This is a genomic window from Plantibacter sp. CFBP 8798 (assembly GCF_014841195.1).
GTDB lineage: Bacteria > Actinomycetota > Actinomycetes > Actinomycetales > Microbacteriaceae > Plantibacter > Plantibacter auratus.
In genome coordinates this window covers 54,736-516,108 of record NZ_JACYTS010000002.1, presented here as the reverse complement: position 1 = coordinate 516,108, position 461,373 = coordinate 54,736, and the positions used below count along the sequence as shown (strand labels likewise).

The window sequence follows — 461,373 nt, the reverse complement described above, 5'->3', positions numbered from 1 at the left end:
CGGGGCCGCGGTACAGGCGGCGATCGACGAGGCGCTGGCCTGGTGGGCGGCCGGCGATCGCGACGCCTCTCCCGCCCAGGCGGTCGCGGAGGCGCTCCGCGGCTTCGACGTCATCCGCACGAGCGGTGTGGACTCGCCGGCCCGCTGACCTCACGCCGTCGTGGTGGCGCCGTCCTCCGGGGACGCGATCAGGCGCATGAAGGCCTCGAGCAGCGGCAGGGTCTCGCGCTCCGGGTCCAGGAGCGCCTGGATGCGCAGACCGTCGATCATCGCCAGCGTCATCGTCACCTTGTCATCGGCGGTGAGCTGCTCCCCGTCGGCGGCCGTCGAGAGCCGCTTGTCGGTGAAGTGCTCGCGCATGCGGGCTCGGCGGGCCATGAAGAAGTCGTGCGCGGGGTGGTGGGGGTTCGTGGCCGCGATGGTGATCGCGAGCCAGTTGCGTTGCTGCTCGGGGTGGGCGAAGTCCTCCTCGAGCACCGCGCTCAGAACGCGGTCCGCCGGCAGTCTGGACTGCATGATGCGCTGGGCGAGCTCGAGGTCGTCGGCGTCCCGCTGCGCGAGGGCGGCCAGGAGGAGGTCGTCCTTCGTCGCGAAGTGGCGGAGGAGCGCGGCGTGCGTGACGCTCGCGCGGGAGGCGATGTCCCGCAGTGAGGCCCGCTCGTAGCCGTGCTCGGCGAAGCTCGCCGACGCCGCCCGGATCATCTCGGCGCGGCGGGCCGGTGTCGTCGCGTAGGGGCCGCGGGGGCCACGTCGACCGCGGGTCGGGTTCCCCTCCGGTGCGATGTTCGTCGCCGTGCTCGTCGTCATGCTCGGCCTTCCTCGCGTCGATCGGACAGGTGTTGCCCGGGACTTGCCAATTGTATCCGCGATGGTTACTGTTTCCAAACAGTAACCATGGTGGTTACAGTTTGCCGGAGTCGCACACCGCTGTCGCCCGGACGCAGACCAGCACCGTAGCCGGTCGACACACCCGATGAAGGAGTCATGGTGTCCCCGAACGAACCCGATCCCACCGCCCGCGCCGCAGCCGGTCTCGCCGCGGCCCAGCCCACCCCGGGCGCGCAGCCCGAACCCGACGGACTCGACGCCGCCCCGGCCACCGTGCAGGAACCGCAGACCCCGGTCAGCCGCTCCTACATCTTCTGGCTCATGCTCGCCAGCTTCGGCGCGTCCATGGCCATGATGGTGCCGCTGTCGTACGGTATCGCCGTCCGCATCTCCGAGCTCGCGCCGGGTCACGAGGAGGTGCTCGGCTACATCACCGGGACGGCCCAGCTCGTCTACCTCGTCATCAGCCCCATGGTCGGCATCTGGAGCGACCGCGTCCGCTCACGCCTCGGCCGCCGCACGCCGTTCATCTTCCTCGGCGTCGGGATCGGCCTCATCGGCCTCATCGTCATGGGACTCGCGCCCGACCTCCTCATCGTCGGTGCCGGCTGGGTGCTCGGCATGTCCGGCTGGTCCATCTGTGGCGCAGCGATCCAGACGCTGCAGGCGGACAAGCTCCCGGAGTCGCAGCGCGGCAAGGTGTCGGCACTGACCGGGCTCATGACGCAGATCGCGCCGGTCCTCGGCATCGGCGTCGCCTACGCGGTGTCGTCCAGCACCTTCCTCGTGTTCCTCGTCCCCGGCGTCATCGGCGCCGTCCTCCTCGCGATCTTCCCGCTCATCAAGCCGGAGGGGAGCTCCAAGCACCTCGCGAAGACGGACACCGTCACCGTCGGCTCCGTCGTCCGCAGCTACGGCTTCAACGTGCGCAAGTACCCGGACTTCGCCTGGAACTGGCTCGGTCGCTTCGTCTTCTTCATCGGCCTCTACTTCAACACCACGTTCGGCACCTTCTTCTACGCGCAGCGGCTCGACCTCCCGGTCCGCGAGGTCGCCGGGGTCGTCGCCACGATCGGGATGCTCGGTGTGGTCGCCGCGGCCGGTGGGGCGCTGCTCGGCGGCTTCCTCTCCGACAAGCTCAAGCGTCGGCGGCTGTTCGTGCTCATCGCCTCGCTCCTCTTCGTCGCCGGTGCCCTGGCCGAGGCGTTCGCGTGGTCGCTGCCGCAGCTGATCATCGGTGCGGTGCTCATGCAGACCGCGATCGCGGTCTTCGCGACGGTGGACCAGGCGATCATCTTCGCCATCCTGCCGAACCGCGAGGAGGCCGGCCGGTACATGGCGGTCGTCGCCTTCGCGCAGAAGATCCCGAGTGCCGTCGCGCCGCTGCTCGCCTCGGTCGTGATCACCCTCGGCGCGACCGGTGCGGAGAAGAACTACACGATCCTCTACCTCACGGGCGCGGTCCTCGCGCTCCTCGGCGGGATCATCGTCTCCACCAAGGTCAAAGCCGTCCGCTGACCCGGTGGCGCCGAGCCGCCGACACCCCGTCCAGCACCACCCAGCAGAGAGCCAGAGCATGCACGCGACACCCCACGATCTCACCGTCGACAGCGGCGGCGACCAGTTCGTCGTCACCGGGGCGACGCCGCGGCTCTCCTGGAAGCCGGGAGACGGCGCGATCTGCGGCTTCGAGCTCGAGGCGGTGATCGACGGGGTGCGGCACCCGGTCGTGCTCGCGGACGGGCACCGCCACGTCGCTTGGCCGTGGTGCGCGCTGCACAGCCGCCAGCGGGTCGAGTGGCGGGTGCGTTCGGCCGAGGCGGGTGCCGAGTGGTCCGAACCGGCGTCCTTCGAGGTCGGCCTGCTCGACCAGGACTGGCGGGCGGCTTGGATCTCGCCCGTCGAGACGGATGATCCCGGCTACGGGAACCGCCCGGCGCACCTCCTCGGCGTGGAGTTCACGCTGGAGGGCGAGGTTCGGTCCGCGCGGCTCTACGCGACCGCCCTCGGTCTGTACACTGCAGCGGTCAACGGGGTGCGCGCCGGCCGAGCCGAGCTCTCCCCGGGCTCGACCTCCTACGACCGAACCCTGTACGCCCAGGCCTTCGACGTCGCCGACGCTCTGGTGACCGGCACCAACCGTCTCGACGTCGACCTGTCCGACGGCTGGTACCGAGGTCAGGTGGGGGCGTTCCGCATCCCGTCGGGCTGGGGCTCCGTCCTCGGTCTCCGCGCCGAGCTGCACGTCGACTTCGCCGACGGGAGCACCCTCGTCGTCCGTTCGGACGACCGCTGGGAGAGTCGGCCGTCCACCATCACCCGGGCCGACCTCATGGACGGCCAGACGGTCGACCTGACGGTGGCCGATGGGGAGGCTGCCGACGTACCGGTCTCGTCCGTGCTCATCGACGCCGTCGTGGACCCACCGGCCATCGACTGGTCGCCGGCGCCCGCCGTGACGGTGGTCGCGTCGCTCGCCCCGAGCAGGGTTCGCGAGCTGCGCGAGGGCGTGTGGGTCGTCGACTTCGGCCAGAACGCCTCCGGATGGCTCCGGCTCGGAGACCTCGGACCCGCGGGCACCCGGACCGGGATCGACTACGGCGAGTACGTCGGAGCGGACGGCGACCTCTCGACGACCCACCTCGACTCCCATCGACCCGGCGAACCAGCACGGGTCTTCCGGCAGCATGACGAGGTGGTCGCGGGGGAGACGCCGGCCGTCTTCGAACCGCGGCACACCGTCCACGGGTTCCAATACGTGCGGATCGTGCGACACGGCGCGCCACTCGACCCCGCGACGCTCTCGATGCAGATCGTCCACACCGACCTCCCGGTGGCCGGCCGGTTCGCGTGCAGCGACCCCGACCTGGACGAGCTCCACCGTCTCGCCGAGTGGAGCTTCCTCGGCAACGCCGTCGACGTCCCCACCGACTGCCCGACCAGGGAACGCCTCGCCTGGACCGGGGACTACCAGGTGTTCGTCTCCACGGCGACCCGGCTCCGCGATGTGAGCGGGTTCAGCCGGAAGTGGCTGCGCTCCGTCCGCGACGACCAACTCGACGACGGTCGCATCACGAACTTCTCGCCGGACGGTCGACGCATCAAGCAGCGACTCGACGACCAGTTCGCGATGATGACCGGTTCCGCGGGCTGGGGCGACGCGATCGTCGCGGTGCCCTGGGAGCTGTACCGCAGCTACGGTGACACCGAGGTGCTCGCCGAGAACTGGGACGCGATGGTCCGGTGGGTGGAGTGGGCGCTCGGCCGCGCGCGGGAGACGCGCCACCACGCACGCCAGCAGCACTCGCCGGAGCCCGAGGCGTTCGAGGAGTTCCTCTGGGACGGGACCTTCCACTGGGGTGAGTGGACGGAGCCGAGGGAGCGCGACGCCGACGGCAACGCCATCGACCCGATCGTCGACGACCCGATGGCGTGGTTCATGGCCGACAAGGGTGAGGTCGGCACCGCCTACCTCTTCCGTTCCACGTCCACGCTCGCGCAGATCGCGGCGATCCTCGGCCAGGACGACGTCGCGGCCCGCTACGCGCTGGTCGCCGAGCAGGTCCGTTCGGCCTGGCAGGCCGCCTACCTCCGGCCCGACGGCACCACCGAGACCGACACACAGGCTGCGTACGTCCGGGCGCTGTCCTTCGGCCTGCTCCCGGAGGACCTCCGAACCGCTGCGCTGGGTCGCCTGGTGGAGCTCATCCGGCTGGCCGGCACCCACCTCGGCACCGGCTTCCTCTCGACGGGGGACCTGCTCCCCGTGCTCGTCGAAGGTGGCCGTGCGGACGTGGCCTACGAGCTGCTCATGCAGCGCACGGAGCCCTCCTGGCTCACCATGGTCGACCGTGGTGCGACCACCATCTGGGAGGCCTGGGAGGGCATCGACGCGGACGGCTTCGCCCACGAGTCCCTCAACCACTACAGCAAGGGGACGTTCGCGCGCTTCCTCCACGAGTACACGCTCGGACTCCGGCAGGCCGAGGACTCGATCGCCTGGGACTCGATCGTCATCGCGCCGGTCCCCGGCGCCGGGATGTCGTGGGCGCAGGGCTCCCACGAGTCGCCGAACGGGACGATCGCGGTCCACTGGCGCCACGAGGGCGGGGAACTGCTGATCGACGCTGCGATCCCGGCCGCCACCACGGCCCGGATCCGCTTCCCCGACGGCACCGAGTTCCACGCCGGTCCCGGCCGCTTCAGCGCCCGCCGCCCGTTCCGCACCCCTGCGGCCGAGGCCTCGGTCGCCTCCATCTGACCATCGCACCACGAACGAGAGAGCATCGACGACCATGACGACGACCTTCCCCGACGGATTCCTCTGGGGCGCGGCGACCGCCGGCCACCAGATCGAGGGCAACAACGTGAACAGCGACTGGTGGGCCCGCGAGCAGTCCATGCCGGGCATGGAACTGTCCGGCGACGCCTGCGACAGCTACCACCGCTACCGCGAGGACATCGCCCTCCTCGCCGACGCCGGGCTCACCTCCTACCGGTTCAGCCTCGAGTGGTCACGGATCGAACCGGTGCAGGGGCACGTCTCGCGGGCGGAGCTCGCCCACTACCGGCGCATGATCGAGTGCTGCTTCGAGCACGGCGTCACCCCGGTGGTCACCCTGCAGCACTTCACGACCCCCCAGTGGTTCGCCGAGCGAGGCGGCTGGCTGGCGCCCGACGCCTCGGAGCGGTTCCAGGCGTACGTCACGGAGGCGACCACGATCCTCGACGGCGTCGAGTGGGTCGTCACGATGAACGAACCGAACATGCAGGCCGCGATCATGACGGCCATGCGACGCATGCAGCAGGCCGGTGGCCAGTGGCAGAGCCCGACCGTCGAAGCCGAGGGGGAGCAGGAGCAGCAGACGCACAGCGACTTCCTGACCTATGCCGATCCGGAGATCGGACGGACCTTCACCGCCATCCACCACGCTGCGCGGAAGATCGTCCGGGAACGCACCAGCGCCAAGGTCGGCTGGACCATCGCGGCCGGCGCGCTCACCGCGGCCCCGGGCGGCGAGGAGAAGCTGCTCGAGATCCGGTATGGCAAGGAGGACGTCTACTGGGAAGGCAGCCGCGGTGACGACTTCGTCGGGGTGCAGGCGTACTCCAGTCAGCAGGTGGATGCGCGCGGACTCGTGCCGCACCCGCCCCACCCGGACAACACGCTCGTCGGCACCGCCTACCGCCCGGACGCCCTCGCGATGGCCGTCCGTCACGCCTGGGAGGTCACGGGAGGCGTTCCGGTGCTGATCACCGAGAACGGGATCGCGACCGCCGACGACGAGCAGCGGATCCGGTACACCCGGGAGGCACTCGAGGGTCTCGCCGGAACGATGGCCGACGGCGTCGACGTGCGTGGGTACCTCCACTGGTCGCTGCTCGACAACTTCGAGTGGGGCCACTGGGAACCGACGTTCGGTCTCATCGCCATCGACCGGGAGACCTTCGTCCGGGCGCCGAAGCCGAGCCTGGCGTGGCTCGGCGGGGTCGCTCAGCAGAACGCGCTCGACACGGTCGGCGTCGCCGGAGCCTGATGACCGGGTGCGGGGTCCACACGCGTGGGCCCCGTCCCGTCATCGCCGGATCAGGACCGCTCCACGGGCCCGGTCGACTCCCGCATGATCAACGTCGTCACGCAGGCGGGAGATGGTCGACGCGTCGACGCCGGCCTCGCGGGCGTCGTCGTAGATGGTCGGCGCGGTGCATCACGCAGTGGTGCGGGCCGGTGTCTCCTCGGCGAGGGTGCCCTGTGGATCGTCCATGTCGTCCTCTGTCCGTCGTGCGTCGGAGCGCCGACACCGCGAATGTGATGACAACTTCTGGCAATCGGTTGACAGATTTTGTCTTGCTCGGTCAAAATAGCACGACCAACCCCTCGCACCGTCGCGGAGGAAGAAGGAAACGACACCCATGACGAACACCCCGGTCATCCCCGGCTATCACCCCGATCCCTCGATCTGTCGTGTCGGTTCGGACTACTTCCTCGCGACCTCGAGCTTCGAGTACTCGCCCGGCGTCCCCCTGTTCACGAGCACGGACCTCCGCTCGTGGCACCAGCTCGGCAACGTCCTCGACCGCGAGAGCCAGCTGACGGTGCGCACCGGAGTCGACGGCGCGAGCGGTGGCGTCTACGCCCCGACCCTGCGACACCATGACGGCCGGTTCTGGCTCACGACCACGAACGTCGACGAGATCACCAGCGGCCACCTCATCGTGCACGCCGAGCGTCCCGAGGGACCCTGGAGCGAGCCGGTCCACACGGAAGGCCTGATCGGCATCGACCCCGACCTGGCGTGGGGGGACGACGGCGTCTGCCGGCTCACCTGGGGTGACGTCATGCGCGGGTGCATCTCCCAGGTCGAGGTCGACCCGTCGACCGGCCAGGTCCTGTCGGAGCCCGTGGTGCTCTGGCGCGGCATCGGAACCGGGGACACCCATCCCGAAGGCCCGCACGTGTTCAAGCGCGGGGACTGGTGGTACCTGCTCGTCGCCGAGGGCGGCACCGGTCCCGGCCACATGGTGACCGTCGCGCGGTCGGCGAGCATCGACGGCCCGTTCGCGGGGAACCCCGCGAACCCGATCCTGTCGCACCGCAGCACGACCGACGCCGTCCAGTCCACCGGACACGCCGACCTGGTGGAGGCCGAGGACGGCAGTTGGGCGATGGTCCACCTCGGCGTCCGGCTGCGTGGATCGTTCCCGCGATGGCACACGAACGGCCGCGAGACCTTCCTCGTCGGCATCGACTGGGTGGACGACTGGCCCGTCGTCGTGGAGGACCGCTTCCCGGAGCCGACCCCGGAGACCTCGTTCGTGGACACCTTCGACGCACCGACCCTGCACCCGCGGTGGATCGCCCCGGGCGTGGCCCCGGCATCCTTCGCACGGGTCCGGGACGGGCGGTTGCACCTGACGGCCGGGCGGGCCCCGGCCAGCCGCGACGCCGAGCACCTGCTGGCGGCACGAGCGCGTGACGAACAGTGGGCTGTGGAGGTGGTCGCGCCCGAAGGCGACATCGCGCTCGGCGTCCGCATCGACGACGCGCACCAGGCCGTGGTGCAGCGGGTCGGCGACCGCGTGACGGTCCGGGTCGTCATCGGCCCCCTCGACCAGGTCATCGCCGAACGGACCGGCGTCGACCGGCGTCAGCCGCTGACCGTCCGCGCCGTCGCCAACCCGCAACAGCGTCCGGGCGCGCGCACCGGCCCCGACCGCATCGTCCTCGGCGTCGGCAGCGAGCCGGACGTGCTCGCCGACATCGACGGCCGATACTGCTCGACCGAGGTCGCCGGCGGGTTCACGGGTCGCGTGATCGGGATCGAGGCGCTCGGCGGCGACGCGACCGTCACCCGGTTCTCCTACAGCGCGCTCCACTGACCCCGACCCGCTCAGCCCCGTTCAGTCCCGCCCAGTCCCGACCCGATCCGCACCACCGGCCGTCACCACCTCGCATCGTCGCGAAGAAGGAACCTCATGCTGAAACCCCGGTCCACCCCCACCCGTGACCTCTCGAACCTCGACGGCCTGTGGTCGTTCGCGCTCGACTCCGCCACAGGCGAGCAGCCGTGGCTCGAGCGACTCCCCGGCTCGCTCGAGGTCGCGGTCCCCGCGAGCTACAACGACCAGTTCACGTGCGCCGAGATCCGCGACCACGTGGGCTGGGTCTACTACCAGCGACCCGTGTCCGTCCCGCGCGGGTGGGACGGCGAACGCATCATGCTCCGGTTCGACGCTGCGACCCACGCCGCGAGGGTCTACGTCGACGACGCCTTCGTCGGGGAGCACCAGGGTGGCTATACACCGTTCGAGATCGACATCAGCGACCGGGTCCAGGCGGGGGCGAGCGTCCGCCTGACGGTCGCTGTCGACAACCAGCTGACGAACGACACGATCCCGCCGGGCATCATCAGCGAGGCGCCGGACGGCCGCAAGCAGCAGGCGGTGCTCCACGACTTCTACAACTACGCGGGGCTGGCGCGCTCGGTCTGGTTGTACAGCTCACCCAAGGTCCGGGTGGAGGACGTGACCGTCGTCACGGAGGTCGACGGCGCGGACGGGATCGTCACGTACCGCGTCGCGACCACGGCGCCGGCCGATGTCCGCGTCCGGGTGCTCGACGCCGCCGGAACCGAGGTCGCCACTGGCGCGGGGGAGTCCACCACCCTCACCATCCCGGGCGTCACCCGCTGGCAGCCCGGCGCGGCCTATCTGTACGACCTCGTCGTGGAACTGTTCGACGACGAGACCCTCGTCGACAGCTACACGCAGGCGTTCGGCGTCCGCACGGTCGAGGTCCGCGGAGCGCAGCTCCTCATCAACGGCGAGCCCTTCTACTTCACCGGGTTCGGCAAACACGAGGACACCGCCATCCGCGGCAAGGGACACGACAACGCCTACCTGGTCCACGACTTCCAGCTCCTCGACTGGATCGGCGCGAACTCCTTCCGCACCTCGCACTACCCCTACGCCGAGGAGGTGCTCGAGTTCGCCGACCGGCAGGGCATCGTCGTGATCGACGAGACCGCCGCGGTCGGGCTCAACCTCGGCGTGCAGGGCGGCCTCACGGGCATCCCGCCCACCCCGACCTTCGCGCCGGAGAACTTCGGCGGGGTGACGCGCGAGATCCACGCGCAGCACCTCCGAGAACTGATCGACCGGGACAAGAACCACCCGAGCGTCGTCATGTGGTGCATCGCGAACGAGCCGGCGTCGAACGAGGAGGGCGCGCGGGAGTACTTCGAACCGCTCGTCGAGCTCGCCCGCGAGCTCGACCCGACGCGGCCGCTCACCTATGCGGCGGTGATGTTCGCGAACGCGCAGAACGACACCATCGCCGACCTCTTCGACGTCCTCAGCATCAACCGCTACTTCGGCTGGTACGTGTTCACCGGAGACCTCGCCACGGCCGAGCACTACCTCGAGCAGGACCTCCGTGGGTGGGCGCAGCGGTTCGGGAAGCCGATCATGATGTCCGAGTACGGCGCCGACACGATGCCCGGCCAGCACTCCGTGTGGGACCTGCCCTGGAGCGAGGAGTACCAGACCGACTACCTCGCGATGAACCACCGCGTCTTCGACCGCATCCCGGAGTTCATCGGCGAGCACGTGTGGAACTTCGCCGACTTCCAGACGTCACCCGGCATCCACCGGGTCGACGGGAACCGCAAGGGCGTCTTCACCCGCGACCGCAAACCGAAGGGCGCCGCGTTCTCGTTGCGGCGTCGCTGGACGGGACTCGACGGGTCGAAGCCCGGGCAGGCCGCCGACGGAGCCGACGAGGACCGCTGACCCGTCCATCCGCGCGCGGCCCCTCGGGGGTGAGGGCCGCCGCGGGTGATCCCGACCCCGCACCACATCCCGCACCACCCGACCGAAGAAGGAACCCATGGGCATCAACGACGAGCTCACTCCAGAGGAGTCCTCACGCATCACCATCGCCGCTGCCACGGCGCGTCCCATGACCTCCGGCACCGCCGCAGGTCCCACCACGACCAACCTCCCGACGCCCGACGGCCCGACCCGTCCAGTCAGCGCCCGCTTCATCGTGACGATGATGCTCGCGAACTTCGGATCGTCCATGGCGTTCATCGTCCCGCTGTCCTACTCGCTGGCCCTCCGGATCCAGGAACTGGTGCCCGGCCATGAGGAGGTGTTGGGGTACGCGACGGGACTCGCGCAGGCGGTGTTCATCCTCACGGCACCGCTCATCGGCATCTGGAGTGACCGCACCCGATCGCGGCTCGGTCGCCGTCGCCCGTTCATGCTGGGCGGGATCGTCTTCGGACTCGTCGGTCTGCTCGTCATCTCCGTGGCCCCGAGCGTGCCCGTCCTCATCATCGGGTGGATCATCGCCATGTTCGGCTGGGCCAATGTGGGAGCGGCGATCATGTTCCTCCAGGCGGACCTCGTGCCGGAACAGCAACGCGGCAAGATCTCCGGACTCACCGGCCTGACCGCCCAGGTCGCGCCGATCCTCGGCATCGGCATCGTCTACGCCGTGGTCGACATCAGCACCGTGCTCGTGTTCCTGCTGCCGGGTGTCGTCGGAGCGGTCACCGTGCTCGCGTTCGTCCTCCTCGGCAAGGACCCGGACTCGCGGGGCATGGCGCTGCCGGACGACCGCATCTCCCTGAAGAAGGTGTTCTCGAGCTACGCCTTCAATCCGCGGAAGTACCCGGACTTCGGGTGGAACTGGCTCGGCCGCTTCACGTTCTTCATCGGCCTGTACTTCAACACGAGCTTCGCGACCTTCTTCTACGCCCAGCGGCTCGGGCTGCCGGTCTCCGAGATCGCCGGCGCCGTGACCGTCATCGGCCTCCTCGGAGTCGTCGCCGCCGTCGTCGGAGCGCTTGGCGGCGGATGGGTGTCGGACAAGCTGGGGCGACGGAAGCTCTTCGTCCTCATCGGAGCGCTGCTCTTCGCGGTCGGCGCGGTGATCGAGGCCACCGCGTTCTCCTTCCCGCAGCTCGTCATCGGCGCCGTCATCATGAACCTCGCCCTGGCGGCGTTCGGAGCGGTCGACCAGGCCATCGTCCTGGCGATCCTTCCCGACCGTTCCGAGGCCGGCCGCTACATGTCGGTCGTGTCGTTCGCGCAGAAGCTGCCGAGCGCGATCGCGCCGCTCCTGGCCCCGGCGATCATCGCGATCGGTGCGGTGGACGGGGTGAAGAACTACACGCTCCTGTATCTCGTCGGCGGGGTGTTCGCCCTGCTCGGCGGGTCGATCATCCTGACGAAGGTGAAGGGCATCCGGTAGGTGGGTCGAGTGGCGTCCGTCAGCCGCCGTTCGACTGGCGGATGCCCTCGCCGAGCGCGGTGAAGCGGTAGACGTACCCGCCGGCTTCGCCGCTGACCGTCACGTACGCGTCGGTGGTCCCCGGTTCGATGGCGAGGTTCGTGGCCGATCCGACCCCGTCCTCGTCGTGCGGCATCTCCACGGTGGCGAGGTGCTCGCCGGTGTCGCTGTAGACGAGCACCGCGGCCCGCCCGTGGAGACCGAGGTAGAGGTTGCCGTCGGCGTCCACCACGGCCGAGTCGACCTGCGTCGTCCCGCCGTCGATGTAAAGCGCCGGGAACGCCACCGCCACCCGCGATCGGGTCTCGTCCAGCCGGACGAAGTCGACCTGGTTCCCCGTGTTGTGCGTCACCCAGAGGCCGTCGAAGCCGGGCGTGAAGGCGACGCCGTTGGGGGCGGCGAGCCCGTCGGCGAGGACGCTCGGCTCGGCGGTCGAACCGTCGATCCGGATGAGCCGGCCCGACGCCTCCCAGTACGGCCGGTCGTACCCGGCGGAGTCCGTGACGTAGAGGTGCCCCGCCTCGTCGAAGGAGACGTCGTCCGGGTGGATCGGCGCCCCGTCGACGTCGCCCGCGAAGAACTGCCGGAGGTCGCCTCCGTCCGCCGTGACGCTGTCGATCCGGCCACCGATGAAGTCCGTGAGGTACAGGCGGTCGTCCACGGGGCTGAACTGCGCGGAGGTGTACGCGCTCGTCGAATCGGTGTGGACGGGCGTGACGTCGAGGGACTCGGTGTCGATCCGGAGCACCTTCGGTCCGCCGGGAGGTGCCGTGACGTCCACCACGTAGAGGTCGCCGTCGGGTCCGAACGTCGGGCCCTCGAGGAGTGTCATCCCCGTGAGTTCGTGCGGTGAGGTGACCTGGAGGAGTTCGGTGGCGGTGATGGTGGTCGCCCCTGCAGGTCCCGTCGTCGACGAGGCGGCGGGCGCGGTGGTGGCGGTGGTGCAGCCGGCCAGCGTCGTCGCCAGGACGAGGCCGCCGAACACCCGGACGTCGCGGCGTCGCCACACGGCGGTGTCGGCGCTCATCGGCTCGCGCCAGCGGTCGTGGTCTCGGCGGTCACGAGCACCTCGTGCAGCCCGTTCGCCCGCCACTCGGCCAGCAACCGTCGGAACTGGAGTGGGCTGCCCGAGTACGAGGCGCCGGTCATCGACCGCGTCCCCTCCCCGTTGTAGTACCCGGGCGTGCAGGCGGCCTGGTAGGCGGTCACGTCTCGGGCGGTCCGGGCGATGGTCCGCACCCAGGCCTCCTCCGCTTCCGCCGTCGGCTCGACACGGACGACGTCCGCCGCGCGTGCCTGCTCGACGACCGCAGCGATGTGCTCGGCCTGGTCGCGCAGGATGTGCGCGAAGTTCACCGAGGTCGCGTTCTGGATCGGGCCCAGCTGGAACAGGTTCGGGAAACCGTGGGTCATGAACCCGTGCAGTGTCCGCGGTCCGCGGCCCCAGGCCTCGAGGAGGTTCCGACCGTCGCGTCCGACGACGGGCAGGGTGCCTGAGACGACGCCGGACACCCCGGCTTCGAACCCGGTGGCGAAGATGACGCAGTCGACCTCGTACTCGGTGTCGCCGACCACCACGGAGCGCTCGGTCATGCGTGTGATCCCGCCGTGGTCGGCGGTGTCGACGAGGGTCACGTTCGGGCGGTTGAACGTCTGCAGGTAGTGGTCGCTGAAGGCCGGACGCTTGCACATGTAGCGGTACCACGGCTTCAGGACGGCGGCCGTGGCCGGGTCCTCGACGACCGCGTCCACCCGCGCTCGGATGCGGTTCATCGTGGCGGCGTCCTGGAGCTCCTCGAGCAGCTCCCGCTCGTCGTCGGGGATCGTGGTGTCGACCCGCCCCGACAGCACCTTCCGCTGCAGCGTCGCCGTCGCCGTCCAGCCGTCGTCGATCAGCGACTCCTCGACCGGTTCGCCGGAGAGCACAGCGATGAAGTTGTCCATCCGTTCGCGCTGCCAACCGGGACGGAGCGACGCCGCCCAGTCCGGGTCCGTCGGCCGGTTGTCGCGGACGTCGACGGTCGAAGGCGTCCGCTGGAACACGATGAGCTCCTGGGCGTCGCGGCCGAGGTGGGGGATCACCTGGATGCCCGTCGCCCCGGTGCCGACGACCGCGACCCGCTTGTCCGCGAGACCGGTGAGTCCGCCGTCCGCGCTCCCGCCCGTGTAGTCGTAGTCCCACCGACTCGTGTGGAAGGTGTGGCCGCGGAACGTCTCGATGCCGGGGATGCCGGGGAGCTTCGGTTGCGTCAGCGTGCCGGAGGAGGTGATGACGAACCGCGCCGTCATGCGGTCGCCGCGATCCGTCTCGACGATCCAGTGGCCGCCGTCGTCATCCCAGGTGAGCCTGGTCGCGCGGGTCTGGAACAGGGCGTCGGAAAGGAGCCCGTAGTGCTCGGCGATCGCGTCGGCGTGCTGCCGGATCTCCTCGCCCGGGGAGTACCGCCAGTTCGGGACGGTCCCGATCTCCTCGAGCAGGGGCAGGTAGACCGAGGACTCGACGTCGCAGTGGATGCCGGGGTAGCGGTTCCAGTACCAGGTGCCGCCCACACCTCCGGCCTCGTCCATGAGTCGGATCGACTCGACGCCGGCGTCGCGGAGGCGTGCCGCGGTGAGCAGACCGCCGAATCCGGCGCCGATGATCAGCACCTCGACGTGGTCGGTCCGGGGCTCGCGCTCCTGCCAGGCCGTGTAGGGGTCCTTCGCGTAGTATCCGAACGCACCCGCGGCGCGGCGGTACTGGGCCTGGCCGTCGGGGCGGAGTCGACGATCGCGTTCGCGCGCGTACGTTGCGCGGAGGGCGTCGAGGTCGATGTCGTCGGTCTCGGGGAGCGGGGCTGTCGTGGTCATGGAGAAAGCTTAGCTTTTGACTAAGTAAATAGTCCTGGGGATCTGCTGAGTCACCACTACCGTGGTCTCATGAGCGCAGCGGAACGGGGTCGGGACGCGGTCGTCCGCAGTGTCGAGGCGCTGGCGCTCACCATCTCGATCCGGTCGATCCCCATGAGCCTCGAGCCGCTCCTGAAGACCGACCTCACCATCGCGCAGCTCAAGGTGCTCTCCCTCGTGGTCACGAGCGAGGACGGCGCGACCGGCGGGGGACTCGCGGAGACCTTCGGCGTCTCGATGGCGACCACGTCGAAGCACGTCGACCGTCTCGTGGAGCAGGGGCTCGTCACCCGCGAATTCGACGCGGACGACCAGCGCGTCCGGCGGATCCGTGCGACCGAGCTCGGCCGGGCCGTGGTGCTGCGCATGATGGCGTCGCGTCCGGAGCTCGGCTCGGAGGTCCTGCGGGACCTCGCCACCGAGGATCTCCGAGCGCTCGAGCAGGGGCTCCGCGCCGTCGACGAGTTGCTGCGAGCCCGGCGCGGCTGACCGGCCGGTGCCGCACCGGCTTCCACATCAGGCCGAGGGGTTTCCCCTCAGGCGCCCCTCACGACCGCGACGCCCTGGGACCCCAGACGGAGGCCGGCCGCCGAGGCGCCGCTCAACAGGTCGATGCCGGACAGGGTCAGGGTGATCGGCGTTGCACCGTGGTTGATCACGACGGTGAGGTCCCCACGACGGACGGCCTCGACCCACGACGGCGTCGGCTCGTCGTGGACCCGGAGTGGCGCGATGCCCGCCTCCGCCACCAGCGCGCGGATGAGTGCACGGGTGTCGTCGAGACCCAGGCGCGTCGCCAGGTACCACGCGGTCCCGTCGCCGCTGACCCGGCGGGTGAGCGCGGGCCGACCGCTCAGCGGTCCGTCGGCGAACACCGCCTGCACGTCGGCGTCGTGCACCCGGACGGCCTCGCTCCACTCGACGCCGATCGCGGCACCGTCGGCGAAGACCGGACCCTCGACCCGGACGGACGGGGCGACGGTCGACTCCGGACGCACCGGGATGGCTCCAGGTCGGTCCCAGGCGCCGGCGAGCGGGACGAACTCCTCGATCCAGACACCGAGGGTCTGCTGCAACGGCCCCAGGTAGCCGCCGAGCCGTGCCCGGTGCGTGGTGTCCACGATCGCCGACTGCGGCGTGACGAGCAGGACGGAGCCTCCGCGGACGGCGGCGTCGAGCGCGGCGAGCCGCGCATCGTCGGCGACGAACATCGCCGGCGCGACGATCAGCGCGTACCCCGAGAGGTCTTCGTCGCCGCGCACGAAGTCGACCACGACACCCTCCTCCGACAAGGCCGCGTGCCACGGCGCGATGAGCGACGGGTAGCTCGAGCGCATCGGGAGCCCTCGGTGTTCGATCGCCCACCAACTCTCCCAGTCCAGGACGATGGCGGCCCGCGCGCGGACCGGCGCACCCGTCACCGCGTCGAGCGAGCCGAGCTCAGAGCCGAGCGCCTCGATCTCGCGCCAGATCCTGGTGTCGGTCCCCGCATGCGGAAGCATCGCGGAGTGGAACTGCTCGGCGCCGACGGCGGATTGCCGCCACTGGAAGAACAGGATGCCGTCGGCTCCGCGGGCGATCGCCTGATAGGACAGTGCGCGCATCTGGCCGGGGGCCTTCGGCGCGTTGCTCGGTCGCATGTTCGCCGCGCCCGCCGCCTGTTCCATGAGGAGCCAGGGGCGCCCGCGCCCGAGCGACCGCATCAGGTCACGCGCCAGGGCCGCGGACCGGGCCGCGTCGGGATCGGCCGGATCCGGGTAGAGGTCGTCGGCGACGACGTCGACGTGTGGCGCCCATCGCCAGTAGTCCAGACCGCGGAACAGGCCCATGAAGTTGGTGGTGACCGGGATCTCCGGGGTGACCCGCCGGAGGACGTCCTTCTCGGCCAGGAAGCAGTCGAGCAACTCGTCCGAGCTGAAGCGGTCGAAGTCGAGGAGTTGCGACGGGTTGCCGTACGCGGGTGTCGTGCGCGGGGGCTCGACCTGATCGAAGGAGGTGTAGCGCTGCGACCAGAACGTCGTGCCCCATGCTTCGTTCAGGGCGTCGACCGTGCCGTACCTCCTGATCAGCCAACGGCGGAACGCGTTCCCCGACTCCTCGCAGTAGCAGCGCGACACATGGCATCCGTACTCGTTGTTGACGTGCCAGAGCACGAGGGCGGGGTGGTCGCCGTACCGCTCGGCGAGGGCGGTGACCAGTCGGACCGCCGCTTCGCGGTAAGCGGGCGAACTCGGGCAGTACGCCTGCCGGGAACCGGCGTGCAGTCGAACGCCGTCCGCCGTCACCGGAAGGGACGCGGGATACCGGTGGGAGAACCACATCGGCGGCGATGCCGTGGCGGTCGCCAGGTCCACTCGGATGCCGCCCGAGTGCAGTGTGTCCAGCACGGTGTCGAGCCAGGCGAAGTCGTAGACGCCTTCCTCCGGTTCGAGCAACGCCCAGGAGAAGACCCCGACGGTCGCGAGCGTGACGCCGGCCTGCTGCATGAGCGAGACGTCCTCGTCCCAGACCTCGCGCGGCCACTGCTCCGGGTTGTAGTCCCCGCCGAACCAGGGGGTTGCTGCGAATGCTGAACGCATGGGTCGTGATCCTCGTTCCGTGGGGCGGTCGATCCACGACCGCCCCGCTCCGGTGATGGGTTACTTGATGGCGCCGGCGCCGATGCCCTTGACGATGTGCCGCTGCGCCAGCAGGTAGAACACGACCACGGGGACGATCGAGATGGTCGTCGCCGCCAACAGGATCTGCTGCTGCGGGGTGTCGGCCGAGGTGAACGCGGTGAGGCCCCGTTGGATCGGCATGAGCGCGTTGTCGTCGAAGATCACGAGCGCCATCAGGTACTCGTTCCACGCCCCGAGGCCTTGGATGACCGCGACCGCAGCGAGGCCAGGACGCGCGAGCGGCAGGATGACGCTGAAGAAGGTGCGAACCGGCCCCGCGCCGTCGAGCGCGGCCGCCTCCTCCAGGTCGCGTGGCTGGCTCACGAAGAAGCTCCGCATGATGAGCGTCGACATGGGGATGCCGGAGGTGATCAGGATGAGGATGTAGCCGACGGGGTTGTTGGTCAGCCCGAGCGAGATGAGGAGTTTGTACTGCGCGAGGAACATCGCGGGTGCCGGGATGATCATGACCGCCAGGATGACGACGGTGAAGACGCCCTTCCCGGCGAAGTCGAGGCGGGCGAGCGCGTACCCGGCGAGGCTCGAGACGACGAGGATGCCGACGACCGCGCAGCCGGTGTAGACGACGCTGTTCCGCAGGTAGGTGCCGAGGTCGCCCTGCACCCACGCGGTCACGTAGTTGGCCCACTGCGGGGACGCCGGGAGGAGGCTGTCGTTGGAGAGCAACTCCGTGAGGCTCTGCAGCGACCCGGAGAGCATCCACAGCAGCGGGAGGAGCGCCGTCAGGGCCGCGACGACCAGGAGACCGTAGAGGCCGACCTGGTCCGGGCGGATCCTGCGTCTCCGGTGCGGCGGCTTCGGGCGAGGCCCGCGGTCGCCCGAAGGCCGAGCGGTCGTCAGCGACCGCGTGCTCTGCTGGTCGGATCCAGTGGTGATCGTCACCGTCGTGACCTCCATCCGGTGATGGCGAGTTGGAACACGGAGAGCAGCACCAGGGCGCCGCCGAAGACGACGGACATGGCGGCTGCGCTGCCGTACCGCCAGTTGACGAACGCCTCGTTGTAGATCGCGAGCGTCGGCACCATGGTGTGGTACCCGGGCCCGCCGTTCGTCAACACCTGCACGGTGCCGAAGATCTGGAGCGCCGCGAGGAGGGTCAGGAGACTCACGATCGAGGTCACGGGTGCCAGGTGCGGCCAGGTGATCGATCGGAACGTGGTCCACGGCCCCGCGCCGTCGAGCTCCGCCGCCTCGTAGAGTTCCTTCGGCACGTCCTGCAGGCCGGCGAGGAACAGGAGGAAGCCGAACCCCCAGTGGAACCAGATGAACACCGCTGCGACGGCGGGGAGCGCGACGGCCGGGTCGCCCAACCAGTTCTGGGCGAGGGTGCCGAGGCCGAGGGTCTCGAGCACGCGGTTCAGGACCCCGCTCCCCGGGGCGAGGATGAACGAGAACAGGAGTCCGACGACGACGACCGACAGCACACCCGGCAGGTAGAACACCGTTCGGAAGAAGGTCTTGCCCCGGGTGATGCGGTTCACGGCGAGTGCCATGCCGAGCGCGATGCCGTTACCGAGGAAGAACCCCACGACGCCGAAGAAGAGGACATTCCGCATCGAGGCCCAGAAGACGACGTCGCCGGCGATGAACTCGTAGTTGGCGAGGCCGACCCAGGGGGTGTCCGGGCTCACGCCGTCCCATGACTGGAAGCTGAGCAGGATCGCCTGGGCGAACGGCGTGATCGTGAAGACGCCGATCAGGGCGATCGCCGGAGCGAGGAACAACCAGCCGGTGAGGTTCCGGCGCAGGGGGCGGCCCCCGCCGCGCGCGCGGGTCACGCGCACGGCGGCGGGGGCCAGGATCGGCTGCGAGGTCATGGCGTGCGGTCCTGTGCGGCCTGGATGTTCGCCAACACCTCGTCGACCGTCGCCTCGCCCAGGACGAGTCGTTGCGCCTCGGCGACGACGGCCGTCTTGACGTCGGTGGTGAAGGTCGCCGACATGACCTGGACGTCCTCGACACCGGCGGCGTAGCCGGCCAGCTGCTGAGGCACGTCACCGGCGGCCAGCAACTCGGGGTTCGTCGGCAGGATGCGGCCGACCTCGGCGAAGACGCTCTGCTGCTCCGGTTCGGTCAGCCACTTCACGAAGTCGAGTGCCTCCTCGGGGTGTGAGCCCTTGGGGTTGATGACCGCGCCCTTCCCGGGGATGCCGGGGGAGCGTGGGTCGAGGGTCGCACCGTCGAGCTTCGGCAGGGGGAGCGAGAAGTAGTCCTCGAACTCGGGGTTGGTGCGGAGCCCGACGGAGACGCCGGGGGAGGCGTCGAAGATGGAGCCGGTCGCCTGGGTGAAGAACGACGTCTCCACGTTCGGGTTGTCGTCCTGACCGCCCGGCAGTGCGTCGTTCGCGATGACGCCGGCGTCCTTGAGGTCGACGAGGAACTGGAAGGCGTTGCGCCAGCCGTCGGCCTCCCAGCTCGCCTCGCCGTTGAAGGTGGCCTCGATCTCCTCGTCGGTCAGCCAGTTCGAGGCCAGTCCTTGGATGAGCTGCGGGGTGAGCGACGCGGCGACGCTGAACTTCTCGCCGGCGGCCGAGGCCGCGAGCGCGTCGACGAACTCGGCGCCGGTGGTCGGGGCGTTGTCCTGGCTGATGCCGGTGAGTGCTGGGTTGACCAGGAATCCGTACGTCTGGGTCTCCCAGTGCACGGTGTAGATCCCGGCGGGCACACCGAGGTTGTTCCCCTCGTCGAAGGTCGACATCTCGATGACGGCGGGGCTGAAGTCGTCCGCCCAGCCGCCGTCGAGTTCCTTGGTCAGGTCCATCGCCCACCCGGCCTTGTAGAAGGGCGCCATGTCGGTGGCGTTGAACGAGGAGTAGATGTCTGGCATGGACTTCGACTGCGCCTTCGCCTGCAGTTTGGGGAGGTAGTCGGCCGGTCCGGGGGAGTCGATCGTGATCTTCACGCCCGTCTCCGTCGTGTACTGCTCGGCGAGCTGGGTCAGGGCGGCCTCCTGGCCGCGCGACTGGTTCATGAAGGTCAGTTCGACCTCACCGTCGGTTGCGGGCTCGGCGGCGGAGCAGCCGCTGAGGAGGAGGGCGGCGACGGCTGCGATCGAGCCGCCGACGACGATCGTGGCGCGTCTGCGCGCTCCACCGATCGGGGATGGGGTGTTCTGGAAACTGTGCATGGTCCTCACCTTTGAAAGCCAGGGATGACTCCGGTCGGGTGATCGGAGTCCGGCGATCCGTTCGGTCGCCGTCGTTCGGGTGGTGCGTGTGTCGTCGTGCGGTGCGTCATCGTGGACGACGTGTGTCAACCGGTTGCCAAGCTGTGCCTCGTCTCATGTCGGTGTGTGGGGTCGTGGGGCCGTGGGGTGGTGGAGCCGGTGCGATCGGCGTCAGGGAGCGCCGGCGAGGCCGCGATCGAGGGAGTCGGCGCGCACCGATTCGAACCCCTCGGCGACGATCGACCAGCCCGGGGGGAGTGCCGCGCCGTCGCGGTGGGCCGCGACGAGGTGGGCCGTCGCGGCCAGGAGTCCGCCGTTCGCCGGCAGGTAGAGCGAGAGGAAGCCCGGCATCTGCGGGTTGTGGCCGTTGTTCAGGTAGACGTTCTTCGGCGACGTCATGAGCAGCCCGTCGATCGCACGTGACAGGTCGCCCAACCGCGCTGCGGTCATCGCCATCACGGGGTAGTCCCACCCCCAGCTCGACTGCAGGTCCCAGTGTTCCCACACGCTGTCGAGTGTCGCGGACATGATCGACGGATCGATGAGCTCGGTCGGAGGCAGCCAACCGTACGCCATCAACATCGACGGGTGGTCCTTCCGCACCAGGAACGGTGGTGTCGCGACGGCGGCGTAGGTCCCGTCGTCGAGCACGGTCGGCGATCGCATCCCCTCGGAGACCCGACGCCACCGGGGGTCCTCAACAAGCCCGAGCCGCTCCCGCCAGGTGTTGGCGACAGCGAGGGCCCAGGACCAGTAGGCGAGCTCGAAGGTCGGGTCGGCCGTCGTCTCCCGCTCGGCGAGATAGCTCTCCTGGGCGGGGATCAGGGGCGGGGGGAGCGTGAAGGAGTCGTTCCGTTCGGCGACGACGTCGGCCATGAAGGTCGCCGTCGCCTCGACGAGCGGATAGTGCCGGCGGAGGAACGCCTCGTCCCGGCCGCTCGCGTGGAGGAGTTCGAGCAGGTGGATCACGTGCGGCTGCTGCCAGACGAGGAACACCCCGATGTTACTCGGGGACTCTCGGGCGGACGGATCGGTCTGCTTCGGCCATCTCGCCCCGCGATACCCCTGGTGGCGAGCCGTCTCGCGAGCCGCATCGAGCGACCGGTGGTAGAAGTCGAGGCTGCGTTCGAGCAGTGCGCCACGGTTCCACAGGGCGAAGTGCGCGGCGTGCCACCAGTGCATCTCGAGGTGGAACTTGCCGGACCAGCTGTTGTACGTCAGGCCCGTCTCCGCTGGAGGTGTGCGGCCGGCGCAGTTGACGGCGAGGAGGTACTGGGAGAGGACGAGTCGACGTTCCAGTTCGGTCGCCCGCTCGTCGGTGCTGTCGCCGAGGTCGACCGCAGAGCCGTTCTCCCAGTATCGGCACCACCATTCGGCGGCGGCGGAGCAGACGTCGGTGAACGTGGAGCGCTCCGTGCGATCGAACGCTGCGGGACCGGGTCGGAGCGCCACCACGACGTCCAGCTCGGGGCGGTCGGTCGCGGCCACGACGCCGTCGGGGCCGTGCTCGCGCAGCTCGCCGGTCGTGGTCACGTGGACGGCATACGCGGTGGCCTCGACCGTCCGTCGTGCGATCCAGTCCTGCGGCGACCGAGCCTCCCAGCTCGTGGTCTCCTCCAGTGGATGTTCGAACGGGGCCAGATCATCGGGCTGCGGATCGAACACCCACGCGACGCCCCAGCCCTCGGCCAGGAGGGAGGAGCGCACCTGGACCGCGAACCGATCGGCGTCTGGGTCGCCGACGGTGGTCACCTGGACGCGGTGCCCGAGCACCGAGTAATCCGCGTCGACCCGACCCGACCAGAGGTCGAGGGTGGTCAGGGCGTCGTCGATGATCGAGGGGTCGAGTGGCCCGGGGTGGTCGAGGCGGACGAGCGCGAGCCGACCGAGGTGGGCGCGGCGCGGGTTGTAGTGGAACCAGGCCCCGGCGGTGAACTCGGGAGCGATCGGGTCTCCCGGGCGCTGCAGTCCCATGCGGTCCAGGTAGGGGACCGGGCCTCGCTCGGTGGCATGGGTGGTCTCGGCCTCGGCGAGTTCGAGCGGCCGGGTGGGGCGCGTCTCGTACCAGCCCCAACCGGACTGGGTCTGCAGCGGGATCTGGAAGTCGTCGCGGTCGAACGCGCGAGGTCGCTGCTCGGGGAGGGCGTCGAGGCCGTCGCGAGGCACGCGGAGCGGGTCTGGGCGGAGCCGGTGGACCTCGGGGAAGGACTGCAGCCCGGAGAGGTCGACCGTGAGGGCGGCGTCGCCGTTGCCCACCGTGAACACCTCGGTGGGGTGGGCGGAGGTGATCACCGGGTTGTGTCGGCGCACGAGTCTCCGTCGATCGATCGCCATGCCGTCACCACCAATCCTCTACGCTAATTCTGAGTCGTCTATCACTTTGGTGCGTTGAACATATCATTGCACCGGCAGACGTTCAAGAGTCGACGAGGAGTCTGGATGCGAGAGAAGCGCGGGCCGTACGCGAAGTCCGATCAGCGACGGAGGGCACTCAGCGAGGCCGCACTGCAGCTCGTGCAGGAGCGAGGGCACCGGGCGGTCGCCGTCTCGGAGATCGCAGCGCTCGCCGGAGCCAGTGAGCCGACGGTCTACTACCACTACCCGACCAAGGAGAGCCTGCTCATCGCGGCCCTCCAACAGCACGACGACGAGAACATCCGCGAGCGAGGGGCCGAGGCCGGAGCGATCGCCGACATGGGTGACCGTGCCGCGCTCGGCGTGCAGCGGACGAACTTCGGGCGACTCTACAACGAGCTCGCCGGAGCGGCGGCGGATCCCGAGCATCCGGCGAACGGGTACTTCCAGCGACGTTGGGAGCGGTCCGTGGAGGTGGTCGCCACGGACATCGAGCGCCTGCAGGAGGCGGGACAGGTGCCGAGGGAGGTCGATGCGGATCAGGCGGCGCAGCTCCTGCTCGCCGCGTGGGAGGGGCTCCAGCTGCGGTGGATGCAGGGCCCGCCGTTCGACATCCGAGCGCTCATCGAATCGCACATCCGCGCCCTGCTCGGACCCGACGCGTTGGCGTGACCAGGGCGGACGACCGCTGCGGCCACCCCGCCGTCACGGCAGGGCGACCGCAGCGGTCGGGCGGGGCGGTTCAGAAGCGACCGGCGCGGAACCGTTCGACTCCGACGGCGCCCTCCACGACCGCGGCGGTGAGTTCCTCCACGCTCGTGTCCTCACGGCGGACGTCGAGGATCTTCCGTCCGTGGTTCATCACGATATGCCGGTCGCACACCTGGTAGGCGTGGTGCAGGTTGTGGGTGACGAGCACCGAGCTGACGCCCTCCGACTTCAACTGCCGAAGATAGTTCAGCAGTGCCTCGGTCGCGCGCACCGCGAGGGCCGAGGTGGGTTCGTCGAGGATGAGGAGGCTCCGCTTGAAGTGGACGGCGCGGGCGATGGCGACCGCTTGTGCCTGACCGCCTGACAACGAGGCGACAAGCTGCTTCGAGGACTTGATGCCCTCGATCGTCACGACGGTGTCAAGGATCTCGGAGGTGATCGCGTCCATCTGCTTCATCTTCATGAGTCCGAGGCGGTTGGTGATCTCGCGACCCATGAACAGGTTTCGGGTGATCGACATCTGCGGGACGAGAGCCGAGTCCTGGAAGATCGTCTCGACGCCGAGCTGCTCGGTGAGCGCTCGGTTGACCGTGTCGTGGTGCTGTCCCTGCCAGGTGTAGGAACCAGATGTCATCTGGACGACTCCGGACAGGATCTTGACGAGCGTGGACTTGCCCGCTCCGTTGTCGCCGAGCAGTCCGACCACCTCGCTGTTGCCGATGTCGAAGGAGACGTCGTTGAGGACGGTGTTCGCCCCGTACCGCTTGGTGACGCCCTCGATCCGTAAGAGCGGGGTCGCGGTGTCGATGGTGGCGTCGATGGTCACGAAGCCTTTCCTTCCATGAGCTTGTTGAAGATGGCGGCGATGACGATGATGAGTCCGACGAAGAGTTGGATGTAGAAGCCGGGGGCCTTGGCCAGGATGAGGCCGTTCTCGATGATCCGGATCAGCGCGGCGCCGATGATCATGCCGACGATGCTCCCTCGGCCACCGAGTAGGGAGGTTCCGCCGACGACGGCGGCCGCGATGGCCATCAGCGTGTAGTCGTCGGTGCTCCCCGGCTGCATCGACGACGTGCGGACGGCGATCAGGATCGCGGCGAAGCCGACGAGTCCGCCGAAGATGCCGAAGGCCATGAGTCGGACCGCCGAAGGGTTGATCGAGATCGCCTTCGCCGCTGCAGCGTTGCCGCCGACGGCGTAGACGTGGTTGCCGCGCTTGTGCCGGTGCAGGAAGAGCCAGGCGATGACGCCGATGACGAGCAGCCAGACCAACTGTGAGCGGAAGAGCCCGAAGTCGCCGGCGAAGAGCGTCACCAGGGTGTCGTCCTTCGCGCTGGACAGGATCGCCGGTGACGTCCCATTCACGAAGAGGCTCGCCCCGGTCCAGAAGAAGCCCATGCCGAGCGTTGCGATGAACGACGGGATCTTGGTGACGACCACGATGAGACCGTTGATGAGCGCGATGCCTGTACCGCAGGCGATCGCGGCGAGAGCTCCCCATCCCCAGCCCACCGCCTCTGAGACGCGGATGAAGATGATCGCGGAGAAGCCGATGTTCGCGCCGAGGGACAGGTCGAACTCGCCCGCGATCATGAGGATCCCTGCTCCGATACCGAGGATCGCGAGCACTGGTATGGACTGGGAGATCACTCCGGAGAGGTTGCTCGGTGAGAGGAACGGGAACGCGTCGGGGGCGACGATGCCGGCGATGACGAAGCCGAGGAGCACGATCGCGAAGATGATGCCGATCTCCAGCGCGCCGCGTCCGCGGGTGTAGGTGATCGTGTCCCGGAGGCGGGCGGCGAAGCCCTGCGGCTGGTTGTCCGACAGTCTGCGAGGCTGCGAGATGCTCTCCGTGGAGAGCGGAGCGGTCAGGATGGGCGCGGGATCGCGCGTGGGTGGTTGAGACATGGGGGTCCTTCGGTGCGCGACGGATCGCGGTCGGTTCGGGGAGGGGGGACCGTGCGCCGAGGGTCGTCGAGCGATCCCCGGCACACGACGGACGAGTGTCAGTAGCGGACGCCCTGCAGATCCTTCTCCTCGAGGAAGGAGACGTTGGATTTGTCGATCAGCCCAAGGCCGCCGGAGTTGATGTTGGCGGGGGAGAGGCCGAAGTCGATCGACAGGATGCCCTGCATCACCGACTGGTACCCCTGCACGTATCCCTGCTGGTCTGCCGTGGCGAGGATCTTGCCGTCCTTGATCCCCTGGATCACCTGCGGAGAGGTGTCGAAGCCGACAACCGGTACCGAGACGCCGGCGGCTTCCATGGCCGCGACGACGTTGCGGTGCGGGGTTCCGCCCAGCGGGACGATCGCCTTGACGTCGGGGTTCGCCGTCAGCCATGAGGTCATGGAGTTGAGCGCCTCCTCGTCGGCGCCGGAGGTACGGAGGTACTCGCCCGTCGCGCCGACCGAATCCAGCGCGTCCTGAACGCCGCCGCCGCGCTTGATCGCGTAGTCCTGCTCGGGCTCCTCGGCCGGGAACATGACCTTGTCGCCCTCCTTGAGGTCGACTTCCTTCAGGAGGCGCTCACCGACGAGCTTGCCGACCTCGGTGAAGTCCTGACCGACGAAGCCCGAGACGCAGTCCTTGGCGCTGTCCGGAGCGGGAACGTTGTACGCGATGACCGTGATGCCGGCGTCGTGGGCGTCGCAGGCGACCTTCGACCACTTCTCGCCCTCGTTGAACGGCATGAAGATCAGTGACGGCTTCGTCGCGATCGCGGTGCCGACGAGGTCGACCATCTTGTCCGGGTCACCTTCGGCCGTCTGGTGCGTCAGATTCAGGTGGCCGAGCTCGGCCGCGTCCTCGCCGCCCTTCAGGATCTGCGCCCAGAACGGGTCGCTCGCCGGGTTGTAGTAGGTGAAGAAGTAGGCGTCGCGGTTGTCCGCGCGCGATCCGAAGCCGGAGGCGAGACCGGCGTCCGAGGTGCTGCTCGCACCCGCGGTGGCGGTGCAGCCGGAGAGGGCGAGTGCGGCGACGCCGACGAGGGCGATCGTGCCGAGGAGCGAGCGTCGTGCTGAGGTTTTCACTTCGTTGTGTCCTTTCGAGGGTCGGGCCTCGGGCGGCCCGTGCATCATTGCAGGGCTCAAGCTAGTAAAGAACTGACAAGAGGGCAATAGTAAGTCAGGACATATTGACTTACTGATGACAAACGGGACTTTGGGAGGTAGCGTTCTGATGTCCTAACAAACTCGAACCGATCAGGAGACCCTCATGCCGCTCGTCAGGATCGACCTCGCCGCAGGCCGCGACGCCGCAGGCATCCGGCAGATCGCAGACGCCATTCATGAGGCGATCGTCTCCGTCTACGGGATTCCGCCTCGTGACCGCTTCCAGATCGTCACGGAACACTCGGCTGGCCAGATCATCGCGGAGGATGCGGGGCTCGGTTTTGCACGCTCCGAAGGCGTCGTCATGATCCAGATCTTCACGCAGCGCGGTCGAAGCGATGAGACGAAGCAGGCGCTCTATGCGGCGACGGCCGACCGTCTCTCCGAAGTCGGCGTCGATGGTGCGGATGTCTTCATCGGTTATGTCGAGAACGGTCCGCAGGACTGGTCCTTCGGCTTCGGTCGCGCGCAGTACCTCACTGGGGAGCTCGCCGTTCCGGCACGCTGAGGTCGCGCGATCGGCTCGCTACCGGTCGACGAGGGTGACTTCGAAGGAGTACAGGTCGGGTCGGTAGACGTGCTGGCCGAATTCGACCGCCCGACCGGAGTTGTCGAAGGCTGTTCGCGACATGGTCAGGAGTGCGCTGCCCTTCCGGACATCGAGCATCTCGCTCTCCGGGCCTGACGCCTCCCGTGCGCCGATGCGTTGCTTGGCGACACGCATCGTGACGCCGCGTGCCCTGAGGAGTTGGTAGAGCCCGTGGTGCTCGAGGGCTCCGAGGTCGAGGTCGGTGAGGTCTTCGGGGAGGAAGTTCTCGAGAATCGCGAGTGGGACACCGTCGGCCCGGCGCAGCCGCCTGATGTGGACGATCGGGCTCCCGGTCGCCACGCCGAGGGCGTCCGCGACCTTCTCGTCCGCCGTCGTGACCTCGGCCGAGAGGATGTCGGTCTCCGGCTTCTGCCCCGTACGCTCCAGGTCCTCGAACAGGCTGGTGAGCTCGACGTTACGCGTCACCTTGCCGTGGACGACCTGTGTGCCGATACCTCGGCGACGGACGAGGAGACCCTTGTCCACGAGTTCCTGGATGGCACGACGGATCGTGGGGCGGGAGAGTCCGAGGCGGGTGCCCAGCGCTACCTCGTTCTCCAGACGTGATCCGGCTGGCAGTGTCTCATCATGGATGGCCTGCTCGAGCCTGGTTGCGATCTGGTAGTACAGCGGCACCGGTCCGGATCGATCGAGGTCGAGGAAGAGTTCGACTGGCAGCGTCTGCTCGGGCTGTGCCATGAGGCTCCTTCGATTGGGAGAGAGAACTTGTCCTGACAATATCAGGGCTTTCCAAAATGGGGGTATGTCAGGTCACCCGATCAGTTCGCCAGAGTCACGCAAGATTGTTAAGACATGCTGTCAAACTTCGGGTATGTTGATCGGACTGCGTCGCCGCAGCTCTGGCGATCGCCAACTCGACTCCCGGAGGCACTTCGATGACCGACACTCTCACCCCTGCCGACACGCTTCCGCTCGCAACCCCGGCGGCCTCGACGCCCACAAGCCTGTGGAACGACTCCGCCGACCCCGACGAGCTCGCCAGGTCGATCGCGTTCGGTGCGGTCGGCGCGACCTGCAACCCGGTCATCGCCCTCGCGGTCATCTCCCAGAATCTCGACGTCTGGGCGCCGCGGATCGCCGAACTCGCTGCCGAGTTCCCGGCGGCGGGGGAGGCCGAGCTCGGCTGGAAGGTGGTCGAGGAGTTGTCGATCCAGGCCGCCGTGCTCCTCGAGCCGGCGTTCCGGGAGAGCAACGGCCGGAACGGTCGTCTGTCGATCCAGACCGATCCACGCCTGCACCGGGACGCTGAGGCGCTCGTCGAGCAGGCCGTTCGGTTCTCGGCACTGGCAGAGAACATCATCGTGAAGATTCCTGCAACCGCTGTCGGTATCCGCGCGATCGAGGAGGCGACCTACCGCGGGGTCAGTATCAATGCGACCGTGTCGTTCACGGTGGCCCAGGCCGTCGCGGTCGGCGAGGCGATCGAGCGCGGTCTCGAGCGACGGGCCGCCGAGGGGCTCCCGGACTGGGAGTTCGGCTCCGTCGTCACCATCATGGGCGGGCGCCTGGACGACTGGCTCAAGGCGTCCGTCGCCAAAGACCGTATCCTCATCGATCCTGGCTACCTCGAATGGGCGGGCGTGGCAGCGTTGAAGGAGGCGCACCGCATCTTCACCCGACGCGGGTTCCGTTCGAGGATCCTCTCCGCCGCATTCCGCAACCACCTGCAGTGGTCCGAGCTGGTCGGCGGCGACCTCGTCGTCTCACCACCGTTCGACTGGCAGCTGCGCATCAACGAGAACCGGGTCCCTGTCGACCCGCACCGCATCGACGTGCCGGTCGCACAGCACATCATCGACGCGCTCCTCGAGCACGTCCCGGAGTTCCGGAAGGCCTATCTCGTCGACGGGATGGCGGTCGCCGAGTTCGACGATTTCGGTGCGACCCGGCGGACTCTCCGTCAGTTCCTTGAAGCTGATGCGCAGCTGGATGCGCTGGTTCGTGACATCATCCTCCCGGTGATCTAGGAGAGACGCGTGACCACCTCGAAGGATTCGGCCGTCGCAGACGGAGAACGCATCACCTTCCGGTCGAGGCGCTGGGTGCGGCCCGAGAATCTCAACGCACACGGCACGCTCTTCGGGGGCAGTCTGTTGCGGTGGATCGACGAGGAGGCGGCGATCTACGCGATCCTGCAACTCGGCAACCCCAGGGCTGTCACGAAGTACATCTCGGAGATCGACTTCGTCTCCTCGGCGCTGCAGGGCGACCTGATCGAGATGGGCCTCCGCGCGACCGCCTTCGGGCGGACGTCCCTCACGATGCGGGCAGAGGTCAGGAACATGGTCACCCGACGAAGCATCCTCACGATCGACCGCATCGTGTTCGTGAGTCTCGACGACGACGGACAACCGCTTCCGCACGGGTACACCGATACGACCTACGACCGGGATCGACTGCCGACCTCGGCGGGGTCCCGTGCAACCTGACGGTGCCGGTCCTCAGCAGGATCAGAATCGCAGGATGGTGCGGATAGCCGCGACCGCGCCCGCGCGCGCCCACTCGGTGAACTCGAACGGAAGGACGTCGAACCGCGCCGAATCGTCGTACGGCAGGCGCACCGCTTCGAGTGACCGCTGCACCTCGCCGCCCGCGAGCTCCAGGACGGCGAGACCATCGCCGGTGAGGACGACCCGCTCCGGGTCGAGTCCGTTCATGACGGTGCCGATGATGACGCCCAGGGCTCGGCCGGCCGATTCGAACGCCTGAAGCGCGATCGCGTCACCCGCGCGGGCGAGGGCGACGGCCCCTGCGTAATCCACGCCGGCGCGGCCGATAGCCCTCACGATCGATTCGCTCGTGAGGTAGACGCTGGCGCAACCGTGGTGGCCGAGCCCGCAGGTCGGGCCGGTGGAATCCACGATCAGGTGATCGAAGCGTCCGGCGCGTCCGCGGTGGCCGGCGACCACGCGGCCGTCGACGATCAGTCCGAAGCCGATTCCAGCACCGATCGTGATGAGGGCGAGCGAGTCCGATCCTGCTCCCGCACCGAACCAGTGCTGGGAGGCGGTCAGCGCATGGACGTCGTTGTCAGCGGTCACCGGAATGCCCAACCGCTCGCCGAGCAGCTCGGCGAGCGGCACCTCGCGCCACTTGAGGAAGTACGAGGCGAGGACGATCTGACGGCCGTCGATCCGGGCGAGGTCTCCGGCGAGGGAGATTCCGGCGGCTCGGATGTCGTCGAACTCCACTGCGAACCGGTCGTACAGTCGACCGATCTGTTCCACGGTGTCGGAGACCGATGTGGACACGAGCGGTTCCTCCGCGCTTGCGACGATCCGAGCACCGAGATCCGTCACGACGGCGAACACAGCGTCTCCCGTGAGCTTCACACCCAGGAAATGGTGAGCGTCGCCGCGGACGACGAGCATCTCGCTTGGCCGACCCATCGCACCGCGGAGTGCCGTCTCGCCTTCCGTGATCATCGCCTGCTCCATGAGCACCCGCGTAGCGCGGGTCAAGCTCGCGCGGGACACATCGAGGCGTCTGGCGATCTCGGCGCGGGGGAGCGGGCCATGGATCAGGAGTTCGCGAAGCGCGCCGCGTTCGGCGTCGGCGAGGTGCGGCCACCGGGGTGGAGCGGTCGTGGTTTGACGGGCGTCAGTCACGCGCAGGCTCCTTTCGTGGTGGACCGGGTCGTGCCGATATCGGCATCGGGAGCCTATCGCTCACGGGCCCTTGACCGACTTTGTCACGTTGGGTAATAAAGTAGCAGACGACACCCGTCAGCAGGCCCGACATGCAAGGACGCACATGGCTTACCTCCCGCTCCATTCCGATTGGACGCTCACCGCTCTCGCAGGCCCGGTCCCGACACCGGTCCGAGACCTGACCGTCGCCGCGTCGGTTCCCGGTTGCGTGCACCTCGATCTCCACGCCCGAGGACTCATCGCCGATCCGTTCGACGGGGACAATGAGACGGCGCAGCAGTGGATCGGGAGTACTGCCTGGCGGTACGAGACGGTCTTCCACTGGCGTGCCGAGGAGGCCGACCGGCACGAGCTGGTGGCGCTGGGCCTCGACACGGTCGCGTCGATCGAGCTGAACGGCACCTGCGTCGGTGAGACCGAGAACCAGCACCGGAGCTACCGCTTCGACGTCGGTCCGTATCTCCGAGCGGGCGAGAATCGCCTGACGATCACCTTCGCGGCTCCTGTCGAGGAAGCGGAAGCCAGATCTGCAGCGCATGGAGCCAGACCGCATGTGAACCACCATCCGTACAACGCGCTGCGGAAGGCGGCGTCGAACTTCGGTTGGGACTGGGGGATCGATGTCGCGACCAGCGGAATCTGGCGACCGATCGGCATCGAGAGCTGGTCGGGCGTCCGGATCGACTCCGTCCGTCCGCTCGTCGACCTCGCGGACCATGAGGACGGCGTGGTCGGGTTGCTCGACGCTCGCATCAGGTTGGACTGGGCGGCGCCATCCCACGACACGAGTGAGGAGCGTGTGCGACTCCGGGTCGCCGTCGGTGGGGTCGAGGACACCGTCTCCGTCACGCCGGGCGCCCAGGAGGTCCGGGTCGCCCTCACCATCCCGAAGGTGGACGTCTGGTGGCCGAGGGGGCACGGTGGACAGCCGCTCTACGACGTCCTGGTCGACGTTCTCGGTGATGAGTGGACGGACGCATCGACGGCGCACTGGCACTCACGCATCGGCTTCCGAACGGTGAGGATCGACACGATGCCCGACGACCACGGTGCGCCGTTCGACATCGTGGTCAACGGCGAGCTCATCCAGATCCGCGGTGCCAACTGGATACCGGACCATGCGTTCGTCACGGAGACCGACCGGGACCGGTACCGCCGACGTGTCACTGACGCAGCGGAGGCGAACATGAACCTGCTGCGCGTGTGGGGCGGCGGGATCTACGAGTCCGATGACTTCTACGACGCCTGCGACGAGGCGGGCATCCTCGTCTGGCAGGACTTCCTGTTCGCCTGCGCCGCCTATGCGGAAGAGGAGTGGCTGGCGGTCGAGGTCGAGGCGGAGGCGCGCGAAGCGATCACCAGGCTCAGCCCCCACCCATCCCTCGTGGTCTGGAACGGCAACAACGAGAACATCTGGGGATACGTCGAGTGGGGCTGGCGCCAGGAACTCAAGGGGCGGACCTGGGGGAACGGCTACTATCGCGAACTCCTCCCCGCCCTCATCGCCGAACTCGACCCGACTCGTCCCTATTCGCCTGCGAGCCCGTACTCCTTCGACGAGTACCTGCACCCGAACGACGCCGCGAACGGCACCATGCACATCTGGGACGTGTGGAACCGACTCGACTACTCCGAGTTCCGTCAGCACCACCCCCGGTTCGCATCGGAGTTCGGGTTCCAAGGGCCACCCGCGTGGTCGACGCTGGTCGACGCCGTCCACGACGAACCGCTCGACCCGTATGGGCCTCAGATGCTGGTGCACCAGAAAGCAGAGGACGGCAACCTGAAACTCGAACGCGGCCTGCGGGGACACCTGCCTGAGCCGCGCACGATCGCGGAGTGGCACTGGGCCACCCAGCTCAACCAGGCGGCGGCGATCCGATTCGGAATCGAGCACTTCCGTTCGCTCGCACCACTGAACACCGGCGTCATCGTCTGGCAGCTGAACGACAACTGGCCGGTCGTCTCCTGGGCCGCCGTCGACTTCGCCGAACATCGCAAGCCGCTCTGGTTCGCCCTCAGGGCGGTCTACGAGCCGCGTCTCGCCACGTTCCAGCCCGCCGAGGGAGGTCTGGAATTGGTGGTGCTGAACGACACCGCCGACGGGTGGACGGGGGAAGTGCTCCTGCACCGGAGGACCTTCGACGGTGCCGTCCTGGCCACCGCGGCCGTGCAGACGTCGGTCCCTGCGCGTGGGTCGGCGCGGGTGGTCGTCCCGGCCGGCGTGGAGGCGGTCGTCGACAGGAACACTGAGGTCATCACCGCGTCCCTCACGGGATTCGCGACCGCGATCCACAACCCTTCGGAGGTCGCCGATCAGACACTCGATCCTGACCCGGTGTCGACCGAGGCGAGGGTGGACGTCGACGATCCCGCTCGCTATCTCGTCACGGTGACGGCGACGAGCTACGTGAGGGACATCGCGCTGCTGGTCGACCGCGTCGATGCCTCGGCCCGGGTCGATCAGGGACTCGTGACGCTGTTCCCCGGTCAGCAGGTGATCTTCGGGGTGACGGCGAAGGCGGGTCTTGAGCCGTCGGCGTTCGTCGCCGAGGAGGTCCTCCGCCACGCGAACGGCCTGCACGCCGGGCGCTGAGCCCACCTCGGACGCCACGTCGGGACCCGTCCTGCCAGAAGGACGGGTCCCGACGTCGGGTTCAGGCTCGAGTGACGTGCAGGACGAGCGCCTGCGCCGGCCACAGGGGTGGGATCTGCAGGCCGACCGCGTCGAGGACCGAGCCGGGCAGGGTCACTTCTCCGGTGGTGATCCACTCGGGGGTGGCGAATCCGTGACTGGTCACTCCGATCTCATCGCGGACGCGGATCCGGTAGTCGGCCGTCGCGTCCAGTCCGTGGAGCCTGATCCGTTCAGGCAGGGAATCCTCTAGTGTGGCGACACTGGCGATGGTGTAGACGGCTTCGGAGCGATCCTCGGACACGGCTCCGACGACGCGGAGCGCCGGATCGCGCACATCCGCATGGACGGCTGTGCCGGTGTGGATCACGTGCCGCAGTTCCTTGTACAGCGCAGCCCAGCGGGTGATCACAGCCCGTTCCTCGGGGGTGCACGCAGCGATGTTCCACTCGAACCCCGCCGACCCCATCAGGCTGGTCGCGAGCCTGAACGACAGGGCCGTGGTCCTTCCGGACGAGTGCGCCGTGGTGGGACCGACGTGGCCTCCGACGAGTTCCGGTGCCAGGAGCAGCTGCGTCCACCGCTGGATGTCCTGCCGTTCGACCGGATCGTTCGAATCACTGGCCCACACGCGATCCGCGACCTCCAGGATGCCGAGGTCGCTGCGTGCACCCCCGGAGGAGCAGGACTCGATCTCGAGCCCGGGGTGCAGCGCCTTCAGCTCGGCCATCAGACGGTAGAGGGCCAGTGTCTGCAGATGCGTACCCGGGCGTCCGTCGTGCATCGCCTCGACGAGATCGCGGTTGTGGTCCCACTTGATGAAATCGACGCCCAGCTCGCCCACGAGTCTGTCCAGGCGGTCGAGGATGTACGCGTAGGCGTCCTCGCGAGCGATGTCGAGCACGAACTGGCTTCGCCACGAGATGCCCTCAGGTGTCGGGAAATGGTCCGATGCGTGGAGCAGCCACTCCGGGTGGGCTCGCGCCAGCTCGGAATCGAGATTGATCATTTCAGGTTCGAACCACAGCCCGAACTCCATCCCGAGCTCGTGCACCCGAGCGGCGAGTGGGCCGAGACCGTCCGGCCAGACGTCGCGGTCGACGATCCAGTCGCCGAGGCCGCGGGTGTCGTCCCGGCGGCCGAGGAACCAGCCGTCGTCGAGGACGAAGCGTTCCACGCCCACCTCCGCCGCGATTCCCGCGAGCTCGAGGAGGAAGGTCGGATCGTGGTGGAAGTAGACCGCCTCCCAGGTGTTCAGGACGAGCGGCCGGGGAGAGCGTGGGTGCCCGGGACGTGCCCGCTCGAACCGATGGAAGCGCTGTGAGAGCCCGTCCAGTCCGGCATCGGACCAGGCGAAGTAGGCGGTCGGCGTCGTGTAGCTCGCGCCGGGGGCGAGCTCGATCTCTCCGGCACGGAGCAACTCACCCGCGCCGATGAGGTCGACTGCTTCGGCGAGGCGGTCGTTGCGGTACGTGCAGTCGGCGCTCCAACCGAGGTGGACTGCCCACAGCTCGCCGAGGCGGTCTCGCGGAGCGTCGACCGAGACGATGGAGAGCGTCGGCGCGTCGTGGCCACCACGGCCGCGTCGCGTCTGTCGCACGGTGGAGCCGCGGGGCATCCGGCTGGTGCTCGGCACCTTCTCCCTGGTCCAGCGCCCCGCGAAGGTGGTCAGATGGTCGACGGATTTGGGGACCGGCAGGGTGGCCTCCAGCCAGTCCACGGTCAGGGTGCTCGACGCTCGGGCGTCCGCGTGTGTCCGTTCGAGGGAGTGGGTGAGCGAGACCACGCCTCCTGCCTCGATGGTGATGGTGGAGGTCAACCGCAGCGCGTTCGACCGGTCGTGCGCGACCGTCGTGAGCCTGGTTCCATCGGCGGAGGTGACGGGTTCGACCGTCGACCAGCGGGGATAGAGCGGCACGCCGTCACGCCTGATCTGCGCGCCTGGCCGCCCAGCCCACCCATCGCCTTCCGCCGGCAGGATCGAAGCCTGCGACGCGGCATCCACCGTGCCTGCGCTCGATCGTCGGCTGAGGGCTGCGGAGAGGTCGTGCACCGCGGTGGGGGAGAGATCGCCGAGGTCCCCTCCCCAGTGCAGGACGGCCGGCAAGGTCGCGCGGCCGAGCGCGCCTGCATCCCTGTCGCCGGTGTCGATGACGAGGGAGACGCCGTCGCGCCGGAGGACGACGGGGTGCGCGGAGCCGGGTCGAGCTTCGGCGTCATCGCCGTGAAGCTGCGTGTCCAGGAGGTCTGTCATGAGGCCCTTTCGGTACGGCGTCGGATCGGGACGAGTTCGCCCGAAGTGCTTGACGCACATAATTTACCTAAGTAACAATGGACGCGTCGGGTGAAAATATCCAGCCCGATCACGAAGTCGGCGTCGACTGCATCCCGCGGTCAACGCCCTGGGAAAGGATCAACGATGTTCCTCAGTACCACGGGCTCCCGGCCCCGTCGCCGCACCTGGGTCGTGGGTGCCGTCGCGGCCGCCGCGGCAGCGCTCCTCCTCTCCGGTTGCTCACCGTCGAGCGGATCAAGCGGTTCGGCCTCCGCGTCCGACACGCTCGTCGCATACACCGGCCAGTCGGGCGACTACCAGATCAACTTCAACCCGTACTCCCCGTCGCAGATCGGCGGCATCGGAACCATCTACGAGTCGCTCTTCTTCGTGACCAACGTCAACACCGATCCCTACAAGCCGCTCCTCGGCACCGAGTACACCTGGAACGACGACGGCACACAGCTCTCGGTCACCGTGCGCGACGGTGTGACCTGGTCCGACGGCAAGCCGTTCACCGCCAAGGACGTCGCCTTCACCTTCGAGCTCCTGCTGAAGACCCCGTCGATCAACACCGGTGGCTTCGACGGGACCGTCGAGGCGACCGACGACACGCACGTCGTGTTCACCTGGGACCACCCGGCCTTCGTCAGCGGCCCGACGCTCCTCGGGCGCACCCCGATCGTTCCGGAGCACATCTGGAAGGACACCGATCCGACGACCGACGTCATGGAGAAGCCGGTCGGAACCGGCCCCTACACCCTCGGAAACTTCAAAGCTCAGGCGTTCACCCTCGTCGCGAACCCGAAGTACTGGGACGGTGAGCCGGCCGTGAAGGCAGTCCGCTACCTGTCGCTGTCCGGCAACACCGCGGGCGCCGACGCGCTCGCGGCAGGGTCCATCGACTGGCAGACCGGCCCGGTGCCGGACATCGAGAACGTGTCGACCACATACCCCGGGTACGAGGCGATCACGATCCCGCAGAACCAGATGGCACTGCTCACCTGCTCGAGCACCGCGCTCGGCTGCGTCGGTCCGCAGACCGATCCGGCTGTCAGGCAGGCGATCTACGCGGCGCTGAACCGCGACCAGATGAACTCGCTCGCCTTCCAGAACACCGCGAGCGACATCTCGCCGACCTTCGCGCTGACCACCACCCAGCAGGACCTGATCTCCCCGGCGATCGCAGAGCCCGTCGCTCCGAACACCCCGGACACGGCGAAGTCCGCCAGTCTCCTGGAGGGCGCGGGCTGGGCGAAGGGTTCCGACGGGATCTACGCCAAGGACGGCGCGAAGCTCTCGCTGACCGTCGAGGTCGTCACCGGCTGGACTGACTACATCACCGCCATCGACACCATGTCGCAGCAGCTCAAGGCGGCCGGCATCGAGCTCAAGGTGGCGCAGTCCTCGTGGAACGAGTGGACGGACAAGAAGGGGAAGGGCAACTACCAGCTCGCGATCGACTCCCTCGGCCAGGGCGCCGCTTCCGACCCGTACTACCTGTACGACAAGTACTTCAACTCCGCGTTCACGGCACCGGTCGGTGACATCGCGCCGCAGAACATCGCCCGGTTCAGCGACCCCGAGGTCGACGCCGCGCTGGCCGTCCTGAAAGCGACCAACCCGACCGACACCGCGGCGCGTCAGGCGCAGTTCGACATCATCCAGGCGAAGATCGTCGCGGACATGCCGTACATCCCGATCATGACCGGTGGCACGACCAGCGAGTTCCACAGTGAGAAGTTCACCGGCTGGCCCACGCTCGACAACCTCTACGCGTTCCCCGCGATCTGGGCATCTCCGGACAATGCGGAGATCTTCAAGTCGCTGAAGCCGACGGGGAAGTGACGATGATCGCCGCTGAGAAGGAGCGCGCAACGGCGCATACGGGAGGGACGTCGTGAACTACTTCGTCCGCAAACTGGGGTTCTACCTCGTCGCCCTCTGGGCGGCACTGACCCTCAACTTCCTGATCCCGAGGCTGTTGCCCGGCAACCCGGTCGACATCCTGCTCGCCAAGCTGCAGCAACGGGGCGGCATCGTCACCCCCGACACACGCAAGGCATACGAGCTCCTTCTCGGCGGCGATTCCTCCGACCCGCTGCCCCTCCAGTACTGGAACTACCTCGTCAACGTCTTCCGAGGCGACCTCGGCGTCTCGGTCAGTTACTTCCCGACGCCGGTCACCGAGGTGATCAGCACCTCGCTCCCGTGGACCATCGTGCTGGTCGGCATCTCGACCGTGCTCGCGACGATCATCGGCGTCTCCCTCGGCGCGATCGTGGGATGGAAGCCGGGCACCTGGCTCGACTCGCTCGTACCGGCGACCACGCTGCTGGCAGCGGTGCCGTACTTCTGGCTGGCGCTCATCCTCGTCTACGTGTTCGCGACGACGCTCAAACTCTTCCCCTTCCAGGGCGGCTACGACGTGGTCCTCGATCCCGGCTTCTCGTGGGAGTTCATCGCCTCGGCCGTCCAATACGGGTTCCTTCCGGCGCTCACCATCGTCATCGCATCACTCGGGGGCTGGCTGCTCGGGATGCGCAACATGATGGTCTCGACGCTCTCCGAGGACTACATCCTCACCGCTCAGGCGAAGGGGCTCAGCCAGGGCCGAATCCTCCGCAACTACGCAGCGCGCAACGCGGTCCTGCCGTCGGTCGCCGGCTTCGCGATCTCGCTCGGGTTCGTCGTGTCCGGGTCGATCGTGACCGAGCAGGTGTTCTCCTATCCGGGTATCGGGTCGAAACTCCTCTCGGCGGTCACGAACAACGACTACGCGCTCATGCAGGGCATCTTCCTCTACATCACCCTCGCTGTCCTCGGGGCGAACCTCATCGTGGACCTCTTCTACGGCCTCATCGATCCACGCACCCGGGTGAGCGTCTGATGCCCGGGCGCACGATCCGCGTCTCATCGTCGGCGAAGCCGATCGTTCTGGAAGGACCCAACCGATGACGAATCTCGCTCCTCGGACCGAACCCAACGTGCCCGACGCGACACGGGCCCTCGCGACCGCCGCCGCCGAGCGAGGGAAGAAGCCGCGATCGGCCTGGCGCATGATGTTGCCGACCATGACGCCGTGGCTCGCCGTGGGACTCGTACTCGTCGGAGGCATCGCGCTCTTCGGGCTCGTCGGGCCCCTGCTGGTCGGTGACCCGACGATCATCCGCGACGACGGTCTGCAGCCGCCGAGCGCCGAGCATCTCATGGGGACGACGCAGACCGGGCAGGACGTGTTCGCGCAGCTCGCCTATGCGACAGCCGGCTCGCTGCAGATCGGACTCATCGTCGGCGTGCTCGCGACGATCCTGTCCGCGTTCTTCGGCATCCTCGGCGCCTACATCGGTGGCTTCACCGACGAAGCGTTCTCGCTCTTCTCGAACGTGTTCCTCGTGATCCCGGGTCTGCCGCTCGTCATCGTGATCTCCGGCTTCGTCCCACCGGAGCAGCGTGGCCTCTGGACCATCGCAGTTGTACTCGCGATCACCGGCTGGGCAGCGTCCAGTCGCGTGCTCCGGGCGCAGACCCTCTCCATCCGAAGTCGTGACTACGTCGCGGCCTCCCGAGTCGCCGGAGAACGGGCCGGTCGCGTCATCGCGGTCGAGATCCTGCCGAACCTGCTGCCGGTGCTCGCGTCCCAGTTCGTGTTCGCCGTCATCGCCGCGATCCTCGGTGAGGCCGGGCTGTCGTTCCTCGGCCTCGGTGCGTCGAACTCCTCGACCCTCGGCACGATGCTGTTCTACGCGCAGAACGGGTTCGCCCTCCCGCTCGGTGCATGGTGGTGGTTCGGTCCGCCCGGTCTCATCATCGCCCTGTTCGGCATGGGACTCTCGCTCATCAACTTCTCCATCGACGAGATCATCAACCCCAAGCTCAAGAACGTCCGGTTGCACCGGAAGCGCGCCAAGGTGGCCGCGCGGCTGGAGCGCGCGACGGCGAGGCACGACGCCGCCGACTCGGGATCCGACAGGAAGGCACGCGCATGACGCTCCTCGACGCCCCATCCAAGCGGTCGACCAGACCGGCTGTCGTGACCATCGACGACCTCTCGGTCGTGTACGAGGTCGAACGCCCGGTGACGGCGGTCAAGCACGCGACCCTGTCCCTCGCCCCCGGTGAGATCCTCGGACTCGCGGGTGAGTCCGGCTGCGGGAAGACCACGCTCGCCTATGCCATCAACCGCCTGCACAAGCCGCCGGCTCGGATCTCCTCCGGCAGCATCACCTTCCACGACCGCGACGGCAGTGATGTCGACCTCCTCGCCCTTGAGGACGAGGAGCTGCGGAGCTTCCGCTGGACGAAGCTGTCGATGGTGTTCCAGGGGGCGATGAACGCGTTGAACCCGGTGACGAACGTACGGGCGCAGTTGTGCGATGTCCTGGTCACGCACCGTCCCCAACTGTCGAGGAAGGAACGCGTCCAACGGGCGGGCGACGTCCTCGAGCGGGTCGGCGTCGACCGGGCTCGACTGAGTTCGTACCCGCACGAGCTCTCGGGTGGGATGCGCCAGCGCGTCATGATCGCCATGGCGATGCTCCTCGAACCGCAGGTCATGATCATGGACGAGCCGACGACCGCGCTCGACGTGGTCGTGCAGCGCGACATCCTGCGTGAGATCGTGCGGTTGCGCGACGAACTCGACTTCGCGGTGATCTTCATCACGCACGACCTTCCGTTACTCCTCGAGATCAGCGATCGTATCGCGATCATGCTCGAGGGCGAGATCGTCGAGCTGGGCACCGCGGATCAGATCTATCGCGAGCCGGAGCACCCGTACACACGTCGGCTCCTCCAATCCTTCCCGAGCCTCAGCGGCTCGCGCGGCGCCTTCATCCGGACCGGTATCGACGAAGAACAGGAGGACGCGTCATGACGACGATCCGCGTCTCGGACCTCACGAAGGACTTCACCATCAAGCAGGGGCTGAAGCGGACGGCGTTCCGAGCGGTCGACCGGGTGTCCTTCGACCTCGTGCCCGGTCGGACCGTCGCCCTGGTGGGGGAGTCGGGTTCGGGGAAGTCGACCATCGCTCGCATGCTCGCGCGTCTGGAACGCCCGACATCCGGGAAGATCGAGGTGACGCTCGACGACGGCGCGACGGTGCCCCGTTCGCTCTACCGACGTCACGTGCAGATGGTGTTCCAAGACCCGTTCGCCTCGCTCAACCCCTTCCACACGATCGAGCACCACATCGCACGGCCGATCCGGATCCATCGCCGAGCGTCCGGAGCGGGGGCCGTGCACGAGCAGGTGCTGACGATGCTGGAACGGGTGAACCTGACTCCGGCCGAGGACATGGCGGCACGCCGCCCGCACGAGCTCTCGGGTGGACAGCGGCAGCGCGTGGCCATCGCCCGTGCGCTCGCTCCGGGCGCACAGGTGCTCATCGCCGACGAGCCGGTGTCGATGCTCGACGTGTCGATCCGCCTCGGGGTGCTGAACCTGATGGGGCGACTCCAGCGCGAGGACGACCTCGCCGTCCTGTACATCACGCACGACCTCGCGACCGCACGGCACTTCTCGGACGAAATCCTGGTGCTGTACCACGGACGGGTCGTCGAGCGGGGTCCGGCGGACGACGTCATACTCAACCCCCAGCATGACTACACGAAGCTGCTCGCGCTCGCGGCACCCGACCCCGAGAAGGTCGGCAAGGTCGTGTCGAGCGAGACGGCACCGGACCGGGCGCTGCTCGACAACTCCGTCTGCTACAACCACCACACCGCTTCCTGGGAATCCGCGGACCGGACGCCGGCGCGTGTCTGAGCGGCACGACACGGATGAGGAGCACCTGCTCCGGTGGGCGAACGAGGCGCTGGAACTGGCGTTCGCGTTGGGTCCTGACGAACCGGTCGCTCTCGTCGGCATCGGGTCGCGCGGCGGCGCCGACCGTGCCGTCCCGATCCTCGCGAAGGCGCTTCGGCAGCCGCTCGTGGAGGTCTCCGGTTTCGGCCACGGGCGGTTCCCAGGCAGTTTCCGACACGTCGACACGGTCATCGGGGCACGCCTGCGATATCGGTCGCACACGCGTGACGACCACACACTGCGGATCGAGCAGTGGGACGTGGACACGGGACTCAGCGTCACGAGCGTCTTCGAGCTGTCGCCGGGAGTCAGCGCATTCCGCACGTGGACGGAGGTCACCGCAGGAGAGCCGGTCGTCCTCGATTTCGTCTCCACGTTCGTCACCGGGGCCTTCCTCACCGCGGCCCCCGAGGTCGACGGCTTCGTCCTCGCCGCGGCGGCGAACGACTGGGTCGCTGAGAGCCGCTGGACGACGAAGCCCCTCCGGGACATCGGACTCGCCCGCATCGACCGTGATGTGCAGCATCAGCCGCCCCGCAGCCGCATCCACGTCGCGAACCGCGGGTCCTGGTCGACTGGCGAGCAAGCGCCGACCGCGGTGCTCCTCGCGACTGCCGGCGAGTATGCACTCGCCTGGCAGGTCGAGCACAACGGGCCGTGGGGATACGAGATCGGCGAGACGCGTCACGGTGCCTATCTGCTGCTGACCGGCCCGACGGATCAGGACAACCAGTGGAGTGTCCGACTCGCGTCGGGGGAGCAGTTCGCCTCCGTGCCGGCATCGGTCGCCTTCGCCGACGGAGGCGTCGACGAGGTGCTCGGCGCGCTGACCTGGCAACGACGCGCGACGCGCCACCTGCGTGAGGCGGACCACGCACTCCCCATCGTCTTCAACGACTACATGAACACGCTCATGGGCGATCCGACCACCGAGAAGCTCCTGCCACTCGTCGACGCAGCGGCCGATGCCGGAGCAGACCTGTTCTGCATCGACGCCGGCTGGTACGCCGAGGGCCACTGGTGGGACACGGTCGGCGAGTGGCTGCCGGCCGCGAGCCGGTTCCCCGGCGGCATCGAGGAGGTCATCGATCACATCCGCTCACGCGGCATGGTCGCAGGACTCTGGTTGGAGCCCGAGGTGATCGGCGTCCGCTCGCCGCTCGCGCTCGCGTCCTCGGGACGCGCACTCCCGGAGTCGGCCTTCTTCTCCCGTGGGGGCATCCGCATCGCCGAGCACGGCCGACACCTGCTCGACCTGCGTGACCCGGCCGCCCGCGCGCACGTGGACGGTGTCATCGACCGCCTCGTCGCCGACTACGGTATCGGCTTCATCAAGATGGACTCCAACACCATGACCGGTCCCGGCACCGACGCGGGAGGTCTGGCTCCCGGCGCAGGGCTCCTGGAGCACAACCGGGCGCTGCTCGGTCTGCTCGACGACGTGCAGGAGCGTCACCCGTCGCTGCTCATCGAGAGCTGTGCCTCCGGCGCGATGCGGATGGACTCGGCGATGCTCTCCCGCCTGCACCTCCAGTCGACCTCCGATCAGCAGGACCCCGTCATGTATGCGACGATCGCAGCTGCCGCGCCCGCGTCGATGCTCCCCGAGCAAGCGGGGAACTGGGCCTATCCGCTCACCGGATCCGGCCGGGAGGCGATGGTGTTCGCCCTCGTCAACGGGATCCTCGGCCGCATGTACCTCTCCGGATACCTCAACCGGATGGCGCCGAGCGAGGTCGCCCTCGTACGCGAGGCCGTCGAAGCTCACAAAGAGGTGCTCGTCGACATCGAGCAATCGACGCCGTTCTGGCCGCTCGGGCTGCCCGGCTGGGAGGACCCGTGGGTGTCGCTGGGCCTTCGGAACGACGAGCGCGCACTCCTCAGCCTCTGGCGTCGACCAAGCGCCCCGGAGACCGTCGTGATCCCCGTGCCGCACTACCGCGGACGCGAGGTCGTCGCGGCCCCGTTCTTCCCCAGCGACACCGACGGCTGGACCTGGCGCTGGGATGCACGGTCGGGAGAGCTGACGGTGTCCGTCTCGACAAAGGCGCCCACCGCCCGAGTCCTCATCCTCACCCCTGAACCCGAATCACCGACCACCACGAAGGATGCCCGGCATGACCAGTAGCACCGAGACGACCGAGCCCAGCCGACCGATGACCGCGGCCTGGCCCACCGAGACGCTCTCGTTCGGTGGCGACTACAGTCCCGAGCAATGGCCGTGGGAGACCGTCCTGGAGGACATGGAGTTGATGCGCGAGGCCGGCGTCAACCTCGTGACGCTCGGGGTGTTCTCCTGGGTCGTCCATGAGCCGCGGGAGGGTGTGTTCGACTTCACCTGGATCGATCGGATGCTCGACCTACTGCACGAGAACGGGATCGCGGTGGACCTCGCGACGCCGACCGCCGCGGTGCCGATGTGGCTGCACCGTCTCCACCCGGAGATCCTGCCGCAGGACGAACACGGGCACCCGCTCGCGCCCGGCGGCCGCCTCGGCTTCTGCCCGTCGTCACAGGTCTTCCGGCGGTTCGCAGTGCGCATCGTCGAGCGACTCGCCGCGCACGTCGCCGGTCACCCGGCGGTCCGGATGTGGCACGTCAGCAACGAGCTGGGCGGTGGGAACGCGCGTTGTCATTGCGCGGTGTCGAACAACCGTTTCCGCGAGTGGGTGGAGACGAAGTACTCGACCGTCGAAACGCTCAACGACGCCTGGGGCATGGCGTTCTGGGGGAACAGCTACTCCTCGTTCGAAGAGGTCACGACCCCGAGCGGGGCCACAGCGCACAATCCGGGCCAGCTGCTCGACTACGAGCGGTTCTCGTCGGACGAGCTCCTGGAGCAGTATCGCGCCGAGCGTGCGGTACTGCTCCGACACACGCCCGAGCTACCCGTCACCACGAACTTCATGGTCGGGCTGGGTCCGGACGTCGTCGACTACACGCGCTGGGCGGTGGAGATGGACGTCATCGCGAACGACCATTACACCTACGGCCCCGACCCGCTCCGGCACCAGGACCTCGCGTTCAGCGGCGACCGGATGCGGGGCATGTCCGGCGGCGGACCGTGGATGCTCATGGAGCACGCGACCGGAGGGTCGAGTTGGCACTCGATCAACCAGCCCAAGGAACCCGGAGAACTCGCGCGCCACGCCCTGGCTCACGTGGCGCGTGGCTCGGACAGCGTCATGTTCTTCCAGTGGCGCGCCTCCAAATCGGGGACGGAACAATTCCACTCCGCCATGCTGCCCCATGCCGGCCCCGACAGCCGGGCGTTCAGACGGGTGGTCTCGCTCGGCCAGGACGTCGCGGCGCTCGCCGAGGTGCGCGGAACCGTCGTCACCCGGGCAGACGTCGCGATCCTGCACGACAACGAAGCCGGCTGGGCGGTGCGGAGCGGACTCAAGCCCATCAATCGGATGGGTGCTTCCGAGACCGCTCGTGCCATGCACAACGCCTTCTTCGAACGGGCCATCACCACGGATGTGGTCGCCCCGTGGACGGACCTCTCCTCCTACCGGGTCGTGGTCGTCCCCGGGCTGTTCCTCGTCTCCGATGACAACGCGCGCGCCGTCGAGGCCTTCGTCGAGGACGGAGGGACCGTCCTCGTCACCTGGTTCTCCGGGGTCGTGGATGAGGTGAACACCGTGCGCCCGGGAGGGTTCACCGGCGCGTTCCGGTCCCTGCTCGGTGTGGTGGTGGAGGAGTTCGCTCCGCTCGCGGAAGGGCAGACCGTCGCGCTCGACAACGGGTGGACGGCGAACCGGTGGACGGAGGTGCTGCAGACCCCGGCCGCCGAGGCGGGGGTCGAGGTCGTCTCCAGCTACTCCGACGGCGCGGTCGCTGGACTTCCTGCTATTACACGTCGACGGGTGGGGCGCGGAACGGCATGGTACCTTTCCGCCGACCTCGATGCGCCGAGCCTGGGGGCACTGATCGACCAGCTCCTGGAGGAGACTCCGATCGCTCCCGTCGCCGAGGTGTCAAGCGGTGTCGAGGCGGTGCGCCGGTCATCGCCCGACGGGTCCTACCTCTTCCTCATCAATCACCGCGATGAGGAGGGGTGGGCGGATACGTCCGGCCGCGATCTGCTGACCGGTATGACGCACACCGGTCGCGTCGTCCTCGCGCCAGGCTCCGTCGTCGTCTTGCGGGAGGGTGTCTGATCGCCTGGGCCAACGACCGCGCCCGGGGACAGGGCACGGTTGATCGACATGACGGCTGCCGCCCTGGCCCACTCGGAGAGGTCGAAGGCTCGGACGTCCAGCGCGAAGGAGCCACCGTCCCACGCCCGGGACCGCGGCCTTCTCGCCCGGTACCGCGAGATCGGGTCAAGCCTCGGGGATCTCGCGGCCGAAGGCCCCGAGGGTGACTGCTTCGGGCTCGGGGCCGCCGCGGACGCCGGTCTCGAGGGCGTCGATCTGCGCGAGCTCGTCATCGGTGAGGGCGAAGTCGAACACGTCGAGGTTCTCCGCGATGCGCTCGGGCTTGGTGGACTTCGGGATGACCTGGCGGCCCTGCTGGATGTGCCAGCGGAGCATCACCTGAGCGGCCGACTTGCCGTACCGCTCACCGATGCCGAGGATGACGGGTTCGTCGAAGCTCCGTCGCGGAGCGTCGCGGTAGGACGTGATGCCGCCGATCGGTGACCACGCCTGGGTGAGGATGCCGTGCTCAGTACCGAACGCGTGGACCTCGCGCTGCTGGAAGTACGGGTGGACCTCGATCTGGTTGACCGCGGGCACGACGCTCGTCGCGTCGAGGAGGCGGGTCAGGTGATCGACCATGAAGTTGCTCACGCCGATCGCCCGGACCTTGCCGTCGGCGAGGAGCTGTTCGAGGGCCCGGTACGCACCGATGGTCTGCTCGAACTCGCTCGGGAGAGCCTGGTGGAGGATGACCAGGTCGAGCTGTTCGACACCCAACTTGCCGGCGCTCTTGGTGAAGGAGTGCAACGTCTCGTCGTAGCCGTAGTCGCTGATCCAGATCTTCGTCTCGATGAAGACCTCGGAACGGTCGAGGCCGGATGAGGCGATCGCGTCACCGACCCCGCGCTCGTTCGCGTAGGCGGCCGCGGTGTCGATGTGGCGGTAGCCGGCTTGCAGGGCGGCGGTGACCGCGGCGGTGGTCTCATCCGGCGGGGTCTGGAAGACGCCGAGCCCGAGAGCGGGGATGACGACGCCGTTGTTCAGAGTGAAAGTGTCCATACGTCGACGCTACGAGCACGGCCCAGCGGGGTGGGAGTTAAGGACGGTACCTCCCACGAGCGATCGCGGCGACGTACCGTTACAGGGTGGACATCACAGCGCAGGTGCAGCAGTTCCTGACCAGTCGACGTGCGAAACTCACGCCGCACGACGCTGGGCTCCCGGACCTGGGCGGCCAGCGGCGCGTCGCGGGGCTTCGCCGCGAGGAGGTCGCGATGCTCTCCGGTGTCAGCGTCGACTACTACGTCCGGCTCGAACGCGGCAACCTCGCCGGCGTCTCCGAGAGCGTCCTCGAAGCGCTGTCACGCGCCCTGCAACTCGACGAGGCCGAGCACGCCCACCTGCTCGATCTTGCTCACGCCGCGAACGCCTCCCCGGTCGCACGCCGAAGAACACCTGCGAACCGGGTCCGCCCGACGATCCAACGACTCCTCGACAGCATGGGTGCCCCCGCCGTCATCAGGAACGGACGATCCGACATGCTCGCCACCAACACGCTCGGACGGGCACTGTACGCACCGATGTTCATCGACCCGGCCGGGACGCCGAACTCCGCGCGGTTCACGTTCCTAGACCCTCGCTCGAAAGACTTCTACCCCGACTGGGACCGCCTTGCTTCCGACCTCGTCGCCTCACTTCGCGGTGAAGCCGGCCGACGGCCCTATGACAAACGGCTCACCGATCTGATCGGCGAACTGTCCACCCGGAGCGAATACTTCCGGGTCCGCTGGGCCGCGCACGACGTCCACGCCCACCGCGCCGGTAAGAAACGCATCCACCACCCCGTCATCGGCGACATCGAACTCACCTTCGAAGCCATGGACCTCACCGCCGACGATGGCCTCTCACTCGTCGCTTACGGCGCGGAACCGGACTCATCCTCGGAACAGGCGCTCGCACTGCTCGCGAGCTGGGCGGCCACCCAAACGAACTCCAGACGTACTGATGCGAGGACAACCTGACGACCTGTGTGGACGGATCCGGGTCGCTGGCACGGACCGGGCCCGACCCGGCTCAGCTCACGCTGATGAAGATCGGATTCGTGTACAGCCAGGTGTCGGCCCAGGGGTCGGCTGGGGAGACCGGGTACGGCTGGGGTGCCCGCGGGTCGACCTCGGCGCCGAGCGGACCGACCCCGTGCACTTGGCCATCGCTACCGCGAAGGCGGACGTAGCCGTCCTCAGTGGCCGGCTCGAGCGGCACCACGACACGGAACGGGGAGTCGCTGCGGTCGGCGACGTCGAGCATCTCGACGACTCGGGTGCCTGGTGCGCGCTGTTCGTCACGGTCGGCGACGGGCCCGGTGACGCGCCCGCGGATCAGGTCGAGGTGTGCGAGTCTCGGCGTCGTGCCCCGCGAGGTCGGCGTCGTCGTGGGCGTGACGTCGACCACGAGCTCGAGGGCTGTGCCGCTTTCGACGGTGAGGGTCCCACCCAAGGTGACGCCGGTCTCCGGCTGGTCGGTGGCACGGAGCACGACGGAGAGCCCGGCGACGAGGTGCCCGTGGTCGACCCAGACTCGGCCGGCGCGGATCGCGTCGAGCAGGGAGACGGACGACCGGTCGACGGCCCCGACGTGCGTCCGACTGAACTCGCCCGGCCAGAAGTCGGCGCCGTTCTGGGGCGTGGCCGTGGCGATCGGGTCGGGCCGACGGCCGGCGCGGTTGAAGTTCGCGAGCGTCGCCCCGGCTTCCCAGCCCGGCCCCGTCGGGAAGTCGCCGACGCGTGTCGCGTCGGACTCCTTGAGGTGCAGATCACTGTTCGTGGTGATCCACCAGCGCCTTCCCTCGCTCAGGAGCGAGTCCCATACGCCGCCGACGACGGCCGTGGTCCAGTCGAAGCCGCCGTGCGTCAGATAGGCCTCCGCGGGGTAGCCGGGGAACGAGAACTCGCTGGGGGTGTTCTCGTACTCGCCACGCCGTGAGCGTTCGGTCGCGTTCGCTGCGATCGCTCCGGCCTGGGCGCCGGGAGCGCCCTCCATGCCGACGAACACCTCGGGGTCGGCGTCCTGCCAGGCACGGAGCTCGCCGGGCGAGTCGATGCCGAGGCGGCTCGGGTGGTTCGCCAGGACGATCACGTCGTCGATGACGCCTGCACGTTTCTGGGCGCCGAGCCAGGCGATCCCGTCGGTCGCGTGCACGAGCCACTCGGCGGCGTCTTCGGTGCCGGGGCGCGGTTTCTCCCATCCGTTGAGCTTGCCGTCGTGGTCGAGCTCGAAGCGGCGCAGCACGAGGGTCGTCTGGGGCCCGGGCGCGATCAGCACGGTCGCGTGCTCGGCTCCTGGGATGTACCACTCGAGCCCCTGGAGCACGAGCATGTCGGGGCGAGCCGCCCGCGCGCTGTCGATCTCGCGTGCCGCGTTGAACACGCCGCCGACGTTGGCGTGCCCCTTGTTGCTGTGCTCGGTGAAGGCGATCGCGTCGACCGCGAAACGTTGCGCCTGGTCGAGGATCGTCGTCATCGGGTACTTGGCGTCGTGCGAGTAGACCGAGTGCACGTGGTGGTCGAACACCAGCCAGGAGAGCGCGTCCGGGTCGACGACTGCCGACGCGGACGGCAGCGGCGCGGCCTGGGCAGAAGCCGCGCTCCCGAGCCCCTGGGCGGTCGCTCCCACTGCGACCGTCGCAGCGACGGAAGCCCCCAAGAAGGACCGGCGGGAGAGGCCGGGCCGGGCCGATGCGCCCCGCTTCACCTCGGGCACGGAGGATGAGCCACCAGTTGGCGCGGGCTGCTCGAGGCGGGGATCGAAGGGCATGGCATCACTTTCATCGGACGGACGCGCCGATCGTAGGCAGCGGAGGTGAACCTCGGACCAACAGCCGGTGCCATGAGTGACGCCCCGCGTTTACGACCCATTCACCTGCGTCGGCGATAGTCCTGGCGTCGCCGGGTATCCCCGTCCCGGAGGCCCACCGCACCCACCAAAGGTCCCGATGTCTTCCACCGTTCGCGTCATCCACCGTTCTCCGTTTCGTGCCGTAGGGCGCGCCCTGCTTGTTACTGCAGCGCTCAGCGCCAGCGCGGTGCTCTGCCTCGTCGGCGCCAGTGCTGCCGTCGCCGCCTCGGCACCGGTACCGCTCACGCTGCGCGACACCGCCGGCGCCGCGGTCACGTCAGGTGACGCGCGCGCCGTCCCGTCGTTCGGCTCCGCGGTGCTCGCCGCGGGCTGCCCAGCCGATGCGGATGACGCCGCCCGACTCTCCGTGACGACGGGAGGGGTCACCGTCGTCACGTCTCCGACCGTCACGGTGGCCGCCGGGCAGCCGGTCGAGGTGCCGATGGCCATCTCGTTCGATGAGGTCGTGGACGGCGGCGTCGAACAGGGAGATGCGACCCTCGCGCTCGAGTGCCTCGTCCTCGAGTCGGGTATCCCGTCGTCGGTGGTCACGGCGGCGACCCTGCCCGTCACGTTCGCCGCGGAAACCTGGTCGGTGCCCGGCGCTCAGGTCGAGCCGGTCCCTCCGACGGCCACTCCGACCGCTGGCCCGCCCTCGGGAGGTCCTGGAGCAGGGGCGATCGCGTCGCCGAGCCCGTCGGCCGCAGCACGACCCTCCGCTGACGGAGCCCTGGCGCTGACGGGCTGGCAGCTCGGCGGGGCCGGCGTCGTCGCCGCCGGCCTGCTCGCGGGCGGAGCCGCCCTGCTCCTGCGCAGGCGTTTCCGGTAACCCATCGGCCCGGAGGCTGCGAGGGGGAGACCGCGGTCAGGTCCCGCTCGGGGTCTCCTCATCCGCTGCCAGGTTCTTCTGGACGGCGAACTGCGTGCGATGCAACTCTTCGTACCGCCCGCCGGAAGCCAGCAGCTCGTCGTGCGTGCCCCGCTCCACGATCGAGCCGTCCTCGACCACGAGGATCAGGTCCGCACTGCGGATGGTCGAGAGCCGGTGCGCGATGACCATCGCCGTCCGGCCTTCGAGGGCCTCGCTGAGCGCCGCCTGCACCGCCGCCTCCGAGGTCGAGTCCAGTGCCGCTGTCGCCTCATCGAGGATGACGACGCGCGGCTGTGCGAGGAGCAGTCGTGCGATGGTCATCCGTTGGCGCTCCCCACCGGAGAGTCGGTAGCCACGCTCGCCCACCATGGTGTCCAGCTGGTCCGGCAGGGACCGGATGAGCGGTTCGAGCCGCGCGCGGCGGACGGCGTCCCACACCTCGTCCTCGGACGCATCCGGACGCGCCAGGCGCAGATTGGAGCGGATGGTCTCATGGAACAGGTGACCGTCCTGCGTCACCATGCCCAGGGTGTGTCGCATGGAGGCGAAGGCGACATCGCGGACGTCCGTCCCCGCGAGACGCACGGCGCCCTCGTCGACGTCATACAGCCGCGACAGCAGCTGCGCGATCGTGGACTTACCCGCTCCTGACGAGCCGACGAGGGCGACGGTCTGCCCCGGTTCGATCCGGAAGGAGACGCCGTGCAGCACCTCCTCGCCGCCTCGGGTGTCCAGCGTCGAGACCTCTTCCAGAGAGGCGAGGGACACCTTGTCCGCCGACGGGTAGGCGAAGTGGACGTCGTCGAACTCGACGGACACCGGACCCTCGGGGACGGTGACGGCGTCGGGCTTCTCCCGGATGAGCGGTTCGAGGTCGAGCACCTCGAACACGCGCTCGAAGCTGACCACCGCGCTCATGATCTCCACCCGGGCGTTCGCGAGGCCGGTCAGCGGCGCGTAGAGGCGGGTGAGCAGGAGCGCCAGGGTGACCACCTCACCGGTGTCCAGTTGCCCGGCGAGTGCGAGGAAGCCGCCGAGGCCGTACACGAGGGCGAGCGCGAGGGCGGAGACGAGCATTAGCGCGGTGAAGAAGACGAACTGCAGCATCGCCGTCCGGACACCGATGTCGCGGACGCGGGCGGCACGGACGCGGAACTCCTCAGCCTCCTGATCCGGTCGACCGAACAGCTTGACGAGCGTGGCACCGGGCGCTGAGAACCGTTCGGTCATCTGCGTGCTCATGGCCGAGTTGTGGTCGGCGGCTTCGCGACGCAGCGCGGCGAGACGGCTACCCATGCGGCGCGCGGGTACCAGGAAGATGGGGAGCATCACCACGGCGAGGACCGTCACGAGCCAGGACGTGCTGAGCATGACGATCAGCGTGAGGATCAGGGCCACGAGGTTCGTGATCACGCCGGACAGCGTGCCGCTGAAGGCCTGCTGCGCGCCGATCACGTCGTTGTTGAGGCGGCTCACGAGCGCGCCCGTCCGTGTGCGGGTGAAGAACGCGATCGGCATCTGCTGCACATGGTTGAAGACGGCCGTGCGGAGGTCCAGGATCACGCCTTCGCCGATCCGCGCCGAATACCAGCGCGTCACGAGCGACACGGCGGCGTCGGCCACGGCCACGAGGGCGATCACGACGGCGAGGCGGACGATCGTGGCCACCTCGCCCCGGGCGACGATGACGTCGACCACCTGGCCGGCGAGCACCGGCGTCGCGACTGCGAGGAACGCTCCCGCGACGGAGAGGGCGATGAAGACCAGCAACTTGGACCGGTAGGGCACCGCGAACGTCATGATGCGCCGCACGGACTCACGGGAGATGCCGTGCTTGCCGTCCTTGGCGGTCGAGATCTTGTACAGCGAGCTCCAGGCCGCGCTCTCCATGCTCATTGCGACTCCTCACGCCCCGCTGCGCATGAGCACGTCCCCGACCCCGGTCACGACCCGGGTGGCGACGCGAACGCAGACCTGCGAGAGCGTATCAGCCTCGCCGTTCCCGACCTGAACGCTCTGGCGTCGTCAGCGTTCGGCGCGCAGGGCCGTCCACATCACGACGAAGGCGGCGGCGATACCGAGCACGCTTCCGGCGAGCCCGACGATCATGGCGGGGTGGCCGGTGTCGGCGAGGCCGATCGAGCAGGCGACTACACCGACGCCGGAAGCCATCAGCGCGACGAAGCTGAAGGCGGCGAGGATGAAGCGCTTCGTGGTCCGGGTGGGATCGGGGGCGGGAGGGAGCGACATCGTGTCTCGTTTCCGCCGTCGCGTGGGCTGCGTCGGCTCTTCGGCATCAGGCTAGAGGGCCGCCGATCGATGCGGTGAGGGGGTATCCCCGGTCCTCACGACAGAACGGTCACGAGCGTCTCCGGATCTCGTGGACGAGGAGCCAGACGAGGTAACCGCCACCCACGATCACGGTGACGACCCCCACCGGCAGTGACGTCGGCAGCAGGTGCTGCGCGACGATGTCGGATGCCAGCAGCACGAGCGCCCCGAGCAGAGCCGACGGCACCAGCGCGATGCCGGCGGTGCGGGTGATCCGCTGCGCGATCTGCGGGGCGGCGAGGGCGACGAACGCGATGGGTCCGGCCGCGCCCGTGACGACAGCCGTGAGCGCGACGGCGCACGCCACGAGACCGAGCCGCGAACGTTCGACCCGCGATCCGAGGGCCTTCGCCGCGTCGTCGCCGAGCTCGAGCTGTCGGAGTGATCCGCCGAGCGGACCGAGGGCGATGGCGATGGCGATGATCACGACAGCGGCGGGGACGAGCTGCGCCCAACCGACGCTGTTCAGCGAGCCAGCACCCCAAACGGTGGCGAGCATCGCGACTTCGAGCTTCGCCCGCAGTACGAGGTAGGAGCTGAACGCTTCGAGCATGGCCGAGACGCCGATGCCCACGACGATGAGACGGAAGCCCTGGACGCCTCGACGGTAGCTGAGGAGGTAGACCAGCGCCGTGGCGATCAGCCCGCCACCGATGGCACCGCCCGCGACAGCGGCCGAGCCGGCGCCCGCGCCGATCACGATGATCACGATGAGACCGCCCGCGTACGATCCCGCGGTGAGCCCGATGATGTCGGGGCTCGCGAGTGGGTTGCGGGTGAGCGACTGGAAGATCGCGCCGGAGAGTCCGAGGGCCCCTCCGAAGAGCAGCGCGGCGAGGACCCGCGGGAGGCGCCACTCGAGCACCACCGTCTGCACCAGACGGCCTGGCCCTCCGAGGAACGCCGACGCCACCTCGTCGACCGACAGTGGCAGGTCGCCGAGACACAACGCGAGCAGCGCCAGCGTGAAGAGGACCACGCAGAACACCCCGCACACGACGATCGTGCGCAGCCGGACACGGAGGGAGAGCGAGCGCCGCCGCCACACGACCGCGCGCGGTCCCGTCTCGACCCCGGTCACAGTGCGCTCGCCTTCGCGCGCCGCACGAGGTGGATCAGCACGGGCGCACCGATGAACGCGGTGACGATCCCGACCGGGACGTCACTCGGCCAGAGGATCACGCGACCGATCACGTCGGAGGTGAGCAGCACGGCCGGCGCGATCAGGATCGAGTACGCCACGATCCACCGCTGGTCGGGGCCGACGATCCAGCGCGCGATGTGGGGCACCATGAGGCCCACGAAGCCGACCGGTCCGGCGATCGCGGTCGCCGCACCCGCCAGCAGAGTGATCGCCACGACGGCGAGCACGCGCGTGCGCACGAGGCGCGTGCCGAGTGAGGAGGCGAGATCCTCGCCCAGCGCCAGGGCGTTCAGCGACCTCGCACTGAACAGCGCGATGACGACGCCCGCGAGGACGAAGGGGAGTGCGGGCAGGATGACGTCGAAGCCGCGTTCAACGAAGGACCCGGCGTTCCAGCCGCGGAGCTGCCTGAACGTGACCGGATCGAGGAGCATCATTGCGGTCGTGATGCCGCTGAGCACAGCGGCAAGGGCGACGCCGGCGAGGGTCAGCCGGACAGGATCCGCGCCACCACGTCCCGCCGAGCCGATCAGGTAGACCAGGGCGGTCACGATCAGGGCTCCCAGGAACGCGAACGGGAGGTACTGCACAGGTGTGCGAGCGCCGAGCAGGACACCGATCGCGACGAAGAGCGCCGCGCCCGCGTCGACGCCGAGGATGCCCGGATCGCCGAGCGGATTGCGGGTGAGGCCCTGGATGAGAGCGCCCGAGACGCCGAGCCCCACACCGACGACGAGTCCGGCCACGGTTCGGGGGATCCGCAGATCGAGGACGACCAGATCGGTGACGGAGCCGTCTGGCCTCGTGAGTGCCCGCCAGACATCGCTCGGGCCGACGGGGTGGGACCCCACGAGGACACTGAGCAGGATCGCGGTCGCGAGTGCCGCGACCGCGATCCCGAGCCCCAGCGAACGGCGCCCGCGAGGGGTGCGGGAGGTCACCGACGGGTCAGCCGTCGACGCTCTGCGGAGCTGTGCCGGCGACGGCGTCCACCAGGCGCGGCACCAGCTGCTCGAGGACGTACTTCTGGCTGAGTGGGGTGAGGAAGTAGATCGCGCCAGCGAGCTCGCCGTCGGTGAAGACCGCGTGCCCGCCGGTCACGGCGTCGAGGCTCGAGGTGGTGCCGAATCCCAGCACCTCCTGGACGGCATCCGCTGACTCCGTGGCGAAGACGATCACGTCAGCATCGATGACGCCGACGTTCTCCGCGGCGATCTGCGCCTGTCCGCCCTCGCTCGGGACGTACTGCTGCAACCCGGGCGTGATCGTGAACCCGAGATCCGTCAGGAAGTCGGTGTTGAGGCCGTCGGGGTAGACCCACAGGTTGCCGTCCCACGGCCCACCCTGCGAGAAGGTCGCCGTGAGGCCCGCGAACTCCGGGTGCGCTGCCGCCGCCGCCGCGTAGGCCTCGTCGACGCCGGTGATGAGCGCCTCGCCTTCCGCCGAGCGACCCACGGCCTGGGCGACCATCCTGGTCTGGTCCCGCCAATCCGCGAAGTAGAGCCCCGCGCCCTCCTCATTGGTCACGGTCGGCGCGATCTCCGCGAACTTCCCGTAGTTCTCCTCGGTCATGCCGGCGTTCGTCCCGATGATCAGGTCCGGCCGCAGTGACGCGATCTTCTCGTACTCGAACCCGTCGGTCGTGCTGAGGACGGTCGGCTCGGCATCGCCCAGGAGATTCGTCGCCCACGGCCACACCGCATACGGCTGTTCGCCGTACCATTCCGTCGTCGCGATCGGTGTGACACCCAGTTCGAGGAGGATGTCCTGCTCGGTCAGGCCGACCACGACGATCCGCTGCGGTTCCGACGGGATGACCGTCTCGCCGTACTCGTGCTCGATCGTCACCGGGAACGAGTCGCTGGGCTCGGTCGTGTAGTTCGGGTTCTCGGCGGTCGTCGAGGCGGCGCTCGAGCAGGCGGAGAGTGCGACTCCGACGAGGGCGAGCGCGCTCATCGCGGCAAGGAGGCGAGCGGCCCGCGCGCTCGGGGCGCGGTGGAGCTTCGGAACGATCATGGGGTCCTTCATCGGTTCGGCTGGCGGGATGACGACAGTCAGGTTAGCCTTGCCTAATCGCTTTGCGCTATCGCGCTGAGTGGACAGGACTTGTCGAATGGAGACAGCTGGATGTCTGTTCGCGATCACTTGGACGGCGGAATCAAGCTTGTCGGCCCGCTGGATGCCGCCGAGAGGACATCGGGGGAATTCCGGGTTTCCCGCTCGCGGGTCGACGCGACGACACGGTTCGACGAGCACTCCCATCGCGAAGACCAACTCGCGTGGATGAGCTCCGGCTCGATGGAGGTGTCGGTCCTCGGCGATCGACGGCGACTGCGGCGAGAGCACCTCGCTTGGATCCCCGCGGGGATGGTGCACGAGATGAGCTTCAGCGAACCCGGAGAGCTCATCAGCGTCTACGCCGACCCGGAACTGCGCCCACAGGGCGGCCGTTGGAACGGTGCACGGACCGTCCGGGTCGACGACCTCTCGGGAGCGCTGCTGGCGCACCTGCTCGACGCCGACCCGACCGAGCGCCGTCGATGGCGGTGCTGGACGCTCCTGATCGACCTGCTCTCGGCTGCGGCTCGCGACGATGAGGCGTTGGCCATGCCCCGTGAACCGCGTGCGCGTGCCATCGCGTCGGCCCTGATGGCGGACCCCGCCGACCCGCGCGGACTCGACGATTGGGCGTCGGCGGCGGGCGTCAGCTCGAAGACGATCGGACGGGCGTTCGTGAACGGCACGGGATGCACCTTCCGCGAGTGGCGGGTCCGCGTGCGCCTGCATGCTGCCGCGGGCATGCTCGGACAGGGTGCCGCAGTGCAGGACGTCGCACCCGCGGTCGGCTACGAGTCGGTGAGCAGCTTCATCGGGGTGTTCCGGACCCGGTTCTCCGTGACCCCCGCCGTCTACGCCGCGAGGAGCCGCTCGGCGGAGGTCAACTGATGCGATGACGGATGCGATGACGGATGCGGATTCATGCGACCTGGGGAGAGCGACCGTCTCCGTTGGTCTGGCCGACGCCTCGGCTTCCGCTCTAGGGTGGCCGTATGGCCCACCCGCACGCACGGCGGGCGACCACTCGGACACGTCTCGTCCTCCGGGTGATCGCCGGTGTCGTCGCCGCCGCGGCCGCGATCGTGTTCCTGCTGTCGATCTGGATGGTGGTGTCGAGCCGGTTCGGCTGGGACGACCGCGAGCTCCACGGGTACAGCCTGCTCTTCGGCACCCCGATCGCACTCTTCGCCGGGCTGGTCGTGGCGCTCTCGCTGCCGCTGGTTCTGCCGCCGAAGCACCGGAGCCGTACGCGGGCCGTGTCCCTGGGAGTGCTTGCGGCGACCGTCGTGCTGCTCGTCATGGCGGTCGTCACCGCCTGAATCCGCCCAGCGCGACCCCTCCCGACGGCGTCTCAGCGTTCAATCGGCTCCGGGGGTGGGCCGTCGGCGTCGCGTCGGGTCGGTGCGTGTGTGGTCACGGGTGGTCCTTTCGTGAGGCCTGGTCGTGGTCGTTGATGCGTGCGAGGCGGGCGTTGTAGTCGGTGAGTTCTGCGTCCCCGTCGCGTTCTGCTCGGCGGTCGTAGCGTTTCGCGGCACGTTCGTCACTCCGCACCCACTGGGAGACGACGATGAGGGCGACGAGGACGGCGGGGATCTCGCCGACGCTCCACGCGATACCGCCACCGACCGCTTGATCGGCGAGGAGCGCTGCGGTGTCCGTGTAGCCGAGCGCGGTCCACCACCCTTCCGCGAGCACGGTGGCGCTGGACATGATCGCGAGTCCGAAGAAGGCGTGGAAGGCGAGTGTCGCGAGCAGCAGGATGATCCGGAACGGATAGGCCGGGCGGTTCGGGCCCGGGTCGATGCCGATGAGGACCCAGAAGAACAGGTACCCGGTGGCGAGGAAGTGCACCGTCATCAGGATGTGACCCTGATGGGCGAGCATCGCCGATTCGAACCAACCGGTGTAGTAGAACACCACCAGACTCCCGGCGAAGAGCACTCCTGCGACGGCCGGTTTCGACAGCAGCCGCAGGTACCGCGAGTGCACGACGGCGAGGATCCACTCCCGGAGGCCTCGGCCTCCGTCAGTGCGAGTCGGCAGGGTTCGCAGCGCGAGGAGGATCGGGCCGCCCAGGACGAGCAGCGGCGGCACGATCATCATGAGCGCCATGTGCTGCAGCATGTGCGTGCTGAAGTGGATCTGCCCGTAGACGGCGAGGCCACCGCTGGTCGCGTACAACAGCGCCGCGCAGCCGGCCAGCCAAGCGATCAGGCGGACCACGGGCCAGGCGTCGCCGCGTCGCCGGAGCGCACGGAACGCCCACAGGTACCAGGCGGCACCGACCACGGCGAGGCCGGCCCACATCCAGTCGACATGCCACTCGGTGAACATCCGCAGCGGGGTCACCTCCGGCGGGTAGGCGAACCCGAGGAGCCGGCGGCGGACGTCGTCGGCGACCGGCTCCTGCGACACCGGCGGTTGGCTGCGCGACAACGCGACCGAGACGCCCATCGTGACCGCCATGACGACGACCTCGATGACCGCGAGCCGGATGAACGTCGACCGCTTCCCTGGGTCGGCCTGCAGCCGCGGGATGAGCCGGAGTCGGTGCCACACGCCGGCGAGTCCGAGCAGTACGAGCGCGACGGTCTTCGCGACCAGGAGCAGCCCATACGGGGTGAGGAGGTCCATCGGGCCCGCGAGGCGCAGCGAGGCGTTCACGACGCCCGAGAAGGCGACCGCACCGAACGCCCAACCGGCGAGTACCGAGTAGCGTGCGACGACCGCGCCGATCTGATCGCCGACCTTCCGACGGAGCAGGATCACGGCCACGAGACCACCGACCCAGGCGGTGACGCCGATGAGGTGGATCGCGAGCGAGTTGACCGCGTTGCCGTGCTCGTCGGAGCCTGCAGCATGACCCGACAGGGACAGCGGAAGTAGCGCGAAGACGGCGATCGCGTTCGCAGCCGCGATCCACGCCAGACGTCGGGCGAGGAGCACGATGCAGAACACCACCAGCACGCACGCGAGCGAGCACACCAGGGTCTGCCCGAGCTCCAACTCTGTCGCGTAGAACAGGAAGGTCTTCGCGAACGTCGGTGAGGACACCGGCACGCCGATGGAGTTCGCCGCAGTGAACACCAGCACCGCGATCCCCGCCGCGAGCCAGATGGAGGCCGCCCAGGCGGCCCAGCGGATCGCCTTCGACTGCGAGAACGAGACGACCCCCGGGAGGATCCGCTGCCCTGGCAGCAGGAAGGTCGCCGCGATGAGCAGGCCGATCGTGACCGACGCGGCGGCATCGTGGACGACCCTCGCGACCGGCAGACCGCGAGTGACGATCACCCCCGGATCCGACAGCAGCGTGCCGGTCGTGAACGCACCGGTGAATTGCAGCGCGGAGAGCGCCACGACGACCGCCACCGGCAACGCGGCCAGCATGACGGCTTCAGGTGCACGGATCGGCACGAGGACGGGCGACTGGCCTCGCCGACCGCTCGGATCGGCTTCGGGCGCGTTCGACGGAATGGTTGTTTCGGCCACAGGAGGTGGCTCCTTCCCCGCGGGCTCGAGTGGACGAACCCTGCGGCACAGCTCACCCGGCGAGCCCGCGATCGCACCCGAACGGGCGCCGGGGCAGGACCGAGCGGCGGAAATGGTGGCACTCCGCTGGTGCGCGGCGCATCGGGACGACGCTGGTTCGAGCGTCGTCGTCGAGGAAGCGTCCTACGCGCACGCAGCGGTGACCGTCGACCGAGCGTGCAGCTCGGCGAGGTCGTGCCGTGATCTCAGAGGAAGGACAGCGCCGGAGGCCCGCGCAAGGCGGTCGTCTCCGGATACACACCGAGTGGGCGCAGGACCGGTCCATCGCGCTGCGGCAGCACCCGGGCCGGCAGCACCGGCGAGGCCAGGGCTGCGAGGACCGCGGGCACCAGCCGTGCGAGGACGAACTCCGTGATGGCTGCGGCCGTCGACAGCAGCGTCTCGGCTCGGTGCAGCGCGGCGATGGTCACGAGGCCGGCGACGAGGTGGGCGAACCACATGGCGGCACCGGCGTGGCCGTCGTGCGTCATCGGCATCGACGACGTGTCGAGGATCACCGGTGATCCGTGGGAGAGGTGTCCGCTCGGCGTCGCCGTCGAGGTGGTGCCCTGGGCGGTGCCGAGGACGAAGAGCGTGTGGAACAGGACCTGACTCACCGCGACGGAGACCGACAGACGGACGATCGACAGCCGCCTGCCCGCGAGCAGGACGCAGACGAGGGTCGAGAACACGAGTGGCACGACGAGGCCGAGGGCGCCGGGCATGGACCCGCCGCCGGCGACGTGCGACAGGAGCGCGACGAAGATCGAGAACGCCGCTGCGACCACACCACGAAGGGCGCGGGTCGAGCGGGCGGACGACATCTGCCCATTGTTGCAGACCGTCACCGCCGTCATGAGTCTGCTCCGTTCCGTGCCGCCAGCGTGCCGCGCCAGCTCGATTGAGTGTGATGCTGACGCGCATGTCCGGCGCTGATGGCAGACTCCGGCGTCCCGGCGCAACCCCGATGCGGCAGGACCACGCCACGCACGGCGACGGTATACCGTCGACGCATGAGCCACACCCTGGAACCGGGCACGACCGCTGCGCCCGCAGGGTCGCCGGTGGAGGCACGCCGCAGGCACTACGCGGAGTTCTACGGACTCGCGCCGTTGCCGACGGACTTCGGGGTGGTGCTCGGCAACTGCCAGGCTGAGTCCCTGCGCACCGTGATGGATGCACCGGACCGCAGGTTCGTGCGGGTGCCGGCCGTGCACGAGATGACCCCCGAAGATGCGGAGCGGCTGCACGAGGTGGTCGGCGCCGCGCACACCGTGGTCTCGCAACCCGTGCGGGACGATTACCACGATCTGCCGCTCGGCACGCGTCAGGTGGCAGCCTCCACCAGTGGCCGCGTGCTGACGGTGACTCCGGTGCGGTTCGGAGGCTTGCATCCGTTCCAGGCCGCCGTCCGGGTCCCCGGCGTCGAGGAGAACCCGCCGATCGTGGCGTACCACGACGTCCGGACGCTCGCGGCCGCTGCAGGTCTGCCCGTCGCGTCCGCGCTCCAGCCGGACGCCGTGCACGCGATCGGCCGAGCCTCCGTCGAGGAACTGCGGCGACGCGAGGCCGCGACCGACGTGCCGGTGTCCGACCTCTTCGACTCGGTCACCGCCGACCACGCACGCACCGTCAACCACCCGGGGAACGCGATCTGGCTGCCGCTCGGCGCCCGCGTCCTCGAGACCTTGGGGGCCCCTGGTGGCGTCACCGACCCCGGACGCCCCCTGCTCAACGCGGTGCGCGCGCCCATCGCACCCGAGGTCGTCGACGCTTGGTCGTTGACGGACGGGCCTCGCGACCACTGGATCCTCGAGGGCGTCGAGGTCGATGATGCGGAGGTGCGCGCCGCCCACACCGATTGGTATGCGTCCCACCCCGAGTTCGTCGCCGCTGCCGTCGACCGACTCGCGGCCCTGCTCTCGGTGTGGCGCAACGCGTGACCGGGGGTGCGCAGCCGTGGGTCGTCGGCAACCGGTGGGACACGCTCGACGACGTCCATCCTGATCCGCTGCCACGCGTCTCGGTGATCGTCGCGCACTACGACCAGCCCGGTGAGCTGCTCCGGACCCTGCACGCCCTCGCCGCGCAGGACTACCCGCGTCACCTCCTGGAGGTGATCGTCGCCGACGACGGATCCCCGGGTGACGTGTCGGTACCGGACGACGTGATCCTCGTCCGGCAGGAGGACCAGGGGTTCCGGCTTGCCGCCGTCCGCAACCTGGGTGTGCGGGCGAGCAGTGGCGAGGTGTTGTGCTTCCTCGATGCCGACACGGCCCCCGAGCCAGGGTACGTGCGCGCGCTCACGCGGCTGCCCGCCCTGCTGCCCGAGGCGGTCACGGTGGGGCGGCGTCGCCACGCCGACTTCAGCGGGATCGCCCCGGAGACACCGGTCGTCGAGGCGGCCGCCGGCCGTGAGCTCGCCGAACCGGCGTGGCTCGCCGAGGAGTACGCGCGCAGTCGGGATCTGCGCGACGTGGACGACCGCTCCTATCGATTCATGATCGGCGCGGTCATCGCATGCTCCCGGAGCCTGTTCGACGAGGTCGGCGGATTCGACGAGTCCTTCACCTCCTACGGCGGTGAGGACTGGGAGTGGGCGCACCGCATGTGGCAGGCGGGAGCGGTCTTCGCCCATGTCCCGAACGCGGTGGCCTGGCACGACGGCCCCGAGTGGGCCGAGCGCGACGGCTCAGGCATGCAACGCGCGAACGCCCAGACCCTGCGGCTCCTGTCGTCGATCCCCGTGTCGGGGTCCGCGCCGCGGGCGCTGTGGTCGGACGCGGTCGATCTCGTCGTGCGGCTGCAAGGCGCCCACACGGCGGCCGCTCGGTTCGTCGCGGCGGACTCGCTGTTCACCGCCTTCCCTCAGGCTCGGTTCGTCCTCGACGACGGGGGAGCTGAGGAGCTCGGGGGAGACCCGCGCGTCCTCGACGAAGCAGCCGGAGTCGACGCCCGAGTGACGTGGGAGCTCGACCGTCCGATCGTCATCCTCGACCCGACGTGGATCGTCGATCTGGTCGACCGCCTTGGTACCGGAGACGTGGGCACCGTCGAGCTCGTCGACCCGGACGGCGCGTCGCTCGGCCGCCTGCGATCCCGGCGGGCCAGGCGGCGTGAGGAACGCTGGGGCAGTCCGGATGCCTTCGAGACGCAGCAGCTCGTCGCCGACGGTGTCCACCTGCTCCGGCCTGATCCCCGGGTGGCGGCCTGGGTCGGCGGCTGGGGCGGAACCTCGTCGTTCTGCTGACCCGATCGGCGACGACGCGCTCCACGCATGGATCACGCGGCCCGAACGCAGGCCTCCGTCGGACGTCTGCACCACCGGACGCGCTGAGTGCAACCCCACCGGTTCCGGCCTGTGTCTCGTTTAGCGTGGTCGTCATGTCTCCGCGCGACCAGTACGACCTGACCAACCCCGTGACCCAGTACGACCGGGTCGAGCCCCCGCTGCAGCACCAGCCGGAGCCGGGCGTGCAGGCCAGGATGACCCCCGTTCCCGACCTGGGTGAAGCGAGCTACCGGGGCAGCGGACGGCTGACCGGTCGGAAGGCGCTCATCACGGGCGGCGACTCCGGGATCGGTGCGGCCACGGCGATCGCGTTCGCCCGCGAAGGCGCGGACGTGGTCATCGCCCACCTCCCGGGTGAGGAGGAGGACGCCGAGCACGTGCTGTCGCTCATCGCCGACGCAGGACGCCGGGGCAAGGCGATCGTCGCCGACATCTCGCACGCCGACCAGTGCCGTCGGCTCGTCGCGGAGGCCGCGGACTTCCTCGGAGGCCTGGACGTCCTCGTCAACAACGCGGGCAAGCAGATCGCGGTCGACCGGGTGGAAGACCTCAGCGACGAGCAGTTCGAGGAGACCTTCCGGACGAACGTGTTCGCGAACTTCTGGATCACCAAGGCTGCGCTCGAGCACCTGGGCGAGGGCGCGAGCATCGTGAACACGGCGTCGCTCGAGGCGTACAAGCCGTCACCCGACCGGCTCGACTACGCGGCGACGAAGGCCGCGATCAACAACCTCTCGAAGGGGCTCGCGCTGCAGCTCGCCTCGCGCGGGATCCGCGTGAACGTGGTTGCTCCCGGCCCCGTGTGGACAGCGTTGCAGGTCTCCGACGGCGTCTCCGACGAGCAGATGCAGGCCTTCGACGACGAGAACACGTACCAGCGTGCCGGACAGCCGGCTGAGCTCGCGCCGGCGTACGTCTACCTCGCCTCAGCGGAGTCCGGTTACGTCTCCGGGGCGACGCTGAACGTCAACGGCGGCATGGTCACCCCGTGACCGCGGCTGCGTGCACGGTCTTCTTCCTCCCAGGGCTCGGGCTCGACGCCGCTGCGGTCGCACCCGTGGCTCGCGAACTCGACGCTCGGTTCCGGGTGATCGCCGTCGAGCTGCCCGGCCAAGGTGACACGGCCGACGCGCCGGACGGCTCCGTTGAGTCGCAGGTCGACGCTGCCCTCGCCGTGATCGCGGAGCAGGCCGACGGCGGACCCTGGATGCTGTGCGCCCACAGCATGGGCGGCAAGGTCGCCGCCGGGATCGCCGCCCGGGTCCGCGACGGCGACGTCCCCGTGTTCGGGCTCCTCGGCGTCGTGCTCCTGGCACCGTCACCGCCCACGCCCGAGCCGATGCCTGACGCCAAGCGCCACCAGATGCTCAGCTGGATCGAGGATGGGCCCATCGCCGATCCGGACGCGCAGACCTTCGTCGACGACAACGTGGGTGCATCCCTTCCGGCCGAGCTACAGGCCGCCGCCGTGGCGTCCGTGCAGGCCATGTCGCCCGTCGCGTGGCGCCGCTGGCTCGAGCAGGGCAGCGAGGAGGACATCGCGTCCTCCGTCGGCAAGCTCGACCTCCCGTGCATCGTGCTCGCCGGAGATCAGGACGAGGCGCTCGGAGCCGCAGTGCAGCCCGAGCTGCTCTCGGACGTCTACCCCCGTGCCCGATTCGTGTCGCTCGCAGGAGCCGGACATCTGCTCTCGTACGAGCGTCCGGTCACGGTCGCGCGCGCGCTCACCGAGTTCTGGGACGAGATCGTCGCACACAGCGCCATCGTCCCAGCCGAGTGGGGGCTCGTCATCGCGTCCCTGCGGACCACGTCGCGGGTGCGCAGCGCGCTGGCACGACGCGCCTTGCCGGACGACCCCCGGTATCGGCCCCGCGTGCTGAGCGCGGAACAGCTGGACCTGCTCCGAGCTATCGCCGATCGCCTGGTTCCGCAACCGGCGGGTGGGCGGATCGACCTCGCCGCCAGGGTCGACGCCGACCTCGCAGCCGGTGGTGGCGACGGATGGCGGCCGGTCGGAGGACTCACGGACGACGAGGCCTACCGCGCCGGGCTGGATGACCTCCGAACCGCTTGGACGGACTCGGCCGATTACCAGGATGCGTTGATCAGCGCCGTGATCGAGGGACGGGGCGTTCCAGGGGGCGCCATCGACGCGGACGATCTGCGGCGCTGGTTCGAGGACTTGCGCGTGGACGTCACGCGGGAGTGGCTCATCCACCCCGCATCGTTGGCCCGGGTCGGGTACGACGGGTTCGCGACCGGCGCAGAAGACGTCGACTTCGCCGGTTACCGCGAGCTCGGTGCCGACACCCGAGATGGCTGGGAGCCCTCCGACCTTGGCGCCGCGCCCGCCCCCACAGCCGCACAGCAGCAGGAGGACGCAGCGTGAACCTGGACGCGATGAAGACCTACGACCTCGACGACAGCGTCGACGTCGTGGTGGTCGGTACCGGTGCGGGTGGCGCACCACTGCTCGCGCGACTCGCTGAGGCGGGGCTGCGCGTCGTCGCGCTCGAGGCCGGGCCGAATCACGACCCCGCGGGGTCCACGCCGGACGAGGTCGACGCGACGACGATCAACTGGATGTCCAGCCGGTTCAGCGGCGGGGACGCTCCGACGGCGTTCGGTCCGAACAACAGCGGCTTCGGCGTCGGCGGTGGCACCGTCCACTGGGGCGCGTTCACGCCCCGACCGGACGCCCGTGACCTGCGTCTGCGCAGCGAGACCGGCCTCGGCCGTGACTGGCCCGTCGATCATGCGGAGTTCACCCGCTACGTCGAAGAGGTCGAGGCGACCATCGGTGTCTCCGGGCCGACGCCGTATCCGTGGGACCCGGCGCGCACGTACCTGTACGCGCCGCCGAAGCGCAACGCCCCGGCGGACCTCATGGCGAAGGGCGCTGAGTCGCTCGGCATCCGAGCGACCGACGCACCCGCCGCGATCATCACCCGCGACCGCGATCAGCCGCACCACGGCCTGCGACGCGCCACGACCAACGTAGGCTCGATCCACCAGGGCGAGCGCCACGGTGCGAAGGCGACGACCGCCATCACGTACCTGCCTGCCGCGGTCGCGGCGGGAGCGGAGATCCGTCCGGACGCCGTCGTGCACACCATCGAACGCGATGCCCGCGGTCGGGTGACGGGCGTCGTCTATCGCCAGGACGGCGTCGACAAGCGGCAGCGCTGCGAGGTGCTCGTGTTGGCCGGCGGCGGGGTGGAGACCCCTCGGCTCCTGCTGCACAACGACCTCGCGAACGCCAGCGGTCAGGTCGGACGGAACTTCCTCGCCCATGGTGCGGTGCAGGTGTGGGGACGGTTCGACGAGCAGATCCGCGGCTACCGCGGCTACCCGTCGGCGCTCATCACCGAGGACTTCGTCCGCCCTGACGGTGCTGACTTCGCCGGAGGGTATCTGCTCCAGAGCCTCGGCGTCATGCCGTTCAACTATGCGACCACCCTCGTGCGCGGCGGCGGTCTCTGGGGCACCGAGCTCGTCGACGAGCTCGACGCGTCACGGTACAACGCCGGCATCGGGATGAACGCCGAGTGTCTGCCCGCCGACGGCAATCGGCTCGAGCTCTCGTCGGAGGAGGACGAGTGGGGTCTGCCGCGTGCGACCATCTCGTTCTCGCCCGGCGACAACGAGCGGGCCATCGACCGCCACGCCATCCGCACGATGACGGACATCCTCACGGCGGCCGGTGCGCGGAGTACCAGGGTGCTGGCGCGCACGGCACACACGCTCGGCACGTGCCGGATGAGCGACGATCCGAGTGACGGCGTGGTCGACGGAGAGGGTCGATCGCACGACATCGACAACCTGTGGATCTGCGACAACTCCACGTTCCCGAGCGCGCTCTCCGCGAACCCGGGCCTCGCGCAGATGGCGTTGTCGCTGCGCACGGCCGACCGGATGCTCGCGGCCTGGTGACGGCGGCGCCGCCGGCCGTCGAGCAAGGATGGGTCAGGAGTCAGCCGTTCGCCTTCACGACGACGATGGCTGAGCCGCTCGGTCTCACCTCCAGCACGGTGTAACCGGCAGCCCTCGCATCGGCGGCGCTCGGGAACGACAACCGGGCCTGATAGATCGGATCGGGGAACCCGTAGCGACGCAGCTTCTCGACGCGGACGTCCTCGGCGAGCGGAATGTGCATCGTGGTGCGCACCTGCTCCCGCAGCTCCTGCTGGCAGACCGAATCCACGCCTGCGTAGCCGCAGACGGACACGTCACCCTCGAGGAACGAGCTGTAGCTGCCTTGAAACGACCCCAGTAGCGCGACGACGAGGACGACGAAGCCGGCCATACAGCCGATGGCTACCCCGAGCGTTCCCAGCACCTGACGCACGGTCCGTGGTTTACGAGACCATCCGTCGTCTGATTCCGCGAGAAGATCGTCGATCGTCATGCGCCCACACCCCTGCGTTGCATGACGTAAGGCTAGCGGTGGCCGCTCCCGGCCTGGCTGCGCACGAACGCCTCCTAGGCTGGACTGATGGTCTCGACACGGAAGCAGCTGATCGTCGACGACGGGGTCACGATCTCGTACACCGTGTTCGAGGGTTCCGAGCCGGCGGCGGTCATCCGCCACGGACTCGCCGGAAGCAGTCGGGAGTTCCTTCCAAGGGCTCGAGCGCTCGCCGGACGATCGGTCGTCCTCATCGACCAGCGCGGCCACGGGGAGAGTACGAGGCGGCCGACGGACACCTCTCGGGCGGCGTACGTCTCGGATGTCGCACGGGTGATCGAAGCCGAGACATCAGAACCGGTGATCGTCATCGGGCAGTCGATGGGCGCGCACACCGCGATGCTCCTGGCTGCCGACAGGCCAGACCTCGTTCGCGCGCTGGTCATGCTCGAAGGGGACCAGGGGAGCGGCACGGTGGAGGAACACCGAGCCATCGGCGACTTCTTCCGGTCGTGGGACGTCCCGTTCGCAAACCGATCGGAAGCGGCGGCGGAGCTCGGTGACGGGCCGCTCGAACGTGCCTGGGTCGAGGATCTGGAGGAGACAGTCGACGGTTTGGTCCCACGTTTTGACGCGGACGTCATGCAGACGACGATCGAGGCGGTCCGGGAGCCTCGCTGGCGCGAGTGGGAGAGCATCGAGGTGCCCACCCTCATGGTCTACGCAGACGGAGGAATGTTCACCGAGGAACAGAAGTCGGCATTCGTAGGCCGAGGCAGGCGCGTCCGGCGCGTCGATCTCAGCGGCGCATCGCACGATGCGCATCTCGATGCGCATGAGCAGTGGGTCGAGGCGCTCCGTACCTTCATCGATGCCCAATGAGATGACACGCACCGCATCAGGTCGGGCTCATCCCACCGAACGTGCCGGCTCGACGAGGCGGGCACCGGGCTCGCCTCGCGTCAGGCTCCGACGTCGATGGGTACGCCAGCGAGCTCTTCGACCTGCCGCCAGAGGGACGACGCCGCGTCGCCCGCCGGCGTGGCAGTCCTGGCCGGCGGAACGATGGCGACGGGAGCGCCCCGAAGTCGGCCGACCGGCGAGAAGTACTCGCCGCCCCAGACTTCGGGATCCGTGAGCGCCCTGACCGCGGACCAAGCGGCGGTGTCCTTCCCTTGTGCCCAAGGCGTGTAGGGATTCCGCTGATATGGAGTCGTGTCGTCGCGGACGCCAGGTCGCTCCGGAGTCTTCGCGTCGACGCCGACACCGGGCCGGGTAACGATGGATGCGGCGGGCAGTCCGGCCGCTCGGAGCCTGCGGTCAAGCTCGAAGGCGAACACCTCCGTCGCGGTCTTGGCCTTGGTGTAGGCCACGACCCCGATCGCGGGCACCTGGCGGAGGTCGTCAACGCTGACACGCAGCAGTTGGACGAACCCGGTCGAGGTGTGGACGACTCGAGCCACCGTGCCATGACCCACGGCCGTGGCGACCAATGTCGGGAGCAACCTGGCCAGCAGTCGGGCATTGGCGGCCACATGGGTGCCGAGCAGGAGGGGCAATCCATCCGCAGTCAGCTCGCGTCGGTTCATGCTCATCGCACCGCCGTTGAGCAGGACGGCGTCGAGACGGGGAAGCAGGGCGAGTTCGGCAGCTGCCTCGTCGACGGCGGTGAGCGAGCCGAGCTCGAGTGCCACGTGGCGGACCCGGGCCTGCGGGACTCGGCTTCGAATGGAGGTGGCGGCCCGCCGCAGCTTGTCATGCGATCGGGAGGCGAGCACGACGTCCGCGCCAGCGGCAGCGAGCTGCTCTGCGGCGAAGTACCCGATTCCGGCGGTGGAACCGGTCACGACGATGGTTCGTCCGGTCTGGTCTGGCAAGCGGGCGGGGTCCCAGGTCATATTTTCCTCACTTCTTAAGCGGATGATCTATCCGTTTGGACCATAGCACAAGCGGATAGGCCATCCGTTTGGCGTAGAGTGGTCCTATGGCCACTCTCCGTTCCGACGCAGCACGTAGCCGGGCGAACATCCTCGATGTCGCCCGGACCCACGACCGCGCGACGCTTCGACTCAACGACGTCGCCCGTGAGGCCGGGGTCGGGGTCGGAACCGTCTACCGGCACTTCCCGACGGTCCACGCACTCATCGAGGCGCTGTCAGCCGACGCGCTCGACGCGATGCTCGAGACCTCTCGGCGTGCCGCAGCCGAGCCGGATCCGAGCGATGGGCTGGCGCTTTACCTTGGTTCGGCACTCAGGCTGCAGCTCGAGGACGGCGGTCTGCAGGCTGTCCTCCTCTCGCCGGAGGACGAGGCCGACTCCGTGCGGAACGTCAAGCGCGAGATGTTCGAATCCTTCACGACCGTCCTCGAGGCGGCCCGCGCCGCGGGTGCCGTCCGCGCCGATCTCACGGTCGACCGTCTGTCGCACCTCGTGTGCGGAATCGAGCACGCGGTGCGGCTCGGTACTCCCGAGGACCTGCCCCTCCTCCTGCAGGTGATGCTCGACGGGCTGAAGCCTCGACCGTGATCACCGGCTCAGCCCCGATGGACCCGACTTCGGCGAACTCGGCCGCGCCGTGCGGACGGTTCTGGGTGGCCGTGTGGCCTTCCCCCGGCACGCGGTCGGCGTAAGGTCGGCACATGCACCCCGAGCGAACCCGCCAGCCGGCCCTGCGGCGAGCACCGTCGAGGCCGCCGGCCGGGTCATCCACGGTGGCGGCCTGGAACGCCTTCCTGCTTCGAGCCGAGGCGAGAGCGTGGATCAGTGCCTCGGAACAAGGACGACGACAGCCCGAAGTCTCCGACGTCGCACTGGAGGTCCTGCTCCGGGAGTACGAGCGACCTGCGCGCTTGCTCCTCGGGCTCGCCGCCGCCGTGACGTTCGTCGTTTCCGCCACCCTGTCCGTGGCGACCGTGACGGTCTTGAATTCGTACTCGGCGGAGGCAGGGGCTGGCAGCCTGGGCATCGTGGTTTTCATCGGAGTGGTCATCGTGATCCCGAGCGCCATCATGTTGCTCCTGTTGCAGGTCTCCGGGTACCGGATGACCCGTTCCATCGCGGCGTGGTCCGGTACGACACCACAGACCGCCGGCAAGCCGGAGGCCCCCACCAACGTGGCGGACACCGTCGACCGTCGGGAAGCGGTGGCGTCGCGCGCGCTCTTCCTGACGGTCTCGGGGGTCGGGATCGCCGGCACGGTCGGTGAGGCCTTCTGGCTGTCCTCCGCCGAAGGCGGATCGTTCGTGCTGCCACTCGTCGTCGCTGCGGTCTTGCAGCTGATCATCTGGCTCGCGGTCTGCTTCGGGGTCGTCCGCGTGCTGCGGTCGTCGCGGGTCTGACACGCGCGGCGGTCGACCGTGTCGCAGTGCTCGGCTGACACGGTCGGAACCGAGCCCGGGGCGAACCTACTGCTCGTGCACGATCCGAACGCGCGTGACCGAGAAGCCGGCTCGTTCGAACGCGCCACGCATCGGCGTGTTCGCGGCATCCGTGGTGCCGACGATCCGGTCCTGTCCCGACCCGTGGTGCACGTGGACCATCTCCGCCAAGAGGTCGTGCACGTAACCGTGTCCGCGATGCTCGGGGAGCACGCCCAGGTAACTGATGCTCGCGTCGTACGCCGTCCTCGTCGGGATGATAAACCCGGCGGTCGTCCCGTCGAGGAGCTCAGCGACCCGCCAGGCGTCGCGTTCGCCGGGGAGTGATCGGTAGAACGCCAGGTCGTCGTCCGCGAGCGCCTCGAGCCCTTCGCGCGCGACCATGTCCTGCGTGTGCGCATCGAGGGTGCCGGTCGCGACCAGGGCGAACAGCTCGTGGAACGCGTCGTCCGGGGCGGCGACGAAACGGAGGCGCTGCGATCGTCCCGGCACGGGATCGGAGCTGGACCTCGCGAAACTGACCCGCTCGGTCGTGCGCGAGAACCCGCCCGCGCGTGCAGCCTCATGGCGCCACCGCACCGCCTCCACACTCGCAGCGTCATCTGCCCACGCAGGGGAGACGTCGACGTTGAACTCCAGTGCGGGTCCCGCGCCGAAGGCGTCCAGTCCAGCGCGGATGAGCGCAGCGCCGACACGTTCGGGCTCCGCGACTTCGACCGTGGTGGTGACGCAGTCGAGTGTGGCGGGCCGGTTCGCGTCCGCCTGGCCCCACCAGAGTGCTCGTGCCACCGGGCGACCGTCCTGCTCGGCGATCCACGACCATTCCGGCCGATAGTTCCGACTCGCGAGTTCGGCGGTCAGCCGCTCCGGGTCGATCCAGGCGACGGGTTCGTCGCAGCTCCACGCTTGCAGGAGGGGGACGTCGTCCAGGCTGGCTCGGCGGATGGTGAAGTCGTCGCGGGTGTCGGTCATCGGTTCCAGCTTGGACAGGGTCGACTCGTTTGTCCAGGTCGGACAGGAACACCGGGGCCACGCCGTCGAGACGGGAAGCGGACGCGCGGTGTTCGTGTGGGCGTTCACCTGAGCTGTGCGGCCGCGTCGCGGAGACACACGATGAACGCGTCGTGGACCGGGCTGTCGTCCGTCCGTTCCTGACGAGCGGCCAGCAGGCGTGTCGTCGGCGACCCGGCGAGCGGCACGACGACGATCGACGGCGGCACCAGCTGCCGCACCGACTCGGGCAGGATCGTCGTGCCCACGCCGGCCGCGACGAACCCGAGGGCGGTCTCCTGATGGACGACCTCCTCGACCACCTGCGTCCGACTCGACGTGCCGAGGACCTCCGCGACGCGGTCCACGAATCCCGGCATGAGCGCCCGCGGGTAGGAGATCATCGGGACGTCCATGAGTTCCTCCGCGGTGACCTCTGGTCGCCCTGCCAACGGGTGACCGACCGGGAGGCACGCCACGAGACGCTCCTCGAAGACGACCTCGGTCGTGAGCGCGGGGGAGCTGTCGGATGGCGTCTGCGGGACCTCGTCCCGGACGATCCCGACGTCGAGCGTGCCGTCGCGGAGCCGGTCGAACTGCTCTCCTGAGGTCAACGGCACCAGGCGCATCGTCACCCCGGGGCGGCTCGCCCGGAACAGCTGCACGACGCCGGGGAGGACCGTGTAGTTGGCCGAACTCACGAACCCCGCGGTGAGTTCCCCGGCGAGACCGTCGACGAAGTCGCGCATCTCACCCCGGACCGTGTCGAGCTCCTCGACGATGTGTCGTGCCCGCGCCTGGAGATGTCGCCCAGCGGGGGTCAGCGCTACCCGCCTCGTCGAACGGTCGAACAGTGCGGTGCCGACCTCCTGCTCGAGTCGTGCGACCTGGACGCTCAGCGGTGGCTGCGACATGTGCAGCCGTCGGGCGGCGCGACCGAAGTGGAGCTCCTCGGCGACGGCGAGGAAGTAGCGCAGCTGGCGGAGCTCCATCCCATCGACGATACGACCCTCGTATTACCGCGCTGTTTCGTCCAGATTGCGAGCGAAACGCTCTCAATCGAGGTTCGAATCGGTATTTGACCAGGAGGATCGCGACCGTGTTCGCTGAGGACCACAGACCCCGACCTGGAGGACCACCCGTGACCGCAGACGCTTCCCCGAACACCCGGATCGACATGCTCTACCTGAGCGAACCGGAGGTCATCGCCGCCGGCATGAAGGACATGGCCCACTGCATGGAGGTCATGGAGGAGGTGTTGGTGCTCGTCGCGAAGGGTGACTACCGGATGGCCGGCCCGACCGCCAACTCGCACGGAGCACCGATCGGGTTCCCCGCCACCTCACCGTTCCCCGGCATGCCGCTGGACGCCGCCGACCGTCGGTTCATGGCGATGCCCGCCTACCTCGGCGGACGCTTCGACACCGCCGGTGTCAAGTGGTACGGGTCGAACGTCGACAACCGCGAGCGAGGCCTCCCGCGCTCCATCCACCTCATCGTGCTCAACGACAAGGACACCGGCGCGCCCTACGCGATCATGTCCGGCAACCTCGAGAGCGCCTACCGCACCGCTGCCGTGCCGGGAGCCGCCGCGAAGCTCCTGGCACCGGTGGACGCGAAGTCGCTCGGCATCATCGGGCCCGGCGCCATGAACAAGAGCGCCCTGCACGCCATGACCACCGCCCGTCCCTCGCTCGACACCATCCGCATCCACGGGCGCCGACGGTCGACCTCCGAGGCGTTCGCCGACTACGTCCGCGCGCACTACCCGCAGTTCACGACGATCGAGATCGCCGAGACGGTCGAGGCCGCCGTGCGTGACTCGGACATCGTCTCCGAGGCCGTCACCGGCCTGGTCGGCTCGGAGAACTACCCGTTCATCGACGGCGACTGGATCAAGCCGGGCGCCTTCCTCAGCCTGCCCGCCAACCTGCGCATGGACAAGGAGTACACGCTCTCCGGCAAGGCGCGCCTCATCGCGGACGCGAAGAAGATCTACGAGGCGTGGGCCGAGGAGTACCCGGCGCCGTCGCACGAGACCGCGTTCGGCATGATCGGCCTCTACTGGCAGGACCTCATCGGGACCGGCGATCTCGACGAGTCCCGCGTGGTGAACATCGGAGACGTCTTCGACGGGAACGCCGTCGGGCGCGAGTTCCCCGAGCAGCCGGTGCTCTTCAGCGTCGGTGGTATGGGCGTCGAGGACGTCGCGTGGGCGAAGACGATCTACGAGAACGCCGTCGAGCAGGGGATCGGCACGAAGCTCAACCTCTGGGAAGCCCCGGACCTGGCCTGACCGCCGACCGGCACCGAGCACCGACACCTGTTCCACCCGAACCCGACGCCGCGGCCGTCCGGCCGCTGTGCACCTCGAACGATGGAGTGATTTGTGGACGCTGGAAACGTCGCCTGGATCCTGACGAGCTCGGCGCTCGTCGCCCTCATGATCCCGGCCCTGGCTCTGTTCTACGGCGGGATGGTCTCGTCCCGCCGCATCCTCAACATGATGATCATGTGCTTCGGCGGGGCCAGCCTCGTCGCGTTGCTCTGGGTGGCCTTCGGGTACTCGCTCGTCTTCGGTGACTCCGTCGGCGGGCTCGGACTCATCGGGAACCCGTTCGAGTTTGCGGGGCTCGACCAGGCACTCGTCGACGACCCCGATGCCGGCATTCCCCTCGCACTCTTCGCGGCGTTCCAACTGCTGTTCGCCGGAGTGACGACGGCGCTCGTCGCCGGTGCCGCCGCCGGTCGCATGAAGTACGGCGCGTGGTTGTTGTTCGCCGGGCTCTGGGCGACGCTCGTGTACTTCCCGGTCGCGCACTGGGTGTTCGCCTTCTCGAACGACACGGCGACCGGTGGATGGATCGCGAACACCCTCGGCGCCGTCGACTTCGCCGGCGGGACGGCCGTGCACATGAACGCCGGAGTCGCGGCGCTCGCACTCGCCCTGGTGCTCGGCAAGAGCAAGGACTGGGGCGGCAAGCTCCGTCCGCACAACCGCCCGCTCGTCCTGGTCGGCGCCGGGTTGCTCTGGATCGGTTGGTACGGCTTCAACGCCGGTTCAGCGCTCGCAGCCGGCAATGCGGCGAGCGTCGTGTTCCTCAACACCACCGTCGCCGCCTGTGCCGGGCTCATCGGCTGGTCCATCGTCGACCGGCTCCGCCACGGAGCGGTCACGAGCCTCGGCAGCGCATCGGGGATCATCGCCGCCCTCGTGGCGATCACCCCCGCCTGCGGCGCCGTCTCACCCATCGGTGCGATCCTCATCGGAGCCATCGCGGGCGTGGTCTGCTGCCTCGCCATCGAGTGGAAGTTCCGGCTCGGCTTCGACGACTCCCTCGACGTCGTCGGGGTCCACCTCGTCGGGGGCATCATCGGGACGCTCCTCATCGGGGTGTTCGCGACGGATGCGGCTCCGAACGGACGCTCCGGTCTGCTGTACGGCGGCGGATTCGAACTGCTCGGCGTGCAGACGATCGCGACCGTCGCGGTCCTCGCGTACTCGTTCATCGTCACCTGGGTGATCGCGAAGGTGATCCAGATCACGATCGGTCTGCGGATCCCCGAGGAGCACGAGGTCGCCGGGATCGACGAGCACGCCCACGCCGAGCGCGCCTACGAGGACGAAGACCTGGAAGCACGCGCATGACCAGCGTCATCGTCGTCGGAGCCGGGCTCGCAGGTGCCGCGGCGGCCTGGCGCCTGGCCCAGGCCGGGCACGACGTCATCGTCCTCGAGCGGAGTCGCCCGGCCAACGAGTGGGGATCGTCCCACGGATCGGCCCGGATCTTCCGCTACGCCTACCCGGAGGCGTCCTACACCCGTCTCGTCCTCGCGGCGGCATCTGGGTGGGACGAGCTCGGCCTGGAGCACGGGCGTCCACTGATCACGCAGACGGGGGCGCTCGACTTCGGGACGACCCGTCGCCCGGAACACCTCGCGTCAGTGTTGGCCGAGCACGGCATCGATCACGAGCTGCTGTCGCGAGACGAAGCCAGAGCCCGTTGGGACATCGGCTTCGACACGCCCACCCTGTGGCATCCGGGAGCCGGCGTGATCGACGCGGAACAGGCGGTGATGGCGATGCTCGAATCCGCCGTCCGCGCCGGGGCCACGGTCCTGAACGATCAGCCGGTCGAGCGGGTCGAGCGGACTGCCACCGGGTACCGGGTGCTCGGGTCTCGGGGGAGGGCGTTCGATGCGGAGCAGGTGGTCGTCGCAGCCGGCGGCTGGCTTCCGGACCTCCTCGGCGACCTCGCGCTGCCGGGCGGGTTCCTCGATGCGTTCCCGGCCCTCGAGGTCCGACAGGAGCAGGCGTACCACTTCCCGTACCGGGACCGACTTGGCATCGACGCGGAAGACCCGGCACGATCGGGAGCCGTGTGGCCCACCTTCATCCACAAGTCCGAGCGGATGCAGGTCTACGGGCTCCCCGGAGGGCGCGACGCCGACTGGCGTGGTCAGAAGGTCGCCGAGTACAACGGTGGCAGGCGCATCCCCTCGGCCGCCGATCATGACGGCGTCGTCGACGCCGCCAACCGCCGACGGGTCGTCGCCTACGTCCGCGAGTTCCTCCCGAGCCTCGTCCCGGAACCGTATGCCGAGACGACCTGCCTGTTCACGAACACCCCGACGGAGGACTTCGTCATCGACAGGGTCGACGGGATCACGGTCCTGGCGCCCTGCTCCGGCCACGGTGCCAAGTTCGCCCCGCTCATCGGCGAATACGCCCTCGCGCTGATCGAGGGCCGAGACGTTGTGCCGGCGATGTTCCGGCCGAGCCTGGCAGCGGTCCGGTGACCCGCGACACCGTGGTCTCGCTCCTGGACGAGATCGCGGGGATCGGTCGGGACCACCGTCGGGGAGGGTACTCGAGGCCCGTCTACTCCACCGCCGAACTCGAGCTGCGGGAGTGGTTCGTCGGTCAGGCCGAGCGCCGCGGCCTCGACGTGGACATCGACGGCAACGGGGTCATCCGCGCCTGGTGGCATGTGCCGTCACGTTCGACGACGGGTGCGGTGGTCACCGGGAGCCATCTCGACTCGGTACCGGGCGGTGGCGCCTACGACGGACCACTCGGGGTCGCATCGGCGCTGATCGCGATCGACCACCTGCGTTCGCGAGGCTTCGAGCCGACCAAGCCGATCGTCGTCGCGGTCTTCCCGGAGGAGGAGGGCTCGCGCTTCGGCGTCGCATGCCTCGGCTCGCGGCTCCTCACCGGTGCGATCAGTCCGGATCGGGCGCTGGCCCTGCGCGACGTGGAGGGGGACACGTTCGCCGAGGTCCTCGCACGCAATGGTGTCGATCCGCGGGGTGTTGGTCCAGATCCGGCCGGGCTCGGAGCGATCGACGCGTTCGTCGAGCTCCACGTCGAGCAGGGGCGGGCGCTGGTCGACCTCGATCGCCCGGTCGCGATCGGCTCGAGCATCCTCGGGCATGGACGGTGGCGGGTGTCGATCCGCGGTGAGGGGAACCATGCGGGGACGACGCTCATGCAGGATCGACGGGACCCGCTCGTCGCGGCTGCGCGGATGATCACCGAGATCCGCACGATCGGGCGGGCCACGCCGGACGCTCGGGCGACCGTCGGTCGGGTGCTCCCGTTGCCGGGAGGCACGAACGTGATCGCGTCGAGCGTGGACTTCTGGATCGACGTCCGTCATCCTGACGACGTCGTGACCGCCGCGATCGTGGCGGGGATCACCGAACGCTTGTCGCTCGTCGCAGCGGAGGAGGGATGCGAGGCCGCGATCACCGAGGAGTCGTTCAGCGCCACGACCGACTTCGACCCGTTCCTCCGCGGGCGCCTCGAACGGATGCTGCCGGAGGCGCCTGTGCTCGGTACCGGAGCGGGGCACGACGCCGGAGTGCTCGCGTCGCACGTGCCGACCGCGATGCTCTTCGTCCGCAACCCGACCGGCGTCTCCCATTCGCCGGAGGAGTACGCCGAGGACGCCGATGCTGAGGCCGGTGCCGTGGCACTCGCAGACGTCCTGGAGGGACTGGCGGTCGGCGTCGGGACCACCTGAGCAGGAGCCACCGCCCTCGTTTGATCCGACCGATGTCAGCCGGCCGTGTGAGACTCGACCTCGTGCACGAGAACGGATCCACGACCATCGACGCGGTGTGCTGGGACTGGAACGGCACGCTCCTCGACGACGTCGAGGTGGCGCTTGCCGCGATGAACACCGTTCTCCGGCAGCGCGGTCTTGCCGAGATTTCCGACCAGGAGGCGTATCGGGCGGTGTTCGGCTTCCCCATCCGGGCCTTCTATGCCCGGCTCGGTGTCGATGCAGCCGACTTCCTGGAGGCGGCTGATGAATACCTCGCGCTGTTCGCGGCCGGTGTGGGAGCGGCGTCGCTCCAACCGCAGGCCCGCGCGACCCTCGCTGCGATCGACGTGCTCGGCGTCGAGCAGGTCCTCATCTCGGCGACCCCGGAGGTCACCCTCGAGCGTCAGTTGGCTCCCCACTCGCTGCACGGTCATTTCGCACACGTCCACGGCATCACCGATGTCTATGCGGCGTCGAAGGAGCATGTCGTGACCGCGTGGTTGGAGGGCTCGGGCCATGATCCCCGGCGCGTGTTGATGGTCGGCGACACCAATCACGACGAGGAGATCGCCGAAGCGCTCCAGGTGCGGTTCCTGCGATTCGACGGAGGTCACCAGGACGCGCCTTCGCATCGACGTCACCCGGTCATCAGCAGCCTCGGCGAGATCGTCGGCAGTCTCACCCCGTCGCCGGAGGCACTGCGAGACCTCCGCCGACGATGAAGCAGGCAGGCCCCGTCGACGACAACGCGCCGTCCGAATGACAGTCGCAGACCGCGAGGTCGGAGGCCCATCATGGCCTCAGTGGTGGAGTCCGTGGACGACGGCGTGCCCCTTGCCGCGGCCGATCAGCCAACGGTTGACCGGTGTGGTGACGATGAAGGCCAGGGCGAGAGCGGCGACCAGGGAGCCCCAGAAGAGGCCGCTGGTGAGGCCGGCTTCCATCGCTCCGGGGATGGCGAGCATCGCGGTGTTGTCGATGATCTCCATGACCGCGATCGACACCGTGTCCGCCGCCAGGGCGACACCGAGGGCGGCGCGCCAGGACAGTCCCGCGCGGCGCACGCCGCGCATCGTGAGCGCGTAGCCGAAGACGAAGGCCAGGGCGATCGAGAGCACCACGGTCCCGAGATTGTGCAGTCCGAGGCCGGTGCCGATCACCATGCCCAGCACTTCGCCGATGGCACATCCGGTGAGGCAGTGGAGGGTGGCGGTGGCGGCCATCCGCCAGGAGGTCGCATTGTCGGCTGCTGGGCCGTGGTGGTGGTGGTGGTGGTGGGTCTGGTCGCTCACGAGCACTCCTCCGGTTCGTCCAAGAGGTCGAACGATACCCCTCGGGGGTATATTCCGGAGTGCTGGTCCGCTCACACGGGCATCGACGCCGACTCAGGACGTGAGCGCCTCGTCGACCACGGCGAAGACCTCGGGATCCCAGGTGAGAGCGCGCTCCCACGGGAGGTCGAAGGCGTCGGCGAAGAAGATGCTGTGGACGTCGTCTTCGAAGGAACGGCGGACCACGCGGGGGAGCACGTCGACCGGGACGTCGTCGGCTCGGGCGCTTCGCAGGGCCACCAGACCGTCGTGTGGCCACAGCTGCCGGGGTTCGGCTGCCGTGTGGAAGTGACCCGCCCCGACTGCGGTGACGGCGACGCCATCGAGGAAGCCGGCCTGCGTCGTGTTCCACTCGCGCAGGAACCGGCGTGAGACCTCGTCGGCAGCGCCCTGTGAGTTCTCGGCGGCATAGCCGCTCGACCGCTCGAGGATCGTCGCGGTCCCCTCGTCGCCGTGGGCGTCGTGGACCGAGACCTCGCCGGTGAGCACGTCGCCGAGGAGCGATCCCTCCCATGGGGTGCCGAGGGTGACGAGCCGGCCGATCGACGGGCCGGAGCCGCGCAGTTCGCGGACCGCGGCACGAGCGAATAGGCCGCCCATGGAGTGGGCGACGAGGTCGACGCTCGCGAAGCCGTGTTCGTCGGACAACCACCGCAGGAACGCGGCCAGGCTCGTCCCGCCGGCGTCGATCCCACCGACGGCGTTGACGGTCACCTCGGCGGGCAGCACGATCGGGACGTCGGCGAACCCCTGCCAACCCGTGTCCTCGTGCACCTCCCCGGCACCGATGCGTGCCGGTGCGGTGAAGACCGGGATATCCCGCCCGAGCAGGTGCGCTCTCAGTGCGGTGAGGGTGTTCCCGGCGGCCAGGCCGGAGCCTGCGGCATGGTCCGGACCCGTGAACGGGGTCACGGCGGCACCCCCTGACACGAGGACGATCGCATCGGCCATGGTGCTCCTTCCGGCTGGCTACGACGTCAGCGTACTGGTCGGGCGAGGTCGATCCGCAGTGCGTTGCGACGCACGTCGTCGATCGCGGTCGCGACCGCGCCCTGCGCCACCATGTCGGCACCGAGTTCCGACGCGACGAGCAAGGGAGGTTCCGCGCTCATGTAGCCGGGGATGCGCTCCGACGCGACCTCGAGCAGCTGCGACATCGACGGAGCGATCCCGCCGGCGAACACGATGCGCTCGACGTCGAGCAACCCGCCCAGGATGGCGCTCATCCGCGCGATGCGATCACCCATCCGGCGCACCAGGTCGAGCGCGACCGTGTCGTCCTGGTCCGCCGCAGCGAGGACCGACTGCGCATCCACCTGCGCGACCGGTATGCGGCTGAGCGGGCTGCTCTCCGGGAGCCCGCCGCTCTCGCGGTACTCGCGACCCCAGTCGCGCAGGAGCGCGGCGATGCCTCGCGACGAACCGACGCCGTCGACGAGGTCGAGGAGGTGCAGCTCGCCCGCCCGGCCGCGACCGCGGACGAGACGACCGTCGACGACGTATCCGGCTCCGAGCCGCTCACCGGTGACCACCGTGATGTAGGAGTCGACACCGACGCCGGCGCCGATCGCGCCCTCGGCGACGGCGGCGAGGTTCGCGTCGTTGTCGGTGACGACCGCGCAGCCGTGGTCGCGGATGCGCTCACCGAGCCGAGGGTTCATCCGATCCCAGAAAACGTTGCCCTCGGGTGATCGCCCGAGCGCGTCGATGGGGGCCGGGACGCCGAGCACGATGCAGAGCGGCGGCTTCGGTCCGCACTGTCGCAGGACCTCGTCGATCGCCGCGTCGACGGCGTCGACCCGCGCCTCAGCGGTGGCCGCCGGATCGACGGTGTGGTGCGACCTCGCGAGTTCCCGACCGCGCAGGTCTGCAGCGATGGCGGTGATGGAGTGGGCTCCGGCGTCGACACCGACGACGATCCCGGCGTCGATGCGCAGCTCGTAGCGTCGGGCGGGGCGACCTTTCCGATAGGCGGCACCAGCCTGACGTGCGTCATCGAGCTCCGTCAGCCAACCCAGTCCGATGAGTTCGTCGGAGAGCGTGATCGCCGTCGATCGTGACAACCCGGTGGCGGTGATGACGTCGGCCGCGGTGAACGCGGACGTCGCCCAGGCGTGATCGAGGACGGCGGTGATGCTGGAGGAGCGCGGCTCCGATGCCCGCTCCGTCGTCGTCGCTTCCATGACCGACAACGATATCCACGATCCGAGGGCCCGCGTGGACACCGTGCCGCGGAGGCACTGCACCGTGCGCAGAACCGTGAACGATCACGGTGTCCTACCCGTGGATGTCGTGATGGAACCGGTGCTTGACCAGACGTCGAACGGATGGCAGAGTTTCCGTCATCAGTTGATTTACTCTCTGTATTTAGTCAGCGGATCCATCGAGGGCTCCGCGGAAGGACAATGATGTCGAACCCACTGAAACGCGCGATACGCGCCACGGCCGGAGTGGCGGGTGTGGCGCTCCTGGCCAGCGTCCTCGTCGGTTGCTCGAGTGATGGCCGGGAGACCATCCACTTCACGTTCAGCAAGCGTGAGGCGTTCACCTTCATGAACCAGGCCGTCGCGGACTACAACGCCTCGCAGCAGCAGTACGAGGTCGTCATGGACACCTCGGGGCCCGATCCGCTCGCGGCGAGCTTCGTCCGTGGCAACCCGCCGGACCTCATGCTCTCGAACTACAACCACGAGGTGTCGCGTTTCGTCGAACGGTGCGCGCTCTCCGACCTGTCCGACACGACAGCGGCGGCGTCCATCCGCGACGACCTCCAGCCGTTGCTCGACCAGTACGGCGTCTGCGAGGGACGCACGAGCGCGTTGCCCTACTCGGTGATGGCCGCTTCCGTCATCTATAACAAGACGATCTTCGCCGAGTACGGCCTCGAGGTGCCGACGACGTGGAGTGAACTCATCGCCGTCTCCGACACGCTGAAGGCGGCCGGCGTGGCGCCGTTCTACGCGACGTTCGCCGATGCCTGGACCGCCAACCAGGGCTGGTTCGACTACTCGGTCGGTGGCGCCGTCGACATCCCGGACTTCTACGACCGGCTCGCGGAGGAAGGCACCGAGGTGGGACCGGATGCTCCGGTCTCGTTCGAGAAGGACTTCCTGGAGCCCATCGAGAAGATGCAGCTGCTCGCCAAGGAGTACACGCAGGCTGATGCGCCGAGTCGCACCTACGACGCCGGCAATGTCGCCTTCGCCGAGGGCAAGGGCGCCATGTACCTGCAGGGCCCGTGGGCGTTCAGCCAGATCGCACTCACCGCACCCGATCTCGACCTCGGGACCTTCCCGCTGCCGATGACCGAAGACCCGAAGGACCTCAAGGTCCGGGTGAACCTCGACCTCGTCACCATCATCCCCGAGGAGGCGAAGAACCCGCAGGGTGCCCGTGACTTCCTCGAGTACCTCTTCCAGCCGGAGATCATCCAGGCGTACAACGAGTCGCAGCTCGGGTTCGTCCCGACGGACGACGGCAAGGCTCCCGACGACCCGCGCGTCGCGGGCATGATCCCGTACTACGACGCAGGCGCGTTCTACCAGGGGCCGGGCGTGCTCAACCCCCGCGCCATCCCGACCGAGAACTACGCGCAGTCGCTGGTCCTCGGCACCGACGCGGCGTCGATGCTCCGCACCATGGACGCGGACTGGGCACGACTCGCGTTCCGACAGCCGCCCGTCACGAGCAAGGAGGGTTCCGAATGAGCGCCACCACATCGATCGTGACCGGGGGCAACCCGAAGGTCCGACGCAGCACCAAACGGGTCGAGCCGATCTACTACTTCTTCCTCTTCCCAGCCGTCATCCTCTTCACGCTCGCGATCACGCTCCCCGGCGTCGTCGGCATCTTCTTCAGCTTCACCGACTCCATCGGGATCGGCGACTGGGAGTTCATCGGCTTCACGAACTACATCGCCGCGTTCAGCGACCCGGCCATCCTCACCAGCTTCCTCTTCACCTTCGGGTTCTCGCTCGTGACGGTCATCGCGGTGAACGTCATCGCGTTCCTGCTCGCGGTCGGCCTGACCGCGAAGATCCGCTTCAAGATGGGACTTCGCGGAATCTTCGTCATCCCGATGGTCATCTCGGGCATCATCATCGCCTACGTGTTCCAGTTCCTCTTCATGAACTCGGTACCGGCCGCCGGCTCGGCGCTCGGGATCCCGTTCCTCGAGACGAGCATCCTCTCCAACCCGGACCTCGCCTGGCTCGGCATCGTGATCGTGACGGCCTGGCAGTCGATCCCCGGCACGCTGCTCATCTACATCGCTGGTCTCCTCGCGGTCCCCGGTGATGTCTACGAGGCGGCGTCGCTCGACGGCGCGAACAAGCGCCAGCAGCTGCTGCGGATCACCCTGCCGCTGGTGATGGGATACGTCGTGATCAACGTGATCCTCGGCTTCAAGAACTACCTGAACGCCTACGACATCATCGTCGGCCTGACCAACGGTGGCCCGGGCACCTCCACGCGGAGCATCTCGATGACGATCATCCGCGGGTTCCAGACGGGTGACTACGCCTACCAGATGGCCACGGCCACCCTGTTCTTCATCATCACGATCATCATCGCCCTCGTGCAACTCTCGGCGACGCGCGGAAGGAACGCACTCTGATGGCCACGCCAACCGTGCTCAGCACCCAGTCCATCACCACGGCGAACGCCACCCCGAAGCAGCGGACGAGGGGAGAGCGGGTGAGCTGGTCGACGACGATCATCCTGCTGCTCTGCGCCGTGACCGTCCTCCTGCCGCTCTACGTGACGATCTCGATGGCGTTCAAGACCGACACCCAGTCGGTCGACGGCAACGCCTTCTCGCTCCCGGCACCGTTCAGCATCGACGGCTTCGTCCAGGCGTGGACCCTCACGAAGTTCCCGGTGGGCTTCGCGATGTCGCTCCTCGTCACCGCAGGGACCGTGGTCGCGACCATCATCCTGGCCTCCTTCGCCGCGTACGCCATCGTGCGCAACTGGGATCGCCGCCTGTTCCGCTTCTCGTTCTTCTACCTGCTCGCCGCCATGTTCATCCCGTTCCCGGTCGTCGCCCTGCCGCAGATCCAGCTGACCGGTCGTGTCGGACTCGACAACCCGTTCGGCGTGATCATCCTCGCCACGATGTTCCAGCTGAGCTTCAGCGTGCTGCTGTTCACGGCGTTCCTGCGATCGATCCCGATCGAACTCGAGGAGAGCGCACGCATCGACGGTGCGAGCACCTGGCAGACGTTCTGGAGACTGATCTTCCCGCTCCTGGCTCCCATGAGCGCCACCGTCGGCATCTTCGCGTTCCTCTACGCCTGGAACGACTTCATGATGCCGTCGCTCATCATCTCGGACGCGGGACTCCAGACCCTCCCGGTGCGGCAGAACCTCTTCCAGACCCAGTTCAGCAGCAACTACAACGTCGCCTTCGCCTCGTACCTGATGGCGATGGCCCCCGCGATCATCGCCTACCTGTTCGCGCAGCGTTGGGTGATGTCGGGCGTCACCCAGGGTGCCGTCAAGGGGTGACCCGTCCGACCGACCGACACCGGATCCATCCACCACCAGAGAGACCGAGGACCACGCCGTCATGACCGACGCACTACTCGTCGACACCGACACCGACACCGAGTCCGCCGACGCCCGGCGGACGGCCGCCTCCACCTGGTGGCGTCAGGCCGCCGTGTACCAGATCTACCCGCGGAGCTTCGCCGACGCGGACGGGGACGGTCTCGGCGACCTGCCCGGTATCCGCTCCCGGGTCGACTACCTCGCCGGCCTCGGGATCGACGCGATCTGGCTCAGTCCGTTCTATCCCTCGGCGCTGGCCGACGGCGGGTACGACGTCGCGGACTACCGCGACGTCGACCCGCGGCTCGGCACGCTGGAGGACTTCGACGAGCTGATCGCCGCACTGCACGAGCGCGGTATCCGGGTCATCGTCGACATCGTGCCGAACCACACCTCGGATCTGCACGAGTGGTTCCAGGAGGCACTCGCCGCCGGGCGCGGGTCGGCGGCACGCGACCGATACGTCTTCCGCGAGGGGAAGGGCGCATCGGGGGAGGAACCGCCCACCGACTGGGAGTCGGTCTTCGGTGGCCCCGCCTGGGAGCGGGTCGAGGACGGCCAGTGGTACTTCCACAACTTCGCCACCGAGCAGCCGGACCTCAACTGGGATCACCCCGAGGTCCGCGCCGACTTCCTGAAGACGTTGCGGTTCTGGTCGGACCGGGGCGTGGACGGCTTCCGGATCGACGTCGCGCACATGCTCACGAAGGACCTCACCGAACCGCTGCCGAGTCGTGCTGAACTGGAACTGATGCCGCAGGATGGCAACCATCCGCTCCTCGACCGCGACGACGTGCACGAGGTGTACGCCGAGTGGCGGCGGGTGTTCGAGGAGTACGACCCGCCGCGCACCGCGGTCGCCGAAGCGTGGGTGAGTTCGCCGGAGCGTCGTGCCAAGTACGCCTCGGCGGAGGGGCTCGGCCAGGCCTTCAACTTCGATCTGCTCGAGGCGGACTTCGATGCCGCCGAGTTCCGCACGGTCATCACCGACAACCTGGCACAGGCGGCGGAGACGGGGTCGTCGACGACCTGGGTGCTGTCCAACCACGATGTGACCCGTCACGCCACACGGTACGGACTCCCGCCCCTGGCCGGACGACCGGTGAAGCAAGGCACCGAATGGGTCGCGGCGGGTGGTCCCGAGGCTGACATCGATCGCGACCAGGGGCTCAGGCGCGCCAGGGCGGCGACCCTCCTGCTCCTCGGGCTTCCCGGCAGCACCTACCTCTACCAGGGGGAGGAGCTCGGCCTGCAGGAGGTCGCCGCGATCACGGCGGAGCAGCGCCAGGATCCCGCGTTCTTCCGCGGTGGCGAGTACGACGGGCTGGGTCGCGACGGTTGCCGAGTGCCGCTGCCGTGGTCAGCGGACCGACCGGCCTTCGGCTTCGGAGGTGCGGTCGCGCACTTGCCGCAACCGGCCTGGTTCGCCGAGTACGCGGTCGATGTGGAGGCTGCAGATCCGACCTCGACGCTCTCGCTCTACCGCGAGGCGCTCCGACTGCGGAGGCTGCTCCAGACCGGGGAGCACCTCGAGTGGGTCGAGACGGGGCGGGCGGACGTCATCCGGTTCGTGCGGCCGAACGGTTGGCAGGTCCTGACCAACTTCGGCACTGAGCCGTTCCCGCTCGAAGCGGAGCACGATGCCGTCGTCCTGGGCGCCCTCCAAGCCGGCGCGGTTCCGGGGGAGTCCACGGTCTGGATCGCGCCGGTCGGCCTGCTGGGGTGATGGTGGCCGTGGGCGCACGCCCCACCGCGGTCAGAGGCCGAGGCGGTCGAGCTGCTCCTCGAACCGGATCTGCACGTCCTCCGGCTCGGCGTCCTCCTCGGTGCTCCAGATCGAGTCGAGCTCGTGTTGGACGGACGCCGGGAGGGCGGCGAACTTCTCGTCCCACGCGGCGATCGGCGTCCAGTACCCGACGACCTTGAACCGGGTGGCGGGTAGCCCGAGCTCCTTGCGCAGATACTTGCGCACGTCACGGAGGGCCACCGTCTCACCCGCCACCCAGATGTAGCCCTGATCGAGCGGGAGGCGCTCGTCCACGACACTCCGGACGAGTCGGCCCAGCGCACTCGGGCCGTGTCCGTTGCCGCCCACCACCCAGGTGACCGTCACGTCGTCGTTCGTCTCGACCGCGATCCGATCCCGCTCGCTCGGTACCTCGAGCACCACGCGGGTCCGCAGTCCGGGCGGTGTCTGTGCGACGATGCGCTTGACCGCGGGAAGACCGGTGAGGTCAGCGACGAGGACCTGCCAACCGATGTCGGCGGGCGGCGCGTACAGGCCGGTGGGCGAGTTCAGGCCGAGCACGTGCCCGGGCTGGGCGCGAGCCGCCCACGGCCCCGCGACCCCGGCCTCGTGCACGACGAAGTCGATGTCGATCTCGACCGGATCCTGCCGCACGGCGCTGATCGTGTACGTCCGCATCGGTGCCTGCGGGGAGCCCTCCGGCGTCTCCCACCAGTCGCCTGCCGGTACCGGGAGCGAGACCTCCGTCGGGTCGGCACCGTGGGGGAAGAAGACGCGGACGTACTCATCGCCCGTGCCGGTGCTGACGAAGTCCTCGACGCCCGGACCGCCGAGGGTGATGCGGATCAGGTTCGGACTCAGGGGTGTCGCTGCGGTCACGATGCCGCGGTGGATCTTCATGGCGTCTCGGCCTCTCGGGTCGGTTCGGTGTGCTGGGTCGGGTGCGGCCTGTGCGCGAGCCAGGACTCGCGGTAGGGGCCGGGGGAGGCGAGGAGTTCCGCGTGCGTGCCGTGTTGGACGATCCGACCGTCCGCGAAGACCGCGATCCGGTCGGCGGTGGCGGCCTGCTCCAACCGGTGCGCGATCAGCAGCGCGGTCCGGTCCGTCCGGAGGACGGCGATCGCCGCTTCGACGGCGTCGCGATGGTGCAAGCCGACGTCGGCCGTCGCCTCATCGAGGATCACGATCGCCGGGTCCGCCAGGAACGCCCGAGCGACCGCGAGTTGCTGGATGCGTCCCTCGTCCAGCGGCACGGGCGACTCCCTCGAGTCGGTCGGGTCCGCCGCCGGGTCGTCCTGCAACGCGGTGACCGCCCACTCGGCTCCGACGGCACGGAGCGCCGAGACCATCTCGTCCCGGCTGGCGTCCGGAGCCCCGAGCCGGAGGTTGTCGGCGATCGAGCCACGGAAGTGGTGGAGCTCCTGCGACAGGTAGTACGGGGTGTCGTCGACGAGCACCCGCCCGGACGTCGGCGGATGGTGCCCGGCGACGACCCGCGCCAGGGTGCTCTTGCCCGAGCCGGACGTGCCGACGAGCGCCGTGGTCGTCCGGGGCGGTACGTCGATGGTGACCTCCGCGATCCCACGGTCCGTGGTCGGATACCGGAACGTCAGGTCGCGCACTCGGATCGCCGGCGCTGCGGCGACGCCGCCTGCGGCACCGCCGACGGGCGAGGGCGACTCCGGCATCGCGGACGACGCTGCTGCGAGGTCGATGACCCCGACCAGCCGAGCCAGCCCGACCGTGGCCCGCTGGATGTCGTCGAGCCCGAAGATGAGCCGGCCGACCGGATCGAACAGCCGGTGGAACAGGAGCGCGGCGGTGGTCACGAGCCCGACGGTGATCGTGCCCTGCAGGTTGAGGAGGAAGCCGGTCGCCAGGATCGCCGACAGCCCGAGGAGCTCACCCGAGTTGATCCATCGGAACAAACGGTTCGCGACGCGCACACCCTCGATCTGCGCGTCGATGGAGGCGGCCGCGCGTTCCCGGACGCGTTCGAGCGCGTGGTCCGTCCCGGTGAACGCGGCGAGCATCTCCGCGCCGTCGACCGCGTCCAGCACGGCCTGACTGCGTGATGCCTCGCGGATCCTGACCGTGCGGAACACCACGCGGGATCGCCGGAGGAACGCACGGGTCCCGAGGACGTAGCACGGCGCCGAGGCGAGACCGGCGAGCGCGAGCCACGGGTCGACGGCTGCCAGGGCGACGGCCGACACCCCGATCGCGAACCCGGCGGAGAGCAGTGTCGGGGCGACGTTCCCGCCGGCCTCCGCGACCGCGTCGACGTCGCCGGTGACCCGGGACAGGAGATCGGCACGCTCACCGTCGTCGACGGTGCTCACCGGGAGCCGCATGGCCGAGGCGAACACGTCCTCGCGCAGTTCGGCGAGCAGGTCCTGCACCAGCCCCGTGAGCACCCGAGTCGCCCACAGCGTCACCGCGACGGCCCCGACAGCCCCGACGGCGGCTGCGGCCACCCAGCCTGAGACGACGCTCAGCCCGGCGTCGGAAGCGACGGCGTCCACGATCCGCCCGAGACACGCGGGCATCACGACGCCCAGTGCGGCGGCTGCGAGGAAGAGGACCACCACGGCGGCGGTCCGTCCGCCGTGGCGTCTGAGGAGGGCACCGACGACGGTTCGGACGCGGGAGCCGTCGGCGACGGGGAGCATCTCGGCGGTGGTGGGCTCCGTGGCGGGATCAGTCATGGCGGGTCTCCGAACCGGGAGTGAGTTCGACGACCCGGTCGCAGGCGTTCAACAGGACCGGCGAGGTGGTGATGACGACGACGGTGCCGTCGTGCGCCGCGAGCGCTCGGGCGATGCGGGTCTCCGTGAGGACGTCGACGGCCGACGTCGGTTCGTCGAGGACGAGCACGTCCGCACCGGCATGGAGCGCCCTGGCGATGCCGACGCGCTGGCGCTGCCCGCCGGAGAGCCGTCTGCCCGCCTCACCGACCGGTGACGACCAGCCGCCGAGCTGCACGACCGCGTCGTCGAGCGCCGCCATGCCCACGAACACCGCATCCGGGTCGCCGGTCACGTCATGACCGCGGACCGCCTCCGCCAGGGTGCCGCTCATGATGCGCTGGCCGTGCGGTGGCGCGACCACACGACGGCGGTACGCCACCGGGTCGAGGTCCAGCTGGTCGACGAGTCTGCCGTCGACGGCGAGCGAGACGCTGCCGCGCTCGGCGGGGGTCCGCATGCCGAGCAGGCGGGAGAGGGCCCGCGCCGTGTCGCTGTCGGGCGGCCGGACGCCGAGCAGTTCACCAGCACGGACCTCCACCGGTCGGGCCTGGTGTTCGGAGCGGAAGGACAGCACGACGTCGGTCGCAGGGCCGGAGCCGGATGTCTCGCCCAGCCGACCGCCCGTTTCGAGCAGGTCGTCGGCGTCGACGACCGCGGCCAGGCGTTTGGCGGACGCGAGCTTGTGGATCCAGTTCGAGGGGAAGGAACCCGCCTGTGCGAGGTATCCGCTGATGAACTGCGCGAGGCCGAGCACCGTCACGAGCTCGCCGATGCTGATCCGCCCCTCCGCGGCGAACCAGGCGGACAGGCCGACGAGTGCGGCCATGACGAATGCCGCCAGCGTGCCGCTCACGGCGTCGAAGAGGGCGAGGGACCGCCCGGCGGCCGTCGCTGCGCGTCGTGAGACGTCACTGGCGGCGTCATACCGGCGAACGGCCTCAGCACGCCCGCCGATGCCCACGAGCACCCGGAACCCGCTCATGAAGTCGGCGGCCACCGCTCCGGCCTCGGTCGCCGCCCGTTGCTCGGCGAAGCCTCGGCGTTCCAGTGGTCGAGAGACGACGCGCATGACGAGCATCATCCCGATGGTCGACACGAACACCACGATCGTCGCCACCGGCGAGATCACCGACATCGCCAGGGCGGCTCCGATGATGGCCGCGATGGTCGCCGACTGCTGCGCGACCGACCAGGCGACCCCGGCCACCCGGTAGGTGTCGGACGTGACGACCGTCAGCGCCTCACCCGCCGAAAGGTTCTGTCGCGAGAGCTGCGGCCGAAGCATCCGGGACAGCGTGAGGTGTCGGAGCGCCTGTTCGCCGTGCCCGTAGATCGACACCATGAGGCGCGACGCCGACTGGTAGCTCACCGTCAGGACGAGGAAGGTTCCGACCAGGACCCCGATCCAGATCCCGAGGGCGACCGGATCGGACGGCACCACCGCACGGTCGATGGTCGCCCCGATGATCACGGGGATCGCCGCCTCCGACAGGGCGTGCACGATGAGGAGGCCGGTTGCGGCGACGAGCATGGCGCCGCGACCGTCCGCTCCCAGCGCGATGCCGAAGAGGCGCCGCGGCGTGCTGGTCGTCGTCTTGCTCATCGGCTCCGCCGTCCGAGCGGGAGCACCAGCGGGGTACCGGAGACGGGGTCGGTGATGACCTGGCACGGCAGGTCGTACACGGCCTCCACGAGGTCGGCGGTGATGATCTCCTGCGGATCGCCCTGAGCGACGATCGCGCCGTCGCGCATCGCGACGAGATGGGTCGCATAGCGGGCGGCGTGGTTGAGGTCGTGGAGGACCGCGACGAGGGTGGTACCGCTGCGGTGCAGATCCGTGAACAGCTCCATCAGCTCGATCTGGTGCGCGATGTCGAGGAAGGTCGTCGGCTCGTCGAGCAGCAGGTGCTTCGTCTGCTGGGCGAGTGCCATCGCGACCCAGACGCGTTGCCGCTGTCCGCCCGAGAGCTCGTCGACCAGCCGGCGGGACAGCTCCGTGACCCCGGTCGCGGCCATCGCCTCCGAGACCGCCGCTTCGTCGGTGCTGCTCCACGTCCGCATCGCGCTCTGGTGCGGGAACCGCCCGCGCCCGACGAGGTCCGCGACGGTGATCCCGTCGGGGGCGATGGCGGATTGGGGGAGGAGCCCGAGTCGGCGGGCGGTGTCCTTCGGTTTCGACGCGCGGATGTCAGCACCATCGAGGAGGACCGCGCCGGCGGTCGGGCGCAGGAGCCGCGCGAGTCCGCGGAGCAGGGTCGACTTGCCGCAGGCGTTCGGTCCGATGATGATCGTGAACGAGTCGTCCGGCACCTCGAGCGACAGCTCGGAGACGATCGGAGCATCGCCGTAGCCCAGGGTGAGGTCGCGGGCGAGGAGCGACGTGGTCATGGGAGTTCCTTTCACGTGCGGCGCACGAATTGGCCGGCCAGCAGGCAGGTCAGATAGATGCCGCCGACCGAGAGCGTCACCACGCCGACCGGGACCGCGAGCAGCTGGGCGACGGCGTCGGAGACGACGACCAGGGCGGCTCCGGTGAGCATCACCGGCGCGAGGCCCATCGGGGTGTTCGAGCGGGTGAGCCGTTGAGCGATCTGCGGGGCGGCCAAGGCGATGAACGAGATCGGGCCGGCGGCGGCGGTGACGAGCGCCACGAGGGCCACACCGACGACCATGGCGATCAGCCGGGTGCGTCCAGGGCGCACTCCGAGGGCCATGGCGGCGTCGTCGCCCATCTCGAGCACGGGGAGCGAACGTCGGAGTGGCCGAGCAAGCATGGCGAACACGACGAAGGCCGTGGCGGCGGGGAGCAGCTGGTCGAAGCCGAGCGAGGCGAGGGATCCGGCACCCCAGGTGGCCGCCATCATCGCCTGCTCGACGCTGACGGAGATGAGGATCCAGGAGGTGAGGGAACCGAGCCCGGCCGAGACGCCGATGCCGACGATGATGAGCCGGAAGGACGACATGGTGTGGCGGTTCGCGAGGAGGGCGACCAGTAAGGCGGTCAGCAGACCGCCGACGAGTGCCCCGGCGGCTTTGAACAGGTAGGTGTTGAGCCCGAGGACGAGCATCGTCAGCGTGACGCCGAACTGCGCGCCGACACCAAACCCGATGATGTCCGGTGAGCCGAGCGGGTTGCGGGTGAGCGACTGGAAGATGCCTCCGGCGAGCGCGAGTGCCGCTCCGCAGAGCACCGCGAACAGCACCCGCGGCAGTCGCCACTCGGTCACGACCTGGCGGACGTCCGGGTCGGACGCGGGGTCGACGATCGCCCGGATGACCGCGTCGAAGCCGATCTCGTACGCTCCGATCGTCGTCGCGAACAGCCCTGCTCCGATGATCACCACGACGAGTCCGAGGCACACGAGGACGGACCGCACGGGTACGAGCGTCGCGATGTGCGCGGTCTCCACGCGGATCAGCCGTCGTCCATGGTCGATGACGCTCACAGTCCGCTCACCCGCTTCCGACGCACCAGCATGATCAGGATGGGAGCGCCGAGGAGCGCCGTGACGATCCCCACCCGGAGCTCTCCGGACGGCAACACGATCCGGCCGAGGACGTCTGCGAGCAGCAGGAACGCGGGGCCGATCACCATCGAGTACGTCAGCACCCAGCGCTGGTCGGGGCCCGTGAACCACCGCACGACATGGGGGATCATGAGTCCCACGAAGGCGATGGGACCGGCGGCCGCGACGCCCGTACCCGCCAGGAGGGTGACGGCCACGACGACCCACACCCGGGTGCTGCGCACTCGCGCACCGAGCGCCTGGGCGAGCTCGTCTCCCAGGGTCAGGGCGTTCAGTGACCGGGCGCAGAGCAGACCGATCACGAGGCCCGTGACGATCAGCGGAGCAGCCCACGTGAGCTGGTCGAGGGTGCGGCCTCCGATGGATCCCACGCTCCAGAAGCGCATGACCTGGAGGGTTCCTTCGTCCCGCAGCACGATCGCGGTGGTGAAACCGGTGCAGGCGGCACCGAGGGCGACCCCCGCGAGGGTCAGTTTCATCGGGGTCGCACCCGAGGCCCCGACGGATCCGAGCGCGTAGACGATCACCGTGAGGATGAACGCACCCGCCAGGGCGAACGGGACGTAGGCGCCGGGAGTCGTCAGTCCCAGGACACCGACCGCGAAGGTCACGGCGAACGACGCGCCGGCGTTCACCCCGAGGATGCCCGGGTCGGCGAGCGGGTTGCGGGTGAAGGCCTGGATGAGCCCGCCGCAGACGGCGAGCGCCGCACCGACCAGAATGCCGAGCAACGTCCGTGGGACGCGCAGCTCCATGACCATGAGGTGCAGGGGGTTCGCGTCGTCGTAGGCGACGAGCGCGCGGACGACGGTCAGGGGATCGATGGCCCGATTGCCGATGGCGAGTGAGGCGACGGCTGCGGCGATCAGCACCACCGTGGCGACGAGGAGCCCGACGGCGAGGGTCCCGGTGCGGTGGGGCGAGACGTCCGCGCGTCCGGCCCCACCGGGCATCGGGACGTCCGCCGGCCCGCCCGCAGCAGGCGCTGCTGACGGGGCGGCGGTCCGGGAGATCTCCGACGTCACTTGCCGTCGATGGTCGGCTCGCCCTGCAGTGCCGCTGCGAGGTCGTCGACGTAGCCGGGCAGGACGTACTGCAGGGACAGGACGGTCGGCGCGCTGATCGCCGAGGCCTTGGCGGCGTCGGCGTAGATCACGTAGGACCCGGCGGCGATCGGCGACCAGCGCGACACCACGGCGTTCTCGACCGTGTACGTCCCTTCCTCGGCACTTCCGCCCCATGCGGCGAACAGGTCGGCGTCCACGTCGTAGAGCTGTTCGAGGCTGACGCCGGTGTACCAGTTGTCGCCCTCGGCGCTCGTGAGGAAGCTGTCCATCGCCGAGGTCGAGGTGAAGCCGAGCGCTTCGGTGATGCGGACCCGCGGGTCGTACTCGAGGTAGACGCCGAGGTCCGTCCCGCCCTCGTTCAGGGTGAGGCCCCAGACGAAGCTCTTGTCGTCGAACTCGGGGTGTGCGTCGGCGAGGGAGGTGATGAGGTCCTCGGTCTCGCCGATGAGCTCCTCGGCCTTGGCCTCCTCCGACATCGCCTTCCCGACGGTGCGGGTCATGCCCTCCCAGGTGCCCGGGTTCCAGGGTCCCTCGATGTAGGGGACGGTCGGGGCGATCTCGGTGAGCCGCTCGTATTCGATGTCGGTGACACCGGAGTAGAGGCTCAGGATCAGGTCGGGCTTCAGGGACTTGATCGCCTCGTAGTTCGGGCCGTCGTCCGTGAAGGGGATGATCTCGGGCATACCGCCGTACGCCTCGGAGACGTAGTCCTCGAACCAGGGCTGGTAGCCGCTCTCACCGGCACCCCAGACTTCTTCGATGCCGACGGGGTTGGTGCCGAGGGCGGCGACGATGTCAGGCGTCATCCACCCGAGAGCCACGATCCGTTCCGGCTTCTCCGGGATGACGGTCTCACCGTGGGCGTGTTCGATGACGACGCCGTCGGTCGATGCCGTCGTCGATCCGGTGTCGCCGGTGGCGGCCGAACATCCGGCGAGGGCGAGAGCGGTGGCGATGACGGCGGCGAGGAGGGTGGATCCTCGGCGGACGTTCGGGCGCGCGAAAGCGTGCGGCATGGGGCTCCTTTGAAGAGGGGGGAGTGGATCACCGCTGGCGATCCAGAAGTTAGGTAAGCATGTCCTAACAGAACGATCGTAGGGTGCTTCCGCGCGCGACAGCGTCGAGGAACCGACGAGTTCTGTCGCGGATCCGACACGGTGGTGCGTGCCCGGGTGGATCAGCGCCAGTAGAGCTGGTGGGCGGGGTCCTCCTGCACCCGTGCCACGTACTCCCGAGGGGTCATGCCGAACCGGGCTCGGAAGCTCGCGGAGAAGGCGCTCGAGGACGCGTACCCGCACCGGTGCGCGGCTGCCCCGATCGGCATGCCGTCGATGATCAGCCGCGCCGCCAGCGTCATCCGGACGCCCGTCCGCCACCGGGCGAAACTCATCCCGGTGTCGTGCTGGAAGATCCGCAGCACGGTGCGCTCGTGGAGGCCGTGCACGTCGAACAGCTCGCGCGCGCCCCGGAGGTCACCCGGATCGGCGAGGATCGCACGGACGAGCGGACGGACACGATCGTCGGACGGCATCGGGATCTCGCCCCAGCCGTCCGCCGTCTCCGGCGCGGGCTGCTGCAGCATCTCGATGAGGACCGCCTGCGCACGGACCCGGAGGTCGGTCGGCATGTCGTTGATCCCGAGGTGGAGCAACATCTCCTGCACCGCACGCGGAACCAGGACCTGGGTGACGGTCTCGACGGGCGCGATCAGCGAGGTGGCGGGGAGGTAGGTGTAGCACCCGGTGGAGTCGCGCTCGTGGTGCGCGGTGTGCGGCGTGTGTGCTGGGATCCAGACGCCCTGACCCGGTGCGAGGCGCCACATCGCGTTCGGGAGATGCACCCACACGGTGCCGCGGTAGCACCAGGCGAGCATGGCGTCCGGATGACGGTGCGGTGGCGAGAGCGGGCGACTCCCGGTGTCCTCGTCGGTGACGACACCGGTGCCCATCAGATACGGTTCGGCGACCGACGAAGGATGCTCGGGGCTCGCGTCCCAGTCGACCTGGCTGTACGGGCTCAACGAGCGCTCGTGCCGGCGTCGCCGATCAGCGGGAGGCCGTCGTCATCGAAGCGGACGCCTTTCGCGGCCAGCCGGCGTTCCGCCTCGTGGTGGACGACGCCGCGCTTGCGCAGAACAGCTTCGAGGAGGCGGATCAGGAGGTCGTCCGTCGCGTTCGGGTGCAGCGCGATCTCGATGCGCGCACCCCAGAAGCGGTCCTCGAGGAAGAGCTCCAACGCCGCTGGGTCAGCTGCCGGGTTGTGCGCCGCTGCGGCGCGGATGGCCTGATTGGGGTCGTTCGCCAGGACGGAGAACTCCTCGAACGTGCTCGCCGATCGCGCGAGCTCGTAGCGTCGTTCCTCGTCCGCGATCTGCTCCGGCGTCTTGCGTCTGGCCACGGTGGTCCCTTCATCCCGTCGCCGTCAACCTACCTGGCTCGCCTGATGTTCGACAACGACGGCTTGCCGCGCCGCCCGGGCACTGACGGGCGCGTCACGCCAGGGCGGCGAGCGCTTCGTCGAGGCGTTCGGCGGCTTCGCCGTCGGCGCTGTTGTCGAACAGGATGTGGTGGGCTCCGCGCCATCGGCACTCGGCCGCCTGCGCGGTCGCCCAGAACTCGTCCCAGTTCGCCAGTTTCCAGGTGTCCCGCTCATAGCCTCTGGCGTGCACGCGATCCTTGACGCGGGTGCCGTCGACGGTCACGTGCACGACGACGATGTCGACCTCCCGCGGCCACGAGTGCTCGCTCGCCGCCTCCTCCAGGAACCCACTCTGCGGGAAGTACCGCACGAACGGTGCGTCGAGGACGACCGACATGCCGAGTCTGAGGTTGTCTCCGGCGAGCCGGAGGAGGGTCCGGTACTCGAGGTCCATCACGACCCGCTGGTAGTACTCGTTGTTGTCCCGTTCGTGCTTGTCGGTGCCGGCGGCCTCGAGGAGGGTCTCGGTGAAGAAGGTCGCCACCGAATCCTTGTCGAGGTAGGCCGCCGACACCCGCCCGGCGATGAGCGTGCTCACCGTCGACTTCCCTGACCCCGCGGGGCCGATGACGAAATAGAGTTTCGGACTCATCGGGTCACGCTACGCCGTCACGGCCGCGGCCGGACGTTCCTTGACGAACAGTCCGTACGACAGCGCGCCGACCAGGAGGAGCACGCCGCCGATGAGGAAGACGAGGGTGTAGTTGCCGTCCGTCGCCGTGAGGATCGCCCCGGTGACGACGGGTGCGACGGCCGCCCCCATGAACCCACCGAAGTTCTGGATCGCGCCGAGCGAGGCGACCTGGTTGGACGGGGCGATGTCCGAGGCCAGGGTCCACAGGCAGCCGATGGGGACCTGCGACGCGAAGTACCCGACGGACAGCAGAGCGACGGCGAGGGCGGTGTTGTCCACGTAGGCGACGGGGAGCACGCTCGCGGCGGCGAGCAGCGCGCCGCCGACGATCGGGATCTTCCGGGCGCGGACGGTACCGACGCCCCGCTGCACCAGACGGCTCGAGAGCCATCCGCCGAAGACGACGCCGACGATGCCGCAGAGGAACGGGAGCGAAGCCAACCATCCACTGTCGGCGAGGCTGAAGCCGCGGGCGGTCTGGAGGTAGCTGGGGAGCCAGGTGAGGTAGACCCACACGGTGTAGAAGATGCCGAAGGCTCCGAGCACCATGAACCAGGTGTTGCGGTGCTTGAACAGCTGGCCCCAGGCGACCTGCTCCACCGTGGCGACCACGCGGGCCTCGGCCTCGGCGCCCTTGATCATCGACTGTTCCTTGAGCGTCGGATCGCGGTAGATGCGGAGCCAGACGAGCGCGATGACGATGCCGAACGCACCGACGATGATGAACATGCCTCGCCAGCTCATGGTGAGCAGGAGGAAGGTGAGGAGCGGCGGGGCGATCGCGTTGGCGATCTGCGAGCCCGTGTTCACGAGGGACACCGGGAGCGCGCGCTCCGACTTGTTGAACCAGCGCTCATTGACCTTCAGTGCGGACGTGAAGAACGGCGACTCGGCGATGCCGAGGGCGACGCGGGCCGCGTACAGGAAGCCGAACGAGTTCGCGGCGGCGGTCACCATCGAGACGAGCGACCACGCACCGGCGGCGAACGCGAACATCTTCTTCGGACCGAACTTGTCGACGAGGAAGCCCGCCGGCAGGTTCGCGATCGCATAGGGCCAGGAGAACGCCGACAGCAGCAGCCCCATCTGGAGGGCATTGAGTCCGAACTCCTGAGCGATCGTCGTGTTCGCCACGCTCAGCGTGGATCGATCGAGGTAGTTCACGACCCCGCCGAGCACGAGGAACCCGACCAGGAACCATCGGATCCGGACGCTCTTCTTCTCGGCTTTGGTGAGGACCGGTGCCTCGCTGTCGATCTGGCTCATGCCATGCACTCCTTCGTGTGGTGGTGGGTACTGCGTCGCGCTGGGCGCGAGGAACGGGTGTCAGGCCCGAGCGGCGGCGATCGCCGCGAGGAACTCCTCAGCTGCGCGGGTGACCTTGCCGTAGTCGCCGTCGGCGCGCGCCGCCTTCGTGACCGCGCTGCCGACGCCCACGGCGACGGCACCGGCGGCGAACCAGGTCCCGACGTTCTCGGGTGTGGCTCCGCCCGCGGGGAGGATCGGTGCCTGCGCCAATGGCGCCCGGACCGTCTTGAGGTACTCGGGTCCGGCGATCTCGGTGGGGAACAGCTTGACGATGTCGGCGCCGGCGGACATCGTGTCGACGATCTCGGTCGGTGTGAACGCCCCGCTGATCGAGACGGCCTGGTAGCGCGCTGCGGTGCGGATCATGCCTTCGTCGAGGTTGGGACTCACGAGGATCCGGGCACCGGCCTGGATGCAGGCGAACGCGGCCTCGGCGTCGAGGACGGTCCCGGCACCGATGGCGACTCCCTGGTCGGTGTACTCCTCGGAGAGGGTGCGGATGGCGCCCAGGGCGTCGGGGACGGACAGCGTGATCTCGAGGGCGCGGAAGCCGCCCGCGATCGCCGCCCGCGCGACCTGGATCGCCTCGTCGGTGCTGTCGAGGCGCAGGATGAGGATCGCGCCGGTCTCGTGGATCGTGCGGAGGACGTCGTATTTGGTAAGCATCGCGGATCACATTACCCCATGGATTCACACAGATTCACATATCGTCTCAAATTCACGACGATCGATCTCTGCGGACCGATAGGCTCGCGGCATGAGTTCCTCCTCGCCCCTGATCCCGGAGCAACGCCACCAGGAGATCCTCCGCCTGTTGCGGAGCGCGGGCGTGTTGAGCATCCGGCACATCGTCGAGCTCCTCGGTGTCTCCCACATGACGGTGCGTCGCGACATCGCCGCACTGGAGGAGGGCGGTCAGGTCGTCTCGGTGCAGGGCGGCGTCAGATTGAGCGAACGGAGCGGATCGGAACCACCCCGGGAGCGGGCGTCGAGAGCGGGGCTCGAACTGCCGCGGAAGCGTGCGATCGCCGAACTCGCCGCCGGCCTGGTCGAGGACGACATGGTCCTGTTCCTCGACGCCGGCACCACGTGCGAGGCCGTCGTCCCGTTCCTCGCGGACCGACGGAACCTCACCGTCGTCACGAACGACTTCCTGGTGGTCACGACACTCCTCGACCACCCGGGTATCGAGACCATCCATACAGGGGGCGTCGTCGACGTCTCCAGCGGATCGTCCAGCGGGGCCCTCGCCGCGGCGACCCTGGGCGCCGTCAACCTCGATGTCGTCTTCCTCAGCACGGGGACCTGGGATCTCGCACACGGCGTCACGACGCCGGTGTCCGACAAGGTGGTGCTGAAGCAGGCGGCGATGGCCGCCGGGTCGAGCTGCGTGCTGCTCGCCGACAGTACGAAGTTCGGAACGTTCGAGCGGTTCAACGTGACACCACTCGACGGGCTCGACGCGGTGGTCTCCGACACCGATCTGCCCGAGGACGTCGCCGAGTCACTCACCGACATCGGGCTCGACCTGCGCCTCGCCGCCGTCTGACGTCACGATCGTCGTGCCACCGACTCCGCTGCGGTAGGGGAGGACGGCCCGTCATCCGCGGGTAGGCTCGTCAGTCGGATGCGACGCGTCCGACCACCGACCCGAAGGGCACACGATGACCACGCAGGAACTGACCATCTCGAACTTCGAGGACACCGTGTCGGCCGAAGGCATCGTCCTGGTCGACTTCTGGGCCGAGTGGTGCGGCCCGTGCAAGGCTTTCGGCCCTGTCTTCGAGCAGTCGAGCGAGCAGCACCAGGACGTCGTGTTCACCAAGGTCGACACTGAGGCGAACCAGGAGCTCGCGAGCGGGATGCAGATCACGTCGATCCCGACGCTCATGGCGTTCCGCGACGGTGTGCTCGTCTTCTCGCAGGCCGGTGCCCTCCCCGCGCCGGCACTCGAGGACCTCATCTCGCAGGTGCGCGGTCTCGACATGTCCGAGGTGCACGCCGCCATCGCAGCGGCGAAGGCCGAGGCACAGGCCGAGTAGCCGACGTCCGGAGGAGGCGGTCAGTCCTCCGGGTCGCCGGGCGGACGCGCGAACCCGAGCCGGTGGACACCGGGCTCGTCGAACCTGATCCGCCGCCGCCCGGCCGGCGCGCCGTCCTCCAACCGGGTCGGCAGTGCGCCGCCAGGGCCCGCGATGGCGATCATCGAGCCGTCATCCGGCAGCTCGACGAGCAGGCCGCCGGCCGTGAGACGCAGGGTCGCCGCGACGGGGCGATGACGGCTCCACTCGACATCCACGACGTGTCCACCCCGGACCCGGAACCCCCGGAAGCAGCCGGCCGACCACTCGGCCGGGAGGGTCGGCAGCAGCGACAGGACACCGCCGTGCCCCTGGACGAGCAGCTCGACGACACCGGCCGTCCCACCCAGGTTGCCGTCGACCTGGAACACGTCGTCGAGGTCGCCCATCGGGTGCAGGTCGAGCAGCGAGGCCGATGACAGCGGACCGAGCAGCGTGTCGAGCGCCTCGGACGCGAGCCCCGGATCACGGAGTCGTGCGGCCAGGCAGAGGACCCAGGCCATGCTCCACCCGGTTCCGCCACCGCCGTTCGCGAGTCTCCGTCGCAGTGCGCGTCGGGCTGCCTCGAAGTGTTCGGGCGTGGCCGATTCGGTGATCCGGGTCCCCGGGTACAGGCCGTACAGGTGGGAGAGGTGTCGGTGGCCGGGCTCGGTCGGCTCCCGCTCCTCGGCCCACTCCAGGAGTGTTCCGTCGCGGCCGACCTGCGGCAGTCGAAGGGTGGCCACGGTGTCGCGTGCTCGAGCCAGGAGCCCGACGTCCGCGATGCCGTCGCCGACCAGCTCCGCGAGGGCGAGGTACTCGCGGAGGCACTCGTGCGCCAGCTCCTGGTCCATCGCCGCGCCGGCCGTCACCGCCGCCGTGTGATCCGCGTCGACCACGAACCGGTTCTCCGGTGAGGTCGACGGACTGACGACCAGCGATCCGGCGGCATCCGTGACGACCATTCCCAGGACGAACGAGACCACCGGCTCGACGGTCTGCAGGACGGCGACGCGCTCGGCGTGAACAGCACCGCCGTCGTCCAGACGACGGTGGAGGTGCGCGACGAGCCAGGGGAGCGCGCTCGGCCAGTTCGCCCAGTGCGCGTCGAGCGGCACGGCGTCCGTGTGCCGCCAGAGGTCGCTGTTGTGGTGGGCTGCCGCCCCGTCGAGGCCGTAGGACTCGCCGCCGGTGCGCTGTCCGGCGTCCACCAGTTCACCGATGAACCGGGTGAGTGGCTCGACCAGGTCACCCAGGCCGGTGCTCTCCGCCGGCCAGTAGTTCATCTGGAGGTTGATGTTGGTGGTGAAGTTCGCGCTCCAGGGTGGCCTGACCTGATCGTTCCAGACCCCCTGGAGGTTCGTCGGCTCACTCCCCGGTCGGGAGCTGCCGATGAGGAGCGCCCGACCGAGGTCGAAGTAGCGCTCCGCGAGGTCGGCCGAGGCGGACGCCGACGCCGAGAGGTCCAGATCGACGCGGTCGAAGAGCGACCGATGGTCGGCGACGTGCCGATGGAGCAACGCTTCGCCGGATCGCTGCAACGCACTCGAGACCGTCGCCTGGGCGTACTCCAGCAGCGTGGACGGGTCGCCCGACGGCCGATCTCGCCATCCGCGGTGTCCGGATCGTGCACCGGCGACGAGGCGGAACCCGCCCGGGATCGGTTGCACCGCGATCGACAGCGCCCAGGCCATGCCGGCGTCGACGAGACCGTCGGCATCCGGGACGTCGGTCGGGTACCGGACGGCCTCGTCATCGTCACCGCCGAGATACGAGGGTCGCACGCTCGCCGGCGCACGGCCGGTCACCGACCACCATCGGGTGTCGCCGACCGTGCGCTCCTCCGTCGTCGACGGGTGCGGCGTCGCGAAGCCGACCCTCGGTTCACGGACACCGTCACCCAACAGTTCGACGACCAGCACGTCGTCCACCGCCGACACGAACGCGTGGAGCGTGACCGCCTCGCCACTGCTCGTGGACGTCGTCTCGACGACGCCGCGCGCGAGATCGGAGGTCCGTCTCGAGCGCGAACCGTCGTCGGGCGACGCGTAATCGATCGTGAGGCGGCCGAGCGGCTGGAAGGACTCGGTGAACGTGCTCCCGCGCAGTGCAGCCGCGCGGGCATCGGCCGCCATGGAATCGCCGTCGGCGATCGCCCGGCGAACGGACGCCAACGTGCCGGGACGCGGGCGGAGTGCCAGCCCACCGCCCGGGCGTCGCGGACCTCCCGACCACAACGTGTCCAGGGAGAGGTCGATGCCCTCACGTCCGGGCACGCCGTCGAGCGCCGCGCCCAACGTCCCGTTGCCGATGAGGAACCGATCGACGAACCGGGTTGCCGGTCCGTCGAGTTCGATTCGATGACGCTCGACGCGCTGCTGTCGGTCATCCATCAGTGGTCGAGTCGGAGCAGCACGGCACCGTGCGCGGGCAGGGCTGTATCGACGGCGCCGTCGACGACCGGCAACGGCCGACCACTCCACAGCTCGGTGACGGACGATCGATCGGCGCAACCGAGATCGGCCAGGTGCACCCGCAGCTCCGTGTCCGCGTCCCCGAGCCAGAAGACCGCGCGCCACCGGGTCTCGCCGAGCTCAGCCGCCCAGACGGCGAGATCGCCGTCACGGATGATCTCCCGGCTGCCGTCGCTGCCGAGCAGCGCGAGGACGTCCGGGTTGGTCACGAGTGCGAGCGTGTGCGCCGGGGTGTCCGGGAGGTGGCCGCCGAAGAAGAGCGGCGAGCGGGCGATGCACCACAGCGTCATGAGCGTCTGCTGCTCGGCCGGGGTGAGACGGCTCAGCCGGTCCGATCCGACGTGGGCCCGGACACCGATGCGCCCGAGCGGGAGCATGTCCGCGTCGGCCCACGCCCCCGGACGCTGCAGGGGCGCCCAGCGGGCCAGGCGCTGGAACTGTTCGCGTACCGCCGACCAGTCGTCCCAGAGGTCGTCGGAGATCCGCCACAGCTGGGCCGTCGATCGAAGGGTGTCGAGATGCTCCGTCGAGAGTCGCTTCCCCGGGGACAGGCTGAGCACCATCGGTCGACCGGTGGCATCGATCGCCCGTGAGATGGCCTCGATCTCGGCGGTCTGGATCGGTGGGTAGAGCACGTCGTCGAGCTTGATGAGGTCGACGCCCCACTCGGCGAGCTGCGCCATGACCGAGTCGTAGTAAGCCTGCGCACCCGGGGCGGTCATGTCGACGCCGACGTTGTCGGGATTCCACGGGCAGACGTTCGTCGGATCCGCGATCTCCCCGCAATGGGCGGTCGAGCCGAGGATCGGCAGCTCGAGGTCGACAGCCCGCCGCGGCACGCCTCGCATGAGGTGCACCCCGAAACGGAGCCCGAGCGCGTGCACGCGGTCGGCGAGCGCGCGGAAGCCGCCCGACGCCGCAGACGGGAACCGGTTCGGCGCGGGTTGCGGTCGGCCCCAGGCGTCGAGCGTCGGCTGGGAGATGCGCTCGTAGTCGCCGACGCCGGGCGCCGGTTCGTACCACTGGATGTCGACGACCACCGTGTCCCACCCGACGGGCAGCAGGTGCTCGGCCAGGAACGCGGCGTTGGCAAGTACCTCGGCCTCCGTGACGGACCCTCCGAAGCAGTCCCAGCTGTTCCAGCCCATCGGCGGGCGGTCCGCCCGCGCCCGACGTGCTGCACGCACCTCGGTGACCGCGATCTCCACCACCTCGCTCATGGAGCGACGACCTGAGCCGTGATCGTGGCGAACGAGTGCGGTGGGAGCGTGACGCGAAGACCCGTCGGTGTGACGTCGAGACCCGTGAGCGGTCGCGGTGACACGGCGTCGGTCTCACCGGGACGGTTGTGGGCGTCGGGCCGCGCAGCGGTGAGCAGCCGGCCGTGCGGCTCGACCACGGACCCGCCACGGACGTCGACCTCGATGACGAGTGGCGCGTCGAGGTCGACGTTCGTCAGCGAGCAATGGAGGACGCCGTCCTTGACGCTCGCCGAGGCGGAGACGGTCGGGATGCCGCCCGCGTGTGCGGCGTCGGCGTCGCGGACCGGCCCGACCATGTGCGTCGGGAGGGACGTGGCGTCCTGGTGCGGGCTGTTCATCTCGAAGACGTGGAAGGTGGGCGTCCGGACCATCTCGCCGCCGTCGGGATCGGTCAGGAGCATCGCCTGCAGGACGTTGACCGTCTGCGCGATGTTGGCCATGCGCAGCCGGCCCGCGAAGCGGTGGAACACGTCGAAGTGCCAGGCGGCGACCATGGCGTCGCGGATGGTGTTCTGCTGGAACAGATGCCCGGGGTGCGTGCCCGGCTCGACGTCCCACCAGGTGCCCCACTCGTCGAGCACCATGCCGAACCGTTCCTCCGGGTCGTACACGTCCATGACGGCGGCGTGCGACGACAGCAGCTGCTCGACGCCCTGTGCTGCGGCGATCGTGCTCCAGTACTCCGCGGCGTCGAACCCGGTCGCGCTGCCCTTCGCCTTCCAGCTGCCGCCGATCGTGTAGTAGTGCACCGAGACGGCTTCCCAGGGGGTCGCCGAGAACGGGTGGGTGGCCACGTCGGCGACGACCTCCATCAGCGTCTTGGTCCAGGCCACGTCGAACCCGTCGGCGCCGGCGGCGACCCGGTAGAGCGGGACCTTCCCGCCGCTCTCGCAGAAGGTACCGAACTGGCGTGCCAGGTCCGCGTACGCGCCGGCGCGCAGGTTGCCACCGCACCCCCAGGGCTCGTTTCCCAAGCCCCAGAACGGGACGTCCCAGGGCTCCTCCCGGCCGTTCGCGCGACGCAACTCGGCCATCGGGGTCTCCCCGGCACCGGTCAGGTACTCGATCCAGTCGGCCATCTCCTGCACCGTGCCCGAGCCGAGGTTGCCCGAGACGTAGGCGTCGGCACCGAGGAGCTCGCACAGCTCCATGAACTCGTGGGTGCCGAACGCGTTGGTCTCGCTCGTCCCGCCCCATTGCGTGTTGACGAGCTTCGGGCGGTCCTCGCGAGGTCCGATGCCGCTCGTCCAGTGATAGCGGTCCGCGAAGCAGCCGCCCGGCCAGCGGAGGTTCGGGATGCGCAGTTCGCGGAGCGCCTCCACGACGTCGAGTCGGATGCCGCCGACGTTCGGGACGGGCGAGTCCTCGCCCACCCAGAAGCCGTCGTAGATGCCGCGCCCGAGGTGTTCCGCGAAGTGGCCGTAGACGTGTCGGCTGATCGTGGGTCCTGGCCGGTCGAGGTCGACGGTGACGGTCGCAGTGGAGTCCATGGGTGATGTGGTCCTGTTCTGTGCAGCGGGTCGTGGGTCAGACGGCGGTCACGAGGATCGTGATCGCGCGGTCGGGCTGGAAGGTGGGGAGGTCGAGGCCGATCACGGCGAGCTGGCCACCGCTCAGCACGGGCGCCGCCGCGAGCGTGGCCGGGTCGGCGTCGAGTGGCGGCGCATCCCGGAGCCACTGGGGGATCACCCAGCGCGGGCCGAGGGAGTCGTCCTGCGCGACGGCGAGGCGGTAGTGACCGTCCGGGCGGAGTCCGGGAAGGCGGACCCGACGACGGGAGTCGGCCGACCGCGGGGGAGTCACCAGGGTGTACAGCGCGGTGGTGCCGTCCTCCGCGACGACCCCGCGCAGGGTCGGAGCGTCGTCGTCCCACTCGCCGTCGCCGACGACGCGGCCGGTGGCGATGAGTCCGCGATGACGCGTGAAGACGGTGATCCACCTGGCGAGGGTCGTCCGATCCGCATCGTCGAGCTCGCGCAGATCCCACTCCACGCCGAAGTGCCCGAGCAGCGCGATCGCGCACCGGGTGTGGAGCGTGTGCGTGCGTCCGGTCGTGGCCGATCTGGCCGAGGCCACGTGCGACCCGAGCATCTCGGGCGGGACGAGGAGCCCCGTCCACCGGAGCATGCGGGCCCGCTCGATCGGGTCGTGGTTGTCGGAGGTGTGGACGCGATCGGACCGTTCGAGGACACCGAGGTCGATGCGGCCTCCACCCGAGGCGCAGCTCTCGATCTCGAGGTGCGGGTGCCGCGATCGGAGCTCGTCGAGCAGCCGGTAGAGGGCTTCGGTCTGGTCGTGCACGGCCGCCCGCCCGGTCGACGGATGGCCGGCATCGACGAGGTCGCGGTTATGGTCCCATTTCAGGTACGCGATCCCGAGCTCGCGGACCAGTGTGTCGATGGCCTGCAGGATGTGGTCGAAGGCCGCCGGATTGCCGAGATCGAGCACCTGCTGGTGCCGGACGGGCGACGGGAGCTCGTCCCTCGCCCGCAGGATCCAGTCCGGGTGCTCGCGTGCGAGGTCGGAGTCCTCGTTGATCATCTCGGGTTCGAACCACAGCCCGAACTCCATGCCGAGTGATCGCACCCGGTCGGCGAGCGGCGCGAGACCGTCCGGCCAACGCTCGGGGTCCGGTGTCCAGTCGCCGAGGCCGCGGGTGTCGTCGTGACGTCCGCGGAACCATCCGTCGTCGAGCACGTAGCGCTCGACGCCGATGGCCGCGGCCCGGGTCGCCAACTCGGAGAGGACGTCGAGGTCGTGATCGAACAGGACCGCCTCCCAGACGTTCAGGGTGACGGGGCGCGGACGCCGAGCCGCCCGCGAGGTCGAGCGCAGCCAACGGTGGTAGCGCGACGAGGCGGCATCGAGGCCGACGCCGTAGGCCCCGTACACCCATGGAGTCCGGTGGTCCTCACCAGGGCCGAGTCGGACCTCGCCGGGCAGGAGCAGCTCGCCGCCACGGAACGCGAGGTGTCCGTCGGTGCGTTCGACGCCGATCGTGTGGTTGCCGCTCCAACCGACGTGGCACAGCCAGACGTCACCGGTCCGGCTGTCGAACCCCGGTGTTCCGATCGCGGTGACCCCGGTGGCGTCGAGACCGGGGCGACCGTGCCGCGACTCGCGGAGGTGTGTCCCGGTCGTGACCGGAAGCCGCTGCGGCAGCTTCTCGTTGCCCCACCGGCCGGCGAAGTCGAGGATCTCCCGAGCCGACGTCGGGATCGGGAGGGCCGGCACGACACCCTCGACCTCCAGGAGGTCGTCGCCCCGGTTCGTGACCGTCACGCGCGTGCGCAGCAGGCCACTCGGTGTCAGTTCGATCGCCACGAGGAGAGCGATGCCGGTCTGGTCGTCGACCGCGGTCACCTCGACCAGCGCGGCGCCGCACTGCCGCACCTCGCCGGCCGGGAGGGCCGCTCTGTCGACCTCGACCGAGGCCACGTCGAAGCGCGACGACCAGGCCGTCCCGGCGCAATGCGCCCGGAGGCCGGGGAGACCCGACCAGCCCGACGCCTGCTCGGGCAACAGGCTCGGCTCGTACGGCGCGTCCGATCCGTCGACGAGGTCGCCGCGCACGGTGGCTGTGGCCGCGGCAAGCCACTCGAGGTCGTCGGCATCGACGGCGGCACCCCAGTGCGCGATCGTCGGGAGGCGGGTCCCGTGCTGGACGAGCACGACGGAGACGCCGTCGCACTGCAGATGGACGACGCGCTGTTCGAGCGTCGCTGAGAGGTCGGACATGGTTCCTCCGAAGCGGTCGGTGAGGCGGGTATGACGGCCGGTGGGCCGAAGGTCAGGCTGAGTCCCGGACGACGAGCGTGGTGTCGAGCCAGCGCGGAGCGGTCGTCCGGCCGGCGATGAGCTCCATGACGAGTTCCGCGGCGACCCTGCCCATCTGTTCCAACGGCTGACGGACCGAGGTCAGCGGTGGCTCCGCGGTTGCCGCGACGACCGTGTCGTCGAATCCGACGAGCGCGATGTCGTCCGGGACCGTCCGGCCACTGGCCTCGAGAACGCGCATCGCGCCGACCGCCATGAGGTCGGAGCCCGCGAAGACGGCGTCGAGGTCCGGGTACCGGGAGAGTAACCGCGCCATTGCCGACGAGCCGCTCGGCATGGTGAAGTCGCCTCGGGCGACCGCACGGGTGTCGAGGCCACGCTCGGTGAGGACGTCCCGCCAGCCTCGGACACGGTCGCTGGACGCGGCCATGTCGGCGGGGCCCGAGATGACGCCGATCCGCGTGCGGCCGAGCGCGATCAGGTGTTCCGCCGCGAGCCGACCGCCGGCGTAGTTGTCGGAGTCGACGAAGGTGACGTCCTCCGTGTGCTCACCCATCGGGCGGCCGACGAAGACGATCGGGAGGTCCACCGAGGCGAGCGCCTGGGTGATGGTGCTGATCTCGTGCTGCAGGATCACCACCGCCCCGTCCACGTAGTGCGCCGCCAGGTAGGCGACGAGCGCGTCGAGTTGGCGCGGGTCGGCGAGGAAGAGCGCGGGCTGCTGGGCTGCCGACAGGAGCGCGGCGGTGGCGCCCTTGAGCGGTGCCGCGACGAACGATCCGGAGAACGGTTCGAGCTCGCCCGCTGCGAGGACGATCGCGACGGCGCCCGTCCTGCCGCCGGCGAGCGACCGGGCTGCGACATTCGTGCGGTAGGCCAGTCTCACGGCCGCTTCGCGCACCGCGACGACCATCGAGGCGTCGACCGTCGAGGCACCGGCGAGGACCCGCGACGCGGTCGCTCGGGAGACGCCGGCCTCTCGGGCGACGTCGACCAGGGTCGGTTTGCGCATCCTCGCTCCTTTGCGATCGTCCACCTGCCGGTGGTCTGGCAACGAGCATCGCAGAATCCGAGAGAGCGGTCTCCGAGTTGCGCAATATTGCCCTGGTGCCCTGGAACCCCGCTGCCTATGGTGATCACCACGCCCGAACGGTCCGGATGCTCCCCGATCCAGTCGACATCGGCGCGAGCCGGAGAGCGATCTCCGGCCGGTGACCGCAACGTAGCGCGACACCGCGGAACACGATCCCGCATAGGAGGGGGATTTCCAGTGAAATTCCGTCTTGCAGCAGCAGCAACCGTCGCCGTCATGGTCGGCGCCCTGGTCACCGGTTGTTCCGGGTCCGGCGGCGGCGATGACAAGACCTTCCAGTTCTGGTCCTTCACGGGCATCAACCAGAAGGCCGATGTCGAGAAGTACAAGGAAGCGCACCCCGACATCACCGTCAAACTCACCGAGGTCGGCAGCACGCAGGAGACCGCCCAGGCGCTCACCGCGGCGTTGGCCGGCGGCAAGGTCCCCGACCTGGTGCTCATCCAGGGGGACGACATGCCCAACTTCGTCGCGAACCCCGACAACTTCGTCGACCTGAGCACGATGGGCGCCGGCGACATCTCCGGAGACTACCTGCCGTGGGTCTGGGACCAGGCGGTGGCTCAGAACGACGCCGTCATCGGGGTGCCGACCGACGTGGGCGGGATGTCGATGGCGTACCGCGCGGACCTCTTCGAGGCCGCCGGCCTGCCGTCGGAACCGGACGCGGTCGCTGCGCTCTGGCCCACCTGGGACGACTTCATCTCCGTCGGCCAGCAGTACGTCGCCGCCACCGGGAAGCCGTTCCTCGACAACGCCGGCACCTCGGTCTTCTTCCAGACCGTGAACCAGGTCGACGAGAAGTACTACACGCCCGAGGGTGAGCTCGTGTACGACACGAATCCACAGGTGAAGGAGGCGTTCGACATCTCGATCAAGGCGATCGAGGCCGGCATCACGGCGAACGTCCCCGCCTTCTCCACCGGCTGGAGCACGGGCAAGACCAACGGCGCCTTCGCCGCGATGGCAGCTCCCTCCTGGATGCTGAAGAGCATCAAGACGGACGCACCCGACACCTCGGGCCAGTGGCGCGTGACGACGGTGCCCAAGGTCGCCGGCAACTGGGGCGGCAGCTACCTCGCCATCCCGAAGCGCGCGGCGAACCCGGAGGCGGCGTGGGCCTACATCAAGGAGATGCAGTCACCCGAGTCGCAGCTGAAGAACTTCACCGACACCGGCGCCCTGCCCAGCACGGTCTCCGCGTACGAGTCCACCGCGATCGCCGACTACACCGACCCGTTCTTCGGCGACTCGAAGATCGGTGCCGTGCTCGGCAAGTCCTTGCAGGAGTTCAAGCCGTTCTTCAACGGTCCGGAGACGGCGACGATCGGTTCCGCGATGATCAACACCGTGACGGACGTCGAAGCCGGCAACACCCCACCGGACAAGGCCTGGGACGTCGCGATGAAGGCCGTGAAGGACGCCCTCGGCGGCTGACCCGACGGCCCCGTCCACCCGTCCGCTCCGACCCGGGGCGTTCCGGCCGAGCAACACGCCGGAACGCCCCTGAAGGATCATCGTGACCACACACATCGCCCCACCTCGGCTGCTGCCGAAACAGTCGCCACCCGGTATCGGGACGCGGATCCGCAACACCCTGCCGGAACGCTTCGCCCCCTACGTCTACATCGCCCCGTTCTTCCTGATCTTCGCCGTCTTCGGCCTGATCCCGCTCCTGTTCACCTTCGTGGTGTCCCTCTTCGACTGGAACCCGATCGGTCAGCAGACCTTCATCGGCTTCGACAACTTCACCAGGCTCGCGGCCGACCCGCGGTTCTGGAACGCGATGCTCAACACCTTCGCGATCTTCATCATCTCCACGGTGCCGCAGCTGGTCATCGCCCTGGGCCTCGCCCACCTGCTCAACCACGTCCGCCTGCGCTTCGCCACCGGCTTCCGGATGGCGATGCTCGTGCCGTACATCACCTCGGTCGCCGCGACCACGATCGTGTTCGCCCAGCTGTTCGACCGTGACTACGGGCTCTTCAACTACCTCATCAGCTTCTTCGGCGGTGATCACGTCGACTTCCTCAACGACAAGGTCGGCTCGTGGTTCCTCGTCGCGCTCATGGTCGTCTGGCGGTGGACGGGCTACACGACGCTGCTGTACCTGGCGGCATTGCAGGCCATCCCTCGTGACGTGTACGAGGCGGCCGCCGTCGACGGCGCCGGCGGCTGGAAGCAGTTCGTCTACATCACCATCCCGTCGTTGCGTCCCATCATCGTGTTCACGATCGTCACCTCGACGATCGGCGGGCTCCAGGTGTTCACCGAACCACTGCTGGTGAACCCGGCCACCGGCCTCACCTGTGGTGCGGCACGACAGTGCCAGACGCTCACGCTGTTCCTCTACGAGCAGGGCTTCGGCCAGTTCGAGTTCGGATACGGCTCGGCGATCGGCGTCGCGCTGTTCGTGATCGTCGTGCTCGTCGCCCTGCTGAACTTCTTCCTGTCCACCCGCACCCGAGGAGGACGCTGATGTCCGAGACGCTCAACTCCACCCAGCTGATGGCGAGCGCGACCTCCGCCGGCCGGAAACGGAACGGCGGCCGGATCGGCCGCATCCCCTGGTACACCTACGTCCTCCTCGTGTGCGCCGTCGTCGTGAGCATGTTCCCGCTGTACTTCATGTTCGTCGTCGCGACCACGGACTCGGCGACGGCGACCACCCTGCCACCGCGGCTGTACCCGGGCGACAACCTGTTCCACCTCGTGGGGCTCGTGCTCGAGACCGTGCCGTTCATCCAATCGATGATCAACAGCCTCATCGTCGCGCTGTCGATCGGCGTCGGATCGGCCCTGCTCTGCGCCCTGGCCGGGTTCGCCTTCGCGAAACTGGAGTTCCGCGGCCGCAACGCGCTGTTCATCCTCGTTGTCCTCACCATGACCGTGCCGACGCAGTTGAGCGTGATCCCGCAGTACCTGATCATCTCCGCGCTCGACTGGGTCGACACCCTGCAGGCACTCATCGTCCCCGGCCTCGCGAGCGCGTTCGGCATCTTCTGGATGCGTCAGCACATCTCGAGCTCCGTGAGCGACGAGCTGCTCCAGGCGGCGAGACTCGATGGTGCCAACACCTGGCAGATCTTCTGGCGGATCGTCTTCCCGGTCATCAGACCGGCGGCGTTCGTCCTGGGACTGCTCGGCTTCGTCGGATCGTGGAACGACTTCCTCTGGCCGTTCATCGTCCTGAAGTCGCCCGAGATGTACACGGTCCAGATCGCGATCAAGGCCCTGCAGTCGCAGCGGTCGATCGACCTCGGCCTCGCGATGGCCGGGTCGTTCCTGGCCACCATCCCGCTGCTCATCGCGTTCATCTTCGTCGGCAAGCGCATGGTGACGGGGATCATGGACGGAGCGTTCAAGGGATGACCCTGCAACACGACGGCGTCACGCCGACCACGTCGGGCATCGTCCGCGGCGTCTGGAACGACCGACGGGCGTCACCCGTCGAGCGGGCGCGAGCACTCCTCGATGAGATGACCCTCGAGGAGAAGGTCGGTCAGCTCGGTTCGGTCTGGTTCACCGACACGGCGGGCGACTTCGCGCCGAGCGTGGACGGCTCCGACGACCCGGCTGCGCCGACATCGGCGCCCACCGGCGACTTCACGGGTGGCCTCGGGCAGTTGACGCGCATCTTCGGGACCGAACCGGTGACGGTGGCCGAGGGCGTCGATCGCCTGCGGGAACGGCAACGGCAGGTCGTGGCCGGCAACCGGTTCGGCATCCCCGCGATCGCACACGAGGAGTGTCTGACAGGGTTCGCCGCGTACGGTGCGACCGCCTTCCCGACGCCGCTCGCCTGGGCCGCCTCGTTCGACGAGGAGCTCGTGGAGCGGATGGCGGAGGCGATCGGAGACGACCTCCGTTCGGTCGGTGTCCATCAGGGACTCGCGCCGGTCCTCGACGTCGTCCGGGACTACCGCTGGGGCCGGGTCGAGGAGACGCTGGGAGAGGACCCCTACCTCGTCGGCCAGCTCGGCGCCGCGTACGTGCGTGGTCTCGAGCGGTCCGGGGTCGTGGCGACGCTCAAGCACTTCGCCGGCTACGCCGCATCCCGAGGCGCGAAGAACCACGCCCCGGTGAGCATGGGGCGCCGCGAGCTCGCCGATGTCGTGCTTCCGCCGTTCGAGACGGCGATCCGGCTCGGGGGAGCGCGAAGCATGATGAACGCCTACACCGATCTCGACGGCGTCCCCGCGGGCGCCAGTGTCGAGTTGCTCACCCGCATCCTGCGCGACGACTGGGGTTTCGACGGCACCGTCGTCGCCGACTACTGGGCGATCCCGTTCCTGGCGACCATGCACCATGTCGCGAGCGACGCGGCGGAAGCCGGCGCGCTCGCCCTCACCGCCGGGATCGACGTCGAGCTCCCGGAGACCGCCGGCTACGGCGCCGGCCTCGTCGGGCTCGTCCAGGAGGGGGCGCTCGACGAGCGGCTGGTCGACCGGGCCGTGCTCCGGCACCTGCGGCAGAAGATCGAGCTCGGCCTGCTCGACGGGGGTCCGCTCGTGCCGGAGCACGCCGCATCGACCGATCTCGACGGCCCCCGAAACCGCGCCATCGCGACGCGTCTGGCCGAGGAGTCGGTCGTCCTCCTCCGGAACCGCGCCGTCCTCCCGCTCCGGCCCCCAGCGCGCATCGCCGTGATCGGGCCGGCGGCCGACCAGTTCCGCAGTCTCGTGGGCTGCTACGCGTTCCCCAACCACGTGCTGTCGAAGCACCCCGGGCACGATCTCGGCATCACCATCCCGACGATCCTGGACGCGGTTCGTACCGAGTTCGCCGCGGCGGACATCGTCGTCGAACCGGGATGCAGCATCACCGAGACCGGTCAGGAGGACGTTCCGGCCGCCGTCGAGGCCGCCCGTTCAGCCGACGTCGTCGTGCTGGCCGTGGGCGACATCGCGGGCCTGTTCGGCGATGGTACTTCGGGAGAAGGCTGTGACGCCGAGGACCTGCGCCTCCCCGGGGGCCAGCACGACCTCGTGCTCGCCGTCCTCGCGACCGGGACGCCCGTCGTCCTGACCGTGCTGTCCGGGCGACCCTACGCACTGGGGGACTACGACCGGGCCGACGCACTGGTCCAGGCGTTCTTCCCCGGGCAGGAGGGCGCGGCGGCCGTCGCGGGGCTGCTGTCCGGCCGCGTGCAGCCGAGCGGACGGCTCCCGGTGCAGATCCCTCGTTCACCGGCCATGCCGGGCACCTACCTGCAGCCGCCGCTCGGTCTGGCGTCCCGCGGGATCAGCGTGCTCGACCCCACGCCGCTCTTCCCGTTCGGTCACGGCCTCACCGCCGGGGACGTCCGCTACCGATCGCTCACGAGTGCAGCGGAGCTCGCCGTCGACGGTGAGGTCCTCGTCGACGTCACCGTCGAGAACATGGGCGTCGAGGACGCCGTCGAGGTGATCCAGCTCTACGGTACGGATCCGGTCGCCTCCGTCGTGCGTCCCTCGGTCGAACTGCTCGCATTCGCACGCCTCACGGTCGCTGCCGGGACGTCGGCCACGGTGCGTTTCTCGGTGTCGGCCGACCGCTTGTCCTTCACCGGAGTCGACGGCCGTCGGGTGATCGAACCGGGGACGTACGTCCTGTCCGCCGGGCCGTCGGCACTCGAGCGTCCGCTCACCCACACGATCGAGGTGACCGGCAGCAGGCGGGAGCTTGTCGCGCCGCGCGAGCTCCGCGTGGACTGGCGGCGTGTCGACGCGGTCGCGAGGAAGGCCTGACCATGCCGTTCGTCCCGATCTCCCAGGTCACCCTCACGGGTGGGCCCCTGTTCCAGGCGCAGGAGGCCGACCGCGCCTACCTGCGAGCCCTCGAGCCCGATCGTCTGCTCGCCCCGTTCCTCCGTGAGGCGGGCCTGGAGCCCCGGGCGGCGTCCTACGACGACTGGGAGGTGCGCGGACTCGACGGCCATACCGCCGGACACTACCTCTCGGCCTGCTCCCTGATGGTCGCCTCGACCGGGGACGACGTCCTGCGCTCCCGACTGGAGTACACGGTCGCCGAACTGGCCCGCGCACAGGACCACCTGGGGTCCGGGTACGTCGGTGGAGTCCCTCGGAGTGCCGAGCTCTGGGCCGAGGTCGCGGCGGGGATCACCGAATCGACGTTCCGCGCCGGCCGCTGGGTGCCCTGGTACAACCTGCACAAGCTGTACGCCGGTCTCATCGACGCGGCCCGATTGACCGGGAACCACATGGCACGCGACGTCGTCCTGCGCCTCGCCGCGTGGTGGGAGGAGCTCGCTGCCGGGATCGACGACGAGCACTTCCAGCTCATGCTCGAGACCGAGATCGGCGGGATGAACGAGGCGTACGTCGACCTCTTCGACCTCACAGGTGATCCCCGCCATCTCACGATGGCAGCCCGCTTCACGTCGACCGCCCTCAGCGAACCGCTGTCGCGCCGGTCCGACGAACTGACCGGCCTGCACGCCAACACCCGCATCCCGCAGTTCGTCGGGTTCGCCGCCCTCGCCGCTCGGAGTGCTGATCCGGCCCTCGCCCGTGCGGCCCGCTTCGCCTGGGAGACGATCCTGACGCGGCGCACGGTCGCGATCGGCGGCAACAGTGTCCGGGAGCACTTCCATGCCATCGACGACTTCACCCCGATGACCGAGGACCGGGAGGGCCCGGAGACCTGCAACAGCTACAACCTGATCAAGCTGGGCCGACGGCTCAGTGCCGACGGGTCCGACCCGGCGATCGCCGACGCGCTCGAACGGATCCTCTTCAACCACCTCCTGTCATCGCAGCACCCCGAGCACGGCGGCCTCGTCTACTTCACCTCGATGCGACCCGACCACTACCGCGTCTACTCCTCGCCGGAGCACAGCTTCTGGTGCTGCGTCGGGACCGGCCTGGAGAGCCACGCGAAACACGGTGAGTCGCTGTACCGGTTCGACGACGACACGCTGTCGGTCGAGCTCTTCGCGCCCTCCGTCGTGCGGATCCCGGAACTCGGTCTCGAGCTGGAGCAACGCACGGCCTTCCCCTCCGACGGCGTGGTCGGACTCACCCTCGGGCTCACCGGTCCGCGGCGGTTCCGGCTCCGCGTCCGAGTCCCCGGGTGGAGTGTTCCGACACCCGAGGTGTTCGTCAACCGCGCTCCGGTGACCGCCGGACTCGAACGCGGCCACCTCGTCGTGGATCGCGAGTGGAGCGACGGCGACACCGTGTCGTTCGAGCTCCCCATGGGCGGTCGTGCGGAACCGTATCCGGACGGCTCGGACTGGACCTCGCTCCTCTGGGGTCCGTCCGTCCTGGCCGCCCGTGGCGAGTCGCTGCCGACCGACGTGGTGCTGGCCGGCCGCGCCCACGCCCCGCACACCGCCGTCGGCCCGCTCACCCCGCTCGCCTCGGCACCGATCGTCCCGCGGTCGGCTGTGCCCTACCGGGACGCCGACGGGCGACTCCGGATCGACTCCGACCGAGGACCGATCCCGTTGGAACCGTTCGCAGGTCTGCACGACGCGCGGTACACCGTCACGTTCCCCGTGGCGTCGACGGCGGACGAGGACGCCGTCGCTCGGCGCCGCACCGCATTGGTCGAACGGGACCGACGCGCCGCGAGCATCGACGGACGGACGGTCGACCGGGTCGCGCTGGGCGAGCAGCAGCCGGAGGCGGATCACGCGTTCGAGGGGGTGGCCAGCGCCAGCGGCGCGGTGGGTGGCGTCCGCTGGCGGAGCACGGCCAAGCGTCTGTCCGTGACGCTCGTCGACCCGCATCTCCTCGGCCGGGTCGTCAGAGTGACCTGGCTGCACGACCCGGCGGGCCAGGGTCTCACCCTGGAGATCGACGACACGCCGGTCGCTCCGCAGGAGGGCGGGCGAGACGACGACCTGGAGTGGGCGGAGTACCCGCTGACGCCCACCAGCGCCGGGTGGGGTGTCCGGCGGTTCGCGCTCGTCGCGGAGCCGGATCGCGAGACCCCGCGGTGCACCGAGCTCCGAGTGCTGACCGCCGAGGGAGTCTGACCACCGGGGTGGGCACGCGCAGCACCCCGGGATGCGGGACCATGGAGCCATGACGACGACGCCGGAGCAGGACGACCTCAGCGTGACGCTCGCGGACGTCGCCGCGAGGTCCGGGTGCTCGGTGTCGCTCGTCTCCCGGGTGCTCGCCGGGAAGCGCCATGCATCCCCGGACACCCGTGACCGCATCCTCGCTGCAGCGCACGACCTCGGCTACGACCGCGCAGCACAACGTCGCGGCCGACCTCGCTCGGTCCCGCGCCTGCTCGACCTGGCGATGAGTCAGTGGGACGACCCCTGGGCGAACACGGTCGTGACGAGTGTGCGGCGGGCGGCCGCTGCGGCGAACTACGACCTGGTGCTCACGCCCGAGAGCGAGTCGATGGTCGACGACTGGCCCAGTCGGGCACGTGCGCGGGGATCTGCCGGTGTCGTCGTGTGCCTCATCCGTCCGAACGTCTCCCAGCTCGACATCCTCGCCTCGGCCAACATCCCCGTCGCGCTCCTCGATCCGCGTGCGGAGCCGGCGCGGAGTCTGCCGAGCGTCGGGTCCACCGACTGGCAGGGCGGCTTCGACGCGGGTCGGCATCTCGCCCGGCGGGGGACACGTCGGTTCCTCATCATCACCGGCCGGCCGAAGTACCGGTTCGGCCGTGCGAGGGAGGCCGGTTTCCGAGCGGCGGTCGAACGGCACGCCGACGGGGCGACGGTCGAGGAGATCTCGTCGCCGTGGTCATCGGAGAGCGCCTTCGTCTCCGTGCGCAAGCTCCTCAGGCAGGGCGGGCTCCCCATCGGCGTCTTCAGCTGCAACGACGAGATGGCCTACGGCGTCTACCGCGCCGCTGAGGAGCTGCAGCTCCGCATCCCCGACGACATCCGGGTCGTCGGCTTCGACGACCTCCCGCAGTCCAGGTTGATGCCGCCGCCGATGACGACCGTGCGACAGCCGATGCGCGCGATGGCAGCGCGTGCGGTCCAGCTCGTCCTCGAGGCGGAGCCCGGGTCGGACCCGGGGGACCGCGCGGAGTTCCCGACCGAACTCATCGTCCGCGCCTCGAGCTGACGCGGACGCGGACGCGGACGCGGGAGAATGGTCGCCATGACGGGATCAGCGGACACCGACGAGGTGTCGACGGAGCACTCGAGCGTGTCGACGTGGATGCAGGCGCTCGGCACGGCGACCGGGAACCCCGGCGGCGGGGCCGCATCCGGACTCATGCTGGCGATCGCCGCCGGCCTCACCGCGATGGTCGCCGGCTACACCCGAGCCACGCACGCTACCGAGGACGCGAGCGGGCGGGACTCGGCCGAGGCCGAGGCGACGATCGCCGCACTCCGCGCTCGCGCTGAGGCACGCTCCGAGCTGGCGCTGCGTCTGGCCGACGAGGACGCCCACGCCTCGCGAGCGTTCGGCAGTGCCTTCCGTCTACCGGCCGGCGTCAGACGCGACGAGGCGATCCGTGCTGCGTCCATCGAGGCGGCCGCGGCCTCCGCGCGGCTGGGCGAGCATGCCGTCGACGCGATCGACGATCTCGCGTGGCTGACCGAGCACGGCAACCCGGCGTTGATCGCCGACGTGGCGGTGGCGATCGGTGCACTCCGCGCCGCGATCACGGGAGCGCGGACCAACGTCAGCTTCGATCTCGGCTCGGTCCGCAGCGCACACGGCTCACTCGAGGAGGTCCGCGCCGATGAGCCACGCCTGTGGGAACTGGTCCCCGTGTTCGACCGAGCCCTCGAGCGGATCGACCGGCTCGCGGCGTCGATCGACTCCGAGGCCGCTCCCACCGACGCGGCGTCGTAGCCGGTGGTCAGCGCCCGCCGGGGCGCGCAGCCGGGCCGCTCGGAACCCGGACGATCAGGGCGTGGTGCAGGTTCCTCAGCGAGACCGAGATCACCGAACCGTGCGAGTCGCCGTCCAGTTGGATCTCCTGCGGCTCCTCGAGTCGGAGGTGCATCGTCCGCGCCTGTGCGTAGCTGATCGCGCGTGCCTTCGGCGAGAATCGACCGACCAGCCGGCCGAACCGCGTGCGGTGCAGCATCCGGTTGAACGTCAGGCGGTAGCCGATGTTCCCCCAACCCGGACCCTTGCCAGGGCGCAGCATGACGGCATCGAGCAGGCCGTCGTCCACGACTGCCTCGGGGAGCAGCAGGACACCACCGGTGAGCGTGCCGGAGTTGCCGACGATGATCGTGTGCGCTCGGGCGGCCGCCTCCGGACGGTCGTCGAGTCGATAGTGCAGGTCGAACTGCCGGTTGCCGATGATGCTCCGCGCGATCGGGTCGGAGTAGGCGAGCCAGCCGATCCGTCGCTTCAGCCGCTCATTGGTGTGGCCTGCCATGTGCGCGTCGAGGCCGATGCCGGCCATGACGAGGAAGACCTCGTCCCGGGTCGTACCGTCGCTGCGCCCGAGACTGACCTGGCCGACGTCGACCACCTGGTCACGCCCTGAACAGGCGATGTCGACCGACCGTTTGAGGTCGCCCAACGGCAGGCCGAGCGCTCGGGCGAAGAGGTTCCCCGTTCCGGCCGGGACCAGCCCGAGGGGGATGCCGGTCGACGCGATGGCCTCGGCGGCGACCCGCAGTGTCCCATCGCCTCCCGCGACCAGGATGACCGAGGGTGCCGAGGCGATCGCGGACGCGGACGCTCCCCGGCCGTCGTCGTCGGCGCTCGTCTCATGCCAGGTGGAGGGTGCCAGTCCGTGCGTCGACTCCGCGGCTGCGACCACCGAGCGGAGGACCGTGATGTCGACCTTGGAGGGATTGACGATGACGGCTGCGCGTCGACGTCCGCGTTCGGCTGGTGCAACGTTCACAGCGTCAAGGATAGGAGGCACCGGCTCGGAACCAGCGGTGGACGCGAGCCGTGCCGCGGGTTCGTGAGACGCTTGCCCCATGGACCTCGAGGTGTCGCCCGGACTGATGATCCCGGCAGCCGAACTGCAGTGGCGTTTCTCCCGGTCGTCCGGCCCGGGCGGACAGCACGTCAACACCTCCGACAGCCGTGTCCAATTGACGTGGAGTGTGGGCGAGTCGGCCGTCCTCACCGATGAGCAGCGCGACCGACTGCTCGAGCGGCTCGGCGCCCGGCTGGTCGGCGGAGCCATCACCGTGACCGTCTCCCGCGAGCGATCGCAGCTCCGGAACCGCGAACTCGCACTCGAAGCGCTGGCGACACGCATCAGGTCGGCTCTCGCGCCGCCGGCGCCGACGCGCCGGCCCACGCGTCCGACCCGCGGATCGGCGCGACGCCACCTCGCCGCGAAACAGCAGCGGAGCGCCACCAAACAGCAACGGCGACGTCCCTCCGACGACTAGCGGGTCACACCGTCGCCTCCCGCAAGGGCGTGCGTCGGACGGTCCGGTCCATTAGCGTTCCCGGAGAGCGCACCCGTCGACGCCGTCGTCGTGCGCGATTGGAGGAACACCATGCGCATCGTCGTCATCGGCGGGACCGGACACATCGGCTCCTTCCTCGTCCCGCGACTCGTCCGGGCCGGCCACGAGGTCGTGAGCGTGAGCCGCGGCGATCGGTCACCGTACACGGACGCTCCCGAGTGGGACCAGATCGAGCGGATCCGGGCCGATCGGGAGGCCGAGGACCGGGACGGTGTCTTCGCGCGACGCATCGCGGACCTCGGCCCGGACGTCGTCGTCGACCTGGTCTGCTTCACGGTCGCCTCGGCGACGGCACTCCTCGAGGGACTGCGCGGCAACACGGGCCAGCTGCTCCACTGCGGATCGATCTGGCGCTACGGTCCCAGCGCGTCCGTCCCCATCGTCGAGGGCTCCGCTACGGCGCCGTTCGGCGACTACGGCGTCCAGAAGGACCAGATCGCCCGGCTGCTGCAGCAGGAGACCGCCGACGGAGGACTGGTGACGACCTCCCTGCATCCCGGGCACATCGTCGGACCCGGGTGGGCGCCCATCAACCCGTTGGGCAACCTCGACCCCGGGGTCTGGCGGACCCTCGCACTCGGTTCACCGCTGCGCATCCCCGGACTCGGTGCCGAGCTGCTGCACCACGTGCACGCCGACGACGTCGCGCAGGCCTTCGAGCTCGCCGTCGTGAACCGGGATCGTGTCGCCGGCGAGGACCTCAACGTGACCTCCGCCGCCGCGGTCACCGTCCGCGGCTACGCCGACGTCGTCGCCGGCTGGTTCGGACGCTCGGCCGAGCTCGAGTCGGTGACCTGGGAGCGTTTCCGAGCAGAGACACCGACGGAGCACGCCGACACCACCTGGGAGCACCTGGTGCGGAGCCACTGCGCGTCGATCGACAAGGCACGGTCGCTGCTCGGATACGAACCCGCCTACACCTCGACGGAGGCGGTCCTCGAGTCCGTCCGTTCGCTCGTCGCCCGCGGGGAGTTGGACCTGCCCGAACCACGATCGGCGCTGCAGACGAGCCGCTGACGGCGGGACCGGTCAGGGTGCCCGCAACGAGCTCCGGATTCCGTGCGGTGCGTCGATCTCCGGCCGACGGAGGATCCCGCGGCGCCGGAGGATCGGTACGAGTTCGTCGAGCATGCGGTGCACCGTCACCGGGTGGAGGTCGCCCGAGAAGATGAACCCGTCGTTGTCCGCCTCGCTGCCGGCGCGTTCGATGTGGTCGGCCACCTCCGCTGCCGTGCCGACGACACCACTGCCGTCGGTGATCCGCCCGAGGCGTGCCTTGGGCACGAGCAGCTCCCGGAGCGTCGCCGCTGCGAAGGACTCGTACGGTCCGCGCAACGCGTCGAGACTGCCGCGCGACACGTGGTCGCCGAAGACGGCCGGGTCCACCGGTCGGTCGAGGTCGAGCGCCGTGAGGTCCGTCTCGAGGTCGCTCGACCACGCGAGTGCGACGGAGCGCAGCGTCTCATCGTCCGGCTGTTCCGAGGCGGCGACGAGACGGTCGGCCTCGGCACTGCTCGACACGATGACGGGCTTGAACACGAACAGGATCGCGGGAGGGGTGTCCCGACCGACGGCAGCCGACGCATCGAGGACCCGTCTCCGGTACGCACGGAGGCTCGCGATGTCGAGCGGTGCGAGGGCGAGCTGGACGTCCGACTGTCGTCCGGTGAAGGCGAGCCCTCGCGGCGAGGAGCCCGGTGACACGATGACGGGCTCCCCACCGGAGTCCTCGTCGAAGGGGAGGGCGTTGAGCGGCCCGTCGAAGTCGTAGTGTGCGCCGCGATGCTCGACGCGGTCGAGGTGGCGGCCGTCGGCGAAGCGCCCGGAGGCGGTGTCGCCCACGTACGCGCCGGGTCGCCAGCTCCGCCAGAGCGCGCGCACGCCGTCGAGCCACTCCTCCGCCCGCTCGTAGGCGACGTCGTGCGGCACGACCGGCTCACCGAAGTGCCGACTACTGCCGACGTCGGTCACCACGTTCACCCCGAACCGTCCGCGACTGAGGTGCTGCAGGGTCGCGAACTGCCGTGCCGCCTGGTACGGCGGCAGCTGCAACGGGTTCACGGTCGGGACGATGCCGATGCGCTCCGTCACCGCGAAGAGGAACGGGGCGAGGCTCAGCGGGTCGTGCTTCGGCCCGCCGTAGGCGCCGCGGATGCGGAGGTCGAGCGTCTCGGGGTTCCCCAGTGACAGGGCGTCCTCGATGATCAGGAGGTCCAGGCCCGCCTGCTCGAGCTCGCGCGCGGCCTGCTGGTAGAGGGCGGGTTCCTGCCAGCGGTAGTCCCAGTCGAGGTACGGATGCCCCCAACCATGCGGACCGAACCCACGTGACAGGAACCAGCCGAAGCGTTGCCGGGCGCTCATGCGGCGACCGCCACATCCGCCGTGACGCTGGCGCCAGTGCTCGTCGACGGTTCCCGGGCGGGGAGCGCGTCGAACGCCGAGGCGAGGTCTGCGATGAGGTCCGCGATGTCCTCGATGCCGACGGAGATCCGCACGAGTCCTTGACCGATGCCGCTCGCCGCGAGCTGCTCGGCCGAACGCTGGGCGTGCGTGGTCGAGGCCGGGTGGAGGATCAGTGACCGGACGTCGCCGAGGTTCGTCATCCGCGTGAACAGGCCGACGTGGTCGATGACCGTCCGCGCTGCGTCCCGTCCGCCGTGGAGGGTGAACGAGAACACCGATCCCTGTCCATCCGGCAGATACCTGTCCGCCAGGCCTCGGAACGGACTGTCGCTGAGGCCCGAGTAGTCGACCGAGGCCACTTCCGTCCGTCCCGCCAGCCACGCCGCGAGGGCGAGGGCGTTCTCGCTCTGCCGTTGGACGCGGAGTGACAGCGTCTCGATGCCCTGTGCGATGAGGAACGCGTTGAACGGCGAGGGCGTCGGGCCGAGACGCAGTGCGACCGATGCCCGTGCGTAGGCGGCCAGCGCTGCACGCCCGTCCGCCTCGACGTGGCTGAGCCCGCCGAGCGCGGCGAGCGGCGAGGTGAGGTGTCGGTAGCGGTCTGCGCGAGCGGCCCAGTCGAACGTGCCGCCGTCGACGACGACCCCGCCCAGCACGGTGCCGTGGCCCGCCAGGAACTTGCTGGCCGAATGGACGACGATGTCGGCGCCGTGCTCGATGGGACGCAGGAGGTAGGGCGTGGCGAAGGTGTTGTCGACGACGAGCGGGACCCCGTGCGCATGGGCCACGTCGGCGACGAGACGGAGATCCGTGAGGTCGTTGCGGGGGTTCGGAATGGACTCGACGAAGATCGCGCGTGTCTCGGGTCGGATGGCACGCGCCCAGGCGTCGACGTCGAGCGGATCGGCGACCTCGCTCGTGGTGATCCCCAGCCGACCGAAGTTCTCCGTGAAGAGGCTGCGCGAGCCCTCGTACAGACTCGACGCGGTGAGCAGGTGGTCGCCGGCCTCGAGCAGGGAGAGCAAGGCGACGCCGACAGCCGCCTGGCCGGAGCCGAGGAGCAGCGCGTCCACACCACCCTCCAGTGCCGCGAGGCGGCGCTCGACGGCGTCGATCGTCGGATTGCCGACCCGGCTGTAGCTGTATCCACCAGGGTCCGGACCGAACCGCCGCTCCGCCTCGTCGAAGTCCGTGAACACGAACCCGGCACTCGCGTAGATCGGCAGCGCCCGGGGTTGGAGCGGCGCATCGGGTGCGCCACCGGCGTGCAGCTGTCGGGTGCTGAAGCCCCCTCGGTCCCGCTCGTGCATCGCCTCGTCCTCTCCGTCAGTTCGGCCGTCGTCGACGCCCCGGCGTCGGTGACAGGCACTCTACGGTCGGCACCGGGGCGGGCGCAGGTGACGACGACATGCGCGGACACAATCGGCCGGCGACGCAGCCGTCGGGGGAGGCCCCGTACCCTGGAGAGGCGTCGGCCGCGGACACGGTGACCGGCGCCGACGGATCGGACGAGGGGGAACCGTGAAAGCACTCATCGCATCGGGGAGTGGTCGGTATGCGGATCCGTGGCACCCGTACGCGCGCACGAGCCCGCTCATCGCGGAGGTCCTGGAGACGGCCGGCTTCGCGGTTGAGATCGACGAGGACGTCGATCGTGCGATGACGAGACTCGAGGGCGTGGAGGTCCTGGTGGTCAACGCCGGCGACCCGTGGCGGTCCGAGGACCAGGGCCGAACGCCTGCCGCAGCGATCGACGGCTTCGCGGAGGCGCTCGGTCGAGGTGTCGGTGTGCTCGCGATGCACGCGGCGCTCGCCTCGCTCCGCGACTACCCAGACTGGGCGCCGACGATCGGGGCGCTCTGGCTGCCGGGTGTGTCCTGGCATCCGCCGATGGGCCCGACCGTCGTCCGCGGCCTGGCGTCCCCAGCAGGCGGACCGCTCGGCGACATCCCGGTGGACGACGAACAGTACCTGCGGCTGCAACCGGTCGGTCGGAGCACCACCGTCGCCGAGCACGACGTCGACGGCGAGCGGTTCCCCGCGGTGTGGGTCCGCGAGGTGGGGACCTCCCGCGTCGCCGTCGACGCACTCGGACACGACGAGCGTTCCTACGCCTCAGCGGAGCACCGTGCCCTGCTCGCAGCGCTGGCACGGTGGGCGGCCCGGGCACCGTCTGAGTGATCCGTCACGGATCCTCGACCGGCCTCGTCTGTGTCGCGACCCCCGTCGGCGCAAGCCCCCGTCGAACGGGAGTCGGGCGTCCTGAGCGGGTCTATGCTCCTGTTCGGGGCTGCGAGCGACCATGATCGCCGGCCGCGGCCCGCATCAGGAATCGGAACCTCGAGAAAGCCGCACCACGTGTCACAGGACCTCATGTCACCTGAGAACAACGTCCAGCGCATCATGCGCACCGGAACCGTCTGGTTCGGCGTCGCGGTCGGGAGCACCGCGATCGTCCTCGGACTCCTCCTCAGCTCTGGCTGGCGGCCGGCCGTCCTCGCCGAGGGACTCCGCGTGGTGTGGTGGTGCTGCTCGGTCATCGTGGGTCTGAGCATCGGCCTGCTGGGCTGGTCCGGGTGTCCGATCCTCGAGGTGGACGTCCCGACGGCGTCGCGGAACAAGTCGCTGACCATGCAGCTCGGAACGATGCTGTTCATCCTCGGAAGCCTCGGCGCCATGTTCACCGTGCTGGCCGGGTCGCCGAGCTGACACCCGCGGCGCGGGCACGTCCGGCTCCGGCGGCGTCGTAGAGTCGATGCATGGCCCGATCCTCAGCACCGCTCCGCAGACTCGGCTTCCTCACGATGGGCCTGTTCGACCCCGAGGAGCCGGCGGCCGGCCACGAGGCGACCCTGCAGCTCATCGAGCTCGGTGAACGACTGGGGTTCGACAGTGCCTGGCTGCGGCACCGGCACCTGCAGTTCGGCATCTCCTCACCGGTCGCCGTCCTCGCCGCCGCGACGCAGCGCACGAAGCGCATCGCACTCGGCACCGCGGTCACACCGCTCGGCGCGGAGAACCCCTTCCGGCTCGCGGAGGATCTGGGCACGGTCGACGTCCTCTCGGGAGGCAGACTGCTTCCCGGCTTCAGCACCGGGGAGCCGATGCGGTTCGACGCGTTCAAGCACGCGATCTATCCGTCGACGCTCGACCAGGAGGACCTCGGCTACGACCGCGTCCTCCGCCTCCGCTCCTTCATCCGCGGTGACGTCGTCAGTGACAGCGCCGGTCGTGAGGGCCAGGAGGACTACTCCTCGCGGGTCGAGCCGCATGCCGACGGTCTGGCGGAGCGGCTCTGGTACGGAGTCGGCAGCCTGCGGTCGGCGGGTTGGGCCGGTGAGCAGTCCTTCAACCTGCTCACGAGCAGCGTCATCGCCGCCGAGGACGGCACGACGGACTTCGCCGCGAACCAGGCCGCCCAGGTGCATCGGTTCCGAGAGCTCCACCCGGCGGGTGAGCGGGCCCGCGTGTCACAGGGGCTCGTGGTCATCCCGACCGACTCCGCGACCGCGTCCCAACGCGCCCGGTACCACGAGTACGTCGAGTCGAGACGGCACCGGGTCGGTGTCGCCCATGGACCGCGGCGGATGCTCTTCGCGGAGGACCTCGTCGGCAGCAGTGCGGAGATCGCGGAGCGGCTGCACGAGCACGCCGGATTCCAGGAGGTCGACGAAGTCGCCTTCGCCCTGCCGTTCACGCTCGAACCGGACGACTACACGCAGCTGCTCACCGACATCGCCGGCGCACTCGGGCCCGCCCTCGGCTGGCGACCGGCCGCGGACGGGGAGTCCCGTCCGGCCTGAGCGGACCGGTCGGAGACGGCTTCCGGTCGCGCGTACAGTGCAGGTATGACGCAGCACGGGTTCAGACGGTACGTGGCCATCGGCGACAGCTTCAGTGAGGGCTACGGGGATCTCCGGGAGGACGGCACCCTTCGCGGGTGGGCCGACTTCGTGGCCCTCGGCCTCGCCCGGGCGTCCGCGGAGACCGTCAGCTACGCGAACCTCGCCATCCGCGGGCGGAAGCTCCTGCCGATCCTCGACGAACAACTCGACCGAGCGATCGCGATGGGTCCGGATCTCGTCAGCTTCAACGGCGGCGGCAACGACATCATGCGCCCGCGGGTGTCGATCGACGGTGTCGCCGACCGCTTGGACGGTGCGGTCGAGCGACTGCGTGCCGGAGGCGCCCACGTGCTGCTGCTGAGCGGGGCGAACCCCTCGGCCCACATCCCGATGGGTTCGCTCCTCGCCCGCCGCGGCGAGCAGCTGGCCCAGGCCGTCCGGGTGCGGTGCCCGCGCGAGGGGGTCACCTTCGTCGACAACTGGGCCGATCGGACGCTCGCCGACCTCCGATACTGGTCGGTGGACCGCCTGCACCTCAACGCCCTCGGCCACGCCCGGGTGGCGAGCAACGTGCTGACGGCGCTCGATGTGCCGGTCCCGGAGGAGTGGGGGATCGACGACGTCGCTGCGGCGCCGCCCGGTCCGCGTCAACGTCGCACCGCGGCCTACTACCGCGAGCACGTGCTGCCGTGGATCGGGCGCCGCCTGACCGGTCGGTCCTCGGGCGACGGTCGCGAACCGAAGATCGCCCAGCTGCAGCCGGTCGACACCCGCGGCTGACCGACACCGGTCAGCCGCGGGTCGGTCAGCCGACGCGGACGAGCGTTCGCTGCCAGCCGGAGGATCCGTTGGGAGCGATCGGCGCCTGCTTCTCGATCTGGAGGTTCCCGGCCTTGTCGGTCGCGCGGACGGCGACGTAGTGCGTGCCGGCGGTCGCCTCCCAGTCCATCCACCACTGCACCCACGTGTCGTCGTTGATGGCGGTCGTGAGGTTGACGCTCTGCCAGTCGCCGTTGTCGATGCTGACCTCGACCTTGGCGATCCCGACCGTCTGCGCCCAGGCGACGCCCGCGATCTTGGACGGACCCGCCGGCACCTGCTTGTCGATCCGGGGCGTGTCGATCCGCGAGGAGAGTTTGATGGGCGCCTTCGCGTCGTAGCCGCGCGGGGTCCAGTAGGCCTCGTCCTTCTCGAAGGTCGTGACCGTCAGCTTCGTCAGCCACTTCGTCGCCGACACGTAGCCGTAGAGGCCAGGGACGACCATGCGCACCGGGAAGCCGTGCTCGAGCGGCAGCGGCTCGCCGTTCATCGCCACGGCGAGGATCGCGTCGAGGTTCGGGTCGGTGAGCGACTCGATCGGCGTGCTCGCCGTGAACCCGTCGACGCTCGTGGACAGGACCATGTCGGCCTTCGAGTCGGGCATCGCCCGCTTGAGGACGTCGCGCACGGGGATACCGAGCCACTTCGCGTTGCCCAGGAGGTTGCCGCCCACCTCGTTCGAGACGCAGGTCATCGTGATGACGTATTCGTCGAGACCCATGGCGAGGAGCTCCTCGAAGGTGATCTGCACCTGCTCGCCGACCATGCCGTCGATCGTGAGCGTCCAGGTGGCCGGGTCGACCGTCGGCACGGTCAGCGCGGTGTCGACGCGGTAGAACTTGTCGTTCGGTGTGAAGAGCGGGCTGAGGCCGTCGACGTCCGCCTCGGCTCCGTCGGGGATCGTGACGGTCGACTTCGGCGCAGGGAGCTTGAGGGCGTCGCGGACGGCCGTGATCGACGAGGTGGTGACGTTCACGAGGCGTGCGCCCACGCCGACGACGACGGCACCGGCCGCCGCGATGCCCGCCACACGGAAGAAGCCTCGGCGGTCGAACGCCGCGCGCTCGTCGTCCGAGCCGTTCGCGGCCCGCTTCGGCAGGCGACGACTCAGGAGGATGAGGATCACGACACCGGCCGCCAGACCGAGCATCACCGGGACGACGGCGAGCGGGGTGGCACCGGCGCGGGTGACGGTCGTCGCGCCGGCGAAGACGCCGGCCGCGATGAGGACCACGACACCGAGCGGTGGACGGATCTGCTGCAGGACCCCGGCGATCGCCGCGGCGATCACGACGGCGACCCCGAGGCTGACGAGGAGGAAGATCTTGTCGTTGCCACCGAAGGTCTCGATCGCGAACTCCTTCGCCCACCGCGGGACGATGTCGATGACGAACGATCCGACGGTGAGGAGGGGACTGCTGCCGCGGGCGAACAACAGCGCCGCCAGCTCGGCGATCGCGAGGAACACCGCTGCTGCGACGATGCCGGACAGTGCTGCCGCGAACCAGACGAGGCGTCGTCCGCTCCGTGTGGTGCCGGTCTGGTGCTTCGATGGCATGTGCTTCTCCCTGATCGTGGCTCGACAGGAGTTCGGAGCACTGCCCGGATCAGACGGGTCGGATCCGTCGTCCGCCCGTCGTCTCGGCGTTCAGGCCGTCGAGACGGCCAGCCGCAGTCCCGTCTCGGACGCCAGCCGGACGGCCTCGGCGAACTCCTGCTCGCTCCGTTCGAGCTGCGCTGCGAGCGCCGGATCACGGTCGGCGAGGGTCAGACTCGTCGTGATGACGTGGACGTCCATGCCGAGCGCTCCGCCGAACAACGTCCGCAGCGCCGGCACCTCGTGATCCCAACCCTCGGTCGGGCTGCCCGCGTCGTAGGCGATCCCGCGGCTGGTGGCGATGACGACCGGCCGGCCGGTGAGCGCTCCCGTGTCCGCGGAGGTGACACCAGGCACGTGGATGTGGTCGATCCACGCCTTGAGCGACGATGGGATCGAGAAGTTGTAGAGCGGCGCGCCGATCACGACGATGTCGGCGCCGAGCAGCTCGTCGAGCAGGACGCGCTGGAGCGTCTCGGCCTCGGCGGGCGGGTTCGTACCGGGGCGGCGGTCGGCCGGCGCCCAGTGGAGACTCGCGTCGGCGAGGTGGGGGAGCGGATCCAGGTGCAGGTCGCGACGGACGACGATGCCGGTGGGGTCGGCGGTCGACCAGGCGTCCACGACGGCCTGCGAGAGCCGGCGGGACCGGGAGGTGTCGAGATCGGCGGAGGAGTCGAGGTGCAGGAGAGTCGGCATGCGGCAACGCTAGCAAGCCGGGTCCCGTCCGCTTCCTTGCGGCGCGCACCGGTGGCGGTTACCGTCGCAGGATGGTCGACGCCCCAGCCCCCACCACGTCCGCCCGCCAGGACGCACGCGTCCTCGACGAGGCCGACCCGCTCGCGGAACACCGCTCGGCGTTCGTCCCGGCCGAGGGCGTCGTCGCCTACCTCGACGGGAACTCCCTGGGGCGGCCGTTGCGGGCCACGGCGGAGCGGCTGCAGTCGTTCATCGCGGAGGAATGGGGGACGAGGCTCATCCGCTCGTGGGACGACCGCTGGTTCGAGCTGCCGCTGACGCTCGGCGACCGCCTGGGATCGGTCGTGCTCGGTGCAGCACCCGGCCAGACGGTCGTCGCCGATTCGACGACCGTGCTGCTGTACAAGCTGATCCGCGCGGCGGTCGACGCGACGAGCTCCGCCGGAGGGGCCGCTGGGCGCGACGAGCTCGTGATCGATGCGGGGAACTTCCCGACGGACCGCTTCGTGATCGAGGGGATCGCCGCTGAACGCGGTCTGCGCGTCCGTTGGATCGACGCCGACCCGGTCCACGGTGTCGCCGCGCACCAGCTGCGCGAGGTGGTCCACGAGCAGACCGCACTCGTCGTGCTCAGCCAGGTCGACTACCGGTCCGGAGCCCTGCTCGACGTCGAGGAGCTGACCGCGATCGCCCATCAGGCGGGAGCACTCGTCCTCTGGGACCTGTGCCACTCCGCCGGTGCGGTCCCGATCGAGCTCGACGAGTGGGGCGTGGACCTCGCGGTGGGCTGCTCCTACAAGTACCTCGGCGGCGGGCCCGGTGCCCCTGCGTTCGCCTACGTCGCGGCGCGCCATCAGGACCGGCTCCTCCAGCCCATCCAGGGGTGGATGGGCGCCGCCGACGTCTTCGCGATGGCCGACGCCTATCAGCCGGCCGTCGGGATGCGCCGGTTCCTCAGCGGGACACCACCGATCGTCGGCATGCTGCCGCTCGAGGACTCGCTGACGCTCATCGAGTCCGCCGGTGTCGCCGCCATCCGCGCGAAGTCCGTGGCGCTCACCACGTTCGCGATCTCCTGGGCCGATGAGCACCTCGCGGGCTCCGGTGTCAGGGTGATGACCCCTCGTGACGCGGCGCGTCGCGGTGGACATGTGACGCTCGGTCACCCGTCGTTCCGCGAGATCACCCCGCTGCTCTGGAATGCGGGCGTGATCCCCGACTTCCGGCACCCGGACGGTCTCCGCATCGGGGTCGCACCCTTGAGCTCCGGCTTCGCCGAGCTCGAACTCGGGCTGATCCGGATCGCCGAGGCCGTCCACCGGTGGACGGCTTCACACGGCTCCACCCCGCCTGGCGGACGTCCGTCGTAGGCTTGGCGGCATGCCCGCTGCTTCTGGAACCCAGTACCGTCTCCACCACGCCGGTCCGCGGGGCGAGGTCCGAGCGACGGTCACCGAACTTGCCGCCGGACTGCGCGAACTGACGGTCGGCGGACGCACCCTTGTGCAGTCCTTCGGTGAGGACGTCGTCGCCCCGATGGGGTGCGGGATGGTGCTCGTGCCGTGGCCCAACCGCGTCCGCGATGCCCGGTGGACACTCGACGGTGAACCGCAGCAGCTCGACGTCACCGAGGCGGCGACCGGGAACGCCTCCCATGGTCTCCTGCGCAACACGGGATACCGGGCGGGGGATCACACCGATCACGCGGTGACCCTGCTCGCCTCGGTGTTTCCGCAGCACGGCTACCCGTTCCGCCTGGACACCTCGGTCGCCTACACGTTGGACGATGACGGCCTGCGGGTGACCCACACCATCGTGAACCGGTCGAGTCGCCCCGCCCCGGTCGCCGTCGGCGCTCACCCCTACCTGGCGCTCGGCGACGTGCCGACCGCCGACCTCACCGTGACGGTGGCCGCCGACACCTGGTTCGAGACGGACGAGCAGCGCATCCCGGTCGTCTCCCGTCCCGTCGACGGGACCCCGTATGACCTGCGCTCGGGTGCTCGCGTGGGCGACCTCTCGATCGACGTCGGCCTGGGTTCGGTCCAGCAGGTCGACGGTGCCGTCCGACACCGGCTCACCGCACCGGACGGCGACACCGTCGAACTCTGGGCGGACGACGACTTCCGATTCGTCCAGGTCTACACGCCGAAGAACTTCCCAGCGGCAGACGGACCGACGCAGGCCATCGCCATCGAGCCCATGACGGCCCCCGCCGATGCGCTGAACAGCGGGACCGGACTCCGGTGGTTGGACCCCGACGAGCGGTGGTCGCTGTCCTGGGGGATCCGGCTCACACGGGTGTGACCGGCACGCCGTTCGGCGGACGGTCGACCGTCCCACGGGCGGAGGAGGATCAGCTCAGAGGATGACGCCACGGGGGCGATGATCGCCCTGGCGTCCGATGTGCCGCCCCCGGGTGTCGACGGACACTGGTGGCATGACCACGCACCTGGACACCAGCCCGAATCTCTTCACCCTGTCCACGCCCCGGGTCGCGCAGACCGAGCGGCTTCAGGTGGCGCGGTCGACGGCTCGACCCCGCGGACGGTTCGGGGCCTTCGTGGGCGTCCTCCTGGGGAACATCGTCCTCTGGAGCACGCTCTTCATCACGATCGGCATCATGCTCGCGCTGCAACTCGGCATCGTCGGCGTCATCGCCGCGTCGATGTTGCGCTGAGCGCGATCCCCGCGTCAGGTCCCTGAACCGGCGAGACCCGTACCGGATTCGTCTGCTGCGTCCTCCGCGGGCGCATCGTCATCCAGCGCCTCGTCCTCGACCACGGCATCCGGGAGCCCCGGCAGCATGGCTGCCGCGCCCTCGTCACGGATGCCTTCGACCGCCCCGAAATCAGACATGATGCTTCCTCTCGATCGTCGTGCCCGCCAGCGCAACCGGCGGACACGACGATCGACAGCCCTTGCGGGCGGGAGCTTCGTCAGTCGACGATCGACACCGTCACGTCGATGTTGCCGCGTGTGGCGTTCGAGTAGGGGCACACCTGGTGCGCCTGGTCGGCCAGCTGCTGGGCTTCATCGTGCGTCACGTTCGGCACGTAGACGTCGAGCTCGACGGCCAGGCCGAAACCGCCCTCACCGTTCGATCCGATGCCGACGCTCGCCGACACCTCGGCGTCCTTCGTGTCGAGCTTCGCGGTGCGCCCGACGGCGTGGAGGGCGCTGAGGAAGCACGCGGCGAAGCCGGCGGCGAACAACTGCTCGGGGTTGGTGCCCTCGCCGCTGCCGCCGAGTTCCTTCGGGGGACGGGTGTCGAAGTCGAGGAGGTCGTCCTCACTGCGGACGTGTCCGTCTCGTCCGCCTCCGGTGGCATGGGCAACTGCTGTGTACGCGATATCCATTGCTCCATCCTTGCACCGTCGTGCGTGCCCGGTGCACCTTCTCCGGGACCTCTCGGCAGTCGTTCAGTGCAGCGTGGATCGGGCCGCGTCGACCACCGCCGTCGTGACGAGCTCGAGCAGCCGGGAGTGGAGTCGCCACTGCTGCCAGAACAGCGGGACGTCGACGCCGCCCGTGTCGTCGAGCACGACGAGCTCGCCCCGGCGCAGCGGCGCGTCGGACTGCGCGTCCGGGAGCATGCCCCAGCCGAGACCGAGGCCGACGGCGGTCGCGAAGTCCGCCGAGGCCGGAACATGGTGTCGCGGCGGGTCGGCGGGGTCGACGCCACGTCGTCGGAGGTAGGCGTCCTGGAGATCGTCCTTCCGGTCGAACACGACGACGGGCGCTGCGGTGAGCGCCTGAGCGGTCGCCCCGTCCTCGAACCAGCGCGTCGCGAACGCGGGTGCCGCCATCGGTCGGTAACGCATCCGGCCGAGAGGCCGCACCGTACAGCCCTGGACCGGCTCGGCGTTCGACGTGACCGCGGCCATGACGCTGCCCGCACGGAGGAGGTCGGTCGAATGGTCCTGGTCCTCGCGAGCGAGGTCGAAGACGACCGACTCCCGGGCGGCGACGTCCGCCAGCACGGGCAGCAGCCAGGTGGCGAGGGAGTCGGCGTTCACGACGATCGGGATCACCGCCGGGGTGGCCGGCGTGAGCGGGTCGTCGGCGTGCAACTCGAGCGCCGCGTCGTGACCGAGCAGGTGCACCGCGCGGCCGAGGCGGAGCACGATCTCACCTGACGCCGTGATGGTGATCGGTTTGGTCCGGAGCAGGAGGACCCGTCCGACGCTCTGCTCGAGGGCCTTGATGCGTTGACTGATCGCCGACGGCGTGACCATCAGCTCCCGGGCGGCCGACTCGAAGGTGCCGTGGTCGACCGCTGCGACGAAGGCCCGCAGTTGCTCGAAATGAAAATCCATCATAAGAGGATCTTACGATTCATCAGAATATTGAACTGGATTCATCATGCTGCGCCTCTTACGGTCGGAGCATGACCTCTGCACTGCAGGCCGCGATCGCGGGCCTCGGCCTCGGCCTCTCACTCATCGTGGCCATCGGCGCCCAGAACGCCTTCGTCCTCCGGCAGGGCATCCGGCGCGAGCACGTCCTGCCGGTCGTCCTCGTGTGCGCACTCTCCGACGCGGTGCTCATCATCGCCGGTGTCAGCGGCATCGGCTTCGTCGTGGAGCGGTTCCCCGTGGTCCTCGTCGTCCTCCGTTGGGCCGGCGCGGCCTTCCTACTCGGCTACGGTCTGCTGGCCGCACGCCGCGCGCTCGCCCCGTCCGGTCTCGCCGCCGACCGCGGTGGCAACGGCCTCTCACTCAGGGCGGCGGTGCTCACCGTCATCGGCCTCACCTGGCTGAACCCCCACGTGTACCTCGACACCGTCCTCCTCCTCGGCTCGATCGCGAACACGCACGGGGAGGTGGGGCGGTGGTGGTTCGCCGCCGGCGCGGTCCTCGGGAGCATCCTGTGGTTCACCGCTCTGGGGTACGGCGCTCGGTTGCTCCGCGGGGTCTTCGCGAAGCCCGTGGCCTGGCGCATCCTCGACGTCGCGATCGCGGCCGTCATGATCGCCCTCGCGATCATGCTCGTCCTGCGCCCCTGAGCGTGCTCGAGGGGGCCTGGTTAGGATTGCCGGGTGATGAGAACCCTGCGTGAGGTCAACACGGTCGTCGAGCGCCTCTGGCCACTGTCCGGAGCCGAGGACTGGGACGCCCCGGGGCTCCTCGTCGGCGACCCGGACCAGCCGGTCGGGCATGTGGTCCTCGCGGTCGACGCGGTCGGCGTGACCGTCGACGAGGTGCTCGAGCGCCCCGACGGCCTGCTGCTGGTCCATCACCCGCTGCTGATGCGCGGTGTCACGACCGTGGCGGGTGACCGCTACAAGGGGTCGCTCATCACGCGCCTGATCCGTGGCGGCGCCGGACTCATCGCCGCACACACCAACGCCGACGTCGTCGTCGACGGGACCTCGGACGTCCTCGCGCAGCGGCTCGGCCTGCGGGGCGCGACACCGATCGTCCCCGCCCCCGACGGCCTGACCGGGCTGGGTCGGGTCGGCGACCTCCCGGAGGAGACGACGCTCGGCACGATCGCACGTGCCCTCGCCGAGATGCTGCCACCGACCGCCACCGGTGTCCGTGCCGCCGGGGAGTACGACCAGGCCGTCCGGAGGATCGCGCTCTGCGGGGGAGCGGGGGACTCGCTCCTGTCGCATCCCGCGGTTCGCGCGGCCGACGTGTACATCACGGCCGACCTCCGCCACCATCCGGCGTCCGAGGCCCGGGAACAGGCACTCCTCGGCGGCGGGCCGGCCCTCGTCGACGTCTCCCACTGGGCGAGCGAGTGGCTGTGGCTGGAGGGGGCCGCCGATGCGCTCCGACGAGAGCTCCCTGGACTCGACGTCCGGGTCAGCGAGCTCCGTACCGACCCGTGGGACTTCGTCGTCACCCAGTAGTCGGCGCGGCCGGTAGGGTGATGAGTCGAGAGTTTGGAACAGACGTGAAAGCCAGCCCAGCAGACCAGAAGACGTTGCTCACCCTGCAGAGCATCGACACCGGCGTGCAGCGCACCGCCCACCGCGCGGCGAACCTCCCCGAGGCCGCGCGCATCGCGCAGCTCCAGGCCGAGATCGAGACCGTCCGCCTCCGTCGCCTGGAGCGGGTCGGCGTCCGCGACGACGCACAGACCGAGCTCGGGCGCATCGAGTCCGACGTCGCCGTCGTCTCGGCCCGCATGAAGCGCGACGCCGACCGCCTGCAGTCGTCGACCTCCGTCAAGGACGTCGAAGCGCTGCAGAGCGAGATCGCCTCGTTGCAGAACCGGCAGAACAACCTCGAGGAGATCCAGCTGAACGTCATGGAGCGGGTGGAGGCCGCGGAGGACGCCGTCGCCCAGGTCGACGCCGAGCGCGCCGGACTCCAGGAACTCCTCGACGAGGTCGTCGCCAAGCGCGACGCCGCACTCGTCGAACTCGAGGCCGAACGGGAACGACTCACCGCCGACCGCGAGTCACTCGCACCCGGCATCCCCGCCGACCTCCTGGCCCTCTACGACCAGCGCCGCGCCCGCGGCGGTATCGGTGCAGCACTGTTCCGCGCCGGCACCTGCGGAGCATGCAAGATGTCGCTCACCGGCAACGACCTCCAGGCCGTCCGCGCCGCACCGTCCGAAGAGGTCGTGCAGTGCCCGGAGTGCGCCGCGATCGTCGTCCGGACGGACGAGTCCGGCCTCCTCTGAGCCGGACGCTGGATCTACGACACCGGCGGTCCGCGGCCGCTTTCACGGGCCGGTAGACTCGTCTCCGTGAACGGGCCGGCTAGACGGTCGCGTCGCCGAGACCTCCGGGTGTCGGCGCCGAGGAACGTCCGGGCTCCACAGAGCAGGGCGGTGGGTAACACCCACCCGGGGTGACCCGCGAGACAGTGCCACAGAGAACAGACCGCCGTGGGCGACCACGGTCAGGGTGAAACGGTGGGGTAAGAGCCCACCAGCGACCGGGGTGACCCGGTCGGCTCGGTAAACCTCGTCCGGAGCAAGGTCAACAGGGAACGCTGAGGCTGCTCGCCAAGTTCCCGGGTAGACCGCTAGAGGGCGGCGGCAACGTCGTCCCGAGAGAGATGGCCGTCCAAACGCGAGAGCGTGGGACAGAACCCGGCGTACCGGTCGACCCGTTCACACCCCAGCACGGCCGCGACTGCGTCGAGCCGTACTGCGACATCCGCGCAAGCGTGGGACAGAACCCGGCGTACCGGTCGACCCGTTCACACCACAGCACGGCCGCGACTGCGTCGAGCCGTACTGCGACACCCGCGCAAGCGTGGGACAGAACCCGGCGTACCGGTCGACCCGTTCACACCCAACGCGTCGCTGCGGGCCGCGACGACGACACCGCCGCAGCGCCCCGCAGCACTCAGGCGATGCGTTCGGCGGGGCCGGCGGCGAGCGCGGCTGCGCCGAGGATGCCCGCGTTGTTCCGGTGCACGGCGGGGATGATCGGGGTGTCGAGCTTCAGGAGCGGCAGGAAGTGGTCCGCGTGCTTGGACACGCCGCCGCCCACCACGAACTGATCGGGCGAGAAGAGGAACTCGAGGCGCTCGTAGTACTTCTGGAGGCGCTTGGCCCACTTCTCCCAGCTCAGGTCCTCGCGCTCCTTGACCGCGTAGGACGCCCGCGTCTCGGCGTCCTTGCCGTCGATCTCCAGGTGCCCGAGTTCCGCGTTCGGGATCAACGTGCGGTTGTAGATGAGCGCCGTGCCGATACCGGTGCCGAGCGTCGTCAGGATCGTGAGGCCGCTGGCGCCCTTGGCCGCGCCGAACTCCGTCTCGGCGTATCCGGCCGCGTCGGCGTCGTTCACGAAGGTGATCTCACGCCCGAGGCCCTGCTCGAACAGCTGCTCGGCTTCGAGGCCGATCCAGGCGTCGGAGACGTTCGCCGCGGACATCGTCCGGCCGTTGCGGACGATCGCGGGGAAGCAGACGCCGAGCGGGAGTCCGTCCGCGGCCGGGGCCAGCTGCTCGAGCACCTCCCGCACCGTCACGACGATGTCCTTCGGCTCGCCACCCTTCGGCGTGGGGATCTTCACCCGATCGGTGAGGAGGGCACCCGTCGTGAGATCGACGACCGCACCCTTGATGCCGGTCCCTCCGATATCGATGCCGACGGCGGACCGGGGAGCTGCGTTCGTCATGCGTCCAGCCTAGAGCGCCGCGGGCGCTGCGGCGGTGTCGATCGTGCTCGGAAGGGTCAAGACCTCCGCCCCGCGTTCGGTGACGACGAGCGTGTGCTCGAACTGCGCGGTCAACGACCGGTCGCGGGTCGTGACCGTCCAGTCGTCGTCCCACTGCTCCCAGTCCTGGGAGCCGATCGTGAGCATCGGCTCGATCGTGAACACCATGCCCGGCTCCATCACCGTGTCGTACAGCGGCGCGGCGTCGTAGTGGGGGACGATCAGCCCCGAGTGGAAGGACCGGCCGACGCCGTGGCCCGTGAAGTCGCGGACGACGCCGTACCCGAACCGCTTCGCGTAGGACTCGATCGCACGACCGATGACGTTGATCTGCCGGCCGGGGGCGACGGCCTTGATACCGCGGTTGAGGGCTTCCCGGGTGCGCTCGACGAGGGGACGGGTGTCGTCGGCGACGTCGCCGACGAGGAAGGTCACGTTGCTGTCGCCGTGCACGCCGTCGAGGTAGGCGGTGATGTCGATGTTCACGAGGTCGCCCTCGCGCAAAGCGGTGTCGTCGGGGATGCCGTGGCAGACGACCTCGTTGACCGAACTGCAGATCGACTTGGGGTAGCCGCGGTACCCGAGCGTCGACGGATAAGCGCCCGCACCGATGACGAACGCGTGTCCGATGGCGTCCAGTTCATCGGTGGTCACCCCGGGGCGGACCGCCGCGCCGACGGCCTGGATCGCATCGGCGGCGATGGTCCCGGCGATCCGGATGCGTTCGATCTCCTCAGCCGAATACAGGTCGCCCCGGGTGTCGGTGGCCGGTGCGGCGCGGCCGACGTACTCGGGGCGGACGATCGTCTCCGGCACCGATCGGGGGCGGCCGACGCGACCGGGGATCAGGTGACCTGCGGTGTCGAAAGGCATAGGATCAAGCCTAACCGAGCAGGGGAGACGCGCCGTGGCGAAGGAACCATCCGAGCAGTACTGGTACAACACGAAGACCGGTCAGGTCGAGTTCGGCTTCGAGTCGAGTGTCGTCGACCGCGTCGGTCCCTTCGAGACGGCTGCGGAGGCCTCGCACGCACTCGAGCGACTGCGTGCCAACAGCGCGAAGTGGGACGCCGACGAGGCTGCCGAGGACTGAGCCACCCGGGTCGCAACGCGAGCGGATTGCGGGTAAGCCCTCTTCCGCAGGCGTGGTGTGATCCGCCAGGATGGGCCGAGCGATGAAGCTCGAGCGGGGGGAACATGCACAGGATCGACCGTCCGCGGAGGCGACCGATCGCCGTCGGACGAGGTGCCGTCGCGGCCCTCACCCTCGGACTCCTCCTCATGCCGACGTCGCCAGCCGGTGCAGCGCCGATGGTCGCCGCCGAGGTCAGTACCGCCGAGTGCGTCACCGCGGTGCCCGGTGGTTCCCGCTGCGGCGTGTTGACGGTGCCCCTGTCGCGCGCGGTGCCGGACTCGGGTGAGGCGACCCTGCCGTACGTGCTCGTACCGGCCGCCCTCGAGACCGGGCGACCGCCGCTCGTCTACCTCGCCGGTGGGTCGGCGCTCTCGACGCTCGACATCCAGCAGCTCGCGGTCGAGGGCGGGCTGGCCGCCGACCGCGACGTGGTGTTCGTCGAACGCCGGGGCGGTCCCGACGCCACGCCGTCACTCGACTGTGCGCCGGCGACCGCAGCCATCCGCGCCTCGCTCGGCGCTGATGGGGACCGTGCAACCCGCGTCGCCGCGGTCGGCGGCGCTTTCGCCTCCTGCGCCGCGGCCTGGCAGGAGGACGGCGTCGTGCCGAGCGACTTCGGCGTCGCGCCTGCGGCGGCGGACCTCCGCGACCTCCGGCAGCAGCTGGGCTACGCGCGATGGACCATCCTGGCCGTGGGCTCGTCGGCCGGCGTGGCCCTCGCGGCCACCGACGTCGATCCGGGTGGCGTCGACGGCGTCGTCCTCGACGGCCCCGACCTGGGTGCACCCGGGATCGTCTCCGCGGGCGGTGTGGCGGCCTCCCTGGCCGTCGTCCGTGCGCGCGGCGTCGAGCCGCAGGGTCCCGTTCCGTCCCCGCCGGCGGCACCACAAGCCGCCGCCGCCGAGGAACCGGAGTCCGCGACCCCGGACACCGCGCCGACCGAGGTCTCACGTTCGGCCGGGATCCTCACCACCGCCACCGATGCGCTCGTCGCCGCACCGCACCGCACCTCCGGACCGCGGCCGATCACCCTCGGTGGCGACGCGCTCTTGGCGATCGCCTCACACGCGTTGTCCGAACCCACCGCCCAGGCGGCACTCCCGGTGCTCCTGAGCTCCGTCGCGGACGGCGACAGCACGGTGCTGGATCCCGTGGCGAACGATGCGACCGCCCAGCTGGCCGACTCCGGTGGCATCCTCGACCGTGTGCTCGGGTGTTCGACGACCGGCTGGCCTGGGGCGATCGAACGCTCGGACGCGGAGGTCACCACGCCGACGTTGCTGGAGGACGTCGCGGCCGCCGCCTGCTCCTCGTTCGCCGTGGGTGCGACGCCGCCGCCGGGAGCGATCGGGACGTCGGTCTTCGTGCTCGGCGCCCCGGAACAGGCAGCCGCCCTCGCCGTCCCCGTCGCCGACGGCACGGCGGACGCCCTCGTGGCGGTCTTCCCCGGGTCGGGAGCCGTCCCATCGGTCAGCAGTGCGTGCGCACGGGTCGCGATGCGTGCGTGGCTCAGCGATCCGGCGAGCTATCGGGCGGCGCTCTGCGACGCCGACGACGCGGCCGTCGCCGTCGTCGATCGAGCCGATGTCGCGGCGAGCCCGCGATGGGCCGAGCAGACCTCGTCGGACACCGGTGGCGGGTGGCTGCTACTGGTGCTGCCCATCCTGTTCGGGCTCGTGGCCATCGGATGGTCCGTGGCGTGGGGCTACCGGTTGATCACCCAGGCGCTTCGGCGCCAGCCGGTCCAGGACGGTCTCCTGCTGGGGATCGCTCCGGTGTTCGGAGCGACGTGGGCGATCGGCGGAGCCGTCGTGCTCGTCCGTGCGGCTGCCTCGAGTCCGGCGATCGCTCTCGTCGGGGTGCCCGCCGCCTTGCCGTGGCTCTCCATCGCCCTCCTCGTGAGTTGCCTCGGGTTGGTGCCCGTCTGGCAAGGGGCCCACCGTGGATCGCGGCTGCGGATCGCCGCACTCTCGCTGCTGTGGGCGGCGACGGCCGGCTGGACCGCACTCTTCGTCCTCGCCTGGTGGTGAGCCGTGGATCGCCCACGCCCGGCGCGCGCTGATGAGCGGGAACCGGGACGGAGCCAGTAGCCTAGACACGGGCCGCCGGCCGAAGGAAGAGGGGCAGATGGATAAGCAGCGCGACTTCGTTCTCCGCACGATCGAGGAGCGGGGCGTCAAGTTCGTCCGGCTGTGGTTCACCGATGTCGTCGGGACGCTCAAGTCCGTCGCGATCGCCCCGGCCGAAGTGGAAGGCGCGTTCTCCGAGGGCCTCGGCTTCGACGGATCGGCGATCGAGGGGCTCAGCCGCTCCTACGAGTCGGACCTCCTGGCCCACCCCGATCCGACGACCTTCCAGATCCTGCCGTGGCGCGGCGAGATCGACCCGACGGCGCGCATGTTCTGCGACATCACGACGCCTGACGGCCAGCCCGCCGTCGCCGACCCGCGGAACGTCTTGAAGCGCACCCTGGCGAAGGCCGCCGACATGGGGTTCACGTTCTACACGCACCCCGAGATCGAGTTCTACCTGCTGAAGTCCTCGCAGTACGGCGTCGACGGACCGGAGCCGGTCGACTCCGCGGGCTACTTCGACAACGTCCCCGGTGGCACCGCGCACGACTTCCGTCGACGTTCCGTCCGGATGCTCGAGGACCTCGGGATCTCCGTCGAGTTCAGCCACCATGAGGCGGGCCCCGGCCAGAACGAGATCGACCTGCGGTACGCCGACGCCCTGACGACGGCCGACAACATCATGACCTTCCGCACCGTCGTGAAGGAGGTGGCGATCGAGCAGGGTGTCTACGCGACGTTCATGCCGAAGCCGCTCGTCCACCAGCCCGGCAGCGGCATGCACACGCACATGTCGTTGTTCGAGGGCGACTCGAACGCCTTCTACGAGGCGGGTGCGCAGTACCAGCTCTCGAAGACGGGCCGGCAGTTCATCGCCGGACTCCTGACACACGCTCCGGAGATCACCGCGGTGACGAACCAGTTCGTGAACTCCTACAAGCGACTCTGGGGTGGCGTCGGACCGAACAAGCTGTCCGAGGCCCCGAGCTTCGTCTGCTGGGGCCACAACAACCGCTCCGCACTCGTGCGCGTGCCGCTGTACAAGCCCAACAAGGGCCAGAGCGCTCGGGTCGAGTACCGCGCCATCGACTCCGCCGCCAACCCGTACCTCGCCTTCTCGCTCATGCTCGCCGCTGGGCTGAAGGGCATCGAGGAGGGCTACGAGCTCCCGCCGGAGGCCGAGGACAACGTCTGGACCCTCTCCGACACCGAGCGTCGGGCACTGGGATACAACGCCCTGCCCGCCAGCCTCGATCGCGCGGTCAGCCTGATGGAGGGTTCCGAACTCGTGGCGGAGACGCTCGGCGAGCAGGTGTTCAACTACGTCCTGCTGAACAAGCGACAGGAATGGCACGAGTACCGGGCCCAGGTGACCCCCTTCGAGTTGGCCAGCAACCTGGAGATGCTCTAGACGAGGGGACCGGTCGGTCGCATGGTCCGCGAGAACATCTCTCTGAGCACGCTCGCCCGACTCGGGTTCACCGGTCTGGGTGAGGCCCGGGACCGGCTGGACGAGCTCGCCGAGCTCGTCCAGCTCGACCCGGCGTCGCTGTCGCCCTCCTTCGCCGTCGCGGCCGACCCCGACGCCGCGCTGGTCGGTGTGCTGATGGTCGGTCGGAAGTCACCCGACGAGCTGTCGGCGCTCCTGGCGGACCAGGCCTCGGCCGAGCGACTGTTCCGACTGTTCGGCGCCTCGCAGGGGTTCATCGACTTCTTCCTCCGCCACCCCGACCAGCTGTCGGTGTTCGAGTTGCCGGTCACCCGCGTCCCGACGCTGCAGGAGGCGCGCGACGAACTGCTCGCGAGCGTCGGTGCCGAGGACGGCTTCGCCGCGATCGTCGAGGAGCCGGCCTGGGACGCGATCCGCGTGGTCTACCGCCGACTGCTCGCAGAGGTCGCCCTCTTCGACCTCTGCGCCCCGGACCCGATCGTCGTGCTCGACCGGGTCGCCAGTGCCCTCTCCGACCTCGCAGCGGGCGCGTTGGAGGCCTCCATCGCCGTCGCACGCACGCAGACGAGCGGCCCGAGGGGCCCCGGCGTGTACCCGCGCGAGGAGGTCGCGGCCACCCGCTTCGCCATCATCGGCATGGGCAAGGCTGGCGCACGGGAGTTGAACTACGTCTCCGACGTCGACGTCATCTTCGTCGGTGAGGGTTCGGGCGACGACGAGGACGGGCTCGACAACGGGCGCGCCGTCGAGATCGCCACCCGGCTCGCGGTCCTCACCATGCGCGGTCTCGGACAGGCTGGTCTCGAGCCGAGCCTGTGGGAGGTCGATCCGAACCTCCGCCCGGAAGGGAAGGCCGGCGCCCTCGTCCGCACGCTCGAGTCGCATCTCGTCTACTACGACCGCTGGGCGAAGAGCTGGGAGTTCCAGGCCCTCCTCAAGGCACGGGCCCTCGCCGGCGATCCCGACCTCGGTGCCCGCTACATCGAGGCGGTGCAGCCGAAGGTGTGGGGGAGTGCGTCCCGCGAGGGCTTCGTCGAATCCGTGCAGCGCATGCGCGAACGGGTCACCGAGCACATTCCGGCGGAGGACGTCCACTACCAACTGAAGCTCGGCCCGGGCGGGCTCCGCGACATCGAGTTCACGGTCCAACTGCTGCAGCTCGTCCACGGACAGCTCGACGACTCCGTGCATCAACGCGGAACCCTCGCCGCCCTCGACGGCCTCGCGACCGCCGGATACATCGGTCGAGCCGAGGCGCAGGAGTTCGCGCACGACTACCGCCTGCTCCGTGTGCTCGAACACCGCCTGCAGCTGACGCGCCTGCAGCGCACGCACATGATGCCGCGCGACGAGCCGTCCCTCCGATCCCTGGCCCGATCGAGCACGCTCGCGACGACCGCACAGGCCCTCGTCACGCGATGGGAGGCCACGAAGCACGGTGTCCGGCAGCTGCACGAGCGGTTGTTCTACCGGCCGCTGCTCTCGGCGGTCGCGGCCTTGCCCGAGAGCGGTCTGAGTCTGACGAGCGGTCAGGCGGAGGCGCGACTCGCGGCGATCGGCTTCGTCGACCCCCGCGGCGCACTCGCCCACATCGGGGCGCTCACCGCCGGCGTGTCTCGACGCGCCAACATCCAGCGGCATCTGCTCCCCGTCATGCTCGGCTGGTTCGCGGACGGCGCCGATCCCGACTACGGATTGCTCGCGTTCCGGCGGCTCAGCGAGTCCCTCGGCGAGTCGCACTGGTTCCTGCGGATGCTCCGCGACTCCTCAGGTGCGGCCGAGCGGCTCACACGGGTCCTCTCGGGGTCCCGGTTCATCGGCGAGCTCATGGACCGCATCCCCGAGTCGGCCGCTTGGCTCGCGGGGGACGAGGACCTCCTCCCACGATCGTCGTCCGCGCTCGGCGAGGAGATCGCCGCCATCCTCAGACGACACGACTCACCGGACACCGCAGCCGCCGCCATCCGCGCGGTACGGCGACGCGAAGTCCTCCGGCTGGCGATGTCGTCGACCGTCGGGATGCTGGACGTGCAGGGCCTCGCAGCCGGACTGACGGACGTGTCGACGGCCACGCTCGCAGGGCTCCTCGGCGCCGTCAGACGCATCGGCGGCCTCGGCGCGGACATCGAGTTCGCCATCATCGCCATGGGCCGCTACGGCGGCGCAGAGCTCGGCCTTGGTTCGGACCTCGACGTCCTCTACGTGTTCCGGCCGAAGGACGGGGTCGACACCCAGGATGCACAGCGCCAGGCCGGAGCGATCGCCGCAGAACTCAAGCGTCTGAGCGAGGACGCCCGGCTCCCGCTCGACCTCGACCTCGACCTCCGTCCCGAGGGGAAGAACGGTCCGCTCGTGCGCTCCCTCGACTCCTACCGCAACTACTACGCGCGCTGGTCCCTCACCTGGGAGGCGCAGGCGCTGCTCCGCGCCGCCGGAGTCGTGGGCGACACCGAGCTCATCGAGGCGTTCACCGAGGTGGCGGACACGGTCCGCTATCCAGCCGCGATCAGTGAGCAGTCCGTCCGCGAGGTCAAGCGGATCAAGGCACGTGTCGAGAACGAGCGGCTGCCGCAGGGCGCCGACCCGACGAGACACCTGAAGCTCGGGCGCGGCTCGCTCAGCGACGTCGAGTGGTTCGTGCAGCTCCTCCAGCTCGAGCACGGCGCGGCGGTACCGTCGTTGCGCACCACCTCGACGCTCCGAGCGCTCGACGCGGCGGTGGAGGCGGATCTCGTCGATCGGGAGTCCGCCGAACGACTCCGTGAGGCCTGGATCCTCGCGTCGCGGATCCGCTCGGCCATGACGCTGTGGTTGAACAAGACGCAAGACGTGCTGCCGAGCGATCGACAACAGCTCGAAGGCGTGGCGCGACTCCTGGAGTACCCGACCGGATCGGCGAGTCTCCTGGAACAGGACTACCTCGCGGCCACCCGGCGCGCCCGGACGGTCTTCGAGCACGGCTTCTACGGCATCTGAGCGGACCGCCTCGACGACACGGAACCGCCCGCCATCCGAGAGGATGACGGGCGGTTCGTGGTGCCGAGTGGGCTCAGACGCCGTAGTACAGCTCGAACTCGAACGGGTGCGGGCGCTGGGCCAGCGGCTTGATCTCGTTCTCGCGCTTGTACTGGATCCAGGTCTCGATGAGCTCCGGCGTGAAGACGTTGCCGGCGAGGAGGAACTCGTGGTCCGCCTCAAGTGCCTCGAGCGCAGCACCGAGCGATGCGGGCACCTGCGGGATGTTCTTGGCCTCCTCGGGGGGAAGCTCGTAGAGGTCCTTGTCGACGGGCTCGTGCGGCTCGATGCGGTTCTTGATGCCGTCGAGGCCGGCCATCAGCTGAGCGGCGAACGCGAGGTACGGGTTGCCGGAGGCGTCGGGCGCGCGGAACTCGATGCGCTTGGCCTTCGGGTTCGTGCCCGTGATCGGGATACGGATCGACGCCGAGCGGTTACCGGCCGAGTAGACCAGGTTGACGGGAGCCTCGAAGCCGGGGACCAGACGGTGGTACGAGTTCACCGTCGGGTTCGTGAACGCCAGGACGGCGGGGGCGTGCTTCAGCAGACCACCGATGTACCAGCGGGCGAGGTCGGAGAGACCGCCGTAGCCGTTCTCGTCGTAGAAGAGCGGCTTGCCGTCGCTCCACAGCGACTGGTGCGTGTGCATGCCCGAGCCGTTGTCGCCGAAGAGCGGCTTCGGCATGAAGGTCGCGGTCTTGCCCCACAGCTCGGCCGTGTTCTTCACGATGTACTTGAACTTGAGGATGTCGTCAGCCGCGGCGACCATGGTGTCGAAGCGGTAGTTGATCTCGGCCTGGCCGCCGGTGCCCACCTCGTGGTGCGCGCGCTCGAGGATGAGGCCGGCGTCGATCAGCTTGAGGCTGATGTCGTCGCGGAGGTCGGCCTGCTTGTCGACGGGGCTGACGGGGAAGTAGCCACCCTTGTACGGCGTCTTGTTGCCGAGGTTGCCGCCTTCTTCGGCGCGGCCGGTGTTCCAGGCTCCCTCTTCGGAGTCCACCGAGTAGAAGCTCGAGTGCTGGTTCACCTCGTACCGGACGTCGTCGAAGATGTAGAACTCTGCCTCAGGCGCGAAGAACGCGGTGTCGGCGATGCCGGTGGAGGCGAGGTACTTCTCAGCCTTCTTGGCGACCTGACGCGGGTCCTTGGAGTAGATCTCGCCGTTGCGGGGGTTGTAGATGTCGAACACCATGATGAGCGTGCGCTCGGCACGGAAGGCGTCGATGTAAGCGGTGGAGACATCCGGGATGAGCTGCATGTCCGACTCGTGGATGTTGGCGAAGCCACGGATGGACGAACCATCGAAGAGCTGGCCGACGGTGAAGAACTCCTCGTCGACGGTGCTGGCCGGGATGTTGAAGTGCTGCTGCACGCCGGGAAGGTCCGTGAAGCGGATGTCGAGGAACTTGACATCGGTGTCCTTGATGAACTTGAGCACTTCGGAAGAATCACTGAACATGTGAATGGCTCCAAATGGGGTTGGTACAGGGAGGCTGCACAGCGCAGCCATCTGTGAGACTACGGGGAGGGGGTTACCCCGCCATGACACCCATGTTTCGTGGATGTTACGAGAATCCCCGCCCGAATAGAATGGCACAGTGCCCCACACCCCGCAGAATCCACGGACCTTCGGAGAGCTTCCTCCCAGCGCCTTCCCCGGTGAACGCCTCGGACTCCCGGAGAGCGGCGTCCGATCGGTCGCGCGGGTCGGTCGGCGCATCACCGCGCTCGTCATCGACTGGGCCATGGCGGTCGTCCTCTCCGTCGCGTTCTTCGCCTACGACGCCACCGCGACGCTCGTGATCTTCGCCATCATGCAGTTCGTGTTCATCCCGACCATCGGCGGCAGTCTCGGTCATCGCCTGTGCGGCATGCGACTCATGCCGCTGACCGGCGGTTGGGTCGGACTCTGGCGGCCGGCCGTGCGTACCGTGCTCCTCTGCGTGCTCGTCCCGGCGCTCGTCTGGGATTCGGACCAGCGCGGCTTCCATGACAAGGTCGCCGGCACGGTGCTCCTGCGGNTACCGCGAGGTGTTCCGAGCGGGGTCGGTGGGTCAGCGCGCGCGCTGCGGGCGGACCCGCATCGGGTCGACGCCCTTCGGGATGGGGAGCTGCGTACCGAACGAGGACAGACGGTTGCTGACCGCGAGCACCTCGGGGTTGGTCAAGGACTTCTTGACCTTCCGGAGGGCGCCGGAGAGCTGACGGAGCTGCACGGAGTCGGCGTCGGGGCCGACGTGGAAGACCGTGATCGGCACGTTCGGGAGGATACGGGTGACCTTACGCTTCTCGTCCTCGAGCAGGCGTGAGGTCCGCGATCGGGGTCCTTCGGCGATCAGTGCGACGCCACCACGGCCCACGGCGCGGTAGATCGCGTCCTGGGTCTTCGGGTTCACGGCGACGGGCATCTCGCTGGTCTGCCACGAGCGCGGAGCAGCGCGGAGCACCTGGCCCACCGCGCCCGGCCGACCCTCGATCTGCGTGTAGACGACCTTGTCCGCGCGCCGGGTGAGGATGAACAGGGCCGCGAGGATACCGGCGAGCACTCCCGCGATGATCCACATGACGAGCGCGAAGATGTTGCCCGCCGAGAACAGCAGCGCGACCGCGACACCGATGAGCACCGGCAGGATGAAGCCGCCGAGCATCAACCACTGCGCCGCCTTGTCGTGGCGACGGGTGAGCTGGAACACCTGCCAGAGCTGCTTGATCCGCCCTGGTTCCTTCTGCGCCGCCGGGGGCGCGTCCTTCTGAGCCATGCTCCCAGGATAGCCGGTGACGGAGGGTCCTGATGCTGCGTTCTCCTCCACAGGCCGGCGGCGCGGGGACCTTGTCCACAGCCGCGTGCGTGGACGCCGTCGGACGGGGCTCCGCGTCGGAGGATCGAGCTATGGAAACACTGCCAGACCCGTCCACGAACGCAACCCGAGTGGCCGGCCGTCGTCTCGTCCGGCGCCTGGGTGAGGGCCGGCAGTGGACGGCCTACTCGACGGTGCTCGCCCACGCCGGACCCGCGCACGGCCGGCGTACCGACCAGGCCGCCCCGGTGGGCGACGCCGTGCTGCTCCGAGCGAGGGCGGACGCCGCCGAACGCGACCTCTGGCGTCGCGCGGCCGTCCTGTCCCGACTCGACCACCCGCACATCGTGAGACTCGTCGACGTCGCCGAGGACCCGAACGGCCTCCCGTGTCTGCTGGTCGAGCGGCTCGCCGGTGGCACGTTGGGAGAACTGTTGCGCCGCCGGGAGTCGATCGCTCCCGGTGAGGCCGTCACGATCCTGGCACCATTGGTCGACGCCATCCGCGCAGCGCACCTCTCCGGGATCAGCCACGGGTCGATCAACGCTTCGGCCGTGCGCTTCGCCGACGACGGCCGACCGGTCCTCTCCGGCTGGTCGGGCGCAGCTCCCGTGGACCACCAGACCATCGATGGTGGGCTCGGCCGCACCGCTCCGGCGTTCGCTGCCGATTGGACGGCGTTCGCGGGGCTCATGGACGGTGTCCTGCAGGCGACCGACCCCGACGAGACCCCCTCGACCGTGGCCTGGGCCGACGTCGTGCCTGAACTCGCCGACCACGAGATCGCCAATCGACTGCAACAGCGGATCCACGCCCTGGCACGACCGCTCCCGGTCCTGCTCGACCGCGTCGACCCGCCGTCCGCATCACCTGCCGATGCCATCCGTGCTTCCGCCGATCGCGCGCAGCGGACCGCTCCGCTCCCGCCGACCCGACGAGCCGCGGTCGAATCGAGGCGTCGGTCACGACATCCCGCGTCGTCGCTGCGTCGTCGTCTGGCCTGGCGACCCGGTCGAGGCACACGGGTAGCGGCCGCCGGCCGCTCGACGCCGTCCGTCGACTCCAGCCCGAGACGTCGTCGACTCGTGATCGGAGCGGCGGGCGCGGCAGCGGCACTGGTGTCGGCTGCGATGGTGTTCCTGCCGTCCGAAAACCCGAGCACCGCGATCGCGCCGACGCCGGCCGGTTCGGTCGGCCCGGCGTCCGCGGCGGTCACGACGATCGCGCCACCGGTGGAGACACCGACGTCAGCGGCGGACGAAGCCGGCGCCGTCGACGTGGTCACCGGTGACGATCCGGCGGCCGCGGCCCGCGAGCTCGTCCGTCGACGGGATCAGTGCCGCACGACGGGGGAGGAGGGGTGCGTCTGGGACTCCGTCGAACGCGGGTCCCCGTTCGAGGACGACGAGCACCTCGGTGTCGGGATCGGATCGATCGATGCGGCGAGTCTGGACCTCGTCGACCGTCAGGGCGACGCGGCGGTCCTCCGCGGCACGGCCGAGCCGTCCGAGACGGACGAGGCCGCCGCAGGACGACGACAGCCCGTCACGCTCCTCGTGGTGAGGGGCGAGACGGGCTGGCGTCTGCGGGAGGTGTTCACCGCCGGATGAGGCGATGCACACAGCGCGATCGGTTCGGGATCAGATCCCGAGCGAGTCGCGGAAGTCGCCTGCTTCGAGGCGGTTCTTCACCTGGACGAGGAAGCGTGCAGCGTCCGCGCCGTCGATGATGCGGTGGTCGTAGCTCAGCGCGAGGTAGACCGTCGAACGGATTGCGATCGCGTCTGCACCGTCGACCGTGACGACGACCGGCTTCTTCGTGACGATACCCGTACCCAGGATCGCCGACTGCGGCAGGAACACGATCGGGGTGTCGAACAGGGCGCCGCGCGAACCGGTGTTGGTCAGCGTGAACGTGCCGCCCGACAGCTCGTCCGGCTGCAGCTTGTTGTCGCGAGTGCGCTGCGCGAGATCGGCGATCTCGGCGCCGAGCTCGGCGATCGACTTGGAGCCCGAGTTGCGGATGACCGGCGTCAGCAGGCCACGCTCGGTGTCCACGGCGATCGCGAGGTTCTCCGTCTCCGGGTACACGATCTGGTCGCCATCGACGGTGGCGTTGATGATCGGGTACGTCTGGAGCGCCTCGCTGGCGGCAAGGGCGAAGAACGGCAGGAACGACAGCTTGTTGCCGGTCTTGGCGAGGAACTCGTCCTTGACGGCCGTGCGGAGTGCCGCGACCTTCGTGACGTCGACCTCGACGACGCTCGTCAGCTGGGCGGTGCCCTGCATCGAAGCGACCGCGCGCTCAGCGACGACCTTGCGCAGACGCGACATGGCCTTGCTCGTGCCACGCAGCTCGGAGACCTGGACGGTCGGAGCAGCGGGCGACTCCGTGGCGCCACCGGCGCTCTGAGCCTGCAGGACGTCTTCCTTGCGGATACGTCCGCCGACACCGGTGCCGGTGACCGTGCTGAGGTCGACGCCGTGCTGGTTGGCGAGACGACGCACCAGCGGCGTGACGTAACCGGAGTTGACGACCCCGCCGGCGGCAGGCGTTGAAGCGGCGGCCGGAGCAGCAGCAGGTGCAGCGGCAGGTGCCGGAGCAGCAGCAGGCGCAGCGGCGGGAGCCGGAGCAGCAGCGGGAGCCGGAGCAGCAGCAGGAGCCGGAGCAGCAGCAGCAGGTGCCGGTGCAGCGGCAGGTGCCGGTGCAGCAGCAGGCGCAGCGGCGGGAGCCGGAGCAGCAGCGGGAGCCGGCGCGGCAGCAGGTGCCGGCTCGGGCTCGGCCGCGGGAGCGGGCTCAGCCGGAGCGGGCTCGGCAGCAGCCGGTTCCGCGGCGGGCGCGGGCTCCTCTGCCGCAGCCGCACCCGAACCATCACCGATGGTCACGAGAGCGGTGCCGACCTCGACGGTCTCGTCCTCCTGGACGAGGATCGCTTCGATGACACCCGCGACGGGCGAAGGGATCTCGGTGTCGACCTTGTCGGTCGACACTTCGAGCAGCGGCTCGTCGACCTCCACGGTGTCGCCGACATTCTTCAGCCAGCGGGTGACCGTACCCTCGGTGACACTCTCGCCGAGTGCCGGGAGGCTGACGGATTCGCTCATGACCTTGTCTCCTTTGAAACCTGTTGTGTGTTCACTAGCTTATTGGGGTGTTCGGAATGCGTCACAGCGCGTGCAGGGGCTTGCCTGCGAGCGCGAGGAATGCTTCGCCGAGCGCCTCGTTCTGCGTGGGGTGCGCGTGGATCAGCGGCGCGATGTCCTCGGGGTAGGCCTCCCAGTTGACCGCGAGCTGGCCTTCGGCGATGAGCTCACCGACGCGGGCGCCGATCATGTGCACACCGATGACGGGGCCGTCGTTGACGCGGATGACCTTGACGTTGCCGCTCGTGCCGATGATCTCGCTCTTGCCGTTGCCGGCGAGGTTGAAGTCGTAGCTCGTGATGTTGTCGGCGCCGTACTGCTCGGCCGCCTTGGCCTCGCTGAGACCGACGGACGCGATCTCGGGGTCGCTGTAGGTGACCTTCGGGATGTTGACGTCCTCGATGATGACCGGCTTGAGACCGGCGATCTCCTCGGCCACGAAGATGCCCTGCTGGAAGCCGCGGTGCGCGAGCTGCAGGCCGGGGACGATGTCGCCGACGGCGTAGAGGCCGGGGATGTTCGTCTCGAGACGGTCGTTGGTGATGACGAAGCCGCGGTCGATGGTGACACCGACCTCCTCGAAGCCGAGTCCGGCGGTCGACGGGCCACGGCCGACGGCGACGAGCAGCAGCTCGGCGTCGATCGTCTTGCCGTCCTCGAGCGTGATGTGCACGCCCGAGTCGTCCTGGGTGACGCCCTGGAACCGCACGCCGAGCGAGTACTCGATGCCGCGCTTGCGGAACGCGCGCTCGAGGGCCTTGCTGATCGACTCGTCCTCGTTGGGGACGAGGTGGGGGAGTGCCTCGATGATCGTGACCTCGGTCCCGAACGACTTCCAGACGCTCGCGAACTCGACGCCGATCACACCGCCGCCGAGGACGGCGACCTTCTTCGGCACGAAGTCGAGCTGTAGCGCCTGCTCGCTCGTGATGACGCGGCCACCGATCTCGAGACCGGGGAGCGAGCGGCTGTAGGAGCCCGTCGCGAGGATCACGTTCTTGCCGGTGATGAGGTCGTCGCCGACCTGCACGCTCGTCGGGGAGACCAGACGGCCCTCACCCTCGATGGTGGTGATGCCGCGGGCCTTCACGAGGCCCTGGAGTCCCTTGTACTTCTTCGCGACGATGCCCTCGCGGTACTTCGTGACGCCCTCGATGTCGATGCCTTCGAAGGTGGACTTGACGCCGTACTTCTCCGACTCGCGCGATGCGTCCGCGACCTCGGCGGAGTGCAGCAGCGCCTTCGTCGGGATGCAACCGCGGTGGAGGCAGGTGCCGCCGACCTTGTCCTTCTCGATCATGCCGACGGTGAGGCCGAGCTGCGAAGCGCGCAACGCCGCAGCGTATCCGCCGCTTCCGCCTCCCAGGACTACCAGGTCAAAATTCTGCTCGGACACTCCGTTGCTCCTTGTGTGTGCTTCGTGGTCGATCGGAAACCGTCGTGGTGTGTTCGGCGGCGTCGAGGCGGGTCGAACCGCCCCCACCGACCTTACTACGGGTGGCTAATCTCCTCGGCCATTGCGAGGAGGGTGCGGACCGCGACGCCGGTCGGGCCCTTGGCGGTGAAGCCGTAGGGGGCGTCGCCGTTCATCGCACTCCCGGCGATGTCCAGGTGGGCCCACGGGATGCGGGTGGTGCCGCCCTCCTCGTCGGTACGCTCGGCGATGAACTCCTGGAGGAACGTGCCTGCGACGAGCATGCCGCCCGCGGTGGTCCCGGGCTTGGCGTTGGCGAGGTCGGCGACGTCGGAGTCGAGGACCTTGCGCAGCTCCGCGGGGAACGGCATCGGCCAGAACAGTTCGTCCACACCGGACCCGGTCGCGATGAGGTCGGTGACGAACGAAGCGTCGCCCATGACGCCCGTGTAGCGGTTGCCGAGCGCGACCACGGCGGCTCCCGTCAGGGTCGCCACGTCGATGATGGCGTCCGGGCCCTCCTCGCCTGCGGCGACGAGTCCGTCGGCGAGGACCAGCCGGCCCTCGGCGTCGGTGTTGGTGACCTCGACCGTGAGTCCGCCCCGGATGGTGAGGACGTCGTTCGGCCGGATCGCCGTGCCCGACGGGAGGTTCTCGGCGAGGCAGAGCCACGCGGTCAGCCGGGTGGGCACCCCGAGACGCGCGGCCGCGGCCAGGACCGCGAGCACGGTCGCCGCGCCGGTCATGTCGTACTTCATGCCGACCATCGAGACCGGCGGCTTCAGGGAGAGGCCGCCGCTGTCGAAGGTGATGCCCTTCCCGACGAGGGCCAGGTGGCTCCGGGCCGCCTCAGGGTGGTAGCTCAGCTTGACGAGTCGCGGAGGCCGAGAGGAACCCTGCCCGACACCGAGGATGCCGCCGAAGCCGTCCTCGGCCAAGCGGGTCTCGTCCCATTCCTCGACCTCGACGTCGAGGCCGTCGACCGCTGCTCGGGCCGCGTCGGCGAAGGTCGCCGGGTAGAGCTCGTTCGGCGGCGTGTTGACCAGGTCCTTCACGAGCTCGATGGCCTCGGCGACCGCGGTGGCGTGCTCCGCGAGCCCGGCGTAGGGTGCGTCCACGGTCGACGGGACGACGACGGTGATCTGTCCGAGCGGTGTCGGTGCCGGCGCGGATCCGACACCGCGCGACGCGGTGTAGCGGTAGGCGCCGATGGCCGCCCCCTCGAGGACGGCTTCGGCGGCGGCGGCCGTCTCCTCCGTCAACGCGAACACGATCGAGGCCTGGCCGTCGATCGTCCGGGTCACTGCGCCCGCGGCTCGTCGGAAGGCCGCGTCGTCCGCATCCGGACCGAGGCCGACCAGCACGAGACCGGAGGCCGCGCCGAACCGGTCCGGGAGGCGTCGCACCTGGTCTTCCGACCCCGTGACCCCGGAGGCGCGCAGCTCGTCCGCGAGCGGCGCGTAGACCTCTGGCGCCAAGAGCTCCGGTCCGTCGTCGCCCTTCTTCACCGCGAGGACGAGCAGCTCGGCCTCGACTCCCTCGGCGGCGGCGGACAACACGGAGAGCACGGGGATCGTCATGCCTCCATCGTAGGCACGTACCGTTCCGGACCGAGGCGGGGCCGCCGGTGTTCGCTCTCGGCGGTACCGCCGACGCTCGGAGGGGAAGGTCGCTGCGACACCCCCGTTTAGAGTTGAACCATGCCTACGCCTGACGACCTCTACGAGGTGCACCCGGAGATCGACATCCCCGCCGGCCTCCACCTCGTCGCGGGCCTCACCGGGTTCTCCGACGCCGGCGGCGCGGTCGGGCAGCTGAACGCCTACCTCGACGACGTCCTCGACACGACGGTCATCGCCGAGTTCGACGCCGACGTCCTGCTCGACTACCGGGCCCGCCGGCCGATCATCTCGTTCGACCAGGACCACTTGACGGAGTACCGGCCACCTCGGCTGACCCTGTCGCTCGCCCACGACGAGCTCGGGTCGCCGTTCCTCCTGCTCACCGGTTTCGAGCCCGACTTCCTCTGGGACCGCTTCGTCGCAGCCGTGCTCGAGCTCGTCGACCGCTTCCGGGTCAGCGACACCACGTGGGTGCACGCCATCCCGATGCCGGTCCCGCACACCAGGCCGATCGGCGTCACCGTCAGCGGCAACCGGTTCGACCTCATCGAGTCGCTCTCGGTCTGGCGCCCCCGCACCCAGGTACCGTCCAACGTGCTCCACCTCCTCGAGTACCGCCTCTACGAGCGCGGCGACAGCATCGCGGCCTTCGTGCTCCTCGTTCCGCATTACCTCGCCGACACGGAGTTCCCGGCCGCGGCGATCACGGCGATCGAGAGCCTCAGCGCGGCGACCGGGCTCATCTTCCCCACGGACCGCCTCCGCGAGGACAGCCGCGACTTCCTCGTCAAGATCGACGAGCAGGTCGGGACCAACCACGAGCTCGGCCAGCTGGTCACGACGCTCGAGGAGCGGTACGACGCCTACATGGCCGACAACTCGCCGAAATCGCCGCTCACCGACATCGACGGGGCGCTCCCGACGGCCGACGAGATCGCCGCGGAGCTCGAGAAGTTCCTCGCGAGCCGGCGCCACGGCGACGAGGACCGCTCGACCACCTAAGCTGGATCGGTGGGATCTCGACGCGTCTGGTGGGTGTTCGGCGTCGGCGTGTTCGCCTACCTCATCACCGTCATGCAGCGGTCGACGCTCGGCGTGGCAGCGGTGGACGCCACTGAGCGGTTCCAGATCGACGCCGCCGCGCTGTCGACCCTCGCCGTCGCGCAGCTCATCGTGTACGCCGCGATGCAGGTCCCGGTCGGGGTGCTCATCGACCGCCTCGGACCTCGCGTCCTGATCATCGCGGGGCTGACGGTCGTCATGGCGGGCCAGGTCTGGCTGGGGCTCACGACCGAACTCGGCGGCGCGATCGTGGGCCGGATGCTGGTCGGCCTCGGCGACGCCGCGGTGTTCACCTCCGTGTTGCGGCTCGTGAACTCCTGGTTCCCCACCCGTCGGGTGCCGATCGTCTCGCAGTGGGTCGGCAACATCGGGCAGATCGGACAGATCCTCTCGGCGGTGCCGTTCTCCTTCGTCCTGCACGCCTTCGGCTGGTCGCCGGCGTTCCTCAGTGCGGCCGGACTCGTCCTCCTGGCGCTCGTCGGGGTGTTGATCGTCGTCCGCGACCGGCCGTCCGGTTCCGACGAGGCGCCGCGCCCCGAGACCTGGGGCCACGTCGTCCGCGAGGTCGTCATCAGTCTGCGTCGGCCAGGGACGCGTCTCGGGTTCTGGTCGCACTTCGTCACCCAGTCCTCCGGTACCGTCCTCACGCTCCTCTGGGGCTTCCCGTTCATGGTCTACGCCCTCGGCTACCCGCAGCCCCTCGCCGCATCGTTGCTCATCGTGATCGTGGTCTCCGGCATGATCGCCGGACCCATCCTCGGGGTGCTCACCGCCCGGTTCCCCTACCGGCGGAGCAACCTCGTGCTCGGGATCGTGACGGTCATGGGCGTCGCCTGGGCCGCACTGCTGCTCTGGCCGGGCGTCCCACCGATGTGGCTCGTGATCGTCCTGTTCGTCGTGGTCGGGGTCGGTGGCCCCGGTTCACTCATCGGGTTCGACTTCGCTCGCACCTTCAACCCCATCCGCGCGCTCGGCGGGGCGAACGGCATCGTGAACGTCGGTGGGTTCCTCGCGAGCTTCGTCATGATGTTCCTCATCGGTCTCATCATCGACGCGGTCAGCGGGGGATCCCGTGCCGACTATTCCATGGACAACTTCCGGATCGCCTTCTCCGTCCAGTACCTGGTGGTCGGGTTCGGGGTCGCGATGCTGCTCGTCGCACGGTCCCGCACGCGGAGACGCTTCGCCGAGGACGAGGGCATCGCCGTCGGTCCGCTGTGGATCGCGGTCCGAGCCAGGCTCGGGCGCCGTCGCTGAGCGTTCGCTTCGTCCCCTGATCTCACCCTTGACAAACGGCCTGTGGCTCTGAGGTCTTCCGGCGCGCGCTATAATGGAACACGGACCCGTTCACCTCTCGGAATGTCGGCGGCCCTTTTCGGGTTGCACTGCACCAAGACTTGACATGGGTCCTCGTAATGTCCGAAATCACGGACGATCCGGCGATGACTGTCCATGCCGGGTCCGAACAGGAAGGTGCAGCTATGGCCACCAAGACGGCTCGCGCAGACGAAGCAGCGCCAGCAGACGAGGCCACGGAGGCTCCCGCAGCGAAGGCTCGGACCACCAAGGCCACCACGACCCGAGCGAAGGCTGCTCCCAAGAAGGCGACCCGCGCCAAGGCGGGCACGAAGTCGAGCACGGAGCCCGATGAGGGCACGGACGACGAGGACGTCGTCGTCGAGGTCGTCGCCGACGACGCCGTGGTCGACGCGCCCGCAGGCGACGCCACCGAGGCGGTCGAGGAGGAGGACGACAAGTCCGTGCCGGAGATCACCCTCCCCACCGACGCACTCGTACTCTCCAACAGCGACGACGACGAGATCCCGGTGTACTCGGCCGCGATCACCGGCGCCACCGCCGACCCGGTCAAGGACTACCTCAAGCAGATCGGTAAGGTCGCGCTCCTCAACGCTGCCGAAGAGGTCGAACTCGCGATGCGCATCGAGGCGGGCCTCTTCGCCGAGGACAAGCTCGCCCAGCTCTCCGACCTCGAGAAGCGCTCGCGGGTCGGTCGTGAGCTCCAGTGGGTCGCGAAGGACGGTGCCCGCGCCAAGAGCCACCTCCTCGGGGCGAACCTCCGACTCGTCGTGAGCCTCGCCAAGCGGTACACCGGCCGCGGCATGCAGTTCCTCGACCTCATCCAGGAGGGCAACCTGGGCCTCATCCGTGCGGTCGAGAAGTTCGACTACACCAAGGGCTTCAAGTTCTCCACCTACGCGACCTGGTGGATCCGTCAGGCCATCACGCGTGCCATGGCCGACCAGGCGCGCACCATCCGCATCCCGGTGCACATGGTCGAGGTCATCAACAAGCTCGCCCGCGTCCAGCGGCAGATGCTGCAGGACCTGGGCCGCGAGCCCACGCCCGAAGAGCTCAGCCGCGAACTCGACATGACGCCTGAGAAGGTCATCGAGGTCCAGAAGTACGGCCGCGAGCCCATCTCGCTGCACACGCCCCTCGGCGAGGACGGCGACAGCGAGTTCGGCGACCTCATCGAGGACACCGAGGCGGTCGTGCCGGCCGACGCCGTCAGCTTCACCATGCTGCAGAAGCAGCTGGAGTCGCTCCTCGACTCGCTCTCCGAGCGGGAAGCGGGCGTCATCCGGATGCGCTTCGGCCTCGGCGACGGCATGCCCAAGACGCTCGACCAGATCGGCGACACCTTCGGGGTCACCCGTGAGCGCATCCGGCAGATCGAGTCGAAGACCATGGCGAAGCTGCGTCACCCGAGCCGATCCCAGTCGCTCCGCGACTACCTCGAGTAGGAGCATGCGCTACGCCCCGGCCATCCTCGCCGGTCGTGCCGTCCGATTCCTCGCCAGGCTGCGCAAGCCGGGCGGGGGATCGGCCGTTCCCGGCCTGGTGGTCAACCGCATCGCGCCCGGGTTCCTCCCCGACACGTTGAACGCCTTCCCGCGTGGTCTCGTGATCGTGAGCGGCTCGAGCGGGAAGTCGACGACGACCAAGATGCTCGTCGGCATCCTGCGTGCCCACGGTGTGTCGGTCTTCACGAACCCGTCCACGGCGAACATCTCCCAGGGCCTCACCTCTGCCCTCCTCGAACGAGCCGACCTCCGCGGCCGGATCGACGCCGAGCTCGGGGTGCTCGAGATGGACGAAGGACACGGCGCGCTCATCGCTCCGCGGCTCGCGCCCGCCCACGTCATCCTGACCAACGTGTCCGTCGACCAGATCGACCGCTTCCACGACGCTGCCATGGTGGCGCGCATGCTCGACGCGATCGCTGCCCGATCGAGCACGTCGCTCGTCCTGAACGGCGATGACGCACTCGTCGACGCCGTCGCGCCAGGCAGCGCCGCGACGCGATGGCGGTACGGCGTCTCGACGGCGGTGCTCGGCGCCAGCGCACGCGGCCTCGGGTACAGCACGACCTCGTCCGATCGGGTCGACCCCGGTTCCGGAACCGTCGTCGAAGCCCTCGACGGCGACCTGGTGTCCATCACCCACCGCGGCGAGACCGTCCGGTTCCGTCTGCCGGCCCGTGGCGTGCACTACGCCGTGGACGCTGCTGCCGCCCTCTCCGGCGCCGCCGCGATCCTCGGCCCCGAGTTCCAGCTCACCACCGCGGCGGAGTCGTTCCGCGCGCTCACGCCGGTGTTCGGCCGCGGTGAGGTGACGACCGTCCGCGGTGTCGAGGTCGAGTTCGTCCTCGTCCAGAACCCCGCGAGCTATCAGCTCAACGTCGACAGCTTGGCGGCCGACACCGAGCAGATCCTGGTGGCCGTCGGGAGCGACGTCCGCGATCCCTCGTACCTCTGGCCGGTCGACACGTCCAGGCTCGGTCGTGTGGCGCTCGTGTCGGGGTCCAAGGCCTGGGAGGCCGCCCTGCAGCTGGGCTACGCCGGCGTCGAGATCGACCGGATCGAACCAGACCTCGGCACGGCGTTGGACGCGTTCCTCGCCCTCCCCGCGCCCGCGCACGGTCGGAAGACCGTGATCTTCACCGCCGACTCGATGCGCCGTACCCGCGCGCACCTCGGCCTCGCTTCGAACGATCAGGACGACGCATGACGACCGAGCCGACGATCACCATCGCCGTCCTCCTGCCATCGAGCTGCAATGTGAACGGCGACGCCGAGAACGGCGCGGTCCTCGCTCGCCGGGCCCGCGCACGTGGCCTCGCCGTCGAGCTCGTCGCGGTCGAGTCGGTCGCCGAGCTCCCGAGCACAGTCCACGCGGTCGTCCTCGGGTCGTGCGACGACCCGTCGGCGCCACAAGTGCTCGAGGCGCTCCGGCCGTTCCGCGACGCGTTCATCGCCTGGGTGGAAGCCGGCGTGCCCGTCCTCGCTGTCGCCAACGGATGGAAGCTCCTCACTCGCCGGCTCGAGCTGGCACCGGGGAGCTGGGTCGAGGGCCTCGCCATCATCGAGGGCGACGCCCCGTTGCGGCGCACGCGGGCGAGCGACGACCTCGTCGTCGTGCCGGGCGGCGGCCTCGAGCTCGACGCCCCGGTACTCGTCGGGTACGAGAACCACGGGCGGGACTTCCGAGCCGGGACGGGCGTCGAGTCGATCGGCACCGTGCAGCACGGACGAGGCAACGGCGACGGCACGGAGGGTGCGCTGGTCGGACCCTTCGTCGGAACCCACCTGCACGGCCCCGTCCTCGCCAAGAACCCGGAACTGGCCGATCGGCTGCTCCGTCTGGCGATCACGGTCGCCGGGGGCACTTCGATGCTCGACGAATCGCCAGAGCTTCACGCCCTCGACGAGATCGCCGCCAACGCCAGAGCGCAGATCGTCTCGGCCCTCGCCTGAGTCCGCGCGCGATCGAGCCCGCACTGGTCTGAGACCGCGCTTCCTCGATGACATGACGAAGGGCCCCGGATCTCGGATCCGGGGCCCTTGTCGTGATGCCGGTGGACTAGGCGCGCTGCTCGTTGAAGAGTCGCGCGGACTCGTCGTGCCAGTCGGTCGCGACCTGCGTCAGCTTCTCCTGGTACTTCTTGCCGTGGTGCGCGCAGAACAGCAGCTCACCGCTGTTCATCTGCACGCGGATGTAGGCCTGTGCTCCGCACAGATCGCAACGATCGGCGGCAGTCAGTTGCTGGGCGTCGAGGTCACTCGGCGTGCTCTCGGTAGCAGTCTGTGACATGTGCTCCTCCTGACTCGGGCGGCTACGAAACTCGTAGTACTCATGAAAGCACGCGATTGTCACAACGGGGTCCCATTCCGTGTTCTTTTCGCTGTGCGCGTAGATGATTCGGATCAACCCTGCAGCCGGATGGGTCGACGACCCGAGACAACGCGCCGTCGCGCGGCTCCGGACGATCGCGCGCCGAGTGTCTCCCTCGGCGTGTCGGCGCCGACGACTACGCTGGGAAGCGTGAGCAGCGACTACTCCGCCAGGCATCTCTCCGTCCTCGAAGGCCTCGAGGCGGTGCGCAAGCGACCGGGCATGTACATCGGTTCCACCGACTCGCGTGGCCTCATGCACTGCCTCTGGGAGATCATCGACAACTCCGTCGACGAGGCCCTCGGCGGGTACGGCGATCAGATCGAGATCGTCCTCCACGCCGATCAGAGCGTCGAGGTGCGCGACCACGCGCGTGGCATCCCGGTGGACATCGAGCCGAAGACCGGCCTCTCCGGTGTCGAGGTCGTCTTCACCAAGCTCCACGCCGGCGGGAAGTTCGGCGGCGGTTCGTACGCCGCGTCCGGCGGCCTGCACGGCGTCGGCGCATCCGTCGTCAACGCCCTGTCCGAGCGACTCGACGTCGAGGTGGATCGCGGCGGCAAGACCTACGCCATGTCGTTCCACCGCGGTGAGCCGGGGATCTTCGCCGACACGGGGGAGCCGACCCCGGACGCACCGTTCACGCCGTTCGAGAAGCAGAGCGAGCTCCGCGTCATCGGCAAGACGAAGCGCGGCGTGACCGGCACCCGGATCCGCTACTGGGCCGACCGCCAGATCTTCACGAAGGGCGCCCAGTTCCAGGCAGAGGAGCTCCTCGGCCGCGCGCGCCAGACCGCCTTCCTCATCAAGGGTCTCGGCATCCACATCCGCGACGAGACCGTCGACGAGCCGACCGAGGCGATGTTCCGCTACGAGGGCGGCATCTCCGAGTTCGTCGACTACCTCGCGGGCGACACCGCACTCACCGACACCTGGCGCCTCACCGGCAGCGGCACGTTCACCGAGACCGTCCCGGTGCTGTCGCCGTCGGGCACCATGGTCGCCACCGAGGTGGAGCGCGAGGCAGAGGTCGACATCGCGCTGCGTTGGGGGACCGGGTACGAGACGGTCATGCGCAGCTTCGTCAACATCATCGCCACGCCGAAGGGCGGCACGCACCAACTCGGATTCGACCAGGGCCTCCTGAAGTTCCTCCGCGCCCAGGTCGAGCAGAACGCCCGTCGGCTCAAGGTCGGCTCGGACAAGCTCGAGAAGGACGACGTCCTCGCCGGCCTCACGGCGGTGCTGACGGTGCGTCTCGCCGAGCCGCAGTTCGAGGGCCAGACGAAGGAGATCCTCGGCACGCCGGCCGTCCGCGCCATCGTCGCCAACGTCGTCACGAAGGAGCTCAAGGAGCGGTTCGCCTCGACCAAGCGCGACGACAAAGCGCAGACCGCGCTCGTGCTCGAGAAGATCGTGTCGGAGATGAAGTCCCGGATCTCCGCGAGGACGCACAAGGAGACGCAACGCCGTAAGAACGCGCTCGAGAACTCGTCGCTCCCGGCCAAGCTGGTCGACTGCCGCTCGGGCAACCTCGAGTCCAGCGAACTCTTCATCGTCGAGGGCGACTCGGCACTGGGCACGGCGAAGCTCGCCCGAGACAGCTCCTACCAGGCGCTGCTCCCGATCCGAGGCAAGATCCTCAACGTGCAGAAGGCCTCCGTCTCCGACATGCTGTCGAACGCGGAGTGCGCGTCCATCATCCAGGTCATCGGCGCGGGCTCCGGACGATCGTTCGATCTCGACGCCGCCCGCTACGGCAAGATCATCCTCATGAGCGACGCCGACGTCGACGGCGCCCACATCCGGACGCTCCTGCTCACGCTCTTCTTCCGGTACATGCGGCCGCTGATCGAAGCGGGTCGCGTGTTCGCCGCGGTACCGCCGCTTCACCGCGTCATCGTCATCAATCCCGGCTCCAAGCCGAACGAGACGATCTACACGTACTCCGAAGCCGAACTGCACGCGGTGCTGAGCGACCTCAAGCGCACCGGCAAGAAGCACCAGGAACCGATCCAGCGCTACAAGGGCCTGGGCGAGATGGACGCCGACCAGCTGGCCACGACCACCATGGACCGCCGTCACCGGACGCTGCGCCGTGTCCGGGTCGAGGATGCGGAGTCGGCCGGACGGATCTTCGAACTCCTCATGGGCAACGACGTCGCCCCGCGCAAGGAGTTCATCGTCGACAGCTCCGACCGGCTGTCGCGGGAGAGCATCGACGTCTGATCGTCGGTCGTCCACCGAGGAGCAGGACCGACGACGAAGGCCCGGATCGAGCAGTGCGCTCAGTCCGGGCCTTCGTCAGTGCGGAGCTCCGATCAGGACGATTCGTCGCTCGCTACCGCGTCGTCCGTCGCCGGTGCTGCCGGTGCGGTGATCGCGCCGCCGATGAACCCGACGGGGGCGTCGAGCGGCACCCCTGAGGCATCGCGCTTCGCACCGACCTCCGGGAGCGTCCGCGGTGTCCCGTCCGTCCCGACAGCGTGCGCCGGAGCGGCGCCGACCCACGCGACGGCCAGCTGGTCCTCGCCCTTCAGGAAGCGCTGCGACCGGACACCGCCGGTCGCACGACCCTTGGCGGGGAACTCGGAGAACTCCGACACCTTCGCGCTCCCGGTGTCTGTTCCGGCGAGCGTCAGCGAATTGGTCGCGACGGTCACGACGACGACGTCGTCGGTGGGCAGCACCGCCGTGAACGAGATGACCTTCGCACCGGCCGCCAAGTTGATGCCGGCCATGCCGCCCGCGGCCCGCCCCTGCGGACGGACGGACGTCGCGGCGAAACGGAGCAGTTGTGCGTCGGAGGCGACAAAGACGAGTTCCGCGTCGTCGCCGACCTGGGTGGCCCCGACGACGTGGTCGCGCGGCTTGAGCGTGATGACCTCGAAGTCCGGCTTGTTCGGCAGGTCGCCGGGGATGACCCGCTTGACGACGCCGGTCTCGGTTCCCAGCACGATCGGCTGCTCCGAGGTCAGCGAGACGATCGCCAGCACGCGCTCGTCACGGTTCGGGAGCGACAGGTACTCGCCCATCCGGACGCCGGCCGCGAGCTGGATGGAGGCCGCCGGCACCGCGGGGAGGTCGAGCGGGGTGAACCGGATGACGCGACCGAGGCTCGTGACCGCACCGAGTTCGGTGCGGCTCGTGGTCTCGACGACACTCAGGATCGCATCGTGCTTGCTCCGCCGACCGGGTCGTGGTGCGGGTGCGTCCTGCTCGAGGTCGACGCGGAGCGCCCGTCCGGTCGCGCTGAGGTAGACGCGGCACGGGGTGTCGGCGAGCTCGAGCACCGGTGCGCTCTTCCCTCGACCGGTCGTCGCGACGCTCGGCTTCGCGTTCGTCAGCATGGTCCGGCGCGGTGTGCCGAACTGCTCGGCCGCAGCGGCGAGCTCTGCGGAGACCGCGGCCCGGATGAGTCGTTGGCTCCCGAGCAACCGCTCGAGTTCGGCGATCTCGGCCAGCAGCTTGTCGCGCTCGGCCTCGAGCTCGATCCGCGAGAACTTGGTGAGTCGTCGGAGACGGAGTTCGAGGATGTACTCGGCCTGCAGCTGCGAGAGGTCGAAGACCTCGATGAGCCTCGCGCGCGCCTGTTCGGAGTCGTCGCTCGCGCGGATGACCTGGATGACCTCGTCGATGTCGAGGATGGCGATGAGGAGACCCTCCACCAGGTGGAGGCGTTCCTTGCGTCTCGCCAACCGGAACCGGCTCCGGCGGGTGACCACGCTGATGCGGTGGTCGACGTACACCTGCAGCAGTTCCCGGAGGCCGAGCGTCTGCGGGCCGCCGTCGACGAGCGCGACGTTGTTGATGCTGAAGGAGTCCTCGAGGGGCGTGTAGCGGTAGAGCTGCTCCAGGACGGCCTCTGGGGAGAAGCCGGTCTTGATCCCGATCACGAGGCGGAGCCCGTGGATGCGGTCCGTCAGGTCGGTGACGTCGGAGATGCCGTTGAGCTTCTTGGAGCTGACACCGTCCTTGATCTTCTCGATGATCTTCTCCGGACCCACCAGGTAGGGCAGTTCGGTGATGACCAGGCCGGTCTTGCGCGCGGTGACCGGCTCGACGGAGACCTTCGCGCGGGTCTTGAATGAGCCACGCCCGGTGGCGTAAGCGTCCTTGATGCCGTCCAGGCCGACGATCGTGCCGCCCGAGGGGAGGTCGGGACCCGGTACGAACTCCATCAGGTCTTCGAGCGTGGCCTGAGGATGCGCGATGAGGTGCCGTGCGGCACCGATCACCTCGACGAGGTTGTGCGGCGCCATGTTGGTGGCCATACCGACCGCGATGCCACTGGCGCCGTTCACGAGGAGGTTCGGGAACGCGGCCGGAAGGACCTCGGGCTGCATGAACTGGTTGTCGTAGTTCGGGACGAAGTCGACGACGTCCTCGTCGAGGTCGGCCGTGAGGGCGAGTGCGGCGGCGTCCAGCCGGGCCTCCGTGTACCGCGGCGCGGCGGGCCCGTCGTCGAGCGAGCCGAAGTTCCCATGCCCGTCGATGAGCGGGACGCGGAGCGTGAAGGGCTGTGCGAGGCGGACGAGTGCGTCGTAGATCGCCGTGTCGCCGTGCGGGTGCAGCTTCCCCATCACCTCACCGACGACGCGGGCCGACTTCACGTGGCCACGATCCGGGCGCAGGCCCATCTCGGTCATCTGATAGAGGATGCGGCGCTGCACCGGCTTCAGGCCGTCGCGCGCGTCGGGGAGGGCGCGGGCGTAGATGACCGAATAGGCGTACTCCAGGAAGGAGGTCTGCATCTCCGACGAGACATCGATGTCCTCGATGCGCTCGCCACTGGTCTCCGTCGGCGGGGTCTGCTGTTGGCGGGTCATTCCGTGTCTCTGCTGAGGGGAGTCGAGCCGGTGCTCGGCGAGGATGGCGGGGCGTGGTCGTCAGCGCGGTGTGCGAGACTGAGCCCGATGACCACCATGCTACCGACGGTCGATCCGGAGTCACGCAGCCTTGCCGGTGTCCTCCCGGATTGCCTCGCATCCCTGACGGTGGGCGGTGGATCGCTGCCCCGGGCCGACCATGCCGTCGTCGTCCTCGTCGACGGCCTCGGCGCCGCGAACCTCCGCGGAGCCGCCGCCCACGCTCGGTTCCTCGCGCCGCGCCTCGGCCCGCGCTCCACCACGACCTCGGCGTTCCCGTCGACGACCGCTGCCGGGATCGCGACGCTGACCACCGGTGCGTTGCCGGGTCGGCACGGCCTCGTCAGCTACCGCGCACGGGACGTGGCGGGGGACCGGGTCGTGAACCAGCTCAGTGGCTGGGACGCCGGCATGGTGCCCGAGACGTGGCAGCGCCTCCCGACCGTGTTCGAGCGAGCGAGAGCCGAGGGCGTCACCACGACGGTGATCGGTCAGGAGCGATACCGCAATTCGGGCTTCACCCGAGCCGTGCTCCGAGGGGCGGACTACCGGGCCGGACGCTCGATGGCGGACCGCCTCGACGCGGCCCGAGAGATCGTGTCCACGACCGCCGGCCCCACACTCAGCTACGTGTACGTCCCCGAGCTCGATCAGGCGGCGCACGAGTACGGGTGGGAGTCGGGCCGCTGGACGGCGCTCCTCGAGGAGCTCGACGGCGATCTCAAGCGGTGGTCGTCACGTTTGCCCGCGTCGACCGGCGCGCTCATCACCGCCGACCACGGGGTGGTCGACGTCGCACAGCACCAGCACGTGCTCTTCGACCAGGTCCCCGAGCTGGTCGCCGGTGTCCGCCACATCGGCGGCGAGCCGCGATGCCTTCACCTCTATCTCGACACCGATGCAGGCCCAGCGGATCGGGAGCGCCTGGCTGAGGCCTGGCGAGCCGAGGAGGGCGGCCGCGCCTGGATCGCGACACGCGAGCAGGCGATCGACCACGGCTGGTACGGCGAGGTCGACCCTGAGGTGCTGCCACGGATCGGCGACGTCATCGTCGCAGCCCGGAAGCGCATCGCCTACTACGACTCACGTCCCGCCGATCAGAGCGCGAGGGGCATGATCGGACAGCACGGATCGCTCACCGACGACGAACGCCGGATACCGCTCCTCGGCCTCGGTCGTTACGAGCCCTGAAGCCCTGACCGATCAGACCGGGTCGTCGTCGGACTTCGCACCGAACACGATCTCGTCCCAGGACGGCATCGACGCCCGACCGCGGCGCGCCTTGGCCCCGGACGGCGTGCCGCCATCGGAGGACTCGGAATCGCCCGCGCGCCGTTGCTGCGCCGCCTCGAACTCACCGGTGTCGAACACCGCCAGCGGCGTCTGCTGGTCCGGGACGGCGTGCGGCGCACTGGGGCGCTCGGCAGGTTCGGGTTCACTGGGGGCGGCCTCCCGCTCGCCACGGCGCTTGCGGAGGGCCTCCAACAGGTCGGCGGTCTGGTTGTGCTGCTCGGGGCTCGACGCCTCACGGTTGATCGCGGCCTGCGTCGCAGCCTTCGAGGACGGTGCACGGCCGAAGCCCGTGTCGGCCGCGAACGGCAACGGCTCGATCGGACGCGTCTCGGCGGGACGGTCGGTCTCGGTCTGCTGCGGCGTCGACACGCGGTCCAGGGAGAACGCGCCGCTGTCGAAGCGTGAGGTGTCGGGGGAGTCGTCGGTGTCGACCGCACGCAACCGGGGGATCAGCGCGGCCGGCAGGTTGCCCTGACGCGAGAGGGTCGTGGCCTCACTGCCGATGGGTGTGAGGGCGAGCTTCTTCGGCTCGAACGCCCAGCGGGCGTCGTGGTCGACCTGGTCGGCCGTGAAGGACAGCTTGACGATCCAGCCACCCTCGGGTTCCTTCCAGCTCGTCCACCGTTCGTCGGTCGCGCCGAGCTTCTCGAGTCGAGCCCGGATGACGTTCCCGAAGGTGGCCTCGATGTCGTCGGCCGACGTGTCGGTCGTCGGCAGGACGGCGACGCCCAGGGCGGTGCCGACGATGTGCTCGCGCTCCGCCATCACCGGACCCTCGAACCGCTGCACGTACTCAAGTGAGGCGCCGGTGACCGCTGCGACATCCTCGGCGGAGAGCCCGCTGCGGATGTGCGCCTGCACTTCCCTCGGAGAGATCTTGGTGTTCCCACCGATCGGCGCACCGGCCGGCTTCGCCCGCCGCAGGTGGACGTGGAACGAATCGTCGACGATGAGGCGGTATTCCTCCTCGTTCCGATCTGCAACGATCAGAGCGCCGAGCTCCGCTCCGACTACCTTCAATTCCTGCATGATGAATGCCTCTCAGCGTGCCACGTGATTGACCCACGTTCTCACGGATCACGGGCGTATTCGGGGAATACGCCGGGCGTGCCGTCAGTTGCACGGGAAGGTTCCGCACACCCTCCCGAACACGGTTTGCAATTCATGCGGAACTGATGCAAACTGTGCCCGCCGATTTTGTTCCGACGGCATCGAGAAGTGGATAGGCATGGCAACTGATTACGACGCTCCCCGCAAGACCGACGACGATTCCGAGTCGATCGAGGCCCTGAAGGAGCGCGTTCCAGACAAGCTGTCCGGAGTCGTCGACTCCGAAGACGCTGACAACCCGGGTGACTACAACCTGGGTGGATCCGACCTCTCCGACCTCGACCTCGACGTCGTCGTGCTCCCGCCCCAGGCGGACGAGTTCACCTGCATGGAGTGCTTCCTCGTGAAGCACCGCTCGCAGCTCGACCACGAGGGCAAGTTCGGCCCGATCTGCGCGGAGTGCGCAGCCTGACAGCACCGCCGCGCGAGCGGCACACAGAACCCCTCCGGATCACGATCCGGAGGGGTTCTGTCGTTGCGGCTTCAATCGGAGACCGATCCAGACTGTGTCCGCCTCAGGCGTGCGTGCGCGAGGCGGCGATCGCATCCGCCAGGGCCTGCGGCCGACGGGACGACAGCAGCCAGTACGGCGTCGGGTCGGCGGGGTCGACGATCTCCACCTTCACGAGGCTGTGCACCCACCCGCGGATCATGAGCCAGGCGCGTGCATCGAGCTTGGTGCGGAGCTGAGCGGTCGCGTCCGTCCCGGTGTACACCAGGACCTCACCGATGAACCCGAGCGGGATCGACGCCTTCCCGACCGACAGGCTCGACTCGGAGACCTGGATCCTCGGCGCCGTCCCGAACGCCAGCGCAAGGCACCCGCCGTACAGCACCACCGCCCCGACGATCCCCGCCGCAAGCGAAACGGGCGCGAGGACGAGCATGGTCGCCGGCACCACGAGGGCGAGGGCGATGATGACCCAGGGGCTGGGCCAGAGGGTTTCACGGTACGGCTGCATGTCTGCCTTGTCTCAGAGAACTGCACTACCCTCGATTCGTGACCGAAAGCGTTGACGTACTCATTATCGCGCCGGATCTGCCCGGCTATGCACACCCCGGCGATGCGGGTGCGGATCTCGTGTCCGCCGAGCACGTCGTGCTCGAGCCGGGTGAGCGCGCCCTCGTCGGCACCGGCGTCTCGATCGCACTGCCCGACGGCCATGCCGCGTTCGTCGTCCCACGAAGCGGTCTCGCGGCGAAACACGGCATCACCGTCGTCAACTCGCCGGGCACGGTCGACGCCGGGTATCGCGGCGAGATCAAGGTCACGCTCCTCAACACCGACCGTCACACCTCTTTCACCGTCGAACCGGGCGACCGCATCGCCCAGCTCATCGTGATGCCGGTGTCCCGCGCCAACTTCATCCCGGTGGAGCGATTGCCAGGCAGTGCACGAGGAGCCGGAGGCTTCGGTTCGACCGGCGTCGGCTCGCTCGCCACGACACCGGCCGCCACCGACCCAACCATCAGCACCGACGGTGCCGCGCAGACAGGAACCCTCGCATGAGCGAACTCGAAGACCTCCCAGACCTCGACCTCGACGCGGAGCTGCCCGACGACGCGAAGTCCGCACCCGAGGACCGCGAGACCGCCGGCCCGTTCGACGAGAGCGAGGCGAACCCCGTCCGCCCCTACATCGACCTCGGTGGCGTCAAGGTGCTGCCTCGCGAAGGACTGAACCTCCGCCTCGAGGTGGAGGAGGCGACGAAGCGGGTCGTCGCGGTCGGTCTCGACTACGCCGGTTCCACCCTGCAGGTCCAGCCGTTCGCCGCGCCGCGGTCGACCGGCCTGTGGAACGAGACCCGGTCGCAGATCGCCGAGCAGATCGCCCAGCAGGGCGGCACCGTGACCGAGCGCGAGGGCGAGTTCGGCCCGGAGCTCGTCGCCGAGGTGCCGACCGGTGGTGCCGCAGGCACCGACGCGACCCACCTGGCACGCTTCATCGGCGTCGACGGTCCGCGCTGGTTCCTCCGCGGCGTCGTCGCGGGGGAGGGCGCGTCGAAGCCGGACGCCGCAGCGCTCGTGGACGACCTCTTCCGCAGCCTCGTCGTCGTCCGGGGCAACTCGCCCATGCCGCCGCGCGACCTCATCCCGCTGCGTATGCCGACCGCCACGAGCGCGTAGTCGATGACGGACGCACGAGAACCGGAGCCCCGCGGAGTCGACCCGGTCGATCGCCGTGACGCGTCGGGTTCCCCTGATGCCACGGGAGATGCGGATCGGCAGCGGCTCGGTGAATCGATGTCCGCTGCGTTCGGTGCCGCCGCACGCAAGTCCGGTCTGGGCGCGATGGCCGAGGGCGACGCCCCCACCGGCAAGGCGTTGCTACTCGCCATGGGCGGCGTGCGCGGCATCGTCGAGGCGATCCTTCCAGGACTCCTGTTCCTCGTCGTCTACACGCTGACCCTCGACCTGCTCCCGTCGATCATCGCTCCGGTCGCACTCGGGGTCCTCTTCTCCATTGCACGCCTCGTGCAGCGGCAGCCGGTGACACAGGCCGTTGGCGGCCTCCTCGGCATCGCACTCTCAGCAGCCCTGGCCCTGCTGTCCGGGCGCGCTGAGGACTTCTACGTCGTCGGGTTCTGGACCAACGGCGCCTACGCCGTGGCCCTCCTCGTCTCGGTGCTCGTCGGGTGGCCCGTCGTCGGACTCGTGGCCGGCTACCTCATGGGCAGCGGCACGAGCTGGCGCTCCCACCCCGGACAACGACGCGCCATGCGGTGGCTCACACTGGTGTGGGTGGCCATGTTCGCCGCACGACTCCTCGTGCAGCTGCCCCTCTACTTCAGTGGGAACGTCGAACTCCTCGGGACGCTTCGGCTCCTCATGGGCATCCCGCTCTACGCACCACTGCTCGTCCTCAGCTGGCTCGTCGTCCGCGCCGTGTTCCCGAAGGCGCCGCAGGCATCCACCGAGTGATGCGCCGAGAGCCCGGCCCGACGCGTCAGCGTGTCGGGCCGGGCTCTCGTCATGTCCAGAGGACCCGATCCTCGATGCTAGAATTGTCTCGACATCAAGATAGATGAGCGATGCCGAGATGACACGACGCGCCCCAGCCTGTAGTTAGGCAAGCCTTGCTAGCCGCGGAGCACCCGCCAGCAGCAAGATTGGTCGGAACGCACGTGAGTGAGCACTCGCCGCCGCCAACGAAGGAGAAGACGATATGTCCACCGTGAACAGCTTCGGGGCGAAAGACACCCTGACTGTCGGGACGACCGACTACGAGATCTATCGCATCGACACGGTGGAGGGTCACGAGAAGCTGCCGTTCAGCCTCAAGGTGCTCCTCGAGAACCTGCTGCGCACCGAGGACGGTGCCAACATCACCGAGGCACACATCCGCGCGATCGGCGACTGGGTTCCGACCGCGGACCCCGACACCGAGATCCAGTTCACCCCGGCTCGCGTCGTCATGCAGGACTTCACCGGCGTGCCGTGCATCGTCGACCTCGCCACCATGCGCGAAGCGGTCGAGGCACTCGGCGGCTCCGCCGACAAGATCAACCCGCTCGCCCCGGCCGAGATGGTCATCGACCACTCGGTCATCGCCGATCTCTTCGGCAGCGAGAACGCGCTCGAGCGCAACGTCGAGCTCGAGTACGAGCGCAACGGCGAGCGGTACCAGTTCCTCCGCTGGGGCCAGACGGCATTCGACGACTTCAAGGTCGTCCCGCCGGGAACCGGCATCGTACACCAGGTCAACATCGAGTACCTCGCCCGCGTCACCATGACGCGCGAGGTCGGCGGCGTCCTGCGCGCCTACCCCGACACCTGTGTCGGCACCGACTCGCACACGACCATGGTCAACGGCCTGGGCGTGCTCGGCTGGGGCGTCGGCGGTATCGAGGCAGAGGCCGCCATGCTCGGCCAGCCCGTCTCGATGCTCATCCCGAAGGTCGTCGGCTTCAAGCTGAACGGCTCCATCCCGACGGGTGTCACGGCGACGGACGTCGTCCTCACCATCACCCAGATGCTCCGCAAGCACGGGGTCGTCGGCAAGTTCGTCGAGTTCTACGGAGCAGGCGTCGCCGAGGTGCCGCTCGCGAACCGCGCCACCATCGGCAACATGAGCCCCGAGTTCGGCTCGACGGCCGCCATGTTCCCGATCGACGACGTCACGCTCGACTACCTGCGCCTCACCGGTCGCAGCGACGAGCAGATCGCACTGGTCGAGGCCTACGCCAAGACCCAGAAGCTGTGGCACGACGCCGACCAGGAGCCGGTCTTCAGCGAGTACCTCGAGCTCGACCTCGCCACCGTCGTCCCGTCGATCGCCGGCCCGAAGCGCCCACAGGACCGCATCGAGCTGACGGACGCGAAGGCTCAGTTCGAGCGCGACCTCGTCGACTATGCCACGGTCGAGCACGACATCGTCGACCTCGTCGGCGCCGGTTCCTTCCCCGCCTCCGACCCGGCCGGCACCACGCCGCAGGACGAGGACGAGAACAACCACCACCACCACACGCACCGCAGCCACGCTCCGGCATCCCTCTCGAAGCCGACCCAGGTCACCCTCGAGGAGAACGGGGTCGACTTCACCCTCGACCACGGCGCCGTCGCGATCGCCGCGATCACCTCGTGCACCAACACCTCGAACCCGTCGGTCATGCTGGCCGCAGGCCTCCTGGCCCGGAACGCCAGCAAGAAGGGCCTGAAGGCGAAGCCGTGGGTCAAGACCACGCTCGCTCCGGGTTCCAAGGTCGTCACCGACTACTACGCGAAGGCCGGTCTCACCGAGTACCTCGAAGACCTCGGCTTCTACACGGTCGGCTACGGCTGCACGACCTGCATCGGCAACTCCGGTCCGCTGCTCGACGAGATCTCGACCGCCGTCCAGGCCAACGACCTCGCCGTCACCGCCGTCCTCTCGGGCAACCGCAACTTCGAGGGCCGGATCAACCCGGACGTCAAGATGAACTACCTGGCGAGCCCGCCGCTCGTCATCGCCTACGCCCTCGCGGGGTCGATGAACTTCGACTTCGAGGTCGACGCCCTGGGTGTCGACGCCGACGGCAACGACATCTTCCTGAAGGACATCTGGCCCGACGCGGCAGAGGTCCAGGACACGATCGACACCTCCATCAACAAGGAGATGTTCGACCACGAGTACAGCGGCGTCTTCGACGGCGACGAGCGCTGGCGTTCGCTCCAGACCCCCGAGGGCTCGACCTTCGAGTGGGACGAGGAGTCGACGTACGTGCGGAAGCCCCCGTACTTCGACGGCATGACCATGGAGACGACCCCCGTCTCCGACATCGTCGGTGCCCGCGTCCTCGCGAAGCTCGGCGACTCGGTCACGACCGACCACATCAGCCCGGCCGGCAACATCAAGGCCGACTCGCCCGCAGGCCGGTACCTCGACGAGCACGGCGTCGGTCGTAAGGACTACAACTCCTACGGCTCGCGCCGCGGCAACCACGAGGTCATGATCCGCGGCACGTTCGCGAACATCCGCCTGAAGAACCAGCTGCTCGACGGCGTGGAGGGCGGCTACACCCGCGACTTCACGCAGGCCGACGCACCGCAGTCGTTCATCTACGACGCGTCGCAGAACTACCAGGCCGAGGGCACGCCCCTCGTCATCTTCGGTGGCAAGGAGTACGGTTCCGGTTCCTCCCGCGACTGGGCGGCCAAGGGCACGAGCCTCCTCGGCGTCAAGGCGGTCATCACCGAGAGCTTCGAGCGTATCCACCGCTCGAACCTCATCGGCATGGGTGTCGTCCCGCTGCAGTTCCCGGAAGGCGAGAGCTGGGCCTCGCTCGGACTCGACGGCACGGAGATCGTGTCGATCGCCGGTCTCGAGGAGCTCAACAACGGCACCACGCCGAAGACGGTCCGCGTGAGCGCCGTCCCGAGCGAGCACTCGGGTCCCGGCAAGGAGCCGGTCGAGTTCGACGCGGTCGTCCGCATCGACACGCCCGGTGAAGCCGACTACTACCGCAACGGCGGCATCCTGCAGTACGTGCTCCGCAGCCTCGTCTGACGACGAGGCTCTACCACCAGGCCGGTCCCGACAGCAACCGTCGGGGCCGGCCTGCGGCGTTCGCAGCCCACCCCGCTCACGACGCGTACACTCGAAAGACGGGCTCCGAGCGATCGGTCGGCCCACGGTGGAGGGACGACAGCATGACAGTGCTCGATCAGGTGAACGGACCCCGGGACCTCGACGGCCTCTCCGAGGCGGAACTCGTCGAACTCGCCGGCGACATCCGCGCCTTCCTCATCGCCAACGTCTCGAAGACGGGCGGACACCTCGGTCCGAACCTCGGCGTCGTCGAGCTCACGATCGCGATGCACCGGGTGTTCGACTCCCCGACGGACCCGATGGTGTTTGACACCGGTCACCAGTCCTACGTGCACAAGCTCCTGACCGGCCGCCAGGAGTTCAGTGGGCTCCGGACCCGGGGCGGCCTCGCCGGCTACCCGCAGCGTTCCGAATCCGAGCACGACATCGTGGAGAGTTCACATGCCTCGAGCTCGCTCAGCTGGGCGGACGGCATCTCCCGCGCCTTCCAGATGACCGGGCAGGACGAGCGCCATGTGGTGGCGGTCGTCGGCGACGGCGCACTGACCGGCGGCATGACGTGGGAGGCGCTCAACAACATCAGCGATGACAACACCCGCCGGCTCGTCATCATCGTCAACGACAACGGTCGGTCGTACGCGCCGACCATCGGCGGTATGGCACGGTTCCTGAGCGGTGTGCGGACCCGCCGGAGCTATCGCGACCTGCGCGAGCGCAGCCAGCGGGCCTTCAACCTCCTCGGCGGTCCGGGACGCGCGCTCTATCGGGGCGTCCGCGGAGGTGCCCACGGGTTCCTGTCCCGCCTCACGAACAACGAGGCGCTCTACTCCAACCTCGACATCAAGTACATCGGGCCGGTCGACGGACACGACATCCACGCGATGGAGGAGGCCCTGACCCAGGCGAAGCACTACGGTGCGCCGGTGATCGTCCACGCGATCACCGAGAAGGGTCGTGGGTTCCAGCCGGCACGGGACGACGACGCCGATCAGTTCCATGCCGTCGGCGTGATCGATCCCGAGACCGGGGAGCCCGTCGGGGCGTCCGCCCGCCCGTCCTGGACGGCCGTGTTCAGCGAGGAGATGCTCGCGGTGGCCGAGGTCGACGACCGCGTCGTGGCCATCACCGCCGCCATGCTGCGACCGGTCGGGCTCCACGCCTTCGCCGAACGCTTCCCCGAGCGCGTGCACGACGTCGGCATCGCCGAGCAGCACGCCTTCACCTCGGCGGCCGGGCTCGCGTTCGGTGGGCTGCACCCGGTGGTGGCCGTGTACGCGACGTTCGTGAACCGCGCCTTCGACCAACTGCTCATGGACGTCGCGCTGCACCGTGCGGGAGTGACGGTCGTCCTCGACCGCGCCGGCGTGACCGGCCCCGACGGACCGAGCCACCACGGCATCTGGGACCTCGCGATCCTCCAGGTCGTCCCGGGTATCCGGATCGCGGCGCCGCGCGATGGTGAGCGGCTGCGCGAGGAACTGCGCGAGGCCGTGTCGATCGACGACGCCCCGACCGTCATCCGGTTCCCGAAGGGCAGCGCCCCCGCCGAGCTCCCGGCCGTCGAACGTCTCCACGACGGTGTCGACGTCCTCCGGACGACCGAACAGCCGGACGTCCTCATCGTCGCCGTCGGCCCGATGGCGCCCATCGCGATCGACGTGGCGGACCGGCTCGCCCAGCAGGGCATCGGCGCGACCGTCGTCGACCCCCGCTGGGTCGTCCCCGTCGCCGAATCCCTCGTCGAGCTCGCCGCGGCACATCGGCTCGTGATCACCATCGAGGACGGCATCCGCGTCGGAGGCATCGGCACCCGCATCAGGCAGACCCTCCGCGAGGCTGGCGTCGACACGGCTGTCGACGAGCTCGGCGTGCCGGACGAGTTCATCGACCACGCGTCCCGCGAGCAGATCCTCGAGGATGCGGGCCTCACGGCGCAGCAGATCGCCCGCGACGTCGTGGCACAGGTCCTCGGCAGCCGGATCCCCGTCGCCCGCCCACTGCCTGACGAACGCGCCGAGCAGGACACGTCTTCGGAGCGGAGCACGACGAGGCCGCACGGCGCCTGACCGCGGGCTGTGGCGCGCTTGACTTCGAGTGCACTCGAAGTCGTATCGTGTGGACATGACCACTCTCCACGAGGGCTACGCCATCTCCGACGTCGCCGAACAGACCGGGCTGAGCGTCCACACGCTCCGGTACTACGAGCGCGCAGGGCTCATGCCACGTCCGATCGGCCGCAGCTCATCGACGCACCGCCGCTACAGCGAGGGCGACGTGTCCTGGGTCGTGTTCCTGACGAGGCTCCGATCGACGGGCATGCCGATCGCGACGCTGCGCGAGTACACGGAGCTGGCTCAGCGCGGTGACGACACCGCCGAGGCGAGGCTCGAGCTGCTGCTGCGGCATCGGATCTCGTTCCTGGCCCGCCTCGAGGAGATGCAGCAGTCGCTGAAGGTCATCGATCGCAAGATCGAACTCTACACAGAACAGGTGGCAACACGATGAAGCACATCACACTCGGCACAGCCGGACCAGACATCGCCCGGATCGGCCTCGGCTGCATGGGGATGTCGGCGTTCTACACCGGTGCCGCCCTCGACGACGCGGCGTCGACCGCGACGATCCACCGTGCCCTGGACCTCGGCGTCACCTTCTTCGACACCGCTGAGATGTACGGTCCCTACCTCAACGAGGAACTGCTCGGCGCTGCACTCGGGTCACGCCGGGACGAGGTGACCCTCGCGACCAAGTTCGGGACGATCCGCAATTCCAGTGACGGACAGTTCGGCGCCGATGGCAGCGCCGCGAACGTGCGCCTGTCGATCGAGGGATCGCTGCGCCGGCTCGGGACCGACGTCGTGGACCTCTACTACCTCCACCGCGTGGATCCGGGCGTGCCCATCGAGGAGACGGTGGGTGCACTCTCGGAGCTCGTCACCGAGGGCAAGATCCGGTACATCGGTCTGTCGGAGGCGGCTCCGGAGACGATCCGGCGTGCACACGCCGTGCACCCGATCACGGCTCTGCAGACGGAGTACTCGCTCTGGAGCCGCGACCCGGAGGCGGAACTCCTGCCGACCGTCCGTGAGTTGGGCATCGGCTTCGTCCCGTACTCGCCGCTCGGTCGTGGGTTCCTCACCGGCACGATCCGATCGCTCGACGTGCTCGACGAAACCGACTTCCGTCGCGCCAACCCGCGCTTCACGGGGGACAACCTCGCTGCGAACATCGCGATCGTCGAAGAGGTCGACCGAATCGCCGCGTCGCTCGATGCGACACCGGCCCAGGTGGCGCTCGCCTGGTTGCTGGCCCAGGGTGACGACATCGCGCCGATCCCCGGCACGAAGCGGATCCCGTACCTCGAGGAGAACCTCGGCGCCGACGAGCTCTCCCTGTCGGCCGACGCGCTCGCTCGACTCGACGCACTCCGTCTCCCGGCCGGCGACCGGTATCCGGACATGAGCACCGTCAACCGCTGAGCTCCGGCAGGCGCTGAGGGCCAGCGTCGCTCGAGGCTCAACCACGAGAGCGGGGTGCCGTCCACCGATGGTGGAGGACACCCCGCTCTCGCGACACCGCGCGGACTACGCCTAGACGCCCCGGATGGGCGGGTGGTGGAAGGTGTCGCCGAAGGCACGCTCGCTCGCACCGACGCGGTCCAGGTACGGCGTCGCTCCGCCGTCCTGGAACGGCCAACCCGCACCGAGGATGAGCCCGAGGTCGATGTCCTGGGCGGCTGAGACGACGCCCTCGTCCAACATGAGCTTGATCTCCGACGCGAGGCCGTCCTCGACCCGTCGCAGGATCTCGTCCTCGGTGAGCGGGCTGTCGCCCGTGACGAGTACCTTCTGAGCCTGCTTCGTGAAGCCGGTCACCTTGCCGCCCTTGTCCTTCTCGACGACCGAGTCCAGGCCTGCGAGCCGGTGGAGGTTCTCCGACGCGAAGAACCGGTCGGGGAACTTCCCGACCATCGTGTCCTGCACGTGCGCGGCGACCTTCCAACCGACGAGGTCGATGAGCTGGAAGGGCGTCATCGGCAGGCCGATGGGCGCGAAGGCACGTTCGACCGTCAGCAGCGGGGTACCGGCGTCCAGGGCGTGCGCCGCCTCACCCATGACCTTCGCCAGGAGTCGGTTGACGATGAAGCCGGGAGCGTCGGCGGTGAGGATGGCGCTCTTCTTCAGCTTCGCCGCGGTGGCGAAGGCCGTCGCGAGCGTCTCGTCGTCCGTCTGGGGTGTACGGACGACCTCGAGCAACGGCATGACGGCGACCGGGTTGAAGAAGTGGAAGCCGACGAGCCGCTCGGGGTGCGCGAGCTTCGCCCCGATCTCCTCGACGGAGAGCGAGGAGGTGTTCGTCGCGAGGACCGTCTGCTCCGAGACGTACTGCTCCACCTCGGCGAACACGCTCTGCTTGACGCCGACCTCTTCGAAGACGGCCTCGATGACCCAGTCGCAGTCCGCGAAGTCGGCCTTGTCCGTGGTGCCGGACAGGAGCGCCTTCAGGCGGTTCGACTCGTCGGGGGAGATGCGGCCCTTCCCGCGGAGCGTGTCGATCTCGCCGTGGATCCGGGCGACGCCGGCGTCGACGTGGCCCTGGTCGAGGTCGGTGATGACCACCGGCACCTGGAGTCGCCGGAGGAAGAGCAGCGCGAACTGGCTCGCCATGAGCCCGGCCCCGATGATGCCGACCTTGGTGACCCGACGGGCGAGCTGCTTGTCGGGCGCTCCTGCAGGGCGCTTGGCGCGCTTCTGCACGAGATCGAACGCGTACATGCTCGCCTGGAACTGGTCGCCGACGATGAGCTCGGACAGCGCCCGGTCCTCCCGCTCGAACCCCTGTGCCTTCGTGCCGCTGCGGGCGGCCTCGAGCAGGTCGAGGGCTGCGTAGGGCGACTTCGCGACCGTGCCGATCTTGCTCTCGAGCATCTTGCGGGCGGTGCTGATCGCGAGCGGCCACTTGATCGTCCGCTCCACCTTGCCCGGCACGTTCTTGCGCTGCACGGTCACCGTGCCACCGAGCACCCCGTCGGCCCAGCGCAACGAGTCCTCGAGGAAGTTGGCGGACGGGAACATGACGTCCGCGATGCCGTAGGCGAGCGCGTCCTGCGCCTTGAGCATCCGGTTGTTCTTGAGCGGGTTCGAGATGACGACGTTGAGTGCGTTCTCGATGCCGATCAGGTTCGGGAGCAGGTAGGCGCCGCCCCAGCCCGGGATCAGTCCGAGGAACACCTCGGGGAGCGCGATCGCGGGCGCCGAGGCGTCGACGGTCCGGTAGTTCGCATTGAGGCCGATCTCGAGTCCGCCACCGAGCGCGAGTCCGTCGATGAAGACGAAGGTCGGAACGCCGAGGTCCTCGAGCTTGCCGAAGACGTGGTGGCCGAGCTGCGCGAGCTTGGTCGCGACCTCACGGGACGGGATGTCGCCGACCTTGCTCAGGTCGGCACCGGCCGCCAGGATGAACGGCTTGCCCGTGATGGCGACGCCGTCGATCTCGCCGGATGCGGCACGGGTCCGTTGCGCCTCGAGGACGCCGTCGAGCTCGAGCAGCGTGACCGGGCCGAGGGTGTTCGGCCTCGTGTGGTCGCGTCCGTTGTCGAGGGTGATGAGCGCGATCGTGCGCCCGCTCGCCGTGGTGACGTCCTTGACGAAGGAGCGCGTCACGACCTCGTCGTCGCCGCTGATCGTGACGAGTTCCGAGAAGTCGATGGTCGTGTAGTCGGTCATCTACTTGCGTCCCTTCTTGCCGCTGAAGTACGGGTTCTCCCAGATCACGGTGCCGCCCTGGCCGAGGCCGACGCACATCGCCGTGAGGCCGTAGCGCACCTCGGGGTGCTCGGCGAACTGCGCCGCGAGCTGGATCATGAGGCGGACGCCGGATGCGGCGAGCGGGTGCCCGACCGCGATCGCGCCACCCCACGGGTTCACCCGCGGGTCCTCGTCGTCGATGCCGAAGTGGTCGAGGAAGGAGAGCACCTGGACGGCGAAGGCCTCGTTCAGTTCGAACAGACCGATGTCCTCGATCGACAGACCTGCCTTCCGCAGAGCCTTCTCCGTGGAGGGGACGGGACCGATGCCCATGATCTCGGGCTCGACGCCCGCGAACGCGAAGCTGACGAGGCGCATCTTCGGCGTGAGACCGAGTTCCTTCGCCGTCGAGGCGCTGGCGAGCAGGCTCACCGTGGCGCCGTCGGTCAGCGGCGAGGCGTTGCCTGCGGTGACACGGCCGTGGGGCCGGAACGGCGTCTTCAGTCCGGCGAGCCCCTCCATCGTGGTCTCGGGCCGGAGCCCTTCGTCGCCGGTGGCGAGTCCCCATCCGCTGTCGCTCCGGAGCGCGACCGGGACGAGGTCGGGCTGGATCCGCCCGGCTTCGTAGGCGGCCGCGACCTTCTGCTGGCTGCGCATGCCGAAGCGGTCGGAGCGTTCCTTCGTGAGCTGCGGGAACCGGTCGTGGATGCGCTCGGCAGTCTTGCCCATGTTCAGCGCGTCCTCACTGACGAGGCGCTCGGCGAGGAACCGCGGGTTCGGGTCGGCGTCCAGCCCCATGGGGTGACGTCCCATGTGCTCGACGCCACCGGCGAGGACGAGGTCGTAGGCACCGAATGCGATGCCGCTGCCGAGCGTCGTGACCGAGGTCATCGCTCCGGCGCACATGCGGTCGATCGCGAATCCGGGGACGGACTTCGGGAGGCCGGCGAGCAGCGCGGCGGTGCGGCCGAGCGTGAGCCCCTGGTCGCCCTGCTGGGTCGTCGCCGCGATGGCGACCTCGTCGATGCGCTCGAGCGGCAGACCAGGATGACGTTCGAGCAGCCCGATGATCGCCTTGACGATCAGGTCGTCAGCCCGGGTGTTCCAGTACATGCCCTTTTCGCCGGCTCGTCCGAACGGTGTCCGGACTCCATCAACGAATACGACGTCGGCTTGTTCGGCCACGTTGCCTCCTCATTCTCGGGGTACGCCCCGATCCTAGGCGGCAGACACGGGTGGACACCCGGGTGCAGCGCTTCCTACGAAGCGTCCGGGTCAGGCTCCACCGGGGATTGGGCCGACTCGACAAAGGCGTCGGTGATCGCCCGGGCGGTCGCGTCGATCTGCCAGGGGCGTGCCTCGTGCTCGGCGAGTGCCGCGGCGACCGACTCGACGGTGAGCGGTTCGGGTGGCGTCCAGGCCAGTCGGCGCAGCGTCTCCGGCGTGAGCAGGTTCTCGACCGGCATCGTCAGGAACTCCGCCGTCGCGAGGATCTTCGTCCGTGCCGCGGTGTACCTGGCGTGCGCGTCCGGGTTCTTGTCGGACCAGCTGCGCGGGGGTGGCAGCGTGTCGCTCGCCGGTCGGGCACCGGGGAGGTCCTCGGTGGTCTGGCCGGTGTGGATCGCGTTCCACCAGAGGTCGAGTTCGGTGCGGCTCGCGCGCCCACGGAAGTCCGAGAGCGCTGCGAGGTCGCGCTTCGAGGTGGGGTTGGCCTTCGCGGCCGCAGTGATCGAGGCGTCGGGGATGAGCCGCCCGGGGGCGGTGTCGCGGCGCTGCGCGAGTTCGTCGCGCGCGACCCAGAGCTCGCGAGCGACGGCGAGGTTGCGTTGTCCGCGCACGGCGTGGAGTCCGGAGAGGCGGCGCCAGGGCTCGGCGCGGGGTGCCTTCGCCTCCCGGGCCAGCGTCGCCTGGAACTCCTGGCGCGCGATGTCGCTCTTCCCGGCGTCCTCGATGCGGGCTGCCAGCTCCTCCGCGGCGTCGACGAGCAGCTCGACGTCGAGCGCCGCGTATTCGAGCCAGGAGGCGGGGAGCGGGCGGGTCGACCAGTCGGCGGCGGAGTGCTCTTTCGCCAGATGGATGCCCAACAGTTCCTCGACCACTGCGCCGAGCCCGACACGCGGCAGCCCGAGCAGACGGGCCCCCAGCTCGGTGTCGAAGAGCTCGCTCGGGTCGACGCCCACCTCGCGGAGGCAGGCGAGGTCCTGGCTGGCCGCGTGCAGGATCGAGCGTTCACCCTGGATCAGGGCGCCGAGTTCGGCCATGGAGCCGATGGCGGGCGGATCGTAGAGGAAGACCCCGGCACCGCGACGGTAGACCTGGATGAGGTAGGCCCGCTGGGAGTACCGGTAACCCGACGCGCGTTCGGCGTCGAGCGCGAACGGTCCGTGACCCGCGGCGAGCACCTCGAGTGAGGCGAGGTAGGCCTCGCGGGTGTCGGTGACGACCCGTGGTGCGGTGGGCGCGGGCGGGGGGAGGAGCGGTGCTGATTCAGGCGCCGCGTCACTCACGGTGAGCTCGTTTGACGGACAACAGGGAGACCCCTTCGGTGGTCGGAGGCAAGCCGGCGAGCATGCACAGCAGCTCTCCCCATCCTTCCACGTGCGCCGCGACGTCGCTCTCCAGCGGTGTCCACGACGCTCGAAGCTCGATCTGTGCGCCGTCGCCCTGCCGGGCGAGCTCCCCGAAACCACTCGAGATGATCTTCGTCGCGGTGCCGGACGCCGCCTGGTAGGAGGCGCCGCGGGTGTCGAGGGCGTCCACGAGCCAGGACCAGGCGACCTCGGCAAGGAACGGGTCGAGTCCGATCTCGGTCTCCAGTGGGGCCTGGGCGAAGCAGACGACGCGGAAGCGTCCACCCCAGGCGTCAGAGCCGTCCGGGTCGTAGAGGAGGACGAACCGCCCCGTACCGAGGTCGGAGTCGGCATCGTGGCGACTCGGTGAGACGTCGGCCGCGAGGGCGATGGCGAACGGCGCGAGATTGCTCGGCGCGGGGATCTCCGTGACTCTCAGATCGGGCCGGACGGCTGCAGCGCGAACAGCGTCCACCGCTCGGGCGAACTCTTCGGGAACCTTTGCCGTCGTCGGACTCTCTACCACGAGTGAAGACTAGAGTTACATCCCGATGAATGGGCAGAGGCACGCCGGGCGGAGACGCGGACCCGGGTCGCAGGCAGGCGGTCGAGGAGCGGCGAGCACCGGCATTCGACGGCGGGGTTCGGCGACGGATGCGATCGTCATCGCCGGTGGAGCCGCTGCCGCCGTGGGCGCCCTCGGGCTCGCCGTCGTCGCGACCATCGCCCGCAAGGTGGTGGTCCCGGCTCGGGACCGCCCGAGTGAGGCTCGCATCGTCGGGTTGGACCGTGCCGGCGGGACGGTCGAACTCGTCGCGTCCCCGGACACGATCGTCCCCGGCCGCTACGGCAGCTGGGTGACGAGACGTGCCGCGTACGTGCAGCTGGGCGACATCCTCGAGGTACGGCAGCACACCGTGGTCCGGACCCTCCTCGGCGGCGACGTCGACGCACTCCGCGTCGGCCAGGAGGCCGAGTTCAGCGGCTGGTTCTTCCGCCGCCCGGAGGAGCTGGGCCTCGCCCACGAGGACGTGCTCGTACCGACCCCACTCGGGCCGGCGCCGGCGTGGGCGATCCACCCGGAGGGCGGACCGTCCACCCGCTGGGCCGTCCTGGTGCACGGCCGGGGGACCACGCGATCCGAGGCGCTCCGAGCGGTGCCGAGCTTCCGCAACGCCGGATACTCGTGCCTGCTCGTCTCCTACCGCAACGACGGCGACGCTCCGCCCGCGCTGGACTTCCGCTACGCGCTCGGCGACGAGGAGTGGCGCGACGTGGACGCCGCGATCGGCTGGGTGCGTGAACAGGGCGCCGCCGACGTCGTTCTCATGGGCTGGTCCATGGGCGGAGCGATCGTGCTCCAGGCCTCACGGCGGACGACGCACCCCGAACTCCTCCGCGCCGTCGCGCTCGATTCGCCGGTCATCGACTGGGTGGACGTCCTGCAGCACCAGGCCCGCGAGAACCGGATCCCGAGCGTGGTCGGTCGGGTCGCCCTGCTCGCCATCAGCCGCCGGTGGGGACGCCTTCTGACCGGGCAGGCGACGAGCATCGATCTCGGTCGGCTCGACTACGTCGCCAACGCCGCCGACCTCGCCTTGCCGATCCTGCTGATGCACAGTGACGACGACGGCTACGTCCCGGCAGGGCCGTCGCGGGCGCTCGCCCTCGCACGACCGGACATCGTGACGTTCGTCCCGTTCACCGTCGCACGTCACACGAAGCTCTGGAACTACGACCCGGAGCGTTGGACCGCCGCGGTCTCGGACTGGCTCGACGAGCTCGTGCCGCTACCGCCCGGGCACTGACCGACGGGCCGACGACTCAGGCGAGTTCGCGGAGGCGGCGCTTCGTCCGGCCGAGCAGCGCCGACATCCCACGCAGTCGCAGTGGCGACACCGCTCGGGAGAGTCCGATCATCTGCGGGAAGTCGTCGGGGACGGCGAGCACCTCGTCGACGGTGAGTCCGGCGAGCCCCTGGACGAGGATGCTCGCGAAGCCACGAGTGGTCGGCGCTTCCTCGGGGGCCGTCGCGAACAGGTGCACGATGCCGTCCTCGTCGACCTCGACGAAGAAGAACACGGGCGCCTGGCACTCGAGCACCCGCTCCATCAGATCGGGGTGGTCGCGGTAGCGCTCCGGGAGGTCCGGCAGCTCGTCGCTGAATTCGAGGAGCAGCTGCAGCCGTGAGCGTTCCTCGACGGCGAGGAACTCATCTCGGATCTCGGCGAGGTTCGGGGCGAGGAGGGAATCGGTCATGGTCACTCCAGTATCGCAGCCAGGAACAGCGGACCGCCCTCCCGCACAGTGCAGCCGTGCGGAAGGGCGGTGGGTGGACGAGTTCAGCGCGTCGGTGCGTCGCCCGGCTCGGCACCCTGGACGATCGGCACGCGCACGGCGCTACCCCATTCCGTCCAGGACCCGTCGTAGTTGCGGACGTTGTCGAACCCGAGCAGGTGCTGCAGGACGAACCACGTGTGGCTCGACCGCTCGCCGATGCGGCAGTAGGCGATCACCTCGTCGCCCTCGGCGAGGCCTGCGCCGTCGCGGTAGATCGCGTCCAGCTCCTCGGCCGGCCGGAAGGTGCCGTCGTCGGCGACTGCTTTGCCCCACGGGACGCTCTGCGCACTCGGGATGTGACCGGCGCGGAGCGCACCCTCTTCGGGGTAGGCGGGCGCCGTGGTGCGTTCACCGCTGTACTCCTCGGGGGAGCGGACGTCGATGAGCGGCTTGCCGAGGTGGGCGAGCACGTCGTCCTTGTAGGCGCGGAGGGCCGAGTCGTCGCGCTCCACCACGGGGTACTCGACGGCTTCGCGCTCTGTGGCATCGCGGGTGATCGCCCGGCCGTCCGCGATCCACTTGTCGCGTCCACCGTCGAGCAGCCGGACGTCCTCGTGTCCGAAGAGGCTGAAGACCCACAGGGCGTAGGCGGCCCACCAGTTGTTCTTGTCGCCGTAGATGACGACGGTGTCCTCTCGCGAGATCCCCTTGGATCCGAGCAGTGCGGCGAAGGCGGCTCCGTCGATGTAGTCGCGCTCGACCGGGTCGTTGAGGTCGGTGTGCCAGTCGACTTTCACCGAGCCGGGGATGTGGCCGGTCTCGTAGAGGAGGACGTCCTCATCGGACTCGACGACGACGAGACCGGGTTCACCCAGGTGCGCTTCGAGCCACTCCGCCGTGACGAGGCGCTCGGGGTGGGCGTAGGCGGTGAACTTGGTCGAGGTCGAATCGGCGTCGACGGTCATGGGTACCTCCGGTCGTGCAGCTGGCTGCGGTGGGGCTCGGGTGTCGTGCATCTAGGCTGGAAGCCTGTCCCTTCGACAGTACGCCGTCCGCACCGCCGAACCGCACCGATGCGTCAGACGCCGTAACCCCAGCACCCATGCAGAGCCAGAGGTTTGCCGTGACCATGCCTTCCGTCCCGACCGGATTCCGCAGCCTCACCGACCGTGTCCCCACGGTCAGTGGTGCCGAGATCGTCGCGAGCCTGACGCCACCCCGGCAGTTCGAGCAGGCGAGCTTCGACTCGTACCGTCCGGATCCCGACTTCCCGGGCCAGGCGGCCGCGGTCGAGAAGCTCCGCGGCTTCTTCGCGCCCCAGGCCGGTGGCGGTGGCGGCTTCTTCGGACGGCGGAAGCCCAAGGCACCGGCGGCCAAGCCGGGCATCTACCTGGACGGTGGCTTCGGCGTCGGCAAGACGCACCTCCTCGCGGCGCTCTGGCACGATGCACCCGGTCGGAAGAAGTACTTCGGCACCTTCATCGAGTACACGGCCCTCGTCGGTGCGCTCGGCTACGCGGCGGCGGTCGCGCAGCTGACGGGCGCGACGCTCATCTGCATCGACGAGTTCGAGCTCGACGACCCGGGGGACACGATGGTCATGACCCGACTGCTCGGGGAACTCGTCGCGACCGGGACGAGGATCGCCGCGACCTCCAACACGCCGCCGAACGCCTTAGGGGAGGGCCGCTTCGCCGCAGCCGACTTCCTCCGCGAGATCCAGGCCATGAGCGCCAACTTCGAGACCCTCCGCATCGACGGCACCGACTACCGCCGCCGCAGCATCGAGGGACACGCCGTGGTGAGCTCCGAGGAGCGGTTCGACGCCCGCACCGCGGAGGCGGCCCCCGCCGACCGTGACGTCACGGTCGACACCTTCGACGGTCTCATCACCCACCTCGCCGCCGTCCACCCCTCACGATTCATCGGACTGCTCGACGGCGTCGACCTGATCGCGCTCCGCGACGTCCACGAGTTGACCGACCAGGGCCAGGCGCTCCGGCTCGTCGCGTTCATCGACCGGGTGTACGACGCACAGATCCCCGTGGTCACGACCGGCACGGCCCTCGACGAGGTGTTCGGTGGCGACATGCTCAACGGTGGATACCGCAAGAAGTACCTGCGCGCGATGTCGCGCATGATCGCCCTCACCTCGATGGACTGACCCGTCGCACCGGGTCACGAAACACGCTGTTTACCTGGGCGGCACTCGCGTAACACATCGGAAACACGCTGACAGTCGTGCGGAAACCTCCGTTCCGCAGACTGGTCGCTGCACCGAGTCGGACGGCGAGACCGAGCTCAGCCAGTCCTCACCATCTCGGGCACCCGTTGCAAGACCACGATGTGTGAGGAAGATCCAATGGATACAGGCAGTATCGCTTGGGGAGTCACGGCAACCGCTCTGGTGCTGTTCATGACCCCCGGCGTCGCATTCTTCTACGGCGGCCTCGTGAAGGCGAAGAGCGTCGTCAGCATGATGATGATGAGCTTCGGCGCACTGGGCCTGATCAGCGTGCTGTGGATCCTCTACGGCTTCAACATGTCGGCCGTCGGCAGCCCGCTGGAGTTCGCGGGCAACCCGTTCTCCGACTTCGGGATGACCGCCCTCGCGAGCGGCGAGACCGCGAACACCGACCTGGTGGGAGCGACCTACGGTGCCACCTTCGCGATCATCACGATCGCGCTGATCTCCGGCGCCATCGCCGACCGCGCGAAGTTCGGCTCCTGGATGATCTTCGCCGGCCTCTTCGCGACCATCGCGTACTTCCCGATCGCCGCGTGGGTCTGGGGCGGCGGCTGGATCATGAACCTCGGCACCACGCTGTTCGGTGAGGATGCCGGCATCGGCGTCATCGACTACGCGGGTGGAACCGCGGTGCACATCAACGCCGGAGCCGCAGCACTCGCCCTCGCCCTGGTGCTCGGCAAGCGCATCGGCTTCCAGAAGGGCATCACGAAGCCGCACAACGTGCCGCTCACCCTCCTCGGAGCCGCGATCCTGTGGTTCGGCTGGTTCGGCTTCAACGCCGGCGCCGAGTGGCTGAACGAGCTCGCGAACGTCGGACTCATCGTCGTCAACACCGTCGGGGCCACCGCTGCCGCCATCATCGGCTGGATCGTCGTCGAGAAGTTCAAGGACGGCAAGGCGACCTCGGTGGGCGCCGCCTCCGGTGCCGTCGCTGGTCTCGTCGCCATCACCCCGGCGTGCGCGAACCTGACTCCGGGTTGGGCACTGCTCCTCGGCATCGTGGCCGGCGCCGTCTGCGCCATCGCCGTCGAGCTGAAGTTCAAGCTCGGCTTCGACGACTCCCTCGACGTCGTGGGCATCCACCTCGTCGGTGGCCTCATCGGCACCCTGTACCTCGGCTTCTTCGCGACCGAGACCGGCCTCTTCGTCGGCGGCGGCATCGAGCAGCTTGCGGTCCAGGCCATCGCCGCCTTCGCCGTCCTCGTCTACTCCTTCATCGTGGCCTTCGTCATCGGCTTCGCGATCGAGAAGACGATCGGCTTCCGCGTCAAGAACGAGGACGAGATCGCCGGCGTCGACACCTCCGTGCACGGCGAAGAGGGGTACGCCCTCGTCGACTGACCTCGACCGCAACCGATTCGCCGAACGGGCGTCGTCCACCAGGGCGGCGCCCGTCCGTCGTTTCCTGGGGTGGCAGCCGCGGACGGTAGGGTGACGGCGTGTCAACCTTCACCTCGATCATCCGCCGCGTCGCGAACGCACTCCTGGGCCCCTCCACCCGCGCCGCCTCCAGTGCGGTGCGCACCGCGGGCCTCGCGACGCCACCGACCACCACCGCCGCTTCACCCGGACGCTCAGGCGGGACGGCGACGGTCGAGGTCGATCCGCGGGCGGTCGGCGCCGTGTCCATCGACTACGCCCCCGCCGTCGACGGCGATCCCGATCCCGGCGAGATCGTCTGGACCTGGGTGCCGTACGAGGAGCGCGACGGACGTGGCAAGGACCGTCCGGTGCTCATCGTGGCGCGCTCGACCGGAGGCTGGGTGCTGGCGGTGCAGCTGACGAGCAAGGATCATTCGCAGGACGGTGAGTTCGTGCCGCTCGGCACCGGCGGATGGGACAGTGCCGGCCGTCCGAGTTGGGCGAACCTCGACCGAGTCTTCCGCGTGCACCCCGACGGGATGCGGCGGGAGGCGGCTCAGGTCCCGCGTGATCGCTTCGCCCGAGTCGCCACTGGGCTCCGTTCGCGGTACGGGTGGCGCTGACCGACCTGCGACCGGTCGCTCAGGCGTACCGGTCGCTCCGTCGCGGCGCGGCGTCCCACGGCACCTGCCCGTGCTCCCAGGCGTCCGCGGAGCTTGGGGTGGCCGGTGCAGCGGACCGGCGTCCACCCGGCACGGCACGCTCCGCCTCGGCGAGCGTCGCGAACCGACCGATCAATCGGCGGTCCTCTGAACGCGGCGCCCAGGTGACGCAGCGGAAGTAGGCCGGTGCGCCGCTCGGCGCGAAGTACTTCACGAGACCGGCCGGCCGGTCGGGTATCTCTCGCATCACGATCCACTCGGCCTCGCCGATGCGGATCGGCGGGGCAGCGGGGCGGTCGGACATGTTTCGAACATATGTTCGAACGAGTGTTGTGTCAAGTCACACCGTGGCCGGGTGTGATCGACGGATCAGGCGCTATCCGACGCGTTCGAGGGGCTCGACCGGAGCCGACCGTTCGATCTCGGCGACCCAGGCGTGTCGGGTCTCCGGATCCTTCCGGATCGACAGGAGACGGTCCATGTAGGGCTCGAGCGCCGTCACCTTGTCGAGCGGCGCCCCGATCACGAGCTGGAAGCCGAGCCGCAGCCAGGCGACCACCGCGCGGCCGGCGAACTCCGAGTCCGCCTTGATGAAGCCCTCGTCGAGCAACACCGGCGCGAACCTCGGACGCGGGCGGTCCTCGTCACCGAGCTGGTAGCGCAGGGCAGCGCCGACGATGAACGCGACGAGCTCCTGGGTCTCGCCACCGCTCTTGTCGCCGAGCGAGGAGTAGACGCTGACATCCTGACCAGACGTGTCGTACCGCACGGCGGTGATCTCGACGTGACGGCGCACGTCGAGCACCTGGTCGCGGGTCGACTGAGACCCGGCACCCGTGTCGCGCATCGACTCCATGAACCGGCGGAGCCGCTGGAACCGGGCCTCCAACTCGTCATCGCCGAGGTTCGCGGTGACCTCGCTCGACAGGGCGCGCAGCTCACGTCGGAAGGCGGAGGCCTCCTCGCGATGCACCCGACGGAGGACGATCTTCAGACGATCGTGCGCCGGTCCGAACGGCAGGTCGCGCAGGATGTCGTTGACCGGGACCAGGCGGTCCTCGATCTCCTCGACGGCGCTGTCGAACGCGCTGCTGAGGGGGACCAGGTCCTCACCGCTCCACTGGGACAGCCGGCGGCGCCACTCCTGGCGGCGCTCGGGGAGACCGGTGCCGAGGATGCCGTCGAGGATCGCCCGGTAGTCGCCGTAGGACTCGAGCGTCGTGCCGAGGTTGGGGTCGTGCCAGATCGACTGGTACTGCTCGAACACGTGCACCTGTGCGAGCGCGGCCTGCTCCGCCTGGCGGACGGCCGAGGACAACTCGTCACCGAGCCGGGCGCGGAGCCGCTTCATCGCATCGCCGAACCCGCCGAGTGACGGCACACCGCCCACCGCCGCGAGGGCGGCTTCGATCCGATCGATGTCGGAGGGGGAGACCTCCTCGACCTCGGAGCGCTCGAAACGGTCGATGACCGTCGTCGCCGCGTCCTGCTGATCGACGAGGACCCCGTGCTCCTCGTCGAGGCGTCTGACACGGTCCTCGGCCGGGAACCGCTCGGCGTTGGCGGCGTCGAGTTCACGTTGGGCGGCCGCCACCGAGCCCTGGAGCTCCTGCAGGACGTCACTGGCGTCGAGCAGACGCTCCAGCTCGGCCGCGGCTGCGTCGCGATGCGCAGCAGCACCGGCGACGTCGATCCTGGCCCACTCGGTGTCGAGACGATACCGGTGGGCGGCCCGCTCGGCCTCACGACGCGACAACCGCTGCTGGATGCCGGCCTGTCGGCCGGCGATGACTTCGAGGCGCCCACGGATCTCGGCCGTCTCCGCCTCGATCGACGCGATGCGCGCCTCATTGGTGAAGCCGAGGATCGGTGCACCGCCCGTGTCGCCATGGGAGCCGCGGCGGCCGTCACGCAGCTGGCCGTTCACGGTCACGCGGCGCCCGCCACCCGAGAGTTCCGACGGTGACTCCACGCACCGCGCGTCGATCCGGTCCGAGCTCACGCGCTGCTTGATCCACGTGCTGAACGGCGAGGTGCGGTACGTGACACGGCCGGAGATGAACGCGGGGTCGCCTGCATCGGGAGAGGACGGCTCGTGCAGCGGGACACCCTCGAACTGCAGGCGGACCGGGATCCGGACCGCGTCGATCGCGCGGCCGAACGCGTCGAGGTGTTCCTCGTCGACGAGGACGGTCCTCGCGAGACCGTGCAGGGTGACCTCGATCGCGGGACGCCAAGCGGCATATGCGGGAGCGACGTCGATGAGCTCGGCCACGAAGGGCAGCTGTTCGGGATCGAGTCCGGCCGCCTCGGCGAGGGCGAGCCTCGCCCGGTGGAGTCGATCGGGGACCGCGCCGTCACGGCCGCGAAGCGATTGCAGCTCACGGCGGAGTTCGGTGTTGCGCTCCTCGAGAGGGAACGCTTCGCGATGCAGCTGGGCGCGATCGGTCTCGATGGCGTCGAGCGCGGCGTCGTCGTCGGCGAGGAAGTCCTCGCTGCGGCCGAGCGCACGGTGGAACGAGGCTTCGTCCTCGATCGGATCGTCGAGGATCTCGGTGCGCTCGTCGAACAGCGACCTGGCTCGTGCCACCTCGGCGTGCGTCGCCTCCGCGGCCTCACGGCGTTCCTCGGCACGCCGCAGCGCGCTCCCGCCCTGCTCCGACACCTGACGCTCGAGTTCACGGACACGGACACCCGCCGCAGCGGCTCGTGCCCGCGCCGCCTCCAGCGTGGCCCCGGCGTCGAGCTTCTCCCGCCGGTTCCGGGAGACCGCTTCATCGAGCAGTGCCTCGTGCGCGCGACTGCGCCAGACGGTGAACGGTGTCGTGCCGTCCTCGGTGAAGCCGAGGCGCTCGAGGTCGGCCGCCGCCCGGTGCCCGTCCTCGTATTCGCGACGCAGCTCACCGAGCCGCTCGAGCACCCGAGCCTTACGGCTCTCGGTCTCCATCGCGAGGTACGCCTCGTCGAGCGCCTCGAAGTGCGACAGCGCCCGGTCGGCCGCGTCGTACGTGCTCGGACGCTCCAGCACCATCGACTTGTACAGGCCGTCGACCGTCGGCAGGTGCTGGCCCGCCTGGATGCGGGCAAGCAGACGCATCGCCCGACCACCGTCGCCACCGGCACCGATGCCGAGACGGGTGTGCAGCGTGTAGGACAGCTCCGCGTAGGTGTCACGGACGACGAATCCGGGGATGCGACCCTGGAGCTCACCGGCGTCGAACCGCTTCGGCACGAACGCCTCGAGATTCGTGAGCTCGAACGGCCCGTCGACGGTCGCCATCGTCATCGACAGGTCACCGGTGCGCAGCGCACGTCGGGGGACGAGGTAGGCGCGCACGACGGTGAAGCGACGGTCGTCGTCGTTGAGGAACGTCACCGCCACGGCACCCCAGGTGAGCTGATCCGTGCCGCGCAGGTTGATGTCGCGCATCGCCCCGGTCTGCGGGTCCCGTGCCGAGTCGACCTTGCCGCGGAGATACGTGAGCAGGTTGCGCTGGTCTGGATTCCGCGCCCGTCCGACCGCCGCGTCGTTGGAGGCTCCGTTGAACGGCACATCTGACGGCATCATGACCGCGAGGTACGCGTCCATGAGCGAGCTCTTCCCGGTTCCGGAGGCGCCGGAGATGAGCGTCGCGCGGGAGGCGAAGTCGACCGATCGGTACCCGTCGAACCCACCCCAGTTGATGACCTGCATCCGTTCGATGCGCCACTGCTCGACGAGGTCCAGCAGGGTGTCGGTGTCCGTGGAGCGGCTCATCGGTCGTCCTCTGCTGCTGGTGGCTGGGTCTGGTCGTCGGGGGAGTCCTGCGACTCGGCTGCGGTGCCGTCGGGCTCGTCGTCCGAGTCCGCGTCGGCGTCGGTATCGGGTCGCGGCTGCTCCGAGGCCGGATCGACCGCTGCAGTCTGCGTTTCGAGCCACTCCAGGAGCTCCTGGAGGCGCTCGAGGGGGAGGAGCGTCTCCACCACCGACGCGATCCGGTGGCGGCGGGCGTCCTTGGTCCGCAGCAGGACGCGCGCGGTCAGCAGCTTGTCGATCGCGCGTTCGACACGTCCGTCGTCACGGGCGCGGTCGGTGGCGTGCTCGGGGCGGAAGCTCGCGACGAAGCCGAGCAGCTCGTCGTGTTCGACGATCGCGGCTCGTGCGCCGTTGGCCAGTTCGGTCCGGAGACGCGTCCGCAGGTAGACGAGCAGGATCGTCTCCTCGCGGCTGTAGCTGGTGTCGTGCAGCAGGGTCGGGAAGGGACGCCGCCCGCTCTCCGAGCCCGCCTGACGCTTGAAGGCGACCTCGGCCGAGCGGTCCACCTCGAGCTCCAGGAACAGCTCGTTGAGGCGGGACCGGAGCAGCGACTCGGACTCGAGGACCGTCCGCCACTCGGCCGGCTGGAGCGCGGGGCTGACGTAGCGGTGCTTCAACAGAGCGACCAGCGCACGACGTTGAGCGGCGTCGAGGCGTCCCTCGTCGCCTTCGAAGAGGGCGAACGAGTCGTCGTCCGGGCCGGCGACCGGCGCCTCGGCGGGTGCGAAGGCGTCGAGTCCGTCCGTCGTCAGGTCGTCCGACGTCGGGTCGGTCGTCGCCGTCGCGGTGGGATCCGTCTCGGAGGTCATGTCATTCCGTTCCGCGCCCGGCCTGGTCGGCCGGAGCAGTGGTCGTGGTCGTCGTGGCCCGCGTCAGCGCTGCGACACCGGCCTCACCGAGCGGGAAGGCCGGGAGTTCGAACGCGGTGGTCGTCCCATCCGGACGGACCGTCTCGTAGCGACGGCGCGGTGCCTGCTCGTCATACGTGCCCAGCTGGGTCATGAGGTGGACGAGGCCGAAGAGCTCCACCGGACGTCGGAGTTCCGGATCGAGCCCGGAGAACGCCGCATGGGCGTCCTCGGCACCGGAGGTCACCGCATCGAGGAGTCCGACCCGGAGCTCGTCGAGCAGCGGACCGCCCTGCGACCGGAGGGTGTCGAGCGACATCGCCTCGCCGTCGGTCCGTTCGACGGACGTCGCGATCGGCGGCGGAGCGACCTCGACGTCCGGATCGTAGAACCGCTCGCGCAGGTGCTCGATGTCGATGGTCTCGGGGAGGAGCGGTAGGTCGACGGAGGCGCGTGGTCCCGCGGTCCGCATCCAGATGCCGAGGCGCTGGTTCAGTGCACGCAGGGTCGTGTCGAGTTCGCGGTCCTGCACGACGTCGTGATGCACGATGTGGTCGCGGAGCGTCGCGGTGAGCCGCCGACGCTGCGCGAGCACGTCGTCGATCCCCTGTCGGATGATCCCGACGGCACCCCGGAAGCCACGGAGCTCCGCGGGCCCGAGCCTGGACGAGAAGGGGTGGTCGAGGATCGTGGAGAGGTCGCGCTTGAGGTCCTGCAGCAGATCGTCGTTGCGGAGGAGCTCGAAAGCGCCCTCGAAGGCCCGACCCTCGGCCGTCGCCGTCATCAGCTCGTCGGTGCGCCGGAGGTAGTCGTCGAGGATCTCGCCGATCGGACGGGTGTCGTTCCGGAAGTCCTCGACGATCCGCCGGTGCATCGCGATGACCGACTCCTCGACCCGGCGGAAGTCGCTCGGGAGCTGGCGGATGAGGTCGGCGATGTTGGCGTAGCCGTCCTGCATCCGGTCGTCGCTCGCCGCGACGACGGTGCCGCCGGCCGCCACCCGTTCGCGTTCCGCCTGGAGCTCGGCGAGCTGCGCGTCGATGCGACGCAGATGCTCGTCACGGTCCGGGTCGGCCTGCAGCGCCCATCGGCGCACGGAGTCGAGGATCATGGTCAGGCGCGACTCACTGATGAGGGCGCGGTCGTGTGCGAGGCCGTCGACGAGCGAGACCGCTTCGAGCGCGTGCGAGGTGAGCGAGTACTGCTCCTCGCCGTCGTCGGTGCTCGTCCGGACGAGCCACTGGTCGTGCACCCACTCCCGGCAAAGGGTCCGTCCGCCACCGCGTTCGTCGCCGCCCGCCGGGATCCGCGCACCGCGAGCCACGAGTTCGCCGAGGTACTCCTCGACCTGCAGATGGAAGCGGTCCGCTGCGACGAACTGGACGTCGCGGCCGAACGTGGTGCGGAAGATCGCCACGACAGCGGGTGCCGTCGGCCGGCTCAGCAGCCGGATCGCAGGACGCTCCAGCGCGTCCCGGACGCGGCCGAACTCTCCGTCGATCTCTCCCACTGCACTCCTCGATCGTCCGGGCACACGAACACCCCGAGGCCACCGCAGCTGCCAGATTATCAGCGCACCGGACCCGTGGTGAGCCACGCCGGGCATCGACGGTCCCGATCCGCCCGGGCCCGGTCCGGCCGCTGTCAAGGTCCAGGGTCACGCCGGGTGGTCCGGTTACGGTGAGGACATGGGAACAGAGCGATGCCCCGAGGTCCTGCGGGGAGACGGTTGAGCCGCGCGAACGGTGATCGCCGGTGATCCGTTCGGCGCTGCGGACACTCGGCTGGTGGGCGCGCGACTACGCCTACGCACTCGTCTGGCAGGTCCGGGCCTTCGTCAGCCGGACCGACCCGCACGACTTCCTGTCCGGCGACCGGTCACCGATCGTCGTCCTCCCGGGCGTCTATGAGACCTGGCGGTTCCTCGAGCCGCTCATCCGCCGACTCCACGACGACGGACACCCGGTACACGTGATCGACCCGCTCGGACGCAACGACCGCTCGGTCCCGGTGGCGGCACGACTCGTCGCCGACTACCTCGAGGCGAACGGGCTCGGCGACGTCGTCCTCCTCGCGCACAGCAAGGGCGGGCTCGTCGGCAAGTACGTCATGTCGCTCGGCGGCGGGGGAGCCCGGATCTCCGGGATGCTCGCCGTCGCGGCGCCGTTCGCCGGATCGCGGTACGCGAGGCTCATGCTCCTCCCGAGCCTGCGCATCTTCACCCCCGACGACCCGACGATCCTCGCGCTCTCCCGAGAGGCGACCGTCAATCCGAGGATCGTCTCCGTCTACGGGCGCTTCGATCCGCACATCCCGGGCGGCAGCCGACTCGACGGCGCCAAGAACGTGGAACTCGACACCGGCGGCCACTTCCGCATCCTCGCCCACCCGCGGGTGTTCGCGGAGGCACAGCTGCTGGCGGATGGGCGAGACGCATGACGGTCGAGACGCTCGAGACCGCAGCCCACCCGCTCGTGACCGTGGACGTGGTCGTTCCGGTCAAGGACGACGCCGCACTCCTCCGACGCTGCCTGCGCTCGCTGCGCGCGCAGCACACCGGACCCGCATCGATCATCGTCGTCGACAACGGCAGCCGCGATCGCGCCGAGGTCGCGGCCATCGCCGAGCGGTACGACGCGGTCCTCATCGATGAGCCGATGCCCGGCATCCCCGCGGCGAACGCAGCCGGCTTCGACCACGCGACCGCGACGGTCGTGGCGAGACTCGACGCGGACTGCGTGCCGCCACCGGACTGGGTGACCCGGATCACCGACGCGTTCGCGATGGATCCGGAGTTGGAAGCGCTCACCGGCCCCGCCGTCTTCATCGACGGTCCGCGCCTGCTCCGTGCACCGCTCGCCGGCCTCTACCTCGGGGCGTACCGGCTCTTCGTCGGGGCCGCCCTCGCCCAGGTCCCGATCTTCGGGTCCAACTGTGCGATCCGGCGCGCGACGTGGGGCCAGATCGCCGAGGCGGTGCACCGCGAGGATGCGGAGCTGCACGACGATCTGGACGTGTCGACACACCTGGGTCTCCACCGACGCGTGCGCTACGACCGGTCGCTCGGGATGGGGATCTCGATGCGCCCGTTCACCGATGCCGGGTCGCTCGCCCTCCGGATGCGTCGGGGCTGGACCACCCTGCGTGTGCACTGGCCGGAGGACCTGCCCGCCGTCAGATGGTTCCATCGCAGCCGCCGCCTGCGCGCCATCCTCCCCGATGCGCCGAGCGCGCCGCGGACGGTGCCCTGGCGAGAGCGGAGCCGGCTGGTGCGTGCCGTCCGGCTCTGGCGGACGCGCCGGCCGGTGACCTTCCGGGAGAAGGTCCGATACAAGATGCTCCGCGACCGTCGTCCGCTCATCGTCACCTTCGCGGACAAGGCCGCCGTGCGGGATCTCGTGGCCTCGCGGATCGGTCCGCACCTGCTCCCGCGCGTGTACGGGATCCTCGACGACCCGCGCGAGCTGCGGGACCTGGAGCTCCCGGAGTCCTACGTCGTCAAGCCCACGCACGGCAGCGGGGCGGCCATCGTCGTCTCGTCGTCCGCCCGACCCGATTCCCGTCTGCCGACCGAGGCGGGGAGCTGGGAGTACCGGCACGTCCGACCGGAGAGGGTGGATCGCGATCGACTCGTCGAACTCGCGAGCGGCTGGGTGTCTCAGTTGTACGGTCAGGGACCGAACCGCGAGTGGGTGTACGGACGGGTGCCGCGCCGGATCATCGTCGAGGAACTGCTGGAGGGACCGGACGGCGGGATCCCCGACGACCTCAAGTTCTTCGTCTTCCACGGGCGCTGCCGGTACATCCAGCTCGACGCCGGCAGGTTCGGACGCCGGACCCAGGACTTCTTCCTCCCGGATTGGCGGCACCTGCCACTCAGCGGTGGGCCCGCGTGGGCCGACCCGGAACCGTCGGCGCCCGAACGGCTCGACGAGATGATCGACCTAGCCGAGCGCCTGGCCGCCGGCACCGACTTCGTCCGCGTGGACCTGTACGACCTCGGCGACCGCATCGTGTTCGGCGAGCTGACGAGCTACCCCGCCGGTGGCGAGAGTCCGTTCGACCCGGAGCGGTACAACGCGGAGTTCGGTTCCTGGTGGACGGTGCCGAGGCGATACCGGTGAGTGACGTCGCGGGTGGTCCACGACGGCAGCGCTGGCTCGTGGCCGCGACCGAGTATGCGGGGCTCACGAGCTACACGGGCGGGATCGGACGGCACTACGCCGCGCTCCTTCCCGCCCTCGTCCGGTCGGGAATCGAGGTCGACCTCATCGTGTGCTCGGACGACGAGCTGCGCGTCGGCGCGGACCTCGACGGTGTCCGACTCGCCGAGGCCGTGCGGCACGGCAGCCGAACACCGCGCGTCCTCCGGCTGCTCCTCGACGCCCGAGCCGTCCGCCGGGCGTTCCGACGCGGTTCGTACGACCGGGTCTTCCTCCCCGAGTGGAGCGCCCTCGGATCGGCGCTGCCGCGTTCGGCGCCCCTCGTGACGAACCTCGCCACGAGCATTCGTCTCTCCAACCTCGTCTCGGGACTCCGCCTCGGTGACCTGCCGGTCGCAGGGCGCATCGCGGTGATCGTCCAGGACGCGCTCGAGACCCGACAGATCCGACGGTCTGCTGCGCTCGTCGCGATCTCGACCGCGATGCTCGCGCGCACGAAGGACCTGCTCGGCGCCCTGCCGCCGGCCGCCGTCGTGCGCAACTGCATCGACGTCGACGCCGTCCGCGTTGCCGCGTCGACCGCCGGGCTGCCGGCTCAGTGGCCGACCGGGGCGGAACCGGTCGTGCTCTTCCTCGGCCGGCTCGAGCGGCGGAAGGGTGTCGTGGAGGCGTTTCAGGCCTTCGCGTTGCTCGTCCGGCAGAAGCCCGATGCCCGACTCGTCCTCGCCGGTTCCAGCGGTGACCGGCGGTTCGAACCGGACCTGACGGCGCTGCTTTCCATCCTGCCCGAGTCGGTACGGGACCGGGTCGTGTGGCTCGGGCATGTGGCGGGAGCGGAGCTCTATCGGGCCGTCGGAGCTGCGACGGTGGTCATGTGCCCCTCGCGCTGGGAGGGGTTCGGCAACGTCGCACTCGAGGCGAAGGCGATCGGGACCCCGCTGGTCGTGACCACCGGGAGCGGGTACGACGACTTCTGCACGGACGGCGTCGACTGTCTCATGGTGCCACCAGGAGACCACGGAGCCCTTGCGCGAGCGCTTCGAAGGGTGCTGGACGCGCCGTCGGACGCCCTGACGCGGGCCGCGACCGCACGTGCGTCCGTTGATCGTTACGCGCCGGAGCCTGTCGCCGCGGCGCTGGTGGCCGCAGTCGACGGACTGCTCGGGCCGGTCGGCTGAACCCGGACCCAGTCGTCGCCGATCCGTCGGACTGCACCAGCCTGAGCGAACGCCTCCAGCCAACCGGTCATCGGCCAGGTTCCCCACCGGTCGGCGAACCGCGCGCCGTTCCGGAGGATGTCGTCGAAGTGCTGCCAGGGCGGGCGCTGCGTCTCGTGGTGCTGGTGGTAGGCGTGCGCGCCTCCGACCCACACGAGGGGTGTCCGCGACGCGCTCAGGGTGAACGCGAAGTCGGTGTCCTCTCCGCCGTACCCTTCGTACGCCTCGTCGAAGCCTCCGCTCCGGGACCAGGTCGACGCACTCGTCGCGAAGGACAACGACCAGAACAGCGGGTACTCGTCCTCGGAGGCGACGCGCTCCGCGCCGTCGTCCGGGTTCGGTCTCGCCGCATGCGGTGCCGTCGCCGCCGCCAATGCGCGGCGGTCGGTGACGTCCACGCCTGGCTGCAGGTAGGTCACCGGGCCGCAGAGGACGGCGCCCGGGTGGCGATCGGACGCCTCACGGTATCGGTCGAGCAGGGCCGGCCCGGGGACGCAGTCCGCGTCGAGGAACACGATGAGGTCTGCACCACGGTCGATGGCGAGCGCTGCACCGGCGTTCCGGCCTGCCGCGAGACGGAGTCCGTCGGACCCCGGTGGAAGGTGGACCGTCAGCTCCGCGTCGAGGGTCGGGGGTGCGTCGTCGCCGATCCACACGACGAGTCGCTCCACCGCGTCGCCCGAGGTCGGTATGGACGCCCCGACGGCCTCGAGCTGCCGTTCGAGGTGTCCGAGTCGGGGGCGAGAGCACAGGGTCACGACAGACGTCCTCATCGCCCACCCCCTGCAGGATCGCCGGCCGCGACCGCTTCGATGGCCTCCGCTGCTCGTCGGGCGGCACCCGCAACCTGCCAACGAGACCAGTCGGGCCGGAGCTCCGAGGCCCGGTCGAGGATGCCCTTCCAGTCTGTGGCGTCTGGCCAGGACGACCGCACGACCGCCAGCTCGTTCGCCTCGAGTGCACGTGCGGTGGACACCTGCTCGTCGAAGGGGCGTTCCTGCGGGACCACGACCGCCGTGACGCCAGCCGCAGCGAGATCGGCGATCGCGTTCTGACCGGCCCATGACACCACCACCTCCGCCCGGCAGAGCGCGTCCCACGGGTCGTCGGTCCAGACGGACCCGGCACCGGCGCCGAGCGAGGTCCAGTCGCGACCGCTGGCGTGGGCGGCCTCCTCCACGGCTTCCTGCGACACCGAGGAGCCGCCGGCCCCGGCGAGGAGGAGCACTCCGCTGCGCCCGGCTTCGACGGCAGTCCGCTCGCGACCCTCGAAGCGACTGATACCGCCGGTGTACACCACCTTGTCCCGTACGGGATGGAGGTGCTCCAGCTGCAGCACACCGTGAGGCCATGGGGCGATGATCGTTGACGCCGCGCGGAAGGCGAGCGCGTGCGGTTCGTCGTCGCGGTGGCCCGGCTGTGCCACGACGACGGTGGGGACGCCGAGCAGGCGTGCGAGGAGCACCACCTCGACGGAGACGTCCACCACCATCGCGTCCATCTGCTGCTGCGCGAGGGCGGCGGCGATGGTCGCAAGACGAGCACGGTGACCGGCGTGACCGAGCGGCGCCCAGTGCAGCAGCCCCTCCGCGGTCGGATCGCAGTCGTCCGGGGGAGACGCACCTTCCGGCACGTCGTCATCCCGGTCGAGCACCACCCAGGAACAGTTCGAGGGGAGTCCCATCGGCGCCGGGAACGAGCTGAAGCAGACGATGTCGGCGTCGAGGTGGGGTGCGACGGCGAGCAGACGCGTCACGTGCCCCCGTCCGTGGTGATGCACGTACCAACCGATGCGGGGCCTCACGAGCTGAACTCGTCGACGCGACCGGAACCGAACACGGGCGAGTCGCCGACGAGCGCGGCGAAGTGGTCCTCGAGCCGGCCCACCCTGGCGTCGAGCGAGAACCGCGCGAGGGCGGATGCCCGGATCGAGGCGCGGAACCCCCGGTCGAGCTCCGACTGCCGGATCAACCCGTCCACGCGGTCCGCCATGGCCGCCAGGTCTCCTGGTGCGACGACCTGCATACCGACGCTCGCCTGGGCGATCTCGGGCACGCCGCCGACGGCGAAGCTGACCACTGGGGTCCCGGTCATCAGCGCCTCCGGTGCGACGAGACCGAACGGCTCGGCCCATGCCGGCGTCGAGACCGCTGCCGCGCTCCGCCCCACGAGCGTGGCGAGTCGCGTCGGGTCGAGCGGCCCGACATGTCGGACGTCACGCCCCAGCAGCGGCGACAGCACGCGCTCGGCGTACACCGGATCGCCCACGCGACCGGCGATGACGAGCCGTCGCCCCAGTCGACGGGCGACGTCGACCGCGAGGTGCGGAGCCTTCTCCGCGACGACCCGTCCGAACCACACGAGGTCGTCACCGCCTCGGCCTGCCCGCCAGGCATCCGGATCGATGCCGTTCAGGAGCACCTCGGACTCGACACCGGCCGTCGCCCAGGTGCGCTTCGTGAACTCGCTCACCGCCAGGAACCGGCTGCCGTCGGAACCGGCCCGGTTCGCGGCAGCGGCGACGGCCTCGTCGACCGGCGTGTGCAGGGTGGTGATCATGGGGATGCCCAGCTCAGGTGCCAGTTCCACCGGGAGCGCGTCCAGGCAGTGGTTGGACACGACGTCGTATCGCCCTGGCCGAGCGGCGATCGCCTCGAGCGCGCGGCGCAATGCCGGGACGGATCGGGTCAGGTGACCGGGGGGATACCGCTCGTCGTCGGGGGAGGACCAGCGCGGCCACCGCAACTCCGGCAGTTCGAAGACGCTGCCGCGCTCGACGAAGTCGGACCCCCGGACGCCGATGAACGTCACCTCGTGACCTCGTGCGCGCAGTGCGTTGACCTCCGACCACACGGCGGATTCGAGCCCGCCGGCATGCGGGCGACGGATGGGGAAGCGCAGCGGGGCGATGACGACGACGCGCAGTCGTGGACCGGCCGTCACGAGGCGCGCTCGGCGACGACGCGGCGGTACAGCTCGGCGTGTGCTGCTGCGCTGACGGCGTCGTCGACGTCGCGCCGGGAGCGGCGCGCGGCGACGGCCGCGATCCGGTCGGAGGAGCCGGCACGAGTCGTGCCGTCCGCATCGAGCAGCGCGCCGATGAGATGCTCGAGTGATGCTCCGTCCCCGAGGTCGTAAGCGGAGACGGTGTCGTCGGGATGCTGATCGAGGTACGCCCCGACTCCGGACGGGACGGCGACGGACACGCCGAGATCCCAGCAGAGTTCGAGCCAACCCGAGTGCGTGCCGTGCCGGTAGGGGAGGAGACAGACGTCCAGGCGGCTGAGTGCGATGGCGAGTCCGAGGTCGTCGAGACGCTCGTGCTCGATGAGCAGCGCGGCTTCCGAGCTGCTGACAAGCCGTCGGACGGCCTCGCGTGCCTCCGGATCGCGGACCGCATGGTGCATCCGGACCTCTGCGACGACGTCCGCTCCACGGCGGCGGAGGCGTTCGACCGCGTCGATGAGGGTGGTGACGGCACCGACCGCGTCGACATTGGGGCGCAGGTCCTTCAGGTGGACGCCGACCCGCGTCTCCGCCGACGGCAATACGAGCGGAACCGTGACGTCATCCGACAGGAGCGACGGGTGCGGGATCACGACGGCGTCGCGGCCCCAACGTTCCCGGATGCCGGCGGCGGCGCCAGGGGTCAGGGTGATCAGGGCGTCTGCTCCACGGACGAGCTCGTCGAGCTGCCGGTCATAAGTGGCCTGGTTGTCGAGCTGCGGGTGTTCAAGATCGTGCACCGTGTACACGACCGACCAGCCGACCTGGTGCGCTGCCTCGATGCACGCGGTCACGTGTCCGGGTGGGAACGACTCCGTCCCGAAGTGGATGTGCAGCACGTCGGCATCGACGGCGTGGTCGTGGATCCAGTCCGGATCGAGGGCGGCGGGCGGCCACCAGACGCCCGATGGCGCTCCGTCGACCGGTGGATCGCTCAGCACGTCGATGTCGGGCGAGGCGGTGATGCGGCCGACGTAGGGGTGCGCGGCCGGGATCGAGACGACGCGGATCGGACGAGATGCCGGGTCGGCAGCTCGATCGGTGGCGTGCGACATCACGGTCGACTGCATGGCGGGATCCCCTGTACGGATGCGGGCGCGAGACGCGCGGACGGGTCGGCACGATACGGGCGCCGTCCTCCGAACATAGGTCCGATGACGAGAGTGCCCGCGACCCTTGACGCGGGCCCCCCACTGCACCACGATGACGCAGGTGATCGCAGCCCCACCCCGTCTCCTCATGGTCGGCCCACAGCACCACGGCGTCGTCCAGTACGCGATCGACGTCGCCGACGCTGTCGTCCACGCAGACCCTCGCGCGGAACGGATGTACGCTTCGACCCCGGCCGACGCCGTGCTTCTGCTCGACGGCGTGGACCGTGCCCACGTCCACGTCACCGACCGTCTCTTCGGCCGTTCACCCGAAGAGGCGGCGGACGCCGTCGAGCGTCTCGCGGACGCCACCGAGTTGACGGTCACCCTCCACGACGTCCCGCAGACCTCCGACGGCAGGATGCTGGACCGCCGCATCGCCGCGTACGCCCGGTTCATCGCCGCCGCCCATGCGACAGCCGTCAACAGCCGGCACGAACAGGCGCTGGCTGAAGAGTTCCTCGGTGTCAGTGCTGCGACCGTTCCGCACGCCATCCCGCTCGGCTCCCGAATCGGTACGGCGGCGGTCTCGGCCGACGATGCATCGCTGCCGGGACCGCGCCCACTCACCGTCCTCATCGCCGGGTTCATCTACCCGGGCAAGGGGCATTCGTCGGCGATCCAGGCGGCTTCGCGTGCGGCGGAGGTTCTCCGTGCCACCGGTCACCAGGTCGCCGACGTCGTCGTCCGTGCCATCGGCGCCCCCTCGGCCGGGCACGAGGACGACGTACTCGACCTCGAGGCGGAAGCACGCGCCGCCGAAGTCTCGTTCGAGGTGACCGGATATCTCGACGATGCGGCGTTCACCGCGCAGATCTCGCGCCCCGGCATCCCCCTGGCCGCGCACGGCCATGTCTCCGCGTCACGCTCGATGCTCGACTGGGTCGAGGCAGGCCGCCGACCGCTCGTCGTCGACTCGCGCTATGCAGCGGAGATGGACCAACTGCGCCCGGAGACGATGGTCCGCTACGACCCGTCGACGCTTCACGCCGAGTTGGCCGCGGCCTGGCTGGATCCCTCCCGGACGCGCCTGCCCGCCGGTCGTAGCCTCCGCCCGGCGCTGCCGGACACCGCGAGCGCGTACCTCGACTGGTGGGGCGCGACGGCCGGTACCGGTCGGCACCGGCCGCCGACGCTTTAGCACGCTCGCAGGAGCGACGCACCACCCTGGCCTCCGGTCGCTCGACCTGGGATCGTGGAACGATGACGCACAACGCACGGGACGGGTCGACGACGGACAGCTGGCGGTCTCGCGGCACGAGCGAGCCGGTGTCCGAGCGGAGCATCGAACAGGTCGACGCCTGGTGGCGCGCCGCGAACTACCTGTCCGTCGGGCAGATCTACCTGCTCGACAACCCGCTCCTCCACCGCCCGCTCGAAGCCGCTCATGTGAAGCGCCGGCTCCTCGGCCACTGGGGGACCGCTCCGGGATTGAATCTGACGTACGCGCATCTCAACCGCGTGATCGCGGAGCGCCACCAGTCGGCGATGTTCATCGCCGGGCCCGGGCACGGCGGGCCGGCGATCCTGGCGAGCGCCTACCTGGACGGCACCTACAGCGAGATCTACCCGGACGTCGCCGAGACCGAGGCCGGGTTGACCCGGTTCTTCCGTCAGTTCAGCTTCCCCGGCGGGGTACCGAGTCATGCGGCGCCCGAGACACCCGGCAGCATCCATGAGGGTGGCGAACTGGGGTACGTCCTGAGCCACGCGTACGGCGCGGCCTTCGACAACCCAGATCTCCTCGTCGCGGCGGTCGTCGGCGACGGTGAAGCGGAGACCGGACCGCTCGCGACCAGCTGGCACTCCAACAAGTTCATCGACCCGGTCCAGGACGGCGTCGTCCTGCCCATCCTGCACCTGAACGGCTACAAGATCGCGAATCCGACGGTCCTGACGCGCATCCCACGCTCCGAACTCGAGAGTCTCCTGCGCGGATACGGACACGAACCGTTCTTCGTCGAGGGCGGGTTCGACGGCGAGGATCCGATGGAGGTCCACCGCAGGTTCGCCGAGGTCCTCGACGTCGTGCTCGACCGCATCGCGGCCATCAAGTCCCGGGCCGCCGCCGGAGACACCGGACGGCCGGTGTGGCCCATGATCGTGCTGCGCACACCGAAGGGCTGGACCTGCCCGGAGGTGATCGACGGCGTCCGGGTCGAGGGGACGTTCCACGCGCATCAGGTCCCGCTCGCCGACGCTCGGGACACCGAGGAGCACACGCGGATCCTGGAGTCCTGGATGCGGAGCTACCGGCCTGAGGAGCTCTTCGACGAACATGGTGCGGTGGTTCCGCTCGTGCGGGAACTCGCTCCGCTCGGGGAGGCCCGGATGAGCGCGACCCCGCACGCCAACGGAGGTCTGCTGCGCACGGAACTCGACCTCCCCGCGATCGACGACGCCGCCGTCGTGCTGGACGCCCCGGGTGGTCGCGACGCCGGGGCGACGGGTGTCCTGGGGTCGTGGCTCACGGAGGTGATCCGGCGTAACCCGACCACCTTCCGGATCTTCGCTCCTGACGAACTCGCCAGTAACCGACTCCAGGCGGTCTTCGAAGTGACCGAACGGCAGTGGAACGCCGAGACCGTCCCGGGCGACGAGCATCTCGCCCGCGCCGGCAGGGTCATGGAGATGCTCAGCGAGCACCAGTGCCAGGGCTGGTTGGAGGGCTACCTGCTCACCGGTCGGCACGGCCTGTTCACCTGCTACGAGGCCTTCATCCACATCGTCGACTCCATGTTCAACCAGCACGCGAAGTGGCTGAACGGTTCACGTGAGTTGCCGTGGCGGCGCCCGGTGGCGAGCCTCAACTACCTCCTCACGAGCCACGTCTGGCGTCAGGACCACAACGGCTTCAGCCACCAGGACCCCGGGTTCATCGACCACGTCGTCAACAAGAAGCCCGATGTCATCCGGGTGTATCTGCCGTTCGATGCGAACACCCTCCTGGCCGTCTCGGAGCACTGTTTGCAGAGCACGGACGAGATCAACGTCATCGTCGCGGGCAAGGACCAGGAACCCGTGTGGCTCGGCATCGACGACGCTCGCGCGCACTGCGCCCGCGGGCTCGGCATCCTGCCCTTCGCCGGTTCAGAGCGTGCGGGGGAGCGCCCGGACCTCGTCATGGCCTGTGCCGGGGATGTCCCCACGCTCGAGACGCTGGCCGCCGTGAGTATCCTGCGCGAACGTATCCCGGAGCTGTCCGTCCGGGTCGTGAACGTGGTCGACCTCATGCGACTCATGAGCGAGGATCAGCATCCGCACGGCCTCTCCGACGCCGAGTACGACAGCGTGTTCACGACGGACCGTCCAGTCGTCTTCGCCTACCACGGGTACCCGTGGCTCATCCATCGGCTGACGTACAAGCGCCACGGGCACGATCAGCTGCACGTCCGTGGGTACCTCGAGAACGGGACCACCACGACGCCGTTCGACATGGTGATGCTCAACGAGATCGACCGGTTCTCGCTCGTGTGCGACGCGATCGACCGGACGCCGGGGCTCGGCGAGCGGTTCGCGGGTCTCCGTCAGGAGATGCAGGACGCCCGGCTCCGAGCCCGAGCGCACACCAGGGAGTTCGGCGAGGATGCACCCGAGATCACCGGCTGGCGCTGGCCCGCTGTCGGTTAGGACCGCCCCGTGACGGGTCGCCCGAGCTCTCGGAGGAGCGTCGGGAACTCGTCCGCGAACTCGCGGGCGAGGGCTCCGAGGGGGCCGATCCGGTCGGCGAGCCGATCGCCGGAGGCGGCGTGCAGCACGGTACCCCAGCAGCTCGCCGCGAGCGGGGAGAGTCCGCGTGCCGCGAGCCCGGCGATCGCACCGGCCAGGACGTCACCGCTCCCAGCCGTCCCGAGGGCAGGACTCCCGCCGGGCGCGATGAAGTCCCGCTCACCGTCGGAGACCCTGCCCTGACAGGTGACGACGGCTCCGAACCGTCGCGCCAGCTCGAGCGCCGCCGTGTCCGGGTCGGCCTCGTCCACGTCGAGGAGGATCGCGGCCTCGGCCACGTTCGGCGTGAATACAAGGCGGCCCTCCAGCCCCTTCGAGAAGTCGGGGGCGTGTGACAGGGCACCGAGCGCGAAGGCGTCGAGGACCACGACGGTGTCGGCGCCAAGGAGCGGGCGCACACCGTCGAGGAGTGCCACGGCTTCGTCCGCGTCGTCGAGGCCAGGACCGAGCAGCAGACAGTCGACGTCCAGGACGTCCTCGAGGGGGCCGGCCCCGTCACCCCGGACGGCTCCGCCGCTGGTCTCCGCCAACCCGATCACGCCTGCCTCCGGGAAGGCGATCGCGAGTGGGGACGCTGCCGACGCACCGACCGCGAGCGTGATCCGACCCGCGCCGACCCTGAGAACGGCGAGGCCCGCCAAGGCGACCGCCCCGGGCGTCATCCGCGCGCCGCCGACGACGAGCACCGACCCACGATCGTCCTTCGACGATCCGGGATCGGGGAGTGGCCAGTCGGCGAGGACCTCGGGCGTGAGCGTGGTGGGGTCAGCTTCGGACATCGTTCGCCCCCGAGTGCTCGGTGACCGGAACCTGCGCCTGCTGCAGGTGCGCAGTCGCATTCGCCGCCCGCGCCTTCCACGCGCGTCCGTCGTGGACGAGGTGGGTGAAGGACGCGTTCGGCGTCGGACGGAGAGCGGCCTCCTCCAGGACGCGACGCTCGTCCCACCCCTCGCAGATGTAGCGGAAGAGCGAGATGACGGCGTCGTGACAGACCACCAGGGCCCGCGTGCGGTCGGTGTGCCGGTCCAGGTCGCCGATGAACGAGCGGAGGCGGAGGGCCACGTCCGTCCAGGCCTCACCTCCTGGCGGTCGATAGTAGAACTTGCCGAGGAACCGTCGTCGAGCGGCCTCTTCCGGGAACTCGGCGTCGACGCCGATCGAGGTGAAGGTGTCGAGGATACCGAGTTCGCGATCACGCAGCCGCTCGTCGACGACAGGACGAAGCTCATCGGCGTCGAGCGCTGCGGCCCGAAGGGCGACCACGGCCGTCTCGTGCGCTCGCCGATAGGGCGAGCTGAACACGATGTCCGGCCGGTCGGCGGGTGTGAGGGCCGCGAGACGTCTCCCCACCGCAGCCGCCTGCTCGAGCCCGAGTGCTGAGAGCGGGACGTCGGCGTCACGGCTCGGAACGGCGATGCGGTGGGATTCCGAGCGATCGGCTTCGAGTGCGGCGACGTTCCCGGCGCTCTCACCGTGGCGGACGAGGATCAGTTCCGTGATGGCCATGGATCCACGGTAGCCAGCACGATTCGGCGGCCGCAGACCTTGACGATTCGACGATGATCCTCCATGGAGCGACGCCGGCGGCCGTCCACGCGACGGTGATGCACCGTTCGATGATTGCGACAAACCGACGATGCCCCGGTCGCGACGGCGTCCTATCGTTCGACCATGTCGTCACCCTCCGCAGTTCCATCGTCGCAACCGTCAGCATGGGCTCCCATGGCGATCACCGCCTTCAGGGTGCTGTGGTTCGCCCAGCTCGGGAGCAACATCGGCACCTGGATGCAGACCGTGGGGGCCCAGTGGGTCCTGGTCGAGGCCGCCGCCGGTGCGGCGGTCATCGCGCTCGTGCAGACCGCGAGCCTCGCGCCCGCCATCCTGGTCGCCCTGCCGGCAGGGGTCCTCGCCGACTCGCTCGACCGGCGACGGCTGCTCATCTGGGGGTCGTCGGCGAGTGCAGTCCTCGCGGCCGGACTCACCGTCGTGGCGTGGATCGGCGCGCTGTCGCCGTGGACGATCCTGGCCTTCACCTTCCTGCTCGGCATCACCTCCACCCTGACCTCACCCGCATGGCAGGCGATCCAGCCGGAGCTCGTGCCGCGCAACCTGATCGCGGCTTCGTCGGCGCTCGGTGGCGTCACCGTGAACGGAGCCCGCGCGGTCGGTCCCGCCCTGGCCGGCGTCGTCCTGTCTGCCTTCGGAGCCCCCGTCGTGTTCGGTGTCAACGCGCTGAGCTTCGTCGGGGCCGTGATCGCCCTCATCTGGTGGAAGCGGCCGGCGCAGACCGGTCTCGACGACCGCGAGCCGTTCGGGGCGGCGTTGCGAGCGGGGGTCCGGTAAGTCGTGTCCGCGCACCTCGTCCACCGGATCCTGCTGCGTTCCGCGCTCTTCGCCCTGCCGGCCAGCGCGCTCTGGGCGCTGCTGCCCCTCACCGCGAAGCGACTCCAACTCGACTCGAGCGGCTACGGCGTCCTGCTCGGCGCGCTCGGCGTCGGCGCGGTGCTGGGCATCTTCGCCCTGCCGCTCGCTCGCCGTCGGTTCTCAGACAACCTCGTCATCGCGGTGAGCGCGGTCCTCTTCGCGACGGGGTCGCTCGCAGCGGCCGTCCTGCCCGTCGTCCCGACGGTGGTGCTCCTGGTCCTCGCGGGGCTGGCCTGGATCGGCACGCTGACCGTGCTGAACGCCGCCCTGCAGCTCACCCTGCCGCAGTGGGTGCGATCGCGTGGCGCGTCGATCTACATCCTCGTCTTCATGGGGGCGATGGCCATCGGCTCGACCGGCTGGGGCCTGGTGGCGCAGTGGCTCGGGACGTCGCTCGCCTACAGCGCTTCGGCCATCCTGCTCCTGCTGGTGGCGGCCAGTGTGCGGGTGCTGCCCCTGCTCCCCGGAACAGGGACCGTCGACCGCAGCATCTCGATGTCCTGGCCCACACCCACGCTCGTGTTCGAGCCACAGCCGACCGACGGGCCGGTCCTCGTGCAGATCTCCTACACGGTCCGTCCCGACTCGCTCGCGGCGTTCCAGAAGGCCATGGGCCATGTCGAGTCCTCTCGTCGCCGGACCGGTGCCTCGAGATGGGCCCTGTACCGGAGCGGCGAGGAGTCCGACGTGGAGTTGGAGACCTTCATGGTGCCGTCGTGGGGCGAGTTCCGACGACAGGAGACGCAGCGTCTGACCGGCCGCGACCGCGACATCCGCGCTGCAGCGCTGGCCCACGCCGACGGTGCACCCGTCGAACGACACTTCTTCCCGAGTGATGCCCGCCGGACCGGTTCTGCCAGGGCGGAACGTCCTGATCTCGCGGAGTGAGTCGCAGCCGTGGAGGTGGAACAACCCGGGCGATGGTGAATGATGTGGGCGATACCGGACTCGAACCGATGACCTCTTCCGTGTGAAGGAAGCGCGCTACCAACTGCGCCAATCGCCCGCAGGTCGTCGGCACCGGAGAGGTGCCGAACAGCCGCGAGTCACGATACTAGCCGATGCCGGGGGACGAACGCACATCCGCACCGCGGTCGACCCAGTAAGAGCGCCGGTTTGAACATCGGTCCCGGTTTCGGCTAGAGTCGTTCGAGCACGCAGTGATGCGGGCAATGCGGATGTGGCGCAGTGGTAGCGCATCACCTTGCCAAGGTGAGGGTCGCGAGTTCGAATCTCGTCATCCGCTCGAGTGTCAGTGGTGTTGTTCCGGCAGGAATCCTACTCGGCAGTGTGTTCGGTCACACATGGTGGCGTGGCCGAGAGGCTAGGCAGCGGCCTGCAAAGCCGTCCACACGGGTTCGAATCCCGTCGCCACCTCACCTCAGCAACACAGTTCCACCAGCAACATCCCGGCGTCGTGTTCACACACGCCACCCGGGCGATTGGCGCAGCGGTAGCGCGCTTCCCTGACACGGAAGAGGTCACTGGTTCGATCCCAGTATCGCCCACCACAGAAAGCCCCCGGACCCCCGGGGGCTTTCGTCGTTCGAGCACATGCAGGCAACGCAGGGGGACCATGCTTCAGCGAGTCATGGCGGAGACCACCGGGCCGCAGCGGCGCTCGTCGCCATCGCGCGACGGACGTGTGGCATGAGCCGCATCGGCGATTGGTGGCGGTCGAGCAACGCGAAACCGCGACGGCATCCCACGGACCCGGGCCACGCCGCCGTCCCGTACCCGGCGCTCAGCCGGTCGGACCGGGTGGCGTTCGCCCAGTGCGAGCAGTACCTCCTCCGTGAGATCGTCGAGGCCAGAGCGTGGGGACGACAGGTCGCCAGCCGCGGTGACACGCCCGACACCAACGGTTGGCTCGTCATGCCCGGTCGGACGCACTCCTCCCTGATGGACGACTCGAGGGGCATGGGGGCGATGCCGGCGGTGATGGACTCCGTTGTCCAGTGGCTCGCGGACGCCGGGGCGATCCGCCCACTCTCGGAACACACGCGGCGGGCCATCGCGGCATCGAACGCCGAGGAACGGCTCCGCGATCACCCGGAGTACCACCCTGACGGCGACGGCCGGCGCACCTGGGACGACGATGTCTGGGAGGTGGAGCCGATTCGGATGCTCCAGATCTACCCGCACCTCGCCGATGCGAACGACGACTGGAGCCAGCAGGCGCGCCGGTGAGTGGCTCCACCCACTGCCCAGCCACGTACCGTCCCCCGCCTGGCCGACGCGCCGAGGAAGACGGAATTTCGGCCCGATTTTCCGCGGAACATCAAGGGTTGGGCCGACTCGCCCGCGCCGAGGTGTCAACGAGTGCCCTCAACATCGGCTAGAGTTTCCAAGCACCCGGAAACGGGATGCAATGCGGATGTGGCGCAGTGGTAGCGCATCACCTTGCCAAGGTGAGGGTCGCGAGTTCGAATCTCGTCATCCGCTCGAGTGTCAGTGAGAACGTGCAAGCGTTCCGCTCGACAGTGTGTTTCATCACACGTGGTGGCGTGGCCGAGAGGCTAGGCAGCGGCCTGCAAAGCCGTCCACACGGGTTCGAATCCCGTCGCCACCTCGCTGGCAACACCACTCACCTGGGCGATTGGCGCAGCGGTAGCGCGCTTCCCTGACACGGAAGAGGTCACTGGTTCGATCCCAGTATCGCCCACAGGAACACGAAGGGCCCGAGCGAACAGCTCGGGCCCTTCGTCGTTGCACAGACCACCTCTTGCGCAGACCACCCGTCGCACGCCCGGACGTCCGTTCAAACGGCGAGGACCGCCCGCTCTCGGCGACGCAGGACCTCCGCGACGCCCCACACGATGAGGCCTTGGCCCGCGGCGTACGTCGCCATGATGATCTCGTCTGCCGCCCAGATCGTCACTGCAGGCACGAAGCGGTCGAGCCCGATCAATGAGTCGGAGACGAGGAACAGCGCACCGCCCACGGCGATCGTCGGCGTCGTCATCGTGGAAGTCGCCGCCATGGCCCCGATCACGACGGCATAGACGACGACCGCCGGATACAGCGCCCCCATATCCTGCTGACTGAGGAGCGCGATGCCGGCGACGAGCCACACCAGGTACACGAGCGCCCAGACCGGCGGACGGTTCCTGATGCGCAGATGCCGCACGAAGAGCACGACATAGCCGGCCTGAGCGAGCATGAAGAACAGGATCCCCACGCCGAACGCGAGTTCGCCCGGGACCATGAGGGCGACGTCGCCCAGCCAGCTGCAGAGGATCGCGACGAGCGCCGTGACCGCAGCGGCCGACAGTCGTCGAACCGACCACACGAGCGCCAGCGCGAGGACCAGCATGATGAACGGCTTGGTGAGGAGCGACAGCCACTCCTGACCGGAGGCGAGGGCGATGATGTGCACGAGCGCGACCACGGGCAGCGCGGCGAACAGCGCCGTCGCAGCCCTGCTCCTCTGCACAGCCGTCATCAGCGCCACCCCCGTCACGTCGTAGGCCTTCACTCTAGCGATGCGGCCGAGCACGAACCACGGCCGCCGACCGACGGCAGCGTCTCCTCGTCGTGGACGACGATAGGCTTGCACGGCCAAGGTTTCACCTGAGAAAGAGAGATCATCCGTGAGTGACGGGTTCGCACTGTTCACCGACCGATCCGTGGTCGCCATGCGCGTCAACGGCGAACTGAAGGACCTCGCCGCCACGGTGACGGAGACGGACACCGTCGAGCCGGTGCACCTCGACTCGCCCGACGGTCTCAACATCCTCCGCCACTCCGCAGCCCACGTGCTCGCGCAGGCCGTGCAGCAGGTCGACCCGCACGCGAACCTCGGCATCGGCCCGCCGGTCACCGACGGCTTCTACTACGACTTCGACGTCGCCGCACCGTTCACGCCTGAGGCGCTCAAGGTGCTGCAGAAGACGATGGACCGCATCATCCGCCAGGGCCAGCGCTTCGTGCGACGCGTCGTCACCGAAGACGAGGCTCGCGAGGAGCTCGCGGGGGAGCCCTACAAGCTCGAGCTGATCGGCCTCAAGGGCGGATCGGCAGCCGATGACGAGAACGTCGAGGTGGGCGGCGCGGAGCTGACCATCTACGACAACGTCGACCCGAAGACGGGGGAGACGGTCTGGAAGGACCTCTGCCGCGGTCCACACCTGCCGAACACGCGCATGATCGGCAACGGCTGGGCCCTGACGCGTCTCGCCGCGGCGTACTGGCGGGGGAGCGAGAAGAACCCGCAGCTGCAGCGGATCTACGGCACCGCTTGGGCGACCAAGGATGAGCTGCGCGCCTACCAGACGCGGATCGAGGAGGCGGCCAAGCGCGACCACCGCAAGCTCGGTGCCGAGCTCGACCTCTTCAGCTTCCCCGAGGAGATCGGCTCGGGTCTCGCGGTGTTCCACCCCAAGGGCGGCATCATCCGCAACGAGATCGAGAACTACATGCGCGAGCGCCTGCTCGCTTCCGGCTACGAGCTGGTGAACACCCCCCACATCACGAAGGGGCACCTGTTCGAGGTCAGCCAGCACCTGGCCTGGTACAAGGACGGCATGTTCCCGGCGATGCACCTCGACCAAGAGGTCGACGCCGACGGCCACGTCACCCGTCAGGGCCAGGACTACTACCTGAAGCCCATGAACTGCCCGATGCACAACCTGATCTACCGGGCTCGAGGGCGCAGCTATCGCGAACTGCCGCTGCGACTCGCCGAGTTCGGCACGGTCTACCGGTATGAGAAGAGCGGCACCCTCTCCGGGCTCACGCGCGTCCGTGGCCTCACGCAGGACGACGCCCACATCTACGTGACCGACGACCAGGTCAAGGACGAGGTCGGCCGCCAGCTGCAGTTCGTCTTGGAGACCCTCCGTGGCTACGGTCTCGACGACTTCTACCTGGAGCTGTCGACGAAGGACCCCGACAAGTACGTCGGCACCGACGAGGTCTGGGACGAGGCGACAGAGACCCTCCGGCAGGTGGCGGTCGAGTCCGGTCTCGAGCTCGTCCTCGACCCCGCTGGCGCAGCCTTCTACGGTCCGAAGATCTCGGTGCAGGCGCGCGACGCGATCGGTCGGACGTGGCAGCTGTCCACCGTGCAGCTCGACTTCAACCTGCCCGAGTTGTTCGAGCTGGAGTACACGGCCGCGGACGGCACGCGCAAGCGTCCGGCGATGATCCACCGCGCACTCCTCGGCTCGATCGAGCGCTTCTTCGCGATCCTGCTCGAGCACTACGCGGGTGCCTTCCCGGTGTGGCTCGCCCCTGTGCAGGTCGTCGGCATCCCCGTCTCCGAGCAGTACGAGGAGTTCCTCGGCGGAGTCGTCGCCGAGCTGCGCTCGTCCGGGGTCCGTGCAGAACTCGACGCCTCCGACGATCGGATGCAGAAGAAGATCCGCAATCACACCAAGGCGAAGACCCCGCTGCAGCTGATCGTCGGCGAGGAGGACCAGGCCAACGGCGCGGTGAGCTTCCGATTCCGCGACGGCACTCAGGAGAACGGTGTCCCCGTGGCCGACGCCGTGCGCCGGATCCGCGCCGCCATCGCCGCGAAACTGCAGGTGAACACCGCAGCGGATCTGCCGGCATGACCCCGGGCACCGAACCGGAGTCGTTCGAGTCGATCGACACCTCCCACCTGGTGGGCGTCCCGGACGCGTTCCAGCGTCTCTGGACGCCCCACCGGATGGTCTACATCAAGCAGGGCCAGCCATCCGACGACGGTTGTCCGTTCTGCATCGCGCCGACGCTCGACGACGAGTCAGCGCTCATCGTGCATCGGGGCGAGCACGCCTTCGTGCTGCTGAACCTCTTCCCGTACAACTCCGGGCACCTGCTCGTCTGCCCGTACCGCCACGTCGCGATGTACGACGACGCGACGACGGAGGAGGTCGCCGAGATCGGCGCCCTGACGCAGACGGCGATGCGGGTCGTCCGGTCCGTCTCGAGGAACGACGGCTTCAACCTCGGCATGAACCAGGGTGCCGTGGCCGGCGCCGGGATCGCGGCGCACCTGCACCAGCACATCGTCCCGCGCTGGGCGACGGACGCCAACTTCTTCCCGATCATCGCCCAGACCAAAGCGCTCCCTCAGCTGCTCGGCGATGTCCGACAGGCGATCGCGGACGCCTGGCCGACCTCGGCCTGATCCGTCGGGGCCGGTCCATCTGGACCGGTCCACCCAAGTCCAATTTCCGGCCTGTGGACGGAGCATCGTCAGGCCACCCGGCGGTACGCTCGCCATCATGACCGAGAGCAGCACGACCACTGGACAGCACGGCTCGAACCGCGTGAAGCGCGGACTCGCGGAGATGCTCAAGGGCGGCGTCATCATGGACGTCGTCACCGCCGAGCAGGCCCGTATCGCGGAGGACGCCGGGGCCGTCGCCGTGATGGCCCTCGAGCGCGTCCCGGCGGACATCCGGTCCCAGGGCGGCGTGGCTCGCATGAGCGATCCGGACCTCATCGAATCGATCATCGCCGAGGTGTCCATCCCCGTCATGGCGAAGGCTCGCATCGGACACTTCGTCGAAGCCCAGGTCCTCCAGGCGCTCGACGTCGACTACATCGACGAGTCCGAGGTCCTGAGCCCGGCCGACTACGTGAACCACATCGACAAGTGGGGCTTCGAAGTGCCGTTCGTGTGCGGCGCCACCAACCTGGGAGAGGCGCTGCGGCGTATCAACGAGGGTGCCGCGATGATCCGCTCGAAGGGTGAGGCCGGCACCGGCGACGTGTCCGAGGCGACGAAGCACATCCGCAAGATCCGCTCCGAGATCGCGCACCTGTCGTCGATGTCGAAGGACGAGCTGTACGTCGCGGCGAAGGAGCTCCAGGCCCCGTACGACCTCGTCGTGGAGATCGCCGAGACCGGCAAGCTCCCGGTCGTGTTGTTCACCGCCGGGGGTGTGGCGACGCCGGCGGACGCCGCGATGATGATGCAGCTGGGGGCCGACGGTGTGTTCGTCGGATCCGGCATCTTCAAGTCCGGCAACCCGGCTCAGCGGGCGGCGGCCGTCGTCAAGGCGACGACCTTCTTCGACGACCCTCAGGTCATCGCCGAGGTCTCCCGCGGTCTCGGTGAGGCGATGGTCGGCATCAACGTCGCCGACCTCGCGGCACCGCACCGCCTCGCCGAGCGTGGCTGGTAGCCCCGCGTCCGGCCTGAACCAGGTGACGTCGTGACCGGGGCGGCACGCGTCGGCGTCCTCGCCCTGCAAGGGGACTTCCGAGAGCACGCGGCCGTCCTCACCGGCCTCGGGGCGGACGTCAGCCTCATCAGGCGCCCCTCGGAACTGACCGGCATCGACGGACTCGTCCTCCCCGGCGGGGAGTCGAGCGTGATGGACAAGCTCGCGCGCTCCTTCGACCTCGCCGGACCGTTGCGAGAAGCGATCACCGCCGGGTTGCCCGTGTACGGCACCTGCGCCGGGCTCATCCTCCTGGCCGACCGAATCCTCGACGGGATCGCCGGCCAGCAGAGTCTCGGCGGGCTCGACGTCTCGGTCCGGCGCAACGCCTTCGGGTCGCAGCTCGACTCCTTCGAGACAGACCTATCGATCCCGGTCCTCGGCGAACCGCCCGTGCACGCCGTGTTCATCCGCGCACCGGTGGTCGAAGCCGCCGGTCCGGCGGTGACACCCCTCGCCTCGCTGCCCGACGGTCGGATGGTCGCCGTCGAGCAGGGGAACCTCCTCGGCACGTCCTTCCACCCCGAGGTCACCGGCGACACCCGTTTCCACGCCTACTTCCTCGACAAGGTCGAGCGATCCCGCTGAAGCGCTGGCGCCCGGTCCCGCGGCCCGTCCCGGCGTGATCGCGAGTTCCGGGCCGCTGGCCTAGACTGGTCAGGTTCTTTTCACGCAGTTAGGGAGCACATGTCCGGACACTCCAAGTGGGCGACGACCAAGCACAAGAAGGCGGTCATCGACGGCCGTCGCGCGAAGTCGTTCGCCAAGCTCATCAAGAACATCGAGGTCGCGGCCAAGATGGGCGGCGCAGACCTCGCGGGCAACCCGACGCTGCAGGACGCCATCCAGAAGGCGAAGAAGACCTCGGTCCCGAACGACAACATCGACCGCGCCGTCAAGCGCGGTGCCGGCCTCACCGGTGAGGTCGTCGACTACACCACGATCATGTACGAGGGCTACGGGCCGAACGGCGTCGCCCTGCTCGTCGAGTGCCTCACCGACAACAAGAACCGTGCAGCAGCCGATGTCCGGACGCTGATGTCCCGCAACGGCGGCACCATGGCAGACCCTGGCTCCGTCGCTTACAACTTCCAGCGCAAGGGCCTCATCGTCGTCCAGGCCGAGGGCACCACCGAGGACGACGTCCTCGGCGCCGTCCTCGATGCCGGCGCAGAAGAGGTGAACACCGAGGGCGAAACCTTCGAGGTCGTCACCGAGCCGAGCGACATGGTCGCGACCCGGACCGCCCTGCAAGAGGCCGGTATCGACTACGACTCCGCCGACGTCGCCTTCGTCCCGAACCTCAAGGTCGAGATCGACGCCGACACGGCGCGCAAGGTCTTCAAGCTCATCGACGCCCTCGAGGACAACGACGACGTCCAGAACATCTACAGCAACTTCGACCTCACCCCCGAGGTGCAGGCCGAGTTGGAGGCCGACGACGAGTAGTCCGGCGTCCGTGCCGAGCGGAGCTCGTTCGAACGGATGTACGACACTCCGTCCTCGCGGAGTGCTGGGCGCATCGCCCGCGCTTAGGGTCGGAGCATGACTCTGCGCGTCCTCGGCATCGATCCCGGCCTGACCCGATGCGGGGTGGGGGTCGTCGACGTCCTGCCGGGACGGCAGGCCACGATGGTCGAGTACGGCGTCATCCGGACGGATGCGCACGCCCCACTCGAGCAACGACTCCTCATGATCGCGCAGGGCATCGCCGAGGCGATCGAGCGCACCTCGCCGACCGCGATGGCCGTCGAGCGGGTGTTCGCGCAACACAACGTCCGGACGGTCATGGGCACCGCTCAGGCGAGTGGGCTCGCCCTGCACGCTGCGGCCGCGAACGGGATCCCCGTCGGCCTGCACACCCCGAGCGAGGTCAAGGCCGCGGTGACCGGCTACGGACGAGCAGACAAGCTCCAGGTGCAGACCATGGTCGCGCGGATCCTCGGTCTCGACGAACTCCCGAAGCCCGCTGACGCCGCAGATGCGCTCGCGCTCGCGATCTGCCACGCCTGGCGACCAGTCGTGTCGACTGCGGCGACACCCGTCGGCGCACCTCCGCAGGGGAGTGGTGCACTCACCCCGGCCCAGCGTGCGTGGGCGGCTGCGGAACGCGGCGGCGCTCCGCGCGAGGCGGCCGTCCGGGCCCGGGCAGCGCGGAGCCCTAGGCTGGAAGCATGATCTCCTCCCTCCGCGGCACCGTCCTGAGCGCGGTCGGCAACCTCGTCGTGATCGAGGTGGGCGGCGTCGGATTCGCCGTCCAGGTCACGCCGGCCCATGCCCTCTCACTCCGGGTCGGCACCGAAGCACTCCTCTCGACGACACTGATCGTGCGGGAGGACTCGCTCTCCCTGTTCGGGTTCCGATCTGCCGAGGAGCTGTCCGTGTTCGAACTCCTGGTGAGCGTCACCGGGGTCGGCCCGAAGTCGGCACTCGGCGTCCTGGAGGCGCTGACGCCGGAGCAGATCGCCGCCGCCATCTCCGCGGACGACGACGCCCCGTTCCGGAAGGTCTCCGGGATCGGGCCGAAGACGGCGAAGCTCATCACCGTCTCGCTCGCCGGAAAGCTCCGCGTCACCAGGACGACGCCTGAAGCTCCGGCGACCACCGTGAACGCGGCAGCGATCGCCGATCAGGTCGTGACGGCGCTCATCGGGCTCGGTTGGCCGGAGAAGACGGCGACGCAGGCGGTCGTCGAGGCCTCCGCCTCCGCGAGTGCGGACGACCTCTCGACCGTGCCGTCGCTCATCCGCCTGGCCCTCGGCAGACTCGGCCCGGCGCACGCCGGAGGCCGTACCTCGTGACGGACGCTCCAGAAGACCTCACCAATCCAGCCGCCGAGTCCGATGCGGAACTGGCGTTCGAGGGGGCGCTCCGTCCGCGGTCGCTCTCCGAGTTCGTCGGTCAGTCCAAGGCGCGCGGTCAGTTGCAACTCCTGATCACGGCGGCCGGGATGCAGAACCGCACCCCCGACCACATCCTGCTGGCCGGCCCTCCTGGACTCGGCAAGACGACCCTCGCGATGATCGTCGCGCACGAGACGGGGAAACCGCTCCGGCTCACGAGCGGCCCGGCCATCCAGCACGCCGGCGACCTCGCCGCGGTCTTGTCGTCGCTGACCCCGGGTGAGGTCCTCTTCATCGACGAGATCCACCGCATGGCCCGCCCTGCCGAGGAGATGTTGTACCTCGCCATGGAGGACTTCCGCATCGACATCATGGTCGGCAAGGGTGCCGGCGCGACGAGTATCCCCCTCGAGCTGGCGCCGTTCACCCTGGTCGGGGCGACCACCCGGTCCGGTCTGCTGCCGAACCCGCTCCGCGACCGCTTCGGGTTCACCGCCCACCTCGAGTTCTACGACGAGCCGGAACTGCAGCAGGTGCTGCACCGCACCGCCGACATGCTCGGGCTCGACATCGACGGTCGGGCCGTCGCCGAGATCGCCGGACGCTGTCGGGGTACGCCGCGCATCGCCAACCGACTCCTCCGCCGGGTCAGGGACTATGCACTCGTGCACGGTGGCCGCGCCGACCTGGAGACCGTCCAGGCCGCGCTCGAGCTCTACGACGTCGACGCCCTCGGTCTCGACCGACTCGACCGGTCGGTCATGGAGGGCATGCTCGACCGCTTCGCCGGAGGCCCGGTCGGGCTCAGCACGCTCGCGGTCTCGGTCGGCGAGGAAGCGGAGACGATCGAGTCCGTCGTCGAGCCGTTCCTCGTCCGGATCGGCCTCATCACGCGCACGCCACGGGGCCGCGTGGCGACCCCGGCCGCCTGGCGGCACTTCGGCAGAACACCTTCTCAGCATGGCTCGACCCTCGATGGCCTATAATTTCCCTTTGGCGGTGCGTTCCCAACGTCTCCCGCCCTCAATCTCCTCTGGAAGGTTCCCATCGTGGATGCAATGACCCTCGTCCTGTTCGGCCTCGCCGGCGTCATGATCGTGTTCATGATGGTGAGCAACAACAAGCGGAAGAAGCAAGCCGCGGAGACCGAGCAGAAGCTCGTCCCCGGCGCCGAGGTGCTCACCGGCTTCGGTGTCTACGGCACCCTCATCTCGATGGACCGCGACTCCCGCAAGGCCGATGTCGAGATCGCCCCCGGCGTCATCGTCACCATCGACCCGCGCTACGCGGGTGCGGTCGTCGCACCGACGGTCGCCGAGACCGCCGAGGAGGCCCCCGTCGTCGAGTCGATCCCCGACGACGCCTCCTCACTCGACCTCTCCAAGCCCGAATTCGGCCAGCGCGTCGAGGACACCTCGAAGCCGCAGAAGAGCGACGACTAGTCCCAACCCCTTCCCGGGTGGTGGCCGTCGTGCCACCGCCGGCAGAGAAAGCTGAGTTCCGAGTTTGGCAAAGTCGACTCCGGTCAAGAAAGCGTGGCGTTCGCTCACCTGGCTTGGCGTAATCCTCATCGGTTTGTTCGCGATCAACGCGGCCGGGGTCCTCTGGGGGAACAGCTCATGGGCGCCCAAGCTGGCCCTCGACCTCGAGGGCGGCACCCAGATCATCCTCGCGCCGAAGCTGGAGTCCGGCCAGACGGTCTCCAACGAGCAGCTGAACCAGGCCGTGGCGATCATCCGCCAGCGCGTCGACGCGTCCGGCGTGTCGGAGGCGGAGATCACGACGCAGGGTCAGAACGTCGTCGTCTCGATCCCGGGAACCCCCGACGAAGCGACGCTGAACCGCATCGAGAGCTCCGCGAAGCTCGAGTTCCGTCCGGTCCTCACCTCGCAGCAGCTGACTCCCGGTCAGCCGTCCAACACCTTCATCGGTGAGGACGGCGCCTCGACCCCGTATCCGACGCCGGATCCGGGCCTCGAGAGCACGCCGACCGCGTCGCCGACGAACGCGAGCGACCTGTCGCAGGTGACGCCCGCGCTGTACGCCGCCTTCCAGGCCTACGACTGCGCCGCGAACGCGGACTCGCTCGATGCCACCGCAGCGCCCGCTGCCGAGCCGCTCATCACGTGCGACGTCGACGGCACCTTCAAGTACGTCCTCGGCCAGGTCGAGGTGTCCGGAGAAGACCTGTCCGACGCGAGCGCCGGCATCAAGACGACGTCGTCAGGTGCCAGCACGGGCGAGTGGGCGGTGTACCCGGTCTTCAACGAAAAGGGCACCGCGCTCTTCGCCGACGTCACCGGCCGCCTGACCTCGCTGCAGAGCCCGCAGAACCAGTTCGCGATCGTGCTCGACGGCAACGTCATCTCCGCACCGCAGTCGCTCGCCGTCATCTCGGACGGCAAGCCGGAGATCAGCGGCTCCTTCACCGAGGAGTCCGCCAAGACCCTCGCCGACCAGCTCAAGTTCGGCGCCCTGCCGATCAGCTTCGTCGTGCAGAGCCAGGACACCATCTCGGCGACCCTCGGTTCGACGCAGTTGGAGAGCGGCCTCATCGCCGGTCTGATCGGGCTCATCCTGGTCGTCATCTACACGCTGTTCCAGTACCGGCTCCTCGGCACCGTGACCATCGCCTCGCTCGTCGCGGCAGCGGTGCTCACGTATGTGGTGATCCTGCTGATGTCCTGGCGTCAGGGCTTCCGGCTCTCCCTTGCCGGGATAGCAGGTCTCATCGTCGCGATCGGTTTCACCGCGGACTCGTTCATCGTGTACTTCGAACGCATCAAGGACGAACTCCGCGACGGCCGCGGTCTGGAGTCCGCCGTCGAAGCCGGCTGGAAGCGCGCGAAGCGCACCATCTACGCGGCGAAGGGTGTCAACCTCCTGTCCGCCGTTGTGCTGTACGTCCTCGCGATCGGCAACGTCCGCGGCTTCGCCCTCACCCTCGGCGTGACCACGATCATCGACGTCATCGTCGTGCTGCTGTTCACCCACCCGATGATGCAGCTCCTCGGCCAGACGAAGCTCTTCAACAGCGGCAAGCCGTTCACCGGTCTCGACCCGTCGGCGCTCGGCGCCATCTACCGCGGTCGTGCAGAGTTCCGGAAGCCCGTCTCGGTGCCCGGCGCCAAGGCCGCGTCCAGCAGCCGTGAGGCGGCCAAGCGCCAGACGATCGCCGAGCGCAAGCAGGCCGCCCTCGTCGGAGGCGGCTCCGACACCAGAGCAGACGATCTGCCGACCGATGGGAAGGACTCCTGATGGGTGCGTTCGCACGGTTCGGAAACGAGCTCTACACCGGGAAGCGCTCCTACGACTTCGTCGGCAAGCGCAAGATCTGGTACACGATCGCCATCATCGCGGTCGTCCTCTCGGTGTTGATCCCGGTCGTCAAGGGCGGATTCAACTTCGGCATCGAGTTCCGCGGTGGTTCGCAGTTCCAGATCGCCGACGTCAAGAGCACCGATCAGACGCTGGCCGAAGACGCGGTCGCGTCCGTCGTCAGCGGCGCGACCACCCACGTGACCGTCGTGGGCGGCAACTCGGTCCGCGTGCAGACCGACCAGCTGAAGAACGACAAGGTCACCCAGCAGGTGTCGGCAGCCTTGGCCGAGGCCTACGGCGTCGAACAGTCCGACATCACGAGTTCGTTCATCGGCCCGTCATGGGGTCAGGACGTCTCCAAGCAGGCGATCGTCGGCCTCATCGTGTTCCTCGTGCTCGCGGCGATCCTCATGGCCCTGTACTTCCGCACCTGGAAGATGTCCGCGGCCGCGCTGCTCTCCCTCATGCACGACCTCATCATCACGGCCGGTGTCTACGCCGCGACCGGCTGGGAGATCACGCCGGCCGCCATGATCGGTTTCCTCACCATCCTCGGGTTCTCGCTGTACGACACCGTCGTGGTGTTCGACAAGATCCGCGAGAACACGACGCTCGACGCCGACGGCGCGGCCCGGACGTTCGGGGAGTCGGTCAACCTCGCGGTCAACCAGACCCTGGTGCGCTCGATCAACACCGGCGTGGTGGCGGCGCTCCCGGTCGCGGCGATCCTGTTCTTCGGTGCCTTCGTCCTCGGTGCCGACACGCTGCGCGACATCTCGCTCGCTCTGCTCGTCGGTATCCTCGTCGGCACGTACTCGACGATCTTCGTCGCCGCACCGCTGTACGCGAACTTCCGGCACAACGAGCCCCGCATCGCCAAGCACGACAAGCGCGTGCTGCAGGCGCGCGAGCGCGCTCAGACCTCGGATGACGCCGAGGGCGAACGCACGGAAGCAGACGCGCCGCTGGCGCGTTGACCCTGACAGCGACCGACAACCGCGTGCACGAGCGCAGGGAGGCCTGAGATGGCGGACACCACGACATCCTCGACGGCCTCCCTGCGCCGTCTCGTCCCACGGATCTTCTCGAAAGCGCAGCCGGCCGGTGCCGTCGACACCCTGATGCGGACGGTGCGGCAGCACCATCCCAAGGCCGACCTGGCGCTCATCGAACGTGCGTACACGGTCGCCGAGCGGGCCCACTCCGGCCAGAAGCGCCAGAGCGGCGAGCCGTACATCACGCACCCGGTCGCCGTCTCCCAGATCCTGGCCGACCTCGGCATCGGACCGAAGACGATCGTCGCCGCCCTCCTCCACGACACCGTCGAGGACACCGACTACTCGCTCGACCAACTCCACGCGGACTTCGGCGACGAGGTCGCCATGCTCGTCGACGGCGTCACGAAGCTCGACAAGGTCAAGTACGGCGACAGCGCACAGGCCGAGACGGTCCGGAAGATGATCGTCGCGATGTCGAAGGACATCCGCGTCCTCATCATCAAACTCGCCGACCGGCTGCACAACGCCCGGACCTGGGGATTCGTCCCGGCCGAGAAGGCGGCGAAGAAGGCCACGGAGACCCTCGAGATCTACGCACCGCTCGCGCACCGCCTCGGGATCCAGGCGATCAAGTGGGAGCTCGAAGATCTGTCCTTCGCCGTGTTGTACCCGAAGCTCTACGCCGAGATCGAATCGCTCGTCAAGCAGCGGACACCGCAGCGCGAGGAGTACGTGCAGCACGTCATCGACGCGGTGAACGAGGATCTCAAGGCGCAGAAGATCCGCGGCAAGGTCGCCGGTCGTCCGAAGCAGTACTACTCGATCTACCAGAAGATGGTCGTCCGAGGCCGCGAGTTCGACGACATCTACGACCTCGTCGGCATCCGTGTCCTCGTCAACTCGCTGCGGGACTGCTACGCGGTCCTCGGGTCGATCCACGCACGGTGGACGCCCGTCCCGGGGCGTTTCAAGGACTACATCGCCACGCCGAAGTTCAACCTGTACCAGTCGCTGCACACCACCGTCGTCGGACCGGGCGGGAAGCCCGTCGAGATCCAGATCCGTACGAACGAGATGCACCAGCGGGCCGAGTTCGGTGTCGCCGCGCACTGGAAGTACAAGGAGCGGATGAACAGCGGGAAGACCGCGTCCTCCGCCGAGCCCGACAGCTCGATGGCCTGGCTCGCCCACATCTCCGACTGGCAGGCGGAGACGGCGGACCCGGGGGAGTTCCTCGACTCGTTGCGGTTCGAGATCGGTGCGAAGGAGGTCTACGTCTTCACCCCGAAGGGGCGTGTCGTCGGCCTGCCCGCCGGCGCGACGCCGGTGGACTTCGCCTACGCCGTCCACACGGAGGTCGGCCACCGGACGATGGGCGCCCGGGTCAACGGGCGGCTCGTGCCGCTGGAGAGCTCGCTCAACACCGGCGACGTGGTGGAGGTCTTCACCTCGAAGAACCCCGACTCCGGTCCGAGCCAGGACTGGTTGAACTTCGTCAAGAGCCCTCGGGCGCGGAACAAGATCCGCCAGTGGTTCACGAAGGAGCGACGCGACGAGGCCATCGAGCAGGGCCGTGACGCGATCGCGCGGGCGATGCGCAAGCAGAACCTGCCGCTCCAGAAGCTCATGAACCAGGACTCGTTCGCCGAGGTCGCGGCGCAGCTGCGCTACGAGGATGTCACGGCGCTCTACGCGGCCGTCGGCGAGGGCCACGTCTCGACGCAGTCCGTGCTCGAGAAGGTGGTCGCGCTCCTGCAGAAGGACGCCGACAGCGAGCACGCCGAGTACACCGTCCCGGTGCGCGGGAGCCGCCGTGAGCGGCTGCAGAACAGCGACTCCGGGGTCCTCGTGCTCGGTGCTCCCGACATCCTGGTCAAGCTCGCGAAGTGCTGCACCCCGGTGCCGGGTGATGAGATCGTCGGGTTCGTCACGCGGGGCTCCGGCGTCTCCGTCCACCGTTCGGACTGCCACAACGTCCAAGGCCTCCTGCAGGAGCCCGAGCGCATGATCGATGTGGAATGGGCGCCGTCGTCGAAGAGCGTGTTCCTCGTCCAGATCCAGGTCGAGGCACTCGATCGAGCTGGACTGTTGTCGGATGTGACGCGGGTGCTGTCCGAGTACCACGTCAACATCCTGTCGGCGACGGTGAACACCTCGAGCGACCGCCTGGCCATCAGCCGCTTCGTGTTCGAGATGGGCGACACCACCCACCTCGACCGGGTGCTCAACGCGGTCCGGCGGATCGACACCGTGTACGACGTCTACCGGGTCAACGGCGGCTGAGCGGGAGCGACCAGGACGCCAGTTCGCTCCGAGTCGGCTCGAGGCCGGGGAGCATCACCTCGGTGGCACTCGACACGACACGGACGATCCGTGTGCCGCCGAGGACCCGCGGGACGGAGCGGACCCAGGCGACGACCTCCTCAGGGCTGGTGAGCCCGAGCAGGAAGTAGTTGCGGATCGTCGTCATGGCCTCCTCAGCTTCCGCGCCGGTGCGCCGTGCCAGATCCGCGACCGTGCGCGTGGGGGTCGTGACCCGCAGTGCGCCGCACCGCTCGCTGTCGTCGGGGCGGAGTGACACCTGACGCAGACGCAAGCGGGGCGAACGCGCGCTGCGCCGTTCCATCGACACGAAGCCCGTGTGGACCCTTGGTGCGATGAGCGCCGCGCCGTGCAGCCAGGCGGCACTCGTCTCAGCGATGACCGCGCCGGCCAGCCCGGGCAGCTGTTCGAGGACCGCCGCGCGCAGCCTGACGGTGTCGGGTTCGTCGACACTGCAGTAGCCGTCTTCGAAGGCGAAGAGCTCGCCGTCGAGCCGCGCGGCGGCGAGCTCGGCGACGGAGAGCTCAGGTGGCTGGAGGTAGGCGGGGAGGCGGCTCGTGGAGGCCGAGGGATCCGTCGCGCAGTCTGGCTCGATGGGGGAGGACGTCTGGAGTGCCGTGGACATACGACGATCCTCCTGTAGCCGTCCGGCAGCAGGAGGATCGTCGACGGATCTGTGGAGAACCGCGACCGTCACGCGGTTGGTGGAGCGGATCCGCCTAGCGGATCGCCCCGAGCCACGCCTTGCGTGCATCCAACGCCTCGATGGCCGCGGTGAGCCGGTCGGCGTCACCCGAGGCTCGTGCAGCCTCGACCTCGTCCTCGAGCTTGGCGATGGCGTCGGCGAGCTGGCTCGCGAGCCCCTCGGTACGCGCCTTCGTCTCGGGGTTGTTGCGCTTCCAGTGCTCGTCCTCGAGCTGCTTGACGTGGGTCTCGATCTTGCGGAGACGGTCTTCGACGACGCGGACCTGCTCGCGCGGGACCTTGCCGATCTCGTCCCACCGACGCTGGATGTCGGTGAGCGCCTTGCGCGCCGAGTCCCGATTCGTGTCGGCCAGGATCGGCTCGGCATCCGCCAACACCGCGAGCTTCAAATCCAGGTTGCCCTGGAACTCCTCGTTGTCGCGCGCGTCGATCTCGGCCTTCGCGCCGTAGATCGCGTCGCCCGCGGCCTTGAACTTCGCCCAGAGTGCGTCATCCTGGCGCTTCCCGGCACGTGGGGAGGCCTTCCACTCGTCGAGCAGACTGCGGTAGGCGGGGATGCCCTCGGCGCCCTTGGCGATGAGGGCCTCGGCGCGCTCGACGAGCTTCTGCTTGATCGCGCGTGCTTCCTTGTGGACCGAGTCCAGCTCCGTGTAGAACGCACGACGGTGCTGCTCGATCGTCGCGCGCGCCGTCCGGAACCGCTTCCAGAGGTCGTTGGCGTCGTTCTTCGCGAGACGCGGACCGTCGTGCTGCTGGCGCTGCCACTCGGCGAAGAGAGCGTCGAGTCTCGCCGAGGTCTGCTTCCACTGCACCCGTGCCGGATCCTGCTGCGCGAGCTGCTCGGCTTCCTCGACGATCGCGAGACGCGCACGTGCCGCTTCCTCGAGGGCTGCCTTGGTCTCCTGGCTCTGCGCCTCGGTCAGCTCGCTCACGGTGCCGTCGAGCGCCGCGAGGCGGGTCAGGAGCGCCTGGAGGTTGCCGACCGCGTTGGCGGACTCGACCTGCTTGGTGATCGACTTCACGGCCTTCGCGACGTCCGTCGCCGGCGCACCACGCTTCGCGCGCTGCTCGAGGAGCGTCACCTGTCCGGCGAGGTCCGTGAACTTGCGCTCGAAGTACGCGAGCGCCTCCTCCTTGGAACCGTCGGGGTACTGTCCGACCGCTCGTTCACCGTCGGCCTCACGGACGTAGACGGTGCCGTCGTCGTCGACACGGCCCCACGGTTCGATCTCTGGACTGGTCACGCGCATCACCCTTGCTGTGTGTTGACCGCCGTTCGTGGCGATCGTGATCGATCCACAAGCCTATTACCCCGAGTCCTGCTCGGGGCGACCGCTTGCGCCGGTCGGTTCCGTCTGGTGCAGGTTACTGCACGCGCTACTGGACCGTCACCGAGGTGATGGTGGCCGGGACCGCTGGAGCACCGTCACCGCTGCCGTCTGCGACGCCGCCGGACACGACACCCGAGACGAGCTGGTCGAGACCGCTCGTGATCTGACCGAGCACGGTGTAGCCGCCGGCGGCGTCGGACGGGATGGTCGAGTCCTGGTACACGAGGAAGAACTGCGAACCGTTGCTGTAGCCGTTCCCTCCCTGGCGTGCCATGGCGATGGTGCCGGCCGGGTAGACGTCGTCGGTCGGTGCGTTCTCGACCGGGCCGTAGCTGTAGCCGGGGCCACCGGTGCCGGTGCCGTCGGGGTCGCCGCACTGCAGGACGTAGATGCCGCTCGTCGTGAGGCGGTGGCAGGTGACGCCGTCGTAGAAGCCGGATTGGGCGAGGGAGATGAAGGAGGAGACGCCCTGCGGCGCGCAGGCGCCGTCGAGGGTGAGGTTCATGACGACGTCGTTGATCGTCATCTCACCACTCCAATCGCGGTCCTCGGCGATGGTGCTCGCGGGGACCTCGCCGGTGTTCGCGCCGTCCGTGGCCCCGGTCACACCGCAGGCCCCTGCCTCGGCGGAAGCCGTGGGCGTCGCGACCGGGGTGCCCGGACCGCCGGCGAAGAAGAACACCTGCGCAGCCGTGGCACCGGCCAGGATGACGACGAGCGCCGCCGCGGCGATCACGTTGTCGCGGACGCGGCGCTTCGAGCGGTGCTCGTGCACGGTGCGCCGGGCGTTGTAGGCGCGCAGTCGTGCGCGTGCTGCGCGTGCCTCTTTGTCCGGACCCTTGCTCGTTGCCACGTCGTTCCCTCCAGGTGCCGTCGGCCGAGCGGCGGCATCGCGCTGTCATCTGGCACCACGCCCGCGGCGGACTGCCCAGGAGAACCTTACGGGGAGCGCTCCGCGCGGACCAAACGACGCACGACGGCGGCGACCCCGTTCTGCAGCGGGTCCGCGTGTCGCAGGCTGCGGCTAGCCTGGTGGAATGTTCAGTCGAGGACCCGGCATCGCCGGCGCACCGGTTCCGCTCGCCGTGCGCATGCGGCCCCGCAGCCTCGAGGAGGTCGCCGGCCAGCAGCACCTGCTCCGTCCTGGCTCGCCGCTCGTCCGCCTGGCGAGCGACAACGAGGGGACGCAGGCGGCCGTGTCCGTCATCCTCTGGGGCCCACCGGGTACCGGGAAGACGACCCTGGCGCAGGCCATCGCGCACAGCTCCGGCCGCCGGTTCGTGGAGCTCTCGGCCGTGACGGCGGGCGTCAAGGACGTCCGGCAGGTCATGGAGGAGGCGATGTCGAGCCGCGACCTCTACGGCAGCTCGACCGTCCTCTTCCTCGACGAGATCCACCGGTTCACGAAGGCCCAGCAGGACGCCCTGCTCCCCGGCGTGGAGAACGGCTGGGTCATCCTGGTCGCCGCGACGACCGAGAACCCGTCGTTCTCGGTCATCTCCCCGCTGCTGTCGCGTTCGCTGCTCCTCACGCTCGAACAGCTGAGCGACGACGACCTCGGCATCCTCATCGACCGCGCCGTGACCGACCCGCGAGGCCTGGCCGGTCGCTTCACCGTGACGCCGGAGGCCCGCGCCGCGATCATCCAGTTGTCATCCGGCGATGCCCGACGAGCCCTGACGGCACTGGAGGCGGCCGCGATCGCCGCCGACTCCGATCTCGGCGCTCCGGTCGACCCCGACGAGCTCGATCTCGACGACGCGGGCCTCCTCGACGTCGGCGATGAGGATGATGAAGACGACGAAGGCGGGGTGGACTCCGACACCGCGACGCGGGCGCCCCGCGGTCCCGTGATCACCGATGAGCTCGTCTCGCAGGCGGTCGACCGCGCCCTGCTCCGATACGACCGCAACGGCGACGAGCACTACGACGTCATCAGCGCGTTCATCAAGAGCATCCGCGGATCCGACGTCGACGCCGCGCTGCACTACCTCGCTCGGATGATCGAGGCGGGGGAGGACCCGCGCTTCATCGCCCGCCGCATCATCATCTCCGCGGCCGAGGACATCGGCATCGCCGACCCGCAGGCGCTGCCCATCGCCGTGGCGGCCGCCGACGCCGTCCAGTTCATCGGCATGCCCGAGGGTCGCATCCCGCTGGCCGAGGCCGTGGTGTACCTGGCCACGGCCGCCAAGTCGAACGCGGCCTACGTCGCCATCGACCAGGCCATCGCCGACGTCAGGGCCGGAGCCTTCGGACGCGTGCCGAAGCCGATGCGCGACGCCCACTACGCGGGCGCCAAGCGTCTCGGACACGGCAAGGGCTACCGCTACCCGCACGACCACCCGATCGGTGTCGTCGCCCAGCAGTACCTGCCCGACGAGCTCCGTGACGTCCGGTACTACCAGCCCACCGATCACGGCCACGAACGCGACATCTCGGCGCGGTTGGACAAACTCCGGAAGATCGTCCGGGGCGAGTGATCCTCGGGTCGCGGCGGCCCGGCGACCGGGGCACGTCGTGCTAGTATTGATCCGCCTAGAACCGGTGTGACTGCGCGGCTGCTCGATCACCGTGTTCGACGGGCGTGTTCTGTAGCCGAACAGCCCCGGCAGACCCCTCTGACTTTGTCCGGTGTGATTCCGGATCACCGACGCGTCTTCGCGCCGGTCATTCATCGTTTGAGACTTCATCGAAAGGAAACCGTGTCTACCAAGTCACGTACCCGCAGCAAGACCCGCCTCTCGCGGGCACTCGGCATCGCCCTCACCCCGAAGGCCGCCAAGTACCTGGAGAAGCGTCCCTACGCTCCCGGTGAGCACGGCCGCACCAAGCGCAAGGCCGACAGCGACTACGCCGTCCGTCTGCGCGAGAAGCAGCGTCTGCGCGCCCAGTACGGCATCCGCGAGGCTCAGCTCAAGATCGCCTTCCAGGAGGCACGTCGCACCCAGGGCCTGACGGGTGAGAACCTCGTCGAGATCCTCGAGACCCGTCTCGACGCGCTCGTCCTCCGTGCCGGCTTCGCCCGCACCACGGCTCAGGCTCGCCAGATGGTCGTGCACCGCCACATCATGGTCGACGGCCAGCTCGTCGACCGCCCGTCCTTCCGCGTGAAGCCGGGTCAGCTCATCCACGTCAAGCCGCGCTCCGAGGGCACCGAGCCCTTCCAGGTCGCCGCTGCCGGCGGTCACGTCGACGTCCTGCCGAAGGTGCCCGCGTACCTCTCGGTCGAGCTCGACAAGCTCCAGGCACGTCTCGAGCGTCGTCCGAAGCGCGCCGAGGTCCCCGTGACCTGTGAAGTGCAGCTCGTCGTCGAGTACTACGCAGCCCGCTAGGATTGCGGCCCGGCTCAGGGCACCACACGAAGAGGCATCGGCTCCGGCCGGTGCCTCTTCGTCGTTGTACGACGCCATCGGTCCACCGCGCTCGACTACGATGGATGCTTGGTACGCCCGGCGACGCCCGGGTGGTCGCACCGCAGATGAGGAGTTCCCCATGAAGAACGTGTTCTGGCTGATCGTCGGCATCGGCGCCGGCTTCGTCGTCGCCCACGAGATCAACAAGACACAGTCCGGCAAGCGGTTCTTCTCCGAGCTGGACTCACGCGTCAGGGAGTTCACCGACACCGTCGGCGACGCCTACAAGGAGCGCGAGGCGCAGCTGCGCGACACGGCGGAGACCGTCGTCGCGCGCGTCGAGGACGCCGCAGAAGACCTCACCAAGCCGTAGCGGCACGCCCGGACGGGCATCGCCGCAGCGCACGAACATCGACACGCACACCCCTGACGTACGGACACCATGGACACCGCTGACATCCGCTCCCGCTGGCTCACCTTCTTCGGCGATCGGGGGCACACCGTCGTCCCCTCCGCCTCCCTCGTCAGCGACGACCCCTCGCTCCTCTTCACGGTCGCCGGCATGGTGCCGTTCGTGCCGTACCTCACCGGCGTCGTCCCTGCGCCGTTCGACCGCGCCACGAGCGTCCAGAAGTGCATCCGCACCAACGACATCGAAGAGGTGGGCAAGACGCCCCGGCACGGCACCTTCTTCCAGATGAACGGCAACTTCTCCTTCGGCGACTACTTCAAGGAGGGGGCGATCACCTACGCGTGGGAGCTCCTGACCGGCAGTGAGTCGAGCGGCGGCCTCGCCTTCGACGAGAAGGACCTCTGGGTCACCGTGTACAAGGACGACGACGAGGCGATCGACCTCTGGAAGCGCGTCGCAGGGCTCCCCGAGCACCGCATCCAGCGGCTCGACAAGGACACGAACTACTGGTCGACGGGTCAGCCCGGCCCGGCCGGCCCGTGCTCGGAGATCTTCTTCGACCGCGGTCCCGCGTACGGAGCCGACGGCGGCCCGGCGACCGACGACGACCGGTACGTCGAGATCTGGAACCTCGTCTTCATGCAGTACCTGATCGAGAATGTCCGCGGCAAGGTCGACTTCGACATCGTCGGCGAACTCCCGAAGAAGAACATCGACACCGGCATGGGGCTCGAGCGGGTCGCGTTCCTCAAGCAGGGCGTCGAGAACATGTACGAGATCGACCAGGTGCGCCCGGTCCTCGATCGCGCCGCCGAGTTGAGCGGCCGTCGCTACGGTGCCGACCACGACGACGACGTGCGGATGCGCGTCATCGCCGACCACGTCCGTTCCTCGCTCATGCTCATGAGCGACGGCATCACCCCGTCGAACGAGGGACGCGGGTACATCCTCCGCCGCCTCATGCGACGCACCGTCCGTGCGATGCGCCTCCTCGGTGTCGACACCGCGACGTTCCCCGAGCTGTTCTCCGCGTCGCGAGACGCCATGAAGGCCGCCTACCCCGAGGTCGAGACCGACTTCGGCAGGATCTCGCAGAGCGCCTACGCCGAGGAGGAGACCTTCCTCCGGACATTGGCCAGCGGGACGACCATCCTCGACCTCGCGCTCGAGCAGACGAAGGGCACGGGCCGGACGGCCCTCGCCGGCGACTCCGCGTTCCTCCTGCACGACACCTACGGGTTCCCGATCGACCTGACCCTCGAGATCGCGGAGGAAGCCGGCCTCTCCGTCGACCGCGACGCGTTCGATTCGCTCATGACCGCGCAGCGCCAGCGGGCGAAGGCCGACGCGAAGGCGAAGAAGAGCGTCCTCGCCGACCTATCGGTCTACAGCGACATCCGCGCCAAGGGCGAGACCGTGTTCACCGGCTACACCGAGCTCGAGACCGAGAGCCGCATCCTCGGCATCATCGTGGGCGGACACCCGGTGCAGCGCGCGGTCGCCGGTGACATCGCCGAGGTGATCCTGGCGGAGACCTCGCTGTACGCCGAGTCCGGCGGGCAGGAGGCCGACCAGGGCGTCATCGTCGGTCCCGGATACGAGCTCGAGGTGCTCGACGTGCAGAAGCCGGTCAAGGGTCTCATCGCACACAAGGTGCAGGTGAGCCAGGGCGAGGTCGGCGTGGACGCACCGGCGACGACCATCGTCGACGCGAGCTACCGCCGCGGCGCGCAGCAGGCACACTCAGGCACGCACATCATCCACGCCGCCCTCCGGCAGGTGTTGGGCGACAGCGCCCACCAGTCCGGTTCGTCGAACAAGGCCGGGTATCTGCGGCTCGACTTCACTTGGAACCAGCCGCTGTCTCCGGCGACGAAGTCGGAGATCGAGGAGATCTCCAACAACGCCATCCGCGACAACCTGCAGGTGAGCACCCGCGAGATGGCGCTCGACGACGCGAAGGCGCTCGGCGCCATGGCGCTGTTCGGCGAGAAGTACGGCGAGACCGTCCGCGTCGTCGACATCGGCGGACCGTGGTCGCGTGAGCTGTGTGCGGGCACCCATGTCAGCTCCAGCGCCGAGATCGGGTTGATCAACCTCGTCAGCGAGTCGTCCGTCGGCTCGACGAACCGTCGGGTGGAGTCGCTCGTCGGACTCGAGGCATTCCGCGACCTCGCCGCCGAGCGGGCGCTCGTCTCACAGCTCTCCGGCAGCCTCAAGACGCCGAAGGAGCAGCTGCCCGACCGCATCGCCGAACTCGTCGCGAACCTCAAGGCCGCTGAGAAGAAGATCGCCGCGTTCGAAGCCCGTGGGCTGAGCGAACGCCTCCCAGCACTGGCGCAGACCGCTCACCGTGTCGGCCCGGTGTCGCTCGTCGCCGAGCACCTGGGCGAGCTCGGGTCACCGAACGACGTCAGGACGCTCGTCACGCAGCTCCGCGAGCAGCTCGGCGCGAGCCCGGCGGTCGTCGCCCTGGGCGCGGTCGTCGGCGGGAAGCCCGCGATCGTCGTCGCGACGAACCAGGGTGCCCGCGACGCCGGACTCAAGGCAGGAGTCCTCGTCCGGGTCGCTGCCGGTGTCCTCGGCGGCAACGGTGGCGGGAAGGACGATCTCGCACAGGGTGGCGGCGTCGACGCCACCGCGCTCGGCGACGCCCTCGCGGCGATCGCACGCGAGATCGCCTGACGTGACGGACGAGTTCCGCCGCGGAGTCCGACTCGGGATCGATGTCGGGAAGGCCAGGGTCGGGGTCGCGAGAAGCGATCCCGACGGCCTGTTGGCCACGCCGGTGGAGACGGTCCCAAGGGACCTCGGGGGCGATGCCGACATCCGGGCGATCGCGGTCATCGCCGAAGAACTCGGCGCGGTGGAGCTCGTCGTCGGTCTCCCGATCGCCCTGTCGGGGAAGGACACGGCGTCCACGCAGGACGCCCGGGAGTTCGCGGCCCGGCTCAGATCGATCACCGGTGTCCCGGCCCGTCTCGTCGACGAGCGCCTGACGACGGTGACCGCCCACAGCGCCTTGCGCTCCGCTGGGAAACGACAGAAGCAGACCCGCTCGATTGTCGATCAGGTGGCGGCCGTCATACTCTTGCAGTACGCCCTCGACGCCGAACGCGGTTCGGGGCGACCCCCCGGAAGCCCCGTCGACCCGTGAACAGGACGTGCCTGTGTCGAATCTGACACCTCAGAACAACCCAGCAGACGATCCGCTCGCCGACCTCTTCACGTCCGAACGGAACGCCGCGGGGGAGCAGCCGGTGCCACTGTCCCGACGCGAGGCACGTCAGCAGCGTGAGGCCGCGGAAGCCGCCTCGACGCCGTCCGAGCCCGTCGAGGAAGACGCCACGAGCGACACGGCCGAACCGGCCCCGACCGCTGCGTCGTCGGCCGACCCCACGACGGCGTCGTCGGGCGACTCCAGTGTCAGCGAGCCTGCCGCGAGCGACACACCCCTGAGCGGGCCGACCTCACGTGCGCCCGAGTCGGACGACACCGATTCCTCAGCGTCCCGGGCCAGGACCACGACCATCCCAGCGTTCGAGGACCTGCTCGCCGAGGACGACACGGCGAACGACAGTGGGCCGCAGCCGATCCATCGGGGGCGCCGTCGTGCGCTGGCCGGTGGGGAACCGCCGAAGCGCCGACGTGGCCGACGCGGACTCATCGCACTCATCGTGTCGATCGTCGTCGTCGGGGGTCTCGTCGCGTGCGCCGCGGTCGTGTGGACGAGTTACGAGCCGCAGATCCGCAAGGTCCTCGGCTGGGAGGAACCGAACGACTACGAGGGTGCCGGCAGCGGCGAGGCCGTCGTCATGGTCAACGAGGGCGACATCGGCGAGGACATCGCGACGAGCCTGCACGACGCGGGGGTCACGAAGTCGTTCGACGCCTTCTACGACCTCCTCCTCGCCCAGCCCACCCAGCCGGAGTTCTTCCCGGGCGCCTACAAGCTGAAGCTCAAGATGAGCGCCGAATCCGCCCTTGCCGCCCTGACCGATGAGGCGAACCGCATGGAGGACACCTTCGTCATCCCCGAGGGCACCGCTGAGCAGGACGCCCTGCCGTCGATCGCGGAGGGCACCGGCATCCCGCTGGAGGAACTCCAGGCGGCGGCCGCCGACGTCGCGTCCTTCGGCCTCCCCGCCGAGGCGACCTCGCTCGAGGGGTTCCTCTTCCCGGCGACCTACAGCCTCCCCGACGGCGGCGATGCGCACGCGGTCCTCCAGACCCTCGTCAACCGGTCGTTCCAGGCGCTCGACGACGCCGGGGTGAAGCCCGAGGACCGTTGGAAGACCATCGTCCTGGCCTCGCTCATCCAGAAGGAGGCCGGCCTCCGCGACGACTACTACAAGGTGTCGCGGGTCTTCCTCAACCGGCTGGACCCGGCCCAGTGGGAGAGCGGTCTGCTGCAGTCCGACGCCACGGTCGCGTACGGGACGGGCAACACCCACCGGGTGTCGACCACGGACGCCGAGCGCGCCGACGCCTCGAACCCGTACAACACCTACGTCCACCCGGGCATGGTCGTGCGACCGATCTCGAACCCGGGCGACCTCGCGATCGACGCCGCGCTGCACCCGGCCGACGGACCCTGGCTCTACTTCGTCACCTGGAACCTCGACTCCGGCGAGACGATCTTCTCCACCACCCAGGAGGAGCACGAGGCCGCGGTCGACAAGTGGCTGTCCTGGATGGACGAGCACCCCGAGTACCAGTAGCGGGAGCGTGGCGCACATGAGTGGAACAGGGGCGGGTCACGGCGAGGACGGACAGCCGCGGCTCGCCGTGCTCGGCGCGCCCATCGCCCACTCCAAGTCCCCGGCACTGCACGAGGCCGCCTACCGGGCGCTCGGGCTCGACTGGGACTACGGTCGCCACGAACTCGAGGCGGCCGACCTCTCGGCCTTCCTCGACGACCTCGGCTCGGACTGGCGGGGGCTCTCACTGACCATGCCCCTGAAGCATCGCGCGCTCGAGCTGGCCGACGTGGCCGACCGCGCTGCAACCGAGACCGGGGCGGTCAACACGCTGCGTCTCCGCCGAGCCGAGGATGGATCCCGTCGGATCGAGGGGTTCAACACCGACGTCGGCGGCATCGTCCGCGCGATCGGGGCGGCCGGCGTCGACGCGATCGCCTCCGCTGTCGTCCTGGGCGGGGGAGCGACGGCGTCCTCGGCGATCATGGCCGCGGCGGACCTCGGTGCCGAGCACGTCCACGTGGCGCTCCGACGACCGGCCCAGGCGCGACCGCTCGAGGACCTCGCCGGCCGGCTGGGGCTGCGGTTCGCCTCAGGGCCGCTCGACGGTGAGACGCCTGACGCACCACTCGTGATCAGCACCCTTCCCGGCGGCGCCCTCACCGAACCGGGTCCGGTCCTGTCCCATGCTCCAGGCGCGCTCCTCCTCGACGTCGCGTACGACCCGTGGCCGAGTGTGCTCGCGGAGGCGTGGTCGGAGGCCGGCGGGTCAGTCCTCAGCGGACTGTCCATGCTCGTGCACCAGGCGTTGCTCCAGGTCCGGATCTTCGTCCTCGGCGATCCGCTCCTGCCGCTCGAGGACGAGACGACGGTGCTCCGGGCGATGCTCGACACGGTCCACCTCGATCACACCGGGGCGCCGGTCGCCTCGCACTGACCGCGCCTGACGCATCCGTCGCCCACTTGCACACCCGCCGGGCCGTCGACCGAAGGCGCACGGTCGCGTCCCGGCTCTATGGAAGGATAGGACCATGCTTCGTTGGCTCACTGCCGGAGAGTCTCACGGCCCGGAACTCATCGCCGTCCTCGAGGGACTCCCGTCCGGCGTCCCCATCTCCATGGACGGCGTCCGCGCCGACCTCGCCCGACGGAAGCTCGGCTACGGCCGAGGATCCCGCATGAAGTTCGAGGAGGACGAGCTCAACCTGTCCGGCGGCGTCCGCCACGGCTTCTCCATGGGCAGCCCGATCGCGATCCGCATCGGCAACACGGAATGGCCGAAGTGGGCCGAGGTCATGAGCCCCGAGCCGACCGAGATCTCCGACAAGTCGCGTGGCCGCAGCGCCGCGCTCACCCGCCCGCGTCCCGGGCACGCCGACCTGACGGGCATGCAGAAGTACGGTTTCGACGAGGCGCGTCCCGTGCTCGAACGCGCCAGCGCACGCGAGACCGCTGCGCGAGTGGCCCTGGGTGCCGTCGCGCGCTCCTTCCTCGGCGAGCTGGGCATCACCCTGGTCAGCCACACGCTGTCGATCGGGCCCGTGCGCGTTCCCGAAGACAGCCCGCTGCCGGTCCCGGCCGACGTCGACGCGCTCGACGCCGATCCGCTGCGCTGCTTCGACAAGGCGACCTCGGAGCGCATGGTCGCCGAGGTCGATGCGGCCAAGAAGGACGGCGACACCCTTGGCGGCATCGTCGAGGTCCTGGCCTACGGACTCCCACCGGGACTCGGCTCCTACGTCCACTGGGACCGCCGACTCGACGCACGGCTCGCAGCAGCGCTCATGGGCATCCAGGCCATCAAGGGTGTGGAGGTCGGCGACGGCTTCCTCACGACGACGCGTCGCGGTTCCGCGGCCCACGACGAGCTCGTCCAGGAGAGCGACGGCATCGCACGACAGAGCGACCGCGCCGGCGGCACCGAGGGCGGCATGACCACCGGCACCGTCCTCCGTGTCCGCGCCGGCATGAAGCCGATCGCGACCGTCCCGCACTCGCTCCGCACCGTCGACGTCGCGACGAGCGAGGCCGCCACCGCACACCACCAGCGCTCGGACGTCTGCGCGGTCCCGGCCTCCGGTGTCGTGGCCGAGGCGATGGTGGCCCTGGTCCTCGCCGAAGCGGTCCTCGAGAAGTTCGGTGGCGACTCCGTCCCCGAGACGAAGCGCAACCTCGACGGGTACCTGGCAGCGATCCCGTCCAACCTGCGCACGCGAGGCGACCACGCCTCCAGCGCCGATGCCTGAGCAGGCCGCCGATCTCCGACTCCCCGTCGTCCTCATCGGACCGATGGGGTCGGGGAAGAGCCGGGTCGGCAAGCAGTTGGCGAAGCGGCTGGGCCTGCCGTTCGTCGACACCGACAGCGTCGTGTCCGGCGAGCACGGCGCGATCGCGCGCATCTTCGAGCAACACGGCGAGGCGCACTTCCGCGCCCTGGAGCGGGCGGCGGTCGCCGCCGCGCTCGAGCAGCCGGCGATCGTGTCGCTCGGCGGGGGAGCGGTCCTCGACGAGGACACGCAGCGTGATCTCGCCGACGCACGCGTCGTGCTGCTGACGGTCACCGAGGAGGCCGTGCTGGCACGGGCCAACCTCGACAAGCGTCCACTGCTCCGCGACGACCCCGGCGCGTGGTCGCGCATCGCCGCCGCCCGGCGTCCCGTGTACGAACGACTCGCGGATGTCACCTTCGACACCTCGCACCGACCCATCTCAGGCATCGTCGACGAGCTCGTCGCCTGGGTGAAGGAGCCTGCATGAGCACCGAACCGACCACCCCGACCGAGCGGACCGTCATCGAGGTGACGGGATCCTCCCCGTACCCCATCACGATCGGGAGAGGGCTGGAGGACGTGCTCGTCGACGCCCTCGGGACCGGCGTGCAGCGGGTCCTCATCGTCCACCCGGCGACGCTGGGCGAGAAGGCGGCCAAGCTGCGCGAGACCCTGAGCGACCGGTACCAGGTACTGCTCGCCGAGGTGCCGGACGCCGAGGCCGGGAAACGGGTCGAGGTCGCCGCGTTCTGCTGGGGAGTCCTCGGGCAGGCCGACTTCACGCGCTCCGACGCGGTCATCGGGTTCGGCGGTGGCGCGGTCACCGACCTCGCCGGCTTCGTCGCCGCCACCTGGCTGCGCGGCGTCCGGCTCGTGCAGGTCCCCACAACGGTCCTCGGCATGGTCGACGCGGCCGTGGGCGGCAAGACGGGCATCAACACCGCGGAAGGCAAGAACCTCGTCGGCGCCTTCTACGCCCCGGCCGCCGTCGTCTGCGATCTCGACACGCTCGAAACCCTCCCGAAGAACGAGATCCTCGCCGGGTTCGCCGAGGTGGCCAAGGCCGGGTTCATCCGCTACCCGGAGATCCTCGACCTCATCGAGGCCGACGTCGACGCCGCGACCGACCCCGACACGCCCGCCTTCCGCCGCTGCATCGAGCTCGCGATCCGGATGAAGGCCGACGTCGTCAGCGAGGACTTCACCGAGCAGGGCCTCCGCGAGATCCTCAACTACGGGCACACGCTGGGGCACGCCATCGAGCACGCCGAGCGGTACCAGTGGCGACACGGTGCCGCGGTGGCGATCGGCATGATGTACGTCGCCGAGCTGTCCCGCCTCGCCGGCCGACTGTCGGACGAGGCCGTCGACCGCCACCGTCGCGTCCTGGAGCTCCTCAGCCTGCCGATCGCCTATCCGGTGGGTCGCTGGAACACCCTGCTCGCGACGATGCAGCGCGACAAGAAGACGCGTGGTTCGATGTTGCGGTTCATCGTGCTCGACGACCTCGCCAAGCCGACGGTCCTCCAGGGGCCCGAGACCTCGCTGCTCTTCGCCGCCTACCAGGAGATCGGCTCCTGACCGACGCCGGCGCGCTCCGCGAGCGCTCGTCCCGAACGGATACCCTCGACTCATGACCACCGTGCTCGTCCTCAACGGACCGAACCTCGGACGCCTCGGCAGCCGTGAACCCGACGTCTACGGCTCGGCCGACCTCGATGCGCTGCGCACCGTGCTCGAGACCGACGCTGGCGACGGGACGCGGATCGACCTGCGTCAGACGGACGACGAAGGCGAGCTGATCGGCTGGCTCCACGAGGCCGTCGACTCCGGGACGTCCGTGATCCTGAACCCCGCGGCGTTCACCCACTACAGCTACGGGCTCCGCGACGCGGCGGCCATGGTCACGAAGGCGGGCCTCCTGCTCGTCGAGGTGCACCTCTCGAATCCGCATGCCCGCGAGGCGTTCCGTCACACGAGCGTGATCTCCGGTGTCGCGACCGGCGTGATCGCCGGTTTCGGCTTCGACTCGTACCGCCTCGCCCTCGACCTCGTGGTCCGCCGCAGCACCGAGTGACGTGCGGGCGCCCTGGTCCGCCACGGGCGCGTTGGTCACGGGTCCTCGCAGCGGTTACACTCGTTCGTTGGGTCGTATCCGGCCGCACACTTTCCACGAACGGACATTCTCGCGCATGGCTTCTACCGCTGACATCAAGAACGGCATCGTCCTGAACATCGACGGGCAGCTCTGGACGGTGATCGAGTTCCAGCACGTCAAGCCGGGCAAGGGTGGCGCGTTCGTCCGCACCAAGATGAAGAACATCATGACCGGCAAGGTCGTCGACAAGACGTACAACGCCGGCACGAAGATCGACGTCGAGAACGTCGACCGCCGCGACTTCACCTACTTGTACGCGGACGGCGACTCCTTCGTCTTCATGGACAAGAGCGACTACGACCAGATCACCATCCCCGCCGTCGTCGTGGGCGACACCAAGAACTTCCTCCTCGAGAACCAGGACGTCACGGTCGCCCTCAACAACGGCAACCCGCTGTACGTCGAGCTCCCCGCGTCGGTCATCCTCGAGGTCACCTACACGGAACCCGGGCTCCAGGGCGACCGGTCGACCGGTGGCACGAAGCCGGCGACCGTCGAGACCGGCTACGAGATCCAGGTCCCGCTCTTCCTCGAGACCGGCACCAAGGTCAAGGTCGACACCCGCACGGGTGACTACCTCGGTCGCGTCAACGAGTGAGCGCTCGCACCAAGGCGCGCAAGCGCGCCCTCGATCTGCTCTACCAGGCCGACGTCCGTCAGCAGACCCTCGCTGAAGTCCTGTCCGCGGAAGCCTCTCGCGCCGTCAGCGAGCCCGACCGCCAGGCCTCGTGGTTGTACGCGAGAGAGATCGTCGACGGCGTCGGTGACCACGCCGAGGAGATCGACGAACAGATCGAGACGTACGCGCAGGGCTGGACGCTCGCGCGGATGCCCACGGTCGACCGGGCCATCCTGCGCATCGCGATCTGGGAGATCCTGTTCAACGACGAGGTGCCGCACGGCGTGGCTATCGACGAAGCGGTCGAGGCGGCCAAGACGCTGTCGACCGACGACTCGGCCGGCTTCATCAACGGCCTGCTCGGCAAGATCTCGCAGATCAACCCGCGGTGACGATGAGCGACGAGACCGGCCCGGCCCTGCCGCTGAAGCGCGTGCACCACATCGCGATCATCGCCAGCGACTACGAGGCCTCCAAGCGCTTCTACACCTCGGTGCTCGGCTGCGAGCTGCTCACCGAGGTGTACCGGGCCGAGCGCGACTCCTGGATGGGCGACCTCGCCCTGAACGGTGAGTACCTCATCGAGTTGTTCTCCTTCCCGGACCCGCCGGCACGCGCATCCGGACCCGAAGCGCTCGGACTGCGGCACCTCGCCTTCGCGGTCGACGACGTGGACGCCGGCCACGCCCGTCTGGTGGAGCTGGGGGTCCGCGTCGAAGACGTCCGGATCGACCCGCACACCTCGCGCAAGATGCTGTTCTTCTTCGATCCCGACGGCCTCCCGTTGGAGCTCTACGAGGCCTGATCCGACTGCTAGGCTCGGGTGTTGACCAAGACAACCTTTAAGACCGTCCAGAGAGGCGGAGAAGGGAGTCGGCGATGAGCGCACGTACCGTGCTGCACGAAGCTGACATCGCGCGGGCGTTGACTCGGATCTCCCACGAGATCCTCGAGTCCAACCGCGGAGCAGACGACCTCGTGATCCTGGGCATCCCGACGCGCGGGGTCATCCTCGCGAAGCGGATCGCCGCCACGATCTCCTCGATCTCGGGCGCGACCATCGTCTCGGGTGCACTCGACGTCACGATGTACCGCGACGACCTGGCGAAGCACCCGACCCGTGCACCGCAGCCCACGACGCTGCCGCCACAGGGGATCGACGGGCGCACGGTCGTCCTCGTCGACGACGTCCTGTACTCGGGACGCACGATCCGCGCCGCCCTCGACGCCCTGACCGACCTGGGCCGCCCGCGCGTCGTGCGGCTCGCCGCGCTCGTCGACCGCGGGCACCGCGAGCTCCCGATCCGACCCGACTTCGTGGGGAAGAACCTGCCCTCCTCGCAGGCGGAGCGCATCTTCGTCCGGCTCACCGAGTTCGACGGCGACGACTCCGTGACGATCGAGGGGAGCGGCGAATGAGACACCTGCTGTCGACGAAGACCCTCACCCGCGACGAGGCGATCGAGATCCTCGACGTCGCGGAGGACATGGCCGAAACGCAGTTCCGTGAGGTCCGCAAGCTCCCGACCCTCCGTGGGAAGACGGTCGTCAACCTCTTCTTCGAGGACTCGACCCGCACGCGCATCTCGTTCGAGGCTGCCGCGAAACGGCTGTCCGCAGACGTCATCACCTTCAGCGCCAAGGGGTCGAGCGTCTCGAAGGGTGAAAGCCTGAAGGACACCGCACAGACCCTCGCCGCGATGCACGCCGACGCCGTCGTGATCCGACACTCCGCGTCCGGAGCGCCGCAGACCCTCGCCGACAGCGGCTGGATCGACGCCGGCATCCTGAACGCGGGGGACGGGACGCACGAGCACCCGACGCAGGCCCTCCTGGACGCGTTCACCATGCGCAAGCGCCTCCACGGCGAGCGGTCCCGCGGTCGCGCGCTCGACGGGGTGGCGGTGACGATCGTCGGCGACATCCTGCATTCCCGGGTCGCCCGCTCGAACGTCTGGCTGCTCGACACGCTCGGCGCCGAGGTCACCCTCGTCGCCCCGCCGACACTGCTTCCGGTGGACCTCGGCCCCTGGCCGGCAACCGTCCGCTACGACCTGGACGACGCGATCGCCCAGCGTCCCGACGTGCTGATGATGCTCCGGATCCAGTCCGAACGCATGCACGCCGCCTTTTTCCCGAACAGCCGGGAGTATTCCAGGCGCTGGGGGCTCGACGACGAGCGGCTCGCCCGCCTCGATCCGGCTAGCATTATCATGCACCCCGGGCCGATGAACCGCGGTCTGGAGATCTCGTCCGGGGCAGCCGATTCACCCCGGTCCACCGTCCTCGAACAGGTCGCCAACGGGGTGTCGGTCCGGATGGCCGCGTTGTACCTGCTGCTGTCCGGCGATCGAGAGGAATCCACCCGTGTCTGAGCCCACTTCGAACCACGACGTCACCCTGATCACCGGAGCGACGCTCGCCGACGGGACACGCACCGACCTCCTTCTGCGCGACGGACGGATCGCGGAACGCGGCTCCGGGCTGAGCGTCGTCGGCGCGACCGTCGTCGACGCGGACGGCCTCCTCGCGCTGCCCGGGCTCGTCGACCTCCACACGCATCTCCGGGAACCCGGGTTCGAGCAGAGCGAGACGGTGCTCACCGGCACGCGTGCCGCAGCCGCCGGCGGCTTCACCGCGGTGTTCGCGATGGCCAACACCTCGCCGGTGGCCGACACGGCCGGGGTCGTCGAGCAGGAGCAGTCGCTCGGTGAGCGCGCCGGCTACGCCACGGTGCAGCCGATCGGTGCCGTGACGGTCGGACTCGCCGGGGAACGACTCGCCGAACTCGGCGCCATGGCCTCCTCACGCGCCAAGGTCCGGGTCTTCTCGGACGACGGCCTCTGCGTGTCAGACCCGCTGCTCATGCGTCGCGCGCTGGAGTACGTGAAGGCCTTCGACGGCGTGATCGCCCAGCACGCGCAGGAGCCCCGACTCACTGTCGGTGCGCAAATGAACGAGGGCGCACTCTCCGGCGAGCTCGGTCTCACCGGATGGCCGGCTGTCGCTGAGGAGTCGATCATCGCCCGCGACGTGCTCCTCGCCGAGCACGTGGGTTCCCGCCTCCACATCTGCCACGTCTCGACGGCCGGTTCCGTCGACGTCATCCGCTGGGCGAAGGCCCGGGGCATCCCCGTCACGGCCGAGGTCACGCCGCACCACCTGCTGCTCACGGAGGAGCTGGTGGCGAGCTACGACGCCCGGTACAAGGTGAACCCGCCCCTGCGACGGGCGGAGGACGTCCAGGCGCTGCGCGAGGCCCTCGCGGACGGCACGATCGACATCGTCGCGACGGACCACGCACCGCACCCGGTCGAGGCCAAGGACTGCGAGTGGGACGCCGCCGCGAACGGCATGGTGGGCCTCGAGTCCGCCCTCTCCGTCGTGCACGCGTCGATGGTCGCGACCGGGCTCCTGGACTGGAACGACGTCGCCCGGGTGCTCTCGGCGACGCCGGCGAGGATCGGACGGATCACCGGGCAGGGGGCTTCGATCGAGGCCGGTGCTCCGGCGGAGGTCGTGCTCTACGACACCGCCGCCACCCGTCCGTTCGGCACGGCCGACCTGGCCGGCAAGGGCGTGAACTCGCCCTACCTCGGCCTGGAGCTGCCCGGCCGCGTCGTCGCCACCTTCCACCGGGGCTACGCGACCGTCCTGGACGGCGCCGTGCTCCCGACGGAGCAGGTCGCGGCCGCAGCACGCCGTGCCGCGCGATCCGCGGAGGTCGAGCACTGATGGACGGGCGGATCCTCGCGGCCGTCCTCGTCGCCCTCGTCCTCCTCGGCATCCTCGCCCTCATGGCCTTCGCCTGGCGACGCCGCGTCGCGCGCGACGCCCAGGTCGGTCCCCTCGCGGAGCTCCCCGACCCGCGGCCGGTCCCGTCACTGACGGTCGAGGTCCTCTACGTCGCGACGTCGAAGCACGACCAGCCGCTCGAACGGCTTGCGTTGCAGGGACTGCGCTACCGATCCCGGGTCACGCTCGAGCTCGGTGCCGCCGGAGTCGTCGTCGACGTCCCGGGGGAGCGGCCGACGTTCATCCCGGCGACGAGCATCGTCGGCGTCGACCAGACCAACCTCACGATCGACCGGGTCGTCGAGCCGGGCGGGCTCATCCGCCTGAGCTGGCGCCCCGTCCCGACGGTGATCGCGGACAGCACCTTCCGCGTCCTCGAGCAGGCGGACCGCGCCCGCATCATCGACACCGTCACGAGCCTCATCCCCGCCGCGGACGCCGGACTCCGGCCGACCGGCACCCCAGACACCGTCGCCGACATCACCTCGGCCGACGACTCCACCCCACCGCCTCACGAGAGGGCTTGACCATGACCTCCTTCACCCCACCCAGTCCAGCGGTACTCGTCCTCGAGGACGGCAACCGCTACGTCGGGCACGCCTACGGCGCGACCGGCCGCACGCTCGGCGAGGTCGTCTTCGCCACCGGCATGACCGGCTACCAGGAGACGCTGACCGACCCGTCCTACGCCGGACAGATCGTCCTGATGACCGCGCCGCACATCGGCAACACCGGCGTCAACCGCGAGGACATGGAGTCCGCCCGCGTCTGGGTCGCCGGATACGTGGTGCGTGACGCGTCGCGCGTCGTCTCGAACTTCCGAGCGGACCGCTCGCTCGACGACGAACTGGTCCAGGACGGCGTCGTGGGCATCAGCGGCATCGACACCCGCGCGGTGACCCGGCACATCCGTTCCGCCGGTTCCATGCGCGGCGGCGTGTTCTCCGGCGAGGACTTCGAGTTGTCCGGCGCCGAGCAGCTCAGTCTCGTCCGGGCCGGCGCGCAGATGGCCGGTCTGAACCTGTCGAGCCAGGTCTCCACGACCGAGCAGTACACCGTGCCGGCGGTGGGCGAGCGCGTCGGTTCCGTCGCGGTCCTCGACCTCGGCGTCAAGACGTCGACGCTCAACCACCTCGCCGCTCGCGGCTTCGACGTCGTGGTGCTGCCGCAGTCGGTGACCTCGGCCGAGGTCCTCGCGCTCGAGCCGTCCGCCCTGTTCTTCTCCAACGGCCCCGGTGACCCGGCTGCGAGCGACGCGCACGTCGCCCTCCTGCAGGACGTGCTCCGCGCGGGCGTGCCGTACTTCGGCATCTGCTTCGGCAACCAGCTGCTCGGCCGCGCGCTCGGCTTCGAGACCTACAAGCTGCCGTTCGGTCACCGCGGGATCAACCAGCCGGTCCTCGACAAGGCGACCGGCCGGGTGGAGATCACCTCGCAGAACCACGGCTTCGCGGTCGACCTGCCGATCGAGGGCCGTCACGAGACGCCCGCCGGGTTCGGCCTCGCCGAAGTCAGCCACTACAGCCTGAACGACGAGGTCGTCGAGGGCATCAACTGCATCGACATCCCCGCGTTCTCGGTCCAGTACCACCCCGAGTCCGCCTCGGGTCCGCACGACGCGGTCTACCTGTTCGACCGGTTCCGCGACCTCGTGACCGGCCACGCCACCACTTCCAGCACCAAGGAGAACAACTAGTGCCCAAGCGCGACGACATCAACAGCGTCCTCGTCATCGGCTCCGGGCCGATCGTCATCGGGCAGGCCGCCGAATTCGACTACTCGGGCACCCAGGCGTGCCGTGTGCTGCGCGAGGAGGGCGTCCGCGTCATCCTCGTCAACTCGAACCCGGCGACCATCATGACCGACCCCGACTTCGCCGACGCGACCTACGTCGAGCCGATCACCTGGCAGGTCATCGAGACGATCATCGCGAAGGAGAAGCCCGACGCGATCCTGCCGACCCTCGGCGGCCAGACGGCGTTGAACGCCGCGATCCAGCTGCACGAGCACGGCATCCTCGAGAAGTACGACGTCGAGCTCATCGGCGCGAACTTCGAGGCGATCAACAAGGGCGAGGACCGCCAGATCTTCAAGCAGCTCGTGCTCGACGCTGGCGCGGACGTGGCCCGCTCCTACATCGCCCACACGGTCGAGGAGGCCGTCGGCTACGCCGAGGACCTCGGCTACCCGCTGGTCGTCCGCCCCTCGTTCACCATGGGCGGCCTCGGCTCGGGCTTCGCGTACACCGAGACGGAGCTCCGCCGGATCGTCGGCGACGGCCTCCACCAGAGCCCGACCACCGAGGTGCTCCTCGAGGAGTCGATCCTCGGCTGGAAGGAGTACGAGCTCGAGCTCATGCGCGACACGGCCGACAACACCGTCGTCGTCTGCTCGATCGAGAACGTCGACCCGGTCGGCGTGCACACCGGGGACTCCATCACGGTGGCCCCCGCCCTGACGCTGACGGACCGCGAGTACCAGAAGCTCCGCGACATCGGTATCGACATCATCCGCGCGGTCGGCGTCGACACCGGCGGCTGCAACATCCAGTTCGCGGTCGACCCGGCCGACGGCCGCATCATCGTCATCGAGATGAACCCGCGCGTCTCCCGCTCGAGTGCCCTCGCCTCGAAGGCGACCGGCTTCCCGATCGCGAAGATCGCGGCGAAGCTGGCCATCGGGTACCGTCTCGACGAGATCCCGAACGACATCACGAAGGTCACGCCCGCAAGCTTCGAGCCCACGCTCGACTACGTCGTCGTCAAGGTCCCGCGCTTCGCGTTCGAGAAGTTCCCCGCCGCCGACCCGACGCTCACGACCACCATGAAGTCGGTGGGTGAGGCGATGGCCATCGGACGCAACTACGCCACCGCCCTGCAGAAGGCGCTGCGGTCGCTCGAGAAGCGCGGTTCCAGCTTCCACTGGGGCGACGAGTCCCGCAGCGTCGAGGAACTGCTCGAGGTCATGAAGACCCCGACCGACGGCCGCATCGTCGTCGTGCAGCAGGCGCTCCGCCAGGGTGCCACCGCAGAGCAGGTCTTCGAGGCCACCAAGATCGACCCGTGGTTCATCGATCAGATCGTCCTGATCAATGACGTCGCCGACTGGATCGCCGCGGCGGAACGCCTCGACACCGAGGTGCTCCGTACCGCGAAGAACCACGGCTTCTCGGATGCGCAGATCGGTCAGCTGCGCGGGTTCGGCGAGCAGGAGGTGCGCGAGGTCCGGCACATCCTGGGAGTCCGCCCGGTCTACAAGACGGTCGACACGTGCGCCGGCGAGTTCCCGGCCCTCACCCCGTACCACTACTCGAGCTACGACACGGAGACCGAGGTGGTCGCGAGCGACCGCCGCAAGGTGGTCATCCTCGGGTCCGGCCCGAACCGCATCGGCCAGGGCATCGAGTTCGACTACTCCTGCGTGCACGCGTCCTTCGCGCTGCAGGCCGCCGGCTTCGAGACCATCATGATCAACTGCAACCCGGAGACGGTCTCCACGGACTACGACACGAGCGACCGACTCTACTTCGAGCCGCTCACGCTCGAGGACGTCCTCGAGGTCATCCACGCCGAGAGCGAGTCGGGCGAACTCGTCGGTGTCGTCGTCCAGCTCGGTGGACAGACGGCGCTCGGGCTTGCGAAGGGGCTCGAGGCCGCAGGCGTCCCGATCCTCGGCACCACGCCGACCGCCATCGACCTCGCCGAGGAGCGCGGCCAGTTCCAGGAGATCCTGGACGCCGCCGGCCTCGTCGCACCGAAGAACGGCACCGCGGTGGAGATCGAGGGTGCGCTGCGCGTCGCCGAGGAGATCGGTTACCCGGTCCTCGTCCGCCCGAGCTTCGTGCTCGGCGGACGCGGCATGGAGATCATCTACGACAGCGCCTCGCTCACGGACTACTTCGTGCGCATCGAGGACCAGGGCATCGTTGGCCCGGCCCAGCCGCTGCTCGTCGACCACTTCCTCGACGACGCGATCGAGATCGACGTCGACGCCCTGTTCGACGGCGAGGAGCTCTACATCGGTGGCGTCATGGAGCACATCGAGGAGGCCGGTATCCACTCGGGCGACTCGAGCTGCACCCTCCCGCCCGTCTCGCTCGGTCGCGCCGAGATCGACCGCGTGCGGAACGCGACGCTCGCGATCGCCCAGGGGATCGGCGTGCGTGGTCTCCTGAACGTCCAGTTCGCGATCGGCGCCGGCATCCTCTACGTCATCGAGGCGAACCCGCGTGCGTCCCGCACCGTGCCGTTCGTGTCGAAGGCGCTCGGCATCCCGCTGGCGAAGGCCGCATCACTCATCATGACCGGTGCGACGGTCGCCGAGCTCAAGGACTCGGGGCTCCTGCCCCCGGTCGACGGCTCCCGCGTGCCGATCGACTCTCCGGTGTCGGTCAAGGAGGCTGTGCTGCCCTTCAAGCGCTTCCGCACGAAGGACGGCCAGATCGTCGACAGTGTGCTCGGCCCGGAGATGCGCTCCACCGGCGAGGTGATGGGCATCGACAAGGACTTCCCGCGCGCGTTCGCGAAGAGCCAGGAGGCGGCCTACGGCGGCCTGCCGTCGAGCGGAACGGTGTTCGTGTCGGTCTCCGACCGCGACAAGCGTTCGATCATCCTGCCGGTGCTGCGCCTCCAACAGCTCGGGTTCGACATCCTCGCGACCGACGGCACGGCCGAGGTACTGAACCGGAACGGCATCAGTGCCCGGACGGTGCGCAAGTACAGCGAGACCACGGCCGCGGGCGAGGACGACTCGATCGTCGACCTGATCAACCGCGACGAGGTCGACATGGTCATCAACACCCCGAGTGGCCGGTCGGCTCGCGCGGACGGCTACGAGATCCGCGCGGCTGCTGTCGCGGCCGACAAGCCGCTTTTCACGACGATCGCGCAGCTCACCGCAGCGGTCGGCTCCTTCGAGGCACTCGGCGGGGGCTTCGAGGTCCGCTCGCTCCAGGAGTACGCACTCGATCGGGCTGCGCGCTCGTGACGGCTTCCTTCGGAACCCGACTGGACGAGGTCTTCGTCCGGTCGGGCCGACTCTGCGTCGGCATCGATCCGCACCGCTTCCTGCTCGAGGCGTGGGGGCTGCCCGACACCGCCGCCGGCGCGGGGGCCTTTGGCCTCGCCGTCGTCGAGGCCGCAGCCGGTCGCGCCGGGATCGTCAAGCCGCAGGTGGCGTTCTTCGAACGGTTCGGGTCGGCCGGGTACATCGCCCTCGAAGGGGTCCTCGCCGCGGCACGCGACGCCGGGCTCCTCGTGATCGGCGACGCCAAGCGCGGCGAGATCGGGACGAGCATGGAGGGCTATGCCGAAGCGTGGCTGACCCCCGGTTCACCGCTGGAGGTCGACGCCCTCACCGTGAACCCCTATCTCGGCTTCGGCTCACTGCAGCCGGTACTCGAGCTCGCCGAGCAGCACGGCAAGGGCGTGTTCGTGCTGACGGCGACCTCGAACCCGGAGGGTCGCGACGTCCAGCTCGCCGAGGACAGGGCCGGCCTCACCGTCGCGGCGTCGATGCTCGAGGAGATCGACCACTGGAACGCACGGCACCACCCCGGGGCTACCGGTTCGATCGGTGCGGTCATCGGAGCCACGCTCCGTCTCGAGGAGTTCGGCCTGACGGAGGTACCGCCGACGACCACGCTCCCGATCCTGGCACCCGGGTTCGGCCACCAGGGGGCCTCGGTCGCCGACCTCGGATCCATCTACGGCGACCTCGCGCCGGGCGTCATCGTCTCCGAGTCCCGGAGCATCCTCGCGGCTGGACCCTCGGGGATCGCGGACGCCGTCGAACGTTCCGTCGCAGCCGTGAGGAGCGCCCGTGGTTGACCAGGAGCAGGACCAGCCCAGTAGGAACATGCCGGAGGTCGACCGGGCCGCCGCCTCACGTGAGGCCGTTCGCAAACGCCGCGCGCGTGCGACCGTCAAGGCGTCCATCGCCTCCGGTGCCCGCACCCCCTTGGAGGTACTCGACGCTGCGACCGCCGATCCGGACGGTATCGAGGGCGGCATCCGCATCACCGAGTACCTCCTCAGCATCCCGAGTGTCGGCGTCACCAAGCTCGGGCGCATCCTCGAATCGCTCGGCATCTCCTCGGTGAAGCGCCTCGGCGGTCTCGGGCGGTTGCAGCGGGATCGCCTCCGCGCCTTCATCGCCGAGCGCTACCCGGGGAACGCGCGCAGCCGACTCGTCGTGCTCGCCGGCCCGACGGCCGTCGGCAAGGGGACGGTGGCCGCGTACATCCGCGACCACTACCCGGAGGTGCACCTCTCCGTCTCGGCCACGACGCGCAAGCCCCGACCGGGGGAACAGCACGAGGTGAACTACTACTTCGTGACCGACGACGAATTCGACGGCCTCATCGAGGGCGACCGCCTGCTCGAGCACGCCACGGTCCACAACGCGTACCGCTACGGCACGCCACGCGAGCCGATCGAGCGTGCGCTCGCGGCCGGCGACAGCGCGTTGCTCGAGATCGACATCCAGGGTGCCCGGCAGGTCCGGGAGGCGATGCCGGAGGCGACCCTGGTGTTCCTGCTGCCCCCGAGCTGGGACGAACTGGTCCGTCGACTGGTCGGACGAGGCACCGAGGACGAGGAGGAACGGGAGCGCCGACTGCGCACCGCGAAGGTCGAACTGGCCGCCGCGGACGAGTTCGACCACCGTGTCGTCAACGACGACGTGGCCCGGGCGGCCCAAGAGGTCGTAGACTTGATGAAGATTCACGGGGATTGACGTCCGACGCGCACCCCGCATCGATCCGATCTTCCCCGAACACAACCACACGAGGAGTGTGAACCTGCATGGCTGACAAGCTCAAGGGCATCATCGATCCGCCCATCGACTCCCTGCTCACCAAGGTCGAGTCCAAGTACGCACTCGTGATCTTCGCGTCCAAGCGCGCGCGCCAGATCAACGACTACTACGCCGACCTCCACGAGGGCAGCCTGTTCGACAACGTCGGGCCGCTGGTCGACTCGTCCGTCGAGGACAAGCCGCTCTCGATCGCGATGCACGAGATCAACGAGGACAAGCTCCAGATCAAGCCGATCGCCGAATAACCGCTTCACCACGACGAATCCGCCGGGCGCCAGACGACCGGCGGATTCGTCGTGTCGGGCCCGTTCCCACCACCGCGACGCCTTGCGTCACGGACGGACGACGTGTCCGAGGCCTCGACTAGAGTGATGAACGGTCCGGCCCCGGAACACCGCGACGGCCGATCCCTCCACCATCGCACCACCACTTCCGACGGGAGACCGCATGACCGAGCTGCGCCTGTTCACCTCCGAATCCGTGACCGAGGGGCATCCCGACAAGATCTGCGACCAGATCTCGGACAGCATCCTCGACGCGCTCCTCGAGGTGGATCCGCGCAGTCGAGTCGCCGTCGAGACGCTCGTCACCACCGGTCTCGTCCATGTCGCCGGTGAGGTCTCCACGAGCGGCTACGTCGACATCCCGACGATCGTCCGCGAGCGCATCCGGTCCATCGGCTACACCTCGTCCGACATCGGATTCGACGGCGACTCCTGCGGCGTGAGCGTGTCGATCGGCTCGCAGTCCGCCGACATCGCCGCCGGAGTCGACCATGCCTTCGAATCCCGCGAACAGTCCAGTGTCGACGCCTACGACCTCCAGGGCGCCGGCGACCAGGGCATCATGTTCGGGTTCGCGACCACCGAGACGCCGCAATACATGCCGCTGCCCAGCTGGATCGCACACCGTCTCGCGGAGCGACTCGCCGAGGTCCGCAAGTCCGGCCAGCTCGACTACCTGCGCCCGGACGGCAAGACCCAGGTCACCATCGGATACGACGGCTTCCTCCCGAAGACTGTGGAGACGGTCGTGGTCTCCACGCAACACAATCCGGGTGTCTCCACGGAGCAGCTGCGTCGCGACGTCCAGCGTCACGTCATCGAACCGGTCCTCGCGACGGTCGAACTCGACAGCTCGAACGTGACGCACCTGATCAACCCGACCGGCATCTTCGTCGTCGGTGGCCCGATGGGCGACGCGGGGCTCACCGGACGCAAGATCATCATCGACACCTACGGCGGAGCGGCTCGACACGGCGGTGGAGCCTTCAGCGGGAAGGACCCGTCGAAGGTGGACCGCTCGGCCGCATACGCCATGCGCTGGGTGGCGAAGAACGCGGTCGCCGCCGGATTCGCCGAACGTCTCGAGGTGCAGGTCGCCTACGCCATCGGCAAGGCCGCGCCGGTCGGGCTCTACGTCGAGACCTTCGGGACGGCCCATGTGCCGGAGGCGGACATCACGCGCGCGATCCGCGACGTCTTCGATCTCCGTCCGGCCGCGATCATCGCCGACCTCGACCTCATCCGCCCCATCTACGCCGCAACGGCGGCGTACGGGCACTTCGGCCGCGAGCTCCCCGACTTCACGTGGGAGCGTCTCGACCGGGTGGAGGCGTTGCGGTCAGCAGCCGGGCTGTAGCCGTGGTCGGCGCGAGGGTCGCCAGGGTGGTACTCGACTCCCCGTTGCCACAGCTCGACCATCTGTTCGACTACGCCATTCCCGACGAGCTGGCCGATGACGCCGTGCTCGGCGCGCGCGTCTCGGTCCCGTTGCGCTCGGCCGGGCGGTCGGCGAACGGGTTCATCGTGGACCTCGCCGACTCGAGCGAGTTCGGCGGGGCGCTCAGCCCGCTGAGCTCGGTCGTGTCGTCGGTACCGGTCCTGACCCCGACCCTGTGGACGCTCGCTCGCCGTGTCGCGGATCGCAGCGCCGGCAGCGCGATGGACGTCCTGCGTCTCGCGATCCCGCCGCGACAGGTCCGGGTGGAGAAGACCTGGGCCGCCGCGGCCCCGCCGGAGCCTCCGTCGGTCGAGCGGCGCACCGTCCCGGGGTTCGCCCCCGGCTCCCTCGACCGGCTCGCGCCGGGGGAGCGGTACGCGATCAGCGCGATCCCCACCCTGACCGCGACGAGCGCGGGCGTCTGGCTCCCGGACTGGTCCTTCACGCTGGCGGCTCTCGCCGTGAACCAGCTGGCCGAGGGCAGAAGCGCGATCCTGTGCGTCCCCGACTACCGGGACGTCGAACACCTCCTTGCGGCGCTCGACGACCTCGGTGTCGGTGCCGCGGTCGCGAGGGCCGACGCCAAGCAGACCCCCGCTGCTCGCTACCGCTCCTACCTGGACGGACTGCATCCGGTGCCGCGGATCGTCGTCGGCAACCGGTCGGCCGTCTATGCACCGGCGCACGACCTCGGACTCATCGCCCTCTGGGACGACGGCGACGCCCTCCATCAGGAGCAGCTCGCCCCCTATGTGCACGCCCGCGACGTCGCGTTGACCCGGCAGGAGATGAGCGGATCCGCCCTTGTCTTCGCCGCGCATTCGCGCAGTACCGAGACGCAGCGACTCGTCGAACTCGGCTGGCTGCACGAGGTCGCACCCACCCCGCCGATACGACCGAGAGTCGTCGTGTCCCGGGCCAGCGGCGACGACGCCATGACGAGCCAGGCGAGGATCCCGTCGAGCGCGTGGCGCGCGGTCGACGAGGCATTGCATCACGGACCCGTGCTGGTCCAGGTCGCGCGGCCGGGGTACGCGCCGCACCTCGCCTGTCGACGGTGCGGGACGAGGGCCCACTGCTCGGTGTGCCACGGTCCACTCCAACTCGCCACAGCCCGTTCGCAGCCCTCCTGCCGTTGGTGCGGTCACCTCGCGGCTGGGTGGTCGTGCGAGACCTGTCACGACACCGCGTTCCGCGTCACGGCCGCCGGCACCGGCCGGACCGCCGAGGAACTGGGCCGGGCGTTCCCCCGGTACCGGGTCGTGGTGTCGGACGGAGACGCCCCCAAGTTCGAGGTCGGCCCGGAGCCGGCGCTGGTGATCGCGACCCGAGGCGCGGAGCCCGTCGCCGCGGGCGGCTATGCCGCCGTCCTCCTGGTCGACGGCGACCGCATGCTGGCGCGGGAGTCGCTCCGCGTCGCCGAGGACTGCCTGCGGTGGTGGTCGAACGCCGCAGCTCTGGCCGCTCCACGCGCGCCGGTGCTCCTGATCGGCGTCGAGGCCCCCGTGGCGAACGCCTTCGCCCTCTGGCAGCAACCGCGGTTCGCGAGTGAGGAACTCGCCGAGCGCAGAGAGCTCGGGTTCCCTCCCGCGGTCCGGAGCGCGACCCTCACCGGCACCCGCGACGCCGTCGACGCCGCTCTCGCCGCACTGCCCGCCGAGTACCGGAGCCGCGTGCTCGGCCCGACCGTCGACGAAGCGGGCGACAGCGTCGCGATCCTGCGGGTCGACTACGGCCACGCCAGGGCGGTCGCCGAGCAGTTGCGCGCGACCGTCGTCGCGCAGGCGGCGAAGCGTCGACGGCCGACCCCCGGCAGGCGGGCGCCGAAAGCCCCGCCTACACTCAGAGTACGATTCGACGATCCGGAGATGCTGTCATGATCCACCCCGTCCACGAAGTCCGAACCGCATGAGGCTGGTCTTCGCCGGCACCCCCGCCGTCGCCGTCCCGACGCTCGACGCCCTCGTCTCGGCCGGGCACGAGATCGCGGCCGTCGTGACTCGACCCGACGCCCCGCTCGGCCGCAAGCGGGTCCTGACCCCGTCGCCGGTGGCAGCGGCCGCCGAACGGCTCGGGCTCCCGGTCATCCGCGCTGCACGTCTCGACGACGACGCGACCGCGCGGATCGTCGCGCTCCGTGCGGAACTCGGCGTGATCGTCGCGTACGGCGGACTCGTCCGCGAACCCCTCCTGTCCGCGCCGGCACACGGTTGGATCAATCTGCACTTCTCATTGCTGCCGTCCTGGCGCGGCGCGGCTCCCGTCCAGCGGTCCGTGATGGCCGGAGACGCGGTCACCGGTGCATCGGTCTTCCAGCTCGTGCCGGCTCTCGACGCCGGAGACGTCTTCGCGACGGTGGAGACGCCGATCGGCGAGGGCGAGACCTCGGGGGAGCTCCTCGACCGCCTCGCCGAGCTCGGCGCACCGCTCACCGCGGAGGTCGTCGCCGCCATCGGCGCCGGCACCGCGGTCGCGGTCCCGCAGCGGGGCGAGGTGTCGCTCGCGCCGAAGCTCGACGGCCAGGACGGTCGGATCGTCTGGGACCGCCCCGTCGCCGACGTGTGGTCGCAGATCCGCGGGGTGACCCCCGAGCCGGGCGCGTTCACCCTCCTCGACGAGTCACGGCTGAAGGTGCACCGTGCCGTCCCCGCGACGACCATGCCGACGGACCCACCGGCGCCCGGGACGATCGCGTCCATCGACGGCCTCGTCCTGGTCGGCACGGCGGACACACCGTTGCAACTGCTGCAGGTGCAGCCGGCCGGGCGCACGGCGATGCCCGCCGCCGACTGGTGGCGCGGCGCGTCCGCTGGAACCGATCGGCTGGTCACCGCGTGAGCGGCCAGCAGCCCGAGGGCCAGCGACGCCGCGACCGACGGCCCCGCGACGAGGAACCCCGACGCGGACGCCAGCGTCCCACGCGTCCGCGTGACTCGGCGACCGTGCAGCCGGCACGCCGAGTGGCCTTCGACGTCATCCACGCCGTCAGCACCTCGGACGCCTACGCGAACCTCCTCCTGCCACACCGGCTGGCCGAGGCGAAGTTGAGTCCGGCGGACGCCGGCCTCGCGACCGAGCTGACGTACGGCACCCTTCGCCGACGCGGGTACTACGACCGCGTCATCGCGCACGCGGCGAAGCGTCCCGTGACCGAGATCGACGACGCGATCCTCGACGTCCTGCGGCTCGGTGCCCATCAGCTGCTCTCCATGCGCGTCGCAGGCCACGCCGCCGTGAACGAGTCCGTCGAACTCGCCCGGTCCGCCGGTTCGCGGTCGGCGGCCGGCTTCACCAACGGTGTCCTCCGCACCATCTCGCGGACCGAACCCGCCGAGTGGGAGCGGATCCTGCTGGGTGAGGTCACGAACGACACCGATCGCCTGGCAGTGAGCACCGCCCACCCGTCGTGGGTCGTTCGGGCCATCAGGCAGGCGCTCGACCTGCAGGACCGCGGCGACGAACTCGAGGAGGCGCTGGCCGCGGACAACCTCGCCCCGCAGGTGAACCTCATCGCGCTCCCGGGGCTCGCCGACCGGCCTGAGGACGCCGAGCCGAACCGCTTCTCCCCATACGGCTTCCGCAACCCCGGCGGCGACCCGGTCCAGCTCGTCGGGACCGGCGGCGGCCGCCTCCGCGTCCAGGACGAGGGCTCGCAGCTCGCCGCGCTCGCGCTGACGCGGGCGGTACCGGTGCGGCCCGGCGAGCGATGGCTCGACCTGTGCGCGGGCCCGGGTGGCAAGGCGGCACTCCTGGCCGCCGAGGCTCTCGCCGGGGAGGCACGCCTCGATGCGAACGAACTGGTCCCTGCGAGGGCCCGTCTCGTGGAACGCGCCCTCGCAGGTGTCCCGCTCGAGGTGTCGGTCTCGACCGCCGACGGCACGAAGCTCGCTGCGGAGCATCCCGGGAGCTACGACCGAATCCTCCTCGACGCCCCGTGCACCGGGCTCGGCGCGCTGCGACGACGACCGGAGGCGCGGTGGCGGAAGACCCCGAAGGACGTCTCCGAACTCACCCGACTGCAGGGCTCACTGCTCGACGCCGCCATCACCGCGCTCGCTCCCGGCGGGATCGTGGCGTACGTGACGTGTTCGCCGCACGTCGGCGAGACGGCACTGATCGTGGAGAGCGCGCTGCGAGCCCACCCCGGGATGGAGCGACTCGACACCTCCGCGGTGCTCGACCAGGTCACGACCGAACCGCTCGACGCCGCGGCGCCCGGTGGCGCGGTCCAGCTCTGGCCGCACCGCCAGGGCACCGACGCCATGTACATCGCGCTGCTCCGCAAACCCGCGGAGTCGGCCGGACCCGCTGTCGATCGATAGGCTCGAGCACATGTCCGCGCGCATCAACCCGAGCATCCTGTCCGCCGATTTCGTGAACCTCCAGGCCGACCTGGAGCGGATCGCGAGCGCCGACCTCGTCCACGTCGACGTCATGGACAACCATTTCGTCCCGAACCTCACCTTCGGTCCGCAGATGGTCGGTCGCATCCAGGACGTGTCTCCGGTCCCGCTCGACGTCCACCTCATGATCTCGGACGTCGATCGATGGGCTCCCGGCTACGCCGAGCTCGGGGCGTTCTCGGTGACGTTCCACGCCGAGGCCACCGGCGACCCCGTCGCCCTCGCCAGACGCCTGCGTTCCATCGGGGCGCGTGCCGGGATCGCGGTGAAGCCCGGCACACCCATCGAGCCGTACCTGGAACTCCTGCCGGAGTTCGACCAAGTGCTCGTCATGACGGTCGAACCGGGGTTCGGCGGACAGTCGTTCATGCCGGAGACCATGCCGAAGCTGCAGGCGCTGTCAGCCGAGGTCGCACGCACCGGTCTCGACGTCTGGCTCCAGGTCGACGGTGGGATCTCCGCGGACACGATCGGGATCGCGGCCGCCGCCGGTGCCGACACCTTCGTCGCTGGGTCGGCCGTCTACAGCGGTTCCGATCCGGCCTCGAACATCGCGCTGCTCCGGGCCGCCGCCGAGGCGTCGACGCACACCCACTGACGCAGCGGGCCGGTCCAGCGCGTCCGCGGTGCGCGCCGCCGCCCGGAACCGGTACCCTGGAGCACGTGAAAACCTTCGACGAGCTGTTCGACGAGCTGCGCCTGAAGGCCGAGACCCGGCCGGAGGGTTCCGGCACCGTCCGCGAACTGGACACGGGTGTGCACGGCATCGGGAAGAAGATCGTCGAGGAGGCCGCCGAGGTCTGGATGGCGGCCGAGTACCAGAGCGACACCGAGACGGCCGAGGAGATCTCCCAGCTGCTCTACCACGTGCAGGTGATGATGGTGGCGAAGGGGCTCACCCCCGCCGACGTCTACCGACATCTGTAGGAGCACGTCGCGGCGCATCCGCCGCGCCTCCTGATCACCCTGTCGAGACACCATCGCACAACACGAAAGTCACCCCATGCTGAGAGTCGCCGTGCCCAACAAGGGCTCGCTGTCCGAGACCGCCGTCGAGATGCTGCAGGAGGCCGGCTACGCGACCCGTCGCGACACCAAGGAGCTCCACGTCGTCGACGCACGGAACGACGTCGAGTTCTTCTACCTCCGTCCGCGCGACATCGCGACCTACGTCGGTTCCGGCGCCCTCGACATCGGCATCACGGGGCGCGATCTGCTCCTGGACTCGCACTCCGCCGCGACTGAACTCGCCGAGCTGGGCTTCGGCGGGTCGACGTTCCGCTTCGCCGGTCCGGCCGACGAGTTCTCCGAGCTCTCCGATCTCGCGGGTAAGACGGTCGCCACCAGCTACCCCGGCCTCGTCGGCAACTTCCTCCGCGACGCCGAAGTGGATGCGACGCTCGTCCACCTCGACGGTGCGGTCGAGTCGGCCGTCCAGCTCGGGGTCGCGGACGCGGTGGCCGACGTCGTGTCCACCGGCACCACCCTTCGGAAGGCCGGCCTCGGCATCTTCGGCCCGGTGATCCTCGACTCCACCGCCGTGCTCATCGCGTCGCCGGAGACGAAGCCCACCACGGCCACGCTCATCCGCCGACTGCAGGGCGTGCTCGTCGCGCGGCAGTACGTGCTCGTCGACTACGACCTCCCGGTCCGGCTGCTCGAGCAGGCGACCGCCGTCGCCGGTGGCATCGAGTCGCCGACGGTCTCGCCGCTCCGCGATCCCGAGTGGGTGGCGGTCCGGGTCATGATCCCTCGCGGCGACGCGAACGACGTCATGGACCGCCTCTACGAGCTCGGCGCACGCGCCATCCTCGTCACGGCCATCCACGCCGCCCGACTCTGAGTCGCCCCTCCATCATCACCCGTCCCAGTCGCATTGCGGAGGCCTCCGTGTCACTCGCCACCCGAGTCATCCCCTGTCTCGACGTCGCCGACGGGCGCGTCGTGAAGGGCGTCAACTTCCTCGACCTCCGCGATGCCGGCGATCCGGTCGAGCTCGCGAAGCGCTACGCCGAGCAGGGCGCCGATGAACTGACCTTCCTCGACGTCACGGCCACCGTGGCCGAACGCGACACCACCTACGACCTCGTCAGCCGCACCGCCGAGCAGGTCTTCATCCCGCTCACGGTCGGCGGTGGGGTCCGCTCGACCCAGGACGTCTCCCGGCTGCTGGCCAGCGGGGCGGACAAGGTCGGCGTGAACAGCGCCGCGATCGGCCGACCGGAGTTGCTGGGGGAGATCGCCGACCGCTTCGGCGCTCAGGTCCTCGTCCTCTCCCTGGACGTGAAGCGACACGCCGGCAGCGCATCCGGATGGATCGTCACGACACACGGCGGCCGACGTGAGACCGAACTCGACGCGCTCGCCTGGGCCTCCGAGGCGATCGACCGCGGTGCGGGCGAGCTGTTGGTGAACTCGATCGACGCCGACGGCACCAAGGCCGGGTTCGACACCGAGCTCATCAGCGCCATGCGCGAGATCAGCCGGGTTCCGGTCATCGCGTCAGGGGGAGCTGGCCGCCTCGCCGACTTCCCACCCGCGATCGCCGCGGGGGCCGACGCCGTCCTCGCTGCGAGCGTCTTCCACAACGGTGAGTTGACGATCGGGCAGGTCAAACAGGAACTCGCCGACGCCGGCTGGACGGTGCGGGCATGAGCGCGGACATCACCATCCCGGTGGGCGCCGATCCGGAGACCGCGATCGGGCAGCTCACCTTCGACGCGCAGGGCCTGCTCCCCGCGATCGTGCAGCAGTGGGACTCCCGCGAGGTGCTCATGCTCGGCTGGATGGACGCCGAGGCCGTCCGCCGGACGATGACCGAGGGTCGGGTCACCTACTGGTCCCGCTCACGACAGGAGTACTGGCGCAAGGGGGACACCTCCGGACACGTGCAGTTCGTCCGGGCGCTCGCCTACGACTGCGACGGGGATACCCTGTTGGTGGAGGTCGATCAGCACGGCGCTGCCTGCCACACGGGCACGCGCAGCTGTTTCGACGGCCGGAGCCTCGACGTCGTCGCAGCGCCATCGCCGACACCATGAATCGAGTTGGAGCATGACCGAGAGCACTGCAGCACCCCAGTCCGGGCCGGTGGAGCCGCCGAGGCGCGACGAACCGTCCGAGGCTGACGAGCTCGAGTCACGAGCTCTGCGCAGTCGTCAGCGCCGCATGAAGACCCTGCTCCTCATCACCGCCGTCCTCGCCGACGCGCTCATCCTCGCGGCGTGGACCCAGACCTGGCTCTCGATCAGCCTCGTTGGCGTCGGCCCACACTCCGGCGCGCTCGACGTGGTCGGCTCCGTCGCCGCTCCCGCCCTGTCCGCACTCGCCCTCGCCGGTCTCGCCCTTGTCGCCGCGCTGGCGATCGCCGGGCCGGTGTTCCGCATCATCCTCGGCCTGCTGGAGGCCGTGATCGGCGCCTGCGTCATGATCTCGTCGATCGCCGTGCTCGCCTCGCCGGCGACCGCGGGCGCGGCGGCCGTGACCGAGGCCACGGGCGTCGCCGGGAGCCAGTCGACCATCGACCTCGTCGCGGCGACCACGCTCACCGCCTGGCCGGCGATCACCATGGTGCTCGGCGTCGTGCTCGCACTCGCCGGGCTCGCGACCGTGCTCACCCACCGCCGGTGGCCCGGTCCGTCGAAGAAGTACCAGACCGTCCGGTTCACGCAGGTCGAGACGGCCCCGAGCGCCGACCCGGTGGGCGCCTGGGACGACCTCAGCCGCGGCGACGACCCGACGCGCTGACCGCTCCGCCGACCCCCGACGGCACCCCGGGCCACCTGGGAACTCGTGGCCCACGCACGGAACCGCGCACCGGTTGCCGGTACACTGGAACCCGCACTCGCACAGAAGGAGAACCATGAGCACCGACCCCTCGGACCCCGGCCACGGACACTCGCCCGCCGCCTGGACGGCCGTGATCATCATGTTGGTCGCGTTCGCCGCCGGTACGGTCTTCTTCTGGCTCGACATGCCCGTCCTCGTCTGGGCCTCCGCCGGCGTCCTCCTCCTCGGGTGGATCACGGGCGGTGTCCTCGCCAAGGCGGGTTACGGCGTCGGCGGGTCCAAGACCGTGGCGAAAGAGCACTGAACATGCTCGCCGACCTGATGGCCGGCGCGAAGGAGGACGCTCTCGGGCGCCTCGCGGGCCGTCCGGCTGCAGTCGTCGAAGCCGCCGCTGTCGACGCCCCTCCGGCCATCGACGCCCTCGCTGCGCTCGCCCCGGCCGACCAGGTCAAGATCATCGCCGAGGTCAAGCGGTCCAGTCCGTCCCGCGGCGCGCTGGCCGACATCCCCGACCCGGCGCTCCTCGCCTCGCTCTACGAGCAGGGTGGTGCCAGCGCGGTCAGCGTGCTGACCGAGGGCCGGAAGTTCGGCGGTTCGCTGCAGGACCTCGAGGCCGTCCGTGCCGCGATCCGCATCCCGGTCCTGCGCAAGGACTTCATCTCCTTGCCGTACCAGGTGTTCGAAGCCCGGGCATCCGGCGCCGACCTGGTCCTCCTGATCGTCGCCGGACTCGATCAGGCCACCCTGTCGTCGCTGCATGAACTCGTCGTGCAGCTCGGCATGACCCCGCTGGTCGAGACCCATTCCGCCGACGAGCTGGCCAGAGCGAGCGACATCGGCGCGCGGCTCATTGGTGTCAACGCGCGGAACCTCAGCACCTTCGAACTCGACCAACACCTCTTCGGATCGTTGACCGACCGTTTCCCCGCCGACGCCGTCAAGGTGGCCGAGTCCGCTGTGCTCCGCGCCGCCGACGTCGCCGCCTACCGACGTGACGGCGCCGACGTCGTCCTGGTCGGCGAGGCGCTCGTCACCGGCGACCCCGTCGCCACCCTCGAACAGTTCCTGGGAGCCACCGCATGACCATGTCACCAGCCACCCCCGCCCACGCGGAACCGACGCACCTCCGAGACGAAGCCGGTCCGTTCTTCGGCGACTTCGGCGGACGCTACATGCCGGAGGCGCTCATCGCCGCGGTCGACGAGCTCGCGACGGCCTACGAGGCCGCCAAGGCCGACGAGAGCTTCCAGGCCGAGCTGACGACGCTGCTCCGCGACTACGCCGGCCGCCCGTCGATCATCACCGAGGTGCCACGCTTCGCCGCATCGGCCGGTGGTGCGCGCATCTTCCTCAAGCGCGAGGACCTCAACCACACCGGCTCGCACAAGATCAACAACGTCCTGGGCCAGGCGCTCCTCACGAAGCGCATCGGCAAGACCCGCGTCATCGCCGAGACGGGGGCCGGTCAGCACGGTGTGGCCACGGCCACCGCGGCCGCTCTCTTCGGCCTCGACTGCACGATCTACATGGGCGAGGTCGACACCGAGCGCCAGGCGCTCAACGTCGCCCGCATGCGGCTCCTCGGCGCGACCGTGATCCCCGTCACGACGGGGTCCCGGACCCTCAAGGACGCCATCAACGAGGCGTACCGCGACTGGGTCGCGTCGGTCGAGACCACGAACTACATCTTCGGCACCGCGGCGGGCCCACACCCCTTCCCGGTCATGGTCCGCGACTTCCAGAAGATCATCGGAGAAGAGGCCCGCGCACAGCTCCTCGAGCTGAACGGTTCACTTCCGGACGCGGTCGTCGCCTGCGTCGGTGGCGGCTCCAACGCCATCGGTATCTTCCACGCCTTCCTCGACGACGCGGACGTCGCGCTCTACGGAGTGGAGGCTGCCGGCGACGGCGTCGACACCCCACGGCACGCCGCGTCCATCGGCCGCGGTCGTCCGGGTGTCCTGCACGGTGCCCGCACCTTCGTTCTCCAGGACGACGACGGCCAGACCGTCGAGTCCCATTCCATCTCCGCAGGCCTCGACTACCCGGGCGTCGGACCGGAGCACGCCTGGCTCGCCGACACCGGCCGGGCGACGTACGTCCCCGCGACGGACGCCGAGGCGATGGAGGCCTTCCGGCTCCTGAGCCGCACCGAGGGGATCATCCCAGCGATCGAGTCCGCCCACGCACTGGCCGGGGCCATCGTCCTCGGCAAGGAACTGGGCCCCGAGGCGACCATCCTGATCAACCTCTCCGGGCGCGGAGACAAGGACGTCGAGACGGCTGCCACCTACTTCGGGCTCCTCGACGAAGCCGGGCGGAACGCATGACCGCCCCGGCCACCGACCACACGACGGTCTCACCGGTCGCCTCGGCGATCGACGCCGCCGCCGTCGACCGCCGCGGCGCCCTCATCGGGTACCTCCCCGTCGGGTTCCCCGACCTCCAGACGAGTATCGACGCCGCCATCGCGCTCGCGCAGAACGGCGTCGACGTCCTCGAGCTCGGCGTGCCCTACTCCGACCCCGTGATGGACGGAGCGGTCATCCAGGCAGCGACCATGACCGCCCTCGCGGAGGGGTTCCGGTTGCGCGACGTCTTCACGGCGATCAGCGCCATCCGCGCCGCCGTGGACGTCCCGGTCCTCGTCATGACGTATTGGAACCCGGTGCTGCAGTACGGCGTCGAGCGCTTCGCCTCCGACCTCGCCGCGGCCGGGGGAGCCGGGCTCATCACCCCCGACATCACCCCCGACGCCGCGGCGGACTGGCTGGACGCCAGTGAACGCCACGGCCTCGACCGGGTCTTCCTCGCAGCGCCGACGTCGAGCGACGAGCGCCTGTCGCTCGTGACCGAGCGCTCCCGCGGCTTCGTGTACACCGTCTCCACGATGGGCATCACCGGTGCCCGGCAGGACCTCGACGCGGCCGCGAAGACCCTCGTCGGTCGGCTCCGCACGGCGGGTGCACAGCACGCGTGCGTCGGCATCGGCATCTCGACCGCGGAGCAGGTCCGCTCGGTCCTCGAGTACGCCGACGGAGCCATCGTCGGCTCCGTCTTCGTCAAGGCTCTCGCCGACGGCGGTGTCCCGGCAATCACCGAGGTCGCCCGCTCGCTCGCGGCCGGCACCGCCCGCTGAGGGTATCCTCACCACGCCCGCGATGCTGAAAGCCCTACACTCGATCAGAGTTCGTAACGAAAGGCGACCACTGCAGTGATTGCACCCCTCAGCATCCCGAGCCCGAACCCGGACATCGCGACCTTCAGCGTGGGCCCGTTCACGGTGCACATGTACGCGCTCTGCATCATCGCCGGGATCATCGCCGCCACCATCCTCACCTCCCGGCGGCTGACGAAGCGCGGTGCCGAGCCGGGCATCGTGCTCGACATCATCCTGTGGGCCATCCCCTTGGGGATCATCGGTGCGCGGATCTTCCACGTCCTGACCCACCCCGGCGACTACTTCTACCCGGGTGCAGACCTCCTGCGGACGCTCTACATCTGGGAGGGCGGCATCGCGATCTTCGGTTCGCTCATCGGCGGAGCGGTCGGTGCCTACATCGGCTGCCGCATGACGGGGATCCGGTTCTGGACCTTCGCCGACGCCCTCGCGCCCGGCCTGCTGCTCGCCCAGGCGTTCGGTCGCCTCGGCAACTACTTCAACCACGAGCTCTACGGGCTCCCCACGGACCTGCCCTGGGGCCTCGAGATCGAGGCCAGCAACCCCGCGTTCCCGATCGGTCTGCCCGCCGGCACGCTGTTCCACCCCACGTTCCTGTACGAGATCATCTGGAACCTGCTGGGGGTGGCTGTCATCCTCTGGATCGGACACCGCTTCAACCCGCAGTGGGGCCGCTTGTTCGGTGTCTACCTCATCTGGTACGGCGCCGGTCGCACGGTCTGGGAGACCATCCGGATCGACCCGAGTGAGTACCTGTTCGGCATCCGCGCCAACGTCTGGGCCGCGATCCTCGCGATCGTCGTCGGACTCGCGATCATCGTCATCCAGTCGCGTCGCCACACGGGTGCCGAGCCGTCGCCGTACGTCCCCGGCCGTTCCTGGGCCGATCCGAAGGCTGCGGTAGACTACTACGACACCGACGCGGAGAACCTGGGGCTGCGCAGTGCCTCCGCCGACGACGATGCCGACGGATCAGACCGCACTGCGTCATCCACTCCGTCGTCCGAAGCCACGGTCGCCACAAGCAAGACCGGCTCTCGCTCCTAGGCTGAACGCACCCTCGTCGGCCCGGTGGATCTCGGCTCAGCAGGGGATCCATCACCCGTTTCGTCCCAGGGCCAGCGACGTCCCCTTTCTGATCCCCTTTCGTGAGGACGGTAATTCCATGGCGCATGCACCGTACGCTTCGTTCAGCTCGGTTCCGCCCAAGCAGGGCATGTACGACCCGGCGAACGAGAAGGACGCCTGTGGCCTGGCGATGGTCGCGACCCTGACGGGCGAGGCCTCGCACAGCATCATCGACGCGGCGCTCGGTTCGCTCCGCAACCTGGAGCACCGCGGCGCGATCGGTTCCGACGCCGGGACCGGCGACGGCGCGGGCATCCTCACCCAGATGCCCGACGCCTTCCTGCGCGGCGTCGCCGGATTCGACCTGCCGCCGGTCGGTGCGTACGCCGTGGGCATCGCCTTCCTGCCCACCGACGCCTCCGAGCGCGCACAGCTCCAGACGCGCATCGCCGCGATCGCCGCGGAGGAGGAACTCACCGTCCTCGGCTGGCGCGAGGTGCCGGTCGACCCCGACGAGCTGGGGAAGCTCGCCCGTGCAGCCATGCCGGCGTTCGAGCAACTGTTCGTCACCGGGTCCGGCGCCTCGACGCCGACCGGGATCGCCCTCGACCGACTCGCCTTCCGGCTCCGGAAGCGGGCGGAGCGCGAGCTCGGGGCGTACTTCATCTCCCTGTCGAGCCGCACGCTCGTCTACAAGGGCATGGTCACGACGCTCCAGCTCGAACCGTTCTACCCCGACCTGTCCGACGAGCGGTTCGCGACCAAGCTCGCCATCGTCCACTCGCGGTACTCCACCAACACGTTCCCGTCCTGGCCGCTCGCCCAGCCGCTGCGCATGATGGCGCACAACGGCGAGATCAACACGGTCGAGGGCAACCGCAACTGGATGCGCGCGCGGCAGTCGCAGCTCGAGTCCGAGCTCATCGGCGACATCCGCCCGCTGCTCCCCATCATCACGCCCGGAGCGAGCGACTCCGCCTCGTTCGACGAGGTCCTGGAGCTGCTGACGCTGACCGGACGGTCCCTCCCGCACGCCATGATGATGATGGTGCCCGAGGCCTGGGAGAAGCAGACCGGGCTGTCGCAGGAGCGACGCGACTTCTACGAGTTCAACTCCATGCAGATGGAACCGTGGGACGGTCCGGCCGCCCTCACCTTCACGGACGGCTCACTCGTCGGCGCGACCCTGGACCGGAACGGCCTGCGTCCGGGTCGCTGGCTGGAGACGACCGACGGCCTCGTCGTCCTGGGTAGCGAGATCGGCGTCCTCGACGTCGACCCGAGCCGGGTCAAGCGCAAGGGCCGCCTGCGCCCCGGAAAGATGTTCCTTGTCGACACCGAGGCCGGGCGGATCATCGAGGACGACGAGATCAAGGACGAGCTCTCGGCTTCGGCACCCTGGGGCGACTGGCTCGACGCCGGACGCATCAACCTGAGCGACCTGCCGGAGCGCGAGCACATCGTGCACACGCCGGCATCCGTCACCCGCCGCCAGCGGACCTTCGGGTACACCGAGGAGGAGGTGCGCATCCTCCTGCAGCCCATGGGGCAGAACGGTGCGGAGCCGCTCGGCGCGATGGGGTCGGACACCCCGATCGCGGTGCTCTCCGACCGCCCTCGGCTCCTCTTCGACTACTTCGTGCAGCAGTTCGCCCAGGTCACCAACCCGCCGCTCGACTCGATCCGCGAGGAGGTCGTCACCTCGCTGAAGCTCGGGCTCGGCCCGGAGCGCAACCTCCTCTCGTGGGGCCCCGAGCACGCCAAGCAGGTCGTCCTCGACTTCCCGGTCATCGACAACGACGAGCTCGCCAAGATCCAGCACATCGACCCGAACCCGGCGAGCCCACTGACGACGACCGTCAAGGCGCTGTACCGCGTCGAGGACGGCTCGGCCGGACTCGAGACGCGCCTGCGCGAGATGTGCGACGAGGTCGACCAGGCGATCCTCGCCGGCTCGGAGTTCATCGTCCTGAGCGACCGTGACTCGAACTCCGACCTCGCGCCGATCCCGTCGTTGCTCTCGCTCGCCGCCGTGCACCACCACCTGATCCGCGCCGAGAACCGGATGAAGGTCGGGCTCGTCGTCGAGGCCGGCGACGTGCGCGAGGTCCACCACGTCGCGCTGCTCATCGGCTACGGCGCCTCCGCGATCAACCCGTACCTGGCCATGGAGAGCTGCGAGGACCTCGTCCGCAGCGGCCTCATCCAGGGCGTCACCCGCGAGCAGGCCGTCAAGAACGTCATCAAGGCGCTCGGCAAGGGCGTGCTCAAGATCATGTCGAAGATGGGCATCTCCACGGTGTCCTCCTACGCCGGAGCACAGGCCTTCGAGGCCGTCGGCCTGAGCCAGCAGCTCGTCGACAGCTACTTCACCGGTACGGAGACGAAGCTCGGCGGTGTCGGCATCGAGGTGATCGCCGAGGAGAACGCGAAGCGTCACCGGTACGCCTACCCCGAGGACGCCGCCTCGACGGCCCACGAGCGCCTGCAGTCGGGCGGCGAGTACCAGTGGCGTCGCGACGGTTCGCCGCACCTCTTCAACCCGGAGACGGTCTTCAAGCTGCAGCACGCGACCAAGACGCGCCGGTACGACATCTTCCGCGAGTACACCCACATGGTCGACTCCCAGGCGGCGCAGCTCATGACGCTCCGCGGGATGTTCACGCTCCGCGCCGGTGCCCGCCCGCCCGTCCCGCTCGACGAGGTCGAGTCGGTCGCGTCGATCGTGAAGCGGTTCTCGACCGGGGCGATGAGCTACGGTTCCATCTCGCGCGAGGCGCACGAGACGCTGGCGATCGCGATGAACAGCATCGGTGCCAAGTCGAACACGGGTGAGGGCGGCGAGGACGTCGACCGGCTCCTCGACCCGACGCGCCGCAGCGCGATCAAGCAGGTCGCCTCCGGCCGGTTCGGCGTGACGAGCATGTACCTGACGCACGCCGACGACATCCAGATCAAGCTCGCCCAGGGTGCGAAGCCCGGCGAGGGCGGGCAGTTGCCGCCGACGAAGGTGTACCCGTGGGTGGCACGGACGCGGCACGCCACGGCGGGCGTCGGCCTCATCTCGCCGCCGCCGCACCACGACATCTACTCCATCGAAGACCTCAAGCAGCTCATCTTCGACCTGAAGCGTGCGAACCCGAAGGCCCGGATCCACACCAAGCTGGTGAGCCAGTCCGGCATCGGTGCGGTGGCCGCGGGCGTCGCGAAGGCGCTCTCGGACGTGATCTTGGTCTCGGGTCACGACGGCGGAACCGGCGCGAGCCCGTTGAACTCCCTGAAGCACGCCGGGACGCCGTGGGAGCTGGGTCTCGCTGAGACGCAGCAGACGCTCATGCTCAACAACATGCGCGACCGCGTCGTGGTGCAGGTCGACGGTCAGATGAAGACCGGACGCGACGTCGTCATCGGCGCACTGCTCGGCGCGGAGGAGTTCGGCTTCGCGACGGCACCGCTCGTCGTCTCCGGGTGCGTCATGATGCGCGTGTGCCACCTCGACACCTGCCCGGTCGGCGTCGCGACGCAGAACCCGGTGCTGCGCGAGCGGTTCACCGGCAAGCCGGAGTTCGTCGTGAACTTCTTCGAGTTCATCGCCCAGGAGGTGCGCGAGTACCTCGCCGAGCTCGGGTTCCGGACGCTCGAGGAGGCGATCGGCCACAACGAACTGATCGACGCCGACCGGGCGATCGACCATTGGAAGGCGTCCGGGCTCGACCTGGCCCCGGTCCTCGTGGGTCCCGTCTTCGCCGACGACGAGCCGCGGATCAACCGCCGGCCGCAGGAGCACGAGCTCGAGAAGCACTTCGACCAGCAGCTCATCACGGCCGCCTCGGACGTGCTCGAACACGGCGGCCACTTCTCGGTCGACCTGCCCATCCGCAACACGGAGCGGGCGGTCGGCACCATGCTCGGCCACGAGGTCACCAGACGACACGGCGAGAACGGGCTCCCGGCAGGGAGCATCGACATCACCCTGCGCGGCTCGGCCGGGCAGTCCTTCGGTGCGTTCCTCCCCGGCGGCATCGCCCTGCGGCTCATCGGCGACTCGAACGACTACGTCGGCAAGGGCCTGTCCGGTGGACAGATCGTCGTCCGGCCATCCGAGCGCGCAGCCTTCGCGCCCGAGGAGAACGTGATCGCCGGCAACGTCATCGGCTACGGCGCGACCCAGGGCACCATGTTCCTGAGCGGGATCGTCGGCGAGCGGTTCCTGGTGCGCAACTCCGGCGCCACGGCGGTCGTCGAAGGCGTCGGTGACCACGCGCTCGAGTACATGACGGGTGGTCTCGCCGTCATCCTGGGTCAGACCGGCCGGAACCTCGGCGCGGGCATGTCCGGCGGCACGGCCTACGTGTTCGACCTCGAACGCGACCAGGTCAACCGCGACTCCCTCGCCTCGGGGGAGCTCACCCTGTCCGAACTCGACAGTGCCGACGCCGAGATCGTCCGCGACCTCCTCGAACGGCACGTCGTGGAGACCGGTTCTCCGCTGGCCGGCCGGCTGCTCGCCGACATCGAAGACTCACTCTCCCGGTTCGTCAAGGTCCTCCCGCGTGACTACGCGGCAGTCCTGGCGACCCGACAGACCGCACTCGACGAGGGGCTCGACCCCGACGGCGACATCGTATGGAACCGAATCCTGGAGGTGACCGGTGGCTGATCCCAAGGGATTCCTGAAGGTACCGGAGCGCGAGCTCCCGAAGCGCCGGCCCGTGCCGGTCCGCATCATGGACTGGAAAGAGGTCTACGAGCAGAGCGACCCCGCGACCGTCCGCAAGCAGGCTGGTCGCTGCATGGACTGCGGCATCCCGTTCTGCCATCAGGGCTGCCCGCTGGGCAACCTCATCCCGGAGTGGAACGACCTGATGTGGCGAGGCGAGGGACGCTCGGCCATCGAGCGGCTGCACGCCACGAACAACTTCCCGGAGTTCACGGGTCGTCTCTGCCCGGCGCCGTGCGAGAGTTCGTGCGTGCTGGGCATCAACCAGCCCGCCGTGACCATCAAGCAGGTCGAGGTCTCGATCATCGATCAGGCGTTCGCCAACGGATGGGTCGAGTCCCACCCGCCGGAGCGGCTGACCGGCAAGACGGTCGCCGTCGTCGGCTCCGGGCCGGCCGGCCTCGCCGCAGCCCAGCAGCTGACGCGTGCCGGCCACACGGTCGCGGTCTACGAGCGCGACGACCGCATCGGCGGCCTGCTGCGCTACGGCATCCCGGACTTCAAGATGGAGAAGAAGCACCTCGACATCCGTTTGAAGCAGATGCAGGACGAGGGCACCCGGTTCCGCGCCGGCGTGAACATCGGGGTCGACATCAGCTGGGACGAGCTCCGCGCCCGCTACGACGCCGTCGTCATCGCCACCGGTGCCATGGTGCCGCGCGACCTCCCGATCCCCGGTCGTGACTTCTCCGGGGTCCACTTCGCGATGGAGTACCTCGTGCAGGCGAACCGCGTCGGCGCCGGCGACACGGTCTCCGACCAGATCACGGCGGAGGACAAGCACGTGGTGGTCCTCGGCGGCGGCGACACCGGTGCCGACTGCATCGGCACGGCGCACCGTCAGGGTGCCGCCTCCGTCACGAACCTCGCCATCGGCACGCAGCCGGCGGGGGAGCGGCCCGAGCACCAGCCGTGGCCCATGATGCCGACGCTCTTCGAGGTCGCGAGTGCGCACGAGGAGGGCGGCAACCGCGAGTACCTGGTGTCGACCGTCGAGTTCCTCGCCAACGAGGCCGGCGAGGTGCGGGCGATCCGCGTCGCCGAGACGGAGTTCGTCGACGGCCGTCGCGTGCCGAAGAGCGGCACCGAACGCGAGATCCCGGCCGACCTCGTGCTCCTCGCGCTCGGATTCACGGGCCCGGAGGGCGAGACCCTCGAGTCGCAGTTCCAGCTCCCCTTCACGGGGCGCGGCAACGTGGCACGGGAGCACGACTACCAGACCAACCAGCCCGGCGTGTTCGTCGCCGGCGACGCCGGTCGTGGCCAGTCCCTCATCGTCTGGGCGATCGCCGAGGGCCGCGCTGCGGCGTCGGCCGTCGACCAGTACCTCGAGGGCGAGACCCAGCTTCCCTTCCCGGTCCGTCCCACGGACCAGCCCATCTCCCTCTAGGCTTTCAGGCGGACGACAAGCGTCGGACGCATCATGCCGAGCAGTGAGTACCGAAGCGCCTCGTGCGCAGAAACCATGGAGAACACACACACATGAGACGAGCCAAGATCGTCGCAACGCTGGGGCCTGCAGTCTCCAGCTATGAGAACATCCGGGCCATCATCGATGCGGGGGTCGATGTCACCCGGATGAACCTGAGCCACGGCAGCTACGACGTGCACGAGGCCATCTACGCCAACGTGCGCAAGGCCACCGAGGACTCCGGCCGTGCCGTCGCCGTCCTGGTCGACCTGCAGGGCCCGAAGATCCGCCTCGGCAAGTTCGAGGGCGGCCCGTACGACCTCGCCGTCGGCGACATCTTCAAGATCACCATCGAGGACATCCTCGGCACCAAGGAGATCTCCTCGACGACGTTCAAGGGCCTGCCCCAGGACGTCAAGCCGGGCGACTTCCTCCTGATCGACGACGGCAAGGTCAAGGTCGAGGTCGTTGAAGCGGACGACACCGTCGTGACCACTCGCGTCATCGTCGCCGGCCCCGTGTCGAACAACAAGGGCATCAACCTCCCCGGTGTCGCCGTCAACGTCCCCGCGCTCAGCGAGAAGGACGAAGCGGACCTCCGTTGGGGACTGCGTCTCGGCGCCGACCTCATCGCCCTGTCCTTCGTGCGCGACGCGGCCGACATCGACCGCGTCCACGAGATCATGGCGGAGGAGGGCCGGAAGGTCCCCGTGATCGCCAAGATCGAGAAGCCGCAGGCCGTCGAGAACCTCGAGAGCATCGTCGAGGCGTTCGACGCGATCATGGTCGCCCGTGGCGACCTCGGTGTCGAGCTCCCGCTCGAGGCCGTCCCGATCGTGCAGAAGCGCGCGGTGGAGCTCGCCCGTCGCATGGCGAAGCCGGTCATCGTCGCGACGCAGATGCTCGAGTCGATGATCTCCAGCCCCATCCCGACCCGCGCGGAGACCTCCGACGTCGCGAACGCGGTGCTCGACGGTGCTGACGCGGTCATGCTCAGTGGCGAGACGAGTGTCGGCGCCTACCCGGTGATCACGGTCCAGACCATGGCCCGGATCGTCGAGTCGACCGAGATCCACGGCCTCGACCGCGTTCCGCCGCTCGGCACGAAGCCGCGCACCCAGGCCGGGGCGATCACGCTGGCGGCCGTCGAGGTGGCGGACTTCGTCGAGGCGAAGTTCCTCTGCGTCTTCACCGAGTCGGGGGAGTCGGTCCGCCGCATGGCCCGTCTCCGTAACCGGATCCCGATCCTGGCGTTCACGCCCGACCCGGCCATCCGTCGTCGGATGGCGCTGAACTGGGGCGTCGAGTCCTTCGTCGTCGAGCGCGTCACGCACACCGACCAGATGGTCGCCCAGGTGGACGAGGTCCTCGTCGCCACGGGTAAGGCCGCCGTCGGTGAGCCGGTCATCATCATCTCCGGTTCCCCTCCCGGCATCCCCGGGACGACGAACGACATCCGCGTCCACAAGGTGGGCGACGTCCTCTAGTCGTCGACAGCAGCGAAGGCCGTGGTCCTCCCGTACGGGGGCCACGGCCTTCGTCGTCCGCCGGGTGTGCGGTGGCACCGCGATTCCGGAGGCCGTGGGTCTAGCCTGATGCCCATGAACCGTTCCGTCCTCGTCGACGACACCCTGCGCAGCGCGGTAGGCCTGGAGCCGGGAGGCGTCGACCGTGAAGCGACCGGTGCAGCGGGACTCCTGGCCTCCCGATTCGCCGTCCTGGAGCTCGCCGCGGTCGCCGTCGGCGCCGTGGAGGATGCCGCCGACCGACTCCGCATCGCACTCGGATACGAGCCGTTGCACACTGCTCTCGACCTCGAACGGATCGCCGCGGCCTACCAGAGTGACCGCCTGTTGCGGATCGACGGAGCAGCCGTGGACGCGTTCGCGCCACTGTCCGGCTTCTTCGCCGCGGCAGACGGCTGGGTGCGCACGCACGCGAACTACCCGCACCATCGTCGCCGCCTGAGCGCCATGCTCGGGATCGGCGACGAGGCCACCCGCGCAGAGCTCGCCTCGGCGATCGCCTCCCGATCGGCTCTCGACCTGGAATCGGAGGCCGCGGGAGTCGGCGCACTCCTCGTCGCCGTCCGGAGCGCTGCCGAGTGGTCGTCCACACCACAGGCCGCCGTCGGTGATGGACCGCTCGTCAGGCGTCATGGCGGCTCCGTCGGCTCGACGATCGCCTCGCGGGTGCGGCCGACGAGGAGACAACCCTTGCGCGGCCTCCGCGTCCTCGACCTGACGCGGGTGATCGCCGGTCCGGTGTCGACGAGGACCCTCGCGCTTCTCGGCGCGGACGTCCTGCGCGTGGATCCACCGCAGGTCCCCGAGATCCCGTGGCAGCACACCGACAGCGGCCAGGGGAAGCGGACGGCGACGCTCGACGCGTCGACACCGCGCGGCCTCGCGACACTGCAGACGCTGAGCGACGAGGCCGACATCCTGGTGACGGGGTACCGACCACACGCCCTCGAGCGCCTCGGTCTGCGAGGTCGCGACGGTCTGGTCACCGGCTCCGTCGACGCCTGGGGTACGACGGGGCCCTGGGGTGATCGACGCGGTTTCGACAGCCTGGTCCAGGCCGCCACGGGCATTGCGCTGGTCGAAGCGGAGGACGGCGCCCCGGGTGCCCTGCCGGCTCAGGCGCTCGACCACAGCGCGGGATACCTGCTGGCGGCGGCCATCGTCGACGACGTGGCAGCGGTCGTCGGCGGCGGTGATGCCGGCCGGTCGTCGGTGTCGCTCGCCCGCGTCGGTGCGGCGCTCCAGCGACTGCCACGATCCGAGGAACGCCCGCCCTCGGGCCTCCCGGGAGCGCGGTGCCTGGTGACCCACGGTGCGGTGACGACGGCCCGCCCCGGGCTCAGCGCCTTCGACGACCACGCGTCCCCGGCGGCGGTCCTGGGGAGCGCCGAACCGCAGTGGACCCCGCGCAGCTGATCCCGGCACACTCCGCACCGGGAGACGACCGCCGTCCGGTCGCTCGCCTACCCTGGAGGTATGCGCCTCATCCTCATCAGACACGGTCAGACCTCGTCCAACGTCGCCGGCTTGCTCGACACCGCGATCCCCGGTGCCGTTCTCACCGACCTCGGCGAGACGCAGGCGGCCGCCCTCCCCAAAGCGCTCGTGGGGGAGCGGATCGACGCGGTCTACGCCTCCACCGCGGTGCGGGCGCAACAGACCGCCGCACATGTCGCCGAAGTCAGCGGGCTTCCCGTGATCGTCCGTGACGGACTCCGGGAGATCAGCGCCGGCGACAACGAGATGCTCGGGTCGGCCGAGGCCGTCCAGGTCTACATCGACACCATCGTGGCGTGGGCGATGGGCGACCTCGACACCCGGATGCCGGGCGGCGAGAACGGCCACGAGGTGTTCGCGCGCTTCGACGCCGTGATCGAGGAGCTCGAGGGTTCCGGACTGGAGAGCGTGGTGGTCGTGAGCCACGGAGCGATGCTCCGGTCCTGGCTCGGGCTGCGCGGGGCGAACGTCGACGGACACTTCATCGGCACGCACCCCATCACGAACACGGGCGTCATCATCGTCGACGGGGACACGACCACCGGTTGGCGGGTCGACACGTGGACGGGCGACGCCGTCGGCGGACCGGAGCTGACGACGGAGGCCGACGGTCCAGCCGCCGCCGTCGAGCGCGGCTTCTGATCAGTTCGCGTCGTCGGCCGAGGTCGCGCCGTCCGTGAGGAACGGTCCGGGCTCTTCGCCGGGCTGACCCGGGAGTGAGCCGACGAGACGGTCGAGCTCGGCGGCGTCGACGTCGATGCCCTGGTCGCTGAGACGGTCCGCCAGCGCTGCCCGGACGTCGAGGTCGGGAGTGAGGGACCGGTCGGCTGCGACCTGCACGAGGATGCCCTGGAGCCGGTCGTCGGTGCTGGCGTCGTGGACGTCCTGGCGCGGGTCGGTGTGCTCTGCGGTCATGGTGTCGGGTCCCATCGTGTCGGACGACGTGAGGTACGCCGTGCTCTCGACGGTACGCTACGGCGTCGCCGCCACCTCCCGCAGGGGCTTGCGCAAGCTGTGTCGGCAGAGCATGTTGAGTGCACCCAACTGGGATTCCACTCGTTCGCGGTACCGGTGGTGGGACTCGAACCCACACGTCTTTCGACAAAGCATTTTGAGTGCTCCGCGTCTGCCATTCCGCCACACCGGCGCGTCCGCCGCACGGCGAACAGCAACCTGCATCAGAGTACCGTAGGATTTGAGGGTGACCGAGCAAGAGACCCCTCCCGCAGCCCCACGGCGCGTCGTCGTCGCTGAGGACGAATCCCTCATCCGCCTCGACATCGTCGAGATCCTCCGCGACAACGGTTTCGAGGTCGTCGGCGAGGCCGGCGACGGCGAGACCGCTGTCGCCCTCGCGACGGAACTCCGTCCGGATCTCGTGATCATGGACGTCAAGATGCCTCAGCTCGACGGCATCTCCGCGGCCGAGCGCATCGGTAAGGCGCACATCGCCCCGGTGGTCCTCCTCACGGCCTTCAGCCAGAAGGAGCTCGTCGAGCGGGCGAGTGAGGCAGGTGCCCTCGCCTACGTCGTGAAGCCGTTCACGCCGAACGACCTCCTTCCCGCGATCGAGATCGCCCTCTCGCGCTACCAGCAGATCATCACCCTCGAGGCCGAGGTCGCCGACATGGTCGAGCGCTTCGAGACCCGCAAGCTCGTCGACCGGGCGAAGGGCCTCCTCAATGAGAAGATGGGCCTCACCGAGCCCGAGGCGTTCCGCTGGATCCAGAAGGCCTCCATGGACCGCCGCCTCACCATGCACGATGTCGCGCAGGCCATCATCGAGCAGCTCAGCGCCAAGAAGTAGCGCTCCTCCCTCGTCGCAAGAGCGGCCCGTCCCCTCGGGGGCGGGCCGCTCTGCTGTGTCCGGTGCCGGACTCGTCAGCCGGTCGGTGCGTCCTTGATGAGGTTCGTGATGCGGATCGTGGAGCACCGTCGTCCCTGCTCGTCGGTGACGGCGATCTCGTGCACGGTGAGCGAGCGACCGAGGTGGATCGGCGTGCAGACACCCGTCACGATGCCCTCGGTGGCGGATCTGGTGTGCGTCGCGTTGATGTCGATGCCGACCGCGAGCTTGCCCGGGCCCGCGAAGAGGTTGGCGGCCATCGAGCCGAGGGACTCGCCGAGCACGACGTACGCCCCACCGTGCAGCAGCATCGCGGGTTGGGTGTTGCCCTCCACCGGCATGGTGGCGACGGATCGCTGCACCGTGAACTCGGTGAACTCGATGCCCATCTTGGCGGCGAGTGCGCCACTGCCCCTCGTCCGCAGGAACTCGAGTGCGTCGTCGGTCTCGTTCGTCATGTCCACCTTCGGATCGGGCCTGAGCCGTGTCGGCACCGGCTTGTAGGCTGGGCGCGTGTCGGAATCAGAAAAGCCTACCCTCCTCGTCGTCGACGGCCACTCGCTCGCATTCCGGGCGTTCTACGCCCTGCCGGTCGACAGCTTCCAAACCCGCGACGGTCAGCACACGAACGCCATCCACGGCTTCATCTCCATGCTGATCAGCCTGCTCAAGAACGAGAATCCGAGCCACATCGCCGTGGCGTTCGACATCTCGCGCCGTTCCTTCCGCACCCGCGAGTACCCCGAGTACAAGGGCACACGCGGTGAGACCCCGCCGGAGTTCAAGGGGCAGGTGCCGCTGCTCGAAGAGGCGCTCAAGGCGATGAACATCACGACGATCAGCAAAGAGGACTACGAGGCCGACGACATCCTCGCCACCCTCGCCAAGCAGGGCGCTGAGGACGGCTTCCGCGTGCTCGTCGTCTCCGGCGACCGCGACACCATCCAGCTCGTCACCGACGACGTCACCCTGCTGTACCCGTCGAGCCAGGGCGTCTCCGCGCTCACCCGGTACGACGGCGCCAAGGTCTTCGAGCGCTACGGCATCCGGCCGGAGCAGTACCCGGAGATCGCGGCGCTCGTCGGCGAGACGAGCGACAACCTCCCGGGCATCCCGAAGGTCGGCGAGAAGACCGCCGTGAAGTGGCTCAACCAGTTCGGCTCCCTCGAGCAGATCCTCGAGCGCGCCGACGAGATCACCGGCAAGGTGGGGGAGAGCCTCCGCGAGCACAAGGAGAACGCGGTCCGCAACCGCCGCCTCAACCGGCTCCTCACCGACGTCGAACTGCCTGTCGGACCGAAGGACCTCGAACGCCGACCGATCGACGCGGACGCGGTGGCGGCCGTCTTCGGGCGGCTCGAGTTCCGCACGCTGCTCGATCGGGTCCTCAAACTCGACGGACTCGAGGCCAACACGGATGTGTCCGCACCGCAGGCGGGCGGCGTGGTCATGCCACCGCAGAAGGAGCTGCTCGACGAAGAGCTCGAGGCGTGGATCACCCGTGCCGTCGCCGCACATCCCGCCGGGATCGGTCTCCACCTCGACCTCGACGGAGGCCTGCCGGTCGCAGCCGGCCTCGCGACGCCCACGGAGATCGTCTCGCTCGCCTGGCGTCCCGGTGAGGCCGACTACGCCCCGCTCGAAGCATGGTTGGCGAGCGACGCCCCGAAGATCATGCACGACGCCAAGCCACAGCTCCAGGCGGTCACGCGCGCCGGCCTGACGGTCGGCGGACTCGGCTACGACACCGCGGTCGCCGGTTGGCTCCTGCGTCCGAGCGGCGGCGACAAGACCATCGCCGACCTCATCACGCGCTATCTCGACGAGACGATGCCCGTCGCCGACCCGAACCAGCTCGTCCCCGAAACCGACCCCGTGGGGGCCGGCGGTACCGCCTGGTACGCCCTCCGGGTCGCCGAGGCCACCCGCACGGCGCTCGACGCCGGGTCACTCGGCGTCCTGCTCGACATGGAGCTGCCGGTCCTCCAGGTGCTGGCCCACATGGAGCTGACCGGCGTGACGGTCGACCACGACATCCTGAGCGGCCTGTCCGAGCAGCTCGGCAATCGGGCCGCGGAGCTCGCGAGCAACGCGTATGCGGAGATCGGCCGCGAGGTCAACCTCGGATCACCGAAGCAGCTGCAGGAGGTCCTCTTCGACCAGCTCGCCATGCCGAAGACACGCGCCAACAAGACGGGCTTCTCGACGGACGCCGGCGCCCTGGCCGATCTCCAGGAGAAGAGCCCGCATCCGTTCCTCGGGCTTCTCCTCGAACACCGCGATGCGACGAAGCTCCGCCAGATCGTGGAGACGCTCGACAAGGCGATCACGCCCGACGGCCGCATCCACACGACATACGTGCAGATCGGGACCAGCACCGGTCGGATCTCCTCGACCGACCCGAACCTGCAGAACATCCCCGTGCGCACCGAGGAGGGACGCCGCATCCGTGCCGCCTTCCAACCCGGCTCCGGGTACGAGACCCTGCTGACCGCCGACTACTCGCAGATCGAGATGCGGATCATGGCGCACCTCTCCGGCGACGCCGGCCTCATCGAGGCGTTCAAATCCGGCGAGGACCTCCACCGCTTCGTCGGCGCGCGCATCTTCGGCGTCGCCGCCGAGGACGTCACGCCCGCGATGCGCAACAAGGTGAAGGCGATGTCGTACGGACTCGCCTACGGTCTGAGCGCGTTCGGGCTCTCGAAGCAGCTGCGGATCTCGAGCGCTGAGGCGAAGCAGCTCATGGTCGACTACTTCGAGCGATTCGGTGCGGTCCGCGACTACCTGCGCAACGTCGTCGAGCAGGCGAAGCTCGACGGCTACACCGAGACGATCTTCGGTCGTCGGAGGCTCTTCCCTGAGCTCTCGAGCCCCAACCGACTGGTCAGGGAGAACGCCGAACGTCAGGCGCTGAACGCCCCGATCCAGGGTTCGGCCGCCGACATCATGAAGCGCGCCATGATCGGCATCGAGTCCGAGCTGCGCTCCGAGTCCCTCAGCTCGCAGATGATGCTGCAGGTGCACGACGAACTGATCTTCGAGGTCGCCGAGGGGGAGTGGGACGCCCTGGAGCGCATCGTCCGAGCGCAGATGGCCGGCGCCGCCGAGCTGTCGGTACCGCTGGAGGTCCAGATCGGCCGCGGCCACGATTGGGACGCCGCAGCCCACTGAGCGCCCCGCAGGTCCGCACCCGGCGCCGGACGGGTGCGGACTAGGCTCGACGTCATGTCCCACGAAGAACCTCGTCAGAGCACACCGATCGACGTCATCGCCGAGAGCTGGGTGGAGACCCTCGTCCAGCTGAAGCCGGAGGTCGGCACCTACATCGGCCGCACGGACGTCGGCGGACGGTATGGCGACTACTCGCCGGCCGGGCACGAGGCGTACATCGAAGCCGCGTCGCGCACGCTTCGCGAGCTGCGGTCGGCCGCACCGGTCGACGCCGTCGACCGCGTCACCCAGACCGACCTCTCGGCGGAGCTGGAGCTCGACCTCGCCTCGTCGGAGGCCGGTCTCCAGTACCGCGACCTCAACGTGATCGCGTCGCCGTCGCAAGAGCTGCGCGATGTCTTCGACCTGATGCCGACGGCCACGGTCGAGGACTGGAGCACCATCCGGACCCGCCTCGGCGCGTTGCCGGACGCGGTCGACGGGTACATCGAGACCCTGCGCGCGGGCATCGCCCGGGGGATCACCCCGGCACGCCGTCAGGTGGCCGAGGTGTACGAGCAGGTCCTCCGCACCGGCGCCGGCGACGGGTTCTTCATCGGCTTCGCCGCCAACGCCGGACCAGCGGACGGCCAGCTCCCGGCGTCCCTCGCCGCCGAACTCTCGACGGGTGCCGGTGCCGCAGCCGTCGCCTACAACCGTCTGGCGGACTTCCTCGCGCACGAACTGCTGCCTGCTGCAACCCAGGAGGACGCCATCGGCCGCGAGCTCTACGCGCTGCAGTCCCGCCGTTTCCTCGGCGCGACGGTCGACCTCGACGAGAGCTACAGTGGGGCATCGAGGAACTGGCGCGCATGGTGTCGGAGCAGGAGGCGATCGCGAACGAGATCCTCCCCGGCGCGTCCGTCGAGGAGGCGGTCGCCTTCCTCGAACAGGATCCGGCGCGCAAGCTGCACGGCACCGACGCGCTCCAGCGATGGATGCAGGAGACGAGTGACCGTGCGGTCGAGGAGCTGGGGCGGACGCACTTCGACATCCCGCAGGAGATTCGCGCGCTCGAGTGCATGATCGCGCCGACGCAGGAGGGTGGGATCTACTACACCGGCCCGACGGACGACTTCTCTCGCCCTGGCCGCATGTGGTGGTCCGTCCCCGCCGGCGTCACCGAGTTCGACACGTGGCGCGAGCTCACGACCGTCTACCACGAGGGTGTGCCAGGACATCACCTGCAGATCGGGCAGGCCGTCGTCAACCGGAAGACGCTCAACCTCTGGCGTCGACAGCTCGCCGGCACCTCCGGCCACGCGGAGGGCTGGGCCCTCTACGCCGAGCGCCTGATGGAGCAGCTCGGATACCTCGACGACCCGGCGGACCGTCTGGGCATGCTCGACGGTCAGCGGATGCGCGCGGCCCGCGTCGTCCTCGACATCGGGGTGCACCTCGGCAAGCCGCTCCCGGACGGCAGCGGAACCTGGACCGCCGAGTACGCCTTCGACTTCATGGGTCGGAACGTCAACATGTCGCCGGAGTTCGTCCGGTTCGAGGTCAACCGGTACCTCGGTTGGCCCGGCCAGGCGCCGTCGTACAAGATCGGCCAGCGCATCTGGGAACAGCTCCGTGACGACGCGGCCCGCCGCGCCGGGGACGCCTTCGACATCAAGGACTTCCACCGTCGGGCGCTCGACCTCGGGGGCGTCGGGCTCGACACGCTGCGGTCGGCGATGCTCGGATGACGACCGAACGGATCGTCGTCGCCGGCGCGTCCGGGTTCATCGGGCGTCGTCTGGTCGAGTCGTTCCGGGCCGACGGTGCCACCGTCTCCGTCATCGGGCGCGGTGCCGCCGACGCGCGGTGGGGTGACCACACGGGCATCGCCCGGCTGGTCGACGGCGCGGACCTCCTGGTCAACCTCGCCGGGAAGAGCGTGAACTGTCGCTACACCCCGTCGAACCGCGCCGAGATCCTCCGGTCCCGCGTGGACACGACGACGGAGCTGGCGCGGGCGGTGCGTGCAGCCGCCTCGCCCCCGCCGCTCTGGATCAACTCGTCGACCGCCACGATCTACCGCCATGCCGACGACCGCCCGATGACGGAGGCCGACGGTGAGATCGGTTCCGGGTTCTCCGTCGACGTCGCGACCGCCTGGGAGCAGGCGTTCTTCGCGGACGAGCTGCCCGGGACACGACGGGTCGCCCTCCGCATCGCGATCGTCCTGGGCGACGGCGGAGCGCTCACCCCGCTCCGGTGGTTGGCGCGTCTCGGCCTCGGGGGCCCCCAACTGGACGGTCACTGGCCCACTTCCCGATCGCGTCGTGCCGCCGGGACGGATCACCGGTTCGGGACGCCGGGCGGGCGGCAGCGGTTCAGCTGGATCCATCTGGACGACGTCGTCGGCATCGTCCGGTTCCTCCGTGGCCATCCCGAACTCGACGGCGTCGTCAACGTGACGTCACCGAACCCCACCGACAACCGCGGATTCATGCGGACCGTGCGGTACGTGCTCGGGATGCCGCTCGGCCTCCCCGCACCCCGCTGGTTGCTGGAGATCGGGATGTCCGTCCTGCGGACCGAGAGCGAACTGGTCCTGAAGAGTCGCTGGGCGATGCCGGAGCGGTTGCTGCAGGCGGGCTACCGGTTCGAGCACCCGACGCTCGATCCAGCGCTGCGGGACATCCTCTCCGACCACGGCTTGCCTGCACGCCCGGAAAATCGCTAGACTGGACTGTCACAATTGTGACGTCCTATCCGCCTGCCCGTCTCGCAGAGCGACACCGATCCCCGGATCGGTTCACACAACAGCATCGCTTCGATCAACGTCCGTGGTCATCCACGGGTCCGGAGCCGTGCGCGAGGCCGGCCTGAATCATTGTCCACCTGGAGCAATTACTACATGACAAGCGCAACGACCGCCCCCAAGCAGGTCGCAATCAACGACATCGGATCTGCTGAGGACTTCCTCGCAGCGGTCGAAAAGACTCTGAAGTTCTTCAACGACGGCGACCTCATCGAGGGCACCGTCGTGAAGATCGACCGCGACGAGGTCCTCCTCGACGTCGGCTACAAGACCGAGGGTGTCATCCCCTCGCGTGAACTCTCCATCAAGCACGACGTCGACCCCTCCGAGGTCGTCAACGTCGGCGACACGATCGAGGCTCTCGTTCTCCAGAAGGAGGACAAGGAAGGCCGTCTGATCCTGTCGAAGAAGCGCGCACAGTACGAGCGTGCTTGGGGCGACGTGGAGAAGATCAAGGAATCCGACGGCGTCGTCACCGGTTCGGTCATCGAGGTCGTCAAGGGCGGCCTCATCGTCGACATCGGCCTCCGTGGCTTCCTCCCGGCCTCGCTCATCGAGCTGCGCCGCGTCCGCGACCTCACGCCGTACCTCGGCCAGGAGATCGAGGCGAAGATCCTCGAGCTCGACAAGAACCGCAACAACGTGGTCCTGTCGCGCCGTGCGCTCCTCGAGCAGACGCAGTCCGAGAGCCGCACCACCTTCCTCAACAACCTCCAGAAGGGACAGGTCCGCAAGGGCGTCGTCTCCTCGATCGTCAACTTCGGCGCGTTCGTCGACCTCGGTGGCGTCGACGGTCTCGTCCACGTCTCCGAGCTCAGCTGGAAGCACATCGAGCACGCCAGCGAGGTCGTCGAGGTCGGTCAGGAAGTCACCGTCGAGATCCTCGAGGTCGACCTGGACCGCGAGCGCGTCTCGCTGTCGCTCAAGGCGACCCAGGAGGACCCGTGGCAGGTCTTCGCCCGCACCCACGCCATCGGCCAGGTTGCACCGGGTAAGGTCACCAAGCTCGTCCCGTTCGGTGCGTTCGTCCGCGTCGCAGACGGCATCGAGGGCCTCGTGCACATCTCGGAGCTCTCCGGCAAGCACGTCGAGCTGGCCGAGCAGGTCGTTTCGGTCGGCGAAGAGGTCTTCGTCAAGGTCATCGACATCGACCTCGAGCGTCGCCGCATCTCGCTGAGCCTCAAGCAGGCCAACGAGGGTGTCGACCCCGAGGGCACCGAGTTCGACCCGGCCCTCTACGGCATGCTCACGGAGTACGACGAGCTCGGGAACTACAAGTACCCCGAGGGCTTCGACGCCGAGACGCAGGAGTGGAAGGAAGGCTTCGACGCCGAGCGCGAGAAGTGGGAGCAGGACTACGCTGCCGCCCAGGCTCGTTGGGAAGCGCACAAGAAGCAGGTCGCTGCCGCAGCCGTCGAAGAGGCCAACCAGGCTTCCTCGTCGACCGCGTCCTCGTCGGCCGGTTCCTCGTTCTCGAGCGACTCCGCCGGCGGCGGCACGCTCGCTGACGACGAGTCCCTCGCGGCCCTCCGCGAGAAGCTCTCGAGCAACTAGTCCCACCAGCACCGACCAGCGTCGGTGTCCAGCAGGGGGTCGCCTTCGGGCGGCCCCCTGCTGCGTTGTGCGGGGCGCTCGTCGGAGGCGCTGCACGCTCCGCGGGTACGCTGGCTGACATGTACCTCATCGGCCTCACCGGCGGGATCGCCTCCGGCAAATCGACCATCGCGGCCCGGCTCGCTGAACACGGCGCCATCGTCATCGACGCGGACGTCCTCTCACGAGAGGCCGTCGAACCGGGGACGCCGGGACTGGCCGCCATCGCGGAGCGCTTCGGTGCCGACGTGATCGGGCCCGACGGAGCACTCGACCGCGCTGCGCTCGGCTCCATCGTCTTCGCCGACGACCAGGCGCGGGCCGACCTCAACGCCATCGTGCACCCGGAGGTCAAGCGGCGTTCGCAGGCCCGGATCGCCGAAGCCTCGAGCGACCCCGGTGCCGTCGTCGTCTACGACGTCCCGCTGCTCGTCGAGACCGGCCGCGCCGACGAGTTCGACCTCGTGGTCGTCGCCGCGGCTCCGGAGGGGGAGCGCGCCCGTCGGCTCGTCGACCTCCGCGGGCTCGACCGGGTCGAGGCGGAACGACGGATCGCGGCCCAGGCGACCGAAGAGCAGCGCACCGCCGTCGCCGACGTGGTGATCGACACCGCCGGCTCGCTCGAGCACACCCTCAGCCAGGTCGACGCGGTCTGGCACCGCGCCGCCGCGGCCGCTGTACGGGCGCCCGATCGGCAGGACGGCGTCTGAGCGCGTCGCCCGCTCCGCTGTGGGCGAAGCGGGGCAGCGGTGTCGGTGGCCCTCCGTAGACTCGGAGCATGGAACCAACACGCGCCGTCCGCCCCTTCGAGGTGATCAGCGAGTACGAGCCGAGCGGCGATCAGCCCGCCGCCATCGAGCAGCTGTCCGGGCGCATCAACGCCGGCGAGACCGACGTCGTCCTGTTGGGCGCCACGGGTACCGGCAAGTCCGCGACGACCGCCTGGCTCATCGAAGCCGTCCAGCGCCCGACGCTCGTCCTGGCGCACAACAAGACGCTCGCGGCCCAGCTGGCGAACGAGTTCCGCGAGCTCATGCCGAACAACGCGGTCGAGTACTTCGTCTCCTACTACGACTACTACCAGCCCGAGGCCTACGTCCCACAGACCGACACCTTCATCGAGAAGGACTCGTCGATCAACGCCGAGGTCGAGCGGCTGCGGCACTCGACCACCAACTCGCTGCTGAGCCGTCGTGACGTCATCGTCGTGTCGACCGTGTCGTGCATCTACGGCCTCGGTGCGGCGGAGGAGTACCTGGAGGCGATGGCGGCGCTGCAGGTCGGGCAGAACATCGGGCGCGACCGACTCATCCGCAAGTTCGTCGGTATGCAGTACAACCGCAACGACGTCGACTTCTCGCGCGGCAACTTCCGTGTGCGCGGCGACACCATCGAGATCATCCCGGTCTACGAGGAGCTCGCGATCCGCATCGAGTTCTTCGGCGACGAGATCGAGGCCCTCTACGCCCTGCACCCGCTCACCGGCGACGTCGTGAAGAAGCTCGACGCGGTGTCGGTGTTCCCGGCCTCCCACTACGCTGCCAGCCCGCAGACGATCCAGCGCGCCATCGGCACCATCCAGGAGGAGCTGGCGGAGCGGCTCCAGTCGCTCGAACGCGAGGGCAAGCTCCTCGAGGCCCAGCGGCTCCGCATGCGCACCACCTTCGACCTCGAGATGATGCAGCAGATCGGCTTCTGCTCCGGCATCGAGAACTACTCGCGCCACATCGACGGCCGCTCGGCCGGCGAGGCACCGAACTGCCTCCTCGACTACTTCCCCGACGACTTCCTCACCGTCATCGACGAGTCGCATGTCACCGTCCCGCAGATCGGCGCGATGTTCGAGGGCGACGCCTCCCGCAAGCGCACCCTCGTCGAGCACGGGTTCCGACTCCCGAGTGCGATGGACAACCGTCCGCTCCGGTGGGACGAGTTCAAGAACCGCGTCGGCCAGACGGTGTACCTCTCGGCGACGCCGGGCAAGTACGAGATGGGCATCGCGGACGGCATCGTCGAGCAGATCATCCGCCCGACCGGCCTCGTCGACCCGGCGATCATCGTGAAGCCCTCCAACGGCCAGATCGACGACCTCCTCGAGGAGATCCGGGTCCGCGCCGAGCGCGACGAACGCGTCCTCGTCACCACCCTCACCAAGAAGATGGCGGAGGAGCTCACCGACTTCCTGACCGAGGCCGGCGTGCGCGTCCGCTACCTGCACTCCGACGTCGACACCCTGCGGCGGGTCGAGCTGTTGAGCGAACTCCGGCAGGGCGTCTACGACGTCCTCATCGGCATCAACCTGCTGCGCGAGGGGCTCGACCTCCCGGAGGTCTCGCTCGTGGCGATCCTCGACGCCGACAAGGAGGGCTTCCTCCGCTCGTCGACCTCGCTCATCCAGACCATCGGTCGTGCCGCCCGCAACGTGTCCGGCGAGGTCCACATGTACGCCGACGTCCTGACCGACTCGATGAAGCGCGCGATCGAGGAGACGGACCGTCGCCGCGAGAAGCAGGTCGCCTACAACGAGGAGCGCGGGATCGATCCGCAGCCGCTGCGTAAGCGGATCGCAGACATCACCGAGGCGCTCGCCCGGGAAGGCGCGGACACCGCGGCACTGCTCGCCGGACGCGACAACGGCAAGAAGAAGAGCCCGACGCCGAACCTGCGGCGGGAGGGCATCGCCGCCGAGGGCGCGAACGACCTCGAGTCGATCATCGCGGACCTCAACGCGCAGATGCTGGCCGCCGCGGCGGAGCTCAAGTTCGAACTCGCCGGCCGTCTCCGCGACGAGGTCTCCGAACTCAAGCAGGAACTTCGACAGATGGCCAAGGCCGGGCACATCTAGTCCGCCGCTTCGCTGAGAGCGCAGTACCACAGACACCGCTCGGGAGTCCGGTGTCGGTGGTGCTGCGTAGACTCGAAGGGTGTCAATTGCCAAGGTAGATCACCACTCCACGCTCAGCGTCCGCGGTGCCCGCGTCCACAATCTTCAGAACGTCGACCTCGAGATCCCTCGCGACTCGCTCGTCGTCTTCACGGGTCTCTCGGGCTCGGGGAAGTCCTCACTCGCCTTCGACACGATCTTCGCCGAGGGCCAGCGACGCTACGTCGAGTCGCTCTCGGCGTACGCCCGCCAGTTCCTCGGTCAGGTGGACCGCCCGGACGTCGACTTCATCGAGGGCCTGAGCCCCGCGGTCTCGATCGACCAGAAGTCCACGAACCGCAACCCCCGGTCGACCGTCGGGACGATCACCGAGGTCTACGACTACATGCGGCTGCTCTGGGCACGCATCGGCGTCCCGCACTGCCCGGTCTGCGGCGAGGTCATCCAGCGTCAGACGGTGCAACAGATCGCCGACCAGCTGATGGAGCTCGAGGAGCGACGCCGCTACCAGATCGTCGCCCCCGTCGTGAGCCAGAAGAAGGGCGAGTTCGTCGACCTCTTCAAGGAGCTCTCGGCCAAGGGCTTCGCGCGCGCCATCGTCGACGGCGAGGCGATCCAGCTCGCGGAACCGCCGACCCTCAAGAAGCAGGTCAAGCACGACATCGCGGTCGTCGTCGACCGCCTCGTCGCCGGGCCCGAGATCCTCGGTCGCCTGACCGACTCCCTCGAGACGGCACTGCAGCTCACCGACGGCCTCGTGACGATCAACTTCGTCGACGAGGAGGGCGACGACGCCTGGCGCACCTTCTCCGAGAAGCTCTCCTGCCCGAACAACCACCCGCTGCAGCTGACCGAGATCGAGCCGCGGACGTTCTCGTTCAACGCCCCGTTCGGCGCCTGCCCGGAGTGCTCGGGCCTCGGCACGCGCATGTCGGTCGACGCGGAGCTGCTCCTCGGCGACGAGGAGCTCAGCATCAACGAGGGCGTCATCGTCCCGTGGACCACCCAGGGCAAGGGGCTCTACCAGTACTACGAGAAGCTGCTCGACGGGCTGGCCCGCGACCTCGACTTCTCGCTCGACACCCCCTGGCGCGACCTGCCGGCGTCGGTCCAGGAGGCGGTGCTCCGCGGCGACAACTTCAAGGTCAAGGTCAAGTGGAAGAACCGCTTCGGCCGCGAGATGAGCTACTCCTCGGGCTTCGAGGGCGTCATCCCGTACATCGAGCGTCAGTACCTCCAGGCCGACACCGACAGCCAGCGCGTGCGCTGGTCCGAGTACCTGCGCGAAGTCCCGTGCCAGGTCTGCGGCGGTCGTCGCCTCAAGCCCGAGGTCCTCTCCGTCCTGATCCACGAGCACAACATCGCCGAGGTCGCCGAACTGAGCCTCTCCGACGCCCGCGCGTTTATGGACCGCCTCGAGCTGAGCGACCGCGAGGCCCACATCGCTGCGCAGGTGTTGCGCGAGATCAAGGTCCGACTCGACTTCCTGATCCAGGTCGGACTCAACTACCTCGACCTGGCCCGGACCGCCGGCTCCCTCTCGGGCGGTGAGGCGCAGCGCATCCGCCTCGCGACGCAGATCGGCTCGGGACTCACCGGCGTGCTCTACGTCCTCGACGAACCCAGCATCGGTTTGCACCAGCGCGACAACCGCCGTCTCATCGAGACCCTCGTGGCCCTGCGCGACCTCGGCAACACGCTGATCGTGGTCGAACACGACGAGGACACCATCCGCACCGCCGACTGGATCGTCGACATTGGTCCCGGCGCGGGCGTCAACGGCGGCCGTGTCGTGCACTCCGGGTCGTACGAGGCGCTCGAGGCCAACACCGAGTCCCTCACCGGTGACTACCTCTCCGGCCGCAAGGCCATCGAGATCCCGGCGAAGCGTCGTCCGATCGACACGAAGCGTCAGATCCAGGTGATCGGAGCGCAGGCCAACAACCTGAAGAAGGTCAGCGCGGACTTCCCGCTCGGGGTCCTCACCGCCGTCACCGGCGTGAGCGGCTCCGGGAAGTCCTCGCTCGTCAACGACGTCCTGTACCGGGTCCTGGCGAACAAGCTGAACGGCGCGCGCAAGCTGCCCGGCAAGCACACCAGGGTCACGGGTCTGGAGCACCTCGACAAGGTCGTCCACGTCGACCAGGCGCCCATCGGCCGCACCCCGCGCTCGAACCCCGCCACGTACACGGGCGTCTTCGACAAGATCCGCAACCTCTTCGCGGAGACGCAGGAGGCCAAGGTCCGCGGCTACCTCGCCGGCAGGTTCAGCTTCAACGTCAAGGGCGGCCGCTGTGAGGCCTGCTCGGGCGACGGCACGATCAAGATCGAGATGAACTTCCTGCCCGACGTCTACGTCGCCTGCGAGGTGTGCGGGGGAGCGCGGTACAACCGCGACACCCTGACCATCCACTACAAGGGCAAGAACATCGCCGAGGTCCTCGACATGCCGATCGCCGAGGCTGCCGACTTCTTCGAGCCGATCTCCTCGATCCACCGGTTCCTGAAGACGCTCGTCGAGGTCGGCCTGGGCTACGTCCGTCTGGGCCAGAGCGCCACGACGCTGTCCGGCGGCGAGGCCCAGCGCGTGAAGCTCGCGACCGAGCTGCAGCGGCGGAGCAACGGGCGCAGTGTCTACGTCCTCGACGAGCCGACCACGGGTCTGCACTTCGAAGACGTCCGGAAACTGCTGCTCGTCCTCGGCGGGCTCGTCGACAAGGGCAACACGGTCATCGTGATCGAGCACAACCTCGACGTCATCAAGTCCGCCGACTGGCTCATCGACATGGGCCCCGAGGGTGGAGCAGGTGGTGGGACGGTCCTCGCCACCGGAACACCCGAACACCTCGCGACGGTCCCCGGCAGCCACACGGGCTTCTTCCTGAACGAACTGTTCGAGGCAGAGGCCGGCGGCAGCCGCAAGGCGGGCTGACGTGGCGGCCGTCCGCGGCGGAAGTGGTCTGGCGTACCGGCCGAAGGCGGGGGAGATCCCCACCATGCCCGGCGTGTACCGCTTCAGCGACGACTCGGGCCGGGTGCTCTACGTCGGCAAGGCGATGAACCTCCGGGCGAGGCTCAGCAACTACTTCGCGCCCCTGCACACCCTCCACGAGCGCACGCGCCGCATGGTGACGACCGCCACCGGGGTCACCTGGACGACGGTCGGCAGCGACGTCGAGGCGCTCCAGCTCGAGTACACGTGGATCAAGGAGTACGACCCGCCGTTCAACGTCAAATTCCGAGACGACAAGTCGTACCCGTACCTCGCGGTCACCCTCGGTGACGAGGCGCCGCGCGTCATGGTCACCCGGAACACCCGGATCCCGGGGGCCAAGTACTTCGGTCCGTACCCGAAGATCTGGGCCGTCCACGACACGGTCGACCTCATGATCAAGGTCTTCCCGATCCGCACCTGCTCCGACTCGGCGTACAAGCGGGCGATGGCCTCGGGGAAGCCCTGCTTCCCCGGGCAGATCGGGCGATGCGGCGGCCCGTGCTCCGGCAAGGTCACCATCGAGGAACACCGCGCGATCGTCGACGACTTCGTCTCGTTCATGGTCGGCAACGACCGCCGGTTCACGACGCGCATCACCGCCGACATGAAGGCCGCAGCGGCCCGCCAGGACTACGAGTCCGCGGCCGTCTACCGGGATCAGCTCCAAGCGCTCGACCAGGTGCTCGCGAAGAGCGCGGTCGTCCTGCGCGACGCAGTGGACGCCGACCTGTTCGGCATCGACCACGACGAGCTCGCCGCGTCGGTGCAGCAGTTCATCGTCCGTGGCGGCCGCATCCGCGGAGTGCGGTCGTGGACCGTCGACAAGGAGCTCGACATGTCGACCGCCGAGCTCGTCGACAGCGTCGTCCAACGGGTGTACGCCGCCGCGAGCGGGACCGAGGTCCCGCGAGAGGTGCTCGTCCCGGAACTGCCGGACGACGCCGAGAGCCTCGAGGACTGGCTGGCCGAACGCCGCGGCTCGAAGGTCGCCCTCCGCGTCGCCCAACGCGGCGAGAAGGCGACGCTCATGGAGACCGCGGTCGTCAACGCCAAGCAGGCCCTCATGCTCTACAAGACCCGGCGCAGCTCCGACTTCGTCGCCCGGACACAGGCACTCGAGGACATCCGCGATGCGCTCGGGATGCCCGAGGCGCCCCTGCGGATCGAGTGCTTCGACGTGTCGCACCTGAGCGGTACCAACATCGTGGCGTCGATGGTGGTCTTCGAGGACGGGCTGTCCCGCAAGGACGAGTACCGCCGCTTCGGCGTCGCCGAGTCCACCGACGACACCGACTCGATCTACCAGGTCGTCTCCCGGCGACTCGCGCACCTGACGTCGTCCGAGCCCGTCGAGACGGTCGACGAGACCACGGGGGAGCGCAAGCGCCGGAAGTTCACCTATCCGCCGCAGCTCCTCATCGTCGACGGCGGGCAACCACAGGTCGCCGCCGCCGCACGTGCGCTGGAGGAGTCCGGCCTGACCGGGATCACCCTGTGCGGACTGGCGAAGCGACTGGAGGAGATCTGGTTGCCCGACGACCCGTATCCGGTGATCCTGCCGCGGGGGAGCGAAGCGCTGTTCCTCCTCCAGCGGGTCCGCGACGAGGCGCACCGGTTCGCCATCAGTTTCCAGCGACAGAAGCGGAAGCGCGACATCTCGACCGTCCTCGGCGAGATCCCGGGGCTCGGTCCGGCGAAGGTCCGCGAGCTGCTCAAGCACTTCGGATCCGTCGCGCGCCTGAAGACCGCGACGCCGGCCGAGATCACCGAGGTCAAGGGCATCGGCGACAAACTCGCGGCCACGGTGCACGAGGCGTTGACCTCCGGCTCCGCACAGCCCTCGCAGGCCTCGCGGAATGGGTAGGCTGGGACTTCAGACCTTCGAGGAAAGCGTGTCGATGACCCCGGGCCAGCCGCAACACCAGCAGGAAGTCCTCATCGTCACGGGGATGTCCGGCGCCGGACGCTCCACCGTCGCGAACGCGCTCGAGGATCTCGGCTGGTACGTCGTCGACAACCTGCCCCCGCAGATGCTCCGTCCCCTCGTCGATCTCGCCGAGCGCGCCGGATCACGTCTGCCGCGGATCGCCGCGGTGGTCGACGTCCGGGGCCGCGACTTCTTCAGCGAGCTGCAGGAGATCGTGCCGGCGCTCCGGGGCGGGACGCACCTCCGCATGATCTTCCTGGAGGCGACCGACGCGGCGCTCGTCCGCCGGTTCGAAGCCGTCCGCAGGCCGCACCCGCTGCAGGGCGAGGGCACGATCCTCGACGGCATCGTGGCGGAGCGTCACCGACTGAGCGAGATCCGAGAGTCGAGCGACGTCATCATCGACACGAGCGACCTCAACATCCACCAGCTCGCCACGACCACGCGTGAGCTCTTCGCCGGCGCGGAAACACCGGGTGTCCAGGTCACCGTGCTGAGCTTCGGGTTCAAGTACGGCCTGCCGCCTGATGCGGACCTCGTCGCCGACATGCGGTTCCTCCCGAACCCGTTCTGGGTTCCGGAGCTGCGTGCATTGAGCGGTCAGGACCCCGAGGTCAGTGAGTACGTGCTCTCGCAGACCGGAGCCGCCGAGTTCCTCGAGAGCTACGCCCACGCCCTCGAACCCGTCCTCGCCGGGTACCAGCGCGAGAACAAGCGTCACGTCACCATCGCCGTCGGCTGCACGGGGGGCAAGCACCGCTCGGTCGCGGTCGCCCTCGAACTCGCCGACCGGCTGCGGAACCAGTCCGGCGTCGCCGTGCACGTCCGGCACCGAGACCTCGGGCGCGAATGACGCCCACGGGCCCGACGCAGCCGCGGCGGAGCCCGAACGGTCCGAGGCACCACGCCTCCGGATCGCGAACATGCAGGATCGACGCCGCACTCCGACGGCGCGATCACGACAGATAGGAACCACCGTGGCCCTCACCGCCGACGTCAAGAACGAACTGGCGCTCGTCCGCGAGACCCGCAACTCGGTCCGAGCGGCCGAACTCGCGTCCCTGCTCCGCTTCTCCGGCGGACTTCACACGATCTCCGGGCGCGTGGCGATCGAAGCCGAACTCGACAGTCCGACCCTCGCGCAGCGGGTGCGTCGTGACATCGGCGAGCTCTACGGGATCCGCAGCGAGATCCTCGTGCAGAACCCCGGCAGCTCGGGCAAACCGAGCCTGTTCGTGGTGCGCGTCATCGAGGGCGGCGAGACCCTCGCCCGGCAGACCGGACTCCTCGACGCCCGACGGCGTGCGGTCCGCGGGCTGCCGAACCGGCTGACCACCGGGTCGCGCGACGAACTCGCCGCCGTCTGGCGGGGCGCGTTCCTCGCGACCGGGTCCCTGACCGACCCCGGCCGATCCGCGTCACTCGACGTCGTGTGCCCCGGCAACGAGTCCGCGATGGCGCTCGTCGGTGCCGCGGGCCGTATCGGTGTCTCCGCGAAGGCACGTGAGGTCCGCGGCATCCACCGTGTCGTCATCCGCGAGGGTGACGCGATCAGCGGCATGCTGTCGCTCATGGGTGCCACCGGCACCGTCACCTCCTGGGAGGAGATGCGGCAGCGCAAGGAGGTCCGGGCGACCGCGAACCGCCTCGTCAACTTCGACGACGCCAACCTGCGCCGCTCCGCCCAGGCGGCCGTGGCGGCCTGCGCGCGCGTCGAGCGCGCCCTCGAGATCCTGGGCGACGAGGTCCCCGACCACCTGCAGTACGCCGGTGCCCTGCGCCTCGACCACCGTGAGGCCAGCCTCGACGAACTGGGCCACTTCGCCGACCCTCCGATGACGAAGGACGCCATCGCCGGCCGCATCCGGCGCCTGCTCGCCATGGCGGACAAGCACGCGAGTGATCTCGGCATCCCGGGCACGGACGCCAACCTCCCGGCGGATTACGAGGACTGAAACAGCTCGTGAATCCTCGCCGACCCGCCATCGTCGCGGTTCGTCATGCTGGGAACAAGCCCCGACTCCCGACGGTTGCCGCTCACTAGACTGGGTGATGACGCTCAGAGCCGTGTGCAGACAGCGCACGGGACAACACGAGGAGATCACGAAGAATGGCTGTTTACTCACTGCCCGAATTGCCGTACGACTACAGTGCGCTCGAGCCGCACATCAGTGCGACCATCACCGAGCTCCACCACGACAAGCACCACGCCACCTACGTGGCCGGTGCGAACACGGCCCTCGAGAAGCTCGCTGAGGCCCGCGACGCCAACGACTTCACGAACGTCAACAAGCTCGAGAAGGACCTCGCGTTCAACCTCGGCGGTCACGTCAACCACACCATCTGGTGGAACAACCTCTCCCCGGACGGCGGCGACAAGCCGACCGGCGAGCTCGAGTCGGCCGTCGACGAGTACTTCGGCAGCTTCGACAAGTTCCAGGCGCACTTCACCGCCGCGGCGCTCGGCGTGCAGGGTTCCGGATGGGCCGCGCTCACCTGGGACACCCTCGGTCAGCGCATCAACATCCAGCAGTTCTTCGACCAGCAGGGCAACTTCCCGGCCGGCACCGTCCCGCTGCTGCTGCTCGACGTCTGGGAGCACGCCTACTACCTCGACTACAAGAACGTCCGCGCCGACTACGTCAAGGCGTTCTGGAACATCGTCAACTGGGCCGACGTCCAGGCACGCTTCGAGGTCGCGCGCAAGCAGACCAACGGCCTGCTGGTACTGTCGTAGTTGACCGGTCCGTCCCGGTCCCACGGGCCGGGACGGACCACCTTCCTCCTCACTCGGGGAGGGCGCTCACTCCGAGCAGACCGTACAATCGCGCCGTCTGGCGCCTCAGTATCAGGAGTCATCTGTGTCCGTCAAGATCGGCATCAACGGCTTCGGCCGCATCGGCCGCAACTTCTTCCGCGCCGCCCTCGCCAAGGGCAGCGACCTCGAGATCGTCGCTGTCAACGACCTCACCGACAACAAGGCGCTCGCCCACCTCCTGAAGTACGACTCCATCACGGGTCGTCTGGACGCGACGGTCGAGCTCGACGGCGACAAGATCATCGTCAACGGCAAGCCCATCATCGTGCTCGCGGAGCGCGACCCCGCCGACCTCCCCTGGGGCGAGCTCGGCGTCGACATCGTCATCGAGTCGACCGGTCGCTTCACGAAGTCCGACGACGCCCGCAAGCACATCACCGCCGGCGCCAAGAAGGTCCTCGTCTCGGCTCCCGCCACGGGCAGCGACGTCGCCACGATCGTCCTCGGCGTCAACGAGGGCACGTACGACGCCGCGACGCACGACATCATCTCGAACGCGTCCTGCACGACGAACTGCCTCGCGCCGCTCGCCAAGGTCCTGCTCGACAACTTCGGCATCGAGCGTGGCCTCATGACCACGGTCCACGCCTACACCGCCGACCAGAACCTGCAGGACGGCCCGCACAGCGACCTCCGTCGTGCGCGCGCCGCCGCCGTCAACATCATCCCGACCTCCACCGGTGCAGCCAAGGCACTCGGCCTGGTCATCCCGGAGCTCGTCGGCAAGCTCGACGGCTACGCCCTGCGCGTCCCGGTCCCGACCGGTTCGATCACCGACCTCACGGTCGAGCTGACCAACCCGGCCACGGTCGAGGAGATCAACGCCGCGTACAAGGCTGCCGCAGAGGGCCCCCTCAAGGGCATCCTGAAGTACACCGAGGACCCGATCGTCTCGAGCGACATCGTGACGGACCCGCACTCCTCGATCTTCGACGCCGGCCTCACCAAGGTCATCGGCTCGCAGGTCAAGGTCGCCTCGTGGTACGACAACGAGTGGGGCTACTCGAACCGCCTCGTCGACCTCACCGAGTACGTCGCGGACCGCCTCTAACCAACCGACTGTCTGCCGCACTCCTCACCCGAGCAGCCAGACACCGCATGGTCCGAACGGGCGTCCTGAATCATCTTCAGGGCGCCCGTTCGGCTTCGTCGGTGGTCGTGGCTCAGCGCAGAGAAAGACCCTCCTCATGACCCTCCGCACCCTCGACTCGCTGGGCGACCTCAGCGGTCGCCGAGCCGTCGTCCGCCTCGACCTCAACGTTCCGCTCAAGGACGGCGTCATCACCGACGACGGCCGCATCCGCGCGGCACTCCCCACCCTCAACGCGCTCATCAACCAGGGTGCGCGTGTCGTCATCGTCTCGCACCTCGGCCGCCCCGACGGCACACCCGACGCGAAGTACAGCCTTGCGCCCGTCGCGCAGCGACTGTCCGAACTCCTCGGCAAGCCCGTGACCTTCGCCGCCGACACCGTCGGCAGTGCCGCGACCGACGCCGTCGCCGCCCAGACCGACGGCGACGTCGTCCTGCTCGAGAACCTGCGCTTCAACTCCGCCGAGACCAGCAAGGACGCCGGCGAACGTGAGGCGTTCGCCGCCAAGCTCGCCGCCTTCGGCGACGTCGTCGTCTCGGACGGCTTCGGTGTCGTCCACCGGAAGCAGGCGAGCGTGTACGAGCTCGCCAAGCTGCTCCCGAGCGCTGCCGGGCTGCTCATCGCCGCCGAGCTCGAGGTCCTCGACCGTCTCACCGAGACCCCGGAGCGCCCCTACACGGTCGTCCTCGGCGGCTCGAAGGTCTCCGACAAGCTGGGCGTCATCGGCCACCTGCTGCCGCGCGTCGACTCGCTGCTCATCGGCGGTGGCATGCTGTTCACCTTCCTCGCCGCCCAGGGGCACGCAGTCGGTTCGAGCCTGCTCGAAGCGGACCAGATCGAGACCGTCCGCGGCTATCTCGCGAAGGCCGACGAGCTCGGCGTGACGATCGTCCTGCCGACCGACGTCGTCGTCGCCTCGGCGTTCGGTGCCGACGCCGAGCACGTCGTTCGCCCGGCCGACGCCATCGAGGACACCCCGTTCGGTGCCTCAGGACTCGGACTCGACATCGGACCGGACACGGCTGCAGCGTTCGCCGAGATCGTCGCCGCGTCCAAGACGGTGTTCTGGAACGGCCCGATGGGTGTGTTCGAACTCGCGCCCTTCGCCGCCGGTACGCGGGCGGTCGCTGAAGCACTCACCCGCACGGACGGCCTGAGCGTCGTCGGTGGCGGTGACTCGGCCGCAGCGGTTCGTGCGCTCGGCTTCGATGATGACCAGTTCGGTCACATCTCAACTGGTGGCGGCGCCAGCCTCGAGTTCCTCGAGGGCAAGCGTCTGCCTGGACTGGAGGTCCTCGGATGGCAGCAGTAACCCCCGGGCGCACGCGTGTGCCCCTGATCGCCGGCAACTGGAAGCTCAACCTGGACCACCTCCAGGCGATCGCCCTCGTCCAGAAGCTCGATTGGACGCTCAAGGACGGCAAGCACGACTACGCCGACGCCGAGGTGGCCATCTTCCCGCCGTTCACGGACCTCCGCTCGGTCCAGACGATCGTCGCCGCCGACAAGCTCAAGCTGGCCTACGGCGCGCAGGACCTGTCGCAGCACGACTCCGGCGCCTACACCGGTGAGATCTCCGGGGCGTTCCTCGCGAAGCTCGACTGCCGCTACGTACTCGTCGGACACTCCGAGCGCCGCACCCTGCACAACGAGACCGACGAGGTCGTCCAGGCGAAGACGGCCGCAGCCGTGCGACACGACCTCGTCCCCGTCATCTGCATCGGTGAGACCGCCGAAGACCTCGAGGAACACGGCCCGTCGGCCGTCCCCGTGGCGCAGCTCAAGGCGGCCATCGACGGACTCGCACCGGACGCGGACATCGTCGTGGCCTACGAGCCGGTGTGGGCCATCGGCTCCGGTCAGGCGGCGACGCCCGACCAGGCGCAGCAGGTCGCAGCCGCTCTCCGCAGCACGCTCGCCGAGGTCCTCGGCGACGAGGCGGCGCAGCGCACGCGGATCCTCTACGGCGGTTCGGTGAAGGCCTCGAACATCGCCGGCTTCATGCGCGAACCAGACGTCGACGGCGCCCTCGTCGGTGGTGCGAGCCTGCTCGACGAGGAGTTCGCCGGGATCGCCCGCTTCTCGCAGCACGTCGGACTCTGACCGACCTGCTGCACCAGCAGCACCGACACGGCTCGGCCCGCGGCACCAGCCGCGGGCCGAGCCGTGTCCGCTGAACCGTCGAGGTATACTGGACGGCGGTTCAGCCCCTCTGAACGCGAATGCGAAAGGTCTCACGTGGAGATTCTCCAGGTCATCCTGCAGGTGCTGCTCGGCATCACCAGCCTCCTGCTCACCTTCCTGATCCTGCTGCACAAGGGCCGCGGCGGCGGTCTGTCCGACATGTTCGGCGGCGGCTCCTCCAGCAACCTCGGTTCGTCAGGGGTCGCCGAGCGCAACCTCAACCGCTTCACCGTCATCCTCGGCCTGACCTGGGGTGCCTGCATCGTCGTGATCGGGCTCCTGACGAAGTTCGCCGCCGCCTAGACCGGCCGCGAAGCCCCGATCCCGGGGACGCAACTCGACGCACCACACCCGAACCACTCTCGACAGTACGAGAAAGAGGAAACACCATGGCATCAGGCGGAAGCGCTATCAGGGGATCACGCGTCGGCGCCGGTCCCATGGGCGAGCAGGACCACGGCTACCACGCGGACCGCATCGCCATCTCCTACTGGGACGCCCTCGGCAACGAGACGGTCCGCCACTTCGCGGCGAACGTCCCCGACGAGGAGATCCCGGAGACGATCGACTGCCCGACGTCCGGTCTGCCGGCCGGTCGCGACAAGGCGAACCCGCCGGAGGTCGCGAAGCTCGAGCCGTACAAGACCCACCTCGCCTACGTGAAGGAACGACGCACGGAGGAAGAGGCCGAGCAACTGCTCGAAGAGGCACTCCAGCAGCTCCGTGCACGCCGCGGTACGGCAGCGAAGTAACCGCACAGCACCACATGTAGAAAGGCCGTTCCCCGAGGGGAACGGCCTTTCTGCATGCTGGCACCGGATCGGTGACCGGCCTTCCGCTAGTACTCCGGGAGGATCAATGAATCCGGGACCTCTGCGGCCGCATCCTGGTCGACGAAGAACACCGTCCGTTTGCGTCCCTTGGCCCCGGCGGCGGGGACCTCGTTGTAGCTGGCACCCGCGAGGGCGAGGCCGAGTGCCGACGCCTTGTCGGTGCCGGCGAGGACGAGCCAGACCCGCACGGAGGAGTTGATGGCCGGCCGCGTCAGGCTGAGTCGTTCCGACGGCGGCTTGGGGGAGTTCCGCACCGGGACCACCGAGGTGTCGGTGACCGAGACCTCGGCCCGCTCGGGAAAGAGCGATGCGACGTGACCGTCAGGACCGACACCAAGGAACGTGATGTCGAACCGCGGGTGGTCCTCGCCGGGCCGCGCGAACCGACGGAGCTCGTCCGCGTAGCGCACCGCAGCGGCGTCGAGGTCGATGCCGTCCTCCGGCGCCGGGTATCCGTGCACGTGTTCGGCGACGAGGCCACGCTCCGGAAGCGCCAGCAGGGTCTCCAGCAAGGCCTCGCGTGCCTGCAACTCGTTCCGATCGGCGTCGTCCCGAGCGACCCAGCGCTCGTCCCCCCACCAGAGGTGCACCCGGGACCAGTCCACCCGGTCGCGGTCCTTCGACGCGGCCACGGCGGCGAGCGTCCCCGTGCCGACCGTACCGCCGGTCAGGACGACATGGACCGTCTCCTGCGACTCGAGCAGTTCGCGGGTTCGGGAGAGGAACCGCTTGGCGACCGAGGTCGTCAACTGGTCGCGGTCCTGGTAGACGAGGACGCGTCGCTCGGTCGGCATCAGCTGGTCCGAGCGCGGAGCGTGACCGGCTCGCCGAGGCCGGGGAGGCCCACGGTGATGACCTGTCCGTACAGGACGTCCGGGTCGAGCGTGCGCAGCTCCTCGGCGAGGCAGTCGCGCAGACTGCGACGGGGGAGCGAGAGGTCGTGCGTCGGCTGTCCGGGCTGAATCAGCGTCGCGATGTCGGGAACGGGTCGCTCGAGGACGACGTTGCCGGACGCCCGCGTGAGGCGGACACCGTGGATGCCGCTCGACCCGTGCGCCATGCTGAGTTCGTGGGTCACGTCGACCTGCAACTGCAGCTGGAGCCAGGCGGCGAGCAGCTCGGTCGACGGGGAGTCCGATGCTCCGGACACCTCGATCGCCGTGACGGGCTCGTACGGCGGCTGGTCGAGCACCGCCGCGAGCTGTGCACGCCAGAGCGTGAGCCTGGTCCAAGCGAAGTCCGTGTCTCCGGGGGCGTAGTTCGCCGCGCGACCGCGGAGGGCGGCGTGGGTGTCCGCCGCCGCGGACGCGTCGGTGATGCGACGCTGGGCGATGCGGCCGATCGGTGACGTCGAGACGCGTTCCGGTGCCTCTCCCGGCCACCAGGCGACCACGGGCGCGTCGGGCAGGAGCAGACCGGTCACGAGGCTCTCCTCGTTCTCGGCGACCGCACCGTAGGCGCGCAGGATAACCACCTCGCTCGCTCCGGCGTCGCCGCCGACGCGGATCTGGGCATCGAGCCGGTCTCCGATGGAGGAGTGCTGGTCGTCGTGCTCCGTGGAGAGGACGATGACCCGCATGGGGTGCTCGCGGGAGGCCTCGTTGGCGGCCTCGATGGCCTCCTCCTCGGCTCCGAGCCGCGTCGAGATCACCAGGGTGAGCACGCGACCCAGGGCGACGGCGCCGCCGTCCTCGCGGATGGTCACGAGCGCCTTCGAGAGCTTGCTCGTGGTCGTGTCTGGCAGGTCTACGATCATGGTCGTCTCCAGGTGCGTCCGTCGCGGTTCATGAGGTCGTCGGCCGAGGACGGGCCCCAGGTGCCGGGAGCGTACTGCTCGAGCGGCGTGTCCTGAGCGGCCCAGTACTCCTCGATCGGGTCGAGGATCTTCCAGGAGAGCTCGACCTCCTCGTGACGGGGGAAGAGGGGCGGGTCGCCCAGCAGGACGTCGAGGATGAGACGTTCGTACGCCTCGGGGCTCGCCTCGGTGAAGGCGTGGCCGTAGCCGAAGTCCATCGTGACGTCGCGGACCTGGGTGCCGGCACCCGGGACCTTCGAACCGAAGCGGATGGTGACACCCTCGTCGGGCTGGACCCGGATGACCAAGGCGTTCTGGCCGAGCGCCGAGGTCTGGCTCTCCGCGAACAGGTACTGCGGAGCACGCTTGAAGACGACCGCGATCTCGGTGACGCGGCGTCCGAGGCGCTTCCCGGCACGCAGGTAGAACGGCACGCCGGCCCACCGACGCGTGTTGATGTCGAGCCGCATGGCCGCGTAGGTCTCGGTCGTCGACTCCGGGTTCATCCCGTCCTCGTCGAGGAAGCCCAGCACGTGCTCGCCGCCCTGCCAACCACCGGCGTACTGCCCACGGGCCGTCGCGGCCCCGAGGTCGTCGGGGAGGCGGACGGCCGCGAGGACCTTCTCCTTCTCCGCGCGCAGGTCTGCGGCGTTGAAGGAGATCGGCTCCTCCATCGCCGTGAGGGCGAGGAGCTGCAGCAAGTGGTTCTGGATGACGTCGCGCGCTGCTCCGATGCCGTCGTAGTACCCGGCGCGACCGCCGACGCCGATGTCCTCGGCCATGGTGATCTGCACGTGGTCGACGTAATTGGCGTTCCAGATGGGCTCGTACAGCTGGTTCGCGAACCGGAGCGCCAGGATGTTCTGGACGGTCTCCTTGCCGAGGTAGTGGTCGATCCGGAAGATCGAGTCCGACGGGAAGACCGACTGCACGATGTCGTTCAGCTCGCGAGCCGTCTTGAGGTCGCTACCGAACGGCTTCTCGATGACCACCCGGCGCCACTGACCGTCAGCGGGCTCCGCGAGTCCCGAGCGACGGAGCTGCTCGGTGACCTGCGGGAACGCCTTCGGCGGGATCGAGAGGTAGAACGCGTGGTTGCCCATCGTCCCGCGATCCGCATCGAGCTCCTCGATGGTCTCCTTCAGCTTCTCGAACGCCGCGTCGTCACCGAATTCACCGGGGACGAACCGGATGCCCTGGGCGAGCTGGTTCCAGACGTCCTCGCGGAACTCGGTCCGGGCGTACTGCTTGACGGATTCGTGGACGACCTCCATGAAGTCCTGGTCCTCCCAGTCCCGTCGGGCGAACCCGACGAGTGAGAAGCCAGGGGGCAGGAGGCCCCGGTTCGCCAGGTCGTACACGGCCGGCATCAGCTTCTTGCGGGACAGGTCGCCTGTCACGCCGAAGATGATGAGGCCGCTCGGACCGGCGATCCGATTGAGGCGTCGGTCGGTGTCCACCCGCAGCGGGTTGGACTCCGGGGTGATTTCCACCGGGGACATGAAGCTCCTTGTGCAGTGACGCGCTAGTCGTTGACGGCGTCGAAGAGGGTGACGATGTTCTGGTCCGGCGACGTGAGGGTCAGCGTGAGGACCGGACGACCGTGCTCGGCGAGGACGCGGGCGTCGCCGCCTGCCTGGGCCTCGATGAGCTGGCCGAAGGTGAACGGGCGCTCGGGGATCTCCAGGTCGACGGGAGCCGTCTCGGTGATCTGCAGGAACACGCCGTTCGCGGGGCCGCCCTTGTGGTACTGACCCGTCGAGTGCAGGAAGCGCGGACCCCACCCGAAGGTCGTGGGTCGTGCCGCCTTCGCCGCGACCAGGTCGCGGATGCTCTCGAGCTGCGGGGAGGCGAGTCGGTCGACGTAGCCCTGGATCGCGACATAGCCGTCGGAGGGGAGCTGCGCGAGCAGTGCCTCGACGGCGCCGGACAGGGTGGTCACGCCGTCGAGCAGACCGGCCGAGCCGCGGACCTCGACACCGTCGGCGACGAAGGCGGGTGCCTCAGGCTCCGGACGGTTGTCGAGCAGACCACGGGTGGCGACCTTCGCGGACTCGACGTCCGGCTGGTCGAACGGGTCGATGCCGATGAGGCGCCCGGCGACGACGGTCGCGTACTCCCACACCAGCATCATCGCGCCAAGGCTGCCGCTGACGAGGATCTCGCCCTCGTGGCGGTCGTGGCGCAGCAGGTGGAACTCGTGGGCGTCGTCGACGATGCGGACGATCTGGAGGTCGGCCGGTTTCGACTCGAGCTCGGGAGCGAGCGGGTTGAGCACGACGGGCAGCAGGCCGCGACCGGACTTACCGGTCGATTCGGCGATGAGCTGTTCGGCCCAGTCGGGGAATCCGACGATGTGCGTCCCGTCGGTGATGAGACCGACCTTGTCGCGCAGCGGAACGGTGCCACCGATCGCCGCACCCAGGATGAGTCCCGGGTTCGACGCGTCGTCGATCGCGAGTTCCCCGAGCACCGCGTCGGCCTCGTCGAGCAGCGCGCCGATGTCGACACCGGCGAGACCGGACGGCACGAGACCGAAGGCGGTGAGCGCGCTATAGCGACCGCCGACGTTGGGGTCGGCGTTGAAGACCCGGTAGCCGGCCTCGTTCGCCGCCGCCTCGAGCGGGGAGCCCGGGTCGGTGACGATCACGATGCGGCCCGCGGGGTCGATCCCCGCAGCCGTGAACGCGGCCTCGTAGGCACGGCGCTGGCTGTCGGTCTCGACGGTGGAGCCGGACTTCGAGGAGACGACGAGCACCGAGGTCTCGAGGCGGTCCGCCAGGGCCGCGAGGACCTGACCGGGAGCGGTCGAGTCGAGGACGGTGAGGTTGCCACCCAGCGTGTTCGTGATGACCTCGGGTGCGAGCGAGGAACCGCCCATGCCCGCGAGCACGATGTGGTCGATGCCCTCGTCGTTGAACTGCTCACGGAGCGCGAGGATCGGCTCGACCAGCGGGCGGGAGATGGACACCGCCTGGACCCAGCCGAGGCGTTTGGACGCCTCGGCCTCGGCCGCAGGACCCCACAGCGTGGGGTCCTGGTCCGTGATGCGCGACGCGACGAGGTCGCTGACGAGCGTCGGGACCACCGATGCGACAGCGGCTTCCGCCGCGCCGCTCACGCGGATCTTGAAGCTCACTTGGAGGCCTCCAGAGCCGTCTTCACGGTCTCGAGCAGCTCGTCCCAGGACACGATGAACTTCTCGACGCCCTCACGCTCGAGCAGCGCCGTCACCTCGTCGTAGGACACGCCGAGTGCGGCGATGGCGTCGAGGACCTCGTTCGCAGCCGCGTAGGAGCCGGTGACGGTGTCGCCGGTGATGACGCCGTGGTCGAAGGTCGCCTCGAGGGTCTTCTCCGGCATGGTGTTGACGACGCCGTCGGCGACGAGCTCGGTCACGTAGAGCGTGTCGGGGAGGTCGGCGGACTTGACGCCCGTCGAGGCCCAGAGCGGACGCTGCTTGTTGGCGCCGGCCTCGAGGAGCGCGGTGGCACGCTCGCTCGCGAACTCCTGCTCGAAGACCTGGTAGGCGAGCTGGGCGTTCGCGACGCCGGCCTTGCTCTTCAGCGCGGTCGCCTCGGGGCTGCCGATCGCGTCGAGGCGCTTGTCGATCTCGGTGTCGACCCGCGACACGAAGAACGAGGCGACCGAGTGGATCGTCGAGAGGTCGTGGCCCGCGGCCTTGGCCTGCTCGAGACCGGTGAGGAACGCGTTGATGACCTCGCGGTAGCGGGTGAGGCTGAAGATCAACGTGACGTTGACGCTGATACCGGCGCCGATGACCGCGGTGATGGCCTCGAGGCCCTCGACCGTCGCGGGGATCTTGATCATCGCGTTGGGCTGGTTGACCTTGGCCCAGAGCTGCTTGGCCTGGTCGATCGTCGAGGCTGCGTCGTGCGCGAAGCCCGGCTCGACCTCGATCGACACGCGGCCGTCGTACCCGTTGGAGGAGTCGTAGACCCCACGGAAGATCTTCGATGCCGCGGCCACGTCGTCGGTGGTGATCTCGAAGACCGCCTCGGTGACGTCCTTGCCGTCGGCGGCGAGCTGGGCGACCTGCTCGGCGTAGACGTCGCCGTTGCTGAGCGCGGACGCGAAGATCGTCGGGTTCGTCGTGACACCGACGACGTTGCGGTCGGCGATGAGCTGCTCCAGCCCACCGGACTGGATGCGTCCGCGGGAGAGGTCGTCGAGCCAGATGCTGACGCCGGCGGCGGACAGCTGGGCGGTTGGGGTTTCAGTCATGTTCTTCTGTCTCCTTCGCCCGGGCTACTTGCCGAGCGTCTCGTGTGCTGCGGAGACGACTGCCTCCGTGGTGATGCCGAACTCACGGAACAGCGTCTTGTAGTCGGCGGACGCACCGAAGTGCTCGATCGACACGGTCCGGCCGGCGTCGCCGACGATGCTCTTCCAGGTCAGGCCGAGACCCGCCTCGACGGAGACGCGTGCGGTGACGGCCTTCGGGAGGACGGACTCGCGGTACTCGGCGGACTGCTCCTCGAACCACTCGAGTGCGGGCACCGAGACGACGCGGGCGTTGACGCCCTCGCCGCGCAGGACCTCGCGGGCCTCGACGGCGAGCTGGAGCTCGGAGCCCGTCGCGATGAGGATGACGTCCGGCGTGCCGCCGGGCGCCTCGGCGAGGATGTACGCACCCTTGGCGACGTTCGACGCTGCAGCGAAGGTCTCGCCGGTGGCGTCGCCCGTGCCGCGCTCGAACACCGGGATGTTCTGACGGGTCAGCGCGATGCCGGTCGGGCCGCCGCGACGCTTGAGGATCTCGAGCCAGGCGTAGGCCACCTCGTTCGCGTCACCCGGTCGCACGACGGCGAGGTTCGGGATGGCACGGAGCGAGGCGAGCTGCTCGATCGGCTGGTGCGTGGGGCCGTCCTCACCGAGGGCGACGGAGTCGTGGGTCCACACGAAGATGGACGGCACGTTCATGAGCGCGGCGAGACGGACGGCCGGACGCATGTAGTCGCTGAAGATGAGGAAGGTGCCACCGAACGCGCGGGTCGGGCCGTGCAGGACGATGCCGTTGAGGATCGCGGCCATGGCGTGCTCGCGGATGCCGAAGTGCAGGACGCGACCGTAGGGGTTACCGGTCCACTCGTGGGTGGAGTGCTCGCTCGGGATGAACGACGCACCGCCCTCGATCGTCGTGTTGTTCGACTCGGCGAGGTCGGCCGAACCGCCCCAGAGCTCCGGGATGACCGGGCCGAGGGCGTTGAGCACCTTGCCGGATGCGGCGCGGGTCGAGACGTCCTTGCCGGCCTCGAACACGGGCAGCGCCGACTCGACACCCTCGGGGAGTTCGCCGGCCTCGAGACGCTCGAGCAGCGCAGCGCGCTCCGGGTTGGCCGCGGCCCAGGCGTCGAACGTCTGCTGCCACTCGGCGCGTGCCTCGGCACCGCGGTCGATCGCCTTGCGGGTGTGCTCGATGACCTCGTCGGCGACGAAGAAGTTCTGCTCGGGGTCGAAGCCGAGCACCTCCTTGACGGCCGCGAGCTCCTCGGCGCCCAGCGCCGAACCGTGGATCTTGCCGGAGTTCTGCTTCTTGGGAGCCGGCCAACCGATGATGGTCTTGAGGATGATGAGCGACGGCTTGTCGGTCTCTGCCTTCGCGGCCTCGATCGCGTCGTTGAGCGCGCGGACGTCCTCGACGTACTCGCCCGTCTTCTTCCAGTCGACGACCTGGACGTGCCAGTGGTAGGCCTCGTAGCGGGCCTTGACGTCCTCGGTGAAGGCGATGTTGGTGTCGTCCTCGATCGAGATCTGGTTGGAGTCGTAGATCGCGATGAGGTTGCCGAGCTGCTGGTGACCGGCGAGCGAGGAGGCCTCGCTCGTGACGCCTTCCTGCAGGTCACCGTCACCGGCGATGACGTAGACGAAGTGGTCGAACGGGCTCGTGCCGGCCTCGGCCTCGGGGTCGAACAGGCCACGCTCGAAGCGGGACGCGTACGCGAAGCCCACGGCGGAGGCGAGCCCCTGGCCGAGGGGACCGGTGGTGATCTCGACGCCGTCGGTGTGGCCGTACTCCGGGTGACCCGGCGTGAGCGAGCCCCAGGTGCGGAGCGCCTCGAGGTCGGAGAGTTCCAGACCGTAGCCGCCCAGGTAGAGCTGGACGTACTGGGTCAGCGAGCTGTGCCCGACCGACAGGACGAAGCGGTCGCGTCCGAGCCAGTCCTGGTCCTTCGGATCGCGTCGCATGACCTTCTGGAACAGCAGGTAGGCGGCGGGGGCGAGACTCATCGCCGTTCCCGGGTGGCCGTTGCCGACCTTCTCCACCGCGTCGGCGGCGAGGATGCGCGCCGTGTCGACTGCTTTGCTGTCAATGCTTTCCCACTGCAGATCTGCCACTGAATACTGACCCTTCTCATCGGAACAGGAGGCCGACGAGCGGTCGAGCCTTCTTCTGTGCGTTCGCGGCCCACGTCGTCTTCGGCGTCCGAGCACACGACACCGCTCTTCGAACTGGGTGAAGGGGGGCGCACGCGTGCACAGTGGCTGGCGAGCACTTCCCAGCATAGCGAACCCCTGCAGCCGAGGGTCGATGTTCGACGAGCGCGAACACGCGACGTCACGGATCGTCGCAGAGCTTGCAGGACAGGCGTGACCCGGTGAGGGACCGCGCGTCTGCGCACCGTGAGTAGGGAGCCGTCCGCGCGTGTCGTAGAATCGTCTGCGGACCGCGCACCGGGCGAGCAGTGCGTGGTGAACCGAACGTTAGAGGAGCAATGGACGTCGCTGTAGCAGAACGTGTGTCGAGCCCCAAGCTCGGTTTCCGACGCAAGGCGAAGGCGTACATCGCCCTCACCAAGCCGCGGGTCATGGAACTGCTGCTCGTGACGACGATCCCCGTCATGATCCTCGCGAAGGGCGGTCTGCCCGACTGGTGGCTCGTGATCGCGACCGTCATCGGCGGGTCGTTGAGCGCCGGCTCCGCGGCGGCGTTCAACTGCTACATCGACCGCGACATCGACGCGGTCATGGACCGCACGAAGAAACGCCCTCTCGTCACCGGCGAGCTCACACCGCGTGAGGCACTCGTGTTCGCGTGGACGCTCGGCGTCGTCTCGACGGTCTGGCTCCTCGCCACCACCAACTGGCTCGCGGCCGCACTGTCCGTCGGCGCGATCCTCTTCTACGTCTTCGTGTACACGCTGTGGCTGAAGCGACGCACCCAGCAGAACATCATCTGGGGTGGCATCGCGGGCTGCTTCCCCGTCGTCATCGGCTGGGCCGCCGTCACCGGTTCGCTCTCGTGGGCACCGATCATCCTCTTCGCGGTCGTGTTCCTCTGGACGCCGCCCCACTACTGGCCGCTGTCCATGAAGTACCGCAGTGATTACCAGGCCGTCGGCGTGCCGATGCTCGCCGTCGTCCGCGGTCGCGCGCAGGTCGGCCTCCAGGTCATCCTGTACGCGTGGGCGACGGTCGTCTGCTCGCTCCTGCTCATCCCGGTGGCCGACATGGGGCTGCTGTACAGCGCCGTCGCCCTCCTGTCCGGCGGCTGGTTCGTCTACGAGACCCACCGCCTCTACAACCTCGCGATCCGCCACGAGCACGTCTCGCCGATGCGTGTCTTCCACGGTTCGATCACCTACCTGACCCTCCTGTTCCTCGCCGTCGGCATCGACCCGCTGCTCCCGTTCTGACCCGGTGGCTGACGCAGCGGAACGCGGCCGGCTGATCGCTGCGACGGGGGAGAGCCCCGACATCGTCTTCGACCGGTTCGTCTCCTGGGCCGAGGCCGGCGGACTCAGCCTGTACCCGGCGCAGGAGGAGGCGCTCATCGGCATCGTCGACGGCGCCAACGTCATCCTCTCCACCCCGACGGGCACCGGCAAGAGCCTCGTCGCCGCCGGCGCACACTTCGCGGCGCTGAGCTCCGGTCGCCGCAGCTACTACACGGCCCCGATCAAGGCGCTCGTCAGCGAGAAGTTCTTCGCACTCGTCGAGATGTTCGGCGCGGAGAACGTCGGGATGGTCACCGGGGACTCCTCGGTGAACGCCGACGCGCCGATCGTCTGCTGCACCGCGGAGATCGTCGCCAACCTGGCGCTCCGGCACGGCGAGGACGCCGGCATCGACCAGGTCGTGATGGACGAGTTCCACTTCTACGCCGACCCCGACCGCGGGTGGGCGTGGCAGGTGCCGCTGCTCACCCTCCCGGACACGCAGTTCATCCTCATGTCCGCGACCCTCGGCGACGTCGGCGACCTCGCACGGGACCTCGAGCGCCGGACCGGCCGTGAGACCGCCATCGTGACCGGCGTCGAACGACCGGTGCCGCTCCATTTCTCCTACGCGACCACACCGATCCACGAGACCGTGGAAGACCTCCTCCACACGGGACAGGCTCCGATCTACATCGTCCACTTCGCGCAGGCGGCGGCGCTCGAGCGCGCCCAGGCGTTGACCAGCCTCAAGGTCGTCACCCGCGAGCAACGCGACGAGATCGCCGACGCCATCGGCGACTTCCGGTTCAGCACCGCGTTCGGCACGACACTGTCCCGGCTCGTCCGCAGCGGGATCGGTGTGCACCACGCCGGCATGCTGCCGAAGTACCGACGCCTCGTGGAGCAGCTGGCCCAACGTGGTCTTCTCCGCGTCATCTGCGGGACGGACACCCTCGGCGTCGGGATCAATGTCCCGATCCGCACGGTCCTGTTCACGGCGCTCACGAAGTACGACGGCACGAAGATGCGCCAGGTGAACGCCCGGGAGTTCCACCAGATCGCCGGTCGTGCGGGTCGGGCCGGCTACGACACCGCGGGCACCGTCGTCGTCCAGGCTCCCGAGCACGAGACCGAGAACCTCAAGCTCATCGAGAAGGCCGGCGACGACCCGAAGAAGCGCCGGAAGATCATCCGGAAGAAGGCGCCGGAGGGGTTCGTGTCGTGGGGGGAGCCGAGCTTCCAGCGTCTCGTCGCGGCCGAGCCTGAGACATTGACCAGCCACATGCAGCTCACCCACGCGATGATGCTCAGCGTCATCGCACGCGGCGGTGACAGCTTCGGCACCATCCGCTCCCTCGTCTTCGACAACCACGAGCCTCGGGCGAGACGCTTCGCCCTGGCCAGGCGCGCGCTCGAGATCTACCGCACCCTCCGCACGGCAGGCGTCATCACCCAGACGATCGACCCTGAGACGGGTGAGGTCGTCATCGGCCTCACGGTCGAACTGCAGCCGAACTTCGCGCTCAACGCTCCGCTGTCGCCGTTCGCCCTCGCCGCGTTCGAGCTGTTGGACCCCGCGGAGCCCGGCTTCGCCCTCGACGTCATCTCGGTGGTCGAGTCGACGCTCGACGATCCGCGCCAGATCGTCATGGCCCAGCAGCACCTCGCCAGGGGCGAGGCCGTGCAGGCGATGAAGGCCGAGGGGATCGAGTACGACCAGCGCATGGAGCTCCTCGAGGCGGTCACCCATCCGAGACCGCTGGCGGAACTCCTCGAGGCGGCGTTCACGAGCTACACCGCCGCGCAGCCGTGGGCACTCGACCTCGAGCTCCGCCCGAAGGCGGTCGTCCGCGACTTCATCGAGCGCGCACTGAACTTCAGCGAGTTCGTCTCGTTCTACAGTCTCTCGAGGTCCGAGGGACTCGTCCTGCGATACCTCTCCGACGCCTTCCGGGCGATCCGGCAGAGCGTGCCGGACGAGTTCAAGGACGAGGAGCTCCAGGACCTCATCGAGTGGCTCGGCGAACTCGTCCGACAGGTCGACTCGAGTCTGCTCGACGAGTGGGAGGAACTGTCCCACCCGGACCCCGAACGCCATGCGGAGGCGAGTCGGTCACTCCCGCCCACGCCACGGAGCGTTCTCGCCAACCGCCGGGCGTTCACCGTCCTCGTCCGGAACGAACTCTTCCGCCGGGTCCAGCTCGCGTCGCTGGAGCACTACGACGCGCTCGGCGAGCTCGACGCGTCGGCCGGATTCGACGCCGACACCTGGGCCGACGCCATGGATCCGTACTTCGAGGAGCACGGTGAACTCCCGACCGGTGCTGCAGCACGGAGCCCGGCGCTGCTGGTCGTCGACGACGAGGACGAGCGCCCCGTCGGCGACACGGGCGGTGTCTGGCGGGTACGTCAGGTGTTCGCCGATCCGGCCGGCGACCATGACTGGGGGATCAGCGCGGTCATCGATCTCGACGCCTCCGACGAGACCGGGACCGCGGTCGTCCGCGTGACCGCGGTCGGGATGCTCGGAGCCGTCAGCAGGCGCAGTGAGCCGTCAGCAGGCGCAGTGAGCCGTCAGCAGGCCCGCTGAACCGTCGGCGGGAGAGCGTCTGAGTCGTCAGCGGGAGACGCTGAGGGATGCCGACTCCTCGACGCGTGACGCGGTCCGGACCGGGATCCGCTGCTGCAGCACGACCCAGGTCATCGCGGCGACGAGCAGTCCGGCGAGCACCATGTGCAGCCCGACCAGCACCTCGGGGAGTCCGAGGCGGGCCTGGGTGAGCCCCACGATGATCTGCACCACTTCGACCGCGAGCAGCGTGGAGACCGCGGTGCGCACCCCGCGCGACCCGCGGCGGGCACCGAGCGCGATCGCGCCGATGAGCAGCAGGATGGTGCCGGCGAGCGTCGCGTAGGCGGGCCAGCTGTGGAGGTGCTGGAGGAACTCGGGGTCGAACCCGTTGCGCGGCGCCGGCACCTCCTTCGAGTTGTCGCCGGCGTGCGGGCCCGAGCCCGTCGTCAGGATGCCGAACACGACGGTGACGGCGACGAAGAGGCTCGTCAGGTGGACGACGCCGAGGTACCAGCCGGGCATGACCTTCACCGCACCACGGGGCCCGCGGTAGACCCGATGGACGAGCATCGTCGCGAGGGCGACCAGGACGATCGAGATGACGAAGTGCAGCCCGACCACGTACGGGTTCAGCCCGGTGAGGACGGTGATGCCGCCGAGGACCGCCTGCGCGGGGATCGACAGGCCCTGGAGCAGGGTCAGTCGGAAGAGGTCGGGGCGCTGCCGGCGCATGCGGATCACCGCGAGGAACGCGGCGATCACGATGGCCGCGAGGACGAAGGTCAGAAGTCGGTTGCCGAACTCGATGAAGCCGTGGATGCCCATCTCCGGCGTGTTGACGAAGGAGTCGTCCGTGCAGCGCGGCCACGTCGGGCATCCGAGCCCGGAGGCCGTTAGACGCACGGCACCCCCGGTCCCGATGAGGACGAGTTGGAAGGCGAAGGAGAGCCAGGCGACGACCCGTACGCGCTTGTCGATCGTCGTCGGCAACCACTGCCAGAACCGGGCGGCCCGCACCCGGTCGGGAAGGGACGGTGCCGGCGTCGGTCGACCGGCGGTCTTGGAGTGGTGTGACACGGGTCGATCCTTCGGTTCGCGGTGGCCACGGCTGCGGTATCCACCGTCCTCACCCACAACCCACAGGAAGCTGTAGGATTATGAGGTTCACGGTGCGCGCGAGAAGCGCCATGGTTCATGAACATTGTAGGTTCGCGAAGAAGCCGCCCGCACATCCCCTCCCCAATCCGCTCCGATCAGGCGCGTGCCATGGGAGGGAATGACGACCTCCAGCCGGTGGTTGTCTCCAGGGAGGAAAGAGGGACACATGTCAGACATCCTGATCGATCGCCCGGAGCTCGCCGGACTCGGCCAATACGAGTTCGGATGGCACGACGGCGACGTCGCCGGCGCTTCAGCGCGCCGCGGCATCTCCACGGAGGTCGTGGCCGACATCTCCGCACTGAAGAACGAACCGGACTGGATGCTGCAGCGCCGCCTCAAGGCCCTGCAGCTGTTCGAGCGCAAGCCCATGCCGACGTGGGGCGCCGACCTCTCCGAGATCGACTTCGAGAACATCAAGTACTTCGTCCGCTCCACCGAGAAGCAGGCTCAAACCTGGGAGGACCTGCCGGACGACATCAAGAACACCTACGAGAAGCTCGGCATCCCCGAGGCGGAGCGCCAGCGCCTCGTCTCCGGCGTCGCCGCGCAGTACGAGTCCGAGGTGGTCTACCACCAGATCAACGAGGAGCTCGAGGCGCAGGGTGTCATCTTCATGGACACCGACACCGCGTTGCGCGAGCACCCCGAGTTCTTCGAGGAGTACTTCGGCACGGTCATCCCGTCCGGCGACAACAAGTTCGCCGCGCTGAACACCGCCGTATGGTCGGGTGGCTCCTTCGTCTACGTGCCGCCCGGCGTGCACGTCGAGATCCCGCTGCAGGCCTACTTCCGGATCAACACCGAGAACATGGGCCAGTTCGAGCGCACGCTGATCATCGCCGACGAGGGCAGCTACGTGCACTACATCGAGGGTTGCACCGCGCCGATCTACAAGTCGGACTCGCTGCACTCCGCGGTCGTCGAGATCATCGTCAAGAAGAACGCCCGCGTCCGCTACACGACGATCCAGAACTGGTCGAACAACGTCTACAACCTGGTCACGAAGCGCGCTACGGCCGCCGAAGGCGCGACCATGGAGTGGATCGACGGCAACATCGGATCCAAGGTCACGATGAAGTACCCGTCCATCTACCTCATGGGCGAGCACGCCAAGGGCGAGACCCTGTCCGTCGCGTTCGCCGGTCCCGGCCAGCACCAGGACGCCGGCGCGAAGATGATCCACATGGCTCCGTACACGCAGTCGTCCATCGTCTCCAAGTCGATCGCCCGAGGCGGCGGACGCGCGGGATACCGCGGCGAGGTCCGGGTGGACGCCAACGCCCATCACTCGGCCAACACCGTGCGCTGCGACGCGCTCCTGGTCGACACCATCTCCCGCAGCGACACGTACCCGGCGATCGACATCCGGGTGGACGACGTCCAGCTCGGACACGAGGCGACGGTGTCCAAGGTCAGCGAGGAGCAGCTCTTCTACCTCATGAGCCGCGGCATGCCGGAAGACGAGGCCATGGCGATGATCGTCCGCGGCTTCATCGAGCCGATCGCCCGCGAACTGCCCATGGAGTACGCACTCGAACTCAACAAGCTCATCGAGATGGGCATGGAAGGATCCGTCGGTTAATGACGACTGCAGCACCGACTCAGACCGAAGGACAGCACGGCATCACGGCACACAGCGACGGCGCAGGACGCGTCATCCCGGTGCAGACCCGATCGGAGCGCTTCAGCTCCTATGATGTCGCCGACTTCCCAGCGGTGACGGGACGCGAGGCGGTCTGGAAGCTCAGCCCGGTCGCGCAGTTCACCGACCTCACCGCGGGGGAGCTCGACGGCTCACCCACCCCGATCACGCACGACGACGTCGACGGTTTCAGCGTCGAGTGGATCAGTCGCGACGACGCCCGCGTCGGCTCCGCCGGCGTGCCGGAGGAGCGCGCCTCCGCGAACGCCTGGTCGAGCTTCGACCAGGCACTGGCGATCTCGGTCACGGGCGAGGAGCCCAAGACCCTGCGCCTCGAGCGGAGCGGGCTCGGCGACGGCGCCCGCGCTGCGCACACCGTCATCACCGCCGCGCCGTTCAGCCGTGGCCTCATCATCATCGAGAACGCGGGCGAGGCCCGCCTCACCGAGAACGTCGAGATCGTCGTCGGCGAACAGGCCGACGTGACCGTCGTGACCGTGCAGTGGTGGGACGACGCCGCCGTGCACCTCGCCAGCCACTTCGCGTCCATCGGTCGCGACGCCCACCTCAAGCACGTCGTGGTGTCGCTCGGCGGCAAGGTCGTCCGGGTGAACCCGACCCTGCACCTCGCCGGTCAGGGCTCGGACCTCGACTCGCTCGGCGTGTACTTCTCCGACGCGGGTCAGCACCTCGAGCAGCAGGTCTACATGCACCACGACGCACCGAACACCCGCGGGCGCGTGACCTACAAGGGCGCACTGCAGGGCGAGGGTGCGCGGTCCGTGTGGATCGGCGACGTCCTCATCAGCAACCGTGCCGTCGGCACCGACAGCTACGAGCAGAACCGCAACCTGGTCCTCTCCGACGGCACCCGTGCCGACTCCGTGCCGAACCTCGAGATCGAGACCGGCGACATCGCCGGTGCCGGTCACGCGAGCGCGACCGGACGCTTCGACGACGAGCAGCTCTTCTACCTGCAGGCTCGAGGCATCCCTGAGGACGAGGCACGACGACTCGTCGTCCGCGGCTTCCTCGTGGAGATCATCCAGCAGATCGGTGACACCGAGCTGCAGGAGCGCCTCTCGGCGGCCATCGAGGCCGAACTGCTCGGCGCCGACGGACAGGGCACCGGCGGAGCGCAGCACTGATGGCGACGAAGGTGTGCTCGTTCGACGAGCTCGCCGTCAACCAGGCCAAGCGGGTCGTGGTGGACGGCGTGCCGATCGCCCTCGTGCGCGACGCGTCGGACGAACTGTTCGCGATCGGCGACCTCTGCACCCACGGCGACATCTCGCTGTCCGAAGGCTTCGTCGAGGACGGCAACCTCGAATGCTGGGCACACGGCTCGCAGTTCTCGCTCACGACGGGCAAGCCGCTCACCCTTCCGGCCTACGAGCCGGTCCCCGTCTACACCGTCGAGCTCATCGACGGTGACATCTACATCGACCCGACCGCAACGAAAGAGATCTAGCACCATGTCAGTCCTCGAAATCCGCGACCTGCACGTCAGCGTCGAAACCGAGCAGGGCACCAAGCCGATCCTGCGTGGCGTCGACCTCACCATCCGCACGGGCGAAACGCACGCGATCATGGGTCCGAACGGTTCGGGCAAGTCCACGCTCGCGTACACGATCGCCGGCCACCCGAAGTACACCGTCGACAGCGGATCCATCACGCTGGACGGCGAGGACGTCCTCGCGATGAGCGTCGACGAGCGCGCCCGTGCCGGACTCTTCCTCGCGATGCAGTACCCGGTCGAGATCCCCGGCGTCACGGTCACGAACTTCCTCCGCACGGCGAAGACCGCCGTCGACGGCGAGGCGCCCGCGATCCGCGGCTGGATCAAGGACGTCCGCGAGTCGATGAAGAACCTGCGCATGGAGCCTGCCTTCGCCGAGCGCAACGTCAACGAGGGCTTCTCCGGTGGCGAGAAGAAGCGTCACGAGATCCTCCAGCTCGAGCTGCTGAAGCCGCAGTTCGCAGTCCTCGACGAGACCGACTCCGGCCTCGACGTCGACGCCCTCAAGATCGTGTCCGAGGGCGTCAACCGCGCCAAGGAGAACACGGGCCTCGGCGTCCTGCTGATCACGCACTACACGCGGATCCTCCGCTACATCAAGCCGGACTTCGTGCACGTCTTCGTCGCCGGCAAGATCGCCGAGCAGGGCGGTCCCGAGCTCGCCGACCGACTCGAGAACGAAGGCTACGACCGTTTCCTCGTCGACGCCGTCGTCGCCCCGGAAGGTGCCTGAAGCCGCGCGAGCGGTCTAAGATAACGACATGGTAACAACGCTCAGTCCGCAACGATTCGACGAGGTCGAAGAGGCGCTCAAGGACGTCATGGACCCCGAGCTCGGGGTGAACGTGGTCGACCTCGGTCTCATCTACGACCTGGGTTGGGATGACGAGAACGACGCGCTCATCATCCACATGACCCTGACCTCCGCCGGATGTCCGCTCACGGACGTCCTCGAGGAGCAGACGGGTCAAGCGCTCGACGGCATCGTCGACGCCTTCCGCATCAACTGGGTGTGGATGCCGCCGTGGGGCCCGGAGCGCATCACGGACGACGGGCGCGACATGATGCGTGCCCTCGGCTTCTCGATCTGATCGAACCTCCCCGACGACGGACGGCTGCATTGCAGCCGTCCGTCGTCCTGTTCCCGGCAGCGTCGTCCGGCTGATCCCGGATAGGGTCGAGGCATGACCGAGATCGTGTCCGCAGACCCCCTCGACGTCCTGCGCAGCCGGACGAGCGAGAAGTGGTCCGAGTACCCCGACGACGTCTTGCCCATGTTCGTCGCCGAGATGGACGTCCCCCTGGCACCCGTGGTCCGCGATGCCCTGCACGCGGCGATCGACCGCGGTGACGCCGGGTATGTCGCGAGCCGCACACGGCTCCCGCAGGCGTTCGCCGACTTCGCAGCGCGACGTTGGGGATGGGACGTGGATCCCGGTTCCGTGTTCACCACCGCCGACGTCAGCATGGGCATCGTCGAGATCCTGCGTCGCGTCGTCTCTCCCGGCGAGGGCGTCGTGATCACCTCGCCGGTCTACCCGCCGTTCTTCGACCTCGTCACCGAGGCCGGGGGAGTCGTGGTGGACGTCCCCTTGCTCGGGTCCAGCCGCGCCGACGATCCCGCCGGAGGCTGGCGGCTCGACCTGGACGGTCTCGAAGCCGCCTTCCGCAACGGCGCGAAGGCGTTCCTCCTCTGCAACCCGCACAACCCGATCGGTCGGCCGCACACGGTCGACGAACTCCGCTCGGTCGCCGCGCTGGCCGCGCGGTACGGGGTCACGGTCGTGAGCGATGAGATCCACGCTCCGCTCACCCAGCCGGGCGAGCGGTTCGTCCCCTATCTCAGCGTGTCCGACGAGGCCTCCGAACACGGGTACGCCGTCCTGTCGGCGAGCAAGGCCTGGAACCTCGCCGGCCTGAAGTGCGCGGTGATGGTCACCGCCGGCCCCGGGCCGCGGAGCGTGGTCGCCGGGATGCCGGTCGAGGTGTTCTGGCGGACGGGCCAGTTCGGTGTACTGGCTTCGGTCGCCGCCTTCGAGGCCGGAGAGCCCTGGCTGGACGGGCTCCTCGGGTTGCTCGACGGCAACCGGCGGCTGCTCGGTGAGCTGCTGGGCACCGAGTTGCCCGAGGTCGGCTACCGTCCGCCTGCCGCCGGGTACCTCGCCTGGCTGGACTGCACCACGCTCGGTTGGACCGAGCCCCCGGCGCGACGCATCCTGCGCGAGGCGCGCGTGGCCCTGCAGGAGGGAGCCCCGTTCGGGCCCGGCGGCGTCGGCCATGCACGACTCAACCTGGCCTGCTCACCCGAGCTCCTCACCGAGGCGGTCGGACGGATCTCCGCCCTGCGTTGACTGCTGTCCGGCCGCACCGGAACGGCCGCGGTGCTGAGCATCGGATTCACGATTTATACTGGGAGGCTGACCCCCACCCTCCGCGTTGTCGAAACGCACCCGAAGAAATGGACTATGCCTGTGCTGAGTGTGCACGACCTCGAGATCCGCGTGGGGGCACGCGTGCTCATGGAGCACGTGAACTTCCGCGTGTCCGCCGGCGACAAGATCGGCCTCGTCGGCCGCAACGGTGCAGGGAAGACGACCCTGACCAAGACGCTCGCGGGGGAGACCCTCCCGACGAACGGCAAGATCGATCGCGGTGGCGAGATCGGTTACCTGCCGCAGGACCCGCGCTCCGGCAACCCGGAGGACCTCGCCCGCACCCGCATCCTCGATGCGCGCGGTCTCGGCCAGCTCGCGCTCGGCATGCACGAGTCGAGCATGGCCATGGCGAGCGACGACCCGAAGGTGGCGGAAGCCGCCATGAAGAAGTACGGCAACCTCACCGACCGGTTCAACGCGCTCGGCGGGTACGCCGCAGAGGCCGAGGCGGCCTCGATCGCGTCGAACCTGAACCTGCCCGACCGCATCCTCGATCAGCAGCTGAAGACGCTCTCGGGTGGACAGCGCCGCCGCATCGAACTCGCGCGCATCCTCTTCTCCGACGCCGAGACGCTCATCCTCGACGAGCCGACCAACCACCTCGACGCCGACTCCGTCGTCTGGCTGCGTGAGTTCCTCAAGCAGTACAAGGGCGGGTTCATCGTGATCTCGCACGACATCGAGCTCGTCGGCGAGACCGTCAACCGGGTCTTCTACCTCGATGCGAACCGCACCGTCATCGACATCTACAACATGAACTGGAAGAACTACCAGCGTCAGCGCGAGGCCGACGAGGAGCGCCGGAAGAAGGAGCGCACCAACGTCGAGAAGAAGGCGACGGCGCTCCAGCTCCAGGCGGCCAAGTTCGGTGCGAAGGCCAGCAAGGCGGCCGCAGCCCACCAGATGGTGGCTCGCGCCGAACGGATGCTCTCCGGGCTCGAAGAGGTCCGCGCGCAAGACCGCGTGGCCAAGCTGCGGTTCCCGACCCCGGCGCCCTGTGGCCGGACGCCGCTCATGGCGAGCAACCTGTCGAAGAGCTACGGCTCGCTCGAGATCTTCACGGCCGTCGACCTCGCGATCGACCGTGGCTCGAAGGTCGTCATCCTCGGATTCAACGGCGCGGGCAAGACGACCCTGCTGCGGATCCTCGCCGGAGTGGACCAGCCCGACACCGGGCAGCTCGAGCCCGGGCACGGCCTGCGGATCGGCTACTACGCGCAGGAGCACGAGACGATCGACGTGAAGCGCAGCGTGCTCGAGAACATGGTCTCCTCGTCGCCGAACATCACCGAGATGGAAGCGCGCAAGGTCCTCGGCTCGTTCCTGTTCACCGGCGACGACTCCAACAAGCTCGCGGGCGTGCTGTCCGGTGGCGAGAAGACGAGACTCGCTCTCGCGATGATCGTCGTCTCGGGCGCGAACATGCTCCTCCTCGACGAACCGACCAACAACCTCGACCCGGCCAGCCGTCTGGAGATCCTCGACGCGCTCGCCCACTACGAGGGTGCCGTCGTGCTCGTGAGTCACGATGAGGGCGCCGTCGAGGCGCTCAACCCCGAGCGGGTGCTCATCCTGCCCGACGGCGTCGAGGACCACTGGAACAAGGACTACCAGGACCTCGTCAGCCTGGCCTAGCGCCAGCGGGCCAGCGCGCCCGGCCCGTGAGCATCACGGGCCGGGCGCGCCCCGTCCGTCGACGGCTCGGGGCGGTCGGGTCAGCGACTCGCTTCGAGGATCTCATCCTCGATGTCGGCGTCGGACCGTGCCTTCGCGGCGAGCCGTTCGGCGCGCGCAGCCGCACGCCGCTGCTCCTTCGGGTCGTCGGAGTTCAGGATGCGGTACTCCTGACGGATGGCATAGGCGAGGAAGATGAAGCCCATCAGCGCGAAGACCACCCATTGCAGCGCGTACGAGAGGTGCATCCCCTCGTTCGGCTCGGGCTTGATCGGACCGAGCGGTGCCGCCTCGGCAGGCGCCGGGCTCTCCGAGAGGAGCATGCCGTACGCACCGGAGTAGAGCGTCTCGCCGCGGAGTTCGGCGATCTGCGGGAGGTTGATCGTGGCCACCTGGCCGTCGGCGGCCCCGCGGCCCGGGAGCGTCGGTTCGCCGGGTCGGATGCGGACGACGACCGAGACCTCACCGCTCGGAGGGGCCGGGACCGACTCGGGTGCTTCGAGTGAATCGTTCGCAGCGACCCAGCCACGGTCGACGATGAACACGTCTCCGTTGGCAAGTCGGAGCGGCGTGAGGACGTTGAAGCCCGCCTGGTTGTTCCGGGGACGGTTCCGGACCAGCAGCTGTTCGTCAGGCAGGTAGGTGCCACTCATCGACACCGGGTGCCATTCGTCGGCCACGCTGAAGGAGTCCAGCGACGGCAGCGCTTCGTCGAGCGGGATCGGGGTCGCGTCCCAATTGGTCTCGATGCGCTGGACCTCCTCCTCCTTCTCGCTCGCGCGGGCGAGCTGCCAGTTGGAGAGGAGGACGCACACGATCGCGAACACGATCGCGACGCCGAGGTAGCCGAGCCAACGGCGGCTGAAGGCGAACCGCCAACCCGCGCTCATGAGCCGACCGCCGACGCCAGCGGACGCCGCTCGCGCGGGAAGGAGCGGGCTTCGAGGAAGGCTTCCAAGAAGTCGACGTGTTCGTCGCAGGCGGTCCAGACCTTCACGCGGTCCTCCGCGTGGATCTTCGGATTGCGCCACTCGATCCGCCAGCTCGCCGCCGCGCGGCAGCCGGCCCGGGAGCAGATCACGCCGTCGGGCTCGGCACCGAACCCGATCATGCCTGGTCGGCCGGACGAGGCGGAACCGAGTCGTCGACGATGATCGGCCGCTGGGACACGACGACACCGGTGGGGCGCTCGATGGCCCCCTGCGACGGCAGCGACCCGGCGTTCGCGATGATGACGGCGACGTACGGCAGGAAGATGGCACCGGCTGCGACCGCGAACATCCAACCGCCCTGGACGAACGGGAGCGCAGCGAGGCAAAGCAACCGGACACCCATGGTGATCGAGTACTTGATGAGCCGCTGCCGGCGCTCTTGTTCGGGAGCCGGTGGGAGGGAGGTGATGCTCTGCTGCTTCATGCCATGACCAGCCTACGCGCTCGGCGGGTGGGCGAAGCCCCCAAATCACCGGGAGAAAGGGAGTACCCCCATATGCTGGTACGGGCCCGCGGCCGGAACGTCGCGCGCCCCGACGGCCGCCGCACGAGTCGGCCGGTATCGCCGCAGGAGAGGAATCGACCATGACCGCACCACGCACCGTACTCGTCACCGGAGGCAACCGGGGGATCGGCTTCGCCATCGCCGAGGAGTTCGTCGCGCAGGGTCACCGCGTCGCCGTCACCGCACGATCCGGCGAGGGCCCCGCTGGCACGTTGACCGTCCGCGCGGACGTCACCGACGCCGCCTCCGTCGACGCGGCGTTCACCGAGATCGAGTCGGAGCTCGGGCCGGTCGAGGTGCTCGTCGCGAATGCGGGCATCACGAAGGACACCCTGCTCATGCGGATGAGCGAAGACGACTTCGACCAGGTGGTCGACACGAACCTCGGCGGGTCCTTCCGCGTCGTCAAGCGTGCGTCCAAAGGCATGCTCAAGGCACGCTTCGGGCGCATCGTGCTCATCTCCAGCGTCGTGGGCCTCTACGGGTCCGCCGGACAGGTCAACTACGCGGCCTCGAAGAGCGGCCTCATCGGCATGGCGCGGTCCATCACCCGCGAGCTCGGTGCACGTGGGATCACGGCGAACGTGATCGCCCCGGGGTTCATCGAGACCGACATGACCGCCGAACTGCCCGCAGAGACCCAGGCCGAGTACAAGAAGAGCATCCCGGCAGCGCGTTTCGCGAGTGCGAACGAGGTCGCGAAGGTCGTCACGTGGATCGCCGGTGACGACGCGGGCTACATCTCCGGCGCCGTGATCCCGGTCGACGGCGGCCTCGGCATGGGTCACTGACCCGGGCAGCACCGCACCGAGCAGAACCCGACATCGGGCGCTGACCCCGACGCGCGGATCAGATCCCGAGGAGCGGGAGGACGCCGGCGAGGTCGACCCGGCCGGCGACGACGTCGGCATGGCGGCGGACGATCGGCTTCGCGTTGAACGCGACCGAGAGCCCGGCGACGGCCATCATCTCGAGGTCGTTGGCTCCGTCGCCGATCGCGATCGTCCGTCCCAACGGCACGCCGTCCTCGTCGGCCCACTCCTGCAGTGCGGCCGCCTTCGCCGCCGCGTCGATGATGGGACCGCTGAGGCCTCCCGTCAACCGACCGTCGGCGGTCTCGAGGCGGTTCGCCCGCACATGGTCGAGGCCGAGTACCTCCGCGAGCGGGTCGAGCAGTTCATGGAACCCGCCGGACACGACACCGATCCGTGACCCGTGCGCATGCAGCCGGCCGATCAGCGTCTCCAGGCCGGCCGTCGTCCGGATCCGTTCGGCGATCACCGGGATCCGGTCGACGGGCAGGCCCGCGAGCGTCGCGACCCGGGCCCGGAGGCTGTCGGCGAAGTCGAGGTCACCGCGCATGGCGCGCTCGGTGATGGCGGCGACCTCAGAAAGGCTGCCGACCTCCTCGGCGAGCAGCTCGATCACCTCGTTCTGGATGAGCGTCGAGTCGGCGTCGAGGACCGCGAGGAACCGGACGCCTCGTCCGGCCTGTGGGGGGAGTGCTGCCTCGGGATCCGCCACTGCCGAACGCTCGGTACTCATGGAACGACGCGTACTCCCTTGCCAACCACGGTGAGACCGGATTCGGTGACGGTGAAACCGCGAGCGCGGTCACGGTCGTGGTCGACACCGACGCTCGCGCCGGAGGTGACCACCACATCCTTGTCCAGGATAGCCCGCTTGACGACGGCGTCCGGTTCGATGTGGACCTTGTCGAACACGACCGAGTCGGAGACGTGGGCGCCGGATTCCACGAGCGCCCATGGCCCGAGGACACTGCGCTCGATGTGGGCACCGGACAGCAGCGAACCGAGGGAGACGATCGAGTCGATGGTCTGGCCGAGGTTGCCCTTCGCGTCCCGCACGAACTTCGCCGGCGGCGAGTTCAGCTGCGAACTGAAGATCGGCCAGTCGCGGTTGTACAGGTTGAAGATCGGGAGCGTCGAGATGAGGTCCTGGTGGGCCTCGTAGAACGACTCGATCGTCCCCACGTCGCGCCAGTAGTAGCGATCGCGATCCGTCGAGCCGGGCACGTCGTTCCGCTGGAGGTCGTAGACGCCGGCCTCACCGCGGTCGACGAAGTACGGGACGATGTCGCCACCCATGTCGTGGTTCGAGCTCGTCACCTCACCGTCGTCGATGACCGCCTGCATGAGTGCGTCGGCGTCGAAGACGTAGTTGCCCATCGAGGCGAGCACCTCGCCGGGGGAGTCGGGCAGGCCCGGCGCGTCGAGCGGCTTCTCGAGGAAGCGGGCGATGGTCGTCGGGTCGTCCGCGTCGACGTCGATGACGCCGAACTGGTCGGCGAGGGAGATGGGCTGACGGATCGCGGCGACCGTCGCCTTCTTGCCCGAGGCGATGTGCGCCTCGATCATCTGCGCGAAGTCCATGCGGTAGACGTGGTCGGCGCCGACGACCACGACGATGTCGGGCTTCTCGTCGCGGATCAGGTTGAGGCTCTGCAGGATCGCGTCAGCGGATCCGCTGAACCAGCGCTTCCCGAGACGCTGCTGCGCCGGCACGGACGCGACATAGGAGTCGAGCAGGCCGGACAACCGCCAGGTCTGCGAGACGTGGCGGTCGAGGCTGTGGGACTTGTACTGGGTGAGGACGACGATCTGGGTGAGTCCGGAGTTGATGAGGTTCGACAGCGCGAAATCGATCAGGCGGTACTGCCCGCCGAACGGTACGGCCGGTTTCGCGCGGTCTGCGGTCAGCGGCATCAACCGCTTCCCTTCCCCACCAGCGAGGACGATTCCGAAGATCTTCTTTGAGGCGGCCATGGCTTCACAATAGATGCCGGACGAGACCTGTACTAGCGTCTAGACATGCGAGTTGATCTTGTGACAAAGGAGTACCCGCCGGAGATCTACGGCGGCGCAGGCGTCCACGTGTCGGAGCTGGTGAAATCCCTCCGTAGCGACATCGACGTGACCGTGCGCTGCTTCGGCGCTCCACGCGACGAGGCCGACACCGTCGCGTACGGTGTCCCGGCCGAGCTCCAGGGGGCGAACGGCGCCCTCACGACCCTCGGGACGGACCTCCTGATCGCCCAGGACGTCGCCGGGGCCGACCTCGTGCACTCGCACACCTGGTACGCGAACGGCGCCGGTCACCTCGCGTCACTGCTGCACGGCATCCCGCACGTCGTGACCGCGCACAGTCTGGAGCCGCTCCGCCCGTGGAAGGCCGAGCAGCTCGGCGGCGGGTACCGCGTGTCCAGCTGGATCGAGCAGTCCGCCTACGAAGGCGCCGCGGCCGTCGTCGCGGTCAGCGACGGCATGCGTCGCGACATCCTGCGGTCGTACCCGAGCCTCGACCCGGCCAAGGTGCAGGTCATCTACAACGGCATCGACCTGACCGACTGGCAGCCACGCGTGGACGACGAGCTGCTGCGGTCCCTCGGCATCGACCCGTCCCGTCCCTCCGTCGTCTTCGTCGGTCGGATCACCCGTCAGAAGGGGCTGCCGTACCTGCTCCGCGCGGCCCGACTGCTGCCGCCCGACGTGCAGCTCATCCTGTGTGCCGGCGCTCCCGACACCCCGGAGATCCTCGCCGAGGTCAAGGGGCTCGTCGAGGAGCTGCAGCGCGAGCGCACCGGGGTCGTGTGGATCGAACGACTGCTCCCGCGTCACGAGTTGTGCACCGTCCTCACCGCCGCCACGACCTTCGTGTGCCCGTCGATCTACGAGCCACTCGGCATCGTCAACCTCGAGGCGATGGCCTGCGGTGCCGCCGTGGTCGGGACGGGGACCGGCGGCATCCCGGAGGTCGTGCAGGACGGTGTGACCGGCAGGATCGTCCCGCTCGCGCAGGCCTCCGACGGCACCGGCACCCCGCTCGACCCGGAGCGCTTCGTCGCCGACCTCGCCGCCACCCTCACCGAGGTCGTCCAGGATCCCGCCCAGGCGAGGGTCTACGGGGCCGCTGGTCGCCGACGCGCGGAGTCCGACTTCAGCTGGTCGCGCATCGCCACCCAGACGGCGGAGCTGTACCGCAGCCTGGTCTGAACCACCTGCGGACACCTCGGAGGACGGCGACGCGCGACGAGTCTTGGCGGATAGGCTAGGACCATGCCGAGCGTGTTGCAGTTCTCCGATGTGTCCGTCGTCCGTAATCTCAACCCCATCCTCGATGGCGTCGACTGGACGGTGACGGGCGACCAGCGATGGATCGTCCTCGGCCCGAACGGCGCCGGCAAGACGACGCTCCTGCAGCTCGCGGCGACGCTCATCCACCCCTCGAAGGGCACGGTCTCCGTGCTCGACGAGACGCTCGGCCGGGTCGACGTCTTCGAACTGCGCCCGCGCATCGGCTTCGCGTCCTCCGCCCTCGCGAAGCGGGTGCCGCCGGAGGAGACCGTCCTGGACGTCGTGCTCACGGCGGCCTACTCGGTCACCGGGCGCTGGGTCGAGCAGTACGAGGACATCGACGTGAAGCGCGCGTCGCGGGTCCTCGCGGAGTGGAAGCTCGACCACCTCGCCGACCGCCGCTTCGGCACGCTGAGCGACGGCGAGCAGAAGCGCGTGCAGATCGCGCGGGCCATCATGACCGACCCCGAACTCCTCCTGCTCGACGAGCCGGCCGCGAGCCTCGACCTCGGCACGCGCGAGGAGCTCGTCGAGCTGCTCGGCGGCTACGCGAGCGCCGACGACTCGCCGGCGATCATCATGGTGACCCACCACGTCGAAGAGATCCCTGTCGGGTTCACCCACGTCCTGCTCGTTCGCGACGGCGGCATCGTCGCCGCCGGCCCGATCGCCGAGACACTCACGGCCGAGCACCTCAGCGAGACCTTCGACCTCCCGATCGAGCTGAGCGAGGAGGACGGCCGGTTCCACGCCCGCTCCGTCCGCGCCGGACGCTCGGCCGTCGCCCCCTCCTGACCGCCACGCCTCGGCGAGTCGTCCTCGGCTGGCGAGCAGATGCGCGCCGAGTCTGGTAAAGTCGACCTTTGGCTCGCGGAGCCAAGAGCTTTCTGCCTCGTGCCTGGAGTTCCGAGCGCGGGTACTACCCACACCATCCACTCAACAAGGACTGCTGATGAAATCTGACATCCACCCCACGTACGAAGCCGTCGTCTTCCGCGACCTCGCCTCCGGCGCGACGTTCCTCACGCGCTCGACGGTCTCGTCGGGCAAGACGATCGACCTCGACGGCGTCACCTACCCGGTGATCGACGTGGAGATCTCGTCGGAGTCGCACCCGTTCTACACGGGTAAGCAGCGCATCATGGACTCCGCCGGTCGCGTCGAGAAGTTCAACCAGCGCTTCAAGGGCTTCGGCAAGTAGTCCTTCCGCTGGAATACACGAACGCCCCGATCCTCGGATCGGGGCGTTCGTCGTCGTGGCGAGCCGTACGGCTCAGATGCCGATGGGCAGCTGGTCCGCTGGGACGATGATCGGTGCCTCGGGCCGGGCGGCAGGGCGTCCGGTGCGGATGGGCCAAGCACCGTCGGCGATGAACTCGGGATCGCGCACGCGGCGCATGTAGGACTGGAAGCTCTCCGCCTGCTCGAGCGACCAGGTCCGCTGGGCCTCATGCAACTCGTCGACGCTCGTCGGCAGGGCGTCGGCATGAAGCCGACCGATGGCCTGAGCGACGCGTCCGGCGGCGACGGCGTCCACCCCCGCGTCGTGCGCACCCTCGAGCGGAACGCCGTGTAGGGCGGCGACGACCTCGAGCGTCCGCTTGCCGCGCCGGAAGGTGTCGAGCCGCCGGTCGAGGATCAGCGGGTCGACGACGGGGGACGGGTCGGTGATCGAGGTCACCCTGTGTCGCTCCGCCTCGAAGTGCAGGAGGGAGAAGTCGTAGGGCGCGTTGTAGGCGACGACCGGGGTCCGTGCGGCGAACAGCTCGGTGAGGACGGCGACGATCTCGCCGACGACGGCCGGTGCCGGACGCCCCTCCGCCCGGGCCCGCTCCGTCGTGACGCCGTGGATCTCGGCGGCGCGAGGGGGGATCTCGACCCCGGGGTCGGCCATCCACGACCACGAGCGTTCGACCGAACCGTCCGCGGTGATGACACCGACGAAGGCGGTCACGATGCGACTCGTCTCCACCTCGATGCCCGTCGTCTCGAGATCGAAGACCGCCAGGCGGTCCGTCCAGTGGGGATTCGCGTCGACCGTGTTCACGCCTTCACCCTATGACGCACCTCCGACAGGGGCCTGTGCCACGCCGGGGCGGCACGGTCCGCATCAACGGGTGAACGCAGAGCCGGACTGCCTAGACTGAGTGGATGCCCGTCGAATCACCGTACGCCGACCAGCTCGACCGCATCCCCGTCCGGGAGCGCTCGCTCATCGTGGACGGAGCCGAGACGCGGTTCTGGGACTACGGCGACCACGAGGCGTCGACGACGATCGTCATGGTGCACGGGTTCCGGGGCGACCACCACGGCCTCGAACCGGTCGTCGCGCAGCTCTCCGGGTTCCGGATCATCGCTCCGGACCTCCCCGGCTTCGGCAGCTCGGCACCCTTCCCCGAGGCCACCCACTCCGTGGAGGGGTACGCCGCCTGGCTGGGACGGTTCATCGAGGAGCTGCACCTGACCGGCCGTGTCGTCCTGCTCGGGCACTCGTTCGGCTCGATCGTGTCGAGCGCCGCCGTCGCCGGGGGACTCCGACCGGACGACCTCGTCCTCGTGAACCCGATCGCCGCCCCCGCGCTCCAGGGCCCTCGAGGTGTCCTGACGAGGCTCGCGGTCTTCTACTACTGGTCGTCCGCGAAGCTCCCGAAACGCCTGGGATTCGCCTTCCTCCGGAACAAGGGCGTCGTGCGCATCATGAGCGTCGCGATGTCGAAGACGAAGGACCCGACGCTCCGTCGGTGGATCCACGCCCAGCACGACCAGTACTTCAGCGCCTTCGCCGACCGGGAGGTCGTCCTCGAGTCGTTCACCGCCTCGGTCAGCCACGACGTCAGCGAGTACGCCGACCGCATCCCCAGCCGCACGCTGCTCATCGCCGCCGAGCGTGACGACATCACGCCTGTGGCCGCGCAGTACGCGCTCGCGAAGCGGTTCGCCGACGCGCAGCTGCACGTCATCCCGGGCGTCGGACACCTCATCCACTACGAGGAGCCGCACGACGCGGCGCAGCGCCTCACCGCGTTCCTCGCGGACGACCGCACCGACGCCTGAGGCGTCAGGCGTCGGTCGCCTCCTGCGAGACGACGCTCGTGAATGCGGACGGGACCAGGCGGGCGGCGATCCCGGTGAGCGTCTCACTGGCACCAGCGTCGAGCTTCACGTCCGCGCGGCCGTCCGCCTTCGTGACGCCGCGGTTGATGACGACGATCGGCAACCGCTTCCGGCGGGCGAGTTCGAGGAGCCGGATCCCCGAGTTGACCACGAGGGACGACCCGGCGATCACGAGTGCGTCGGCACCGCGCACGAGTGCGGCTGCCTCGGCGTACTTCTCCGTCGGGATGAACTCGCCGAAGAAGACCACGTCCGGCTTCAACATGCCACCGCAGACCGTGCACACGGGGACGACGATCTCGTCCACGCGCCCGACCTCGGCATCGCCGTCCGGGTTGATCGTCACGTCCGTCTCGGTGTCGAGCCACGGGTTCAGGTCCGTCATGCGCTCCGCGATGCTCGACCTGGCGTAACTCTGCCCGCAGGAGAGACAGCTGACGCGGTCCATCGACCCGTGCAGGTCGACGACGCGGCGCGAGCCGGCCCTGACGTGGAGGCCGTCGACGTTCTGCGTGATGACGCCGTCGGCGATGCCTGCCTCCTCGAGGAGCGCGATGGCCCGGTGGCCGGCGTTCGGGCGAGCGCCGTCGAACCGCTTCCACCCGAGGTGGCTGCCGGCCCAGTAGCGTTTGCGCGCGGCGTCGTCGTTGGACAGGAACTGGTCGACCGTCATGGGGGTCCGCACCGGAGCACCCTGGCCCCGGTAGTCGGGGATGCCGGAGTCCGTGCTCACGCCGGCCCCGGTGAGGAAGGCGACACGGCGGTCCGCGAGCAGCTCGATCGCCCGTTCGAGCCCGGCCTCGGCCGTCTCGTCAGCGGGATCCCCTGCTGCGATCAGCGTGCTCATGCCTGCTCCGTCCATCCGTCCGCGATGATCGGAGTGCTCCAGGCCATCGCTTCCCCTGAGTCTAAACGGCCTCGTTTTCGATCGTGTTCCCACTCTGGCAAGGTGGAGGTCGAACATCGCGTCGAGAGGACGTCTCCCATGCAGGTCATCCGGATCACCGATCTCGACGACGGACGACTCGACGACTACGCGCGACTGACGGACGTCGCCCTCCGCCGGGTGTCCGAACCCGCGGGTGGCCTGTACATCGCCGAGTCGACGAAGGTCATGGAACGTGCGCTGCGCGCCGGGCACCGACCGCGATCGGTCCTGCTGCAGGAGAAGTGGCTCGAGGACGTCTCGCCACTCCTCGAGGGCCACGACGTCCCAGTCTTCGTCGGCGAGCCCGCACTCCTCGAGCAGCTGACGGGCTTCCACCTGCACCGGGGAGCGCTCGCGGCGATGCACCGCCCACCGCTCGCCGACCCCGCCGAGCTCCTCGCCGACGCCCGCCGGGTGGTCATCCTCGAGGACATCGTCGACCACACCAACGTCGGCGCCATCTTCCGCTCCGTCGCCGGCCTCGGTGCCGACGCGGTCCTGATCACCCCGCGCTGCGCCGACCCGCTGTACCGTCGAAGCGTCCGCGTCAGCATGGGCACGGTCCTGCAGGTGCCGTGGACCCGCCTGCCGGAATGGGACGTCGCTTCCGGCGTCCTGCGGGATGCCGGCTTCGAGACGGCCGCCTTGGCCTTGGCCGACGACGCCGTGGACCTCGACACCTATGCTCGGACCGCGCCGGAACGGCTCGCCATCGTGCTCGGCGCCGAGGGCGACGGTCTGAGCGCCTCGGCCCTCGCCGCCGCCGACACGATCGTGACCATCCCGATGCTCCACGGCGTCGACTCGCTGAACGTCGCGTCGGCCAGCGCCGTCGCCCTCTGGGAGCTCCGGGTCCGCTGACCACGGTCCCACGCTGCTCGAGGACGCCCGGTCGGCGGCACGTCGCGACAGGGTACGCGCAGGAGCGCCGGGTAGCATGACCGGGTGCCACTCACGAGACGACAGATCTACCGCCGCCGCCGTCTCGCCGTCTTCGGCGTCCTCGCCCTCCTCATCGGGCTGTTCGGCTACAGCGCTGGCGCGCTGCTCCGTCCGGTGCCGGCCGCGGCTGCGACGCTCGAATCCAGCGACGCCCTCACCACCTCGCTCGTCCAGCAGACCACACCGGTCGCCTGGCCAGGGTTCGGTCGCGGCGCCATCGGTGCCGTCGGGTTCGACGGCGTCCTGAGTTCGAGTGGCGAGCAGACGCCGTTCCCCATCGCGAGCATCACGAAGACGATCACCTCCCTCGTCGTGCTGGAGGCCAAGCCGCTCGCGGCGGGGGATCAGGGCCCGTCCATCACGCTGACCGACGCCGACGTCGGGTTCTACTACGACACCATCGCGGAGAACGGTTCAGCGGCACCCGTCGTCGCCGGGTCGGTGTTCACCCAGCGGCAGATGCTCGAAGCACTGCTCCTCCCGTCGGCGAACAACTACAGCATCTCGCTCGCCGTCTGGGCCTTCGGTTCGGTCGACGCGTACCTCGACGCGGCGCGCGCCTGGCTCGATGCACGTGGGCTGACGGGCACCACCGTCACGAACACGAGCGGCCTGGGCGAGACGAACGTCAGCACCCCGAGCGACCTCGTGACCATCGGCAAGCTCGTGCTCGCCGACCCGGTGCTCTCGTCGATCGTCAAGGAGCCCACGGCGGTGCTGCCCGCCATCGGCGAAGTCGAGAACACGAACGCCCTCCTCGGCCAGTACGGGGTGACCGGCATGAAGACGGGGACCGACGACGCCTCCGGCGCCTGCCTGCTGTTCTCCGCCGACCTCCAGGTGGAGGGGCGGACGGTGACCGTCGTCGGCGTCATCCTCGGCGCCGACGACCACACCGTGCTCAACGAGGCCGTGGTCTCCCTGTTGCAGAGCGTGCCGGCCGGATTCCACCAGGTCCAGCTCGCCACTGCCGGGCAATCGGTCGGCTCGTACTCGACCGCATGGGATCAGGCCGCGAAGGTCGTCGTGGCGTCCGACGCCTCCGTGCTCGTCTGGCAGGACACCCCGATCACGGTCGAGAGCCGCGCCAGAGCCATCGACGCCGGTGCCGCCGGTTCGACGGTCGGGAAGCTCAGCTACACCGTGGGAGCGGGCGCGGAGGCTGGTGCGGCGACGATCGACGTCCCGCTGGCCCTCGACGCGGACGTCGCCCCGGTCACGCCCTGGTGGCGCCTGACCAACCCGTGACCGCAGCAGACGCCGGAGCCCGGGTGATCGGCCGGACGGTCAGACGTCGAGTTCCTGGTCCTGCGCTGCGACCGTGAGGAACGGGCCGGCGAGCGGTCGCTTGGCGGTGATGTGGTCGCCGGACGACTGGTGCCGCACCCGACGGAGCACCCACGGCACGAGGTACTCACGCGCCCAGGCGAAGTCCTCGGTCCGGGCCTGACGCCAACGCCTGACGGGGAGCGGCTCCGGCTGCAGCGGCTTGAGGTCGTTCTCCACGTTCAGCGCGTGCAGGACGAGGCGGGCGACCTCATGGTGGCCGAGCGCGTTCAGGTGCAGGCGGTCCGGCGCCCACATCCGCGGATCCTGGATGGCCTGGAGTGCCCACTGGTCGGCGATGATGCAGTCGTGTCGGGCGGCGATGGCCCGCAGGTTCTCGTTGTAGATCGCGACCTTGCCGCGGATGCTGCGGAAGACGGGAGAGAAGCCGACGTCCACGCCGGTGAACAGCACGACCGTCGCTCCGTCGCTCCGGAGGCGGATGATCGCCTGCTCGAGTCGTCTGGCGATGTCGTCGGGGTCGGTGCCGGGCCGGATCACGTCGTTGCCGCCCGCCGAGATCGTGATGAGGTCCGGGTGCAGCTCCAGGGCGGGCTCCACCTGGTCGTCGAGGATCTGCTGCGCGAGCTTGCCGCGCACGGCGAGGTTGGCGTAGGCGAAGTCCGAGTTCTGCGCGGCCAGCACCTCGGCGACCCGATCGGCCCACCCACGGTGCCCGCCCGGCGCGCCCGGCTCGGGATCACCGATCCCCTCGGTGAACGAGTCGCCGATGGCGACGTACCGCGACCAGGGATGGTGCTGTTCGGTCATGGGTGGTTCCTCCTGCTGTGCATCCGGAACCTCCAGCGTACGCCCGCCCCTCGGCTGGCGGATCAGTCGCGAGTCGGACATCCGGATGGGTGTCGAGGCCGCACACGATGGTCGGCGGTGTCGGCGCGGCCGGGTACAGTGGTCTCCAGTGAACGCGGAAATCTCTTCGACCCAGCACCTGGGCGGGTCCGCAGCCGAACACCTCTCACCGGCCTTCCCGGAACGCGCAGCGTGGGGCACGGCGAGCAAGCTTCGAGCCTGGCAGGCCGAGGCGCTCGAGCAGTACTTCACGACCGAACCCCGTGACTTCCTCGCGGCGGCGACACCGGGCGCAGGCAAGACGACGTTCGCGCTACGGCTCGCCTCCGAACTCCTCCATCGCGGCACGATCGACCGCATCACGGTCGTCGCCCCGACCGATCATCTGAAGCGCCAGTGGGCCGAGGCCGCGAGCCGGGTCGGCATCCGCCTCGACCCGAACTTCGCGAACCGCGACCAGGTCTTCGGCCGCCACTACCACGGTGTCGCCGTCACCTACGCCCAGGTCGCGGCGAACCCGCCCGTGCATCAGCGCACGACCGACTCGGGTCGCACCCTCGTCATCCTCGACGAGGTCCACCACGGCGGCGACGCCCTGAGCTGGGGCGACGGCATCCACGAGGCCTTCTCGCGGGCGACCCGTCGGCTGTCCCTCACCGGGACCCCGTTCCGGTCCGACACGGCACCGATCCCGTTCGTGGTCTACCAGCCGGACCACCAGGGCATCCGGACCTCCGTCACCGACTACAACTACGGGTACGGTCGCGCGCTCCAGGACGGGGTCGTCCGTCCGGTGCTCTTCATGGTCTACGCCGGTCACATGCGCTGGCGGACCAAGGCCGGCGACGAGATGGAGGCCCGTCTCGGCGAGGGCAACACGAAGGACATCACCTCCGCGGCCTGGCGCACCGCCCTCGACCCCCAGGGTGACTGGATCCCGGCGGTCCTGAAGTCCGCCGACCTCCGGCTGTCCGAGGTCCGTCAAGCGGTCCCGGACGCCGGCGGACTCGTGATCGCCACCGATCAGACGACCGCGCGAGCCTACGCGGCCATCTTGCACGAGCTGACGGGGGAGCAGCCCACGGTCGTCCTCTCCGATGAGAAGGAGGCCAGCGATCGGATCGCCGACTTCTCGGGGAACACGAAGCGCTGGATGGTCGCGGTCCGCATGGTGTCGGAAGGCGTGGACGTCCCACGACTCGCCGTCGGCGTCTACGCGACGTCGTCCGCCACGCCGCTGTTCTTCGCGCAGGCGATCGGGCGATTCGTCCGGGCACGTCGACGCGGCGAGATCGCGAGCATCTTCCTCCCGAACGTGCCGAACCTGATGGCCCTCGCTGAGAAACTCGAGCTCGAACGCGACCACGCGCTCGACCGCCCGAGCGACCCGGACGCGGAGGGCGACCTCTTCAACCCGGAGGACGCGATGATGGCGGCCGCGGAGCGCGAGGACAAGGCTTCCGACTCACTCCTCGAGGAGTTCACCTGGCAGGCCGTCTCCTCGGACGCGCACTTCGACCGGGTGGTGTTCGACGGCGACGAGTTCGGCGAGCTCGCCCAGCCGGGCACCGAGGAGGAGTTCGACTTCATCGGGTTCCCCGGGCTCCTCGAGCCTGAACAGGTGCACGAACTGCTCGTGCAGCGCCAGAGCCGCCAGGCCAAGCGCGGGGCGTTCGTCGACAAGAACGCCGCCTCGCCGAGTCCGCAGGCGGACATCCCCGCTCCGCTCTACCGCACCCTCAAGGAGCAGCGCCAGGTGCTCAAAACCCTGGTGGGCCTTTACGCCAAGCACACGAAGGAGCCGCACGGACTCGTGCACGCGGAACTGCGACGCGTCTGCGGCGGGCCCGCCGTGGCACAGGCGAGCGTGACGCAGCTGCAGTCACGCATCGACCTGCTCCGGCGTCGCCTGGGTCACGGGCACTGAGGACAGCGCTTCTCCGCACGCGTGCTCCTGCTTCGCGGTCGGCCCGCCGGAGCTGCCCTTCGACAGGCTCAGGGACCGGCGGTGCAGGCTCAGGGACCGGGGGAGGTGCGCCGGTTCTCGCTCTGGCCGAAGACGATCTCGGGTGTCCGCGTCTCGTGGAGTCCGGCGGGAAAACAAGAACGGCCGGAGCTTTCGCTCCGGCCGTTCGCCGTCTCAACACGGTGTGCGCGAAGGGGGACTTGAACCCCCACGCCCGTAAGGGCACTAGCACCTCAAGCTAGCGCGTCTGCCATTTCCGCCACCCGCGCGTGTTGTGATCGTGTCCGGCTTTCGCTGGGCACGAGAAGAAACTCTAGCACGGATTTCGACAGCCGTTCACCACCTCGTACCGCCAGACGAAGTTCCCGACGCCCTCCGGCCGTGCGCCGACCGAGCAGAACGGGGGAGAGGTGCAGCGGTCAGGGCCGACGGGTAGCGTGGAACCATGACCTCCGGCTCAGACGCATCCGACCTCACGCTCGACGAGACCACGCGGATCGCGCGGGACCTCATCCGCATGGACACGACGAATTACGGCGAGGGCCGCTCCAACGGCGAGACGGAGGCGGCCGAGTACGTCGAGGCGTACCTCCGCGACCTCGGACTGGAGCCGGAGCTGATCGACGCCGCTCCGGGCCGGACCAGCGTGGTCGCACGGGTCGCCGGTGCGAACCCCGAGAAGCCGGCGCTCGTCGTGCACGGGCACCTCGACGTCGTGCCCGCCGACCCCGCGAACTGGTCGGTGGACCCCTTCGGGGGCGAGATCAAGGACGGCCTGCTGTGGGGACGCGGGGCCGTCGACATGAAGAACATGGACGCGATGATCCTCGCGTCGCTCCGCGAGATCCTCGGCAGCGGCCGTCGGCCGGAACGCGACCTCGTGATCGCGATGTTCTCGGACGAGGAGAACGGCGGCGTGTTCGGCTCGCACCACCTCGTGACGGAACGGCCGGAGCTCTTCGCCGGCGCGACCGAGGCGATCAGCGAGGTCGGCGGGTACTCGATCACGTTCGGCGGACGCCGCTCCTACCTCCTCCAGACCTCGGAGAAGGCCCTCGTCTGGATCAAACTGGTCGCGACCGGACGAGCGGCCCACGGATCCCGCTACGTGCAGGACAACGCCGTCACCCGCCTCGCGGAAGCGGTCGCGGCCATCGGACGCACCGAGTGGCCCGTCCGACTCACCGACACCACCGAGCAGCTGCTCCGGGAGATCGCCACCATCCTCGGGACCACGCCCGAACGGCTCGGCCCGGACGAGCTCGCCCTCGCGACGGGTACCGCCTCCGGCTTCATCCAGGCCTCGCTCCGCACGACGAGCAACCCGACCCTGCTGCAGGCCGGATACAAGCACAACGTGATCCCCGATCGCGCCGAGGCGCTCGTCGACATCCGCACCCTGCCCGGCGAGGAGGACGCCGTGCTCGCGCGCGTCGCGGAGATCGTCGGTGAGGACATCGAGATCGTCGTCATGCACCGCGACATCGGCCTCGAGACACCGTTCTCGGGTCCGCTCGTCGACGCGGTCGTCGAGACCCTCGGGCGCCATGACCCCGGCGCCCCGGTGCTCCCGTACATGCTCTCCGGCGGTACCGACAACAAGGCGCTCTCGCTCCTCGGCATCACCGGGTACGGCTTCGCTCCGCTGCGCCTGCCGGAACACCTGGACTTCCCCGCGATGTTCCACGGAGTCGACGAGCGCGTGCCGCTCGACGCGCTAGGGTTTGGCAGGCAGGTCCTCACGGACCTCCTCCTCGACTACTGACTTCCCACGGTCCGTCTCCGCGCCCTCCGAGCCGCGAGACGCTCCAGGAGCCGCCCCGCCGACGACTGCCGGATCCGGCCGAACACCAGCCATCCGGCTGCAGAAAGGTGCCCTGTGGACCTCATCAACGCCATCATCCTCGGACTCGTCCAGGGACTCACCGAGTTCCTGCCGATCTCGTCGAGCGCACACCTGCGCATCCTCGGCGAGTTCCTCCCGGGGGCGAAGGACCCTGGCGCGGCGTTCACCGCGATCACCCAGATCGGTACCGAGGCCGCCGTCGTGGTGTTCTTCTGGCGCGACATCGTCCGCATCATCTCCTCCTGGTGCAAGGCCCTCGTCGGCAAGATCCCAAGGGATGACGCCGACGCCCGCATGGGGTGGCTGATCATCATCGGCAGCGTCCCCATCGTCGTGCTCGGCCTGTTGTTCCAGGACGAGATCGAGACGACCTTCCGCTCACTGTGGATCGTCGCGATCATGCTCATCGTGTTCGGCATCCTGCTCGGTGTCGCCGACGCCGTCGGAGCGAAGAAGCGACGACTGAAGAGCCTGACCTACCGCGACGGCGCGATCTTCGGAGGCGCCCAGGCCCTCGCCCTCATCCCCGGTGTCTCCCGCTCCGGTGGCACGATCACGGCGGGGCTGTTCATGGGCTACGAGCGCCGTGCTGCGGCGCGGTACGCCTTCCTGCTCGCGATCCCCGCGGTGTTCGGCAGCGGCTTCTACCAGGTCTTCAAGAGCATCGGCGAGCCGAGCCCGTACGGACCGGTCGAGACGCTCGTGGCCACGGTCATCGCGTTCGTCGTCGGCCTCGCGGTCATCGCCTTCTTCATGAGCTACATCTCGAAGCGCAGCTTCCTGCCCTTCGTCGTCTACCGCATCGTGCTCGGCGTCGTCCTGCTGGTGCTGCTCGGCACGGGCGTGATCAACGCGTGAGGGCCTGGTCCGCCCCGGTCGTCCCGCAGCTGCCCGGCTCCGGCACGGCCCCGTGTCTCTGGGACACCCCGAGCGCCGGGCTCATCGAGGCCTCCGCCGAACGCACGGCGCGGTTGTACGTCTGCGGCATCACGCCGTACGACGCGACCCACCTCGGCCACGCGTCGAGCTACCTCGCCTACGACACCCTGCAGCGCGTCTGGCTGGACGCCGGCTACGAGGTGCACTACGCCCAGAACGTCACCGATGTGGACGACCCGCTGCTCGAGCGGGCCACCGCGACCGGCGTCGACTGGGTCGAACTCGCAGCGAGCCAGGTCGAACTCTTCCGGAGCGACATGGAACGCCTCAGCATCCTTCCCCCCGAGGACTACGTCGCGGTCACCGAGGTCATCGGACCGATCGCCGACGCCGTCGCGCTACTCATCGAGCGCGGTGTCGCCTACACGGTCGCCACCCCGGACAGTGCCGCCGGAGACGACGTCTACTTCGACGTGCGCGCCGCGGCCGACGACGTCTGGCACCTCGGTGCGGAGAGCGGGCTCGACGAGGCGACGATGGCCGCGTTCTTCGCCGAGCGCGGGGGAGACCCCGACCGCGCCGGGAAACGCGACGCCTTCGATCCACTGCTCTGGCGGGCGGCGCGCGACGGCGAGCCGAGCTGGGAGTCACCCGTCGGCCAAGGACGCCCCGGTTGGCACATCGAGTGCTCGGTCATCGCCCTCCAGCACCTCGGATCCGACTTCACGGTCCAGGGTGGCGGCTCCGACCTCGTCTTCCCGCACCACGACCTGAGTGCCGGGCACGCCGCAGCACTGTCCGGTCGCCCGCTCGCCAAGGTGTTCAGCCACGCCGGCATGGTCGCCTACGAGGGCACGAAGATGTCGAAGTCCCTCGGCAACCTCGTCCTCGTCTCACGCTTGGCCGCCGACGGAGCAGACCCCTCGGCCATCCGACTCGCGATCCTCGCGAACCACTACCGCAGCGACTGGGAGTGGCACGACGAGCACCTCGTCCTGGCCGATCGTCGGCTCGGGACCTGGCGTTCGGCCTTCGCGACGGACGCCGCGAGTGGAGCGTCCGCCGTCGAGCTGCTGCAGGCGATGCGGGTCCGACTGGCGGACGACCTCGACACCCCGGGTGCCATCGCACTCGTCGACGCCGCAGCGACGACCGGCGTCGACGACGCCGACCTCGCGCGGTCGGCCGTCGACGCGCTCCTCGGCGTTCGCTGAGCAGGACGACGGCTCACCGGAGTCGCGCGACTGCGAAGGGACCGGGTTACTCGCGGTCCTTCCGCCAGGGCTCGTCGCCCTTGCCCTCGTCCCGACGGAGGTACCGCTCGAACTCCTTGGCGATGGCCTCGCCGCTCGCCTCGGGCGACTCGACGGTGTCGCGAGCCTGCTCCAGCTGCTGGATGTAGGCGGCCATGTCCTCGTCTTCGGCGGCGAGCGTGTCGATCCCGCTCTGCCACTCGCCGGACTCCTCGACGAGGGCTCCGCGGGGGATGACGACGTCGATGAGCTCCTCGAGCTTGTCGATCAGCGCCAGGACGGCTTTCGGGGAGGGCGCGCTGTGCACGTAGTGGGGGACCGAGGCCCAGACCGACAGACTCTGGACGCCCTGCCGCTCGGCGGCGTCGGCCAGCACACTGAGGATGCCGACCGGGCCTTCGTACGTGCTGCGCTCGAGCTGCAGGGCCTGCCGCAGCTCCGCGTTCTCGCTCGACGCGAAGACCGAGATGGGTCGCGTGTGCGGGACGTCGGCGAGCATCGCACCGAGCATCACCATGCCGGTGATGCGCTGCTCGGTGATCACGGCGAGGATCTCGTCGACGAACGCCTTCCAGCCGCGGGAGGGCTCGGCGCCGAGCAACACGTAGACGTTGTCGCCGCCGCCCTCGCTGACCCGGAGCGCAGCGTCCTCCGCCAGAGGGGTCGCGGGCTTCGCCGCTTCGGGGTCGGGCCCCGAGATCGTGGTACCGGGCCAGGTCAGGGACCGTTTGCCGTCCTCGTCGACGCCGACCGTCGGCCGGTTGAACTGGTAGTCGTAGTAGGGTTCCGGGTCGATCTCGAGCAGCGGGCGGAGGGCGAGCGAGTCGCGAAGCACGCGCACCGCGCCGCTCGCCGCCTCGCCGGCATCGTTCCAACCCTCGAACGCCACGACGAGCAGGCGACCGCCCAGCGGCTCCTTGGTGTCTTCCGTCACGTCTCACTCCTCGGTGCACGGGGACCTTCCGCGACCATCCATCCAGGATAGGCGCTTCACCACCCGGTAGCATGGCACCCCGTGACCACTCTCCTCCCTGCCGCAGTCCTCTGGGACATGGACGGCACCGTCGTCGACACCGAGCCCTACTGGATGGAGGCCGAGACCGAGCTGGTCGCGGCCCACGGTGGCACCTGGACCCATGAGGACGGCCTCCTGCTCGTCGGGAACGGCCTCTGGGACTCGGCCGCAGTGCTCCAAGGCCGCGGGGTCGCGATGGACGCGGACACGATCGTCGCCCACCTCACGGACCACGTGCGGCGCCTCATCCAGGAACGCGGCGTCCCGTTCCGTCCCGGGGCCCAGGAGCTGCTCCACGAGCTCCGGGAGGCCGGCGTGCCGACCGCACTCGTCACCATGTCGATCCGGTCCATGGCCGAGGACATCGCGAGCGGCATCCCGTTCGACGCGTTCGACCTCATCGTCGCCGGCGACGAGGTCGAACAGCCCAAGCCCCACCCGGACCCCTACCTGAGGGCCGCCGAGGCACTCGGTGTCGACCCGCGCGAGTGCATCGCGATCGAGGACTCCGCCACCGGTCTCGCGTCCGCGCTCGCGGCTGGGACCATCGCCGTGTCGGTCCCGCACATCGTGCCGATCCCCGAGGGCCCGCACCACACCACCTGGGACACCCTCGCCGGGCGCTCCGTCGCCGACCTCGCCGAGCTGCGCTCGACCGCGAGCGGCTCCACCCACCACCCCGAGACAGAGGCAGCACAGCGATGAGCGCGAACCACCAGCCGGCGAACAGCGGGCCCTTCCGCGAGGGCGACCGCGTCCAGCTGACCGGACCGAAGGGGCGGAAGAACACCATCACGCTGGAGGCCGGCAAGGTCTTCCACACGCACCGCGGGATGATCGAGCACACCACGATCATCGGCCTGCCGGACGGCAGCGTCGTCGCCAACACCGAGGGCATCGAGCACCTCGCGCTCCGGCCGCTGTTGGTCGACTTCGTGATGTCGATGCCTCGCGGTGCCGCCATCATCTACCCGAAGGACGCGGCCGAGATCATCGGCCAGGCGGACATCTTCCCCGGCGCGACGGTCGTCGAGGCCGGTGTCGGTTCCGGCGCGCTCTCCCTCTGGCTCCTCCGGGCCATCGGACCGTCGGGCAGGTTGGCCTCCTTCGAGCGTCGGGACGAGTTCGCCGACGTCGCCCGCGGCAACGTCGCGACCTTCTTCGGCTACGACCCGCAGAACTGGTCGGTCACGGTCGGCGACCTCCAGGAGACCCTGCCCGACACGATGCCCGCCGAATCCGTCGATCGCGTGGTGCTCGACATGCTCGCACCGTGGGAGTGCCTCGACGTCGCGTGGGAGGCGCTGAAGCCCGGTGGAGTGATCCTCTGCTACGTCGCCACCGTCACCCAGCTGTCCCGGGTCGCCGAGGCGATCCGCGGGACGGGCGGCTTCACGAACCCGCAGTCGAACGAGACGATGATGCGCGGGTGGCACGTCGAGGGACTCGCCGTGCGACCGGACCACCGGATGATCGGACACACGGGCTTCCTCATCACCGCGCGGAAGCTCGCACCCGGCACGGTCCTGCCCGAGCTGAAGCGACGCGCCTCGAAGAGCGACTTCAGCGCCGAGGACGTCGAGCTGTGGACACCGGGCGCCCTCGGGGAACGCTCCGCGAGCGCGAAGATCCTGCGGAAGCGTGCCAGGAGCGCCGGGGCGAGCGCCGAGCTCTCCCGGGCGCGGGGCCTCGACGGCGAGAGTGCGGGGCCCGACGGGTCGATCGAACCGTCCGCCGCTGAGCCGCCGCTCGGCGACGATCGTTGACCCCGGTTCACGTCGACTAAACTGTGCGACGGCGACCTGCCGTCCCACCCGTACCACCGAAACGAGGATCCGTGCGCACTGCACCAGCTCTCATCGCCGCAGCAGGCCTCCTGCTCGTCTCCCTCACCGGGTGCACCGCGCCGGGCTCGGCCTCGTGCGACACCGCGGCGTCCGCCGGCGACGCGACGAAGCTCATCAGCGTGTCGGGTGACTTCGGCGCCACCCCGAAGGTGGAGCTCCCGAAGCCGCTGTACACGAAGACGACGGAGCGCCAGGTCGTGATCCAGGGCGACGGTCAGCAGGTCTCGGCCGACGGCACCGTCAACCTCAACCTGATGCTCCTCAACGGACGCACGGGCGACGTCCTGCAGCAGACGGACTTCAACGGGCCCGCGAGCACCCTCATCGCCCTGTCCGGAAGCCTCCCCGGCTTCGCGAAGGCGTTCGCCTGCACGACGGTCGGATCCCGTGTCGTCGCGGCGATCTCACCCGAGGACGCGTTCGGCCCGAGCGGTGGCAGCGAGGCGAACGGCATCAAGAAGGACGACGCGATCATCCTCGTCGCCGACATCCAGGGTGCGGCGCTGCCCAAGGCCGACGGTGCCGAGCGCCCGATCCCGTCAGGGTTCCCCTCCGTCGTGACCGCTCCGAGTGGTCAGCCCGGCATCACCATCCCGGCGGCCCCAGCACCGACCGAGACGAAGCACACCCTGTCCCGCGTCGGCGACGGTGCCACGGTCAAGGCCGGCGACCAGGTCATCGTCAACTACACCGGCGTGCTGTGGGATCAGAAGAGCGTCTTCGACAGCAGCTGGGAGAAGGGCCAGCCCCTCGTCTTCCAGGCCGACGGCGGTCAGATGATCAAGGCCTTCAACGACGCGGTCGTCGGCCAGCAGGTCGGCTCGCAGATCATCCTCGTGGTGGCGCCGAAGGACGGCTACGGCGAGCAGGGTTCGGGCAGCGTCCCGGCCGGCGCCACGCTCGTGTTCGTCATCGACGTGCTCGGCACGCAGCGCGCGGCGCAGTAACCGACACGCCTCGGATACGGCCCGTCCCACGCCCGCGTCGCGGGTGGGGGACGGGCCGTCCGTCGGTAGACTGGACCGGTGTCCTCAGCCCGCGAGTCCCCGAAGCCGGTCCCGGTGGAGGAGCGACTCTTCAGCCTCGTGCTCGCGCTCCTCGCCACGCAGACCGGCCTGACGAAGAACGAGATCCTGTCGACCGTCCAGGGGTACCGCCAGCAGTATTCGAGTGGCGGTGGCAACGCCAGCCTCGAGCGACAGTTCGAGCGCGACAAGGACAACATCCGCGAACTCGGCGTCCCGCTCGAGACGATCGAGCAGCCGGGTGAACCCGGCAACAACCAGTCGATGCGCTATCGGATCCCGAAGGGCGCCTACGAGCTCCCCACCGACGTCCGGTTCACCCCGGCGGAGCTGTCACTGCTGTCGCTCGCAGCCACCGTTTGGCGTGAGGGGTCGCTCTCCGGCCAGTCGCAGCGCGCGATGACGAAGTTGCGGTCGCTCGGCATCGAGCCCGACGAACCGATCATCGGATACGCGCCGAGACTCCGCACCCGGGAGGCCTCGTTCGAACCGCTCGACGCGGCCCTCGAACGTCGGTCCGTGGTCGCCTTCCCCTACCTGAAGCCCGGCGAGGCGCGGCCACGCGTCCGCACCGTCGCACCGTTGGCGCTCGTCCAGCACGAGGGTCGCTGGCACCTCTACGCGACCGACCGGACGGTGGACGAGCCCCGGACGTTCCTCCTGTCGCGGATCGTCGGTCCGGTCAAGCCGACGGGGGAGTCGTTCCCCGCCGACGACCGCGACCACGCCGCCGACGCGATCGACGGCCTGCGCCGCGTGTCCTCGTCGCAACGCGCCCTCGTCCGTGTCCGGCCCGGGACCGACGCCGCGGCCCGCCTCGGCAACCGCTACGGCGTCAGCGACACGGAGCGCACGGAACTCACCATCCCGTACCTCGACCACCACATCCTCGCCGACGAGCTCGCCGGGTTCGGCCCGGAGGTCGTCGTCCTCGACCCTCCGGCGCTCGTCGAGGCCGTGGCGTCCAGACTCGAGCTGGTCGTCGCCCGCCACCGCGCGACCGACGACGCACCCCACCCCGAGGAGACCGCCCGTGGCTAAGCGACCGGCGGCGCCCCGCGCCCAGGACAAGCTGATCTTCCTCCTCTCGCTCGTGCCGTACCTCATCGACCGCGAGCGGGTCACGGTCGACGAGGCCGCGCGGCACTTCGGTCTGTCCCCGCGCCAGATCCGAGAAGCGGTCGAGCTCTTGACGGTGTCCGGCGTGCCGGGCGACACCCGGCAGTACCTCGCCGGCGACCTCTTCGACATCGACTGGGGCAGCTTCGAGGAGGACGACGAGATCGTCCTCACCCACCGGGTCGCCCTCGACGACAGTCCTCGCTTCTCAGCCCGCGAGGCCTCCGCCCTCATTGCCGGCCTACAGTCGCTCCAGCGCCTTCCCGAGTTCGTCGACAGCGACGTCATCGGCGGCGTGATGGCGAAGCTCGCCCGCGGGGCGTCGTCCGCACCGGGCCAGCTCGCGGTCACCGAGTCCTACTCAGCACACGCGGTCGGTATCATCCGGTCGGCTCTGGCCGCCGGCCACAGCGTCGCGTTCGACTACGTCGACGCGAGTGGGGCGACCGAGGCGAGACTGGTGGACCCGCTGCGTCTCGAGTCCCAGGATCAGGACTGGTATCTCTACGGGTGGTGCCACCTGCGCGAGGCGACGCGTCGCTTCCGTCTCGATCGGATGACCGAGCTGCGGGAGACCGACGCCGAGGTCGTGTTCCGCGAAGCGGACGTCGTCGTCCCGACCGCGTTGTTCGAGCCGAGCGACTCCGACCGCAATGTCACCGTGCTCGTCCGACGCTCGGTCCTGCCGCTCATCGACGACTACGTGGTCGCCGTCGACAGCGCGCCAGGCAGCTCCGCAGCCCGCGAGGACAGCGACGCCGAGGTGACCGCGACCCTACGCCTCGCGCACCATCACGGCCTCAAACGACTGGTCGCCGCACACCCCGGGCTCATCACCGTGCTCGGCCCGGCGGACGCACGCGACGCGGTCGCCGATTGGGCGGCCGCCGGTCTCGCGCAGTACCGCACGACATCCGCGAGCTGACTCCCGAGACTCCCGGCAGCAGAGCGGGAGATGCAGGGTAGAGTGAGTGGACCTCGACCTCGAAGATCAGGAACGAAGACTATGTTCGGCAACGCATTCACCGGGTGGCACCTCGTCATCATCCTCCTCATCGTCCTGCTGCTGTTCGGAGCACCGAAGCTCCCGGGTCTCGCCCGCAGCGTCGGCCAGTCGATGCGGATCTTCAAGAGCGAGGTCAAGAGCATGCGCGACGACGAGCCCGCCTCGCCCGACGCGACGGGCACGGTTCCGCCCGCGAGTACGACGCCCGCCGACCCGACTCCGGCCGCGACGGCCCCGCAGAAGCCGACCGACCCGCCGGTCAAGCCGTAACCCTGAGGACCACCCGAGCCCGATGACGCCAGCACCTGGCCCCCGACGAGTGCGCCTCGAACACGCTGCTCAGGAACGGACGATGTCGCCGTGGCCCTGACCGAGAAGCGTCCCAAGAAACAGAACCGCGAAGGGCGGATGTCGCTCGGCGAGCACCTCGTCGAGTTGCGGAAGCGGCTGTTCTACTCCGCCATCGGTATCATCGTCGGCATGGTCGCGGGTTTCATCGCCTCCGAGTGGATCATCGAGGCGATGAGCGCCCCCATCCTCGTCATCGCCGACGATCGCGGGCAGGCGTTCCTGAACTTCACCAACGTCACGAGCGCGTTCGACCTGCGGATGAAGATCGCCCTCACCGCCGGCGTCGTCCTGTCCAGCCCGGTGTGGCTCTACCAGATCTGGGCGTTCCTCGTGCCCGGCCTGACGCGCAAGGAGCTGAAGTACGCGATCGGGTTCTTCGCGACCGCCGTGCCGCTGTTCCTCGCGGGCTGCTACGCGGGCTGGTTCGTGTTGCCGCACATCGTCGAGCTCATGCTCGGCTTCACCCCGACGGCGGCGGCCAACTTCCTCGACGCCACCACCTATTACGACTTCGTCCTGAAGCTGGTGCTCGCGGTCGGTGTCGCCTTCGTCCTGCCCGTGTTCCTCGTCCTGTTGAACTTCGTCGGCGTGCTCTCCGCAGCGGCGATCATCAAGGCGTGGCGGGTCGCGATCCTCGTCATCGTGCTCTTCACGGCCATCGCCACGCCTGCCGCCGACATCGTGTCGATGTTCGTCCTGGCGATCCCGATGGTCCTGTTGTACTTCGCGGCCTACGGCGTCGCCGTCCTCCACGACCGCAGTGCGGCCAAGCGGCAGCGACGCATCGACGCCGAACTCGGTAGCGCGGGGCTCGCATGAGCGACACCGCTTCCCCTGCCGAGCGGTATCGGGCAGCAGCGGTCCGGAACGCGACACCGAGGCTCCAGGAGTTCCGCGCGAGGCAGCGTTTCGACCTCGACGCGTTCCAACTCGAGGCGTGCGAGCGGATCGAGAACGGCAGCAGTGTCCTCGTCGCAGCACCGACGGGTGCCGGCAAGACCATCGTCGCCGAGTTCGCGATCGCGCTGGCCATGCACGGCGACCGCGGCAAGGTCTTTTACACCACGCCGATGAAGGCGCTCAGCAACCAGAAGTTCCAGGAGCTCACCGCCGAGTACGGGTCCGAGCACGTCGGCCTGCTCACGGGCGACACGAACGTGAACGGCAACGCCCGCATCGTCGTCATGACGACCGAGGTCCTCCGCAACATGCTGTACGCGGACTCCGACGCGCTGACCGACCTCGCCTTCGTGATCATGGACGAGGTGCACTACCTGGCGGACCGGTTCCGCGGAGCGGTGTGGGAGGAGGTCATCATCCACCTCCCGCAGGCCGTCCGGATGGTGTCGCTGAGCGCGACCGTGTCGAATGCCGAAGAGTTCGGTGACTGGCTGCAGGCCGTCCGCGGCGACACCGCCGTGATCGTGTCCGAGGAGCGCCCGGTGCCCCTCACCCAGCACGTGCTGATGCGCAACAAACTCATCGACCTGTTCGCCGCGCCGAGCCTCGCCGACACCCATCAGGTCAACCCGGAGCTCGTCCGCATGGCGCAGTTCGGTGGCCGTGCGCCAAACAGCCGTCAATACAAGGACGTCAGCCGCTACAACCAGCGCCGAGCCCCGCATCGGGCCGAGAAGCTCGACCGTGGGCATTTCGTCCAGATGCTCGACGACCATCACCTGCTCCCTGCGATCTTCTTCGTCTTCAGCCGTGTCGGGTGCGACCAGGCCGTCAAGCAGGTCCTCCGTTCCGGCATCAGGCTGACCGAGGCGCACGAACGCGACGAGATCCGCCAGATCGTCGACGAGCACTGCCGGACCCTCCTCGACGAGGACCTCGCCGTCCTCGGCTACTGGGAGTGGCTCGACGGTCTGGAGCGGGGCGTCGCCGCCCACCACGCCGGTCTCCTGCCGGCGTTCAAGGAGGTCGTCGAGGAGCTCTTCCGGCGGAAGCTCGTGAAGGTCGTCTTCGCGACCGAGACCCTCGCGCTCGGCATCAACATGCCGGCCAGGACGGTCGTCCTCGAGAAGCTCGAGAAGTTCAACGGTGAGGCACGCGTCCCGATCACCCCGGGGGAGTACACCCAGATCACCGGGCGTGCCGGACGCCGCGGCATCGACGTCGAGGGCCACGCCGTGATCCAGTGGACCGAGGGGCTGCACCCGCAGTCCGTCGCCTCGCTGGCCTCCCGACGCACCTACCCGCTCAACTCCAGCTTCCGCCCGACCTACAACATGGCGGTCAACCTGATCGACCAGTTCGGCCGTCAACGCACCCGTCAGATCCTCGAGTCGTCCTTCGCGCAGTTCCAGGCGGACCGAGCCGTCGTCGGGATCGCCCGGAAGGTACGCGAGCAGGAGTCGTCGCTCGCCGGCTACGAGAAGTCCATGGCCTGCCACCTCGGGAACTTCGTCGAGTACGCGGGCATTCGCCGTGAGCTCACGGACCTCGAACGCAAGGGCGAACCGAACGGCTCGCGCGCGTCGAAGGACCGTCGCCAACGCAAGCTCGCCGAACTCCGCAAGCGGATGCGGGCTCATGCCTGCCACGTCTGCCCGCACCGCGAGGACCACGCTCGCTGGGCGGAACGATGGTTCAAGCTCAAGAAGCAGACCGACCAGCTGCGGCAGCAGATCCAGACGCGGACGGGCGCGGTCGCGCGTGTGTTCGACCGGGTCGTCGACGTGCTGCTCGAATACGAGTACCTGGCACGCGATGAGCACGGCGCGGTCGTCGTCGCGGCTCCCGGACGCACCTTGAAGCGCATCTACGGAGAACGGGACCTCCTCGTGGCGGAATGCCTGCGGACCGGTGCCTGGAACGACCTCGATGCCGCATCCCTCGCGGCGATGGCCGCCGCGATCGTGTACGAACCACGGCGTGAGGAGCAGAACACCCCGGAGCGCTTCCTGCCCCGCGGCCCGTTCCGCTCCGCGCTCGAACGGACGCAGGACCTCTGGAGTCGGCTCGACGACAGCGAACGGGAGCACCGCCTCCCGGGGAGCAACCCGATCTCGACCGGTCTCTCCCTCGCGATGCACCAGTGGGCCAAGGGTGCGAACCTCGACACGGTGCTCATCGAGGCGGAACTCGCCGCCGGCGACTTCGTGCGGTGGTGCAAGCAGACCATCGACCTGCTCGATCAGCTCCGCGTCGTCGACGGACCGGTGGGCCGTCATTCGCGTGAGGCGCTGGACTCGATCCGACGCGGCATCGTCGCGTACAGCTCGCTGTGAGGTCCCCGCACCGTCGGAGCCACCGGCTCCGACCGATCGACGCGCTGGTCGACCGTCGTCCGCCGCTCCCGCTCTGGCTCGCGGCCGTCGTGGCCATCGCCGCCGGCCCGGTTCTCGACGCCGGCTTCCCGGACCGCGGTGTCTGGCCCCTGACGTTCGTCGGCATCGCCCTCGTCCTCCTCACCCTCATGGGGCGCAGCGTCGGCGGTGCGCTCCTCGTCGGCTTCCTGGCGGGGGAGTCGTTCTACCTCATCCACATCGAGTGGGCGACCGCCTACCTGGGTCCCGTCCCGTGGGCGGCACTGTCGACACTCGAGGCCATCTTCTTCGCGCTCGGGGCCGTGCTCATCACCCTGGCGTACCGCTGGGCGCCGCGGGCCTTCCCCGGGATCGGGGGACGCGTCTGGTTGACCGCCGCGGTCGTCGCCGCCCTGTGGACCGCGCGCGAGACGCTCGTGAGCACCTGGCCATACGGCGGATTCCCGTGGGCGAGGATGGCGCTCAGCCAGTCCGAGAGCCCGTTCGCACCGCTCGTCGCCTGGGTCGGGTTCTCGGGGCTGTCGTTCCTCATGGTGCTGCTCGTGGCACTCGCCCTGCAGCTCGCCGCGACCGCGGAGCTCCCGACGGTCAGCCGGGTCGGGACCGCGGTCCTCGCGGTCATCGCGGTGCTCGTCGTGCCGGCATGGCCGACGGCGACGACCGGGAGCATGCGGGTGGCTGCCATCCAGGGCAACGGCCCCGCCGGCTACTTCGATGCCGCAGCACCCGGCACCGTCATGCAGACGCAGATCGACGAGACGCTGCAGGTGCTCGACGCGGACGTCGACGTCGTGGTCTGGCCCGAGGGCAGCGCAGACCTCGACCCACAGCGGGTTCCCCAGTCGGCTGCGGCCCTCGACGCGTTGAGCCGTCGCATGGACGCACCGTTCGTCGTCGGTGCGATCTCCCAACGCGGCGACCGCTACTACAACTCGTCACTCCTCTGGGACGCCTCGGACGGCGTCCGCGACGTCTACGACAAGAAGCACCCGGTCCCGTTCGGTGAATACGTCCCGGACCGGAAGTTCTGGGAGCCGTTCGCACCCGACCTCATCGGCCTCATCCAGCGCGAGTACACCCCGGGTACGAAGGACAACGTCTTCGACATCGACGGCGTGCTCGCGGGGATCAGCATCTGCTTCGACATCGCCGACGACCAGCTCACCCGAGACGCGGTGGCCGGCGGCGCGCGCATCGTGTTCGCCCAGACCAACAACGCGGACTTCGGGCAGACGGACGAGAATCAACAGCAGCTGGCCATCGCTCGACTCCGGGCGATCGAGTCGGCACGATCGGTCGTGAACATCTCGACCGTGGGGACCAGTCAGATCATCGGCCCAGACGGCTCGACGATCGACAGCATCCCGGCTTTCCGTCCCGGGTCGATGGTCTCCGAGGTGCCGCTGACGGACACGGTCACGCCGTCGATGGCATTCGGCCACCAGCTCGAGACGTTCATCGGTGGCATGGGACTCGCCTCGCTGGTCCTCGCCGGGTTCGCCGCCGGGCCCCGGCGCGTCTCGAACCGTCCCCGGACATGACGATCGGCTGATCCGATACCGGATCAGCCGATCGAGGGGAGGCCTGTCAAGCGCTCGGTGTCACGCGCTCTTCTGCTGGCCGCGACGGGCGCGGAGATACGAGAGCCGCTCTTCGAGCAGCTCCTCGAGCTCATCGCGCGAGCGGCGCTCGAGCAGCATGTCCCAGTGGCTGCGGGGCGTCTTCACGTCACCGCGGTCGACGACGACGGGCTTCGAGTCGACGAGGAGGACGGCCTCCGCACCGCAGTGCCGGCACTCCCACAGTTCGGGGACTTCCGCATCGGCGGCGAAGGTCATGGTGGTCTCGCGCTCGCAACTCTGACACCGGTAGATGTGGTTGCTCCGCGCCGAGAATATGACGCCCTCTTCCGTTTGTAGACTCTGGGCGCCCAGGCGCATTCCGCGCAAACTGCGATCTGCCATTGTGTGGTCTCCTCTCGCTCGGCATCCACAGTTATAAACCCACAAGCTGGGTAAACTGTTCCGTTCACCCATCCGGCTCTCAGCTCCTGCCCAGCTGCGGAGATGCCAGGTGTGGCGAGCCGACCCGTCAGCGCGAGCGGACCAGCTCGAGCGCGAGATCGCAACGGTCGGTGACGAGGCCGTCGACGCCGAGATCCAGCAGGCGTCGCATGTCGGCGGGGTCGTTGACCGTCCACACGTGCACCTCGATGCCGAGGGCGTGCATCTGTGTGAGGAGACGCTTCGTCACGACGGGCACGCCGCGGAACCGTTCGGGCACCTGGAGCGCCTGGACACCGCCGAGCGACCGGCGGAGTGCTCCGCGGAGCCCGAGGGCGGCTGCGGGGAGGACGCGGAGCAGGATCCGGGCCGACGCGGATGAGGCCACGGAGTCGGCACCGGCCTCCAGTCCCACGGCCCGCACGATCGCGGAACGTCTGCCCTCGTCGAAGGAGGTGACGAGCACCCGATCGGCGGCACCGGCGCCGACGATCGCCGCAGCCGCCGGCGCGGCCGCTGCCGCGGCCTTGATGTCGAGGTTGAAGCGTGCCCCGGGGAACTCGGCCAGCGCCTGGGACAACGTCGGGATGCGATCGCCGCCGAGGTCGATCCGCTGGAGTTCCGCGAGTTCGAGGTCGGCGATCGGTCTCGGATCGCCCGTGATGCGGCGCAGGGACGGGTCGTGGAAGAGGACGGCGTGTCCGTCGCGCGTGCAGTGCGCATCGGTCTCGACGTACTCGGCGCCGGCAGCCAGGGCACGACGGAAGGACGACAGCGTGTTCTCGGGGACCCCCGGCCCGGCCAGCCCTCGATGGGCGAGGACCCGAGGACGGGCCGGACGGAAGTAGGGGAGGACCGCTGTCGTCACCGCGTGCTCAGCCCTCGGGCTGGACGGGGGTCGTCGGCGCCGGTGGCGTCTGGGGCGACGAGGCCGGCGCGGTGGTGAAGGAGGGCGCCTGCGCAGCTGCGGCCGCCGCCCGTGCCGTGGCCGCAGGGTCGCGGGTGTTCCCCGGCCCGAAGGCGGAGCCGATGCCCTTGAGCGCCTCGGTCAGTTCGCTCGGGATGACCCAGAGCTTGTTCGCCTGGCCTTCCGCGAGCTTCGGGAGCATCTGCAGGTACTGGTAGCCCAGGAGCTTCTCGTCGGGGTCGCCGTCGTGGATGGCCTTGAACACCGTCTGGATGGCGGACGCCTCACCCTGAGCACGGAGCACGGCTGCCTGGGCATCACCCTCGGCGCGGAGGATCTCGGCCTGCCGCGCACCCTCGGCCGTCAGGATCGCCGACTGCTTGGTTCCCTCAGCGGTGAGGATGAGTGCACGACGGTCGCGCTCGGCCCGCATCTGCTTCTCCATGGAGTCCTGGATGGAGAGCGGCGGGTCGATCGCCTTGAGCTCGACGCGTCCGACGCGGATGCCCCACTTACCGGTCGCCTCGTCGAGCACGATGCGGAGCTTGCTGTTGATCTCGTCGCGGCTCGTCAGCGCCTCCTCGAGGTTCAGCCCACCGACGACGTTTCGGAGCGTCGTCGTGGTCAGCTGCTCGACGGCTCCCAGGTAGTTCGCGATCTCGTACGTCGCGGCTCGCGCGTCGGTCACCTGGAAGTAGACGACCGTGTCGATCGAGACGACGAGGTTGTCCTCGGTGATCACCGGCTGCGGCGGGAAGGAGACGACGGTCTCGCGCAGATCGATGAGCGGCCGCAACCGGTCGATGAACGGGATGAGCAGGTTCAGACCCGGCAAGAGGGTCTTGTGGTACTTGCCGAGCCGCTCGACCACACCGGCGCTCGCCTGCGGGATGATGCGGATGGATCGGAACAGCACCACCAGCACGAAGATGACGACGATGGCCGCGATCACCCAGCCGATGATCGCTCCTGATGAGATGTCGTTCACGACTACTCCTTCTGCTCGCCCAGCGGTGCCGGGTGGGTTGGGACGGGGACGACGACGGCGGTGGCACCGTCGACGACGGACAGGACGATGCGCGTGCCGGGCTCGAGGGACGACGCGGGGGAGTCGTGCGGGGTCCTGGCGGTCCAGACCTCGCCGTTGCCGAGCTTCACCTGTCCACCGTGCGGGGTCACCGTCGAGAGCACGAGCCCCGGCATGCCGAGGAGCGCGTCGACGTTGCTCTTCGCCGGGTCCGCGCCGCGTTGCAGCGCTCGGAGCAGCGGCGGCCTGACGGCCAACAGGAGCAGGAGGGCGGCAGCGGCTGCGATGAGCAGCTGGAGCCACCACGGAGCGCCGAGGAGGCCGGAGAGCAGCCCGACGGTACCGCCGAGCGCGAGCATGAGGAAGGTGAACTCGAGCGACAGGATCTCGATGATGACGAACACGAGGATCAGGACCAACCAGGCGATCCAGGCGTACTCGGTGATGACGTCCATGGTGCGGATTCCTCCCGGATCGGCTCTCGCGTCTGCCGCCTCGCAGTCCGGGGGAGCGCGAGACGGTGCGCCGGTAGGTTTCAACGCTATCAGCTGGGTGGACCGCCGAACCGGATCCGTCTGCCGGTTGTTGGTAAGGTCGTTGGCTGGAACCAGCCGCCGATGAGCGGCCCCAGATCTGAAGGAGCCCTCACGTGACGAACCCCCTGGCCGCCGGATCACTCTCCGGGAAGAACGTCCTCGTGACGGGCTCGTCCCGCGGCATCGGTGCCGACACCATCCGGTACTTCGCCGGTGCCGGCGCCGACGTCGTGATCAACTACCGGAACAAGGAGGCTCGCGCCGTCAAGCTCGCCGACGAAGTGCGAGCCCTCGGTGTGCAAGCCCTGGTGGTCGGAGCCGACCTCACCGACCCCACCTCGGTCGCCGCCATGTTCGCGACCACGAAGGCCGAACTCGGCGACCTCGACGTCCTGGTGCTGAACGCCTCCGGAGGGATGGAGAGCGGCATGGCCGAGGACTACGCCATGCAGCTCAACCGGGACGCACAGGTGAGCGTCGTCGAACACGCCCTCCCGCTGCTCCGCCCCGGCTCGCGGATCGTGTTCGTCACGAGCCACCAGGCGCACTTCATCCGGACCACGCCGACGATGCCCGAGTACGTCCCGGTCGCGACGTCCAAGCGTGCAGGCGAGGACGCGCTCCGCGCCAAGCAGGACCAGTTCGACGCGGCCGGTGTCGAGTTCGTGGTCGTCTCAGGCGACATGATCGAGGGGACCATCACCGCGACCCTCCTCGAACGCGCCAACCCCGGTGCGATCAGCTCCCGCAAGGAGTCGGCCGGTCGTCTCTACAACGTGGGTGAGTTCGCGGCCGAGGTCGCCTCGGCCGCCGTGGACCCGATCCCCGAGGACCACACCCGCTACGTGGGGGACACGAGCGACTTCATCGCCGAGTAGTCGACGATCCTGACACGACGACGAACGCCCGGTCCTTCGAGGGACCGGGCGTTCGTCGTCCTGCCACCAGGTGTCAGCCGGCGAGACCGGCCCGCTTCACCTGCTTGCCGAAGGTGATCGCCTGGATGATCTCGACGACGCCGGCCGCGATGAGGAAGAACGCGGTGACGAGCAGAAGGGTCACGGCGGCGAGCAGCGGGTTCGCGAGGACGAACACGCCTGCGACGACGCTGATGACGCCGTAGAGGATCGTGATCCACCGCGACACGTCGGGTGCCGAGTCGAACAGCGAGGCCACGCCCTCGACGATCCAGGAGACACCGATCACGAAGACGAGCGCGCCGATGCCGAGCAGCGGATCGATGAAGATGTAGACGCCGGCGGCCAGCAGCAGCACACCGAACACGATCGTGAGGACCCGCCAGAGTCCGCCGTGCTCCCGAGCGACGACGCCACGCGTGATGCGGGCGATCCCGGCGACCAGGAAGTAGACGGCGAAGATCCACGCGACGGCGACCAGCGAGGCCTTCGGCGCGACCAGCAGGAAGACACCCAAGAGGATCGTGAGGATCCCACCGACGGCGAAGGCCCATCGGACACCGGAGATCTGGCTCGCGGTCAGCTTGGCGGAGTTCAGCGTGTAGGTGGTGGTGGATGATTCGGACATGGTCGGCTCCTGACGGTGGACAGTGCGGCGCTCCCGAGCAGACCGGGTGCGTTCCACCAGTGTGACGCATTCACACAGGTGTTTCACAGCATGACCTTTCATGTCGCGCGGGTCCAGTGCCGATCGAGGCGAGACGCCGACGATGACGACGGATACGCTGATCGCCATGAGCGAGACGCCGATGCACACCAGGGCCGCCGACAGCCACGACGTCATCCGGGTCAGGGGCGCCCGCGAGCACAATCTGCGCGACGTCGACGTCGACCTCCCGAAGCGCCGCCTCACCGTGTTCACCGGTGTGTCCGGTTCGGGGAAGAGCTCACTCGTCTTCGGGACGATCGCCGCCGAGTCGCAGCGGATGATCAACGAGACCTACAGCGCGTTCGTCCAGGGCTTCATGCCGTCGCAGGCGCGGCCCGACGTCGACGTGCTCGAGGGACTCACCACGGCGATCATCGTCGACCAGGAGCGGATGGGCGCGAACTCACGTTCGACGGTGGGCACGGCGACGGACGCGAACACCATGCTGCGCATCCTCTTCAGTCGTATCGGAGACCCGTCCATCGGGTCTCCGCAGGCCTTCTCCTTCAACGTCGCCTCGATCAGCGGCGCCGGAGCGGTGACCATCGAGCGCGGGGGACAGAGCACGAAGGAACGGCGGAGCTTCTCGATCACCGGCGGCATGTGCCCTCGGTGCGAGGGGATGGGGACCGTGAACGACATCGACCGTTCCCAGCTCTACGACGCCACGAAGTCGCTCAACCAGGGTGCACTCACGATCCCCGGCTACACACCCGACGGCTGGGGCGTGCGGATCTTCACCGGATCCGGATTCCTCGACGCGGACAAGCCCATCCAGGACTACACGGAGCGGGAGCTCCACGACTTCCTCCACAAGGAGCCGGTGAAGGTCAAGGTCGGCGACATCAACATGACCTACGAGGGCCTGATCCCGAAGGTGCAGAAGTCGTTCCTCTCGAAGGACCGTGAGGCGATGCAGCCGCACATCCGCGCATTCGTCGACCGCGCCGTCACCTTCACCACGTGTCCGGCGTGTGAGGGGACCCGCCTGAGCGAGGGCGCACGGAGTTCGCGCATCGCCGGTCGGAACATCGCCGAACTGTGCGCGATGCAGATCAGCGACCTCGCGGCGTGGACCCGGGCGCTCGACGCACCGTCGGTGCGCCCACTCCTGACGGTCCTCCAGGAGACGCTGGACTCCTTCGTCGCCATCGGTTTGGGGTACCTGTCCCTCGACCGCACGACTGGCACCCTCTCTGGTGGGGAGGCGCAGCGGACGAAGATGATCCGCCATCTGGGGTCGTCGCTCACCGACGTGACCTACGTGTTCGACGAGCCGACCGTCGGACTGCACCCGCATGACATCCAGCGGATGAACGAACTGCTCCTGCGGCTCCGCGACAAGGGGAACACCGTCCTCGTGGTGGAGCACAAGCCGGAGACGATCACGATCGCCGACCACGTCGTCGACCTCGGCCCCGGAGCCGGGACCGGCGGGGGACAGGTGACGTTCCAGGGGAGTGTGGACGGTCTCCGAGCGAGCGACACCCTCACCGGGCGCCACTTCGACGACCGCGCCGCGCTCAAGTCGGCGTTGCGTCGACCGACCGGTGTCATCGAGATCCGCGGCGCCGACCGGCACAACCTGCAGGCCGTCGACGTCGACGTGCCGCTCGGCGTCCTCGTGGTCGTCACGGGTGTCGCCGGCTCGGGCAAGAGCTCCCTCATCCACGGCTCGGTCGCCGGGCGTGCCGGTGTGGTGACGGTCGACCAGAGCCCGATCCGCGGCTCGCGTCGCAGCAACCCGGCGACGTACACGGGTCTGCTCGAGCCCATCCGCAAGGCGTTCGCAAAGGCCAACGGGGTCAAGCCGGCGCTGTTCAGCTCGAACTCGGCGGGTGCATGCCCGAACTGCAACGGCGCCGGGGTCGTCTTCACCGATCTCGGCGTCATGGCGAGCGTCTCGACCGTCTGCGAGGTGTGCGAGGGTCGCCGGTTCGATGCTTCCGTTCTGGAATATCAGTTGGGGGAGCGTGACATCAGCGAGGTGCTCGCGATGTCGGTGACGGAGGCCGAGGCCTTCTTCGCCGACGGGCCGGCCCGGACGCCAGCCGCGCACCTCATCCTGGCGCGACTCGCCGACGTCGGGCTCGGCTACGTCAGCCTCGGACAGCCATTGACGACCCTGTCAGGAGGCGAACGACAGCGACTCAAACTGGCGACGCAGATGGCCGACTCGGGCGAGGTCTACATCCTGGACGAGCCGACGACGGGCCTGCACCTCGCCGACGTGGAGAACCTGCTCGGGCTCCTGGACCGGTTGGTGGACTCCGGCAAGTCGGTCATCGTCATCGAGCATCATCAGGCGGTCATGGCGCATGCGGACTGGATCATCGACCTCGGACCCGGCGCAGGTCACGACGGCGGACGTCTGGTGTTCACCGGGACGCCCGCAGCGCTCGTCGCCGATCGCTCGACGCTGACCGGAGAACATCTCGCTCGGTACATCGGCTCCTGACGCGCCCCGGTCGTCGCCGCGATCCTCAGGTCGGTGATGCAGGTCGACGTGACCCGATCCGACCCCGCTCGCGGCGGGCTAAAAAGAGCCGATAATGCACATTATGTCAACTCATCTGAATCTGCCCCGCCCCGCGGCTCGGGTTCGGAGGTCCTGGCCCAGGATCACCGCGTGGACCCGGTCGCGGAGGTGCAACTTGGCGAAGATCCGGTTGACGTGCGTCTTGACCGTGGACGGCGACAGGTGGAGTGCGTCGGAGATCTCACGATTCGACAGCCCGGCGACGATGCATCCGAACACGTCGAGCTCGCGCGGGCTGAGCGGGTCCAGCGGGTGGGCTGTCCCACCTGCTCCCCCGTGCTCGCGCGACCGTCCACCGGAGGCATAGTGCTCGATGAGTCGCTTCGTGATCCTGGGTTCGACGACGGCATCACCGGCATGGATCGTCCGAACAGCCTCCTGCAACCGGTCTGGTGGGGTGCTCTTCAGCAGGAAGGCGCTGGCGCCGGCGTCGAGGCCCCCGAACGCGTACTCGTCGATGTCGAAGGTGGTGAGGATGAGGACGCGTGTGGCCGGGTGGACCGTGGTGATGATCCTGGTCGCTTCGACACCTCCCATCCCGGGCATCCGCACATCCATGAGGACGACGTCCGGTCGCAGTTCCCGTGCACGCCGAATCGCCTCCTCACCCGTCGCCGCCTCCCCTACGACCTCGATGTCCGGCGCGGACTCCAGGGTCAGCGCGCTGCCCACCCGGACGAGTTCCTGGTCGTCCACCACCAGCACGTTGATGATCGAGGGACTGGTCGTGCTCACGTCGCTGCTCCTCGGTCGATGTGCAGCGTCGCGCTCGTCGACCAGCCCCCGCCCGCGCAGGGCCCTGCTTCGCTCGTGCCGCCGTACGCCGCGGCTCGAGCGGCGATACCCGGAAGCCCCTGCCCACTCCCCTGGCTCGGAGCTCGAGTTCGGTGGGTGTCGATGCGGCCGTCGTCGGTGACCCGCACCGCGACGGTGCCGGGCGCCACGTCGATGCCGACCTCGACCCGCGTGGGGTCGACGGCGTACCGCAACACGTTGGTGAGCGACTCCTGGACGATCCGGTACACCGTCGTCACCAGAGCGGGCTGCTCCGGCATGGCCCCGCCGGAACGGGTGAGTGTGACGGGCATGCCGGTGCTGCGGAAGACCTCGACGATCTCCTCCACGTCGGAGACGTTGTGTCCCGACCGGTGCAGACGCTGATCCAGCACCGCATCCCCCTCTCGGAGTACCTGCAGGACGCGGTTCATCTCGCCCAGCGCGCCGCGCCCGACACCACCCAGCTGCGCGAGCGCTCGTGCCGACCGCTCGGGGTGCCGTTCCCAGCCGCTGGACGCCCCGTCCGCGAGGGAGATCATCGTCGACAGCGAGTGGGCGACGACATCGTGCATCTCCGCGGCGATCCGCTGCCGCTCCACCACCCGCGCCGTGGTGAGTCGTTGGTTCACGAGTTGCGTGAGGGCCGCTCGTCGCTGCGTCACACCGCGGGCGGCGACACCTGCGGCTAGAGCGAGCAGCGCCAGCGGTTCCTGCAACGACGGGGCCTGGGACGACCCCGTCATGAGTAGACGGACGAGCAGTCCCGCCGCAGGGAGCCCCACGAGGACCGCATAGCCCGACAGAGCAGTTCTGGTGGGCAGCATGGCGGCTACCGTATACAGCGCGACGGCGGCGGGCAGCGTCACCGGTGCGACGGGGGCGGGCAGGAGCACACCCGCCGTGTTCGCGAGCGCGACGGCGACGAGGATCGCCCGCGGATACCGACGCCGCCACAACAGGAGCGCGCTCGAGAGGATCACCAACGGCAACCCCGGCCAGAGCGATTGCGCACCCGGCAGGACCAGCCCGAGCGCCTGGACCAGGAGACAGGTCACAGCGACCAGTGCGTCGACCACACGCTGGTGGGCGCTGAACCAGCGCAGCACGCGTGTGCCGAGGACACGGTCGACCTCCGCGGCGTCCACGACCGGCCGGATCGCACTCATACCCTTGCCACCTCCACGCTGAGCTCGGCTCCCATTCTCCCTCGCGCCCCTCGTGAGCACCGTTCAGGCGTCGCGGCGCAAGAACGTGATCGCTGCGACGACGAACGACGCCAGCGTCCAGATCAGCAGAACGGCATACCCGGTCCACGGTCCCATCGGGTCCGTACCGGTCGGGGCGAGGAGCAGGGAGCCGGCCTGGATCGGGAAGAGGCGGGTGATCTCGGTGCCGTATTCGGAGAAGATCTGCGGGATCACCGGCACGATGAGGAGAAGCACGATCGTCGCGAGCACCGCGGCGACGACGTTGCGGATGATGGTGCCGAGTGCGATTCCGAGGATGCTGAGGGCCGCCAGGTAGAGCCCGGATCCGAGCACCAACCGCGCCAGCTCGGGTGTCTCCAGCACATAGCCGTATCCGCCCCCGGCCAGGATGATGGGCGCGAGGACGAACCCGACGGCTGAGCTGACGACACCGATGAGGAACGAGACACCCGCGATGATCGAGGCCTTCGCGACGAGCACCGCCGTCCGCCGCGGAACCGCGAGCAGTGTCGTGCCGATCTGCGCGGACCGGTACTCGTTCGTGATCATCAGGACGGCGAGCACCGCGAGGACGATCCCGACGTAACCGGTCTTGTCGACGATCATCTCGGGGTAGGCGTCGTAGTTCGCCTTCGGTGACCCGCGGTCGCGGAAGACGTACGCCCAGGGCATCGCGATCCCGTTCGCGGTCAGCAGCAGGAACGCGAATCCTGCGAGGACGTGGTTCGAGGCGAGTCCACGGAACTTGATCCATTCGGAGACGATCGTGCCGGCGAGGCTGACCTCGCCTGCGGGGAAGCGCCGCACGACGGGTGCCGTGGCCATGTCGGTGGTGGTGCTCATGAGGATGGTCCTTTCGAGGGGGGCGCGACGTCAGGCGGAGACGAATTCCTGCGCGTCGCGGGTGAGTCGGTTGTAGGCCTCTTCGAGGGTCTGGCGCAGGGGCGTCAGCTCGGTGATCAGCATCCCCGCCTCGTGCGCGGCACGGGCGATCTGCTCCGCGGAGAGGCCCTCCACGTCCAGCTCGCCCGGCTCGCTCGACGTGACGGTCGCCCCCGCTGAGGTGATCCGGCGAGTGAGTGCAGGCGCATCGAGGGTGCGAACACGGACACGACCGTCTCCCTGCTCGGTGAGCGAACCGATGGGAGCGTCCGCGATGATCTCGCCGCGACCGATGATGATCACGTGGTCCGCGATGAGCGCGAGCTCGTTCAGGAGGTGCGAGGACAGGAACACCGTCCGCCCCTCGGCCGCCAGCCGGGCCAGGAGCTCCCGGACCCAGGTCACGCCCTCGGGGTCCAGGCCGTTGACCGGCTCGTCGAGGATGAGCGTGCCCGGATCGCCCAGCAGTGCCGCGGCGATCCCCAAGCGCTGACCCATCCCCAGGGAGAACCCGCCGACCTTCTTCCTGGCGACCGCGCTGAGACCCGTCGCCTCGAGCACCTCGTCGACGCGCGAGCGCGGGATGCGGTGCGTCGCCGCGATCGAGGCGAGGTGGTTCAGCGCCGACCGCGACTGGTGCGCCGCCCTCGCGTCCAGTAGAGCACCGACCTCGCGCAGCGGCGCGGCGAACGCCCGGTACTCAGAGCCGTCGATACATGCACGACCAGCGGTGGGACGGTCGAGCCCGACGATCGAACGCATCGTCGTGGACTTGCCGGCGCCGTTCGGCCCCAGGAACCCGGTGACCTTGCCCGATTGGACACTGAAACTCACATCGCGCACCGCGTACGTGCCTCGGTAGGCCTTGGTCAGCCCCTCCACGTCGATCGTCACAGCGTCTTCCTCCTGCTCGTAGCGGTCACCTCGTGCCATCGACGCTACGGACGCGTGTGCGTCGGCGACTGCCAACCAGGGGTTGATCATCGTCGTCGCACTCCGCGGCGACCTGCTCGCCGAGCGTCCGGCCGCGAGGGAGCACCGCCTCGCGCTCCGAGCTGCGCGACATGATCGCATTGACGGGGAAGTCAGCTCTGACCTGGACCGAATTGATAGAGTGCGTGCTCTAGAGTAGGTGCACTAGGAATACGGGAGCAGTCATGCCGAGAATCGTCGACCCACAGCGGTTCACCGCGCGCCAGACCGCGATCCTCGCTGCGGCCTACCGCTGTTTCGCCACCGAGGGGTATGAGACCACGTCGACGGCTGATATCTGCCGAGCGGCGGACATCTCCTCGGGGACCCTGTTCCACTACTTCCCCACCAAGCTCGACATCCTGGTCACGCTGCTGCGCGTGAGCGCCGCCTGGACCGAGGAGCAACTGCACCTCGCCACGCGCGCCGGGCCTGGGCGCCCTGCGTTGACCACCTATCTCGGCGCACTCGACCGCCAACGGGCTGCCGATCAGACGGTCGGTTTCGCTCGCGCGGTCCAGGGCATGGCGCATCTCCACGACGTGGCGGCCGTCCTCGACGTCGAGCGGCACATGGTCGACCGCTTCCTCCTCGACCACATCACCGAGGCGGTTCGCACCAGCGCAGCCCGCTCCGACGCCACGCCGGAGCAGCTCGTCCGATGGGTGCGCTGGCTCGTCGACGGCAGCGCACTGCACGAGACGCCGGCGTCGAGCACAACGGGTGTCAGCGTCGCCGTCCGGTCGCTGCTCCTCCTCGGTTGACGGCGCAGACCACCGCGGTCGTCAGGCCGACGGAGCAGGTCGATCGGGGTCCTGGTCCCAGAGCGGCATCCCGAACTCGTTGACCGGGATGGCGGACTGCGCCGGGTCCGGAAGCCGCTCCCCCGTCGGGCAGGTCATGAAGTGATCGTGCCTGGAGGAACGGTCGAAGGTGTGCTCGGCGAGCGGATGGCCACAGACCGTGCACTGGCGGTCTTCGGTGTCCGACGTCTTCGTCTGCTCGTTCATGCGGGTCATGCTACGCCGACCGCCGGCGTCGACCACCCCGTTGCGCCCGGGTCGCCGACCTGCTTCCGCCCCGAGCTCGACCCGTCAGACCTCTCCGAAGCCGGATTCGATGAGCGACGCCAGTGCCCCGATGGCATCCTTCGCGTCCGGACCGTCCGCCTGCAGCTCCACGACCGCCCCTTTGACGAGGCCCAGTGACATGATCCCGAGCAGGCTCTTGGCGTCCTTCCCGTTCACGACCACCTTGGCCGCGAACGTGCTCGCCAGCTTCACGAACTCCGCAGCGGGTCGAGCGTGGAGCCCGTCTTTGTTCCGCAGGGTCACGGAGGCTGCGGCGTGGGGCGCTGTCGGGTCGTCGGACCCACCCGCCCGAGTCGCCTCGTCGGCGCCGTGCTGGGCAGGGTCACCGCCGGCTGCAGACCGCGCGGCGTCCACGACCTCGTCGAGCGACGCGCCGGTCTGCGCGGCCACCGCTGCGGCGACCCCGCCTTCGACGAGCGGGGCGTCGACGATGCGTACCCGGCCTCGGACGTCGTCGTCGAGGAAGTCGAGTGCCGTCTCAGCGGTCAGGATCGCCGATCCCAGATCGCACAGCACCACCACCCCGGCCCCGGAGTCCACGGCGGCGATTCCGGCGGAGACCAGCTCGAAGCTCGTGCCGATCCCTCCCTCATCGGTACCGCCGGCTGCGGCGAGGGCCGCGTCGGGCGCCATCTGCCGCGCCAGGGCGATGAGCCCCTCCGCGATCAGCGCGCTGTGCGAGACGAAGACGAGGCCGACGGCTCCCCCGCTCATGCAGCACCCTCCCCAGCGGCGGCGGCGGCCGCCGCTTGCAGGAGATAGGAGGTGGACTGCGCCCCAGGGTCGCGGTGCCCGATGGCCCGTTCTCCGAGGTAGCTGGCGCGCCCCTTGCGGGCGACGAGCGGTTCGGTCGCGGCGGCGCCACCCCACGCGGCGTCCGCGGCGGCGGCCAGCACCCGTGCGGGCGAATCCCCCGCTGCCGCCGCCGCTGAGGCAGCGTCCACGGCGGGTGTCCACGCGTCGATCATGGTCTTGTCGCCGACCTCGGCCTTGCCACGGAGCACGATCCCGTCGCGTGCCGCCGTCAGCAGGGCGACGACGGCATCGGCGTCGAGGTCCTCCTGGCCGGCCACGGCGATCGACGCCTTGAGCAGCGCGGTGCCGTACAACGGGCCGCTCGCGCCTCCGACGGTCGAGATGAGCGTCGTCGCGGCGAGCTTGAGGATGTCGGCGGGCGTCGCATCAGCAGGCTGCTCGTCGAGCTTCGGCAGGATCGCGGAGAACCCGCGGTCGAGGTTCTCGCCATGGTCGCCGTCCCCGATGTCGCGGTCGAGCGTGATCAGCTCCACCCGATGCTCTGCGACGACCGCCGCACTCCCCCGCATCCAGGCGATCGCCCAGGCTCCGTCCAATCCCATCCGTCTACCGTCCCCACCGGAGCGCCGCGGTCTGCACCGGGGCGTCCCACAATTCGATCAGTTCGTCGTCGAGTTTCAAGAGGGTGATCGACACACCCTGCATCTCGAGGCTGGTCGTGTAGTTTCCCACGAGCGACCGTGCCACCTCGATCCCGCGCTCCGCGAGCGCCTCGGCCACGCGGCGGAAGACGATGAAGAGCTCGACCTGCGGCGTCCCGCCCATCCCGTTCACCAGGACGAGGGCCCGCTCGCCCGGGGCGTACGGAAGGTCTTCGAGGATGGCGGCGAGCAACCGGTCGACGATCCGGTCGGCGGGCTCCAGTGGGATGCGTTCGCGGCCGGGCTCACCGTGGATCCCGATGCCGATCTCGATCTCGTCGTCGGCCAGGGTGAAACTCGGCTCGCCCGCGTGCGGGACGACGCACGGGGTGAGTGCCACGCCCATCGTGCGGGTGCGCTCGTTGACCTTCGTCGCGAGGTCGGCGACCTCGTCGAGTCCTCCCCCGACCTCGGCACGTGCGCCGGCGAGCTTCTCCACGAGGACGGTGCCGGCGACACCCCGTCGCCCCGCCGTGTAGAGCGAGTCCTTCACCGCGACGTCGTCGTCGACGATGACCGAGCGCACCTCGATGCCCTCGGCCAGCGCGAGGTCGGCCGCGGTCTCGAAGTTGAGGACGTCGCCTGTGTAGTTCTTGACGATGTGCAGGACGCCGGCACCACCGTCCACCGCCTTCGTGGCGGCGAGGATGGGGTCCGGAGTGGGCGAGGTGAACACCGGGCCGGGTACGGCGGCGTCGAGCATCCCGAATCCGACGAACCCGCCGTGGAGGGGCTCGTGCCCGCTGCCGCCGCCGCTCACGATCCCCACCTTCCCGGCGACCGGGGCATCGGCTCGGGCGATGAACACCGGGTCGAGCGACACGGTGACGAGGTCGGAGTGCGCGGCGCCGAATCCGGCCACCGCCTCGACGACGACGTCTTTGGGATCATTGATGAGCTTCTTCATTGAATCCTCCTGCAAGATCGGTTCGGGTCCGCCGACCGGGTACGCCGGCATCGGGTCTCAACCTACGCGCTGCGGCCCACCGCCGGTAGGGCCGGAAGACCCGGCCACGGCGCGGATCAGCGCGAGCCGAGCGTGCGGGTGGCGTCCACCCAGGCGTCGAGGGTCGCGGTCGCCGCACCCGAGTCGATGACGGCCGCGGCGGACACGAGTGCGGCGGCGAACCGCTCGAGGATCGGCCGCTGGGCCTGCGTCGGATCCTCCGACAGTTCGAACGCCACGATCCCGGCCGCGGCGTTCAGCAGGACGATGTCGCGGACCGGACCCTCCTCGCCGGCGAGCGTGGCGCGCACGACACCGGCATTGTGCTGGGCGTCACCGCCGATGAGATCGTCGATCGACGCACGGCGGATGCCGAGCTCCCGGGGATCCAGGTCGTGCTCGGTGACGGCTCCGCGGGTGACCTCCCAGAGGTGGCTGTGCCCTGTCGTCGTCAGTTCGTCGAGTCCGTCGTCGCCCCGGAAGACGAGGGCGGTCGCTCCGCGCGTCTGGAAGACGCCCACGAACAGCGGGATGCGGTCGGCGTGCGCGACGCCGACCGCCGACGCCTCCGGCCGGGCCGGGTTGACGAGCGGGCCCAGGAAGTTGAAGACCGTCGGCACGCCGAGCTCCGCACGGACCGGTCCAGCGTGGCCGAAACCGGGGTGGAACGCCGCCGCGTACGCGAAGGTGATGCCCGTCGACGCCAGCACCTCCCCCACCAGGTCCGTCGGCAGGGCGAGGTCGACGCCCAGCGCCGAGAGCACGTCGCTCGATCCCGAGGCGGAACTCGCCGCACGGTTGCCGTGCTTGATGACGGGGATGCCCGTCGCCGCGGCGACGATGGAGGCGGTCGTCGAGATGTTGACCGTGCCGAAGCGGTCGCCGCCGGTGCCCACGATGTCGAGGGCCCGGGACGGGGCGACGAGCGGCTTCGCGTGGTCGAGGATCGCGTCGCGGAACCCGACGATCTCGTCGACCGTCTCCCCCTTACGGCGCAACGCGATGAGGAAGCCGGCGAGCTGGGCGTCCGTCACCTGGCCGGTCATGATCCGCTCCATGGCCCACGTCGACTCCGACACACTGAGATCGGTTCCGGCGAGCAGGTCACCGATGAGCGTCGGCCAGGTCGTGAGAGGCATGTCGACGATCTTACAAGCGCGACTCGCCGACGCCCCGAGCGGCCTGTGGAGCCGAAGATCACATGAATCCCGCAGCAGAACCGAAGATTCCGGTCAGGAAATAAGGCTAGCCTTACTGAACCGAGCGTGCTCGCCGCCCCCGAAATGCGAAAAACCGCTCCGGCTTTCGGCCATAATGGAGGGGTGACGAGCACCTCAATCAACCTTGCGCCGAGCGCGCCCCGGATCAACCGACCGAACACGGTCGCGGTTGGAACGATCGTCTGGCTGGGCAGCGAGGTCATGTTCTTCGCTGGCCTCTTCGCGATCTACTTCACGCTGCGATCGATGGCCCCCGAGCTGTGGGCGGCCGAAGCCGGTCGCCTGAACGTCCCGTACTCGACGATCAACACGATCATCCTCGTGTCCTCGTCGTTCACGTGCCAGTTCGGCGTCTTCGCAGCGGAGCGCATGCAGCCCCGCATGACGGGCTGGAGCCCGCGCAAGTGGGGCATGGTCGAGTGGTTCTTCCTCACCTACGCCCTGGGCGCCGTGTTCGTCTCCGGCCAGATCCTCGAGTACGCGACGCTCGTCAGCGAGGGCATCTCCCTCAGCTCGAACGCGTACGGCTCGGCGTTCTACCTCACGACCGGCTTCCACGGCCTGCACGTGACCGGTGGCCTCATCGCCTTCCTCCTCGTGATCGGCCGTGCCTACGCCGTCAAACGATTCGGCCACAAGGAGGCGACGAGCGCCATCGTCGTCTCGTACTACTGGCACTTCGTCGACGTCGTGTGGATCGGCCTCTACTTCGTCATCTACATCCTGCGCTGACCCGGAATGACTGACTCCATGAAGACTGACCCCACCCAGACGACGACCACCAAGGCGTCCAAGAAGGCCACCCGCGCCACGCGCAAGAGCGGCCGCCGCAGCCCGTTCGCCTCGGCGGCGCTGCTCGCGATCGGCCTCCTCGTGACCGGTGGCGCCTACGCAGCCGTCAGCGTCAGCACGGCCAGCGCAGAGCCCGTCGCCGCCGCCAAGTCGCAGGCCTCCGTCGACGAGGGCGAGAAGCTCTTCTCCGCGAACTGCGCCACCTGCCACGGCCTCGACATGCAGGGCACGACCGCCGGACCGAGCCTCCTCGGCGTCGGTGCCGCCGCCGTCGACTTCCAGGTCGGCACCGGCCGGATGCCGCTGCAGAACCAGGGCCCGCAGGCCCCGGAGAAGCCCGTGCAGTTCACCGAGGAGCAGATCTCCTCCCTCGCGGCCTACGTCGCCTCGGTCGCACCCGGCCCGGAGATCCCCGAGGAGCAGTACCTCGACGGTGAAGGTGACGCCTCGAACGGCGCACAGCTCTTCCGCATCAACTGCGCGATGTGCCACAACGTCGCAGCCGCCGGTGGCGCCCTGACCGAGGGCAAGTACGCTCCCTCGCTCGTCGGCGTCAGCGCCGCCCACATCTACGAGGCCATGATCACCGGCCCGCAGAACATGCCCGTCTTCAACGACATGAACCTCTCCCCCGAGGACAAGCGCGACATCATCACCGCGCTCAAGTTCATGGAGAAGAACCCGTCACCGGGCGGCAACGACCTCGGCTCGCTCGGCCCCGTCTCCGAGGGCCTGTTCCTCTGGATCTTCGGCCTCGGCTCGATCGTGGCCCTCACCGTCTGGATCACCGCGAAGTCGAACTGACCGACGCGGATCGACAACACGTAAGAAGGAGCACCATGGCTCACGACAACTCGAGCGGCTCGGGTCACCCAGCCGCCGACTCGTCTGCCGATCCGTCCGCCCACGGGCAGGAGCTGCAGGTCGCGACCGGTACCGGGGTCATCTCCCGCGACGCCGTCGTCGACCCCGGCCTGCCTCCGCACCGGAAGCGCGTCACGGACCTCGACCCCAAGAAGGACAAGCGGGCCGAGCGCGCCGTCTACACCCTCTTCTACCTGTCGATCGCCGGCAGCGTCTGGGCGGTCGCCGCCTACATGGCGTTCCCGATCGAGCCCGAGGACATCGCCTCGGTCCGCCTGAACAACCTGTTCATCGGCCTCGGCATGGCGTTGGCCCTGCTCGCGATCGGTATCGGCGCCGTGCACTGGGGCAAGGCCCTCATGCACGACGAAGAAGGCATCGACTACCGTCACAAGGTCGGCGGCAACCAGGCCAGCCGCGATCGCGCGGTGGAGATCATGCACCAGGCGAACGTCGAGTCCGGCATCGGACGACGCGCGCTCATCCGCAACAGCCTCATCGGCTCGCTCATCGTCTTCCCGCTCCCGGGCATCGCGCTGTTCCGCGGTCTTGCGCCGTACGACGAAGACCCCGTCGAGCTCATGCAGCACACGATGTGGAAGGAAGGCACGCGCCTCGCCCGTGACCCTTCCGGTACGCCCATCAAGGCGTCCGACGTGACCCTCGGCAGTGCGTTCCACGTGATCCCCGAGAACCTCCACGAGGCCGATCACGTCCTCAACGAGAAGGCGAAGGCCATCGTGCTGCTCATGCGGCTGAAGCCCGAAGACCTCGTCGAGGAGGAGTCCAAGAAGGACTGGTCCTACGACGGCATCGTCGCCTACTCCAAGGTGTGCACGCACGTCGGTTGCCCGGTCGCGCTCTACGAGCAGCAGACGCACCACCTCCTCTGCCCCTGCCACCAGTCGCAGTTCGATGTCACGAACCACTGCGCGGTCATCTTCGGACCGGCCGCCCGGCCGCTTCCGCAGCTGCCGATCACCGTCGACGACGAGGGCTACCTCGTCGCGCGGAGCGACTTCCACGAACCTGTCGGCCCGAGCTTCTGGGAGCGTCATTGAGCACCTCGACCGCAACACGCGCCCCTGAGCAGGCCAAGGCCGCTCCGGCGAAGAGCTCCGGTGGATTCACCGGCGCCGCAGCGAACTACCTCGAAGAGCGGACGTCCATCTCGGTCGCCGTCAAGGAGTTCGGCCGCAAGATCTTCCCCGACCACTGGTCGTTCCTCCTCGGCGAGGTCGCGCTCTACAGCTTCGTCATCATCCTGCTGTCGGGCTCCTTCCTCACCTTCTTCTTCCAGGCATCGATGGCGGAGGTCCACTACGACGGGTCCTTCGTCCCGCTGAAGAACATCGAGATGTCCGTCGCCATGGCGTCGACGCTCGACATCTCCTTCGACATCCGCGGCGGCCTCCTGATGCGTCAGGTGCACCACTGGGCGGCCCTGCTGTTCGTAGCGTCCATCGGCCTCCACATGCTGCGCATCTTCTTCACCGGTGCGTTCCGCAAGCCGCGTGAGCTGAACTGGGTGATCGGTTTCGTCCTGTTCATCCTGGCCATGGCCGAGGGCTTCACCGGGTACTCGCTGCCCGACGACCTGCTCTCCGGTAACGGTCTGCGGATCATCGACGGCATGGTCAAGGGTCTGCCCATCATCGGCACGTGGACGACCTTCCTGCTCTTCGGCGGGGAGTTCCCGGGCACCGACATCGTCGGCCGCCTCTACACGCTCCACATCCTGCTCCTGCCGGCGCTGGTGCTGCTCTTCATCGCCCTGCACCTGGTGTTCGTCGTCGTGCACAAGCACACGCAGTTCCCGGGCGCCGGTCGCACCGAGCAGAACGTGGTCGGATTCCCCGTCCTCCCCGTCTACGCGGCGAAGGCCGGTGGCTTCTTCTTCATCGTCTTCGGTGTCGTGATGCTCATCGCCTCGCTGTTCACGATCAACCCGATCTGGAACTACGGACCGTACGACCCCTCCCCGGTCTCGGCGGGTACGCAGCCTGACTGGTACATCGGGTTCGCCGACGGCGCGCTCCGACTGGTTCCGCCGCACCTCGAGTTCGTCCTTTGGGATCACACGTTCTCGTTCAACATCATCCTTCCCGTCCTCGTCCTGGGTCTGTTCATCGTCACGGTGTTCATCTACCCGTTCGTCGAGGCGTGGATCACCGGTGACAAGCGCGAGCACCACATCCTCGACCGTCCGCGCAACGCGCCGACCCGCACCGCCATCGGTGCTGCCGGTGTCACCTTCTACGCCGCCCTCTGGGCTGCTGCGAGCTCGGACATCATCGCCACGCACTTCAAGGTGACGATGGAGGGCGTGATCCACACGCTGCAGGCGATCCTCATCCTCGGACCGTTCATCGCCTACTTCATCGCGAAGCGCACCTGCCTGGCGCTGCAGAAGAAGGATCGCGAGATCCTCCTCCACGGCTACGAGACCGGGCGCATCGTCCGCCTCCCCGGTGGCGAGTTCATCGAGGTCCACGAGCCCGTCGACGAGTACGAGCGCTGGCGCCTCGCGAGCTACGACGACCACAAGCCGTTGATGATCCGTCCGAACGCCAAGGGCAAGATCACCGGTGTCCAGAAGGCTCGCGCCGCGATGTCCCGCTGGTTCTTCGAGGATCGGATCGCTCCGGTCACGAACACGGAGATCGAACGTTCCCACGGCGACCACNTTGGGGGCGGGGATCGCCGAACTGCGCCGCGGCAAGACGCGTGCGACAGCGGACGTCCGTGCAGTCCCGCTCCCCCCTTCTCCGGGCGCCGAAGGCCGCTGCGGATGAGGTGAGCCCTTCGACACCCGCCGGGATCCGCGTTCGCTCACCGCGGTTCACCGGCATTCCTCTGCGGAAGCACACGATGTGAGCCGATCGACCGGCCCCGGGGGCGACGTTCCCGACCCAGGGTGATCGTGGCCGTACTGAGGAGACACCGGACTACGGCTGCCTTTCGACGGGCTCAGGGACCGGAATGCCTGCGCCAGATCTCTTCGTACGCACCCTGAGTCCTCTGTGGGCGGCGCGCGCCCCCGACAGGCTCAGGGCCAGGTTCGCACTCTGCGCCCGGGGCTCTTCGATACGCACGCTGAGTCCTCTGGGCGGCGGTGTGCGCCCCTCGACAGCCTCAGAGACCGGGGACCGCTCCCCTGGTCTATCAGACGTGCGCAGGGGTCACCGGAGTACGGCTGCCACTGTGAGCAGCCTGGCCCGCCGGAAGGGTGACGGTCACGACCTTCGGGGTGGTCCCCGCACCATGCCGGCTGCTTGTTCTCCACGTCCAGGCGCGCACTGGAACACGAAAGAGCCCCCGAGCATGGCTCGGGGGCTCATCGATGACAGCTTGGGGATCAGCCCAGCGGGAGGATCTTCTTGTAGAACTCCGCCGTCACGTTGTAGCCGAGACGACGGTAGAAGTCGCCGGCTCGAGAGGTGGACATCGTCAGCTGGCGCGCACCGCGCTCGACGGCGTAGTGCTCGTTCGCCTCCACCAGGGCCGAACCGATGCCGGCGCCGCGGGCGGTCTCGTCGACGACGAGCTCCTGCAGGTGGGCGGTCAGGCCAGCCGCGTGCAGCAGCCGGGACACCGTCATCAGGGTGTATCCGACGACACGATCCGATTCGTCGACCGCGACGTACAGCACGTTGGTCTCGTCTTCACGAGGGCGCATGACGTTGTTGTACGCAGCCATGAAGTCGTCCGCAGCAGGCGGGATGGACCCGGTGATCAGCTGGCCGGCCAGCGCGAAGACGGCTGAACGGTCGTCGGACTGACCACGGCGGATGCTGAACGAGGCGACCATCAGCGTGCGAAGTATCCGCGGTAGTACTCGTAGTTCCAACCGACGACCGCGATGACGACCAGCGGGATGCCGATGATCGCGATCCAGAACCCGACCGCCAGACCCAGCACGAGCAGACCGCACGCACCGGCGAGGATGATGGGCCACCAGCTCCACGGGCTGAAGTGCCCGATCTCCGGGTCGCCGTCGTCGATGTTGGCCGTCAGCGTGTCCTCGGGGAGCTCTGCGCCCTGGCTCTTGTGCACCCGGCTGAGGTAGAAGCCGAGGAACGCGCTCAGGATCGCGGCGAGAGCCAGCGTGACCGTGCCGACCCATTCAACCCGGCCGTGCAGCGGGTCGACGAGCGACCACACGGTGTAGACCGCGCAGAGGAGGGCGCAGAACACCGTCAGGATCGTGAAGAGGATGATATTGGCGCGCATGGCGGCTACTTCACCTTTCCGGCGTCGATGTCGAGCGTGGGTGCGTCAGGCGCGTCCTTCGCGGGACCGACGCCGACCGGGATACCGACCTCGGGGTGGTGGAGGTCGAAGGCCGGGCGCTCCGAGCGGATGCGCGGGATGGAGACGAAGTTGTGACGCGGCGGGGGCGAGCTGGTCGCCCACTCGAGCGATCCCCCGTAACCCCACGGGTCGTCCTCGGTGACGCGAGGAGCCTTCCGGATCGTGATGTACACGTTCAGGAAGAAGGGCAGCAGCGAGATGGCGAGGATGAACGAGCCCACGGTCGACAGCTGGTTCATCCAGGTGAAGCCGTCCTCGGGCGAGTACGTCGCATAGCGCCGCGGGAACCCGATGACGCCCAGCCAGTGCTGGATGAGGAACGTCGTGTGGAAGCCGATGAAGAGCAGCCAGAAGTGCCAGTAGCCGAGCTTCTCGTTGAGCATCTTGCCCGTCCACTTCGGCCACCAGAAGTAGAAGCCGGCGAACATGGCGAACACGACCGTGCCGAACACGACGTAGTGGAAGTGCGCCACGACGAAGTAGGAGTCGGAGACGTGGAAGTCGAGCGGCGGCGAGGCGAGGATGACACCGGTGAGCCCGCCGAAGACGAAGGTGATCAGGAAGCCGATCGACCAGAGCATCGGGGTCTCGAAGGTGACCGAACCGCGCCACATCGTGCCCAGCCAGTTGAAGATTTTCACGCCGGTCGGAACCGCGATGAGCATTGTCATGAGGGCGAAGAACGGCAGGAGCACCGATCCGGTGACGTACATGTGGTGCGCCCAGACGGTCACGGAGAGCGCAGCGATCGCGATCGTCGCGTAGATCAGGGTTTTGTAGCCGAAGATCGGCTTGCGGCTGAACACCGGGAAGATCTCGGACACGATGCCGAAGAACGGCAGCGCGATGATGTAGACCTCGGGGTGCCCGAAGAACCAGAACAGGTGCTGCCACAGGATGACACCGCCGTTGGCTGCGTCGTAGATGTGGGCGTCGAACACGCGGTCCGCTGCGAGGCCGAAGAGGGCCGCTGCGAGCACCGGGAACGCCATCAGGACGAGGATGGACGTCACGAGGACGTTCCACGTGAAGATCGGCATGCGGAACATCGTCATGCCAGGGGCGCGCATCGTGATGATCGTGGTGATGAAGTTGACACCACCGAGGATGGTCCCGAAGCCGCTGAGCGCCAGGCCGAGGACCCAGAGATTACCTCCGAGCCCTGGCGAGAACGTCGTACTCGACAGTGGCGCATAGGCGAACCAGCCGAAGGCGGCGGCACCCTGCGGGGTGAGGAAGCCACCGACGGCGATGAGGCTACCGAAGGCGTAGAGCCAGAACGCGAAGGCGTTCAGTCGCGGGAAGGCGACGTCCGGTGCGCCGATCTGCAGCGGCATGAGCGCGTTCGCGAACCCGGCGAAGAGCGGCGTCGCGAACATGAGGAGCATGATCGTGCCGTGCATCGTGAAGAGCTGGTTGTACTGCTCCTTGGTCTCCACGATCGTGCCGCCGGGCTCGAAGAGCTGGGCGCGGATGATGAGCGCCATCACGCCGCCGAGGCAGAAGAAGATGAACGAGGCGATCAGGTACATGTACCCGATGGTCTTGTGGTCGGTGGAGGTGATCCACTTGACCAGGATGTTGCCCTTGCGCTCGACCGAGGTGCGTCCGACGACGCTCGCCTGGCCTGCGGGAAGCGTGGTGGAGGTCATTCCCCGTCTCCGTGCTCTTCGAGACCTGCCGGCGCCTTGGTGCCGGGGAGGTTGCTGTTGCGATCGTATTCCGTGCCGTAGTCGCCGATGTTGCCCGACTCGGCCAGGTCTTCGAGGTGCTTGTCGTACTCGGCCTGCGAGACGACCTTCACGTTGAAGAGCATGAGCGAGTGGTACTCGCCACAGAGCTCGGCGCACTTGCCGGCGTACGTGCCCTCGCGCTCAGGCGTGAAGGACATGTAGTTCGTCTTGCCCGGGATCATGTCCTTCTTGTAGAGGAAGTCGATGACCCAGAAGGAGTGGATGACGTCGCGCGACTGCAGCGCGATCTTCACCGTCTTGCCGACGGGCAGGTAGAGCGTGGGGAGTGCGTCCTGGTCGATGACGCCACCGGGCTTCTCATCGGCCTGCACGCCTGCGGTCCAGACGTCCTGGCCGTTGACGGCCTCGTCGTACACGAAGTCCCACGCCCACTGCTTGGCGAAGACCTCGATGGCCACGTCGGGATCCTCGTACTGGGTCTCGATCGCGTTCTGATCGCGCGCCGTGAAGGCGAAGAAGCCGAGGACCAGGATGAGCGGGACGATCGTGTAGAAGATCTCGATCGGCATGTTGTACCGCAGCTGGACCGGGAGACCGGTCTGCCCCTTGCGGCGTCGGTACACGATGACGGCCCAGATGATGAGCCCCCACGTGATGACACCGACTGCGAGCAGCACCAGCCATGCCGTCACCCACAGGCCCGCGATGCGGTCCGTGTGGTTCGTGACGGGAGATTCGCCCTCGACGAATCCCGGCAGGTAACCATGCAGTTCCGCCTGCGTACAACCCGCCAGGACTATGGCGAGTGTGGCTGCGACCGGAATGGCAGCCCATCTGAGACGACGAGTCGAGCGCACCTCTGAAACCTTTCGAATACACACCTGTGGATCGCCCCCCAGTCTAGTGGGGATGGGCGGTGAACGCCGGACCATTCGCGTCCGCGGTGCGGGATCGTGACCGGAATGACGAAGGGGAAACCACCCGCGACCGGGTAATTTCCCCTTCAGGAAGAATCTGGCTCAGTGGAAGCTGTCGCCGCAGGCGCAGCTGCCCTCGGCATTGGGGTTGTCGATGGTGAACCCCTGCTTCTGGATGGTGTCCTCGAAGTCGATCTTGGCGCCGTCGAGGTAGGGGACGCTCATCTTGTCGACGATCACCTCGACACCGTCGAAGTCGACCGTGGCGTCGCCGTCGAGCATGCGCTCGTCGAAGTACAGCTGGTAGATGAGGCCCGAGCACCCACCCGGCTGGACGGCCACGCGGAGACGGAGGTCGTCGCGACCCTCCTGCTCGAGGAGGCTCTTGACCTTCTGCGCCGCCGTGTCGGACAGGCCGACGCCGTGAGCCGCGTCGATCTTGGTCTCGGTCAGGATGGTGTCGCTCATGATGCTCCTCGCGAGGTCTGGCGGCGCCGGGTCGACGCCTGTGTGAGATTCTACCGCTTGCCGCGCCGGACGCACCCCGTGGTTCCGGCGGCGCGTCCGGCGCCGACTACGCGTCGGAGGACGGGCGGGGTGCGGCCGCCAGGCGAGCGAGGAGCACCGCCTCCGTGAGGATCGCCTTCTGGAAGACGCCGAGGTGCAGCGACTCGTTCGGGCTGTGGGCGCGCGAGTGCGGGTCCTCGACACCGGTGACGAGGATCTGGGCGTCCGGGAAGACCCGGACGAGGTCGGCGATGAACGGGATCGACCCGCCGACACCCGTCTCCACGGGCTCGACCTCCCAGGCGTCGGCCATGGCGCGCTTCGCCTCGGCGACGGCCCAACCGCTCGTGTCAACGAGGAACGGGCTCCCCTGGTCGACCTCGTCGATCGTCAGCTGTGCGCCGAACGGGCTGTTGGCGAGGAGGTGGGCCTCGAGTGCACGGTAGGCCTCGGCCGGATCTTGCCCGGGGGCGATCCGCGCACTGATGCGCACCGACACCTCCGGGATGAGCGTGTTCGAGGCGTTGGCCACCGACGGTGCGTCGATGCCCGTGACGGTGATCGCGGGCTGCGACCAGATCCGGCTGAGGATGGAGCCGCGTCCGATGGGCGAGACCCCCTCGGACAGACCTGACTCGGCGCGGAGCTGCGCCTCGTCGAACTCCGGGGTGACGGCGTCGTGCGAGGTGAGTCCGTCGACCGCCACCGAACCGTCGGCGTCCCACAGGGTCGCGAGCAGGGTGACCGTGGCCAGCATCGCGTCCGGCACCGCTCCCCCGAGCATCCCGGAGTGGGAGGCGTGGTCGAGGGTCTTCACGCGCAGCCGGAACGTGACGTTGCCGCGCAGACCGATCGTCAGCGCCGGCGTCCGCTCGTCCCAGTTGTCGCTGTCGGCGACGACGATCACGTCCGCAGCGAGGGTGTCGCGGTGCTCCTCCAGGAAGGAACCGAAGGACCGCGAGCCGAACTCCTCCTCGCCCTCGATGAACAGCACGATACCGAGGTCGAGGTCGGAGCCGAGGACCTCGGTGACGGCTCGGATCGCGGCGATGTGGGACATGACGCCGGCCTTGTCGTCAGCCGCGCCCCGTCCGTAGATGCGGCCGTCGCGGACGGTCGGTTCGAACGGCGGCGAGTCCCACTTGTCGTCGCTTCCAGGGGGCTGGACGTCGTGGTGCGCGTAGAGCAGCACGGTCGGTCGGCCGTTCCGTGGTTCACGGCGGGCCAGCACGGCGGGCTGTCCGAGCTCCGCTCCGCCGTCGATGGCGGACCGGCGCACCGAGACCTCGTCGAAGACACCGAGACCGCGGGCGAGCGCCGCGACCGCTTCGGCACTCCGCGCCACCTCGGCCGCGTCGAACGCCGACCACGACACCGAGGGGATGCGGACCAGTGCCGACAGATCGGCGATCGACGACGGCAACGCACCGGCGACGGATTCGCGCAGCCGATCGAGGACTTCCTGGTCGTTGCGTGGGTCTTGGGTCGATTCCGTCGTGGTACCTGTCGTCATGCGAGTAATCTTAAGGGAATCCCCGAATCAAGGACGTTCCATCGTGGCCAAACAGCAGAGCACCCCGGCATCAGAGCCGATCGTCGAGACCGCAGCGCAGACGGCTGAGCGCCTCGCCCGCGGCGCCAAGGAGGCGAAGGGTCGACCGACCCCGTCCCGGGCGGAACGCGAGGCGCAGAACAAGCGTCCGCTCGTCCCCTCCGACCGCAAGGAGGCGTCGAAGGCGGCGAAGGCGCAGCAGGCCGAAGCACGGCGGCGGGCGCAGGCCGGCATGGCCGCTGGCGACGACAAGTTCCTCCCGGCACGCGAGCGCGGTCCGCAGAAGAAGTTCGTCCGCGACTACGTCGACGCCCGGTTCAACATCGGCGAGTTCATGATCCCGGTGATGTTCCTCGTGATCATCCTCACCTTCATGCCGGTGCCCGAGATCCAGGTCTACGGCATGCTCACCCTCTGGGTGTTCTTCATCATCGCGATCGCCGACTGCTTCTTCCTCGGCTTCCGCGTCCGGAAAGCGCTGCGGGCGAAGTTCGGGCAGGACGAGCGTGGCGTGCGCTGGTACGCCGCCATGCGCGCGCTGCAGCTGCGCCCGCTCCGTCTGCCGAAACCGCAGGTCAAGCGCGGCCAGTTCCCCAACAAGTAGTCCCATGAAACCGAACGCCCGCCGGTCCCAGACCGGCGGGCGTTCGTCGTCGACGGCGTGTGACGATGCTCAGCGGCCGGTTCGGGCCAGTCGGTCGAGCCCGCGGTTGATGTGCCGCGCCCAGAGCGGCCCACGGTAGAGGAACGCCGTGTAGCCCTGCACCAGCGTGGCTCCTGCGTCCAAGCGCTCCTGCACGTCTTCGGCAGTGTCGACGCCTCCGACCGAGATGACGCACAGCTCCGGGGGCACGATCGCCCGGATGCGCCGCAGGACGTCGAGCGAGCGAGCCGCAAGCGGCGCACCGGACAGCCCACCGGCTCCGGCCGCCTCGACGACGGCGGGATCGGTGGCCAGGCCGTCGCGAGAGATGGTCGTGTTCGTCGCGATGACACCGTCCAGGCCGAGTTCCACGACCAGCTCTGCGATGCGGTCGACCTCCGCGTCGCTGAGGTCGGGCGCGATCTTGACGAGCAGCGGCGTTGATCCGGCGGCCGCACGGACGGCCTCGAGCAGCGGCGCGAGCTGGTCGAGCTCCTGGAGGCCGCGGAGCCCCGGGGTGTTCGGCGAGCTGACGTTGACGACGAGGTAGTCGGCCACGGGCGCGAGGAGCGTCGCGCTCCGGACGTAGTCGGCCGTGGCGTCGGCGACGTCCACGACACGGCTCTTGCCGATGTTCACGCCGAGGACGGGTCGGCGGCTCACCCGCGCGGTCCGTTCGAGCCGACGCCTGGCCTGGTCGGCTCCCCCGTTGTTGAAGCCCATGCGGTTGACGACCGCCCGATCGGCGATGAGTCGGAACAATCGGGGCTTGGGATTGCCCGGCTGCGGGATCGCCGTGATCGTGCCCACCTCGACATGGCCGAACCCGAGGAGTCCGAGGCCGAGGACGCCCTTGCCGTCCTTGTCGAAGCCGGCGGCGACACCGAAGGGGGTCTCGAACCGCAGCCCCAGCGTCTCCACCGACTGGTCGAGTCGCGGTGCCGTCCAGCGCCTGATGACGGGGCCGAGGCCGGTGGCGGGAAGGGAGCGGATGACGTCGAAGGCCAGGTGGTGTGCGCGTTCGGGATCGAGCTTGGACAGCACCTGCGAGAAGAGGAGACGGTACACGGCTCAGAGCTCCTCGGACGGCACGGGGGCGGCACCGGAAGCGTGCTCGACGCGGAGCAGCGCGATCGCGGACTCGAAGTCGTCGAGCGATTCGAAGGCCTGGTAGACACTGGCGAAGCGGAGGTACGCGACCTCGTCCAACTCACGCAACGGCGCGAGGATCGCCAGACCGATGTCGTTCGCGTCGATCTGCGAGGCGCCGGTGGCGCGGATGGACTCCTCCACCCGCTGAGCCAGGACGGCGAGGTCGGAGTCCGTCACCGGGCGTCCCTGGCAGGCCTTGCGGACACCGCTCACGACCTTCTCCCGGCTGAAGGGCTCCACCACGCCGGAGCGCTTGATCACGCCGAGACTCGAGGTCTCCATGGTGCTGAAGCGCCTTCCGCACTCGGGGCACTGCCGGCGTCGGCGGATGGCGAGTCCGTCGTCGCTGGTGCGCGAGTCGATCACACGGGAATCCGGGTGGCGGCAGAACGGGCAGTACATCAGCGGGCTCCCTCGGGGGTGGTGGGGGCGGTGGTGTCGTCCGCAGCACGGATCTCGGCATCGACGAGCCCGAAGCGGGCCGTCACCGCCTCGCCGTGCGCCGGCAGGTCCTCCGAGCCTGAGAGGGCGACGATGTGGGCCGAGACCTGACGGAGCGCCGGTTCGTCGTACCGGACGACCTGCTGCGGCCGGAGGAAGGTGAAGGCTCCGAGGCCCGAGGAGAACCGCGCCTGGCCGCCCGTCGGGAGGACGTGGTTCGACCCGGCCAGATAGTCGCCGAGGCTCACCGGGGTGTGGTCGCCGAGGAAGATCGCGCCGGCGTTGGTGATGGCGCCGAGGAGCGACTCCGGGTCGCGGGTCTGCACCTCGAGGTGCTCAGGCCCGTACGCGTTGCTGAACGCCACGGCCGCCTCGAGGTCGTCGACGAGCACGATGGCCGACTGCGGCCCGCCCAGGGCCTCGACGACGCGCGCTCCGTGACGGGTGCCTGCGGCGTACCGCTGCAGCCACTCCTCCACCGCGGTGGCGAGCGCCGCACTGTCGGTGACGAGCAACGATGCCGCCGCCTCGTCGTGTTCCGCCTGGCTCACGAGGTCGGCTGCGACGAGCCGGGCATCGGCCCCGGCGTCCGCGATGACCAGGATCTCGGTGGTCCCGGCTTCGGCGTCGATCCCCACCTGCCCCTTCACGAGGCGCTTGGCGGCCGCCACGAAGATGTTGCCCGGGCCGGTCACGACGTCGACCGGGTCGAGGGCGAGGTCGGGTACCCCGTAGGCGAACGCACCGATCGCTCCGGCGCCGCCCATGGCGTAGACCTCGGTCACCCCGAGCAGCCCGGCGGCGCCGAGGATCGTCGGGTGGACGCGGCCGCCGAACTCGCGCTGCGGGGGCGAAGCGAGCGCCACGGAGCCGACGCCGGCCTCCTGGGCCGGTACGACGTTCATGACGACACTCGAGGGGTAGACGGCCTTCCCGCCCGGGACGTAGAGGCCGACACGGCCGACCGGGGCCCAGCGCTGCACGACGGTCGCGCCGTCGGCGAGCTCGGTCGTGCGCTCCGGCGGGACCTGCGCTCCCGTGGCGGTCCGGACCCGGTCGATGGCCTCCACGAGCGCGGCGCGCACGGCCGGCTCGAGCGCTGTGACGGCCGCGTCGATCTCGGCCTGTGGGACGCGGATCCGCTCGGGGCGTCCCCCGTCGAACCGGTCTGCCTGCGCCAAGAGCGCCTCGGAACCGTCCGCTCGGACGTCGTCGATCAGCGCCTGAGCGGCATGCGCTGCCGCGGTGATGTCGACGACGGGACGGGGCAGCATGTCCAGGAGCTCGGTGCGGCTCGGCCGCACTCCCCTGAGGTCAATGGTGGTGATCATGGCCGTCACAGCCTATCGTCCGCAGCGGTCCGTCCCGGCTGCCGCCCGCGTCCGGGCGGGGTCAGCCGAGACAGTTCGGGCCGAGCAGGGACTTCAGCTCGCCGAAGAGTCCGGACGAGAGGCTGACGCGATGGGGCAGCTCGAACACCCGCGCGATCTCGCCTCGGATGAGCTTCAGTCGGACCTCGGTCGATCCAGCGTGCCGCGTCAGCACGTCGCTGAGCGTGGTCACCGTCTCGGTCGTCGCCCGGGCGTCGGCCATCGACAGCTGGAGCATGCGGTCGGCACCGGCCTCGGGCAGTTCAGGCGAGAAGATGCTGTACGCGTGGAGGTTCATCCCGTCGTCTCGGACACTGACCCGTCCGCGGACCACCACGATCGAGTCGCCGACGAGTTCGGAGGCGAACTCCTGGTATGCCTTGCCCATGAACATGGCGGTCATCTCGCCGCCGAAGTCCTCGACCTGGATCATGCCGTACTGGTTGCCGGAGGCCTTGGCGATCCGGTGCTGGACACTCGTGACGAGCCCCGAGATCACGACGGTCTCGCCGTCCATGCCCTCGGAGGTCATGAGGTCGGTGATGGTCGTCGTGGCGTGCTTCGCCAACTCGATCTCGAGTCCGGCCAGCGGGTGGTCCGAGACGTACAGCCCCAGCATCTCCCGTTCGAAGTTGAGTTTGTCGCGCTTGCTCCAGTCAGGACGCGCGGGGACGCTCGCGAGCGGAACCTCGCCGACCTCGGCGAACAGGCTGTCGAAGTCGAAGCCGATGCTCCCGGACGCCTCGGCACGCTTGTCCTTCACGACCGAGTCGACGGCGTCCTCGTGGATCTCGTAGAGCGCGCGCCTGCTGTCGCCCATGGAGTCGAACGCGCCGGCCTTGATGAGCGACTCGATGGTCCGCTTGTTCGCCACCGGTAGCGGCACCTTGCGGAGGAAGTCGTGGAAGGAGGTGAACCGGCCCTCGCGCTCGCGTGCCTGTCGGATGAGCTCCACGACGTTCGAACCGACGTTGCGGACGGCACCCAGACCGAACCGGATGTCCTCCCCGACTGCGGCGAAGAACCCGATGGACTCGTTGACGTCGGGCGGCAGGACCTGGATCCCCATGCGGCGGCACTCGTTGAGGTAGAGCGCCATCTTGTCCTTGGAGTCGCCGACACTCGTCAGCAGACCGGCCATGTACTCGGCCGGGTAGTGCGCCTTGAGGTACGCCGTCCAGTAGGAGATGACCCCGTAAGCGGCGGAGTGCGCTTTGTTGAACGCGTAGTCCGAGAACGGGAGGAGGATCTCCCACAGCTTGTTGACGGCCTCCATCGAGAAACCGTTCGCGACCATGCCGCCGGAGAAGCCCTCGAACTGCTTGTCCAGTTCGGACTTCTTCTTCTTACCCATCGCACGACGGAGGATGTCTGCCTGCCCGAGGGAGAAGCCAGCGACCTTCTGCGCGATCGCCATCACCTGCTCCTGGTAGATGATGAGGCCGTAGCTCGTCGACAGGATCTCGGAGAGCGGCTCCTCGAGCTGCGGGTGGATCGGGGTGATCTCCTGCAGGCCGTTCTTCCGCAGCGCGTAGTTCGTGTGCGAGTTCGCGCCCATCGGCCCGGGCCGGTACAGGGCGATCAGCGCCGAGATGTCCTCGAAGTTGTCGGGCTTCATGAGGCGCAGCAGCGCGCGCATCGGTCCGCCGTCGAGCTGGAACACCCCGAGGGTGTCGCCTCGGGACAGGAGTTCGTACGCACCGCGGTCGTCGAGTTCGAGGTCTTCGAGGACGAGTTCGATGTCGCGGTTGCTCTTGATGTTGTCGAGGGCGTCGTTGATGATCGTCAGGTTGCGCAACCCGAGGAAGTCCATCTTGATCAATCCGAGGGACTCGCACGCCGGGTAGTCGAACTGCGTGACGATCTGGCCGTCCTGCTCGCGCTTCATGATCGGGATGATGTCGATGAGCGGGTCGCTCGACATGATCACGCCGGCCGCGTGGACGCCCCACTGGCGCTTCAGGTTCTCGATGCCGAGCGCGGTCTCGAAGACGGTCCGCGCCTCCGGGTCGGTGTCGAGGATGCCACGGAGGTCGACCGCCTCCTTGTACCGCGGGTGCTTGGTGTCGAGGATGCCCTCGAGCGGGATGTCCTTGCCCATGACCGCCGGCGGCATGGCCTTCGTCAGCTTGTCGCCCATGCCGAACGGGAAGCCGAGGACGCGCGACGAGTCCTTGAGCGCCTGCTTGGCCTTGATGGTGCCGTAGGTGACGATCTGCGCGACGCGCTCGTCGCCGTACTTCTCGGTGACGTACTTGATGACCTCGCCGCGGCGGCGGTCGTCGAAGTCGACGTCGAAGTCGGGCATCGACACGCGGTCGGGGTTGAGGAACCGCTCGAAGATGAGCCCGTGGCGGAGTGGGTCGAGGTCGGTGATCTGCATCGCGTACGCCGCCATGGAACCCGCACCGGAACCACGACCGGGACCGACGCGGATGCCGTTGCGCTTCGACCACTGGATGAAGTCGGCGACGACGAGGAAGTACCCGGGGAAACCCATCTGCACGATGACGCGCGTCTCGTAGTTCGCCCGTTCCCGGACGTCGGCGGGGATCCCGTTCGGGTACCGCAGGTTCAGCCCGGTCTCGACCTCCTTGATGAACCAGCTCTCCTCGTTCTCGCCCTCCGGCACGGGGAATCGCGGCATGTAGTTGGCCGAGGTGTCGAAGGCGACGTCGCACCGCTCGGCGATCGCGAGGGTGTTGTCGCACGCCTCGGGGTACTCGCGGAACAGTCGGCGCATCTCGTCCGCGGACTTCAGGTAGAACTCGTCGGCGTCGAACTTGAACCGGTTCGGGTCGTTGAGGGTGGAGCCGGACTGCACGCAGAGGAGGGCGGCGTGGGCTTTGGCGTCCGCGGCGTGCGTGTAGTGGAGGTCGTTCGTCGCGAGGAGCGGGAGACCGAGGTCTTTGGACAGCCTGATGAGGTCGGCCATGATCCGGCGCTCGATCCCGAGCCCGTGGTCCATGATCTCGCAGAAGTAGTTCTCCGCGCCGAAGATGTCGCGGAAGTCCGCCGCGGCCTTGACCGCCTCGTCGTACTGGCCGAGACGGAGTCGCGTCTGCACCTCGCCGCTCGGGCAGCCGGTCGTCGCGATGAGGCCGGCGCTGTACTGGCTCAGGATCTCGCGGTCCATGCGCGGCTTGAAGTAGTACCCCTCGATCGACGCCTTCGACGAGAGCCGGAAGAGGTTGTGCATCCCCTCGGTGGTCTCCGAGAGCAAGGTCATGTGAGTGTAGGCGCCGGCGCCGGAGACGTCGTCTCCCCCACCGTCCCCCCACTTGATCCTCGTCCGGTCGCCGCGCGCGGTCCCCGGGGTGATATACGCCTCGGTGCCGATGATCGGCTTGATACCGGCATCGGTCGCCGTGCGCCAGAAGTCGAAGGCGCCGAACATGTTGCCGTGGTCGGTCACGGCGACGGCAGGCATCCCCTGCTCGACTGCGGCCTGGATGAGCGGCTTCACGCGGGCTGCTCCGTCGAGCATCGAGTACTCGCTGTGGACGTGCAGATGGACGAACGAATCGGTGGACGTGGGCACGGACGGCGCCTCCGGGGATCGTGCTGTGGGGTTCGGCGCGGACGCCGAGGTGGTCTGTGATCCAGCCTAACCGTCACCGCCGACGGTCGGCTCCGGCGATGCCGTCAGGGACACCGACGGGATGGGCGGGCGTCGGCTCAGTCGAGCTCGAGCACGGACAGCGCGTGCTGGAGGTCGGCCGGGTAGGCCGCCTCGAACCGAACGAACTCCCCCGTGGCCGGGTGGGCGAACCCGAGCTTCGTGGCGTGGAGCCACTGGCGGGTGAGTCCCAACCGCGCCGACAGCGCCGCGTCGGCCCCGTACATCGCGTCGCCGACGCAGGGGTGCCGCTGGGCCGCCATGTGCACGCGGATCTGGTGGGTGCGGCCGGTCTCCAGGTGCACCTCGAGCAGCGAGGCGTACGGGAACGCCTCGAGCGTCTCGTAGTGCGTGATCGACGGCTTGCCGTCGGCGGTCACGGCGAACCGCCAGTCGTGACGCGGATGGCGGCCGATCGGTCCGTCGATGGTGCCGGCGAGTGGATCGGGATGCCCCTGCACCACAGCGCGGTAGATCTTCTCGACCTCGCGGTCGTGGAAGGCCCGCTTGAGCCAGGTGTAGGCCCGCTCGGTCTTCGCGACGACCATGAGGCCGCTCGTCCCGGCGTCCAGCCGATGGACGATGCCCGCGCGCTCGGCGGCTCCCGAGGTCGAGATGCGGAAGCCCGCCGCCGCGAGGGCGCCGAGCACCGTCGGTCCCTCCCAACCGACCGAGGGATGCGCCGCGACGCCCGCAGGCTTGTCGACGACGACGATCTCGTCGTCGTCGTGGACGATGCCGAGGTCGGGGACGGCGATCGGGACGATCACGGCCTCCCGTCGAGGCGTCCATTCGATCTCGAGCCAAGCGCCGCCGAGCAGGCGATCGGACTTGTCGACCGACTTCCCGTTCATGGTGACGCCGCCGGCCAAGGCCACCTCGGCCGCGTAGCTGCGCGAGAAGCCCAGGAGCTTGGCGAGTCCGGCGTCGACGCGCTCGCCGTCGAGTCCGTCGGGGACGTACAGGCTGCGGGACTCGTTCACGGACGACCTGCGTCCGGGCTCGCGTCGCCAGGCTCCGCAGGATCGAGGACGGCCGCGTCGGCTTCAGCCTCGCGGTCCTCCGCTTCCTGGGCGGCCCGTTCACTCGCTCGCGTCGTGCGCGTGCCGTCGAGGTTGACACCGAAGAGCGTCAGGAGGATGAACAGCGCCATGCTGACCACGATGCAGATGTCGGCCACGTTGTAGATCGCGGGGAGCATCCAGGGCGTCGAGATGAAGTCGACGACGTGGCCGAGGCCGAAGGACGGCTCTCGGAAGAGGCGGTCGGTCAGGTTGCCGAGCACGCCTCCGAGGAGCAGACCGAAGACGATCGCCCAGGCGCGCGAACGGATGCGGCGCGCGAACCAGACGATGACGACGACGACCACCGCGGCGAGGATCGAGAAGATCCAGGTGTAGCCGGCACCCAGCGAGAAGGCGGCACCCGAATTCTTGACGAAGTACAGGACCAGCGCCTGTCCGAAGACGGGGACGGACTCACCGACCGTCAGGTTGGTGGTGACGAGGAACTTCGTGAACTGATCGGCCGAATAGGCCACGACGGCAACCAGCGCCAGGACTGCAAGAGTCCTGGCGCTGGCCTTCGACGGTGATGCGGGAGACAACCGGGTGTCTGCGCTAGACCGCTGCGCTGTCGGCGGTGACGCCGGACTTCGCATCGGGTGCGGAGCTCGACGACGAGGCGTCGAGGTCCTTCAGCTGACCCTCGATGTAGCCGCGGAGCTGCGAGCGGTACTCGCGCTCGAAGTTGCGCAGCTCGTCGATCTTGTGCTCCAGCACGGAGCGCTCCTGCTCGAGGATCTGCATCTGTGCGCGCTGCTTGGCCTCGGCCTCGGCGACGACACGTGCCGCGGTCGCGTGACCTTCGGCGATGAGTGCGTCGCGACGCTGAGCGCCCTCTGCGACGTGCTCGTCGTGCAGGCGGCGGGCCAGCTGCAGGAGGTTGTTGGAGCTCTCAGCCGTGTTGTCGGTCGACTCGGCGGCAGGAGCCGCTGCGGGTGCGACGACCGGAGCCGGTGCGGGAGCGGGCTCAGCCTTGGCGAGCGCGGCGGGAGCGGAGGAGCCGCCCTTCTGCAGCTCGGCGACCTTGGCCTCGGCCGCGGTCAGCTTCTGCTGGACCTCGTCCTTCTCCTGGATAAGGCGACGCAGTTCGACGACGACCTCGTCGAGGAAATCGTCTACCTCGTCCTGGTCGTAGCCTTCGCGGAACTTGGTCTGCTGAAACCGCTTCTGGACCACGTCTTCGGGAGTGAGCGCCATAGCGAACCACCTTCACTGTCGAATCGAAAATCTGTGTACAACGCCCCCACGCTAGCAAAGTCTGACCCAGTGGGTGAGACATGTTGTAAGCGTCGGAGCTTCCCGTCAGGTGACGGGCGTTCTATCGTAGCCGCACAATCGTCGTGAACCCTGCGCGGGCGCCGACGTCGGCGGCTACAGGAGTTGGACGAGCGTCATCGCGATGATGCAACACAGCATCGTGAGCGTCCAACCGAAATCGAGCGCGACGGGACCGACCGCGACGCGCGGCAGGACACGGCGGAAGAACCGGATCGGCGGGTCGGTGACCGTGAAACTGAGCTCGGCGAGGACCAGGCCGACGCCCGACGGTCGCCACTGCGGGCGGAGTACCCGAGCCAGGTCGAGGATGAACCGCGCCCAGAGGACGAAGAAGTACAGGAGCAGCGCGAGATAGAGGATCGTGCCGATCACGGAGATGAGAGAAGCCACCCCTCGATTATGACTGAGCGAAGAAGGTCGCCTCGGTCGCTTCCGGTGCGCCCTGCCCGTTGTCGCCGGAAACGGCGACGTGCTCGGGCGAGAGCAGGAAGACCTTGCTCGTCACTCGCTCGATCTTCCCGTAGAGGCCCTGCGAGAGGCCACTGGCGAAGTCGATGAGGCGTCGGGCGTCGCCGTCGCTCATCTGAGAGAGGTTGATGATGACCGGGACACCGTCGCGGAAGCTCTCGGCGATGATCTGAGCATCGCGGTACTGCTTGGGGTGCACCGTGAGGATCTCGTTGAGGTCGGAGCTCGGGGCGACCGGCTGACGGACCGGGACCGGCTTGCGCAGCGGGGTCACGGGAGCGGCCTTCTCAACGCGCTCGACCCGCTCTGCGCGCTCGGGACGTTCTGCCCGGCGAGGCTCGGCCTGCTGCGTGGGCTCGGCCTGGGCAGCGTGCTGCTGCTCGTACTCGAGATCATCGTCGGCGAGCCCGAGGTACACCATGGTCTTCTTCAGTGGGTTCGACATCGTTTCCTCCGTGATCTGCGGTCCTTGCACCTTCGAGATTAACGTCACACCGGACGATTCCCGGTGATTGCCGTGCCGATGCGTAGGTGTGTCGCGCCCGCTTCGATCGCCTCGACGTAGTCGTGGCTCATCCCGATCGACAGGCCGTCGGCCTGCGGAGCGAGGGATCGCACCCGCGCGGACGCCGCGACGACGCGCGCGAACGCATCGGCCGGCGGCTCGTCGAGGGGCGCGACGGCCATGATGCCTCGCAGGACGACACCCTCGGCCGCGAGCGTCTCCGTGGCGAGCGCTTCCAGCGCCGCATCGCCTACCACACCGCCACGACCCGGGTCGTCGGTCAGGTTCACCTGGAGGAACACCTCGAGGAGGCGGTCCGGTGATGAGAGCGCCCGCAGGAGTTCGGGTCGGTCCACCGAGTGCACGGCGTCGACGTATCGGCGCACCTGCTTGGCCTTGTTCGTCTGCAACTGGCCGATGAAGTGCCACCGCAACCCGAGTCCGGCGGCCGCCTCGGCCTTGTCGCGGGCCTCCGGGTGGCGGTTCTCCCCCACGTCGGTGACCCCCGCGGCCACGAGCTGCTGCACGAGTGTGACCGGATGGAACTTCGTCACGACGATGAGCGTCGGCTCGTCGGCGCGACCGGCTGCACGAGCGGCGTCTGCGACGCGCCCGCGGATCGCGGCGAGGCGATCGAGCAGAGCCGGATCGGGCTCCGAAGAGCCCGATCCGGCCGCAGTGATCGTGTCGCCCACTACTTCAGGAAGTCGGGGATGTCCAGCTCACCCTCGTCGTCGAACGAGGGGTCGACGACGGCGGTCTCGACGACCGCATCGGGCTGACGGTGCGTCGCACCGGAGAAGGGCGACGACGCGTTCTGCCTGGAGCTCCAGTCGCCACCGGAGGCGACCGGTGCCGCAGCAGGCGCCGAGCGGTGCTCGGACGACTCGGAGGCCGTGTTGGCCGAGGTGCTGATCGGAGCGCTGGGCGCCTCGTCCGAGGTGCTCATGACGCCGCCCGAGATGACCGCGTCGGCCGGCGAGGCCGCCGTCCTGGTGAGGGGCTCGCCACCGTCGAATCCGGCGGCGATGACCGTCACGCGCACCTCGTCGCCGAGGGTGTCGTCGACGACCGCACCGAAGATGATGTTCGCCTCGGGGTGCACGGCCTCCTGGACGAGCTTGGCGGCGTCGTTGATCTCGAAGATTCCGAGGTTCGAGCCACCCTGGATGGACAGCAGGACACCGTGGGCGCCCTCGATGCTCGCTTCGAGGAGCGGGGAGGCGACGGCGAGTTCGGCCGCCTTGATGGCACGATCCGCGCCACGCGAGGAGCCGATACCCATCAGGGCGGAGCCGGCTCCCTGCATGACCGACTTGACGTCGGCGAAGTCGAGGTTGATGAGGCCGGGGGTGGTGATGAGGTCGGTGATGCCCTGGACGCCGGCGAGGAGCACCTGGTCGGCGGTCGCGAAGGCCTCGAGCATGCTGATGCCGCGGTCGCTGATCTCCAGCAGGCGGTCGTTCGGCACGACGATGAGCGTGTCGACCTCCTCCTTCAGGCGGGCGACGCCGAGTTCGGCCTGGGCCTGACGACGACGACCCTCGAAGCCGAACGGCTTCGTGACGACACCGATGGTCAGCGCACCGATCGACTTCGCGATCCGCGCCACGACGGGTGCGCCACCGGTTCCGGTACCGCCACCCTCACCGGCGGTGACGAACACCATGTCGGCGCCGGCGATGGCCTCTTCGATCTCCTCGGCGTGATCCTCCGCCGCGCGTCGTCCGACCTCGGGGTCGGCGCCGGCGCCGAGGCCGCGGGTGATCTCGCGGCCGACGTCGAGCTTGACGTCGGCATCGCTCATCAGCAGCGCTTGCGCGTCCGTGTTGATGGCGATGAATTCCACGCCTCGGAGGCCGAGCTCGATCATGCGGTTGACCGCGTTCACGCCGCCGCCGCCGATACCGACGACCTTGATGACGGCGAGGTAGTTCTGGTTTGTAGTCACTTCAGGCCTCCGTGAGAACTCTCAACCTCTAGTTAAGGTTTAAAGTTATGCTGCGTATGCATTTTCTGTCCTGAGCACGACGTTAGGGCCCAGCCCCGACCGTGTCGGGACGCTCCCGGGCGTGTCGGCACATCGACGGGAATATCCCGGCGCGCTTCCTCAGCGGACGATGGCGGCGGACGGCGACGACACGTCGTACTGGTTCACCTGGGACGGGTCGGTGGCCGCCATCGTGGTCGCGAGGATCCGCGCTTTCAGGACCGAGTCCTCCGCACTCCCCCACACGACTTCGGCGGGCGAATCCACGAGCGTGAGGGTGACGTCGTCCGCGGTCGACGCCGAGACGGACGCCACGCGGGCGCGGAGATCGGCCGGGAGCGCGCGGATCACCGCCGCCGCGGCGACGAAGCCCTTCGAGGTCGGGCCGCCGGTGACCATGAGCGTGGGATACCCGGCGATCGGTTGGTCGCTGCGCTCGATGGTGACCCCGGCGGCGTCGACGAGGGTGTACACCGATCCGGACTGCAACACGCCCACCGGCTCGCGTTCGACGATCCGCACGACGAGCGTGCTCGGGGGCTGGGATTCGAGGGAGTAGCTCGCGATGAGCGGGTATCCGACGAGCACCGCCTTGACGGCGCCCGCATCGACCAGCGCGAGTGGGCGACCCAGCTGGTCGCTGAGCGCCTCGGTGATCTCGGCCTGATTGACCCGGCTCGCACCGACGACCTCGATGGACCGGACGGCCAGCAGCGGCGAATAGGCTCCGGCGAGCGAGACGACGATCAGGACGCCGAGGATCGCGGCCGCGATCACCCAGGGACGGTGGCGGCCGCGCTTGCGGGCCGTGAACCGACGGATCTCCTGGCGTTCGTGACGACGTCGCAGCTTGGCGGCCTCACGCGGGGTGAGGAACGCCTCATCCTCCGGTTCGTCCGGGCGCTCCAGGGTCGCCGTCGCCGAGGCGGAGGACGTCGCCGCCGGTTTCGCACCGACCTTCGACGATGGTGCCGGCGTCGATGAGGCTGACGCCGACTTCGACTTCGACTTGGACCTCGAGCCCGACGGCTGGGACGGTGCGCCGGCACCCGACCGCTTCGGCCGGAGCCGCGCGGCGTCCAGCTCGATGACGTCCGTCTCCTGCTCTGTGACGGGCTCAGCAGGCGCGGCGGCGCGGTCGACCGGCGCGGACGCCGACGGTCGCGCCTGGCGCTCGGGGCGCGGACTGGCCGCGGGGTCGAAGCCGTCCGGGCGCTTCACCGGACGCCCATCAGACGGACTCGCGACCGGCGATGGCCTCGAGGAGCTGCGGCACGATGCGGTAGACGTCGCCGCATCCGAGCGTGATGACGAAGTCACCGGGTCGCACGACCGTCGCCGTGTAGTCCGCGGCGCGCTGCCAGTCGTCGATGTACGCGACGCGGTCCGCGTCGGAGAACCGGGTCGACACCGTGGCACCGGTCACACCGGGCTCGGGGTCCTCGCGCGCGCCGTAGACCTCGAGCACGACCGTGTGATCGGCGTACCGTTCGAGGGCGTCGGCGAACTCCTGGGCGAACAGGCGGGTCCGGCTGTACAGGTGCGGCTGGTGGACCGCGATGATGCGACCGTCGCCGACCACCGTGCGCGCGGCGGCGAGAGCGGCGGCGACCTCGGTGGGGTGGTGCGCGTAGTCGTCGTAGACACTGACACCGTCGACGACCCCGTGCAGCTCGAATCGACGCTGCGTTCCGCCGAAGGCGCTGATGCCTCGGAGCGCGTCCGCCGGGTCGAACCCGACACCGACGAGGACGGCGAAGGCACCGGCGGCGTTGATGGCGTTGTGGCGCCCGGGCACGCGGAGGGTAGCCGCGTAGCTGGTGCCCTCGTAGCTGAGCTGGAACGAGACCGGCCCGGTGGAGCCGACGTCGTGCAGTCGGACGTCCGCGTCGGCGGCCTCTCCGAAGGTCAGCACGCGCTTGCCGTCGGCGGCCGCGCGGAGCGCCGGGGTGATCCGGACCGCGCCGGCGTCGTCCGAGGAGATGACGACGAGCTCGCGAGCCTGCTGGGCGAAGGTCACGAACGCCTGCTCGAACGCTTCGAGCGAGCCGTAGTGGTCCAAGTGGTCGGGGTCGATGTTCGTGATGAGCGCGACGGCCGTGTCGTAGAGCAGGAACGAACCGTCGGACTCGTCCGCCTCGACGACGAACAGTTCTCCGGCGCCGCGGGCCGAGCTCAGCCCGAGGGACTCGATCACGCCACCGTTGACGAAGCTGGGATCGGCACCGAGTTCCAGCAGCGCCGTGATGATCATGCCGGTCGACGTCGTCTTCCCGTGGGCCCCCGCGACGGAGATGAGTCGCGTCCCGGAGGTCAGCCACGCGAGCGCCTGCGACCGGTGCAGGATCGTCAGGCCCCGTTCCTTCGCGAGCAGGTACTCGGGATTGTCCGCCCACAGCGCCCCGGTCACGACGAGGGTGTCCGCGTCGCCGACGTTCTGTGCATCGTGGCCGATGGCGACGGGGACGCCGAGCTCGCGCAGGGCGTCGATGTTCTTCGACTCGCGCACGTCCGAGCCGGTCACGCGCGATCCGGCGCTCACGAACAACCGTGCGATGCCGCTCATCCCGCTGCCGCCGATGCCGACGAAGTGCACGACGCCGAGGTCGGCGGGGATCTCGACGGTGGGGTCTGGCTTGATCACGGTGTCACGCTTTCTGGGAAGACTGGATCACCGGCCGCGCACGCGCTGCACCGATGGTTGGAGCGCCTCATCGATGAGGGCGATGACGCGAGCCGTGCCGTCGGAGACACCGACGCTCTTGGATTGGGCGGCCAGGTCGTCGACCCGGTGCCGATCGCTCAGCAACGGGACGAGGTGCTCACGCACCCAGGCCGGCACGAACTGCGCGTCATCTACCATAACCGCTCCCCCTGCACGCACGACGTCGGCGGCGTTGAAGCGCTGCTCACCGTTGCCGACCGGGTAGGGCACGTAGACGGCCGGGAGCCCGACCGCGCACAGCTCGCTGACCGTGGCGCTACCAGCACGCGACACCGCGAAGTCGGCTGCGGCGATGGCGAGCTCCATCCTGGAGCAGTACTCGAGGAGGTGGTAATGGTCGACACCGGGATCCGAGATCTCGCTCTTCGCACCCGTGATGTGGAGCACCTGCCAGCCGGCCGCGACGACGTCTTCGGCACTCTGGCTCATCGTCGCGTTGATCCGTCTCGCGCCGAGCGAACCGCCGGTGACGAGCAGTAGCGGTCGGTCCGACACGAGGCCGAACTCGGCGAGGGCCGCCGGCCGGAGCGTCTCGCGGTCCAGCTCCTCGATCTCGCGACGCAGCGGCATGCCGACGAAGCGTGCGTTGCGGATGGGCGTGTGATGGAAGGCGACACCGACGTAGGGCGTGTACCTCGCGCCGAGCCGGTTCGCGAGGCCCGGACGCGCGTTCGCCTCGTGGATGACCAGCGGGACGCCGGCGCGCCTGGCCGCCGTGTAGGCCGGTGCGGCCGCGTAGCCGCCGAAACCGATCACGACGTCGACCCGGTGCTCCCGGATCATCGCGACCACGGCTGCGACCGTCCGGCGGAGGCGACCGGGGAAGCGGAGGGCATCGATGTTCGGCCGACGGGGGAAAGGCAGTTTGGGGATGGTGAGCAATTCGTAGCCGCGTTCCGGGACGAGTCGTGCCTCGAGGCCCTCCGCCGTGCCGACGACGAGGATCGTCGCTTCAGGGTCTCTGGCTCGCAGTCCGTCGGCCACCGCCAACAGCGGGTTGACATGGCCGGCGGTGCCGCCGCCGGCGAGGAGGTAGGTGGTCATCGGGTGACTCCGGAGGATTGGGGACGTCGAGCGGGTGACCGACGGGACTGCTGGGACGCGGGACGCCCCCGCTCCCGGGCGAACGACAGGACGATCCCGATCGCGACGAGGGTGGTGAGCAGCGCCGTGCCGCCCGAGGACAGGAGCGGTAACGGCACGCCGAGCACCGGGAGGACTCCGAGGACGACGCCGATGTTCACGAGTGCCTGGCCGATGATCCAGGCCATGATGGCGCCGGTGGTGATCCTGACGAAGGAGTCGTCGCTGGTGCGGATGACTCTGATGAACATGACGGCGAGGAAGACGAACAGCCCGAGGACGAGGACGGCACCGATGAGGCCCAGCTCCTCGCCGATCGCCGCGAAGATGAAGTCGTTCGAGATTGCCGGCAGCCACCCGTACTTCGCGCGCGAGTTGCCGAGGCCGACGCCCCAGAGGCCGCCGTTCGCCAGCGCCCACGTGCCGTGGGTCGACTGCCAGTCGGCGTTCTCGTAGTCGCCCTTGCCGTCGCCGAAGAACGCCATGATGCGCTGCATACGGTTGGCGCTCGTGACGGCCATGATGAGGAACAGCACGGCCCCTGCGACCACCGGGATCGCGATGTAGCGCAGTCGCACCCCGGCGAAATATAGCGCCGAGAACACGATCAGGGCCATGATCACGACGGTACCGAGGTCGCCACCGAGCAGGACGAGGCCGATGGAGAGACCGGCGAAGGGGATGACCGGGATCAGGGCGTGCTTCCACTCGAGGAGACGCGGTTGCTTGATCGTCAGCACGAGCCCGAGCCACACGACCAGTGCGAGCTTGACCGCTTCCGAGGGCTGCGCGGTGAAGCCGCCGATCTCGATCCAGTTGCGGTTGCCACCGATCTCGTAGCCGAGCGGTGTGAAGACGAGCAGTTGCAGGCCCATGGCGACCAGGAGGAACACCCACGCCCACTTCTTCCAGAACCGTGCCGGGAAGCGGCTCACGATGAGCATGAGCGGAACACCGATCATCGCGAACGTCGCCTGGCGCCAGAACAGCCCGAAGTACCCGTCGCCGGCCTCATAAGACTCGACGGAGGATGAGGACAGCACCATGACGAGCCCGAGCCCGACGAGGAACAGGGTGACACCCAGCAGGAGGAAATAGTTCTTCGACTCCGGACGCAGCACCTTGCCCAGCGAGATCCGCGCACTCGACATGCCTCTCGGCGACGTCGGTGCGTCGGGTGTCCCACTGCCTGAGGCGACCGTCGTCATCCGGGACGACGACGACCGCACGCGGCGCGGGTCAGCGCGAGGCGGATCGATCATCCGCCTCACCTCCCAGCTCTGCTTCGACGGCGGCCTGGAACAGGCGACCACGGTGTCCGTAGTCCGTGAACTGGTCCATCGAGGCGGCTGCAGGAGCGAGGAGCACGGTGTCCCCTGCCTGCGCGACCTCGGCGGCCCGGCGAACGGCCTCCGGCATGACGTGTTCAGTCTCCGCTGCGTCGACCTCGATGACGGTCAGGGTCGGCGCGTGTCGCGCGAATGCCGCGAGGACCTCCGAGCGGTCGGCGCCGATCACGACGGCCGCGCGCAGGTGGTCGGCGTGCCGCTCCACCAGATGATCGATCGAGACGCCCTTCAACAGGCCTCCGACGATCCACACCACCGAGCGGTAGGCGGCGAGCGAGGCGTCGGCGGCGTGCGGATTGGTGGCCTTCGAGTCGTCGATCCAGTCCACCTCGAGCCGTCGCGCGATGAGCTGGATCCGGTGCGCGTCCAGGCCGAACGACAGCAGGGTGTCGCGCACGGCCTCGACCGTGATGCCGGCGGCCCGGGCGAGTGCCGCTGCCGCCAGGATGTTGGCGACGATGTGCGGGGCGGCGAGCCCGCGCTGGGCGAGCGCTTCGACCGTCGTGATCTCGAGGGCGCTCGTCCGACGGTCGTCGAGGAACGCGCGGTCGACCAGGATGCCGTCCACGACGCCGAAGTCGCTCGGTCCGGGGACGTCGAGGCCGAACCCGACGGCGCGGGCGCCGTCGACGACCTCGGCCTCCTCGACCATCGACATCGTCGCCGCGTCAGCACGGTTGTAGACGCACGCGATTTTCGTGTTCTCGTACACCACGGCCTTCGCCGCCCGGTACGCCGCGGCGGAGCCGTGCCAGTCGAGGTGGTCGTCGGCGAGGTTCAGGCAGACGCTGGCGAGCGGCGAGACGATGCTCCGACCGCCCTGCAGGCCGAGGGTGTGCAACTGGTAACTCGAGAGCTCGACGACGAAGAAGTCGAAGCCCTGCGGATCACGGACGGCGTCCAGGACCGGGACGCCGATGTTGCCGCAGGGCGCCGCGCGGAAGCCCGCCTCGACGAGCATCGACGCCGTCAGCTGAACGGTCGTGGTCTTGCCGTTCGTTCCGGTGACGCAGATCCACTCGGCCGGGGTGCCGACCTTGTCGCGGACCCGCCAGGCGAGCTCGATGTCGCCCCAGACGGCGACCCCGGCGGCCTGCGCCCACGTGACGACGGAGTGGTCGGGGTGGAATCCGGGTGAGACGACGACGAGCTCCGGAGCGAACTCGACGAGCTCGGACGGAACGGTCGACAGGTCCCGCTGGATGAGCCGCGCACCGATGACGCCGACGAGTTCGGCGCGTTCGTCCGCGGCGTCGCCGGCCAGGACCAGGACCTCCGAGCCGAGCTCGGTGAGGGTGTCAGCGACGGAGAACCCGGTCATCCCGAGCCCCAGGACGGCGACCCGCAGACCACGCCAGTCGGCGTGCCAGCTGCGGAGCCCGTCGAGGCGCTCAGCGCTCATCGGCTCAACCACTCGAGGTAGAAGGACCCCACGCCCGCTGCGACGAGCAGACCACCGATGATCCAGAACCGGACGACGACGGTGACCTCGGCCCAACCCTTGAGCTCGAAGTGATGGTGGATGGGGCTCATGAGGAAGATGCGCTTGCCACGGGTCGCCTTGAAGTAGACCCGCTGGACGATCACGGAACCGGCCTCGATGACGAAGAGACCACCGACGAGCACTAGAAGGAGCTCGGTCTTACTGAGGATGGCCAGGGCCGCGAGCGCTCCACCGAGCGCCAACGAACCGCTGTCACCCATGAAGATCTGCGCCGGCGAGGTGTTCCACCAGAGGAACCCGATGAGCGCACCCACGATCGCCGCGGCGACCACGGCGAGGTCGAGTGGATCTCTGACGTCGTAGCACTTGTAGGCCACGTCGGAGGCGAGCGAGGAGCTGAAGCACGACTGGTTGAACTGCCAGAACCCGATGATGATGTACGAGCCGATCGCGAGGATCGAGGCGCCGGTGGCGAGCCCGTCGAGCCCGTCGGTGACGTTCACGCCGTTCGACGTCGCGGCCACGATCACCGAGGTCCAGAGGATGTACAGCAGGATGCCGATCACCGGGATGCCGATCGCCATGAAGTTGATCGGGATGTCGCGGATGATCGAGATGTTCGTCGACGCCGGGGTGAAGCCCTCGGTGTTCGGGAAGTTGATCGCGAGGACGGCGAAGACCGTCGCGACGATGAGCTGTCCGGCGACCTTCGCCCACCCGCCGAGGCCGAGGCTCTGCTTCTTCCGGACCTTCAGGAAGTCGTCGATGAACCCGACGATGCCGAGTCCGACCATCATCAGCAGGACGAGGAGCGCCGAGACGCCGACCTGCTCCTGGAAGATCAGATAGCTCGCGAAGAAGCCGACGAGGGTTCCGACGATGATGATGACGCCACCCATCGTCGCGGTACCGCGCTTCGTGTGGTGGCTCTGTGGTCCGTCGTCGCGGATGAACTGGCCCCAGGCCAGCTTGCGGAACGCCCTGATGAAGAGCGGTGTCAAGAAGAGGGAGAACGCCAGCGAGATCGCTCCCGCGGCCAACAGGACTCTCATGCGTACAACTCCCCCAGTCGATCGCCCAGCAACCGGAGTCCGGCCGCGTTGGACGATTTCACGAGCACGGTGTCGCCCGGGGCGATCTCCGCGCTCAAGTACGCGAACGCCTCGTCCGCGGTCGCGAAGTACACCGACTCCCCGTCCCACGATCCTTCGTTGATCGCGGTGATGTGCATGCGGCGGGCCTCGGGGCCGACCACGACGAGGCGGCCGATCCCGAGCCGGACGACCTGGAGCCCGATCCGGTCGTGCTCCTCGCCCGCCCAGTCGCCGAGTTCGCTCATGGCGCCGAGGACCGCGATGGTCCGGCCGCGTTCAGCACCGATCTGGGCGAGGGTCCGGATCGCGGCCGACATGGAGTCGGGGCTCGCGTTGTAGGCGTCGTTGATGATGGACACGTCGTCGCGTCCGCCGAGGGGCTCCATCCGCCAGCGCTCCGCCCGGCTCACGCTCGCGAGGGCGTCGACGATGAGGTCGATCTCCACACCGAGTTCGTGGGCGGCTGCGGCCGCGGCGAGGGCGTTCATGACGTGGTGCTCACCGAGCACCTTGAACCGGACGGGCGCAGAGGAACCGTCGGGCAGGTGCAGCGTGAACGCGGTTCCGGACGCCGTCGCGACGATGTCGGTCGCTCGAACGGCGGCGCGGTCGTCGAGGCCGAACCAGAGGACGCGTGCCCGGGTGGCATCGGCCATGCCCGCCACCCGTGGATCGTCGAGGTTGAGGACGGCGACGTCCTCCGGGAGCAGCTCGGACACCATCTCGGTCTTCGCCGTGACGGTCGCTTCGATCCCACCGAACTCCCCCGCGTGGGCGAGTCCGACCTTCAGGACCACGCCGATGTCGGGCTTCGCCATGCGGATGAGTCGGGCGATCTCGCCGATGCCGCTGGCACCCATCTCCGCGACGAGGAACCGCGTCTCGTTCGTCACGCGCAGCATGGTGATCGGTGCTCCGACCTCGTTGTTGAAGGAGGCCTTCGGGCTGACCGTCTCCCCGACGCGCTCGAGGACCGCGGCGAGGAGGTTCTTGGTCGTGGTCTTGCCGTTGGATCCGGTGATGCCGACGATCCGGAGTCGTCCGAGCGCGCGCACCCTCGTGATGACCTCGGTGGCGAGGGCGCCGAGCGCGGTCACGGAGTCCTCGACGACGATCTGCGGCACGGCGACGGGCAGCTCCCGTTCGACGATGAGCAGGGCGGCGCCGTTGGCGACCGCCGCGTCGGCGAACAGATGTCCGTCGGTCTCCTCGCCGGGCTTCGCGACGAAGATGTCGCCGGGCGTGATGAGTCGGGAGTCGGTGTCGGCGACGCCGGACACGACGAGGCCGGGGTCCGCCGGTCCGGGGATCAGTCGGCCGTCGGTCGCCGCGGCGATCTCGGTGAGGGTCAGGTCGATCATCAGAGCCACCCTGCCTCACGCAGCGCGTCGCGCGAGTCGTCGCGCGCCGAGTACGGGAGCTTCACGCCGGCCACCTCGTGGTAGTCCTCGTGCCCCGGTCCTGCGTAGAGGATGGTGTCGCCCTGCCCGGCCAGCGCAAGCGCCGTACGGAACGCGGTCGCCGGATCGGCGACCTCGTGCAACTCGCCGTCCGGCGCTGCTTCACGGGCGGCCTCGAGGAGCACGCGCCGGATCGACGCCGGGTCCTCGCTCCGGGGATGGAAGTCGGTGACCACCACGACGTCGGCACCCCGGGCGGCGATCGCACCCATGTCGCGACGCTTCGTCGTGTCGCGGTCTCCGTCGGCGCCGAACACCATGACCACGCGGCCCGGCGTGACGGCCCGGATGGCTGCGAGGGTGTTGAGGAACGCGTCGGGGCTGTGCCCGTAGTCGATGTACACGACCGGGCCGCGGTCGCCGCTGATCCGCTCGGCACGCCCGGGGATGTAGGCGTCGATCCCACCGTCCCGCTCGAGGGCCTGGGCGATCATGTCGAACTCCACACCGGACTCGACGAGCATCACGATCGCGAGCGCGGCGTTCGCCGCCATGAACCAGCCGAGCAGCGGCACGCTCGTCACGAGCGCTTGGTCGCCGGGGCCGTCGAGGCGGAACGTCGTGGAACCGGCGGTCTCCTCGAGGATCGTCATGCGCCAGTCGGCGTCGATCTCGGGGCGGGTCGTCAGGGTCGTCACCGGGATCCGGCTCTGCTCGACGAGCCGGCCGCCCCACTCGGAATCGATCGTGACGACGCCTCGTCGAGCGCGATCGGGTTCGAACAGCTCCCGCTTGGCCGCGAAGTACTCGTCGAAGTCGCCGTAGTCGTCGAAGTGGTCGTGACTGAGGTTGGTGAAGCCGACGACGTCGAAGACGATGCCGTCGACGCGGTGCCTGGTCAGCGCCTGGGCGGAGACCTCGATGGCGACCGCGCGCACCTCGGACTCGCGCATGCGCGCGAGCAGCGCATGCAGCTCGCTGGCCTCCGGCGTGGTGAGGGAGCTCGTCACCGCGAGGTCGCCGATGCGCCGCTCCGCGGTCGAACTCAGCCCGGAGACGATCCCGAGCTGCGCGAGCATGCCGCTCAGGAGGTAGACCACGCTCGTCTTGCCGTTGGTGCCGGTCACGCCGAACAGTGTCGGTGGCTCCTCGGCGGTGCGGTAGACCCAGGCGGCGAGGTGGCCGAGGGCTGCGCGCGGCTCCGGCACGACGATGATCGGCAGGCCGGCCGCGGCCGCCAGCTCTCGTCCGGCGTCGTCGGTCAGCACGGCGACCGCGCCGCGTTCCTTCGCCTGCTCGGCGTATGCGGCACCATGGGCGCGGACACCCGGCATGCCGATGTAGAGGTCACCGGGCTCGACGGCACCGGAGCTCAGGCTGACACCGCTGATCTCCACGCCGTCGGCCGAGCCGTGCAGGTCGAGATCGAATTCGGTCACCAGCTGCGAGAGCGCCCGCCGCTGCGGATGTTCCGGCCTGAGGCTGATCGGGCCCTGATTGTTCACGCTGAGCCCATCCTTCATGAGGTCGTTCAAAAACTGAGCGGCAGGTTCGGTGCCGGCTCCGTGGACGGCTGCACTCCCCTGCTCTTCAGCACCTGGGTGGTCACATCCCGGAAGATGGGAGCGACTGCAGCCGATGAATTCATCTTAACCGGGTCGGCCAGGTTCACCGAAACGACGAACTGCGGCGCCTCTGCAGGAGCGAAACCGGCCATTGAGACGAGGTAGCTCGAGCTGTAGCCTCCATCGCCGTCGGGCTGCTGTGCGGTGCCGGTCTTCATCGCCACCCGGTAGCCGGGGACGTCGACGTTCTTGGCCACCCAGCTCTCCTGGTCGACCATCTCGAGCATGTCGCTGACCTGCTTCGCCGCGTCCGCGGAGACGACCTGGGTTCCGGTCGCGTCGGGGACGTCGGTCATGGTGCCGTCCGCATTCCGGCAACCCTCGACCAGCTGGACGGGCATGCGGACACCGCCGTTCGCGATCGTCTGGTACAGGCTGGCGCCCTGGATCGCGGTCGTCGAGAAGCCCTGACCGAACATGGTCGCGTAGTCCGTCTGGTTGTCCCAGTCCGCAGCGTCCGCCATGAGGCCACCGGACTCGCTCGGGAAGCCGACCTCGGTCTTCTGCAGCTGACCGAACTTCTGGAAGTACGCGTAGCGGGTGTCGGCGCTCATCTTCTCGCCGAACTGCGAGATCCCCGTGTTCGACGACTGGACCATGACGCCCGCGAGCGTGAGGTTCATGTCCTCGTGGAACTCGCTGTCGTTGATGTCCGCACCGTTCGAGGGCTTGTACCGGAACGGAGCGACCACCTGTGAGTTGGGGCTGGCGACGCCCTGGTCGATCAGTGCCGCAGCGGTGAGCGACTTGTACGTCGATCCCGGTTCGAACGGCGCGGCGAAGGCCCGTGAACCTCGGTCCTCGGACGGCGTCGCGCTGACGTTGCCGGGGTCGACGGCCGGGTACTCGGCGACGGCGAGGAGCTTGCCGGTCTTGACCTCCATCACCGTGACGACGCCCCAGCTCGCACCGACCGCTTCGGCCTGCGCGGCGAGCGACTGCTGTGAGAACCACTGGATGTCCTTGTCGAGCGTCAGCACGACGTCGCCGCCGTCCTTCGCCGGCTTCGTCACCGTGGTGCCGGGGAGCGGCAGACCGCCGCTGCCCTTCTCGTACGTCGTGCGTCCGTCCTTGCCGGCGAGGCAGGAGTTCTCCATGAGTTCGACGCCCGCCTGGGCCTCGCCCTCCTCGCCCACGAAGCCGACGATGTTGCCGGCGACGGCGCCGTTCGGGTAGACCCGGTACGGCTCCTCCTGGAAGGTCGTCCACGGGATCTCCAGCGCCTTGAGCGCTCGGAGCTGGTCGAGGGTGAGCTTCTTCGCGATGAGCGCGTAGAGCGAGTCCTTGTCCGCGGCGAGGGCGTCCGTGATGAGCGCGAGGATCTCCGGACCGGGCTTCCCGATGATCGCGCCGATCTCGTTCGTCGCCTGTTCGAGGGTGATCGTCTGCTCGGTGCCGTCGACATCACGTTCGAACGGGCCGGCGTCCTTCGGGGATGCCGCCATGCTGTAGCGCATGACCGCTTCGGCGAGCACCGAACCGTCGGAGGCGAGGATGCTGCCGCGGGTGGCGAGGATCGTGTCGCCCGTCTCGGTCTTCTCGAGCGATTCGGCGCTCAAGGCACTCGCGCGGACCACCTGGATGTCGACCAGACGGAGGACGAAGAGCGTCATCACGATGGAGACCGCGACGATGGTGAACGCGAGGCGTCGGCGCGTGGTCTTCGTGTGTCTCACCATGATGCCCGCACCGCGTCCTCTCCTGACGTCGCACCTCCGAGCAGGGCGTCGTCCTCCACCGTTATCCGTCCGGTCATCGCGTGGTCGGCGACGGCAGCCCGTCCTGCAACGGTACGGGCGGTGTGACAGCTTCCTGGCTCGACGCGCCGTCTGCGGCGGCGGCGTTCTGTCCGCCGACGAGCGGGAGCGTCGCTGCCTGTGCGTTCGGCACGAGGGCGGCGTTGAAGATCGGACTCGTGCTCGCCGACGCCGGCGTGGGCGTCCCCAGCACAGCGCCGTCGGAGAGCCGGAGGTAGGTCGGGAGCGAGTTGCCCACCATGCCGAGTGCCTGCGCGTTGACGGCGAGGTACTGCGGCGAGGCCAGGCGGTCGAGGTCCTCGGCCAGCGCGGCCGAGGTGCGGCCGAGTTCGACCTGCTTCCCCTCGAGCTGCTGGATCTGGTAGGCGCCCTGGCTCAGCCCGACGCTGAGGAGCAACTGGCCCACGACGATGGCGACGACCGCACCGACGACGATGACCGCGTACATCGGCCGTGGTCGGAGCTTCGAGCGCGCCCCGGTCGTGACCGCACGGATGTGCTGCCGTTCGGGGGCGGTCCGGGTCGGCTGCGGCCGAGCGCGTCCGAACCGTTCGGGCGCGAGATCGAGTGCTGCGGTCGCTCCGCTCATGCTGGCCTCCTCAGCCGTTCGGCCGCGCGGAGTCGCACGGGTTTCGCTCTGGGGTTCTCGTCGATCTCGGCCTCGGTGGCGAGTTCGGCGCCCTTGACGAGGAGCTTCAGCTCCGCGCTGTGCTCCGGGAGCTCGACGGGCAGCCCCGCCGGCGTGGTCGACTTCGCCCGCGCCTGGAGCTCGCGCTTGACGATCCGGTCCTCGAGTGACTGGTAGGACAGGAACACGATCCGGCCTCCGACCCGAAGCAGGTCGAGCGCGCGGGGCACAGCGGACTCGAGGACCGACAGCTCCGCGTTGACCTCGATGCGCAGCGCCTGGAAGACCCGCTTGGCCGGGTGGCCGGTGCGACGTGCGGCCGCCGGCGTGGCCCGATCGATGAGCTCGACGAGCTGACCGGAACTCGTCAGGGGTCGCTGCTGGCGTTCCTCGACGATGCGGCGCGCGTAGCGCTGCGCCAACTTCTCGTCGCCGTACTCCCAGAAGATCTTCCGAAGTGCGACCTCGTCGTAGGTGGCGAGGATCGTCTCCGCCGTCAGCTCGCTCGAGGCGTCCATCCGCATGTCGAGTGGCGCGTCCTGCGAGTACGAGAAGCCGCGTTCGGTCCGATCGAGTTGCAGTGAGGAGACACCGAGGTCGAACAGGATCCCGTCCGCCTGTGGGAACCCGAGCTCCTCGGCCGCCTCGTCGATGTCGTCGTAGACGGCTTTGACGAACCGGACTCGCGACCCGAAGCGCTCGAGTCGCTCCTGAGCGATTTCCAGCGCATCGAGGTCGCGGTCGAGCCCGATGAGGGTCAACTGCGGGAACCGCTCGAGCATGGCTTCGGCGTGGCCCGCCATGCCGAGCGTGGCGTCGATGAGGACCGCGCCCTCGTGGGACACGGCTGGGGCGAGCAGCTCGATGCATCGCTCGAGGAGGACCGGGGTGTGGATGTCGTTGATGGCCATATGCGTAATCCGGACGGTCCCTGACCCCTGATCCCCATCCGTTCCGACCTGGCACCGGGGAAGTGTGTCAGGGCGGGCTCCGACCTGGCACCGGGGAAGTGTGTCAGGGCGGGACGGCTGGGAGTCAGGGGGCAGGGCGCTAGAAGAGTCCGGGGATCACCTCCTCGGCGGTCTCGGAGAAGACGCTCTCCTGTTCGGCGAGGTAGGACTCCCATGCCTCGGCGTCCCAGATCTCCGCGCGGCTGCCGGCGCCGATGACCACGAGGTCGCGGCTGAGCCCGGCGTACTGGCGGAGGTTGGACGGAATGGTCACGCGGTGCTGCTTGTCGGGGGTCTCGGCGCTCGCTCCGGAGAGGAACACGCGCAGGTAGTCGCGGGCCTGCTTGCTGGTGACCGGAGCCTGGCGGATCTTCTCGTGGAGCGCCTCGAACTCCCGCGTGCTGAAGACGTAGATGCAGTGCTCCTGGCCTCGAGTCATGACGACCCCGCCGGAGAGCTCATCGCGGAACTTCGCCGGCAGGATGATGCGGCCTTTTTCGTCGAGTTTGGGGGCGTGACTACCGAGGAACATACGCCCCCGCCCCCAATCGTTCTGGCCAACATCTTGGTTGGGCTCCACTTTACTCCACTTTGCACCACCGTTGCAGCACATTCCTCTAAATTGGGCCATTTGCTCATGAAAAAACCCCGCAAAGTCGGGACTCTGCGGGGTGGAGGGAAATGGAGGGGTTTTGCCATACTCGGGACGATCAGGGAGGGCCCGAAACGACGAAACGGGGCCGATCCGAAGATCGGCCCCGTTTGGAGTCGTGGTGCGGCGGTGCCGCGAGGGAGGGAAGTGGAGTCAGGTGGCCGGCCGCTGAGCGACCAGGAGACCGGGCCTCGCTACCGCTCGTCGCCCGACTGGCGCTTGTCCCAGCGGTCGTTGAAGCGGTCCATCAGACGCGAGGACTTCTGTCCTGCCGGCGCAGCCTGACGAGGTCGCGGCTGTTCGAGTGGAGCCCGGGTCGGCTTCGTCGCCACGAGCACGCCCGTGAGCATGATCGCGAACCCGAGCAGACCGACGATGGGCTGCTGGATCACGACTCCGAGCACGAGGCCGATCGCCCCGACCACCGCGATGAGGGAGCCGAGCGCGATTCCGCGGTAACTCGGTTTGCCCGCGCCAGCGCTGACCTTGGAGACGAAATCGGCATCGCTGCGGTAGAGGTGGCGTTCCATCTCATCGAGGAGCCGTTGCTCCTGCTCTGAAAGTGGCATCTGATTCCCCTCAAGGTCACACGACGCGACGTTGTTGATCGAGTCTAGCCACCGAAGCATGACTAGGCTAGGTGCGTGATCGAAAGCAATGAACTCGCCACCCTGGTGGGCCGCGGGCTCTCCGACTTTCTCTCCTCGCGAAGCTCCATTGTCGCGCAGATCGGCCCGGAGCTCTCCCCGTTCCTCGACTTCTCCCGGGAATTTCTCAGCGGTGGGAAGCGGTTCCGAGCACAGTTCTGCTTCCGGGGCTGGCAGGCCGTCTCGACCGGGAGGCACGCCAGCGGTCAGGGCGGCCTCGAGACCGTCATCGCGACCTGTGGAGCACTCGAGCTGTTCCACGCCGCAGCGCTCGTCCACGACGACATCATCGACAACTCCGACACGCGCCGGGGTGCACCGTCTGCTCACGTCTCCTTCGCGGAGTTGCACCGTCGCAGCCGATGGGACGGCGACCCGACGACCTTCGGCACCGGAGCCGCCACGCTCCTCGGCGACCTGCTCCTCGGCTGGAGCGACGAACTCCTCGACGACGGACTCGACCAGCTGGACGACCGCACCGCCGCTCGCGCAGCGCGGGCCGAGTTCAACCGGATGCGGACCGAGGTCACGGCCGGCCAGTACCTCGACATCCTCGAGGAGCGCGCCTGGCGCGACGCCGCCGACGACGAACAGCGTCGCCGCGCCGAGCGCGTTCTGATCTTCAAATCGGCCAAGTACAGCATCGAGTCCCCGCTCGCGCTCGGGGCGCTCCTCGGCGGCGGGAACGAGCAGCAGCTCGCGTCGCTCCGCGGGTACGGCCTCCCCCTCGGCATCGCCTTCCAGCTGCGCGACGACCTCCTCGGCGTCTACGGCGATCCCGCCGTGACCGGGAAGCCGAGTGGCGACGACCTCCGCGAGGGGAAGCGAACCATCCTCATCGCGCTCACGAGGGAGGCCCTCCAGCCGGGCGCGCGCGCCATCCTCGACGAGCTGCTCGGGGATCCCGAACTCGACGACGACCAGATCGGCCTGCTCCAGGCGACCATCCGCGACAGCGGGGCCGTCGACCAGGTGGAGAAGCTCATCCAGGACCACGTCGCACGGGCGCTCTCCGCATTGGGCGAGGCTCCGATCAACGACGACGCCCGGGCCCACTTGCGCGGCCTCGCGGTCGCGGTCGCACGCCGCGAGACCTGAGCCGTCCGGCTCGGACGGCGCGGGATCAGGCGAGCGCCTGAGCCACCCGGCGAACCTCGGATCGACGTCCCTCGCGGAGGGCTTCGATCGGCGAGGTCCCGATCGCGTCGTCGTCCTCGAGCATCCAGACCATCGCGGCCTCGTCGTCGAAGCCGTTGTCGGACAGCAGCGTGAGCGTGCCGCGCAGGTTGTGCACCGGCCCGCCGTCCGCGATGAACGACGACGGCACCTGCAGCACGCCGTCACGTCGGACGGCGAGGAGGTCGCGCTCCTCGAGGTACTGGCGGATGCGGCGGATCGGCAGCCCGAGTTCGGTCGCCAGATCGGGAAGGGTGAACCACACGAGTTCGGAATTCTGCTCAGTCACGCACAGCAGTCTGCCACGACCGCGCTCCGCTCGGCGCCGTCGGATCGCGTTCGGGTAACGATCCAGGCACCTCGCCGCCCTCCCGGGGTGTTGACAGCTCTTCGCGCTCGACGTTCCATACACTCGACTGGTGAGTAGCAACCAGCAGACCGATCCGATGATCGGCCGTCTCCTCGACGGGAGATATCAGGTGCGCTCACGCATCGCCCGCGGCGGCATGGCGACGGTCTACCTCGCCACGGACCTGCGGCTGGAACGGCGCGTCGCGATCAAGGTCATGCACGGCCACCTCTCGGACGACACGACCTTCAAGAACCGCTTCATCCAGGAGGCGCGATCCGCCGCGCGGCTCGCGAACCCGCATGTCGTCAGCGTGTTCGACCAGGGCCAGGACTCCGACATGGCGTACCTCGTCATGGAGCACCTGCCGGGGATCACCCTCCGCGACCTCATCCGCGACAACGGCACGCTGACCCCTCGGCAGGCCGCCGACATCCTCGACGCCGTGCTGTCCGGTCTCGCCGCCGCGCACCGCGCCGGTATCGTCCACCGCGACGTCAAGCCGGAGAACGTCCTCCTCGCCGATGACGGACGCATCAAGATCGGCGACTTCGGCCTCGCGAGAGCCGCGAGCGCGAACACGGCCACCGGCCAGGCACTCCTCGGCACGATCGCCTACCTCTCCCCCGAACTCGTCACCCGTGGACAGGCCGACGCGCGGAGCGACATCTACGCGCTCGGGATCATGCTCTACGAGATGCTCACCGGCGAGCAGCCCTACAAGGGCGAGCAGCCGATGCAGATCGCCTACCAGCACGCCAACGAGTCGGTCCCCGCACCGAGCGCCAAGAACCCCGCCGTCCCGAAGGAACTCGACGACCTCGTCTTCTGGGCCACCGAGCGCGAACCGGACGATCGTCCGTCGAACGCCGGCGAGATGCTCGAGCGCCTGCGGTCCATCGAGTCCAGTCTCGGGTTCACCTCGGTCGCCACCGGGGCGCAGCCCACGATCGTCATGCCAGCCTCCTACTCGAGCGAGCACGCCGACGACGTCACCCAGGTCATCGGCCGCAACACCAAACCGCAGCAGGTCCCGGTGCGCGCCGACGCGACGGACGGTCCGGGCAAGCTCGCCACGAAGGCGCGCAAGCGCAGCCGCGTGGGCGTCGCGCTGTTCACGATCGTCCTCATGCTCGCTGCGCTCGCCGGCGGGACCGGATGGTACTTCGGCCAGGGCCCCGGCTCGCTCGTCCAGGTCCCGAACGTCGCCGACGGGAGTTTCGACCAGGCGTCCGCCAAACTCGTGGAGCTGGGCTTCGTGCCCGTCGAAGGCGCGACGTTCAGCCTCACCGTCCCGGCCGGTACGGTCGCCGGCAGCGATCCGCCGTCCGGCTCGATGATCGACAAGGGCAGCTCGGTGACGGTCCTCGTCTCCCAGGGGCCGCAGCCGGTGGACATCCCGGTCCTCGCCGGGCTCGCACAGTCCGACGCCGAACAGCAGTTGGACGCGCTCGGGGTCGCCGTCGGCACCGTGAACCAACAGTTCGACCCGAGCATCGCCAAGGACATCGTGCTCGCGGCGACCGACGCGACCTCGGGCGCCGACTACAGCCAGGGCGGACCGTCCTTCCAAGGCTCCACGGTGACGTTGCTCGTCTCGGCCGGACAGGTGCCCTCGGTCTCGGGGATGACGCCGGACCAGGCGCGCGACGCCCTCGAGTCCGTCGGGCTCGGTGTCGGCACATCCGACGAGGCGTTCGATGACACGATCCCCGCGGGGCAGGTCATCGGCATCCAGGCCAAGACCGATGCGGACGGGAACGAGACGGCGTTCATCCCGGGCGACGACGTGACGTTGATCGTGTCCAAGGGCGTCGAGTTGGTCGCCGTCCCCGACACCACCGGCCAGACGATCAATCAGGCCATCACGACACTCCAGGAAGCGGGGTTCACCGTCGGCGACATCGCCGTGGCAGAGGCCTTCCGCGACATCTTCAAGGTGAAGAAGACCGATCCCCCGGCGGGCAAGTCCGTCAAGAAGGGCTCGACCGTCAACATCACCGACTTCGGTCTGTGACCCGGTCGGACGGCGCTCGTCCGCTCGTCGGAACGAGCCGTCGCCGTCCTGCTACGCTCGCCGCATGAGCCCGGAGGACCTCGCTGAACTCGCCTGCCTCCGACGGGCGCGCGACCTGATCGACCGCGACTACGCCGAACCGCTCGACGTGCCGCTGATGGCGTCGACGGCGCTCATGTCACCGTCGCACTTCGCGAGGCGGTTCCGTGCCGTCTACGGCGAGACGCCGTACGGCCACCTCATGACCCGGCGGATCGAACGGGCGATGGCGCTCCTCCGGGCGGGGAGCTCGGTGACGGACGCCGCTCTGGCCGTCGGGGCCACCTCGCTCGGATCGTTCAGCTCGGCCTTCACCGCCATAACGGGCGAGACGCCAAGCGCGTACCGTCGGCGCGAACATCATGCGGTCGACGCGATGCCGGACTGCGTCGCCAAGACGACCACGAGGCCTGCCCATCGCCGGGTGTCCGGTCCGAGTGGATCGAGCAGGATCGGAGAAGCGGGCCTTCAGCGCCCGGCGTAACGTCGTCGTCATGACGATCTCACTCCAGTACTGCAACATCACGGTGAACGACGTGGACGAGGCCATCGCCTTCTACGCCGACGCACTCGGACTCGAGGTCCGGAACGACGTCGCCAACGGCGGCTTCCGATGGGTGACGCTCGGCAGCGACGCGCAGCCCGGCCTCGACATCGTCGTCTCCGAACCGCACGCGGGTCGTTCGCAGGCTGACGGGGACGCGCTGCAGGCCCTCCTCACGAAGGGGGTGCTGCCGATGCTCGTCTTCCGAGCCGACGACCTCGACGCCACGTTCGAACGGGTCCGCGCGTCCGGCGCAGACGTGCTCCAGGAACCGAAGGAGATGGGCTGGGGCGCGCGCGACTGCGCGTTCCGCGACCCGTCGGGCAACCTGGTCAGGATCTCCCAGGCGTAGGTGTCGCGGACGACGAAGCGCCCATGCCGAACCCGGCATGGGCGCTTCGTCGTGTGAGACCTACTTCGCGGCGGCGAGCTCCTCCGCCACGAGGAAGGCGAGCTCGAGCGACTGCATGTGGTTGAGGCGCGGATCGCACAGCGACTCGTACCGCGTCGCCAGGGTCGCTTCGTCGATCTGCTCGGAGCCACCGAGGCACTCGGTGACGTCGTCGCCGGTGAGCTCGACGTGGATGCCGCCGGGGTGCGTCCCTGCGGCGCGGTGGGCTTCGAAGAATCCCTTGACCTCGTCCACGACGTCGTCGAAGCGGCGCGTCTTGTAGCCGGTGGGCGTCGTGAGTCCGTTGCCGTGCATCGGATCGGTGACCCACAGCGGCGTCGCGTCGGCACCCTTGATCGCCTCGAGCAGCGGAGGCAGGGCGTCCCTGATCTTGCCCGCACCCATCCGCGTGATGAACGTCAGGCGCCCGGGCTCGCGCTCGGGGTCGAGCTTGTCGATGAGACGCAGCATGTCGTCGGCCGAGGTGGTGGGGCCGAGCTTCACGCCGATCGGGTTGCGCACGCGCGACAGGAAGTCGACGTGCGCGCCGTCGAGCTCACGGGTCCGCTCACCGATCCACACGAAGTGGGCCGAGGTGTTGTACGGCGTTCCGGTCCGCGAGTCGATCCGCGTCATCGGTCGCTCGTAGTCCATGAGCAGCGCCTCGTGGCTCGAGTAGAACTCGACACCGCGCAACTGGTCGAAGTCGGCTCCGGCCGCCTCCATGAACTTGATCGCACGATCGATGTCGCGGGCCAGTCCCTCGTACCGGTGGTTCACCGGGTTGGCGGCGAACCCCTTGTTCCAGCTGTGGACCTCGCGGAGGTCGGCGAACCCGCCCTGGGTGAACGCCCTGATGAGGTTCAGCGTCGATGCGGAGGTGTGGTAGCCCTTGACGAGCCGAGCGGGGTCGGCCGTGCGCGACTCCGGGGTGAAGTCGTAGCCGTTGACGATGTCGCCGCGGTAGGCGGGCAGGGTGACGTCGCCCCGCGTCTCGGAGTCGTTGGAGCGCGGCTTGGCGAACTGCCCGGCCATCCGGCCCATCTTGACGACCGGCATCGACGCACCGTACGTGAGCACGACGGCCATCTGCAGGACCGTCTTCACGCGGTTGCGGATCTGCTCGGCCGTCGCACCGGCGAAGGTCTCCGCGCAGTCGCCGCCCTGGAGCAGGAACGCATTGCCGCTCGCCGCCCGGGCCAACCGGTCGCGCAGGATGTCGACCTCGCCGGCGAAGACCAACGGAGGGAGGGTCGCGAGTTCGGCTGAGGCACGCGCCACCGCGGCCTGGTCCGGCCATGACGGCTGCTGCTTGATCGGCAGCTCACGCCAATAGTCCAGTCCGGCGATCACCGAGGGTTCGGCCATGACGACTGGTTCTGTAGCGTGGGACACGGATTTCCTGTTTCTCTTCGACCGGACGCGCTCCGGAGCCCGCCCGGAAGGGGGAACGGACCGCGATCGCGGCCCGGTTTTTCAGCTTAGCGTCACGCCGACGCGGCGCGCTCCTTGACGCTCGTGGCGTAGACGTCGCGATAGTCCTGGCCCGAGAGCTTGCGGAGCTCGACCATCAACTCGTCCGTGACGCTGCGGAGGATGAAACGGTCCCCCTCCATGCCCTCGAACCGCGAGAAGTCGAGCGGCTTGCCGATGACGATCCCGATCCGACGGATCCGGGGCAGCTTCGTGCCGATGGGCATGACCTTCTCGGTGTCGATCATCGCGACGGGGACGATGGGGACCCCGGCCTCGAGCACCATCCGCGCGACCCCGGTGCGGCCTCGGTACATCGTCCCGTCGGGACTGCGCGTGCCTTCCGGGTAGATCCCGAGCAGATGACCGCCACCGAGGACCGCGAGTCCGGTGTTGAGCGAGGCTTCGGAGGCCTTGCCTCCCGACCGGTCGATCGGGAGTTGCCCCGTGCCGAGCATGAAGGTCTTCGTGGCCCAGCCGCCGAAGCCCTTGCCGCGGAAGTACTCGCTCTTGGCCAGGAAGGAGATCCGCCGATCGACGCACAGCGGGAGGATCACCGAGTCGATGAAGGACAGGTGGTTGCTGGCGATGATCGCGCCGCCGTGCTCCGGGATGTTCTCGGCGCCGATCACCCACGGCCGGAAGATCGACTTCAGGATCGGGCCGGCGACCAGGTACTTCATGAACCAGTAGAACATCGTGCTCCTCCGTCTTGCCGTCGTCGTCAGCCGAGGACGAGGGCGCTCCTGGCGAGATCGCCGGCGCCGATGACACCGGCGTCGTTCACGAGCTGCGCGATGCTGAAGGACGGCTCCGGGTGGAACCCGCGCGCCGGGAGGTGCGTCAGGAACGCCTCACGAACGGGGTCCAGGAGGAGGTCGCCGGCCTGGGCGACGCCGCCGCCGATCACGAAGATGTTGGGGTCGAGGATGGCCGACATGCTCGCAAGGGCCTGCCCCAGCAGGTCGGCGAGCTCGTTGAGGCACCGGAGGGCGCCGGGATCACCGGACTCGAGCAGGGCGGAGACGTGGTGTCCGTTCAGCAGCCCGCCGGCCGCCACCCGGGCTCGGGCGAGGGCGGCACCGTCGCCACCGGCGTCCGCTGCCTCGTTCGCGAGTCGGAGCAACGCGTTCCCCGAGCAGTACTGCTCGACGCAGCCACGCGCGCCGCAGCCGCAGGGCAGACCGTCCGGGATGAGGCGCATGTGTCCCAGTTCCGCACCGCTGCCGAAGCCACCGGTGAGGAGCCGGTCGTCGAGGACGATCGCTCCGCCGACACCCGTGCCGATCGTCACCATGACCATGCTGCGTTCCTCGCGCCCCGCACCGAACCGGAACTCGGCCCAACCCGCGGCGTTCGCGTCGTTCTCGATGGTCACGACCTTGTCGGGCAAGCGCGCGGCCAGCCGGGCCTGCAGGGGTTCGTTCCGCCAGGCGATGTTCGGCGAGTAGTAGACGGTCGAGCGCGTGGCGTCGAAGAACCCGGGGGCGGCGACGCCGACGCTCGAGATGCTGCCGTCGTCCAAGGATCGGACCATGGCGACGACGTCGTTGATGATGGCGTCGGGATCGGAGGCCTTCGTCGGCGTGCGCCCGGCCGCGAGGATCCGGCCGTCGTCGTCGACGACCCCGCCCGCGATCTTCGTCCCGCCGATGTCGATGCCGATCGCGTTTGCCATAACGGTGCCGTCTCCCTGTCCTGATGTCGCCGATACCGGCAGCGGCGTGTGACCGACCGTCAGTCGAGTCGGTCGCCCGCGCGCCGCAGTCGAGTCTACTGAGCGTCTGCGCGCCACAGAAACCGCGCAAACACCCGTGCTCTAGGATGGAGCCACATCTTGCCGACCTGGTACCGAAGGAGTTGCCGTGGAACAGTTCGACGTCCCTGCAGTCGTCGCAGCAGACCCATCCGCCAATGCGACCGATCTGCTCGTGAAGCGCCTGGCTGCTGCGCCCGACGCCGCACTGTTCGCCGTTCCCCGCGGGTCGGAGTGGGTGGACGTGACCACCGCCGAGTTCCACGCCCAGGTCGTCGCCCTGGCGAAGGGGCTCGTCGCCGCGGGGATCGAACCCGGCGACAAGATCGGGCTCATGTGCAAGACCCGATACGAGTGGACCCTCATCGACTTCGCCGTGTGGTTCGCCGGAGCACTCCTCGTCCCGATCTACGAGACCAGCTCGCCGAGCCAGGTGCAGTGGATCCTCAGCGACTCGGGAGCGACGAGCGTGCTGGTCGAGACGCCCGACCAGTTCGCCCGCTTCGACGAGGTGCACGGCGACCTCCCCGATGTGGCACGGGTCTGGCAGATCGACCTCGGAGACCTCGACAAGATCGCGGCCGCCGGCGTCGACGTCCCCGACGAGGAGATCGAACGCCGCCGCAACCTCGCGGTGGGTTCCGACATGGCGACCCTCATCTACACCTCCGGCTCGACCGGCCGGCCGAAGGGCTGCGTCCTCACCCACTCGAACTTCGTCGAATTGTCGCGGAACTCGGCCGTCGCACTCAAGGACGTCGTGTCCGCTCCCGGCGCCTCCACCCTCCTCTTCATCACGACGGCGCACATCTTCGCGCGCTTCATCGCCGTGCTGTGCGTGCACTCCGGCGTGAAGACAGGCCACCAGCCGGACACGAAGCAGCTGCTCCCCTCGCTCGGCACCTTCAAGCCGACGTTCCTCCTCGCGGTCCCCCGGGTCTTCGAGAAGGTCTACAACTCCTCCGAGCAGAAGGCCGAGGCCGGCGGCAAGGGCAAGATCTTCCGTGCGGCCGCCGAGACCGGGATCGCCTACTCGAAGGCCCTCGAGAGCGGTTCGGTGCCGTTCGGCCTGAAGGTGAAGTTCCGGGTCCTCGACCGCCTCGTGCTGTCGAAGATCCGCACGGCCATGGGCGGCCGGGTGCGGTACGCGGTCTCCGGCAGCGCTCCACTCGGTCCGCGACTCGGTCACTTCTTCCACGCGCTCGGCATCGTGATCCTCGAGGGCTACGGCCTCACCGAGACCACCGCGCCTGCAACGGTCAACCTCGCCCAGAAGTCGAAGATCGGGACGGTCGGACCGGCACTCCCCGGCGTTTCGCTCCGCATCGCCGACGACGGCGAGGTCGAGGTGCGCGGGATCAACGTCTTCAAGGAGTACTGGCAGAACCCCGAGGCCACGGCGGAGGCCTTCGACGACGGCTGGTTCCGCACCGGCGACATCGGGTCCTTCGACGCCGACGGCTTCCTCACGATCACCGGGCGGAAGAAGGAGATCATCGTCACCGCCGGCGGGAAGAACGTCGCCCCGGCGGCGCTCGAGGACCCGATCCGCGCGACCCCGGTCGTCGGACAGGTCGTCGTCGTCGGCGATCAGAAGCCGTTCATCAGCGCCCTCATCACGCTCGACACCGAGATGCTGCCGTCATGGCTCGCCAACAACGGCCAGGACGCGTCGATGAGCGCCGCCGAGGCTGCTCGGAACCCCGCAGTGCTCGCCGCCGTCCAGCGCGCCATCGACGAGGCCAACACCAAGGTGTCCCGCGCGGAGTCGATCCGCAAGTTCGTCATCCTCGACGACGAGCTCACGGAGGCGAGCGGTCACCTCACGCCGAAGCTCAGCATCAAGCGGAACGTGATCCTCAAGGACTTCGCGGAGACGATCGAGGGCATGTACCTCGGAGCGGGTTCGCCCGAGACCCAGGGGATGTCCCTGAAGTAGCGCCTCGACGGGCTCGGCGGTCGGTCGACGACCGCCGGGCCCGTCGACCGGCGTCTAGAACCAGTCGCTCTCGCGGACCTGCTTCATCGCCTCGCGGCGGTGCTCCTTCGACAGCCGGTCGAGGTAGAGCATGCCGTCGAGATGGTCGGTCTCGTGCTGCAGGGCCTGGGCGAGGAGTCCTTCACCCTCGACGACGAGCTCCTGCCCGTCGAGGTCGATGCCGACGGCACGCGCGTAGGGATGGCGCGGCGTCGGGAACCAGAGTCCGGGCACCGACAGGCAGCCCTCGCCGATCTCCTCGAGTTCACCGCGCACCTCGACGAGCTTCGGGTTGATGAGGTACCCGATGACGCCGTCGACGTTGTAGCTGAACACGCGGAGTCCGACGCCGATCTGCGTGGCGGCGACGCCGGCACGACCGGGGAGCTCCACGCTGTCCACGAGATCGCGGACGAGGCTGCGGATGTCGTCGTCGATCGTGACGACCTCGGCCGTCGGAGCCTTCAGGACCGGGTCACCGAAGTGTCTGATGGGTCGTGTCGTCACGGGTTGGATCCTTCCGGGCGGGACAGGTGTGGTGGACGCGGAGACCGGCCGCGTCGCCTCGAGGAGGGACGCGGCCGGTCTCGGGAGGGTCAGGCGCTCGGCTTCACGACGACGAGCAGGTCGCCCGCCTCGACCTGCTGGGTCGCCGGGATGGCGAGGCGCTCGACGATGCCGGCGACGGCGGTCGTGATCGCCGCCTCCATCTTCATGGCCTCGATCGAGGCGACCGGCTGGCCCGCCTCGACGCGGTCGCCGACGGCGACCTTGACGGTCACGACGCCGGAGAACGGCGCGGCCACCTGGCCGGGGACGGAGGTGTCGGCCTTCTCGGCAGCGCGGGAGTCGACCTCGATGCTGCGGTCGCGGACGAACACCGGTCGCAACTGACCGTTGAGGGTCGCCATGACGGTGCGCATGCCCTTCTCGTCGGCCGCACCGATCGCTTCGAGCCCGACGAACAGCCGGACGCCCTTGTCGATCTCGACGACGTGCTCCATGCCCGGCTCGAGGCCGTACAGGTAGTCGGCGGTGTCGACGACGGAGAGGTCGCCGTACAGGTCGCGCTGCTGCTCGAACTGCTTGGTCGGCGCCGGGAACAACAACCGGTTGAGGGTCGAGCGGCGCTCGGCGGACTCGCCGTCGAGCGAGGCCTGATCTTCAGCGGAGATCGGCGTGATCCCGATGTCGACCGAACGACCGGCGAGGACCTTCGAGCGGAACGGCTCTGGCCATCCGCCCGGGAGTTCCCCGAGTTCGCCCGCCATGAACCCCACGACGGAGTCCGGGACGTCGTACTTGTCGGGGTTGGCCTCGAAGTCGACCGGGTCCGCCTTGACGGCGGCGAGGTGGAGCGCGAGGTCGCCGACGACCTTGCTCGACGGGGTCACCTTGGGCACCCGACCGAGGATCTTGTTGGAGGCCGCGTACATGTCCTCGATGAGCTCGAAGTGGTCTGCGAGTCCCAGGGCGATCGCCTGCTGGCGGAGGTTCGACAGCTGACCGCCCGGGATCTCGTGCGTGTACACGCGACCGGTCGGGCCCGCGAGTCCTGACTCGAACGGCCGGTACATCGCGCGGACGGCCTCCCAGTAGGGCTCGAGGTCGGCGATCCCCTGCAGGGAGATGCCGGTGTCGCGCTCCGTGTGGGCCAGCGCGGCGACCAGCGAGGACGCGGACGGCTGACTCGTCGTGCCGGCCATCGGCGCGCTCGCGACATCGACGGCGTCGGCGCCCGCGTTGCTCGCCGCGAGGAGGGTCGCCAACTGTCCACCGGGGGTGTCGTGCGTGTGCACGTGGACCGGCAGGTCGAACCGCTCGCGGAACGCCGCGACGAGCTTGGCCGCCGCGGACGGACGGAGGAGCCCCGCCATGTCCTTGATGGCGAGCACGTGGGCACCGGACTCGACGATCTTCTCGGCGAGACGGAGGTAGTAGTCGAGGGTGTAGAGGTCCTCGGCCGGGTTCAGCAGGTCACCGGTGTAGCAGACGGCGACCTCCGCGACGGTCGTCCCCGTCTCCAGGACCGCATCGATGGCGGGGCGCATCTGCGACACGTCGTTGAGGGCGTCGAAGATCCGGAAGATGTCGATCCCGGTGTCGGCGGCCTCCCGCACGAAGGCGTTCGTCACCTCCGTGGGATACGGCGTGTAGCCGACGGTGTTCCGGCCGCGCAGCAGCATCTGGATCGCGATGTTCGGCATCGCCTGACGCAGCGAGGCCAGTCGCTCCCACGGCTCCTCACCGAGGAAGCGGAGGGCCACGTCGTATGTCGCGCCACCCCAGGCCTCGACGGACAGCAGTTCGGGGGTGAGCCGGGAGACGAACGGTGCGACCGCGAGGAGGTCCTTCGTCCGGACGCGCGTGGCCAGGAGCGACTGGTGGGCGTCGCGGAAGGTGGTCTCGGTCACGGCGAGGGCGGTCTGGGCGCGGAGGGCGTCGGCGAAGCCCTTCGGGCCGAGCTCGAGCAGTCGCTGGCGCGAGCCGGCCGGGGCGTCGGTGGTGATGTCGATCGCGGGCAGCTTGTCGACCGGGTCCGCGCCGGACGGACGCGACCCGTTGGGCTGGTTGACCGTGACGTCGGCGAGCCAGTTGACGATCTTCGTCCCGCGGTCCTTCGAGACGTGCCCGCGGAGGAGCTGCGGACGCTCGTCGATGAAGGAGGTGCTGAGGTCGCCGGCCACGAACGAGGCGTCCTCGAGGACCGCCTGCAGGAAGGGGATGTTCGTGGAGACGCCGCGGATGCGGAACTCGGCGAGGGCGCGCTTGGCTCGCGTGACGGCCGCCTCGAACGTGCGCCCGCGGCAGGTGAGCTTCGCGAGCATCGAGTCGAAGTGGGGGCTGATCTGTGCACCGGAGGCGACCGTGCCGCCGTCGAGTCGGATGCCGCCGCCGCCCGGAGAGCGGTAGGTCGTGATCTTCCCGGTGTCTGGACGGAAGCCGGCCGTGGGGTCCTCGGTGGTGATGCGGCACTGGAGTGCGAAGCCGCGGAGGTGCAGGGACTCCTGCGTGAGGCCGAGGTCGCCGAGCGACTCGCCGGCGGCGATGCGCATCTGCGACTGGACGAGGTCGACGTCGGTGACCTCCTCGGTCACGGTGTGCTCGACCTGGATGCGCGGGTTCATCTCGATGAACACGTGCTGTCCGGCCCGCTCCCCCGCGGTGTCGAGGAGGAACTCGACCGTCCCGGCGTTGACGTAGCCGATCGACTTGGCGAACGCGATGGCATCGCGGTACATGGCCTGACGGGTGTCCTCGTCGAGGTTCGGGGCCGGCGCGATCTCGACGACCTTCTGGTGTCGGCGCTGCACCGAGCAGTCGCGCTCGAAGAGGTGGATGGTCTCGCCGTCGGCGCTCGCCAGGATCTGGACCTCGATGTGCCGGGGGCGGACGACGGCCTGCTCGAGGAACATCGTCGGGTCGCCGAAGGCGCTGTCCGCCTCGCGCATGGCGGCCTCGAGGGCGCCGCGGAGGTCCTCGGCGTTGTCGACGCGGCGCATGCCTCGTCCACCACCGCCGGCGACCGCCTTCGCGAAGATCGGGAACCCGATGTCGGCGGCACCGGCGAGCAACTCTTCGATATCGCGGCTGGCCGGCGTGGACTTCAGGACCGGGACTCCGGCCGCGATGGCGTGCTCCTTGGCGGTCACCTTGTTGCCGGCCATCTCCAGGACGGAGGACGGCGGACCGATGAAGGTGATGCCGGCGGCTCGAGCGGCCTCGGCCAGTTCCGGATTCTCGGAGAGGAAGCCGTACCCGGGGTAGATCGCGTCGGCGCCCGACTCCTTCGCGACGCGGATGATCTCCGAGACGTCGAGGTAGGCGCGCACCGGATGACCCTCCGTGCCGATCTGGTAAGCCTCATCGGCCTTCAGCCGATGCATCGAGTTGCGGTCCTCATAGGGGAACACCGCAACCGTCTTCGCCCCCAGCTCGTACGCGGCACGGAACGCCCGGATGGCGATCTCTCCGCGATTGGCGACAAGAATCTTCCTGAACATGGAACCCTTCCCACAACAGCCAACTCAGCAAACGTTGAGATTCCCTAGCCTAGTCACGGTAACGTTGAGCCTTGTGCATGTACTCAGCGTTAGCTCCCTGAAGGGGGGCGTCGGCAAGACCACCGTCACCCTTGGCCTGGCTTCCGCCGCGTTCTCGAAGGACATCCGCACGCTGGTCGTGGATCTCGACCCCCAATCCGACGTCTCGACCGGCATGGCCGTCGACGTCGCAGGGCACCTCACGGTGACGGATGTGCTGACCTCGCCGAAGAAGAAGATCGTCGAGCAGGCGATCGTGGCGAGCGGCTGGACGAAGATCCACCCGGGCAAGATGGACGTCATGATCGGCAGCCCGTCTGCGATCAACTTCGACGGCCCGCACCCCAGCATCCGCGACATCTGGCGCCTGGAAGAGGCACTCGCGCACGTCGAGGAGGAGTACGACCTCGTCCTCATCGACAGCGCCCCCTCGCTCAACGCGCTCACCCGCACCGCCTGGGCGGCGAGCGATCGCGTCGCCGTCGTCACGGAGCCGGGCCTGTTCTCGGTCTCCGCAGCCGACCGCGCCCTCCGCGCCGTCGAGGAGATCCGTCGTGGGCTGAGCCCCCGGCTGCAGCCGCTCGGCATCATCGTCAACCGGGTGCGTCCGCAGTCGATGGAGCACCAGTTCCGCATCAAGGAACTGCGCGACATGTTCGGTCCCCTCATCCTCAACCCGCAGCTGCTGGAGCGCACGTCACTCCAGCAGGCTCAGGGTGCCGCCAAGCCCGTCCACGTGTGGCCGGGTGACACGGCGCAGGAGATGGCGAAGAACTTCGACTCGCTCCTCGACCGCGTGCTGCGCACGGGCCGCGTCGGCGAGTACGCCGACGGCGCTCCCCCGGAGCCGGCTGCCGTCACGAGTCCCGCTGCCGTCGAGGCACCCTCCACCGACAGCTGAGGTCGCGGCGAGACCGTTCGGTCGGCTCACGGACCAGGCGCTCGCTCGGGTCGCCCTTCGACAGGCTCAGGGACCGGCAGGCGCGCTCATGGACCGGCCGGAGCTCCAGGACCGGCAGGAGCACCCAGTACCCCGGGATGCGCGCTCAGGGAACGTGTGGCGCGCGTCGGTGAGCCCTTCGACAGACTCAGGGACCGGCGCCTTCGGCTCGGGTCAGGCGCTGCGAGCGGAGCGACGTGCTGCGAGCTCGTCCATGGGGTCGGCCGACTGTGCGTCGAACTCGATGAGCGTGGACTCCACCTCGCGCAGCACCTTGCCGACGGCGATGCCGAAGACGCCCTGTCCGCGGCTGACGAGGTCGATGACCTCGTCGTTCGAGGTGCAGAGGTAGACACTGGCGCCGTCGCTCATGAGCGTGGTCTGGGCGAGGTCGACGATGCCCGCTTCGCGGAGCTGGTCGACTGCCGTGCGGATCTGCTGCAGGGAGATGCCCGTGTCAAGCAGGCGCTTGACGAGCTTGAGGACGAGGATGTCGCGGAAGCCGTAGAGACGCTGCGTTCCGGATCCGGATGCACCGCGGACGGTGGGCTCGACCAGACCCGTCCGGGCCCAGTAGTCGAGCTGGCGGTAGCTGATGCCGGCTGCACGGGCGGCGACCGCTCCGCGGTAGCCCTGGCCCTCTTCGAGTTCTGGAAGCCCGTCGGTGAACAGCAGCCCGAGGTCACCGTACCGTGACGCCCCGTCGCGACTGAGTTCACTCATGTCTGCTTCTCCTCGATGTTCGCTGCACGGTCGGTACGGTCTCGACGGGGGCGTCGAGCCGGCTTGACCACTCCCACCACGCTACCGATCCGCCCCGGTCAACGCTGCGACATCCGTTCGAAACGGACGGCGTGTCGTGACGAGTGATCGAACTGTGACCTGGCCGTGATGGATGAGGGCAGTCTACGCCCTGGGAGGTCGATCAGGAGGATTGGTGTCGCTCGAGTGCCGAGCGGACGAGGTTCGACCGCACACCCTCGAGCTGTGCGGCGATCTCCAGCGCCCGGTCGGCAGTACGTGCCCGGCCGGCGGCGTCGTTCCGCTTGGCGACGGCGCTCAACGCGCTCTCGATGAGCCCGACCTCGCGCTCGATCGAGGCGCGGAACCCGCGGAGGTGCCGTGGTTCGATGCCGGAGCGCTGCAGCTCCACGAGGATCCGCAGGAGGGACGCGACGTCCTCGCCGTAGTTCTCGGCGGGCAGGATCAGCGACGCGCTCACGGCGTCGTTGAAGAGCATCGGGGTAGCGCCGGCTTCGCGGATCAATTCGTTCCTCGAGAACCTGCGGACCCCGGGATGGATCGACGGCGCGCCGACGGCTTGCCCACTGCCAGGGAACAGCGGCGACCGTCCCGCGTCGACCTCGACGAGGTAGGTGCGGATGACCTTGAGGGGGAAGTAGTGATCTCGCTGCATCGACAGGATCAGCCGCAGGCGTTCGAGGTCATCGCTCGAGAACTTCCGGTACCCCGACTTCGTCCGTGCCGGGGACACCAGCCCCTGCTCCTCGAGGAACCGGAGCTTCGAATTGCTCAGCTCGGGGAACTCCGGAGTGAGGCGTGCGAGGACCTGCCCGATGCTCAGCAGCGGAGCACCGTCGCTTCGCGCGTTCGCGCTGGCTGCCGCCACTAGCTTCCCAGCTGGGAGGCGAGGTCGATCCGCGACGCGTAGAAGGTGAGGCGGAACTTGCCGATCTGCACCTCGGCGGCGTCGCGCAGGATCGCCTTGTCGATGCGGACACCGTCGAAGTACGTGCCGTTCAGGGAGTTGAGATCGCGGATCTCGAACGCGGTCCCGTGACGGTGGAACTCGGTGTGCCGACGCGACACCGTGACGTCGTCGAGGAAGATGTCGGCCTCGGGGTGACGTCCGACGGTGGTGACGTCGGCGTCGAGGAGGAACCGCGCACCGGCGTTCGGACCACGACGGACGATCAGCAGCGCTGAACCGGACGGCAGGGCCGCGATCGCCTCGTGCTCCTCAGCGGTGACGTCGGAGTCGATCGCCGCGAGGGCCGCTCCGAGGTCTTCACCGAAGGTGAGTGTCGTGTCGACTTCCCGATCGCCCGAGCCGCTCGTCGGGGCACCGTCATCGACGGCTCCCGGCGTGTACGCCCCGGTCGCGGGATACTTCTCATCGTGCTCAGCCACCGTCGACCTCCTCTCCGTCAAGCGTATCCGATGTGGCGTCACTGTCGAGCCGCCCGGTCGAGGGTGATCCGTCGGATCGGGCCCGTTCCCGCTGCTTCGAACGGGCATCCCCCGAGATGCGCACGGTCTGCAGCAGGTAGAGGATGCCGGCCCACCAGTAGAGCGTCGCTCCGGCGATCACCGACACCCAACCGAGCGGCGTCGCGATCATCGCGACGGCTGGGAACGCCTGACCGAGCATGAGGACCGGGAGCCCGATGAACAGGAGTGCCGTGCCCCACTTCCCCACGCGGATGACCGGGAGCACGCCCGTACCGGACCGGTGCAGGACGACGGCGAGCCCGACGAGCAGCAGGTCGCGGGCGAAGACGACGATGAGCAACCACCACGGGATGAGTCCGCGGGCCGCGAGACCGATCAACGCTGCGAGGATGTAGAGGCGATCGGCGGCCGGATCCAGTTGTCGACCGAGCTTCGTCATCTGGTCGAACCGTCGCGCGATCCACCCGTCGAGGAGGTCGGTGACGCCCGAGAACGCGAGCGTCGCGAGAGCCAACAGGTCCTGCCCCTGCACGAGGAGGATCAGGAAGACCGGGACGAGGAGGATCCGGAAGACGCTGAGCGCATTGGGGAGGGTGACGACGCGGTCTTCACCGGTCCGTCGAACCCCGCGCCCCGCCCCGTCAGTCACGGGTCGAGTCTACCGATGGGCTGCTCTACCATCGGAGGATGGACAGCCCGTCGAGCGTGCGCGTCGACGCATGGATCTGGGCGGTGCGGCTGACGAAGACCCGCTCGGCCGGCGCGACCGCCTGCCGAGCCGGCCACGTCCGGGTCAACGGCGAGCGGGCGAAGCCGGCACAGGCCGTCAGGATCGGCGACGAGGTCCGACTCCGCGTGGCGGGCTTCGACCGGGTCGTGGAGGTCCGACGCCTCATCGCGAAACGGGTCGGGGCGGACGTCGCGGCGGAATGTCTCATCGACCGCTCTCCCCCGCTGCCGACGCCGACGGAACGGCAGGTCGTGGCCGTCCGAGACCGGGGCGCCGGTCGACCGACGAAGCGTGAACGACGCGACATCGAGCGGTTGCGAGGGCGCTGACGCGCTGCTGACGACCCGACCGGCCTCATCGGCGACGCATCGACCGCGCCCAGGGAACACTCAAGCGCCGCCAAGGTGACTCGGGCATGCTGGGCCGATGTTCCGCCGCCATCCCGTGCTCAGCACCCTCACCGTGGTGTACCTCGCGCTCGTGGCGGCCGTCACCCTCGGCCCACGGCCCTTCGACGGCAGGACCGAGTCCCTCGTCTACCGACTCGTCGACATCCTCGCCCGGTGGGAGTCGACGGCGTGGGTCACCTACGAGCGCCTCGAATTCGGCGCGAACATCGCCATGTTCGTCCCGATCGGCGTCTTCTTCCTGCTCCTGCTCGGACGACGGCGCTGGTGGCTCGCCATCCTCGTCGCAGCCACGCTGACGGTCGGCATCGAGGCCGCGCAACTCGCGATCCCCGGACGCGTGAGCGATCCCCGCGACCTCCTCGCGAACACGTCGGGGGCCGTCGCCGGGGTCGTCCTCGGCCTGATGCTGACCGCCGGGCGCGCCCGCCGGCTCCAGGCCTCGTCACGTCGCCGCGCGGCCCTGCAGCACTGAACTGCTCGCGACGGTCCTGATTCACAGGAGGCTGAGAGACGTTCCAAGGCCGCTTCAGTAGAGTGCGAGCGGGCCGTCGGCCCGTCGGAGACAGAGCTGGAGCGCACGCCCATGACCGGACCAACGTCGTCGGACAACCTCGAGGAGCTGAAGCGCCTCAAGGACGAGTTCACGCGGTTCATGATGCTGTACAAGTTCGGCATCGACGAGATCACCACGAAGCTCAACATCCTCAAGGAGGAGTTCACGCAGATCCACGACTACAACCCGATCGAGCACATCAGCTCGCGGTTGAAGTCGCCGGAGAGCATCATCGGCAAGATCGAGCGCAAGCAGTACGGGCAGGACATCGACGACATCCGCGAACACATCACGGACATCGCGGGCATCCGCGTCACCTGCAGCTTCATCTCCGACACGTACAAGGTGTTCGAACTCCTGACGAGCCAGCAGGACATCACCGTGGTGAAGGTCAAGGACTACATCGCGAACCCGAAGCCGAACGGGTACCAGAGCCTCCACGTGATCGTCGAGGTTCCGGTGTTCATGTCCGACGGCGTCGTGCAGGTGCCCGTCGAGATCCAGTTCCGGACGATCGCCATGGACTTCTGGGCGAGCCTCGAACACAAGATCTACTACAAGTACGACAAGGCCGTGCCGGACAGCCTGCTCGCCGAGCTCAAGCACGCCGCCGAGGCTGCCTCCAGGCTCGACGCGAAGATGGAGCACCTCCACGGTGAGGTCCTCGCGCTCGACCGGGCGACGACCTCGCGGACCACCGCCGACGGGCACCCGAAGCCTCCGTCACTCGCCGACCGGGTCATGACCGAGCTGATCGACGGGCTGGACCCGCGTTAGAGCGCCTTGCGCATCTGCACGGCCATCGTCTCGTAGCCGAGCGACTCGTACAGGCCGCGCGCGATCCGGTTGAATCCGAAGACGTTCAGCCCGAGCGTCTTCGCGCCCTGCTCCTTGGCCGCCGTCTCGGCGAGCTGCATGGCCTGCCGGCCGAGCCCACGCCCGCGGAACGACTCGTCGATCTCCACGTCCCAGACCCACCACTCGTCCGGGTGGCTCGTGCTCCGCGGTCCGATCCAGAGCACGCCGACTGCGGCTTCGTCGAGGACCACCTCGAAGACGAGGTGTCCGACCTGGAGTCGGCCGGCCGGGAACGTCTCGGCGAGGGACTGTGCAGCCTTCGCCGTCGCCTCTGCCTCGGTCTCCCCCGCCTCGATGCGTTCGAGGCGGTACTGCGCGTTCGCGGCGAGCATCCACCCCCGCAGTCGATCGGCGGGCATGCGGACGAGCGTGGCGTTCATGAGGACATCCTCCCAGACCGTCGCGACCCGGTCGCTCGCCGTCCCGCGCAGGGTCGTCGCCGGGCTCGGGAATAGTTCGCGCCCGAAACGAGCTGGACTCCGAAGGACACACGATTGGGACCCGCCCGTCGTCATCCGGAGAATCGAGACATGCCGATCCACACCGCCCCGCAGCCGAACGCGATCGCCGAGCACGACGCCTGGCGCGACGACCGTCGAGCCGCCGTGACCGCGCCACTCGGCAACCTCGCCCTCGTCGAGACGCGGTGGCTCGCGGAGGAGACGCCGGCCACCGTCGATGCAGCCGCAGCCGCCATCGCCGCCGAGCAGCCGAGCGGCGTGACGGTGACGACGCTCCGCCGCACCCACCTCGACACGGGCCAGGACGAGGTCGGCATCCGCCGATGGGACGCGAACGCACCCGCCATCCGCGCGTTCGACGGCATCGAGGTCTTCCCGTACGACGCCGCGTGGGTCCAGACGGCGCGGTTCACGCCGGTCGACGGCTCGCGGACCGTGCCGTTCGAGCACATCCGAGACAACGGAGGATCACGGGAGCTCGTCGTCCCCGGCGACATCGCGTTCACTCGGGACGGCGTCGAGTACACGATGAGCGCCTTCGACGACGGCGGCACGCTCCTCCTCGTGTTCGGCGACGCGACGAACGGCCGAGATGACGAGTCGGGCACCTACGGCGCCGGCCGGTTCCTGTTCGTGCAGCGGACCGACGACGGAGGCTTCGGCACGGCGGGCGAGGTCGTCCTCGACTTCAACCGCGCGTTCGTGCCGCCCTGCGGCTTCTCCGTGCAGTACAACTGTCCGATGCCGCCGCCGCAGAACCGGTTCGCCGGAGACGTCCTCGCCGGAGAACGGATCGTCCGGTTCCGCGAGGGCTTCGACCTCTACACCGTCTGACCCCCAGCACCCCACAGCCTGCACCAGCATCATCACCCCCCACACCACAGGAGTATCCGTGAAGAGAACCATCGGGCTCGTCGCCCTGTCCGTCGCCGCCGCCGTCGCCCTCGCCGGCTGCGCGGGTGGTGGTGGCAGCTCGGCGACGGGCGACGACGCGACCATCGCCGTCGGCTCGCTCTACGAGCCGCAGAACCTCAGCAACACCGGCGGCGGCGGCCAGGGCGTCACGGAGGCCTTCACCGGCAACGTGTACGAGGGCCTGTACCGCCTCACGGACGACGGTGAGGTCGAACCGGTGCTCGCCGCCGACAGCACGGTGAGCGACGACGGCCTGACGTACACCTTCACCCTCAAGGACGGCGTCACCTTCCACTCCGGCGACCCGCTCACCTCGGCGGACGTGAAGTCGAGCATCGAAGCCGTGACCGCCGAGGACTCGCAGTCGGCGCGGAAGAGCAGCTTCGCGGTGATCTCCGACATCGCGACCCCCGACGACAAGACGGTCGTGATCACCCTCTCCGAGCGCTCCATCTCCTTCATCTACAACCTGAGCTACGTCTGGATCGTCAACGACGCGGCGAAGGACCTCAAGACCACCGAGGACGGCACGGGTCCGTACACGCTCGGCGACTGGAAGCGCGGCAGCACCCTGAGCCTCGAGCGCTGGGACGACTATTGGGGTGAGCCCGCCAAGAACGCGGAGGTGGTCTTCACCTACTTCACCGACGCGACCGCGCTCAGCAATGCGCTCGTCACCAAGCAGATCGACATCATCACGAGCGTGCAGAGCCCCGACCAGCTGAGCCAGTTCACCGACAACGCGGACTACGTCGTCTCCGACGGCGACTCCACGACGAAGGAGCTGCTCGCCTTCAACGACCGGGTCGCCCCGTTCGACCAGGCGCTCGTCCGCAAGGCGGTGTACTCCGCGATCGACACCAAGAAGCTGCTCTCGTCCATCTGGGGCGACTACGGCACGCTCATCGGGTCGATGGTGCCACCGACGGACCCCTGGTACGAGGACCTCACGCAGGTGAACCCGTACGACCCCGAGCTCGCCAAGCAGGAGCTCGCCGAAGCGGGCTTCGCCGACGGCTTCACCTTCACCCTCGACACCCCGAGCTACGACCCGCACCCGGCCGTCGCCGAGTTCCTCCAGAGTGAACTCGCGAAGGTCGGCATCACGGTCGAGATCAACACGATCAGCGCGGACGAGTGGTACTCGAAGGTGTTCAAGGAACGCGACTTCCAGGCGACCCTCCAGGAGCACGTGAACGACCGCGACGTCGTCTGGTACGGCAACCCGGACTTCTACTGGGGCTACGATAACCCCGAGGTGACCCAGTGGGTGTCGGAGGCCGAGCAGGCGACGACCACCGAGGAGCAGACGGCGAAGCTGAAGCTCGTCAACGAGCAGATCGCCGAGGACGCGGCGAGCGTGTGGCTCTACCTCTACCCGCAGATCGTCGTCGCCGCGAGCGACGTCTCGGGGTACGGCGTCAACGGCCTGAACTCGCAGTTCTTCGTGGCGGACATCGTCCGCAAGTAGTCGTCGCCCGGGCCGACCGGCACCGCCCGGTCGGCCCGGGCCTCGCTACGCTGAGGTCCACCATGCTCGCTTACCTGCTGCGCCGATCCGCGTTCCTCGTGGTGTCGTTCCTCGTCGCCATGACGGTGCTGTTCGTGCTGCTCCGGCTGCTGCCGGGCGACCCGTCGAACGCCCTGCTCTCGGTGAACGCCACGCAGGAGCAGATCGACGCGGCGCGCGAGCAGGTGGGAGCCGACCGGCCGCTCGGCGAGCAGTTCGCCGCCTGGTTCGGCGGCGTCCTCACCCTCGACCTCGGTTCCTCGTTCGTGAGCTCGCTCCCGGTCGGACCCGAGATCGCGTCGCGCCTCCAGGTCACCGTGCCGCTGACGCTCCTCGCGTTCCTCCTCGCCGTGGTGCTCGCCCTCGTGGCCGGTGTCGTGTCCGCACTCCGGGCCGACCGCTGGTACGGCATCGCGTTGTCCGGCCTCTCGCAGCTCGGGATCGCCGTGCCGGTGTTCTGGGTCGGCATCCTGCTCGTCAGCGTGTTCGCGGTGACGCTCCGACTGTTCCCGTCCGGCGGCTTCCCTCGCGACGACTGGGCAGATCCTGCCGCGGCACTCACGAGCCTCGCCCTCCCGGTCATCACCATCGCCATCGTCATGAGTGCGTCGATCACCCGATACGTCCGCTCCGCCACGCTCGACGTGGTCGGGAGCGACTATCTGCGCTCCGCACGGGCGCAGGGAGCCGGCTTCGGTGAGGCCCTGCTCCGACACGGCGCCCGGAACGCGGCGGTGCCCGTCGTGGCGATCCTCGGCATCGAGCTCGCCACCACCTTCCTCGGCGCCGTCGTGGTCGAGAGCGTCTTCAGTCTGCCCGGCCTCGGGTCGATGCTCCTGACGGCGATCCAGCAGCACGACTACCCGAACATCCAGGGCATCCTCCTCGTCTCGACCCTCGTCGTCCTCCTGACGGGCTTCGTCGCCGACATCGCGCAGCGGCTCATCGATCCGCGTCTGCGCACCTCGATCTCGGGGAACGGGCTCCGATGAGCGCCGTCGACGCCCAGACCGCGCTCGCCGACCGACGCCCGGTGCGGCGCCGCGCCCGGTCCGCGACGCTGACCGTCGGACTCGTCCTCGTCGGCGTCATCGCCGTCCTGGCGGCCGTCTCGCTCGTGTGGTTGCCCTTCGCCCCCACGGACACCTCCGGCGGTCGTCTCGAAGGCCCGACCGGCACCCACTGGCTCGGTACGGACAAGCTCGGTCGCGACCTGATGACCCAGCTCATGATCGGCGCGCGCATCGCGCTCGCGACCGGCGCCGGGGCCGTCGCGGTCGGCGCGGTCATCGGTATCGCCGTGGGACTCGCTGCGGCCTTCGCGTCGGCCTGGCTGGACGACACGATCTCCGCCGCGCTCGACGTCGTGATCGCCTTCCCGGTGCTCCTGCTCGCCATGCTCATCGTGGCAGCCCAGGGCGCGTCACTCGGCACCGCCATCATCGCGATCGGACTCGCCATGTCGGCCATCGTGGCCCGCCTGACCCGGATCCTCACGAAGCGGGTCCTCAGCGAGCAGTACGTGGTCGCGGCCAGGACTGCCGGGACGAGCTGGGCCGGTGTCATCGGCCAGCATGTGCTCCCGAACATCTGGCCCACCCTGAGCGTCAACCTCGCGCTGCAGTTCGGCATCGCCGTCCTCGCCGAAGCGAGCCTGTCGTACCTCGGCCTCGGCGCGCCGCCGCCGAACGCCTCCTGGGGGCGACTGCTGCAGGAGGCCCAGGCCACCGTCACGACGGCACCGATCGGCGCGATCGCTCCGGGTGTCGCCGTGGTGATGCTCGTGGTGGGCGTGAACTTCATCGCGGACGGCCTGCGGGACCTCGGCGATCCGACGAGGAGGCGCGGCGCATGAACGATCTCCTCGACATCTCCGGCCTGACCATCACCCGAGGCGTCCGGCGCGGTGCTCCCGACGGCGCTGACCAGCCGCTCCTCGACGGGCTGGACCTGACCATCGCCGCCGGGGGTCGCCTCGGACTCATCGGCGGTTCCGGGTCCGGGAAGTCCTTGACCTCCCTCGCGGTGATCGGGCTGCTCGGCGAACAGCTGAGCGCGAGCGGCAGCGTCGAACTGGCCGGCACCCAGGTGATCGGTGCCCCGGACCGCGCGCTGCGGCCACTCCGCGGTCGGGTTGCCGGACTCGTCTTCCAGGAGCCGCTGACCGCACTCGACCCGCTCATGCGGGTCGGCGCCCAGCTCGCCGAGCCCCTGCGTCGCCATCTGGGACTCCGGGGCGAACGGCTCAAGGAGGCCGTCGAAGCAGCCCTCGTCGAGGTGTCCCTCACCGACACTGCGCGCATCGCCGCCTCCTACCCCCACGAGCTGTCCGGCGGGCAGCGGCAGCGCATCGCCATCGCCATCGCGCTCGCCGGTCGCCCGCAGCTCCTCATCGCGGACGAGCCGACGACGGCGCTCGACGTGACCGTCCAGGCGGAGGTGCTCGCGCTCATCGACCGGCTCGTCCGGGAACGCGGCATGGCGCTCCTGTTCATCAGTCACGACCTCGCCGTCGTGTCGACCATGGTCGACGAGGTCGTCGTGCTGAGCGAGGGTCGGGCCGTGGAACGCGGCGCGGTGGCGCAGGTGCTGAAGGCACCGCAGCACGAGGACACCCGTCGTCTGGTCACCAGCGCACGCGCGCTCGACGACGCGCTGGAGGACCCACGATGACCGATGCACCGATCACGACGACGCCGATCCTCGAGCTGGATGCGGTCGGTTTCCGGTACCGCGGCGGTCAGGAGGCCCTGGCCGACGTGTCGCTGGCCGTCGGCGCAGGAGAGGCCGTCGGGATCGTCGGTCAGTCCGGCGCCGGTAAGAGCACCCTCCTCCGGCTGCTGCTCGGCCTCGACCGGCCGACCACGGGCTCGGTCCGGTTCGACGGTGGCGCACTGGACCCCCGCGATCGGACACGGGTCCGTCGGTTCCGCGCATCGGTGCAGGCCGTCTTCCAGGATCCGTACTCCTCGCTCGATCCTCGGCAGCGCATCGGGCGCATCGTTGCCGAACCGCTGCGATCCCTCCGTCTGGCGACCACCGAGCAGGCGACCGTCCGCGCGACCGAGGTACTCGAGGCGGTGGGACTGCCCGCCGACGCGGCGTCGCGGTTCCCGCACGAGTTCTCGGGCGGCCAGCGGCAGCGGATCGCCATCGCCCGCGCGATCGTCCCGAACCCCCGGCTCCTCCTCGCCGACGAGCCCGTCAGTGCCCTCGACATGAGCACCCGGATCCAGATCATCGAGCTCCTCGCCGAGCTGCGGGCCTCGAACGGTCTGGCGCTCGTGATGGTCTCGCACGACCTCGGCACGGTGGCCGCGCTGTGTGAACGCACGATGGTCCTCCGACACGGGCAGGTCGTCGAGGCCGGCGCCACCGCGCAGGTCCTCCACGATCCCGCCGAGGCCTACACGAAGCAGCTCATCGCGGCGATCCCCCGCCTCCCGCGCTGAGTCGACGACGAGGCCGACGCCATCGGCCCGGCCGAGCCGGGAATACGGCGCCGGCGGACGGTGTTCGACTCCGAGTGGCCTCGGCCGCATCGACTCTCCACAGGAACAGGACCCGTGACGCAGGATTCAGCGCAGCCCGACGACCACGACGAGGACCAGCCTGGGGCCGAGCGCCCCTGGCTCAGCGACGAGGAGCGGGCGGCACTCCGCAAACCACTTCCGGAGCGGGCGGTCGTCACGAGCCTCGCGTTCACCGGTCTCGTCGCGGCGTTCATGATGACGCTCGTCACCCCACTCGTGCCGACGCTTCCCACGATCCTCGGCGTGCACGCCTCCGACAGCATGTGGGTCGTGACGGCCACGCTCCTGTCGGCCGCGGTCGCGACCCCGATCGCCGGTCGGCTCGGCGACCTCTACGGCAAACGACGGATGGTGCTCATCCTGCTCGGGATCATGATGGCCGGATCGGTGCTCGCCGCCTTCTCGTCCACGATCGTCCCGCTCATCGTCGCCCGTGCCCTCCAGGGGATGGCGATGGGCGTGATCCCGCTCGGCATCAGCATCCTGCGCGACGTGCTCCACGCGAAGCGGCTCGGCCCCGCGGTCGCGCTCGTGAGTGCCACCCTCGGCATCGGTGGTGCCGTCGGTCTCCCGATCTCCGCCGTGATCTCGCAGTACCTGGACTGGCATGTGCTGTTCTGGGTCGCGGGTGCACTCGGGCTCATCGGCTTCGTCCTCGTCGCGCGCTTCGTCCCGGTGAGCACCCTCCGGAGCGAAGGCGGTTTCGACTGGATCGGCGCGATCGGTCTCGCCGCCGGCCTCGTCCCGATCCTCCTCGCCGTCTCGAAAGGCAACGAGTGGGGTTGGACGAGCGTCGGGACCCTCAGCTGCTTGATCGGCGGCGTCGTCGTGCTCCTGCTCTGGGGGTGGTTCGAGGTACGGTCCTCCAGCCCGCTCGTCGACCTGCGCATCGCCGCCAGGCGGACGGTGCTCTTCACGAACCTCGCATCCATCACGGTCGGCTTCGCCTTCTTCGGCAGCACGGTCGTCCTCCCGGGCATCCTCGAGGCGCCGGTCGGCACCGGGGTCGGTCTCGGGCAGAACATGCTCATCGCGAGCCTCTGCCTCATGCCCAGCGGTCTCATCATGTGGGCGATGTCGCCGGTCGCCGCTCGACTGACCGCGGCCAAGGGCGCACGGTTGAGCCTGCTGATCGGCATCACGATCATCGCGGTCGGCTACGCGATCGCGATCGGACTCATGACCCAGGTCTGGCACACCGTGCTCACGGCCACCGCGGTCGGCTTCGGGGTGGGGTTCGCCTACGCCGCCATGCCGACGCTCATCATGGGTGCCGTCCCGCCCAGCGAGACGGCGGCGTCCAACGGACTCAACTCCGTGATGCGGACGCTCGGTTCCACGATCGCGAGTGCGGTGATCGGCGCCATCCTGGCCTCCCAGGTCGTCACCGACGGAGCTGTCACGACACCCAGTGCGGACGCCTTCCGTCTGAGCTTCGCGATCTGCGCTGCAGCAGCCGTCGTCGGACTCGTCTGCACGATCCTGCTGCCGCGGCACCTGGCCAAGGACACCCGCTCCAGCCTCCACGAGGGCTGATGGGCGATCAGCCCACGATCCCGAGCGCGAACGGGAGGACCGGGCCGGATCCGGCGCGGCGGAGCGCGCGACCGGCGACGGTGAGCGTCCACCGACTGTCGGCCCGGTCGTCGACGAGCAGGACCGGCGCGCCCTCGAGCGCTGCGAGCTGCGCCCGGAGTTCGGATCCGACGGTGAAGGCGTCCCAGACGCCCGCCAGACGGTAGGCGCTGTTGCCGCCGGGACCACCGCGCGGGCCGTCGCCGACGAGGTCGAGCTCCCCGAGGTACGGCAGTCGCCCGAGCGACGCGATGCCCCTCGCCACCGAGTCGACGAGCTGCGGACGCGACCGTGACGGCACACTGACCACGGCGGCCGGCCGTTGCGTCCACGGCCAATCCGCCAGGACGCGGACACTCGCGTCGATGACCGCGCGGGAGGCGGGAGCGTCGGGTGCACCCGCGGCGAAGAGCTCGCGCAGCACACCACCCCAGCCGAGGTCGGTGAGCCGAGCGAGCGCACGCCCGGCCTCGAGGCGGTCGTCGAGCGCGATGCGTCCCTTCACCGCTGCGCCGTCGGCGGTGACGCCGAGGCGGTCGGCTCCCGTGGGCCACTGCGCCCGCGGTTCGAGCTCCACGCCGACCCGACCGAGCGCTTCCGACGCGGAGGCGGCCGCCGCACTGTCGAGTTCGGTGGGGAACCACGGCCCGGCGCAGCGGTCGCACCGGCCACAGGGCACCGCGCTCGCGTCGTCGAGCTCACGTTGCAGCACGAGCATCCTGCACTCGTCGCCCCGCTCGTAAGCCAGCATCGCCTGTTGCTCCGCCACCCTGGCCTCGGCGATCCGCCGGTACCGCTCCCGGTCGTAGACCCACGGCTGCCCGGTCGACACCCATCCCCCGGCCACCCGCTGCACCGCGCCGTCGACGTCGAGCACCTTGAGGAGGAGTTCGAGGGGTGTGCGACGCAGGTTGACGAGCGCCTCGAGCGCGGGCGTGGACCGCGGCTGACTGTCGAGTGCCTCGAGCACCGCGGTGGCCCGCGCTTCGTCCGGCATCGACGCGGTCGCGAAGTACTGCCAGATCTCCTCGTCCTCCGCCCCGGGCAGGAGCAGGACGTCGGCATGCTCGGTGGCGCGGCCGGCGCGACCGACCTGCTGGTAGTACGCGACCGGCGAGGACGGAGCGCCGAGATGCACGACGAACCCGAGGTCCGGTTTGTCGAACCCCATGCCGAGCGCGCTCGTCGCGACCAGCGCCTTCAAGCGGTTCTCCTTGAGGAGCCGCTCCGACTCCTCGCGTTCATCGGGATCGGTCCGGCCCGTGTAGGCCCGGACCTCGTGACCGGCCTCGCGCAGCAGCCGCGCGGTGTCCTCCGCGGCGGACACCGTGAGCGTGTAGATGATGCCGGACCCGGTGAGCCCGCCGAGGTGGCTGAGCAGCCAGGTGAGGCGGTCCCGGGACTCCGGCAGCCGGAGCACGCCGAGCCGGAGGGACGCCCTCGCGAGCGAGCCGCGGATGGTGAGCACCTCGGCTCCGTGGGAGCCTGCGGCGCCGGGTGCGGCGAGCTGCTCGGCGATGTCGCGGACGACGCGTCCGTTGGCCGTCGCGGTGGTCGCCAGAACCGGGACCTCGGCCGGGAGGCGTCCGATCAGTTCGGCGAGCCGCCGGTAATCGGGTCGGAAGTCGTGTCCCCAGTCGGAGATGCAGTGCGCCTCGTCCACCACCAGCATGCCCGTGCGGGCCACGAGGGTCGGGAGCTGTTCATCGCGGAAGCGTGGATTGTTGAGCCGCTCGGGTGACACGAGCAGGACGTCGACCTCGTCGGCCTCCAGGCGCGCCCGGACGTCGTCCCATTCGTGTGCGTTCGCCGAGTTGATCGCCACAGCGCGCACGCCGGCGCGCTCGGCGGCCGCCACCTGGTCGCGCATGAGCGCGAGCAACGGCGAGACCAGCAGCGTCGGCCCGGCGCCCCGTCGGCGCAGGAGGGCGGTCGCGATGAAGTAGACGGCGGACTTGCCCCAACCGGTGCGCTGGACGACGAGCGCACGACGATGTTCGTCGACGAGCGCGAGGATCGCTTCGAGTTGACCGTCGTGGAACGTGGCCCCCGGAACGCCCGTGAGTGCGGCGAGCGCCGCCGTCGCCTCGGCGACCGATCCGGTGGGGGTCGGTTCGGGGTGGGCGGGGGTGGGCGCGCTGGGCTGGGACATGCGGCAAGTCTGTCAGGAGCTGCTGACGGTGGACTGCGTCGGCGTCTCGGAGGGGCGGTGTCCCGTCGGTTGGTCGGTTGTGGAGGAGCCGCTATCGACCGTCCGCTGCGGCGACGAGTTCGGCGATGATGAACTTGGTCTGCCCCATCATGCATTGCATGGCCCGTGCCGCGCGTTCCCGGTCGGGGTCGTTCTGCAGTTCGGCGAGGATGCCTGGCACGATCTGCCAGGACAGTCCCCAGCGGTCCTTGAGCCAGCCGCATTGGCTCGGGGCGCCGCCGTCGGCGATGAGGGCGTCCCAGAGCCGGTCGATCTCGTCCTGGGTGTCGGCTCTGACGGAGAAGGAGAACGCCTCGGTGAACGAGAAGATGGGCCCGGCGTTCATCGCGCTGACGGGGAGTCCCTCGAGCTCGAACTCGACGACCATCGCCTGGCCGGCCGGCATGGGTCCGCCCTCCGGGTAGCGGCTCACCGAGGTGATCCGGGAGTCGGGGAACAGTGACACGTAGAAGGTCGCCGCCTCCTCGGCTTGCGAGTCGTACCAGAGGAACGGGGTGACGCGGTGCTCCATCATGTCGTGCTCCCTCTCAGCCCGGGCGTCGTCGCTCAGGCGCTCTTCTTGCGTTTCGTCGCGGTCGACGGTTTCGACGCCGCGGTCTTGGCGGTAGCGGTCTTCGCGCCACTCGTCTTGGCGGTACCCGTCTTCGCGGTAGCGGTCTTCGCCGAGCTGCTCGTCGCGGCGGGCTTGGCGGCGCCGGATCGCTTCGCTGTACTCGCCGTCTTCGCGCCGGTCGTGCCACGTTGCCGTTCGATGCTGCGTTGCAGCACCTCCATGAGGTCGATCGGCTCGGCGCCCGTGTCGTCGTCGGGTTCGGGCTGCTCGCCGAAGGTGGCGGCGGTGTCGAGTGCGTCGCCCTGCTCGAGTTTCGCGTCGATGAGCTTCCGGAGCTGTGCCTGGTATTCGTCGACGAACGCGTCCGGGCGGAAGCGGGACGAGAAGGACTCGACGAGCGCCTCCGACATCTCGAGTTCCTTGGCGGAGATGCGGACGCGTTCCTCGAGGGCCGGGAACCGCACCTCCCGGACCTCGTCCTCCCAGAGCAGTGTCTGCAGGAGGATGACGTCCTCGCGCACCCGGAGGGCACCGAGACGCGTCTTCTGGCGGAGGGCGAACCGCACGATGGCCGTGCGGTCGGTCTCCTCGAGCGTCCGCCGGAGGAGGACGTAGGCCTTCGACGAGGAGGAGTCCGGTTCGAGGAAGTAGCTGCGGTCGAACATGATCGGGTCGAGGTCGTCGCTCGGCACGAACTCGACGACCTCGATCTCGCGGCTGCGTTCCTCGGGGAGTGATGCCAGGTCGTCGGCGGTGAGGACCACCGTCTGCTCGCCGTCCTGGTAGGCCTTGTCGATGTGGTCGTAGCTGACGACCTTCCCGCAGACCTCGCACTTGCGCTGGTACCGGATGCGTCCGCCGTCGGCGTCGTGGACCTGGTGCAACGAGAGGTCGTGGTCCTCCGTGGCGCTGTACACCTTCACCGGGACGTTCACCAGGCCGAAGGTGACCGCACCCTTCCAGATCGCGCGCATGACCGCTCCCGTCCGCGGGCGGATCCGCCCGCGCTGTCGTGGTGACCAGTAGACACCCGGAACATCGTCAAGGGCTAGCCCTTGACGCCCGTGGGCGGCAGGCTGATCGCCATGGCGAGGACGAGCGGTGGCGGCGGGCAGACGCAGTGGGTCGACGTCGACGGACGCCGGATCCAGCTCACCCATCTCGACAAGGTGCTGTACCCCGAGACCGGCACGACGAAGGCCGAGGTCCTCGCCTACTACGCCGCGGTCGCCGAACACCTCCTCCCGCACCTCGCCGATCGGCCGGTGACCAGGAAGCGCTGGGTGCACGGCGTCGGGACGGCTGCGTCGCCGGAGTCGGGGTTCTTCCAGAAGGACCTGGGTGCCTCGGCTCCTGACTGGGTCCGACGGCTCCCCATCGAGCACAGCGATCACACGAACGAGTACCCGATCGTCGACGATCTCGCGACACTCACGTGGCTGGCGCAGCTGGGTGCGCTCGAGCTGCACGTGCCGCAGTGGCGGTTCGACCGGTCCGGCGAGCGCCGTCCGCCCGACCGTCTCGTCCTCGACCTCGATCCGGGTGAGGGGGTGTCCCTCGCCGAGTGCGCGGGGGTCGCGGGCCTGGCGCGGGCGGTGTTGGTGGACATGGGGTTGGATCCGGTTCCGCTCACGAGTGGGAGCAAGGGGATCCACCTGTACGCGGCGTTGGACGGTCGGCAGAGTTCCGCGGAGGTGTCGCTCGTGGCGCATGAGCTCGCGCGGGCGCTGGCTGCAGACGAGCCGGGCCTCGTGGTGAGCGAGATGTCGAAGCAGCGACGCACGGGGAGGGTCTTCGTCGACTGGAGTCAGAACAACGGGTCGAAGACGACGATCGCGCCGTTCTCGCTGCGGGGTCGGTCGCGGCCGACGGTGGCGGCTCCCCGCCGGTGGGAGGAGCTCGACGATCCGGGGCTGGCGCAGCTGGAGTTCCCTGCGGTGCTCGAGCGTCTGGTGGACGGTGAGGACCCGTTGCGGGTGCTCGGCGACCCGCGTCCGTCGATCACGATCCGCCCGTCGGAACACGAGGACCGGCTCGTGGAGTATCGGCGAAAGCGGGACGCGGAGCGGACGCCCGAGCCCGTCCCGGACGGACCGCCGTCGCCTCCCGCTGCCGGGACGCCGCCCTCGTTCGTGATCCAGCGGCACGAGGCCAGGAAACTCCACCACGACTTCCGACTCGAGCACGACGGCGTGCTGGTGTCCTGGGCCCTGCCGAAGGGGGTGCCGACGGATCCGAGCAGCAACCATCTGGCGGTGCGCACGGAGGACCACCCCATCGAGTACGGCAGTTTCGAGGGGACGATCCCCGCTGGCGAGTACGGGGCCGGTGAGGTGACCATCTGGGACGCGGGCACCTACGAGCTGGAGAAGTGGCGCGACGACGAGGTCATCGGGACCCTGCACGGCCGGGCGGGAGGTGCGCTCGGCGGGCCGATGCGGTTCGCGCTCATCCGGACCGCGGGCGGGACGGGACGGGAGGCGCCGTCGTGGCTCATCCACCGGATGCGCGCCCCGGGTGACCCGCCGGCTCCGCCGGTCGCACGGTCTCGTGGGATCCCCACCCCCATGCTCGCGAGTGTCGCGGCACCCGGCGAGCTGGTCGACGACGGATCCTGGGCGTTCGAGATGAAGTGGGACGGCATCCGTGCGATCGCCAGCGTCGACGGCTCGACGGGGCGGGTGCGGTTGTCGAGCAGGAACGGCAAGGACCTCACGGCGGCGTACCCGGAGGTGGTCGAGGAACTCGCGGCGTCGCTCGCCGGCCGTGCGGTCGTCCTCGACGGCGAGATCGTGGCGTCGGGGCCTGACGGCCGTCCCGACTTCTCGCTGCTGCAGCGTCGGATGCAGCTCACCGCGGAGCGGGACGTCGAACGGGAGCGCCGTCGGACGCCGGTCCGGCTGCTGCTGTTCGACCTGCTCGCGCTGGACGACACGGATCGGACGGAGCTGCCCTACCGGGAGCGTCGCGAGCTGCTCGAGCGGACGATCCGATCCGGGACCGTCGTCCAGGTGCCACCGACGATCGACGGCTCGCTCGACGATGCGCTCGAGGTGAGTCGCGGGTTGCGGTTGGAGGGGGTGATGGCGAAGGAGCTCGACGGACGCTACCGGCCGGGTCGGCGCAGCAGCACCTGGGTCAAGTTCAAGCACGAACGCATGGAGGAGGTCGTCGTGGCCGGCTGGCGTCCCGGTCGGGGCGGGCGCTCGGGTGGGATCGGGTCGCTCCTGCTCGGGGTGCCGGGCTCGGACGGGCTGCTGCACTACGCGGGTCGGGTCGGAAGCGGTTTCAGCGACCGGGAGTTGGCGGCGACCGCGCTCCGCTTCGAACGGCTGGGTCGGGTGTCGACGACACTCGTGGGTGTCCCGCCGGCCGACGCGGCCGACGCCAACTGGGTGGAACCGGTCCTCATCGGGGAGGTCCGCTTCAGCGAGTGGACACCGGACGGACGGTTCAGGCACCCGGTCTGGCGTGGGTGGCGCCCCGATCGGACGGTGGACGACCTCGAAGCACCGGACCGCGGACGCTGAGCCCGCGCATCGACCGCGGACGTCCCGTCAGGACAAGCGGCCGGATTCGGCGAGGAGGGCGAGGACGGCCGAGACCCGAGGGTTGCTCGAGGTGTCGTGCTCGATCCCGAGTGCGGCGTAGATCGCCGTGAGGTGGTTCTGGACGGACTTCTCCGCGATCCCGAGCCTGGTCGCGATCCCCGTGTTCGAGCGACCGGTCGCGAGCAGCTGCAGCACGGCGTACTGCCGATCGGTGAGCGACTCGAGACTCGACCCCGCTCTGGGCCGGGTCCGGTCGATGAGTTCGGGATCGAGCATCGTCTCGCCACGAGCGGAGACCCGGATGGCCTCGAGCAGGATCTCGCGCGTGAGTGACGAGGTCTTCGACAGGTAGCTCCAGCCGTCGCGGACGTCCGCCGGCATCTCGAGCAGCATGTCCATGAGGTCGTAGGCGGAGAGCAGGACGACACCGAGGCCGGGTTGCGCCCGGCGGAGGGAGACGCCGAGGCTCACCCCGTTGCCGTCGGGCAGCTCGATGTCCATGGTCAGCACGTCCACCGTTCCCGGGAGGAACAGCCTGCGGGCATCAGCGACCGTACCGGCACGCCCGACGAACTCCACGCCTGGCGCCCCGTCGAGCAGCTCGGCGAGCATGCCGCCGAGCAGCGGCTGATCCTCGATCACGCCGACACGCAGCGGCCCGATGGTAGCGGCGTCCGTCGTCGCGTCACCGACCGTGGACAGCGCGACGGGCGAGGGGTCGGAGTGCGACTGGTGGTGCATGTTCCGAGTATCCCGGATCGACCGGGGAACGACCGAGGGGGAAGCTCCCGACCGGCCGCACGTCGATGTCGGCGGTGGCGCGCACGGCAGGTCAGAATGGAGCCATGACCCAGGAGGCCCGGACCGCTCGCGCTGAGCGCTGGAGCGACAGCCGGGCGTTCATCACGGCCAGTGGCGCCATGGCCGCGGTCTTCGGACTCGCGGTGTCCTTCCAGAGCGTCTACATCTACACCTGGGTCGCCCCGGGCGGGACACGTGGCATGCTCGCCGAACGGGTCACCGCCAACCTCGTCTCGTTGAGCGCGGCGATCCTCGTGCTCGCACTCCTGCTGTGGTCGAGGTGGGGGCCGTCGCTCCACGAGTGGTGGCGCCCGAAGGTGCTCGCGGGTGTCCTCCTCGTGGCGATGCTGACGGGGCTGCTGCGAAGCGGACTCCAGCTCCTGCTGGGCGTGTACCGCGATCCGAGCCTGCAGACGGTCCTCGTCGAAGCCGGGACGACGACGCTCGCCCTGGCGGTCTGCGCGACGTTCGGGTTCAGCCTCAGTGCGGCCCGGCGTCGCGCCCGCGAGGAGGAGCGAGCGCACGCCGATCAGCGACACCGGGCCGACCTCGCCCTCCAGTCCCTGCAGGGTGAGGAGCTGCGGGTGAAGCGGGAGGTCGCGGAAGGCCTGCACGGCACCCTGCAGCAGCACCTCGTCCTCATCAGCGCCCAGCTCGCATCCGTCACCACGGCACTCGAGCAGGGCGGCCCGGACGTCGCGTCGGAGGCGGCCAGGACTCTGCGGTCGCTCGGCGAGGAACTCCGCACCGTGCGCGAGCGCGACGTGCGGGAACTCAGCCGGCTCCTGTCGCCGCCGCTGCTCGAGGTCGGGATCGCCCCGAGCATCCGGGCGATCCTGCAACGGCTCCCCCCGTCGATCACCACCAGTCTCGACGTCTCGCCGGGCTTCCGGCTCCTCGACGACCCGATCGACAACGTCTTCACGACCGCGGAGCGCGCGGTCGTCGTCCGCACGCTCGAGGAAGGCGTGACGAACGCGCTGACCCACGGGGCAGCCGACCGACTCGTCGTGGACCTCCGGGTCTCGTCACCCGCCACCGAGCGGCGAGGGACGATGGCGGGCGCCGTCGAGCTGCGCGTCGTCGACAACGGCTCCGGTCTCCGCGACGACGCCGAACCGTCCGGCGGCCTGCTGCAGCTGGATCGACGGGCCGGCGCGTTCGGCGGGTCCCTCAGGGTCGGCCCGGCACCCGACGACGAGACCGGCGGCACCGTCCTGACGCTGACGATGCCCTACCGCTCGCCGGTGATCCGCTGAACCGGATCAGGCGGTCGAGGTCTCGGTCAGCAGTTCGCGGACGCGCGGGACGACCGTGGAGCCGTACAGACCGATGCTGTCCATGAGGTGCTCGTGCGACAGCGAACCGTTGCTGATCTTCAGATCCACGCGGGACAGCCCCAAGCCGTCGACCGCGGTCGCGACCTTCCGTGCGACCGTCTCGGGCGAACCGACGAACAGCGCACCCTCCGGGCCGGCCTCCTGCTCGAAGTGCCCGCGCGTCATCGGGCTCCAGCCCCGCTCGCGGCCGATCCGGTCCATCATCGCCCGGTAGTGCGGCCAGAGCTGCTCCTGCGCGAGCTCATCGGTCTCGGCGATGTGGGCAGGCGAGTGCATGCCGACGGGCTGGGTCGGCAGCTGGAACTGCGCGAGTGCGCGGTGGTAGAGGTCGACGAAGGGGGCGAACCGCAGCGGCCCACCGCCGATCACGGCCAGCATCATCGGCAGGCCGTATCGAGCGGTCCGCACGACCGACTCGGGGCTTCCGCCGACACCGACCCACGTCTTCAGCTTCCCGTGCTCCACCCGGGGGTAGACCGACTGCTCCCGGAGCGGCGCGCGCGTCTTGCCCGACCAGGTGACCGGTTCCTGCTCGAGGAGGGCGACGAACAGCTCGAGCTTCTCCTCGAAGAGCTCCTCGTACTGTGACAGCTCGTACCCGAAGAGCGGGAACGACTCGGTGAAGGATCCGCGGCCCAGGATGGCCTCGGCCCGCCCTCCGGAGATGCCGTCGAGCGTCGCGAACCGCTGGTAGACCCGAACCGGGTCGTCGGAGCTCAGCACCGTGACAGCGGATCCGAGATGGATGCGCTCGGTGCGGGCCGCGATCGCCGCCAGCACGACCTCGGGTGACGAGACCGCGAAGTCCTCACGGTGGTGCTCCCCCACGCCGATGAAGTCGAGGCCGACCGCCTCGGCGTAGACGCCCTGCTCCACGACGTTGCGCAGGACCTGCGCCTGGGACAGTGGCGCGCCGTCGGCGTCGACCGTGACGTCACCGAAGGTGTCGATGCCGAACTCGAGGGGTGTGGTCATGAGGTTCTCCAACGTCGTGTGGCTCGCCGCGAGCTGTCACGGCGATTGTATGTGTTTGCATACATATCGGTGAACCCCGTCACTGCGACGGGTATTCCCGATCCACCCAGGGTGGCAGAACCGGACGCCGGCTGGGAGCGCCTTCTCAGCCGTCCCTGGCAAGCTGGAAGACCTGCACCCCGAGCCTTGGAGCCCCTGTGTCGCCGCGCCGCCTCTTCCGCCTGATCGCGATCGCCGAGGCGATCACCTGGACCCTGCTCATCATCGGGATGATCCTCAAGTACGTCACGAAGACGACCGACCTCGGCGTGAGCATCGGTGGCGCGCTGCACGGCTTCGTGTTCCTCGTGTACGGCGCGACGGTCCTGCTCATCGGGATCAACCAGCGCTGGCCCATCGGCACGATCCTCGTGGGCCTCGTGAGCGCCGTCGTCCCGTACGCGACCATCCCCTTCGACCTCTGGGCGGACCGCACCGGCCGACTCGACGGGGCGTGGCGCCGCGAGGCGGGCGCCGACCCGCGCGACCAACGCGTGCTCGACCGCCTGACGCGCTGGCTCGTCCGACACCCGATCCTGCTCGTGGTCGTCGGCGGCCTCGTGGTCGTCGCCGTCTTCACGGCCCTGCTCGTCGTCGGGCCGCCGGTCCCGAAGGGCTGATCGTCAGGGTCCCTGCGGACCGCCGGGGCCAACCCCTACGCTCAGCCGAGCAGCTCGACCAGATCCCGCGTGATCTCGGAGCGGGCCTCATCGGTGGAGATCGTCGCCGTACCGTCGCCGGGCTGCACCCCGTAGTCACCGAAGCTCGCGTGGTTCGCCCCCTCGATCTCGATCATCGTCGCGTCAGCGGGCAACCGGACGCGCGCGTCGGCGACCTTCTCCGGGGTACTCAGTCCGTCGTCGCTCCCCGCGAGGCTCAGCACCTCGAGGGAGGAGCCGGAGAGGTCGTTCGCGCAGTAACTCCCGAACAGGACGAGACCCGTCACCGCGGGATCCTCCGCGAGCTGGCAGGCTCGCACCCCACCGAGTGAGTGGCCACCGACGAACCAGGTGTCGACGTCCGGGGCGGCGGCGGTGAACGTCTCCAGCGGCCGTTGGTCGAAGAACGCCAGGTTGAGCGTCGGCTTCGTGATGACCACGGTCACGCCGGCCTCCTCCACGACGCCGGACAGCTTGTACAGGTAGGCGTAGGGGTCGACCTTCGCCCCGGGGATGAAGACGAGACCGGTACCGGAGGCAGGACGCTCGGCGTCCGCGGTCGGGGTGAGGACCACCGCATCGCCGACGTCGGTGACGGAGACCGCGGGGTCCTCCCACACCGCGAGTGCGGCGGGACGAGTGCCCTGCATGACGATCTGGGTCCAGACGACGAACCCGAGGACGACGACGAGCACCGCAGAGAGGATTCCGATGAGGATCGGCTTCAGCCGCCCCGCCCGCCGTAGTCGGCCAGGGTGCTCGGTCACATCGCTCATGTCGTTCCTCCACGCTCGGCGCCCCGCGAGGATCACGGCGGACCGGCTCCCTCCAGTATCCCAAACCCGGCCCGGCGCGCGTCGGTCGCAAGGCACGCTGCTGTCCGCTGGGCGCTCGGGTCCCGGTCGCGCTGTCAGGCGATCGGCCTATGCTCGACGGGTGACCACCACTCGCACGAAGCACCCCACCGGGCCGTCGATGACGATCGGCCTCATCACGCACCCGACGAAGAACATCGACGACTCCGTCCGCATCCTCCGCTCATGGCAGCTCGAACACGGCGCGCGCCTCGTCGGACTCCGCGCCGAGGCCAACCGGCTCGGCGACGACGTCGAACTGCTCGACGAGGACGCCTTCGCGTCGTCGGTCGACGTCGCCGTGGCGATGGGCGGCGACGGCACGATGCTCGGGGCGATGCGGCTGCTCGCCGGCCGATCCGCACCGGTGCTCGGCGTCAACTACGGCAACGTCGGCTTCCTCGTGGAGGTCGAACCGGCCGCACTCGCGGAGGCGCTCCAACGGGTCAGCGACAACGAGTTCTCCCTCGAACCGCACCACGGCCTCGAGGTGACGATCACCACCGGCGAGCAGGTCGCCCATCTCCTCGCCTTCAACGACGTCTCCATCGCCCGGCGCCCGGGAACCGGCGTGGTCATGGCCGACCTCGCCGTGGACGGCACCGCCTACGGGTACTTCAAAGCCGATGCGATCGTGATCGCCACCCCGACCGGATCGACCGCCTACAACTACGCGGCCGGCGGACCGGTGCTGTCCCCCGCCGTCGCCGCCACTGTCGTGACGCCGGTCGCCCCGATGTCGGGCATCGACCGCTCCTTCATCCTCGGGCCGGCGGAGCGCCTGCAGTTCTCGATCGGGACGGCGACCAAGCAGGCCGCCGTCGAGATCGACGGCCAGGTCCTCGCCGATGTTGCAAGTGGCGCGGTCGTGACCGTCCGGCTCGTGCGCGACGCAGCCAACGTCGTCCGTCTCGACCCGAGCCGGCACTCGCGCAAGGGCCGGATGAAACTCAGCCTGCTCGACCTCCCGTTGCGGCGCGATCAGCTGCTCGACCTCGTTCCACCGGACATCCGCGCGCGCGTCGAGCGTCCGTCGCGGGTCCGCCGGACGCGGAGCAAGCCGGCCGACCCCTCGCACTGAGTCCCGCGCCCGCCGGCAGCGCGGCGCCGGGGCGGGGCGGGGCGGAGCGTCACGACGTCGGCAGGACGACCCCGATCGGTTCGCGCTTCTCCGCCTGGAAGCGGTCCTCCGTGCGTCCGTAAGCCCAGTACCCGGACAGAGAGAGCTGGGAGCGGTCGAGCCCTCGTTGAGTGAGGAACACCTCGCGCAACGCCTTCATCGACTCCCGCTCGCCATGGGCGAAGACCTGCACGCGTCCGTCGGGCCACGGGTGTCCGCTGATGGCGGTCGCGAGGAGCGCGGCCGTCGATTCATCGCGGGCCGCACGGCCGACCCAGATCAGCTGCACCCCGGCCGGGTGGTCGAGGTCGACGAGGTCGTCCCGGCCACCGATCTCGAGGAACGCGAGCCCTTTCGCGTCCGCCGGGAGCGCCTCGAGGGCGGCGGCGATCGCGGGGATCGCCGACTCGTCGCCCGCGAAGAGGTGCCAGTCGGCGGTCGGGTCGGGTCGGTAGGCACCGCCGGGTCCGGCGAGCACGACGCGGTCTCCCGGCTGCGCGGCAGCGGCCCATGGGCCGGCGATCCCCTCATCGCCGTGCACCACGAAGTCGATGTCCATGGTGCCCGCCGCCTGGTCCACGCGTCGCACGGTGTAGGTGCGGGTGACCGGGAGGTCGGCGGGTGCCAGCGTCTCGCGGAGCGCCGCGAGGTCGTACGGCGGCTCGAGGCCGAGTTCGGGCTTGGCGAAGGAGATCTTCACGTAGCTGTCGGTGGCGTCCTTGGGCTGGAAGTCGGCGAAGCCGGGACCGCCGAGGGTGAGGCGCACGAGGTGCGGTGTGACCCAGGAACTGCGGACCACCTCGAGGATGATCTGTGGACGTGGGGCTCGAGGTCGCGGTGTCGTCGTCATGATTGTCTCCATTCTGCCGCCCATCGGACGGTCTCGGCATCCCCGATCCCGCTGTCATACTTGAGGGATGGCTACGACCGCAGGCTGGTACCCGCACCCCGACGACCCGACGAAGGAACTCCACTTCGACGGCGAGACCTGGGGCGACTCGAGGGTGCTGCGGTTCCAGCGGGACAAGCCCTCGCAGGCCGAAGCCGCGGGCTGGTACCCGCACCCGACCGACGAGGAACGCCAGGTCCACTTCGACGGACGAGCGTGGACGGACACGCGGGTGTTGCAGCTCAGCGGCGGCGCTTCCGGTGACGGTGGGCAGGCGCCGGTCTACGTGTCGCCCGCCGAACTGCCGGCACCGGAACGCGAGAGCCGCGCCTGGACGATCACCAAGGCCACCCTGTCGTTCGGGCCCATCGTCGCCATCGCGGTCGTCGGCGTGCTGGCGATCGTGAGCGGCAACACCGGGGGCTGAAGGCACCCTCCACAACGACGAAGAGCGCCCCGCCGAACCGGCGGGGCGCTCTTCGTATTCACGGGTCCTACTTGGCTGCGACGGCCTCGGGGGTCGCGATCGACGAGGCGAGCACCTCGTCGAGGCCCGCGGACGCCTCTTCGTCGGTCATCGACTGCGCGAGCGCGAGTTCGGAGACGAGCACCTGGCGCGCCTTCTGGAGCATGCGCTTCTCGCCGGCCGACACGCCGCTGTCCTGGTCGCGACGCCACAGGTCGCGGACGACCTCGCCGACGCGGTGGACGTTGCCACTGGCCATCTTCTCCTGGTTGGCCTTGTATCGACGCGACCAGTTGCCGGGCTCCTCGACGAACGGCTCGCGGAGCACGCCGTAGACGGCCTGGACGCCGTCGTGGTCGATGACGTCGCGCACACCGACGAGGTCGGCGTTCGCGATCGGCAGCTTGATGGTGAGCTCGGACGTGTGCACGCGAAGCGTCATGACGTCCTGCTCGACACCCTTGATCGTCACCTTCGACAACTCGGTGATGGTGACCGCTCCGTGGTGCGGGTAGACCAGGGTCTCTCCAACGATGAACTGCATGGTTCCTCTTCTCTTCTCAGGTCGTCACCGGTACTCGCGCACCGGCGTCGTCGTGCTCCGGCGGTTCAGCGGCCGGATGGTTCGGGGGTCGGTGGTGGCGGTGACGCGCCGACGGGTCGTTCGTCGAGCAGCCAGGCGGGCAGCAGGGCGACCAGGGCTTCGACCAGTTCGTCGTCCGAGACGTCGATGCGTCCGCGGCGCCAGCCGTCGACGAGGGAGAGCGTGCCACCGGCGACATAGGCTGAGACCAGGCCCGCCGGGATGCCGACCGGGACCTCGGTGCGCTCGAGCAGCGAGCCGATGAGGTGGTCGGCGTGCTCGCCGACGAGGCCGTCGAACGCGCTGCGGGCGACGGGGAGCTCGAGCACGCTCGAGTAGAGCGGTGCGTCTTCGAGGAGCTGGGCGACGAGGCGTCGGTAGGCTTCGCGGGCGCGCTCGGCGCTGCTCAGCGACTCCCCGGCGGGACGCACCGAGACACCGGACGCGGCAAGGCCGGCGAACTGCACCCGTAGGTAGGCCGCGGTGAGGTCGTCGAGGCTGGAGAAGTGTGCGTAGAACGAGCTGCGGCTGATGCCGGCGACCCGGACGATGTCGCCGACGGACACCCGTTCCGGCCGACCGGCGAGGATGGTGGCGACGGCGTCGAAGATCGTCTGCCTGGTGCGCTCGGCACGTGGGTCGCCCGTCACTCGGAGGACGGGAGCGAAGCGCTCGACGCGCGACGGCGGAGCGGGACGTTCAGTGGTGGACTGCTCGACACCGAGGGCGGGAACTCCTGATGTGCGAGGCATTCCCACCAGTGTACCACGACTTCTCGGACAGCTGTCCGAGACAGGTGTCGGCTCGGGGACCGAAGCGGTGCGGACAGACGCCTCCCGGTCACTGAGCTTGTCGAAGTGCCCACGAGGAACCCTTCGACAGGCTCAGAGGCCGGAAACGGTCAGAACGGTGCGGGATCCGGTTCGGTCCGATACTGCTTCCCGTCGGGTGTCGTCCAGTCGAGGACCCCGCCAGGCCGATGCTCGAGGTCCCACCCGGGGAGGTGCTTCATACGGTGGTGATGTCGACAGAGACACGCGAGATTGCCGACATCCGTGGTCCCGCCGTCGTCCCACGCGACCGAATGATCGAGGTCGCAGGCCCCGGCTCGTCTGCCGCAGCCCGGTGCGCGACAGGTGCCGTCTCGCAGGCGGACCGCGCGTTGGAGGTCGGCCAGAACCCGGTACTGGCCCCGCCCAACGGAGAGCATCGCACCTGTTTCCGGCTGGACGAGGATCCGGGTGAAGCTGGGCGCGTTCACCGCGATGCGCGCGGCGGTCTCCGGGTCGATCGGGCCGTACCCGTCGAGGGTCGCCGGGGCATCGGAGACACCGGCCATGCTCAACGCCGGGACCGTGATCTGCACCGTGGGCTTGATGTGCTCCTGCACTTCGATGGGATGCGGGAGCACCAGGCTCGACATCACGTCGTCCGGGGTCACGCCGGTGAGGGCAAGTGCTGCCAAGGCGTCGGCTTGCAGTTGTGCGCAGGTGCGGGTGTCGCCGGCCTGGCGTGATTCGGTGGCGGCTGCTTCGACGCGCTCGATGATGCCTTGCGCGATGGGTGCGGTGGTGAAGAGGTGCGCCCATGCCATGCCGTCGGCTGCGGGTTCGAACTCGACCCGGCGGTCAGCCTCGGAGCGGACGGCGCGGGCGGTGATGGATTCCGGGTGGAGACGCTCCCGCAGGACGCGGGCTCGGTTCTTGAGGCCTGCGGCGGTCATGCGCTCCGCCTCTGGCAGGACCTGGTCGAGAAACGCTGCCCGGCCCGCGGTCGGGACGTCACAGAGCTGGTCGGTGATCACCTGCGCATGCCGCGCCGAGATCCGCCCCGCCTCCAGCGACGCCAGCACAGCCGGTGCGTCATTCACCAGACGTTCGGCGTCGTTCGTCGCAAGCTGGACCGTCCGCTCCGGCATCCGGGTCGCCATCGCGAGAGCCGCACACGTCGACCGGCGTGAGAGCGCCTGACGTTCAGCCGGCGGGAAGATCGCCGGGACCGTGGCGTCCGCGAAGGCATCGGCATAGGCGGCGGAGCGGGCCAGGAGGCGCGCCTTCCGCGCGTCCAGGACGGCCTGCTGCCGGTGGATCTCCGCCCACTCGTCCGAGAATTCAGCCAGCTGCGCGGCGTACTCGTCACCAGCGCGTATCGCGGCGGCGGGTGGTCTCGGTCATGGAACCAGTCCACCATGGACCACTGACATTCCAGATGCCGAGTCGGGAGGGGGCTGTGGGAGTTGCTCGTGTGCCCTTCGACAAGCTCAGGGACCGAGCGCCTTTCGGGCAGACCGCTCCCCCTCGCCGGGCTTGTCCAGGTGGAAGTGTTCCCCGGCTACGCGGCTGCCGGCGCGGCGATGTTCACCAGCCAGGTGATCCCGAAGCGGTCCTGCACCATGCCGAAGGAGTCGCCCCAGGGGGCCACGCTCAGCGGCTGCTGGACGGTGCCGCCATCCGAGAGCCGCTCGAAGTACTCGCGGAGTCGGGCCTCGTCGGTGTCCGGCCCGCTCAGCGACATCGAGAAGTTGCTGCCCTCGCGATAGTCCATGTGCTTCGGGGTGTCCGACGCCATGAAGACCACACCAGCATCACCCGTGAGCTGGGCGTGCATGACCAGATCCAGCTCGTCCGGTTCGACCTCGGCACCGAAGTCACGGAAGGTCGAGAGCAGCAGCTCGCCGCCGAAGACCCCCTGATAGAACTCCATCGCCTCGCGGGCTGTCCCGCGGAAGCCGAGGTACGGGTTGAGCGTCGTCATGATCGTCCCTTTCGCCTGGGCGGGCGCATCGTCGCGCTCGTCTCGCGATCATTCTCACGCTCCGGCGTCGGATGCGCCAGCACGTTCCGGTGTCGGCGTCACGAGGGGCCGGGACGCCCACGGCTACTAGGCTCGTCTGGTGCCCTCGCAACCCCAGCCCCTCCGCATCGCGATGATCTCGCTCCACACCAGTCCCGGTGACGAGCCGGGTTCCGGTGATGCCGGCGGGATGAACGTCGTGGTCCGTCATCAGGCCGTCGCGATGGGCGCAGCGGGCCACGAGGTCGACGTCATCACCCGGCGGTCTTCGGCCGACCAGCCGTCCGCCGCCTCCCTCGCCCCCGGCGTGACCCTGCGCTTCCTCGACGCCGGTCCCGTCGAGCCGGTCGCGAAGGGTCGGCATGAGGAATTCGTCGAGGACTTCCGCTCGGAACTCGCCCGACTGCCGCGATACGACGTCCTGCACGCCCACCACTGGTTCTCCGGCATGGCCGCACTTCCCCTCGCGCGGGAGCTGGGGATCCCGCACGTGCAGAGCTTCCACAGCATCGCCGCCGAGTCCACCACGCCGCTCTCGCACGGCGAGCGCGCCGAGTCGCCCGGGCGCCTGGCCGGCGAGGCACGGCTCGCCGCGGAGTCGGACGCGGTCGTCGCGATCAGCGCGGCCGAGGCCGACACCGCGATCACCCGGCTCGGAGCCCGCCCCGATCGGGTGTCGATCGTGCCACCCGGTGTCGACGGGACGCTGTTCCACCCGCTCGACGGTCCTCGTGCAGGTCGTCCGACCGCGGTGGTCGCCGGTCGCCTGCACCCGCTGAAGGGCTTCGACCTCGCCATCGAGACCATCGCCGCGGTCGCGCCCGAGCTCCGCCCCGAACTCGTCATCGCCGGGGACGTCTCGGTCGACTACGACCGCTACGCTGAGGAACTCGCCGCCCTCGCCCGCGACCTCGGCGTCGCCGACGACGTCCGATTCGTCGGGCCGCAGTCGCGCGTCGGGCTCGCCACGCTGTTCCGCGAGAGCACGCTCGTGCTCGTCCCCTCCCATTCGGAGACGTACGGTCTCGTCGCACTGGAAGCCGCGGCGAGCGGCGTGCCCACCGTCGTGGCGGCCTCGGGCGGCTTGCGGGAGGCCGTCGTCGACGGCGAGACGGGCATCGTCATCGACTCCCGCGACCCGCAGGTCTGGGGCGCCGCGGTCTCGTCCATCCTCGGCGACCCGGAGCGGCTCGCGCAACTCGGTTCGGCAGCGCGACGTCGGGCAGAGCGGTTCGACTGGCAGCGCTCGGGAGACGCCCTCGTCGACGTCTACCGGACCCTGCTCGACACCACTCCGGCCGCCGCCACCGCTCCGGCGACCTCCGTCTCGTGAACCGCGGACTCCTCCCGCTCGTCGACAGCGGGCGCACCGTCCTGTTCGCCCACGCGCACCCCGACGACGAGACGCTCGCCTCGGGTGCGCTCATCGCCGAGCTCGTCGACAAGGGGGCTCGCGTCGTCCTCGTGACGGCCACGCGAGGCGAGCGCGGCGAGGTCGTCGACGGCCCGCTCCGGTCCCTCGCCGGCTCCGCTGCACTCGCGTCCCACCGCGAGTCGGAGCTCGCCGCCGCCTGCCGGACGCTCGGCGTGGCCGAGCAGTTCTGGTTGGGGACGGGTCCGGCGGCCCGGCCGGGGACGTCGACGCGGTACGTGGACTCTGGCATGCGGTGGGTGCGCGAGGGACTCGCCGGCCCCGCTGACGACGTCTCCCCCGGCGCGTTCTCACTCGCTCCGCTCGACTTCGTCGCCGACGACCTCGTCGCGCTCATCGGACACGTCTCGCCGGACCTGGTCATCAGCTACGACCACGGTGGCGGGTACGGGCACCCGGACCACCTCCGCATGCACGAGGCCGCGATCGTCGCGGCGCGGAGGAGCGGGGTGCCGTTCGCGGAACTCGTGCACCACCGCACCGACCTCGAGCCGCTGGGCGACGACGCCGTGTGGTTCCCACTCGCGCACCGCCTCCCGATCGTCGCCGCGGCACTCGCGGAACACGCCAGCCAGCTGACGGTCGACGGCGAGCAACTCGTCCACTCCGGCGGTCAGCGCGAGGACATCACCACCTCGGTGGGCCTGCGACTCCGGTCCCGCTAGGTGGTCGCCGGCTGGTTCCGGTGCTCCCGCGGCATGCGGGCCGCGAGCACGGGGACGAGCAGCATGAGCACGACCGCGGAACCGAAGGCCGCGGGGAACGAGAAGGCGTCGAGCAGTGCGCCGGCGACCAGCGGGCCGACGATGGCGCCGAGATCGGACGTCGCCTGGAAGACCGCGACGGCCCGGCCTCCCCGACCACCCGCGGCGTCTCCGACGGCAGCCGCCGGAGCAGTCCCGAGGAAGGCCGCCGCGACGCCGTAGACGCACAGGGCGACGACAAGCAGCCAGAGCTCGCCGACGAACGGCATGGCGAGCAGCGCCCCTGCCGCGACCGGGAACGCGACGAGCATCGCGGGTCGCCGTCCGACGGTGTCGACGAAGCGGCCGGCGGGACCGAGCGCGAGCGTCTGGGCGACAGCGGCGATCGCGAACGCGATCCCGGTCCAGGCGGCCTCCTCGTGGAGCGCCTCCACCACGAGGACCGGCACGAGTGTGCCACGGACGCCCATCGACGCCCATCCGTTCGCGAAGTTCGCGAGGAGCGCCGCCTGGTACCGGCGATCGGCGAGGACGGTGCGGAACGGCTCGGCCTGCGTGGCGGTCTCGACCGGCGCAGCGATCCGGCTGCCGCGCAGCATCACGAGTCCGAGGACGCCGGCGACCGCGAGGGTCCCGGCGTAGAAGAAGAAAGGTGCCGTGAGCGAGATGGTCGCGAGCAGGCCACCGACGGCCGGTCCGGCCATGCCGCCGACGAGGAACCCGCCCTGGTAGAACCCGACCGCCCGCCCGCGACGATGCGGTGGGGTGGTGCGCAGCAGCAGCGTCATCGCGGCGACGGAGAACATCGCCGACCCGATCCCTCCGACCCCGCGGAGCAGGAGCAGCTGCGGATAGTCCGCCGCGAGCCCGACGAGCGCGCTCGACACCGCGACGATCCCGATGCCGGTGGCCAGCACCACCCGCTCGCCGATCCGATCGACGAGCGCACCCACAAACGGGTTCGCGATGAGCCGCATGAGCGCGAAGACGGAGACGACCGCCCCGACCTCGAGGTAGCCGACGCCGAAACTCCGCACGTACACGGGCAGGACCGGGATCACGACACCGAACCCGAGCATCACGAAGAACGCGACACCGCCGAGGACGAGGACCTCGCGGCCGAGGGGCTCACGAGGAACGGCTCCCGCTCCGCCTGGACGACGGAACGGGAGCCGGATCATGCTCTCAGGGTATCGGTGCGATCAGCCGATCGTCGCCGTGTCGATGACGAAGCGGTAGCGGACGTCGCTGCGGACCACGCGGTCGTAGGCGCCCTCGACCTCGTCGGCGCCGATGAGCTCGATCTGCGAGCCGATGCCGTGCTCGGCGCAGAAGTCGAGCATCTCCTGCGTCTCGCGGATGCCGCCGATGTTCGAGCCGGCGAGCGAGCGGCGGCCACCGACGAGCGAGAACACCCGGAACTGCTGCGTGTTCTCGGGCAGTCCGACGAAGACCATCGAGCCGTTGAGCTTGAGCGTCGACAGGTAGGCGTCGATGTCGAGGTCGGCGGAGACCGTGTTGATGATGAGGTCGAAGCGTCCGCGGAGCGACTTCAGGGTGCCCTCTTCGCCGGTCGCGTAGTAGTGGTCGGCCCCGAAGCGCTTGCCGTCCTCCTCCTTCGAGGTCGTCTGGCTGAGCACGGTCACCTCTGCGCCGAGGGCGTGGGCGATCTTGACGCCCATGTGGCCGAGGCCACCCATCCCGACGATGGCGACCTGCTTGCCGGGACCGGCGCCCCAGTGCTTCAACGGCGAGTAGGTGGTGATGCCGGCGCACAGCAGGGGTGCCGCGACGTCGAGCTCGATGCCCTCGGGGATGCTCAGCACATAGTTCTCGTCGGCGACGATCTGCTTGCTGTAGCCGCCGTACGTGGGCTCGCCGTCGTACTCACGGCCGTTGTAGGTGGCGACGTTGCCCTTCAGGCAGAACTGCTCCTCGCCGGCGAGGCAGTTCTCGCACTCGCGGCAGGAGTCGACGAAGCAGCCGATGCCGACGCGGTCGCCGACCTGGTGCTTGGTGACCGCGTCGCCCACCTCGGTAACGATGCCGGCGATCTCGTGGCCGGGGACCATCGGGAAGATGGCCTTGCCCCATTCCTCGCGGGCCTGGTGGATGTCGCTGTGACAGATGCCGGCGTAGTGGACGTCGATGACGACGTCGTTGGCGCGCGGCGCACGGCGCTCGATGGTGCCGACCTCGAAAGGCGCGTCGGCGGTGGGCTTGATGATGGCGGCGACGGTGGTCATAGGACTCCTCGGGCTGGGGGTGTTGGGGGTGCCGTGGGGCGGGATGCACGCGCCGGACAGCACGTTCGACGCTAGCAGCCCACTCCACCGGACGAACCCCCAAGGGACGATCACTCGAGCTGTGCTACGAGCGGCGCGGAGGTGTGAATCCCTGCAGAGTTGCTTGGCAGTTCCCGCAGAGGATCGGCCTCAGGGTGGCATCCTGTCGCGAACCCGAGCAAGGTGGGGAACTCGTATTCGCGAACGGAACGGAGAACACACATGCTCACCCTGACCGAGAACGCCGGCCGAGTCGTCAAGACCCTCGCCGAGAACGCACCACTCACCCCGGGACTGGTCGTCCCGGACGACGCGTCGTCGCTCACGCACGGCGCCGGACTGCGCATCAGCAGCAGCTCCGACGACAACAACTTCGAAGTCACCATGACGGCGACACCGCACGAGGCCGACCAGGTCATCGAGAGCGCCGGAGCGACCGTCTTCCTCGAGGAGTCCGCAGCCGTCGCCCTGAGCGACGCGGTCCTCGACGCGCAGATCGACGAGCAGGGCGGCGTCCGCTTCGCCCTCGGCAAGGCCGAATAGCGCCCTGATTCAGCAGAACGCCCGGTGATCCACGATCACCGGGCGTTCGTGTGTCCGGGTGGGCTCAGTCCTCGGTGTGTCTGGCGCGACTCGGCTGCACCCGCGGCGGCTCGCCCGGCATCTTCGGGAAGTCGGGAGGGAACGGGAGCTCCCCCAGTCCTTGCTCGAGGTCCCGCTCCCACCACTGCAGGAGGACGTCGATGCGCCCGGCGGTGTCGTGCATGCCGGCCCACGGGTCTCCGGTGGTCCGGAGTCGCTCCGGGACGGTCCGCACGGTGAAGGCGCCCGGGTCGATCTCGGGGAGTTCGTCCCAGGTCACCGGACATGAGACGGTCGCCGAGGCCAGCGCACGGGGGCTGTAGGCGCCGGCCATCGTCCGGTCGCGGTTCGCCTGGTTGTAATCGACGAAGATGCGTTCACCGCGCTCCTCCTTCCACCACGAGGTCGTGACGCGGTCGGGATCCCGTCGCTCCAGTTCCCGAGCCGCCGCGATCACGGCGTGCCTGACGTCGAGGAACTCGTGCTCCGGCACGATGGGCGCGAACACGTGGACACCTCGGTTGCCGGAGGTCTTCACGAACCCGGTCAGTCCGACCTCCGTCAGCAGCTCCCGCAGCGAGCCCGCAACGCGCACGGCGTCGGCGAAGTCGGTCCCCGGCTGCGGGTCGAGGTCGATCCGCAGTTCGTCGGGATGGTCGGTGTCCGATGCCCGTGACGGCCACGGATGGAACACGACCGTGTTCATCTGCGCGGCCCAGACGACCGCAGCGGCCTCGTCGAGGACGAGTTGCGGATGCCGCCGGCCACTCGGATACACGACGTCGACCGCCCGGACGTACTCGGGTGCTCCTTTCGGCGGGTTCTTCGAGAAGAACCATTCACCGTCCACACCGCCCGGGAACCGCTGGAGGGACACCGGGCGGTCGCCGTTGGCGGCGAGGAAGGCCGGCGCGACCTCGATGAGGTATTCCGCGAGCTCCCGCTTCGTGACACCGGACTCCTCCCAGAGCACGCGGTCGGGACTGGAGAGACGCACCTCGCGGTCGCCGTGCGGTCCGGGGACGGTGAGGACGATCGCGGTGCTGGCCATGTCGGACACCGTACGCGCCCCGCCCGGCGTGGTCACGAGGGTGGTGCTCGTCGCCGCAGCGGAGTAGAACGGGAGCTGTCCATCGAACCCGCCGTCACCACCCTGCCGAGGAGCCACCATGCGCGAGGTCCACGCCTCCCTCTTCCAATCCGTCGACGGCGTCGTCGAGTCGCCCGATCAGTGGCAGTTCGACCACTTCGACGCCGACATGGGCGCCATGATGACCGAGGCGATCGCGCCGATCGACGACGTCCTGCTCGGACGCGTGAGCTACGAGCAGTGGAGCGGGTTCTGGCCGACGGTCGGCGAAGACAACCCGTTCGGCTCCTTCATCAACCCCGTGCGGAAGCACGTCGCATCACGCACCCTGGCGGGCCCGTTGTCCTGGGAGAACGCGACGCTCATCCCCGGCACGCTCGAGTCCTTCGTCGAGGAGCTCAAGCAGCAGGAGGGCGGGCGCATCGCGGTGCTGGCGAGCATCTCCGTCGTGCGGCAGCTCCTCTTCGCCGGTCTGCTCGACCGGCTCACCCTCATGATCCACCCCGTCGTCGCCGGTGCCGGGCGTCATCTGTTCGAACCGAGCGACCCGGTGACACGCCTGGAGCTCGTCCACTCGGTGCGGACGAGCTCCGGCAACGTGCTCTCGACGTACGCTCCCCGCGCCTAGGCGGGTCGCCGCACGGCCGACTCAGCCCAGGTGGACGGCCTGCTGGTCGCCCGAGGGCAGGAGGTCCTCCTTGCGACCGCGGATGCAGACGATGGCGATGACGCTCGCGATCACGAGGCCGACCGCAGCCGCGATGAACGCCGCCGAGTAGCCCTGGGTGAACGCCACGAGCTGCGACGCCTGATCGGTGACCGTCGCCTGGTCGGTGACACTCGCATAGACCGTGGTGAAGACCGACAGGCCGATCGACCCACCGATCTGCATGGAGGCGTTCGCCGTCGCGGAGGCCGCACCGGCGTCGTGCGGGGCGACACCCGTCAGCGCGAGGTTCTGCATCGGGACGAAGATCATCGCCATGCCGATCCCGAGCACGAGGAGCGCCGGCAGCACCTGGACGAAGTAGTCGCCGTCGGCCGTGATGCGGCTGAGATACACGAGGGCGGCCGCCGCGATGAGCGGACCGATGATGAGCAGCGGGCGCGGGCCGATGGCCGGCAGGAGCTTCGTGGCGATCGGGGCGACGATCATGATCGCGACGGTCATCGGGAGGGTCGCGATGCCGGCCTCGAGCGGCGGGAAGCCGAGCACGATCTGCAGGTGGAACGTCAGGTAGAGCAGGGCCCCGATCATGACGCTGCCGACGATCATCTGCATGAGGAAGGCACCGCCGCGGACCCGGTCCGCCACGATGCGCAGCGGGAGCAGGGGCTGCGCGACGCGCATCTCGATGAAGACGAAGAGGGAGAGCAGTCCCGCACCGAGCGCGAGGAAGCCGATGGTGTCGGCGCTCCCCCAGCCGCCCTCGGCGAGCGTGAAGCCGTAGACGAGGGAACCGAGGCCCAGGATGACCGTGATCGCGCCGAGCCAGTCGTAGCGGTTGTCGCCCTCGGCCTTGCTCTCGGTCACGAGGATGAGGCCGGCGATGAGTCCGACGATCACGAACGGCACGTTGACGAGGAGGCACCAGCGCCAGTCGACGAACTCGGTGAGCACGCCGCCGAGGATCAGGCCGACGGCCGCTCCCGCACCGGCGACGGTGCCGAAGACGGCGAAGGCCGTGTTGCGGTCGCGTCCGTGGGAGAAGGTGACGGTGAGGAGCGCGAGTGCGGCAGGCGCCATGAGCGCTGCGAACACGCCCTGCAGACCGCGAGCGACGATGAGCTCGGTCCCGCTCTGGGCGAACCCACCGAAGGCCGATGCGGCGCCGAAGCCGACCATGCCGACCAGGTAGGTGCGCTTCCGGCCCCAGTAGTCGGCGATGCGGCCACCGAGCAGCAGCAGGGCGCCGAACGCGAGGGCGTAGGCCGTGACGACCCACTGACGCTGCGTGTCGGACAGCTCGAGCTCCTGCTGGGCTGCCGGAAGGGCGATGTTCACGATCGTGCCGTCGAGGACGACGATGAGCTGCGTCATCGCGAGGACGACGAGGACCCACCAGCGGCGGGCCGGGGAACCGGACGGTGCTTTGGTGGGATGCGATGCGGTGGCTGCGGATGCAGACAAGGAGGACCTCCGTGCGAGGGGTGGGGGTGCTGGGGGTTTCCAGCCCCAGATCGATGCTCGGCACACGGCGCGAGTGCAGCACGGTGCGGACGATCAACCACCCCAACCACGAAGTCGGGCAGAGGACCAGGATAGCGGATGCCGACGTCGCTGCACCCGTGAGGCCACGCGGATCACTCGGAGGTGACGAGCTCTAGGACGGCCTCCGGGTGTTCCACCGCCGCGAAGTGCCCGGTCGCCGGCAGTGTGCGCAGTCGGAGGTCCGGGACGAGGGCGGTGAAGACGGCTGTGTCGTCGGGCCCGATGAAGACGTCACGGTCGCCCATCATGCCGCGGACGGGACACCGCACGCCGCGCCAGACGTGCAGGTCGTAGGCGGCGGCCGCGCGGGCAGCCAGGAGGAACGACGCCGGCCGGACGTCGGCTGTGAGCGCGTCGACGACCGACCGGTCGAGGTCCCGGCGTCGTCCGAACAGCGGCGACATGAGCGGTGCGAGCAGGCCGATCCGGTTCAGCGCGCGGACGAGTCCCGGCCCGCGTTCGCCGAGCGCCTGCAGCACGCGCATGCCGAGGAGCATGCCCGCGAACCACGGGAGCCGGGCGCCGCCACCGACCGGCTGGCGGATCGCCTCGACGACGCCGATCCCCGTCGGCGAGACGAGGTCGACGCGGATCGTCGCCTCGGGCTCGCGGACGGCGAGGTCGAGCGCGACGAACCCGCCGAGCGAGTGCCCGACGACGCGCCAGGACCGGTAGCCGAGCGAGCGAGCGACGGTCGCGACGGCTGCGGAGAGGTCTCCGACCGTCACCGGGTCGGCGGTGGGTAGAGCCGACTCGCCCCACCCCGGGAGGTCCACGGCGATGACGTCGTCGACGACCGCGCCCCGCTCGTCGTCGGCACGGAGGAGGGGTGACCACGTGGTCCAAGATCCGGCGGCGCCGTGTAGCAGGATCATGGCCGGTCCGCCCGCTTCGCGACCCGCCCGGACGGTGACCGGTCCGATGTCGGTGTCCACCGTGACGCGTCGCAGGCCGAGCGCGGTCGCATCGGCGGTAATCACGGAGGGGTCGTCCAGCGGGGCAGGACGCGAGGAGTTCACGGGCATGCGTGTCATTCGGAAACGAGGTACCGCTCGGATCGGTGCTCGATCGACGACGCCGGTCCCCCGGTGCGGCGCGCAACCCCCCTTCCGGTCGGGAACCCGGCCGCTACCGTGGTCTGATGCCTGAGAACGCACGCGCCGCCGCAGACCAAGCCGCTGGAACCGCACAGAACAGCACGACCCTCCGCACCCTCGCCCGCACCGGCCACGCCGTCAACGGATTGCTCCACGTCCTCATCGGCGGGATCGCGATCTCCATCGCCCTGTCCGGCGCGAGCGGTGGATCCGGCGGCGGCGGTGACGCGGACCAGTCGGGTGCGCTCAAGACCCTTGCAGGCACGCCCGGCGGGATCGTCATCATCTGGGTCGTCGCCGTCGGACTGTTCGCCCTCGGTCTCTGGACGGCGATCTCCGCCTTCCTCGTGCGCGAATCCGACACCCGCAAGCGGTGGAGCAAGCGGATCTCGACCGCCGGACGCGCGATCGCCTACCTCGCCGTCGGATCGACCGCGCTGACCTTCGCCCTCGGCGGCAGCCAGGACTCCTCGCAGTCCAGCCAGGGCCTCACGGCGACCCTCCTGTCCTCCCCCGGTGGGGTGTTCGTCGTCATCGTCGTCGGCCTCGTGGTCATCGGCATCGGCGGCTTCTTCGTCTTCAAGGGCGTCACGCGGAAGTTCCTCGAGGACGTGCACCCGCCCACCGGCACGACGAAGCGTGCCGTCGTCGTCCTCGGGGTCGTCGGATGGGTCGCGAAGGGCGTCGCGCTCGTCACGGTCGGGATCCTCTTCATCGTCGCCGCTGCGACCCAGGACCCCGAGAAGGCCTCCGGCATGGACGGCGCCATCTCGGCGTTGGCCGCGCTCCCGTTCGGCGTCGTCATCCTGCTCGTGGTCGGCGTCGGGCTCATCGCCTACGGACTCTTCTGCGGTGCCCGGGCGCGCTGGGGCAGCCTGTAGGACGGTGAGGCGGGCGTCTCTGGCGGCGACGCGGAGGGGCCGGCTCCAGACCATGTCCTGCAAACGCTTGCGTTGCGACTACCGTTAGGAGTATGACGTCTTCTGATTCCACGACGCAGCCCGAGGCGGAACCCGCCGGCGCTACGCAGACCTTCTCCGACCTCGGCCTCGACGACGCGGTGCTCAAGGTACTCAAGGACGTCGGCTACGAGACCCCGTCCGCCATCCAGGCGGCCACCATCCCGCTGCTGCTCGAGGGACGCGACGTCGTCGGCCTCGCACAGACGGGTACCGGCAAGACCGCGGCGTTCGCCCTGCCGATCCTGTCCCGCCTCGACATCACGCAGAAGACGCCGCAGGCGCTCGTCCTCGCACCGACCCGTGAGCTCGCCCTCCAGGTCTGCGAGGCGTTCGAGAAGTACGCCACCCACCTGCGCGGCGTCCACGTGCTGCCCGTCTACGGCGGTCAGGGGTACGGCGTCCAGCTGTCGGCCCTCCGTCGCGGTGTCCACATCGTCGTCGGCACGCCGGGTCGCATCATGGACCACTTGGAGAAGGGCACCCTCGACCTCACGGAGCTCAAGTACCTCGTGCTCGACGAGGCCGACGAGATGCTGAAGATGGGCTTCGCCGAGGACGTCGAGACGATCCTGGCCGACACCCCGAAGGACAAGCAGGTCGCGCTGTTCTCCGCGACGATGCCGTCGTCCATCCGTCGCATCTCCGCGAAGTACCTGAACAACCCGGAAGAGATCACGGTCAAGACGAAGACCACGACCTCGGCCAGCATCACGCAGCGCTACCTGACGGTCTCGTACCCGCAGAAGGTCGACGCCCTGACCCGCATCCTCGAGACCGAGAACTTCAGCGCGATGATCATCTTCACGCGCACGAAGAACGAGACCGAGACGCTCGCGGAGAAGCTCCGGGCGCGCGGCTACTCGGCGGCCGCCATCAACGGCGACGTCGCCCAGGTGCAGCGCGAGCGGACCGTCAACCAGCTGAAGGCCGGCAAGCTCGACATCCTCGTCGCGACCGATGTCGCCGCGCGCGGTCTCGACGTCGAGCGCATCAGCCACGTCGTCAACTACGACATCCCCGTCGACACCGAGTCCTACGTGCACCGCATCGGCCGCACGGGCCGCGCCGGACGCACTGGTGACGCGATCAGCTTCGTCACGCCGCGCGAGCGCCACCTCCTGAAGGCCATCGAGCGGGCCACCCGCCAGCCGCTCACGCAGATGCAGCTGCCGAGCGTCGACGACGTCAACGCCACGCGCCTCACCCGCTTCGACGACGCGATCACCGAGGCACTCGGCCAGACCGACCGCATCGAGCGCTTCCGCGAGATCATCGGCCACTACGTCTCCCACCACGACGTCCCGGAGGCCGACGTCGCCGCGGCCCTGGCCGTCGTCTCCCAGGGCGAGACGCCGCTGCTCCTCTCGGCCGAGGACGAGCGCCGCCGCCGCGAGGAGTTCGACAACACCAATCGTGGCAACGACCGCGCCGGTCGCGACCGTCGTGACTCCGGCGACCGCGGCTCACGCTTCGACCGCGGCGACCGCGGCGATCAGGGCGACCGTCCCGAGCGTCGCAGCCGTCCGTCCAGCGGACCGATGGCCCCGTACCGCATCGCGGTGGGTCGTCGCCAGAAGGTCGACCCGCGTCAGATCGTGGGCGCGCTCGCGAACGAGGGCGGTCTGAAACGCGAGGACTTCGGCGCGATCCAGATCAAGCCGGACTTCTCGATCGTCGAACTCCCCGCGAGCCTCGGCAACGACGTCTTCGACCGTCTCGAGAACACCCGCATCAGCGGCAAGCTCATCGAGCTCCGTCCCGACCGTGGCGGCCCCGCCCGCCGACGCGACGACGAGGGTGGCACGAGCGGCGGCTCGTACGACCGCAAGCCGCGTTCCTAGCTCGCACGCACACGACGAGGGCCGGACGGAATCCCAGGATTCCGTCCGGCCCTCGTCGTTCCGCACCCGGCGGGGTGCGTCCGTCAGTCGCGCGGGTCGAGCACGCTCGTGACCACGGCGTAGTCCGCGTCGAGTGCGATCTCGAGCTCGTCGCCGTTCTCGAGGAGGACGTCGACCTCGAACGCCTCGCCCGGGTCGTCGCTGCGGTCGACGTCGGTCACGGTGCCGCCCTTCGCCTCGGCGAGCGCTGCCTTCGAGGCCGCGTCGAACTCGGTGTCGGTGAGCGGCACGTCGTCGGCGTCGCGGGCGTCGCGGTCATCGATGGCTGCGGTGGTGTCGTCGTCGATGGCGGCTCCCCCGTCGCGGTCGGTGTTGGACGCAGCCGCGACGCGGTCGTCGTCGGCGTCTCCGAACTCGTCCACCGCGTAGGCGGCGCCGGCTCCGCCGAGGGCGAGGGCCCCGACGACGATCGCGGTGATCCACACGGGCTTCCGGCGCCAGAAGGCCGGCTTGCCGGTGGTCGCCGGGGTCGCGGGGATGGCGGTGTGGTCGGTCGCCTCGACGCGCTCGACGGGTTCGATGCGCTCGGTGGCTGCGGTGGGCTGTGTGGGATCGGTGGGCTGGGAGGCGGTGTTCTCGTTCATGTGCCCCAGACTGTCCGAGGAGCGCTGAAGCGGACCTGAAGCGAGCTGAAGCCGCGTTCAGGAAGCGGACGACGCCGGGAGCGTGACGATGAACGCCGCCCCGCCGAGCGCGCTGTCGACGAGTTCGATCGACCCACCATGCAGCCGCACGACGTCGGCCACGATCGCCAGGCCGAGGCCCGAACCGCCGGCGTCGCGCGAACGACTCTCGTCGAGGCGGACGAACCGTTCGAACACGTGTGCGCGGGACTCGACCGGCACACCGGGGCCGTCGTCCTCCACGGACATCCTGACGATCCGACCGTCGGTGGCGGATCCCAGTCGGACCACGGATCGTGCGTGCCGGACGGCGTTGTCGACGAGGTTCCGCGCCACGCGGGCGAGGAGCACCTCGTCGCCGTCGACCCTCGCCGCCGCGACGGCCGCGGACTCGACGCGCAGTCCACCGGCGGATCGGAGACGTGCAGCCTCCGTCAACAGGAGGTCGTCGACGTCGACCGTGCGCCGCGCGGTGCCCGTCGCCCCTTCGTCGAGC

The 461,373-nt window shown here is 69.2% G+C and carries 402 protein-coding genes, 9 tRNA genes, 1 other RNA gene and 5 pseudogenes (2 of these 417 cut by a window edge); 237 read left to right on the top strand and 180 right to left on the bottom strand.

What is annotated here, in order from left to right; translation table 11 throughout:
• Positions 1–148, top strand: the end of a protein-coding gene (locus IFU30_RS09430; protein ID WP_192005031.1) for an acyl-CoA-like ligand-binding transcription factor. The gene continues 464 nt to the left of window position 1, outside the view; the window shows 148 of its 612 coding nt (coding positions 465–612); its start codon lies beyond the left edge, outside the window; the stop codon is at positions 146–148.
• Between the two features lie 2 nt (positions 149–150).
• On the opposite strand, the gene IFU30_RS09425 is transcribed toward IFU30_RS09430, so the two are convergent.
• Positions 151–807, bottom strand: coding sequence for a TetR/AcrR family transcriptional regulator (locus IFU30_RS09425; protein ID WP_079002370.1), 657 nt, complete (start codon positions 805–807; stop codon positions 151–153).
• Between the two features lie 180 nt (positions 808–987).
• Between IFU30_RS09425 and IFU30_RS09420 the strand changes: the two genes are divergently transcribed.
• From IFU30_RS09420 to IFU30_RS09395, 6 genes are all read left to right on the top strand, one after another.
• Positions 988–2,346 (top strand): MFS transporter, encoded by a 1,359-nt coding sequence (locus IFU30_RS09420; protein ID WP_399542875.1) that lies wholly within the window; start codon positions 988–990, stop codon positions 2,344–2,346.
• A gap of 58 nt (positions 2,347–2,404) precedes the next feature.
• Complete coding sequence (locus tag IFU30_RS09415; protein WP_192005030.1) at positions 2,405–5,089, top strand: alpha-L-rhamnosidase; 2,685 nt, start codon at positions 2,405–2,407, stop codon at positions 5,087–5,089.
• A gap of 34 nt (positions 5,090–5,123) precedes the next feature.
• On the top strand, positions 5,124–6,365 hold the full coding sequence (locus tag IFU30_RS09410) for a glycoside hydrolase family 1 protein (RefSeq protein WP_192005029.1): 1,242 nt from the start codon (positions 5,124–5,126) through the stop codon (positions 6,363–6,365).
• 376 nt (positions 6,366–6,741) lie between these two features.
• On the top strand, positions 6,742–8,208 hold the full coding sequence (locus IFU30_RS09405; RefSeq protein ID WP_192005028.1) for a glycoside hydrolase family 43 protein: 1,467 nt from the start codon (positions 6,742–6,744) through the stop codon (positions 8,206–8,208).
• 96 nt (positions 8,209–8,304) lie between these two features.
• Entirely contained in the window at positions 8,305–10,119 is a 1,815-nt protein-coding gene (uidA, locus tag IFU30_RS09400; protein ID WP_192005027.1) for a beta-glucuronidase, read from the top strand.
• A gap of 97 nt (positions 10,120–10,216) precedes the next feature.
• Entirely contained in the window at positions 10,217–11,587 is a 1,371-nt protein-coding gene (locus IFU30_RS09395) for an MFS transporter (RefSeq protein ID WP_071259900.1), read from the top strand.
• Positions 11,588–11,606: 19 nt separating this feature from the next.
• Here the strand turns inward: IFU30_RS09395 and IFU30_RS09390 are convergent, their stop codons facing one another.
• Together IFU30_RS09390 and IFU30_RS09385 are read right to left on the bottom strand one after the other, a co-directional pair.
• Entirely contained in the window at positions 11,607–12,653 is a 1,047-nt protein-coding gene (locus tag IFU30_RS09390) for an SMP-30/gluconolactonase/LRE family protein (protein WP_192005026.1), read from the bottom strand.
• Positions 12,650–14,476, bottom strand: a complete 1,827-nt coding sequence (locus tag IFU30_RS09385; protein WP_192005025.1) for a flavin-containing monooxygenase — start codon at positions 14,474–14,476, stop codon at positions 12,650–12,652. Before IFU30_RS09385 ends, IFU30_RS09390 begins: the two co-directional genes overlap by 4 nt.
• Positions 14,477–14,545: 69 nt before the next feature.
• Here IFU30_RS09385 and IFU30_RS09380 point away from each other — a divergent pair, with 69 nt between their 5' ends.
• A complete protein-coding gene (locus IFU30_RS09380) occupies positions 14,546–15,004 on the top strand; it encodes a MarR family winged helix-turn-helix transcriptional regulator (RefSeq protein ID WP_083397198.1) in 459 nt (152 codons plus the stop codon).
• A gap of 47 nt (positions 15,005–15,051) precedes the next feature.
• Here IFU30_RS09380 and IFU30_RS09375 read toward each other — a convergent pair whose 3' ends face one another.
• The 5 genes from IFU30_RS09375 to IFU30_RS09355 form a co-directional block, all read right to left on the bottom strand.
• A complete protein-coding gene (locus IFU30_RS09375; RefSeq protein WP_192005024.1) occupies positions 15,052–17,094 on the bottom strand; it encodes a beta-galactosidase in 2,043 nt (680 codons plus the stop codon).
• 60 nt (positions 17,095–17,154) lie between these two features.
• Positions 17,155–18,078 (bottom strand): ABC transporter permease subunit, encoded by a 924-nt coding sequence (locus IFU30_RS09370; protein ID WP_192005023.1) that lies wholly within the window; start codon positions 18,076–18,078, stop codon positions 17,155–17,157.
• The gene (locus tag IFU30_RS09365) at positions 18,075–19,013 is read right to left on the bottom strand and encodes a carbohydrate ABC transporter permease (RefSeq protein ID WP_192005022.1); all 939 of its coding nucleotides are present in this window, start codon (positions 19,011–19,013) and stop codon (positions 18,075–18,077) included. Before IFU30_RS09365 ends, IFU30_RS09370 begins: the two co-directional genes overlap by 4 nt.
• Positions 19,010–20,323, bottom strand: coding sequence for an ABC transporter substrate-binding protein (locus IFU30_RS09360; protein WP_192005021.1), 1,314 nt, complete (start codon positions 20,321–20,323; stop codon positions 19,010–19,012). The genes IFU30_RS09365 and IFU30_RS09360 overlap by 4 nt, the downstream gene beginning before the upstream one ends.
• Before the next feature lie 210 nt (positions 20,324–20,533).
• Positions 20,534–22,696 (bottom strand): hypothetical protein, encoded by a 2,163-nt coding sequence (locus IFU30_RS09355; protein ID WP_192005020.1) that lies wholly within the window; start codon positions 22,694–22,696, stop codon positions 20,534–20,536.
• 105 nt (positions 22,697–22,801) lie between these two features.
• On the opposite strand from IFU30_RS09355, the gene IFU30_RS09350 reads away from it, so the two are divergent.
• On the top strand, positions 22,802–23,389 hold the full coding sequence (locus IFU30_RS09350) for a TetR/AcrR family transcriptional regulator (protein WP_192005019.1): 588 nt from the start codon (positions 22,802–22,804) through the stop codon (positions 23,387–23,389).
• A 70-nt stretch (positions 23,390–23,459) separates the two neighbouring features.
• On the opposite strand, the gene IFU30_RS09345 is transcribed toward IFU30_RS09350, so the two are convergent.
• From IFU30_RS09345 to IFU30_RS09335, 3 genes are all read right to left on the bottom strand, one after another.
• Positions 23,460–24,254 carry an ATP-binding cassette domain-containing protein gene (locus IFU30_RS09345; protein ID WP_197977473.1) on the bottom strand — a complete coding sequence of 265 codons (795 nt, stop codon included), beginning with the start codon at positions 24,252–24,254 and terminating at the stop codon, positions 23,460–23,462.
• The gene (locus IFU30_RS09340; RefSeq protein WP_192005018.1) at positions 24,251–25,342 is read right to left on the bottom strand and encodes an ABC transporter permease; all 1,092 of its coding nucleotides are present in this window, start codon (positions 25,340–25,342) and stop codon (positions 24,251–24,253) included. The genes IFU30_RS09345 and IFU30_RS09340 overlap by 4 nt, the downstream gene beginning before the upstream one ends.
• Positions 25,343–25,440: 98 nt before the next feature.
• Positions 25,441–26,466: a substrate-binding domain-containing protein gene (locus tag IFU30_RS09335; RefSeq protein ID WP_192005017.1), complete on the bottom strand. Its 1,026-nt coding sequence runs from the start codon at positions 26,464–26,466 to the stop codon at positions 25,441–25,443.
• A gap of 184 nt (positions 26,467–26,650) precedes the next feature.
• Between IFU30_RS09335 and IFU30_RS09330 the strand changes: the two genes are divergently transcribed.
• On the top strand, positions 26,651–27,055 hold the full coding sequence (locus tag IFU30_RS09330) for a tautomerase family protein (protein ID WP_192005016.1): 405 nt from the start codon (positions 26,651–26,653) through the stop codon (positions 27,053–27,055).
• 18 nt (positions 27,056–27,073) lie between these two features.
• Here the strand turns inward: IFU30_RS09330 and IFU30_RS09325 are convergent, their stop codons facing one another.
• On the bottom strand, positions 27,074–27,835 hold the full coding sequence (locus IFU30_RS09325; RefSeq protein ID WP_138946937.1) for a GntR family transcriptional regulator: 762 nt from the start codon (positions 27,833–27,835) through the stop codon (positions 27,074–27,076).
• Positions 27,836–28,032: 197 nt separating this feature from the next.
• Here IFU30_RS09325 and IFU30_RS09320 point away from each other — a divergent pair, with 197 nt between their 5' ends.
• Both IFU30_RS09320 and IFU30_RS09315 read left to right on the top strand, forming a co-directional pair.
• Positions 28,033–29,124, top strand: coding sequence for a transaldolase family protein (locus IFU30_RS09320; protein ID WP_192005015.1), 1,092 nt, complete (start codon positions 28,033–28,035; stop codon positions 29,122–29,124).
• Between the two features lie 9 nt (positions 29,125–29,133).
• A complete protein-coding gene (locus IFU30_RS09315) occupies positions 29,134–29,586 on the top strand; it encodes an acyl-CoA thioesterase (protein ID WP_342450842.1) in 453 nt (150 codons plus the stop codon).
• Positions 29,587–29,607: 21 nt separating this feature from the next.
• On the opposite strand, the gene IFU30_RS09310 is transcribed toward IFU30_RS09315, so the two are convergent.
• Positions 29,608–30,765: an ROK family protein gene (locus IFU30_RS09310; protein WP_192005014.1), complete on the bottom strand. Its 1,158-nt coding sequence runs from the start codon at positions 30,763–30,765 to the stop codon at positions 29,608–29,610.
• 145 nt (positions 30,766–30,910) lie between these two features.
• Between IFU30_RS09310 and IFU30_RS09305 the strand changes: the two genes are divergently transcribed.
• A complete protein-coding gene (locus IFU30_RS09305) occupies positions 30,911–33,403 on the top strand; it encodes a glycoside hydrolase family 2 protein (protein WP_192005013.1) in 2,493 nt (830 codons plus the stop codon).
• 61 nt (positions 33,404–33,464) lie between these two features.
• Here the strand turns inward: IFU30_RS09305 and IFU30_RS09300 are convergent, their stop codons facing one another.
• On the bottom strand, positions 33,465–35,696 hold the full coding sequence (locus IFU30_RS09300) for an alpha-galactosidase (protein WP_192005012.1): 2,232 nt from the start codon (positions 35,694–35,696) through the stop codon (positions 33,465–33,467).
• A gap of 165 nt (positions 35,697–35,861) precedes the next feature.
• On the opposite strand from IFU30_RS09300, the gene IFU30_RS09295 reads away from it, so the two are divergent.
• The 7 genes from IFU30_RS09295 (at position 35,862) to IFU30_RS09265 (ending at position 45,688) form a co-directional block, all read left to right on the top strand.
• The gene (locus IFU30_RS09295) at positions 35,862–37,565 is read left to right on the top strand and encodes an ABC transporter substrate-binding protein (RefSeq protein WP_192005011.1); all 1,704 of its coding nucleotides are present in this window, start codon (positions 35,862–35,864) and stop codon (positions 37,563–37,565) included.
• Positions 37,566–37,617: 52 nt separating this feature from the next.
• Positions 37,618–38,607, top strand: a complete 990-nt coding sequence (locus IFU30_RS09290; RefSeq protein ID WP_192005010.1) for an ABC transporter permease subunit — start codon at positions 37,618–37,620, stop codon at positions 38,605–38,607.
• A gap of 64 nt (positions 38,608–38,671) precedes the next feature.
• Positions 38,672–39,706 (top strand): ABC transporter permease, encoded by a 1,035-nt coding sequence (locus IFU30_RS09285; RefSeq protein ID WP_192005009.1) that lies wholly within the window; start codon positions 38,672–38,674, stop codon positions 39,704–39,706.
• Complete coding sequence (locus IFU30_RS09280) at positions 39,703–40,593, top strand: ABC transporter ATP-binding protein (RefSeq protein WP_192005008.1); 891 nt, start codon at positions 39,703–39,705, stop codon at positions 40,591–40,593. Before IFU30_RS09285 ends, IFU30_RS09280 begins: the two co-directional genes overlap by 4 nt.
• Complete coding sequence (locus tag IFU30_RS09275) at positions 40,590–41,486, top strand: ABC transporter ATP-binding protein (RefSeq protein ID WP_192005007.1); 897 nt, start codon at positions 40,590–40,592, stop codon at positions 41,484–41,486. Before IFU30_RS09280 ends, IFU30_RS09275 begins: the two co-directional genes overlap by 4 nt.
• Entirely contained in the window at positions 41,479–43,653 is a 2,175-nt protein-coding gene (locus IFU30_RS09270; protein WP_192005006.1) for an alpha-galactosidase, read from the top strand. The genes IFU30_RS09275 and IFU30_RS09270 overlap by 8 nt, the downstream gene beginning before the upstream one ends.
• Entirely contained in the window at positions 43,643–45,688 is a 2,046-nt protein-coding gene (locus tag IFU30_RS09265; RefSeq protein ID WP_192005005.1) for a beta-galactosidase, read from the top strand. The genes IFU30_RS09270 and IFU30_RS09265 overlap by 11 nt, the downstream gene beginning before the upstream one ends.
• Before the next feature lie 165 nt (positions 45,689–45,853).
• Here IFU30_RS09265 and IFU30_RS09260 read toward each other — a convergent pair whose 3' ends face one another.
• Positions 45,854–46,729, bottom strand: coding sequence for an aldo/keto reductase (locus IFU30_RS09260; protein ID WP_192005004.1), 876 nt, complete (start codon positions 46,727–46,729; stop codon positions 45,854–45,856).
• Positions 46,730–46,815: 86 nt separating this feature from the next.
• Between IFU30_RS09260 and IFU30_RS09255 the strand changes: the two genes are divergently transcribed.
• The gene (locus IFU30_RS09255) at positions 46,816–47,691 is read left to right on the top strand and encodes an MmyB family transcriptional regulator (protein ID WP_192005003.1); all 876 of its coding nucleotides are present in this window, start codon (positions 46,816–46,818) and stop codon (positions 47,689–47,691) included.
• Positions 47,692–47,743: 52 nt separating this feature from the next.
• Here IFU30_RS09255 and IFU30_RS09250 read toward each other — a convergent pair whose 3' ends face one another.
• Complete coding sequence (locus IFU30_RS09250) at positions 47,744–49,483, bottom strand: PHP domain-containing protein (protein WP_192005002.1); 1,740 nt, start codon at positions 49,481–49,483, stop codon at positions 47,744–47,746.
• Between the two features lie 178 nt (positions 49,484–49,661).
• Here IFU30_RS09250 and IFU30_RS09245 point away from each other — a divergent pair, with 178 nt between their 5' ends.
• Complete coding sequence (locus IFU30_RS09245) at positions 49,662–50,393, top strand: hypothetical protein (RefSeq protein ID WP_192005001.1); 732 nt, start codon at positions 49,662–49,664, stop codon at positions 50,391–50,393.
• Positions 50,394–50,429: 36 nt separating this feature from the next.
• Here the strand turns inward: IFU30_RS09245 and IFU30_RS09240 are convergent, their stop codons facing one another.
• From IFU30_RS09240 to IFU30_RS09220, 5 genes are all read right to left on the bottom strand, one after another.
• The gene (locus IFU30_RS09240; RefSeq protein ID WP_192005000.1) at positions 50,430–52,331 is read right to left on the bottom strand and encodes an ABC transporter ATP-binding protein; all 1,902 of its coding nucleotides are present in this window, start codon (positions 52,329–52,331) and stop codon (positions 50,430–50,432) included.
• A gap of 129 nt (positions 52,332–52,460) precedes the next feature.
• A complete protein-coding gene (locus IFU30_RS09235) occupies positions 52,461–52,685 on the bottom strand; it encodes a hypothetical protein (protein ID WP_079705792.1) in 225 nt (74 codons plus the stop codon).
• 109 nt (positions 52,686–52,794) lie between these two features.
• Positions 52,795–53,847 carry an iron chelate uptake ABC transporter family permease subunit gene (locus tag IFU30_RS09230; protein WP_192004999.1) on the bottom strand — a complete coding sequence of 351 codons (1,053 nt, stop codon included), beginning with the start codon at positions 53,845–53,847 and terminating at the stop codon, positions 52,795–52,797.
• Complete coding sequence (locus tag IFU30_RS09225) at positions 53,844–54,851, bottom strand: iron chelate uptake ABC transporter family permease subunit (protein WP_192004998.1); 1,008 nt, start codon at positions 54,849–54,851, stop codon at positions 53,844–53,846. The genes IFU30_RS09230 and IFU30_RS09225 overlap by 4 nt, the downstream gene beginning before the upstream one ends.
• Before the next feature lie 7 nt (positions 54,852–54,858).
• A complete protein-coding gene (locus tag IFU30_RS09220; protein ID WP_197977472.1) occupies positions 54,859–55,926 on the bottom strand; it encodes an ABC transporter substrate-binding protein in 1,068 nt (355 codons plus the stop codon).
• Positions 55,927–56,037: 111 nt separating this feature from the next.
• On the opposite strand from IFU30_RS09220, the gene IFU30_RS09215 reads away from it, so the two are divergent.
• Both IFU30_RS09215 and IFU30_RS09210 read left to right on the top strand, forming a co-directional pair.
• Positions 56,038–56,856: a helix-turn-helix domain-containing protein gene (locus tag IFU30_RS09215; RefSeq protein WP_192004997.1), complete on the top strand. Its 819-nt coding sequence runs from the start codon at positions 56,038–56,040 to the stop codon at positions 56,854–56,856.
• 104 nt (positions 56,857–56,960) lie between these two features.
• Entirely contained in the window at positions 56,961–57,287 is a 327-nt protein-coding gene (locus IFU30_RS09210) for a hypothetical protein (RefSeq protein WP_192004996.1), read from the top strand.
• Between the two features lie 94 nt (positions 57,288–57,381).
• Here IFU30_RS09210 and IFU30_RS09205 read toward each other — a convergent pair whose 3' ends face one another.
• Positions 57,382–59,457: a cytochrome c oxidase assembly protein gene (locus IFU30_RS09205; RefSeq protein WP_342450841.1), complete on the bottom strand. Its 2,076-nt coding sequence runs from the start codon at positions 59,455–59,457 to the stop codon at positions 57,382–57,384.
• 245 nt (positions 59,458–59,702) lie between these two features.
• Entirely contained in the window at positions 59,703–60,320 is a 618-nt protein-coding gene (locus tag IFU30_RS09200; protein ID WP_192004995.1) for a hypothetical protein, read from the bottom strand.
• Positions 60,321–60,509: 189 nt separating this feature from the next.
• Here IFU30_RS09200 and IFU30_RS09195 point away from each other — a divergent pair, with 189 nt between their 5' ends.
• The 5 genes from IFU30_RS09195 to IFU30_RS09175 all read left to right on the top strand — a co-directional run bounded on the left by IFU30_RS09195 (position 60,510) and on the right by IFU30_RS09175 (position 66,721).
• Positions 60,510–61,439 (top strand): WcbI family polysaccharide biosynthesis putative acetyltransferase, encoded by a 930-nt coding sequence (locus tag IFU30_RS09195; RefSeq protein WP_192004994.1) that lies wholly within the window; start codon positions 60,510–60,512, stop codon positions 61,437–61,439.
• Positions 61,436–62,746 (top strand): glycosyltransferase family 2 protein, encoded by a 1,311-nt coding sequence (locus IFU30_RS09190; RefSeq protein ID WP_342450840.1) that lies wholly within the window; start codon positions 61,436–61,438, stop codon positions 62,744–62,746. Before IFU30_RS09195 ends, IFU30_RS09190 begins: the two co-directional genes overlap by 4 nt.
• Positions 62,747–62,880: 134 nt before the next feature.
• On the top strand, positions 62,881–63,780 hold the full coding sequence (locus IFU30_RS09185; RefSeq protein WP_079706295.1) for an SDR family oxidoreductase: 900 nt from the start codon (positions 62,881–62,883) through the stop codon (positions 63,778–63,780).
• Positions 63,777–65,177 carry an alpha/beta fold hydrolase gene (locus IFU30_RS09180; protein WP_192004992.1) on the top strand — a complete coding sequence of 467 codons (1,401 nt, stop codon included), beginning with the start codon at positions 63,777–63,779 and terminating at the stop codon, positions 65,175–65,177. Before IFU30_RS09185 ends, IFU30_RS09180 begins: the two co-directional genes overlap by 4 nt.
• Positions 65,174–66,721, top strand: a complete 1,548-nt coding sequence (locus IFU30_RS09175) for a GMC family oxidoreductase (protein ID WP_342450839.1) — start codon at positions 65,174–65,176, stop codon at positions 66,719–66,721. The genes IFU30_RS09180 and IFU30_RS09175 overlap by 4 nt, the downstream gene beginning before the upstream one ends.
• Positions 66,722–66,761: 40 nt before the next feature.
• Here the strand turns inward: IFU30_RS09175 and IFU30_RS09170 are convergent, their stop codons facing one another.
• Positions 66,762–67,196, bottom strand: coding sequence for a hypothetical protein (locus IFU30_RS09170; RefSeq protein ID WP_124769241.1), 435 nt, complete (start codon positions 67,194–67,196; stop codon positions 66,762–66,764).
• 87 nt (positions 67,197–67,283) lie between these two features.
• Between IFU30_RS09170 and IFU30_RS09165 the strand changes: the two genes are divergently transcribed.
• Positions 67,284–68,078 carry an alpha/beta fold hydrolase gene (locus tag IFU30_RS09165; protein WP_192004991.1) on the top strand — a complete coding sequence of 265 codons (795 nt, stop codon included), beginning with the start codon at positions 67,284–67,286 and terminating at the stop codon, positions 68,076–68,078.
• 80 nt (positions 68,079–68,158) lie between these two features.
• Here IFU30_RS09165 and IFU30_RS09160 read toward each other — a convergent pair whose 3' ends face one another.
• Positions 68,159–69,043 carry an SDR family NAD(P)-dependent oxidoreductase gene (locus IFU30_RS09160; protein ID WP_342450838.1) on the bottom strand — a complete coding sequence of 295 codons (885 nt, stop codon included), beginning with the start codon at positions 69,041–69,043 and terminating at the stop codon, positions 68,159–68,161.
• Positions 69,044–69,180: 137 nt separating this feature from the next.
• Here IFU30_RS09160 and IFU30_RS09155 point away from each other — a divergent pair, with 137 nt between their 5' ends.
• The gene (locus IFU30_RS09155) at positions 69,181–69,723 is read left to right on the top strand and encodes a TetR/AcrR family transcriptional regulator (protein ID WP_192004989.1); all 543 of its coding nucleotides are present in this window, start codon (positions 69,181–69,183) and stop codon (positions 69,721–69,723) included.
• Positions 69,724–69,836: 113 nt separating this feature from the next.
• Positions 69,837–70,535, top strand: a complete 699-nt coding sequence (locus IFU30_RS09150; RefSeq protein ID WP_192004988.1) for a hypothetical protein — start codon at positions 69,837–69,839, stop codon at positions 70,533–70,535.
• A gap of 66 nt (positions 70,536–70,601) precedes the next feature.
• On the opposite strand, the gene IFU30_RS09145 is transcribed toward IFU30_RS09150, so the two are convergent.
• Together IFU30_RS09145 and IFU30_RS09140 are read right to left on the bottom strand one after the other, a co-directional pair.
• Positions 70,602–71,546, bottom strand: coding sequence for a GNAT family N-acetyltransferase (locus tag IFU30_RS09145; protein WP_192004987.1), 945 nt, complete (start codon positions 71,544–71,546; stop codon positions 70,602–70,604).
• A gap of 104 nt (positions 71,547–71,650) precedes the next feature.
• Positions 71,651–72,556: a LysR family transcriptional regulator gene (locus IFU30_RS09140; protein WP_192004986.1), complete on the bottom strand. Its 906-nt coding sequence runs from the start codon at positions 72,554–72,556 to the stop codon at positions 71,651–71,653.
• A 149-nt stretch (positions 72,557–72,705) separates the two neighbouring features.
• Here IFU30_RS09140 and IFU30_RS09135 point away from each other — a divergent pair, with 149 nt between their 5' ends.
• The 5 genes from IFU30_RS09135 (at position 72,706) to IFU30_RS09115 (ending at position 78,339) form a co-directional block, all read left to right on the top strand.
• Positions 72,706–73,860 (top strand): tyramine oxidase subunit B, encoded by a 1,155-nt coding sequence (locus IFU30_RS09135; protein WP_342450837.1) that lies wholly within the window; start codon positions 72,706–72,708, stop codon positions 73,858–73,860.
• Between the two features lie 93 nt (positions 73,861–73,953).
• The gene (locus IFU30_RS09130; protein WP_192004985.1) at positions 73,954–75,213 is read left to right on the top strand and encodes an ammonium transporter; all 1,260 of its coding nucleotides are present in this window, start codon (positions 73,954–73,956) and stop codon (positions 75,211–75,213) included.
• A complete protein-coding gene (locus tag IFU30_RS09125; RefSeq protein WP_192004984.1) occupies positions 75,210–76,364 on the top strand; it encodes an FAD-dependent oxidoreductase in 1,155 nt (384 codons plus the stop codon). The genes IFU30_RS09130 and IFU30_RS09125 overlap by 4 nt, the downstream gene beginning before the upstream one ends.
• On the top strand, positions 76,361–77,593 hold the full coding sequence (locus tag IFU30_RS09120; protein ID WP_192004983.1) for an allantoate amidohydrolase: 1,233 nt from the start codon (positions 76,361–76,363) through the stop codon (positions 77,591–77,593). The genes IFU30_RS09125 and IFU30_RS09120 overlap by 4 nt, the downstream gene beginning before the upstream one ends.
• A gap of 62 nt (positions 77,594–77,655) precedes the next feature.
• Positions 77,656–78,339 carry an HAD hydrolase-like protein gene (locus IFU30_RS09115; protein ID WP_192004982.1) on the top strand — a complete coding sequence of 228 codons (684 nt, stop codon included), beginning with the start codon at positions 77,656–77,658 and terminating at the stop codon, positions 78,337–78,339.
• Between the two features lie 78 nt (positions 78,340–78,417).
• On the opposite strand, the gene IFU30_RS09110 is transcribed toward IFU30_RS09115, so the two are convergent.
• From IFU30_RS09110 to IFU30_RS09100, 3 genes are all read right to left on the bottom strand, one after another.
• On the bottom strand, positions 78,418–78,909 hold the full coding sequence (locus tag IFU30_RS09110) for a DUF4396 domain-containing protein (RefSeq protein ID WP_342450836.1): 492 nt from the start codon (positions 78,907–78,909) through the stop codon (positions 78,418–78,420).
• A 93-nt stretch (positions 78,910–79,002) separates the two neighbouring features.
• On the bottom strand, positions 79,003–79,899 hold the full coding sequence (locus IFU30_RS09105) for an esterase/lipase family protein (protein ID WP_192004981.1): 897 nt from the start codon (positions 79,897–79,899) through the stop codon (positions 79,003–79,005).
• Positions 79,900–79,925: 26 nt separating this feature from the next.
• Positions 79,926–81,131 (bottom strand): ROK family protein, encoded by a 1,206-nt coding sequence (locus IFU30_RS09100; RefSeq protein ID WP_192004980.1) that lies wholly within the window; start codon positions 81,129–81,131, stop codon positions 79,926–79,928.
• A gap of 225 nt (positions 81,132–81,356) precedes the next feature.
• Between IFU30_RS09100 and IFU30_RS09095 the strand changes: the two genes are divergently transcribed.
• The 4 genes from IFU30_RS09095 (at position 81,357) to IFU30_RS09080 (ending at position 86,224) form a co-directional block, all read left to right on the top strand.
• Positions 81,357–82,655: an ABC transporter substrate-binding protein gene (locus tag IFU30_RS09095; protein ID WP_192004979.1), complete on the top strand. Its 1,299-nt coding sequence runs from the start codon at positions 81,357–81,359 to the stop codon at positions 82,653–82,655.
• On the top strand, positions 82,652–83,563 hold the full coding sequence (locus tag IFU30_RS09090; RefSeq protein ID WP_079002413.1) for a carbohydrate ABC transporter permease: 912 nt from the start codon (positions 82,652–82,654) through the stop codon (positions 83,561–83,563). The genes IFU30_RS09095 and IFU30_RS09090 overlap by 4 nt, the downstream gene beginning before the upstream one ends.
• Positions 83,563–84,456 (top strand): carbohydrate ABC transporter permease, encoded by an 894-nt coding sequence (locus IFU30_RS09085; protein ID WP_085510777.1) that lies wholly within the window; start codon positions 83,563–83,565, stop codon positions 84,454–84,456. The genes IFU30_RS09090 and IFU30_RS09085 overlap by 1 nt, the downstream gene beginning before the upstream one ends.
• Before the next feature lie 61 nt (positions 84,457–84,517).
• On the top strand, positions 84,518–86,224 hold the full coding sequence (locus IFU30_RS09080; protein ID WP_192004978.1) for a glycoside hydrolase family 13 protein: 1,707 nt from the start codon (positions 84,518–84,520) through the stop codon (positions 86,222–86,224).
• A 30-nt stretch (positions 86,225–86,254) separates the two neighbouring features.
• Here IFU30_RS09080 and IFU30_RS09075 read toward each other — a convergent pair whose 3' ends face one another.
• The 12 genes from IFU30_RS09075 to IFU30_RS09020 all read right to left on the bottom strand — a co-directional run bounded on the left by IFU30_RS09075 (position 86,255) and on the right by IFU30_RS09020 (position 98,675).
• Positions 86,255–87,145 (bottom strand): siderophore-interacting protein, encoded by an 891-nt coding sequence (locus IFU30_RS09075; RefSeq protein WP_192004977.1) that lies wholly within the window; start codon positions 87,143–87,145, stop codon positions 86,255–86,257.
• Positions 87,142–88,953: an ABC transporter ATP-binding protein gene (locus IFU30_RS09070; protein ID WP_192004976.1), complete on the bottom strand. Its 1,812-nt coding sequence runs from the start codon at positions 88,951–88,953 to the stop codon at positions 87,142–87,144. Before IFU30_RS09070 ends, IFU30_RS09075 begins: the two co-directional genes overlap by 4 nt.
• A complete protein-coding gene (locus IFU30_RS09065; protein ID WP_191941044.1) occupies positions 88,946–90,598 on the bottom strand; it encodes an ABC transporter transmembrane domain-containing protein in 1,653 nt (550 codons plus the stop codon). Before IFU30_RS09065 ends, IFU30_RS09070 begins: the two co-directional genes overlap by 8 nt.
• Positions 90,595–91,383 carry an ABC transporter ATP-binding protein gene (locus tag IFU30_RS09060; protein WP_192004975.1) on the bottom strand — a complete coding sequence of 263 codons (789 nt, stop codon included), beginning with the start codon at positions 91,381–91,383 and terminating at the stop codon, positions 90,595–90,597. Before IFU30_RS09060 ends, IFU30_RS09065 begins: the two co-directional genes overlap by 4 nt.
• Before the next feature lie 11 nt (positions 91,384–91,394).
• Complete coding sequence (locus IFU30_RS09055) at positions 91,395–92,441, bottom strand: iron chelate uptake ABC transporter family permease subunit (RefSeq protein WP_192004974.1); 1,047 nt, start codon at positions 92,439–92,441, stop codon at positions 91,395–91,397.
• A complete protein-coding gene (locus IFU30_RS09050) occupies positions 92,438–93,475 on the bottom strand; it encodes a FecCD family ABC transporter permease (RefSeq protein WP_192005441.1) in 1,038 nt (345 codons plus the stop codon). The genes IFU30_RS09055 and IFU30_RS09050 overlap by 4 nt, the downstream gene beginning before the upstream one ends.
• Positions 93,476–93,543: 68 nt before the next feature.
• Positions 93,544–94,605, bottom strand: a complete 1,062-nt coding sequence (locus IFU30_RS09045; RefSeq protein ID WP_192004973.1) for an ABC transporter substrate-binding protein — start codon at positions 94,603–94,605, stop codon at positions 93,544–93,546.
• Between the two features lie 161 nt (positions 94,606–94,766).
• Complete coding sequence (locus tag IFU30_RS09040; RefSeq protein WP_192004972.1) at positions 94,767–95,609, bottom strand: helix-turn-helix transcriptional regulator; 843 nt, start codon at positions 95,607–95,609, stop codon at positions 94,767–94,769.
• On the bottom strand, positions 95,606–95,986 hold the full coding sequence (locus IFU30_RS09035; protein ID WP_192004971.1) for a hypothetical protein: 381 nt from the start codon (positions 95,984–95,986) through the stop codon (positions 95,606–95,608). The genes IFU30_RS09040 and IFU30_RS09035 overlap by 4 nt, the downstream gene beginning before the upstream one ends.
• Positions 95,987–96,080: 94 nt before the next feature.
• Positions 96,081–96,659: an AAA family ATPase gene (locus IFU30_RS09030; protein ID WP_192004970.1), complete on the bottom strand. Its 579-nt coding sequence runs from the start codon at positions 96,657–96,659 to the stop codon at positions 96,081–96,083.
• A 9-nt stretch (positions 96,660–96,668) separates the two neighbouring features.
• On the bottom strand, positions 96,669–97,967 hold the full coding sequence (locus IFU30_RS09025; RefSeq protein ID WP_159878653.1) for an MFS transporter: 1,299 nt from the start codon (positions 97,965–97,967) through the stop codon (positions 96,669–96,671).
• A 60-nt stretch (positions 97,968–98,027) separates the two neighbouring features.
• Positions 98,028–98,675, bottom strand: coding sequence for a bifunctional 4-hydroxy-2-oxoglutarate aldolase/2-dehydro-3-deoxy-phosphogluconate aldolase (locus IFU30_RS09020; protein ID WP_192004969.1), 648 nt, complete (start codon positions 98,673–98,675; stop codon positions 98,028–98,030).
• 91 nt (positions 98,676–98,766) lie between these two features.
• On the opposite strand from IFU30_RS09020, the gene IFU30_RS09015 reads away from it, so the two are divergent.
• Both IFU30_RS09015 and trxA read left to right on the top strand, forming a co-directional pair.
• The gene (locus IFU30_RS09015) at positions 98,767–99,558 is read left to right on the top strand and encodes a DeoR/GlpR family DNA-binding transcription regulator (protein WP_124769268.1); all 792 of its coding nucleotides are present in this window, start codon (positions 98,767–98,769) and stop codon (positions 99,556–99,558) included.
• A gap of 115 nt (positions 99,559–99,673) precedes the next feature.
• Positions 99,674–100,051, top strand: a complete 378-nt coding sequence (gene trxA / locus IFU30_RS09010; protein WP_056006082.1) for a thioredoxin — start codon at positions 99,674–99,676, stop codon at positions 100,049–100,051.
• 20 nt (positions 100,052–100,071) lie between these two features.
• Here trxA and IFU30_RS09005 read toward each other — a convergent pair whose 3' ends face one another.
• From IFU30_RS09005 to IFU30_RS08985, 5 genes are read right to left on the bottom strand one after another with little or no spacing between them, the layout of a single operon-like run.
• Positions 100,072–102,462: a glycosyl hydrolase family 95 catalytic domain-containing protein gene (locus IFU30_RS09005; protein WP_192004968.1), complete on the bottom strand. Its 2,391-nt coding sequence runs from the start codon at positions 102,460–102,462 to the stop codon at positions 100,072–100,074.
• Positions 102,462–103,763: a glycoside hydrolase family 27 protein gene (locus IFU30_RS09000; RefSeq protein ID WP_249404738.1), complete on the bottom strand. Its 1,302-nt coding sequence runs from the start codon at positions 103,761–103,763 to the stop codon at positions 102,462–102,464. Before IFU30_RS09000 ends, IFU30_RS09005 begins: the two co-directional genes overlap by 1 nt.
• Positions 103,760–105,295 (bottom strand): alpha-N-arabinofuranosidase, encoded by a 1,536-nt coding sequence (locus IFU30_RS08995; RefSeq protein ID WP_192004967.1) that lies wholly within the window; start codon positions 105,293–105,295, stop codon positions 103,760–103,762. Before IFU30_RS08995 ends, IFU30_RS09000 begins: the two co-directional genes overlap by 4 nt.
• A gap of 37 nt (positions 105,296–105,332) precedes the next feature.
• Positions 105,333–107,543 carry an alpha-galactosidase gene (locus tag IFU30_RS08990; RefSeq protein ID WP_192004966.1) on the bottom strand — a complete coding sequence of 737 codons (2,211 nt, stop codon included), beginning with the start codon at positions 107,541–107,543 and terminating at the stop codon, positions 105,333–105,335.
• A gap of 52 nt (positions 107,544–107,595) precedes the next feature.
• Positions 107,596–108,594 (bottom strand): LacI family DNA-binding transcriptional regulator, encoded by a 999-nt coding sequence (locus IFU30_RS08985; protein WP_192004965.1) that lies wholly within the window; start codon positions 108,592–108,594, stop codon positions 107,596–107,598.
• Between the two features lie 258 nt (positions 108,595–108,852).
• On the opposite strand from IFU30_RS08985, the gene IFU30_RS08980 reads away from it, so the two are divergent.
• From IFU30_RS08980 to IFU30_RS08950, 7 genes are all read left to right on the top strand, one after another.
• Positions 108,853–110,112, top strand: a complete 1,260-nt coding sequence (locus IFU30_RS08980; RefSeq protein ID WP_192004964.1) for an extracellular solute-binding protein — start codon at positions 108,853–108,855, stop codon at positions 110,110–110,112.
• Positions 110,113–110,194: 82 nt separating this feature from the next.
• The gene (locus tag IFU30_RS08975) at positions 110,195–111,154 is read left to right on the top strand and encodes a carbohydrate ABC transporter permease (protein ID WP_079705845.1); all 960 of its coding nucleotides are present in this window, start codon (positions 110,195–110,197) and stop codon (positions 111,152–111,154) included.
• On the top strand, positions 111,154–112,047 hold the full coding sequence (locus IFU30_RS08970) for a carbohydrate ABC transporter permease (protein ID WP_079002436.1): 894 nt from the start codon (positions 111,154–111,156) through the stop codon (positions 112,045–112,047). Before IFU30_RS08975 ends, IFU30_RS08970 begins: the two co-directional genes overlap by 1 nt.
• A complete protein-coding gene (locus IFU30_RS08965) occupies positions 112,044–114,404 on the top strand; it encodes a beta-glucosidase family protein (RefSeq protein ID WP_192004963.1) in 2,361 nt (786 codons plus the stop codon). The genes IFU30_RS08970 and IFU30_RS08965 overlap by 4 nt, the downstream gene beginning before the upstream one ends.
• Positions 114,405–114,406: 2 nt before the next feature.
• A complete protein-coding gene (locus IFU30_RS08960; protein ID WP_192004962.1) occupies positions 114,407–116,659 on the top strand; it encodes a beta-L-arabinofuranosidase domain-containing protein in 2,253 nt (750 codons plus the stop codon).
• Between the two features lie 49 nt (positions 116,660–116,708).
• The gene (locus tag IFU30_RS08955; protein WP_079705849.1) at positions 116,709–117,719 is read left to right on the top strand and encodes a LacI family DNA-binding transcriptional regulator; all 1,011 of its coding nucleotides are present in this window, start codon (positions 116,709–116,711) and stop codon (positions 117,717–117,719) included.
• A 36-nt stretch (positions 117,720–117,755) separates the two neighbouring features.
• Entirely contained in the window at positions 117,756–118,460 is a 705-nt protein-coding gene (locus IFU30_RS08950; protein ID WP_079706301.1) for a cyclodeaminase/cyclohydrolase family protein, read from the top strand.
• Between the two features lie 7 nt (positions 118,461–118,467).
• Here the strand turns inward: IFU30_RS08950 and IFU30_RS08945 are convergent, their stop codons facing one another.
• On the bottom strand, positions 118,468–119,475 hold the full coding sequence (locus tag IFU30_RS08945; protein WP_342450834.1) for a diacylglycerol/lipid kinase family protein: 1,008 nt from the start codon (positions 119,473–119,475) through the stop codon (positions 118,468–118,470).
• A gap of 79 nt (positions 119,476–119,554) precedes the next feature.
• Here IFU30_RS08945 and arfB point away from each other — a divergent pair, with 79 nt between their 5' ends.
• Positions 119,555–119,977, top strand: a complete 423-nt coding sequence (gene arfB / locus IFU30_RS08940) for an alternative ribosome rescue aminoacyl-tRNA hydrolase ArfB (RefSeq protein WP_124769279.1) — start codon at positions 119,555–119,557, stop codon at positions 119,975–119,977.
• A 111-nt stretch (positions 119,978–120,088) separates the two neighbouring features.
• On the top strand, positions 120,089–121,075 hold the full coding sequence (locus IFU30_RS08935; protein ID WP_192004961.1) for an NAD-dependent epimerase/dehydratase family protein: 987 nt from the start codon (positions 120,089–120,091) through the stop codon (positions 121,073–121,075).
• Positions 121,076–121,087: 12 nt separating this feature from the next.
• Here the strand turns inward: IFU30_RS08935 and IFU30_RS08930 are convergent, their stop codons facing one another.
• Together IFU30_RS08930 and IFU30_RS08925 are read right to left on the bottom strand one after the other, a co-directional pair.
• Positions 121,088–122,419: an LLM class flavin-dependent oxidoreductase gene (locus IFU30_RS08930; protein ID WP_192004960.1), complete on the bottom strand. Its 1,332-nt coding sequence runs from the start codon at positions 122,417–122,419 to the stop codon at positions 121,088–121,090.
• Positions 122,416–123,771 carry an O-acetylhomoserine aminocarboxypropyltransferase/cysteine synthase family protein gene (locus IFU30_RS08925; protein WP_192004959.1) on the bottom strand — a complete coding sequence of 452 codons (1,356 nt, stop codon included), beginning with the start codon at positions 123,769–123,771 and terminating at the stop codon, positions 122,416–122,418. Before IFU30_RS08925 ends, IFU30_RS08930 begins: the two co-directional genes overlap by 4 nt.
• Positions 123,772–123,982: 211 nt before the next feature.
• Between IFU30_RS08925 and IFU30_RS08920 the strand changes: the two genes are divergently transcribed.
• From IFU30_RS08920 to IFU30_RS08905, 4 genes are all read left to right on the top strand, one after another.
• A complete protein-coding gene (locus IFU30_RS08920; RefSeq protein WP_342450833.1) occupies positions 123,983–124,642 on the top strand; it encodes a ThuA domain-containing protein in 660 nt (219 codons plus the stop codon).
• A 177-nt stretch (positions 124,643–124,819) separates the two neighbouring features.
• Positions 124,820–125,170 carry a hypothetical protein gene (locus IFU30_RS08915; protein ID WP_079705855.1) on the top strand — a complete coding sequence of 117 codons (351 nt, stop codon included), beginning with the start codon at positions 124,820–124,822 and terminating at the stop codon, positions 125,168–125,170.
• 50 nt (positions 125,171–125,220) lie between these two features.
• On the top strand, positions 125,221–126,264 hold the full coding sequence (locus IFU30_RS08910) for an LLM class flavin-dependent oxidoreductase (RefSeq protein ID WP_192004958.1): 1,044 nt from the start codon (positions 125,221–125,223) through the stop codon (positions 126,262–126,264).
• Positions 126,265–126,309: 45 nt separating this feature from the next.
• The gene (locus tag IFU30_RS08905) at positions 126,310–127,086 is read left to right on the top strand and encodes an SGNH/GDSL hydrolase family protein (RefSeq protein ID WP_192004957.1); all 777 of its coding nucleotides are present in this window, start codon (positions 126,310–126,312) and stop codon (positions 127,084–127,086) included.
• 25 nt (positions 127,087–127,111) lie between these two features.
• Here the strand turns inward: IFU30_RS08905 and IFU30_RS08900 are convergent, their stop codons facing one another.
• Positions 127,112–128,683 (bottom strand): molybdopterin-dependent oxidoreductase, encoded by a 1,572-nt coding sequence (locus IFU30_RS08900; protein ID WP_192004956.1) that lies wholly within the window; start codon positions 128,681–128,683, stop codon positions 127,112–127,114.
• A gap of 90 nt (positions 128,684–128,773) precedes the next feature.
• Positions 128,774–129,418 (bottom strand): FMN-dependent NADH-azoreductase, encoded by a 645-nt coding sequence (locus IFU30_RS08895; protein WP_192004955.1) that lies wholly within the window; start codon positions 129,416–129,418, stop codon positions 128,774–128,776.
• Between the two features lie 71 nt (positions 129,419–129,489).
• Between IFU30_RS08895 and IFU30_RS08890 the strand changes: the two genes are divergently transcribed.
• The 3 genes from IFU30_RS08890 to IFU30_RS08880 all read left to right on the top strand — a co-directional run bounded on the left by IFU30_RS08890 (position 129,490) and on the right by IFU30_RS08880 (position 132,098).
• Positions 129,490–130,788: a kynureninase gene (locus tag IFU30_RS08890; protein WP_192004954.1), complete on the top strand. Its 1,299-nt coding sequence runs from the start codon at positions 129,490–129,492 to the stop codon at positions 130,786–130,788.
• Positions 130,789–130,798: 10 nt separating this feature from the next.
• Entirely contained in the window at positions 130,799–131,725 is a 927-nt protein-coding gene (locus IFU30_RS08885) for an aldose 1-epimerase family protein (RefSeq protein ID WP_192004953.1), read from the top strand.
• A gap of 133 nt (positions 131,726–131,858) precedes the next feature.
• The gene (locus IFU30_RS08880) at positions 131,859–132,098 is read left to right on the top strand and encodes a hypothetical protein (RefSeq protein ID WP_192004952.1); all 240 of its coding nucleotides are present in this window, start codon (positions 131,859–131,861) and stop codon (positions 132,096–132,098) included.
• Between the two features lie 14 nt (positions 132,099–132,112).
• Here the strand turns inward: IFU30_RS08880 and IFU30_RS08875 are convergent, their stop codons facing one another.
• The 3 genes from IFU30_RS08875 to IFU30_RS08865 form a co-directional block, all read right to left on the bottom strand.
• Complete coding sequence (locus IFU30_RS08875) at positions 132,113–132,277, bottom strand: hypothetical protein (protein ID WP_165766994.1); 165 nt, start codon at positions 132,275–132,277, stop codon at positions 132,113–132,115.
• Between the two features lie 80 nt (positions 132,278–132,357).
• The gene (locus tag IFU30_RS08870; RefSeq protein ID WP_064293757.1) at positions 132,358–132,777 is read right to left on the bottom strand and encodes an organic hydroperoxide resistance protein; all 420 of its coding nucleotides are present in this window, start codon (positions 132,775–132,777) and stop codon (positions 132,358–132,360) included.
• A gap of 63 nt (positions 132,778–132,840) precedes the next feature.
• Entirely contained in the window at positions 132,841–133,740 is a 900-nt protein-coding gene (locus IFU30_RS08865) for a LysR family transcriptional regulator ArgP (protein ID WP_192004951.1), read from the bottom strand.
• Positions 133,741–133,808: 68 nt separating this feature from the next.
• Between IFU30_RS08865 and IFU30_RS08860 the strand changes: the two genes are divergently transcribed.
• The 4 genes from IFU30_RS08860 (at position 133,809) to rnpB (ending at position 136,498) form a co-directional block, all read left to right on the top strand.
• Positions 133,809–134,426, top strand: coding sequence for a LysE/ArgO family amino acid transporter (locus IFU30_RS08860; RefSeq protein WP_159878699.1), 618 nt, complete (start codon positions 133,809–133,811; stop codon positions 134,424–134,426).
• Positions 134,427–134,462: 36 nt separating this feature from the next.
• On the top strand, positions 134,463–135,278 hold the full coding sequence (locus IFU30_RS08855; RefSeq protein WP_192004950.1) for a Nif3-like dinuclear metal center hexameric protein: 816 nt from the start codon (positions 134,463–134,465) through the stop codon (positions 135,276–135,278).
• A 44-nt stretch (positions 135,279–135,322) separates the two neighbouring features.
• Positions 135,323–136,060: a CT398-like coiled coil hairpin domain-containing protein gene (locus IFU30_RS08850; RefSeq protein WP_192004949.1), complete on the top strand. Its 738-nt coding sequence runs from the start codon at positions 135,323–135,325 to the stop codon at positions 136,058–136,060.
• Between the two features lie 71 nt (positions 136,061–136,131).
• Positions 136,132–136,498, top strand: an RNA gene (gene rnpB / locus IFU30_RS08845) — RNase P RNA component class A.
• 235 nt (positions 136,499–136,733) lie between these two features.
• Here the strand turns inward: rnpB and ppgK are convergent.
• On the bottom strand, positions 136,734–137,510 hold the full coding sequence (gene ppgK / locus IFU30_RS08840; protein ID WP_192004948.1) for a polyphosphate--glucose phosphotransferase: 777 nt from the start codon (positions 137,508–137,510) through the stop codon (positions 136,734–136,736).
• 9 nt (positions 137,511–137,519) lie between these two features.
• Positions 137,520–138,422, bottom strand: a complete 903-nt coding sequence (map, locus tag IFU30_RS08835; protein ID WP_192004947.1) for a type I methionyl aminopeptidase — start codon at positions 138,420–138,422, stop codon at positions 137,520–137,522.
• Between the two features lie 34 nt (positions 138,423–138,456).
• On the opposite strand from map, the gene IFU30_RS08830 reads away from it, so the two are divergent.
• The 4 genes from IFU30_RS08830 (at position 138,457) to IFU30_RS08815 (ending at position 145,182) form a co-directional block, all read left to right on the top strand.
• Positions 138,457–138,642, top strand: coding sequence for a hypothetical protein (locus IFU30_RS08830; RefSeq protein WP_064293764.1), 186 nt, complete (start codon positions 138,457–138,459; stop codon positions 138,640–138,642).
• Positions 138,643–138,746: 104 nt separating this feature from the next.
• Complete coding sequence (locus tag IFU30_RS08825; protein ID WP_192004946.1) at positions 138,747–140,714, top strand: hypothetical protein; 1,968 nt, start codon at positions 138,747–138,749, stop codon at positions 140,712–140,714.
• Positions 140,715–140,811: 97 nt separating this feature from the next.
• Positions 140,812–142,167: a glutamine synthetase family protein gene (locus tag IFU30_RS08820; protein ID WP_079705870.1), complete on the top strand. Its 1,356-nt coding sequence runs from the start codon at positions 140,812–140,814 to the stop codon at positions 142,165–142,167.
• A 21-nt stretch (positions 142,168–142,188) separates the two neighbouring features.
• Positions 142,189–145,182: a bifunctional [glutamine synthetase] adenylyltransferase/[glutamine synthetase]-adenylyl-L-tyrosine phosphorylase gene (locus tag IFU30_RS08815; RefSeq protein ID WP_191941071.1), complete on the top strand. Its 2,994-nt coding sequence runs from the start codon at positions 142,189–142,191 to the stop codon at positions 145,180–145,182.
• Positions 145,183–145,255: 73 nt separating this feature from the next.
• On the opposite strand, the gene glnA is transcribed toward IFU30_RS08815, so the two are convergent.
• Positions 145,256–146,680: a type I glutamate--ammonia ligase gene (glnA, locus tag IFU30_RS08810; RefSeq protein ID WP_056005986.1), complete on the bottom strand. Its 1,425-nt coding sequence runs from the start codon at positions 146,678–146,680 to the stop codon at positions 145,256–145,258.
• Positions 146,681–146,819: 139 nt separating this feature from the next.
• Between glnA and IFU30_RS20360 the strand changes: the two are divergent.
• A pseudogene (locus IFU30_RS20360) lies at positions 146,820–147,242 on the top strand (RDD family protein); the annotation flags it as partial.
• A gap of 33 nt (positions 147,243–147,275) precedes the next feature.
• On the opposite strand, the gene IFU30_RS08805 reads toward IFU30_RS20360, so the two are convergent.
• Positions 147,276–147,980, bottom strand: coding sequence for a DUF4191 domain-containing protein (locus tag IFU30_RS08805; protein ID WP_071260054.1), 705 nt, complete (start codon positions 147,978–147,980; stop codon positions 147,276–147,278).
• 131 nt (positions 147,981–148,111) lie between these two features.
• Here IFU30_RS08805 and IFU30_RS08800 point away from each other — a divergent pair, with 131 nt between their 5' ends.
• Positions 148,112–149,629: a protein kinase domain-containing protein gene (locus IFU30_RS08800; protein WP_192004945.1), complete on the top strand. Its 1,518-nt coding sequence runs from the start codon at positions 148,112–148,114 to the stop codon at positions 149,627–149,629.
• Positions 149,630–149,659: 30 nt separating this feature from the next.
• Here the strand turns inward: IFU30_RS08800 and IFU30_RS08795 are convergent, their stop codons facing one another.
• The 3 genes from IFU30_RS08795 to IFU30_RS08785 all read right to left on the bottom strand — a co-directional run bounded on the left by IFU30_RS08795 (position 149,660) and on the right by IFU30_RS08785 (position 154,156).
• Positions 149,660–151,123, bottom strand: coding sequence for a 2-oxo acid dehydrogenase subunit E2 (locus IFU30_RS08795; RefSeq protein WP_192004944.1), 1,464 nt, complete (start codon positions 151,121–151,123; stop codon positions 149,660–149,662).
• Between the two features lie 61 nt (positions 151,124–151,184).
• Entirely contained in the window at positions 151,185–152,558 is a 1,374-nt protein-coding gene (gene lpdA / locus IFU30_RS08790; RefSeq protein ID WP_064293772.1) for a dihydrolipoyl dehydrogenase, read from the bottom strand.
• Between the two features lie 95 nt (positions 152,559–152,653).
• On the bottom strand, positions 152,654–154,156 hold the full coding sequence (locus IFU30_RS08785; protein WP_192004943.1) for a leucyl aminopeptidase: 1,503 nt from the start codon (positions 154,154–154,156) through the stop codon (positions 152,654–152,656).
• A gap of 120 nt (positions 154,157–154,276) precedes the next feature.
• Here IFU30_RS08785 and IFU30_RS08780 point away from each other — a divergent pair, with 120 nt between their 5' ends.
• From IFU30_RS08780 to IFU30_RS08760, 5 genes are all read left to right on the top strand, one after another.
• Positions 154,277–155,200, top strand: coding sequence for a proteasome assembly chaperone family protein (locus IFU30_RS08780; protein ID WP_079705876.1), 924 nt, complete (start codon positions 154,277–154,279; stop codon positions 155,198–155,200).
• A gap of 9 nt (positions 155,201–155,209) precedes the next feature.
• Positions 155,210–156,517, top strand: a complete 1,308-nt coding sequence (locus IFU30_RS08775; protein ID WP_192004942.1) for an MFS transporter — start codon at positions 155,210–155,212, stop codon at positions 156,515–156,517.
• A 185-nt stretch (positions 156,518–156,702) separates the two neighbouring features.
• Complete coding sequence (locus tag IFU30_RS08770) at positions 156,703–158,025, top strand: RNA polymerase sigma factor (protein WP_079706303.1); 1,323 nt, start codon at positions 156,703–156,705, stop codon at positions 158,023–158,025.
• Positions 158,026–158,029: 4 nt separating this feature from the next.
• Positions 158,030–159,292, top strand: a complete 1,263-nt coding sequence (locus tag IFU30_RS08765) for a MurT ligase domain-containing protein (RefSeq protein ID WP_192004941.1) — start codon at positions 158,030–158,032, stop codon at positions 159,290–159,292.
• The gene (locus tag IFU30_RS08760; RefSeq protein WP_137241714.1) at positions 159,289–160,038 is read left to right on the top strand and encodes a hypothetical protein; all 750 of its coding nucleotides are present in this window, start codon (positions 159,289–159,291) and stop codon (positions 160,036–160,038) included. The genes IFU30_RS08765 and IFU30_RS08760 overlap by 4 nt, the downstream gene beginning before the upstream one ends.
• A gap of 106 nt (positions 160,039–160,144) precedes the next feature.
• Here the strand turns inward: IFU30_RS08760 and IFU30_RS08755 are convergent, their stop codons facing one another.
• Positions 160,145–160,375 (bottom strand): DUF7455 domain-containing protein, encoded by a 231-nt coding sequence (locus IFU30_RS08755; protein WP_079705880.1) that lies wholly within the window; start codon positions 160,373–160,375, stop codon positions 160,145–160,147.
• Between the two features lie 231 nt (positions 160,376–160,606).
• Between IFU30_RS08755 and IFU30_RS08750 the strand changes: the two genes are divergently transcribed.
• Complete coding sequence (locus tag IFU30_RS08750) at positions 160,607–162,685, top strand: DNA gyrase/topoisomerase IV subunit B (protein WP_342450832.1); 2,079 nt, start codon at positions 160,607–160,609, stop codon at positions 162,683–162,685.
• Between the two features lie 92 nt (positions 162,686–162,777).
• Here IFU30_RS08750 and IFU30_RS08745 read toward each other — a convergent pair whose 3' ends face one another.
• Complete coding sequence (locus IFU30_RS08745) at positions 162,778–165,285, bottom strand: DNA gyrase/topoisomerase IV subunit A (protein ID WP_192004939.1); 2,508 nt, start codon at positions 165,283–165,285, stop codon at positions 162,778–162,780.
• A gap of 87 nt (positions 165,286–165,372) precedes the next feature.
• On the opposite strand from IFU30_RS08745, the gene IFU30_RS08740 reads away from it, so the two are divergent.
• The gene (locus IFU30_RS08740) at positions 165,373–166,515 is read left to right on the top strand and encodes an alkaline phosphatase family protein (protein WP_249404736.1); all 1,143 of its coding nucleotides are present in this window, start codon (positions 165,373–165,375) and stop codon (positions 166,513–166,515) included.
• Positions 166,516–166,527: 12 nt separating this feature from the next.
• Here IFU30_RS08740 and sepH read toward each other — a convergent pair whose 3' ends face one another.
• The gene (gene sepH, locus IFU30_RS08735; RefSeq protein WP_192004938.1) at positions 166,528–167,646 is read right to left on the bottom strand and encodes a septation protein SepH; all 1,119 of its coding nucleotides are present in this window, start codon (positions 167,644–167,646) and stop codon (positions 166,528–166,530) included.
• 199 nt (positions 167,647–167,845) lie between these two features.
• On the opposite strand from sepH, the gene IFU30_RS08730 reads away from it, so the two are divergent.
• Entirely contained in the window at positions 167,846–168,139 is a 294-nt protein-coding gene (locus tag IFU30_RS08730; protein WP_056005937.1) for a DUF4193 domain-containing protein, read from the top strand.
• 103 nt (positions 168,140–168,242) lie between these two features.
• Here the strand turns inward: IFU30_RS08730 and IFU30_RS08725 are convergent, their stop codons facing one another.
• Positions 168,243–168,689, bottom strand: coding sequence for a DUF3093 domain-containing protein (locus tag IFU30_RS08725; protein WP_192004937.1), 447 nt, complete (start codon positions 168,687–168,689; stop codon positions 168,243–168,245).
• A gap of 38 nt (positions 168,690–168,727) precedes the next feature.
• Between IFU30_RS08725 and dut the strand changes: the two genes are divergently transcribed.
• The 7 genes from dut (at position 168,728) to IFU30_RS08690 (ending at position 177,234) form a co-directional block, all read left to right on the top strand.
• Complete coding sequence (gene dut, locus IFU30_RS08720) at positions 168,728–169,237, top strand: dUTP diphosphatase (protein ID WP_079705885.1); 510 nt, start codon at positions 168,728–168,730, stop codon at positions 169,235–169,237.
• Complete coding sequence (locus tag IFU30_RS08715; RefSeq protein WP_086473327.1) at positions 169,234–169,854, top strand: DUF3710 domain-containing protein; 621 nt, start codon at positions 169,234–169,236, stop codon at positions 169,852–169,854. The genes dut and IFU30_RS08715 overlap by 4 nt, the downstream gene beginning before the upstream one ends.
• A 117-nt stretch (positions 169,855–169,971) precedes the next feature.
• A complete protein-coding gene (locus IFU30_RS08710; protein WP_192004936.1) occupies positions 169,972–170,649 on the top strand; it encodes a DUF3159 domain-containing protein in 678 nt (225 codons plus the stop codon).
• 244 nt (positions 170,650–170,893) lie between these two features.
• Complete coding sequence (locus tag IFU30_RS08705) at positions 170,894–173,713, top strand: aconitate hydratase (RefSeq protein ID WP_192004935.1); 2,820 nt, start codon at positions 170,894–170,896, stop codon at positions 173,711–173,713.
• A gap of 143 nt (positions 173,714–173,856) precedes the next feature.
• Complete coding sequence (gene dxs / locus IFU30_RS08700; RefSeq protein ID WP_192004934.1) at positions 173,857–175,821, top strand: 1-deoxy-D-xylulose-5-phosphate synthase; 1,965 nt, start codon at positions 173,857–173,859, stop codon at positions 175,819–175,821.
• Positions 175,822–175,876: 55 nt separating this feature from the next.
• A complete protein-coding gene (locus IFU30_RS08695; RefSeq protein WP_124769309.1) occupies positions 175,877–176,260 on the top strand; it encodes a MerR family transcriptional regulator in 384 nt (127 codons plus the stop codon).
• A complete protein-coding gene (locus IFU30_RS08690) occupies positions 176,257–177,234 on the top strand; it encodes an aldo/keto reductase (protein WP_159878733.1) in 978 nt (325 codons plus the stop codon). Before IFU30_RS08695 ends, IFU30_RS08690 begins: the two co-directional genes overlap by 4 nt.
• Before the next feature lie 111 nt (positions 177,235–177,345).
• Here IFU30_RS08690 and IFU30_RS08685 read toward each other — a convergent pair whose 3' ends face one another.
• The 4 genes from IFU30_RS08685 to IFU30_RS08670 all read right to left on the bottom strand — a co-directional run bounded on the left by IFU30_RS08685 (position 177,346) and on the right by IFU30_RS08670 (position 182,598).
• On the bottom strand, positions 177,346–179,481 hold the full coding sequence (locus IFU30_RS08685) for a 3-hydroxyacyl-CoA dehydrogenase NAD-binding domain-containing protein (protein ID WP_192004933.1): 2,136 nt from the start codon (positions 179,479–179,481) through the stop codon (positions 177,346–177,348).
• On the bottom strand, positions 179,482–180,687 hold the full coding sequence (locus tag IFU30_RS08680) for an acetyl-CoA C-acyltransferase (RefSeq protein ID WP_192004932.1): 1,206 nt from the start codon (positions 180,685–180,687) through the stop codon (positions 179,482–179,484). It abuts the gene before it with no gap.
• Between the two features lie 74 nt (positions 180,688–180,761).
• On the bottom strand, positions 180,762–182,009 hold the full coding sequence (locus IFU30_RS08675) for an HRDC domain-containing protein (RefSeq protein ID WP_192004931.1): 1,248 nt from the start codon (positions 182,007–182,009) through the stop codon (positions 180,762–180,764).
• Positions 182,002–182,598: a DUF3000 domain-containing protein gene (locus IFU30_RS08670; RefSeq protein ID WP_079002473.1), complete on the bottom strand. Its 597-nt coding sequence runs from the start codon at positions 182,596–182,598 to the stop codon at positions 182,002–182,004. The genes IFU30_RS08675 and IFU30_RS08670 overlap by 8 nt, the downstream gene beginning before the upstream one ends.
• Before the next feature lie 25 nt (positions 182,599–182,623).
• On the opposite strand from IFU30_RS08670, the gene IFU30_RS08665 reads away from it, so the two are divergent.
• On the top strand, positions 182,624–183,880 hold the full coding sequence (locus IFU30_RS08665) for an alpha/beta hydrolase family protein (protein ID WP_124769314.1): 1,257 nt from the start codon (positions 182,624–182,626) through the stop codon (positions 183,878–183,880).
• 16 nt (positions 183,881–183,896) lie between these two features.
• On the opposite strand, the gene IFU30_RS08660 is transcribed toward IFU30_RS08665, so the two are convergent.
• Both IFU30_RS08660 and IFU30_RS08655 read right to left on the bottom strand, forming a co-directional pair.
• Positions 183,897–184,331, bottom strand: a complete 435-nt coding sequence (locus IFU30_RS08660) for a SufE family protein (RefSeq protein WP_071260092.1) — start codon at positions 184,329–184,331, stop codon at positions 183,897–183,899.
• An 83-nt stretch (positions 184,332–184,414) separates the two neighbouring features.
• On the bottom strand, positions 184,415–185,317 hold the full coding sequence (locus IFU30_RS08655; RefSeq protein WP_124769315.1) for a sulfurtransferase: 903 nt from the start codon (positions 185,315–185,317) through the stop codon (positions 184,415–184,417).
• A gap of 164 nt (positions 185,318–185,481) precedes the next feature.
• Between IFU30_RS08655 and zapE the strand changes: the two genes are divergently transcribed.
• The 3 genes from zapE to IFU30_RS08640 all read left to right on the top strand — a co-directional run bounded on the left by zapE (position 185,482) and on the right by IFU30_RS08640 (position 188,588).
• On the top strand, positions 185,482–186,516 hold the full coding sequence (zapE, locus tag IFU30_RS08650; protein WP_192005435.1) for a cell division protein ZapE: 1,035 nt from the start codon (positions 185,482–185,484) through the stop codon (positions 186,514–186,516).
• 198 nt (positions 186,517–186,714) lie between these two features.
• Complete coding sequence (locus tag IFU30_RS08645) at positions 186,715–187,944, top strand: ammonium transporter (RefSeq protein WP_064293796.1); 1,230 nt, start codon at positions 186,715–186,717, stop codon at positions 187,942–187,944.
• Between the two features lie 98 nt (positions 187,945–188,042).
• Positions 188,043–188,588, top strand: coding sequence for a type II toxin-antitoxin system PemK/MazF family toxin (locus IFU30_RS08640; protein WP_342450831.1), 546 nt, complete (start codon positions 188,043–188,045; stop codon positions 188,586–188,588).
• 19 nt (positions 188,589–188,607) lie between these two features.
• On the opposite strand, the gene IFU30_RS08635 is transcribed toward IFU30_RS08640, so the two are convergent.
• The 4 genes from IFU30_RS08635 to IFU30_RS08620 form a co-directional block, all read right to left on the bottom strand.
• Entirely contained in the window at positions 188,608–188,931 is a 324-nt protein-coding gene (locus tag IFU30_RS08635) for a hypothetical protein (RefSeq protein ID WP_191941086.1), read from the bottom strand.
• Between the two features lie 72 nt (positions 188,932–189,003).
• A complete protein-coding gene (locus IFU30_RS08630) occupies positions 189,004–192,384 on the bottom strand; it encodes an ATP-binding protein (protein WP_192004930.1) in 3,381 nt (1,126 codons plus the stop codon).
• The gene (locus IFU30_RS08625) at positions 192,381–193,232 is read right to left on the bottom strand and encodes a DUF4194 domain-containing protein (protein ID WP_192004929.1); all 852 of its coding nucleotides are present in this window, start codon (positions 193,230–193,232) and stop codon (positions 192,381–192,383) included. The genes IFU30_RS08630 and IFU30_RS08625 overlap by 4 nt, the downstream gene beginning before the upstream one ends.
• Position 193,233: 1 nt before the next feature.
• Positions 193,234–194,781, bottom strand: coding sequence for a DUF3375 family protein (locus tag IFU30_RS08620; protein ID WP_192004928.1), 1,548 nt, complete (start codon positions 194,779–194,781; stop codon positions 193,234–193,236).
• Positions 194,782–195,029: 248 nt separating this feature from the next.
• Here IFU30_RS08620 and IFU30_RS08615 point away from each other — a divergent pair, with 248 nt between their 5' ends.
• Genes IFU30_RS08615 through IFU30_RS08605 form a run of 3 tightly spaced genes read left to right on the top strand, consistent with a single transcriptional unit; the run spans position 195,030 to position 198,612 of the window.
• On the top strand, positions 195,030–195,710 hold the full coding sequence (locus IFU30_RS08615; RefSeq protein ID WP_086473784.1) for an esterase/lipase family protein: 681 nt from the start codon (positions 195,030–195,032) through the stop codon (positions 195,708–195,710).
• On the top strand, positions 195,707–197,395 hold the full coding sequence (locus IFU30_RS20355; RefSeq protein ID WP_249404734.1) for an ATP-grasp fold amidoligase family protein: 1,689 nt from the start codon (positions 195,707–195,709) through the stop codon (positions 197,393–197,395). The genes IFU30_RS08615 and IFU30_RS20355 overlap by 4 nt, the downstream gene beginning before the upstream one ends.
• The gene (locus IFU30_RS08605) at positions 197,392–198,612 is read left to right on the top strand and encodes a glycosyltransferase (protein WP_192004927.1); all 1,221 of its coding nucleotides are present in this window, start codon (positions 197,392–197,394) and stop codon (positions 198,610–198,612) included. The genes IFU30_RS20355 and IFU30_RS08605 overlap by 4 nt, the downstream gene beginning before the upstream one ends.
• Here IFU30_RS08605 and IFU30_RS08600 read toward each other — a convergent pair.
• The 4 genes from IFU30_RS08600 to IFU30_RS08585 are packed head-to-tail and all read right to left on the bottom strand — an operon-like array spanning position 198,543 to position 202,727.
• Positions 198,543–199,409, bottom strand: a complete 867-nt coding sequence (locus tag IFU30_RS08600; RefSeq protein ID WP_192004926.1) for a glycosyltransferase family 2 protein — start codon at positions 199,407–199,409, stop codon at positions 198,543–198,545. The two genes, IFU30_RS08605 and IFU30_RS08600, sit on opposite strands and share 70 nt — an antisense overlap.
• Before the next feature lie 11 nt (positions 199,410–199,420).
• Positions 199,421–200,407: a glycosyltransferase gene (locus IFU30_RS08595; protein ID WP_342450830.1), complete on the bottom strand. Its 987-nt coding sequence runs from the start codon at positions 200,405–200,407 to the stop codon at positions 199,421–199,423.
• Between the two features lie 44 nt (positions 200,408–200,451).
• Positions 200,452–201,594, bottom strand: a complete 1,143-nt coding sequence (locus IFU30_RS08590) for a glycosyltransferase (protein ID WP_192004924.1) — start codon at positions 201,592–201,594, stop codon at positions 200,452–200,454.
• On the bottom strand, positions 201,591–202,727 hold the full coding sequence (locus IFU30_RS08585) for a glycosyltransferase (protein WP_192004923.1): 1,137 nt from the start codon (positions 202,725–202,727) through the stop codon (positions 201,591–201,593). The genes IFU30_RS08590 and IFU30_RS08585 overlap by 4 nt, the downstream gene beginning before the upstream one ends.
• Positions 202,728–202,869: 142 nt before the next feature.
• On the opposite strand from IFU30_RS08585, the gene IFU30_RS08580 reads away from it, so the two are divergent.
• Together IFU30_RS08580 and IFU30_RS08575 are read left to right on the top strand one after the other, a co-directional pair.
• The gene (locus IFU30_RS08580; RefSeq protein WP_192004922.1) at positions 202,870–203,949 is read left to right on the top strand and encodes a hypothetical protein; all 1,080 of its coding nucleotides are present in this window, start codon (positions 202,870–202,872) and stop codon (positions 203,947–203,949) included.
• A gap of 62 nt (positions 203,950–204,011) precedes the next feature.
• On the top strand, positions 204,012–206,438 hold the full coding sequence (locus IFU30_RS08575; RefSeq protein WP_192004921.1) for a phosphoketolase family protein: 2,427 nt from the start codon (positions 204,012–204,014) through the stop codon (positions 206,436–206,438).
• Here the strand turns inward: IFU30_RS08575 and IFU30_RS08570 are convergent.
• Both IFU30_RS08570 and IFU30_RS08565 read right to left on the bottom strand, forming a co-directional pair.
• Positions 206,435–207,316, bottom strand: coding sequence for an ADP-dependent NAD(P)H-hydrate dehydratase (locus IFU30_RS08570; RefSeq protein ID WP_192004920.1), 882 nt, complete (start codon positions 207,314–207,316; stop codon positions 206,435–206,437). The two genes, IFU30_RS08575 and IFU30_RS08570, sit on opposite strands and share 4 nt — an antisense overlap.
• A complete protein-coding gene (locus IFU30_RS08565) occupies positions 207,303–208,043 on the bottom strand; it encodes a histidine phosphatase family protein (RefSeq protein WP_124769327.1) in 741 nt (246 codons plus the stop codon). The genes IFU30_RS08570 and IFU30_RS08565 overlap by 14 nt, the downstream gene beginning before the upstream one ends.
• Positions 208,044–208,208: 165 nt before the next feature.
• Between IFU30_RS08565 and IFU30_RS08560 the strand changes: the two are divergent.
• Positions 208,209–209,849, top strand: a pseudogene (locus tag IFU30_RS08560) (MFS transporter).
• A gap of 45 nt (positions 209,850–209,894) precedes the next feature.
• On the opposite strand, the gene IFU30_RS08555 reads toward IFU30_RS08560, so the two are convergent.
• Positions 209,895–209,967, bottom strand: a tRNA-Val gene (locus IFU30_RS08555).
• 168 nt (positions 209,968–210,135) lie between these two features.
• Between IFU30_RS08555 and IFU30_RS08550 the strand changes: the two genes are divergently transcribed.
• The 7 genes from IFU30_RS08550 (at position 210,136) to IFU30_RS08520 (ending at position 211,626) form a co-directional block, all read left to right on the top strand.
• Positions 210,136–210,207 (top strand) — tRNA-Gly (locus IFU30_RS08550).
• Between the two features lie 60 nt (positions 210,208–210,267).
• Positions 210,268–210,338 (top strand) — tRNA-Cys (locus IFU30_RS08545).
• Between the two features lie 59 nt (positions 210,339–210,397).
• Positions 210,398–210,472 (top strand) — tRNA-Val (locus tag IFU30_RS08540).
• A gap of 139 nt (positions 210,473–210,611) precedes the next feature.
• Positions 210,612–211,151: a hypothetical protein gene (locus IFU30_RS08535; RefSeq protein ID WP_192004919.1), complete on the top strand. Its 540-nt coding sequence runs from the start codon at positions 210,612–210,614 to the stop codon at positions 211,149–211,151.
• A gap of 183 nt (positions 211,152–211,334) precedes the next feature.
• A tRNA-Gly gene (locus tag IFU30_RS08530) sits at positions 211,335–211,406 on the top strand.
• A gap of 56 nt (positions 211,407–211,462) precedes the next feature.
• Positions 211,463–211,533 (top strand) — tRNA-Cys (locus IFU30_RS08525).
• A 21-nt stretch (positions 211,534–211,554) separates the two neighbouring features.
• Positions 211,555–211,626 (top strand) — tRNA-Val (locus IFU30_RS08520).
• A 96-nt stretch (positions 211,627–211,722) separates the two neighbouring features.
• Here the strand turns inward: IFU30_RS08520 and IFU30_RS08515 are convergent.
• Positions 211,723–212,406 carry a lysoplasmalogenase gene (locus IFU30_RS08515; protein ID WP_192004918.1) on the bottom strand — a complete coding sequence of 228 codons (684 nt, stop codon included), beginning with the start codon at positions 212,404–212,406 and terminating at the stop codon, positions 211,723–211,725.
• 193 nt (positions 212,407–212,599) lie between these two features.
• On the opposite strand from IFU30_RS08515, the gene thrS reads away from it, so the two are divergent.
• The 12 genes from thrS (at position 212,600) to IFU30_RS08455 (ending at position 225,566) form a co-directional block, all read left to right on the top strand.
• Positions 212,600–214,522, top strand: a complete 1,923-nt coding sequence (gene thrS / locus IFU30_RS08510; protein WP_197977518.1) for a threonine--tRNA ligase — start codon at positions 212,600–212,602, stop codon at positions 214,520–214,522.
• Positions 214,519–215,079 (top strand): HIT family protein, encoded by a 561-nt coding sequence (locus tag IFU30_RS08505; RefSeq protein WP_079705911.1) that lies wholly within the window; start codon positions 214,519–214,521, stop codon positions 215,077–215,079. The genes thrS and IFU30_RS08505 overlap by 4 nt, the downstream gene beginning before the upstream one ends.
• Positions 215,080–215,176: 97 nt before the next feature.
• On the top strand, positions 215,177–216,082 hold the full coding sequence (pdxS, locus tag IFU30_RS08500; RefSeq protein WP_192004917.1) for a pyridoxal 5'-phosphate synthase lyase subunit PdxS: 906 nt from the start codon (positions 215,177–215,179) through the stop codon (positions 216,080–216,082).
• A gap of 30 nt (positions 216,083–216,112) precedes the next feature.
• Complete coding sequence (gene pdxT, locus IFU30_RS08495; RefSeq protein ID WP_192004916.1) at positions 216,113–216,709, top strand: pyridoxal 5'-phosphate synthase glutaminase subunit PdxT; 597 nt, start codon at positions 216,113–216,115, stop codon at positions 216,707–216,709.
• 99 nt (positions 216,710–216,808) lie between these two features.
• Positions 216,809–217,570 (top strand): YebC/PmpR family DNA-binding transcriptional regulator, encoded by a 762-nt coding sequence (locus IFU30_RS08490; RefSeq protein ID WP_079705914.1) that lies wholly within the window; start codon positions 216,809–216,811, stop codon positions 217,568–217,570.
• A gap of 96 nt (positions 217,571–217,666) precedes the next feature.
• Positions 217,667–218,299 carry a crossover junction endodeoxyribonuclease RuvC gene (gene ruvC / locus IFU30_RS08485; RefSeq protein WP_064293815.1) on the top strand — a complete coding sequence of 211 codons (633 nt, stop codon included), beginning with the start codon at positions 217,667–217,669 and terminating at the stop codon, positions 218,297–218,299.
• Positions 218,296–218,922: a Holliday junction branch migration protein RuvA gene (gene ruvA / locus IFU30_RS08480; protein WP_064293816.1), complete on the top strand. Its 627-nt coding sequence runs from the start codon at positions 218,296–218,298 to the stop codon at positions 218,920–218,922. The genes ruvC and ruvA overlap by 4 nt, the downstream gene beginning before the upstream one ends.
• A complete protein-coding gene (ruvB, locus tag IFU30_RS08475; RefSeq protein WP_079705916.1) occupies positions 218,919–219,950 on the top strand; it encodes a Holliday junction branch migration DNA helicase RuvB in 1,032 nt (343 codons plus the stop codon). Before ruvA ends, ruvB begins: the two co-directional genes overlap by 4 nt.
• 72 nt (positions 219,951–220,022) lie before the next feature.
• Complete coding sequence (locus IFU30_RS08470) at positions 220,023–220,406, top strand: preprotein translocase subunit YajC (RefSeq protein ID WP_064293818.1); 384 nt, start codon at positions 220,023–220,025, stop codon at positions 220,404–220,406.
• A gap of 64 nt (positions 220,407–220,470) precedes the next feature.
• Positions 220,471–222,222: a protein translocase subunit SecD gene (gene secD / locus IFU30_RS08465; RefSeq protein WP_192004915.1), complete on the top strand. Its 1,752-nt coding sequence runs from the start codon at positions 220,471–220,473 to the stop codon at positions 222,220–222,222.
• Positions 222,222–223,262 carry a protein translocase subunit SecF gene (secF, locus tag IFU30_RS08460; RefSeq protein ID WP_086473302.1) on the top strand — a complete coding sequence of 347 codons (1,041 nt, stop codon included), beginning with the start codon at positions 222,222–222,224 and terminating at the stop codon, positions 223,260–223,262. Before secD ends, secF begins: the two co-directional genes overlap by 1 nt.
• Positions 223,263–223,310: 48 nt before the next feature.
• Positions 223,311–225,566: a RelA/SpoT family protein gene (locus IFU30_RS08455; RefSeq protein WP_079705918.1), complete on the top strand. Its 2,256-nt coding sequence runs from the start codon at positions 223,311–223,313 to the stop codon at positions 225,564–225,566.
• Here the strand turns inward: IFU30_RS08455 and IFU30_RS08450 are convergent.
• The 3 genes from IFU30_RS08450 to IFU30_RS08440 form a co-directional block, all read right to left on the bottom strand.
• Positions 225,553–226,230, bottom strand: a complete 678-nt coding sequence (locus tag IFU30_RS08450; RefSeq protein WP_124769335.1) for a hypothetical protein — start codon at positions 226,228–226,230, stop codon at positions 225,553–225,555. The genes IFU30_RS08455 and IFU30_RS08450 overlap by 14 nt on opposite strands.
• Positions 226,231–226,324: 94 nt before the next feature.
• Positions 226,325–227,554, bottom strand: coding sequence for a DUF349 domain-containing protein (locus IFU30_RS08445; protein ID WP_441005547.1), 1,230 nt, complete (start codon positions 227,552–227,554; stop codon positions 226,325–226,327).
• Positions 227,555–227,687: 133 nt separating this feature from the next.
• Positions 227,688–228,494, bottom strand: a complete 807-nt coding sequence (locus tag IFU30_RS08440) for a peptidylprolyl isomerase (protein WP_079705920.1) — start codon at positions 228,492–228,494, stop codon at positions 227,688–227,690.
• A 184-nt stretch (positions 228,495–228,678) separates the two neighbouring features.
• On the opposite strand from IFU30_RS08440, the gene IFU30_RS08435 reads away from it, so the two are divergent.
• From IFU30_RS08435 to IFU30_RS08225, 43 genes and pseudogenes are all read left to right on the top strand, one after another.
• Positions 228,679–230,124 (top strand): replication-associated recombination protein A, encoded by a 1,446-nt coding sequence (locus IFU30_RS08435; RefSeq protein WP_192004913.1) that lies wholly within the window; start codon positions 228,679–228,681, stop codon positions 230,122–230,124.
• A gap of 222 nt (positions 230,125–230,346) precedes the next feature.
• Positions 230,347–230,976, top strand: coding sequence for a 30S ribosomal protein S4 (gene rpsD / locus IFU30_RS08430; RefSeq protein ID WP_064293825.1), 630 nt, complete (start codon positions 230,347–230,349; stop codon positions 230,974–230,976).
• Positions 230,977–231,136: 160 nt separating this feature from the next.
• The gene (locus tag IFU30_RS08425) at positions 231,137–231,370 is read left to right on the top strand and encodes a hypothetical protein (protein WP_064293826.1); all 234 of its coding nucleotides are present in this window, start codon (positions 231,137–231,139) and stop codon (positions 231,368–231,370) included.
• A 69-nt stretch (positions 231,371–231,439) separates the two neighbouring features.
• Complete coding sequence (alaS, locus tag IFU30_RS08420; protein WP_192004912.1) at positions 231,440–234,094, top strand: alanine--tRNA ligase; 2,655 nt, start codon at positions 231,440–231,442, stop codon at positions 234,092–234,094.
• Between the two features lies 1 nt (position 234,095).
• Positions 234,096–234,566, top strand: coding sequence for a Holliday junction resolvase RuvX (gene ruvX / locus IFU30_RS08415; RefSeq protein WP_079705923.1), 471 nt, complete (start codon positions 234,096–234,098; stop codon positions 234,564–234,566).
• Between the two features lie 13 nt (positions 234,567–234,579).
• Positions 234,580–236,130 carry an endolytic transglycosylase MltG gene (gene mltG / locus IFU30_RS08410; RefSeq protein WP_236555458.1) on the top strand — a complete coding sequence of 517 codons (1,551 nt, stop codon included), beginning with the start codon at positions 234,580–234,582 and terminating at the stop codon, positions 236,128–236,130.
• A 16-nt stretch (positions 236,131–236,146) separates the two neighbouring features.
• Positions 236,147–237,046 carry a shikimate dehydrogenase gene (locus tag IFU30_RS08405; protein WP_192004911.1) on the top strand — a complete coding sequence of 300 codons (900 nt, stop codon included), beginning with the start codon at positions 236,147–236,149 and terminating at the stop codon, positions 237,044–237,046.
• Between the two features lie 94 nt (positions 237,047–237,140).
• On the top strand, positions 237,141–238,355 hold the full coding sequence (gene aroC / locus IFU30_RS08400; protein WP_064293830.1) for a chorismate synthase: 1,215 nt from the start codon (positions 237,141–237,143) through the stop codon (positions 238,353–238,355).
• Positions 238,348–238,866 (top strand): shikimate kinase, encoded by a 519-nt coding sequence (locus tag IFU30_RS08395; protein WP_137241684.1) that lies wholly within the window; start codon positions 238,348–238,350, stop codon positions 238,864–238,866. The genes aroC and IFU30_RS08395 overlap by 8 nt, the downstream gene beginning before the upstream one ends.
• Complete coding sequence (aroB, locus tag IFU30_RS08390) at positions 238,863–239,960, top strand: 3-dehydroquinate synthase (RefSeq protein WP_192004910.1); 1,098 nt, start codon at positions 238,863–238,865, stop codon at positions 239,958–239,960. The genes IFU30_RS08395 and aroB overlap by 4 nt, the downstream gene beginning before the upstream one ends.
• 52 nt (positions 239,961–240,012) lie before the next feature.
• The gene (locus IFU30_RS08385; RefSeq protein ID WP_124769342.1) at positions 240,013–240,456 is read left to right on the top strand and encodes a type II 3-dehydroquinate dehydratase; all 444 of its coding nucleotides are present in this window, start codon (positions 240,013–240,015) and stop codon (positions 240,454–240,456) included.
• 115 nt (positions 240,457–240,571) lie between these two features.
• A complete protein-coding gene (gene efp, locus IFU30_RS08380) occupies positions 240,572–241,135 on the top strand; it encodes an elongation factor P (protein WP_056005785.1) in 564 nt (187 codons plus the stop codon).
• The gene (gene nusB, locus IFU30_RS08375) at positions 241,132–241,548 is read left to right on the top strand and encodes a transcription antitermination factor NusB (RefSeq protein ID WP_064293834.1); all 417 of its coding nucleotides are present in this window, start codon (positions 241,132–241,134) and stop codon (positions 241,546–241,548) included. Before efp ends, nusB begins: the two co-directional genes overlap by 4 nt.
• 2 nt (positions 241,549–241,550) lie before the next feature.
• Entirely contained in the window at positions 241,551–241,961 is a 411-nt protein-coding gene (locus tag IFU30_RS08370; protein WP_159880285.1) for a VOC family protein, read from the top strand.
• Between the two features lie 68 nt (positions 241,962–242,029).
• A pseudogene (pyrR, locus tag IFU30_RS08365) lies at positions 242,030–242,575 on the top strand (bifunctional pyr operon transcriptional regulator/uracil phosphoribosyltransferase PyrR); the annotation flags it as partial.
• Positions 242,572–243,531, top strand: coding sequence for an aspartate carbamoyltransferase catalytic subunit (locus IFU30_RS08360; RefSeq protein ID WP_192004909.1), 960 nt, complete (start codon positions 242,572–242,574; stop codon positions 243,529–243,531). The pseudogene pyrR and the gene IFU30_RS08360, both read left to right, overlap by 4 nt.
• Positions 243,524–244,891 (top strand): dihydroorotase, encoded by a 1,368-nt coding sequence (locus tag IFU30_RS08355; protein ID WP_192004908.1) that lies wholly within the window; start codon positions 243,524–243,526, stop codon positions 244,889–244,891. The genes IFU30_RS08360 and IFU30_RS08355 overlap by 8 nt, the downstream gene beginning before the upstream one ends.
• Positions 244,891–245,478, top strand: a complete 588-nt coding sequence (locus IFU30_RS08350; protein WP_124769343.1) for a PH-like domain-containing protein — start codon at positions 244,891–244,893, stop codon at positions 245,476–245,478. The genes IFU30_RS08355 and IFU30_RS08350 overlap by 1 nt, the downstream gene beginning before the upstream one ends.
• Before the next feature lie 2 nt (positions 245,479–245,480).
• Positions 245,481–246,647 carry a glutamine-hydrolyzing carbamoyl-phosphate synthase small subunit gene (gene carA, locus IFU30_RS08345; protein WP_085510883.1) on the top strand — a complete coding sequence of 389 codons (1,167 nt, stop codon included), beginning with the start codon at positions 245,481–245,483 and terminating at the stop codon, positions 246,645–246,647.
• The gene (gene carB / locus IFU30_RS08340; protein WP_192004907.1) at positions 246,647–249,937 is read left to right on the top strand and encodes a carbamoyl-phosphate synthase large subunit; all 3,291 of its coding nucleotides are present in this window, start codon (positions 246,647–246,649) and stop codon (positions 249,935–249,937) included. Before carA ends, carB begins: the two co-directional genes overlap by 1 nt.
• Complete coding sequence (gene pyrF / locus IFU30_RS08335) at positions 249,934–250,779, top strand: orotidine-5'-phosphate decarboxylase (protein WP_192004906.1); 846 nt, start codon at positions 249,934–249,936, stop codon at positions 250,777–250,779. Before carB ends, pyrF begins: the two co-directional genes overlap by 4 nt.
• A 28-nt stretch (positions 250,780–250,807) precedes the next feature.
• Positions 250,808–251,686 (top strand): guanylate kinase, encoded by an 879-nt coding sequence (gene gmk, locus IFU30_RS08330; protein WP_124769345.1) that lies wholly within the window; start codon positions 250,808–250,810, stop codon positions 251,684–251,686.
• A gap of 68 nt (positions 251,687–251,754) precedes the next feature.
• On the top strand, positions 251,755–252,012 hold the full coding sequence (gene rpoZ / locus IFU30_RS08325; RefSeq protein WP_056005756.1) for a DNA-directed RNA polymerase subunit omega: 258 nt from the start codon (positions 251,755–251,757) through the stop codon (positions 252,010–252,012).
• Between the two features lie 202 nt (positions 252,013–252,214).
• Complete coding sequence (metK, locus tag IFU30_RS08320) at positions 252,215–253,408, top strand: methionine adenosyltransferase (protein WP_064293843.1); 1,194 nt, start codon at positions 252,215–252,217, stop codon at positions 253,406–253,408.
• Positions 253,409–253,434: 26 nt separating this feature from the next.
• The gene (locus tag IFU30_RS08315; RefSeq protein ID WP_342450829.1) at positions 253,435–255,369 is read left to right on the top strand and encodes a primosomal protein N'; all 1,935 of its coding nucleotides are present in this window, start codon (positions 253,435–253,437) and stop codon (positions 255,367–255,369) included.
• Positions 255,370–255,397: 28 nt separating this feature from the next.
• Entirely contained in the window at positions 255,398–256,327 is a 930-nt protein-coding gene (gene fmt, locus IFU30_RS08310; RefSeq protein ID WP_192004904.1) for a methionyl-tRNA formyltransferase, read from the top strand.
• On the top strand, positions 256,324–257,811 hold the full coding sequence (locus IFU30_RS08305) for an RsmB/NOP family class I SAM-dependent RNA methyltransferase (protein WP_411558384.1): 1,488 nt from the start codon (positions 256,324–256,326) through the stop codon (positions 257,809–257,811). Before fmt ends, IFU30_RS08305 begins: the two co-directional genes overlap by 4 nt.
• A gap of 10 nt (positions 257,812–257,821) precedes the next feature.
• The gene (rpe, locus tag IFU30_RS08300; protein WP_079705936.1) at positions 257,822–258,490 is read left to right on the top strand and encodes a ribulose-phosphate 3-epimerase; all 669 of its coding nucleotides are present in this window, start codon (positions 257,822–257,824) and stop codon (positions 258,488–258,490) included.
• 65 nt (positions 258,491–258,555) lie between these two features.
• Positions 258,556–258,819: a phosphoribosyl-ATP diphosphatase gene (locus IFU30_RS08295; RefSeq protein WP_064293847.1), complete on the top strand. Its 264-nt coding sequence runs from the start codon at positions 258,556–258,558 to the stop codon at positions 258,817–258,819.
• Positions 258,820–258,895: 76 nt separating this feature from the next.
• Positions 258,896–259,735, top strand: a complete 840-nt coding sequence (gene hisG / locus IFU30_RS08290; protein WP_192004903.1) for an ATP phosphoribosyltransferase — start codon at positions 258,896–258,898, stop codon at positions 259,733–259,735.
• Between the two features lie 47 nt (positions 259,736–259,782).
• Entirely contained in the window at positions 259,783–260,547 is a 765-nt protein-coding gene (gene hisF, locus IFU30_RS08285; protein WP_192004902.1) for an imidazole glycerol phosphate synthase subunit HisF, read from the top strand.
• Entirely contained in the window at positions 260,544–260,933 is a 390-nt protein-coding gene (hisI, locus tag IFU30_RS08280) for a phosphoribosyl-AMP cyclohydrolase (protein WP_079705938.1), read from the top strand. Before hisF ends, hisI begins: the two co-directional genes overlap by 4 nt.
• Positions 260,934–260,946: 13 nt before the next feature.
• Positions 260,947–261,639, top strand: a complete 693-nt coding sequence (locus IFU30_RS08275; RefSeq protein WP_192004901.1) for a Trp biosynthesis-associated membrane protein — start codon at positions 260,947–260,949, stop codon at positions 261,637–261,639.
• A gap of 115 nt (positions 261,640–261,754) precedes the next feature.
• Complete coding sequence (locus tag IFU30_RS08270) at positions 261,755–261,985, top strand: DUF6704 family protein (protein WP_079705940.1); 231 nt, start codon at positions 261,755–261,757, stop codon at positions 261,983–261,985.
• A gap of 2 nt (positions 261,986–261,987) precedes the next feature.
• Entirely contained in the window at positions 261,988–262,764 is a 777-nt protein-coding gene (gene trpC, locus IFU30_RS08265; RefSeq protein WP_079705941.1) for an indole-3-glycerol phosphate synthase TrpC, read from the top strand.
• Entirely contained in the window at positions 262,761–264,011 is a 1,251-nt protein-coding gene (gene trpB / locus IFU30_RS08260; protein WP_370281926.1) for a tryptophan synthase subunit beta, read from the top strand. The genes trpC and trpB overlap by 4 nt, the downstream gene beginning before the upstream one ends.
• Positions 264,008–264,820, top strand: a complete 813-nt coding sequence (trpA, locus tag IFU30_RS08255) for a tryptophan synthase subunit alpha (protein ID WP_079705943.1) — start codon at positions 264,008–264,010, stop codon at positions 264,818–264,820. The genes trpB and trpA overlap by 4 nt, the downstream gene beginning before the upstream one ends.
• A gap of 75 nt (positions 264,821–264,895) precedes the next feature.
• Positions 264,896–265,909: a prolipoprotein diacylglyceryl transferase gene (gene lgt / locus IFU30_RS08250; RefSeq protein WP_079002517.1), complete on the top strand. Its 1,014-nt coding sequence runs from the start codon at positions 264,896–264,898 to the stop codon at positions 265,907–265,909.
• A gap of 118 nt (positions 265,910–266,027) precedes the next feature.
• Complete coding sequence (gene gltB, locus IFU30_RS08245) at positions 266,028–270,590, top strand: glutamate synthase large subunit (protein WP_192004900.1); 4,563 nt, start codon at positions 266,028–266,030, stop codon at positions 270,588–270,590.
• Positions 270,583–272,040 carry a glutamate synthase small subunit gene (locus tag IFU30_RS08240; protein ID WP_192004899.1) on the top strand — a complete coding sequence of 486 codons (1,458 nt, stop codon included), beginning with the start codon at positions 270,583–270,585 and terminating at the stop codon, positions 272,038–272,040. Before gltB ends, IFU30_RS08240 begins: the two co-directional genes overlap by 8 nt.
• A gap of 92 nt (positions 272,041–272,132) precedes the next feature.
• Positions 272,133–273,548, top strand: a complete 1,416-nt coding sequence (gene pyk, locus IFU30_RS08235; RefSeq protein WP_079705946.1) for a pyruvate kinase — start codon at positions 272,133–272,135, stop codon at positions 273,546–273,548.
• Positions 273,549–273,662: 114 nt separating this feature from the next.
• The gene (locus IFU30_RS08230; RefSeq protein ID WP_192004898.1) at positions 273,663–275,003 is read left to right on the top strand and encodes a CoA transferase; all 1,341 of its coding nucleotides are present in this window, start codon (positions 273,663–273,665) and stop codon (positions 275,001–275,003) included.
• A gap of 60 nt (positions 275,004–275,063) precedes the next feature.
• Positions 275,064–275,726, top strand: coding sequence for a histidine phosphatase family protein (locus tag IFU30_RS08225; protein WP_192004897.1), 663 nt, complete (start codon positions 275,064–275,066; stop codon positions 275,724–275,726).
• Here the strand turns inward: IFU30_RS08225 and IFU30_RS08220 are convergent, their stop codons facing one another.
• Both IFU30_RS08220 and IFU30_RS08215 read right to left on the bottom strand, forming a co-directional pair.
• Entirely contained in the window at positions 275,727–275,999 is a 273-nt protein-coding gene (locus IFU30_RS08220; protein WP_124769355.1) for a hypothetical protein, read from the bottom strand. It lies immediately after the preceding gene.
• Between the two features lie 151 nt (positions 276,000–276,150).
• Positions 276,151–276,231: transfer RNA gene (locus tag IFU30_RS08215), tRNA-Leu, on the bottom strand.
• Between the two features lie 54 nt (positions 276,232–276,285).
• Between IFU30_RS08215 and IFU30_RS08210 the strand changes: the two genes are divergently transcribed.
• Positions 276,286–276,891 (top strand): ANTAR domain-containing response regulator, encoded by a 606-nt coding sequence (locus IFU30_RS08210; protein ID WP_064296913.1) that lies wholly within the window; start codon positions 276,286–276,288, stop codon positions 276,889–276,891.
• A 74-nt stretch (positions 276,892–276,965) separates the two neighbouring features.
• Here the strand turns inward: IFU30_RS08210 and IFU30_RS08205 are convergent, their stop codons facing one another.
• Positions 276,966–277,388 (bottom strand): hotdog fold thioesterase, encoded by a 423-nt coding sequence (locus IFU30_RS08205; RefSeq protein ID WP_079705949.1) that lies wholly within the window; start codon positions 277,386–277,388, stop codon positions 276,966–276,968.
• Positions 277,389–277,443: 55 nt separating this feature from the next.
• Between IFU30_RS08205 and polA the strand changes: the two genes are divergently transcribed.
• The 16 genes and pseudogenes from polA (at position 277,444) to IFU30_RS08125 (ending at position 299,141) form a co-directional block, all read left to right on the top strand.
• Positions 277,444–280,104: a DNA polymerase I gene (gene polA / locus IFU30_RS08200; protein WP_192004896.1), complete on the top strand. Its 2,661-nt coding sequence runs from the start codon at positions 277,444–277,446 to the stop codon at positions 280,102–280,104.
• Positions 280,105–280,158: 54 nt separating this feature from the next.
• A pseudogene (locus tag IFU30_RS08195) lies at positions 280,159–281,834 on the top strand (DUF885 domain-containing protein).
• Positions 281,831–282,817 (top strand): epimerase, encoded by a 987-nt coding sequence (locus IFU30_RS08190; protein WP_192004895.1) that lies wholly within the window; start codon positions 281,831–281,833, stop codon positions 282,815–282,817. The pseudogene IFU30_RS08195 and the gene IFU30_RS08190 overlap by 4 nt, the downstream one beginning before the upstream one ends.
• A gap of 174 nt (positions 282,818–282,991) precedes the next feature.
• Positions 282,992–284,449 carry a 30S ribosomal protein S1 gene (rpsA, locus tag IFU30_RS08185; protein WP_056005690.1) on the top strand — a complete coding sequence of 486 codons (1,458 nt, stop codon included), beginning with the start codon at positions 282,992–282,994 and terminating at the stop codon, positions 284,447–284,449.
• Positions 284,450–284,568: 119 nt separating this feature from the next.
• On the top strand, positions 284,569–285,198 hold the full coding sequence (coaE, locus tag IFU30_RS08180) for a dephospho-CoA kinase (RefSeq protein WP_192004894.1): 630 nt from the start codon (positions 284,569–284,571) through the stop codon (positions 285,196–285,198).
• A gap of 68 nt (positions 285,199–285,266) precedes the next feature.
• Complete coding sequence (gene uvrB, locus IFU30_RS08175; protein WP_056777426.1) at positions 285,267–287,333, top strand: excinuclease ABC subunit UvrB; 2,067 nt, start codon at positions 285,267–285,269, stop codon at positions 287,331–287,333.
• A 79-nt stretch (positions 287,334–287,412) separates the two neighbouring features.
• Entirely contained in the window at positions 287,413–290,304 is a 2,892-nt protein-coding gene (gene uvrA / locus IFU30_RS08170) for an excinuclease ABC subunit UvrA (RefSeq protein WP_159878819.1), read from the top strand.
• 1 nt (position 290,305) lies between these two features.
• On the top strand, positions 290,306–292,231 hold the full coding sequence (uvrC, locus tag IFU30_RS08165; protein WP_079705955.1) for an excinuclease ABC subunit UvrC: 1,926 nt from the start codon (positions 290,306–290,308) through the stop codon (positions 292,229–292,231).
• Positions 292,232–292,265: 34 nt separating this feature from the next.
• Entirely contained in the window at positions 292,266–293,147 is an 882-nt protein-coding gene (gene rapZ / locus IFU30_RS08160; RefSeq protein ID WP_064296920.1) for an RNase adapter RapZ, read from the top strand.
• 124 nt (positions 293,148–293,271) lie between these two features.
• Positions 293,272–294,249, top strand: coding sequence for a DNA-binding protein WhiA (gene whiA / locus IFU30_RS08155; protein ID WP_064296921.1), 978 nt, complete (start codon positions 293,272–293,274; stop codon positions 294,247–294,249).
• A 155-nt stretch (positions 294,250–294,404) separates the two neighbouring features.
• Complete coding sequence (locus tag IFU30_RS08150; protein ID WP_064296922.1) at positions 294,405–295,031, top strand: superoxide dismutase; 627 nt, start codon at positions 294,405–294,407, stop codon at positions 295,029–295,031.
• Positions 295,032–295,155: 124 nt separating this feature from the next.
• Positions 295,156–296,163, top strand: coding sequence for a type I glyceraldehyde-3-phosphate dehydrogenase (gene gap, locus IFU30_RS08145; protein ID WP_064296923.1), 1,008 nt, complete (start codon positions 295,156–295,158; stop codon positions 296,161–296,163).
• Positions 296,164–296,299: 136 nt separating this feature from the next.
• Positions 296,300–297,517 (top strand): phosphoglycerate kinase, encoded by a 1,218-nt coding sequence (locus IFU30_RS08140; protein ID WP_079705956.1) that lies wholly within the window; start codon positions 296,300–296,302, stop codon positions 297,515–297,517.
• Entirely contained in the window at positions 297,505–298,308 is an 804-nt protein-coding gene (gene tpiA, locus IFU30_RS08135) for a triose-phosphate isomerase (protein WP_192004893.1), read from the top strand. Before IFU30_RS08140 ends, tpiA begins: the two co-directional genes overlap by 13 nt.
• Before the next feature lie 135 nt (positions 298,309–298,443).
• Positions 298,444–298,692, top strand: coding sequence for a preprotein translocase subunit SecG (gene secG / locus IFU30_RS08130; RefSeq protein WP_056005661.1), 249 nt, complete (start codon positions 298,444–298,446; stop codon positions 298,690–298,692).
• Between the two features lie 86 nt (positions 298,693–298,778).
• Positions 298,779–299,141 carry an RNA polymerase-binding protein RbpA gene (locus tag IFU30_RS08125; RefSeq protein WP_064296926.1) on the top strand — a complete coding sequence of 121 codons (363 nt, stop codon included), beginning with the start codon at positions 298,779–298,781 and terminating at the stop codon, positions 299,139–299,141.
• Between the two features lie 86 nt (positions 299,142–299,227).
• On the opposite strand, the gene pgl is transcribed toward IFU30_RS08125, so the two are convergent.
• From pgl to tkt, 6 genes are read right to left on the bottom strand one after another with little or no spacing between them, the layout of a single operon-like run.
• Positions 299,228–300,016: a 6-phosphogluconolactonase gene (gene pgl / locus IFU30_RS08120; protein ID WP_079705958.1), complete on the bottom strand. Its 789-nt coding sequence runs from the start codon at positions 300,014–300,016 to the stop codon at positions 299,228–299,230.
• Complete coding sequence (locus IFU30_RS08115) at positions 300,016–300,978, bottom strand: glucose-6-phosphate dehydrogenase assembly protein OpcA (RefSeq protein ID WP_079705959.1); 963 nt, start codon at positions 300,976–300,978, stop codon at positions 300,016–300,018. The genes pgl and IFU30_RS08115 overlap by 1 nt, the downstream gene beginning before the upstream one ends.
• On the bottom strand, positions 300,975–302,519 hold the full coding sequence (gene zwf, locus IFU30_RS08110; protein WP_064296929.1) for a glucose-6-phosphate dehydrogenase: 1,545 nt from the start codon (positions 302,517–302,519) through the stop codon (positions 300,975–300,977). Before zwf ends, IFU30_RS08115 begins: the two co-directional genes overlap by 4 nt.
• A gap of 23 nt (positions 302,520–302,542) precedes the next feature.
• A complete protein-coding gene (locus IFU30_RS08105; RefSeq protein WP_064296930.1) occupies positions 302,543–304,156 on the bottom strand; it encodes a glucose-6-phosphate isomerase in 1,614 nt (537 codons plus the stop codon).
• Positions 304,153–305,262, bottom strand: a complete 1,110-nt coding sequence (gene tal, locus IFU30_RS08100; RefSeq protein ID WP_079705961.1) for a transaldolase — start codon at positions 305,260–305,262, stop codon at positions 304,153–304,155. Before tal ends, IFU30_RS08105 begins: the two co-directional genes overlap by 4 nt.
• A 24-nt stretch (positions 305,263–305,286) precedes the next feature.
• Positions 305,287–307,377, bottom strand: coding sequence for a transketolase (tkt, locus tag IFU30_RS08095; RefSeq protein WP_192004892.1), 2,091 nt, complete (start codon positions 307,375–307,377; stop codon positions 305,287–305,289).
• Positions 307,378–307,754: 377 nt separating this feature from the next.
• On the opposite strand from tkt, the gene IFU30_RS08090 reads away from it, so the two are divergent.
• A complete protein-coding gene (locus IFU30_RS08090; RefSeq protein WP_064296933.1) occupies positions 307,755–308,675 on the top strand; it encodes a heme o synthase in 921 nt (306 codons plus the stop codon).
• A gap of 4 nt (positions 308,676–308,679) precedes the next feature.
• A complete protein-coding gene (locus tag IFU30_RS08085) occupies positions 308,680–311,289 on the top strand; it encodes a DUF3516 domain-containing protein (protein WP_192004891.1) in 2,610 nt (869 codons plus the stop codon).
• A 27-nt stretch (positions 311,290–311,316) separates the two neighbouring features.
• On the opposite strand, the gene IFU30_RS08080 is transcribed toward IFU30_RS08085, so the two are convergent.
• On the bottom strand, positions 311,317–312,288 hold the full coding sequence (locus IFU30_RS08080) for a COX15/CtaA family protein (RefSeq protein WP_192005431.1): 972 nt from the start codon (positions 312,286–312,288) through the stop codon (positions 311,317–311,319).
• Positions 312,289–312,595: 307 nt separating this feature from the next.
• On the opposite strand from IFU30_RS08080, the gene sufB reads away from it, so the two are divergent.
• The 7 genes from sufB (at position 312,596) to abc-f (ending at position 319,663) form a co-directional block, all read left to right on the top strand.
• On the top strand, positions 312,596–314,014 hold the full coding sequence (gene sufB / locus IFU30_RS08075; protein ID WP_079705963.1) for a Fe-S cluster assembly protein SufB: 1,419 nt from the start codon (positions 312,596–312,598) through the stop codon (positions 314,012–314,014).
• Complete coding sequence (gene sufD / locus IFU30_RS08070; RefSeq protein WP_192004890.1) at positions 314,014–315,222, top strand: Fe-S cluster assembly protein SufD; 1,209 nt, start codon at positions 314,014–314,016, stop codon at positions 315,220–315,222. Before sufB ends, sufD begins: the two co-directional genes overlap by 1 nt.
• The gene (locus tag IFU30_RS08065; protein WP_441005546.1) at positions 315,222–315,545 is read left to right on the top strand and encodes a non-heme iron oxygenase ferredoxin subunit; all 324 of its coding nucleotides are present in this window, start codon (positions 315,222–315,224) and stop codon (positions 315,543–315,545) included. Before sufD ends, IFU30_RS08065 begins: the two co-directional genes overlap by 1 nt.
• A gap of 4 nt (positions 315,546–315,549) precedes the next feature.
• Positions 315,550–316,326 carry a Fe-S cluster assembly ATPase SufC gene (gene sufC / locus IFU30_RS08060; RefSeq protein ID WP_064296938.1) on the top strand — a complete coding sequence of 259 codons (777 nt, stop codon included), beginning with the start codon at positions 315,550–315,552 and terminating at the stop codon, positions 316,324–316,326.
• A 28-nt stretch (positions 316,327–316,354) separates the two neighbouring features.
• Positions 316,355–316,684, top strand: coding sequence for a metal-sulfur cluster assembly factor (locus tag IFU30_RS08055; protein ID WP_056005622.1), 330 nt, complete (start codon positions 316,355–316,357; stop codon positions 316,682–316,684).
• Between the two features lie 93 nt (positions 316,685–316,777).
• Positions 316,778–317,944 carry a MalY/PatB family protein gene (locus IFU30_RS08050; protein WP_192004889.1) on the top strand — a complete coding sequence of 389 codons (1,167 nt, stop codon included), beginning with the start codon at positions 316,778–316,780 and terminating at the stop codon, positions 317,942–317,944.
• Positions 317,945–318,064: 120 nt separating this feature from the next.
• On the top strand, positions 318,065–319,663 hold the full coding sequence (abc-f, locus tag IFU30_RS08045; protein ID WP_056005615.1) for a ribosomal protection-like ABC-F family protein: 1,599 nt from the start codon (positions 318,065–318,067) through the stop codon (positions 319,661–319,663).
• An 80-nt stretch (positions 319,664–319,743) separates the two neighbouring features.
• On the opposite strand, the gene IFU30_RS08040 is transcribed toward abc-f, so the two are convergent.
• Genes IFU30_RS08040 through IFU30_RS08030 form a run of 3 tightly spaced genes read right to left on the bottom strand, consistent with a single transcriptional unit; the run spans position 319,744 to position 321,118 of the window.
• Positions 319,744–320,592: an SURF1 family cytochrome oxidase biogenesis protein gene (locus IFU30_RS08040; RefSeq protein WP_085510918.1), complete on the bottom strand. Its 849-nt coding sequence runs from the start codon at positions 320,590–320,592 to the stop codon at positions 319,744–319,746.
• Positions 320,589–320,813 (bottom strand): hypothetical protein, encoded by a 225-nt coding sequence (locus IFU30_RS08035; protein WP_192004888.1) that lies wholly within the window; start codon positions 320,811–320,813, stop codon positions 320,589–320,591. The genes IFU30_RS08040 and IFU30_RS08035 overlap by 4 nt, the downstream gene beginning before the upstream one ends.
• Positions 320,810–321,118 carry a DUF3099 domain-containing protein gene (locus tag IFU30_RS08030; protein ID WP_086473255.1) on the bottom strand — a complete coding sequence of 103 codons (309 nt, stop codon included), beginning with the start codon at positions 321,116–321,118 and terminating at the stop codon, positions 320,810–320,812. Before IFU30_RS08030 ends, IFU30_RS08035 begins: the two co-directional genes overlap by 4 nt.
• Positions 321,119–321,279: 161 nt before the next feature.
• Between IFU30_RS08030 and fabG the strand changes: the two genes are divergently transcribed.
• Positions 321,280–321,990, top strand: coding sequence for a 3-oxoacyl-ACP reductase FabG (gene fabG, locus IFU30_RS08025; protein ID WP_079705970.1), 711 nt, complete (start codon positions 321,280–321,282; stop codon positions 321,988–321,990).
• Between the two features lie 58 nt (positions 321,991–322,048).
• Here fabG and serB read toward each other — a convergent pair whose 3' ends face one another.
• Together serB and IFU30_RS08015 are read right to left on the bottom strand one after the other, a co-directional pair.
• Entirely contained in the window at positions 322,049–322,744 is a 696-nt protein-coding gene (gene serB / locus IFU30_RS08020; protein WP_192004887.1) for a phosphoserine phosphatase SerB, read from the bottom strand.
• Positions 322,741–323,985, bottom strand: coding sequence for a glucose-1-phosphate adenylyltransferase (locus IFU30_RS08015; RefSeq protein WP_064296946.1), 1,245 nt, complete (start codon positions 323,983–323,985; stop codon positions 322,741–322,743). The genes serB and IFU30_RS08015 overlap by 4 nt, the downstream gene beginning before the upstream one ends.
• Positions 323,986–324,030: 45 nt before the next feature.
• Between IFU30_RS08015 and glgA the strand changes: the two genes are divergently transcribed.
• The 3 genes from glgA to IFU30_RS08000 all read left to right on the top strand — a co-directional run bounded on the left by glgA (position 324,031) and on the right by IFU30_RS08000 (position 326,494).
• Positions 324,031–325,212, top strand: a complete 1,182-nt coding sequence (gene glgA / locus IFU30_RS08010; protein ID WP_192004886.1) for a glycogen synthase — start codon at positions 324,031–324,033, stop codon at positions 325,210–325,212.
• A gap of 63 nt (positions 325,213–325,275) precedes the next feature.
• The gene (locus tag IFU30_RS08005) at positions 325,276–326,088 is read left to right on the top strand and encodes an ABC transporter ATP-binding protein (protein WP_085510924.1); all 813 of its coding nucleotides are present in this window, start codon (positions 325,276–325,278) and stop codon (positions 326,086–326,088) included.
• Between the two features lie 157 nt (positions 326,089–326,245).
• Positions 326,246–326,494, top strand: coding sequence for a type B 50S ribosomal protein L31 (locus tag IFU30_RS08000; RefSeq protein WP_056005588.1), 249 nt, complete (start codon positions 326,246–326,248; stop codon positions 326,492–326,494).
• Positions 326,495–326,566: 72 nt separating this feature from the next.
• On the opposite strand, the gene IFU30_RS07995 is transcribed toward IFU30_RS08000, so the two are convergent.
• On the bottom strand, positions 326,567–327,340 hold the full coding sequence (locus IFU30_RS07995; protein ID WP_192004885.1) for an exonuclease domain-containing protein: 774 nt from the start codon (positions 327,338–327,340) through the stop codon (positions 326,567–326,569).
• Positions 327,341–327,444: 104 nt separating this feature from the next.
• Between IFU30_RS07995 and IFU30_RS07990 the strand changes: the two genes are divergently transcribed.
• Entirely contained in the window at positions 327,445–328,347 is a 903-nt protein-coding gene (locus IFU30_RS07990; protein WP_079705975.1) for an alpha/beta fold hydrolase, read from the top strand.
• Between the two features lie 4 nt (positions 328,348–328,351).
• On the opposite strand, the gene IFU30_RS07985 is transcribed toward IFU30_RS07990, so the two are convergent.
• Entirely contained in the window at positions 328,352–329,254 is a 903-nt protein-coding gene (locus tag IFU30_RS07985) for a Sir2 family NAD-dependent protein deacetylase (protein ID WP_079705976.1), read from the bottom strand.
• 138 nt (positions 329,255–329,392) lie between these two features.
• Here IFU30_RS07985 and IFU30_RS07980 point away from each other — a divergent pair, with 138 nt between their 5' ends.
• The gene (locus IFU30_RS07980) at positions 329,393–330,196 is read left to right on the top strand and encodes a TrmH family RNA methyltransferase (RefSeq protein ID WP_191941121.1); all 804 of its coding nucleotides are present in this window, start codon (positions 329,393–329,395) and stop codon (positions 330,194–330,196) included.
• An 84-nt stretch (positions 330,197–330,280) separates the two neighbouring features.
• Entirely contained in the window at positions 330,281–331,525 is a 1,245-nt protein-coding gene (locus IFU30_RS07975) for a D-alanyl-D-alanine carboxypeptidase (protein ID WP_192004884.1), read from the top strand.
• 39 nt (positions 331,526–331,564) lie between these two features.
• Here the strand turns inward: IFU30_RS07975 and IFU30_RS07970 are convergent, their stop codons facing one another.
• The gene (locus tag IFU30_RS07970) at positions 331,565–332,374 is read right to left on the bottom strand and encodes an SGNH/GDSL hydrolase family protein (protein ID WP_079705978.1); all 810 of its coding nucleotides are present in this window, start codon (positions 332,372–332,374) and stop codon (positions 331,565–331,567) included.
• Positions 332,375–332,522: 148 nt separating this feature from the next.
• Here IFU30_RS07970 and IFU30_RS07965 point away from each other — a divergent pair, with 148 nt between their 5' ends.
• Positions 332,523–334,340 carry a DEAD/DEAH box helicase gene (locus IFU30_RS07965; RefSeq protein WP_342450828.1) on the top strand — a complete coding sequence of 606 codons (1,818 nt, stop codon included), beginning with the start codon at positions 332,523–332,525 and terminating at the stop codon, positions 334,338–334,340.
• 224 nt (positions 334,341–334,564) lie between these two features.
• Here the strand turns inward: IFU30_RS07965 and IFU30_RS07960 are convergent.
• A tRNA-Leu gene (locus IFU30_RS07960) sits at positions 334,565–334,648 on the bottom strand.
• Positions 334,649–334,824: 176 nt separating this feature from the next.
• On the opposite strand from IFU30_RS07960, the gene IFU30_RS07955 reads away from it, so the two are divergent.
• From IFU30_RS07955 to mshC, 3 genes are all read left to right on the top strand, one after another.
• Entirely contained in the window at positions 334,825–336,144 is a 1,320-nt protein-coding gene (locus IFU30_RS07955) for a M20/M25/M40 family metallo-hydrolase (protein ID WP_079705980.1), read from the top strand.
• Positions 336,145–336,258: 114 nt separating this feature from the next.
• A complete protein-coding gene (locus tag IFU30_RS07950; RefSeq protein ID WP_079705981.1) occupies positions 336,259–337,083 on the top strand; it encodes an undecaprenyl-diphosphate phosphatase in 825 nt (274 codons plus the stop codon).
• A complete protein-coding gene (gene mshC, locus IFU30_RS07945) occupies positions 337,080–338,318 on the top strand; it encodes a cysteine--1-D-myo-inosityl 2-amino-2-deoxy-alpha-D-glucopyranoside ligase (RefSeq protein ID WP_124769378.1) in 1,239 nt (412 codons plus the stop codon). The genes IFU30_RS07950 and mshC overlap by 4 nt, the downstream gene beginning before the upstream one ends.
• 46 nt (positions 338,319–338,364) lie before the next feature.
• On the opposite strand, the gene IFU30_RS07940 is transcribed toward mshC, so the two are convergent.
• Positions 338,365–339,291 (bottom strand): PAC2 family protein, encoded by a 927-nt coding sequence (locus tag IFU30_RS07940; RefSeq protein WP_064296958.1) that lies wholly within the window; start codon positions 339,289–339,291, stop codon positions 338,365–338,367.
• Positions 339,292–339,372: 81 nt separating this feature from the next.
• On the opposite strand from IFU30_RS07940, the gene IFU30_RS07935 reads away from it, so the two are divergent.
• The 9 genes from IFU30_RS07935 (at position 339,373) to lnt (ending at position 349,536) form a co-directional block, all read left to right on the top strand.
• Complete coding sequence (locus IFU30_RS07935) at positions 339,373–340,077, top strand: HAD family hydrolase (protein WP_236555462.1); 705 nt, start codon at positions 339,373–339,375, stop codon at positions 340,075–340,077.
• Positions 340,074–341,138, top strand: coding sequence for a tRNA (adenine-N1)-methyltransferase (locus tag IFU30_RS07930; protein ID WP_192004882.1), 1,065 nt, complete (start codon positions 340,074–340,076; stop codon positions 341,136–341,138). The genes IFU30_RS07935 and IFU30_RS07930 overlap by 4 nt, the downstream gene beginning before the upstream one ends.
• Positions 341,139–341,209: 71 nt before the next feature.
• A complete protein-coding gene (locus tag IFU30_RS07925) occupies positions 341,210–342,166 on the top strand; it encodes an FKBP-type peptidyl-prolyl cis-trans isomerase (protein ID WP_124769380.1) in 957 nt (318 codons plus the stop codon).
• A gap of 78 nt (positions 342,167–342,244) precedes the next feature.
• Entirely contained in the window at positions 342,245–343,285 is a 1,041-nt protein-coding gene (locus tag IFU30_RS07920) for a helix-turn-helix transcriptional regulator (RefSeq protein WP_079705985.1), read from the top strand.
• Positions 343,278–344,288 carry a WYL domain-containing protein gene (locus IFU30_RS07915; protein WP_192004881.1) on the top strand — a complete coding sequence of 337 codons (1,011 nt, stop codon included), beginning with the start codon at positions 343,278–343,280 and terminating at the stop codon, positions 344,286–344,288. Before IFU30_RS07920 ends, IFU30_RS07915 begins: the two co-directional genes overlap by 8 nt.
• An 81-nt stretch (positions 344,289–344,369) precedes the next feature.
• Positions 344,370–344,639: a Sec-independent protein translocase subunit TatA gene (tatA, locus tag IFU30_RS07910; RefSeq protein WP_079705987.1), complete on the top strand. Its 270-nt coding sequence runs from the start codon at positions 344,370–344,372 to the stop codon at positions 344,637–344,639.
• A gap of 138 nt (positions 344,640–344,777) precedes the next feature.
• Complete coding sequence (tatC, locus tag IFU30_RS07905; protein WP_071260381.1) at positions 344,778–345,539, top strand: twin-arginine translocase subunit TatC; 762 nt, start codon at positions 344,778–344,780, stop codon at positions 345,537–345,539.
• Positions 345,536–347,956 carry a DEAD/DEAH box helicase gene (locus IFU30_RS07900; RefSeq protein WP_079705988.1) on the top strand — a complete coding sequence of 807 codons (2,421 nt, stop codon included), beginning with the start codon at positions 345,536–345,538 and terminating at the stop codon, positions 347,954–347,956. The genes tatC and IFU30_RS07900 overlap by 4 nt, the downstream gene beginning before the upstream one ends.
• Positions 347,953–349,536, top strand: a complete 1,584-nt coding sequence (gene lnt, locus IFU30_RS07895; protein ID WP_342450827.1) for an apolipoprotein N-acyltransferase — start codon at positions 347,953–347,955, stop codon at positions 349,534–349,536. The genes IFU30_RS07900 and lnt overlap by 4 nt, the downstream gene beginning before the upstream one ends.
• A gap of 60 nt (positions 349,537–349,596) precedes the next feature.
• Here lnt and IFU30_RS07890 read toward each other — a convergent pair whose 3' ends face one another.
• From IFU30_RS07890 to IFU30_RS07875, 4 genes are all read right to left on the bottom strand, one after another.
• Positions 349,597–349,959 carry an RNA polymerase-binding protein RbpA gene (locus IFU30_RS07890; RefSeq protein ID WP_064296965.1) on the bottom strand — a complete coding sequence of 121 codons (363 nt, stop codon included), beginning with the start codon at positions 349,957–349,959 and terminating at the stop codon, positions 349,597–349,599.
• Positions 349,960–350,086: 127 nt separating this feature from the next.
• A complete protein-coding gene (locus tag IFU30_RS07885) occupies positions 350,087–350,866 on the bottom strand; it encodes a glycerophosphodiester phosphodiesterase family protein (protein ID WP_192004880.1) in 780 nt (259 codons plus the stop codon).
• 7 nt (positions 350,867–350,873) lie between these two features.
• Entirely contained in the window at positions 350,874–351,893 is a 1,020-nt protein-coding gene (locus IFU30_RS07880; RefSeq protein WP_085510939.1) for an SPFH domain-containing protein, read from the bottom strand.
• 2 nt (positions 351,894–351,895) lie between these two features.
• Positions 351,896–352,387 carry an NfeD family protein gene (locus IFU30_RS07875; RefSeq protein WP_064296968.1) on the bottom strand — a complete coding sequence of 164 codons (492 nt, stop codon included), beginning with the start codon at positions 352,385–352,387 and terminating at the stop codon, positions 351,896–351,898.
• A gap of 194 nt (positions 352,388–352,581) precedes the next feature.
• Here IFU30_RS07875 and IFU30_RS07870 point away from each other — a divergent pair, with 194 nt between their 5' ends.
• The gene (locus IFU30_RS07870; RefSeq protein WP_192004879.1) at positions 352,582–353,346 is read left to right on the top strand and encodes an SDR family oxidoreductase; all 765 of its coding nucleotides are present in this window, start codon (positions 352,582–352,584) and stop codon (positions 353,344–353,346) included.
• A gap of 73 nt (positions 353,347–353,419) precedes the next feature.
• On the opposite strand, the gene IFU30_RS07865 is transcribed toward IFU30_RS07870, so the two are convergent.
• A complete protein-coding gene (locus IFU30_RS07865) occupies positions 353,420–354,013 on the bottom strand; it encodes an HdeD family acid-resistance protein (RefSeq protein WP_164486949.1) in 594 nt (197 codons plus the stop codon).
• Positions 354,014–354,179: 166 nt separating this feature from the next.
• Here IFU30_RS07865 and IFU30_RS07860 point away from each other — a divergent pair, with 166 nt between their 5' ends.
• A complete protein-coding gene (locus IFU30_RS07860) occupies positions 354,180–356,552 on the top strand; it encodes an ATP-binding cassette domain-containing protein (protein ID WP_192004878.1) in 2,373 nt (790 codons plus the stop codon).
• A 111-nt stretch (positions 356,553–356,663) separates the two neighbouring features.
• Here IFU30_RS07860 and IFU30_RS07855 read toward each other — a convergent pair whose 3' ends face one another.
• From IFU30_RS07855 to IFU30_RS07840, 4 genes are all read right to left on the bottom strand, one after another.
• Positions 356,664–357,368, bottom strand: a complete 705-nt coding sequence (locus tag IFU30_RS07855; RefSeq protein WP_342450826.1) for a response regulator transcription factor — start codon at positions 357,366–357,368, stop codon at positions 356,664–356,666.
• Complete coding sequence (locus IFU30_RS07850) at positions 357,365–358,576, bottom strand: sensor histidine kinase (protein WP_192004877.1); 1,212 nt, start codon at positions 358,574–358,576, stop codon at positions 357,365–357,367. The genes IFU30_RS07855 and IFU30_RS07850 overlap by 4 nt, the downstream gene beginning before the upstream one ends.
• Before the next feature lie 63 nt (positions 358,577–358,639).
• The gene (locus tag IFU30_RS07845; protein ID WP_192004876.1) at positions 358,640–359,461 is read right to left on the bottom strand and encodes an ABC transporter permease; all 822 of its coding nucleotides are present in this window, start codon (positions 359,459–359,461) and stop codon (positions 358,640–358,642) included.
• A 30-nt stretch (positions 359,462–359,491) separates the two neighbouring features.
• Entirely contained in the window at positions 359,492–360,394 is a 903-nt protein-coding gene (locus IFU30_RS07840; RefSeq protein WP_342450825.1) for an ATP-binding cassette domain-containing protein, read from the bottom strand.
• A gap of 263 nt (positions 360,395–360,657) precedes the next feature.
• Here IFU30_RS07840 and IFU30_RS07835 point away from each other — a divergent pair, with 263 nt between their 5' ends.
• A complete protein-coding gene (locus IFU30_RS07835) occupies positions 360,658–361,236 on the top strand; it encodes a TetR/AcrR family transcriptional regulator (protein ID WP_192004875.1) in 579 nt (192 codons plus the stop codon).
• A gap of 21 nt (positions 361,237–361,257) precedes the next feature.
• Here IFU30_RS07835 and IFU30_RS07830 read toward each other — a convergent pair whose 3' ends face one another.
• From IFU30_RS07830 to trpD, 5 genes are all read right to left on the bottom strand, one after another.
• On the bottom strand, positions 361,258–361,482 hold the full coding sequence (locus tag IFU30_RS07830) for a hypothetical protein (protein ID WP_192004874.1): 225 nt from the start codon (positions 361,480–361,482) through the stop codon (positions 361,258–361,260).
• Between the two features lie 84 nt (positions 361,483–361,566).
• Positions 361,567–362,277, bottom strand: a complete 711-nt coding sequence (gene dhaM, locus IFU30_RS07825; RefSeq protein ID WP_192004873.1) for a dihydroxyacetone kinase phosphoryl donor subunit DhaM — start codon at positions 362,275–362,277, stop codon at positions 361,567–361,569.
• A complete protein-coding gene (dhaL, locus tag IFU30_RS07820; RefSeq protein ID WP_192004872.1) occupies positions 362,274–362,921 on the bottom strand; it encodes a dihydroxyacetone kinase subunit DhaL in 648 nt (215 codons plus the stop codon). Before dhaL ends, dhaM begins: the two co-directional genes overlap by 4 nt.
• Positions 362,922–362,925: 4 nt before the next feature.
• On the bottom strand, positions 362,926–363,927 hold the full coding sequence (gene dhaK / locus IFU30_RS07815) for a dihydroxyacetone kinase subunit DhaK (protein WP_192004871.1): 1,002 nt from the start codon (positions 363,925–363,927) through the stop codon (positions 362,926–362,928).
• 116 nt (positions 363,928–364,043) lie between these two features.
• Positions 364,044–365,105, bottom strand: a complete 1,062-nt coding sequence (gene trpD / locus IFU30_RS07810; RefSeq protein ID WP_124769392.1) for an anthranilate phosphoribosyltransferase — start codon at positions 365,103–365,105, stop codon at positions 364,044–364,046.
• 183 nt (positions 365,106–365,288) lie between these two features.
• Between trpD and ctaE the strand changes: the two genes are divergently transcribed.
• The 4 genes and pseudogenes from ctaE to qcrB all read left to right on the top strand — a co-directional run.
• Positions 365,289–365,918, top strand: a complete 630-nt coding sequence (ctaE, locus tag IFU30_RS07805) for an aa3-type cytochrome oxidase subunit III (protein WP_428844491.1) — start codon at positions 365,289–365,291, stop codon at positions 365,916–365,918.
• A gap of 18 nt (positions 365,919–365,936) precedes the next feature.
• Positions 365,937–366,782 (top strand): cytochrome bc1 complex diheme cytochrome c subunit, encoded by an 846-nt coding sequence (gene qcrC, locus IFU30_RS07800; RefSeq protein ID WP_192004870.1) that lies wholly within the window; start codon positions 365,937–365,939, stop codon positions 366,780–366,782.
• A 35-nt stretch (positions 366,783–366,817) separates the two neighbouring features.
• Complete coding sequence (qcrA, locus tag IFU30_RS07795) at positions 366,818–367,903, top strand: cytochrome bc1 complex Rieske iron-sulfur subunit (RefSeq protein ID WP_085510950.1); 1,086 nt, start codon at positions 366,818–366,820, stop codon at positions 367,901–367,903.
• Positions 367,900–369,528: pseudogene (qcrB, locus tag IFU30_RS07790) on the top strand (cytochrome bc1 complex cytochrome b subunit); the annotation flags it as partial. The gene qcrA and the pseudogene qcrB, both read left to right, overlap by 4 nt.
• A gap of 672 nt (positions 369,529–370,200) precedes the next feature.
• Here the strand turns inward: qcrB and IFU30_RS07785 are convergent.
• The 6 genes from IFU30_RS07785 to IFU30_RS07760 all read right to left on the bottom strand — a co-directional run bounded on the left by IFU30_RS07785 (position 370,201) and on the right by IFU30_RS07760 (position 375,787).
• Positions 370,201–370,653, bottom strand: a complete 453-nt coding sequence (locus tag IFU30_RS07785; RefSeq protein ID WP_085510951.1) for a GNAT family N-acetyltransferase — start codon at positions 370,651–370,653, stop codon at positions 370,201–370,203.
• Complete coding sequence (locus tag IFU30_RS07780) at positions 370,653–371,075, bottom strand: cytochrome c oxidase subunit 4 (RefSeq protein WP_064296980.1); 423 nt, start codon at positions 371,073–371,075, stop codon at positions 370,653–370,655. Before IFU30_RS07780 ends, IFU30_RS07785 begins: the two co-directional genes overlap by 1 nt.
• 5 nt (positions 371,076–371,080) lie before the next feature.
• The gene (gene ctaD / locus IFU30_RS07775) at positions 371,081–372,808 is read right to left on the bottom strand and encodes an aa3-type cytochrome oxidase subunit I (RefSeq protein ID WP_064296981.1); all 1,728 of its coding nucleotides are present in this window, start codon (positions 372,806–372,808) and stop codon (positions 371,081–371,083) included.
• On the bottom strand, positions 372,805–373,707 hold the full coding sequence (ctaC, locus tag IFU30_RS07770) for an aa3-type cytochrome oxidase subunit II (RefSeq protein ID WP_079706003.1): 903 nt from the start codon (positions 373,705–373,707) through the stop codon (positions 372,805–372,807). Before ctaC ends, ctaD begins: the two co-directional genes overlap by 4 nt.
• Positions 373,708–373,869: 162 nt before the next feature.
• A complete protein-coding gene (gene erpA, locus IFU30_RS07765) occupies positions 373,870–374,235 on the bottom strand; it encodes an iron-sulfur cluster insertion protein ErpA (RefSeq protein ID WP_064296983.1) in 366 nt (121 codons plus the stop codon).
• Between the two features lie 106 nt (positions 374,236–374,341).
• Positions 374,342–375,787, bottom strand: coding sequence for a dipeptidase (locus tag IFU30_RS07760; RefSeq protein ID WP_191941132.1), 1,446 nt, complete (start codon positions 375,785–375,787; stop codon positions 374,342–374,344).
• A 43-nt stretch (positions 375,788–375,830) separates the two neighbouring features.
• On the opposite strand from IFU30_RS07760, the gene IFU30_RS07755 reads away from it, so the two are divergent.
• Positions 375,831–376,430 carry a DUF3043 domain-containing protein gene (locus tag IFU30_RS07755; RefSeq protein ID WP_064296985.1) on the top strand — a complete coding sequence of 200 codons (600 nt, stop codon included), beginning with the start codon at positions 375,831–375,833 and terminating at the stop codon, positions 376,428–376,430.
• A gap of 69 nt (positions 376,431–376,499) precedes the next feature.
• Here IFU30_RS07755 and IFU30_RS07750 read toward each other — a convergent pair whose 3' ends face one another.
• The 24 genes from IFU30_RS07750 to IFU30_RS07635 form a co-directional block, all read right to left on the bottom strand.
• On the bottom strand, positions 376,500–377,537 hold the full coding sequence (locus tag IFU30_RS07750) for a quinone-dependent dihydroorotate dehydrogenase (protein WP_192004869.1): 1,038 nt from the start codon (positions 377,535–377,537) through the stop codon (positions 376,500–376,502).
• A gap of 3 nt (positions 377,538–377,540) precedes the next feature.
• Positions 377,541–378,023 carry a transcriptional regulator NrdR gene (nrdR, locus tag IFU30_RS07745; RefSeq protein ID WP_064296987.1) on the bottom strand — a complete coding sequence of 161 codons (483 nt, stop codon included), beginning with the start codon at positions 378,021–378,023 and terminating at the stop codon, positions 377,541–377,543.
• A complete protein-coding gene (gene hisD / locus IFU30_RS07740) occupies positions 378,023–379,393 on the bottom strand; it encodes a histidinol dehydrogenase (RefSeq protein ID WP_192004868.1) in 1,371 nt (456 codons plus the stop codon). Before hisD ends, nrdR begins: the two co-directional genes overlap by 1 nt.
• A gap of 61 nt (positions 379,394–379,454) precedes the next feature.
• Positions 379,455–382,919: a DNA polymerase III subunit alpha gene (dnaE, locus tag IFU30_RS07735; protein ID WP_194718966.1), complete on the bottom strand. Its 3,465-nt coding sequence runs from the start codon at positions 382,917–382,919 to the stop codon at positions 379,455–379,457.
• A gap of 191 nt (positions 382,920–383,110) precedes the next feature.
• A complete protein-coding gene (locus IFU30_RS07730; protein ID WP_079706009.1) occupies positions 383,111–384,034 on the bottom strand; it encodes an RluA family pseudouridine synthase in 924 nt (307 codons plus the stop codon).
• Positions 384,031–384,711, bottom strand: coding sequence for a signal peptidase II (gene lspA / locus IFU30_RS07725; protein WP_079706010.1), 681 nt, complete (start codon positions 384,709–384,711; stop codon positions 384,031–384,033). Before lspA ends, IFU30_RS07730 begins: the two co-directional genes overlap by 4 nt.
• Positions 384,671–385,312 carry a DivIVA domain-containing protein gene (locus IFU30_RS07720; RefSeq protein ID WP_079706011.1) on the bottom strand — a complete coding sequence of 214 codons (642 nt, stop codon included), beginning with the start codon at positions 385,310–385,312 and terminating at the stop codon, positions 384,671–384,673. The genes lspA and IFU30_RS07720 overlap by 41 nt, the downstream gene beginning before the upstream one ends.
• 174 nt (positions 385,313–385,486) lie before the next feature.
• On the bottom strand, positions 385,487–385,783 hold the full coding sequence (locus IFU30_RS07715; RefSeq protein WP_064296991.1) for a YggT family protein: 297 nt from the start codon (positions 385,781–385,783) through the stop codon (positions 385,487–385,489).
• Positions 385,784–385,790: 7 nt separating this feature from the next.
• Positions 385,791–386,306, bottom strand: a complete 516-nt coding sequence (locus tag IFU30_RS07710; RefSeq protein ID WP_064296992.1) for a cell division protein SepF — start codon at positions 386,304–386,306, stop codon at positions 385,791–385,793.
• Positions 386,307–386,350: 44 nt separating this feature from the next.
• Positions 386,351–387,061 carry a YggS family pyridoxal phosphate-dependent enzyme gene (locus tag IFU30_RS07705; protein WP_342450824.1) on the bottom strand — a complete coding sequence of 237 codons (711 nt, stop codon included), beginning with the start codon at positions 387,059–387,061 and terminating at the stop codon, positions 386,351–386,353.
• Complete coding sequence (gene ftsZ / locus IFU30_RS07700; RefSeq protein ID WP_192004867.1) at positions 387,061–388,317, bottom strand: cell division protein FtsZ; 1,257 nt, start codon at positions 388,315–388,317, stop codon at positions 387,061–387,063. The genes IFU30_RS07705 and ftsZ overlap by 1 nt, the downstream gene beginning before the upstream one ends.
• A 159-nt stretch (positions 388,318–388,476) precedes the next feature.
• The gene (locus IFU30_RS20870) at positions 388,477–389,577 is read right to left on the bottom strand and encodes an FtsQ-type POTRA domain-containing protein (RefSeq protein ID WP_192004866.1); all 1,101 of its coding nucleotides are present in this window, start codon (positions 389,575–389,577) and stop codon (positions 388,477–388,479) included.
• A gap of 10 nt (positions 389,578–389,587) precedes the next feature.
• On the bottom strand, positions 389,588–391,000 hold the full coding sequence (gene murC, locus IFU30_RS07690; RefSeq protein WP_192004865.1) for a UDP-N-acetylmuramate--L-alanine ligase: 1,413 nt from the start codon (positions 390,998–391,000) through the stop codon (positions 389,588–389,590).
• Positions 391,001–391,027: 27 nt separating this feature from the next.
• On the bottom strand, positions 391,028–392,125 hold the full coding sequence (locus IFU30_RS07685) for a UDP-N-acetylglucosamine--N-acetylmuramyl-(pentapeptide) pyrophosphoryl-undecaprenol N-acetylglucosamine transferase (protein WP_192004864.1): 1,098 nt from the start codon (positions 392,123–392,125) through the stop codon (positions 391,028–391,030).
• Complete coding sequence (gene ftsW / locus IFU30_RS07680; protein ID WP_192004863.1) at positions 392,122–393,426, bottom strand: putative lipid II flippase FtsW; 1,305 nt, start codon at positions 393,424–393,426, stop codon at positions 392,122–392,124. Before ftsW ends, IFU30_RS07685 begins: the two co-directional genes overlap by 4 nt.
• Positions 393,404–394,915, bottom strand: coding sequence for a UDP-N-acetylmuramoyl-L-alanine--D-glutamate ligase (murD, locus tag IFU30_RS07675; protein ID WP_192004862.1), 1,512 nt, complete (start codon positions 394,913–394,915; stop codon positions 393,404–393,406). Before murD ends, ftsW begins: the two co-directional genes overlap by 23 nt.
• A complete protein-coding gene (gene mraY, locus IFU30_RS07670) occupies positions 394,912–396,009 on the bottom strand; it encodes a phospho-N-acetylmuramoyl-pentapeptide-transferase (RefSeq protein ID WP_138947134.1) in 1,098 nt (365 codons plus the stop codon). The genes murD and mraY overlap by 4 nt, the downstream gene beginning before the upstream one ends.
• Positions 396,006–397,412, bottom strand: coding sequence for a UDP-N-acetylmuramoyl-tripeptide--D-alanyl-D-alanine ligase (locus tag IFU30_RS07665; protein WP_192004861.1), 1,407 nt, complete (start codon positions 397,410–397,412; stop codon positions 396,006–396,008). The genes mraY and IFU30_RS07665 overlap by 4 nt, the downstream gene beginning before the upstream one ends.
• Positions 397,412–398,956: a Mur ligase family protein gene (locus IFU30_RS07660; protein ID WP_274499988.1), complete on the bottom strand. Its 1,545-nt coding sequence runs from the start codon at positions 398,954–398,956 to the stop codon at positions 397,412–397,414. The genes IFU30_RS07665 and IFU30_RS07660 overlap by 1 nt, the downstream gene beginning before the upstream one ends.
• Positions 398,957–398,982: 26 nt before the next feature.
• Entirely contained in the window at positions 398,983–400,755 is a 1,773-nt protein-coding gene (locus IFU30_RS07655) for a peptidoglycan D,D-transpeptidase FtsI family protein (RefSeq protein WP_192004859.1), read from the bottom strand.
• Between the two features lie 73 nt (positions 400,756–400,828).
• The gene (locus IFU30_RS07650) at positions 400,829–401,422 is read right to left on the bottom strand and encodes a hypothetical protein (RefSeq protein WP_192004858.1); all 594 of its coding nucleotides are present in this window, start codon (positions 401,420–401,422) and stop codon (positions 400,829–400,831) included.
• Entirely contained in the window at positions 401,419–402,372 is a 954-nt protein-coding gene (rsmH, locus tag IFU30_RS07645; protein WP_192004857.1) for a 16S rRNA (cytosine(1402)-N(4))-methyltransferase RsmH, read from the bottom strand. The genes IFU30_RS07650 and rsmH overlap by 4 nt, the downstream gene beginning before the upstream one ends.
• A 139-nt stretch (positions 402,373–402,511) precedes the next feature.
• The gene (gene mraZ, locus IFU30_RS07640) at positions 402,512–402,943 is read right to left on the bottom strand and encodes a division/cell wall cluster transcriptional repressor MraZ (protein ID WP_064297003.1); all 432 of its coding nucleotides are present in this window, start codon (positions 402,941–402,943) and stop codon (positions 402,512–402,514) included.
• Between the two features lie 314 nt (positions 402,944–403,257).
• The gene (locus tag IFU30_RS07635) at positions 403,258–403,632 is read right to left on the bottom strand and encodes a DUF3040 domain-containing protein (protein WP_064297004.1); all 375 of its coding nucleotides are present in this window, start codon (positions 403,630–403,632) and stop codon (positions 403,258–403,260) included.
• A 75-nt stretch (positions 403,633–403,707) separates the two neighbouring features.
• On the opposite strand from IFU30_RS07635, the gene IFU30_RS07630 reads away from it, so the two are divergent.
• Positions 403,708–404,808, top strand: coding sequence for a polyprenyl synthetase family protein (locus IFU30_RS07630; protein WP_064297005.1), 1,101 nt, complete (start codon positions 403,708–403,710; stop codon positions 404,806–404,808).
• 25 nt (positions 404,809–404,833) lie between these two features.
• Here the strand turns inward: IFU30_RS07630 and IFU30_RS07625 are convergent, their stop codons facing one another.
• Positions 404,834–405,175: an Rv2175c family DNA-binding protein gene (locus IFU30_RS07625; RefSeq protein WP_086473210.1), complete on the bottom strand. Its 342-nt coding sequence runs from the start codon at positions 405,173–405,175 to the stop codon at positions 404,834–404,836.
• A gap of 130 nt (positions 405,176–405,305) precedes the next feature.
• Here IFU30_RS07625 and pknB point away from each other — a divergent pair, with 130 nt between their 5' ends.
• The 3 genes from pknB to IFU30_RS07610 all read left to right on the top strand — a co-directional run bounded on the left by pknB (position 405,306) and on the right by IFU30_RS07610 (position 408,187).
• Positions 405,306–407,252 (top strand): Stk1 family PASTA domain-containing Ser/Thr kinase, encoded by a 1,947-nt coding sequence (pknB, locus tag IFU30_RS07620; protein ID WP_342450823.1) that lies wholly within the window; start codon positions 405,306–405,308, stop codon positions 407,250–407,252.
• A gap of 64 nt (positions 407,253–407,316) precedes the next feature.
• Positions 407,317–407,775, top strand: coding sequence for a helix-turn-helix transcriptional regulator (locus IFU30_RS07615; protein ID WP_192004856.1), 459 nt, complete (start codon positions 407,317–407,319; stop codon positions 407,773–407,775).
• A gap of 10 nt (positions 407,776–407,785) precedes the next feature.
• Entirely contained in the window at positions 407,786–408,187 is a 402-nt protein-coding gene (locus IFU30_RS07610; RefSeq protein ID WP_137241612.1) for a VOC family protein, read from the top strand.
• 60 nt (positions 408,188–408,247) lie between these two features.
• Here the strand turns inward: IFU30_RS07610 and IFU30_RS07605 are convergent, their stop codons facing one another.
• The 3 genes from IFU30_RS07605 to IFU30_RS07595 form a co-directional block, all read right to left on the bottom strand.
• Complete coding sequence (locus IFU30_RS07605; protein WP_056005400.1) at positions 408,248–409,594, bottom strand: class II 3-deoxy-7-phosphoheptulonate synthase; 1,347 nt, start codon at positions 409,592–409,594, stop codon at positions 408,248–408,250.
• A gap of 119 nt (positions 409,595–409,713) precedes the next feature.
• Positions 409,714–410,397, bottom strand: coding sequence for a lysophospholipid acyltransferase family protein (locus IFU30_RS07600; protein WP_064297009.1), 684 nt, complete (start codon positions 410,395–410,397; stop codon positions 409,714–409,716).
• Positions 410,398–410,423: 26 nt separating this feature from the next.
• The gene (locus tag IFU30_RS07595) at positions 410,424–411,377 is read right to left on the bottom strand and encodes an ROK family glucokinase (protein WP_192004855.1); all 954 of its coding nucleotides are present in this window, start codon (positions 411,375–411,377) and stop codon (positions 410,424–410,426) included.
• Positions 411,378–411,564: 187 nt separating this feature from the next.
• Here IFU30_RS07595 and IFU30_RS07590 point away from each other — a divergent pair, with 187 nt between their 5' ends.
• Complete coding sequence (locus tag IFU30_RS07590) at positions 411,565–413,394, top strand: AMP-dependent synthetase/ligase (RefSeq protein WP_071260288.1); 1,830 nt, start codon at positions 411,565–411,567, stop codon at positions 413,392–413,394.
• Positions 413,395–413,448: 54 nt separating this feature from the next.
• Here the strand turns inward: IFU30_RS07590 and IFU30_RS07585 are convergent, their stop codons facing one another.
• Both IFU30_RS07585 and IFU30_RS07580 read right to left on the bottom strand, forming a co-directional pair.
• Complete coding sequence (locus IFU30_RS07585; RefSeq protein WP_064297012.1) at positions 413,449–413,940, bottom strand: peptide deformylase; 492 nt, start codon at positions 413,938–413,940, stop codon at positions 413,449–413,451.
• A gap of 89 nt (positions 413,941–414,029) precedes the next feature.
• The gene (locus IFU30_RS07580; protein ID WP_192004854.1) at positions 414,030–417,437 is read right to left on the bottom strand and encodes a pyruvate carboxylase; all 3,408 of its coding nucleotides are present in this window, start codon (positions 417,435–417,437) and stop codon (positions 414,030–414,032) included.
• Positions 417,438–417,510: 73 nt separating this feature from the next.
• Here IFU30_RS07580 and IFU30_RS07575 point away from each other — a divergent pair, with 73 nt between their 5' ends.
• Entirely contained in the window at positions 417,511–418,377 is an 867-nt protein-coding gene (locus IFU30_RS07575; RefSeq protein ID WP_079002579.1) for a ParA family protein, read from the top strand.
• A 213-nt stretch (positions 418,378–418,590) separates the two neighbouring features.
• Here IFU30_RS07575 and IFU30_RS07570 read toward each other — a convergent pair whose 3' ends face one another.
• The 4 genes from IFU30_RS07570 to IFU30_RS07555 form a co-directional block, all read right to left on the bottom strand.
• The gene (locus tag IFU30_RS07570; RefSeq protein WP_064297014.1) at positions 418,591–419,139 is read right to left on the bottom strand and encodes a MerR family transcriptional regulator; all 549 of its coding nucleotides are present in this window, start codon (positions 419,137–419,139) and stop codon (positions 418,591–418,593) included.
• Between the two features lie 202 nt (positions 419,140–419,341).
• A complete protein-coding gene (gene ftsR, locus IFU30_RS07565) occupies positions 419,342–420,046 on the bottom strand; it encodes a transcriptional regulator FtsR (protein WP_079706024.1) in 705 nt (234 codons plus the stop codon).
• Entirely contained in the window at positions 420,046–420,567 is a 522-nt protein-coding gene (locus tag IFU30_RS20865) for an FHA domain-containing protein (protein WP_086473205.1), read from the bottom strand. The genes ftsR and IFU30_RS20865 overlap by 1 nt, the downstream gene beginning before the upstream one ends.
• Positions 420,560–421,258: a CDP-alcohol phosphatidyltransferase family protein gene (locus tag IFU30_RS07555; RefSeq protein ID WP_079706026.1), complete on the bottom strand. Its 699-nt coding sequence runs from the start codon at positions 421,256–421,258 to the stop codon at positions 420,560–420,562. The genes IFU30_RS20865 and IFU30_RS07555 overlap by 8 nt, the downstream gene beginning before the upstream one ends.
• A gap of 38 nt (positions 421,259–421,296) precedes the next feature.
• Between IFU30_RS07555 and IFU30_RS07550 the strand changes: the two genes are divergently transcribed.
• From IFU30_RS07550 to IFU30_RS07540, 3 genes are all read left to right on the top strand, one after another.
• The gene (locus IFU30_RS07550) at positions 421,297–421,668 is read left to right on the top strand and encodes an RNA-binding S4 domain-containing protein (protein WP_192004853.1); all 372 of its coding nucleotides are present in this window, start codon (positions 421,297–421,299) and stop codon (positions 421,666–421,668) included.
• A gap of 97 nt (positions 421,669–421,765) precedes the next feature.
• A complete protein-coding gene (locus IFU30_RS07545) occupies positions 421,766–422,221 on the top strand; it encodes a VanZ family protein (protein WP_192004852.1) in 456 nt (151 codons plus the stop codon).
• Between the two features lie 111 nt (positions 422,222–422,332).
• Positions 422,333–423,079, top strand: coding sequence for a GTP pyrophosphokinase (locus IFU30_RS07540; RefSeq protein WP_082916274.1), 747 nt, complete (start codon positions 422,333–422,335; stop codon positions 423,077–423,079).
• On the opposite strand, the gene IFU30_RS07535 is transcribed toward IFU30_RS07540, so the two are convergent.
• Entirely contained in the window at positions 423,076–423,540 is a 465-nt protein-coding gene (locus tag IFU30_RS07535) for a GNAT family N-acetyltransferase (RefSeq protein ID WP_086473201.1), read from the bottom strand. The two genes, IFU30_RS07540 and IFU30_RS07535, sit on opposite strands and share 4 nt — an antisense overlap.
• A gap of 150 nt (positions 423,541–423,690) precedes the next feature.
• Between IFU30_RS07535 and IFU30_RS07530 the strand changes: the two genes are divergently transcribed.
• The 7 genes from IFU30_RS07530 (at position 423,691) to IFU30_RS07500 (ending at position 431,115) form a co-directional block, all read left to right on the top strand.
• The gene (locus IFU30_RS07530) at positions 423,691–424,455 is read left to right on the top strand and encodes a DUF1684 domain-containing protein (protein WP_192004851.1); all 765 of its coding nucleotides are present in this window, start codon (positions 423,691–423,693) and stop codon (positions 424,453–424,455) included.
• Positions 424,456–424,513: 58 nt separating this feature from the next.
• Positions 424,514–426,007 carry an ABC transporter substrate-binding protein gene (locus IFU30_RS07525; RefSeq protein ID WP_192004850.1) on the top strand — a complete coding sequence of 498 codons (1,494 nt, stop codon included), beginning with the start codon at positions 424,514–424,516 and terminating at the stop codon, positions 426,005–426,007.
• Between the two features lie 62 nt (positions 426,008–426,069).
• Positions 426,070–427,038: an ABC transporter permease gene (locus IFU30_RS07520; protein WP_079706032.1), complete on the top strand. Its 969-nt coding sequence runs from the start codon at positions 426,070–426,072 to the stop codon at positions 427,036–427,038.
• Complete coding sequence (locus tag IFU30_RS07515) at positions 427,035–427,901, top strand: ABC transporter permease (protein WP_192004849.1); 867 nt, start codon at positions 427,035–427,037, stop codon at positions 427,899–427,901. Before IFU30_RS07520 ends, IFU30_RS07515 begins: the two co-directional genes overlap by 4 nt.
• On the top strand, positions 427,898–428,719 hold the full coding sequence (locus IFU30_RS07510; RefSeq protein ID WP_192004848.1) for an ATP-binding cassette domain-containing protein: 822 nt from the start codon (positions 427,898–427,900) through the stop codon (positions 428,717–428,719). The genes IFU30_RS07515 and IFU30_RS07510 overlap by 4 nt, the downstream gene beginning before the upstream one ends.
• Positions 428,716–429,498 carry an ABC transporter ATP-binding protein gene (locus IFU30_RS07505; protein WP_192004847.1) on the top strand — a complete coding sequence of 261 codons (783 nt, stop codon included), beginning with the start codon at positions 428,716–428,718 and terminating at the stop codon, positions 429,496–429,498. The genes IFU30_RS07510 and IFU30_RS07505 overlap by 4 nt, the downstream gene beginning before the upstream one ends.
• A 114-nt stretch (positions 429,499–429,612) precedes the next feature.
• Positions 429,613–431,115, top strand: coding sequence for an MFS transporter (locus tag IFU30_RS07500; protein ID WP_342450822.1), 1,503 nt, complete (start codon positions 429,613–429,615; stop codon positions 431,113–431,115).
• Positions 431,116–431,122: 7 nt separating this feature from the next.
• Here IFU30_RS07500 and IFU30_RS07495 read toward each other — a convergent pair whose 3' ends face one another.
• The 3 genes from IFU30_RS07495 to ku form a co-directional block, all read right to left on the bottom strand.
• Entirely contained in the window at positions 431,123–433,306 is a 2,184-nt protein-coding gene (locus tag IFU30_RS07495) for a RecQ family ATP-dependent DNA helicase (RefSeq protein ID WP_192004846.1), read from the bottom strand.
• Between the two features lie 91 nt (positions 433,307–433,397).
• Positions 433,398–433,880: a VOC family protein gene (locus tag IFU30_RS07490; RefSeq protein WP_441005545.1), complete on the bottom strand. Its 483-nt coding sequence runs from the start codon at positions 433,878–433,880 to the stop codon at positions 433,398–433,400.
• A 32-nt stretch (positions 433,881–433,912) separates the two neighbouring features.
• Entirely contained in the window at positions 433,913–434,893 is a 981-nt protein-coding gene (gene ku / locus IFU30_RS07485; RefSeq protein ID WP_192004845.1) for a non-homologous end joining protein Ku, read from the bottom strand.
• A 111-nt stretch (positions 434,894–435,004) separates the two neighbouring features.
• Here ku and IFU30_RS07480 point away from each other — a divergent pair, with 111 nt between their 5' ends.
• Positions 435,005–437,449: an ATP-dependent DNA ligase gene (locus tag IFU30_RS07480; protein ID WP_192004844.1), complete on the top strand. Its 2,445-nt coding sequence runs from the start codon at positions 435,005–435,007 to the stop codon at positions 437,447–437,449.
• Between the two features lie 27 nt (positions 437,450–437,476).
• On the opposite strand, the gene IFU30_RS07475 is transcribed toward IFU30_RS07480, so the two are convergent.
• Positions 437,477–438,211 carry a response regulator transcription factor gene (locus IFU30_RS07475; RefSeq protein WP_192004843.1) on the bottom strand — a complete coding sequence of 245 codons (735 nt, stop codon included), beginning with the start codon at positions 438,209–438,211 and terminating at the stop codon, positions 437,477–437,479.
• A 104-nt stretch (positions 438,212–438,315) separates the two neighbouring features.
• Between IFU30_RS07475 and IFU30_RS07470 the strand changes: the two genes are divergently transcribed.
• The gene (locus tag IFU30_RS07470; protein ID WP_192004842.1) at positions 438,316–439,530 is read left to right on the top strand and encodes a sensor histidine kinase; all 1,215 of its coding nucleotides are present in this window, start codon (positions 438,316–438,318) and stop codon (positions 439,528–439,530) included.
• Between the two features lie 6 nt (positions 439,531–439,536).
• On the opposite strand, the gene IFU30_RS07465 is transcribed toward IFU30_RS07470, so the two are convergent.
• Positions 439,537–440,586 (bottom strand): LLM class flavin-dependent oxidoreductase, encoded by a 1,050-nt coding sequence (locus tag IFU30_RS07465; protein ID WP_192004841.1) that lies wholly within the window; start codon positions 440,584–440,586, stop codon positions 439,537–439,539.
• 197 nt (positions 440,587–440,783) lie between these two features.
• Here IFU30_RS07465 and IFU30_RS07460 point away from each other — a divergent pair, with 197 nt between their 5' ends.
• Positions 440,784–441,245 carry a DUF3817 domain-containing protein gene (locus IFU30_RS07460; protein ID WP_079706044.1) on the top strand — a complete coding sequence of 154 codons (462 nt, stop codon included), beginning with the start codon at positions 440,784–440,786 and terminating at the stop codon, positions 441,243–441,245.
• A 41-nt stretch (positions 441,246–441,286) separates the two neighbouring features.
• On the opposite strand, the gene IFU30_RS07455 is transcribed toward IFU30_RS07460, so the two are convergent.
• Positions 441,287–442,060, bottom strand: a complete 774-nt coding sequence (locus tag IFU30_RS07455; RefSeq protein WP_192004840.1) for an alpha/beta hydrolase — start codon at positions 442,058–442,060, stop codon at positions 441,287–441,289.
• A 160-nt stretch (positions 442,061–442,220) separates the two neighbouring features.
• Between IFU30_RS07455 and IFU30_RS07450 the strand changes: the two genes are divergently transcribed.
• Positions 442,221–443,219, top strand: coding sequence for an NAD(+)/NADH kinase (locus IFU30_RS07450; protein WP_236555474.1), 999 nt, complete (start codon positions 442,221–442,223; stop codon positions 443,217–443,219).
• 49 nt (positions 443,220–443,268) lie between these two features.
• Here IFU30_RS07450 and IFU30_RS07445 read toward each other — a convergent pair whose 3' ends face one another.
• Positions 443,269–444,108, bottom strand: a complete 840-nt coding sequence (locus IFU30_RS07445) for a siderophore-interacting protein (RefSeq protein WP_124769423.1) — start codon at positions 444,106–444,108, stop codon at positions 443,269–443,271.
• 67 nt (positions 444,109–444,175) lie between these two features.
• Between IFU30_RS07445 and IFU30_RS07440 the strand changes: the two genes are divergently transcribed.
• Positions 444,176–444,574: a hypothetical protein gene (locus tag IFU30_RS07440; protein ID WP_192004839.1), complete on the top strand. Its 399-nt coding sequence runs from the start codon at positions 444,176–444,178 to the stop codon at positions 444,572–444,574.
• Positions 444,575–444,641: 67 nt separating this feature from the next.
• Here the strand turns inward: IFU30_RS07440 and IFU30_RS07435 are convergent, their stop codons facing one another.
• The 4 genes from IFU30_RS07435 to IFU30_RS07420 form a co-directional block, all read right to left on the bottom strand.
• Positions 444,642–445,157, bottom strand: a complete 516-nt coding sequence (locus IFU30_RS07435) for a CarD family transcriptional regulator (RefSeq protein ID WP_064296128.1) — start codon at positions 445,155–445,157, stop codon at positions 444,642–444,644.
• 65 nt (positions 445,158–445,222) lie between these two features.
• Positions 445,223–445,948 (bottom strand): TetR/AcrR family transcriptional regulator, encoded by a 726-nt coding sequence (locus IFU30_RS07430; RefSeq protein WP_192004838.1) that lies wholly within the window; start codon positions 445,946–445,948, stop codon positions 445,223–445,225.
• 149 nt (positions 445,949–446,097) lie between these two features.
• The gene (locus tag IFU30_RS07425) at positions 446,098–447,240 is read right to left on the bottom strand and encodes an HNH endonuclease signature motif containing protein (protein ID WP_249404765.1); all 1,143 of its coding nucleotides are present in this window, start codon (positions 447,238–447,240) and stop codon (positions 446,098–446,100) included.
• Positions 447,241–447,527: 287 nt separating this feature from the next.
• A complete protein-coding gene (locus IFU30_RS07420; RefSeq protein ID WP_197977462.1) occupies positions 447,528–447,950 on the bottom strand; it encodes a VOC family protein in 423 nt (140 codons plus the stop codon).
• 139 nt (positions 447,951–448,089) lie between these two features.
• On the opposite strand from IFU30_RS07420, the gene IFU30_RS07415 reads away from it, so the two are divergent.
• Entirely contained in the window at positions 448,090–449,322 is a 1,233-nt protein-coding gene (locus tag IFU30_RS07415; protein WP_191941154.1) for a glycosyltransferase, read from the top strand.
• Complete coding sequence (locus tag IFU30_RS07410) at positions 449,319–450,086, top strand: PIG-L family deacetylase (protein ID WP_192004836.1); 768 nt, start codon at positions 449,319–449,321, stop codon at positions 450,084–450,086. Before IFU30_RS07415 ends, IFU30_RS07410 begins: the two co-directional genes overlap by 4 nt.
• On the opposite strand, the gene IFU30_RS07405 is transcribed toward IFU30_RS07410, so the two are convergent.
• Complete coding sequence (locus tag IFU30_RS07405) at positions 450,083–451,306, bottom strand: MFS transporter (protein ID WP_192004835.1); 1,224 nt, start codon at positions 451,304–451,306, stop codon at positions 450,083–450,085. The genes IFU30_RS07410 and IFU30_RS07405 overlap by 4 nt on opposite strands.
• Before the next feature lie 21 nt (positions 451,307–451,327).
• Entirely contained in the window at positions 451,328–452,371 is a 1,044-nt protein-coding gene (locus tag IFU30_RS07400; RefSeq protein WP_064296121.1) for an NAD(P)-dependent alcohol dehydrogenase, read from the bottom strand.
• A gap of 261 nt (positions 452,372–452,632) precedes the next feature.
• Between IFU30_RS07400 and IFU30_RS07395 the strand changes: the two genes are divergently transcribed.
• Positions 452,633–452,953, top strand: a complete 321-nt coding sequence (locus IFU30_RS07395; protein ID WP_064295440.1) for a hypothetical protein — start codon at positions 452,633–452,635, stop codon at positions 452,951–452,953.
• 64 nt (positions 452,954–453,017) lie between these two features.
• Here IFU30_RS07395 and ligD read toward each other — a convergent pair whose 3' ends face one another.
• Positions 453,018–454,043 carry a non-homologous end-joining DNA ligase gene (ligD, locus tag IFU30_RS07390; protein WP_192005418.1) on the bottom strand — a complete coding sequence of 342 codons (1,026 nt, stop codon included), beginning with the start codon at positions 454,041–454,043 and terminating at the stop codon, positions 453,018–453,020.
• Between the two features lie 118 nt (positions 454,044–454,161).
• On the opposite strand from ligD, the gene IFU30_RS07385 reads away from it, so the two are divergent.
• On the top strand, positions 454,162–454,710 hold the full coding sequence (locus tag IFU30_RS07385; protein WP_192004834.1) for a dihydrofolate reductase family protein: 549 nt from the start codon (positions 454,162–454,164) through the stop codon (positions 454,708–454,710).
• Between the two features lie 21 nt (positions 454,711–454,731).
• On the opposite strand, the gene IFU30_RS07380 is transcribed toward IFU30_RS07385, so the two are convergent.
• Together IFU30_RS07380 and IFU30_RS07375 are read right to left on the bottom strand one after the other, a co-directional pair.
• Positions 454,732–456,213, bottom strand: coding sequence for an MFS transporter (locus tag IFU30_RS07380; RefSeq protein ID WP_249404730.1), 1,482 nt, complete (start codon positions 456,211–456,213; stop codon positions 454,732–454,734).
• 173 nt (positions 456,214–456,386) lie between these two features.
• A complete protein-coding gene (locus IFU30_RS07375; RefSeq protein WP_192004833.1) occupies positions 456,387–457,319 on the bottom strand; it encodes an alpha/beta fold hydrolase in 933 nt (310 codons plus the stop codon).
• A 116-nt stretch (positions 457,320–457,435) separates the two neighbouring features.
• Between IFU30_RS07375 and IFU30_RS07370 the strand changes: the two genes are divergently transcribed.
• A complete protein-coding gene (locus IFU30_RS07370) occupies positions 457,436–458,272 on the top strand; it encodes a DUF1206 domain-containing protein (protein ID WP_192004832.1) in 837 nt (278 codons plus the stop codon).
• 92 nt (positions 458,273–458,364) lie between these two features.
• On the top strand, positions 458,365–460,194 hold the full coding sequence (locus tag IFU30_RS07365; protein WP_159878916.1) for a DEAD/DEAH box helicase: 1,830 nt from the start codon (positions 458,365–458,367) through the stop codon (positions 460,192–460,194).
• An 83-nt stretch (positions 460,195–460,277) separates the two neighbouring features.
• Here the strand turns inward: IFU30_RS07365 and IFU30_RS07360 are convergent, their stop codons facing one another.
• Together IFU30_RS07360 and IFU30_RS20860 are read right to left on the bottom strand one after the other, a co-directional pair.
• Positions 460,278–460,838, bottom strand: a complete 561-nt coding sequence (locus IFU30_RS07360) for a hypothetical protein (protein WP_192004831.1) — start codon at positions 460,836–460,838, stop codon at positions 460,278–460,280.
• Between the two features lie 57 nt (positions 460,839–460,895).
• Positions 460,896–461,373: the end of an ATP-binding protein gene (locus IFU30_RS20860; RefSeq protein ID WP_192004830.1), read on the bottom strand. It continues 911 nt past the right edge of the window; only the last 478 of its 1,389 coding nucleotides appear in the window; the start codon falls outside the window, past its right edge — the gene reads right to left on this strand; the stop codon is at positions 460,896–460,898.

What these genes read in the sequence shown, in the direction of transcription:
- IFU30_RS09060 (WP_192004975.1), bottom strand. Translation starts at nt 91,383, where the DNA reads ATGACCACGTCGCTCCTCGCCCGCGACCTCACCCTGGGCTACGGCGAT.
- IFU30_RS07550 (WP_192004853.1), top strand. Translation starts at nt 421,297, where the DNA reads ATGGACAGCCCGTCGAGCGTGCGCGTCGACGCATGGATCTGGGCGGTG.
- IFU30_RS08490 (WP_079705914.1), top strand. Translation starts at nt 216,809, where the DNA reads ATGTCCGGACACTCCAAGTGGGCGACGACCAAGCACAAGAAGGCGGTC.
- mraY (WP_138947134.1), bottom strand. Translation starts at nt 396,009, where the DNA reads ATGAGAGTCCTGTTGGCCGCGGGAGCGATCTCGCTGGCGTTCTCCCTC.
- rapZ (WP_064296920.1), top strand. Translation starts at nt 292,266, where the DNA reads ATGACCCCGGGCCAGCCGCAACACCAGCAGGAAGTCCTCATCGTCACG.
- IFU30_RS07435 (WP_064296128.1), bottom strand. Translation starts at nt 445,157, where the DNA reads ATGCAGTTCATCGTTGGAGAGACCCTGGTCTACCCGCACCACGGAGCG.
- IFU30_RS07655 (WP_192004859.1), bottom strand. Translation starts at nt 400,755, where the DNA reads ATGGTGAGACACACGAAGACCACGCGCCGACGCCTCGCGTTCACCATC.
- IFU30_RS08190 (WP_192004895.1), top strand. Translation starts at nt 281,831, where the DNA reads ATGACGACCGAACGGATCGTCGTCGCCGGCGCGTCCGGGTTCATCGGG.
- IFU30_RS09425 (WP_079002370.1), bottom strand. Translation starts at nt 807, where the DNA reads ATGACGACGAGCACGGCGACGAACATCGCACCGGAGGGGAACCCGACC.
- IFU30_RS09000 (WP_249404738.1), bottom strand. Translation starts at nt 103,763, where the DNA reads ATGAGCGAGGTGGTGGAGATCGCGGTCACCGAGGTGCGTGCAGCACGT.
- IFU30_RS08455 (WP_079705918.1), top strand. Translation starts at nt 223,311, where the DNA reads ATGGCGGACACCACGACATCCTCGACGGCCTCCCTGCGCCGTCTCGTC.
- IFU30_RS08125 (WP_064296926.1), top strand. Translation starts at nt 298,779, where the DNA reads ATGGCATCAGGCGGAAGCGCTATCAGGGGATCACGCGTCGGCGCCGGT.
- ftsW (WP_192004863.1), bottom strand. Translation starts at nt 393,426, where the DNA reads ATGATCGATCCGCCTCGCGCTGACCCGCGCCGCGTGCGGTCGTCGTCG.
- IFU30_RS09360 (WP_192005021.1), bottom strand. Translation starts at nt 20,323, where the DNA reads ATGCACAGTTTCCAGAACACCCCATCCCCGATCGGTGGAGCGCGCAGA.
- IFU30_RS09020 (WP_192004969.1), bottom strand. Translation starts at nt 98,675, where the DNA reads ATGCTTACCAAATACGACGTCCTCCGCACGATCCACGAGACCGGCGCG.
- dhaK (WP_192004871.1), bottom strand. Translation starts at nt 363,927, where the DNA reads ATGAAGAAGCTCATCAATGATCCCAAAGACGTCGTCGTCGAGGCGGTG.
- efp (WP_056005785.1), top strand. Translation starts at nt 240,572, where the DNA reads ATGGCTTCTACCGCTGACATCAAGAACGGCATCGTCCTGAACATCGAC.
- IFU30_RS09015 (WP_124769268.1), top strand. Translation starts at nt 98,767, where the DNA reads ATGAGTTCCTCCTCGCCCCTGATCCCGGAGCAACGCCACCAGGAGATC.
- hisG (WP_192004903.1), top strand. Translation starts at nt 258,896, where the DNA reads ATGCTGAGAGTCGCCGTGCCCAACAAGGGCTCGCTGTCCGAGACCGCC.
- tatC (WP_071260381.1), top strand. Translation starts at nt 344,778, where the DNA reads ATGTCGCTCGGCGAGCACCTCGTCGAGTTGCGGAAGCGGCTGTTCTAC.
- IFU30_RS08040 (WP_085510918.1), bottom strand. Translation starts at nt 320,592, where the DNA reads ATGAGCGCGGGTTGGCGGTTCGCCTTCAGCCGCCGTTGGCTCGGCTAC.
- IFU30_RS07530 (WP_192004851.1), top strand. Translation starts at nt 423,691, where the DNA reads ATGCCGATCCACACCGCCCCGCAGCCGAACGCGATCGCCGAGCACGAC.
- IFU30_RS09240 (WP_192005000.1), bottom strand. Translation starts at nt 52,331, where the DNA reads ATGAGCATGGAGAGCGCGGCCTGGAGCTCGCTGTACAAGATCTCGACC.
- nrdR (WP_064296987.1), bottom strand. Translation starts at nt 378,023, where the DNA reads ATGTACTGCCCGTTCTGCCGCCACCCGGATTCCCGTGTGATCGACTCG.
- ctaD (WP_064296981.1), bottom strand. Translation starts at nt 372,808, where the DNA reads ATGACCTCCACCACGCTTCCCGCAGGCCAGGCGAGCGTCGTCGGACGC.
- IFU30_RS07860 (WP_192004878.1), top strand. Translation starts at nt 354,180, where the DNA reads ATGAGCGAGACGCCGATGCACACCAGGGCCGCCGACAGCCACGACGTC.
- IFU30_RS09125 (WP_192004984.1), top strand. Translation starts at nt 75,210, where the DNA reads ATGACCAGCGTCATCGTCGTCGGAGCCGGGCTCGCAGGTGCCGCGGCG.
- IFU30_RS07360 (WP_192004831.1), bottom strand. Translation starts at nt 460,838, where the DNA reads ATGAACGAGAACACCGCCTCCCAGCCCACCGATCCCACACAGCCCACC.
- IFU30_RS09260 (WP_192005004.1), bottom strand. Translation starts at nt 46,729, where the DNA reads ATGGACACTTTCACTCTGAACAACGGCGTCGTCATCCCCGCTCTCGGG.
- IFU30_RS08030 (WP_086473255.1), bottom strand. Translation starts at nt 321,118, where the DNA reads ATGAAGCAGCAGAGCATCACCTCCCTCCCACCGGCTCCCGAACAAGAG.
- IFU30_RS08055 (WP_056005622.1), top strand. Translation starts at nt 316,355, where the DNA reads ATGGTAACAACGCTCAGTCCGCAACGATTCGACGAGGTCGAAGAGGCG.
- coaE (WP_192004894.1), top strand. Translation starts at nt 284,569, where the DNA reads ATGTACCTCATCGGCCTCACCGGCGGGATCGCCTCCGGCAAATCGACC.
- IFU30_RS07890 (WP_064296965.1), bottom strand. Translation starts at nt 349,959, where the DNA reads ATGGCAGATCGCAGTTTGCGCGGAATGCGCCTGGGCGCCCAGAGTCTA.
- tatA (WP_079705987.1), top strand. Translation starts at nt 344,370, where the DNA reads ATGTTCGGCAACGCATTCACCGGGTGGCACCTCGTCATCATCCTCCTC.
- IFU30_RS09305 (WP_192005013.1), top strand. Translation starts at nt 30,911, where the DNA reads ATGGCTTACCTCCCGCTCCATTCCGATTGGACGCTCACCGCTCTCGCA.
- IFU30_RS07845 (WP_192004876.1), bottom strand. Translation starts at nt 359,461, where the DNA reads ATGAGCACCACCACCGACATGGCCACGGCACCCGTCGTGCGGCGCTTC.
- IFU30_RS08690 (WP_159878733.1), top strand. Translation starts at nt 176,257, where the DNA reads ATGAAGCACATCACACTCGGCACAGCCGGACCAGACATCGCCCGGATC.
- IFU30_RS08875 (WP_165766994.1), bottom strand. Translation starts at nt 132,277, where the DNA reads ATGTCTGATTTCGGGGCGGTCGAAGGCATCCGTGACGAGGGCGCGGCA.
- IFU30_RS08905 (WP_192004957.1), top strand. Translation starts at nt 126,310, where the DNA reads ATGACGCAGCACGGGTTCAGACGGTACGTGGCCATCGGCGACAGCTTC.
- dhaL (WP_192004872.1), bottom strand. Translation starts at nt 362,921, where the DNA reads ATGGGATTGGACGGAGCCTGGGCGATCGCCTGGATGCGGGGGAGTGCG.
- IFU30_RS09235 (WP_079705792.1), bottom strand. Translation starts at nt 52,685, where the DNA reads ATGTCGCTCCCTCCCGCCCCCGATCCCACCCGGACCACGAAGCGCTTC.
- IFU30_RS07785 (WP_085510951.1), bottom strand. Translation starts at nt 370,653, where the DNA reads ATGGTCGCCTCGTTCAGCATCCGCCGTGGTCAGTCCGACGACCGTTCA.
- IFU30_RS07685 (WP_192004864.1), bottom strand. Translation starts at nt 392,125, where the DNA reads ATGACCACCTACCTCCTCGCCGGCGGCGGCACCGCCGGCCATGTCAAC.
- IFU30_RS08625 (WP_192004929.1), bottom strand. Translation starts at nt 193,232, where the DNA reads ATGACCTCCGAGACGGATCCCACCGCGACGGCGACGACCGACCCGACG.
- IFU30_RS08870 (WP_064293757.1), bottom strand. Translation starts at nt 132,777, where the DNA reads ATGGATATCGCGTACACAGCAGTTGCCCATGCCACCGGAGGCGGACGA.
- hisI (WP_079705938.1), top strand. Translation starts at nt 260,544, where the DNA reads ATGAGCGCGGACATCACCATCCCGGTGGGCGCCGATCCGGAGACCGCG.
- dhaM (WP_192004873.1), bottom strand. Translation starts at nt 362,277, where the DNA reads ATGAGCGGGGGAGCCGTCGGCCTCGTCTTCGTCTCGCACAGCGCGCTG.
- IFU30_RS08995 (WP_192004967.1), bottom strand. Translation starts at nt 105,295, where the DNA reads ATGGACTCCACTGCGACCGTCACCGTCGACCTCGACCGGCCAGGACCC.
- aroC (WP_064293830.1), top strand. Translation starts at nt 237,141, where the DNA reads ATGCTTCGTTGGCTCACTGCCGGAGAGTCTCACGGCCCGGAACTCATC.
- ruvC (WP_064293815.1), top strand. Translation starts at nt 217,667, where the DNA reads ATGACTCTGCGCGTCCTCGGCATCGATCCCGGCCTGACCCGATGCGGG.
- rpoZ (WP_056005756.1), top strand. Translation starts at nt 251,755, where the DNA reads ATGGCTGACAAGCTCAAGGGCATCATCGATCCGCCCATCGACTCCCTG.
- IFU30_RS07400 (WP_064296121.1), bottom strand. Translation starts at nt 452,371, where the DNA reads ATGACCACCGTCGCCGCCATCATCAAGCCCACCGCCGACGCGCCTTTC.
- pyk (WP_079705946.1), top strand. Translation starts at nt 272,133, where the DNA reads ATGAGACGAGCCAAGATCGTCGCAACGCTGGGGCCTGCAGTCTCCAGC.
- IFU30_RS09165 (WP_192004991.1), top strand. Translation starts at nt 67,284, where the DNA reads ATGGTCTCGACACGGAAGCAGCTGATCGTCGACGACGGGGTCACGATC.
- IFU30_RS08770 (WP_079706303.1), top strand. Translation starts at nt 156,703, where the DNA reads ATGACTGTCCATGCCGGGTCCGAACAGGAAGGTGCAGCTATGGCCACC.
- IFU30_RS08895 (WP_192004955.1), bottom strand. Translation starts at nt 129,418, where the DNA reads ATGCCGACTCTCCTGCACCTCGACTCCTCCGCCGATCTCGACACCTCC.
- glgA (WP_192004886.1), top strand. Translation starts at nt 324,031, where the DNA reads ATGCGAGTTGATCTTGTGACAAAGGAGTACCCGCCGGAGATCTACGGC.
- IFU30_RS09075 (WP_192004977.1), bottom strand. Translation starts at nt 87,145, where the DNA reads ATGAAGATCCACCGCGGCATCGTGACCGCAGCGACACCCCTGAGTCCG.
- IFU30_RS08575 (WP_192004921.1), top strand. Translation starts at nt 204,012, where the DNA reads ATGACGCACAACGCACGGGACGGGTCGACGACGGACAGCTGGCGGTCT.
- ku (WP_192004845.1), bottom strand. Translation starts at nt 434,893, where the DNA reads ATGCGCGCGATCTGGAAGGGTGCGGTCACCTTCGGCCTGGTGAACGTC.
- IFU30_RS09170 (WP_124769241.1), bottom strand. Translation starts at nt 67,196, where the DNA reads ATGACGATCGACGATCTTCTCGCGGAATCAGACGACGGATGGTCTCGT.
- IFU30_RS07495 (WP_192004846.1), bottom strand. Translation starts at nt 433,306, where the DNA reads ATGTCCCAGCCCAGCGCGCCCACCCCCGCCCACCCCGAACCGACCCCC.
- IFU30_RS09365 (WP_192005022.1), bottom strand. Translation starts at nt 19,013, where the DNA reads ATGACCTCGCAGCCGATCCTGGCCCCCGCCGCCGTGCGCGTGACCCGC.
- sepH (WP_192004938.1), bottom strand. Translation starts at nt 167,646, where the DNA reads ATGCAGGAATTGAAGGTAGTCGGAGCGGAGCTCGGCGCTCTGATCGTT.
- IFU30_RS08910 (WP_192004958.1), top strand. Translation starts at nt 125,221, where the DNA reads ATGGCCCGATCCTCAGCACCGCTCCGCAGACTCGGCTTCCTCACGATG.
- glnA (WP_056005986.1), bottom strand. Translation starts at nt 146,680, where the DNA reads ATGTTCAGTGATTCTTCCGAAGTGCTCAAGTTCATCAAGGACACCGAT.
- IFU30_RS08885 (WP_192004953.1), top strand. Translation starts at nt 130,799, where the DNA reads ATGCCCGCTGCTTCTGGAACCCAGTACCGTCTCCACCACGCCGGTCCG.
- IFU30_RS07405 (WP_192004835.1), bottom strand. Translation starts at nt 451,306, where the DNA reads ATGATCCGGCTCCCGTTCCGTCGTCCAGGCGGAGCGGGAGCCGTTCCT.
- IFU30_RS09005 (WP_192004968.1), bottom strand. Translation starts at nt 102,462, where the DNA reads ATGGATGACCGACAGCAGCGCGTCGAGCGTCATCGAATCGAACTCGAC.
- IFU30_RS07875 (WP_064296968.1), bottom strand. Translation starts at nt 352,387, where the DNA reads ATGGACGTCATCACCGAGTACGCCTGGATCGCCTGGTTGGTCCTGATC.
- IFU30_RS07545 (WP_192004852.1), top strand. Translation starts at nt 421,766, where the DNA reads ATGTTCCGCCGCCATCCCGTGCTCAGCACCCTCACCGTGGTGTACCTC.
- zapE (WP_192005435.1), top strand. Translation starts at nt 185,482, where the DNA reads ATGCCTTCCGTCCCGACCGGATTCCGCAGCCTCACCGACCGTGTCCCC.
- IFU30_RS07650 (WP_192004858.1), bottom strand. Translation starts at nt 401,422, where the DNA reads ATGAGCGGAGCGACCGCAGCACTCGATCTCGCGCCCGAACGGTTCGGA.
- IFU30_RS08230 (WP_192004898.1), top strand. Translation starts at nt 273,663, where the DNA reads ATGAACCGTTCCGTCCTCGTCGACGACACCCTGCGCAGCGCGGTAGGC.
- carA (WP_085510883.1), top strand. Translation starts at nt 245,481, where the DNA reads ATGACCTCCTTCACCCCACCCAGTCCAGCGGTACTCGTCCTCGAGGAC.
- arfB (WP_124769279.1), top strand. Translation starts at nt 119,555, where the DNA reads ATGGACCTCGAGGTGTCGCCCGGACTGATGATCCCGGCAGCCGAACTG.
- IFU30_RS08715 (WP_086473327.1), top strand. Translation starts at nt 169,234, where the DNA reads ATGAGCGAACTCGAAGACCTCCCAGACCTCGACCTCGACGCGGAGCTG.
- IFU30_RS20355 (WP_249404734.1), top strand. Translation starts at nt 195,707, where the DNA reads ATGACGGTCGAGACGCTCGAGACCGCAGCCCACCCGCTCGTGACCGTG.
- IFU30_RS09045 (WP_192004973.1), bottom strand. Translation starts at nt 94,605, where the DNA reads ATGCCGCACGCTTTCGCGCGCCCGAACGTCCGCCGAGGATCCACCCTC.
- IFU30_RS07980 (WP_191941121.1), top strand. Translation starts at nt 329,393, where the DNA reads ATGCAGGTCATCCGGATCACCGATCTCGACGACGGACGACTCGACGAC.
- IFU30_RS09105 (WP_192004981.1), bottom strand. Translation starts at nt 79,899, where the DNA reads ATGGCCGATGCGATCGTCCTCGTGTCAGGGGGTGCCGCCGTGACCCCG.
- IFU30_RS08140 (WP_079705956.1), top strand. Translation starts at nt 296,300, where the DNA reads ATGACCCTCCGCACCCTCGACTCGCTGGGCGACCTCAGCGGTCGCCGA.
- IFU30_RS09410 (WP_192005029.1), top strand. Translation starts at nt 5,124, where the DNA reads ATGACGACGACCTTCCCCGACGGATTCCTCTGGGGCGCGGCGACCGCC.
- IFU30_RS07540 (WP_082916274.1), top strand. Translation starts at nt 422,333, where the DNA reads ATGACCGGACCAACGTCGTCGGACAACCTCGAGGAGCTGAAGCGCCTC.
- IFU30_RS09250 (WP_192005002.1), bottom strand. Translation starts at nt 49,483, where the DNA reads ATGCCCTTCGATCCCCGCCTCGAGCAGCCCGCGCCAACTGGTGGCTCA.
- IFU30_RS07710 (WP_064296992.1), bottom strand. Translation starts at nt 386,306, where the DNA reads ATGTCGAACCCACTGAAGAAGACCATGGTGTACCTCGGGCTCGCCGAC.
- IFU30_RS08470 (WP_064293818.1), top strand. Translation starts at nt 220,023, where the DNA reads ATGACCCTCGTCCTGTTCGGCCTCGCCGGCGTCATGATCGTGTTCATG.
- IFU30_RS08425 (WP_064293826.1), top strand. Translation starts at nt 231,137, where the DNA reads ATGAAGAACGTGTTCTGGCTGATCGTCGGCATCGGCGCCGGCTTCGTC.
- qcrA (WP_085510950.1), top strand. Translation starts at nt 366,818, where the DNA reads ATGGCTCACGACAACTCGAGCGGCTCGGGTCACCCAGCCGCCGACTCG.
- IFU30_RS08820 (WP_079705870.1), top strand. Translation starts at nt 140,812, where the DNA reads ATGGATAAGCAGCGCGACTTCGTTCTCCGCACGATCGAGGAGCGGGGC.
- dnaE (WP_194718966.1), bottom strand. Translation starts at nt 382,919, where the DNA reads ATGCTCGACGGAGCAGCCCGCGTGAAGCCGCTCATCCAGGCCGCAGTC.
- IFU30_RS08350 (WP_124769343.1), top strand. Translation starts at nt 244,891, where the DNA reads ATGGACGGGCGGATCCTCGCGGCCGTCCTCGTCGCCCTCGTCCTCCTC.
- IFU30_RS08965 (WP_192004963.1), top strand. Translation starts at nt 112,044, where the DNA reads ATGACCCTGCAACACGACGGCGTCACGCCGACCACGTCGGGCATCGTC.
- IFU30_RS09085 (WP_085510777.1), top strand. Translation starts at nt 83,563, where the DNA reads ATGGCCACGCCAACCGTGCTCAGCACCCAGTCCATCACCACGGCGAAC.
- IFU30_RS07570 (WP_064297014.1), bottom strand. Translation starts at nt 419,139, where the DNA reads ATGAGTGAACTCAGTCGCGACGGGGCGTCACGGTACGGTGACCTCGGG.
- IFU30_RS08695 (WP_124769309.1), top strand. Translation starts at nt 175,877, where the DNA reads ATGACCACTCTCCACGAGGGCTACGCCATCTCCGACGTCGCCGAACAG.
- ruvA (WP_064293816.1), top strand. Translation starts at nt 218,296, where the DNA reads ATGATCTCCTCCCTCCGCGGCACCGTCCTGAGCGCGGTCGGCAACCTC.
- IFU30_RS07420 (WP_197977462.1), bottom strand. Translation starts at nt 447,950, where the DNA reads ATGACGACGCTCAACCCGTACCTCGGCTTCCGCGGGACAGCCCGCGAG.
- IFU30_RS08630 (WP_192004930.1), bottom strand. Translation starts at nt 192,384, where the DNA reads ATGAGCCGCTCCACGGACACCGACACCCTGCTGGACCTCGTCGAGCAG.
- IFU30_RS07610 (WP_137241612.1), top strand. Translation starts at nt 407,786, where the DNA reads ATGACGATCTCACTCCAGTACTGCAACATCACGGTGAACGACGTGGAC.
- IFU30_RS07720 (WP_079706011.1), bottom strand. Translation starts at nt 385,312, where the DNA reads ATGGCGCTCACTCCCGAAGACGTGGTCCAGAAGCGGTTTCAGCAGACC.
- sufC (WP_064296938.1), top strand. Translation starts at nt 315,550, where the DNA reads ATGTCAGTCCTCGAAATCCGCGACCTGCACGTCAGCGTCGAAACCGAG.
- IFU30_RS09090 (WP_079002413.1), top strand. Translation starts at nt 82,652, where the DNA reads ATGAGCGCCACCACATCGATCGTGACCGGGGGCAACCCGAAGGTCCGA.
- IFU30_RS09210 (WP_192004996.1), top strand. Translation starts at nt 56,961, where the DNA reads ATGGCCCACCCGCACGCACGGCGGGCGACCACTCGGACACGTCTCGTC.
- uvrB (WP_056777426.1), top strand. Translation starts at nt 285,267, where the DNA reads ATGGAACCAACACGCGCCGTCCGCCCCTTCGAGGTGATCAGCGAGTAC.
- IFU30_RS09415 (WP_192005030.1), top strand. Translation starts at nt 2,405, where the DNA reads ATGCACGCGACACCCCACGATCTCACCGTCGACAGCGGCGGCGACCAG.
- IFU30_RS08685 (WP_192004933.1), bottom strand. Translation starts at nt 179,481, where the DNA reads ATGACCGACTACACGACCATCGACTTCTCGGAACTCGTCACGATCAGC.
- IFU30_RS07365 (WP_159878916.1), top strand. Translation starts at nt 458,365, where the DNA reads ATGACGTCTTCTGATTCCACGACGCAGCCCGAGGCGGAACCCGCCGGC.
- gmk (WP_124769345.1), top strand. Translation starts at nt 250,808, where the DNA reads ATGCCGGAGGTCGACCGGGCCGCCGCCTCACGTGAGGCCGTTCGCAAA.
- trpC (WP_079705941.1), top strand. Translation starts at nt 261,988, where the DNA reads ATGCTCGCCGACCTGATGGCCGGCGCGAAGGAGGACGCTCTCGGGCGC.
- IFU30_RS07830 (WP_192004874.1), bottom strand. Translation starts at nt 361,482, where the DNA reads ATGAACGAGCAGACGAAGACGTCGGACACCGAAGACCGCCAGTGCACG.
- IFU30_RS07395 (WP_064295440.1), top strand. Translation starts at nt 452,633, where the DNA reads ATGCTCACCCTGACCGAGAACGCCGGCCGAGTCGTCAAGACCCTCGCC.
- IFU30_RS08655 (WP_124769315.1), bottom strand. Translation starts at nt 185,317, where the DNA reads ATGACCGTCGACGCCGATTCGACCTCGACCAAGTTCACCGCCTACGCC.
- IFU30_RS08990 (WP_192004966.1), bottom strand. Translation starts at nt 107,543, where the DNA reads ATGTCCGACCTCTCAGCGACGCTCGAACAGCGCGTCGTCCATCTGCAG.
- sufB (WP_079705963.1), top strand. Translation starts at nt 312,596, where the DNA reads ATGTCAGACATCCTGATCGATCGCCCGGAGCTCGCCGGACTCGGCCAA.
- IFU30_RS07930 (WP_192004882.1), top strand. Translation starts at nt 340,074, where the DNA reads ATGAGCGCGAACCACCAGCCGGCGAACAGCGGGCCCTTCCGCGAGGGC.
- IFU30_RS09300 (WP_192005012.1), bottom strand. Translation starts at nt 35,696, where the DNA reads ATGACAGACCTCCTGGACACGCAGCTTCACGGCGATGACGCCGAAGCT.
- IFU30_RS07430 (WP_192004838.1), bottom strand. Translation starts at nt 445,948, where the DNA reads ATGCCTCGCACATCAGGAGTTCCCGCCCTCGGTGTCGAGCAGTCCACC.
- IFU30_RS09070 (WP_192004976.1), bottom strand. Translation starts at nt 88,953, where the DNA reads ATGACTGATCCCGCCACGGAGCCCACCACCGCCGAGATGCTCCCCGTC.
- IFU30_RS07955 (WP_079705980.1), top strand. Translation starts at nt 334,825, where the DNA reads ATGACCTCCGGCTCAGACGCATCCGACCTCACGCTCGACGAGACCACG.
- IFU30_RS09145 (WP_192004987.1), bottom strand. Translation starts at nt 71,546, where the DNA reads ATGACCGACACCCGCGACGACTTCACCATCCGCCGAGCCAGCCTGGAC.
- IFU30_RS08090 (WP_064296933.1), top strand. Translation starts at nt 307,755, where the DNA reads ATGGACGTCGCTGTAGCAGAACGTGTGTCGAGCCCCAAGCTCGGTTTC.
- IFU30_RS09350 (WP_192005019.1), top strand. Translation starts at nt 22,802, where the DNA reads ATGCGAGAGAAGCGCGGGCCGTACGCGAAGTCCGATCAGCGACGGAGG.
- IFU30_RS08925 (WP_192004959.1), bottom strand. Translation starts at nt 123,771, where the DNA reads ATGCACGAGCGGGACCGAGGGGGCTTCAGCACCCGACAGCTGCACGCC.
- IFU30_RS08050 (WP_192004889.1), top strand. Translation starts at nt 316,778, where the DNA reads ATGACCGAGATCGTGTCCGCAGACCCCCTCGACGTCCTGCGCAGCCGG.
- IFU30_RS08665 (WP_124769314.1), top strand. Translation starts at nt 182,624, where the DNA reads ATGAATGGGCAGAGGCACGCCGGGCGGAGACGCGGACCCGGGTCGCAG.
- qcrC (WP_192004870.1), top strand. Translation starts at nt 365,937, where the DNA reads ATGAAGACTGACCCCACCCAGACGACGACCACCAAGGCGTCCAAGAAG.
- mraZ (WP_064297003.1), bottom strand. Translation starts at nt 402,943, where the DNA reads ATGTTCCTCGGTAGTCACGCCCCCAAACTCGACGAAAAAGGCCGCATC.
- IFU30_RS07595 (WP_192004855.1), bottom strand. Translation starts at nt 411,377, where the DNA reads ATGGCAAACGCGATCGGCATCGACATCGGCGGGACGAAGATCGCGGGC.
- IFU30_RS09385 (WP_192005025.1), bottom strand. Translation starts at nt 14,476, where the DNA reads ATGACCACGACAGCCCCGCTCCCCGAGACCGACGACATCGACCTCGAC.
- IFU30_RS07835 (WP_192004875.1), top strand. Translation starts at nt 360,658, where the DNA reads ATGCCGAGAATCGTCGACCCACAGCGGTTCACCGCGCGCCAGACCGCG.
- IFU30_RS08935 (WP_192004961.1), top strand. Translation starts at nt 120,089, where the DNA reads ATGCGCATCGTCGTCATCGGCGGGACCGGACACATCGGCTCCTTCCTC.
- IFU30_RS07465 (WP_192004841.1), bottom strand. Translation starts at nt 440,586, where the DNA reads ATGACCACACCCCTCGAGTTCGGCATCGACACCTTCGGTGACGTCACG.
- fabG (WP_079705970.1), top strand. Translation starts at nt 321,280, where the DNA reads ATGACCGCACCACGCACCGTACTCGTCACCGGAGGCAACCGGGGGATC.
- IFU30_RS07615 (WP_192004856.1), top strand. Translation starts at nt 407,317, where the DNA reads ATGAGCCCGGAGGACCTCGCTGAACTCGCCTGCCTCCGACGGGCGCGC.
- IFU30_RS08955 (WP_079705849.1), top strand. Translation starts at nt 116,709, where the DNA reads ATGACGACGACGCCGGAGCAGGACGACCTCAGCGTGACGCTCGCGGAC.
- IFU30_RS08505 (WP_079705911.1), top strand. Translation starts at nt 214,519, where the DNA reads ATGACCCCGGGCACCGAACCGGAGTCGTTCGAGTCGATCGACACCTCC.
- IFU30_RS08805 (WP_071260054.1), bottom strand. Translation starts at nt 147,980, where the DNA reads ATGGCTCAGAAGGACGCGCCCCCGGCGGCGCAGAAGGAACCAGGGCGG.
- IFU30_RS07440 (WP_192004839.1), top strand. Translation starts at nt 444,176, where the DNA reads ATGGCTACGACCGCAGGCTGGTACCCGCACCCCGACGACCCGACGAAG.
- IFU30_RS07635 (WP_064297004.1), bottom strand. Translation starts at nt 403,632, where the DNA reads ATGCCACTTTCAGAGCAGGAGCAACGGCTCCTCGATGAGATGGAACGC.
- IFU30_RS08150 (WP_064296922.1), top strand. Translation starts at nt 294,405, where the DNA reads ATGGCTGTTTACTCACTGCCCGAATTGCCGTACGACTACAGTGCGCTC.
- IFU30_RS07475 (WP_192004843.1), bottom strand. Translation starts at nt 438,211, where the DNA reads ATGCACCACCAGTCGCACTCCGACCCCTCGCCCGTCGCGCTGTCCACG.
- rsmH (WP_192004857.1), bottom strand. Translation starts at nt 402,372, where the DNA reads ATGGCCATCAACGACATCCACACCCCGGTCCTCCTCGAGCGATGCATC.
- trpD (WP_124769392.1), bottom strand. Translation starts at nt 365,105, where the DNA reads ATGCCTCTCACGACCTGGCCGACGCTCATCGGTGACCTGCTCGCCGGA.
- IFU30_RS08275 (WP_192004901.1), top strand. Translation starts at nt 260,947, where the DNA reads ATGACCGAGAGCACTGCAGCACCCCAGTCCGGGCCGGTGGAGCCGCCG.
- uidA (WP_192005027.1), top strand. Translation starts at nt 8,305, where the DNA reads ATGCTGAAACCCCGGTCCACCCCCACCCGTGACCTCTCGAACCTCGAC.
- IFU30_RS07760 (WP_191941132.1), bottom strand. Translation starts at nt 375,787, where the DNA reads ATGACGACAGGTACCACGACGGAATCGACCCAAGACCCACGCAACGAC.
- IFU30_RS07600 (WP_064297009.1), bottom strand. Translation starts at nt 410,397, where the DNA reads ATGTTCTACTGGTTCATGAAGTACCTGGTCGCCGGCCCGATCCTGAAG.
- IFU30_RS08115 (WP_079705959.1), bottom strand. Translation starts at nt 300,978, where the DNA reads ATGATCGTAGACCTGCCAGACACGACCACGAGCAAGCTCTCGAAGGCG.
- aroB (WP_192004910.1), top strand. Translation starts at nt 238,863, where the DNA reads ATGAGCACCGAACCGACCACCCCGACCGAGCGGACCGTCATCGAGGTG.
- trpA (WP_079705943.1), top strand. Translation starts at nt 264,008, where the DNA reads ATGACCGCCCCGGCCACCGACCACACGACGGTCTCACCGGTCGCCTCG.
- IFU30_RS08795 (WP_192004944.1), bottom strand. Translation starts at nt 151,123, where the DNA reads ATGAGCGAATCCGTCAGCCTCCCGGCACTCGGCGAGAGTGTCACCGAG.
- IFU30_RS09375 (WP_192005024.1), bottom strand. Translation starts at nt 17,094, where the DNA reads ATGCGTTCAGCATTCGCAGCAACCCCCTGGTTCGGCGGGGACTACAAC.
- IFU30_RS08585 (WP_192004923.1), bottom strand. Translation starts at nt 202,727, where the DNA reads ATGCAGTCGACCGTGATGTCGCACGCCACCGATCGAGCTGCCGACCCG.
- IFU30_RS09215 (WP_192004997.1), top strand. Translation starts at nt 56,038, where the DNA reads ATGTCTGTTCGCGATCACTTGGACGGCGGAATCAAGCTTGTCGGCCCG.
- IFU30_RS09025 (WP_159878653.1), bottom strand. Translation starts at nt 97,967, where the DNA reads ATGAGCCAGATCGACAGCGAGGCACCGGTCCTCACCAAAGCCGAGAAG.
- murD (WP_192004862.1), bottom strand. Translation starts at nt 394,915, where the DNA reads ATGAGCGCTGAGCGCCTCGACGGGCTCCGCAGCTGGCACGCCGACTGG.
- serB (WP_192004887.1), bottom strand. Translation starts at nt 322,744, where the DNA reads ATGAGTACCGAGCGTTCGGCAGTGGCGGATCCCGAGGCAGCACTCCCC.
- thrS (WP_197977518.1), top strand. Translation starts at nt 212,600, where the DNA reads ATGCGCGTCAACGGCGAACTGAAGGACCTCGCCGCCACGGTGACGGAG.
- IFU30_RS08880 (WP_192004952.1), top strand. Translation starts at nt 131,859, where the DNA reads ATGACCACGCACCTGGACACCAGCCCGAATCTCTTCACCCTGTCCACG.
- ligD (WP_192005418.1), bottom strand. Translation starts at nt 454,043, where the DNA reads ATGGCCAGCACCGCGATCGTCCTCACCGTCCCCGGACCGCACGGCGAC.
- IFU30_RS07385 (WP_192004834.1), top strand. Translation starts at nt 454,162, where the DNA reads ATGCGCGAGGTCCACGCCTCCCTCTTCCAATCCGTCGACGGCGTCGTC.
- IFU30_RS08065 (WP_441005546.1), top strand. Translation starts at nt 315,222, where the DNA reads ATGGCGACGAAGGTGTGCTCGTTCGACGAGCTCGCCGTCAACCAGGCC.
- IFU30_RS09155 (WP_192004989.1), top strand. Translation starts at nt 69,181, where the DNA reads ATGGCCACTCTCCGTTCCGACGCAGCACGTAGCCGGGCGAACATCCTC.
- IFU30_RS07510 (WP_192004848.1), top strand. Translation starts at nt 427,898, where the DNA reads ATGAACGATCTCCTCGACATCTCCGGCCTGACCATCACCCGAGGCGTC.
- IFU30_RS08000 (WP_056005588.1), top strand. Translation starts at nt 326,246, where the DNA reads ATGAAATCTGACATCCACCCCACGTACGAAGCCGTCGTCTTCCGCGAC.
- IFU30_RS08800 (WP_192004945.1), top strand. Translation starts at nt 148,112, where the DNA reads ATGGAAACACTGCCAGACCCGTCCACGAACGCAACCCGAGTGGCCGGC.
- IFU30_RS07470 (WP_192004842.1), top strand. Translation starts at nt 438,316, where the DNA reads ATGACCCAGGAGGCCCGGACCGCTCGCGCTGAGCGCTGGAGCGACAGC.
- IFU30_RS08930 (WP_192004960.1), bottom strand. Translation starts at nt 122,419, where the DNA reads ATGAGCGCCCGGCAACGCTTCGGCTGGTTCCTGTCACGTGGGTTCGGT.
- IFU30_RS08950 (WP_079706301.1), top strand. Translation starts at nt 117,756, where the DNA reads ATGACGGGATCAGCGGACACCGACGAGGTGTCGACGGAGCACTCGAGC.
- IFU30_RS09285 (WP_192005009.1), top strand. Translation starts at nt 38,672, where the DNA reads ATGACGAATCTCGCTCCTCGGACCGAACCCAACGTGCCCGACGCGACA.
- IFU30_RS08760 (WP_137241714.1), top strand. Translation starts at nt 159,289, where the DNA reads ATGACGACCGAGCCGACGATCACCATCGCCGTCCTCCTGCCATCGAGC.
- gltB (WP_192004900.1), top strand. Translation starts at nt 266,028, where the DNA reads ATGGCGCATGCACCGTACGCTTCGTTCAGCTCGGTTCCGCCCAAGCAG.
- IFU30_RS08825 (WP_192004946.1), top strand. Translation starts at nt 138,747, where the DNA reads ATGCACAGGATCGACCGTCCGCGGAGGCGACCGATCGCCGTCGGACGA.
- IFU30_RS07970 (WP_079705978.1), bottom strand. Translation starts at nt 332,374, where the DNA reads ATGACCGAACAGCACCATCCCTGGTCGCGGTACGTCGCCATCGGCGAC.
- IFU30_RS08005 (WP_085510924.1), top strand. Translation starts at nt 325,276, where the DNA reads ATGCCGAGCGTGTTGCAGTTCTCCGATGTGTCCGTCGTCCGTAATCTC.
- IFU30_RS08740 (WP_249404736.1), top strand. Translation starts at nt 165,373, where the DNA reads ATGACCACCATGCTACCGACGGTCGATCCGGAGTCACGCAGCCTTGCC.
- IFU30_RS09295 (WP_192005011.1), top strand. Translation starts at nt 35,862, where the DNA reads ATGTTCCTCAGTACCACGGGCTCCCGGCCCCGTCGCCGCACCTGGGTC.
- tpiA (WP_192004893.1), top strand. Translation starts at nt 297,505, where the DNA reads ATGGCAGCAGTAACCCCCGGGCGCACGCGTGTGCCCCTGATCGCCGGC.
- rpsA (WP_056005690.1), top strand. Translation starts at nt 282,992, where the DNA reads ATGACAAGCGCAACGACCGCCCCCAAGCAGGTCGCAATCAACGACATC.
- IFU30_RS07480 (WP_192004844.1), top strand. Translation starts at nt 435,005, where the DNA reads ATGGCGAGGACGAGCGGTGGCGGCGGGCAGACGCAGTGGGTCGACGTC.
- sufD (WP_192004890.1), top strand. Translation starts at nt 314,014, where the DNA reads ATGACGACTGCAGCACCGACTCAGACCGAAGGACAGCACGGCATCACG.
- IFU30_RS09280 (WP_192005008.1), top strand. Translation starts at nt 39,703, where the DNA reads ATGACGCTCCTCGACGCCCCATCCAAGCGGTCGACCAGACCGGCTGTC.
- IFU30_RS09245 (WP_192005001.1), top strand. Translation starts at nt 49,662, where the DNA reads ATGTCTTCCACCGTTCGCGTCATCCACCGTTCTCCGTTTCGTGCCGTA.
- IFU30_RS07780 (WP_064296980.1), bottom strand. Translation starts at nt 371,075, where the DNA reads ATGCGCGCCAATATCATCCTCTTCACGATCCTGACGGTGTTCTGCGCC.
- IFU30_RS08405 (WP_192004911.1), top strand. Translation starts at nt 236,147, where the DNA reads ATGAGTGGAACAGGGGCGGGTCACGGCGAGGACGGACAGCCGCGGCTC.
- trpB (WP_370281926.1), top strand. Translation starts at nt 262,761, where the DNA reads ATGACCATGTCACCAGCCACCCCCGCCCACGCGGAACCGACGCACCTC.
- IFU30_RS08270 (WP_079705940.1), top strand. Translation starts at nt 261,755, where the DNA reads ATGAGCACCGACCCCTCGGACCCCGGCCACGGACACTCGCCCGCCGCC.
- IFU30_RS07865 (WP_164486949.1), bottom strand. Translation starts at nt 354,013, where the DNA reads ATGTCCGAATCATCCACCACCACCTACACGCTGAACTCCGCCAAGCTG.
- IFU30_RS08890 (WP_192004954.1), top strand. Translation starts at nt 129,490, where the DNA reads ATGGTCGACGCCCCAGCCCCCACCACGTCCGCCCGCCAGGACGCACGC.
- IFU30_RS09220 (WP_197977472.1), bottom strand. Translation starts at nt 55,926, where the DNA reads ATGATCGTTCCGAAGCTCCACCGCGCCCCGAGCGCGCGGGCCGCTCGC.
- hisD (WP_192004868.1), bottom strand. Translation starts at nt 379,393, where the DNA reads ATGATCACCACCATTGACCTCAGGGGAGTGCGGCCGAGCCGCACCGAG.
- IFU30_RS09265 (WP_192005005.1), top strand. Translation starts at nt 43,643, where the DNA reads ATGACCAGTAGCACCGAGACGACCGAGCCCAGCCGACCGATGACCGCG.
- IFU30_RS08395 (WP_137241684.1), top strand. Translation starts at nt 238,348, where the DNA reads ATGCCTGAGCAGGCCGCCGATCTCCGACTCCCCGTCGTCCTCATCGGA.
- pdxS (WP_192004917.1), top strand. Translation starts at nt 215,177, where the DNA reads ATGACCGAGAGCAGCACGACCACTGGACAGCACGGCTCGAACCGCGTG.
- IFU30_RS07505 (WP_192004847.1), top strand. Translation starts at nt 428,716, where the DNA reads ATGACCGATGCACCGATCACGACGACGCCGATCCTCGAGCTGGATGCG.
- erpA (WP_064296983.1), bottom strand. Translation starts at nt 374,235, where the DNA reads ATGAGCGACACCATCCTGACCGAGACCAAGATCGACGCGGCTCACGGC.
- IFU30_RS07535 (WP_086473201.1), bottom strand. Translation starts at nt 423,540, where the DNA reads ATGAACGCCACGCTCGTCCGCATGCCCGCCGATCGACTGCGGGGGTGG.
- IFU30_RS09150 (WP_192004988.1), top strand. Translation starts at nt 69,837, where the DNA reads ATGCACCCCGAGCGAACCCGCCAGCCGGCCCTGCGGCGAGCACCGTCG.
- IFU30_RS08535 (WP_192004919.1), top strand. Translation starts at nt 210,612, where the DNA reads ATGAGCCGCATCGGCGATTGGTGGCGGTCGAGCAACGCGAAACCGCGA.
- fmt (WP_192004904.1), top strand. Translation starts at nt 255,398, where the DNA reads ATGAGGCTGGTCTTCGCCGGCACCCCCGCCGTCGCCGTCCCGACGCTC.
- IFU30_RS09095 (WP_192004979.1), top strand. Translation starts at nt 81,357, where the DNA reads ATGTCGAACCCACTGAAACGCGCGATACGCGCCACGGCCGGAGTGGCG.
- map (WP_192004947.1), bottom strand. Translation starts at nt 138,422, where the DNA reads ATGCCTTTCGACACCGCAGGTCACCTGATCCCCGGTCGCGTCGGCCGC.
- alaS (WP_192004912.1), top strand. Translation starts at nt 231,440, where the DNA reads ATGGACACCGCTGACATCCGCTCCCGCTGGCTCACCTTCTTCGGCGAT.
- IFU30_RS07665 (WP_192004861.1), bottom strand. Translation starts at nt 397,412, where the DNA reads ATGATCGACCTGACCCTCACCGAGATCGCCGCGGCGACCGACGGCCGA.
- IFU30_RS08765 (WP_192004941.1), top strand. Translation starts at nt 158,030, where the DNA reads ATGCGCTACGCCCCGGCCATCCTCGCCGGTCGTGCCGTCCGATTCCTC.
- IFU30_RS08205 (WP_079705949.1), bottom strand. Translation starts at nt 277,388, where the DNA reads ATGACGAACGAGACCGACGACGCACTCGAGTTCCTGCGGACGAGGGGC.
- IFU30_RS08960 (WP_192004962.1), top strand. Translation starts at nt 114,407, where the DNA reads ATGCCGTTCGTCCCGATCTCCCAGGTCACCCTCACGGGTGGGCCCCTG.
- IFU30_RS08385 (WP_124769342.1), top strand. Translation starts at nt 240,013, where the DNA reads ATGACCACCGTGCTCGTCCTCAACGGACCGAACCTCGGACGCCTCGGC.
- IFU30_RS09030 (WP_192004970.1), bottom strand. Translation starts at nt 96,659, where the DNA reads ATGAGTCCGAAACTCTATTTCGTCATCGGCCCCGCGGGGTCAGGGAAG.
- IFU30_RS07455 (WP_192004840.1), bottom strand. Translation starts at nt 442,060, where the DNA reads ATGAGCGATGTGACCGAGCACCCTGGCCGACTACGGCGGGCGGGGCGG.
- IFU30_RS08745 (WP_192004939.1), bottom strand. Translation starts at nt 165,285, where the DNA reads ATGACCCGCCAACAGCAGACCCCGCCGACGGAGACCAGTGGCGAGCGC.
- IFU30_RS09275 (WP_192005007.1), top strand. Translation starts at nt 40,590, where the DNA reads ATGACGACGATCCGCGTCTCGGACCTCACGAAGGACTTCACCATCAAG.
- IFU30_RS08360 (WP_192004909.1), top strand. Translation starts at nt 242,572, where the DNA reads ATGAGACACCTGCTGTCGACGAAGACCCTCACCCGCGACGAGGCGATC.
- IFU30_RS09140 (WP_192004986.1), bottom strand. Translation starts at nt 72,556, where the DNA reads ATGGAGCTCCGCCAGCTGCGCTACTTCCTCGCCGTCGCCGAGGAGCTC.
- IFU30_RS08705 (WP_192004935.1), top strand. Translation starts at nt 170,894, where the DNA reads ATGTCCACCGTGAACAGCTTCGGGGCGAAAGACACCCTGACTGTCGGG.
- IFU30_RS08785 (WP_192004943.1), bottom strand. Translation starts at nt 154,156, where the DNA reads ATGACGATCCCCGTGCTCTCCGTGTTGTCCGCCGCCGCCGAGGGAGTC.
- IFU30_RS09340 (WP_192005018.1), bottom strand. Translation starts at nt 25,342, where the DNA reads ATGTCTCAACCACCCACGCGCGATCCCGCGCCCATCCTGACCGCTCCG.
- IFU30_RS08570 (WP_192004920.1), bottom strand. Translation starts at nt 207,316, where the DNA reads ATGTCCGAAGCTGACCCCACCACGCTCACGCCCGAGGTCCTCGCCGAC.
- IFU30_RS07490 (WP_441005545.1), bottom strand. Translation starts at nt 433,880, where the DNA reads ATGATGGAGCACCGCGTCACCCCGTTCCTCTGGTACGACTCGCAAGCC.
- IFU30_RS09390 (WP_192005026.1), bottom strand. Translation starts at nt 12,653, where the DNA reads ATGAGCGCCGACACCGCCGTGTGGCGACGCCGCGACGTCCGGGTGTTC.
- ppgK (WP_192004948.1), bottom strand. Translation starts at nt 137,510, where the DNA reads ATGACGAACGCAGCTCCCCGGTCCGCCGTCGGCATCGATATCGGAGGG.
- secF (WP_086473302.1), top strand. Translation starts at nt 222,222, where the DNA reads ATGGGTGCGTTCGCACGGTTCGGAAACGAGCTCTACACCGGGAAGCGC.
- IFU30_RS08710 (WP_192004936.1), top strand. Translation starts at nt 169,972, where the DNA reads ATGTCCGCTGCGTTCGGTGCCGCCGCACGCAAGTCCGGTCTGGGCGCG.
- IFU30_RS07370 (WP_192004832.1), top strand. Translation starts at nt 457,436, where the DNA reads ATGCCTGAGAACGCACGCGCCGCCGCAGACCAAGCCGCTGGAACCGCA.
- trxA (WP_056006082.1), top strand. Translation starts at nt 99,674, where the DNA reads ATGACCACGCAGGAACTGACCATCTCGAACTTCGAGGACACCGTGTCG.
- IFU30_RS09395 (WP_071259900.1), top strand. Translation starts at nt 10,217, where the DNA reads ATGGGCATCAACGACGAGCTCACTCCAGAGGAGTCCTCACGCATCACC.
- IFU30_RS08225 (WP_192004897.1), top strand. Translation starts at nt 275,064, where the DNA reads ATGCGCCTCATCCTCATCAGACACGGTCAGACCTCGTCCAACGTCGCC.
- IFU30_RS08450 (WP_124769335.1), bottom strand. Translation starts at nt 226,230, where the DNA reads ATGTCCACGGCACTCCAGACGTCCTCCCCCATCGAGCCAGACTGCGCG.
- IFU30_RS09405 (WP_192005028.1), top strand. Translation starts at nt 6,742, where the DNA reads ATGACGAACACCCCGGTCATCCCCGGCTATCACCCCGATCCCTCGATC.
- IFU30_RS09065 (WP_191941044.1), bottom strand. Translation starts at nt 90,598, where the DNA reads ATGAGCAAGACGACGACCAGCACGCCGCGGCGCCTCTTCGGCATCGCG.
- IFU30_RS09325 (WP_138946937.1), bottom strand. Translation starts at nt 27,835, where the DNA reads ATGGCACAGCCCGAGCAGACGCTGCCAGTCGAACTCTTCCTCGACCTC.
- dxs (WP_192004934.1), top strand. Translation starts at nt 173,857, where the DNA reads ATGACAGTGCTCGATCAGGTGAACGGACCCCGGGACCTCGACGGCCTC.
- IFU30_RS08635 (WP_191941086.1), bottom strand. Translation starts at nt 188,931, where the DNA reads ATGTCCGACCGCCCCGCTGCCCCGCCGATCCGCATCGGCGAGGCCGAG.
- IFU30_RS07605 (WP_056005400.1), bottom strand. Translation starts at nt 409,594, where the DNA reads ATGGCCGAACCCTCGGTGATCGCCGGACTGGACTATTGGCGTGAGCTG.
- IFU30_RS08985 (WP_192004965.1), bottom strand. Translation starts at nt 108,594, where the DNA reads ATGCGCAAACCGACCCTGGTCGACGTCGCCCGAGAGGCCGGCGTCTCC.
- IFU30_RS08435 (WP_192004913.1), top strand. Translation starts at nt 228,679, where the DNA reads ATGTTCAGTCGAGGACCCGGCATCGCCGGCGCACCGGTTCCGCTCGCC.
- IFU30_RS07445 (WP_124769423.1), bottom strand. Translation starts at nt 444,108, where the DNA reads ATGACGACGACACCGCGACCTCGAGCCCCACGTCCACAGATCATCCTC.
- IFU30_RS09200 (WP_192004995.1), bottom strand. Translation starts at nt 60,320, where the DNA reads ATGTCGTCCGCCCGCTCGACCCGCGCCCTTCGTGGTGTGGTCGCAGCG.
- IFU30_RS07580 (WP_192004854.1), bottom strand. Translation starts at nt 417,437, where the DNA reads ATGTTCAGGAAGATTCTTGTCGCCAATCGCGGAGAGATCGCCATCCGG.
- IFU30_RS07985 (WP_079705976.1), bottom strand. Translation starts at nt 329,254, where the DNA reads ATGAGCACGCTGATCGCAGCAGGGGATCCCGCTGACGAGACGGCCGAG.
- IFU30_RS08660 (WP_071260092.1), bottom strand. Translation starts at nt 184,331, where the DNA reads ATGACCGATTCCCTCCTCGCCCCGAACCTCGCCGAGATCCGAGATGAG.
- IFU30_RS08035 (WP_192004888.1), bottom strand. Translation starts at nt 320,813, where the DNA reads ATGATCGGGTTCGGTGCCGAGCCCGACGGCGTGATCTGCTCCCGGGCC.
- IFU30_RS08755 (WP_079705880.1), bottom strand. Translation starts at nt 160,375, where the DNA reads ATGTCACAGACTGCTACCGAGAGCACGCCGAGTGACCTCGACGCCCAG.
- metK (WP_064293843.1), top strand. Translation starts at nt 252,215, where the DNA reads ATGACCGAGCTGCGCCTGTTCACCTCCGAATCCGTGACCGAGGGGCAT.
- IFU30_RS08220 (WP_124769355.1), bottom strand. Translation starts at nt 275,999, where the DNA reads ATGACCGCAGAGCACACCGACCCGCGCCAGGACGTCCACGACGCCAGC.
- IFU30_RS09330 (WP_192005016.1), top strand. Translation starts at nt 26,651, where the DNA reads ATGCCGCTCGTCAGGATCGACCTCGCCGCAGGCCGCGACGCCGCAGGC.
- pgl (WP_079705958.1), bottom strand. Translation starts at nt 300,016, where the DNA reads ATGCCGACCGAGCGACGCGTCCTCGTCTACCAGGACCGCGACCAGTTG.
- IFU30_RS08900 (WP_192004956.1), bottom strand. Translation starts at nt 128,683, where the DNA reads ATGCCATCGAAGCACCAGACCGGCACCACACGGAGCGGACGACGCCTC.
- IFU30_RS09320 (WP_192005015.1), top strand. Translation starts at nt 28,033, where the DNA reads ATGACCGACACTCTCACCCCTGCCGACACGCTTCCGCTCGCAACCCCG.
- IFU30_RS08855 (WP_192004950.1), top strand. Translation starts at nt 134,463, where the DNA reads ATGAGAACCCTGCGTGAGGTCAACACGGTCGTCGAGCGCCTCTGGCCA.
- IFU30_RS09080 (WP_192004978.1), top strand. Translation starts at nt 84,518, where the DNA reads ATGACCGACGCACTACTCGTCGACACCGACACCGACACCGAGTCCGCC.
- IFU30_RS07515 (WP_192004849.1), top strand. Translation starts at nt 427,035, where the DNA reads ATGAGCGCCGTCGACGCCCAGACCGCGCTCGCCGACCGACGCCCGGTG.
- IFU30_RS08865 (WP_192004951.1), bottom strand. Translation starts at nt 133,740, where the DNA reads ATGATGGATTTTCATTTCGAGCAACTGCGGGCCTTCGTCGCAGCGGTC.
- IFU30_RS09195 (WP_192004994.1), top strand. Translation starts at nt 60,510, where the DNA reads ATGAGCCACACCCTGGAACCGGGCACGACCGCTGCGCCCGCAGGGTCG.
- IFU30_RS07850 (WP_192004877.1), bottom strand. Translation starts at nt 358,576, where the DNA reads ATGAGTGCGATCCGGCCGGTCGTGGACGCCGCGGAGGTCGACCGTGTC.
- IFU30_RS07900 (WP_079705988.1), top strand. Translation starts at nt 345,536, where the DNA reads ATGAGCGACACCGCTTCCCCTGCCGAGCGGTATCGGGCAGCAGCGGTC.
- IFU30_RS08970 (WP_079002436.1), top strand. Translation starts at nt 111,154, where the DNA reads ATGTCCGAGACGCTCAACTCCACCCAGCTGATGGCGAGCGCGACCTCC.
- IFU30_RS09100 (WP_192004980.1), bottom strand. Translation starts at nt 81,131, where the DNA reads ATGGAAGCGACGACGACGGAGCGGGCATCGGAGCCGCGCTCCTCCAGC.
- lspA (WP_079706010.1), bottom strand. Translation starts at nt 384,711, where the DNA reads ATGCGAAGTCCGGCGTCACCGCCGACAGCGCAGCGGTCTAGCGCAGAC.
- IFU30_RS09050 (WP_192005441.1), bottom strand. Translation starts at nt 93,475, where the DNA reads ATGCCCGGTGGGGCCGGACGCGCGGACGTCTCGCCCCACCGCACCGGG.
- IFU30_RS09185 (WP_079706295.1), top strand. Translation starts at nt 62,881, where the DNA reads ATGTCTCCGCGCGACCAGTACGACCTGACCAACCCCGTGACCCAGTAC.
- IFU30_RS08645 (WP_064293796.1), top strand. Translation starts at nt 186,715, where the DNA reads ATGGATACAGGCAGTATCGCTTGGGGAGTCACGGCAACCGCTCTGGTG.
- IFU30_RS08515 (WP_192004918.1), bottom strand. Translation starts at nt 212,406, where the DNA reads ATGACGGCTGTGCAGAGGAGCAGGGCTGCGACGGCGCTGTTCGCCGCG.
- IFU30_RS08860 (WP_159878699.1), top strand. Translation starts at nt 133,809, where the DNA reads ATGACCTCTGCACTGCAGGCCGCGATCGCGGGCCTCGGCCTCGGCCTC.
- IFU30_RS08815 (WP_191941071.1), top strand. Translation starts at nt 142,189, where the DNA reads ATGGTCCGCGAGAACATCTCTCTGAGCACGCTCGCCCGACTCGGGTTC.
- IFU30_RS08370 (WP_159880285.1), top strand. Translation starts at nt 241,551, where the DNA reads ATGAGCGACGAGACCGGCCCGGCCCTGCCGCTGAAGCGCGTGCACCAC.
- IFU30_RS08015 (WP_064296946.1), bottom strand. Translation starts at nt 323,985, where the DNA reads ATGGCCGCCTCAAAGAAGATCTTCGGAATCGTCCTCGCTGGTGGGGAA.
- zwf (WP_064296929.1), bottom strand. Translation starts at nt 302,519, where the DNA reads ATGTCCCCGGTGGAAATCACCCCGGAGTCCAACCCGCTGCGGGTGGAC.
- IFU30_RS08565 (WP_124769327.1), bottom strand. Translation starts at nt 208,043, where the DNA reads ATGGCCATCACGGAACTGATCCTCGTCCGCCACGGTGAGAGCGCCGGG.
- IFU30_RS08725 (WP_192004937.1), bottom strand. Translation starts at nt 168,689, where the DNA reads ATGCAGCCGTACCGTGAAACCCTCTGGCCCAGCCCCTGGGTCATCATC.
- IFU30_RS07520 (WP_079706032.1), top strand. Translation starts at nt 426,070, where the DNA reads ATGCTCGCTTACCTGCTGCGCCGATCCGCGTTCCTCGTGGTGTCGTTC.
- IFU30_RS09355 (WP_192005020.1), bottom strand. Translation starts at nt 22,696, where the DNA reads ATGGCGATCGATCGACGGAGACTCGTGCGCCGACACAACCCGGTGATC.
- IFU30_RS08780 (WP_079705876.1), top strand. Translation starts at nt 154,277, where the DNA reads ATGCCTACGCCTGACGACCTCTACGAGGTGCACCCGGAGATCGACATC.
- tal (WP_079705961.1), bottom strand. Translation starts at nt 305,262, where the DNA reads ATGACTGAAACCCCAACCGCCCAGCTGTCCGCCGCCGGCGTCAGCATC.
- IFU30_RS08730 (WP_056005937.1), top strand. Translation starts at nt 167,846, where the DNA reads ATGGCAACTGATTACGACGCTCCCCGCAAGACCGACGACGATTCCGAG.
- IFU30_RS07375 (WP_192004833.1), bottom strand. Translation starts at nt 457,319, where the DNA reads ATGCCCGTGAACTCCTCGCGTCCTGCCCCGCTGGACGACCCCTCCGTG.
- rpe (WP_079705936.1), top strand. Translation starts at nt 257,822, where the DNA reads ATGTCCGCGCGCATCAACCCGAGCATCCTGTCCGCCGATTTCGTGAAC.
- IFU30_RS07990 (WP_079705975.1), top strand. Translation starts at nt 327,445, where the DNA reads ATGCCCGTCGAATCACCGTACGCCGACCAGCTCGACCGCATCCCCGTC.
- IFU30_RS09380 (WP_083397198.1), top strand. Translation starts at nt 14,546, where the DNA reads ATGAGCGCAGCGGAACGGGGTCGGGACGCGGTCGTCCGCAGTGTCGAG.